The organism is Streptomyces sp. NPDC101165, from assembly GCF_044768135.1.
Classification (GTDB): Bacteria; Actinomycetota; Actinomycetes; order Streptomycetales; family Streptomycetaceae; genus Streptomyces.
Map to the genome: position 1 here is coordinate 57,672 of NZ_JBIWPG010000010.1, position 337,528 is coordinate 395,199.

The following is a 337,528-nucleotide window of genomic DNA, read 5'->3' on the forward strand; positions in this document are numbered from 1 at the left end:
CCGAGCAGGCGGAACATGCGGGCGGGTCCGGGCGGCAGCAGCCGGTAGGAGGGCCCGAGGACGGCGGACACCGAGTACGTGCTGCCGGGCAGGGACATCCCGTCCAGCCGGTCGGCCTCGTCCTCGAGTTCGTCGGCGAGGTCCATCGGGGTCAGGGCGTCGTCGGTGAGCAGCCGGGTCGCCACGATGCGCAGGGCGACGGGCAGGCCGCCGCACAGGTCGACGAGGCGTGCGGCCGCCGCCGGGTCGGTCTCGACGGTCTCCCGTCCGCACTGGTCGGCCAGCAGGGTCAGGCCGCTCTCCCTGTCGAGGGGTTTCAGCGCGATGAGGTCGGCTCCGTCGACCGCCACCAGTTCGGTGAGCCTGCTGTGGCTGGTGACGACGACCGTGCTGCCGGGCCCGCTGGGGATCAGGGGCCGCACCTGGGCGGGCAGGGTGACGTTGTCGATGAGGACGAGGATGCGCCGGTCGCGCGAGCAGGAGGCGTACTGCCGGGTCAGTTCGGCGAGCGTGGCCGGGACATGCTCGTCGCTGCGCAGGAGCGCCTTGAGGATGGCGGCGAGGGCCTGGGAGACGTCGGCGCCCATGGCGGCGCCGACGGCGGAGTCGTCACGCAGGGCGGCGTAGTCGACGTAGAAGAGCCCGTCCGGGAACCGGTCCCGCTCCTTGTCGGCCCAACGGCATGTGAAGGCGGTCTTGCCGACCCCGGGCAGCCCGGCCAGCACCGCGAGGCCGACCCGGCCGGGCTCGCCGCACAGGGCGTCCATCCGGTCGAGTTCGGCGACCCGGTTGCTGAACGTGCCGGTCAGGGCCGGGATGTGGTCGGGAGGCGCGTCACCGGCGGCCGGTCGCGCGTCGAAGGTGATGTCGTACGACGTTGCCGGCATGAGTTCGGACAGGAGGTGCCGAAGTTCCTCGGCCGCCTCGGGGTCGCTCCGCAGGATGTCGAGCAGGCGCCGTTCCCAAGCCGCGGCGACCCGGTTCGCCGCCCGTTCCTCCTCGCCCCGCTCCCGGGCCGCGTCCAACTCCTCGCGGGAGGCCTCCAGTTCCTCGTCCGCTCCGCGCTCCGAGAACCGGCCGGTCAGCCGCCGGGCCAGGTGCTTGGTCTTCCCCCAGGAGTCCGCGACCATGAGCCCGATCAGGGCCGTGGCCCCCTGCGCGGCGAGCGTCCCCAACTCGGCGTCCACCAAGCCCCCTTCACGTCATCCACCAGCACCGGGACAGGCGCAGCCCACGGTAGAAGGATCTCCCCCGGATTCCCAGTCGGCCGCGCCGTCACCCCGGGAAGGTCGGCCACACATACGCTCTGCGGGGGATCCGGGGATGCCGGAATTCCAGGAACGGGAACAGGGGAAGCTTCCATGGTGACAGCGGGCCGGTTTCCGCTCGGCTCCGCGACCACGCTCGCGGAGCTGGAGAACGACCCCCACCCGCGGCTGGCCCTGCTGCGCGCCCGCGAACCGGTTTCGTGGCTCCCCGTGCTGGGCGGCTGGCTGGTGACCCGGCGTGATCTCGCACTGCGCGTGATGCGTGACGCGACGACCTTCACGGTGGACGACCCCCGCTTCTCCACCGCCCAGGTGGTCGGTCCGAGCATGCTCTCCGTGGAGGGCGCCGAGCACAAGCGGCACCGCGCCCCCTTCACCGACCCGTTCCGCGCGCAAGATGTACACGACCGGTTCACCGGGTTCGTGGAACGGGAAGCCGCCCGGCTCGTGGAGGGCATCCGGCCGCGTGGCAACGCCGAACTGCGCCGGGAGGTGGCCGGGCCCCTGGCCGTCGCCGTCGTTGCCGAGTCGCTGGGACTGGTCGGGGCGGACGCCGGTGCCGTGCTGTCCTGGTACGACGCCATCGTGGGCGCGGTCTCCGACATCACCGCCGGGCTGCCGGCGAACCCCGCCGGGGCGGCGGCGTTCGACCAGTTGCGAGGAAGCGTCGAGGCGACGGTCGCGGCAGGAGGCGAGGCGTCGCTGCTGGTCACGGCAGCCGAGAGCGAGCGCCTGAAACTGCCGGAGGTGGTCGCCAACGCCGCCGTGCTGATGTTCGGCGGGATCGAGACCACCGAGGGCATGATCGCCAACGTCGTACTGCACTTGCTGGCACACCCTGGTCAACTCGCCCTCGTGCGTGCCGATCCGGACCTGGTCGACGCGGCGATCGAGGAATCACTCCGCCTGGAACCCGCCGCGGCGGTCGTGGACCGCTACGCAACAGCCGACGTGACGATCGGCGGGGCCGACGTGCGGCGCGGTGATCTGGTGGTCGTGTCGCTCGCCGGCGCGAACCGCGACCCAGAGGTCTTCCAGGACCCCGACGGTTTCGACGTGCGACGGGGCAACTCCCGCCTCCAGTTGGCCTTCGCGCACGGCCCGCACTTCTGTCTGGGCGCCCACCTTGCCCGCCTGGAAACCCGCGCCTGCCTCCGCGCGCTCCTCGACCGTCTCCCCGGCCTGCGGCTCGACCCGGCCTCGCCCACCGCGCCCAGAGGCCTGGTCTTCCGGAAGCCCCCGGCTCTGCACGTCCGTTGGGACGTGCCGACGCAGCGCTGACGCGGCGTCGGCCTACCTCCGGCTGACGAGCGTCTTGGACCTACCGGCCCTGGACCGTACGGCGCCGGGCCCACGCCCGAGGTGCACGCTGCGTCATAGCCCTCCTCGCCCAGCCCTCGATGACATGCCCCCGCCTTGTTGGGCAACGTCGCATGGTGATTGGCTGTCCCCGGTTCCGTCAGCCAGTCCATCCACGGGAAGGCCCCAGCCATGAGCAACCCCTACGCACTCGAGTACAAGGTCGTCACCTTCCGCGAGTCACTGATCGGAGACGCACTGGACAGCGACAAGCTGGAGAAGGTTCTGAACAAGCACGCCGAGGACGGCTGGGCCCTCAAGGCGATCACGTCCGCCGACGTCAAGGGCCGTATAGGGCCCGGTGCGGTCGAGGGCCTGCTGATCACTCTGGAGCGTCCGCGCCGCTGACGGCTGCCGTTTCTGCCGCCCGGGCAAGTCGCGGTGCCGTTCGACCTCTCCGATCGGCATCTCGGCTTCGACACCTTCGACACCTTCGACCCGGTTGAGCAGATTCTCTTCTCGCGCCCCTTCACCCGCGACAGCGACGACGGCCGCCACCGCCACGGCAACTCCCGGCACCGGTGCGCATGGCCCGCGGAGCTCGACCTGATGGCACGGATCGCGGGGCTCGTGCTGGAACGACGCGGCGCGGACGGGGACGGGGCGCCGTCGACCCAGGACTCCGCGGAGCTCATCTCCGTGCGGCGCAGGCGAGCCAGCGTCCTAGGGCACCGTTGCCGACCTACGCGCCACGACGGACCCGCGCGGCCTTGCGGGCCTCGGCAATCTGGCGGGCCTCAGCAGACCGGCGAGACTCGCCCTTGCCGCCGGCTCGCCCCGGGCGGGTGCCCAGACCCCGGAAAGGGGCACCGCCGCGCTTCGGGCGCTCCGCGACCGGCTCGCTGCCGCCGACAGGGACACCCGAGGGAGCCTGTGCGCCGGTGATGCGGCTCAGCTCGGCCTCACCGGAGCGGACCTGCGTGATCTGCGGCCTGATGCCTGCGTCGGACAGGAGACGGGCCATGTCCCGGCGCTGGCCGGGGAGGACCAGCGTGACGACACTGCCGGACTCGCCGGCACGGGCAGTTCGGCCACCACGGTGCAGGTAGTCCTTGTGGTCGTTGGGCGGGTCGACGTTGACGACGAGATCGAGGTCGTCGACGTGAATGCCCCGAGCAGCCACGTTGGTGGCCACCAGCGCCGTGACGTCGCCGGACTTGAACTGTGCCAGGGTGCGGGTGCGCTGGGGCTGCGACTTGCCACCGTGCAGCGCCGCGGCCTTGACACCGCTGCTCAGCAGGTGCTTGGTGAACCGGTCGACAGCGTGCTTGGTGTCCAGGAACATGATCACGCGCCCGTCGCGGGCGGCGATTTCGGTGGCGGTGGCGTACTTGTCGGCGTCGTGCACCTGCAGCACATGATGCTCCATCGTGGTGACCGCGCCCGCCGACGGGTCGACCGAATGGACCACCGGGTCATGGAGGTAACGACGGACCAGGAGGTCGATGTTGCGGTCCAGCGTGGCCGAGAACAGCATGCGCTGACCGTCGGGACGTACCTGGTCCAGCAGTTCGGTGACCTGCGGCATGAAACCCATGTCCGCCATCTGGTCGGCCTCGTCCAGGACGGTGATGTTCACCCGGTCCAGGCGGCAGTCCTTGCGCTCGACGAGATCCGCGAGGCGGCCGGGTGTCGCGACGACCACCTCGGCCCCGGCTCGCAGTGCGCCGGCCTGCCTGCCGATCGACATTCCGCCGACCACAGTGGCCAGTCGCAGCTTCAGCAACCGGGCGTACGGGGCGAGCACATCGGTGACCTGCTGGGCCAGCTCGCGCGTGGGGACGAGGATCAGGGCCAGCGGCTTCCGCGCCTCGGCACGCTGCCCGCTCGTGCGCACGAGGAGCGCCAGACCGAAGGCGAGCGTCTTGCCCGAACCGGTGCGCCCGCGGCCCAGGACGTCGCGCCCGGCGAGGGAGTTCGGCAACGTGGCTGCCTGGATCGGGAACGGCTCGTTCACACCGAGACTGGTGAGCATCTTCAGCAGCTCGACGGGCATGTCCAGTTCGCCGAAGGTCGCTGCCGCGGGCAGGGCCGGGGTGACGGTGGCCGGCAGCGCGAACTCCCCCGGTGGTGCGGAGGAACGGCGCCCGGTGTCACCTGGACCGGCGCCGCGGCGCCCCTGACCCTGTGAACGGAAACGGTCGTTCGTGCGGGCTGAACGGCTCATGGAGAACCTTCCTCGGCAGGGCGCGCATCGAGGAATTCCCGACAGGAAGGGCCGGATGAATTGCAAGAACGAGCCGAACGTAAGACTAAAAGAATTCCATCGAAATACAAAAACAAATATCTGGGACCCCGCCGTAAGGCGGGGTCCCAGATATTTCGTACGCTTCGACGTCAGGCGGGAGTGATGTTCTCCGCCTGCGGACCCTTCTGGCCCTGCGTGATGTCGAAGTTCACCTTCTGGCCTTCCTGGAGCTCACGGTAGCCCTGGGCGGCGATGTTCGAGTAGTGGGCGAAGACGTCCGGGCCGCCGCCGTCCTGCTCGATGAAGCCGAAGCCCTTTTCCGCGTTGAACCACTTGACGGTGCCAGTAGCCATGTCACATCTCCTTGGGGGCAGTGCCCGCGGGCCCGCACCGTGCGGACCCCTGCGTTGCCACAATGAACCCCGTCCGGATAAGCACCGGAGATACAAAAATGCCCGACGACATACAGTCGCCGAGGCACTTGAAGTTTCGGGAACCACAACTGCAACTGCCAGTAAGTTTAGCACGGTACGCGCATCCGCACTAGTTTCACCCGTGCCGCAACGCCTCGGCCGCACGGGAGCACCGCAACAGCACGTCAGCCCGGCGTCGACGCGAGTACATTCGGAATGTCCCGACTTGTTTCCACGAAAAGCGGGTCCGGAATCACTCGGTGTCCAGCTCTTCGAATCTCTCCCGCGGTCAGGCCGTGGTGACGGGCTCGGTACGCGGGGACAAGGGCGTTCACGCCGTAACGGTGATCCAGGCTCGGTGGAAATGGCAGCCGCCTTCGCCGTCCTGATCAGGGCAGGAGGGCTCGGGCGTCTGCATCTCCGCCGGCAGGCCATCGGGGAGCCGGGGGTGGTCGGCCGGTGCTCATCGCCGGCTCCTCCGCCTTCCTGGCTCCCCTACGACCTGTCGCGGCCCTCAGTACTGCTCGGTCTCCATGAAGCCCGAGTTCCCGTTGTCGTCCGCGTCGAAGGCAGCGGCGGTCGGGTCGAATCCGGGCGGGCTGTCCTTGAGGGCCAGGCCCATGCCGGCCAGCTTGGCCTTGACCTCGTCGATGGACTTCGCACCGAAGTTGCGGATGTCCAGGAGGTCGGCCTCGGAGCGCGCCAGGAGCTCACCCACCGAGTGGACGCCCTCACGCTTGAGGCAGTTGTAGGAGCGGACGGTCAGCTCCAACTCCTCGATCGGCAGCGCCATGTCGGCGGCCAGGGCGGCGTCCGTCGGGGACGGACCCATGTCGATGCCCTCGGCGTCGATGTTCAGCTCGCGGGCGAGACCGAACAGCTCGACCAGGGTCTTACCGGCGGAGGCCATGGCGTCACGGGGACGCATCGCCTGCTTGGTCTCGACGTCGACGATCAGCTTGTCGAAGTCGGTGCGCTGCTCGACACGCGTGGCCTCGACCTTGTACGTGACCTTCAGGACCGGCGAGTAGATCGAGTCGACCGGAACACGGCCGATCTCCTGGCCCACCTGCTTGTTCTGCACGGCGGAGACGTAGCCGCGACCGCGCTCGACGGTCAGCTCCATCTCCAGCTTGCCCTTGCCGTTGAGCGTGGCCAGGACGAGGTCGGGGTTGTGCACCTCGACACCGGCCGGGGGCGCGATGTCGGCGGCGGTGACCAGACCCGGACCCTGCTTGCGCAGGTACATCACGACCGGCTCGTCGTGCTCCGAAGAGACGACCAGCTGCTTGATGTTGAGGATCAGGTCGGTGACGTCCTCCTTGACGCCCGGCACGGTGGTGAACTCGTGCAGGACACCGTCGATGCGGATGCTGGTGACAGCAGCGCCGGGGATCGACGACAGGAGGGTACGGCGGAGCGAGTTGCCGAGGGTGTAGCCGAAGCCCGGCTCCAGCGGCTCGATCACGAACCGGGAGCGGAACTCGTCGACGACCTCTTCGGTCAACGAGGGACGCTGAGCAATCAGCACGAGGTATTGCCTCCAATGTTTGGCGCCCGCTATCTGACGCCGTGGACACCACGAAGGGTACGGGCGGTTCGGCCACCTACGAAGCCGAACCGCCCGACCCCGCCCGTCTGCCGACCGGTCGGCAGACTCGATGCATGCCGGTGGGGTCCAACGATCAACTACTCTTGCACCTGAGAGTCAACCACCAGCGCAGCTCGAAGGCGCATACTGGGGGCAATGACAAAGCCTGCTGCACCGAAGCGTCATCTGCCCACCAGCCCCTTCAAGCCCCCGGTCACACCCGCCCCCAAGCACTTCGCCGTGGGCGACCAGGTCACACACGACGTGTACGGCCTCGGCCGAGTGATCGGCATCGAGGACGGAGTCGCAGCTCTCGTGGACTTCGGCTCGGAGCAAATGCGGATCTTGAGCCCGTACGTCAAGATGACCAAGCTCTAGGACCTCTGCGCCCGGTCACGGCACTCTGCGCGCAGTCAACTTCCTCGACCATCGGCCGACCGCCGAAGGTGCCCCTCGGAAGGAAGTCACGCCAGGAAGCTCAACCGGACCCGACGGTCCGCGTTGTCCGTGTTCGTGTCCACGAGGCACACGGACTGCCAGGTACCCAGCTCCAGTTGGCCGCCGATGACCGGAAGGGTCGCGTGCGGCGGGACGATAGCGGGCAGGACGTGGTCGCGGCCGTGGCCCGGGCTGCCGTGCCGGTGCTGCCAGCGGTCGTCGGCGGGGAGCAGGGTGTGCAGGGCGGCCAGGAGGTCGTCGTCGCTGCCGGCGCCCGTCTCGATGACGGCGATACCGGCAGTTGCATGGGGCACAAAGATATTCAGCAGGCCGTCGCGGCCGGCCGCCGTCTCGCGCAGGAACTCCTCGCAGTCGGAGGTCAGGTCGACGACCCGCTCCCGGGAGCCGGTGGCGACGTTCAGCATCCGAGTGGTGAAGGCATCTGACATGCCCCCATCCTGGTCCATACGCCGGGTCCCCATGGCGTGGCGCGACCGCTTCCTGGTATGTGAGGTCCATAGGGCGAGACACGATTGGCCATGGAGCGGCCGTCTGGCTACGTGCGGCCGCACGGTGCGTTCAGCCCCGCAGACACCCCCGCCCCGCCCGGGCCCACCGGCTCCACACCGTCTGCGGAGAGGCCGTAGGGCTCGCCCCGGGCTACGCTGCCAGGCGGGGGCTGTCGTGGATCACGGAGTCAGCCATGCCGAAGCCCAATCTGTCGAGGAACCGGTCGTCTCTGAGGCACAAGCTCCGATATGCCGTACGGCACCCCCGACGTATGCCGCCCTATCTACGCCGCGCCGCGCGGGACACCTGGCTGGGCTTCCACCACCGCGACCACGTCGCGTACTACCGCGCCGTCATGGCCTCCGACACCGCGCGGAGCCCCGAGCGTGCCGTCGGCAGCGGCTCGGAGGCCAGCTGGCTGGCGCTCGGGCAGATGCAGTTCGACTACCTGGTCGAACACGGTCTGAAGCCGCAGGACCGCATGCTGGAGATCGGCTGCGGGAACCTTCGCGCGGGGTGGCGGTTCATCGACCACCTCGACCCCGGTCACTACTACGGCATCGACATATCGCCGGACATCCTCCTCGCGGCGCAGCGCACCCTCGTCCATCGTGGCCTGCAGAGCCGCCTCGCCCGCCTGGCCCTCGTCGAGAACCTGACGCTCGACTTCCTGCCCTCGGGCTGGTTCACCGTGGTGCACGCCCACAGCGTGTTCTCGCACTCGCCGCTGGAGGTGATCGACGAGTGCCTGGCCAACGTCGGGCGGGTACTGGCCCCGGGCGGCTTCTTCGACTTCACCTACGACCGCACGGAGGGGCCCGAGCACCAGGTGCTCCACGAGGACTTCTACTACCGCACCGAGACTCTCCTCTCGCTGGCCGAGCGGCACGGTTTGACCGCACGTTTCATGGACGACTGGGAGCGGCGTCCGCACGGCCAGTCGAAGATCCGGGTCACGCACGCGGTGGCGGTGTAGCAGTCCAGGGGCACGAATCGATCTCCAAGGGGTTCGCCCGGCTCGACGAGCGGATGCATCAGAGCTGGTGAGAGCCCAGTAAGAGGAGCCGCCGACAGCCCTCGGGCCCTGCCGTCGGTGGGGGTCGGCCAGGCACACTGGCTGCGCCGACCGCCCCGGAGGAAGCACCATCCATGGACAGCACACGACAGCGGCTCGCGATCCTGCACCCCCGTCGCAGCCTGGGCACCGTGTTCGCCCTCTCCTTCGCCTGCGTCACGGCTGCCACCACCCTCCTCGGCGGCTTCGTCAGCTACAGCGTGGCGGCGCGGATGGTGCGGGTCGACCAGGACGACGTCTTTCGCGGCGTGGTGGGAGACCTCCGCCAGCAGGTCGCCCAGCAGCGTCTGTCGCCGTCGGACTACTTCAGCGTGAGCCCCGACCGCGACAGCCCCCGCGACGACCTTTCGCGCCGCATCCGCACCGACGTCCAGGTCCTCGGTGCCGCAGGCCGTGTCGAGGAGCGCGGCTACCCGGCGCTGAAGGTCCGCGCGGCCGACCGGGCCGCCGCCTCACACTCCAGGGCCGGCCACACCATCTACTACAAGACCGAGATCGAGGGTGACCGCTATCGGGTCGCCACCGTCGCACTCGGCGGCGGCCGGGGCGCCGTACAGGTGGCCCAGCAGTACAGCGACACCGAGGACCTGCTCCGGGAGCTCAAGGAGCGCACCGTCGAGCTGAGCGCCGTCGTCATCGTGGTGGCCGGCCTGGCGGGCTGGTGGCTGGCGCGCAGGATCGCCGGGCGGCTGGTGCGGCTGACCCGGGCCGCCGAGGACGTGGCGCGCACCGGCCGGCTGGACACCGAGGTCCCCGTCGCCGGGCAGGACGAGGTCGGCAGGCTCGGGCGGGCGTTCGACGGCATGCTGGGACGGCTCGCCGCCTCCGAGGAGATCCAGCGTCGCCTCATCCAGGACGCCGGGCACGAACTGCGCACCCCGCTGACCTCGCTGCAAGCCAACGCGGCACTTCTGGACCGCATCGACCGACTGCCGCCGCAGGCAAAGGCGGACCTGATCGCGGACATGAAGAGCGAGACCCGCGAACTGGTCAACCTGGTCAACGAACTGGTCGAGCTGGCCGCCGGGGACCGGGATGCTGAGCAGCCCACGGAGGTGACCCTGAGCGCCGTGGCCGAGGACGCGGCCGCCCTCGCCCGGCGCCGTACCGGCCGGGAGATCGTCGTCGACGCCGACGACAGCGTCGTACGGGTCCGGCCGTCCGCGGTGCAGCGGGCGCTGTCCAACCTGCTGGAGAACGCAGCCAAGTTCGATCGGGACGGGACCGAGCCCATAGAAGTCGTCATCATGGGCACGCGCGTGGAGGTGCGCGACCGCGGACCGGGCCTGGCCGACGCCGACCTGCCCCGTGTCTTCGACCGCTTCTACCGCGCCGACAGCGCCCGCAGCCTGCCCGGCTCCGGGCTGGGACTGGCGATCGTGCACGCCGTCGCCCTCACCCACGGCGGCACGGCCTTCGCCCGCAACCGCCCCGGCGGCGGCGCGGTCATCGGCTTCACCACCGCCCCTGCCTCCCTCGCCGAACACCCTCGTACGGCGCCGACGGCCGACTCCACCGCCACGCCACGCTGACCGACAGAACCGGCCCGACCACCCTCCCGGCCTGTGCGTTGAACGTCACCGACCGCGCCGTCACCCGCCGTGGGGCCGCCCTCCGGACCGCTCCCCCACCACGCCTGTGGCCGCTTGACTCGGTGGTACTCGTACTTGGCCTGTCCACGCTGGTCTGATCAAGCGTCACCGGTACCCGCACATCGTCGCGCTCACCCGTGCTGACGCATCGAATCGACCCAAAGCCCCTTCAGCGATGACACGCGACTTCGGGGTGATGCGTCAGAAGCTGATCAAGTCGAGCCAGAAGGAGAGGAGCGAGGCCAGTGCGCCGGGGGCGCCCGCGCCGAAGGCGAACACCATGGCCTGACCGATCGCCACGTCGGTGGGGTCGAGGCCGTGGGACCAGGTCAGCCTGGCGTCGATGCCGGGGATGTCACGGAGGGAGGCGTACGAGCGCAGGGTGCCCTGCGCTTCGGCGATGGGCGTGCCGTTACGCAGGAGCCGGGCCCGGCGCAGGCTGGTCGGCCGCAGCTCGTAGGTACGCTCATCCATCACGGCCGTGCGGGTGCGCGATCTCCGCCGCAGAGCCCAGCGGCTGCCGTTCCCCCGGCGCGTGGGGATCACCTGCCCGTCGACCTTGATCTGGCCGTGCTCACGGTCGGGCAGCACCATGACGGGTGGCATGCCCGGTCCCTGGACGAGCGCGATGGCTGCGGGCCCCCGGTTGTAGCTGATACGTATCGGCCCGAACGGGCTGTCGGCCGTCCGGTGCTGGGAGAGCCGGATGCTACGGCGCTTGCTGAAGAAGGACATGCTCGGATCGGCTCCGGAGACGGGGAGTTGGGGACAGGACGGGCACGCGCGGCGTCGCCGGTCGTCGTCAGCTGCGGGGTGCCCCTGGATGCCAGGACTGGTACGGCGCTGCTCCTGGCGCAGATTGCTGATGCGGCATCGCCACGGGTGCTGGGCGGTGGGTGCTCAGCAGTGCCTCGAACCCGGCCCGCAGTTCCCGCGCCTTGTCGGGCCGGGCGGTGTAGGCGACGACGGATCCGTCGACGCGCTGGACCGTCACCACAGCGCCGGTACTCGGATCCTCCTGGCCCAGCCACACTCCGCCGAGGGCAGTGGCAGGCACCCACCCGGGCTCGGACTCCGGGCCGCCCTCGCGCCAACGGCGCAGCACCTTCCGCCGATAACCCGGGATCAGCAGACCCGGGAGCGTCACCACGACGAGGAGGAAGAACGCGATGCTCCCCACCACCCCGGCTGCCCACCGCAGCAGCGCGAGGAGCGCCGCGTAGCAGGCCGAGACGATGAACACCCAGAGGCAACCCACCGCGACGGCGTGCGGCGCACCAGCCTTGTTCAACAGGCTGTAGAGGCCCGCTGAAGCGAGCAGCACCAAGACCGTGACGCAACCGGCCGTGTCGCCGAGGAACGCTTCCGCGACACGGCCGGCAAGCCGGTCGCGCCTGACGACGAAGCCGTGGTCATGGAATTGAACGCATATACGTCCCCCGGGCGTGGCTCTGACGCCGGCGATCTCACGCATGCCGCTCACCCTAGCCGGACGTCCGCCTGCCGCTCTCGCCTGGACGACCACAGTGTCGTCTGCACACGAGCGCTCGGGAAGATCCATGACCACCTCGCTGTTGGTGGAACCGTGAACGAATTGCGCGAGGTCGAGGTAGTGGTCATAGGCGCTGGGCAGGCCGGTCTGTCCAGCGCCTATCACCTGCGGCGCACCGGCTTCGAGCCGGACCGCGACTTCGTGGTCCTGGACCACTCCCCCGGCCCCGGCGGCGCCTGGCAGTTCCGCTGGCCGTCCCTGACGTACGGCAAGGTGCACGGGATGCACGCGCTGCCGGGCATGGAGCTGACGGACGCCGATCCGGCCCGGCCCTCCGCGGAGGTGATCCGCGAGTACTTCGACCGGTACGAGCGCACCTTCGACCTGCGGGTACGGCGCCCCGTCGACGTCCGCGCCGTGCGCGAGGGGGACGACGGGCGACTGCTCGTGGAGACCTCCGACGGCAGCTGGTCCACTCGGGCGCTGATCAACGCGACCGGCACCTGGGACCGGCCGTTCTGGCCGCGCTACCCCGGCCAGGAGACCTTCCGCGGACGGCAGTTGCACACCGCGCAGTACGCCGGCCCCGAGGAGTTCACCGGGAAGCGGGTCGTGGTCGTCGGCGGCGGGGCGTCCGGCACCCAGCACCTGCTGGAGCTGGCCCCGTTCGCGGCCGCCACCACCTGGGTCACCCGGCGGCCCCCGGTGTTCCGCGAGGGCCCGTTCGACCGGGAGGCGGGCCGCTCGGCGGTGGCCCTGGTGGAGGAACGGGTACGGCAGGGTCTGCCGCCGCGGAGTGTGGTCTCCGTCACCGGACTTCCGCTCAACGACGCCATCCGGCAGGGACTGGCCGACGGGGCCCTGGACCGGCAGCCGATGTTCGACCGGATCACCCCGGACGGGGTGAAGTGGAACGACGGTCGGCACGTGGACGCCGACGTCATCCTGTGGGCCACCGGCTTCCGGGCCGCTCTCGATCACCTCACGCCGCTGCGGCTGCGCGAACCCGGCGGCGGGATCCGGATCGAGGGGACCCGCGCGGTCGCCGATCCGCGCATCCACCTAGTCGGCTACGGCCCCTCGGCCAGCACCATCGGCGCCAACCGGGCCGGACGAGCGGCCGTACGGGACATCACGCGGCTGCTGGCCGAAAAGCCGGACGAGCGGGTCGAGCCTGACGAGCCGGCCGCCGCGTGATGTCCCGCCTGCTCAGCGGGGCGGCTGTGTGGCCGGCAGCCGCTGCGGGCTGCCGCTGGGCTGCTGGGGCTGCGCCGACGACTGGTGCGCGGCGTTGAACTCGGCCACGTTGCGCAGGTGCTCGGAGTAGTCGGCGGTGAAGCGGGTGTCACCCGGCCTGATCGTGACGAAGTACAGCCAGTCGCCTGGCGGCGGGTTGATCGCGGCACGCATCGCGTCCTCGCCGGGGTTGTCGATCGGGGTGGGCGGCAGCCCCATGCGCTGGTAGGAGTTGTACACGCTCTCCATGCGGGTGTCGTCCAGGCTGGTGTGCACGGTGTTGCGGTTCAGCGCGTAGTTGATGGTGGAGTCCATCTGCAGCGGCATGCCCCGCTGCAGCCGGTTGAAGATGACCCGGGCCACCCTGCCCATGTCGGCCTTGGTGGCGGCTTCGGCCTGGACGATGCTGGCGATGGTGACGGCCTGGTAGACGTTCACCGCGTTGAGCTGGGCCCCGGCCGCGACCGGCGCCCCGTTGAACTTCTTGTTGGCGGTGTCGACCATGAACCGCAGCAGCGACTCGGGGGTGGCACCCTTCTCGACGGGATAGGTCGCCGGGAAGAGGTAGCCCTCCGGGTTGCCCGCGGCTTCCTTCGGCAGCTTGAGGGCGGCCTTGCCGAGTGACTTCCGGGTGCTGCCCGGGGGCAGCCCGAGGGCCTTGTCGACGGCATCGTAGATCTGGTTCGCGCGCCAGCCCTCCGGGACGACCAGCATGGGGGGCTTCGCCTCCACATGACCGCTCTCCCGAGTCAGCAGCGGCACCGCCACGGCGGCGGTGCCGGCCAGGGCGGCGCCGGACACGACGAGGAGGAGCCTGCCCCGGCGCGTCAGTCGCATCGTGCTCCGTCGCGGAGTGTTCATCTGCATGCTGGCACGTTAATACGTATATCGCTTCAAATCCGACATATCGTCAGCTTGTCGGCTACGGTTCCGTGTCAGCCCGCCGGCTCCAGCTGGGCGTCCCGGCGCACCAGGGCCGCATAGCGCCCGTCCAGCTCCAGCAGCTCCTCGTGCGTGCCCCGCTCGGCGACCCGGCCGGAGTCCAGGACGACGATCTGGTCGGCGCCGCGGACGGTGGACAGGCGGTGGGCGATGGTGAGGGTCGTCCGGTCGGCCGACAGGGCGTCGATGGCGTCCTGCACCGCGGCTTCGGTGCGGTTGTCCAGGGCGCTGGTGGCCTCGTCGAGGATGAGGACCGGCGGGTCGCGCAGGATGGTGCGGGCTATCGCCAGGCGCTGCTTCTCGCCGCCGGAGAAGCGGTGCCCGCGTTCGCCGACGACCGTGTCGTAGCCGTCGGGCAGCGCGGCTATGTGCTCGTGTATCTGGGCAGCCCGGGCCGCCGCGTGGAGTTCCTCGTCGGTGGCGTCCGGCTTGGCGAAGCGGAGATTCTCGGCGACCGAGGCGTGGAAGAGGTACGTCTCCTGCGAGACGACGCCGACCGCGCGGGCGAGGGTGTCGAAGTCGAGGTCGCGCACGTCGACGCCGTCGATGGTGACGCGGCCGCCGGTGACGTCGTAGAGTCGGGGCACCAGATAGCCGAGCGTGGACTTGCCGGCGCCGGTCGGGCCGACCACCGCCAGGCTGCCGCCGGCCGGGACGGTGACGTCGATGCCGTCGAGGACGGGGCCACCCTTGCCGTCGTAGCGGAACTCGACCTCCTCGAAGCGGACCTCGCCCTTGATCGCGTCGAGGTGGACGGGCTCCTCGCGCTCGGTGATGTCGATGGGCAGGTCCAGGTACTCGAAGATGCGCTGGAAGAGCGCGAGGGAGGTCTGGATCTGGACGCCGGTCGCCAGCAGGCTCACGGCCGGGCGGAACAGGCCCTGCTGCAGGGAGACGAAGGCGACGATGGTGCCGAGCGAGACCTGCGGGCCGCCGAGCTGGAGGGCCAGGCCCGCGGTCCAGTAGATGACGGCGGGCATCGCGGCCATGACGATCGTGATCACGGCCATGCGCCAGCGCCCGGCCATGTTCGACTTCACCTCGAGGTCGACCAGCCGCTCGGACTCCTCGGCGAAGGACGAGGTGAGGGAGTCGGAGCGACCCATGGTACGGCCGAGCAGGATGCCGCTGACGGAGAGCGACTCGGTGACCGTGGCGGCCATCGCGGCCATCTGCTTCTGGCGCTGGGTGGTGATCTTCTTGCGTTCGTTGCCGACGCGGCGGCTGATCCACACGAACACCGGCAGCAGGAGCAGCGAGACGACCGTCAGGCGCCAGTCGAGGGCGATCATCGCGACGATGGTGGCGACCACGCTGGTGACGTTGGAGACGAGGGAGGTGGCCGTGGAGGTGACGGTGGCCTGCATGCCGCCGATGTCGTTGGCGATGCGGGACTGCACCTCGCCGGTGCGGGTGCGGGTGAAGAAGGCGAGCGACATGCGCTGCAGGCGGCCGTAGACGGCGGTGCGCAGGTCGTGCATGACGCGCTGGCCGACGGTGGTCGAGATCAGCGTCTGGAGCACACCGAAGACGCTGGACAGGACGGCGCTGAGGATCATGCCGAGCGCGAGCAGGCTCAGCAGGCCGGTGCGGCCGTCGGGGATCGCGACGTCGAGGGTCTCCCTGAGCAGGAACGGCGTGGCCACCGAGACCAGCGAGGAGGCGCCGACGAGAAGGCCGACGATCGCGAGCCGCCCGCGGTAGGGACGGAAGAGCTTCAGGATGCGGCGCACCTGCCGGGGCTGTTCCTTGGCGTCGGCAGGCGGGGTCCAGGAGGGTTCACGGTCGGGATGCATGGGCTCCTACGGAGGTGAGCGGGCGCCGGCCCAGGGTGCGGCCGACGATGGCGAACGGATCGTAGCTCATTGTTACCTATACTCACAATGAACGGCATCCTGATATTGTTCCCGCATGACCACCCCCGATCCCGAGGGCCTGCTCGCCGAGCAGTTGCTGCGGCTCACCCGCCGGGTACACCGCATCCAGAAGCGCCACCTGGAGCGGCGCGACCTGGGCATCACGCCGGCCCAGTCGCGACTGCTGCGCACCCTCGCGCACTACGGCTCGCCCCCGCGCATGGCCGACCTGGCCGAGCGCCTGGAGGTGGTGCCGCGTGCGGTGACGACACTGGTCGACGGGCTGGAGACGAGCGGCAAGGTGCGCCGGGTGCCGGACCCGACGAACCGGCGGGTGACCCGCATCGAGCTGACGGACGAGGGCCGGGCGACCCTGCGCGAGCTGCGCGGCGCGCGCCGGTCGGCCGCCGCGGAGATCCTCGCTCCGCTGACGGAGAAGGAGCGCGAGGTGCTGGGCGTGCTGCTGGACACCTTGATCGACGGAGAGGCCGCCAAGCCCTGCTGAACGGCCACGGCCCCCGCTCCACGAGGTCGGAGCGGGGGCCGCGTGCATGTGCGGACGCGGGTCAGCCGGCCTCGGGGCGGGGCGCAGCCCGCACCACCGGCCTCAGCAACGGCTGCGGTCCTCCGTCAGCACCCCTTGGACCGTGGTCAGCGAACGGTCGTAGCAGCCGTCCGAGCCGGTGAGGCGGTAGCGCTCGCTCGACGTACCGACCGCGTGCCGCTGGTCGCGCGGGACGTTGATCGTGTACGCCGCGTCGCCACTGTAGGTGTCGTCGAGCCGCGACCACGCGGTGCGCCGGCCGCCCTGCCGCTCCACGACCGTCGCCCGGTCGCCGAGGTCCAGCACGGTGCGCAGCCGGTCGTTCGCGCCCAGGGTCGTGGCGCCGTTCATGGTGTACGTCCGGTGCGTGCGCGTCGTTCGCGCGGGACCCTGCCCGTGCACGCTCACCGCCTGGTCGTCCGTCCAGGTCGCGTCGAGCCCGTCCGTGTTCTCGCCGTCGGTCCAGCGGTGCGCGGAGGTGTTCGCGAGCGTGCGGGTGACGGTGGTGGTCACGCGGCCGTGCGAGGTGTTCAGGTATCCGGAGACGGTGAGCCGGTGGCCTGCCACGGTGTCGACGCGGTTCTCCGAACCGGGTGTGTAGGTCGAGGAGTTGGCGATGTCGCTCGCCCGGTCCGTGGTGAGGGCACCGGTGACGTGGGCGCGGTGGGCGTCCTGCCAGACCAGGACGTTCACGGGCGCGCTCCAGCCGGACTGCCCCGCGGGCACTCCCACGACGGAGACCTCGACGCGGTGCGGGCGGCCGTCGTTCAGGAGTCCGGCGAAGGGCGTCAGGTCGTACTCGACGGGCCTGACGTCGAAGGCGCCCGGACCCGGGATGACGTACCAGAGGAAGGGGTTGGACCAGCCACCGGTCCACACGTTCGGGAACGGTGCGGCGATGCCGGCGAGCTGCCCGTCGACCTTGATCTGCACCTCGCGGTACGGCCCGTGGTCCGCCTTGCAGGAGTACGACGCCGGGTCGGCCACGGTCAGGTACCAGAACTCCTCGCAGCCGCCGCCGGATCCGGTGGCGTACACCTCGGCGACGATGCGCTCGCTGTTGCGCGGCGTGGTGAGGGTCGTGCCGTCGGGTGTGTCGGCCAGGGTGAGAACGCGGTCGGGCGCGGGCGTCTCCGCGCGGCCCGCGTAGAAGGTGAGTGTCACCTTGACGTCGATGGCGCCGGTGTAGGTGTCGTCCACGACGTTGCCGATGAGCATCTCGACGTCCTGCGGGCCGCGGAAGGTGTCGCTGTAGCGGGTGACGTCCTTCTCCACATGCCACTCGATGCCGTCCGGTGACGGCTCGGGCGTCGAGGTGCGCAGGATCTCGACCCCGCCGACGTGCAGATAGCCGAGGCGGTCGTACTGACGCCCCTTCACCTTGCCGTCGAGGCGCAGGACGACCTTGCTCCAGCGGTCGCCGCAGCCCTGGGGCGGCGTGTAGGCACCCCGGTAGGGCGTGAAGTCACGGAACTGGGCCTCGGCCAGGGTGACCCGGCAGGACTTGGTGTGCGGACGGTCGACGGGCGGGGCGGCGGTCACCGGGTCGTGCCAGTCGGTGCCGAACTCGGCCGGAACGTCGGTGGCGGCCTGGGGTGCGGCTTGCGCGGCAGTGACCCCGGAACCGAAGAACGTGCCCGCCAGGAGGGTCGCTCCGGCGAGCATGGACATGACTATCCGTCTTCTCATGGCCGGTGTTCTACGGGGAGTCGGGGCCGCCCCGCAATGAGGCGTCCCGCCATCCGTACTAGCTCATCAGGTCAGCCTTGTCCCCCATGACCACCACGGGATGCCGATCCGGGTCGAGCGTGCGCAGCAGGTACCGCATGGCCGACCGGGACATGCTGACGCAGCCCGACGTACCGCTGCCGTGGTCCATGTGCAGCCAGATGCTCCCGCCCTTCTCCTCGCCCTGGGGGCGCGTCGGATCGTTCGGCGGGGTGCCCTTGACCCGGTTGTAGTCGATGGCGATGACGTAGTCGAAGTCGTGCCAGTGCGACTTGGCCCACCAGCGCGGGACGGTGAAGGCAGCGTCCTGTGTGTACGGCAGTGCGGCGCCCGGATCCTTGAGCACGCCGCCGGCGTCGGTGAGGGTGAACACGCCGACGGGGCTGCGCCGGTCACCGGAGTGGTGGTCGGTGGTCCAGCCCTTCTTGCCGTTGTGGGCCGACCAACTGCGGATCCGCTGCCATGCCTCGCCGCTCTTGGCGTAGAGCACGACCGTGGAGTCCGCCGAGTCCTTGCCCTCGCCGTAGACGGCCACCACCTGCTGGGAGTCGGCCGGAATCCGCCGCTGGAGGCCGGCGCCGACGCCCGGGATGCTGCGCGGGTCACGGCCGGCCGTGCCGGACTGCCGGGCCTGGCCGCCGGGTTCCGGGTCGGCGTGGCCGCGTCCCTCCGCCCCGCACGCGGACAGGGCCGCAAGGAGGGTTCCGAAAGCTGCCATCGCCATGGTCACGCGCCGCACACCGTCTATCCGCACGTGACCATGATGACATCACGTATCGGCCGAACGAGCGGCCCTCCGGGCGCTCGCGGCACCGGACGACGGGGCTCCCGGACGTGCGCCGCTCCGGGCGACGGCACCTGGCCGGAACCCGGTGGATTTCGCAGGCCGTCGGGGAAAACCGGTTGAAAATCACCACTCTGCGACGCGACCCTTTCACGGTTTGTTCCCGCCTCCCGTCCTCCCTGACACGAGCCACTGGGACGTCATGCAGATTCAAGACCTTCCGTATTCCGACCCCGGCGTGCCGGACGCACGTTCGGGTCCTCGACTCATGTGGTGGCTCTGGCGCAACCAGATGGGCGGCCAGCTCAAGTCGCTCGCCTGGGGCCTGCTGCACTTCGTCGCCGTGTCCGCCCTGCCCTTCTTCGTCGGCCTCGCCGTCGAGGCCGTCATCGACCACTCGGGCACCCGGCTCGCCCTGACGGGTGTTCTGATGCTGCTGTGCGGCACGGCCATCGCCGTCGGCGACACCTTCCTGCACCGGACCGCCGTCACCAACTGGATCACCGCCGCCGCCCGGATCCAGCAGTTGCTGGCCCGCAAGGCGGCCCAGCTCGGCTCCGCGCTGACCCGGCGGGTCGCGGCCGGCGAAGTGGTGGCCGTCTCCACCGGCGACGTGGAGAAGATCGGCTGGTTCGTCGAGGCCGTCTCCCGCTTCACCGCCGCCGCGCTGACCGTCGTCGTGGTCTGCGTGGGCCTGGTCGTCTACCAGCCCGCCCTCGGTGTGGTCGTGGCCGTGGGCCTGCCGATCGTCGCGCTCGCCGTGCTGCCACTGCTGCCCAGGGCCACCCGTCGCGCCGACATCCAGCGCGAAAAGGCGGGCCGGGCCACCGAACTGGCCTCGGACACCGTCGCCGGGCTGCGCGTGCTGCGCGGGATCGGCGGCGAGGAGCTGTTCCTCGACCGTTACCGCCGCGCCTCGCAGGAGGTACGCCACGCGGCCGTGCGCAGCGCCCGGATGTGGTCGCTGATCTCCGCGGTCCAGGTGTTGCTGCCCGGACTGCTGCTGGTCGTGGTCGTCTGGCACGGCATCCACCTGGCCCGCCAGGACCGGATCACGGTCGGCGAACTCGTCACCGTCTACAGCGCGGTCATGGTCCTCAACTACCCGCTGCGGCACTTCGAGGAGATCGCCATGGCGTACTCCTTCTCACGGCCCTCGGCCAAACGGGCAGCGCGCGTGCTGTCGCTGGAGCGGTCCACGGACTCCGAAGGCTCCCGCGCGGCCGCGGTGCCGAGCGGCGACCTGTACGACCCGGCCACCGGTCTGCTCGCGGCCTCCGGCCGGTTCACCGCGGTGGTGTGCGGCGACCCCGACGCGGCCGGGCGACTCGCGGAGCGGCTGGGCGGCCACCCCGCCGAGCCGGGCCCGGCGGTGCTGCTCGGCGGGGTGCCGCTCGACGACCTCCCCCTCGACAGCGCCCGCACCGCCGTCCTCGTCCAGGACAAGGACCCGGTGCTGCTGTCCGGCTCGCTCCACGAACTGCTCGATGTGCCCTCCTCCGGTGCGGTGCGCGCCGAGGACGCGCTGGCGGCCGCGCAGTGCGAGGACGTCCTGGACGCCCTGGTCCAGGGGTCGTTGGACGTCGCCGACCCGATGGACGCCCGCATCACCGAGCGCGGCCGCTCCCTGTCGGGCGGCCAGCGGCAGCGGCTCGCACTGGCCCGGTCCCTGATCGCCGACCCCGAGGTGCTGGTACTGGACGAGCCGACCTCCGCGGTCGACTCGCACACCGAGGCCCGGATCGCGGACGGGCTGCGCAGGCTGCGCTCGAGCCGGACGACGGTGGTGTTCACGTCCTCTCCGCTGCTGCTGGACCGCGCGGACCGGGTCGCCCTCGTCCACCGGGACGAGGTGGTCGCGGTCGGCCTGCACCGCGAGCTGATCGACACCGAACCGCGGTACCGGGCCGTGGTGACGCGCGAGACCGACGAGGAGTTGGCCGCGGCCGACGCGGATACGGCCCTGGCCGACGGGGGCGCCCTCCTGGGTGCCTTCGACAAGCTGGAAGAGATCGAGGAGAGCGCATGATCGGCGTTGCGCCACCGGCGTACGATCCGGCGGCCCCGACGACCGCCACCACCCTGCCCGTCGGCGCGGCCTCGACCGTGCGCGCTTATGTGTCCGAGCTGTTCCGCCGGCACCGCCGGGCCTTCCTGCTCCTCATCGCCGTCAACACCGTGGCCGTGGTCGCCTCCATGGTGGGCCCGTACCTGCTCGGCGCCCTCGTCGAGCAGGTGTCGGACGGCGCACGGGAACTTCATCTGGGCCTGATCGCCGGGCTGTTCGGGTGCGCCCTGCTCGTGCAGGCCCTGTTCGTCCTGCAGGTGCGGCTGCGTGGTGCGGTGCTCGGCGAGCGGATGCTGGCCGACCTGCGCGAGGACTTCCTCGTCCGCTCGGTGGGGCTGCCGCCGGGCGTGCTGGAGCGGGCGGGCACGGGTGACCTGCTCTCCCGCATCACCACCGACATCGACCGCCTCGGCAACGCCATGCGGGAGGCCGTACCGCAGCTGGCGATCGGTGTCGTGTGGGCGCTGCTGCTGCTCGGCGGGCTCGTCGTGACGGCCCCGCCGCTGGCGGCCGCCGTACTGCTCGCGGTACCGGTGCTGTTCGCGGGGTGCCGCTGGTACTTCAAGCGGGCGCCCTCGGGCTACCGCTCCGAGTCCGCCGGCTACGCCGCCGTCGCCGCCGCGCTCGCCGAGACCGTGGACGCGGGCCACACCATCGAGGCGCACCGCCTGGGCGCCCGGCGCATCGCCCTGTCGGAGCGGCGGATCAAGGAGTGGACCGCCTGGGAGCGGTACACGCTCTGGCTGCGGTCCGTGCTCTTCCCGGTGATCAACGCCGTCCACGTCATCGTGCTCGGCTCGGTCCTCATGGTCGGCGGTGCGTTCGTGCTCCAGGGCTGGATCGGGGTGGGTCAGCTGACGACGGGCGCGCTCATCGCGCAGATGCTCGTCGACCCGGTGAACCTGATCCTGCGCTGGTACGACGAGGTGCAGGTGGCCCAGGTGTCGCTCGCCCGGCTGGTCGGTGTCCGGGACATCGAGCCGGACGCCGGGGACGCCTCGCTGGCGCCCGGTGGACGGGACGTGCACGCCGACCGGGTGCACTTCGGCTACCGCGAGGGCGTCGACGTCCTGCGCAAGGTCTCCCTGGAGGTCGCCCCGGGCACCAGGCTGGCGCTGGTCGGCCCCTCCGGTGCGGGCAAGTCCACCCTGGGCAGGCTGCTCGCCGGCATCTACGCACCCCGGGACGGCCGTATCACCCTCGGTGGCGCGGAACTGTCCCGGATGCCGGCGGAACGCGTCCGTTCGCACGTCGCCCTCGTCAACCAGGAGCACCACGTCTTCGTCGGCTCCCTGCGCGACAACCTCCTGCTGGCCCTCCCCCACTCTCGACTTCGCTCGAGCGGGGGGACCCCCATCGGCAGCCACGACGCCGAGCTGTGGGCGGCGCTGGGCGCGGTCGACGCGGACGGCTGGGCGCGGGCGCTGGACGACGGGCTGGACACCGACGTCGGCTCCGGCGGACTGGCGCTCACTCCGGCGCAGGCCCAGCAGATCGCGCTGGCCCGGCTGGTGCTGGCCGACCCGCACACCCTGGTCCTGGACGAGGCGACCTCGCTGCTCGACCCCCGGGCGGCCCGCCACCTGGAACGCTCCCTGGCTCGCGTCCTCGACGGCCGCACGGTGGTTGCCATCGCCCACCGCCTGCACACCGCCCACGACGCCGATGTGATCGCCGTCGTGGAGAACGGCCGCATCAGTGAGCTGGGCAGCCACGAGGAGCTGGTCGCGGCGGACGGTGCGTACGCGGCGCTGTGGCGGTCGTGGCACGGCTGAGTGCTCGCGGGCAGGGCCTGAGGATCGTGTCGCCGCAATTGTGGCGACACGGACGGTGACCGCACACACGATGTCGCGGACAGTGACCGCGTGGGCCGGACGGGGGTGGGTGGGTGACCCCGGGAAGAAGCGGAGAGGCGGGGCCTGGCGGGGGCGCGCGGCCACAGGCCAGCGCCCGTGCCGTTGCGCAGTGCCGATCAGGGGTGGAAGGCTGGATAGCGGCACCGGCTCGGGGAACGGCTGGGACCCCTTTGGTTCCGGCCGCGTGAAACCCGTGCCGAGCGTGCCGGCGGCGCCCTGCCCCTCGCCGGGGCACGAGGCCGTCCTCACCACCTGGAGGTACCCGTGGACAGCGCCGACGGATGGGGGGACGACGTCTACCAGCCCGATGCCTCGGAGGTCCGGGAGGACTCGGGTGTGCTCGACGTCGAGGACACACTGGACTTCGACGGCGTCGACGACCCGCTGGACCGCGGCTGGTCCCCTCCGGAGCGGCCGTGGGCGGTGGAGCACAGCGGGGTGACGGCGAACGAACGCCTGTCCGGGGAGACGCTGGACCAGCGGCTCGCCGAGGAGCTGCCGGACACGGTCGCACCCGACAGCGACGGCATCGGCGACTGCGAGGCCGACGGTGAACTCCTCGACAACGAGGTCGGTGCGCGCCGCTCCGGCCGTCTGGTCGCCCCAGACGAGGGCGCCCACGAGGACGAGGAGAGCGCCCTCATCGCCACCGACGTCGGCATCGACGGAGCCGCCGCCTCCGCCGAGGAAGCCGCGATGCACATCGTCGACGAGGACTCCCTCTCCGGCTGACCAGGACGCCCCCTGCCCGACCGCCCCGCGCGAGGAGCCGCCATGCAGCAGGACAAGCACCCCGAGTACCACGCCGTGGTCTTCCGCGACCGCGCCGCCGGGTACGCCTTCCTCACCCGCTCCACGGCCAGCAGCGAGCAGACCATCGAGTGGGACGACGGCGAGACCTACCCGGTGATCGACGTGGAGATCTCCTCCGAGAGCCACCCCTTCTACACGGGCAAGGCCCGCACGGTGGACACCGAGGGCCGCCTCGCCCGGTTCGAGCGCCGGTACGGCGGGTCGGAGCCGGGCGAGGCGGGCTGACGCTGCCGGGAGCGTCAGATCACGTTGAGGGCCGCGGCGCAGCCCACTCCCCCGAGCAGCATGAACACCGGCATCAGCACCTTCAGCTCGACCCAGCTGCCGGCCCGGAACCGCATCACCTTCGGCGGCCCCAGCGGGTACCAACGCTTGCGGCCCACCGGAATCGGCCACAGGATCGGGCAGCCGGACACCGTCAGCGCGTCCCCGATGTCGTGCACCAGCGCGCCCAGCACGATCGGCAGCCCCAGCCACAGGTACTCCTGCCCCGGCGCGGTGAACAGCCAGTCGGAGCCGTTGCCCGGCTTGTCCAGGATCCCCGCGAGGATCCAGGCACTCGTCGCCGCGAGCAGCCATACCAGGACATCGCTGCTGGAGCCCCGGGCCGCCCGCCACAGCAGACCTTCGATCGCCAGGACCATGTGCACGAAGAGGATCGCCAGTACCGCCCACCGGCCACCGGCGATCGCCACCGCGGAGCTGCCGGCACCGATGAGGACCGCCCACAGCCAGGTGTGCGTGAGCGTGCGGTGGCCGCCCGAGCGCCGCGCGTCGCCCTTCTTCCTGGTCGACTTGTAGACGGCGTACGACAGCTTGTCCACGATCTCGCAGAGCCATCGCGAGGCCGGCCCGAAGGCCCGCGAGATGGTGGCCGCCTTGTGGTCGAGGTCCGGGGCGAGCGCCGCACCGGCACAGATCAGCGCACCGACGAGCAGGACCGGCCAGGGCATCGGGTGCCCGGCCGCGGCGGCCGCCGCTCCTACGCCGAGCCAGGCCGCAGCCCCCGACAGTGAGTGTGCTGGTCCCATCATGGCCGCTTACCGCCCCATTCCTCGTGTGCCGCTGTCCAGTTGACCCGGTGCACTGACGCGCCGTCGGCGACACAGCGTAGCGGCCGTGATCTTCGTACTCGCAGCCGATTCCCCTCTCGGGCTGAAGGCCAGGCAAGATGGGTGCGTGACCCTCATCGATCAGCTGCCGCCGACCGCCGACCCCGACGCCCTGTACGAAGCCTTCGAGTCGTGGGCGCAGGAGCGCGGTCTCACGCTCTACCCCCACCAGGAGGAGGCGCTGATCGAGGCGGTCTCCGGGGCGAACGTGATCGTCTCGACGCCCACCGGCTCGGGCAAGAGCATGATCGCGGCGGGCGCGCACTTCGCCGCGCTGGCCCGGGACGAGGTCACCTTCTACACGGCTCCGATCAAGGCGTTGGTGTCGGAGAAGTTCTTCGAGCTGTGCAAGCTCTTCGGCACCGAGAACGTCGGCATGCTGACCGGCGACGCGTCCGTGAACGCCGACGCGCCCGTGATCTGCTGCACCGCCGAGGTGCTGGCGTCGATCGCACTGCGCGACGGCAAGAACGCGGACGTCGGCCAGGTCGTGATGGACGAGTTCCACTTCTACGCGGAGGGCGACCGCGGCTGGGCCTGGCAGATCCCGCTGCTGGAACTCCCGCAGGCGCAGTTCATCCTCATGTCGGCCACTTTGGGCGATGTGTCGTTCTTCGAGAAGGACCTCGCCCGCCGTACCGGCCGCCCCACCGCGGTGGTCCGTTCTGCCACCCGCCCGGTGCCCCTCTCCTACGAGTACCAGCTGACCCCGCTCACCGAGACGCTCACCGATCTGCTGGAGACCAAGCAGGCCCCGGTGTACATCGTCCACTTCACCCAGGCGCAGGCGGTGGAGCGGGCGCAGGCACTGATGAGCATCAACATGTGCTCGCGCGAGGAGAAGGACCAGATCGCCGAGCTGATCGGCAACTTCCGCTTCACCACCAAGTTCGGCCGCAACCTCTCCCGTTACGTCCGGCACGGCATCGGCGTGCATCACGCCGGCATGCTGCCCAAGTACCGGCGCCTGGTGGAGAAGCTCGCCCAGGCCGGCCTGCTCAAGGTCATCTGCGGCACGGACACGCTCGGCGTGGGTGTCAACGTGCCCATCCGGACGGTGCTGTTCACCGCACTGACCAAGTACGACGGCAGCCGGGTGCGCACGCTGCGGGCCCGCGAGTTCCACCAGATCGCGGGCCGGGCCGGCCGGGCCGGTTTCGACACGGCGGGACTCGTCGTGGCGCAGGCACCCGAGCACGTCATCGAGAACGAGAAGGCCCTCACCAAGGCCGGCGACGATCCGAAGAAGCGCCGCAAGGTGGTGCGCAAGAAGGCGCCGGAGGGCTTCGTCGGCTGGACGGAGAACACCTTCGAGAAGCTGATCGCGTCCGAACCCGAGCCGCTCACGTCGCGGTTCCGGGTGACCCACACGATGCTGCTGTCGGTGATCGCCCGTCCCGGCAACGCCTTCGAGGCGATGCGCCACCTCCTGGAGGACAACCACGAGCCGCGCAGGCAGCAGCTGCGGCACATCCGGCGGGCGATCGCGATCTACCGGTCGCTGCTGGACGGCGGGATCGTGGAGAAGCTCGACAAGCCGGACGCGGAGGGCCGCATCGTGCGGCTCACGGTCGACCTCCAGCAGGACTTCGCCCTCAACCAGCCGCTGTCCACGTTCGCGTTGGCCTCCTTCGAACTGCTCGACCCCGATTCGCCGTCGTACGCCCTCGACATGGTGTCCGTGGTCGAGTCCACTCTGGACGACCCCCGGCAGATCCTCGTCGCCCAGCAGAACAAGGCGCGCGGCGAGGCCGTGGCCGCGATGAAGGCCGACGGTGTCGAGTACGAGGAGCGCATGGAGCGTCTCCAGGACGTCTCGTACCCGAAGCCGTTGGAAGAGCTGCTCTTCCACGCGTACAACACCTACCGCAAGAGCCACCCGTGGGTCGGCGACCACCCGCTGTCGCCCAAGTCCGTCATCCGGGACATGTACGAACGGGCGATGTCCTTCACCGAGCTGGTGTCCTTCTACGAGCTGGCCCGCACCGAGGGCATCGTGCTGCGCTACCTCGCCAGCGCCTACAAGACCCTCGACCACACCATCCCGGACGACCTGAAGTCCGAGGATCTCCAGGACCTGATCGAGTGGCTCGGCGAGATGGTGCGCCAGGTGGACTCCAGCCTGCTCGACGAGTGGGAGCAGCTGGCCAACCCGGAGGAGATGACCGCCGAGGAGGCGCAGGAGAAGGCCGACGAGGTCAAGCCGGTCACGACCAACGCCCGCGCCTTCCGGGTCCTGGTCCGCAACGCCATGTTCCGCCGCGTGGAGCTGGCCGCCCTCGACCAGGTCGAGGACCTGGGCGAGATGGACGCCGAGGCCGGCTGGGACGCGGAGGCGTGGGGCGAGGCGATGGACAAGTACTGGGACGAGTACGACGACCTCGGCACCGGCCCCAACGCCCGCGGCCCCAAGCTGCTGGTCATCAAGGAGGAGCCGGAGAACGGCCTCTGGCGCGTCCGCCAGATCTTCGACGACCCGAACGGCGACCACGACTGGGGCATCAGCGCGGAGATCGACCTGGCTGCCTCCGACGCCGAGGGCCGTGCCGTCGTGCGCGTCACCGAAGTCGGCCAGCTGTGACCACAGGAGATTCCCAGCGATGACGAACCCGGCCGAGAGACTCGTCGACCTGCTCGACCTGGAGCAGATCGAGGTCAACATCTTCCGTGGCCGAAGCCCGCAGGAGTCCCTGCAGCGGGTCTTCGGCGGCCAGGTGGCGGGCCAGGCACTGGTCGCCGCCGGACGCACCACGGACGGCGAACGCCCGGTGCACTCGCTGCACGCGTACTTCCTGCGCCCGGGCCGGCCGGGCGTGCCCATCGTGTACCAGGTGGAACGGGTCCGCGACGGCCGGTCGTTCACGACGCGCCGGGTCACGGCGGTGCAGCAGGGCCGCACGATCTTCAATCTGACCGCCTCCTTTCACAAGCCTGAGGAAGGACCGTTCGAGCACCAGCTGCCGCCGGCCCGAGAGGTTCCGGACCCGGAGTCCCTGCCGACGGTGACCGATGAGATCCGCAAGCATCTGGGCGCGCTGCCGGAGCAGCTGGAGCGGATGGCGCGCCGCCAGCCCTTCGACATCCGTTACGTCGACCGGCTGCGCTGGCACGCCGAGGAGATCGAGGGGGGCGAGCCCCGTAGTGCCGTGTGGATGCGCGCGGTCGGTCCGCTCGGTGACGACCCGCTGGTGCACACGTGCGCGCTGACCTACGCCAGCGACATGACCCTCCTGGACGCGGTCCGCATCCCGGTCGAACCCCTGTGGGCCGCACGGAACTTCGACATGGCCTCGCTGGACCACGCCATGTGGTTCCACCGGCCGTTCCGCGCGGACGAGTGGTTCCTGTACGACCAGGAGTCCCCGATCGCCACCGGCGGGCGTGGTCTGGCCCGCGGGCGCATCTACGACCTGCAGGGGCGGCTGCTCGTCTCGGTCGTCCAGGAGGGCCTGTTCCGGGCCCTGTAGCGCGGGGCTCAGACCCCGGCGGGCCGGGGGTTTCTGCGGCGGAGCCACGCCCGCAGTCCGCGGGTCGGTCGCGGTGCCTCCGGCCGCGAGTCGTGGGCCTCGGGTGTGGTCGGCGGGGTCGACCGTGGCATGCGCACGGTGGTGTGCCGAGCGGCCGGGCGCGGGGCCGGTGCGTGGGCGCGTGCCTGCTGCACCGCGTGCGCCAGGTCGCTGCGCAGCCAGCCGATCTCGTCCGGGTCCTGCGCCGTCATCAGCTGCTCGGCAAGATGCGCGGACGGTGATCCCGGCGCTCCCTGGTCGAGCGGAGCGGGCCGGAAGCGGTTCAGTTGGGCACGCTCGTAGGGGTCCTTGACCACGTCCGCGACGTCGACGAGCGGGAGGAAGGCGGCCACGACCCCGGCACGCGCCCAGGAGCCTTCGGACTGCCTTGTCAGAAATCCGAGTTGCCGTCCCCGCCAGTTGCGGGCCCGAAGATCGACCCCGGCCGCCAGTTGCCCCCTGAGGCTCTCGGGCGTGCGCCCCCTGAGCAGGTGTGCGTTCTCCGCACCGGCCGTGAACTGCCGTAGTTCCTCTGCCAGATAGAGCCAGACCACAGCTCGGTAGCGGTTCAGGTAAAAACGCACCGGTACCAGCAGACCCAGTCGGGCGAGCCGAGTGAACCTGCCCGCCGGGATCTCCATGAGCGCGGCGCCCTCCGCCGTACCCACGACGTGGAGGCGCTCACGGAGCGTGTCGGGGAAGCCGTCCTGGGTGCGCAGCCTGTCGATCTCGGTCCGTTCGACCCGGCGGCCCCCGCCTCCGCCCTCGTCGGGCACGGTCCGGATACGGCCGAGATGGACGGCGAGGTCGAACTCGCGGCGCCGTAGCCCCAGTTCACGAGATGCGCGGCTCTGCGTGCAGGTGAGGGTGCGGGCGGGGACGAAGGTGCTTCCCGACATGGTCGTACTCCCCCGTGGAGTCGATGGCTCACGCCCTGCGCGTTCGCCGTGCACACACCGTAGCCGGATCGGCACACATCGTGGCGAGGCTGTGGATAACTCCACGGCGCGAGACAAAGACGCAGGTCAGAGATCCGACAGTGGAGCGCGATCGGGTTGCCGGGCATCCACCCCGAGGTGTTCGCCGACCCGGTTGACGAGCAGGGTCATCTCATAGGCGATCTGACCGATGTCGGCCTCCGCGCCGCTGAGCACGCACAGGCAGCTGCCGGTGCCGGCGGCGGTCACGAACAGCACGGCGTCGTCGTACTCGATCATCGTCTGACGCACCCTGCCCGCGCCGAAGTGGCGCCCCGACCCCTTCGCGAGGCTGTGCAGCCCGGACGCGACCGCGGCCAGATGCTCGGCGTCCTCGCGGCGAAGGCCGGTGCTCGCTCCCGTGACCAGACCGTCGTTGGACAGGACCAGCGCGTGCCGCACATGGTCCACCCGCCCGGTCAGATCGTCCAGGAGCCAGCCGAGTCCCTGGTTCTGCGCCATGTTCCGTCTCCCCGTGTGACGTCTCCCCCTGGCTGGAGGAACCGTTCGCCAGCCTTCCCCACGACCGGCCTGCGGGCAAGCAGGATGGGCGTATGGCACAGAAGATGACCGATGAGGAATGGCGGGCGTTCGTCTCGTACGGCACCCGAACCGGCAAGCTGTCCACCGTCAGCGCCGATGGGAGCCCACATGTGGCTCCGGTCTGGTTCCTGCTCGACGGGGACGACGTGGTCTTCAACACCGGTAAGGAAACCGTGAAAGGGCGCAATCTCGCCCGTGACGGACGGATCGCCCTGTGTGTGGACGACGACCGGCCGCCGTTCCACTTCGTGGTGCTGCACGGGCGCGCCCGGCTGTCGGAGGAGCTGGACGAGGTGCGCCTTTGGGCCACCCGCATCGCCGCGCGCTACATGGGTGAGGAGCGCGCGGAAGAGTTCGGCGCCCGCAACGGTGTCCCCGGCGAGTTGCTGGTCCGGGTCGCCGTGGAAAAGGTGGTGGCGCTGAAGGATCTGACCGGCTGAGGCTCAGCCCACCGAATCGAGGAGTCGGGCGGTGTGCATCCGCCCGGCGTACTCGACGAGGCGGATCAGTACCTCCTTGCCGGAGTCCCGGTCGCGCGCGTCGCACAGGACCACGGGTGTTCCCCGGTCCAGGTCGAGGGCCCTGGAGACGTCGTGGGCGCCGTAGCTGCGCGCTCCGGCGAAGCAGTTGACGGCCACCACGAACGGGATGCGCCGGTGCTCGAAGTAGTCGACGGCCGGGAAGCAGTCCTCCAGGCGGCGGGTGTCGGCGAGGACCACGGCACCGAGGGCCCCCTGTGCCAGTTCGTCCCACAGGAACCAGAAGCGGTCCTGCCCCGGTGTGCCGAAGAGGTACAGGGAGAGGCCGGAGCGGATGGTGATGCGCCCGAAGTCCATGGCGACGGTCGTGGTGACCTTCTGGTCCACGCCGCCGGTGTCGTCCACCAGCTGGCCGGCTTCGCTGAGCAGTTCCTCGGTGCGCAACGGGCGGATCTCGCTGACGGCCCCGACGAGGGTCGTCTTGCCGACACCGAAGCCGCCGGCGACCAGTATCTTCAGCGCCAGGGCAGACATGTCGCCGGCGGCGTCGGAGTGCTCGGAGGCCATGATCACTTCTCTCGGGAGGGCCAGCGGTCGGTGTCGGGCTGCTCGGGACAGGAAGTCAGCATCATGACAACTCCGGTAGCCCTGCGGGGGATTGGACCGGAACACGCCTGATGTGACCGTTTCGCGCCCGGTCGGTTCCGGAACGCGCACGGAACGGGATGCCGTGAGGCGCCCGTCGGATTCTGAACGTTCATCTAGAGCGCCCGCAGCCCCTCGATGACCTCACGGAGAATGCGTTCGTCCGGCAGGTGGGCCGGGGGCACCGGGCGGCTGACGGTGACGCAGCCCAGTTCCAGGAGGTCACCGAGGAGCACCCGGACCACGCCCACCGGAAGGTCCGCGTCGGCCGCGAGTTCGGCGACGGACTGCGTCTCGATGCGGCACAGGTCGACCAGGGCGCGGTGTTCGGGGCCGAGCAAGGTGTCGTCGTCCACCGCGGGTGCGGCGGGGTCGAGGCTGACGAGGGCGATCAGGTCGAAGCGCACTCCGGCGGGGCCGGACTGGGTGCGTCCGCCGGTCATGGCGTAGGGGCGGACCAGGGGCCCGGCCTCGCCGTCGTACCACTGGCTGCCCTGCTCGCTCAGGCCGCCGCTCGGGTTCTCGGTCATGGGTGCCGCCTTCCGGCTCATCCCGCGGCAGGCGGCTTGGCGGCGACGCGGGGCGCTGAGCACAGGTGCTCGCCCACGCGCTTGACCAGCCGTGCCATCTCGTAGGCGACCAGGCCGATGTCGGCGGTGACGGCGGTGAGCACCGCGAGGCAGGAGCCTTCGCCGGCCGCGGCCACGAAAAGGAAGGCGTCGTCCATCTCCACCATGGTCTGGCGCACACCGCCCGCCCCGAAATGCCGTCCCGCGCCCTTGGCGAGACTGTTGAAGCCGGAGGCCACGGCCGCGAGATGTTCCGCGTCCGCCCGCGCGAGGGCGGTGGAGGCACCGACGGCCAGGCCGTCGTTGGACAGCACGACGGCGTGCCGTACCTCGCGCACCCGCATCACCAGGTCGTCCAGCAGCCAGTCGAGTTCACCGGATCGCTGGGCGGCACTCATGCTCGGGTCCTGGATCATGCCGGGTCTCCTTCAGTGCTGTCACTGCCCGTTTCGGGCTCCGGGGCGGCGCCGCGGCCGGGTTGCCTGCCACCGCCGCGGGCCCAACCCGCGCGATAGGCCGCCATGCGGTCCCGTACGAGTTCGGGGGTGCGCCGGTCGTCGCCGCGCGGGTCGGGTTCCGGCGCCGTCTCTTCGGAGCGCTGACGGCGGAGTTGGGGCGCGAGGCTCGCCTGACGCACGCGACGTGGAAGGTTTTCGGAGGATTCGGAGTCGTTCGGAGGGCGGTGCAGCCTCAAGGTGGTGACTCCGGGTGGCGGGGGTTCGTGCGCGGGGGTCGAGGGGGCCGGGGCACTGGCCGCGAGGGCGGGCCGTCCGTTCTGCGCGGTGACCTCGGAGGGAGGCGGGGGCGCGTCGGGCACGGGCGCGTACGCGCGCGACTGTTCCGGCCCTGCCGGTGCCTCCTCCTGGGCGGGGCGTTCGGCGGCGCGGGTGTGCAACAGGGCGGTGGGCACCAGGACGACCGCGGTGGTGCCGCCGTAGGGGGAGGTGCGCAGGTGCACCTTGATGCCGTGCCGGGCGGCCAGCCTGCTGACCACGAACAGTCCGAGGCGGTCGCTGTCGAACAGGTCCAGGGCCTCCGACTGATCGATCCGCCGGTTGGCCTCCGCGAGCGTGTCGGCACCCATGCCGAGGCCGCGGTCCTCGACTTCGAGGGCGTAGCCGTTGCCGACGGGTTCTCCCGTGACGCGCACGCGCGTGTGGGGCGGCGAGAACTGGGCGGCGTTCTCGACGAGTTCGGCGAGCAGGTGGGTGACGTCGGCGACTGCCGCGCCGATGACGGACGCCTCGGGGAGCTGGCGCACCTCCACGCGCGCGTAGTCCTCGATCTCGGAGACGGCGGCGCGTACGACGTTCGTGAGGGACACCGGCATGCGCCAGGCCCGGCCGGGTGCGGCTCCGGAGAGAATGATCAGGCTCTCGGCGTGGCGCCGCATCCGGGTGGTGAGGTGGTCGAGGCGGAAGAGATCGCTCAGCTCGTCGGGGTCGTCGGAGCGGCGCTCCATGCTGTCCAGGAGGCTGAGCTGGCGGTGGACGAGCACCTGGCTGCGGCGGGCCAGATTGACGAAGACTCCGGAGATGCCGTTGGCGAGCTCGGCGCGCTCGACCGCTGCGTGCAGGGCGGCGCGGTGCACCGTGGTCAGGGCCTCGGCGACCTGGCCGGTCTCGTCCTCGGCGGGTGGTCCGGCAGGCGCCTCGGCCTGGATGTCGATCTCCTCGCCGGTGCGCAGCTTCCGCATCGCCGCGGGGAGTTTGCGGCGGGCGATCTCCAGAGCGTCGTTGCGCAGGCTGACCAGCTCGACCACGAGGGCCCGTCCGATGCGGACGGAGATGACGAGCGAGGCGGCGACGGCGGCGAGGCCGAAGAGCACCGCGGCGCCGGCGGGACTGAGGAAGCCGCGTGTGAACGGGTCGGCGCGGCCCGCGACGGCTCGGCCGGTGTCCCTCGCGATGGTCCCCATCGTGTCCTGCACGCGCGCGTGGGCGGTGTTCCAGGCGCTCGACGGTGCGGTGTCCACCGCCTTGGCACCGGTGCCGGCGGTGATGATCCTGTCCTCCGTGGCGGTGAGGCCGGTATAGGCGCTGCTGCCGGCCAGCTCGCGCCAGGCGGCGCGCTGGGTGCCGGGCAGGTCGGCCACGGCCGCCTCGGAGAAGGTCCGGCGCGTGGCGACGGCCGCGCCGAACAGCCGCAGCCGTTCGCCTTGCAGGCCGGCGGCCGGGCGCGCGCCGCCGAGGATCGCGTCCTCCTGGGCCAGCGCCTCGGCGGCGCGGGAGAATTCGAGCAGCACGCGCGCGTCGGAGCCGACGTCGGCCTGCTGGACGCCGGTGAGGGCGCCGTCCACCGTGAAGGCCGTACCGATGGCGTTCGTGTACTGCGCGTACACCTGGCTCCAGCCTGCCCTGTGGTCGAGTACGGCGGTCCTCAGCGCGCGCAGGTGCTCGGCGCCGGTGACGAAGTCCTCCAGGCGTCCGCCGACTCCGACGGGCAGTTCCTGGCTGTCGGCGACGGTGTTGCCGTGGCCGAGCCGCAGCTTGGCCACCGCACGGTCGGTACGGGCGCCGAGGCCTTCGAGGTCGTCCCCGCGTTCCGCGCCCGGGTCGGCGGCATAGCGCACGGCCGCGGCCCGCTCGGTCTGCAGTGCTGCGACGGCTGCGGCCACAGGGGCGCGCAGTTCGGCGTCGACCCGCTGGGACTGCCGCAGCCGGGCGACGTCCTGGACGGTGCTGACGGTGGCGTACGCCCATAGGGCGAGCAGGGAGATGACGGGCACCATCAGCAGGCAGACCACCTTGGCACGCACCGTGCGGGCGCGCATGCGCCAACGGCCCGCGCGCGGGGGTGCGTTCTCCGGCAGCGTGTCGAGGGGCCCGCCCTCCTCCTCGTCGGCCGGTGGTCCGGCGTGCGCGCGGCGGCCGCGGGGCGGGGGCGGGGACTGTGCCGGGGTGCCGGCTCTGGGGGTGCTACGGGGTGGGCGCATGGCCTCCTCGCTCGGGACGTGGGTCGGGGCTCCGGGGCCGGGCTCGCGCTAGCGGGCGACGCTCTGGACGGGCCGCTGGGCCGAGGCGGACGCCTCGCGTTCGCCGGCCGTGGGCGAGAGGGCGACGAAGGCGGAGGTGAGGAACAGATAGGACCCGAGGCCGACGGCGAGGGGGAAGATGAACTGCATCGCCGTGGCCCCGGGCAGAACCTCGCCGGAGGGGGTGACGCGCACACTCACCGCGAACATCCCGGTGTAGTGCATGCTGCTGACGGCCGCCCCCATGACGAGGGAGGCGAGGGTGACCGCGAGGGGTGACTTGATGTTGAGCCCCGCCCACAGGGCCGCTGTCGCCGCCACGACGGCGATCAGGACCGAGAGTCCGACGAGGACGGGGTCGTAGTGCACTTGACCGTGCAGCCGTACCGCGGACATGCCCAGGTAGTGCATGCTCGCGACGCCCAGCCCGGTGGTGAGCCCGCCGAGGAAGAGCGCCCGGTTGCGGTCCTTGCTGTACCCGACGGCGAAGACGCCGGCACAGACGACGACCATGGCGACGACGAGACTCAGGATGGTCAGCGGCACGTCGTAGCGGATGTCGGTGCCGCTGACGCGGAAGCCGAGCATGGCCACGAAGTGCATGGTCCAGATGCCCGTCCCGATCGCGGAGGCGGCGGTGACGAGCCAGTTGCGGCGCGACCGGCCGGTGGTGGCGAGCGCGCGCACGGTGCAGCGCAGTCCCAGTGCGGCGCCTATGCAGGCCATCACGTACGACAGCGCGGGGGTCAGCCAGCCGAAGGCGGCGTGGTCCAGGTGTCCCATGGCCCCGGGACGCTAGTCGGGGCAGGGGCGCACGAAGGGGGCGCATTTCGAAAGGTGTTGGAATATGACACAGAGAGGCGATGGAACGATCGCGTCCAGCTCGAACATGCGCGCAGGCACGTCCCCCGTGACGGTGAGGGATCATGCGGGGCATGAGCGACGACCACACGCATGTCCAGGAGTTCTTCACCGCCCGCGCCGCCGACTGGGACAGCAGGTTCCCCGACGACGGTCCCGCCTACGCGGCCGCCGTCGCGAACCTCGGCCTGCGCCAGGGTGACCGCGTGCTCGACGCCGGTTGCGGCACCGGACGCGCCCTTGCGCCCTTGCGTGCCGCCGTGGGGCCGTCCGGCGTGGTGGCCGGGGTCGATCTGACTCCGGCGATGCTCCAGGCCGCCGCGCGGGCCGGGCGCCACCAGGTGGGGCGGCTCCTGCTCGCGGACGTCGCCGCCCTGCCGCTGCGCTCGGGTTCGATGGACGCCGTGTTCGCGGCGGGCCTGATCGCGCACCTGCCCAAGCCCTCCGAGAACCTGCGGGAGCTGGTCCGCGTGGTGCGGCCGGGCGGGACGCTCGCGCTGTTCCATCCCATCGGCCGGGCGGCCCTGGCGGCGCGTCAGGGGCGGCAGATCACCCCCGACGACCTGCGGGCCGAGGCCAATCTCTGCCCTCTCCTGGCCCGCTCGGGATGGCGCATGACGTCGTACGTCGACGAGGATGCCCGTTTCCTCGCTCTGGCGGTGCGGGAGAGCTGACGGCCGGGGCGGATCAGTTCCGCCCCGCCACGGTGGCCGCGAAGGCGTCGGGGTTGTCGAACATGACGTTGTGCCCGGCGCCGGGCACCGTCACCACGCGGACCCCGGCCGCCTCCAGGTCCACCCTGCCCGGGAGTTCGCCGCTGTGCTCGCCCTGAAGGTAGACGCGGTCGATCGCCAGGCCTTCCAGCAGGGTCCGCATCACGGGGTCCGACCCGCGCCGCAGACCGACCGCGCTGCGGTGCAGTGCACGTGGATCGGCCAGCCGCATCGTGGCCGCCCACAGCGGGCCCACGGCCTCCAGCACACGCGCGTACCGCTCCTCGACGAACTCGTCCTCCCCGTAGGCAGCGATGCCGCTGCTCGCCGCCGTCTGCGGCGGGAAGGCGTCCAGATTGGCTTCCGTGAGGACCAGCCGGGAGACGAGGTCGGGCCTCCGGTGGGCGAGCACGATGGCGACGGCGCCGCCCATGCTGTGCGCGATCAGCTCGGCACCATTGACGCCGGCCTGGTCCAGTGCGGCCGCTACGGCGTCGGCGTTCTCCTCCAGCGTGTAGCCGAAGTGCTCGGGCCGGTCGCTGATGCCGTGCCCGGGAAGATCCACGAACAGGCTGCGCCTGCCCGCGAGTTCGGGGCGGGCCGCGATGTGCGCGTGGTACACGGAGGAAACCGATCCCAGTCCGTGCAGGTACACGCGCGCGGGCCCCTCACCGAGCACCGCCGTCCATCGGATCCGGCTCCCCTTGTTGTCGAATTCGGCCTGCTTCACGGTGCCCCTCCCTGATGCCTGCGATGAGCACCCAAGATACATCGACACCGATGTATAGCGGAGACAGAATATCGGGGCCCCGCTGTACAGCGGGCATACGAGAGAATGCGGGCATGCTGGAACTCGCCATCCTCGGTTTCCTGTACGACGCCCCGCTGCACGGCTACGTCCTGCGGAGGCACATCGCCGCGCTCACCGGGCACGTGCGGCCCGTCGCCGAGAGCACGCTGTACCCGGCGATCAAACGGCTGGAGAAGGCGGGCCTGCTGGCGCGGGCCACCGAGCCCGGTGCCGTGGCCGCGCCGCGTCACGTGCTGACGCTCACCGAGGAGGGCAGGCAGGAGCTGCGGCGCCGCCTCGCCGACCCCGGGCAGCGCGAGATCACCGACGAGAACCACTGGTTCACGCTGCTCGCGTTCCTGCGCCACCTGGACGACCCGGCGGCCCAGGCGGCCGTACTACGGCGCCGGCTGGCCTTCCTGGAGGAACCGGCGAGCTTCTTCTACGACGGCGACCGGCCGCTGGCCGCCGAGGAACTGGACGACCCGTTCCGGCGCGGGGTGCTCAAGATCGCACGTGCCACGAGCCGCGCCGAACTCACCTGGCTGCGCGAGACTCTCGCCTCACTCGAGGCTGTCGGCCGCTGAGGTGTCCAGTTGCCGTACCGGGCAGCCGGCCATTCCCGGGACCGGACGGGTGCCCAGGTCGGCCGGCCGGTAGCCGTTCGGATGGCCCTTGATCTCCCAGTTCTGCCGTGCGAAGTGCGGCGTGCGGCGCGGCGGCAGCAGCCGACCACGTGTGCGCACCACGCGGCGCACGAGCGAGGACGTGGCCGGGCTCGGCGGCACGTAGTGGAAGGCGCGCAGCAGCGGCTCGTCGAAGAGAGCGAGGGTGGCCGTGCGCAGCAGCGGTGCCAGCGGGCGGGGGTACCAGGACGCCATCAGGTCGAGTGTGGCGTCGGACACACGCCGGCCCTGCGCGTCCCAGTCGAAGTGCGCCTCTTCGTAGGAGTCGAGGAGCGCTTCGAACTCCTCGTAGGTCTCGGGGATGCCGGGGATGCCCAGGTGCCGGCCGAGGGTGCGGTAGTACTCGGTGGTGGCGATGACCTCGTGCCGGGACAGGCGACGCCAGCCGTAGGTGTCGATCCACCGCCTGGGCACCACCACGAAGGTGGACAGCACGTAGCGCATGTCGTCGTCGCTGATGTCGTAGCTGCGGTGCATCTGGTTGATGCGGCGGATCGCCGTGCGGCCCTCGTCGGCGGTGAAGCCGTGCTCCACGCCGGTGTCGAGGAGCAGCACGGTGTCGTCGTAACGCTTCTGAGTACGCTCGGTCAGCTCCGCGGTCTGCGCCAGCAGCCGCCCGATGCCGGGCACGGCGTAGGTGCGGTACAGAGCCGGCTCCAAGGCGCGCGTGTAGTCCCAGGGGAATTCGAACGCCACGCCGAGTCGCTAGATCTCAAGAGCGTCCGCGACCGGATCCATCCGACGGATCTGCTCCAGCCGCTCGAAGCGCTTCACCGCGCCGTCCCCCTTCTGTCGCCGAAGCTCCAACTCTAGGTTGAACAAGAGCAAGTGAGCGATCAGTGACGACCCCGTTCAGGGGGAAGGTGGGGCACGTGTTCGACGTGATGCGCAAGTACGCCGCCAGATTCCGTACCACCTCGCGCGCGGAGGCGGTGGACACTCGGGACCGGCGAGCACACAACTTGTTCGAAGCGGCGGCCGCCTATGTGGCGGCCTGCGCGGAGGACGATCAGGACAGGATCGACGAGGCGGCGGCATGGGTGTCTCCCGAGGCGCTGTCGTTCGGGGTGAACGAGCTGGCGTGCCGGGCCGTCATCGCGCTCGCCCGGGAGCGCGACGAGTCGCCCGGGGCGGTGGCCCGCGACCTTCTCGGGCTGCCGTCGGCCTGAAAGGCGGACCCCGACGGTGGTCATTTCGCCCCCGTCCAGGTGGAAACCTGCAGCTCCGCGTGGTGTGCGGAGTCGTGACAAGTGGCTTCCGCTCGCACTAGGGTGCCCGCCGATGGACGAACCACTGGGGAGGCAGGGATGGCCGGGACGGACGATGAGGCCGTCGCCGCCGCGGACGAGGCGCTGTACGTGCTCACGGCGGTGCTGCTGACGCCGGCACAGTTTCCGAGCGTGCTGGGCGACGACTACCCGGAGGCCTGCGCGACGCTTGACCTCGCGCCGCGCGCCGACGGGTACGGCCTGGTGCTCGGGCAGGACGGTGAGGGCGCCCGGTGGACGGTCGTCATCGACGACGTCTCGCTGGTCGCCGTGGCGATCGCGTCCTGGGACTGCGGCATGGAGTACGAGCTGTCGCCGGACGAGCGCACGGTCGTGACGGCCCTGCCGGGCTGGCCGCTGGCGGTCGCCGTCGCCGCGCCCGGTGTGCCCGCGCCGCACGACCCCGACCCCGAGGTCGGGGAGGGGCCCGCCCTGACCCCGCCGGACACCAGTTCCTGGGGTCCGGCCCAGCGGCGTCTGGGCGCCGACGAGATCGCGCTGCAGTGGGCGGTCTGGCGGGAGCAGATCGGCGACGCCGACCTCCCCTCGTCCGAGCGGGCAGAGACGGCGGAGGCCGCGGCGGACGACGAGGAGAACGCACCGAAGAGTGGCCACCAGGGCGTCCGACGGGTGCTCGCGGAGGCGCGTGCCTACGTCGACTCTCCGCCGCCGCTGGGCCGGGTGCGCTCGTCGTTCGCCCCGGGCGACGCCCGGATGCTGCGCGCCGACGGCCCCGGATGGTCGATGGTGGCGCGCACCGACGACATCGCGTTCGTCCTGCTCGACGAGGAGCCCGGGGAGGTCCTGCCGGTGGGCCGGGGCCCCGAACTGCCCGGTCTCCTGGCGGCGCTCGACAAGATGGCTGTACGGCCCAGCTGACCCCGCGGGGGCCGCTCCCTCCGCGGAGGTGCGGCCCCCCACGGCCCGCGGAGCGTCCGCGGCCGCCCCGGCGAACGGACCTGGTCCGTTCGCCGGTCTCTCAGCGGCCGAGCTCCTTGCGTCCGACCCGGCGGAGCCTGCGCCGCTGCGAGGGGTCCAGCGCCAGGTACGCGGCGGCCGGAACCCCCACCACGATGAGGAACGCCACCCACCAGGGCAGCCATATCAGCAGGATGAGTCCGACCGCCACACCCCCTGCGGCGATCTTCGCGTTCTTGGACATGAGCGTCGCCTCCTTCGCGGCCACTGCCGCTCTCTGCTCTGAAAACGGCCCCGCGTTCCCGGCGGTTCCGAAGCTCGACCCTGAGACATCCCTGAGACGCGCCCCTTAGTGGTCCAGGTCACAGCGTAAGCCTTCGAGGTGGGCTCGCCGCGTGCTGTAACCTCGGTCGACCTAAGCAAGTAGTCAAATTTGAGGAGTGCGGCGGAACTGTGCAGAGGACTCCCACGGAAGCATCCTCCGGCCTGTCCGAACTGGCCAGCTGCTGCGCGGTGTTCGTACCGTCCGACCCCGCCCGCGCCGGCCTGATGGCCTTCTGGCGGCCGGACGGCAAGACTCTTCCCGACCTCGCCCAGGGGTCCACCTCGGAGCTGGACCTGGTGGTGCCCGCGCCGGACCGGACCGTCGAGCGGGTACGGGTGCCTGCCCTGCTCCTGCCGGTGCGCGTCGCCCTGCCGGTGCTCATGCGCGCGCGTGCGGAGGCGGGGGTCCACCGGGCCACCGCATTCTGGGGCACGGCCGGCCTGCTGGCCCTGCACCTCCTGGCGCGCGGCCTGCTCCTGCCGGGTCTCTCCTCCGGCGATCACGACGCCTGGCGGATGGGGCCGCTGTCCGCGGGCGATGCGGAGCTGGTCCGCGAACTCGCCGCGGCCATGCCTCCGGAGGCACACGCCGTGCCACTCACGGCCGGTGGGCACCCTCGGCTCCCCGATCCGGAGCGGCTGCTGCGCGCCTTCCTGGACGCGGTCGCCGACACGCTCCCCCGCTCCCCGGCCGCACCGCTCGTGACGGGCGGTGCGGCGTTCGCGGCACGGGAGCCTCAGCATCTGCCCGGCCTGCGCGCGTGGGCCGACGACATCGCCGCCGGCCACGACGCGGGCGTCCGCCTGTCGCTGCGCGTGGAAGCACCCGGTCTGCAGGACGCCGTCAGCGAGGACAACTCCCCCGTGCGGGTCCGAGCGGTGCTCCAAGTGCACGGCGTGAGCGGGGCGGCGGACGTCGCGGACGCCGCCGACCTGTGGGCCGGCTCGGGACCCGCGTGCGACATGTTCGGCCCCCGCGCGCGGGCCGACACGTTGCTGGCACTGCGCCGGGCGGCCCGGGCGTGGCCGCCGCTGACACCGCTGCTCTCCGCCTCCGTGCCCGACGTCTTGGACCTCGCCGACGACGAGATCGCCGAACTTCTGGGTGAGGGCGCCCGGGCACTGGCCGCCGCGGGAGTCGACGTGCGCTGGCCGAAGGAGCTGTCGCGTGAGCTGACCGCACACGCGGCCGTCGGCCCGCCGGTCGGGGAGGCCTCGGCTCTGCCGTCGTTCCTCTCGGCAGACGCCTTGCTCTCCTTCCGCTGGTGGTTCGCGCTGGGCGGGCGCGAGCTGTCGCGCGAGGAACTGGACCGGCTCGCCCAGGCCAAGCGCCCCCTCGTGCGGCTGCGCGACCGATGGGTGCTGGTCGACCCGCGGGCGGCGGACCGCGCCCGTAGCCGGCAGGACCGCTCCATCGCCCCCGTCGAGGCGCTGGCCGCCGGCCTGACGGGCTCGGCCGAGGTCGACGGCCACCGGGTCGACGTACGGCCCACGGGATGGCTGGCGCAGCTGCGAGAGCGGCTCGCGGATCCGGAGACGGGGCAGCCCGTCGTCCCGCCCCCGGCCCTTGCCGCCACCCTGCGGGACTACCAGCTGCGGGGCCTCGGCTGGCTCGCCCGGACCACGGCACTAGGGCTGGGCTGCTGTCTGGCCGACGACATGGGGCTCGGCAAGACGGTCACGCTGATCGCGCTGCACCTGCACCGGCAGACGGACGCCTCGTCGGCCGGCCCCACGCTCGTGGTCTGCCCAGCGTCCCTGCTCGGCAACTGGCACCGCGAGATCGAGAAGTTCGCGCCCGGTGTCCCGGTACGCCGGTTCCACGGATCCGGGCGCGGTCTCGGCTCCTTGGCGGACGGGGAGTTCGTCCTCACGACCTACGGCACCATGCGCCTGGACTCCGAGCGGCTCGCCGAGGTGCCCTGGGGCATGGTCGTCGCCGACGAGGCGCAGCATGTGAAGAACCCGTATGCGGCGACCTCGCGAGCGCTGCGGTCCATCGGCGCACGCGCGCGCGTGGCCCTCTCGGGTACACCGGTGGAGAACAACCTCACGGAACTGTGGGCGATCCTCGACTGGACCACGCCGGGACTGCTCGGCCGCCTCGGCACCTTCCGCGCGCGGTACGCCCTGCCGGTCGAGGGCGGCCGGGATCCCGCCGCCGCGGAGCATCTCGCGCGGCTCGTGCGGCCGTTCCTGCTGCGGCGCCGGAAGTCCGACCCCGGCATCGCCCCGGAACTGCCGCCGAAGACCGAGACCGATCACCCGGTGGCACTGACGCAGGAACAGGCGGGCCTGTACGAGGCGTTGGTCCGGGAGACCCTCGAGCAGATCGCGGACGCCGACGACATGGCCCGTCGGGGCCTGATCGTGAAGCTGCTGACCGGGCTGAAGCAGATCTGCAACCACCCGGCGCAGTTCCTCAAGGAGGACGACCCGAGGCTCACGGGACGCTCCGGCAAGCTGGAGCTGCTGGACGAACTGCTCGACACCATCCTCGCGGAGGACTCCAGCGTCCTGGTCTTCACACAGTACGTACGGATGGCCCGCCTGCTCGAACGGCATCTGACGGCCCGCGGGGTGCCTTCGCAGCTCCTGCACGGCGGCACCCCGGTCGCCGAGCGCGAGGCACTGGTGCGCCGCTTCCAGGCGGGCGACGTGCCGGTGTTCCTGCTCTCTCTGAAGGCCGCAGGAACGGGCCTGAACCTCACGCGGGCCGAGCATGTCGTGCACTACGACCGCTGGTGGAACCCGGCGGTCGAGGCACAGGCCACCGACCGCGCGTACCGCATCGGGCAGACCCGCCCGGTGCAGGTGCACCGGCTGATCGCCGAGGGGACCGTCGAGGACCGCATCGCCGAAATGCTCGGGCGCAAGCGGGAACTGGCGGATGCCGTGCTCGGCGCGGGCGAGGCGGCACTGACGGAACTGACGGACGCGGAACTGGCCGCACTGGTGGAACTTCGCGGGGAGGCACGATGAACCACTACGCCGATGAGCACGGCCGTGGCCCGGAGCGCACGTTCGCAGCGTTGCCGCCCGCGCGCGGGCGCGGATTCGCACAGACCTGGTGGGGCCGCGCCTGGCTGGGGGCGCTGGAGGAGGCGGCACTGGACTCGGCCGCTGTGAAGACGGGGCGCCGACTCGCGCGCGGGGGCGGCGTCGGCGCGGTGACGGTACGGCCGGGCCGGGTCACCGCCGTCGTACGCGATCCGAAGGGCGCGGCGCACCGGGCCGACGTCCTGGTGCCGGAACTCTCCGAGGAACAGTGGGTCGGTTTTCTGGACCTGGCCGTGGAGCAGGCGGGACACCTGGCCGCGCTCCTCGACGGGGAACTGCCCTCGCATCTGATCGAGGACGCGGCGGTCAGGGGCATCGAACTCCTGCCGGGGCTGGGCGATCTGGAACCCGAGTGCGACTGCGACGCTTGGGACCACTGCGGGCACACCGCTGCACTGTGCCATCAGGTGGCGCGTCTGCTGGACAAGGATCCGTTCGTGCTCGTGCTCATGCGGGGCCGGGCGCGGAGCGCGTTCCTGGAGGACCTGCATCTGCGGAACGCGGCCTCCCCGGACGAGTCCGCCGAGGCGGAGGGCGTGGACGCGGCGGAGGCCTGGGCGGCCGCCGACATCCTGCCTCCGCTGCCGGCTCTGCCCAGCCTCCTGGGGACCCCCGGCGAACCGCCGTCCTTCGGGTCCGAGACGGCTCAGGCGCCGTCCGGGATCGACACCGCGGCGCTGGAGCACCTGGCCGGGCGAACGGCCGTCGAAGCCCACCGCATGGTCGGACAGAGCCTCGGCGCCAACGGAGAGCCGGACTTGGGGCTGACGGTCTCTCAGGACGCCGTACGGCTCGCCGAAGGCGCCGCTCCGGATGCCGTCTCGGACCGGCTCGCCGAAGGGTCGGTGCGGGGCGTCGACGGGCTGGCGACGGCCGTTCGGGCCTGGCGTGTCGGAGGTGCGGCGGCCCTGGCCGTGCTCGACGAGGAGTGGCAGGTGGAGGGCGCAGCGCTCGCACGCGCGCGTGCGGTCCTGGAGACGGCCTGGGAGGAGGGCGAGCGGCCGTCGTTCCGGCCGGTCGGCAACCGCTGGACCGTCCCGGCCGAAGGAGTTCAGCTGCGCCTCGGCCAGGAGGGCCGCTGGTGGCCTTACCGCGAGGAGGGCGGGCGCTGGGTTCCGGCGGGCGGCGCGGACCGGGATCCGGCGACGGCACTGGCCACGGCCCGGCTCGGGCTGGAGGGCCAGTCGTACGCGGGCACTTGACGGACTGTCAGTCCGTAGCGATGGCGACCCGTGGTGGACGCCACTTGTTCACCCCGAGGTCGTGCGACGTTCCTCCTGGGGGCCAAATCTGGCCGCAGTCAACGAACTTGCCCCCAGGAGGCCAGATGTCCCCGCACGCCACCGGCCGGCGCCGTGTCCACCGATCCGTCACCACGGGCCTGCCTCTGGCCCTGGCCGCCGCCCTCGTGGCCGCGGGGACGGCCACGGCGGCGCCGTCCGGGGACGCCCGTGCCATCCGCACGGCGACCCTCGGGGAGATCCCGCTCGGTGCGTTCAGCAACGCGCTGCTCCCCGGCAGCGTGGACGACGACCACGGAGTGGACCTCGGGGGCATCGGCAGCGACATTTACCCGGCCGGCCGCAAGGGCGAGTACTGGACCGTGACCGACCGCGGCCCCAACGGTCAGATCAAGGTGGACGGCAAGAAGCGCCGGACGTTCCCGGTGCCGGGATTCGACCCCGCTATCGTGAAGATCCGGGTCTCCGGGGACGACATCGAGGTGATCGACGCGATCCCGATCACCACGTCCTCGGGGAAGGCCGTCACCGGGCTGCCCGACCAGAAGAGCCGCGACGAGGCGCCGTACACCTACGACGCCACGTCCCCGCTGTCGTACAACCCGAACGGTCTGGACACCGAGGGCATCGTGCGGGCCGGGGACGGGTCCTTCTGGCTCGTGGACGAGTACGGCCCCTCGCTCATCCACGTCTCCGCACGCGGGCAGGTGCTCACTCGTTACGTACCCAAGGGACTGAACCTGACCGGCGCCGACTACCCGGTGGTGGAGGCGCTGCCGTCCGTCCTGCTGCACCGGAAGATCAACCGCGGTTTCGAGGGGCTGGAGCAGCTGCCCTGTGGCGACCTGGTGATAGCCCTGCAGAGCCCGCTCTCGCTGCCCGACACGGCCGCCGGGGAGGCCTCGCGCACGACGCGCCTGCTGCGTTTCTCACCGCGGAAGCAGGCCGTCACCGCGGAGTACGCCTACCGCTTCGACCCGGTGAACGTCGTCGACCCCAGCGAGGACGACACCTCCGAGCTGAAGATCTCCTCGGTGGTGGCCGTCGGCGGCGACCGTCTGCTGGTGGAGGAGCGGACCGACAAGGCGGCCCGGCTGCAGTTGGTCAGGCTGGGGCAGAAGGCCGACATCCTCGGCGGCCCCTGGGACGACGACACGACGTCTCCGTCGCTGGAGCAGCTGGACGACCCGGCCGCGGCCGGCGTGCCGGTGCTGAGCAAGCGGCTCGTCGTCGACCTGGGCAAGGTGAGCGGTGTGCCGGGGAAGATCGAGGGCATCGCGCGCGTGGGCCACGACACGCTCGCGCTCATCAACGACAACGACTTCGGGATGACCGACGGAGCGGGCGCGTTCGACGCCCAGGGCCGCCTCGTCGACAGCGGGATCAAGACGACCCTGACCTACGTCCGGCTGCCCGAAGGCCTGTGAGAGGCGCTTTCACGGCAGTTCGTCGGAGAGCGAGGGCAGGATCGACTCCAGGTCGCTCGGCAGTGTGCTCGGGAAACCTGACGGGAGCTCGGTCGGCAGCCGCGAAGGCAGCCGGCTGGGCAGCTCGGTGGGAAGGCTGAAGGAGGGCCGGGGAGAGCGGCTTGTGCTCGTGCCGCTCTCCTTCGGCGCCTTCTCGTCCCCCGAGCCGTGCTTCCCGGAGGCCATCAGCACCACGACGAGGACGGCCGCGGCGGCCACGAGGAGGGCCAGGACGGCGAACAACGGGCCGCGGCCCCGCCGCGAAGGCTCGGGAGGCCATGAACGGTCCGGCTCACCCGGAGGGGGCGGTCCGAAACCGCCCTGCGGCGGCCCGAAACCGCCGGGCGGAGGCGGGGTGCCGCCCGGCGGTCCGGGCGGGACGGGAGGTACAGACGGCAGGGACATACCGTCCAGAGTCGCCACCGCCCGGTCATGAGGCCACCCGCGCACGGAAGCTGATACCGGCTCATGTCGCGGACCGCACGATTCCGCCGCATCGCCCTGAGGGCGGTCAGCCCCCGTCGGAGCCACCGAATTCGACGAGCACGCGCGCGTGCGGGCCGCTCGGAAACGGCCCCCCACGCGCGCGTGCGCACTCAGCCCCGTGCGCCCAGCAGGTGGTCCATGGCCAGCTGGTCGAGCTGTTCGAAGGCCATACCGCGCGCGGCGGCCGCCTCCGCGTCGAAGTCCTCGAAGGCCGTGCGGTCGGCGAGCAGGGCCTGCAGGCCGTCCGCGGCGGTCGGCTGGGCCAGCTGATCCAGGCGGGAGGCACGCAGCGCGTCCCGGACCTCCGGGTCGGCGCGGAAGGCGGCCGACCGCTCCTTCAGGATGAGGTAGTTGCGCATACAGCCGGCCGCCGACGCCCACACGCCGTCGAGGTCCTCGGTCCGCGGCGGCTTGAAGTCGAAGTGGCGGGGCCCTTCGTAACCGGCGCTCTCCAGGAGGTCCACGAGCCAGAAGGCGGCACGCAGGTCGCCGGCGCCGAACCGCAGGTCCTGGTCGTACTTGATGCCGGACTGCCCGTTGAGGTCGATGTGGAAGAGCTTCCCGGCCCACAGGGCCTGCGCGATGCCGTGCGGGAAGTTGAGCCCGGCCATCTGCTCGTGACCCACCTCGGGGTTGACGCCGTACAGCTCGGGGCGCTCCAGGCGCTCGATGAAGGCCAGCGCGTGACCGACGGTGGGCAGCAGGATGTCGCCGCGCGGCTCGTTCGGCTTGGGCTCGATGGCGAAGCGGATGTCGTAGCCCTGGGAGGTGACGTACTCACCCAGGAGGTCGAACGCCTCCTTCATCCGGTCGAGGGCCGTGCGCACATCCTTGGCGGCGCCGGACTCGGCGCCCTCACGGCCGCCCCAGGCGACATACGTCCTGGCGCCCAGCTCGACGGCGAGATCGATGTTCCGGATCGTCTTGCGCAGCGCGTAGCGGCGGACGTCGCGGTCGTTGGCGGTGAAGGCGCCGTCCTTGAAGACGGGGTGCGTGAAGAGGTTCGTGGTGGCCATCGGGACGGTCATGCCGGTCGCGTCCAGGGCCTGGCGGAAGCGCTTGATGTGCGACTCGCGCTCGGTGTCCGTGGCCCCGAAGGGGATCAGGTCGTCGTCATGGAAGGTCACCCCGTGAGCGCCGAGCTCGGCCAGCCGCTGCACCGTCTCGACCGGGTCGAGGGCGCGGCGGGTGGCGTCGCCGAACGGGTCCCTTCCCTGCCAGCCGACGGTCCACAGGCCGAAGGTGAACCTGTCCTCGGGGGTGGGCTGGTAGCTCATGCCGCGACTCCTTGCTGCGTACGACTATTTCGTCATGGCCGTTTACAAATTAGTATGCCGACGCACCTCTGGGAAGAGACAAGGTGTGTCTTCGACGACAAGGAGTCTTCGACGAATGTCGTTGACCCGCGCCGTCGACCGATGTCGTTGACAGAAGTCTTGCCAGCTCACAGCACATCCCGCGCAGCCGCGGAAGAGGAGAACCCGATGTCAGCAGCCGAGGGACCGCTCGTCGTCGGCGTGGACACATCCACCCAGTCCACGAAGGCGCTGGTCGTCGACGCGGCCACCGGGGAGGTCGTGGCGAGCGGCCAGGCGCCGCACACCGTGTCCTCCGGTGCGGGCCGGGAGAGTGATCCACGCCAGTGGTGGGACGCCCTGTGCGAGGCTCTGCGCCAGTGCGGTGAGCCCGCGCACGAGGCGGCCGCGGTGTCCGTCGGCGGCCAGCAGCACGGCCTGGTCACCCTGGACGAGCGGGGCGAGCCGGTACGTCCGGCACTGCTCTGGAACGACGTCCGCTCGGCGCCGCAGGCCCGCAGGCTCGTCGAGGAGCTGGGCGGCCCGAAGGGCTGGGCGGAGCGCACCGGCAGCGTGCCCGGAGCGTCGTTCACGGTCACGAAGTGGGCGTGGCTGGCCGAGCACGAGCCGGAGGCGGTCCGTGCCACCAGGGCGGTGCGGCTCCCCCACGACTACCTCACCGAGCGCATGACCGGACAGGGCACGACGGACCGCGGCGACGCCTCCGGCACCGGCTGGTGGGCGTCCGGGACGGAGGCGTACGACGAGGAGACGCTGGCGCACGTGGGCCTCGACCCGGCGCTGCTGCCCCGGGTGGTGCGGACCGGCGAGGTCGCAGGCACCGTACGCGAGCACCACGACCTGCCGTTCTCCAAGGGCACCCTGGTGGCGCCGGGCACCGGGGACAACGCGGCCGCGGCGCTGGGTCTCGGCCTGCGGCCGGGCACGCCGGTGCTGAGCCTCGGCACGTCGGGCACCGTGTACGCCGTCTCCAAGCACCGCCCCGCCGATCCGACGGGCACGGTGGCGGGCTTCGCGGACGCGCACGCGGACTGGCTGCCCCTGGCCTGCACCCTGAACTGCACCCTCGCCGTGGACCGCGTCGCCGCGCTGCTGGGCCTGGACCGGGAGGCCATCGAGCCCGGCACCTCCGTCACCCTGCTGCCGTACCTGGACGGCGAGCGCACTCCGAACCTGCCGAACGCCTCCGGCCTGCTGCACGGACTGCGGCACGACACCACCGCAGGCCAGCTGCTGCAGGCGGCCTACGACGGCGCGGTGCACGCGCTGCTCGGCGCGCTCGACCTGGTCCTCGACCAGGACGCGGACCGCACCACCCCGCTGCTGCTGATCGGCGGCGGAGCCCGGGGCAGGGCCTGGCAGCAGACGGTACGGCGGCTGTCGGGGCGGCCGGTCCAGATCCCGGAGGCCAGGGAGCTGGTCGCCCTCGGAGCCGCGGCGCAGGCCGCGGGCCTGCTCACCGGCGAGGACCCGGGCGCGGTGGCCCGCCGCTGGAACACGGCCGCGGGCCCGGTGCTGGACGCGGTGGAGCGGGACGAGGCGACGCTGGCCCGGATCAGCGGGGTACTCTCCGACGCGGCCCCACTGCTGGAGCGGGGGCCGGAATCCCGCTGAGCCCAGCCCCCGCACCCGAGCTGAGCCCGGCCGCAGACACCGAGGATTGACCAGGGCATGACCGCATCGCCGCACGAGGGCCTTCCGCCCGGTACCGGACGCTCTCTGCCGGACACCCAGCAGGGCATGCGCCGGCGCAACCTCGCCCGGGTGATGCACGCCGTCAGCGCGGAGGGCCCGCTGTCGCGGGCCGCGGTCGCCTCGCACATCGGCCTGACGCGAGCGGCGGTGTCGACCCTCGTGGACGAGCTGATCCGCTGGGGGCTGCTGGAGGAACTGGGCCCGGAACGGCCGGGCCGGGTGGGCCGCCCCGGATCCGCGCTCGCGGTGAGCGGGCACGGTCCCGCCGGCATCGGGGCCGAGATCGGCGTCGACCACCTCGCGGTGTGCGCGGTCGACCTGCGCGGCGCGGTCCGCGCCCGGGCCGTGCGGCACGGCGCGAACCGGGGCCGCGCCCCGGGACCGGTGATCGAGGAGCTGACGGCGCTGGTCCGCCGCGTCGTGGCCGAGGCGGAACGGGAGGGGCTGTGGCCCGCCGGTCTCGCGGTCGCCGTACCCGGACTGGTGGCGCGGGACGGCCGCACGGTCGTACGCGCCCCGAACCTCGACTGGAACGACACGGACCTCGGCCCGCTGCTGCCCGGCGGCCTGCCCGTGACCGTGGACAACGAGGCCAACTTCGGTGCCCTGGCCGAGTTGTGGCTCGGCGCCGGCACCCCACGCGACTTCCTGCATGTGTCGGCCGAGATCGGCATCGGCGCCGCGGTCGTCGTGGACGGGCAACTGCTGCGCGGCACACGGGGGTTCGCGGGCGAGCTGGGTCATGTGCCCGTCCGCCCTGACGGACCCGCCTGCCCGTGCGGGGGGCGTGGGTGCCTGGAGCAGTACGCCGGCGAGGAGGCGGTGCTGCGCGCGGCCGGGCTGGAGCCGAAGGAGGACCTGGTCGGCCTGCTCGCGGGACGAGCGGAGGAGGGCGACGAGGCCGTACGGCGGGCGCTGCACGATGCCGGCACGGCGCTCGGCATCGCCCTGACCGGGGCGGTCAATCTGCTCGACCCCGAGACGGTCGTCCTCGGCGGGGCCCTCGCCGGCCTCTCCCCCTGGCTCCTGCCGTCGCTGGAGGCCGAGTTGACGGGCCGTACGGCGGGACCGGCCTGCCCAGTGTCGGTGTCCGGACTGGGGTCCGAGGGCCCGCTCCTCGGCGCCGCCCACTCGGTCGTCCGGGCCGCTCTCGACGATCCGGCGGCGGTGGCCGAACGGCCCTGACGGCTCGCTGCCGGGTGGGCCCGAACGCTCAGGTGACGGCCAGGTCTCACTCGATCGGGTGGCTGAGTTGTCCACAGTCCGCCGGTTGTCCACGGAACCGCGGCGCACCCTTCTGCCCAACTCCCCCGCGCCGTACCGTGATTCACGCGAGGCGCAGCCGCACTGCCTGTCCGGCGGAGCGCTCGCGTGACGAGGGGATGCACACGCGTCGAGTGACAGCCGGCTGACACGGATCGGGGGAGACATGCACGCGGAGACGACCGGGACGCTGCGGCGGGACGCCATCGGGCTGCGCGAGGTCCTGTTCCAGAGCATCACGGCGATGGCGCCGGCCGCCGCCGTGGCCGCCTCGATCCCCGCGGGCGCCGCCTTCGCCGGCGGCAGTCTGCCGCTGGCCGTGCTGATCGCCCTGGTGGCCTGCCTGTTCACCGCGTCCTGCGTGGCCGAGCTGGCACGGGAGCTGCCCGCGGCCGGTTCGGTGGCCACCTACGCGGCGCGCGGGCTGCACCCTGCCGTCGGGTTCCTCGTCGGCTGGGGTTACGTGTTCGTGGAGACGCTGGTCCCGCCGCTGCTCCTCCTGCAGCTGGGCTTCACCACAGCGGGAACGCTGCACGAGGAGTGGCCCTCGTATCCGGCGGACATGTGGTGGCCGTGGTCGCTGGCGGGCGCCGCCGTGATCGCCGTCGCCGGCTACCTCGGTGTCCGCGCCTCGGCCCGCTTCGGCACCGTCCTCGGGATCTTCGAAATCCTGGTCTTCCTGGTGTTCGCGGTCTGGCTGGTCGGCAGGGCGGGCGACGCCAACACCCTCTCGGTCTTCGGCACGTCACACACCGCGGACGGGTACTCCGGGATCAGCGGAGTCTTCGCCGGGTCCGTGTACACGGTCCTCGCGTTCGCCGGGTTCGAGGCTGCGGCGCCGCTCGCGGAGGAGACGCGCGACCCGGGCCGGACCATGCACCGCGCGGTCCTCGGAGCGGCCCTCGGCATCGGGCTGTTCTACGTGGTCACGACCTACGCCATGACCGTCTACTTCGGCCCGGACCGCCTCGCGAGGTTCGGCACGTCGGGGACCGCCTCCTGGGAGGGCGTGGCCCGGGCCTCGTTCGGCCTGTTCTGGGTGCTGGTGTTCCTGGCGGTGGTCAACTCGACGATCGCCAACGCCAACGCGTGCGCCAACGTCTCGACCCGTACGGCCTTCGCCCTGGCCCGCATCCGCGTCCTGCCCCATGTGCTCGCCACGCTCCATCCCCGGCATCGCTCCCCCGTGGTGGGTATCGCGGTGCAGACCGTCGTCGCGGTCGGCGCCCTACTGGGGCTCGGCCTCGCCTACGACCCGGTGACCGCGTTCCTGCTCCTCGCCACGGTGATCGTCACGGTCGTCGTCGGCGTCTACATCGTCGTGAACCTCGCCTGTGCGGGTTACTTTCTGCGAGGGGGCCGCGAGGCGCTCAAGCCGGTGAGGCATCTGCTCTTCCCACTGCTGGGCATCGCCGCGTTCGTCCCTGCACTGCTGACGGCCGCCGGGATCCCGGTGTTCGACTTCGTGACCGAGCTCTCGGCGCCGGTCTCGTACGCGGGTCCGGTCGTCGGCGTCTGGATGGCGACCGGCGGGGTGGTGCTGCTGGTGCTGATACGGCGTCACCCCGAGCGAATAGCCGAGACCGCTCGGGTGCACGCCGAGGAACCCGACACGGCCGGACACCGGCAGGACGGAGCAGTGCCTCACTGACCGTTCCGGCGAGCCGCCCCACCGGGAGGCCGACGGGGACCGATTCTCACCTCATGACCGCCGCACCGAAAGGAACGACGCCACGATGCCCGACCCCCGCATCCTGACCGTGCGCCCGGAACCGGACGAGTACGCCTGGACGTTCGGCGGTGCTCCCCCGATGGCCCGGATCGAGCCCGGAACGGTTCTCGACCTCTACACCGAGGACTGCTTCGCCGGCCGGGTGCGGTCCGAGAAGGACCTCGTCTCCGAGGTCTGCGAGTTTCCCTTCCTGAATCCGCAGACCGGGCCCTTCCACATCGAGGGCGCCGAGCCCGGCGACACCGTGGCCGTCCACTTCGTGTCCGTCGAGCCGGCCCGGGACTGGGCCGCTTCGACCACGGTCCCTCTCTTCGGCGCGCTCACCTCGACGCACGCCACGGCCACGCTGCAGCCGCCGTTGCCGGAGCGGGTCTGGATCTGGCAGCTGGACCGCACCCGGCGCACCGCCCTCTTCCGCGCACAGGACAGCGACCTCGAACTGGAGCTGCCCCTCGACCCGATGCACGGCACGGTGGGGGTGGCCCCCGCCAATCTGGAGGTACGTTCGGCCCTGGTCCCGGACGCGCACGGCGGGAACATGGACACGCCCGAGATGCGGGCCGGCGTCACCTGCTATCTGGGGGTCAATGTCGAGGGCGCCCTGCTCAGTCTCGGTGACGGACACGCGCGGCAGGGCGAGGGCGAGACCTGCGGGGTCGCCGTGGAGTGCGCGATGAACACCGTGGTGATCGTCGACCTCCTCAAGGACGTCGCCACGCCCTGGCCCCGGCTGGAATCGGACACGCATCTCATCTCGACCGGATCGGCGCGCCCGCTGGAGGACGCGTTCCGGATATCGCAGCTTGACCTGGTGCAGTGGCTGGTGCGCGACTACGGCTTCAGTGAGCTGGACGCGTACCAGTACGCAACCCAGGCGGTCGAATCGCCGTTGGCCAACGTGTGCGACACCAACTACACGTGCGTGGCCAAGCTCCGCAAGGAGTGGTTGCCCGCGCGGGAGACCTACCGCGGCATGCACGCGCGGCTGCGGGAGACGGCGCGGACGCTCGGCCGCTGACACCCCATCAGTCGCACAAGCATGTGACGCCCCCCACACCCGTTCCTGAAAGGCAGCCGACGATGGACACGAACCGGCCCGGACCGCAGCTCAGCAGGCGACGGATCCTGAAAGGCGCGGCTCTCGCCGCCGTCCCCTACTCGCTGCTCCCCGACGCCCGCGCCGGTGCGGAGGGAGCCGTCGACTACCCTCCGGCCGAGTGGCAGCCGGCGACCACCGGTAACTACACCTCGTCCGACCGCCCCGACGACTACACCATCGACCGTGTGATCATCCATGTCACGCAGGAGACGTACATGGACACGCTGGCCATCTTCCAGAACCCGCAGAAGAAGGTGTCCACGCACTATGTGGTCCGCTCGGCCGACGGGCACATCGCGCAGTGCGTGCACGAGGCCGACATCGCCTGGCACGCGGGCAACTGGGACTACAACACCCGCAGCATCGGCATCGAGCACGAGGGCTGGGTGGACCAGCCCGCCTTCTTCACCGACGCCCTCTACGAGCAGTCCGCGCAGCTGACGGCAGCCATCTGCGCCAGGTACGACATCCCCAGGGACAGGGAGCACATCATCGGCCACTACCAGGTGCCGGGCACCGATCACACCGATCCGGGACCGTACTGGGACTGGGTCCGCTACATCAGACTGGTCAATTTCGCCTAGGCGGACGTCGAACAGGTTGTCCGCACGAACACGGCGCGTGACGATGGTCCCAGCCGTTTCACCGTCCGGGGAGGGCAAGTTGACCGATCCGTGGGTGGCCCTGGAGCCGGGTGCCGACCCCGCCGAGCGAGTCCGGGCTCTGCGCCGGGCGCACGACACGTTCACGACGGCCGGCACGGTGCCGCGCCCGGTGCGCACCGTGGTGGCCGAGTCCTGGCGGCGCAGCGCGCGAGCCGGTGTGGGGCCGGACGGCACGGCGAGCGTGGAGCTGACCGACGGCGACCTCGGCGCCTACCGGGCCGAGCACCCGCTGGCCCGGGTGATGCCGCTGGTCAGGGAGCTGATGGGCACGTTCGCCGCCGACGGCGAGCATCTGCTGGCGGTGTGCGACGCACACGGAAGGCTGCTGTGGGTCGAGGGGCATCCGGCGACCCGGCGCCTGGCGGACCGGATGAACTTCGTGCCCGGGGCGCGCTGGTCGGAGACGGCCGTCGGCACCAACGCGCCGGGTACCGCGGTCGCCCTGGACCGGCCGGTGCAGGTGTTCGCGGCGGAGCACTTCATACGGCGGGTGCAGCCGTGGACGTGTGCAGCGGCGCCGGTGCACGATCCGCACACCGGCCGGGTCCTCGGCGCCGTCGACATCACCGGCGGCGACGGGCTGGCGCATCCGCACAGTCTGGGCTTCGTGCAGGCGGTGGCGCGAGCCGCCGAGTCCCAGCTCGCGTTGCTCACCCCGCCCCGGCGTGCCGAGGACGCCGCGATGCTGAGCGTGCTGGGCCGTGACGAGGCCGAGCTCCGGCTGGACGGCCACCGGATCAGGCTCAGCCGCCGGCACAGCGAGATCCTGGTCCTCCTCGGCCGCCGTCCCGAGGGACTGACCGGCGACGAGCTGCTGTGTGCGCTGTATGCGGACGAGTCGGTGACCCCGGTGACACTGCGTGCCGAACTGGCCCGGCTGAGAAGGCTGTTGGGACCTGGACTGCTCGCCTCACGGCCGTACCGGCTGACGGCGGCGGTCGAGTCCGACGCCGGCGTGGTGGAGCGTCGGCTGGAGACGGGTGCGCTGACATCCGCGGTGGAGGCGTACGCAGGCCCGCTGCTGCCGGGTTCACAGGCCCCGGCGGTGGTGCGGCTCCGGCGCCGTCTCGCAGACGGTCTGCGGGCGGCCCTGATCACCCACAGCGACCCCGATCTGCTCGCCGACTGGGCGCACGCCCCGTGGGGTGAGGACGACCTGGAGGTGTGGCGGGCGCTCGCGGCGGTACGGCCGTCGGCGCCGGTGCGGGCCAGGCTGGCGGCGTTGGAGGCCGAGCTGGCCGTACCGACTCACCGGCCACCGCCGCCGATCGGCGGCGCAACGTACTTGCAACGTCCGCCCGCCTAGCCTCGCGCCGCGAGCTGCCCAACGGCGGGCAGCGCTTCACCGGGAGGCAGACCAGCATGACCCGTTACGCGGCGCCCGGCACCGAGGGCGCGATCGTCTCCTACCAGGCGCGCTACGACCACTTCATCGGCGGAGCGTACGTGCCGCCGATGCGCGGGCAGTACTTCGAGAATCCGTCGCCGGTCAACGGGCAGCCGTTCACCGAGATCGCGCGCGGCACCGCGGAGGACGTCGAGCGGGCGCTGGACGCGGCGCACGAGGCCGCGCCCGGGTGGGGTCGTACGTCGGTGACGGAGCGCGCCGACATTCTGCTGAAGATCGCCGACCGCATGGAGGCCTACCTCGAACCCCTCGCGGTGGCCGAGAGCTGGGAGAACGGCAAGCCGGTGCGCGAGACGCTGGCGGCCGACATCCCGCTCGCCATCGACCACTTCCGCTACTTCGCGGGCGTCATCCGGGCGCAGGAGGGCTCGCTGGGCGAGATCGACGACGACACGGTGGCGTACCACTTCCACGAGCCGCTCGGTGTGGTCGCGCAGATCATCCCGTGGAACTTCCCGATCCTGATGGCGACCTGGAAGCTCGCGCCGGCGCTGGCCGCGGGCAACGCGGTCGTCCTCAAGCCGGCCGAGCAGACCCCGGCGTCCATCCACTACTGGATGAGCCTGATCGCCGACCTGCTGCCGCCGGGCGTGGTCAACATCGTCAACGGCTTCGGTGTGGAGGCGGGCAAGCCGCTGGCGTCCAGCCCGCGGGTGGCGAAGGTGGCGTTCACCGGGGAGACCACGACCGGGCGGCTGATCATGCAGTACGCCTCGGAGAACATCAAGCCGGTCACGCTGGAGCTCGGCGGCAAGTCCCCGAACATCTTCTTCGACGACGTGTGGGCCCACGACGACGACTTCCGGGACAAGGCGCTCGAAGGCTTCACCATGTTCGCGCTCAACCAGGGCGAGGTGTGCACCTGTCCCTCGCGGGCGCTCGTCCAGCGCGGCAACTACGCGGAGTTCCTGGAGGCGGCCGTGGCCCGCACTCGGCAGATCAAGCCGGGTCACCCTCTCGACACCGACACGATGATCGGCGCCCAGGCCTCCAACGACCAGCTGGAGAAGATCCTCTCCTACCTGGACATCGGCCGGCAGGAGGGCGCCAAGGTCCTCACCGGCGGCGAACGGGTGGAATACGACGGTGAGTTGAAGGGCGGATACTACGTCCAGCCGACCATCTTCGAGGGCGACAACCGTATGCGGATCTTCCAGGAGGAGATCTTCGGGCCGGTCGTCTCGGTCGCCTCGTTCGACGACTTCGACGACGCCATCAAGATCGCGAACGACACGCTGTACGGCCTCGGCGCGGGCGTGTGGACCCGGGACATCAACACCGCGTACCGCGCGGGCCGCGCGATCCAGGCGGGCCGGGTCTGGACGAACTGCTACCACGCCTACCCCGCGCACGCGGCGTTCGGCGGTTACAAGCAGTCCGGTATCGGCCGCGAGACGCACAAGATGATGCTGGAGCACTACCAGCAGACGAAGAACCTCCTGGTGTCGTACTCACCGAAGAGGCTGGGCTTCTTCTAGAAGCCCGACGGAGGGCGCCCGACCGGAGCAGCTGCCCGGTGGGCGCCCTCTCCGTGTTTGCGCAACCTGTGGACCAGGACGGGGGCCCTGGCCCACTTGGCCGCCAGGCCGATTCAGCGCTCCACCCCATCGAGCTCGACCACAGGGGTGCGGCCCAGGAACTGGATCACGCCGGTGCTCCGGAAGAACTCCTCGTGGGCTGCCCGCCACTGTGCCACGTCGGAGTAGCCACGCCCTTCGGCTCGCGCGAAGTCGTCGTCGATCTCCTTCAAACGACCCGTACGTCGACTTCAAGAGTCGGAAGTTCGTCATGGCCCGTCGGGCGAGGGTACGAAGACCGCTCGTGTCGATCAAGGGACCGCCCGTCGGACCGACCGAGGCCGGTCCGGGCGACCCCCGCTACGAGGCGCTACGCCGGGGGTTCAGCCAGCGTTGGGTCGCCGGCCCCGACCACGTCGTGGTGGCCGCACGCCCTGCCGACGTGATCGCCGCTCTCAACACCCACCTCGCGGGGACGGTGGGGTTCGACTCGCCGCCGCAACGACTCCGGCCCGAGCCGGTGCGGGAAGTACAAGTCCGCCTGCCCCACGGGAATGCTTCTTCGCGGTGATCAGTGTTTCTTCGCGATGAACAGTCGGCCCGTCGGGAACCGGTGCGGCAGACACCGGACGTCCGAGAAGCCCGCCGCCAGCAGCTTTTCGGTCCACTCCTGCTCGTTGAGCAGCCGCCGGCGCATGAACTGCTGGTGGTAGTACGTCACGATCGCGCTGAACCGGCGCTCCCTCGGGTCGGGCACGTACGGCACGGCCTCCGTGAGCGCCATCATGCCGCCCGGCCGCAGCGCGTCCCGGCAGCTGGCCAGGGTCCGGTCGGCGATGTCCTCCTCCTCGGGCATCATGTCGTGGAAGACGAACCCGGCGTGCACCACGTCGGCGTCTTTCACCGGCGTCGGGTCGGTGGCCACCGACTGGATCGACCGCTCGTACACGGTGATCCGGTCGGCCACGCCCGCTCGCTCGGCCGCCAGTTGCGCCTCCCGGCACGCCTCGGCATCCAGGTCGAGCGCCACGGTCGTGGTGTCCTTCAGGGTCAGCATGATCTCGATGAGCAGCCGGGCGGTGCCCGCGCCGAGGTCGGCCACATGGGTGGGACGGGCGTCGAGGATGGTCTGCAGTGCCACGGGATAGAAGCCGAACGAGCCCATCCACTGCGAGCTCACGGCGACCTGCCGGCCGTCGCGGCTGTGCCGCTTGCCGGCGGTCACGCTGTCGGTGAGGAACTCCACCGCGTTCTCCACGAACGGCCGGTTCGCGTTGAGCGCCCAGGACAGGTAGCCGGACTCGTACAGGATCTGCTCGAAGTCCGCCGCCACCTGGTACGTCCCGTCCGACTCGACGATCAGCGCCGCCGAGGTCAGGGCCTCCAGGTAGTTCGCCACGCCCTGCCTCGGCAGCCCGGTCGCCGACACCAGTTGCTCGACGTCGACCCGCTGGCCCTTGTCGATGTGGGGCAGCACCCCGATCCGGTCGCCGATCTCCAACAGTGCTGCCGCTCCCGCCGCGTCCGCTGCCGTCTCGCGGGCCGGGTTCTGGTTCGCAGTCATCTACTGTGTTCCTTTCGGTAATTGCCGGATCACTGTCGGAATGTCGTCCCGCTCGGGCTATCCGTTCATGGCCTCCCGGAGCACGCGGTTGATGACACGGCTGATCTCGGCCGCGTTACGTGGCCAGTACATCTCGTTGTGGGCGCAGGCGACGTCGTAGCGCCGCACGTGACCGTCGACGTACTCGTGCCACAGCACGTCCATCTCCGCGTCCAGATGGCGCTTGTCGTGGGTCTCCGGGTCGAGGAGCGCGTTGAAGAAGACGACGTCGCCGCGGTACCGGGGCGAGGTGTAGCGCCGCATCTGCTCCAGGTGCTCGATGAAGATCTCCGAAGCGGTGCTGACCAGGAACTCGTACTCCTCCATGCCCTTGAGGTGACCCATGTAGTTGACGAGGAACATGCGCACCATGTCCTCGTCGAGGAGTTCGAGGTCGGCGAAGTGGCTGGCGGGTGCCGAGTCCAGCAGCGCGAGCAGCGCCACCTCCTCTCCGCGGCGCTGCAGTTCCGCGGCCATCGCGTGGGCGAGGGTGCCGCCGAAGGACCAGCCGAGCAGGTGGTACGGGCCGCTCGGCTGGACGTCCTGCACCTGGTTCACGTAGTCGTCGACCATGTCCTCGATGGAGGTCGCCCGCGGCGTGACCCCGTCGAAGCCGCGCGCCTGGATGCCGTAGAGCGGCCAGGACCGGTCGATGTGCCGGCCGAAGCTGAGGTAGGGCCAGCTCAGGCCGCCACCGGGGTGCAGCCACCACAGCGGGGGCTTCTGCCCCTCGGTGCGGATCGGCAGAAGGGCGGCGAACGGGTCCTCGAAGGTCACCTCCGCGTCCGCGGACAGCTGTTCCGCCAGTTCGGCCACCGTGGGGTACTGGAACACCGTGCGGATCGGGACCTCCATGCCCAGCTTCTCGTGGATCTGCCAGACCAGGCGGGTCAGCCGCAGCGAGTGGCCGCCGCAGGCGAAGAAGTCGTCGTCGATGCCGATCCGGTCCAGGCCCAGCACCTCGGCGAACAAGCCGGCCAGTGCTTCCTCGCGCGGTGTGCGCGGGGCGCGGTACTCACCGCCGGTCGGGTCGGGGTCGGGCAGTGCGGCGCGGTCCACCTTCCCGTTCTTGGTGAGCGGCAGCCGGTCGAGCAGCATGATCTCGCTCGGCACCATGAACGCGGGCAGTTCGCGGGTCAGTTCGTCGCGCAACTGCGACGGCAGCCGGGACGCACGGCCGGAGACCGCGGGCGTGTTGACGAGCCGCCCGGACGGCGTCGGCGCGGGCCGGTACACACCGTCGTGGACACGGGCGTCGACGTCGGGCAGCAGGACCGCCTCGAAGTGCTCCGCCGACTCCGGCGACCAGGTGCAGTACACCGCGAGCCCCTGTGCGGTGCCCCACGCCTCCAGTTCGGCCGGGTCGAGCGTGCCCCGGTCGTCGATCGGACCGCCCCACTCACCGGCCTCGGTGGCCAGCCTGGCGTTCGGCACATGGGTGAGGCGGACCCGGCCGTGCCGCGCGAGCGCGGTGGCCACGTCGGACAGCTGGTGGACGTCGCCTCCCCAGGTCGCCACCGGAAGGTCCGCGAGGTCCAGGGCCCGGTTCGGTCCCTTGTGCAGCACGATCTCGTAGCGGTGGCGGGTCAGCTCGTTGTGGTGGCTGCCCTGCTTGAGGCGGATGTCGGTGGCGACCACGTCCGGATGCGCGTCGGCCCACTGGGTGAAGTACTCCGGATCGATGACCAGTTCCTTCTCGTCCACGAGCGCGCGGGACACCGCGGCCTGCACGGCGGCGGCCCGGTCGTCCGGGTGCCGCGACCGGTGGACGGCCGCGGTGAACCCCTTCTGGGTGCGGTAGTTGCGGACGTCACCCACGACGATCCGCCCGCCCGGGGCCAGCCTGGTCAGCGCGATGTCGAGCACCCGGGTGAGGTAGTCGGCGTCCGGGAAGTACGAGACGATCGAGTTGAGGATCACCGTGTCGAAGTGCGCCGTGGGCAGGTCGCCCGCCTCGTCGGCGGGCCGGCAGCGCAGGGTCACCTTGTTCGCCAGCCGCCGGTCGGCGCGGACCTGGGCGCGCAGCCGCTCGATGACGGGGGCGGAGAAGTCGGTGCCCCAGTACTCCGTCACCTCCGGTGCGAGCGGTCCCAGCAGCAGGCCCGAGCCGATGCCGATCTCCAGCACTCGCTGCGGGCGCAGGGCGCGCACCCGCCCCACCATGGCATCGCGCCAGGCCCGCATCTCGGGCAGCGGGATGGCCTGTCCGGTGTAGGAGCTGTTCCACCCGGTGAAGTCGTCGCCGACTCCGGCCAGGTCCACCTCGGTGGTGCCGTACACGGAGTCGTAGATCTCGCGCCACTCCCCGACCTGCTGGTCGGCCTCGTCGTCGGACGAACCCGACGCGTCGGGCACCACATAGGCGACGAGGTGCCGTTCGCCGAGTCGGTCCTCGCGGCTGACCACGACGGCCTGGGCCACGCCCTCGCGCCTGCGCAGTGCCGCCTCGACCTCGCCCGGCTCCACGCGGAAACCCTGGATCTTGATCTGGTCGTCCACCCGGCCGACGTATTCCAGGTGCCCGGCGGAGCTCCAGCGCACCAGGTCGCCGGTGCGGTACATGCGCGCCCCGGGCGACCCGAACGGGTCGGCGACGAACCGGCCGCCGGTCAGGCCCGGGCGGCCCGCGTACCCGCGCGCCACGCCGGCGCCCGCGATGTACAGCTCCCCGACCACGCCGGGCGGCACGGGCTGCAGGCGCTCGTCCAGGACATGCAGCACGGTGCCCTGCATGGGGCCACCGATCGGCACCGGGTCGGTGCAGTCGTCGACCGAGGCCAGCCGGTACCGGGCGGCGAACGCCGTGGTCTCCGTCGGGCCGTACCCGTTCACCACGGTGAGGGCGGGGCAGGCGTCGAGGACCTGGCGGACCGCGGAGGGCGGCATGACCTCACCGCCCGCCCACACCTCGGACACGCCCGCGAAGCACTCCGGATGCTGCTCCACCATGACGGTGAACAGGCCCGTGGTCAGGCACACGTCGGTGATTCCGCGCTCCGCGATCACGGCGGCCAGCACCGCCGTGTCCAGCCGGCCGGCGGCCGCGACCACAGCGGTGCCACCGTTGAGCAGCGGCACCCACAGCTCATAGGTGGCCGCGTCGAACGTGTGCGCCGAGTGGATCAGGACACGGCGGTACGTCCCGTCCGCCCAGCAGTCGTCGAGCGCGAGGTCGACCACGTTCCGGTGGGTCACCTCGACGCCCTTGGGCTGGCCGGTGGAGCCGGAGGTGTACATCACGTACGCGGTGCTGTGCTCCCCGACGCCGATGTCCAGCGGCGAGTCCGGGTACTTGTCGAGGTCCTCGTCGGCGAGTCCCTCGTCCACGGTGACGGCCGGAGCGAGGTCGGCGAGCATGAACTCGATGCGCTCGGGCGGATAGGTGGGGTCGACCGGCACGTAGGCGGCGCCCGTCTTCAGCACCCCGAGGATCGCCGCGACCAGCAGGGGTGACCGGTCGAGCACCAGCGCCACGCGGCTGTGCGGCCGGGCTCCCTTCGCGCGGAGATGGTGCGCGATGCGGTTGGACCAGCGGTCCAGCTCGGCATACGTCCACCTCTGCGTGCCGTCCGCGGAGACCAGCGCGATCGCGTCCGGTGTCGCGGCGGCCGTGGCGGCGAACCGCTGGTGAACGGTGCCGGCCTCGAACCCGGCGTCCCGGCCCTGCCCACCCCACCGGTCCAGCGTCGCGCGCTCAGTGCCCGCGAGGATGTCCACCGACCCGATGGGCGTGTCCGGAGCGGCCACCACCTGGCGCAGGAAGTGGACCCAGCGGTCCAGCATCGTGGTGATCGTGCCCGCGTCGAACAGCTCGGTCGCGTACTCGGCGAAGCCCTCGATCCGGGCCCGCGCTCCGTCGTCGTCCTGTTCGCCGAGGTTGATGGACAGGTCGAAATGCGCGACACCCGGGCTGAACAGCTCCTCGGTCACGCTCAGGCCCGGCAGGGTGAACTCCGCTGCCGCGTTGTTCTGCAGCACCAGGAGCACCTGGAAGAGCGAGTGGTGCGCGGTCGAGCGCACCGGGTTCAACACCTCGACCAGGTGCTCGAACGGAATGTCCTGGTGGTCGTAGGCGGCGAGGCTCATCTCCCGGACCCGGCGGACGAGTTCGACGAAGCCGGGGTCGCCGAAGGTGTCCGCCCGGAGCACCCAGGTGTTGACGAAGAAGCCCACCAGTCCGTTGAGCGCCTCGTCGGTGCGGCCCGCGATCGGCGAACCGATCGGCACGTCCGTACCCACGCCCAGCCTGGTGAACAGCGCCGCGAGCCCCGCCTGCAGCACCATCGACACGGTGGCGCCGGTCTCCCGGGCCACCCTCCGGATGCCCTCGGTCAGCCCCTCGTCGAGTTCGATCGGAACCACGTCGCCCTCGAAGGACGCCACCGCGGGCCGCGACCGGTCGGCAGGCAGCTCGATGGCCTCCGGCAGGCCGGCCAGATGGTTCGTCCAGTAGTCCAGCTGACGCCGGTAGAGGCTGTCCGGGGTGTCGCTGTCCCCCAACAGGTTCCGCTGCCACAGGGTGTAGTCCGCGTACTGCACCGGGAGCGGCTCCCACTCCGGCGTCCGGCCGTCGCGACGGGACGCGTAGGCGGTGATGAGGTCCTTCGCCAACGGGCGGGCCGACCAGCCGTCCGCCGCGATGTGGTGCGCACCGATCAGGAACACCGACTCCAGCTCGCTGATCCGGAACAACCACGCACGGATCGGGATCTCGGTCGCCAGGTCGAACGGCAGGCGGGCCGACTCCCGCAGAACGTCGGGGAGTTCGGCCTCCGCGACCGCGCGTTCCTCCCAGGGCACCTGGATCGCGGTCGGCGGGAGGACCTGCTGGTACGGCTGCCCGGCATCCTCACCGAAGACGGTGCGCAACGACTCGTGCCGCACCACGACATCGCGCAGGGCTCCGCGAAGGGCAACCGTGTCGAGGTCACCGCGCATCCGCAGCGCCAGCGAGACGTTGTACGTCGCCGACGGCCCCTCGACCCGGTGGATGAACCACAGCCGCTGCTGCGCGAAGGAGACCGGCAGCCGCTCCGGCCTGACCTGAGGGACCAGTGGCGGTCGGCCGGTACTCGCGGTCGTCAGATGGTCCGCCAGCTCGGCGACCGTGGGCGCCTGGAAGACGACCCGGATCGGGATCTCCACACCGTGCACGGCACGAATACGGCTGACCAGCTTGGTCGCCAGCAGCGAATGCCCGCCGACGGTGAAGAAGTTGTCGTCGACGCCGACCCGGTCGAGTCCGAGCACCGCGGCGAAGAGCGCGCACAGCGACTCCTCCTCGGGCGTGGACGGGGCCCGGCCGCCGCTGCCGGCCGAGTAGTCCGGCACGGGCAGCGCGCGCCGGTCCGGCTTGCCGTTGTCCGTCAGCGGGACGCTGCCGATCGGCACGATCGCGGCCGGCACCATGTACTCGGGCAGGGTCTCCCGCAGGTACGCGCGCAGCGTGGGCAGCAGCGCGGTGATACCGCTCGCGACCACGGGGTCGTTGACCGGCACCCGGTCCTCTCGACCGGGCAGATACGCCCCGGTCAGGATCCGGCCCGCCACCGGGGCGTCTCGGAAGACAAGCACGTCGACCTGGTCGACCGCGTCCGCCGACAGCGTGACGACCGCGTCCCACCCGCGCTGCTCGGCCCACGCGGGGATCGCGGACGGGTCGAGCGGCGGTGCCGCCGTCGTGCCGGGCTCCCCCAGGGCCAGTTCACGTGCCGCCGCGACCTCGTCGGACAGGCGCGCGTTCGGGACACCGGTGATCCGTACGACTGCTTCGGCCCGGCTGCCCACCTGATCGGCCAGGCGGTCGAGGTCTCCGTCCCACGCCACGGTGGGGACGGCGTCCAGGGACAGCGGTTCGGCGCTGCCCGGCTTGTGCAGCACCACCTCGTAGCGGTGCCGGGTCAGCTCGTTGTGGGCGCTGCCGTCCTTGACCCGGACATCGACTGCGGCTCCTCCGGCACGGTCGGCCCAGCGGAGGAACCAGTCGGGGTCGACGACGAGTTCCTTCTCCAGGAGCACGGCCTGCTCCACCGCACTGCGCAGCACAGCCGGGTTCGCCTCCGCGTGCTTCACCCGCTGAACACCCGTCTGCAGGATCCGCAGGGACGCAGCGCGCCGGATGTCCCCGAGCACGATCCGGCCACCCGGCGCGAGCAGTTCCCAGACCCCGTCCAGAACCTGCTCCAGATACCGCTCGTTCGGGAAGTACTGAACGACCGAGTTGAGGAGCACGGTGTCGAACTGACCGCGCGGAAGGCCCGAGAGATCGTCGGCGGCCTGGCACCGCAGCTCAACCCGGTCCGCCAGACCGGCCCGCGTCACCTGGTCCCGCAGCCGCTCGATCACCTGCGAGGAGAAGTCCGTGGCCCAGTACTCCTCCACCTGGCCGGCGATGTGGGCGAGCAGGAGACCGGAGCCGACACCGAGTTCGAGGACACGCTTCGGCGACCAGCACAAGACACGGTCCACCGCCGCGTCCCGCCAGGCACGCATCTCCTCCAGCGGGATCGGCTCACCGGTGTAGGAACTGTTCCAGCCGACGAAGTCCTCGCCGAGCTCCTGCTCGGCGTCGGTGGAATACGCCTGGTCGTAGACCTCCTGCCACTCCCCGACCTGCTCCTCCGCCCCGCCCGCGGAGTCCAGTGCGCCGGGGTCGGCGACGACGTAGGCGACCAGACGCAGGTCACCCGGCTGGTCCTCCCGGGCGGTGACGATGGCCTGACGAACGGCCGGATGGCGGACCAGGGTGTGCTCGATCTCGCCGGGCTCGATGCGGAACCCACGGAGCTTCACCTGGTTGTCCGCACGACCGAGGAAGCAGATGGTGCCGTCCGGGAAGAAGCCGGCCCGGTCACCGGTCCGGTAGAGCCGGTCACCGTCCCGCCCGCTGAACGGATCACGGACGAAACGCTCCGCGGTCAGGTCCGGACGGTTGGCGTAGCCGACGCACAAGCAGTCCCCGCCGATGTACAGATCGCCCTCGACACCGACCGGGCACGGCTCCATGTCCTCGTCGAGGATGTAGTAGCGCGCGTTGTCGATGGGCCGGCCGTACGGAATGCTGCGCCAGTCCGGGTCGATCTCGCGGACCCGGAAGTAGTTCGACCACACCGTCGCCTCGGTCGCGCCACCGAGGCTGATGATCTCCGCGTTCCGGAACACCCTGCGGACCTCGTCCGGCAGGGGCAGCGGTGTGTAGTCGCCGGAGAGGAACACCAGGCGTAGTTGGTGGGTTCCCTCCCACTCGTCCTTCTGGGACAGCAGGGGAGGAAGCTGGTTGAGGGTGGTCGGCACCGAGTCCCAGAAGGTGATCGGCTCGGTGAGCAGCAGGTCGAGCAGCAGTTCGGGATCGCGCTGCTCGGTCTCGTCGGCGACGTACAGCCCACCACCGCAGCCCAGGAGACCGAAGATGTCGAAGACCGACAGGTCGAAGCCGAGCGAAGTGACGCACAGGGCCACGTCGTCGGGGCCGAAGTCGAAGGTGCGGTAGCACCAGTTGAGCAGGTTGTGCACGGGGCGATGGGTGACCACGACGCCCTTGGGCTTTCCGGTGCTGCCGGAGGTGAAGACGACGTACGCGGTGTTGTCCGGCCCGGCGGCCGGCTCCGGGTTGCCCGCGGTGACGGAAAGCGGCGGCTCCTGCTCACCGGCCACCTCGACGAGTTCGACACCGGCCGGGAGAGCCAGGGGTTCGGTGTCCGAGGTGGACAGGACGAGATGGGCCCCGGTGTCGGCGAGCATGCCGGCGACGCGATCGACCGGCAACGACGGTTCCAGGGGCAGGTAGGCGCCGCCTGCCTTGAGCACGCCGAACACGGCGGCGATCATGATCGGCCCGCGGCGGACTCCGATGCCGACCACGGTCTCGGGGCCGACGCCGCGCTCCTTGAGGTCCCAGGCGATCCGGTTCGCCCGCTCGTTCAGCTCGCCATAGGTCATGGTTCCGCCGGCCCAACGCACCGCGATCGCGTCCGGCCGCAGCCGGACCTGCTCCTCGAACAACAGATGAAGCGGGCCCGGGCACGGGAAGTCGCGGGCCGTGTCGTTCCACTCCACGAGGATCCTGTGACGCTCGTCCGCGTCGAGCGGGCGGCCCGCCGCTTCCGGCAGTGCGGCCGTGGTGCCTTGCTCCCGCTCGGCGACGGCCGGCACGTCGACGGCGCCGACGGTGATCCCGGGGTCGGCGACCACCTGTTCCACCACGCGCACGAACCGCGCCGCGATCTGCTCCACGGTCGAGCGGTCGAAGAGGTCGGTGGCGTACTCGATCTCCCCCATCACCGAGCCGTCGGACTCGTCCGGCGCCAGGTTGAAGAACAGGTCGAACTTCGCGGTGCCGGTCGGGATGGGCTCCATCGACACCGTCAGGCCCGGCATGTCCGGTTCCGGCGGTACGTTGTTCTGCCACGCGAGCACAACCTGGAACAGCGGGTGGTGCGCGGCCGACCGTTCCGGTCGCAGCAGCTCCAGCAGTCTCTCGAACGGGACGTCCTGGTTCTCGTACGCAGCGAGCGCCTTCTGCCGTACCTGTTCCAGCACCCGCTCGAACGACGACTCCGTGGACAACCGGACGCGCAAGACCCATGAGTTGACGAAGAACCCCACGAGATCGTTGAGCGCCTCGTCGGTGCGGCCCGCGATCGGCGATCCGACCGTCACGTCGTCGCCGCTGCCCATCCGGTGCAGCAACACGGTCAGCGCGGCCTGGAACACCATCGACACCGTCGCGCCGTGGGCGCGCGCCATTGTCTCGACCCGCGTCCGGGTCTTGGTCGAGAGGCCGATCTCCACCGATCCGCCCCGATGGCTCGCCGCCTCGGGCCGGGGCCGGTCCAGGGGCAGCGGCATCGGCTTCGACACCCCGGCGAGTTCCTCGCGCCAGTACGCCGCCTGGACCGACAGGAGGCTCTCCGGGTCTGCCAGGTCTCCCAGTTCCTCCCGCTGCCACAGCGTGTAGTCCGCGTACTGCACCGGCAGTTCGGTCCATTCCGGCTCACGGCCGGCCACCCGGGCGCGGTAGGCGACGGACACGTCCCGTGCCAGCGGCGCCAACGAAGCACCGTCACCGGCGATGTGATGGATCACCAGCACCAGCAGGAACTCTTCGTCGCCGCTCTGGACGAGGCTTCCCCGCAGCGGTACGTCGGCCGCCAGGTCGAACCAGCCGCTCGTGACCGAGGAGACCACACCGGGCACCCGGTCGGGAGCCACCCGCCCCCAGTCCTTCCAGGGCAGCTCGACCTCGGCCGGGTCGAGGATGCGCTGGAACGGCTCGCCGTCCCGTTCGCCGAAGACCGTCCGCAGGACCTCGTGGCGGACCATCACGTCCTGGAACGCGGCGCGTAACGCGGCCGTGTCGAGCGCTCCGTGGAACCGCAGGAGCAGCGGGATGTTGTACGTCGAGGAAGGACCCTCGAAGCGGGTGATGAACCAGATGCGGCGCTGCGCGTACGACAGGGGAATCATTTCCTCGTTCACCTTTCGATCACTCTGCGCAACTGCAAACGCGGTGTCCAGATCAACGGGGCACTCATCGGACCCAATCGTTGGGCCGACTCGGGGGATTGGCCACCGAGGTGAAAGAAGTCGGTCAGAGATTGCACTGCGGAACCGGGAGGTCTGACCAGAGCTCCACACCCGGTGACGGGGCGACCGTGGCCCAGGGGAGTGAAATTCTCTGTCCCCCGGACGAAGCGCGCTGGCGCTGCATCACTTACCGCGTCCATTTCATCGAGTGTGCTGTGCAGGACCATCCCCAAGGAACCGGAGGCACAGGTGCGCTCACTACCTTCCCGTAGCCGTTGGGTCACCCGAAGCGCACTGGCCATAGCGGCGACGCTCGGGCTGCTGTCCGCGACCGCGGCGCACGGAGCGGAGAACCGGCCGGCCGCCAGGCCCAGGACGCCCGTCCAGGCGTACGGCAAGGTCCGCGTCTGCGGCACGCACCTGTGCTCCGCGTCCGGCAGGCCGGTCCAGCTGCGCGGAATGAGTTCGCACGGTACGCAGTTCTTCGCCCAGTGCCTGACCGACCGCGCCCTGGACGTGCTGGCGCACGACTGGAAGGCGAGCGTCCTGCGTGTCGCGACGTACGCGCGCCAGGGCGGTTACGAGGCGGATCCAAAGAGGTTCACCGACCTGGTGAACCGGTTGATCGACCGGGCGAGCGCCCGCGGCATGTACGTCATCGTCGACTGGCACATGCTCAACCCGGGCGATCCGTACGCGGACCTCGAGAACGCGAAGAAGTTCTTCAAGGACATCGCGACGCGGAACAAGAAGCGGCCCAATGTGATCTACGAGCTCGCCAACGAGCCTCACAATGTGGGCTGGTCAACCATCAAGAGCTACGCGGAAAAGCTCATTCCCGTGATCCGCTCCCAGGACCCCGCCAGCGTGATCCTCGTTCCGACGCCCGGCTGGGCCACGTTCAGCGCGTCCGAGGGTTCCGACGAGCGAACGGTCGTCAATGATCCCGTGGCCGCGAAGAACATCATGTACACCTTTCACTTCTACGCACGAGTAGCGGCGGAGGGGTACATGGAAATCCTGCACCGTGCCTCGTCCAAGGTCCCGGTTTTCGTCACCGAGTGGGGTATCGCGTCATGGACGGGGTACGGCAGCGACCGTGTCACGGCGCAGAAATGGGTCGACCTCATGGCGAAGGACAAGATCGGTTGGACGAACTGGAGCCTCTCCGACGACGATCGGGAACACTCGGTCTTCAAGAAGGGCACCTGTAAAGCCGGAACCTTCTCCCGCTCCGGCTCCCTCACGGCGAACGGCGCCTGGATCCGGAAACGGATCAGAGGCTGAGGCCGGCGAACCCGCCCGGATGACGACGAGAGGTCCTCGGAGCCCGGATCCGGGCTCCGAGGACCTCTTCGTGTCGCACGCTCCCCCGAGACTCTCGTTTCACGCTCCCCCGACACGCTTCACGGGGTCCATCAGCTTCCTCGGTGCGATGACGGGCACCCGCGTTTCGTTGGTGGTGCGCGGCGGGACGAGGACGCGGCCGACGATCACGGCGTAGAACAGGCCTGAAGCCAGCACCATGCAGAAGTCCGGCGGGTACAGGGTGACGGTTCGCCAGATCGCGGCGCACACCCACACGACGGCCGTGCCACCGTTCCAGACCCAGACGCCGATCCAGAAGCGCCTGTTCGTGGACCGGCCCGCGGACGCAGAGCCGGTGGGCCGCCAGGACTGGCGCCTGCCGCGCACGATGTCCCAGATGGCGAACAGGTGCGCCCAGCCGTACAACAGCCGCACGGCCCAGGCTTCGAGCCGGTAGCGGCACCGGTGCCACCACGGGAAGAGCAGCACCGTGTAGACGACGCTGGGCAGAACCAGCAGCGCGTTCTCGGCCTCGAGCTTCTCGGGCATGGCCACCAGCAGGACGATCGGGATCAGTGGCGCCATGAAGGTGAACAGTGCCGTGTGGAGGTAGTAGAAGAAGCCGGAGACGTAGCAGAGCCGGGTGGTGAGCCGGAGCTTCGTGTCCCAGAACTTCCTGCTTCCCAGCAGGCTCATGGATCCGGAGCACCAGCGGTACTGCTGGTGGTAGAACGCGCTCACGTTGTCCGGGCAGTTGCCGGTGGCGAGCGGGATCGGCACATAGCGCAGGCCCCAGCCGAGGCGACGCAGGTCGAAGCCCGTGTGCACGTCCTCCGAGTGCTCGATCAGCGTGGTACCGCCGTTGGCCTCGAGCGCCTTGCGCCGGTACACGGCGCAGCTCCCCACGCAGATGGCGCCGCCGTGCCGCTGACGGGACACCTGGACCACCCGGTAGAACAGCTCCTGGACGGAACCCGCACCGCGCTCGATCCACGTCTGCCGGCCGAGCACGCGGAAGTACTGCGGTGACTGCACGATGCCGAGCTCCGGGTCGTGCTCCATGTAGGGCAGCAGTTCCTCCAGAAGGTCCGCCCGCGGGGCGAAGTCGGCGTCGAGAACGAGGACGTACTCCTCGTCGGAGATGCCCAGCCCGTAGTGCAGGTTGCCGGCCTTCTTGAACCAGCCCCGGTTGGGCCGGCTCCCGTAGACGAAGCCGAACCTCTCGGCCAGGGCGGCGAGTTCCGGGTTCGCGGAGTCGTCGAGTACGTACGCGGTGGCCCTGCCGGGGTAGCGGTCGGCGAGCCGGCGCACGTGCGTCCAGGTGTTCTCCAGGACTTCCACGGGCTCGCCGCACACGGGCAGGAAGACCGCGACCGTCGGGTGAGCCTTCGGACGCCAGTCCTGGACAAGTCGGCGGTGGGCCTTCAGATCGAAGTCGGCGGTGAAGGCGTTCACCCGCATCGAGGTGACGTAGTACAGGACGGTGAAGCCCAGGCACGGCAGCAGGACGATCAGCCAGAGCGAGGAGTGGAGCAGCCTGAACTGGCTGTAGACGAGACAGCTCATGCTGATGAGCGAGGCGGTCGTGAGCACCCAGAGGTGACGTCTGACGTAGGAGTACTTCTCCTTGTCGTCCGGGGGCTCCGGGAGTACGTGGTTACCGGTCTGCCCGGACCGAGGAGCTGTCTGCCGGGCGACCGTCGGCGGAATCTGTGTCGCGATGGTCTCGGCTGAATCGAGACTCATGCGATTGTCCTTGAAGTCTTGGTCACGTCCTTGCTGTAGCCAGCCCGGGCACGAGGATCGCGTTCGGATGGGCCGATTGCTGCACGAGTCGCCCGAAGGAAGGATGCGGCGCAGCCGCGCACCCGCCAAAGGGGCGCAGGGGCTGCCCGCACCTATGGCCCGGACTGCTTCTCAACAGGCCTTTTGCGTTCCCCGGCAGCAGCCGAGGGGCCAGGCGGTGACCTCCGGCGCCGTCTCGACGGCCGCGCATCGGCGGGCCGGGACAGCGCCGATCGGGTTACCGGAGGGCGGTCGGCCACCGGCTTGCGCTGCGACCTCTGCCGGATGCTGCTAAGCGGTGGAAGCCACACGGCTCAGCGCTCGGGAGAGGTCATCGCGCAGGCCCTGCCCGGGAGGCTGCTCAGCGCCAGTAGTCGTTCGCCGCCGCGATGGTGGCGAACTCGATGGCGACCACGTGTCCCACGGCGATGAGGGAGTCCGGGTTCTCCGCGTACGTCGGCCGGAGTTTGCCGCGCACCTCGTCGTCCGGCTGGGTCGCCTTGATCACCAGGCGGGCCATCTTCAACGCGAGTTCCCTGCCATCCTCCGGGGTGGCGGTGATCAGGGTGTTGTTGGGAACGAGTGCCATGTCTGTGCTCCGTGCTGTTCGACCGGTGCTGCCACTGTCCCGTTCATCGTGACCTGCCGAGGGAGCACGCGCACGGGCAGGAAGCCGCGGTGGAGGGTCCTCCGTGCCCACGCCCTCATCGCTCCATCGCGGCCCGGAGCAGTTCGAAGTCCTCGACGGCCAGCGGAACCAGGCCGAAGCGCAGCCCGTACCCCCAGTTCGGCCGCTGGGTCAGCGCCAGGTCGTCGGCGACGGTGCGCAGGCCGGCGGCGTGCACGTCCTCGAAGTCGACGGCCCGACGCCACGGCCGCACGGTCCCCCTGGCCCCCATGTTCATGACCTCGTCGGCGAGATAGGGCTCTTCGTCGGCGATGACTCCCAGCGCCGTGAAGGCGCGCAGTCCGGCCCTGTCCCCCATGTGCTCGGTGGGCGAGTAGAAGACGAAACCGTCGCCCCGGCGCATCCGGGCGAGATTGCGGCGGTCGCCGTGGTTGAGCTGGATCCAGCCGTGCCTGCTCGCATGCCGGGCGTGCTCGGCCGACACCACGCCGAGCCAGGCCCGCTCGGGCGAGCCGGACGCCTTGCGCGAGGGGTCGTCGCTTTCGGTGGGAAAGAGGGGCGGGTGGCTGTTCATGGGCCCTCCTGAAGCCGTGGGACTGCCGTTCGGAGGAGCCCAGTCTCAGGGCAATACCTGACACATAGCGTCATGTATTAGCGGTGGCATGGGTGACGCCGTATTGCGCGTCCGCCGGCAGGCGTGCGGCCGACGACGGGGGCGTCGGTCACAGCGCTTGCAACGCGGCTCGGGCGGCGTGGTGGCCGCACATCCCGTGCGCCCCGGGGCCCGGCGGGGTCGCCGCCGAGCAGAGGTAGTGACCGGGGAGCCCGGTGGCGTACGGATCGAGGGCGAGGCGGGGGCCGAAGACGAGTTGGGGGATGTTCTTGGCGCCGGTGAGGATGTCGCCGCCGACGTAGTTCGGGTTGTGGGCGGGGAAGGCGGAGGTGGGACGGGTGCTCATGCCGATCACGCGGTCCCGGAACCCGGGGGCGAACCGCTCGATCTGGGCGATGATCGCCTCGGTGGCGTCGCCGTCGTAGCCGTGCGGCACATGCGCGTAGGTCCAGACCGGGTGCACGTCGCCGACGGAGCGCTGCGGGTCGGCCAGGTACTGCTGGCCCACCAGGACGAACGGCTTCTCGGGCATCCGTCCGGCAGTGATCTCCCGTTCCGTGAAGGCCACTTCGGAGAACGGGCCGCCGACGTGCACCGTGCCAGCCCGGCGCGCCGGCAGGGCGGACCAGGGCACACCGCCCTCGACCGCGAAGTCCACCTTGAAGGCGCCCGGGCCGTGCCGGAAGCGCCGGTAGGCGCGGGCGACGCGTGGCGGCAGCCGGTCGCCGAGGATGTCGGCCACCGCCCCGGGCGCGAGATCGAACATGGTCACGCCGGCGGGCGGAAGGTCCGTGGCCGACCGGACCCGCACCCCGGTCTCGATCTTGCCGCCGAGATCGGCGAGCAGGGCCGCGAGGGCGTCGGTGATGGCGCGGGAGCCGCCCGCCGCGACCGCCCAGCCGTGCCGGTGTCCGGAGGTCAGGATGCCGAGGCCGATGCTGGAACTCATCGGGTGGTGCAGCGGCTGGAAGGCGTGGGCCGCCACTCCGCCGAACAGTGCCCGGGCCTCCTCCGTGGCGAACGTGCGTGCCAGTGCCGCGGCCGGGAGCAGGGCCGGGAGCCCGAACCGGGCGAGCCGGACCGGGTGGCGTGGCACCCGGAGCAGCGGACCCATGACATCCTCCGCCAGAACGTCGAAGGCGGCGGCGGGTCCGTCGAACAACCGCCGCCACCGTGCCCCGTCCCGGCCCAGCGCGGCCGCGGTGTCGCTGACGGAGCGGTACAGGACGCCGGCCGTTCCGCCGTCGAGCGGATGCGCGCAGTCGACGTCCGGCAGCCGCCACTGCAGGCCGTAGCGGCCCAGGTCCAGCTCGCGCAGGAACGGCGACCCCACCGCCATCGGATGCACCGCGGAGCAGTGGTCGTGCAGCAGTCCGGGCACGATGGCCTCACCGCTGCGGGTGCCGCCGCCGATCTCGTCGGCGGCCTCCAGGACGGTGACCCGCAGTCCGTGCCGGGCCAGGGTGACGGCGGCGGCCAGCCCGTTCGGTCCGGCTCCCACCACGATCGCCTCACTCATGAGCCACCGCCGGTGCGGGAGTTGCCGACGCGCGGTGCCGGCGTACGGGGATGGCCGGCTCGTCCCCGGCCGTCCGGGGCTTGTGGGCCACCATGTCGGCGACGCTCACACAGCCCTCCTCGATCGGCGCTTCGGCCGCGTCCGCCATGCGGCACTGCCGCCGCATCGGCTGGGACTTGAGAACGATCACACGCAACTCGCCCGGTTCGTAGTGGCAGCGCTCCTGGACCGCGCGCAGCAGCTGCTCGTCGTGCAGATGGCCGTCGCCGAAGTTCCGTTCGAGGACGGCGCCGGCCACGGTCTCTGCGTCGCGGACATCGTAGGCGTCCGCGTCGTCGAGGACACGGGGCAGCAGACCTTCGAGGGCGCGCCCGAGGACGTTCCGCCGGCACCCTGCGCGGCGCCGCGAACGCGCCTACGGACCAGGCCCGTAGGCGCGTTTCACGAGGTTGTGCGCGGCGGTCGTGCCCGGCGCACAGGACCGCCACCAGGCCGCGTGGCGCCGGGCCGCACGCGTCGGTCAGGCGCCGGTGTAGGCCGCGAGGTGTTCGCCGGTGAGGGTGGAGCGGGCTGCGACGAGGTCGGCGGGGGTGCCCTCGAAGACGATCCGGCCGCCGTCGTGGCCGGCACCGGGGCCGAGGTCGATGATCCAGTCGGCGTGGGCCATGACCGCCTGGTGGTGCTCGATGACGATGACCGACTTGCCGGAGTCGACCAGTCGGTCGAGGAGGCCGAGCAGCTGCTCGACGTCGGCGAGGTGGAGGCCGGTGGTCGGCTCGTCGAGGACGTAGACACCGCCCTTCTCGGCCATGTGGGTGGCCAGCTTGAGCCGCTGTCGCTCGCCGCCGGAGAGGGTCGTCAGCGGCTGGCCGAGGGTGAGGTAGCCAAGGCCGACGTCGGCGAGCCGCTCGAGGATGCGGTGTGCCGTCGGCGTACGGGCCTCACCGGCCGCGAAGAACTCGGCGGCCTCGGCCACCGGCATCGCCAGCACCTCGCTGATGTCCCGGTCGCCGAGGCGGTACTCGAGCACCGAGGCGTCGAACCGCCTGCCCTCGCACTCCTCGCAGGTGGTGGCGATGCCGGCCATGATCGCCAGGTCGGTGTAGATGACGCCGGCGCCGTTGCAGGTGGGGCACGCGCCCTCGGAGTTGGCGCTGAACAGGGCCGGCTTCACACCGTTGGCCTTGGCGAACGCCTTGCGGATCGGGTCGAGCAGTCCGGTGTACGTCGCCGGGTTGCTGCGCCGCGAGCCGCGGATCGCGCCCTGGTCGACCGACACGACACCCTCCGCTGCGGGGATCGAGCCGTGCACGAGCGAGCTCTTGCCGGAGCCGGCGACGCCGGTGATGACCGTCAGCACCCCGAGCGGGACGTCGACGTCGACGTCCTGCAGGTTGTTCGCCCGCGCGCCGCGGATCTGCAGCGTGCCGGTGGCCTTGCGCACCGAGTCCTTGACGGCGGCCCGGTCGTCGAAGTGGCGGCCGGTGATGGTGCCGCCGGCCCGCAGCCCCTCGACGGTGCCCTCGAAGCAGACGGTGCCGCCCGCCGTGCCGGCGCCGGGGCCGAGGTCGACCACGTGGTCGGCGATCGCGATCACCTCGGGCTTGTGCTCCACGACGAGCACGGTGTTGCCCTTGTCCCGCAGGCTCAGCAGCAGGTCGTTCATCCGCTGGATGTCATGGGGGTGCAGGCCCGTCGTGGGCTCGTCGAAGACGTAGGTGACGTCGGTGAGCGAGGAGCCGAGGTGGCGGATCATCTTGACGCGCTGGGCCTCGCCGCCCGACAGCGTGCCCGACGGCCGGTCCAGCGAGAGGTAGCCGAGGCCGATCTGGACAAACGAGTCGAGGGTCTCCCCCAGCGCCGTCAGCAGCGGCTTGACCGACGGTTCGTCGAGACCGCGGACCCATGCGGCCAGGTCGCTGATCTGCATCGTGCAGGCGTCGGCGATGCTGATCCCCTCGATCTTCGAGGACCGGGCCCCCTCGCTGAGCCGGGTGCCGTCGCAGTCGGGGCAGGTGGTGAACGTCATCGCCCGCTCGACGAAGGCACGGATGTGCGGCTGCAGGGCGTCGATGTCCTTGGACAGCATCGACTTCTGGATCTTGGGGATCAGACCCTCGTACGTCAGGTTGATGCCCTCGACCTTGATCTTGGTGGGCTCCTTGTGCAGAAGGTCGTGCAGCTCCTTCTTGGTGAACCTGCGGATCGGCTTGTCCGGGTCGAAGAAGCCACAGCCCTTGAAGATCCGGCCGTACCAGCCGTCCATGCTGTAGCCGGGGATCGTCAGCGCACCCTCGCTGAGCGACTTGCTGTCGTCGTAGAGCTGGGTCAGGTCGATGTCGGTGACCTTGCCCCGGCCCTCACAGCGCGGGCACATGCCGCCGGTGATGCTGAAGCTGCGCCGTTCCTTGACGGTCTTGCCGCCGCGCTCGACCGTGACCGCACCCGCGCCGCTGATCGAGGGGATGTTGAAGGAGAACGCCCGGGACGATCCGATGTGCGGCTGACCGAGCCGGCTGAAGAGGATGCGCAGCATCGCGTTGGCGTCGGTGGCGGTGCCGACCGTGGAGCGGGGATCGGAGCCCATCCGCTGCTGGTCGACGATGATCGCGGTCGTCAGCCCGTCCAGGACGTCGACGTCGGGGCGCGCGAGCGTGGGCATGAAGCCCTGCACGAAGGTGCTGTAGGTCTCGTTGATCAGCCGCTGCGACTCGGCGGCGATCGTGTCGAACACCAGGGAGCTCTTGCCCGAGCCGCTGACGCCGGTGAAGACGGTCAGCCGGCGCTTGGGGATCTCGACGGTGATGTCCTTGAGGTTGTTCTCACGTGCGCCGTGCACGCGGATCAGTTCGTGGCTGTCGGCAATGTGCGGCGCAGGCGACTGCGTGTCCGTCCTCTTGGTCATGCTTCTCGTCACTCCATCCCTCGGGCGGGCCCGCCTTCGCGGTCTCCACCGGTGCCGCCTGGCCGGATCCGACCGGCATCGAGGGTAACGTCCGATTTTCCTCTGTCGGACGGCACCCGTGGCGGCCACGGTAGTCGCGGCTCCGCGACCGGCGCTTCTCCATTCCTGACCGGTCCGGAGACGACCGCGGGGCGGGCCTCGGTGAGGGATCTAGGCCGCGAAGGCGTCGACGCTCGTCAGCTGTGCCGAGAGGGCCCACAGACGGGCCGCCTGCTCGGGGTCCGTCGCCCATGCCTGCACACCGAGGCGCTCGCCCTCGGGGGCGGGCTCGGCGATGTCGCAGTCCTCGAGGTAGACGCCGCCCAGGCCCTCCAGCTGGGGCGAGGTCGCCGCCCACACCTGGGTGGCCGCACCCTGCTGCGGGGACTTGAAGCCCTCGGGGTTGAGCGCGTTGCCCTGCTCGTCGATCCAGCCGCGCTCCACCATCTCCTCCTTGGGCAGGTGCCGCTGGAGCGGGGTGATGATGCCGCCGGGGTGGAGGGCGAAGGCGCGCACCCCCTTCTCCCTGCCGAGCCTGTCGAGGTGGACGGCGAACAGGACGTTCGCGGTCTTGGCCTGGCCGTAGGCCTCCCACTTGTCGTAGCCCTGCTGCCAGTGGACGTCGTTCCAGCGGATGCCGGAGAAGTGGTGGCCGCGGGAGGAGACGGAGACCACGCGGGCGCCGCCGGGTTCGATCGCCGGCCAGAGGCGGTTGACCAGGGCGTAGTGGCCGAGGTGGTTGGTGGCGAACTGCGCCTCCCAGCCGGGTCCGACCCGGGTCTCCGGGCAGGCCATGATCCCGGCGTTGTTGATCATGAAGTCGACGGTGCGTCCGGAGGCGAGGAACCGCTCGGCGAACGCCCGCACGCTCTCCAGGTCGCCCAGATCGAGCTCGTCCACCTCGACCCCGTCCAGACCCGCGAGCGCCTCCCGCGCGCTGTCCGGACGCCGCGCCGGCACGACGACCTCGGCCCCCGCCTTGGTGAGCGCCCGGGTGGTCTCCAGCCCGAGCCCCGAGTAGCCACCCGTGACGATCGCGAGCTTTCCGCCGAGGTCGATGCCCTCGAGAACCTCGTCGGCCGTACTGTCGGCCCCGAAACCCGAACCGATCTTGTGCTGTGCAGTGCTCATGACCGGAACGCTACGAATTGGAGCGCACTCGAAGTCAAGCCGAACCAGGCCGATCAGCGGATCGCCACGACCACATGGCTGTCGCCGTACTGCCAGACGGGCCCGGCGTGACCGAAGCCCGCCTGCCGCAGGAGTCGTACGTGCGCCTGCAGGGAGAGGCGGGCGGCGTTGTCCGTTCCCGACGGGGGGCGACGGGCCCGGTGTTCGGTGTAGAGGTCGGTCATGTCGGGGTCCTCGGCGATCGCCGTCCACCAGGAGGACCAGTCCTCGTGCGCGAAGGCCCGTCGGCGTTCCGCTCGGCGGTGTCCGATGTGCCCGGCGATCCGGGCGAGTCGGGCGTCGTCCTGGGGGAGGTGGTCGCCGTTGATGAGGATGCCGCCGGGGCGCAGGAGCGATGCCAGTTGGCCGTAGGTGCGGTGCAGGGTTTGCGGGGTCAGGTAGTGGAGGGCCGTCGTCGACACGGCCGCGTCGAGGGGGCGGTCGAGGCCGACAGCCTCGGTCCAGCCGTGCTCGCCGATGACCGTGTCGACGTAGCGGGCCGCGTCCGCGTGGTGGGTGCGGGCCAGCTCCAGCAGGAGCGGGTCCCGGTCCACCGCCACGATCTCCGCTTCCGGGAGCCGCCGGGCCAGGCGGGCCGCCAGCGATCCGGGGCCGCAGCCGAGGTCGACGATCAGCGGCCGGTGGGCCGCGCTCGCGGCGATGTGCTCGACCATGTCGGCGATCACCGTGAAGCGCTCCTCACGGTCGACGGCGTACCGCTCCTGCTGCCGCTCCCACCGCTCCACCCATCGCTCGGCCGTTGCCAGACTCAGCCCCATACGGTCGTGCCACCTTGTCGTCTCGCCCCGACTCCTTCACAGAGGCTACAGCTGACAACGGTTTCCATTACCTGATCGGGAGCTGATGTCACCCGAGGGTGGCAAGGACCGACAGCAGCCTGTCGATCTCCTCCATGCTGTTGTAGACGTGCAGGCTCACCCGTACCGAGTCGGCCTTCTCCCCCGCAGCGCCCTGGCAGTGGCTGTCGGAGCAGACCATGAAGCCGTGGCTGAAGAGAATGAACCCCAGGTCTCCCGAGTCGATGTCGCGGTGCCGGAAGGTGACGATGCCCTGGCGCCGCTGTACCCGTGAGTCGGCGGCGACACTCGTCCGGCAGCCGAGGATCTCGAAGGCGTCCAGGTGGCGCAGCCGGTCCGTGAGCCGGGCCGCCAGGGCGACGGTCCACCGCTCGATCCGGTCGGGCCCGGCGGCCTCCAGCCAGTCCAGCGCCGCGGCCAGGGAGGCGATGCCGACGGTGTTGGGCGTACCCGGCCAGCCGCCGGGGGCGAACGCCGGTCCGCGTGTCTGGCGTACCCAGACGGCCCCCGAGCCGGGCAGGGCCATCGCTTTGTGACCGGAGAAGACCACGAAGTCGACGTCCAACGCGGCCACGGAAACCGGCAGATGACCGACGCTCTGGGCCGCGTCCAGGCAGATGACGGCGTCCGGGCCCACCGCCTCGCGGATGCGGTGGATGTTCATGTTCCCGCCGTAGACGTGGTGCACATGGGTCACGGCGACGAACCGGGTGCGCGGCCCGGCGAGGGACGCCAGCGCCGTGTGGTCGTAGTCGCCGGACGCCTGCTGGTACGGCATCGGCAGGACGCGGACCCGCACGCCCTGGCCGGCCAGTTGCTGCCGGACCTCCAGCCAGGGCGAAATGTTGGCCTGGTGGTCGGCGACCGGGACCACGATCTCGTCGCCGTCGGCGAGGAGTTGGGGCAGCCAGTCCCGCGCGATCGCGCGCAGCCCCTCGGTGGTGCCGCTCGTGAAGTGCACGGCGGACCGCTCCGGCTCCGGGTCGCCGAGGAACCGTTTGACGCGGTCCCGGGTCTCCTCGACCAGGGCCGTGGTCCTGTTGGCCCACGTGTAGGTGCCGCGCCCGGCGTTGGCGTTGGTCGTGGTGAGGTAGGCCTGGACGGCGTCGAGTACGGCCTGTGGCTTCTGCGCGGTGGCCGCGCTGTCCAGATAGGCCAGCTCCGGGTGCCCGGCAAGGATCGGGAACTGGGCGCGCAGAGCGGTCAACTCATCGATGTCGGACGGTGCTTGAGTACGGATCCTGGGTGCCGTCATGCCACTCGGTCCCGGACCAGGGGTGCGCCGGCGTCACGCCAGGCGATGATGCCGCCGGTCAGGCTGCGGACCTCCGGGTGCCCCATGCGGGTGAGCAGCGCGGCGTAGCGGGCGGACTTCTCGCCGACCGGACAGGCGAGCAGCACCGGGCGGTTGCGGCTGAAGGGCAGGCCGCCGTGGACCAGTTCCTCGAACAGCTCGTCGACGATGTTGACCGAGCCGTCGATGTGCAGGGCGGCGTACGCGGAGGGGCTGCGCAGGTCGACCACGAGCGGCCGGCCGGTGGCGATCCATGCCCGGGCCCCGGCGACACCGACGGCCGGAGCCTCGCGCACCTCGGTGTCGGACACGTCGGCCGGTGAGTTCCTGCGGCGGGGGCGGCCGAACAGGTCCGGGCGCCGGTGACGGACGTAGCTCAGATAGCTTTCGACGCGGTCGCAGACGATGAAGACGGCCGACTGGCGCTCCGTCAGTTCGTCGTCCGCGGCCCGCAGTCGGCGGAGGGCACCGAAGTAGGCGGCTCCCCCGGTGGGGCCGGCCAGGATGCCGCACCGGCGGTTCAGCGTCAGCATGCCGTCGATCGCGTCGTCGGCGCTCACCGCGTCGATCGTGTCGTAGGTGCCCGGGTCGAACAGCCCGACCTCGCGCGCCTCGTCGATGGTGCGGATGCCGGGGATGAAGTCGGACTTGTCCGCGACCAGTCCGGCGACCCGTACGGCGGGGTCGTGTTCGCGCAGCGCGCGGGCGACGCCGGTGGAGGAACCGGCCGTGCCCACGCAGGCGATGAACCAGTCCGGGGCCCGGCCGTCCAGGTCCTTGACGATCTCCGGTCCGGTGCCGGTGAGGTGGGCCTCGGTGTTGCGCGGGTTGAAGTACTGGTCGGTGTGCAGGAAGGCACCGCCGGGTTCGGACAGCGTCCGGTGGAAGAGGGTGAGCGGGTCCTCGGTGTCGGTCGGGTCCAGGCACTCGCTCTGGCCGGGCAGTTCCTCGATCTCGGCGCCGAGCAGCAGCAGGAGGTCCTTGATCTCCGGGATGCGCATCCGGTTGGTGATGCTTCGGAAGGTCAGGCCGTGCATCCCCGCGAGGACGGCCAGCGCCTTGGCGGTGTTGCCGCTGGACAGCTCCACGACCTGCCTGCCGTCGTCGGCCGCGGCCTGCAGGTGGGGACGCGCCATGTTCCAGTTCCAGCTTGGCGTACAGGTCGATGTGGGTCAGACCGTGTACGGCCGGGTCGATGCGCACGAGCGGAGTGTTGCCGATGGCCTCGGTGATGCTGTCGTACCTCACTGCGCTCCTCCCACGGAGGTGGTCGGCCAGTACTGATCGTCCAGGCACCAGCGCCACGAATCGCCGTCCTGCCAGGCGGCGACCTTGCGGGCGACGGGCTGGTGCTGGGCGCGGGTGGCGTGGAAGTCCATGCAGTAGGCGGCGGTGTTCACGAAGGCCAGCAGGTCGCCCGGTTCGGGGCGGCGGGGCAGGAACACCGTCCGCCGGGCGATCAGGTCGGCCTCCAGGCACAGGCTGCCGAAGAGATGGACGGCGACCGGCTGCGGGGCGGGGCCGGTGCGTGCCGGGTCCCGCGGGAGGAGCAGGGGGTCCATGAGAACCCCGTGGTCCTCCAGGGCGATGTCGTCGGCCTTCGCCTCCAGCCGTACGAGAAGCTCGCCGCCGGCCTCCTGGGTGCGGACCTCCAGCACCCTCGCCAGCGTCAGCCCGCACTGGTCCAGCAGTGCCCGCCCGGGTTCGGTGTGCAGGTCGTAGAGGTGCTCCAGCAGCAGGTCGGCCAGCGGGCGGCCGCCGAACGACGCGGCCGGGTGCGCGAGGAGTTCGTCCAGGTACCGCGCCCCGGCGACCGGCCGGTGCGCGGGGTAGAGCCCGAGCGCGCCGCGCAGGGTGCCGGCCTCGTTGCGCAGCCCGTAGCCGTGCCCGCCCCAGGTCAGGGGTGCTCGGGTGCCGAGGACGGCGGCGGTCAGCTCGGTCGTGTACCGCTCCCACTGCTCGCGGTCGGCGAGGTAGTTGACGCCGAACCCGCCGCCGATGTCCACGGCCGAGGGCCGCAGTCCCCGCTCTCGGCACTCCTCCAGCACGCGCAGGCAGCCTTCGAGCGCCGTGGCCTTCTCGTCGAGGCCGGTGGTGTCCAGGTGGTACGCCACTCCCGCCGGGTCGAGGACGTCACGGTGCCGCTCGACCGCCTCCAGCAGCGGATCCAGCTCCCCTACGCGTGAGCCGAATCGGCTGCGCCGGCTCAGCATCCGCACCCCGGCGGTCTCGAACCCCGACAGCCGCAGCAGGACGCGGGCTCGGGGCAGGGCGTGCTTGCGTACGAGGGCGGCGAGCTGCTCCAGCTCGTCACGGCCGTCGACGCTGACGGTGACCGACGTACGCGCGGCCAGCCAGAGGAACTCCCGGTTCTTCGGTCCGGTGGCGGTGATGCGGTCGGGGGTGAATCCGGCGCCGAGCGCGTGCTGCAGCTCGCCCAGTGACGCGACGTCCACGCCCGCGTCCGTCGCGGCCAGCCGCCTCAGCAGGGCACTGGACCGGTTGGCCTTGTGGGCGAAGAAGACCTGGCCGGAGAGGTGATGGCGGCGGTACACCGATCGGAAGCGCTCCAGATTCGCGGCGATCTGGTCGGGAACGACCGCGTGCAGCGGCGACCCGAGCGCTTCCACGAGCGTGTGCGGCAGCTCGCCGGACTCCGCCAGCGAGCGCAGCCGCGGTTCCAGCCGCGGATGGAGAAACAGGGGGCTGCCCGCCCATGCCTGGTCCCTCCCCCCGTACCCGGGCCCGGCACCCCGGGCACGGCCGACCACTCCCCGCAGCTCGCCGTATGACCCTCTTCCCCCATCCGATCGGTTTACGCCCCGTACCTCCTCTAGTGGGAGCAAGTCGGCAGGTTTTCGCCGGAGCCCGGTCCGGGGAGCTCCGCACGTGCGGGTGCCGCTCCGGGCCGCCGGTAGACGTACGGCGGTGGCTCCACCCTGCCGCCGTCGGCCAACTCGCGGACGAGGTGGTGGTCCGGCGACAGCGCGCACGCCGGGTCGGTGCGGGCGGCGTCGCCGGTGAGCGCGAACGCCTGGCAGCGGCAGCCGCCGAAGTCCTCCTCCTGGCGGGGACAGCCGCTGCAGGGGCCCGTCATCCACTCGGTGCCGCGGAAGCGGTTGAAGGCCGGGGACTGCTCCCAGATCCAGGCGAGCGCATGGTCACGGACGTTGGGCGGCTGCAGGTCGGACAGGGAGGCGGCCGCCGGGCAGGGCAGGACGGTTCCGTCGGGTGCGACGGTGAGCGAGACCGCTCCCCAGCCGCCCATGCACGGCTTGGCGACGCCGTCGAAGTAGTCGGGCACGACCCAGACCAGGTCGATGCGGCCGGCGAGCCGCTCCCGCCAGTGTCCGACGGACTCCCGGGCGCGGGCGAGCTGGTCGCGGGTGGGCAGCAGCGCGGTGCGGTTGAGCAGGCCCCAGCCGTAGAACTGCGTGTTGGCCAGCTCGATGCGGTCGACGCCCCAGCCCACGCCCAGCTCGACGAGGGCGTCGAGGGCGTCGAGGTTGTCGCGGTGCAGGACGACGTTGAGGCCGAGCGGGAGGCCGGCCCCGCGGACGAGGGCCGCGGCCCGTTCCTTCGCGGCGAACGAGGACCGGCGGCCGGCGATCCGGTCGTTGGCCCGTGGATCGGCGTGCTGGACGGAGAGCTGGACACTGCGCAGCCCGGCCGTGGTGAGCGCGGCCAGCCGGTCCTCGTCCAGGCCGGTGCCGCTCGTCACCAGCTGGGTGTAGATCCCGGCGGACTCCGCGGCGGCGACGATCTGCTCCAGGTCGGGGCGCAGCAGGGGCTCGCCGCCGGAGAGGTGCGTGTGCACGACGCCCAGCTCGGCGGCCTGACGCAGCACGTCCGCCCACTCCCCGCCGCTCAGCTCGCTCGAACGGCGGGCGAGTTCCAGCGGGTTGGAGCAGTACGGGCAGTGCAGCGGGCAGGCGTGGGTGAGTTCGGCGAGCAGGGCCCAGGGGCGTGCGGGGTTCGTGGGGCCGGTCACTTGAGCCAGCCCTCCTGTCGCAGGCGGTCGAGGAAGGAGGGGACGGTGGTGGCCACCGGGGCGCCGGGGAACCGCTCGGCGAGCTCGCCGACGATCCCGGGCACCGTGCGGGTGCCGTCGCACAGGCCGACGATCACGCCGGCATGTCCCTCCAGGACGACCACGCGTTCCGGCAGGACCAGCAGGTCCGCGCCGCGCACGGTGTCGTGCCGCAGCATCAGCGAGGGGGCGAGGGCGGGGCACCAGGTGTTCTCGGGCTCCGGGATCACTTCGGCTCCCGTCGGTCGCCCTGTCCGTGGCGATCGGCCTGGTCGAGGCCGGCCGCCCACTCGTCCTGCCCGGCGTTCTCGGGCCGTCCCGCGTGCTGCACGGCGTCGAGCAGGGACCACAGCACGTCGCACTTGAAGGAGAGCGCGGCCAGCGCCTTCTCCTGGTCCGTGCGGGTACGGGCCCACTGGAGCACGAGGTCGAGCGCCTCGGTGCTGTCGCGCCGACCCTGGTCGACGCGCGTGCGGAAGTAGCCGAGTCCCTCCGCCGCGATCCAGGGATAGTGGCGCTCGAACGCCTCGATGCGCCGGCGCATGAGGTCGGGGGCGGTCAGCTCGGTGAGCGAGGCGGCGACGGCCTCCAGGGTCGGGCGCAGGCGGCAGAAGTTCACGTAGCCGTCCACCGCCAGCCGTACGCCGGGCAGCACGGCCTCGCCCGACAGCAGGGTCCGGCGGTCCAGGCCGGCCGCCTCGCCGAGCCGCAGCCAGCGCTCGATGCCGCCCTCGCCCTCGCTGCGCCCGTCGTGGTCCTCGATCCGCCGCAGCCACACGCGCCGCAGCCACGGCGAGTCCAGCTTGGCGGTGATCAGGGCGTCCTTGACGGGGATGTGGCGCTGGTAGTGGAAGCGGTTGACGATCCAGGAGCGCACCTCGGCCTGGGTGAGGTCGCCCTGGTGCATGCGGATGTTGAAGGGATGGCGGTCGTGGTAGCGCGCCTCACCCACCGCGCGCAGGCGGGCCTCGAACTCGGCGGGGCTCCAGGGTTCCGTCAGCGGGGCAAGTGTCGTGGTCACAGCTCGATCACCATTCCGTCGTCGGCGACCTCGACGCCCAGCCGGGCGAGCTGCTTGTGCTGCGGCGCGGCGGGGTCGACGAGGGGGTTCGTGTTGTTGAGGTGCGTGTAGAGACAGCGGGCGGACAGCGTGGCGAGGATGCCGGCGGTGCCGTCCGGTCCGTCGATGGGCAGGTGGCCCATGCCCGTGGCGGTGCGGGCGGAGATGCCGGTACGACGGGGCTCCTCGTCGTCCCAGAAGGTTCCGTCGACGATGACGCAGTCGGCCTCGGCGGCGGCGCGGTGCAGCGCGTCGGACCAGGTCGCCACGGCGGGGGCGTAGAGGGCGGACCTGCCGGTGGCCGGCTCGTACAGGCGCAGCGCGACGACCCAGGCGTCGTGCCCGGGGGCGTCGGTGGCGTATCTCGGGCGCTTGTCCGAGACGGGTACGGCGCTGATCAGTACGCCGGATGCGGGCGGGCCGGCGGCGTCGGCACGCAGCGGCTGCGCCCCCCGGGGCTCCAGTTCCCGCCAGGTCAGGGCGGTGTAGGGGGCGAGCACCTCGCCGAGGTGCAGGCGGTCCTCGAGTGCCTGGCGGACCGGGGCGGTGGTGAGGAGGTCCAGGCCGTCCGCCTCGCGCAGCCGCCAGATGCCCAGCGTGTGGTCGAGTTCGGCGTCGGTGAGGACCACTCCGGCGATCGGCGTCTGCCGGGGTCCGGGCCCGGGGTGGAGGTCCGGGTGGGCCTCGATCTGGTCGCCGATGTCGGGGGTGGCGTTGACGAGGTACCAGCGGCCCTCGTCGGCGCGGACGGCCAGCGAGGCGTGCCTGCGGCGCCGCACACAGTGGGCGCGTGCCCCGGAGCATCCGGGGCACGCGCAGTTCCACTGGGGGATGCCGCCGCCGGCGGCGGTGCCGAGTACCTGCAGCAGCATGCCGGCGGCTAGCGGACGTTGAGCGAGTAGGCGGTGACCTCGAGCGCGGTGTCGACGATCGTGTACCCGGGGGTCTGCCACTCGGTCCGGCCGGCCTCCTCGGCGGTGGTCCTGGCCGGCTGTTCGATGGGTTCGACGGCTTCGTTCATGGTGCGTGCCTTCCTTTCGGCAGGGGTGAGTTCGCCCCCTTGTTCAGGAGGGGGTCGTCACTTGATGGTCACTTTGAGGAGGAGGTCCTTCGCGGTGCCGCGGTCGCTCGTGCCCAGCCAGAGCTGGTCGGCGCCGGGTACCTTGGCCAGCGCCCGCAACCGGCCGTAGGCGCCGTTGTAGTACGCCGTCGCCGGCAGGACGCCCTGGCCGGTGGAGTCGATCGGGATCCGCCACAGCCTCTTGCCGCTGAGCGTCGTGGCGTAGATGACGTTCTTGACGATCGCGATCTGGGCGGGCACGCCCCCCTGGTCCGGCTTCCAGACCATCTTGGGGTTCTTCGTTCCCGCGACGGAGCAGCCGCCCTCGCACTGGGGCCAGCCGTAGTTCCCGCCCGGCTTGACGAGGTTGAGTTCGTCCCAGGTCGACTCGCCGATCTCGGTCTCCCACAACCGTCCGTTGCGGTCCCAGGCCAGGCCCTGGGGGTTGCGGTGGCCGTAGCTGTAGACGCGCGTTCCGAACGGGTTTCCGGGAGCGGCGGCACCGCTCTTGGTGATCCGCAGGATCTTTCCGTTGAGCGACTTCTTGTCCTGGGCCAGCTTCGACTGCTGCGCGTCGCCGGTGGTGACGTAGAGGTAGCCGTCCGGTCCGAAGGCGATCTTTCCGCCGTTGTGCTGCGTGTCCCTGACGATTCCGGTGAGAATCGGGGTGTAGCCGCTCAGCGAGGTGCCGTTGAAGTTCATCCGGACCACGCGGTTGTCGGCGGACGTGGTCTCCATGAAGAAGACGGCCTTGTCCGTGGTCCCGTTCCAGGTGGGTGACGCGGCGACACCCAGCAGGCCGCCCTTGTCCTGCGTCGCCTGGCTCCACACCGCGTTCGGGACGGTGCCGACCTTCTTCTTGGCCCCGTCGAGGGCGACCTTCCAGACCGCGCCGGTGTCGCGTTCGGTCACCAGCGCGGACTTCTTGCCCGGCAGGAACGAGATCCCCCAGGGGGTCGTCAACGTGGCCGAGAGCGTGCTGACACCGGACGGTGTGCCCTCACGGTGCGCGCCGGATCCGCTGTCCTGCGCGCGGGGGACGGACGGCGGTCCCGCGGCGGTCGCGGTCGACTGGCCCACGCCGACGGCCACCACAGCGGCGACAGCGGTGATCGCGGCCAGGCCCGGACGGACCCGGTGCAGCGCCGAATGCGCCAAGCGTGACATCCACATGCCTTTCCTGTCGTGGGGCGCGACCGCGTGATTGCCAACGGAAAACGGCGCGCCCGACTGCGATACACGGGTTGGTGCTCATTACTGCGCCGCAGCGTGGTGAACCCGGTGAAAAGGGCGGGACCGAAGCGTGGCAATGACTCCTTTCTGGAGTATTAGGCGCCCACGGAATCTCTGGCCACCTGGATCCCCCCATCCTGCTGAAGGACGGATCCCCCCATCCTGCTGAAGGGCCGTAATGTCCCTCCCACGAGTGACCCGTCGTCATGGCAGGTGGCGGGGCAGCGGGGCCGCCGCCGGTCGGGTCTACCGTTTGGCGCAGCCGGTGTGGTCGCTGCCGGAGGGGGCCGGCGAGTCCGGGGACGCAGAAGTCGTCGCGGGGGTCGGCTCGGGTGTCGCGGTGGGTGTCGGGCTCGGGGACGAGGTCGGAGAAGGAGCCGGGGACGAGGTCGGGCCGACGCAGGGGGGCGCGGTGGTGGGGGATGGCGGCTGGGGCGAGTCGCCGGCGTCGGGCTTGTCGACGCAGTCGACGAAGCGCACGAAGCGGGGCCGTTCGGTGCCGTCGGCGGGGACCGCGAAGTCACCGGCCGCGTGGCTGCGGAGCAGGCACATGTCGTAGCGGGCGAGCGGCGGGAGGGCGTCCTGCGCGGTGGTGGTCCGGTACTCGTGGCGGCCGACCAGCTGGCAGGAGTCGTAACGGATCAGCGGTCCCCGGGGACCCACCGCGTAGCGGTGCGGGCGGACTTCGGCGGAGAAGTCCCGGTAGGCGAAGGCGGTGTCGTCGCAGTCGCTGAAGTGGACCGTTCCGCTTTTCCACACGCAGTCGATGACCCGCACGTCGGGATTGCGCACCTCGAAGCGGATGTCCTCGGCGTGGAACCGCTGCACCGAGTCGTGGTGCACGTTGACGGGAAAGCGGAAGAACGTGCTCGTGGTGCCGTATTCCGGAGTGCTCTCCGGGCGTTTGCCGGTGATGATGTACGAGCCGCCCCGGCAGGTGATCGAACCGCCGTAGGGGAACTCCAGGAAGTTGCCCCAGTCGTATTCGACCTTCATGTCGGTGAACCAGTAGTTGAGGAACTGGTCCTGGTCGTTCGGATGGTCCTTCTCGCGCGCCGAGAGCCCGGAATACAGAAAGGCCCGGCGATAGCTGCCGCCGACCCGGCACGCCTCCCACCGCATCTCCGAGTTGGTGTCCGTGCCGTCCAGGGCGAGCCCGTACTCCCATTCCCCCATCCATTCGCACTCGGAGAACCGGTAGTCCTGCGCCTGCCCGGTCGAGTACGAGCTGAAGAAGGAGGCGCCGGGCGTGTCCGAGCGGAACTGCATGCGTTCGAAGGAGAGGTTCGACCAGACGTCCTCGTTGCGGCAGAGATAGGAGCCCGGGCCGGTGTCCGGGCGGAAGACGAGGGTCGTCATCCGCTTGCCCGCTCCGGCGAAGCGCAGGCCGTTCGCGGGCCGCGGCGGAGCGACGCCGTTCAGCAACGCCTTCGGACGGGTGATGAGGAAGTCGCCGGCGGGGATCTCGATCACCACGCGGCCGACGCCCTGGGAGACGCGGGCGGCGGCGTAGGTGTAGGCGACCTCGAACGCCGCACTGGCGTCGGTCCGCCCGTCGCCCACCGCCCCGAGGTCGGCCACGTTGACCACGGTCTCCGTCTCGGCCTTGGAACGTCTGCGCCCGGAAAGGGCGACGGCGGGCGCGGTGTGGGTGGACAGAGCCGTCGCGGCCAGCACCGACGCTCCGCCACGCAGGAGATGCCGGCGGCTGACACGGGACCTTTCACCACCCGCTTCTGTCATAATCTCCTTCTTTCCAAGCACTTACCCTAATAAGGTGGGAAATGACCGAGTTTGCCGAAGTACTCAGGCAGTTGTCGTCGGCACAGAAGCCCGCGAAGGGAACGTCGGTCTACACCGAGTTCGTCAACCGTCCGGCCGGCCGGGTCCTGGCCGCGCTGGCCTACCGGATCGGGGCGACACCCAATCAGCTGACCGTGCTCGGCGCCCTGTTCACTTTTCCGGCCCTGGCCGCCGTGGCCCTGCTGCCGCCGGCTCCGGTGATGGCGCTCTGCGTCGGTACGGCCATGGCCGTCGGGTTCGCCCTGGACGCGGCGGACGGTCAGCTCGCGCGCGGCCAGCGCTCGGGGAGTCCGTCCGGCGAGTGGCTGGACCATGTGCTGGACTGCGTCAAGCTCGTCACCCTGCACCTCGTGGTGCTGGTGTCGTTCTACCGGTTCTTCACGCTGCCCGGCCCGGCCTTCCTGCTGGCACCGATGGTCTTCCAGCTCGCTGCCGTGGTGATCTTCTTCGGCGGGATCCTGACCGAGAAGCTCAAGCGGCGGACCACGGACGGCGGACCGGCGAGGTCGAACCGGGCGCTGTGGTCCGTGTTGCTCCTGCCGGTCGACTACGGCGTGACCTGCATCAGCTTTCTATTCCTGGGGAGTCAGCACATCTTCCTTGCGGTGTACTGCACCCTGCTGCTGGCCCATGTCCTGTTCATGGCCGCCTTTCTGGTCAAGTGGTTCCGCGAGCTGCGCTGAGGGGATCTCCGGCGGCCCCTGCCGGGAGAGCAGTTCCAGGGCACCGCGCAGCAGTGTGCTGGAGGTGTGCATGGTGTAAGGGAAGTAGACGACTTCGACGCCGACCTGCCCGAAGCGCCGTTCGAGCACTTCCCACTTGGGCGTTCCCCGCCAGTCGTCGCCCTTGAAGATGACGTGGAAGCCGATCTGCCTCCACATCTCCAGCTTGTCCTCCTCCGGCTCGATGACGGCCGCGTCGACGCAGCGCAGGCTGCGCACGATCTCCAGGCGTTCGGAGAGCGGGACGACCGGCGTCCTGCCCTTGAGGCGCCTGGCCAGGTCGTCGGAGGTGACTCCGGCCACGAGGCGGTCGCACTGCTCGCGCGCCTTGCGCAGGATGTTGAGGTGTCCGATGTGGAACAGGTCGTAGACGCCGGGCGCGTATCCGATGCGTGTCATGTGCGCGTGTCACCCGCCGCCCTGGCGGTGGCCTTCGTGGGCACGGTCACGTTCAGGGAGCGGGACTTCCGCGAGGTGTTCGTCCCGTCCGTGACCTCGATCCGGTACCGGTGACGCGTACCGGCGCGCACGGAGTCGGTGTAGCTCAGCCACGGGCGGTCCCAGTAGGTCGACGACGAAGTCCGCCGGGCGACGAGTCGCCCGTCCCGGTAGAGCCGGTAGGTCAGCGCCGCGGTGGTCCGGTCCCAGGAGGCCTGCCAGCGGAGGGTGACCTTTCCGGGGCTCGCGGCGGAGACCGAGAGGGCGGGAGCCTTCGGCGCGACGGTGCCGGGGCCGGCCCCGAAGCGGGTGAGGCCCTGCTGCGGCCGGTCGTTGACCTGCCCGAACTCGCCGCCCACCCAGAGGATTCCGCGCGCGACGGCCAGGGCTCGGGGCCCGACCCCCGCCACGCCCTTCCCCTCTCCTTCGTCGGTGTCGGGGAACCAGTGCAGGATCGTGCGGTTGTCCGGCGACTGGGCCAGCAGGTGCTGCCGGTCGTGCCGGTCGGGGAAACCGCCGGGGGTGTCGGTGCAGTCGTGTGCGTGCGAGGCGCTGTAGAGAACGCCCTTGTAGGGCAGGACGGCCTGCGTGGCGCCCAGGCAGGTGTCCTTCCACACCGTGGCGTCGTCGCTGAGCCAGCCCGCGATGCGGCCGTCGAAGACGCCCTCGCCGGTGCCTTCGGCCCCCACGTAGAAGCGGGTGCCGTCGTGCGCGATCGACTTCACCGCCGACTTGGGCGGCAGCCAGTCCGGATAGGTGTGCGCCAGCCGGCCGGTGGTGGGATTCAGGGCGGCCAGCGAGTGCGCCCGCTGTCCGTCGACCCACTCGAACTCGCCGCCGACGTAGAGCTTTTCGTGTGCGGGCACGACCGACAGGGCGCGCACCGGAGCGTCGATGTCCGCCTGGAACGGCAGCAGGGTGCCCGCGGGGGTGAGGGCGGCGACGTGGTTCCTGCTGCGGCCGTCGACCAGGTCGAAGTCACCGCCGAGGTACACCGTCCGGTCCGTGGTGTCGATCGCCCGGACGGTCGCGGACACCGCCGGGCGGAAGTCCTTGCGCAGTGTGCAGCCAGCCGTGTTCAGGGCCACGGCGCTCGCCACACCGGTGGACCGGACATGGTCGAAGGAGCCGCCCACGTACAGCACCCGGCCGTCGGGCGAGGCCTTGAGGGCGCGTACGGTTGCCTCGCCGCCGGTGAACGACGGCGCGCAGGGCAGCAGGGCACCGGTGACCGCGTCGAACGCGGCGAAGTTGTGGCGCCGGACCTCCCTGGTGCCGGGTGCGGCACCCGGCGGCCGTACCGAGGTGAAGGTTCCCCCGACGTAGACGACACGGCCCACGGAGGCCAGTGACCAGACGATGCCGTTCGTCTGCCAGGTGGCCAGTGGATCGGCGCTGAACGCGGGCTTGGGCGCTCTGCCGGCGGCCATCGCGAAGGACGGGTCGAGCAAGGCGGTGGAGCAGCAGACCGTGACGGCGACAGCCCTGGTGGCCGCCTTCGTCGGGAGCTTTCTCAGGCGCAAGGGACACCCCGGGTAGCAGTGCTGTGGGCGGCACGCGGGGAATGGGGCGGGGCTTCGCGAGCCCGGACCGTGCGACCCTGCCTCGGCTCATGCGGCGCGACGGCGCAGCACAACGACCAGCTCGCTCACTCCCAGCGACTTTCGATACCACCACAAAGTAGTACCGAATACACACATTCCAAAGGTCATCCCCACGGCGAGTCCTGACGGAGTGTCACCACCCAGCATGCGCACGGCCGCCAGCACCACCGAGACGGCCAGGGCGACGCCGAGGGCGGTGGTGTAGCCGCGGTCGACGGTCCTGAAGCCGAGGCGCAGGCGGATGAGCAGGGCGGCCAAGAGGTTCTCCACGATGATGGCCGCACCCCAGGACACGGCGGCACCTAGGACGCCCCACACCGGCACGGCGAGAATGCCGACGGTCAGCTGCACCGCGAACGCCACAGCGGTGACGACCAGGTGCCAGGAGCTCTTGCCCGCCATGAGGAGCACGGTCTGGGCGTTGCCGACCGCGACGTTGATCAACGAGGCCACGCACAGCACGACCAGGGCGGGTGCGCCGGCGACGAACTCCGGGCCGAAGACCGAGAGGACGGTCCGGGGGAAGCCGGCGACCAGGACGAACAGCGGCCACGAGAAGAGCACGATCCAGCAGGTCGAGACGCGGTGCAGATGGCGGGCCCCGGAGACCTGGTCGACGGCGAGCAGCCGGCTGATCTCAGGTGCCACGGCCAGCCGGACGGCGAGTTGCAGCAGGGTGCCCGCGGTGACCACGCGGCCGATGGCGGTGTAGACGCCCGCCTCGGTGCTGGTGGCCAGTGCCGAGAGCAGGATGACACCGACCCAGACCGCGCTGATGTCGAAGATGGACGAGACCGCGCGGGGCGCGGCGAAGCTCCAGAAGGAGCGCCAGGGCGCGGCCCCGCGCTCGGCGGGATGTTCCGTGCCGCGCAGGGCACGGCAGCGGCGCAGGGACAGCCAGGCGGCCACGGTGCCGGCCAGCGCGGGCAGCAGCCAGGCCGCGGCCAGGGGCAGCATCCCGGGCGCGTAGTACGCCACCGGGACGGCGATCAGCACCCGCAGCACGGGCTTGCCGATCTGCTCGACGCCCACGAACGGCACCACCGTGCCGTGGCCCTGGGTGGCACCGAGCAGGACCAGTCCGACGGTGGCGACGGGCAGGAACAGCGCGAAGAGCCGGACCAGCGTGACCGCGTCGGCCGGTCGCAGGTGGGGCAGGAGGGTGGTGGCCACCGCCGGGAACAGCAGCAGCGGCAGGGCGGCCGCGGTGCTGGCCACGGCCGCGGGCACGACGGCCGCGCGCAGCAGGGCGCCCACCGATCGGCCGCCGTTGACGGCGAGGTCGCGCGAGACGCAGCGGACGAGCCCGGTGTCGGAACCGAGCTTGCAGGTGTTGCTGAGGATGGTGAACAGGGCCACGCCCGTGAAGACCGCTCCCGCGCCGTGCGCTCCGGCGGCGCGGGTGATCAGACCGACGAGGAAAAAGGCGAAGACGGCGTTCGCCGCGGAACCCGCCACGCCCCACCAGCCGCCCCGTGCGGCAGCGGCGACCCCGCTCGGGGCGGTGGCCCCGGCGGGGGTGGCAGCGGTCGCGTCGGAGGCGGTCACCCGCGGGAGACCGTGAGGGTGTCGTCCTGCGCGGGGAGTTCCACGATCGGCGTGGCGGGGTCCACCACCGGACGGCGCTTGGGCCGGCGGCGCAGGACGTCGCGGAGGCCGCGCGCGCGACCGGCGTCGAGCACGGCGCCGAGGAGGTTCCCGCCCGAGCAGCTGATCAGCTCGTGCGCCCGCTTGAGGTCGCCGCGCCGGGTTGCGTCGAGGTCGGTGACCAGGAGGACGCCGTCGACCCGCTGGGCGACGGCGAGCGCGTCGGCGTGCTCCAGGAGCGGCCGGGTGACGACGACCGCGGAGCCGGAGTCGGCAGCGGGCAGTACCCGGTGGACCGCGGCGGACACGCCCGCCTGGACCTGCGAACCGGTGCTGCCGCTGGAGCGGCAGACGAACCGCCCGGCGGTTCCGGCGTCGACGATGAGGCTCCCCTGGGGCAGGGCCTCCTCCTCGGTCGTGCGGGCATCGTCCGGTACGAGCGGCAGTCGGGTCGCGAGGCCGAGCGTGCCGGGGTCGGCGTCCACCAGCAGCACCTCCTCGCCGCACTCGGCTAGGGCCGCGGCCAGGTTGACGGCCACCTCCCCGGTGGCGGCACCGCGCCGGGGGGCCACGACGAGCAGGCGGCCGGCGCCGGACGCGAGGCCGGTCTGGCGCAGCCGGTAGGCCAGGGCGCGGTAGGCCTCCGTGCGGTCACCGCCGGTGCGGCCGACCGTCAGCAGGGCCTCGGCCCTCCGGCGCTCGGAGGGCAGCATGCCGAGGACCGGAGCACGCAGCGCGGCCCGGACCTCGTCGGCCGAGCGGACCCGGGAGTCGAGGGCGGAACGCAGCCAGGCCAGCAGGATGCCGAGGGCGAGACCGCTCGCCAGTCCTAGCACGAGCAGGTTCGACATGCCCGGCCCCGAGGGCTTGGTCGGTGCCTCGCCGCTGCGGACGATGTCGCCCCCAGTGGTGTCACGGGAGTTGATGTCGGAGACCCGCTTGTGCAGGGTGGCGATCTCGCTCTGTGCGGCGGAGTCCGTGGACTCGCCGTCGTCGGTCTTCGTCTTGGCCGCCTGCTTGGTCACCGCGGCGATCTGCTGCTCCACGCCCTGGGTGGCCCGCTGCACGGCGGCGTCGTTACGGCCCTTGCGGTCGGCCAGGTAGGCATCGGCGAAGGCGTTCGCGCCGCGCGCCGCCCGCCCGGGGCTGTTGGCGGTGAACTCGAAGCGGAGAACCTGGGACTTGGCCGGGTTGGTGACCCGCAGCCGGTCCTGGAGCGCGCCGGCATGGCTCGCGGGCTGTCGCAGGGTGTGCGCCGCGCGGATGGCGACCGCGGCGCTGGCGGCGATCTGCTGCTCGGTGCCCATGCTGACCTGGTTGTCCGCGGCCACGGCGACCGTGCCGAAGGGGTCGGTGGTGGAGCGCACCAGGACTTCGCTGGTGGAGGTGTAGGTGTGGGCGCGGGCCAGTGCCAGGGCCGCTCCGCCGAGCAGTCCCAGGACGATCCCCAACGCGATCACGGCGCGGTGGCGCAGGAGTCGGCGCAGTTGGTCGCGTAGCTGGTCCGGCTCGTCGTACCGGTCGTCGAAGTGGAAGGGGCCGGTCACGAGGGCCCTCCTGTTCCGGGGATCGATGCGTGACGGGTGGGTGCGGCCGGCATCGCCGCTGAGCGGAATCGGGATGCCCGGGCCGTGGGGGTGGTGATGAGCAGCGGAACGGTCATCAGCAGCATCAGCGGGCCCACGATGCCGAGCAGGCTGCCGCGCAGGAAGACCATCTGGTAGAAGGCGAAGGCCGGGACCAGCAGCGCCGCGAGGGTGCCCGGCCGGTCGCGGAGCCGGTGCCGTACGTCGTCCATCCGGCGGCCGGCCGCGCCGAGCAGGAAGAACACGACGGCCACCGCGGGCGGGCCGGCCCACAGGTAGCTCTCGATCCACAACGGCGCCGAAAGATTGAGGAAGTCGTAGCCCGCGTACTGGGCCAGGGTGATTCCGGTGTCCTCGGGTTTGTCCGGCCACATCGAGCGCGGGACCAGGAACAGCGGGGGACCCAGCGCGCTCTGGGGCGAGAACCCCTTTTCCCGCGCGTAGTCGATGCCGGTCTGTACCTGCTGGAAGGCGTCGTAGTCGCCGTTGGTGGTGAACTGCTCGGCGAGGGAGACGACGGCGATCTGTTCCCGGTCGCTGTAGCGGAAGTAGTCGCTGTAGGGGAAGACGAGCAGCACGGCCGTCATGAGGGTGGCCGCGACGGCGCGGAAGGCGCGGGGCCGGCACAGCCGGGGCACGGTGAACAGCAGGGTGAGCAGCACCGTGCCGGCCCAGAACCTCGGCTTGCTGACAGGGTTGTTGACGACGACGTTCAGGGCCAGGAGCAGCGGCAGCAGCAGCCGGCGGACGCCGCGCAGCAGCCGGTCGCCGCCGCGCAGCCGGGGCACGTGCAGCAGACCCAGCAGGGCCCAGAACGCGGGTACGGACAGCGACCAGTTGCGCAGGGCCATCACAAAGGCGTCCTGCGCGTTGTCCATGGCGCCGGCTTCGCGCAGGGCCTGACGGCTCGTGAAGTAGGCGCCCAGGCCGCCTGGTTGGGCGGGAATCAGCAGTACCGCGAGGACGAGCGCGAGTCCGCAGAGCGCGATGAGGCGCCAGGGCGCGAGACGGCGGGACAGCAGCCGTTCCACCACGCCGGGTGAGGTGACTTCCGGACGAGCGGCGAGCGAACGTTCCCGGCGGGCGGCGAAGGCCGTTCCCGCGGTGTGGGCGAGGAGCCCGAGTTCGATGACGGCCACGGCCATCAGGGCGGTGCCTTCACCGGCCCGGTAGGCCCACGGGTACGTGTCGGTGGCGAGCATGGCCAGGGGTGCCAGACCGAGCCAGATGTAGGCGAAGACCCAGAAGCCGAGGGCGACGAGGCGCACCGTGGTCGCGGTGAGCACGCGGGTGAGCGTCACACCGGTGTGCGTCACGACGACGGCCTGCAGGGCGAGAGCCGTCGACAGATGCGCGCCGTACGACTGGAGGATCAGGCCCGGCAGCAGGACGATCAGCGCCACGGTCCAGAGCGAGACCGCGGCCACGTTGCGGACGCAGGCGTCCCGCATCCCGACTTCTGCGCCGCTCGGATATTTCAACTGAACCTTCATCAACAGCTTTATAACGCCCATTTCTCCTGATTCCGCACAGGCGCGCGCGAATCCACAGCTCCACAAAGCCCTGCGCGAGCCCAGTCATCGGGTGACGAGGGCATTCGGAGCGGCGCGCCATTTGCCCCAAATCAGGACAAATGTGTATTGCTTATCGGACCAGATTCCCCGACAGAGGAGTTGCCGATGAGCAAGCAGGTGGACGTCGTCGTTGCCGGTGGCGGGGGATTCATCGGCGGACATCTGGTGGGCGCACTGCTGCACCAGGGGCTGACCGTCCGCTCCGTCGACATCAAGCCCCGGCAGGAGTGGTACCAGGTCCACGACGGCGCGGAGAACGTGATCGCCGACCTGTCGCTCCTGGAGAACGCGCGGGCGGGCGTCCGGGGCGCGCGGCAGGTGTACATGCTCGCCGCCGACATGGGCGGCATGGGCTTCATCGAGAACAACAAGGCCGCCTGCATGATGTCGGTGCTGACCAGCACGCACATGCTGAAGGCCGCGCACGAGCACGACGTGGAACGGTACTTCTACTCGTCCTCCGCCTGCGTCTACGCCGCCGGCAAGCAGACCGACCCGAACGTCACCGCGCTGCGGGAGGAGGACGCCTATCCGGCACAGCCGGAGGACGGCTACGGCTGGGAGAAGCTCTTCTCCGAGCGCATGTGCCGCCACTTCGCGGAGGACTACGGGTTCGTCTCGCGTGTCGCCCGCTACCACAACGTGTACGGCCCGCACGGCACATGGGACGGCGGCCGCGAGAAGGCCCCGGCCGCGGTCTGCCGGAAGATCGCCGAGGCGGTCATCTCCGGGGACCACAGCATCGAGATCTGGGGCGACGGACTGCAGACCCGTTCCTTCATGTACATCGACGACTGCCTGCACGGCACTCGGATGATCATGAGCGGGGACAGCGACGTACCGGTCAACCTCGGCTCCTCGGAGCTGGTGACCATCAACCAACTCGTCGACATCGTCGAGGAGATCGCGGGCATCCGCTGCGACCGCAGCTACCGGTTCGACGCCCCGCAGGGCGTGCGGGGCCGCAACTCCGACAACACCCTCATCCGCGAGATCCACGGCTGGGAACCGTCGATCTCCCTGGCCGACGGTCTGGAGAAGACTTACGCCTGGGTCTACGACCAGGTCAAGCGCTCCCACCAGTGAACCCCGAGCACGTGCGAGGACATGAAGAACCGATGAGGATCCTCGTCCACGACTACAGCGGCCATCCGTTCCAGGCTCAACTGAGTCGGGAGTTGGCACGCCGCGATCACGATGTCGTCCACTCGACGTGTACGGCCTACGTCTCCGGCAAGGGCAACCTCACCGGAGACTCCCCCGGCCTCCGCTTTGTCACCATCGGGGACACGACCCAGCTGAACAAGGAGGCCTACTTCCACCGGCTGCACAAGGAGACCCGGCTGGGCCTCGAACTGGCCCGGCAGGTACGGCGCGAGAAGCCCGACGTGGTGCTACTGGCCAACCTGCCGATCCCGGTGCTGGTCGTGACCGCCGTCGTCCTGGGGAGGCTGCGCATCCCGTGGGTGTTGTGGCATCAGGACGTGACCGCGGTCGCCTTGAAGAGCTTCGCCGCCGCACAGGTCGCGAAGTCGATGGGCCTCGCCGCCAAGGTCTTCGGGGCGGGCGAGAAGTGGGCGGCCCGCCAGGCCTCGGCCGTCGTGGTGATCGCCGACTCCTTCGTGCGGGTCCACGAACGGTGGGGCACCGCCGGCAAGGTCACCGTCATCCCCAACTGGGCACCGTTGGACGAGATCGTCCCGGTGGCACGGACCAACGCCTGGTCGACGGAGCACGGTCTGAACGACGTGCGGACGGTGCTGTACTCCGGCACGCTGGGTCTGAAACACAACCCGGTGCTGCTGGTGCAGCTGGCCGAACGGCTGCGGGACCAGGGTGATCCGGTTCGGCTCGTCGTCGTCAACGACGGCCCTGCCGTGCCCGTTCTCAGGGAGGCCGCCGCGGCCCGCGGGGTCGACCTGACCCTGCTGCCCTTCCAGCCCTACGAGCGGCTGCCCGAGGTGCTGGGCACGGGCGATGTCCTCGTGGTCCTCCTGGGGCCGGACGCGGGGCAGTTCTCGGTTCCGTCCAAGACCCTGTCGTATCTCTGTGCCGGGCGGCCGGTGCTCGGCCTGTTGCCCGCCGACAACCTCGCCGCGCAACTGCTCCATCATGCGGGGTCGGCGGTCCTACCGCCGGAGGAGTCCGCGCTGGACGGTGCGGCCTCCTGGGTCCGGGAGGTCCTGGCCGACCCGGCCCGCGCCGAGCGGCTGGGCAAGGAGAGCCGGGCCCTGGCCGAGCGCGAGTTCGCCCTGGAGGACTGCGTCTCCCGCTTCGAGGACATCCTCCGGAGGGTGAGCGCCGCCCCGGCCCGCTGAGCCGGCCGTGTGAGTACACGTGCCGAATGCCACGGACCGCGCCGCTGTCCATCCGCGGCGCGGTCCGTAGCGGCGATCACACCGCCCGCGATTGGGCGGACAGTGATCGGCGGCCGGCAATCGGACGGCCGGCACACGGGCGGCCGGCACACGGGCGGCCGAAGATCAGACGCCCGGCCTCGCAGCGGCCGGCTCCGCCTCCCGCCGAGCGTGGTCGGCACGATCCGAACCGCCGCCGCTCCCCCGGTAGTTCTCCTCCAGCCGGTCCACCACGGCCCCGATGGAGTACACGTCCTCGACCACGCGCCGGCCGGCCTCCGCCAGTTCGGCGCAGAGGTCCGGGTCGCCGAGCAGCCGGCGGACCGCGTCCGCCATGGCCTCGGGGCTGCCGTCGGTGACGACCGCGGCACCCCGGCGCGCCAGTTCGTCGGCGATGCCGCAGGTGTCGGTGAGGACGACGGGCGTGCCGACGGCCATCGCCTCGATGACGGTCATGCCGAACGGCTCGTTCACACTGGCCAGCACATGGACCGCCGCCGTCCGGTAGGCCTCGCGCGCGTCGGCGGGATCGAGCGCCCCGCCGTAGCGGACCACGTCCGTCAGCCCGTCGGCGATGAGCCGGCGTACGGCGGGCAGCGATCCGTCGTCCGGGCCGTACAGCGTGAACCGGGCCTCGGGCAACTCCTTGTGGACCAGCGCGGCCATCTCCACGAAGGCCTCCGGGCGCTTGCGCGGATGCAGCCGGGCCAGAAACAGCACATGAGGGTCGCGCTGCCGCCGGGGGCCCGGTTCGGGCTGGCCCGGCCGGATGCCGTTGGGCAGGATCCGCAACGGCGGGCCGTCCGGCCCGAGCACCTGCGCCACCAGCCGGCGCTCCTGCTCGGTCAGGACGAAGCAGGTGCGCGTCCGGCGCAGCAACGGCAGGTACAGCCGGTCGAAGAGCCGGACGGGGAGCGCGGTGCGCGGCTCGACCATGCCATGGGTCTGCGCCACGCACGGGACGCGGCGCAGGGCGGCGACGGCGAGCGCGGCGAGGGAGACCAGATCGCGGCCCGCGTGCACATGCACGACGTCGGCGTCGCCCATGGCCCGCCACAGGTCGCGTACGAGCAGGGGATGCAGCAGCCCGATGAAGCCCCGTCCCGGCAGCAGCGTGCGGGACGGGCGGGAGCGGAGCCGGACGGGGCCGATGCGGTCCGGTCCCCGGCCGCTGCCCCGCCACAGCGACATCAGCGTGACGTCGTGTCCGCGCGCGACCAGCTCCTCCGCCTGGGCGAGGGCCGCGCTCGGCGGACCGCCGAACGCACCGTCGTCACTGACGAGCGTGACCACGTGGAGCAGTCTCATACGGAGAGCCCCTTAGCCGTCAGGACCGCGCCGGCCGGCAGGTCCCGGTGGGCCACGACACCCGCGCCCACCACGCCGCCCCGGCCGACGGTGACGCCACGCAGGACCACGGCACGGGCCGCGACCCAGCTGCCCGGCTCCAGCCGGATCGGGCCGTTGTCGAACTCGAAGGTGACGGAGCGGCGGCGATGGCTGCCCGTGCACAGCAGCGCGCTCTGGGAGACACAGCAGTCGCTGCCGATCGTGACGGGTTCCAGGTTGAGGATCCAGGCGCCCTCGCCGATCCACACGTCGTCGCCGATCTCCAGCTTCCACGGCCAGTGCACCCGCACTCCGTGCCGGATCAGCACCCGCTCTCCGACCCGGGCCCCGAAGGCGCGCAGCAGCACGGGCCGCCAGCGGGCCGGGAACCACCACTTGACGAAGAACAGATGGAGGGCGGCGAACCACGCGGCCTGGACGAGCAGGGGCCGCCCCTTGTCGTATCCGGCACCGGTGAAGCCGCGCAGGGATCGCGCGGCGACGGTCTGCGCCATGAGAGTGTCCCTTCCCGAGGACTCAGGCCATGGTCGCGATCTTTCCCGCCCCGGGAGCCGCGTCGCCCGCGATCACGGCGTGTTGGCGGCAGGCCTGCCCGGATGGCGGATCAGTAGGCGCCCTGGCCGTTCAGCACGGCGCGTACGGTACGGGCGAGCACGTTCATGTCCACGGCAAGGGACCAGTTGTCGACGTAGCGCAGGTCGAGGGCGACCGTCTCGTGCCAGGACAGGTCCGACCGTCCGCTCACCTGCCACAGCCCGGTCAGGCCCGGCTTGACGCTGAGCCGGCGCATCTCGACCGGGTTGTACTTGACGACCTCCTCGGGCACCGGCGGGCGCGGGCCGACCAGGGACATGTGGCCGAGGAGGACGTTGAACAGCTGGGGCAGCTCGTCCAGGGAGTAGCGACGCAGGACTCGTCCGAAAGGTGTGATCCGGGGGTCGCGGCGCATCTTGAACATGTGGCCGTCGTTCTCGTTCGCCGCCTCCAGCTCACTCTTGAGCCGGTCCGCGTCGACCACCATCGTGCGGAACTTCCACATGGGGAACGGCGTGTTGTTCCGGCCCACCCGCGTCTGGCGGTAGAAGGCCGGTCCGGGTGAGCCGAACCGGACGGCCAGGACCAGCAGGAGCAGCAGCGGCGCGAGCACGACGATCAACAGCAGGGCGCCCACCCGGTCCAGGACGGACTTGAGCAGCGTCGGCGTGCCACGGCGCAGCGGCGGCACGATGTGCAGCATGGTGAGTCCGGCCGCCGAGGTGAGCCGGACCCGTCGGCGGGTGACGTCGACGATGCCGGGCAGCACGACGAGCGCGCGCCCCCGGTCGTGCAGCGCCCAGGACAGCCGGCGCAGCCGCTCGCCCGACATGTGCGGGCCCGGCACCACGAAGACCAGGTCGGCCGAGAGCCTGTCGGTCGCCCCGAGCACCACCTCGGCGTCCTGCTCGGGGGTTTCGGGCGCCGCGCAGGGCAGCCGCAGGTCCACGGGTACGCCGGAGAGCACCTCGTCATCCCCGACCGGGCAGGTTCCGACGATCACGTATTCGTGGTCGGTGCGCTGGGCGAGCTGTTCGACCACCGCGTCGACCGTCGGGCCCTCGCCGATCACCAGGACGTGGCGCAGCGCGCGGCCCCTGCGGCGGGCGGCCCGCAGATGACGGTGAATCACCTTCTGGCAGGCCGCGGTGAGGACGAGAGCGGGAATCAGCGCCGTGAAGGCCTCGGCCGGCACGCTGCCCAGTCCACACACCACGCGCAGCGTCGCCAGGGCGCCGACCAGCACCAGCCAGTCCCTGACGACGGCCCGCAGGCCGCCGCCGTCACCCCAGGCCGCGAGTGTGTAGCGCTTGCCGGCCACTCTGATCAGCGGCCACAGCACGACGGCCACAGCCGCCAGCCGCAGCGGGTGGGGCTCGTGGACCTCCACGATCGCGGCCGCGACGGGCAGCGCCGCGCCGGCCAGATCGGCGCAGACCGACAAGGGCCCGTACCAGCGCGCCTGGGTGCCCTCCGGTTGGACGGGCCGGCGCGGCATGGGAACCGGCACCTGTCGGGATGCCGCGATTCTGAACGGCCGCATGCCTCTCCTTCGAAAGCCCGATCCTCAGAAGGCCCGATCTCGGACAACGGGCGCGGCCGCACGGTCCGCTCGGAGGGGATGGCCACACCTTGATGTGATCTTTATATCAAGCGATATGTACCCATGCCGGAATTGAACGACATAGCGCATTAATGATCTCTTGCTGTCATAGTGCCGCCATGGACTTCACGACTGTAGGCACCCGACGCGGTATCCGTACGCGCCGTGCGGCCCTCGCCCTGGCCGGTGCCGTCGGCATCGCGGGTGCCGCCGTCCTCACCGTCGTCCTCCTCGACGGGGACCACCGCACGCCGGACCGCGCGGGGCACCCCGCCCCCGGCGCCTCCCCGGGCTCGCCCGGCGAGGTCCCCTCCCCCGGTGCCCGCGGCCTCGGCGACCCGCTCGCGCCGCTCGACGGCAACGGCGGCTACACGGTCCGCCGCTACACCCTCGACTTCGACTGGCGCGCACCCCGCACACCCTTCGCCGCGACCGCCACCGTCCGTGCCACCGCCACACAGGCCCTGTCCCGCTTCGACCTCGACTTCGCGGGCAACGCACTGCACGCGGTCACCGTCGACGGCACACCGGCGAAGGCCGTGCGCGACGGCGACGAACTGGTCGTCACCCCGGCGAAGCCGATCGCCCGCGGCAGTGCGTTCACCGTCCGGGTCGCCTACACCGCCGATCCGACGCAGCGACGCCACCGCGACGACGCGATCCAGGACTACGGCTGGGTCCCCACGGCCGACGGCACCCTGCTGTCGCTCCAGCCCGACGGCGCCAGGATGGTCTTCCCGGCCGACGACCACCCCAGCGTGCGGGCACCGTTCACCTTCCGGATCACCACCCCGCCGGGGCTGACCGCGGTGGCCAACGGCCGGCTCGTCGGGCACGTACGGCAACCCGACGGACGTACCCGCTGGACCTACGACTCCGAGGAACCGGTCGCGGCCCAGCTGGTCCAGATGGCCGTCGGGAGGTTCTCCGTCGTGGCCGGCACGGGCCCGCGCGGGCTGCCCGTCCGGGACGTGGTCCCCGAGGACCTGGTCACGGACACCGAGGCGTACCGGGCGCTCACCCCCGGGCACCTGGCCTGGCTGGAACAGCGGCTCGGCCCCTATCCCTTCCGCCGGTACGGCGTGCTGGTCGGGGACACCGACCTGCCGGTGGCCCTGGAGACCCAGTCGCTGTCCGTCGTACCGAGTGCCGATCTGTCGGGGGATCAGGTCGGCGCCGAGCGCAACCTCGTGCACGAGCTCGCCCACCACTGGACGGGCGACAGCGTCGCGATCCGGCGGTGGTCCGACCTGTGGCTGAGCGAGGGACACGCCCGTTTCTACGAGCTGCTCTACTCCGACACCCACGGCGGCATCGACCTGGAGGGCATGATGCGCACCGCCTACGAACAGCACGACCAGTGGCGGCACGACGACGGCGCACCCGCCGAGCCGACCGCGTCCACCCTCTTCCGGCAGATGCGCTACGACGGCTCGGCACTGGTGCTCTACGCGCTGCGGGAGAAGGTGGGCGAGGACACCTTCGAACGGATCGAACGCTCCTGGGTGACGGCGTACCGGGGCCGGGCCGCCGGCACCGCGGACTTCGTCGGGCTCGCGTCCCGCGTGGCCGGCGAGGATCTGACGCCCTTTCTGAGGCCGTGGCTGTACGGGCCGCACACCCCGCCCATGCCGGGACACCCCGACTGGCAGGTGGACCCGGTCGAGGACTGAGCCCGCCGCCGGGGCGAGCCGGGTGCCGCCGACCGGGTGGCCTGTGCCCGACGGCTGGTCCACGCCGGTGACGCTCGGCGCGACGCGGCGCGCGAGGCACGGAAACGTACGAGGGGTGACGCGAAGGGCAACCCCCTTTGCCCTGATGGGCAGTCCACTGTGCCCTGGTCGCATCTGTCCTGGCCACCACGCTGAACCTCGTCGGAGGCACCTTCATGAAAAAACGCGTCGCCCCCCGCGTCTCCAGTGCCGTACGCGGGCACCGGCGGATCATCTGTGTGACCGCATCGGCGGCGCTTCTGGTGCCGTTGCTGATCGACCGCTCGGGGGATGTCGCTCCGTCCGACCAACGTCTGCAGGACGACTACAAGGCCGCCGCGAACGAGTACCACGTCCCCCGGAGCGTGCTCATGGGCGTCTCCTACCTGCAGTCGAGGTGGGACTCGCACCAGGGCGCGCCGAGCGTCGTCGGCGGCTACGGCCCGATGCACCTGGTGGACCCGCCCCAGCCCCAGCAGACGCCGCGGCCCAAGAAGGCACGGCCGCGCGCGGGGGCGGCGGGGTCGCCCACCTCGGCCATGGCGAACCGCGCGGCGGACCTGCGACGGGCCGCACGTCTGACCGGGCTTCCGGCCGAAGAGCTGCGGACGGACGACGCGGCCAACGTGCGCGGCGGCGCGGCCCTCCTCGCGGCGACCCAGCGGCAGCTCGGCAAGCCGCTCAGCCCCAATCCGGCGGAGTGGTGGGAGACCGTGGCCGCCTTCCCGGGCGCGGCCGACCGGGCCTCGGCGGAGACCTTCGCGGACGACGTCTTCGACGTGATCCGCCGGGGCGCGCACCGCATCACCGACGCGGGGCAGCGCGTCACCCTCGCCGCGAGCCCCCGTGTCCGCCCGCACCGCCCCGCCACCACGGGCGCGCCGCACCCGAAGGAGGTGGACTGCCCGCCGGAGCTGTCCTGCTCCTGGCTCAGCGCGCCGTACGTCGAGATCGACGACGACCAGTACGGAAACCACCAGCTGGCCGACCGGCCCAAGGACCAGCGGATCGACTACATCGTCATCCACGACACCGAGGCGCCGCTGGCGTCGATGCTGCAGACGATCCAGGATCCGGAGGAGGCGTCGTGGCACTACTCCATCCGCTCCCGGGACGGCCACATCACCCAGCACATCCGGATCAAGGACGCGGCCTGGCACTCCGGCAGCCAGTTCGTGAACGCCCGTTCGATCGGGGTCGAGCACGAGGGATTCCTGCGGCATCCCGACGCCTGGTACACGGAGACGATGTACCGGGCCTCGGCCCGCCTGGTGAAGTACCTGGCGAAGAAGTACGGGGTTCCGCTCGACCGGCAGCACATCTTCGGCCATGACAACGTGCCGGCTCCGACCGAGGACTCCATCCCGGACATGCACGACGACCCGGGCCCCTTCTGGGACTGGCGGCACTACTTCGACCTGCTCGGCGCGCCGCTGAAGGCGACGGCCGGGCCGGACAGCGACGTCGTGATGATCCTGCCGGACTACCCCACCTACAAGCCGCGGTTCACCGGCTGCGTCAAGAGTGGTGTGCCGTGCGCGCCGCACGGCTCCAGTGCGGTCCGCCTGCACACCGATCCGTACGACAACGCTCCATTGATCCAGGACCCGGGCCGGCACCCCGACGGCGCGGACTCCACCGTGGACGTCAACGACCTGGGGTCCCGGGTCTCGGCCGGCCAGACCTTCGCGCTCGCCGACCGGAGCGGCGACTGGACGGCGATCTGGTTCCAGGGTCACAAGGCCTGGTTCAAGAATCCGAAGAGTCAGCCGACGGCGGTCGGTGCGCGCGGTCTGATGGTGACCCCGAAGGCGGGTCTGAGGGAGGTCGAGGCGTTCGGCCGCGCCCTGCCGGAGGAGGACGCCTATCCGGAGGGGACGGACGAGCAGCCCGAGGAGTCGCCGCTCCCTTACACCATCCGCGCGGGCCAGCGGTATGTGACGCAGTCCCGCGTCCTCGGTTCCTACCTGGAGAAACCTTCCTCCACCGACTCCCCGTCCCCGGTGGTGCAGGGCCAGGAGGAGTACTACGAGATCCAGCTCGGCCACCGGCTCGCCTATGTCCGGGCGAGTGACGTCGACGTGATCAAGTCGGCGGCCGCGGCGGCGGGCCCGCCCGGACAGGCGGCGCCGGTTCCCCAGCGCTGACCCGAGGGGTGCCCGGGCCGTCGACTACAGGTCGGCGGCCCGGTGCGTGGGCCGGCCCGCCAGCACCGTGAGGACGACCGGCAGGCGGGCCAGCTCGGCGTCGGGGACCGCCAGCGGGTTCTCGGCCAGCACCGTCAGGTCGGCACGCCGGCCGACGGCGAGCCGGCCGGCGAGGTGCTCCTCCCGGGCGGCCCAGGCCGCGTTGACGGTGATGCCCTGCAGCGCCTGCAGTGCGGTGAGTGCCTGCTCCGGCCCGTGCGGAGGCAGGGAGAGGTCGGCGGGGCGGCGATGCCGGGCGCCGGCCATGACCTGCAGCGGCGGGTACGGCGCGATGGGCCAGTCGGAACCGAGGACGACCCGGGCCCCGGCGGCCCACAGATCGCGGCAGCGGAACGCGCGCCCGGCGCGCTCCTCGCCGAGCCGACGCGACCAGTTGTCGGTGTGGTCCGCCCGGGTGAACTCGCAGCAGTGGGTGGGCTGCATGGACGCGGCCACGCCGAGCCGTGCGAACCGCCGTACGGTGTCGTCGGGCACCGTCTCGATGTGCTCGACCCGGTGCCGTACCGGGTCCGGGCTCTCCGCCTGAGCCTTCTCGACCGAGTCGAGCACATGGCGTACCGCCGCGTCCCCGATCGCGTGGGTGGCGGTGGGCACACCGGCCCGGTGGAGGGCCGCGATCACCTGGGTGTACCGCTGCGGGTCGGGCCAGTAGGCGTGGGCCGACTCGCCGTGGCAGTCGGGGGCTTCGAGCCAGGCGGTGCCGTTGTCGATGGTGCCGTCCATGAACAGCTTCACGCCGGCGACCTGCCACAGCGCGCCCCCGGTGCCCTGCCGCCGGACGAGTTCGGCGACGGCGTCGTCGTCGGCCTCCGGCCGGCACCAGGGGGCGACCCGCAGCCGCAGGGGCAGCGCGCCCTCGGCCTCCAGAGCGGCGTAGACGGACAGGCTCTCCCCGTTGGCGTCCATGGCGTGGCCGCCGGTGAGGCCTGCCGCCGCCATGGCGCTCAGGACCTCGGCGGTGCGGGCCCGCACCTCGGCCTCGGTGGGCCGGGGTGCGACGGCCTCGACCAGTTCGCAGGCCGCGTCCTCCAGCAGCAGGCCGGTGGGCCGCCCGTCGGCGTCGCAGACGATCTCGGAACCCTGCGTGAACTCCCGCGGGCCGTCGACGCCCGCCAGTTCCAGCGCCCGCGCACTGGCCAGCACCGAATGTCCGTCGAACAGGTCGATGAGCGTGGGTACGCCGTCGAGGACCGGGCCGAGCGCGGCCGCACCGACCGGCTCGGCACCGAAGGCGTTGGGGTCCAGGCCCCAGCCGCGCAGCCAGGCCCCCGGACGCAGGGTCCCGGCCGACTCGGCGAGCGCGGCTCGTACGGCCGGCAGGTCCCGGCAGGCGGTCAGGTCGACGCCCATGGTCCGTTCGGCGCCGGAGACCGGGTGCAGATGCCCGTCGGTGAAGCCCGCGGTCACCACCGCTCCGCGCAGGTCGACGACCGTGGTGCCGGGCCCGGCGAGGGCGCGGACCGCCCGGTCGTCGCCGAGGAAGGTGATCAGCCCGCCCTCGGCGGCGAGCGCGGTGTGCGGAAGGAGTCCGCCCGTGCCGGGGTCGAGCAGCCGGGCGGAGAGCAGGACGAGATCGGCGGGCACGGGGTCCTCCGGTGGTTCAGGGGGCGTACTTGATTCGGGTCAGCCGGTCGCGTGGTCCAACGACCCTGCGGGCAGGCCGAGTTCGCGCTCGGCGACGGTGACGGCCATACGGGCCACGGCCGGCGGCCGCTCCGGGGTCACGGTGTTGGCGTGGGCGCCCAGGCCGTCGAGCACGACGAGGATCTGGATGGTCGTCACCAAGGGGTCGTCGGTATGGAACTCGCCTGCCGCCACGCCCTCCCGGACCAGCCCTTCCAGCCGTCCCCGCCAGGCGGCCTCCTGTGCGGAGACCCGGTCGCCCAGGACCGGCCGGTAGCGGCTGAGGTGGCGCGCGTTGATCCACAGCCGGCTGATGGCGTCGTACGACTTGCCCGAGGTGCGGGCGAAGAACCGGGCCAGACGCACGGTGGGCGTGCCTTCGGGGCGCTCGGCCGGCAGGAGGGTGTCGAGCTCGCCGCTCGCCGCGCTGCCGAAGGCCTCGGCGACGAGATCCTCGGCCGAGGGGAAGTAGTGACTGACCAGCCCCGGGCGGACGTCGAGCTCCTCACCGATCCGGCGCAGCGTGATGCTCTCCAGACCCTCGGCCAGGGCGATGACGGCGGCCGCCTCGACGATTTCGGCCCGCCGGGCGGCCGGGTCCTTTCGGACCCGCTTGCGCTGAACGCTTGACGACATGCCGGAGATGTTATTGAGTGTGCGACCAATAAGCAACTGGTCATGCGACCAATAAGCGACCAGGCCGATCCCACCGCCCCCGGAGGGCCTCATGGCGTCCACGCTCCCCGACCCGCATCCCGACGCGCACCGCACGGCCGCCGGCGGGATCGCGACGTCATCCCCCGCGTCTTTGGCCCCCGAGCGGACGGGCGGCATCGAGTCCCACGGCATCGACCACATCCCCGACTCCGAGCGCCGCGGCCGTCCCCGCGAGCTGTTCCCGGTGTGGGCCGCGGCCAATGTGAACTACCTCAGCCTGGTCGTCGGCGGCGCGCTGGTGCTGATGGGGCTGAGCCTGGGGCAGGCGGTGGCCGTGATCGTCGTGGGCAACGCGTTCTGGCTGCTCACCGGCCTGCTCGCGGTCTCCGGACCGGCCGCGGGCGCGCCCAGCGAGGTGGTCACCCGCGCGATGTACGGCATCCGCGGGAACCGGGTGAACAACGCCGTGACCGGCTGGATGATCTCCGTCTGCTACTTCGCGCTGAACCTGGCCGCCGCGGCGACCGCGGCCTTCTCCCTGGTCGCGCGGACGGGCCTGCCGGTGAACAACGCGGTGAAGGCGCTCGTCGTCGTACTGATCGCCGCGGTCACCCTCGCCATCAGCGTGTACGGCCATGCCGCGATCATCCGGCTCTACGTGCCGATCACCCTCGTCCTCACCGCCGTCTTCGCGGTGCTGGCCTTCGCCGTGGTGCGGCACACCGACTTCGGCTACGTCCCGGACCGCCCACTGACCGGCAGCGCGCTGTGGGCGACCGCGCTGGCCGGTGTGGGGCTGATCGCCTCGGGCCCGCTGTCGTACACCACCAGCGCCGACTTCTCCCGCTATCTGCCCCGCAGCACGTCCGCGAGGTCGGTGGCGGGCTGGACGGCGTTCGGCGGGTTCCTGCCCGGCACCCTGGTCTGCTGTCTCGGCGCGTTCGCGGCGACCGCGGTCGACATGAGCGACCCGCAGGGCGCGCTGGAGGGGCTGCTGCCCGGCTGGTTCCGCCCGGTGTTCCTGCTCGCGCTGGTCCTCGGCACCGTCGCCCTCAACGCCCTGACCGCCTACAGCGCCGGCCTCGCCCTGCAGGCCGTCGGCATCCGCATCCGGCGCTCGCTCAGCGTCCTCGTCGACGGAGCCGTCTCCGTCTCGCTGACCCTCTACGCGCTGCTCGTGTCCGACTTCCTGGAAACGGTCGGGAACGTCCTGCAGCTGACCGTGGTCCTGCTCGGCCCGAGCATGGCCGTCTACGCCACCGACATCCTGCTGCGCCGCAACCGCTACGACGGCCTCGCCCTCGCCGACGAGACCCCGGGCAGCCCCTTCTGGTACACCGGCGGGGTCAACTGGCCCGGCGCGCTGGCCCTCGCGGCGGGCGTCGCCGCCTCCGCCGCGTGCGTCGACACCGTGTACACCGGACCGGTGGCCGCCGCCCTGGGCGGCATCGACCTCGCCCTGCCCGTGGGGCTGTCGGTGGCCTCCGGGGTGTACGCGGTGTCGATGCGTGCCCTCCGCGCGAAGGGGTGAGCGGTCGGGTGGCGGTGCCTCAGACCTCGCCGAGGAAACCCGGATCGGCCGGGCCCAGCTGCCGGGCGAAGTCCGCCGCCACGCCCAGGACTTCGCGCATCGCCACCGCCCGCCGGGTCGTGGCCGCGAGGTCGTCGTGCGCCTCCTTGGACCACAGGAACGGGTAGACGGTGATGCCCTGCGAGAGGTCCAGGGCGGCGGCCTCCTCGCGCCAGCCGGGCAGACGCAGCCCGTCGTAGAACGTCTCCAGCCGGCCGGACAGGAGCCACCACACCCAGGTGGAGTGGCCCATGTCCAGGGCCTCCCACTCCAGGGTGTCGGGAGCGAAGTACGTCATCTGCCCGGGATCGCCCGGGCGGCCCGCTCCGGCCGGGTCGTGGCCGTTGAGTGCGAACACCCCGCCGAGCACGTCGTGTCCGACGACCAGACCCGAGGCGGGACGCCAGGCGGGATCGAACCCCTCCGGGAAGCCGTTGACCCGGCCCAGACCGGGCAGACCGCCGGTCGCCGCCGAGCCGCCGCCGTACACCCGAAGCCACCCGTCGTCCAGGACGAGCCCGCCGCAGTTCAGCGCGAGCGCGCCGAGCGTGGAGCGTGCGGTGACCTGCATCTGCAGCAGGCACCGGCGGCCTTCGCCGGGGTCGCCCGGCAGCACACGGACCGGCACGGCACTGGCCGCGAGCTGTTCCTGGAGCTCCGGCCAGGCCGGATCGTCCACCTGGGCCAGTTCGTCGATCTCGCGCATCCGAGGATCATGGCACGCCTGCCGCGCCGGGCCCCGGCCGCCCCGGTCAGCCCTGCGCGCTGTTCTTCCGGCGCTTCCGGTTCGGCCGGTGCGGGCGCTGAAGGGTGTCCAACTCGCCCACGGCCGCGCGGATGTGCGGCGGTTCCTGTGGGTCCGTCGTACCGGCGCACCACCACGACGGACGGCCTGACACCTCGCGTATGTGCATCCCCAGGTCGTGCACGGAGCAGACCGGCCATGCCTGCCACAGGCGCTCCGAGACCGTCTCCTGGGCGGCGTCGGCAACGGCCTCCAGGGCGTCGGCGGCGGTGTCCGGGGCGGCCCGGAGGGGGTTCCCGTGCCACTCGCCGTTGGCGAGGGCGACGTAGACCTGGTCCGGTTCGCCCTCCTCCCAGGGCACGGCGAAGAGGCACAGGGGCCGCTGCTGCGGCAGGGTCACCGCCAGGTCGCGGTTGACCGCTGCCAGTGCCTCGTCCCAGAGGGGGTGTTCGCCGGCGGACACGAGGCGCGGTTCGGGCCGGTCGAAGGGCGAGTGGTAGCGCATGGGGGCATCCTCTCCCAGGCACCCGCCCATCCGTCATCTCCTTATCTCTGGGATGCTCTTGCTGCACGTCGAGGCCCGGGAGTGTGCATGAACGTTTCCCCCGCGATGGGCGCGGCCGATGTCGACGCCCTGATCGATGACGTCGTCCGCTCGGTGGACCGGCTCGCGCAGACGATGGACGGTCTGACCGACGCCGAGTACCGGGCGCCCTCCGGACTGGCTCCGTGGAGCCGCGGCCAAGTGCTCGCCCATGTCGCGGGCGGCGCGGACGCCTACGTGTGGCTGCTGCGGCTGGCGCGTACGGGCTCCGCGCCGGGGCCCCGGCAGGATGCGGCCGCCCTGGCCGAGACGGCCGAGCGGACCGCCGCCCTGCCCGCCGACGCGCTGGCCGACCGCACGCTGCGGGCCCTGGACCTGGTCGTGGCGGAGGCCCGGGAGATGCCCGCAGCCAGGTGGGACACCCTGGTGGCGGCGCTCGCGGGCTGGCGGCACCCCGCCTGGTACGCCCTGCTGCGGTGTCAGCGGGAACTGGAGCACCACCATCTCGACCTCGGCGTGGGACACGGCACCGCCGACTGGCCGACGTCGTACGTGTCCTGGGCGCTCGACGAGACCCTCGCCGCTCTGCAGACCCAGGGACATCCCCTCTCCCACGTAGAGGCGGTCGACCTGGGCCGCCGCTGGTCCCTGTCTCCCGAGGGCCGCTCGGTCGCCGGGCCCGGGCACCTCCTGCTCGGCTGGCTCAGCGGGCGGACTCCGGCCACCGGCCTGGTGTCCGACGGTCCGACCGAGACCCTGCCCCCTCCTCCGAGGTGGCCGCAGCCGCCGACGCCCGGGTGGGGCCGGACCGACGACGTCCTCGGCCACGGCTGACCCACGGTCCCGCCGAAGGACACGTGCTGGACGCACGGCTGACGAGGCATGAGACTGGGGCACCTCCGACGCCCCGGCTCTCCAGGACGGTGACCATGGAAGTGGAAGTTCCCCGCGTCGAACTCACCCCGCAGGCCGCTGAGTTGGTGCGCAGGCTGCGGGCCGAGCACGGTCCGCTGATGTTCCACCAGTCCGGCGGCTGCTGCGACGGCAGCGCGCCCATGTGCTACCCCGACGGCGAGTTCCGGACCGGCGGCTCCGACGTGCTGCTGGCGGAACTTGCGGTGGAGGGTGTCGCGGAGCCCGTGACCTTCTGGATGTCGAGGAGCCAGTACGAGGTGTGGAGCCACACCCGGCTGATCGTCGACGTGGTACCCGGACGGGGGAGCGGATTCTCGCTGGAGGCACCCGAGGGGGTGCGTTTTCTCACCCGTTCTCGCGTAGTCGACGCCTAGCTCCCCCGCGCGCCATCGCCTTCTGCTGCACTTCCCTTGAGTCCTGGGACAGTTGACGAGACATCAGGGGGCGCAGTGGCGCACGATCGGCGGCAGACGACGGCAGGCAGATCGGTTCTCACGGTTCTCACGGCGTTCGGCGTACTGGCCGGTGCGGCCCTGGCGGGGGCGGCACCGGCCGGTGCCGTACCGCTGGGCAGGCGGGTCGCGCCGGGTGTCACCTACCGGCAGTTCGACATCGAGGAGGCGGCGGGCAAGGCACACGCCCACCTGCTCACCATCGATCTGAACAATCCTCATGTCCGGCTGGACCTGCTGTACCCCGGGTCGGTGGCGGCTCGCGCGACCGTCTCGAAGCTGGCCGACTCGGCCGGCGCGGTCGCCGGGGTCAACGGCGACTTCTTCAACATCAGCGAGTCCCAGCACCCGGGCGTGGAGGCGACGGGTGCGACCGTGGGGCCCGCGATCGCGGACGGACAGGTGCTCAAGGCGGCGGTGCCGAAGGGCCAGCGGTTCGGGCCCTCGCTGCCGCCCGGGACGACCACGACGGACGTCCTCGGCGTGGGCACCGACGGACGGGCCCGGCTGGACCGCCTCACCCTCAGCGGCTCCGTCGGCACGCCGGAGGGGCAGTTCCCGCTCAAGGGCCTCAACCAGTACGCGCTGCCGGAGAACTCCGTCGGCGCCTTCACCTCACGGTGGGGCAGCGTCTCGCGGGAGCGTGCCACCTGCGGCACGGACACCGACCGGGCGGGGGCGTGCAGCAAGGACACCTACGAGGTGAAGGTGCGGGACGGTGCGGTGGTCTCCGCCTCCGACAACCCGGGCGGCGGCTCGATCCCCGCGGACACCACGGTCCTGGTGGGCCGTGAGGAGGGTGCGCAGCAGTTGCGCAAGCTGGCGGTGGGCGACGAAGTGACCGTCACGCACGACCTGGTGGCGGCCACGGCCAAGGTCCCGTACAGGTTCGCGATCGGCGGCTACCCGGTCCTGCGTGACGGCAAGCCGCTGTCCGGCCTGGACGACAGCACCTCGGCCGTGCGCACCGTCGTGGGCCTCGCGGACGACGGGCACAAGATGCTGCTGCTCGCGCTGGACGGGGCCGCGGCCTACCGGACGGGCATGACCATCGCCGAAGAGGCCGACCTCATGGACGACTTGGGCGCGTCCGACGCGTTCAACCTCGACGGCGGCGGCTCGAGCGAGATGGCCACCCGGGACACGGGAGCGAGCAGCGTGACGGTCCGCAACCACCCGAGCGGCGGCGCCGAGCGTCCGGTCCCGAACGGCATCGGGGTCTTCTCGTCCTGATCGCGGCGGCGACCAGGGCCTGCCGTCACATTCCCGGGCAGACGGGAATGTGACGACAGGCCCTACGGCCGCAGGCTGCTCACCAGGTCGGCCGTGGCGGTGAGCCCGCTGTGGATCGTGGGCGCCATGCTGGTGCTGGCCAGGTAGAAGCCGAGCAGCATGCAGACCAGGCCGTGCGAGATCTTCAGGGCGCCGTTGCGCATGAAGATCACGACGATGATCAGGAGCAGCAGCACCACAGAGATGGAAACGGCCATCGGGAACCTCCTCCGCCACGCCCCATGAGCGGCGTTCGGCCGCAAGTGTGGCGTAGCGGGGGGTTCGTCCGGGCGGCTGACATGTCCTCCGATCGTGTGGTCTTACCCGGACGGGTGTGCGCCCAGAAAGGCCTCCAGACCGGCGAGGTCGTCGGTGTTGAGGTAGTCGACGCCGCCGGCGAGCAGTTCCGTCCACAGGGCGTCCCGGGCCGCACCCGCCGCGTCCGGGGTCGCCCAGAACCTGATCTGCTGCCCGCGCGCGTGAGCGGCACCGGTGATCCCGCGCAGCTTCTGCCGCTCGGCGTCCGGGAACGCGCCCTCGCCCAGCCAGGTGAAGTTCTGCGTCCAGTTGTCGCTGATCAGCGGGACGAAGGAGGTGGGGGCCGCGCTGCCGAGGTCGGCGAGCCGGCCGTCGTAGAAGGCGCGGCGCTCGGCCTGGGCCTCCATGGGGACACGGGCCGCGCGGTCTCCGGAGATGACGGCGGTGACCGGACCGGGGTGGACGCGGCCGTGCGCGTAGCGGGTGAACAGCCGCGGGTGGCGCCGGAGGTGCCGGTCGAGTTCGACGTACGTCGAGGAGCCCTCGGTCTTGATGTCGATGAGGAGCTGCAGCGACTGCCGCCAACCCCGGTACACGGTGCCGTGGTTGGCCTTGACGCGGGCGGCGAGCGGGTCGAGGTAGAGGGACTCGAGGGTGCGGGTCGGGTCCAGCTCGGAGCTGTCGTGACCGATGAGCAACTGGTCGCCGACGAGGAAGATGTCGGCCTCGACGCTGCCGAAGCGGTGGCCGAGGGCGTCGAACAGGGGCCTCGGGTGCTCGTAGTCGTTGTGGGCGTGCGCGTGCCACAGCGGGCGCGGGCCGCGGCGGCCGCCGCCCGCCCGGGCCTGGCCGGCGGGCAGGGCGATCGCGCCCGCGAGGGCGGCGCCGAGGGTGGTGAGGGCCATGCGACGGGTGGTGAGGGCCATGCGCTGCCTCCCTTGAAGGGCCGGACGGGACCGGGGAGAGTATGCGTGCGCTCCCCACTCAAATGGCCCCGTCCTACAGGGAGTTGGCCGGACTGCTGCCCTCTGTTCACTTGCTGACGGGTGTGCGCACGAAGAAGCCCGCCCCGGGTGGGGCGGGCTTCACGCGCCGTGCGTCAGGGCGCCCGGAGGTCGACCAGTTCGGCCAGGGCCTCCCGGTGGGCACCCGCGGTGCCGTAGGCGATCGAGTCGGCCTTGGCCCGCTTCAGGTACAGGTGGATCGGGTGCTCCCAGGTCATGCCGATGCCGGCGTGCAGCTGCACCGCCTCCTCGGCCGCGTGGACGGCGACGGGCGCCGCGTACGCCTGGGCGACGGCGACCGTGAGGTCGGTGTCCTCGCCGGAGGCGAGCGCGTCGGCGGCGGCGCGGGCGGCGGCCCGGAGGTTGACGACCTCCAGCCACAGCTGGGCGAGCCGGTGCTTGAGCGCCTGGAAGCCGCCGACCGGCCGGTTGAACTGCTTGCGCTCCTTCAGGTACCGGACCGTCTCGGTCAGCGCCCAGTCGGCGACGCCGAGTTGCTCGGAGGCTAGCAGTCCGGCGGCGCTGCGCAGGGCCCGTCGTACGGCCACGTCCGCGTCGCCGATGCGGCGGCCGGGCGCGGCGTCGAGGGTGACGCCGGCGAGCGGGCGGGTCAGGTCCAGGGAGGTCTGCGGCGTGACGGTCACGGCGTCGGCGGCGACCGCGTACAGCCCGCCGTCGTCGGCCGGGACGAGCAGGACGTCGGCGGCGGCCGCGTCCGCGATGCCGGTCAGCTCCCCGTGCAGGGTGCCGTTCTCCAGCCGTACGGACCGGAAGGCGGCGCCCGGGGCCGTGTGCAGCCCGACCGCGAGGGCGCCGATGGTGCGCCCGGAGGCCAGGCGGCCCAGCAGCTCCTCGTCCCCGCAGGCCAGCAGGGCCTCGGTGGCCACGACCGCGCTGGTGAGGTACGGGACGGGCGCGACCGCCCGGCCCAGCTCCTCCAGAACGACGGCGACTTCACGGTGGGTGGCATCCTGGCCGCCCTGCGCCTCGGGCACGAGCAGCCCGGCGAGGCCCATGCCGTCGGCGAGGGACTTCCACAGGGCGAGGTCGTGCGGGGCGTCCGACTCGGTGCGGGCGATCACGCCGGCCGCGTCGCAGTGGTCCGTGAGCAGGTCGCGGACCGCGGCGCGCAGCGCCTCTTCCTCCTCGGAGTAGAGCAGCTCCGGCTGTGTGCTCATCGGGCCAGGTCCTTCCACGCGACGTCCTTGTCGGTGCGCGGCTCGGCGGGCAGGCCCAGGACGCGCTCGGCGACGATGTTCAGCAGGACCTCGCTGGTCCCGCCCTCGATGCTGTTGCCCTTGGAGCGCAGGTAGCGGTAGCCGGCGTCACGGCCGACGAAGTCCACCAGTTCGGGGCGCCTCATCGTCCAGTCGTCGTAGAGGAGCCCCTCCTCACCCCGGAGTTCGACCTCCAGGCCGCTGATCTCCTGGTTGAGACGGGCGAAGGCGAGCTTCATGCCGGCGCCCTCGGGGCCGGGCTGGCCCGCGACGAGCTGCTGGCGCAGCCGCTCGGCGGTGAACCGGGCGACCTCGGAGTCGACCCAGAGCTTCAGCAGCCGTTGGTGCAGGTCGTGGGTGCGCAGTTCGGGGCGTTCCCGCCAGGTCCGGGAGACCGGGCCGATCATGCCGCCCTCGCGGGGCAGTCGCATGCCGCCGATGGCGACGCGTTCGTTGTTGAGCGTGGTCTGGGCGACCCGCCAGCCGTCGCCGACCGCGCCGAGGCGGCGGGAGTCGGGGATGCGGACGTCGGTGAGGAAGACCTCGTTGAACTCGGCCTCGCCGGTGATCTGGCGCAGCGGCCGCACCTCGACGCCCGGGTCGGTCATGTCGCAGACGAAGTAGGTGATGCCCGCGTGCTTGGGCACGTCCGGGTCGGTGCGGGCGATGAGGATGGCCCAGCGGGAGTTGTGCGCGCCGGACGTCCACACCTTCTGCCCGTTGACCACCCACTCGTCGCCCTCCCGCACGGCCCGGGTGCCGAGCGCGGCGAGGTCGGAGCCGGCGCCGGGCTCGCTGAACAGCTGGCACCACACCTCCTCGCCGATCCACAGCGGTCGCAGATAGCGCTGCTTCTGCTCCTCGGTGCCGTACTTGAGGATCGTCGGGGCGGCCATGCCGAGCCCGATGCCGTTGCGACGCGAGTCGTTGTCGGGAGCGCCGACTGCCTCCAGCTCGGCGTCCACGACGACCTGCAGGGAGCGCGGGACACCGAGTCCGCCGAGGCCCGCCGGGTAGTGCACCCAGGCCAGCCCCGCGTCGAAGCGGGCCTTGAGGAAGTCGAGGCGGTCGGTGGCGGCGGGCGGATGCGCGGCCAGCAACTCCTGTGCGCGGCGGCGCAGTTCTTCGGCGTCGATCATGCGGCGGCTCCCTTGTCCATGACCACGGCCACCCGGCCGGTGGTCATCCCGTCGGCGACCCGCTGCACGGCCGCGGCGGCGTCGGCGAGCGGTACCCGCTCGCTCACCAGCGGCTTGATCGCGCCCCGTGCGGCCAGCTCGGTGAGCTGCTCGTGGCAGTGCAGGACCAGCTTCGGGTTCTTGGTGTTGTACAGGCCCCAGTGGAGGCCGAGGATCGAGTAGTTCTTCACCAGGGCGTGGTTGAGCGCGGGGCTCGGGATGGTGCCGCTGGCGAACCCGACCACGACGATCCGGCCCTCGAAGGCGACGACCTTGGCGGACTGGGCGTAGGCCGCACCGCCGACGGGGTCGTAGATCACGTCGGCGCCCCGGCCCCCGGTGGCCTCCTTCACGGCGGCGACCACGTCCTCGGAGCGGCGGTCGACGACCACGTCACAGCCCAGCTCCCGGGCGACGACGGCCTTGTCGGCGCCGCCGACCACCCCGATCACGGTGGCCCCGGCCGCCTTGCCGAGCTGCACGGCCGCGCTGCCGACCCCGCCGGCGGCGGCGTGCACGAGCAGGGTCTCCCCCGCTTCCAGGTGGGCGCGGCGGTGCAGGCCGAACCAGCCCGTCTGGTAGCCGATGTGCAGCGCGGCGGCCTCGGCGTCGTCCAGGGACTCGGGCGCGGGCAGCAGGGCGCGGGCGTCGGCGAGCGCGTACTCGGCGAAGCCGCCGTACGGCAGCGCGGGGTTGGCGATCACCCGCCGGCCGTCCTCGGTCTCGGCACAGATCTCCACACCGGGTGTGAAGGGCATCGGCGGCCGTACCTGGTACTGGCCCCGGCACATCAGGGCGTCCGGGAAGTTGATGTTGGCGGCCCGCACGCGCAGCAGCACCTGACCCTCGCCGGGCGTGGGCCGTTCCACCTCCGCCAGGCGCATCACCTCGCTCGGCTCGCCGTTCTCGTGCACTTGCCATGCCTGCATGCGGGGCCTCCACGGGACTGCTTCGTCTGACCGGGTCCGATCGCATACTAAGCGGTCGCTTGCCATTCGGGAAACAGTCGGGCCCGTCACCGACAGTCGGACACGTCACTTACGAGCCGGCCGCGCCCGTACATGCATCCTCTCCCCCTGCGGCCCGAAAAGGCTGAGGAACTCCACCGGCCCTTCCCCCGTCGACCCGAACCAGTGCGGCACCCGCGTGTCGAACTCCGCCGCCTCCCCCGCCGACAGCACCACGTCGTGTTCCCCGAGCACCAGCCGCAGCCTGCCCGAGAGCACGTACAGCCACTCGTAGCCCTCGTGGGTGCGCGGCTCCGGCTCCTGCCTGCGCTCGGGTTCGCGGACCTTGAAGGCCTGGAGGCCGCCGGGCTGGCGGGTCAGCGGCCAGAAGGTACGGCCGTGCCGCTCGAGGGGCTTCGCCCGTACCCGGGGGTCGCCGACCGGCGGGGCGCCGACCAGCTCGTCCAGCGGCACCTGGTGGGCCCGGGCGATGGGCAGCAGCAGCTCAAGGCTGGGTCTGCGCAGGCCGGACTCCAGCCGGGACAGGGTGCTGACGGAGATGCCGGTCGCCTCGGACAGCGCCGCCAGGGTCACCTCCCGCTCCTTGCGGATCCGCCGGAGCCTCGGGCCCACGCCCGCCAGAACGTCGTCGGTGTTGTCGTCGGTGTTGTCGTCGGTGTCCTCAGTGCTCATGTCCGTATTGCAGATTCGGCAAAGAAGTTTGTCAATGCGGCAGCGGGTGGGCGACCGTCGGGTGCGGAGGTGGTCACCGTGACCGAGACATACGAAGTGGTGGTGGTCGGGGGCGGCGCGGCCGGCCTGTCCGCCGCGCTGGTGCTGGGCCGGGCCCGGCGGCACACGCTGGTGGTCGACGCGGGCGAGCCGCGCAACGCGCCGTCCGCGCACCTGCAGGGCTATCTGTCCCGGGACGGCATGTCGCCCGCCGAGTTCCTGGCCGTGGGGCGCGAGGAGATCGCGCGGTACGGCGTGGAGCTGGTACGGGACCGGGTGGTGGACGCGACCAGGGACGGGGACTTCGCCGTGGTGCTCGCGAGCGGCCGGACCGTACGGGCGCGGCAGCTGGTCGTCGCCACCGGCCTGAAGGACGAGCTGCCGCCGGTCCCGGGGATCGCCGAGCGGTTCGGCCGGGACGTCATCCACTGCCCGTACTGCCACGGCTGGGAGGCCCGCGACCGGGCGACCGGCGTGCTCGCGAGCGGCCCGATGAGCGTGCACCAGGCGCTGATGGTGACGCAGTGGTCGAAGGACGTGCGGTTCTTCCTGCACGAGGTGCCGGAGACGGAGCTGACGGACGAGGACCGGCGCAGGCTGGCCGCCGCCGGGGTCACCGTCGTCCCCGGTGCGGTCGCGGAGGTGCTCGCCGAGGAGGACCGGCTCACCGGCGTCCGGCTCGCGGACGGCACGGTCCACGACCGCGAGGTGCTGTACGTCGCGCCTCGTGCCGTTCCGCAGAACGACCTGCTCGTGCGGCTGGGCGCGGAACTGCGCGAGACGCCCTTCGGCAGCTACCCGGTGATCGACGAGCGCGGGCTGACGACCGTGCCGGGCCTGTGGGCGGCGGGCAACGCCGGCGGCTTCGCCGAGCAGGTGGTGAACGCGGCGAGCCGTGGCTACCGGGCCGGGGCGGCGATCAACGGCGAGCTGCTCTTCGCCGACCTCGACGCGGCCGTGCGGGTGTAGACACCGCACCCGCGGTGCAACGATGACTGCATGCTGCTGTCCCGGCTCGCCGAGGTGTCCCGGGAGGTCGCCGCGACGGCCGCCCGGTCCCGTAAGACCGCGCTGCTCGCGGAGCTGTTCCGGGACGCGGCGGCGGACGACGTGCCGATCGTCATCCCCTACCTGGCCGGACGACTGCCCCAGGGGCGGCTCGGTGTCGGCTGGAAGGTGCTGAGCCGCCCGGTCCCGCCGGCCGCCGCGCCCTCGCTGACCGTGCGGGAGGTCGACGCCCGGCTCAGCGAGCTGGGCAAGGTGTCCGGGGCCGGCTCCCAGGCGGAGCGGGCCCGGATCGTCGGCGAGCTGATGGGCACGGCCACCGAGGTGGAGCAGCACTTCCTGCGCGGCCTGCTCACCGGCGAGGTGCGGCAGGGCGCGCTGGACGCGGTCGCCGTGGAGGGTCTGGCGCAGGCGACCGGCGCGGATCCGGCGGGCGTCCGGCGGGCGGTGATGCTCGCCGGGTCGCTGCAGACGGTGGCGCAGGCCCTGCTCGCACAGGGGCCCGGGGCGCTGGACCGGTTCCGGCTCACGGTCGGCCGCCCGGTGCTGCCGATGCTGGCGCAGAGCGCCTCCTCGGTGGCCGAGGCGGTCGAGAAGCTGGGCTCGTGCGCGGTGGAGGAGAAGCTGGACGGCATCCGGGTCCAGGTCCACCGGGAGGGCAGCGCGGTACGGATCCACACCCGGACGCTGGACGACATCACCGACCGGCTGCCCGAAGTGACCCGAGCGGCCCTGGGGTTGGCGAGCGACCGGTTCATCCTCGACGGCGAGGTGATCTCCTTCGGCGCGGACGGCCGGCCCCGCTCCTTCCAGGAGACCGCCGGCCGGGTGGGTTCCCGGACCGACGTGGCGAAGGCCGCCGTGGAGGTGCCCGTCTGCCCCGTCTTCTTCGACGTGCTGCTGGTCGGCGGCCAAGACCTGCTCGACCTCCCGTTCTCCGAACGGCACGCGCTGCTGACCGATCTGGTGCCCGCGCCGCTGCGGGTCCGCCGGACCGTGGCCTTGGGGCCGCAGCACATCCCCGAGGCGGAACGCTTCCTCGCCGACACCCTCGCCCGCGGCCACGAGGGCGTGGTCGTCAAGGCGCTGGACGCCCCCTACAGCGCGGGCCGGCGCGGTGCGTCCTGGCTGAAGGTCAAGCCCGTGCACACGCTCGACCTGGTCGTCCTGGCCGCCGAGTGGGGCCACGGCCGCCGCACCGGCAAGCTCTCCAACCTCCACCTCGGCGCCCGCAACCCGGACGGCACCTTCGCGATGCTCGGCAAGACCTTCAAGGGCATGACCGACGCGATGCTCGCCTGGCAGACCGAGCGGCTGCGGGAGCTGGCCGTAAAGGACGACGGCTGGGTGGTCACCGTACGCCCGGAACTCGTCGTGGAGATCGCCTACGACGGCCTGCAGCGCTCCTCCCGCTACCCGGCCGGCGTCACCCTGCGCTTCGCCCGCGTGGTCCGCTACCGCGAGGACAAGAGGGCGGAGGAGGCCGATACGGTGGAGGCCCTGCTGGCGGCCCACCCGGAGGTCAAGCCGTGACGGTGCGGACGACGAAGCGCAGCGCGGGACTGCTGCTGTTCCGGCACACCGACGACGGGCTGGAGGTGTTGCTCGGCCATATGGGCGGTCCCTTCTTCGCGAAGAAGGACGCGGGAGCGTGGACCGTGCCCAAGGGCGAGTACGAGCCCGACGAGCCCGCCTGGGAGGCGGCCCGGCGCGAGTTCCGGGAGGAGCTGGGGCTGGCGCCGCCCGACGGGCAGGCCGTACTTCTGGGCGAGGTCGCGCAAGCCAACGGCAAGATCGTGACCGTGTGGGCGATCGAGGCCGACCTGGACCCGGCGGCGATCGCCCCCGGCACCTTCACCATGGAGTGGCCGCCGAGGTCCGGGCGGACGCAGGAGTTCCCGGAGCTGGACCGGGTGGCGTGGTTCGGTCTGGACCGGGCCCGGGCGCTGATCATCACGGCGCAGGCCGCGTTTCTGGACCGGCTGGCGGAGCACTCGGGCCGACCGTGAGCCGTAGCGGCCGGAGCGCCGCGGAGGGCGAACAACCAATACAGCGCCCTACGCGTTGCGGTCGGCACCGCCGCGCGCGAAGGTCGAAGCAAGCCCGCTCCCAGGGAGGTCAGCCATGCCCATCGCGACGGTGAACCCGGCGAACGGCGAGACGCTCAAGACGTACGAGCCCATGGGTGAGGAGGAGCTGGAACGCCGGCTCCAGCTCGCCGAGGCGACGTTCCGCACGTACCGGACGACCACGTTCGCCGAACGCGCCCGACTGCTGAACAAGGCCGCCGACCTGCTGGACGAGGACCAGCAGGAGATCGGCCGGGTCATGACCACCGAGATGGGCAAGCCGGTCAAGCAGGCCCGCGCGGAGGCCGCGAAGTGCGCCAAGGCGATGCGCTGGTACGCCGAACGCGCCGAGGGACTGCTCGCCGACGAGGAGCCGGCCGAGGCGGACGTGCGGGACTCCGGCGCCTCGCGGGTTCGGGTCCGCTACCGGCCGCTCGGCCCCGTCCTCGCGGTGATGCCGTGGAACTTCCCCCTGTGGCAGGTGATCCGCTTCGCCGCGCCCGCGCTGATGGCGGGCAACGTGGGCCTGCTCAAGCACGCCTCGAACGTCCCCCAGACGGCCCTGTACCTGGAGGACCTGTTCCACCGGGCGGGCTTCAAGGAGGGCTGCTTCCAGACACTGCTGGTCGGCTCGGGAGCGGTCGACGGCATCCTGCGCGACGAGCGGGTGAAGGCCGCGACCCTCACGGGCAGCGAGCCGGCCGGGCGGGCCGTGGCCGCCACCTCCGGCGAGATGATCAAGAAGACGGTGCTGGAGCTGGGCGGCAGCGACCCGTTCGTCGTCATGCCCTCCGCCGACCTCGACCGGGCGGCGCAGGTCGCCGTGACGGCGCGGGTGCAGAACAACGGACAGTCCTGCATCGCGGCCAAGCGGTTCATCGTGCACACCGACGCCTACGACGCCTTCGCCGAGAAGTTCGTCGCGGGCATGAAGGCGCTCAAGATCGGCGACCCGCTGGCGGAGGACACCGAGATCGGGCCGCTCTCCAGCGAGCAGGGGCGGTCCGACCTGGAGGAGCTGGTCGACGACGCGAAGCGCAGCGGCGCCCAGGTGCTGTGCGGCGGGGAACGTCCCAACTGGCCGGGCTGGTACTACCCGCCGACCGTCCTGGCGGGCATCACCAGGGAGATGCGCATCCACCGCGAGGAGGCGTTCGGGCCGGTCGCCACGCTGTACCGGGCCGGCGACGTGGACGAGGCGATCCTGATCGCGAACGACTCCTTCTTCGGGCTGAGTTCGAACGTGTGGACGCGGGACGAGAACGAGGTGGAGCGGTTCGCGCGAGATCTGGAGGCGGGTGGCGTGTACGTCAACGGGATGACCGCCTCCCATCCGGCGTTCCCGTTCGGCGGTGTGAAGCGGTCCGGGTACGGGCGTGAGCTGTCCGGGCACGGAATCCGGGAGTTCTGCAACATCACCACGGTTTGGCAGGGTGCGTGAGGACTGCGCGGCTACCATCCCGTTTGTGAACCGCGAAGTGACTCTGCCTCTGATCGTCGACGACCGCGGTGCCCTGCAGGTGGCTGCGGCCGACGTGAGTAAGTTGTTGCGGACCGTGGGTGGGCGGTGGCTGCATCTTGTCGAGGCCGGGGAGCAGGGGCTCGACGAGGACACGGTCGCCGCGTTGACCATCGAGCTGGCGAAGCTCGCGGATCGTATCGACGTGGCTTGTATCGCGCACAGCAGCGGGGCGCCGTAGCTAGGGAGTCTCCCTGAGCGAGTTCCAGAACATCGCCTCGTAGGACTGGAGCAGACTTCCGTAGGTGTGGGCCAGGCCGGCGTTCAGGCGGCCGGACTCCAGCGCCTCCGCCACCGCCGCCGTCGCCCGTGCGTCCAGGTCGGGGGACGGTTTCGCGAAGAAGTCGAAGAAGGCGCAGGCCTCGTCCGAGAAGCCGTAGTGCCGGCGCAGGCCTTCGGCGATGCGGGCGCAATAGCCGCCCCACGCCGAGAAGTTGGCGGTGAGCGCCAGGATCGCGTCGGCCGGGGAGGCGTTGAGGGCGAGCCAGGAGACATAGGCGGGGTAGGCCTGGCAGCCGGGGCGGGGAACGTACGCGTGTGTCTGTTCCTCGGTCACGCCGGACGCCGCCGCGAATGCGGTCAGATGATCCCCCGCCAGCGTCTCGCCCTCGGCGAGCGAGGTGAAGAAGACGGCCGCGGTGCGGGAGTCGGCGGCACGCTCCGCCAGGTGTACGAAGGCGCGCCGGTCCGCGGCGATCACCCACCGCTGTTCCAGGGCCAGGGCTGCGAGGGTCTCGCGGCTCGCCTCGCCCCCGGCGATCAGCGGGACGAGCGGGTTGGTCCGTGGGTTCGGGGCGAGTTGGGCGGTCGTGGAGGCCAGTAGTTCTGCGGCCTTGGGCGTCATCGGGTCCTCCGAGGGTGGTACGGGCTCCAGGTCCGATCCCTACCCCTTGTCCCCGATTCGGAGTAATCCGACGAGAGATCGTCGCCCCCTCGGGTGAACCTGGGTGGACCACCTTCTGACCGGCGGGCGCGGGTCCGCCGGACGGCGAAAGCAGGGACGGCTCATGGCGACTTTGTGCAGACCCTCGGTGTCCGTACCCGAACACGTGATCACGATGGAGGAGACGCTGGAGCTGGCACGTACGCACCACGCGGACCACCCCCAGCTCCCGCTGGCCCTCCGACTGATCGAGAACACGGGCGTCCGCACCCGGCACATCGTGCAGCCCATCGAGGAGACCCTGAAACACCCCGGGTTCGAGGAGCGCAACAAGCTCTACGAGGCCGAGGCGAAGGCCCGAGTCCCCGCGGTGATCCAGCGCGCGCTCGACGACGCGGAGGTCCTGACCTCCGACATCGACGTCATCATCTACGTGTCGTGCACGGGCTTCATGATGCCCTCGCTGACCGCGTGGCTGATCAACGAGATGGACTTCCCGTCCAACACCCGTCAGCTCCCCATAGCCCAGTTGGGCTGTGCGGCCGGCGGCGCGGCCATCAACCGGGCCCACGACTTCTGCTCGGCCTACCCGGAGGGCAACGCGCTCATCGTGGCCTGCGAGTTCTGCTCGCTGTGCTACCAGCCCACCGACCTCGGCGTCGGCTCGCTGCTGTCCAACGGCCTGTTCGGCGACGGCATCGCCGCGGCCGTGGTGCGCGGCCGGGGCGGCACGGGCGTCCATCTGGAGCGCAACGGTTCGTACCTGATCCCCAAGACCGAGGACTGGATCGCGTACGACGTCCGGGCCACCGGCTTCCACTTCCTGCTGGACAAGCGGGTGCCGACCACCATGGAGCCGCTCGCCCCGGCGCTCCAGGACCTCGCGGGCACGCACGGCTGGGACGCCGCCGACCTGGACTTCTACATCATCCACGCGGGCGGTCCCCGAATACTCGACGACCTCAGCAAGTTCCTGCAGGTCGACCCGCACGCGTTCCGGTTCAGCCGGGCCACGCTCACCGAGTACGGCAACATCGCCAGCGCCGTCGTCCTGGACGCGCTGCGCCGGCTGTTCGACGAGGGCGGTGCCGAGCACCGGGCGCGCGGGCTGCTCGCCGGGTTCGGTCCCGGCATCACCGCCGAGATGACCGTGGGCCGCTGGGTCCAGGACAGCGGGATGATGCGATGAGCGAAGAGACCCTCACCGGGCTCCTGCCCCCGATCCGGCACTGGCCGGCCGTCGATCTGACCGGGACGGACTTCGACCCGGTGCTGACCGACCTGATGCGCGAGGGCCCGGTCACCCGCGTCCAGCTGGCCAACGGCGAGGGCTGGGCGTGGCTGGTCACCCGGTACGACGACGTGCGCATGGTGACCAACGACCCCCGTTTCAGCCGCGAGGCGGTCATGGCCAGGCAGGTGACCCGGCTCGCCCCGCACTACATCCCGGACCAGGGCGCGGTCGGTTTCCTGGACCCGCCCGACCACACCCGGCTGCGCCGCTCGGTCGCCGCCGCGTTCACCGCGAAGGGCGTGGAGCGGATCCGCGAGCAGGCGCGCGGCATGCTGGACGAGCTGGTCGACGAACTCCTCCAGGACGGCCCGCCCGCCGATCTGACGGCGACGATCCTCAGCCCCTTCCCGATCGCGGTGATCTGCGAGCTGATGGGCGTCCCGGTGGGCGACCGGCACGACATGCACATCTGGACCCAGCTGATCCTGTCCTCCTCGCACGGAAAGGAGGCCAGCGAGAAGGCCAAGCGCGAGATGAGCGCCTACTTCTCCGACCTCATCGGGCTGCGCGAGGGCAGCACGGCCGAGGACGTCACCTCGCTGCTCGGCGCCGCCGTGGGCCGGGACGAGGTCACCCTGGAGGAGGCCGTCGGCCTCGCCGGCCTCCTCCAGATCGGCGGCGAGGCGGTCACCAACAACAGCGGGCAGATGTTCTACCTGCTGCTGACCCGCCCCGACCTGGTCGAACGGCTGCGCTGCGATCCGGGGATCCGCCCGAGGGCGATCGACGAACTGCTGCGCTACATCCCTCACCGCAACGCCGTCGGCCTCTCCCGGATCGCCCTGGAGGACGTGGAGATCGGGGGCGTACGCATCCGCGCGGGCGACGCGGTCTACGTCTCCTACCTGGCCGCAAACCGCGACCCGGACATCTTCACCGAGCCGGAGACCATCGACTTCTCCCGCAGCCCCAACCCGCACGTGGCGTTCGGCTTCGGCCCGCACTACTGCCCCGGCGGCATGCTGGCGCGGCTGGAGTCGGAGCTCCTGGTGGACGCCCTGCTGGACCGGGTGCCGGGTCTGAGGCTCGCCGTACCGCCCGGACAGGTGCCCTTCAGGAGGGGCGCGTTGATCCGTGGGCCCGAGGCCCTGCCCGTGACGTGGTGAGCGGCTGATGACGACGACCGAGGGGCTGGCGGTACCCGAGGGGCCCGCGGCCCGAGGAGTGGCGCAGGCCCAGGCGGACGTGCCGGTCCAGGAGGCGACGCAGACCGAGGGACTGCTCGTGCCTCCGGGCCACGGCCGCGTCGTCGCGACGTCCGCCCAGCGCGTGACGTTCAAGGTCACCGGCACCCATTCGCGGACGGCCTCCACCTTCGAGGTGGAGGTTCCGCCGGGCTTCGACGTCGGTGCCCATGTGCACACGCGCAGCGAGGAGTTGTTCTACGTCCTCGACGGCGAACTGGATGTGCTCGCCTTCGAGCCGCGCGTCCGCACCCCCGACAACTGGCAGAAGTGGGAGTCGAGTTCGGGCAGCCGTGTGGTACGGGCAACCCCGGGCACGGTGATCGTCGTACCCCCCGGCTGCCCCCACGCCTTCGCCAACCCGACGGACACCCCGGCGAAGATGTTCTTCCAGGCGTCCCCGCCCCCCGATCACGAGCGTTACTTCGAGGAGCTGCTGGAGATCCTGGGGAACGGAGGGCCGCCGGACCACGAGGCGATCGAGGCGCTCCGGAAGCGGTACGACATCGAGCAACTCACGCCCTTGAGGCACCGGTGAGCGCCCCCACCCGAAGGCGACGCTATCGAATCGGCATCCCCGACAAGGTCCGCGCGATCACCAGCCGCTGAATCTCGCTCGTGCCCTCGAAGATCGTGTAGATCGCGCTGTCCCGGTGCATCCGCTCCACCGGGTACTCCCTGGTGTACCCGTTGCCGCCCAGGATCTGTATCGCCTGCGCGGTCACCTTCTTCGCGGTCTCGCTGGCGAACAGCTTGGACATGGAGCCCTCGGCCGCGGTGAACGGCTTGCCGCTGACCGCCATCCAGGAGGCACGCCACACGAGCAGCCGGGCGGCGTCGATCTGCGTGCGCATGTCCGCGAGCTGGAAGGCGACGCCCTGGTTGTCGATGATCGGCCGCCCGAACTGCTCACGGGTCGTCGCGTAGTCGAGAGCCACCTCGTACGCGGCCCGGGCGGTGCCCACCGCCATCGCGCCGACGGCCGGGCGGGACGCCTCGAACGTGGCCATCGCCGCGTTCTTCACCCGCTCACCACCGGACGCCTTCGCCCTCTCCCGGGCGCGGGCGAGCCGCTCGTCCAGCTTCTCCTTGCCGCCGAGCAGGCAGGAGCCGGGAACGCGGACGTTCTCCAGGACGACCTCGGCGGTGTGCGAGGCGCGGATGCCGTGCTTCTTGAACTTCTGCCCCTGGGACAGTCCCGGCGTGCCCGGCGGGATGATGAAGGAGGCGTGGCCCTTGGAGCCCAGCTCCGGGTCGACGACCGCGACGACGACATGGACGTTGGCGATGCCGCCGTTGGTCGCCCAAGTCTTCGTGCCGTTGATCACCCACTCGTCCTTGGACTCGTCGTACACGGCACGCGTGCGCATGGAGGCGACGTCGGAGCCGGCATCGGGCTCGGAGGAGCAGAACGCGGCGACCTTGACGTCGTTCGCGTCGCCGTACATCTGGGGGATCCAGGTGCCGATCTGCTCCTCGGTTCCGTTGGCAAGAACGCCCACGGCGGCCAGGCCGGTACCCACAATGGAGAGGGCGATGCCCGCGTCGCCCCAGAACAGCTCCTCCATGGCCATCGGAATACCGAGGCCGGTGGGGTCGAAGTACTGCTGCGCATAGAAGTCGAGGGAGTAGATGCCGACCTTCGCGGCCTCCTGGATGACCGGCCAGGGAGTCTCCTCACGCTCGTCCCATTCGGCGGCCGCGGGGCGGATGACGTCGGCGGCGAAACCGTGCAGCCAGTCCCGGACCTCCTTCTGTTCGTCGTTGAGCTCCATGGTGAACTCGGCCATGTCCCCTCCAGCGGCGGCGCATATGGTGTTACTAGCGGTAACTCGAGTCTGTTACTGACCGGTAGGAAATGTCAACTCCCGATGACGCGTCGGCATCCCGTTCGATGTCAGGCACGTGGACAGTGTTAGTTTGCGCAGGCGTCACCGAATCAGCACGGGTGGGGAGAGCACATGGACACCACGCAGCGGACCGATCAACAGCGGTCCGCCGACCGCCGACGGCGCGAGCTGCTGGAGGCGGCGGACCGAGTCGTTCTGCGTGACGGTCCGCAGGCCTCGATGAACGCCATCGCCGCGGAGGCCGGAATCACCAAGCCGATCCTCTACCGCCACTTCGGCGACAAGGGTGGGCTCTACGCGGCCCTGGCCAAGCGGCACACGGACGCCCTGCTCGACTCGCTGCGGGCGGCACTGGACGCCCCGGCCGAGCGGCGGGAGCGCGTCGAGGCCACGCTGGACACCTACCTCGCGGCGATCGAGGCACGACCTCAGGTGTACCGGTTCCTCATGCATCCGGCAGAGGGAAGCCAGGGGGGCGAACCGGGCTTCGACGTCGGCAAGCATTCGGCTCCACTGCTTCGGCGGATGGGCGAGGAGCTGGCCCAGGTCATCGAGGACCGGCTGGATCTCGGACCCGGGAGTCAGCAGCTCGCCCGGGTCTGGGGGCACGGGATCGTCGGGATGATGCACGCGGCCGGGGACTGGTGGCTCGGGGAGCGGCCCTGCTCCCGTGCCGAACTGGTTCGGTCGCTCGCCGATTTGCTGTGGGGGCGCCTGGCGGCCGCGGGGGACAAAATAGGCGGCCCCGGGTTCTGAAGGTCACGTTTCGGATGCGGGTGAGTGGGGGCTGATCGCGCAGCCCCCCGCGCCTCGTCAGGCGGGACCGCTTCCCCCGCGCCACGAAGATCGCGAGATTTGTCTCATCAGTCTGCGGTGGCGCCAACCCGTCAAGTGGTCGGCGTACACCGTGCCGTCCAGGTGGTCGGACTCGTGCTGCAGGCACCGGGCGAAGAAACCCGTGCCGTGCACGGTGATCGGCTCTCCCGTCACCGTGAAACCCTCGACGACCGCGTGGTCGTAGCGTTCCGTGCCCGCTTCCAGGCCCGGCAGGGACAGGCAGCCCTCCGGGCCGCGGATCACCACGCCGTCCGCCTCCACCAGGCGCGGGTTCACGACATGTCCGAGATGTCGGACGTCCTCGTCGTCGGGACAGTCGTAGACGAACACCCGTAGCGGCACGCCGATCTGGTTCGCGGCCAGGCCCACCCCCTGGGCCGCGTACATGGTCGCGAACAAGTCCTCCACGAGCGCGGCCAGTTCGGGGCCGAAGTCCGTGACGTCCCGGCAGGACTCGTGCAGGACGGGGTCGTGGAGCAGGGAAAGAGGCCGGACGCGCCCGTGGGCGCCCGCGATCGAGCCGTGTCGCATGGCGGCAAGGGTACGGTTCCTTCAGTTCATGCCCGCCGCCAGGCAAGGGCCGGGATTCGGGTGTGCGAATGGATCTCGATAGGCTGAGGCCCACACCACGTAGCCGGATGGCCCCAGGCGCGGCGCGTACGCAAGGAGGATCGAGAACTGATGGCAGGCAACTCGGACCCGCTCACGCCGCGGGCCAAGCTGGCCGTGACCGCGGGCAAGGCGGTCGCAGCGGCGTCCCGCGCCGCGGGACGCGGCAGCGGATCGGTGATCGGCGGCCGGGTCGCACTCAAACTCGACCCCGACCTCCTCGCCCGGCTCGCCCAGAACCTGGACGTCGTCCTGGTCTCGGCGACCAACGGCAAGACCACGACCACCCGGCTGATCGCGGAGGCCCTGCGGGCCGCGGGCGAGGTCGTCTCGAATGCGCTCGGCGCGAACATGCCGGCCGGCATCACCTCGGCACTGGCCGGGGGCTCGGAAGCCAAGTTCGCCGTCATCGAGGTCGACGAGAAGTACCTGGCCGGCGTCGCCCGGGACACCGACCCGAAGTGCATCGCGCTGCTCAACCTCTCGCGCGACCAGCTGGACCGCGCGGCCGAGACCCGGATGCTCGCCGAGAACTGGCGCGAGGGCCTCGCCGGGACCAAGGCCGTGGTCGTCGCCAACTGCGACGACCCGCTCGTGGTCTGGGCCGCCTCCTCGTCCCCGAATGTGATCTGGGTCGCAGCCGGGCAGATGTGGAAGGACGACGCCTGGTCCTGCCCGTCCTGCGGTGGCGTGATGCAGCGCCCCGGTGACGACTGGTTCTGCGGCGAGTGCGGCTTCCGCCGGCCGACGCCCACCTGGGCGCTGTCCGGGGACCATGTGCTGGATCCGCACGGGTCCGCCTGGCCGATCCACCTGCAGCTGCCGGGTCGCGCCAACAAGGCGAACGCGGCCAGCTCCGCGGCCGTCGCCGCCGTCTTCGGGGTGCCGCCGCAGGTCGCCCTGGAGCGCATGTACCAGGTGCAGGCCGTCGCGGGACGCTACGACGTCGTCCAGTTCGAGGGCCGTGATCTGCGGCTGCTGCTGGCGAAGAACCCGGCCGGCTGGCTGGAGACGTTCTCGCTGATCGACCCGCCGCCCGCCCCGGTGATCCTGTCCGTGAACGCCCGCGGCGCCGACGGCACCGACACCTCCTGGCTGTGGGACGTCGACTACACGCGGCTGACCGGCCACCCGATCTTCGTCATCGGCGACCGGAAGCTGGACCTCGCCGTCCGTCTGGAGGTCGCGAACCAGCACTTCCAGGTCTGCGAGAACCTCGACCAGGCCGTGCAGATGTGCCCGCCGGGCCGGATCGAGGTCATCGCGAACTACACCGCGTTCCAGGACCTGCGCCGCCGCGTCGGCAACTGATCTTCGAAGGGCGATCACCTCATGAGCGACAACCAACTGCGGCTGGTGTGGATCTACCCCGACCTGCTGAGCACCTACGGCGACCAGGGCAACGCCCTGGTCGTGGAGCGGCGGGCCCGGCAGCGCGGCCTGGACGTGGCCCGGCTGGACGTGCGCAGCGACCAGCCGATCCCGACCTCCGGTGACATCTACCTGATCGGCGGCGGCGAGGACCGGCCGCAGCGGCTCGCGGCCGAGCGGCTGCGCCGCGACGGCCATCTGCAGCGCGCGGTGGAGAACGGCGCGATCGTCTTCTCCGTGTGCGCCGGCTACCAGATCCTCGGCCACGAGTTCATCAACGACCTCGGACAGCGCGAGCCGGGCCTCGGCCTGCTGGACGTGGTCTCGGTGCGCGGCGAGGGCGAGCGGTGCGTCGGCGACGTCCTCGGGGACATCGACCCGCAGCTCGGCCTCCCCGAGCTGACCGGATTCGAGAACCACCAGGGCGTCACCCACCTGGGCGCCACGGCGCGCCCCTTCGCCCGGGTGAAGATCGGCAAGGGCAACGGCACCGGGGACGGCACGGAGGGCGCGTACAACGGGACGGTCTTCGGCACGTACATGCACGGCCCCGTGCTGGCCCGTAACCCGCTGATCGCCGACCTGCTGCTGAAGCTGGCGCTCGACGTCAACGCGCTGCCGCCGATCGACGACCGCTGGTACGACGCGCTCCGCAACGAGCGCATCGCTGCTGCGCAGCAGCCTGCGTAGACACTGTTGCGCAGCAGCCTGCGTAGACACTGTTGCGCAGCAGCCTGCGTAGACACTGCCGCGCAGCAGCCCGCGTAAGCGTCGTCTCAGCGCCGTCTCAGCGGTTTCCGGCAGGCTCGTAGCGGGCCCGCCTGACGGGCCGTCCGCTCACATGTGCGGGCGCGTCCAGCAGGCGGACGCCCGCTACGGTGCCACCCCCTCCCGCCGGTAGGGTGGCCGGGAATCCGCCGGACGACGTGGTCCGGTTTTCCGGCCCACGTTGAGAAGGTATTTCGGGCTATGCGCATTGGTGTCCTCACGTCCGGCGGCGACTGCCCCGGCCTGAACGCCGTCATCCGGTCCGTCGTGCACCGTGCCGTCGCCGACCACGGCGACGAGGTCATCGGTTTCCGGGACGGCTGGAAGGGCCTCCTGGAATGCGACTACATGAAGCTCGACCTCGACGCCGTGGGCGGCATCCTGGCCCGCGGCGGCACCATCCTCGGCTCCTCCCGGGTCCAGCCCTCGCATCTGCGGGACGGTGTGGAGCGGGCCAAGGGCCATGTCGAGGAACTGGGCCTCGACGCGATCATCCCGATCGGCGGCGAGGGCACGCTGAAGGCGGCCCGGCTGATGTCGGACAACGGCCTGCCCGTGGTCGGCGTCCCGAAGACCATCGACAACGACATTGCCGTCACGGACGTCACCTTCGGCTTCGACACGGCGGTCGGTGTCGCCACCGAGGCCCTGGACCGCCTGAAGACCACCGCCGAGTCCCACCAGCGTGTGCTGGTCGTGGAGGTCATGGGCCGGCACACCGGCTGGATCGCGCTGCACTCCGGCATGGCGGCCGGCGCCCACGCCATCGTCGTACCGGAACGGCCTTTCGACATCGAGGAGTTGACCGCGCGCGTCGGTGAGCGGTTCGAGGCGGGCAAGCGGTTCGCCATCGTGGTCGCCGCGGAGGGCGCCAAGCCGCGGCCCGGCTCCATGGAGTTCGACGAGGGCGGCAAGGACATCTACGGCCACGAGCGCTTCGCCGGGATCGCCCGGCAGCTGTCGATCGAGCTGGAGCAGCGGCTCGGCAAGGAGGCGCGGCCGGTGATCCTGGGGCATGTGCAGCGGGGCGGGACGCCCACGGCGTACGACCGGGTGCTGGCCACGCGGTTCGGCTGGCACGCGGTGGAGGCCGTGCACCGCGGCGAGTTCGGCATGATGACCGCGCTGCGCGGCACCGACATCGTGATGGTGTCGCTCGCCGAGGCCGTGGAGACGCTGAAGACGGTTCCCGCCGAGCGGTACGACGAGGCGGAGTGCGTCCTGTAGTCCAGCCGAGGACAACCCGCCCCCGGTCACAGCCGTGACCGGGGGCGGTTCTACTCTTGGGGGCGGACAGACGCGTACAACCCCCACGAATCAGGAGCCGCCGGATGGATCACAGCGGGCACGGCATGATGATGGACTTGCCGCCGTTCACGCTGGGGCGGGGGCTCCAGTGGTCGGCGGACCCCTTCTTTCTCGTCGCCTGTCTGGCCGGGCTGGCTCTGTACGGCTGGGGTGTGGTGCGGCTGCGGCGGCGTGGGGACGCGTGGTCCGTGGCCCGGACGGTGTCGTACGTCGTCGGTGTGCTGACCATCGCGCTGGTGATGTGCACCAGGCTGAACGACTACGGCATGGTCATGTTCAGCGTGCACATGGTGCAGCACATGGTGATCAGCATGCTGTCGCCGATCCTGATCCTGCTGGGCGCCCCGGTCACGCTGGCGCTGCGCGCGCTGCCGGTGGCCGGCAAGGGCCGCAAGGGGCCGCGTGAGCTGCTGCTGGTGCTGCTGCACAGCCGGTACATGCGGATCATCACCCACCCGGCCTTCACGATCCCGATGTTCATCGCGAGCCTGTACGCGCTGTACTTCTCCCCGCTGTTCGACTTCCTGATGGGGTCGAAGGTCGGGCACATCGGGATGATGGTGCACTTCCTCGCCGTGGGTGTGGTCTTCTTCTGGCCGATCATCGGCGTGGACCCGGGGCCCCACCGGCCGGGTCACCTGATGCGGATGCTGGAGCTGTTCGCGGGCATGCCGTTCCACGCCTTCTTCGGCATCGCACTGATGATGGCGTCGGAGCCGATGGTCGAGACGTTCAAGCACGCGCCCGCCTCGCTCGGCATCGACGCGCTCGCCGACCAGAACGCGGCCGGCGGCATCGCCTGGGCGTTCAGTGAGATCCCGTCCGTGCTGGTGCTGATCGCGCTGCTGTTCCAGTGGTACGGCTCCGAGCAGCGGCAGGCCAGGCGCTCGGACCGGGCCGCCGACCGGGACGGCGACAAGGAGCTGGCGGCGTACAACGCCTATCTGGCCTCGCTCAACGCGCGCGAGAGCTGAGTCCGCGGTAGAGAGAGCCGAGTGCGCGGTATGCCGTTCGCGCGGCGTTCGGGGCACCATGGTCGAGGACGGACCATGAGGAGGGTGTCGCGATGCCCGGTTCCACGAACGGTTCCACCAAGGCGATGGGGGCGATGACCGTCGGCGGGCTCGTCGTCGTGACGGCCTACACGGTCGCGCTCGGCAGCAACGGCTGGCTGTGGTTCGGATGGGTGGTGCTCATGCTGCTGACGCTCGCCATGGTCGTCACCCAGTCGTAGGACGCTCGACGCGGGCGTGGCTGATTACAGTGCCCGCATGAACAGCAGGACTACCTCTTTCGACGACCTCGACCGGAAGATCATCACCGCGCTGATGGCGAACGCCAGGACCAGCTTCGCCGAGATCGGCGCGGCGATCGGGCTGTCGTCCACCGCGGTCAAACGGCGCGTGGACCGGCTGCGGGAGACCGGTGTGGTCACCGGGTTCACGGCGACCGTGAAGCCCGCCGCGCTGGGCTGGCGCACGGAGGCGTACGTCGAGGTGTACTGCGAGGGCGCGGCCCCGCCGCGGCGCCTGGCGGAGGTGGTGCGCAACCACCCGGAGATCACGGCGGCCATGACGGTGACCGGCGGCGCGGACGCGCTGCTGCACGTGCGGGCGCGGGACGTGGAGCACTTCGAGGAGGTGCTGGAGCGGATCCGTGCCGAACCGTTCATCCGGAAGACGATCAGCGTGATGGTGCTGTCCCACCTCCTCCCGGAAAGCCCGGAAGCGGGCGCGACCCACGCCGCACCCGAGTGATCACGAAGTAAACCCCGAAGCGCGCAGTTCTCGTGCGTTCTGCCTGCTGGGAACGCAGCGATGCTGCGCATGCACGCAGCTTTCGTTTCTTGTCGTCCGCCGCCGTCCCTTTCTACCGTTGTGCCAACCCTCAGTGACGCGCAGGAAAGCGGAGGAAACCCTCTGTGCCCGAAAGCCGTGTGCCGCGCCCTCGGCGCTTCCTCGTCTGCGAACCCAGACATTTCGCCGTGCAGTACGCGATCAATCCCTGGATGCATCCCGACACACCCGTCGACGTGGATCTGGCCCAGGAGCAGTGGCAGGCGCTGATCCGCACCTACCGCTCCCACGGCCACTCCGTCGAGGCGGTCGACCCCGTCCCGGGCCTGCCCGACATGGTGTTCGCCGCCAACGCGGCGTTCGTGGTCGGCGGCCGGGTCTTCGGCTCCCTGTTCCACGCGCAGGAGCGACGCGCCGAGTCGGTCCACTACGACACGTGGTTCAAGTCGGCCGGCTACGACGTCTACCGGCCCGAGGCGGTGACCGAGGGCGAGGGTGACCTGGTGTGGACGGGCCGGTACGTGCTGGCCGGCACCGGGTTCCGCACCACCCGTGAGGCCCACCGCGAGGCGCAGGAGTTCCTCGGCCACCCGGTGATCGGCCTGACCCTGGTGGACCCGTACTTCTACCACCTGGACACGGCGCTGTTCGTCCTCGACGACGACAACATCGCCTACTACCCGGAGGCCTTCTCGCCCGGGAGCCGGGAGGTGCTCAAGCGCCTGTACCCGGACGCGGTGCTCGCCACCCGCGACGACGCGATGGCATTCGGCCTGAACTCCGTGTCCGACGGCCGGCACGTCTTCATCGCCCCCAAGGCCGAGGCGCTGGCCGAGCGCCTGACCGACCACGGCTACATCCCCGTCCCCGTCGACCTGTCGGAGTTCCACAAGGCCGGCGGTGGCATCAAGTGCTGCACCCAGGAGATCCGCTGATGACCGCACCCGCGCACGAGCGCACGTCCGACGACCTGATCAAGGCGGAGGAGCCGGTCCTCGCGCACAACTACCACCCCCTGCCCGTGGTCGTCGCCCGGGCCGAGGGCACCTGGGTGGAGGACGTCGAGGGCCGCCGCTACCTCGACATGCTGGCCGGCTACTCGGCCCTCAACTTCGGCCACCGGCACCCGGCGCTGATCGAGGCCGCGCACCGCCAGCTCGACCGGCTGACCCTCACCTCCCGGGCCTTCCACAACGACCGGCTCGCCGAGTTCGCCGAGCGGCTCGCGGAGCTGACCGGCCTGGACATGGTGCTGCCGATGAACACCGGCGCGGAGGCGGTGGAGAGCGGCATCAAGGTGGCCCGCAAGTGGGCGTACGACGTGAAGGGCGTCGCCGCCGACCGGGCCACGATCGTGGTCGCGGCGGAGAACTTCCACGGCCGCACGACGACGATCGTCAGCTTCTCCACGGACGAGACGGCCCGCTCCGGCTTCGGCCCGTTCACGCCCGGCTTCCGGATCGTGCCGTACAACGACCTGGCCGCGCTGGAGGAGGCGGTCGACGAGACGACGGCGGCGGTGCTGCTCGAGCCCATCCAGGGCGAGGCCGGGGTCGTCATCCCGGACGACGGCTACCTGGCCGGTGTGCGTGAGCTGACGCGCCGCAAGGGCTGCCTGTTCATCGCGGACGAGATCCAGTCCGGCCTCGGCCGCACCGGCCGTACCCTCGCCGTCGAGCACGAGGACGTCGTCCCGGACGTGCTGCTGCTCGGCAAGGCGCTCGGCGGCGGCATCGTGCCGGTGTCGGCGGTGGTGGCCCGGCGCGAGGTGCTGGGCGTGCTGCGCCCGGGCGAGCACGGCTCCACGTTCGGCGGCAACCCGCTGGCGGCGGCGGTCGGCACGGCGGTGGTCGAGCTGCTGGAGACCGGTGAGTTCCAGCGCCGGGCGGCCGACCTGGGGCAGATCCTGCACAGCGGCCTGGCCGAGCTCGTCGGCCGGGGCGTGACCGGCTTCCGCGCGCGTGGGCTGTGGGCGGGCGTCGACGTCGACCCGGCCATCGGCACGGGCCGTGAGATCAGCGAGGCGCTCATGCGGGAGGGTGTCCTGGTCAAGGACACGCACGGCTCCACGATCCGGCTGGCGCCCCCGCTGACCATCACGGCCGACGAGCTGCGCTCGGCGCTGGGCTCGCTGGAGAAGGTGCTCGGCTCGACCGGCCGGTGACGGGGGGCAGGGGGCCGGACGCGTACCGCCGGCCCCCTGCCCGCTCCGTCAGCTCCGGTTCTTGCTCTCGCTCGTGCCGAGGAGCTGCTTCATCTCCTCGATCTCGGCGTTCTGGGCGCTGACGATGTCTACGGCCATGCCCTTGGCGGGGCCGTACCGGCCCTCGCCCTTCTCCGTGGTGGCCATCTCGAGGGCGGCCATGTCGCCGTCGCTCATCATCCCGGACATGCCGGCGTGACCCGAGTGGTCCATGCCGGCCATCGGCACCTGCTCGCCCCATGCCTTGAGCCAGCCGGTCATGGTGCGGATCTCCGGGTCCTGCGCCTTCTCGATCCGGGCGGCGAAGTCCTTCACCCGGGCCGAGGAGGCGCGGCCGTCGGCGAGCCGCGCCATCTCCAGGGCCTGCCGGTGGTTCGGATCATGCCCTGCGCGAAGGCGACGTGCCGGGCGTTGTGCGACGTGGCGGTGGCGGAGCCGGAGGCACTCGTGCCCGCCACCGGGGTGCCGTGGCCCGCGTGGGCGACGCCGGTCACCGCGACGAGGGCGGCACGGCGCGTCAGGGTACGGCTGGTCATACGGGAACTCCTGCTGTTCGAAAGCCGTCTTCGGGCACGCGTGGGAGGACGACCGCGGCGCATGCGGTCGTCGCGGCCTCTAGATCCGCAGGAGTTGGAGTTCCGCCAGGGAGGGTGGTGCACGGGCCCCGTCCGGCGCCGTGACCGCGTACGAGCGCAGGTCGGTCGTCGGTGCGAGGGCGGTCACGGGGTCGGGGACGAGCGCGGGCGGCTGCGGACCGCCGTTCACGGCACCGGACGCGCAGGTGGAATCGGCGTGGTGCATCAGATGGCCACCGCAGTGCCCGTCCCCCTCGGGACAGTCGCCCTGAGTGATGACCGCGACCTTCGTGTGCGCGGCCCGGGCATGCTCCCCGTGCCCCGTGCCGCCGCCGGACGCGAGGGCGTGCATGCCCAGCAGCCCGGCCAGCACCGCCGGCACGAACAGCGCGCGCAGCCGCCGCGGTGAACGAGCCGGGGGCCCCGCCGGTGCGCGCGCATGATCCGTCAGGTCCTTTACAGCACAAGGCCCTTGACGCGGATCCAGCCAATCGATACATACATGCCATCCATTGGTACGGACCAATCCTGTGCGGCCTCGCGCGTCGACCCGGCGCCCAACTCCCCAGTGGAGGCAGCGATGCGAAGACCATCGGCACTCGTCGCCCTGTTCCTCGGCGCACTGCTCCTGCTCCTCACCCCACTGCCCGCACTCGCCGCGGGCTCGGCCACGGCGTCCTTCGCCAGGACCTCGACCTGGGACGGCGGTTACCAGGGCGCCTACACCATCACCAACGGCGGCAGTACGACCGTGTCCGCCTGGACCGTCGAGTTCGACCTGCCGTCCGGCACCACGGTCGGCTCGTACTGGGACGCGCTGCTCACCCGGAGCGACAGTCACTACACCTTCAAGAACCGTGAGTACAACGGCTCGTTGGCGCCGGGCGCGAGCACCACCTTCGGGTGGGTGTCGAGCGGCACCGGCACACCGGCTGGCTGCCGGCTCAACGGCGCGCCCTGCACGGGTGGTTCGGGCGGCGACACGACCCCGCCCGGCGTGCCCGGCGGGGTATCCGTGGGCTCCGCGTCCAGCGCGTCGCTGACCGTGCGGTGGACGGCCGCCACGGACGACTCCGGATCCGTCGCGGGCTACGACATCTCGCGCGACGGCGGCACACCCGTCACGGTGACCGGAACCTCGTACACGGCCACCGGGCTGCAGCCGAGCACGAGTTACTCGTTCCGCGTGCGGGCCCGGGACGCCGCGGGCAACGTCTCCGCCTACAGCGCGGCGGTCAGCGGTACGACCGCCTCCGGGGGCACCCAGCCGGGCGGCGGCGTGCACACCGCTCCGTACATCGACATGGGCGCGTGGCCCACCCCGAGCATGCCCGACATGGCCTCGGCGAGCGGGCTCAAGAGCTACACCATGGCGTTCGTCACCGCCTCCGGCTGCAAGGCCATGTGGTTCAACGCCTATGACCCGCGCAGCGGCTGGGCCAAGGACCAGATCGACGCGATCCGGGCGAACGGCGGTGACGTGAAGGTCTCGTTCGGCGGCGCGTCCGGCATCGAACTGGCCCAGGCCTGCGACTCGGTGGACTCCCTCTACACCGAGTACAACGCGGTCGTGAACGCGTACGGCCTGACCTATGTCGACTTCGACATCGAGGGCGCGGCGGTCGCCGACCCGGCCTCGATCAGCCGTCGTTCCCAGGCCCTGGCCCGTCTGCAGCAGGCCCACCCCGGGCTGCGGATCTCCCTCACGCTCCCCGTGCTCCCGGAGGGCCTGACCTCGGACGGCCTGAACGTGGTCAAGGCGGCGCGGGACGCCGGGGTCGACCTCGACCTCGTGAACATCATGGCGATGGACTACTACCGGAGCGTCGACTACGGCGACGCCGCCCTCCAGGCCGCCCAGTCCACCTTCACCCAGCTGCGGTCGCTCTACCCGGGCAGGTCGGACGACCGGCTCTGGGCGATGGTCGGCGTGACACCGATGCTCGGCCAGAACGACGACGGCCACGTCTACGACCAGAGCGACGCCCGCCAACTGGTCGCCTTCGCGCAGGGCAAGCATCTCGGGGAGCTGGCCTTCTGGGAGGCGACCCGGGACCGAAACGCCTGCACCGGTGCCCTGTACCAGTGCACGAACGTCCCGCAGTCCCCCTACGAGTTCGCGAAGATCTTCGCGGCGTACACGGGCTGACGTGCCCCCGGTGCCGACTACGGCCGCTCGCCCGCTCCATGACCCGGTGGACCGGGCGAGCCGGCCGGACCGGGGTGGGGTCGCGAGTGGCCGTACCAGTCGTGCACCACGGCACTGCCCACCAGCAGGTCCTGGACGGAGGCCCGGCGCCTGCTGGCCGGGATCCACAGCAGTCCCAGCGGGAAGAGGAGGTACAGGACGGCCCGCAGCGCGGCGGGCACGAGGGTGAGGCGGGCGCCGGACCGGCCGGTCACCCGCAGGCCCATCATCTGGTCACCGACGGTGCGCCCGACCGTGCACCAGCTGCCCGCGAGATAGACGGCCGCGAGCGCCGAGCCGAATCCCGTGGCGCCCCACAGGCCGAGCTGCGGCGCCGAGAACGGGGGCCCCACCAGCAGATACCGCAGCGCCGCGTAACCGAACTGAACGACCGCGACCGCGCCGAGCACGACGAGGACGTCCACGACGGCGGCCACGGTACGCGTGACGATCCCGGCCGGCAGTCCTTGGGCAACCGCCGGACCGGGCGCACGGGCCATCGAGGTCACGACGACTCCGGTCCCTCGCGTGGCGCTCCGGGCGGCGGCTCACCGGCCGACCGCCCCGGAGGGGATCCGGCCCGGTGCAGCAGCCGGTCGGTGAACCGGTCCACGAACCGGTCGGCGCGGGCGTTCTGCTCCCGGAACGCGTCCAGCGTCTCCGCCGTCATGCTGCCCCCGGTGTCCCGGACGATCCGCCCCACGTCCAGCTCCTCCAGCACCTGTTCGGTGTACGTCACCAGGTCCACCCGGGCGAGCACCGCGTCGAGGTCGATGCGCCGGGCGACCCGGTCCACGTCCAGCCGCTCCGCCACCGCGTCCACGTCGATCCGGTCGACGGCGGCGTCGAGGTCGATCCGGGACAGCAGGGCGTCGACGTCGACCCGGGCCAGCACGGCGTCCAGGTCCACGCGGGCGAGGACCGCGTCGAGGTCGACCCGGGCCAGCAGGGCGTCGAGGTCGACGCGCCGGGCCACGCGGTCCACGTCGAGGCGGTCGGCCACGGCGTCGAGGTCGACCTCGTCCACGACGGCCGCCGTCACCGCCCGGACGAGCGCCCGCGCCAGGTCCCCCGCCTGATTCCGCGATCGCTCCCGTTCCGCCGCTCCCCGCGCGCTCCAGTACGCGATGCGGCGGTCCGCCGCACCCCGCACGGCCGCCGGCACGAGCAGCCGGCTGGCGGCGTGGGCCCAGCGCCCGGCCCGGTCGGCCGTGCCCACGACCCTGGACACCGACTGCCGCTCCACCTCCAGCGCGAATCCGAGCAGCGCGTCACCGAGGGGCACCGGCACACCCGCCCGACGCGGCGTCCCGGGACGGGCCGCGGACACGGCCTGCGACGCCAGGTCGGCCAGCCCCAGGACCAGCCGCGTCACCCCCTGGGGCACGGGCCCCACGAGGCCGTCGTCGCCGCTCCCACCCGTCGGCGCGGAGGCGGGCGAGTCGCCCGCGGACCTGCTCATGCCGGTATCGGACCATCCCGGGCCACGGCCCGCCCTCACCCACCAGGGGTGACCTGCCCCGACCGACCGGACGGCGCGTACACGTCTTCCGGAGCACGGTCAGCGACGTCCGGACAGCCTCACCCGCGTCGGGTGAGCAAAGGCCGCCGGGCGGCCGCCTACGGTGAAGGAGCCCAGACGGCAGACTCCGGAAGGCGGTCCCTCCATGCCCACCACATCAGACGCTCCTGTCCTCGACACGCTGGCCGCCATGACGATCGACTCGATAGAACGCTGCGGCATGGACGAGCACACCCTCATCCTGACCCGCATCGCCGCGCTCGTGGCCATGGACGCACCGGCGATCTCCTACCTCGCCCACGTCGACCCGGCGGTCAAGGCCGAACTGACCGTGGAGCAGCTGCAGGACGTCCTCGTGGCGATCGCCCCCGTCGTCGGCACCGCGCGTGTCATGTCGGCCGCGGGCCACATCGCCCAGGCCTTCGGCGTGGCCATCGCCCTGGCCGAAGCAGAGGCCCAGTCCATCGCCGAGGCCGAGGCCCGAAGCCGGGACAGCTCCTGAACCACGCGACAACGGCTCGTCCCCGGGCAGATGCTGTCGGTTCGAAGCCGACCTGACGGACCTGGGGACGAGCCGTTGCGATGCCGGTACCGGCGCCAAGTCTCACGCGATGTCGGGCATCCCGGATGCCCAGTCGTCCAGAACCCTGGAGGGGTCCAGTGCGACGGGCAGCTCGGTCAGGCCGCGGAACGCGGGGAAGGGCACGGTCAGCCACTTGGCCTCGTCGGCCGGCATGACCAGGGAGAGGTTCGGGAAGCGGCGGAAGAGCGAGGTCAGGGCGATCTGCATCTCCATCCTGGCCAGCGGTGCGCCGAGGCAGTAGTGCGGGCCCGTACCGAATCCCAGATGGTTGCTCTGCACGCCCGGCCGGGCGATGTCGAAGGCGTCGGGGCTCTCGAACGCGGCGGCGTCCCGGTTGGCCGAGGTGACCGCGATCTGCACCAGCGAGCCCTTGGGAATGAGCGTCCCCGCGATGGTGATGTCCTCGAGCGCGTGCCGGAAGGTCGCGTTCTCGACCGAGCCCTCGAAGCGGATGATCTCCTCGATGGCGTTCGGGAGGAGTTCGGGCGAGTCGATCACCTGCCTGAGCTGCTCGGGATGCGTGAGCAGTGTGAAGACGGCGTTGCCGATGAGGTAGGCGGTCGTCTTGTGGCCGGCGAACAGCAGCACCCACAGCGTGGACAGCAACTCACCGTCCGTCAGCGACTCCTGCTCGTCGCTCGTCTGGATGAGAACGCTCAGCAGGTCGTCCTCGGGGGCCTTCCGCTTACGGGCGATCAGGACCTCGAAGTACTCCCGGAGCGCGGTCTCCGCCTCGGCCAGCCGGTCCTTGTCCTTCTTGCTGAAACCGGTCCGCGCGACGACGCTGCACCACTGCTGGACCTCCTGCCGCTCCTCCTCGGGGACGCCGATCAGCTCGCAGATCACCTGGAGGGGCAGCGGGAAGGCGAAGGCCGACAGGAGATCGACGGGCTCCAGGGTGGAGCACTTGTCGAGCAGCGTGTCGGTGATCTCCTGGATCCGCGGGCGCAGGGCCTCGATACGGCGGGGAACGAAAGCCTTGCTGACGATCCGGCGCAGCCGCGTGTGCTTCGGCGGGTCGGCGAACAGCATGTTGTCGTCCAGGGCGATGGAGGAGTCGCCGAAGATGGCACGGTACGCGTCGATGGCCGCGTACATGTCCTTGCTGATCCGCGGGTCGGCCAGGGCTGCCTTCGCGTCCTCGAACCGCGTGATGAGGTACGAGTCAACACCGTGCGGCGGCGTGAGACGGCACACGGGCGCGTTCTCACGCAGATGCCGATAGAGAGGGTGCGGGTCGGACCGGTACTCGGGGCAGCCGCGGGATGCCGCATCCACTGCCCGGGCTGTCTCGTCCGCGGTCTCCTGCTCTTGCATCTGAGTCATCGACGGCCCTTCTTCTCTTTCCGCAGTGGCACGAGTCGGCTGAACGCTGGAACGCAGGAATGCATTGACGCCACTCCTGACGGGAAAACGCGATTCACCCTGACGCTGACCGACCTCTTCGGCACGGTGCCGTCGCGGAAACGACGAGTACGCCGTCCGAGGGAAGGTTCGTTTGCCGACCCGAGTGCCGTATGACAGGTTCGATCCCAGGGCCGCCATGAGTTCGAATTGCTGCCCGAACTACCGCTGGGTCACTGGAGGAGGACGGGCCGTGGACAGGCGCGACGAAGAAATGGTGCCGGTATTGATCGTGGGCGGTTCGCTTGTCGGACTGTCCGCGTCGGTGTTTCTGGGAAGACTGGGCGTCAGTCATATGGTCGCCGAACGCCGGGCCGCCACTTCCGAACACCCCCGGGGCCGGGGGAACAACATGCGGACCATGGAGTTGTTCCGCACCGCCGGTGTGGAACCGGACATCAGAAAGGCCGCGGCCAACCTGTCCGGCAATCACGGCATCATGCAGACGGACAAACTGTCGGGCGGTCGGAGCAGATGGCTCTCGGCCCGGCTCACCGGCGGGAAGCCCCCCGAGAAGGACGTGTGCTCCACCCTGCGGTGCGCCTGCAGCCAGAACGACCTGGAGCCGGTCCTGCTGGACCACGCCCGTCGACTGGGCGGGGACGTGCGCTTCGGTACGGAGCTGGTCTCCTTCACCGAGGGTCCGGACGGCGTGACGTGCGAACTGCGCGAACGGGAGAGCGGCCGGACGTACACGATGCGCACGGCCTACCTCCTGGCGGCCGACGGGCCGCGCAGCCCGGTGCGCGAGCGCCTGGGCATCAAACAGAGCGGAGGGGGCGACCTGTTCCACAACGTCAGCGTCACCTTCCGCAGCAAGCTTCTCCGCGAGGTGGTGGGCGAACAGCGCTTCCTCGTCTGCTACCTGAACGGGACCGAGGGCGACGGGGTCCTGCTGCCCGTCGACAACGAGGAGAAGTGGGTCTTCCACATCCCGTGGTTCCCCGAGCGCGGCCAGACGCTCGAACACTTCACCGACACGCGCATCGCGGACCACGTCAGGGCCGCCGCCGGCGTACGGGACCTGGACGTCGAGGTCACCGGGCGTGCCCCGTGGCACGCGGCGGACCGGGTCGCCGACCGCTACCGGCAGGGACGCGTCTTCCTCATCGGTGACTCGGCCCACGAGATGCCCCCCACCGGCGCGTTCGGATCCAACACGGGAATCCAGGACGCTCACAACCTGGCCTGGAAGATCACTGCGGTACTGCACGGCTGGGCGGGCGAGGGCCTGCTGGACACCTACGAGAACGAACGGCGCCCGGTCGCCCTGGCCACGATCGCCCGGGCCATCGAGCAGGCGGCACGCGAGGAGCACCCCGGCTATGCCGCCGCGCAGGGCCCGGGCCAGAGCACGGACCTGATGACCGTGGCCCTCGGTTACCGCTACCTCTCCACGGCCGTGTCCGGCGCGGACACCGAGGTGCCGACCATCCCGGAGACACTCCGTCTGCAGGCGGACCCCGGTACCCGGGCCCCGCACATGACCGTCGTGCACAACGGGGACACCAAGTCGACCGTCGATCTGTACGAGCGGTCCTTCGTCCTGCTCTCCGGTCTTCCGGACGGGCCGTGGCCGGCGGCCGCCCACGCCGCGGCGGCCAAGCTCGACGTCCCCCTGGTGTCCTACCGCATCGGCGCCGGCCCGGACTTCGACCTCGACACCTCGGCCGCCCACGGCACCGATGGCGGTGGCGCGGACTGGGCCGCCGTCCACGGCGTCACCCCTCGGGGCGCGGTGCTCGTCCGCCCCGACGGAATCGTCGCCTGGCGCTCCGCAGATCTCCCCGCGAACCCCGCGCCCGAGCTGACGCACGTCCTCGAAGGCCTCCTCAGCCGCTGATCCCGTCTCCGACGCCCCCGGACCCTTCCACCGTAGGGAGCCCTTCCATGCCGACCGACCTGCAAGCTCCGGGCGACATAGGCCACCGCACCGCACCGAGCGACGACGACGCCCGACACGAACGAATAGACGTCCACCACCACTACACCGCCCCCGAATGGGTGCGGTGGGCCGAGAAGAACGGGTTTGCGGACCGTGACAGCCTGCCGCCGTGGACCCGGTGGGACGAAACCGCCGCCCTGGACCTGATGGATCGGACCGGCACGCGCACCAGCGTCCTCACCGTCGCGATGCTCGGACGCTTCAAGGAGGCGGCGGCACGCAAGGAGAGCACGCGTGTCGCCCTCGACGCCGCCGGCGCCCTGGCCACCAGGCACTCCGGCCGCTTCGCCTTCTTCACGCCCATCTTCCTCGACGACGCCGAACTCTCCCGCTGGTCCGTCTCCCACGGAATGGACCAGCTCGGGGCCGTGGGCGTCAGTGCGCGCACCAGCACGGGGAACACGTTCCTGGGCGACCCCGCACTCGACCCGATCATGGCGGAACTGGACGAACGCGCCGCCGTGATCAGCACGCACCCCATGCAGGTGAACACCTCCGGTGCCCCCGAGGGCGTGCCGCCGTTCGTGTGCGACTTCCTCATGGACACCACCCGCGCCGGCCTGAGCCTGATCATGAACGGCACTCTGGACCGCTTCCCGCGGCTCACCTTCATCCTCCCGCACGGCGGCGGGTACCTCCCCTACATCGCGAGCCGGATCGAGGTCTTCGGCCGGCAGCTCGTCCCCGCCGTCGACCCCGGCCGTGTCCGCGACTACCTGCACCGCTTCTACTACGACACGGCCGCGCCCATGTCCCCGTCGGCCACCCCCACTCTGCTGGCCGCCGCGGGTTCCTCCCGGATCCTCTACGGAAGCGACTGGCCGCCCACCCCCACGCGCGTGGTCACCGAGGTGACCGCACCCGCTCTGGACGCAGATGCCGCCCTCGGCGACCGGGAACGCGGCCACATCAACCGCGGGAACGCCCTGCGTCTGCTGCCCGCGCTCGCTCCTGCCTGAGCGCGCCCGGACCCGTCACGCGGGCCACCCTCACCAACCGGTGCAACGGCAGTGTCCCTTCGTACCGCTCGCGGGGAGCGACGCGAAGGGACACTGTCCGGTGCACGGAGCCGCACGGCCGACAGGCCGGCTCAGCTCAGCACAGTCCGGCCGGGATCGAGACCCGGCAGAGGTTGCCGCGGAAGAGGTTGCTGCCCTTCGAGGCGTTCTGATTGACCAGGTCGGCCGGGGCGTTGCCGGTGAACATGTTCTCGTCGACGCGGTTCTTGTCGTTGACCGCGCCTACGAAGCTCTTGTACAGCACGACCCCGCCCGACAGCGGCGAGCTGCCGCTGTTGCCCGCGACCATGTTGTGCGTCAGCAGAACGCTCTCCGCACCGGACAGCACGATCCCGGAGCCCTGTGCGAACGGCAGCCGGGCCGTCTTGGCGCAGTACTTGTTGTTGCGCAGCACATAGTTCTCGCTGACCGTGAGCGCGCCGGCCCGGGGCTTGTTCTCGTCCCCGATCACGATCATCCCGGTGCAGTTCCCGGTCATGTAGTTCCGCTGGACCTTGAGGTTCCGCAGACGCAGGACCGTCAGGCCGTTCCGGTTGCCCTCCAGGTCGTTCCCCGCCACGACCAGGCCCCGGCTGTCCGTGGCCCCCTTCTCCGACATCGTCGTGTTGGCGAGGTACAGCCCGGCGTCACCGTTGTTGCGGGCGACGTTGTTCTTGAACACACCGCGCGTGGAGTGCTCCTGCGAGATGCCCCACTGGCCGTTCTTCTCGGCCCTCACCCGCTGCACCGTCAGGCGGTCGGTGGCCATGGACCACAGACCGACGCGGGAGAAGCCCGTCACCTTCAGGTCGGAGACGGTCACGTCCGCGACGGGCTTGTTCCTGAGCCCGATCACGCAGATGCCCTTGCCGCCCTCCACGCAGCCGACCGCTGCCTTGGGGCTGGTGACGGCCTTCTTCTGGGGAGGCACGATCACCGTGCGCGGACCGACACCGCGAAGGGTCAGTCCGGAGGTTTTGACCGTGACGCTCTCGTGGTAGGTGCCGGCCTGCACCAGGACCGTGTCACCGGCGTGGGCGGCATCCACCGCCTTCTGGATCGACTCACCCGGGCGCACCGTCAAGGTCCGCGCGGCCGGGGAGGAGACCGCCGAGGCCGGGAAAGCACCCGGGCCCGCAGCGACAAGTACGGCGACGAACGCGGCGTACCGAACATGGTTCAATTTCATGTCCGGAACGTAGGACCGAATCGGCGGATGCCCGCGCGGAACTCACCCGCATGCCTCCCAACGGGCGTAAAGGTTCACATCACCGGCCGCGTACGGACGACGTCGGAGTAGCAGCGGTGGCAACCCCATGGGGCCATACCTAGGCTCGCTAGCGGAAACGAGCCCGCGGAAAGGAAAGAGAATGCCGCAAGTCGACGAAGAAGAGATCCGCGTTGGCACGATCGATACGGTGGCTCGGCCTCGAACACTCACGGGTGTTCTGCGTTCCGTGGTCAAGCAGACCAACCTGCTCCCGGTTTTCCTGGTCCTCACGGCCATGATGGTGGCCCTGTGGCTCATGGGAATGCCCTTCCTGCAGGCCTTGACCATTTCGACCGCGCTGAAGATTTCGATGGTTCTTTTCGCAGCGCGGCGGCTGCCCTGCGCCTAGAAGGGCTGACGCACGGCGATCACCTCTGTTCCGACGGCTGAGGACCGCCCGGCCCGAGACCCCGTTCGGCCTCGGGCCGAGCCGGGCCTCAGGCCCCGCGGCCCGCCTTCTCGCCGGCCCCGCTCTCCCCCACGCCCCGCCGCAGCGTCGCCGCGAGGTCGTCGCGGCCCGGATGCGCCCGGCGCTCCCGCAGATCGGCCACGGCCAGGACCAGGGCGACGAGGACGATGGCCATGACGGTGAGCAGCCCGAGCTGAAGGGCCGTCGTGGCACGACCGTGGTGGGAGAGGTGCGCGAAATACACGGCTCCGACCACGGCGATACCCACGGCCGAGCCGATCCGCTGGCCGGTCTGCATCACCCCGCCGGCCGCACCGGCCCGTCGTACCGGTACGAGCATCAGGGTGAGGGTCGTGTTGGGTGAGACCGTGAGACCGGACCCGATCCCGCCGATGACCAGCGGCAGCGCCATCGCCCAGCCCACGCCCTCGCCGGGCACCAGCCGAACGGCCAGCACGACGCCGAGCAGCCCGAGAACCACCGCACTCAGGCCGATGACGACCAGGCTGCGGCCGTAACGCGTCACCAGCCGTCCCCCGAGGGCCGCGCCGACCGCCGAGGCGACCGCGAACGGCAGGATCGTCACACCGGCGGCAAGGGCGCTGTATGCCACGGAGTTCTGCAGGAACAGTGACAGGACGAAGAAGATGGTGGTGAGCCCGGCGAAGAACGTGAGGCTGATCAGGGTGCCGAGCGTGAAGGAGCGCAGGGAGAAGAGCCCGAGGTCGACCAGCGGCGCCTCGCCCCGGCTGCCCTGGATCCTTTCCCACACCCAGAAAGCCCCCAGCAGCAGTGCGCCCACCGGGAGCAGTACCCACTTCGCGCGCCCCTGCCACTGCTGTTCCTGGACCAGGGGAAGCAGCAACGCGAGCACGCCCGTGCCGAGGAGCAGTACGCCGACCGGATCGAACTTCTCCGGTTTGCCGCTCGGCACCGGGAGGCGGGGCAGCAGCCGGTGCCCCGCGATGAGGGCGGCCACCCCGATGGGCACATTGACGAAGAACACCCAGCGCCAGCCGTGGTCCGGGCCGAACGCCTGGATCAGCAGTCCGCCCGCGAGCGGGCCCACCGCGGTGGACACGGCGACGACGCTGCCGTGGAAACCGAAGGCCCGAGCCCGCTCGGCGCCCTGGAACATCTGCTGGATCAACCCCGAGGTCTGCGGTGCGACCACACCGGCGGCCGCACCCTGGACCAGCCGGAACACCACCAACCAGGTGGGGCCGGGAGCGAGACCGCACCCCACGGAAGCGGCCGTGAACAGGCCGAGGCCGAACAGCAGCGCCTGGCGGCGCCCGCGCAGGTCACCCAGTCGCCCCGCCGGCGCCAGCGCGAGCCCGAAGGCGAGGGCGTACCCGGACACCACCCAGGACTGGGTGGCTTCGGAGGCACCGAGCCCGCGCTCCATGGAAGGCAGAGCCACGTTCACGATCGAGACGTCGAGCAGCGAGATGAAGCCCGCGGTCAGACAGACCCCGAGCGCTTTCCACCGCCGGTCGTCGAGAGCGGGCCGGTCCGTTTCTGTGGTCATGTGATCACGCTATGCATGCGCGACCGGTCGCACCAGCGGGACGCCCCGCCCTCCACCGTCGACGAGAGCGGGGCGGCCCTCACCCCTGACTGTCTGTCAGTGAACTCAGTAAGGTGTCAGCACGAGATCGGCTGAACATAACTCCGGATGACCTCAGGCGCAGAGGGACGAACCGTGTTCTACTACCTGCTCAAGTACGTGCTGCTGGGCCCGCTCCTCAGACTGGTCTTCCGCCCCCGGATCGAGGGGCTGGAGAACGTGCCGGCGTCGGGGCCGGCGATCGTCGCGGGGAACCATCTGTCCTTCTCCGACCACTTCCTGATGCCGGCGATGCTGAAGCGGCGCATCACCTTCCTCGCCAAGGCCGAGTACTTCACCGGGCCCGGCCTCAAGGGGCGCCTCACCGCTTTCTTCTTCCGCAGCGCCGGTCAGATCCCGGTGGACCGCTCCGGCAAGGACGCGGGACAGGCCGCGATCCGCGAGGGGCTCGGGGTGCTGAGCAAGGGCGAGCTGCTGGGCATCTACCCGGAGGGCACCCGTTCGCACGACGGCCGGCTGTACAAGGGCAAGGTCGGGGTCGCGGTCATGGCGCTGAAGGCGGGGGTGCCGGTGGTGCCCTGTGCGATGATCGGCACCTTCGAGGCGCAGCCGCCCGGCAAGGTGATTCCGAAGATGCACCCCGTGGTCATCCGTTTCGGCAGGCCGCTCGACTTCTCCCGCTACGCCGGCATGGAGCACGAGAAGGCCATCCTGCGGGCCGTCACCGACGAGATCATGTACGCGATCCTCTCGCTGTCCGAACAGGAGTACGTCGACCAGTACGCGGCCGTCGTCAAGGCGGAGCAGGCGGCCGAGAAGAAGGAGCGCAAGTTCCCGCGGGCGCCGCTCAGCTGATCTGCCGTCGGCAGAACGGCTCCGCGACGAGCGTGCCGCGTGCCTAGGCTCGCCCCATGAAGCGGGCTGTGGTGATCGGGGCGAGCGGACAGATCGGCCGTCCGGCGGTGGCGGCACTGGAGCGGGACGGCTGGGACGTGACGGCCGCCTCGCGGGGCGGTGGCCGGGACGAGTCGTGGGGCGTGGGGGTGCGGGCGGTCCGGCTGGACCGTACCGACGACGGGGCGCTCGCGGCCGTGGTGGGTGACGGCTGCGATCTGGTGGTCGACATGGTCGCGTACGACGCCGGGCACGCACGGCAACTGACCGACCTCGCGGGCCGGATCGGCTCGGCGGTCGTGATCTCCAGCGTGTCGGTGTACGAGGACGGCAAGGGGCGAGGCTTCGACACCCTGGACGAGCCCGACGGCTTCCCGGCGTACCCGGTGCCGGTCGCGGAGACGCAGCCGACGGTGGCGCCGGGCGAGGCGTCCTACAGCACCCGCAAGGCCGCCCTTGAACATGAACTGCTCAGGAGGGGCCAGGAGTTGCCGACGACCGTGCTGCGGGCGGGTGCGGTGCACGGGCCGTACAGTCCGCTCCCCCGTGAGCTGTACTTCGTGAAGCGGCACCTGGACGGGCGGGGCAGGCGGGTGCTCGCGTACGGCGGGGAGAGCCGGTTCCATCCGGCGAGCGCCCGGAACATCGCCGAACTGGTCCGCCTGGCCGCGGCCCGCCCCGGATCCCGGGTGCTCAACGCCGGTGATCCGCAGGCGCCGACGGTCGCCGGGATCGCGGCGGCGATCGACGCGGTCATGGGCACGGAGCCGGAGACCACACTCGTGGCCGGTCCGCCGCCCGCCGGATCCGTCGGCGGCACTCCCTGGTCGGGGCCGCTGCCGGTCGTCCTGGACATGTCCGCCGCCGAGCGGGAGCTGGGCCACCGGCCGGTGGTGTCGTACGAGGAGAGCCTGCCGGAGACGGTGGAGTGGCTGCGGCAGCGGCTCGCCGGGGGAGACTGGCGGGAGTGCTTTCCGCTGCTGGCGCGGGCCTACCCCGACCTCTTCGACTACGCGGCCGAGGACGCCTGGCTGGCGAGGACATGACGAAGGGGCGGCCGGAGAGTCCGGCCGCCCCTCGTCGCCGTACCGGAGGGGTTACGGCTTGGGCGTCGCGTGCGGCGCGCAGGTCACGTCGGCGGTGTCCAGCTTGCCGTCGATCAGGTAGCTGTCGACCCGCTCGTTGATGCAGGGGTTGACCAGGCCGGTCACACCGTGGGAGCCCGCGCCCTCCTCGGTGATCAGGCGGGAGCCCTTGAAGCGCTTGTGCAGGTCGACGGCGCCCGGGTACGGGGTCGCCGCGTCACGCGTGGACTGCACGATCATCACCGGCGGCAGGCCACGGTGCGTCTTGACGTCCACCGGGGTCTGCTGCTTGGTCGGCCAGGTGGCGCAGGGCAGGTTCATCCAGGCGTTGGCCCAGGTCATGAACGGGTAGTCCTTGTTGAGCCGGGTGTTGTCCCGGTCCCACTTGCGCCAGCTGGTGGGCCACTTGGCGTCGGCGCACTCGACGGCGGTGTAGACGGCGTTGCCGTTCTCGGCGCTGATGTTGCCCGCCGTGTCCGACAGGTCGGGGGCGGCCGCGTCGACGAGCGCCTTGGTGTCACCGGCGACGTACTTGCTGAACACCGAGGCGACCGGCACCCACGACGAGTCGTAGTACGGGGCGCTCTGGAAGAAGGAGATCAGCTCGGCCGGGCCGACGACCCCGCCGATGGGGTTCTTCTTCGCGGTGGCGCGCAGTTCGAGCCACTTGGCCTGGACGGCGCCGCGGGTGGTGCCGAGGTGGAAGGCGGCGTCGTTCGCGGCGACCCAGTCCTCCCAGTCCTTCCAGCGGCCCTCGAAGGCGATGTCCTGGTTCAGGTTGGCCTGGTACCAGATGTTCTCGCGCGACGGGTCGACCACGCTGTCCACGACCATGCGGCGCAGGTGGCCCGGGAAGAGGGTGCCGTAGACGGCGCCGAGGTAGGTGCCGTAGGAGACGCCGAGGTAGTTGAGCTTCTTCTCGCCCAGCGCGGCGCGGATGACGTCCAGGTCGCGGGCGGTGTTCGGCGTGGTCATCTGGGGCAGCATGGCGCCGCTGCGCTCGGCGCAGCCCTGCGCGTACTCGCGGGCCAGCTTGCGCTGCGCGGTCTTGTCCGCCTCGGTGTCCGGGACCGGGTCGGCCTTGGGCGCCTTGACGAACTCCTGCGGGTCGACGCAGGAGATGGGCGCCGAGTGGCCGACGCCGCGCGGGTCGAAGCCCACGAAGTCGTAGGCCTTCGCGACGTTCGCCCAGATGGCGTTCTTGGTGACGACCCGGCGCGGGAAGCGCAGACCGGAGCCACCGGGACCGCCCGGGTTGTAGACGAGGGCGCCCTGGCGCTCCTCGGGGGTCCCCGTATTGCCGATGCGGTCGACGGCGAGCTTGATCTGCTTGCCGTACGGCTTGGCGTAGTCGAGCGGCACGGAGACCCAGCCGCACTGGATGGGCTTCTCCAGGCCCCAGTCGGCAGGGCAGTCCTGCCAGTCGATGCCGGCCTTGGCGGCGCGGGCGGCGGCGATCCGGGCGCCCCTGGCCTCGCGGTCCTGCCCGTGGCGGCTGTCGGCGCTCGCCGCGGGAGCCGCCACCGCGCCGGCTATCAGAGTTGCGGTGACGAGTGCTCCTGCCGAACCGAACGCCAGCAGGCGGCTCTTCGGTCTGTTCTCCCTCAAGTGGGCCCCTCCCCCAACAGAGTTATACGAGTGGTCAGGCGGGGATCCTCTCCGCTGTGAGCCCTCTGAGAACAGGGGTCGCAGACGTTTCTTTACCAATCCGATAAACGGATGATCACGTCCCGCTGAGCGGAACGTGCGCCTTTTCAGGCCAGCAGGGTCAGCGCCTCGTCCAGCACCAGCCGCAGCCCGAGTGCGTCGGGGGCCACGGCGCTGACGAGTACGGCGGGTCCCGCGAGCGGTACCAGCGCGGCGCGCTCCCCCAGCATCCGCGCCGCAACCGGCTGCTCGGCGAACTCGGGCCGCACGACGACCAGTTGGCCCACCGACCGGTGTCCGGCGAGCACGGCGGGCCCGTCCCAGCCGCCCGGCGCGCCGGGCCCGCAGGACAGCTCCTGGTCCAGCACGGCCCGGCCGGCGACACGCACCGTGAGCCGACTGGTGAGCCGCCCGGGTTGCTCTCCGACCCGGCCGAGCACCTGCTCCTCGCGCAGCACGAGCCGTGCCCCGGCGGCGAGTTCGACCCGGGTGGTGACGTACAGGTCGCTGCCGCCGGCCGAGATCAGCTGCTCGGGCAGCCAGCGCAACTCGCCGCCGTCGGCCACGTCCAGCCGTACGTCGTAGCGGGCCTCGCCCTTGCCCTGGCCCGGGAGCGCGATGGTGGCGGCGGCCGAGCCGACGTGCAGCCGGGCGCCCTCCTCCACCCGTGCCTCCAGCGAGAAGCGGTCCCCGCCGAGCGGGCCGCTCATCGCGCCGACGACCATCACCCGCGCCTCGCCGCCGCTCGCCCGGGTGCGGCGCAGCGCCAGCGGGCCCTCGCCGTCCAGCACGGGCAGCGCCGTACCGCCGCGTCCGTCGGCGCGAGCGACGATCCGGGCGTTCGCCCGGACGCCGGTCGCCGTCATGCCGCCCACGCGGCGAGCCGCTCCCGCACCCACGCGGCCACGTCCGCGACGCCGGCCTCCTCGCGCAACGACTGGAACACGACCGGGAGTTCGGCCCGCTGCGCCTTGGCGTCGGCGGCCATCCGGGCGAGGTCGGAGCCGACGTACGGCGCGAGGTCGGTCTTGTTGACGACGAGCAGATCGGCGGTGGTGACGCCGGGCCCGCCCTTGCGCGGGATGTCGTCGCCGCCCGCCACGTCGATCACGAAGATCTGCGCGTCCACGAGCCCCTTGGAGAAGGTGGCGGTGAGGTTGTCTCCGCCGGACTCGACGAGGATCAGGTCCAGCGGCCCGACCTCGTCCTCCAGGTCCTCCACGGCCTCGAGGTTGGCGGAGATGTCGTCGCGGATCGCGGTGTGCGGGCAGGCCCCGGTCTCCACGGCCGCGATCCGCTCGGGCGGCAGCACCGCTTCCCGGAGCAGGAACTCGGCGTCCTCGCGGGTGTAGATGTCATTGGTGACGACGGCCAGGGACAGCTGGTCGCGCAGCGCACGGCAGAGCGCGGCAACGGTCGCGGTCTTCCCGGAGCCGACGGGTCCGCCGAGCCCGATGCGCAGGGCGCGGCGGGAGCCGTCGGGACGGTGGGCGTCGGCACTCACGGCGGCGGGGCCGTGGTGGGGGTGGTCGAGGTGCATAACAGCGGCTCCGTTTCAGCCAGGTCCGGCATCGATCAGCCCGTCTGGGGGTACCCCCTCCGGGGGAGTCCGAGGACGAGCCGTTCAGGCCGATGGGGGTCCGGGGGCGCAGCCCCCGGTCAGGAAGCGAACAGTCGTACCGGCCAGGTCGCGTGCCACTCCGCACCGACCTCCAGCAAGGGCCCCGACGCGGCGGGCAGCGCATCGACTCCCTCGTCGGCCACCCTCCGCGCCGCCTCCACCGCCGCGTCCGCGACGCGGTCCAGCTCCGGAGCCAACCGGGCCAGAGCTCCCGTCGCGTCGAACGGGTCGAGGCTCAGCAGACGGACCGTGGCCGTCGCCGGCCCGCTCACGCTCTCGTACGCCGCGCAGTACGCGGCGTCCACGGGGCCGAGGCCGGCCGCCCTCGCCACGACTCCGAGCACGACCGGCTGATGGGCGCCCTTGGGGAACTCCCCCGCCAGCGCGTCGAGTTCGGCCGACGGCCAGCTCGAGCGCGCGGCTCTCATCAGCTGCCGGCCGAGCCTGCGCGCGGCGCCGCGCAGCGCCGGCGAGGGGGTGCGGGCGTCCGCGGCCGCGTCCAGCTCCCGGGGCTCGACGCCCAGGACGGCGGCGGCCGCCAGCGCGCCTGCGACCAGGCCGGCGGTGTGCAGCCGCCCGCGGCAGAAGTCCTCCAGGCTCGCCGCGGAGGTGATCCGTCCCGCCCTGACAGCGGCCTCCGCCCCGCCGGAGTGCGCGTGCCCTCCGGCGGGGAAGCGGCCGTCGGCCAGGACGAGCAGTGCTGCCCTGGACATCAGAAGAGGAAGTAGCGCTGGGCCATGGGCAGTTCGACGGCCGGAGCCGCCTCGACCAGCTCACCGTCGATGTGCACGGCGAAGCTGTCGGGGTCGATCCGCACCTGGGGACGCGCGTCGTTCTCGCGCATGTCCGCCTTGGTCACCCCGCGCGTCGAGTCGATGGCGACGAAGCGCTTGCCCAGCTGCAGCCGCTCCGGCAGCCCGTCCTCGATGGCCGCCGGGGCCACGAAGTTGAACGAGTTGGCGGCCGGCGCCCGTCCGATCGCCCCGTACATCGGCCGGGGCAGGATCGGCTGCGGCGTCGGGATGGACGCGTTGGCATCACCCATCTGTGCGTACGCGATCTGGCCGCCCTTGATGACGAGGTGCGGCTTGACCCCGAAGAACGCGGGCTCCCACAGCACCAGGTCGGCGAGCTTGCCGCTCTCGACGGAGCCGATCTCGCGAGCCAGGCCCTGGGCGAGCGCCGGGTTGATCGTGTACTTGGCGACGTAGCGCCGTACCCGCCGGTTGTCCGCCCGCCCGTCGCCGGGCAGCGCGCCCCGCCGCCGCTTCATGACGTGCGCGGTCTGCCAGGTGCGCAGGACGACCTCGCCCACCCGGCCCATGGCCTGGGAGTCGGAGGAGATGATCGAGATCGCGCCGAGGTCGTGGAGTATGTCCTCCGCGCCGATGGTGGACGGCCGGATCCGGGACTCGGCGAAGGCCAGGTCCTCGGGGACCGCCGGGTTGAGGTGGTGGCACACCATCAGCATGTCGAGGTGTTCCTCGGCGGTGTTGACGGTGAACGGCCGGGTCGGGTTGGTCGAGCTGGGCAGCACGTGCGGCTCGGAGACCACGGTCATGATGTCCGGTGCGTGCCCGCCGCCGGCGCCCTCGGTGTGGTACGCGTGGATGCCCCGGCCGGCGATCGCGGCGAGGGTGTCACCGACGAAACCGGCCTCGTTGAGGGTGTCGGTGTGGATGGCGACCTGGATGCCGGTGCGCTCGGCGACGGTCAGGGCCGCGTCGATGACGGCCGGGGTCGACCCCCAGTCCTCGTGCAGCTTGAGGCCCAGGGCGCCGCCGCGGATCTGGGAGAGCATCGCCTCGTGCGAGACGGTGTTGCCCTTGCCCAGGAAGCCGATGTTGAGCGGGTACTGCTCCATCGCCTCCAGCATCCGGGCCAGGTGCCAGGGGCCGGGCGTCACGGTGGTCGCCTTGGAGCCCTCGGCCGGTCCGGTGCCGCCGCCGACCAGGGTGGTGATGCCGGAGGCGAGCGCCTCGTCGGCGATCTGCGGGCAGATGAAGTGGACGTGCGCGTCAATGGCGCCGGCCGTGAGGATCCGTCCGTTGCCGGCGATGACCTCGGTCTCGGGGCCGATCACCAGGTCGGGGTGCACGCCGTCCATGGTGTCGGGGTTACCGGCCTTGCCGATGCCGGTGATCCGGCCGTCGCGGATGCCGACGTCGGCCTTGACGATCCCCCAGTGGTCGACGATGACGACACCGGTGATGACGGTGTCGGGGGTGCCTTCCGCGCGCGTGGCACGCGACTGGCCCATGGACTCGCGGATGACCTTGCCACCGCCGAAGACCGCCTCGTCACCGGCGAGTCCGGGGCCGCCTGAGCGGTCCTCCTCGATCTCGATCAGCAGGTCGGTGTCGGCGAGCCGGATACGGTCGCCGGTGGTGGGGCCGAACAGGTCGGCGTAGGCGGCGCGGGAGATCTCAGGCATCGAGGGCACCTCCGGTCTCGCCGCGCAGTCCGGGCACGATCCGGGCGCCGGCGAGGGGCACGAGTTCGACGGCGACGGGAATGCCGGGCTCGAAGCGTACGGCGGTGCCGGCGGCGACGTTCAGCCGCTTGCCGTGGGCGGCGGTCCGGTCGAACTCCAGGCCGGGGTTGGCCTCGGCGAAGTGGTAGTGGGAGCCGACCTGGACGGGCCGGTCGGCGGCGTTGAGCACGGTCAGCCGGGTGACCTCGCGCCCCTCGTTGCAGACGACGGGGCCGTCCGCGAAAAGCACCTCTCCGGGAATCATCGCGGCCCCCTCAGATGATCGGCTCGTGGACGGTGACGAGCTTGGTGCCGTCCGGGAAGGTGGCCTCGACCTGCACGTCGTGAATCATCTCGGGGACGCCGTCCATGACGTCTTCCCTGGTGAGGAGCTTACGGCCGGAGGACATCAGCTCGGCGACGGTACGGCCGTCACGCGCGCCCTCGAGGATGTGCGACGTGATGAGGGCGACCGCTTCCGGGTGGTTGAGCCTGAGCCCACGGGCCCTGCGCTTCTCGGCCACGTCGGCCGCCACATGGATCAGCAGCCTCTCTTGTTCGTGCGGGGTCAGTTGCACGTCCCACCTCACAGTCCTTGCTCCGGACCGTGCGGGGTCCGGCTGCCGCAGCCACCACGGCGGGATAGGTGTAACACACAGACAAACTCGCCCGAACGTGATCGACTCGGGCAGAAAAACCCCTGGTGGCGTGGATCGGCAGGCTAGTTCGCCGGAGTTTCAGCGACGTTAACCAGGCCTTGATCAACACATGACTGCGCAATGGGCCCGCACATACCCGGCTACGAGACGCCGGGGCTCCGGTGCTCGGCCGCGATCCCGAAGCGCTGGGGCTCCCGGGTCGCGGGCTCGGCCTCGCGGACGCGGGACACCGAGGTGACCACCGGCTGCTCCTCGGCCGGCTCGTCGAGGGCGTCGAGCCGCTCCAGGTCCGCGGCCGAGACCAGCGCGACCAACGGCTTGCCGTGCCGCGTCACGACGACGCGCTCACCGCCGTACACCACCCGGTTGATCAGGTCGGCGAGCTCAGCCCTGGCTTGCGTCACCGGAATCTCGTAGGCCATACCCCCATTCTAACGTCATGTACGTCCTGTACATTTTTTACAGAAGCGAGGCCACCACAGGCCCTGTCGCGAGGAAGGGGTATGCCCATGACCCGACCGTCAGCCCGCCACGTCCTGCCCGAGTTCACCGAGCGCACGAGCACGGGCCACCGCACGCTCGATCCCTACTCGAAGCTGTTCGAGAACCGAGTCGTGTTCCTCGGGACACCGCTCGACGACACAGCGGCGACCGACGTGATCACGCAGTTCATGCACCTCGAACACGCGGCCCCGGACCGGGACATCACGCTGTACCTCAACTGCCCGGGCGGCTCGTTCAGCGCGCTGACGGCGGTCTACGACACGATGCGGTACGTCACCTGCGACGTGGAGACCTACTGCCTGGGCCAGGCCGCCTCGGCCGCCGCGATCCTGCTCGCGGCCGGGACCCCGGGAAAGCGGTTCACGCTGCCGAGCGCACGCGTGGTGCTCGAACAGCCCTCGCTGCCCGAGCCGACCCAGGGACAACCGAGCGACCTCGTCGTCCAGGCCGACGAGTTGGCCCGGTCGCGCACGCTCATGGAGGAGATGCTGGTCCTGCACACCGGGCGCACTCCGGAACAGGTCCATCGGGACCTGGAGCGGGAGCTGGTGCTGGACGCGCCGGGCGCACTGGCGTACGGCCTGGTGGACGGCGTCGTCCCGAGCCGCAGGGGCACCCCCGGCGCACAGCACGCGGGGTGAGCCGGCCGATGCTGCCACCGGAGCTTCCGCCGCTGCCCGCCCTGACGTGCGCCGAGGGCGAGTTGATCGACCGTTATCTGGAGGCGGTCGACCTGCTGGGCCGGATCAATCCGGCGCAGTCCGGGGACACCTACCGCGGGCTGCGCGCGGCGCAGGCCCTGGTGCGCAAGGCGTCCGAGCTGCGCGACGCGCTCGCCCTCATGCACCAGCGCGGCGAGACGGAGCTGCACGGGGACACGCTGGCACGGGCCTTGAGGGTGCTCGACGGCGAGCGCCGCACCGCTCGCGTCGTGCTCCCGCCGGACTGCGTGGGCTGATCCGGACGCCCGTCCGGCCCGACGGGACCGACGCGTCGACGGACCCGTCGGAGCCGGACACGAAACGGCCCGAACGACGTACCCCCGGCCGGCGTATCTTCAGAACTTTTTCCGGGTCTCCCGGCTTGCGCAGTACGCCGGTTCAAGGTCGGCGCGAAAGTGCTTCGTCCCAGGTCCGGGGCTACGTACGGGATCTGACGGAGCCTCGAACACAGCACCGTCCACCCGAACGGGTGAGTGGTGAGTAACGCCACAAATCCCCGATTCCATTGGGATTTTCCGACTCCTGTGAGTGAAGATCCCTGTCTGACGACAAGACCCCGCCACCGCGGCGGGGCGATCCGGGCGGACGCCGAGTCCTGCCGCCGCCCTGGATGACCGGTCGACAGGAGTGGATCGGCAGGAGTGGAGGACCCAAGCAAGACGGGTCGCCGGAACGGACGTTCGTCGCACAGACGGGCAGCCGCACCGAGCAGCCCTTGGGGTGAAGCCGCAGCAACGCGGCCGGGCAACTTCGCCAGCCCGAATCCGACAGGTCATCCTTCACAGGCGGCTGACGAAGGGTTGCGCATGACTGCGCTCAATCGTGTCCCGTCGCTCATGGCCCGGGCCGGTACGGCCTCGGCTCTCACGCTCGCCGCCGTGGGCGGTTCGATCGTGGTCCCGGGCCTCGCCACCGACGCCTCGGCCGCCGGCACGGCGGCGAAGGCACTCCAGGTCGCGGCCTCCAAGAAGGGTGCCCCGTACGCATGGGGGGCCACCGGGCCGCGCCGCTTCGACTGCTCGGGGCTGACCCTCTACTCGTTCAAGAAGGCGGGCAAGAAGCTGCCGCGCACGGCCGCCCAGCAGTACAACAAGACGCACCACATCTCGGCCGGCAACCGCAAGGCCGGCGACCTGGTGTTCTTCCACTCGGGTTCCAGCGTCTACCACGTCGGCATCTACGCCGGGAAGGGCAAGATCTGGCACGCGCCGAAGACCGGGGCCGTGGTGCGGCTGGAGAAGATCTGGAGCAGGAGCGTCTGGTACGGCCGGGTCAGCTGACCCGGACTCAGGGCAGGAGCGGCTCCAGGAGCAGAGCCGCTCCGAGCACCGTGAGCGCCGCCCCGGTGCCCGTCTGCAGTATGCGGGCGGCCCGGGGTCGGCGCAGCCACCTGCCGAGGCGATTCACCAGCAGGGCCACGACCTGGAACCAGGCCAGCGCCAGCGTACAGACGATCAGCGCGAGCAGCAGCGTCCTGGGCAGCGCGGAGTCGCCGGACGGCACGAACTGGGGCAGCAGACTGAGGAAGGTCAGCGAGGCCTTCGGGTTGAGGACGTTGGTGACGAAGCCCTGCCGCAGCGGGTGCGCGGCCGACGGTGCCGCCTCGTCGGAGGCCACGGCGGGCCGCCGCAGCGACCACAGGGTCCGCACGCCGAGCTGCAGCACATAGGCGCCGCCCAGCAGCTGCAGCGCGCGGAAGAGCGCGGGGACGGCGACCAGCACGGCCGCGACTCCGGCCACCGCCAGCGTGGTGTGCACCAGGAGGCCGCCCGCGATGCCGAGCCCGCAGACCGCGCCGGCGCGGCGGGAGAGCAGGGCGTTGCGTACGACCACCGCGAAGTCGGCGCCCGGCATGGCGACGAGGCCGGCGGCGATTGCGGTGAAGGCGATGAGCTGTGCGTCCATACGGCCAGCGTGCCCGGAGCGAGCCTTCAGCAGGTATTTCGAATGAGCAGGGTCAGTCTTAAACACTGCTTTAGGCTGGTGCCATGTACGACCCCACTCGGCTGGCCGCGCTGGTCGCCGTGGCGGAGGCGGGCTCCATCACACGGGCCGCCGACCGGCTCGGCTACACGCCGCCCGCGCTCTCCCAGCAGCTGGCCAAGCTGGAGCGGGAGGCGGGCACGGCGCTACTGGTACGGCACCACCGCGGGGCCCGGCTGACCGAGGCGGGCGAGGTGCTGGTGGCGCGGGCCCGGAGGGTGCTGGACGAGCTGGAGCAGGCCCGGCACGAACTCGCCCGGCTGACCGGCCTGTCGGGCGGGGTGCTGCGGCTCGGCACCTTCCCGACCGCGGGCGTCCATCTGCTGCCGCCGGCGCTGAGCGCGTTCCGCCGGGCACACCCGGACGTCGAGCTGTCGGTCGCCGACTACGACCCGCCGGCCGGGGTCGCCGCGGTGGCGGCCGGTGAGGTGGATCTGGCGCTGACCCACGCCTACCACCCGGGCGAGGCCACCACGGTGCCTGCCTCGGTCGGTCTGGAGCCGGTCCTGGTGGAGGAGCTGGTGCTGGTGACGGCGCCGGGTCATGCGCTGAGCACCGCCTCGTCGCGGCTGCCGCTGGAGCAGCTGGTCGGGCAGCCGCTGATCAGCATGGCCCCGCACCATCCGGCGCGGCGGGAGGTGGAGGCCCTGCTCGCCGAGGCGGGCGCCACTCCTGCACTGCTGGTGCCGACCCCCGGGTACGCCGTGGTGTGCGCGCTGGTCAGCGCGGGGCTCGGGGTGGCGGTCGTACCGGAGATGGTGGCGCGGACCGCGGTCACTCCGGTCGGGGTGCGGCCGCTGGAGGCGGGACGGCTGCGCCGTACGATCTCGGTCGCCTTCCGGCCCGACGAGGTCGCTCCGGCGGCGGAGGCGTTCCGGGCCCTGCTGCACGGGGCGTTCGGCCGTGCGCGGCAGACGCCGGTGCGTCAGCGGCCGTCCCGGTGAACCGTCGACCGGCCGAGTGGGGCCTGCCGCCTGCTGCCGCAGCGGTTCAGCAGGGGCGGGCAGGGGCCGGCTAGAGCTCCGGCTGTCCTGCCGTGACCGGCTCGGCCGGGATGGTCCAGGGAAGTTCGATGGAGACCGTCTTGCCGCCCTCGCGGGTGGGACGGACGCGGAGCTTGCCACCGCACTCGGCGGTGAGCCAGCGGATGATGACCATGCCGCGCCCGTTGTCCTGCTGGACGGCGGCGGGCAGTCTCTTCGGAAAGCGCGGATGACTGTCCGTGACGCCGATGCGCAGGTGTTCGTCACGGTCCAGTGCGATGTCGACCGTGAAGGTGGGTGACTGTCCGAAGGTGTGCTGTACGGCATTGGTGGCCAGCTCGGAGACGATGAGCCGCACGGTGTCGGCCACTTCGGTGTCCGACGGCAGGCCCCACTCCTCAAGGGTTCCCACCACGTAGGAGCGGGCCGCGGAGACCGAGGCGGGATCGCTCGGCAGAGTGACGGATGCTTCCAGATGGTCTGCCATGGCGACGTCGTCCCTTTCCCACGGGACCGCAGTCCGACGAGGAGCGGATGGTTCGAGTACGGTCCCGGACTGGTGCTTGTTCGCCAGACTGCCATCACCGGGCCGGTCAGGGGAGCGATCCACCAAGATATGCATATATCTGTCGCTCAAAGCGGTGAACTCTGCGACGCGAGACCGTATTTGGGCGGCCCGGAAGGAGTAAGGAGTAACCCATGCAGAACGGTCCCGCGGTGCGGCGTCGCAAACTGGGCGCCGAACTGCGTGCACTGCGCACCGGGGTGGGGCTCACCAGCGGTGAGGCGGCCCGTCTCGTGGGCTGGCACCAGTCGAAGGTGAGCCGCATCGAAACCGGCGCCAGCGGGGTGAAACCGGCCGACGTGCGGTTACTCCTCGACGCCTACGGGGAACGGGACGGCCAACTGCGCGAGTTGCTGCTGATGTTGGCGGGATCGGAGGAGGCGGGCGGCCGCAGCCGCTGGTGGCACGCCTACCGCGGCATTCTGCCGCCCACCTACCGCGATTTCATCAGCCTGGAGTCACAGGCGACCGGGATGCGCACCCTGGAGACGACGGTGGTTCCCGGCCTTCTGCAGACGCCCGAATACGCTCACGCGGTCACCCGGGCGGCCCTGGACGGGGTGGACGAGGAGCGGCTGGACGCGCTGGTGGAGGTGCGGCTGGCCAGGCAGGACGTGCTGCGCTCCGATCCACCGCTGGAGCTGAGCGCCGTGCTGGACGAAGCGGTGCTCAGGCGCGAGATCGGCGGGCCGGAGGTCATGGCGCGGCAGCTGGCCCGGCTGGTCGAGTGCGCCCGCCTGCCCCAAGTGCGCCTCCAGGTGCTCCCGTTCGCCGCCGGTGCGCATGTCGGCCTCACCGGGCCTTTCGTTATTTTCTCATTTCAGAGCACTTCTGATCTGGATGTGGTTGTTCTCGACCAGTTGACGAGTAGCCTCTACCTGGAACGGAAAGAAGACCTCAAGGCTTACCTCGAGGCCTTCAACACCCTCCAGATCCACGCCCTTTCACCCGAGGACTCGTTGGATTACATCGCCGGGATAGGTGACGGCGCGTAAGGAGGCACCATGCCAGCACCGCCTCGGAACGTCCCTGCCAGTACCGATCTGCACGACGTGCGCTGGCTGCGCAGCAGCTACAGCACGGGAGCCAACAACTGCGTGGAGACGGCCCGGCCGCACTCCGGCCGCTGGGCCGGGCTGCTCGCCGTGCGCGACTCCAAGAAGCCGGCCGGACCCGCGCTGCTCTTCTCCCCCGGGAGCTGGGCGGGCTTCGTGACCGCGCTCCGATGATCCCGTTCCCACCCGACCCGACCGACCCCTACTGATCAGATCCGATCACTTTCGTGCGACGCCCGGCCGTGTCACGCCGACTCATGGTCGCGTCTCGCCGATCACACGTACAGCGCGTTCGATCTCGGCCCCGGAGAGGTCCGCGCGGGCGGTCAGCCTCAGCCGTGAGATGCCGTCGGGCACGGAAGGAGGACGGAAGCAGCCCACGGCCAGGCCTGCCGTACGGCAGTCGGCCGCCCAGCGCACGGCCTGCTCCGGGGACGGAGCCCGCACCGAGACCACCGCGGCGTCCGGACGCACCGCTTCCAGACCCGCGGCGGTCAGGCGTGCGTGCAGTTCGGCAGCGACCGCGCGGGCCCGTTCCGCTCGCGCCGGTTCGCGCCGCAGCAGCCGCAGCGCCGCCAGCGCCGCGCCAGCGGCCGCGGGGGCCAGACCCGTGTCGAAGATGAACGTCCGGGCCGCGTTGACCAGATGGTCGATCACCCGGGCCGGACCCAGCACCACCCCGCCCTGGCTGCCCAGCGACTTGGACAGCGTGGCCGTGACGACCACGTCCGCCGCGCCCGCGAGACCGGCCGCCTGCGGGGCGCCCCGGCCGCCGTCGCCCAGCACACCGAGACCGTGGGCGTCGTCCACGACCAGCCCTGCGCCGTACTCCCGGCACGCCTCGGCCAGCGCGGCCAGCGGGGCCGCGTCACCGTCGACGGAGAACACGGTGTCGGAGACGACGATCGCCTCACCCCCGTGCGTGCGCAGCGCCTTGTCCACGGCCTCCGGGTCGGCGTGCCCGACCACCTGCGTGGTGCCCCGGGCGAGCCGGCAGCCGTCGATGAGCGAGGCGTGGTTGCCCGCGTCGGACAGGATCAGGGAGCCGTGCGGGCCCAGCGCGGTGACCGCGGCCAGGTTCGCGGCATAACCGGACGAAAACACGAGAGCCGCCTCGAACCCGCAGAAGTCGGCCAGTTCGCGCTCCAGCTCGGTGTGCAGCTCGGTGGTGCCGGTCACCAGCCGGGAGCCGGTGGAGCCACCGCCCCAGGTCCGGGCGGCCCGGGCCGCCCCTTCGACCACCTCGGGGTGGTGGGCGAGGCCCAGATAGTCGTTGCTCGCCAGATCCAGCAGCGGCGAGTCGGCGGGGCGCGGGCGCAGGGTCCGGACGAGTCCGGCGCGGCGGCGCGCCTCGGCCTGCTCGTCGATCCAGCCGAACGCCATGGGTCCTCCGGGGCTTTTGTAGGTAGCGGACAGACCCTAGCGGCACGGCCGACCACCCAGGGTGTGGCAATACCCACACGGTGATCCGCCTTCGTTGTGCAAACTCACCTTGGCCCGAAGTGGTCCCGTAGGACAGGATCGGGCCTCATGGATCTGCTGAACACGCTGGTGGACAAGGGGCTGCGGCGCGAGCTGCCGACCCGTGAGGAAGCACTCGCCGTGCTCGCCACCTCCGACGACGACCTGCTCGATGTGGTGGCCGCGGCCGGCAAGGTGCGCCGGCACTGGTTCGGCCGGCGCGTGAAACTCAACTACCTGGTCAACCTGAAGTCCGGGCTGTGCCCGGAGGACTGCTCCTACTGCTCCCAGCGACTCGGCTCCAAGGCCGAGATCCTCAAGTACACCTGGCTCAAGCCCGACCAGGCCACCCAGGCCGCCGCGGCGGGCCTGGCCGGGGGCGCCAAGCGCGTCTGTCTGGTGGCCAGCGGACGCGGCCCGACGGACCGGGACGTGGACCGGGTCTCCGAGACCATCAAGGCCATCAAGGGCCAGAACGAGGACGTCGAGGTGTGCGCCTGCCTCGGTCTGCTCTCCGACGGCCAGGCCGAACGGCTGCGCGAAGCGGGCGCGGACGCCTACAACCACAACCTGAACACCTCCGAGGCCACGTACGGGGACATCACCACCACCCACACGTACGCCGATCGGGTGGACACGGTGCAGAAGGCGCACGCCGCCGGTCTGTCCGCCTGCTCGGGTCTCATCGCCGGTATGGGTGAGACCGACGAGGACCTGGTGGACGTGGTCCTGTCGCTGCGCGAGCTGGACCCCGACTCCGTTCCGGTGAACTTCCTCATCCCGATGGAGGGCACCCCGCTCTCCGCGGAGTGGAACCTCACCCCGCAGCGCTGCCTGCGCATCCTCGCGATGGTCCGCTTCGTCTGCCCCGACGTCGAGGTGCGCATCGCGGGCGGCCGCGAGGTCCACCTGCGCACGATGCAGCCGCTCGCGCTGAACCTGGCCAACTCCATCTTCCTCGGCGACTACCTGACCAGCGAGGGCCAGGCCGGCCAGGCCGACCTGGAGATGATCGCGGACGCCGGGTTCGAGGTGGAGGGCGCCGGCGAGGTGACGCTGCCGGAGCACCGGGCCACGGCGGTCGCGGGCGGATGCGGCTCGCACGCCGACGCGGGCTGCGGGTCGCACGGCGAGACCGGGTGCGGATCCGTCTGCGGTTCGCACGACGGAGCGGACGTGTGCGGTACGGCGTCCGTGCCGGCCACGAACGAGCCGCGCACCGACCTGGTGGCGGTCCGCCGCCGGGGTGCCGGAACGGACCTCGCGCCCAATGCCTGACCCGTCCGGCCTGAGCGTGCCCGAGCTGCTGGAGCTGGACCGCCGGCACGTGTGGCATCCGTACGGTCCGATGCCCGGGCGTGCCGAACCGCTCGTCGTGGAGTCGGCGAGCGGGGTCCGGCTGCGGCTCGCGGACGGCTCGGGTGAACTCGTCGACGGCATGTCCTCGTGGTGGTCGGCGATCCACGGCTACAACCACCCGGTCCTCAACGAGGCGGCGCGCGAGCAGCTGGGGCGGATGAGCCATGTGATGTTCGGCGGGCTCACGCACGAACCCGCCGTACGGCTGGCGAAGCTCCTTGTCGACATGTCACCGGACGGCCTGGAGCATGTGTTCCTGGCCGACTCCGGGTCGGTGTCGGTCGAGGTCGCCGTGAAGATGTGCCTGCAGTACTGGCGTTCGCTCGGCCGTCCGGGCAAGCAGCGACTGCTGACCTGGCGGGGCGGCTACCACGGCGACACCTGGCAGCCGATGTCGGTGTGCGACCCCCAGGGCGGGATGCACGAGCTGTGGACCGGCGTGCTCCAGCGCCAGGTGTTCCTGGGCCCGCCTCCGGCCGATTACGAGGAGTCGTACGCGCAGGAGTTGCGCGCGGCGATCGAGCGGCACGCCGACGAGCTGGCCGCGGTGATCGTGGAGCCGGTGGTGCAGGGCGCGGGTGGGATGCGGTTCCACTCCCCCGCGTATCTGCGGGTGCTGCGCGAGGCGTGCGACGCGCACGACGTGCTGCTGGTGTTCGACGAGATCGCCACCGGGTTCGGGCGCACGGGTGCGCTGTTCGCGGCGGAGCACGCGGGCGTCACACCGGATGTGATGTGCGTGGGCAAGGCGCTGACCGGCGGCTATCTGACGTTGGCGGCGACGCTGTGCACGCCCAGGGTCGCGGACGGCATCTCGCAGGGCGAGGTGCCGGTGCTCGCCCACGGGCCGACCTTCATGGGCAACCCGCTGGCGGCGGCCGTGGCCTGCGCCTCCATCGAGCTGCTGCTCGGGCAGGACTGGCGGTCGGCGGTCGGGCGGATCGAGGCGGGCCTGCGCGAGGGCCTGGCTCCGGCCGCGGACCTTCCCGGCGTCAAGGACGTCCGCGTCCTCGGCGCCATCGGGGTGGTCCAGCTCGACCACGAGGTGGACATGGCCGCGGCCACCCGGGCCGCGGTGCGGGAGGGCGTGTGGCTGCGCCCGTTCCGCGACCTGATCTACACGATGCCGCCGTACGTCACGGACGACGCGGACGTGGCACGGATCGCACGCGCGGTGTGCGCCGCGGCGCGGGAGGGATGAGATGCCGGTACTGGTGATCACGGGGACGGGCACGGAGGTCGGCAAGACGGTCACGACCGCGGCCGTCGCCGCCGCGGCGCTCGCGGCCGGGCAGTCGGTGGCCGTGCTGAAGGCCGCGCAGACGGGGGTACGGCCGGACGAGCGCGGCGACGCGGACGAGGTCGCCCGGCTCGCCGGGGCCGTCACGGCCACCGAACTGGCCCGGTTCCCCGAGCCGTTGGCTCCGGGTACGGCGGCCCGGCGGGCCGGGATGGCCCCGGTGCATCCGCACGAGGTGGCCGAGGCCGCGGCCAAGCTGGCCACCGAGCACGATCTGGTGCTGGTCGAGGGGGCGGGCGGGCTGCTCGTACGGTTCGACGCGGCGGGCGGGACGCTGGCGGACGCGGCCCGGCTGCTGAACGCGCCGGTGCTGGTCGTGGCCTCCGCCGGGCTCGGCACACTGAACACGACGGAATTGACGGCCCGTGAACTGAGCGCGCGGGAGCTGGAGCTGGCCGGCGTGGTGATCGGCAGCTGGCCCGACGCCGCCGACCTCGCCTCCCGCTGCAACGTCATGGACCTGCCGGAGGTGGCCGCCGCCCCGCTGCTCGGCGCACTGCCCGCAGGGGCCGGGGCACTCCAGCCCGCCGACTTCCGCACGGCGGCACCGGAGTGGCTGGCCCCGCGCCTGTACGGGATGTGGGACGCGGAGGCCTTCCGGATCCGGGAGGCTCCCTGACGGAGGCGTTCGGGATGCGCGAGGCGCCCACGGCGTATCCGGCCGGAGTCGCGGGCGTCGGCACGCTCGAATCCGCTCGCGCGGGGCATCCTCACGGCCGCGCCCAGTCGTACGGATGAGACACCGTTGGCCGGAGCCGGCGCGATCCGCCGGACAGCCCCTAGTCGGTGCCCGTGGAGGCGTCGAGGAGGCGTACCAGTTCGATCCGTGAGCGGATGCCCAGGCGGGCGAAGACTCCGCGCAGGTGGTGGTCGATGGTGCGGGGGCTGAGGTCGAGCCGGTCGGCGATCTCGCGGTTGGTGGCGCCCTCCGCGGCCATGCGGGCCACCGTCAGCTGCTGGGCGGTGAGCAGGGCGGCCGGGTCCGTCGCCGCGGGTGCGGACACCGGGGTGCCGAGGGCGCGGAGTTCGGCCCGGGCCCGGGCCGCGCAGTGGGGTGCGCCGAAGGACTCGAAAGCCTCCAGGGCGCTGTGCAGCCGGTCGCGGGCCTCGGCGCGGCGGCGCAGCCTGCGCAGGGCGCTCGCGCAGAGCAGCTCGGTGCGGGCGCGTTCGAGGTCGCGGGTGCCCCGGGCATGCAGGTCGAGGGCGGTCCGGTAGTGCTCCACGGCCTCGGTGCCGGGTGCGAGCAGGGCCCGGCAGCGGACGCTGAGGGCGAGGTCGTCGGGGCTGCCCACGGCCCTGGCCCAGCGCTCGTAGTCGGCATGGGCGGCACGGGCCACACGGGTGTCGCCGGTGCGGACGGCCGCCTCCACGTAGTGCGGGGTGGCCAGGTGCCGGATGGCGCGGTGGCCGTGTCCGGGACCGGATCCGGCGAGGGCGCGCAACCGGGCCGCCGCCGCGGGAAAACGGCCGGTGGTGAGGTCGAGGAAGGCCAGCGCCCACTGGGCGAGCGCTGCGGGCAGGCCGAGGCCGCGGGCGAGGGCGTGCCCACGCGCGGCCGCCGCGTGCGCCCGGCAGCCGTCCTCGTCCCCGGTGACCGCCGCGAACATGGCCAGGGCGGCCCGCAGATGACAGGCCCCGTTGTCCTGCCCGGTGGCGTACGCCTGCCGCAGGGCCTCCCGCGCGGCGGCCTCGGCGGCACGGGTACGCCCGGTCCAGAAGTCGGCGTACACACGGAACTCCAGGGCCTGGGCCTCGATCACCGGTGTGCCCCCGGCCCGGGCCGCGGCGGCGGCGCGCGAGGTGGCGGTGGTGGCACGGGTGTGATCACCGAGCATGAGGGCGGCGATGCCGGCGTGGATGAGGAGGGTGGGGGTGCTGCCGGCCGCAGGCTCGCCGCCGAGCCCGCTGCGCCCCGCCGCTTCCCTGAGCAGATCGCGGGCGGTCTCGTAGTCGCCCTCGGCCGCTGCGGTGAGGCCGGGCAGGATGCCAGGGACTGGGACGGCCAGGCGGCGGGCGAGGGTCCGGGCTTCGTGAGCGCGCCGCAAGTCGCCCGTGTAGACGGCGGCTTCCGCTGCCAGGGTCAGTGACTCGGTGGATTCGGCGGGGCGTTTGCTGCCGGCTGCCGCCGCGAGCAGGGTGTCGAAGGCTTCCGTCGCGTTGCCCGCCCGCAGGGCGAGGATGCCGTCGAGGGCGGGGGTGTCGGTGCGCGAGGCGAGGCGGTGGGCCCGGTCGGGCCGGCCCGCGTGCCAGGCGTCGGTGGCCGCCCGGGCCAGGAGACCGGCGTGTTCGCGCGGGTCGGGGCAGAGGGTGGCGGCGCGCTCGGCGAGGGCACCGGCCAGGGCCGGCTGACCGGCGGCGCGGGCACGGTCCGCCGAGGTCCGGAGTTCGGCCGCGAGCCGTCTGCTGGGGCCCAGGGCGCCCGCCGCCCGGTGCCAGGACCGGCGGACGCTCTCGCTGCCGCCGCCGAGCACCCGGGCGAGCAGCCGGTGGGCCTCGCGCCGGTCGGCCGGGGAGGCGGCCTCGTAGGCGGCGATCCGCGTCCAGTCGTCGCGGAACACGACGCCTCCGGCCGTGGCCTGGGCGACGCCCGCCGCCTCGGCGGCTTCCAGCGGGCGGGTGTCCAGACGGGCCGCCGCGACCGCGCGCAGGTAGGCGTGGGCGGCCACCGGATGCTGGTCGGCGGCGGCGAGGAGGAGCAGGCGCCGGGTGTCGTCCGGCAGGGCGCGGATCTCCCGGCGCAGCGCGCGCAGCAACTCGGGTGCCAAGGCAGCCGGTTCGATGGGAGGTGGGTCCAGGCCCGCTCGCTGACGTGCGGTCAGGCGCGGTACGGCCTCGGCGGCGGCGCGCGGGTCGTCGTGCACGAGACGCAGGAGCCGGGCGTGGACGGCCTCGGAGGGCTTCGGTGGCGAAGTGCGGTGCTGGGGTGGGGGATTGACCGGAGTCACCACACGACCGACGTTACTGGCGGGTTAGTTGACTAGTAAAGACTGGCGACTTCACCGATGCGGCGCGCGTAGACCCGTCCCGACACTCCTGGCATCCCCACCCGTTTCAGGAGGCATCATGCAGCGCCACAAGCGTCGCGTCGTCACAGCACTGTCGACGATGACCGCATCGCTCCTTCTGGCACTCCCCCTCACCGCCGCCCCCGCGCACGCGGCGAGCCACGATCCGATCGTGTTCGTGCACGGCATCAGCAGCTCGGCGAGCAGCTGGAACGACTGGGTCGCGGACTTCGAGGCCGACGGCTACAGCTCCTCGGAGCTGTTCGCCTGGTCGTACGACTGGTCGCAGTCCAACGCCACCACCGCCCAGCAGTTGGCCACCGAGGTCAAGAGCGTGCTGGCGCAGACCGGTGCCTCGAAGGTCGACATCGTCGTCCACTCCATGGGTGCCCTGGGCGGCCGCTACTACCTGAAGAACCTCGGCGGGACGTCGTCCGTCGACCACTTCGTGTCGGTCGCCGGGGTGAACCACGGCACCTCCGTCGCCTCCCTGTGCGGGTGGCTGTACACCTCGTGCAAGGAGATGCAGACCGGCAGCGCCTTCCTGACCGCGCTGAACTCCGGTGACGAGACGCCGGGCAGTGTGACGTACGCCGCCTACTGGTCGGACTGCGACGAGGCGATCAACCCCGACACCTCGGCGGAGCTGAGCGGGGCGGCCAACGTCGACGTCGGCTGCATCTCGCACACCGACATGAACAACGACCACGGCGTCTACGAACAGGTGCACGACGTCCTCTCGTGAGCCGTGACTCGTTCGGCGGGGGTGCGACGGGGGCGTACGGGGGACAATCTCCCTAGGCCCGTCCTCCGGGAGGTTGCCATGCGGCTGTCGTCGGCCGGTTCCGGCAAGGTGGCGCAGAGTCCCGTCCACCACCCGCTGTTCGCCCGTTACTACGCCCGGTTCAGTGTCGCCGCGGAGTCCCGGCTCGGGATGGCCGGGGTGCGCGAGCGGCTGCTCGCGGGGCTGTCCGGGCGGGTGATCGAGATCGGCGCGGGCAACGGGCTGAACTTCGCGCACTACCCGGCGGCGGTCGCGGAGGTCGTGGCGATCGAACCGGAGCCGCTGCTGAGACAGTTGGCGCTGCAGTCCGCGCGGCACGCCCAGGTGCCGGTCGACGTGGTGCCCGGGGCGGCGGAGGCGCTGCCCGTCAAGAGCGAGGCCTTCGACGCGGTCGTGCTGTCGCTGGTGCTGTGCAGCGTGCGGGACGTGCCCCGGGCGCTGGCCGAGGCACGGCGGGTGCTCAGGCCTGGCGGTGAGGTGCGGTTCTTCGAGCACGGCCGGGGCGGCGGCCGGATGATGACGCTGACCCAGCGCACCCTGGACCGGAGGCTGTGGCCGGCGCTGAACGGCGGCTGCCACGTGTCCCGGGAGCCGGTGGCCGCGCTGCGCGAGGCCGGGTTCGAACTCGGCCCGCTGCGGCGGATGCTGGTCCCGGAGAAGGGTCCGAAGCTGCCCGCCTCGTACTGCGTGCTGGGGACCGCGTGGCGGCCCGACGAGCCGGACCGGCGCTGATCACAGGCTCCAGCGGCGCAGTTCCCGGGCGATGTCGTCGATGGTCGCCGCGCCGTTCTTGACCAGCCGTGCGAGGTCGCGGACCTGCTCGGGTGTGGTGACGACCTTCAGGCCGCTGGCGACCAGATAGGCGTAGGCGACGGCCGAGGCGAACAGCGCGTTGGAGCGCTCCAGCGCGGGCACGTGGATGAGCAGCTGGAGCAGGGCCGCGGCGCGGGCGTGCGGCGTGTCGTAGACGGGCACGTCGAATATCTCGGCCCGGTGCCGGGCGACGGCGGCGACCAGCGCGCCCCAGTCGGTGACCTGCGGATCCCCGGGCGTCCCCTGTTCGGCGAGCATGAGCAGCCAGGCGAGGTCGATACTGAGATCGTTCAAGGGATCAGCTGCGACCCGCGCCGGAATCGGTGCCGCGCGTCTCGGTGAACTCCTCGGCGAACACGGACTCGTACTGCTTCATGAAGTCGGCCGCGGCGTCCACGAAGGTGCGGCCGGCCTCCCCGGCGTCCTGTCTGACCAGCTCTTCGATGTAGCGGTTGACGCTCATGCCGCGGGCCAGGGCACGCTCGCGGGCCGCGCGGGCGGTGTCCTCGTCCACGCGCACGTTCAGCTGGGTCTTCGCCATGCTTCGACGCTAGCGCCGAGATGCTAGCAACGGCAAGAGCTGCCGGCCGGAAGGTGCCCCTTACACGGTCTCCGAGTCCTCGGCCCCAGGGGGGATTCCGGCTGTGCGACCGGTCACACTAGGCTCGGCCCCGACCAGGAGTCGGGACGTCCAGGCGACCGGGAGGCGGTCTTGTCCACACCTGCTGCGGAGTACGCGCCGGGCCAGGCGCCGGACGGCGGGGTCGCCGCCCGCGCCCGCGGGCTGACCAAGGCGTACGGCTCGGGCGAGACGGCCGTGCTCGCCCTGGACTCGGTCGACGTGGACATCGCACGCGGCCGGTTCACCGCCGTGATGGGGCCCTCGGGTTCGGGGAAGTCCACGCTGATGCACTGCCTGGCCGGACTGGACGACGTGTCGGCCGGTCAGGTCTGGATCGGCGAAACGGAGATCACCGGCCTGAGGGACCGCGAGCTGACCCGGCTGCGCCGGGACCGGATCGGGTTCATGTTCCAGTCGTTCAACCTCATCCCGACGCTGAACGCGGTCGAGAACATCACGCTGCCCATGAACATCGCGGGCCGGAAGCCCGACGAGAAGTGGCTGGACCAGGTCATAGACACCCTCGGGCTGCGCGGACGGCTGACCCATCGCCCGGCGCAGCTCTCGGGCGGTCAGCAACAACGGGTCGCCTGCGCGCGGGCGCTGGCCTCCCGGCCCGAGCTGATCTTCGCCGACGAGCCGACCGGCAACCTGGACTCGCGGGCGGGGCTGGAGGTGCTGGGCTTCCTGCGCAGCGCCGTGGACGACCTGAGGCAGACCGTCGTCATGGTCACCCACGACCCGGGCGCCGCCGCCCACTCCGACCTGGTGCTCTTCCTCGCCGACGGACGGATCGTGGACCGGATGGAGCGGCCGACCGCGGATGCCGTACTGGAGCGGATGAAGGCGTTCGACGTGGTGCGCGGACGGCTCGGCGACGACAGCACCGCCCTGGAGGACTGACCCGGTGCTCAAGGCGACCTTGAGGAGCTTCCTCGCGCACAAGGGCCGGCTGGCGCTGTCCGCGCTGGCGGTCGTCCTGTCCGTGGCGTTCGTAGCGGGCAGCCTGATCTTCTCCGACACCGTCACCCGTACCTTCGACCGGCTGTTCGCCTCGACCTCCGCCGATGTGACGGTCGAGCCGAAGCAGGACCTGAAGTCCCCGGTGCCCAGCGGCGCGGTGCAGACCGTGCCCGCGGCCCTGAAGGAGCAGGTGGCGAAGGTCGACGGGGTCGCGGCGGCGCACGCGGACGTGTCGGTGCAGAACGTGGTGGTGGTCGACGGCGACAACAAGTCGGTCGGCCCGACCACCGGTGCCCCGACGATCGCCACCTCCTGGTACGTCACCCACCGCAGCCCGGTGAAGCTGACCTCCGGTCATGCGCCGAACGGTGCGGGCGAGGCGCTGCTGGACGCGGACACCGCCGACAAGAAGCACGTGCGGATCGGCGACACGCTGACCGTCCAGGCGCAGCCGGGCACCTTCCGGGTCCGGGTCGTCGGCATCGCCACGTTCACCACCACCAACCCGGGCGCGGCCCTGGTCTTCCTGGACCCCGCGGTGGCCGCCCGCGAGCTGCTCGGCTCCGCCGACCGGGCCACCAGCATCTCGGTGGACGCGGCCAAGGGTGTGAGCGACCCGGAGCTCAAGCGCCGGGTCGGCGAGGCCGTCGGCACCGGCACGTACGAGCTGAAGACCGCCGACGAGCAGGCCAAGTCGGCCGCGGCCGACCTCGGCGGATTCCTGGACGTCATCAAGTACGTGATGCTGGGATTCGCCGGCATTGCCGTGCTCGTGGGCATCTTCCTGATCGTCAACACCTTCTCGATGCTGATCGCCCAGCGCACCCGTGAACTCGGCCTGCTGCGGGCCCTGGGCGCCGACCGGCGGCAGGTGCGGCGGTCGGTGCTCACCGAGGCGGTGCTGCTCGGTGTCGTCGGCTCCACGCTGGGCCTCGCTGCCGGAATCGGCCTGGCGTTCGGGCTGATCCGGCTGATGAGCGCGTTCGGGATGAACCTGAAGGCCACGGAGATGGTGATCGGCTGGGCGACGCCCGTCGCCGCGTACGTCGTCGGCGTCGGCGTCACCTTCGTCGCCGCGTATCTGCCCGCGCGGCGCGCCGCGGCCGTCTCGCCGATGGCGGCCCTCGCGGACGCCGAAGTCGCCGGTGTGGGCAAGCCGTTGAAGGTGCGGGCGATCGTCGGATCCGTGGTCGGGGCGGCCGGCGCGGCCGCGCTGGCCGGGTGCGCGGCGGCCACGAAGACCGCCTCGGCGGCCTCCCTGCTGGCCCTCGGCGTGGTGCTGACGCTGGTCGCGACCGTGATCGCGGGGCCGCTGCTGGTACGCCCGGTGATCCGGGTTCTGGGCGGCGCCTTCCCCGCGCTGTTCGGCTCGGTCGGCCGGATGAGCCAGCGCAACGCCCTGCGCAATCCGCGCCGTACCGGCGCCACCGCGGCCGCGCTGATGGTGGGCCTCGCGCTGGTCGGCGGGATGTCGGTGGCGAGCGCCTCCATGTCCGCGTCGTTCGACCGGCAGATCGACAAGACGCTGGGCGCCGACTTCACCGTCCAGAACACCAACTTCCTGCCGTTCACCCAGGAGATCACCGACAAGGTCCGCGGCACCGAGGGCGTGCGGCTCGTCGTACGGCAGCGGTTCGCGCCCGTGGCCGTACGCCTGCCCGACGGCAGCCGGGTGGAGACGACCGCCGCCGGTTACGACCCCCAGGTGGACGAGGTCGCCCATGTCACCTACGCGGCCGGGAACAGCGCGGCGGCCCTCGCGGACGGCGGTCTCGGCATGGACGTCACCTTCGCCAGGGATCACCACGTGCGCCTGGGCAGCACGCTTCCCGTCGAGTTCCCCGGCGGCCGCAGGACCGAGATGAGGGTCGGCGCCCTCACCGACCAGGGCGGCAGCGGCGGATTCGGCATGCAGGGCGGGTTGTTCTTCGGCATCGCCACCGTGGAGAAGTACGTGCCCGGCGGCCAGGACGCCGCGCTCTACGTCGACAAGGCCGCCGGCACCGGCGCGGACCAGCTGCGCTCCCGGCTGGAGCGCACGCTGAAGCCCTACCCGCAGGTCCAGGTGCGCGACCAGGCCGACTACAAGAAACTCGTCCACGACCAGATCGCCGTGCTGCTCTACCTCGTGTACGCACTGCTCGGACTCGCGATCGTCATCGCCGTGCTCGGCGTGGTCAACACCCTCGCCCTGTCGGTGGTGGAACGCACCCGGGAGATCGGGCTGCTGCGCGCGATCGGTCTCGGCCGGCGGCAGCTCAGGCGGATGATCCGGCTGGAGTCGGTGGTGATCGCCGTGTTCGGCGCGGTCCTCGGGCTGGGGCTCGGGCTCGTGTGGGGTGTGTGCACCCAGCAGGTGCTGGCCCTGCAGGGCATGAGCGCGCTCGCGATCCCCTGGGGCACGATCGTCGGGGTGGTGATCGGCTCGGCCGTGGTGGGCATCGTGGCGGCCCTGCTGCCCGCGCTGCGGGCGTCCCGGATGAACGTGCTGGCGGCGATCGCGCACGAGTGACGGCGCCTGCTCCGGAGCTGGGCGCCGGCTCCTGAGCGTGGCGCCTGCTCCTGAGCGGCAGAGCCTGCTCAGGAGTGTGTCGCGGGCGTGATGGAATCACGGGCACAGACTCAAGTCACCTGCCGTTGAGGAGAGTTCATGCCGCGCGCGTTCCGTTTCGGGGTCAGTCTGCTCACGCCGTCGCCCGCCGCCGAGTGGCGGGCCAAGTGCCGCCGCGCCGAGGAGCTGGGGTACGACGTGATCCTGGTGCCCGACCACCTCGGGATGGTCGCGCCGTTCCCCGCGCTGGTCGCGGCCGCCGAGGCGACCGAGCGGCCCCGGCTCGGCACGTTCGTGCTGAACGCGGGCCTGTGGAACCCCACCCTGCTGGCCCGCGAGGTCGCGACCACGGACGCGCTGACCGGCGGCCGGCTCGAACTCGGCCTGGGAACCGGCTACGTCCAGTCCGAGCACGAGGCGGCCGGGCTGCCGTACGGCTCCCCGCGCGAGCGGGTGGACCACCTGCGGCGCACGGTCGAGGAGCTGGACCGGCTGCTCGGCGCCGCGGTTCTCCCCGACTCCCGGCTTCGTTCGAGCGAGGGGACCCCCATGCCCCGCCCCGCCCGGAGCCGGGTGCCGCTGCTGCTCGGCGGCAACGGAGAGCGGATGCTGCGCCTGGCGGCGGAGCACGCGGACGTCGTCGGCTTCACCGGGGCACGGCTGGTGCCGGGCACCACGACGGGGAAGCTGCAGCCCGTCGACGCGGAGGCGGTGGACGAACGGGTGGCCCGCTACCGGGAGCTGGCGGCGGACCGGGCCGAACCCGCCGAGCTGAACCTGCTCCTCCAGCTGGTGGCCGTCACCGACGACCCGGAGCCCGTGCTCAAGCCGCTGCTGGAGCGGCAGCCCGGGCTGACCCCGGACCGCGCGCTGGCGCTGCCCATCGTGCTGGCCGGCCCGCTGGAGCAGGTCGTGGCGCGGGTGCGGGCGCAGCGGGAGCGGTTCGGGTTCTCGTACCTGACCGTCCTGGAGCCGTACATGGAGGCGTTCGCTCCGGTGATCGCCCGGCTGCGGGAGGCGTCCGCATGATGGAATTCCCCGGGCCGTACCAGGCCGGTGTGCTGGGCTGAGCCCATGATCGAATTGCGCATACGTTCCGCCCGGCCCGCCGACCTGGACGCCGTCCTCGCCTTCTGGAAGACGGCCGCCGAGGGCACCAGCATCAGCGACGACCGTGCGGGAGTGGAGCGACTGGTCGCCCGCGATCCCGAGGCGCTGATCCTCGCCGAGGACGCGGGCGAGCTGGTCGGCACGGTGATCGCGGGCTTCGACGGCTGGCGCTGCCATCTGTACCGGCTCGCGGTGCATCCGCAGCGGCGGCGGCAGGGCATCGGCTCGGCGCTGCTGACCGCCGCCGAGGAGCGGTTCGTACAGCTCGGCGGGCGGCGCGGGGACGCGATGGTGCTGGTCCGCAACGAGACCGCGCACCACGCCTGGCGGGCGGCCGGGTACGCGCCGGAGGAGCAGTGGAGGCGCTGGACGAAGCCGCTCACCGACTAGGCGGCTTTGCCCATCCTTTACCATTGAGGAAGCACTCGGCCCTCGATGAAAGGTTGTGAGCGTCCGCCCATGGGCGATCCTCCCGGTCCGCGACACCGCGCGTTCCGCCCCGCCCTGCCCGATCATGGGACAGGGGTGACCCGATGACCGAAGTGCTGCTCCTTCTGGTGGCGATCCTGCTCTCGCTCGCCTGCGGCGCCTTCGTGGCCGCCGAGTTCTCGCTGACCACGATCGAGCGAGGCGAGCTGGAGCGGGCCGTCGAGCGCGGCGAGCGGGGCGCGGCCGGCGCCCTGAAGGCCGTACGGAACCTGACCTTCCAGCTCTCCGGTGCGCAGCTCGGCATCACGGTCACCAACCTGGTGGTCGGCATGCTCGCCGAGCCGTCGATCGCCAAGCTGCTCGCCGGACCGTTCGAGGCGATGGGGCTCGACCCCACCACGGCGAACACGGCCGCGCTGCTGCTGGGCACGGGTCTGTCGACGGTGTTCCTGATGGTCGTCGGCGAGCTGGTGCCGAAGAACTGGGCGATCTCCTCGCCGCTGGCCGTGGCGAAGCGGGTGGGCAATGGGCAGCGCTGGTTCAGCGCCGCCTTCCGCCCCTTCATCACGCACCTCAACAACACGGCCAACCGTGCGGTGCGCCGGATCGGCATCGAGCCCGCCGAGGAGCTGGCCTCCGCGCGCGGACCCCAGGAGCTGGCGGCCCTCGCCCGGCACTCCGCCAAGGCGGGCTCGCTGGAGGCGGACACCGCCGAGCTGTTCGTCCGGACGCTGAACCTGGCCGACCTCACGGCGGAGAACGTGATGACCCCGCGGGTCCAGGTCGTCGCCCTCGACACCCTTGCGACCTGCGAGGACGTCGCGAACGCGACCCGGGCGACGGGCCTGTCCCGGTTCCCGGTCTACCGCGGCAGCCTCGACTCGGTCGTCGGCGTCGCCCACATCAAGGACGTCCTGGCCCTGCCCGCCGAGGAGCGGCCCCGCCGCTCGGTCACCCAGGTCGTGCGCGAGCCCCTGCTGGTGCCCGAGTCCCTCACCGTCGACCGGCTGCTGGACCGACTCTCCGGCAAGCGCACCATGGCCGTCGTCATCGACGAGTACGGCGGCACGGCCGGTGTGGCGACGCTGGAGGACATCGTCGAGGAGGTCGTCGGCGAGGTACGGGACGAACACGACCCGCACGAGACGCCCGACCTCGCCCCCGCCGGCGCCGACGAGAAGGGCCGGGCCCTGTACTCGGCGGACGGCGCCGCCCGCACCGACCAGCTCGCGCGCGTGGGCCTGCGCGTGCCCGACGGGCCGTACGAGACCCTGGCCGGCCTGGTCGCCACCGAGCTGGGCCGCATACCCCAGGTCGGGGACTGCGTCGAGGTGGCCGGCTGGCGGCTGGACGTGGTGGACGCCTCGGGGCGACGGTCGGCCCGCGTGCTGCTGCACGCGCCGCTGGACGACGCGAAGGGCACCGAGCGGAGCGACGGGAAGACGGAGAGGGCGCGATGACCGCCGTACAGCTGCTGATCGGTCTGACGACGCTGGTCGTCAACGCCTTCTTCGTGGGTGCCGAGTTCGCGCTGATCTCCGTGCGCCGCTCCCAGATCGAACCGCTCGCCCAGGAGGGCGACCGGCGCGCGAAGAGCGTGCTGTGGGGTCTGGAGCACGTCTCCGCGCTGCTGGCCGCCGCCCAGCTCGGCATCACGCTGTGCACGCTGGTCCTGGGTGTGGTCGCCGAGCCGGCCATCGCACATCTGCTGGAGCCGGTGTTCCACGCGGTCGGCGTGTCCAAGAGCGCGGGCCACGCCGTGTCCTTCGTGATCGCGCTGACCCTGGCCACCTATCTGCACATGCTGCTGGGCGAGATGGTGCCCAAGAACATCGCGCTGGCCGAGCCCGTACGCAGCGCGCTGCTGCTCGGCCCTCCCCTGGTCGCGCTGTCCCGGGCGCTGCGCCCGGTGATCTTCACGATCAACGCCTTCGCCAACGGGCTGCTGAAGCTGCTCAGGGTGGAGGCCAAGGACGAGGTCGCGGCGACCTTCACGGACACCGAACTCGCCCAGATCGTCAAGGACGCCAGCGCGGCAGGACTGATCGACGACCGGGCGCAGGAGCGGCTGCACGACGCCCTGGAGTTGGGCAGACGGCCGGTACGGGACGTGGTCGTGCCCCTGGAGCGGGTGGTGTACGCACGCGTGGGCGTCACGGCGGAGCAGCTGGAGCGGCTGTCGGCCGATTCGGGCTTCTCCCGGTTCCCCGTGGTCGACGAGGGTCGCCGGATCGTCGGGTACCTGCACGTCAAGGACGCGTTGGACGCGCTGCCCCGGGACACTCCGTTCCGGCTGCGCGACATGCGGCCCATCGCACGGGTGCGCGAGAGCACCCCGCTGGACGACGTCCTCACCGCGATGCGGGGCAGCCGTACGCACGTCGCGGGCGTGCTCGGCGACGACGGGCGGCTGGCCGGTCTGGTGACCATGGAGGACGTGCTGCGGGAGCTGTTCGCGCAGCCCGCGTGAGGGGCATCCCGGATCGCCCCGGGGTGACCGACCGCTGAGTATGGAGCCGGGATACCATCGCTGTCGCCATGCAGACGAATCCCATACCTCCCACGCACTCCAGCCTGGTCGCGGTCGGCGACTCCTTCACGGAGGGCATGTCGGACCTGCTGCCCGACGGCTCCTACCGGGGCTGGGCCGACCTGCTCGCCACGCGGATGGCCGCCAGGACCCCAGGGTTCCGGTACGCCAACCTCGCGGTGCGCGGCAAGCTCATCGGGCAGATCGTGGACGAGCAGATCGAGGTGGCGGCGGCCATGAACCCCGACGTGATCACGCTCGTCGGGGGGCTCAACGACACGCTGCGGCCCAAGTGCGACATGGGCCGGGTACGGGGCCTGCTGACGGAGGCCGTCGAGCGGCTCGCCCCCAGCTGCCGGCAGCTCGTGCTGATGCGCAGCCCCGGCCGGCAGGGCCCGGTGCTGGAGCGGTTCCGGCCGCGCATGGAGGAGCTGTTCGTCTGCGTCGACGAGCTGGCCGAGCGGCACGGCGCCCTGGTGGTCGACCTGTACGGGGCGCCGTCGCTGGCCGACCCGCGGCTGTGGGACGTGGACCGGCTGCATCTGACGGCCGAGGGGCACCGCCGGGTCGCGGAGGCGGTGTGGCAGACGCTCGGCTACGAGCCCGAGGACGCCGAGTGGCGCACGCCGCTGCCGGCCACCGAGCCGCCCGGCTGGGTCACACGCCGGGTCACGGACGCCCAGTTCGCCAAGCAGCACCTGCTGCCGTGGATCGGCCGCCGCCTGACCGGCCGCTCCTCCGGCGACGGCCGCCCGGCGAAGCGGCCGGAGCTGCTGCCGTACGAGGGGCCGGCGTAGCGTCCCTGCCATGACCACCCGGGTGCTCAACCTCAGGGGCCGGATCCACGAGTTCGGCCCCCGGCTGGAACACTCCCCCGCGGACGTCGTCTACGTGGGCCGCCGCTGGACGCTGGGCGGCTGGGACCTTCCCCGGCACCCGCTGTACAACCCGTTCGCCTACGACACACCGAAGAAGAAACGCGACGGCACCCGGGCCGAGGTCATGGCGATGTACCGGGCCCACCTGCTGGAGCGCCCGGAGCTGTTCGACCTGATCCCGGACCTGCGCGGAAAGACCCTGGCCTGCTGGTGCGCGCCCGAGCTGTGCCATGCCGATGTACTGGCGGAACTGGCCGAGACGGACGAAGTGGCGCAGCTCTCGTAGCATCCGCCGAACAACCCCGTGGCGCTGGCCTGCACAAATCGCCAGTAGAATCCGTGTACGTGACTTCAGCGCCCGCCAAGCCCCGCATCCCGAACGTCCTCGCCGGACGTTACGCCTCCACCGAGCTCGCCACGCTCTGGTCGCCCGAGCAGAAGGTGAAGCTGGAGCGGCAGCTCTGGCTCGCCGTGCTGCGAGCCCAGAAGGACCTCGGCATCGAGGTGCCGGACGAGGCGATCGCCGACTACGAGCGCGTCCTCGACACCGTCGACCTGGCCTCGATCGCCGAGCGCGAGAAGGTCACCCGGCACGACGTGAAGGCGCGGATCGAGGAGTTCAACGACCTCGCCGGGCACGAGCACGTGCACAAGGGCATGACCTCCCGTGACCTCACCGAGAACGTGGAGCAGCTGCAGATCCGGCTGTCGCTCGAGCTGATGCGCGACCGCACGGTGGCCGTGCTGGCGCGGCTGGGCAAGCTGGCCGGCGAGTACGCCGAGCTGGTCATGGCCGGCCGCTCGCACAACGTGGCCGCCCAGGCCACGACCCTCGGCAAGCGCTTCGCGACCGCCGCCGACGAGCTGCTCGTCGCCCACGGCCGGGTCGAGGAGCTGCTGGGCCGCTACCCGCTGCGTGGCATCAAGGGCCCGGTCGGCACCGCGCAGGACATGCTGGACCTGCTGGGCGGGGACGCCTCGAAGCTTGCCGACCTGGAGGACCGGATCGCGCGGCACCTGGGCTTCTCGCAGGCGTTCACCTCGGTCGGCCAGGTCTACCCGCGCTCGCTGGACTACGAGGTCGTGACCGCGCTGGTGCAGCTGGCGGCGGCGCCGTCCTCGCTCGCCAAGACGATCCGGCTGATGGCCGGGCACGAGCTGGTCACCGAGGGCTTCAAGCCGGGCCAGGTCGGCTCCTCGGCAATGCCGCACAAGATGAACACCCGCTCCTGCGAGCGCGTCAACGGCCTGATGGTGATCCTGCGCGGCTACGCCTCGATGACCGGGGAACTGGCGGGCGACCAGTGGAACGAGGGCGACGTCTCCTGCTCGGTGGTGCGCCGCGTCGCGCTGCCGGACGCCTTCTTCGCGCTTGACGGCCTGCTGGAGACCTTCCTGACGGTGCTCGACGAGTTCGGCGCCTTCCCCGCCGTGGTCGCCCGTGAGCTGGACCGCTACCTGCCGTTCCTCGCCACCACCAAGGTGCTCATGGGCGCCGTGCGCTCCGGGGTCGGCCGCGAGGTCGCGCACGAGGCGATCAAGGAGAACGCCGTCGCCACCGCGCTCGCCATGCGCGAGCAGGGCGCCGAGCGCAACGACCTGCTCGACAAGCTCGCCGCCGACGAGCGGCTGCCGCTCGACCGGGAGCAGCTGGCGGCGCTGATGGCCGACAAGCTGTCCTTCACCGGCGCGGCGGCCGACCAGGTCGGCGTGATCGTCGGCCGGATCGAGGAGATCGTCAAGCAGCGCCCGGAGGCCGCCGGCTACACGCCCGGAGCGATCCTCTGAGCCTCCCCCAAGCTCTCGGCTCCGCTCGAGCAGGGAGGCGCCCCCCTACCCAGACGGAACTGGAGGCCGCCCGCGACCGTCTCGTCCCCGACGTGGTCGCGGACGGTCTCCAGGTGCTGTTCTGCGGCATCAACCCGGGGCTGATGACGGCGGCCACGGGCCATCACTTCGCCCGCCCGGGCAACCGCTTCTGGCCGGTGCTGCACCTGTCCGGGTTCACCCCGAGGCTGCTGAAGCCCGCGGAGCAGCAGGAGCTGCTGTCGTACGGGCTCGGCATCACGAACGTGGTGGCCCGGGCGACCGCGCGGGCCGACGAGCTGAGCGCCGAGGAGTATGTCGAGGGCGGGCGGCTGCTGACGGCCAAGGTGACGCGACGGCGGCCCGGATGGCTGGCCGTGGTCGGGGTGACCGCGTACCGGGCGGCCTTCGGGGACCGCAAGGCTCAAGTGGGGCCGCAGGAGCGGACCATCGGGGAGACGCGGGTGTGGGTGCTGCCCAATCCCAGCGGGCTGAACGCGCATTGGACGGCGGCGACGATGGCGGAGGAGTTCGCGTTGCTGCGGGAGGCCGCGGGCGGCGCGTCGGATCAGGGGGGATCCGTTTCGGTGACGACGCCGAGGAGTTGAAAGGGCAGCTCCCTGCCCCACTGGGAGACGCCGAGGGCTACCCATCGACCCGTCCCGGCAGCCTCCCACAGGTGGACGTCCGGTACGTGTCCGCTGAGTCCGGCCCACGGCTCGGCTATGTCCTCGCCCTCCGTCGTCCGGCCGAGGACGCTGCGCAGGCTGAAGTGCTGCGATGGCCCCCACCGATCGGTGAGCCGCTCCGCGAGGCCGTCCCGGTCGGCCTCGTACTGCGCCGCGGTCTCCTCCCGTTCGGTGCCGTCGTCCTCCCAGAACTCGCCGCTGGTCTGCAGGGCGACCAGGTGATAGCCGGGCCCGCTCTCGCCGTGCTCCGTTCTGCCGTACGCCGTGGGGAACTCCCGGGCGCACAGCAGGTCGATGAGGGTCAGACATTTCGCGATGTCCATGTGATCCAGTAAAGCGGGCCCCACTGACAATTGGCGGGCCGTCAGGCATGCCTGTGCCGGACTGTCAGGCATGCCCGTGCCCAGGCGTCAGGCATCCATGTTCCGGGCCGCCGGAGCCCGGCACTCGCCGGGGTGGGCCCGGCCGAGTACGATCCGCCCAACACGCCCGCGAGCTGGGAGGACGGACGGTGGGCCAGCTGACCGGCGGCGACCCCTCGCTGCTGCGAAGGATCAATTCCGCGGTGGTGCTGCACGCGCTGCGTGCCACGGACTGCGCGACGCTCACCGAGATCACCCGGGTCACGGGCCTGTCCCGGCCGACCGTCGAGGGAGTCGTGGAAGGGCTCATCGAGGCGGGGCTCGTGGTCGAGAAGGCGGCCGAGGAGGGCACCGCACGCCGTCAGGGGCGACCGGCGCGCCGGTTCCGCTTCCGCGCCGAGGCCGGGCATCTGCTGGGCCTGGAGATCGGCGCCCACCGCGTCGCCGCGCTCCTCTCCGACCTGGACGGACGGGTGCTGGGCGCGCAGGCCAAAGAGGTGGACGAGACGGCTCCGGCGGACGAACGCCTGGAGCGGCTGCGCGGCGCGGTCGCCGAGCTGCTGCGCCGGGCCGGGGTCGCGCGCAGTTCGCTGCGGGCGGTGGGCGTGGGCACTCCGGGCATCGTGGAGGCCGACGGCACGGTACGGCTGGGCACGGCCCTGCCGCAGTGGACGGGCCTGAACCTCGGCGAGCGGCTCAGCCGCTCCTTCAAGTGCCCGGTGCTGGTGGAGAACGACGCCAACGCGGCGGCCGTCGCCGAGCACTGGAAGGGTGCGGCGACGGAGACCGACGACGTGGTGTTCGTGCTGGCCGGGCTCAGCCCGGGCGCGGGTTCACTGATCGGCGGACGGCTGCACCGGGGCTACGGCGGGGCGGCCGGTGAGATCGGCGCGCTCCATCTGCTGGGCCGGGAGGCGACCCCGGAGACGCTACTGTCCACCACCGACGAGCCGCTGCACCCGCTGGACGAACAGGCTGTCGCCGAGGTGTTCGCCCTCGCCCGCCAGGGCGACCAGCGGGCTCGGGCGGCCGTCGAGCGGTTCATCCAGCGCCTCGTCCACGACGTGGCCGCGCTGGTACTGGCCCTCGACCCGGAACTGGTCGTGATCGGCGGCTGGGCGGCCGGCCTGGACGGCGTACTCGACCCCCTGCGCCGCGAACTCGCCCGCTACTGCCTGCGCCCACCCCGGGTGACGCTGTCCCTCCTCGGCGAGGCAGCCGTGGCCACAGGCGCCCTCCGCCTCGCCCTCGACCACGTCGAGGAGCAACTGTTCGCGGTGGAGGGCACGGTCACCGCGCGGCGGTGAGACCCGGCGCGCCTCCGCAGGGGTTCCGGGGGGCGCGGCGAACCGACGGGCCACTGTCCGCGTCCGCCCCGGCGCGGCGACAGGGCCTGTCCGGCGGATCGCGTCGCGGGGAGGCAGTGCTGCCTGATCAGCACGGTTGAGCGGGGTCTGGTGCGTGAACCTGCCAAGTGGACGGGTGAGACACCGCGCGCCCCGGAGGAGCTCCGGGGCGCGGTGGGCTGGGCTGGGTCTCAGGAGGCCCGCTGCTCGGGGTCGTGGTGTATCTCCACGTCGGGCGAGTCGCCGAAGGTGAGGCGGCAGGTGTCGGCGCGGTAGGTCGCCACGGAGAGGGCCGCGGTGCGGCCGCCCGCGAAGAAGCGGGTGGTGACGACCAGGACGGGTGCGCCGGGCAGCCGGTCGAGGTCCTTGGCGTCGTCCGCGCGGGCCGAGCCCAGCTCGACGGCGCGGTCCTGGCCCTCCAGCTCCTGGCGCTGCAGCTCGCGCAGCACCGCACGCGCGCGTGCCGGGCCGGACGGGGCGTCGATCGCGGAGAGGTCGGGCACCGAGGCGGCCGGGACGTAGAGCAGCTCGGTGGCGACGAGCTGGCCGTTGGACATCCGGGAGCGGCGCACGATGTGCACGGGCTCGCCGGAGTCGGCCTCCAGGGCGGCGGCCACGGCCACCGGCGGCGTGGACTGGACGCAGTCGACCGGCTGCCAGGCGTCGTCCGCGGCCCCCGGCCAGGTGTGCTGCTCGCTGCCGACGGCCACGCCCACGCGCGGGGGCGCGACGGTCGTGCCGACACCGCGGCGGCGCTGCAGCCGGCCCTCCAGCTCCAGCTGCTCCAAGGCCTGGCGGAGCGTGGCGCGGGCCACGCCGAAGCGGGCGGCGAGATCGCGCTCGTTGGGCAGGATCTCGCCGACCGAGAACTCGGAGTCGAGTGCCTCACTGAGCACGGTCTTGAGATGCCAGTACTTCGGTTCCGGCACCGATTCCAGCTGCTGGGTCCCCACCCTGTCCTCCGCAAGAGCCGTGGTCCGGCGGTTTTTAGCGCCCTTGTTTATTAAAGGTTGTTGCACTTATCTGCGACCATAGGGCGGTCGAAACCCTTGGTCAAGACCAATCCTCGATCCCTGAGGCAACACACAGGGGCGGCGCCGTGGAGCGTTCACGCGGCGTTCGTACGCGGCCGCATGTGTGACATCGCGGCAAAGCCCACGTCGTACGACCTGGGCTTTCGGGGCGGTACGGCTCAGTGGCCGGCCGGCGACGGCAGCTTGTCGGGGTTGCGGATGAGGTACACGGTGCTGATGCGACCGTCGGCGATGTCCACCCGGAAGACAGTGCCGGGCTTATCCCCCGAAAGGGTGAGCATCGCGTGCACGGCGTTGACCTCGACACCGTCCCACCCCTTCCGACACGCCCAGCGGTGACCAGGTGGAATCGTCACCTTTCATACCGCTCCCGACCACAATGTCCCGCGGACCGCCGGTGGCCGGCGGCCGGGGTCCGGGAGGTGACCGATGCGCTACGCGGTGCTGGGCACGGGCGAGGTGGGCCGCACGCTGGCCGGCAGGCTGGTGGAGCTGGGGTACGAGGTGACCCTCGGGTCCCGGACGAAGGACAATCCGATCGCGGTGGAGTGGGCGACGGCCGCGGGCGGGCGGGCGCACGCGGGCTCGTTCGCGGACGCGGCCGCGGCGGCCGATGTCGCCATCAACGCGGTGGGCGGCCGGGTGGCGCTCGACGCGCTGCGGGCGGCGGGAGCCGAGCACCTGCACGGCAAGGTCCTGCTGGACGTCTGCAATCCGCTGGCGTTCGAGGACGGCCGGCTGCGGCTCGACCCGGTGGAGTCGGACAGCGTGGCCGAGCAGATCCAGCGTGCCTTCCCGCACGCGCGCGTGGTGAAGACGCTGAACACGGTCAACTGCCAGGTGATGGTGGCTCCGGCGCGGGTGCCGGGCGACCACAACCTGTTCGTGTGCGGTGACGACGCCGCCGCCAAGCAGCAGGCGACGGAACTGCTCGGGGAGTTCGGCTGGCCGGCGGACCGGGTGCTGGACCTGGGCGGCATCCGGTCGGCGCGGTCCGTGGAGATGCTGCTGCCCCTGTGGTTCGACCTCTTCCAGAAGTTCGGGCACGCGGACTTCAACTTCGAGGTGCGCCGGGGGCATTGAGGAGGGTGCGGGCGCGGCGGCACCACATCAGGGGCTACCCGTCGGTAGCAATTGCTGACAAGCTGTCTACGGCGTCCGTCAGCAGCCCAGACGAGGAGCACCCCCATGTCCGCCACCGTCTCCTTCACGGTCCCCACTCCGCACGGCCCGACGGACGTGACCGTCTCCTACGCGCGCGTGGGACGTGGTGAACCGCTGGTCCTGCTGCACGGCATCGGCCACCACCGGCAGGCCTGGGACCCGGTGGTGGACATCCTCGCCACCGAGCGCGACGTGATCGCGGTGGACCTGCCGGGCTTCGGCGCGTCCCCCGGCCTGCCGGGCGGCCTGGACTACGACCTGCCCACGACCAACGCCGTGCTCGGCGCCCTGTTCGAGGCGCTGGAGCTGGACCGCCCGCACGTGGCCGGCAACTCGCTGGGCGGCCTGCTGGCCCTGGAGCTGGGCCGCGAGAAGCGCGTACGGTCCGTCACCGCGCTCTCCCCGGCCGGTTTCTGGACGCAGCCCGAGCGACGCTACGCCTTCGCGCTGCTGCTCACGATGCGGGGCATAGCCCGGCGGCTCCCGCTGCCCCTGGTGGAGCAGCTGTCGCGCACGGCTGCCGGACGCACCGCGCTGACCAGCACGATCTACGGCCGTCCCGCCCGCCGCTCACCCGAGGCCGTGGTCGCCGAGACGCTCGCGCTCGTGGGGGCCACCGGTTTCGACGCGACCCTGCGGGCGGGCACCACCGTCCAGTTCACCGACGATCTGCCGGGCCTGCCGGTCACCGTGGCCTGGGGCACTCGGGACCGGCTCCTCGTGCGCCGCCAGGGCGTCCGCGCCAAGACGATCATTCCGCACGCCCGGCTGGTGCGGCTGCCCGGCTGCGGGCACTGCCCGATGAACGACGACCCGGCGCTGGTCGCCCGGGTGATCCTCGACGGCAGCCGCTGACCGGCGCCGGCGTACGGGACGCCGCGCAACAGTCGGGCTTTCACCGAGGGGACCCGGCGCGCCGGAGCCGAGGACGACCCCGGCGCCGACCAGGGCGCTGCCCACCGCTTGCGCGGGGCCGTAGGAGCCGGTGCCGACCAGCGGGGCGGTGCAGGCGGCGGCCACCGGGATGAGCCCGGAGAAGAGCGTGGCGCGCTCCGCTCCGAGCCGCTGCACGCCCATGTACCAGCACACGAAGCCGACGACGGTGACGACTGCCGTCTGCCACAGCAGCGCGGCGGTCTCCGGGGCGTCGGGACGGCGCAGCCACGCGCCGCCGTCCAGGACCGCACCGGCGAGCGCTGCCTCGACGGCGGCGACGGCGCACACCGTCGCGGACAGCAGCCGCGGCCCGAGCGGTCTCAGCACCGGCACGGCGAGGACCGCGAACCCCACCTCGCCGCCCAGTGCGCACGCCGAGAACGCGATTCCCGGCCCGTCCGTACGGCCCCAGCCCTGCACGGTGAACGCGCCGGCCGCGACGAGCAGGGCGCCGTGGAGCACCGCACGCTGCGGGCGGCGCCCGGCGAGGAGCGGGACGACGACGGCCACCACGACCGGTGCGCAGCCGACGAAGACACCGGGCACCGCGGGTTCCGCGCTGCGTTCGGCCGCGATGACGGCCAGGTTGAAGCCGACCATGCCGACGGCCGCCAGCAGCCCGAGGCGGAGCCATCGGCGAAGGCCGAGCGCGCGCAGCCGCGGACCGGCGTCCCGTCCGGCGAGCGGGGCGAGCAGCAGGCAGGCGAGGGCGTAGCTCAGGAACTGACCGCCGGCGTAGGGGTAGTGGCCCAGGACACTGTTGGCGGTGAAGGACCCGCCGACGAGCACACAGGCGAGGGCGGCGAGGAGGGCGCCGCGGGCGGTGGCATTCATGACCGTGACGCTAGGAAGCGGCGCGGTCCGGTTTAAGGTCCACTTCCATGACGTCATCGGGGACCAATGCGGCCGGTCTCACGGGCTCCGCCGCGTGGGAGCTGCTGTTGCCCGCGGCCTCGGCACCGGCACGCGCGCGTGGCCGAGCCCTCCAGGCGGCGCTGCGCGAGGCGATCCGCTCGGGCCGGCTCACGCCCGGCACCCGCCTGCCGTCCAGCCGGGACCTCGCCGCCGACCTCGGCGTGTCACGGGGGTTGGTCACGGAGGCGTACGAGCAGCTGACGGCCGAGGGGTATCTGCGCAGCGGCCGGGGCGCGGGAACGTGGGTGGGCGACGCGGTACGGGCGGCCCGGCCCGGCGCACGGGACCTCGCGCCCCGCTCCCCCGGTACCCGGGCCGACTTCGTCCCGGGGACCCCGGACCTGTCGCTGTTCCCGCGGGCCGCCTGGGCCGCCGCACAGCGTGCCGTGCTGGCCGAACTGCCGCACCACGACCTCGGCTATCCGGACCCGCGCGGGCTGCCCCGGCTGCGCACCGCGCTCGCCGGACTGCTGGCCCGCCGCCGGGGCGTGGTGGCCGGACCGGAGCGGATCGTGGTGGTCTCCGGGGTGGCCCAGGCGAGCGCCCTGGTCGGATCCGTGCTCCACACGCGCGGGATGCGCACGATAGGGGTCGAGGACCCGGGCAGTCCGCAGCACGACGGCCTGTACGCGGCGGCCGGCCTGGGCACCGTACCGCTGCCGCTGGACGAGGACGGACTGGCCCTCGGCCCGCTGCGCGCGTCCGGTGCACGGGCCGTGGTGACCACGCCGGCCCACCAGTACCCCACCGGCATCGCGTACTCGGCGCGGCGGCGTGCCGAACTGCTGGACTGGGCGCGGTCGGTGGACGGCCTGGTGCTGGAGGACGACTACGACGGGGACTTCCGCTACGACCGCGCACCCGTGGGCGCCCTCCAGGGCCTCGATCCGGAACGCGTCGCCTACATGGGCTCGGTCAGCAAGTCCCTCGCCCCCGGGCTGCGACTGGGCTGGCTGCTGGTCCCCGCGGCCCTCATGGAGGAGATCGTCGAACGCAAACGGACCATGGACCTCGGCCATCCCTCGCTCGACCAGGCGCTGTTCGCGCACTTCCTGGAGCGCGGCGACTACGACCGGCAGCTGCGCCGCTGCCAGCGCGCCTACCGGGAGCGGCGCGACGCCCTGGTCGCCGCTCTGGCCGGACAGTTCCCCGAGGCGCGGGTGTCCGGGATCGCCGCGGGCCTGCACGCCATCGCCGAACTCCCCGAACGGTACGGCCCGGAGGAGGAGTTCCTGAAACGGGTCACCGGCGCCGGCATCGCCGTACGGCCGCTCAGCGCCTGCACGCACGCGCGTACCGATGACGGCGGTGTGCGCCTGGTGCTCGGGTACGCGCATCTGCCACCGGCCCGGATCCGGGCCGGTGTACGCCTGATGGCCGAGGCGCTCGACGGGTGACCACCGGCCGGGCGTCCGGTTGTTCACCTGCGGTTTGCGTACGCGCCGCAGCGCCCCAGTAGGTGTGGCTCTGCACACTGGCCGGATCCCGTTCCTGGAGGCACAGCCATGTCCCACAGTCCCTTCCCCGGCCGCCGCAGCGTTCTGCGCGGCTCCCTCGCCGCGTCGGCGGCCCTCACCCTCCCCGCGGGCCTCGGCGCGGCACCGGCGTTCGCCCTCTCCGGCCGCCCCCAGGCGGGCTGGGGTGTGCAGACGGGTGACGTGACCGCCGACTCGGGCCTGGTGTGGGTGCGTTCGGACCGGCCGGCCCGGATGATCGTGGAGACCTCGGCCACCGAGTCGTTCCGCAACCCGCGCAGATGGCACGGTCCGCTGCTGGGCGCCGACACGGACTTCACCGGCACCACCCGGCTGTACGGCCTGCACTCCGGCGAGCAGATCCACTACCGCGTGCTGCTCGCCGACCCGGACGACCCGCGCCGCACCGGCGAGCCCGTGACCGGCACCTTCCGCACCGCCTCCCGGCACCGCCGCGACGGCGTGCGCTTCCTGTGGTCGGGCGACCTGGCCGGGCAGGGCTGGGGCATCAACCCCGACCTCGGCGGCTACCGGATCTACGACGCGATGGCCGAGCGGGACCCGGACTTCTTCCTGTGCAGCGGCGACAACATCTACGCCGACGGCCCGATCGCCGCCACCCAGGCCCTGCCGGACGGCTCCACCTGGCGGAACGTCACCACCGAGGAGAAGGCGAAGGTCGCCGAGACCCTCGCCGAGTACCGGGGCAACTTCCGCTACAACCTGCTCGACGAGAACCTGAAGCGGTTCAACGCCCAGGTGCCGTCGGTCATCCAGTGGGACGATCACGAGGTGCGCAACAACTGGTACCCGGGCGAGGTGATCACCTCCGCCGACACCCGGTACACAGAGAAGAGCATCGATGTGCTGGCGGCGCGCGCCCGGCGGGCGTTCAGCGAGTACTTCCCGATCTCCACGCTGCGGCCGGGCGCGAAGGAGGGCCGCGTCTACCGTGTGCTCCGACAGGGCCCGCTGCTGGACGTGTTCGTGCTGGACATGCGCACCTGCCGCAACGCCAACTCGCCCGGCGACCAGACCGTGGACCCGCAGGGCATCCTCGGCCGGGAGCAGCTGGAGTGGCTCAAGCGGGAGCTGTCCCGCTCGCGTGCGGTGTGGAAGGTGATCGCCGCCGACATGCCGCTCGGCCTCGTGGTGCCCGACCCGATGGAGGGCAAGCCGAACTTCGAGGCGGTGGCGCAGGGCGACCCGGGCGCCCCGCTGGGCCGTGAGCTGCAGATCGCCGAGCTGCTGCGCTTCATCAAGCACCAGCGGATCACCGGCACGCTGTGGCTGACGGCGGACGTGCACCACACCTCGGCCCAGCACTACCAGCCGGCGCGGGCCGCGTTCACGGACTTCGAGCCGTTCTGGGAGTTCGTCTCCGGGCCGCTGAACGCCGGCGCGTTCCCGGCCAACGCGCTGGACAACACGTTCGGTCCGGAGCGCGTGTTCGTGAAGGCGCCGACCGCGTCGAACGTCTCGCCCGCCGGCGGCTACCAGTTCTTCGGCGAGGTCGACATCGACGGCGACAGCGGCGAACTGACCGTACGGCTGCGCGAGCAGGACGGCACGGTGCTGTTCACGCAGACGCTGCAGCCGGGCCGGGTCGGCCAGTAGGACAGCGCGGGACCGCCGGGTCCCGTACGCTCGAAGCTGTGCCGCGCACCGGCGTCATCCCCCGGCGCGCGGCACGGTCAGCTGCCCGCCAACTCCTGTGCCGGGCAGGCGTTTTCGCAGGTCAGGCCGATTGTCAGTGGTCGCCTCTACGGTTTTTCCCATGACGCGATCACTGCAGGCCGTGGCCTATCGCCGACCCTCCGCGCTCGAGTCCGCGGCGGACGGGCGCCGCCTCGGGCTGGAAACGTCCCGGGGTGCGACACCTACGGGTGTGCAGGACCATCCGCGGTTCTTCGCGGGCTTTCTGACCTCGCCTCGGATCGCCGCCGCGGCACTGCTCGCGGTGGCCGACGTGGCGGCCGCGCGCTACTACCAGCCGCAGCTGCGCGCCTCGCTCGACCCGGTGGTGACCGGCAACGGCGACCGGCTGCGCTTCGAGTCCTTCTCCGGCTGCGGCGGGGTGTACGCCCGGCTGGACGTGCTCACCCCGGGTCTCGACGGCGGCGAGGTGGGGCACGGCACGACGAACGTCGACGTCAACAATCCACTGCGCGAGGCCCTGTCCCGGATCGGCACGAACGATCCGCTCCATCTGCGGGTCGGCCCGGACGAGTTGGCGGTCACCACGCTGGACGGCCCGGTGGTGGAGAAGAAGGTCCCGCTGCCCGACCGGTGGCTGCGCGGCTTCGCCGAGGCCCAGGTGATCGCGGCCGGGTTCGACCTGCGGGCCGAGCTGCCGGCGGACGAGGCGGTGCGGTTCCTGCGCGGGCTGCCGAGGGCGGGCGGGGCGCGGCGGGCCTCGGGCGGACCGCGCTGGGTGGTCCCGGTGGGCCGCGGGCTGCGGCCGACGACGCGGCCGGTGCCGGGCGCGGTGTGCCTGCCGGGTCCGGAGCGGCTGGCCGCGCTGCAGCGGGTGCTGCGGCATGCGACGGCCCTGCGGGTGTACGGCCCCGCGGTCGGCGGTGCGGCGAGTACGGCCGCCGCCTGGGAGGTCGTCCTGCCCGGCATGCGCCTCACGCTCACGCTGTCGCCGGACGTCTCGCGCGGCTTCTCCGGCGAGGGCGGCGTCCTGGACGCACTCGCCACCGACGAGGCCGCCGGGGACGCCGAGCTCATAGCCGTGCTGCTGGCGTGGGAACCCCGCATCGACGTGGCCGACCTCGCGGCCGCCTCGGGCCTCACGCCCGAGCGGGTGCGCGCCGCCCTGGTCCGCCTCGGCACCTCGGGCCGCGTCGGATACGACACGGCGGAGGCGGCCTACTTCCACCGGGAGCTGCCCTACGACGCCGAGCGCGTCGAGAAGCACAATCCGCGGCTGCGCTCGGCCAGGGCCCTGGTGGCGGCGGACGCGGTGACCCTCGACGGCGTACTGGCCACGGTGACCGCCGAGGACGGACATGTGCACCGGGTGCGGGACGAGGCGGGGGTGCTCACCTGCAGCTGTCTGTGGTGGGCGAAGTACCGGGGCGGACGCGGGCCGTGCAAGCACGCCCTGGCGGTGCGGATGGTGCGGCGGGGCGCCGCGGTGGGACGGGACATGGCAACGATCGGCGGGGGCGTGCGATGAGTGAGCTGATGGAGGCGGTACGGGCCGGGCGCACGGCGGACACCCTGCGGCTGGTGAAGGGCATGACGGCGGCCGAACGGCGCACCTCGCTGCCGGATCTGAAGGAGCTGCGCAAGGAGTTGCGGGCCGTGCCGCCGTGGGAGGGCCGGTTCGAGAAGGTCCGCCCGGCGCTGCACCTGGCCGGTGCCGCCTGCCACACGGGAGCCGCGGCGGCCGCGGCCTGGCTCGCGGCGAGCGACCTGCGGTGGCGGCAGGCGTCCGCGGAGTCACTCCTGCGGGTGCTGGAGGACCGGGACACGGGCTGGCTGGCAGATGTGGCGCACCGGCTGGCCCAGCGGCCGGTGTCCGCGCGGGTGCCGTACGCCCTGATGGCGGGGCTGGTGAGCCGGTCGGGCTGCGAGGTCCCGGTGACGGACGCCTATGTGGTCGGCTGGATCCGGCACGTCAGCGTCGGCGACGGCAGCCGGCGCCGGGAGGGCGTCGCCGACGTGCTGCGCCGCGAGCCGAACCTGGCCACGCTGGTCGGCGGGCTGTTCACGCTCTCGGATCTCTCCGAGGTCCGCTGGCTGCTCGGTGAGGGACCGGGTTCCTGGCAGAGCGCCCTCGCGGCACTCTGCCAGGAGGGCTCCCTGGACCGTGAGTTCCTGGTCGACGCCTGTGTCGCCCGGCTGGTGCGCGGTGGCGGCCCCACCGACCACCGGATCTTCCTGCCGGTGCTGACGGGGCTCGCACTCACCCGGGAGGAGGAGCGGTCGCGGATCCCGGACTGGACGGCGCTGTCCCGCGACGCGGTCTCCCCCGTCGCCTCGCACGCACAGGCGGTGCTCACCGGCCTGGCGCTGGAGGGTGATCTGACCGCCCGGCAGCTGGCCGAGGCCTCCGAAGGGCTGCTGTTCCGCAGCGAGAAGAAGCTCGTGCGGGCCCAGCTCGTCCTGCTCGGCAAGGTGCTCGCCCGCGACCCCGGCGCGGTGGCGGAGCTGCTGCCGGTCGTGGCCCAGGCGTTCGGGCACGAGGACACCCAGGTGCAGGAGCGGGCGCTCAAGCTCGTCGAACGGCATCTGAAGAAGCTCGACGCCGACCAGGTCCGCGAGGAACTCGCCCATGCCGCAGAGCAGTTGTCCCCGGCACTGCGCGCCCGGGCGGCCGCAGCGCTGGGCGTCGCGCAGAGCGAGTTCGAGGAGGTGTACGAGGAGGTGCTGCCGCCCGCCCCGGAGCCGTTCCGGCTGGAGCCCGCGCCGCTGACGCCCGAGGAGGTGGCCGAGGAGATGGGGGCGCTGCTGGCCTCCGAGGGTGACGTGGCCGCGTTCGAGCGGGCGCTGGACGGTCTGGTGCGGCACGCGTACCAGGATCCGGAGGCACTGCGCCGGGCGCTCGTGCCGGTGGTCGCGAACAGCTGGTGGGCCACGGACGAGGACCGGCAGTGGCCGCGTACGGACGACATGTTCAGCAACTCCCGCTACGGCCTCTTCGGCGCCCGGCAAGGCCTCGAACTGCTCCTCGCGACCCTGCACGGCAAGGTGAGCACGGCGACGCTCCACGCCGCGGTGCGCAAGGGGCCGAAGGAACACGAGTGCCCGCACAGCGGCCTCGCCCGGGTCTTCGACGCGCGGCTGCGCGAGGTGGCGTACCGCCTGCGCACGGAACCGATGCCGCTGCTGCTCGCCACGCCCACCTGGAGCACGGGCCTGCTGGAGCCGGCGGAGCTGGTGGCCCGCCTGACGGAGTACCGGCGCCTGGACGCCCGGGTCTGCCCGACCGACTTCGCCCAGGCCCTGCTGCGGGTGCGCAGGGACGACCGTGCGACGGCCGAGGAGGCGGCGGGGCGGGCCCGGGCGCTCGGCACTCCGGAGGGGGCGCGGCTGGCCCGCTGGCTGGGCGGCACCAACGCCGCCCTCCCCGCGGCCACGCGGCATACCGACGGCGAGCGGATCCTGCTGGAGCTGGCCGAACTCCCCGAGTTGCAGGACGGTTTCCCGCAGGAGTTCCACCGGCTCGGCCGGCCGCTGTCCCCCATCTCCTGCGGCTGGCAGTGCAGGCACTGGGACCACGCCACACGCCGGCACTGGCTCGCCGTGCTCCCGGAGCGGCGGGAGCTGGTCGCGGCCCGGATGCTGCAGGATCTGGCCGACACGGCCGTGGACGACGAGCGCGGTACCGGCGTCCTTCCGCTGCTCGCCGAATCCGGCGGCGTGGCGGGCGAGGCCGTGCACCTGTGCGTGGCGTACGGGCTCGGTGCCCGGCACCGGGAGGACCGGCTCGCGGCCGTGGACGCCCTGCTGGTGCTCGCCGCGCGGGGGCAGCTCGACGCGGCGCGGCTGGGCGCGGATCTGGGCGAGCTGGTGGGGGGCGATGCGGTGAAGCCGCAGCGGCTGGCCGAGTCGGTGCGGACGGCGGCGGCCACGGGAGCCAATGCGACGATATGGGAGCTGCTCCGGCACGCCCTGCCCGTTCCGCTGGCCGGTCTGGCGACCGCCCGCCCGGAGGCGACGGCCGTGGCGGCCCGGGGCCTCGGGGACCTGATGGCCGTGGCGGCGGAGTGCGCCGAGCGCTCAGGGGCGCGCGGAGAGGTACCGCATCTGGCGGAGGCCGCCGCGCGTGGCGGCTCGTCCCGTCTGGTCGTCCAGGCGCGGCGGCTGCGGGACGGGCTGGCGGAGGAGGTGGCGGCCTGAGCCGGAGCGGCATGTCCGCCTACCGCAACGATAGGAAGCGCAACAAAAAGGGCGGAAGCATGCTTTACCCATCGGTCACAAACCGTTCGTGATCACGCAACACCGTTCCTTCACAGTGAGTGCATGACTCCAGAGATGTCTCAAGTGACCCGGACGAAGCACGGACGGCCCATGCACCACTGGCGGCGGGACCTCGTCGAACTCGCCGCCCTGTTCACGGCCGTTGCCGTGGCCGACGGGGTGGCGAACCTGATCGGGCACGGCCCCGACGGTCCGGCGCTGTTGGTGATCTCGGCGATCGTGCTGGCCGCGACGGCGGGCTTCCACACGTGGTGGGCTCGGCGCCACAGCCACGCACCGCCGGCCGAGGATACCGGTGCCCGGTCGGCCGCCGATGTGCGGTCGGCCGGGCCCGTAGCGGAAGCGGACGCGCAGGACGTGGCCCGGACCGGCGCACTGTGGCGGATGCGGACGACGGTGAAGGACGAGCCCGGTTCGCTGGCCGCGCTGTGCACGGCGCTGGCCGGGCAGCGGGTCGACATCCTGAGCCTGCAGACGCATCCGCTGGCCGACGGCACGGTCGACGAGTTCCTGCTGCGGTCGCCCGAGGCGCTGACGGGGGCCGAGATCACCCGGGTGGTCTCGCTGGCCGGCGGCGCGTCCACCTGGATCGAGCGGGCCGACGCCCACGACCTGGTGGACGCTCCCACCCGGGTCCTCGGCCTCGCGGCGCGCACCGCGCTGGACGCGGCGGAGCTGCCGCTGGCGCTCCGGCAGTTGCTGGGCCGGTGCACGATCCGTTCGCTGCCCGCCTCGCCGGTCGGCGGCGGGCGCGGCCCGGAGCCCGTGCCGGTCGAGGGGGTCCTGGAGGACACCGTGATGCGGCTGCGGGCGCCGGAGGGCGGTGTGCTCACCGTGGAGCGGCCGTATCTGCCGTTCACGCCGACCGAGTTCGCGCGGGCCAGGGCTCTGGTCGAGCTGGACAGCCGGCTCGGTCCGCGGATCCCGCGCGGCCAGGACGTGCTGACGCTGCCCGAGGGCAACGACATCGCCGTGCGCCGGGCGGACACCGGCGACCTGGCGGCGGCCCGGGCGATGCACGAGCGGTGCTCGAAGCGCACCCTCGGCATGCGGTACCACGGGCCCGTCGGGGACGCCGACCGCTATCTGAACCACCTGCTCAGCCCCCGGTTCGGGCGGACGCTGGCCGCGCAGACCCCCGCGGGCCGGATCGTCGGCCTCGGGCATCTGCTGTGGGACGGCGACGAGACCGAGGTCGCGCTGCTGATCGAGGACGACTGGCAGCGGCGCGGCGTCGGCGCCGAACTCCTCGGCCGCCTGGTGGCGATGGCGGTGGAGGCGGGCTGCGAGAGCGTCTATGCCGTGACGCAGGCCTCCAACACCGGGATGGTCGCCGCGATGCGAGGTCTCGGACTGCCCCTGGACTACCAGATCGAGGAGGGCACCCTGGTCATCACGGTCCGCCTGGACGCGGCTCCGGTCGCCGCGCGCATGCCGCACGGCGGCGGTGAGGAGCGGCTCGGCGGGGCTGCCCGTCGCGACTGAGCCGGGCTCGACGGACGAACGGCCCGGCGGTTTTCCGCCGGGCCGTGGTCGTGCGCACCCCTGTCAGCGCACGGCTTCCTGGAGCGGTACCGGCGCAGCGGTCCGCTCCCCCAGGGCCTGGTCCAGGTCGGCCCACAGGTCGTCGACGTCCTCCAGGCCCACCGACATCCGCAGCAGCCGGTCGCTCACCCCGGCGCCGCGCCGGTCGTCGGCGTCGACGATGCGGTGACTGATCGAGGCGGGGTGCTGGATGAGGGTGTCCACGCTGCCCAGGCTGACCGCCGGGGTGATCAGCCGGACCTGGGAGATCACCTCGTGCGGGTCGCCGTGGACCTCGAAGGCGACCATCGCGCCGCCCAGGCGCGGATAGCGGACACGGGCCACCCGCGGGTCGGCGGCGAGCCGAGCGGCCAGCTCGGCGGCGTTCGCGGAGGCGGCCCGGACCCGCACCGGCAGCGTGGACAGGCCCCTGAGCAGCAGATAGCCGGCCAGCGGATGCAGGACACCGCCCGTGGCGAAACGTATCTGCCGAAGCTGTCCGGCGAACTCCTCGTCGCAGGCCACCACACCGGCCAGCACGTCGCCGTGGCCACCGAGGTACTTGGTGGCGCTGTGCAGCACCAGCCGCGCGCCCTGCTCGACGGGGCGCTGCAGGACGGGCGTGGCGAAGGTGTTGTCGGCGAGCAGCGGGACCGAGCCGCAGGCGTGGGCGATCGCCCGCAGATCGAGTTCGGCGAGCGTGGGGTTGGCCGGGGACTCGACCATCACCAGACCGGTGTCGGCGCGCAGCGCGTCGGTGATGCCGGCCGGGTCGGTCCAGGTCACCTCCGTGCCGAGGAGCCCGGCGGTCAGCAGATGGTCGCTGCAGCCGTACAGGGGTCGTACCGCGACCACGTGGCGCAGGCCCATGGCGGACCGGGCGAGCAGGACCGCACTGAGCGCCGCCATGCCGCTGGCGAAGGCGACGGCGGACTCGGTGCCCTCCAGCCTGGCCAGGGCGGTCTCGAAACGGGCGACGGTCGGGTTGCCGAGGCGGCCGTAGATCGGCGGGCCGACCGGGTCGGCGCCGTCGGTGGCGAAGGCGTCGATACGAGCCGCCTCGCCCCGGCTGTCGTACGAGGGGTAGGTGGTGGACAGGTCGATGGGCGGGGCGTGCAGGCCCTGCCGGGCGAGGTCGTCGCGGCCGGCATGCACGGCCTCGGTGGCCAGTGCTCTCGATGCGGTGCGTACGGCGTCGTAGGCACCCGTGCTCGCTGTGTCCATGGGCGGAAGGTTGAACACAGGACGGGCCACCCGAATCGAACACCGTGCTACGTTCGGCCAATGGCTGAATCCGTCGTACTGGATCCGGTGGACCTTCATCTGCTGCGGCTGCTGCAGAACGACGCCCGGACCACCTACCGCGATCTCGCCGCGCAGGTGGGCGTGGCGCCGTCGACCTGTCTGGACCGGGTGACCCGGCTGCGCCGCGCGGGCGTGATCCTCGGTCACCAGCTGCGGCTGGATCCGGCGAAGCTGGGGCGCGGCCTGGAGGCCCTGCTGTCGGTTCAGGTCCGGCCGCATCGGCGGGAGCTGGTCGGGCCGTTCGTGGAGCGGATCCGGGCGCTGCCGGAGTCGCGGACCGTGTTCCATCTGACCGGGCCCGACGACTATCTGGTGCATGTGGCCGTGGCGGACATGGCCGATCTGCAGCGGCTGGTGCTGGACGAGTTCACGGCGCACCGGGAAGTGGCCCGGGTGGAGACCCGGTTGATCTTCCAGCAGTGGGACTGCGGGCCGCTGCTGCCTCCGGCCACGCCCAGAGCGGAATCACGAATACCTGGGTGACGCAGGCATAGTCCCCGTACGAGGATGGGCGGCATGTCTGAGATCCAGAGCCCGCTGCCCCGCCAGGTCGCCGACACCTATGTGGACGACCTCATCGCCCTCGACCCGGTCACCGGCACCTACCTCGGTGTGAAGGAGAGTTCGAGCAAGCTGCCCGACTATTCGCCGCGGGGCCAGGAGGCCCGCGCGGAGCTGGCGCGGACCACCCTCGCCCGGCTCGACGAGGCGGAGCGGCAGCCCGGCGCGGACAGTAACGTCGAGCGTCGCTGCGGGCGGCTCCTGCGGGAGCGGCTGACCGCCGACCTGGCCGTGCACGAGGCCGACGAGCACCTGCGCGAGGTCGGCAACCTGAGCACGCCCGGCCACTCGGTGCGTGAGGTCTTCACCGTCATGCCGACGCAGACGGAGGAGGACTGGGCGGCGATCGCCGAGCGGCTGCGTGCCGTGCCGGGGGCGCTCGCGGGCTACCAGGAGTCCCTGGCGCTCGGTCTGGAGCGCAAGCTGTACGCGGCGCCGCGGCCGACCGCGACCTTCGTCGACCAGCTCACCGAGTGGTCGGACACCGACGGAAAGGGCCTCGGCTGGTTCGAGGACTTCGCCGCCGCCGGCCCGGACGCGCTGCGCGCGGAGCTGGACGAGGCGGCCCGCGCGGCGAGCGCCGCCGTGGTGGAGCTGCGGGACTGGATGCGGGACGTGTACGCACCGGCCGTCGAGGGCGCCCCGAACACGGTGGGCCGCGAGCGCTACGCGCGCTGGTCCCGCTACTTCAACGGCACCGACCTGGATCTGGACGAGGCGTACGCGTACGGCTGGTCGGAGTTCCACCGCATCCTCGGCGAGATGCGGAAGGAGGCGGAGAAGATCCTGCCCGGCGCCGAGACCCCGTGGGTGGCGCTCGCGCACCTGGACGAGCACGGCCGGCACATCGAGGGTGTCGACGAGGTCCGGGAGTGGCTGCAGGGCCTGATGGACAAGGCCATCGAGGATCTGGACGGCACGCACTTCGACCTCGCCGAGCGGGTGCGGAAGGTGGAGTCGTGCATCGCCCCGCCCGGCGGTGCCGCGGCCCCGTACTACACGCCCCCGACGGAGGACTTCTCGCGTCCCGGGCGGACCTGGCTGCCGACCATGGGGCAGACCCGGTTCCCGGTGTACGACCTGGTGTCGACCTGGTACCACGAGGGCGTGCCCGGACATCACCTCCAGCTCGCGCAGTGGGCGCACGTCGCCAAGGACCTCTCCCGCTACCAGGCCACGGTTGGCGGGGTCAGCGCCAACGCGGAGGGCTGGGCGCTGTACGCGGAGCGGCTGATGGACGAGCTGGGCTACCTCACCGACCCGGAGCAGCGGCTCGGCTACCTGGACGCGCAGATGATGCGGGCGTCCCGGGTGATCGTCGACATCGGCATGCACCTGGAGCTGGAGATCCCGGCGGACTCCCCGTTCCACCCCGGTGAGCGCTGGACGCCGGAGCTGGCCCAGGAGTTCTTCGGCGCGCACAGCAGCCGGCCCGCGGACTTCGTGGAGAGCGAGCTGACCCGGTACCTGACGATTCCGGGGCAGGCGATCGGCTACAAGCTCGGCGAGCGGGCGTGGCTGCTGGGCCGTGAGAAGGCCCGTGAGCGGCACGGCGACGCCTTCGACCTGAAGGCCTGGCACATGGCGGCCCTGTCGCAGGGTTCGCTGGGCCTGGACGACCTGCTGGACGAGCTGTCCCAGCTCTGACCCGCCCGGGGTCTCAACGCCGGAAGCCGCCGTCGGAGTTGATCACCTCGCCGGTGACCCGGCCCGCCCCAGCGCCGGTGGCGTAACCGGTGTCCACGGGACCGGGGTTGACCGTGTTCACGGTGATGCCGCGCTCGACGAGGGTGGTGGACAGGGAGCGGGTGGTCGAGGCGAGGGCGCCCTTCTGCAGGGCGTAGCCGATCTCGCCGGGCATCCCGCCCGCGATGTCCTGTCCGGAGGTCATCATCACCACGCGTCCGCCGGGGGTGCCCTCGGCAGCTGGGCGCGCGAGCGGGCGTACGCCTGGACGAGCAGCACCACCGAGCGGGTGTCCACCGCCCGGTGGGCGTCCAGCATCGCGGTGTCGTGCGGCACATGGTGATGCAGATGGACGCTCGCGCCGTAAGCGGCCGGCCGCCTGGCCACCGCATGCCCGATACCGGCACGCCTGCCGGCCAGGTGACGAGCGTGGTGCGGCCGCGCAGGGGCAGGGGTCGCGGCGCAGTTCCTCGGGCGTGGGGAGCGTGGGAGTAGGCATGGCCGACCACGCTGGTGAGAGTGCCGGGGCCGGCGCGAGCGAATGGGAGCGACCGGATCCCGGGCAGTGAACCGCACCCCGTTCGGCCGTACGGCCGCCCTCCGGTGGCGGAGCCGTCGGTGAGGCGGCTTGCTGGTGGCGAAGGGCGAATCGGAGGAGGCGGGCCGGGTATGCAGGGAAAGGGGCCGGGTCAGGAGGCGATGGAGACCCCGCGGGCCGCCGGGCTGGCCGGAGTGGTGTTCGCGCTGCTGCTGGCGGCGGCGATCGTGCTGATCCGGCTGGCCATTCCCGAGGGGGCCGACGCGGTCGAGGTCCAGGGGTTCACGGACTCCGCGCGGCGCACCGCTGTGCGGATCGCACTCGCGCTCGTACCGTTCGCCGGCATCTTCTTCCTGTGGTTCGTCGGCGCCGTCCGGGCCCACGTCGGGGCCGTCGAGGACAAGTTCCTCGCGACCGTCCTCCTCGGCAGCGGGCTGGTCTTCACCGCCACGATGTTCGGCGCCGCCGCGGCGGCCGGCGCCGTACTGAGCCTCGCGCACTCCCCGGGAGCCACTCCCGCACTGCCCACCTGGGACTTCGGCCGCCACCTCGCGTACACGCTGATCACGGGGTACGCGATGCGGATGGCGGCCGTGTTCGTGTGCTCCATGTCGGTGATCGGGCACCGCCTCGGAGTGCTCCCGCGCTGGCTCTCGGTGCTGGGCTTCCTCACCGCCCTGATCCTGCTCTTCGTCTCGTCGAACGTCCCGTGGGCGGAACTGGTCTTCCCCGCCTGGTCGCTGGTGCTCAGCGTCCACATCATCGTGGCGAGCGGTCGCACCAGGGCGCGTCCCACGGCGTCCGCGTGACCTCGCGGGGCCGTTCACCCGAACGGTGCGCCTGAGCGCGCGAGGCCCCCTCGTCGCTCGCATGCTGACGAGCGGGACATGACCGCCGTCCGAAGGCGCCCGCGCGGAGCGTGGTGGCGCGCACCGGACCTGGCCACCTGAAGGACGGAGCGTCGATGAGGCTCGTCGTCGATCTCAACAAGTGTCAGGGGTACGCCCAGTGCGCGTTCCTCGCGCCCGACGTCTTCGCCATGCACGGCGAGGAGGCGCTGATCTACAACCCGCGGGCGCAGCAGGAACAGCGGGAGCGACTGGCCCGTGCCGTCGCCGCCTGCCCGGTGCAGGCGATCACGGCCGACGGGCTGGACGGCACGGGTGTCGACGCCGCGTCCGGCCAGGAGGCGTCCGATGGTCACTGACTACGTGGACTGGCTCAGGCGCGACGGCCGGATCGTGATCGTGGGCGCCTCGCTGGCCGGTCTGCGGGCCGCCGAAACGCTGCGCGCCGAGGGCTTCGCCGGTGAACTCACCCTGATCGGAGACGAACCGTACGATCCCTACGACCGGCCGCCGCTGTCCAAGAGCGTCCTGCTGGGCAAGGCGGACCCGCTCCACACCGAACTGCCCCGGCGCCGCGAGATCGACGCGAAGTGGCGCCTCGGCGTCCCGGCGGCGGGCCTCGACATGACCGCGAAACGGGTGCGGCTGGCCGACGGGGACGAGGTCGAGTACGACCGCCTGCTGATCGCGACCGGTGTGCGCGCCCGGCCCTGGCCGAAGGAGTCGGAGGCGCAGCTGGACGGCGTCCTCCTGCTGCGGACCCGGGACGACGCGGCCGCCCTGTACCGGCGGCTGAAGGCCGGTCCGCGCCGCGTGCTCATCATCGGCGCCGGGTTCTCCGGGTCGGAGATCGCCTCGGCCTGCCGGGAGATGGGCCTCGCGGTCACGGTGGCGGAGCGCGCGGGCGCGCCCCTGGTGGGAGCCCTCGGCGGGGTGGTCGGCGCGGTGTCCGCGGAGCTGTACCACGAGAACGGTGTGGACCTGCGCACCGGTGTCATGGTCACCGGCCTGGAGGGCGACTCGGTGGGCCGGGTGAAGGCCGCCCATCTGTCCGACGAGAGCGTCGTCGAGACGGACCTCGTGGTCGTCTCGCTGGGCTCGACGCGCAACACCGAGTGGCTGACCGGGTCGGGGCTCGGCGCGGGTCCCCGGGGCATCGCCTGCGACGCGGGCTGCCGGGCCTTCGACTTCCGGGGCATCGTCACCGACGACATCTTCGTCGCGGGCGACGTCGCCCGGTCCCCGCACGCGCTGTTCGGCTACCAGTTCCTCTCCCTGGAGCACTGGGGCAACGCCGTCGCGCAGGCCGAGATCGCCGCGCACAACATGATCAGCCCCAGCAGCGACCGCCGCCCGCACCTGTGGGTGCCTGCCTTCTGGTCGTCGCAGTTCGGCGTGAACATCAAGTCCGTGGGCGTCCCTCCCATGGGCGAGCAGATCATGATCACGCAGGGTTCCCTGGCGGATCGCCGTTTCGTCGGCGTGTACGGCTACCAGGGCCGCGTCATCGCCGCCGTGAGCTTCGACAACACCCGGTGGCTGGAGTTCTACCAGCGGGAGATCGAGCGAGGTGCGCCGTTCCCGGTGGAGTACCCGACGGTGGACCGCCGCCCCGAGGGCCGCCAGCCGGTCCCGGCCGACTTCCCCGACCCGTCGCTGCCGACCCACGGCCCGGGCGTGACTCTCAGCGGCTACTCGCCGACCGACCGGCAGCTCGTCTTCACCCCGGCCCACTGACCCGGCGCCCGGGCCCCGCTCCCACTCCACGGACCTTCACGCCCCAAGGACTCCGCATGACGCACGCCCCGCTCCTGCGCCAGATCACCGACTTCGCGAACCGCGCCAACCCGTATCCGCTGTACGAGGAGCTCCGCAAGACCCCGGTGCTGCACGAGGAGGAGGACGGTCCGTACCTCATCAGCTCGTACTGGGACATCAAGAACCTGCTCCACGACCCGCGGATCAGCTCCGACGCCACCAACCTCACCGCCCCGGGCGACGACGAGCTGTCCGGGCCGGAGGCGACGGGGCTGCCGCCGAGCTTCATCCGGCTCGACCCGCCGGAGCACGACCGGCTGCGGCGGATCGCCAACAGCTCCTTCGGACCGCCGCACCGGCCCACCCGGGTCGACTCGATGCGCGGCGAGCTCGCCCAGATCGTCACCGACCTGATCGACGGCTTCGGGGACGCACGGCAGATCGACGTGGTCGACCAGTTCGCGTACCCCTTCCCGGTGACCGTGATCTGCCGGCTGCTGGGCGTGCCGCGCGAGGACGAACCCCGCTTCCGGTCCTGGGTGGACCCGATCGTCGCCGGCCTGGACCCCGACACCCGCACGAGCGCCGAGTCCATGAAGACCGCGCAGGAGGCCCGGCTGCAGCTCGGCATGTACCTCAACGGGCTGGTGGAGAAGCGCGCCAAGGAACCGCACGACGACATGCTGTCCGACCTGGTGAACAGCCACGGCCCGGACGGCCCGATGACCACGATGGAAGTGCTGAGCACGGCGGTGCTGCTGCTCATCGCCGGTCACGAGACGACCGTCAACCTGATCACCAACGGCATGCTCACGCTGCTGCGGTACCCGCAGTACCTCCGGCGGCTGCGTGACGACCCGGGCCTGTCCGTGAAGATCGTCGAGGAACTCCTGCGTTACGAACCGCCGGTGCAGCTCGTGCCGCAGCGCACCTGCATCACCGACATCGACGTGCGCGGTGTCACCATCCCCAAGGGCTCGCGGATCTGGCTGGTCCTCGGCGCGGGCAACCGGGACCCGGAGCGCTTCCCCGAGCCCGACCGGTTCGACCCGGACCGCGAGGACATCCAGCACCTCGGGTTCGGCAGCGGCATCCACAGCTGCTTCGGCGCTCCGCTGGCCCGGCTGGAGGCCCAGATCGCGCTGGCCGAACTGGCCCGGCGGCTCGACAATCCCCAGCTGGTCGAGGACCCGCCGCCCTACCGCCCGAACGCCGTGCTGCGCGGCCCGCGCCACCTGGAGATCACCTTCGACGGCCTGCGGTGACGGCGGGAGTGGTCTGGTTCAGTCCGCGAGCCGTCTGAGCTGGACCAGGCCGACCCAGGTCTCGGGGCCGGGCTGGGCGTAGGCGGCGCGCACCGCGTACGGGCCCGGTGCCAGCGGGACGCGCAGGTGCTCCTCGCCCTCCGCCGCGCCGCCCGGCCAGGCCGAGTCGAACAGCACCACCGGGCCGGGCACGTTCCAGCGGATCTCGTGTTCCCACACGGCCGCGTCGAGCGCGCCGGGGATCTGGGCCAGCAGCTCGCTCTCGGAGTTCGCGGCGGACCAGCGCACGAAGGTGCCGTGGTCGGGCAGGTACGAGGTGGAGGCGGGTTCGTCGCCGAGGACGAGGGCGGTGCTGTCGCCGACCGGGAGCAGGCCGATGTAGCCGTCGACCTCGCACGCGCGGTCGTAGTCCGTGGCGAGCTCCTCGCTGTCGGCGCCCGCCCAGAACGGCAGCACCGTCTCCGGTACGGCTATCAGCGGGCCGCCGCCCGACTCCACCCACTCCAGTACGCCTGGATCCGCGTATCGAGCCATGGGCAGAACCTACACGGCGGGCGTCAGCAGCCGCACTCGCCGTCCACGGGTGCCGTCAGCGGGTCGGCGTCCCGGCGCACCGGCCCCTGCCAGGTCTCGTAGGCGAAGCCCTCGCGCGCCCAGTACTCGAAGCCGCCGAGCATCTCCTTGACCTGGTAGCCGAGTTCGGCCAGGGCGAGGGCGGCACGGGTGGCGCCGTTGCAGCCGGGACCCCAGCAGTACGTCACCACGGGCACGGACTTGTCGAGGAGCTGTTCGGCCTGCTGGGGAATGAGCGCGGTGGGCAGGTGGACCGCACCGGGGACGTGCCCCTGGTCCCAGGACTCGGTGGAGCGGGAGTCGATCACGACGAAGCCGGGGTCGCCGTCGGCCGCGAGCGCGGCGGCCACGTCGGAGACGTCGGCGTGGAAGGCCAGGGAGGCCCGGAAGTAGGCGGCGGCCTCGGCGGGGGCGGCGGGGGCGACCCGCAGAACGGGGTTCACGGAGTGGGTGATCATGGCCAGAAATCTATGGGGCCGGGCCGGGTCCCTGAAGTGGAGAACCCCGGGCTACCCCTTGATCGGCCGGGGATTTCCCTGCTATCCATCCGGGATGACCGTGTATTCCCCGGACGCCACCGACTGGCGCATCCTCGAGGTCCTCCAGCGGGAGGGCCGGGCCAGCTACGCCGAGCTGGCGCGCGCCGTCTCCATGTCGCCGAGCGCGGTCACCGAACGGGTGCGCCGGCTGGAGGAGGCCGGTGTCATCCAGGGGTACGCGGCGGTCGTGGACCCCGAGCGTCTCGGCCTCCCGATCCTCGCGTTCGTGCGGCTCCGCTATCCGAACGGCAACTACAAGCCGTTCCACGACCTGGTGGCGGTGACCCCGGAGATCCTCGAGGCCCACCACGTGACCGGTGACGACTGCTTCGTCATCAAGGTCGCCGTGCGGTCGATGCCGCATCTGGAGGAGATATCCGGCCGGATCGGCGCGCTGGGTTCGGTGACCACAAGCGTGGTGTACTCCTCACCTCTGCCCCGCCGTCCGCTCGGCCGCTGACCGTCACCCGCCCCGCTGCCGCAGCGACGACCCCGACCTGCCCTTGACGACCTCCAGCTGGGCGTGGATGCGGCGGCGCAGGTCGGCGACATGGCTGACGATGCCGACGCTGCGGTCGCGTTCGCGCAGCGAGTCGAGGACGTCCAGGACCTCGTCCAGGGTCTGGTCGTCGAGGCTGCCGAAGCCCTCGTCGATGAAGAGGGTGTCCAGGCGGACGCCTCCGGCCTCGTCGGTGACGACGTCGGCGAGGCCCAGGGCGAGGGCGAGGGAGGCGAAGAAGGTCTCGCCGCCGGACAGGGTGGCGGTGTCCCGCTCGCGGCCGGTCCAGGCGTCCACGACGTGCAGCCCGAGGCCGCTGCGGCCGCGTCCGGTGCGGTCGTCGGAGTGGACCAGGGTGTAGCGGCCGGACGACATGCGCTGCAGCCGTACGGTTGCGGCGGCGGCGACCTGCTCCAGGCGGGCCGCCAGGACGTACGACTCCAGGCGCATCTTGCGTTCGTTGTCCGCGGAGGTGCCCGCCGTGAGCGCGGCCAGGCGGGCCACCCGGTCGTACTCGGCGCGCAGCGGGGCGAGTGCGCGTACTCCCGCGGCGGCACGGGCGGAGAGGCGGTCCAGCTCGGTGCAGCAGCGGGCGGCCGCGTCCCGTGCGGAGGCGGCCGCGCGCAGCCGGCGTTCCGCCTCGGCCGCCGTCCGCTCCGTCTCGGTGAGGTCGGCGGGCGGCTGTTGCGCGGCGGCCGCGGTGTCGGCCTCGGCCAGCACGGCGCGTACGGCCGCCTCCTCCGACTGCCAGGCGTCCAGGCGGTGTTGGAGGTCGCGGTGGGCCGCGTCGTCCAGCAGGGCGGCGGCCGCGGCCTGCGGAGTGTCGAAGCCGGCGCGGTAGGCGGCGTCGGCGAGGCGGGCGTCGGCGTCCTTGAGCCGCTGCGCGGCGTCCTGTGCGGCGCTCGCGGCGTGGGCGGCGTCGGTGAGCAGCGTCGCCTGCCGCTCCAGCTGTGCGGCGCGGGCGGCCACGCTGACCGCCGCTCCGCGCGCCTGCGTCAACTCCTGCTCCAGGACGCCCTGTTCACGTTCCAGGGTCTCGCGTCGGGTGAGCCGGGAGGCGGCCCGTACGGCGGCCTCCTGGCGGGCCTGGAGGCGCTGCTCGCGCTCGCGCTCGGCCCTGCGCAGCTCCTCCTGGGCGGCGTGCAGGGCGGAGGCGTCGCGGCGGGCGCGCGCGTGGTCCTGCTCCAGCTGGTCGGCCTCGGCGGCGAGCCGCGCGGTGGGGGTGTCGCCGGCTTCGGCGGTGGCGGCGGCCAGGGCCTCGCGCACGACGCCGAGACGGCGTTCGTCCTCGCTGTGCTGTTCCTCGGCGCGCTGATGGGCGGCCTGGGCGCGCTCCTCGGTCTCGCGGTCGACGTGTCCGGCGACCTTGCGAGCGGGGGCGGGGTGTGCGGTCGCTCCGCAGACGGCGCAGGGTTCGCCGTCGGTGAGGTGCGCGGCCAGCTCGGCGGCGATACCGGTCAGGCGCTGTTCCTTGAGGTCCAGCCAGTGGGCGCGGGCGTCCAGGGCGCGTTGCCCGGAGGCGAGGGCACGGCGCTGTGCCTCCTCCAGGTCGGCGGCCAGCTCGTCCCGGGTCCGCGCGGCGTGCAGGCGCCGTCGTGCGGGCTCGCGCTGGACGGCGAGCTGTTCGGCGCGAGTGGCCGCCTCCTGCGCGGTCTCGGTGCGGGACTGCAGGGCCGCCCGCGTTGCGTCCCACTCGGCGAGCCAGGCGTCGGCCTCGCGCAGGACGTCCTCGTCGGCACGCTCCTGCCGGTCCAACCCGGCCCGTTCCTCGACCAGTTCGGTGAGCCGTCGTTCGGCGCGCCGGGCCGATTCGAGACCGCCCAGCTCCTCGGCGGCGCGGCGGGCGGCGGCCGCGAGGCCCGCGGGGCCGGCGTCGGCATGGGAGCCGGGAAGCGTACGGCGTGCTCGCGACTCGGCCCCGGCGGCCGCGCCGTGCTCGGTCTCGGCGGCCTCCCGCAGCTCCAGCGCGGGCGCCACCGCCTCCGCCTTGCGGGCGCGCGTCATCCGCTCCTGCGCCTCCCGGTGGGCTCCGGCCCGCTCCTGAAGGCGTTCGGCCCGCTGCCGGGCCTCGGCGAACCGGCCCTGCAGCCGGGCGAGTTCGCGTACGTCGTCCAGGGCGCGCTGCGCCGCGGCCCGGCCGGAATCGGCGGCGGCCAGGCGGCTGTGGGCGATGGTGAGGCGCTCCCGCGCGGTGCTGCGGGCCACGGCCGCGGCACCGAGGACGGCCTCGGCCAGGCCGGGCTCGCCGGGGCTCAGCTCGGGCAGCTCCATCGCGTCGCCCGCCGCCTGCTGCATACGGTGCGCGTCGGCGAGGAGCGCGGCGTCGCCCTCCCGTACCCGGGCCTCGGTCGTGCGCCGGCGCTCCGCGAGCCGCTTCTCGACGTCGGCGAAGCGCCGGGTGTCGAAGAGGCGGCCCAGGAGGCGGCCGCGGGCCTCGGCGTCGGCGCGCAGGAAGCGGGCGAAGTCGCCCTGGGGCAACAGGACAACCTGGCAGAACTGCTCGCGGCTCATGCCGAGCAGCTGGGTGATCTCCTCGCCGATCTCCTGGTGGGAGCGGCTGAGGTCCTTCCAGGCGCCGGTCGTGGCGTCGTACTCGCGCAGCCAGGTCTGGGCCTTGTCGACCGTGGTGCCCGTGCCGCGCAGCTTCTTCCGCTCCCACGGCGGCTGCCGGGTGACCTCCAAGCGGCGTCCGGCGACGGTGAGTTCGAGGCGGACCTCGGTGCGGGTGCCCGGCTCCGCGTGGTCGCTGCGCAGGTGCATGCCCTGGCCGCTCTGCCGGGCGCCGGGCACGGAGCCGTAGAGCGCGTAGCAGACGGCGTCCAGGACGGAGGTCTTGCCCGCGCCGGTGGGGCCGTGCAGCAGGAAGAGCCCGGCGGCGGACAGCGCGTCGAAGTCGACGGCCCGGGAGCCGCCGAACGGGCCGAAGGCGGTGATGTCGAGCCGGTGCAGCCTCACCGGGCCACCTCCCGTACCACGTCGTCGGCGCGCACCGCGTCGAAGGCCTCGCCGAGCACGGCCGCCTCCTGCTCGTCGGGCCCGGCGCCGCGCACATGGGCCACGAAGTCCTGGGCGATCTGCTGGTCGCTGCGGCCGGCCAGGCGCCGGGCGTACGACACCTCGGGGTCGTCCGGGGCCCGTTCCGGGTCGAAGACCAGGCTGAGGGTGTGCGGGAAGCGCTCGGTGAGCCGGGCCATGGGGTCGGCCGGGCGGACCGGGTCGGTGAGGGTGGCCTCGACCCAGGCGTCCTCGTGAGGGGCGAGAGCGGGGTCGGCGAGGAGGTCGTCCAGGGCGCCCCGGATGCGGGCCAGCGGGCGTGGCACCGGGCAGTCGAGCCGCTCGGCGGCGACCGAGCCGTCGGCGTCCAGGTCGACGAGCCACATGCTCTTGCGGTGGTCGGCCTCGGAGAAGGAGTACGCCAGCGGGGAGCCGGAGTAGCGCACGCGCTCGGTGATCGTCTGGCAGCCGTGCAGATGGCCGAGCGCCACGTAGTCGACGCCGTCGAAGACCCCGGCGGGTACGGCGGCCACTCCGCCGACGGTGATGTCCCGCTCGCTGTCGCTGGCCTGGCCGCCGGTGACGAAGGCGTGGGCGAGGACGACGGAGCGGGTGCCCGGCGGGCGGCCTGCGAGGTCGGCGCGGACGCGGTCCATGGCGGCGCCGAGCACGGCTTCGTGACCGGCCCTGTCCACCGCGAACTCGTCCTTCACCAGCGCCGGTTCGAGGTAGGGCAGCCCGTAGAAGGCCACGTCGCCGTGGGCGTCGGTCAGCACGACCGGGGTGCCGGCGGCGGACGGCTCGGTGCGCAGATGGATGCCGGCGCGGTCGATGAGTCCGGCGCCGACGCCGAGGCGGCGGGCCGAGTCGTGGTTGCCGGAGATCATCACCGTGGGTACGCCGAGGGCGGCGAGGCGGTGCAGGGCGTCGTCGAACAGCTCGACCGCGGCGAGCGGGGGCACCGCGCGGTCGTACACGTCCCCGGCCACGACCACCGCGTCCACCGCGTGCTCGCGCACGGTGGTGACGAGGTGCCCGATGAAGTCGGCCTGGGCTCCGAGCATGCTCACCCGGTGGAAGGCCCGGCCGAGATGCCAGTCGGACGTGTGCAGCACTCTCACGACACCGCTCCGGCCCGCACGACTACCCCATCCACACCTCAAGGACCCGCGCGAACCCGGACAGGCTCGCGCACAGCACCCACCACGCTAATGCCTCGGCACACCTGATCCACCACGGACCTCGATGCGCGACCGACAACCATGCCCGGTATGCCTGGAAATCACCTTGTTGTAAACAAAAGTCGGCTGCCGCGCGACCGGACGGTTGTCGTGAGCGTCACGTGCCGACCTCCACGTCGCGCCAGCCGTTCGGGCGGATGCTCCGGGCGATGGCCTCGGCCGCGGCGCGGACGTGGGGCAGCAGGCGGACCGGCTGGACGAGGTCGACACGCCCGACCGCTCCGACGGCGGCGACGACGGCGCCACGGCTGTCGCGCACCGGGACGGCGAGCCCGCCCCACCCCTCGGTGAGCATGCCGCGGACCAGCGCGTATCCCTCGCGTCTGACCCGCACCAGGCAGCGGCCCAGTGCGGGGCCGTCCGTGATGGTGGCGGACGTGTACGCGGGCAGCGGACCGGCGCAGATCGCGCTCTGCACGGACTCGCCGGCATGGGCGAGCAGCACCAGGCCCACCGAGGAGGCGTGCAACGGCAGGCGGCCGCCCGGGTGGGTGTAGAGCTCGGCGAGATCGGCCTGGTTGGTCATGACGGACAGGCAGACGCTCTCCACACCGTCACGTATGGCCAGCGTCGCCCCGACCGAGGTCTGTCCGTGCAGTTCGACCAGATGCGGCTGGGCGGTCTCGGCCAGGGACGAGCTGCGCGGGGCCAGCACGGCCGTCTCCCACAGGCGCAGGCCGATGCTGTAGCCCCCCGTTCCAGGGCCCCCCAGCCGGTGAGCTTGTTGACGATGCGGTGAACGGTGGCGACCGGCAGCCCCGAGCGCCGGCTGATGTCCGACAGCGTCAGGGTCCGGTTGTCGCGGTCGAAGGCGCCGAGGATGCTCAGCGTCCGGTCGACGACGGAGCACTCCGGGGCGCCGGAGGGGGAGGTGGTCATCCCGTTCAGTTCCCTTCACCTGCACGTCTGGGGTGCTTGTGTACGCGTGCTGGCACCAGGCGTGAACTGGTGACGGGCGGCCATCGCTATCATCAAGTCTTCAAGCAGCACTAGGAAGGTCGATCTCGGAACGTTCATGGTCGATTTCGCTTCGTTACCGATCCCTGTCGTCCCGTACACCCCGATCTGCCGACCAGGCCTCGGTATCGCGATGTCGACCCTGCGCGACTTGCGCCGACGGGCACCCATGGAGTTGCTCGCCGCTCCGCATCGGCTCGAATTCCACCAGATCATGCTGGTGACGAAAGGCCGGGGAAAGTACTCGGTGGACTCCGCTTGCATACCGTGCTCCGCCGGCACACTGCTGTGGACCCGGCCGAACCAGGTGATCCAGGCGTTCCCGGACGACATGGAGGGCGAACTCCTCATGTTCACCGAGGCGTTCCCGCTGCCGATGCACGCGGGCTCGGGCTGCTGGACGATGTGCTGCGCCCCAGCCACTGGCAGCTCTCCGACACCGAACTGCCCTTGTTACAACAGGGCCTGACGCTGCTCCAGGAGGAGTTCGCACGGCCCGACCGGGGCATGGGCGAGCAGATGCTCAAGCATCTGCTCGCCGTGGTGCTCATCCGCATCGACGAGGTGTGCCGCCTGCGTCACGACGAGGCCCACACCGGCGCTCCGAGCGGTGAGGCGGGCGAGCTGTTCGTCCGCTTCCGCCAGGAGCTCGACAACGCGTACCGCTCCACCCGGCTGGTGGAGGACTACGCCACCAGGCTCAACTGCAGTACCCGCGCCCTGTCCCGGGCCTGTCGCGCCGTCGCCGGTACGTCCGCCAAGGACGTGATCGACGCCCGGGTCGCGCTCGAGGCGCGCCGGCTGCTCGTCCACACGGACCTGCCGCTCGCCGCCATCGCCCGCCATCTCGGCTTCTCCGAGGTCACCAACTTCGGCAAGTTCTTCGTGCGGCGCGTGAATACGGCACCGGGCGCATTCCGGCGGGACGCCAGGGCCCTCAACCAGCCCGCATCCGACGATTAACCTGGAGTTCTTTCCACTCTCTGGAAGAGCGGTTGTTCAGGAATCCGGAACCTGGCAAGACTGTGGCCTGCGTGCTTCGGGCGGCCACTCCGAAGACACCGTGGACCTGCAGATCCGTACCAGAAAGAGCGATCTGACCTTCGCTCGACCCGACCACCCGCCAGATTACTGACGAGTTGTTGTCTGCCCTCCCCCGGCAGTGAATCCCCACCGCAGAGCACCGCTCAAATCTCCCCGATTCCTCGTCCGGCGCCCCACTTCCAGCCGGCGTTCCGGGATTGCACCGCGCCGACCGGGCGGAAACCCGGTTGGCCGAGCAGTCATGCTCGCAGCACCGTCCACGGGCCCTCGTGCGCCCGTATGCCCCCCATCACGACGGGCCGGTGCCCGCCCACATCAACCGCACGCGCCTCCGGCACGCCCGGAGCCGCGCCTGAGGAAGGACGACCCACCATGGCCGTAGTGACCGCTTCCGAGGCCGAGACCTGGCTGATCGAGAAGATCGCCCACCGCCTCGGCGTGGCGCCGGGCGAGGTCTCGCGCGAGGTGTACTTCGACGAACTGGACCTCGACTCGACCGAGGCGCTCATCCTCGCGGGCGAGCTGGAGAACTGGCTCGGCTTCGAACTGAGCACGACGACGCTCTGGTACCACCCGACCGTCAAGGACCTGGCGTCCTTCCTGGCCGAGGAGAGCGACCGGCGTGCGACCGCCGCGTGACCGACGGCCGCCGGTGGCCCTGGAGTTCAGGGCCACCGCGGCCGGCCGCCGTACCGTCTACGTCGTCCACCCCGGCGCGCTCGCGGCGCAGGTCCACCACGGTCTGGCGGACGCGCTGCCGGAGGGCGACGGACTGACGGTCCTGGACTTGGGCGCCCTCGACGAGTACGCGCGGGCGGCGCTGAACGGCGGCCGGGCCGACACGACGGTGGAGGCCCTGGCCGGCCGGCTGCTCGCGGCGATGGAGCCGGTCCGGGTGCCGTACACGCTCGCCGGCTGGTCCTTCGGCGGTGTGCTCGCCCTGGCCATGGCCCAGGCGATGCCGGCCGAACGGCGCCCCGAGCGTCTGGTGCTCCTCGACAGCATCGCGCCCGCCGAGGAGTACAAGCAGCCCGACGAGGCGCTCGAACCCGACCTGCTCCTCGGCTGGTTCGCCATGTACCTCGGGGCCAAGCGGGGCAGGCCGATCGGGCTCGCCCCCGAGGCGCTGACCGGCCGCGGGACGGACGACGGGCTGCCCGTCGTGCTCGACGCGGCCGTCGCCGCCGGGGCCCTGCTCCCGGACACCCCGCTGCCGGGACTGCGCAAGCTCTACGACACCTACGTGGACGGACTGTTGCGCAACAACCGGCTGACGGCCCCGTACCGGCCCGCTCCCGCGCCGCTGCCCCTGGTGCTGGTGCAGGCGGACGGCAGCCTCGTCCCGGACGATCCCACGCTCGGCTGGACACCGCTCGCCCCGCAGGGCGGGCAGCGCGGCGGGGGCGGAGGGAGCGAGGGGAGCCGGAGCAGCGTCCTGTCGTCGAAGTGCCTTACACCGGGCGTCAGTTGGCGGAGTCCTTCGCCGATCTGATGGTGGCGGACGCGGTGTGCCTGGGCGCCGTCCGCAGCGTCCAGGCCTCGACCGGACAGGTGAGCGTCTTCTCCTCTGCCGCCAAGTACCTGGTGCCGACCCTGCTGGAGGACACCCTGGCGCGGCTGAACGTGGTGCTCGGGGCTCGCGTCTTCCTGCGCACCCACCCCCGCTTCGGCATGCACCAGAAGATGCTGCGCGACGTCCTGGTGACCAACATGGCCGACGGGAACACCGTCGTGAACCTGCGCAACATCGGCCACCAGCTGGGCTCGCTGCTGGAGAAGGGCCGCGGCTCCGACGCCGACGTGCGTGCCGAGGCGGCCGCGCGGGTGGCCGTGCTCTACAGCATGGACGCCGAACTACCGGTCTACCGGCCCGCGTTGCAGGAGCTGTCCAACCGGGGCCTGGACGACGCGGTACTGGCCGCACCCGACTCCCTGATCCGGCTGCGGGTGCTGGCCGACCGGGCCGCGGACAAGGACCGCGACCGGCTGCTGCTGGCCGCCGACGTGGCGACCGAACTGCTCGGCCGGCTGCTCCCGCTGGAGGAGCGGGCGGACCGGCTGCGCGCCGAGCTGGGCCGTGGCTTCGCGCACTCGGCCGAGCTGTTCGACCTGGCCAAGGAGTACTGCCTGGTGCACGCGGCCGCCGCGTGCGCGCACACCTACGTCCACTCGCACGGCCTGATGGCCGAGCCGCTGCCGAGCCCCTCACTGCTCCTGCTCCAACTGGAGCGCATCAACCGGCAGTTCCACCCGTACGAGGCCTACCGCGACCCGGCCGCCGTGGACGAGGTCCTCGCGGTGCTGACCCGGCTGCACGACGACAACCGGCTGCTGTCGCACTGGCCGGTCACGCTGGCCGAGCGGACCGCGCCCACGGAGGGTGCCCGGTGCGCGGAAGCCCGCTGACGCACGCCGACGCGGGGCCGGACGCGGGAGTGGCCGATCTGTGGACGCTGCCCGAGCACCGGGTGCCGGAGCTGGCCGCGCGGCTGGGCGGCCCGGACCTGCTGGCCCCGGACGAGCGCATCCGGCACGACCGGCTGCTGCGGACCGGCTCCCGGCGCCGCTTCCTGGGTGGGCGGCTGCTCGCCCGGCTGGCCCTGAGCACCCGCACGGGGCTGCCGCCGGACACCTGGCGGTTCGTCCGCGGTGCGGGCGGGCGCCCGGAGCCGGTCCCGGACACGGCCGGGCTGCGCTTCAACCTGTCCCACACGGACGGTCTGATCGTCTGTGTGCTCACCCGGGGGCGCGGCTGCGGTGCGGACGTGGAGCGCGTCCCCTTCGACGCGGAGAAGACGCGTCTGCTGAACGCCTTCCTGGGCCCGGCGGACCCCGACCTGGCCGCGAGCGAGCGATGGGTGCTGGCCGAGGCCTATCTCAAGGGGATCGGCGTCGGTCTTGCGGGCGGCCTGAAGGACCTCCGCTTCCGGCACCAGGGCGGCGGGCGGTTCACCGTCACGGACGGGCGCCGGCCGGACCTGGCGCGCCGCTGGCGGCTCGACCTGCTGCGCCCCACCGAGCACCACCTCGTGGCCGTCGCGACCGAGGGCGGCGGCAGCCTGCGCCGGCGCGAGCCCGGAACCGTCCCCTCCCGTACTCCCCTCACCTCCCTTCCCGACCCTCTGTGACCGTAAGGACCTGCCATGTCCCAGCACACGCCGACCGTCGCCGTGATCGGCGCCGGCCCCGCCGGTCTGTCCGCCGCCTACCATCTGCGCGACCGGGCCCGGATCACCGTCTTCGAGCGTGAGGACCGCCCCGGCGGCCACGCCAACACCGTGGAGGTCGAGGAGAGCGGGCACCTGCTCGGCCTGGACACGGCGTTCATCGTCTGCAACCGGCGCTTCTACCCGCAGCTGACCGGGTTCTTCGACGAGCTCGGCGTGGACACCGTCCCGCATCCGGGCGGCTTCACCTTCTTCGACCTCGACAGCGGCCTCGAGTACGGCACCGAGGAGCTGGAGCTCGACGAGGGCGCGATCGAGGAGCGCTACGCAGCCGAGTACCCCGGGTTCCCGGACGTCTGGCGGGAGGTGCGCCGCTTCCACGAGGAGAGCCGGCGCGACTTCGTCCGCGGCCGTGCCGACATGTCGATGGGCGACTACCTCGACCAGGGCGGATACAGCGAGGAGTTCCGCCACTCGTATCTGATCCTGCTCTGCTCCGCCGTCTGGTCGGTGCCGGCCGAGCTGGTCTGGGAGATGCCGGCGGCCACGGTCATCGCGTTCTTCGTCGGCCACGACGAGGGCGGCCTCGGCGGCCGGCGGGTGGACTGGCGCACGGTGGGCGGCGGTTCGATCTCCTACGTGCGCAAGGCGCTCGCGGCGACCGGCCCCGACCTCCGGGTCTCCTCACCGGTCACCGCCGTACGGCAGGAGGCGGACGGGGTCACCGTGACCACGGCCGCCGGCTCCGAGCGGTTCGACCACGCGGTGCTGGCCACCCACGCCGACGAGGCGTTCGCCCTGCTGCAGAACCCCACGAGCGCCCAGCGCACCGCCCTGGAGGGCGTCCGCTACAGCAGGTCGCGGGTGGTGCTGCACACCGACCCGACGCTGATGCCCAGCGACACCGAGAGCTGGCGGGCCTGGAACTACGGCAAGGTCCAGGAGGACGGCGCGACCCGCTGCTTCGTCACCTACTACCTGAACCGGCTGCAGGACTTCGAGGCCGAGCGGGACTACTTCGTCACCCTCGACCCGCCCCGCCCGGTCGACCCGGAGACACTCATCCGCGAGTTCGACTACACCCACCCGGTCATCGACATGGCGCTGCGCGAGCGGCAGTCCGTGATCTACGACGCCAACGAGGGCACCCGGGTCAAGCTGGCCGGGTCGTACTTCCACTCCAAGCAGCTGGGCCCGGACCTGATCGGCTCCCACGAGGCAGCCTTCTCGGCCGGCTCTCAGGCCGCGGCCGAGATCCTGCGCGAGCTGTCCTGACGCGTCTCAGTGTTCGGTGTGCCGCCGTGCCGACTCGTTCTCCTGGGCCATGCGCCGGAGCGCCAGCAGCGCGGGCTCCAGGAGGACGGTCAGCAGCAGCGCGTGCTCGGCCAGCTCCAACGGGTCCTCGATGCCGTCCAGTTGGTCGAGGTCGAGGACCGCGGTCCGCTCGGCGAGCCGGGCGTACGGCAGCAAGGTGTGCCAGTCCCGCGGGACGCCCAGCGAGCGCAGCGAGGCCAGGGTCTCGGCGAGCGCGGCACGGGCGGGCGCCGACTCGTGCACGTTCCAGCCCAACTCCTTGACGAGTGCGTCGACTTCGGCGGCCTCGGGGGCCTGCTCGGCGGGCTCCTCGGCCAGCCGGATCGCGCCGAGGGCGAGGCCGAGGGTGAGGTGGGTGTCGCCGGTGTGCTGGTCCAGGGCGTCGAGGAGGTCCCGGGTGGTGCTGACGGACAGCCCGCGCACACCGGTCAGCGCGCGGATCAGGCGGAGCCGGCGCAGGTGCTGCTCGTCGTACTCGGCCTGGGTCGCGGCGGTCTGCCGGCCGGCCGGGAGCAGGCCCTCACGGAGGTAGTACTTGATCGTCGTGACGGAGACGCCGCTGCGGCGGCTCAGCTCGGACATGCGCATCGGATCGGCTCCGCTCTTGAAAACTGGATACCTCTACTGTCTAACATAGATAGTAGAGGTATCCAATTTTGGGTCCCTCACCTCGCCCTGCCTCTGACCCGAGAAGGCCACAGCCATGCCGACCCTGCCCTGGACCACCGTCAACAAGCCCGCGCCGGATGCCGAGGCGTTCGTCATGGCGTCCCGCCTGGAGGTCCGCTCCCTCAAGGACGTACCGCGCTTCTTCCTCAAGTCCCTGGTCGCCTGGAGGCAGGTCTCCGGCGCGCCCGGCGCCTACGGCGCCTCGCTGATCGCCGAACCCTTCAAGCGCACCTTCTGGACACTGTCCGCCTGGCAGGACAAGGACGCGCTCTACACGTACGCCCGGACCGAGCCGCACAAGTCGATCATGACCGGCCTGCGGCCCACGATGAAGCACTCGGTCTTCACGTTCTGGGAGGTCCCGGCGGCCGGCCTGCCCATCGACTGGTCGGACGCCAAGCGGCGGCTGGCCGAGCAGAACACGAACGCCTGACCCCGCCCACCCTCATCAGGAGACCCCCGCCATGACGCTGTCCGAAGAAAACCCGGTCCTCGACGATCCGGTCGTCGCCGACCCGGAGCGCACGGGTCGGCGCGTTCCGCTCTGGCTCGCGATCGTCGCCTGCAGCGTGCCGATGTTCATGGTCGCGCTCGACAACCTCGTCGTCTCCACGGCCCTGCACACCCTGGCCGTCGACCTGAAGGCCGACACCCAGCAACTCCAGTGGTTCGTCAACGCCTACGTCCTCAGCTTCGCCTGCCTGCTGATGACGGGGGCCGCGCTCGGTGACCGGTTCGGCCGCCGACAGGTGTTCGTGCTCGGCATCATCGTGTTCACGCTGGCCTCCGCGGGCTGCGGTCTCGCCGACACCAGCGCCCAGCTGATCACCTTCCGCACGGTCCAGGGCTTCGGCGCGGCGGCCGTGATGCCGCTGTCGCTGACCCTGCTGTCCCAGGCCGTGCCGGACCGGATGCGCGGGCTGGCACTGGGCCTGTGGTCGGGGATCAGCGGCCTGGCCGTCGCGATGGGCCCGGTGGTCGGCGGTGCGGTCGTCGACGGGCTGGACTGGCGGTGGATCTTCTGGATCAACGTGCCGGTGGGCGTCGTCGCCGTCCCCCTCATCCTGCTGACGCTGCGCGAGAGCTCGCTGCCGGGGATCCGCCTCGACCTGGTCGGCATGCTGCTGGCCGCGGCCGGACTGTGCGCCGTGGTGTGGGGCATCGTGCACGGCGACACGGACGGCTGGCGTTCGGCCAAGGTGCTGGGCGCCTTCGCCGGAGGTGCGGTGCTGCTCGCCGTGTTCGTGCTCCGGGAGGCCCGGGTCGCGCAGCCGATGCTGCCCCTGTCCTTCTACCGGATACGGGCCTTCACGCTGACCAACATCGTCTCCGCGGCGATGTACTTCGGTGTCTTCGGTTCGCTGTTCCTGCTCGCCCAGTACCTGCAGATCGTGCCTTCGCGGACCCCGCTGGAGGCCGGTGTGCGCACCCTGGCCTGGACGCTGATGCCGATGTTCGTCGCCCCCGTCGCCGGTGTGCTCACGAACAAGGTCGGCGGCGGCCGGCTGATGGCGCTCGGCCTGTTCCTGCAAGGGGTGGGCCTCGGCTGGATCAACCTGGTCGCGGACACCGACACCGCGTACTCGGCCATGGTCGGCCCGATGATCGTCGCGGGCATCGGCATGGGCTTCGTCTTCGCACCCACGGCCGCGGTGGTGCTCGCCTCGGTCGCCAAGGAGCACGCGGGCAAGGCCTCCGGCGCGAACACCACGGTCCGCGAGATCGGCGGGGCGCTCGGCATCGCCGTCCTCAGCACGGTGTTCGTGGCGCACGGCAGCACCCACGGGCCCCAGGAGTTCGTCGACGGCCTGCACCCCGCGGTGTGGGTGGGCGTCGCCGTGGTCCTGGTCGGCGCCCTGTGCGCCCTGGGCATTCCCCGCCCGCGGAGCACGGCCCCCGAGGAGGCGTGAACGTCTGAGCCGCGTGCGGTCCGGCCGTCCCGGTACGGGCGCCGGACCTCACGCGTCTCCGTAGGCCTCTCCGCCCAGCTCGAACCCGGCCGAGCCCGCCGTCGCATCGGCCAGCCACGCGCGGAAGGCGTCCACGTCGGCGTCGGGCAGGCCGATCTCGATGGTGACGGCCTCGCCGTAACGGACGTCCCGGACCTCCCGCCCGGTGGCGCGCAGATCGTTCTGGATCTTGCCGGCGCGCTGGTGGTCGACGATCACCGTGGCCAGCCGGAAGCGGCGCCGGGTGAGCGTGCCCACCTCGTCCAGGGCCTCGCCGACCGCTCCGCCGTAGGCCCGGATGAGCCCGCCCGCACCGAGCTTCACACCGCCGTAGTACCGGGTGACGACGGCGACGACGTACCGCATCTCGCGGCGCAGCAGCATCTGCAGCATGGGCACGCCGGCGGTGCCGCCCGGTTCGCCGTCGTCGCTGGCCTTCTGCACGGACGCATCGGCGCCGATGACGTACGCCCAGCAGTTGTGCGTGGCGTCGGCGTGCTCCTTGCGGACGGCCGCGACGAACTCCTGGGCCTCCTGCTCGGTGGCCGCCGGGCCGAGGGCGCACAGGAAGCGGGAGCGGTTGATCTCGGTCTCGTGCACGCCCGCGCGGGCTACGGTGCGGTACTCGTCCTGCATTCCGTCAGCCTATGCGAGCGCCGGGCCGTCCTTGATCGCGGTGCGCGGCGGCCGGCACCGGCTACTCCTTCTCCTTCCTGCCCCGCGGCACGATGAACGAGGTCAGCAGGGCGGTGCCCGGAGCCAGGGCCGGCCAGCCGGTGGCGCGCCAGGTCAGCACGGCGATCGCGGAGGTCGGGAACTTCACCCGCACCTGCTCGAGCGTGCCCTCCAGACCGTCCCCGGCCAGTTCCAGGACCAGCTCCTCCAACCCGGGGTTGTGCCCGACCAGCAGCAGCGTCTCCACCTCGCGCGGCGCCTCGCGCACGACCTCCAGCAGCTCCGGTACGTCCGCGCCGTACAGCCTGCGGTCGTAGCGCACCCGGGGCGGCGTGCCCCACTGGGCGGAGGCCAGCTCCCAGGTACGCCGGGCACGTACGGCGGTGGAGCACAGGGCGAGGTCGGGCAGGCAGTCGGCCTCGGCGAGGGCGCGCCCGGCGGCGGGGGCGTCCCGCAGGCCGCGCGGCGCGAGCGGACGCCGGTGGTCCTCGACGCCCTCGGGCCACGCGGACTTCGCGTGCCGCAGGACGACCAGCCGGCGCAGCGGGCCCGCGCCCGCGCGCTCGATCACGCGAGGCTCCCGAGGTCACGGGCGAGGTCGAGGGCGAGCAGGCGGTCCGCGTACACGTACGTCTCGAACCGGGCCCCGTCGGGCAGCTCCGGCGCGCTCTCCACGTCCCGCAGCACAGCCAGCACCCCGGGCAGGTCCAGATCGTCCTCCCACGCGGCCCGCAACCGCGCCCGCACCGCATCGGGCACCGGCCGCGAGGGCTGCCGCGCCCACCCGGCGACGGCCCGCCGCCAGCGGGCGAGACGCTGCGCCGCCTCCGCGAGTTCGTCGGCGTCCAGCCGTACCGCCGTGTTCCGGGGGACGGAGAGGAGGGCGAGGCGCAGCGCGGTGGGATCGGAGAGGAGGGCCGCGAGGCTCAGAGGGGGCTGGTCACCCGGCGAGCGGGGTGCGGGGGCCTGCCCGGCAGTGGGGGCGGTGTGGGGTGGCGTGTCCGAAGTGATGCCCGAGCCGTGTCCGCCGGCACCCGCACCGCTGCGCGGCGATCCGCCCGACCCGCCGAGCCGCTCCTCCTCCCCCGGTTCCGCCGCCGTCCACACCGCCGGGGCGACCGTCAGCAGGGGACCCTCGCTCGGCATGGTCCCGGTGTCCTCGGACACCACGTGGATCACCTGCGCCTCTCCCAGCCCGGACGCGAGGTCGCGGCCGTCCTCGAAGGGGCGGATGGCGAGGGTCGTCCCGGCCGTGCGGAGTTCGGCGTGCCGGTGGGGTGCGGTGAGGATCGTCCAGACGGGGGTGCCGCCGAGTTCCAGGGCGCGGACGAGGACGTCGGCGGTGAGCAGTACCCGCAGGGCCGTCAGGTCGAGGCCGGAGGCGTAGGCCTCGATGCGGGTCAGGCCACGCCGGGCGGGCGCGGCGGCGATGGGCTCACCGGTTCGGGCGTCGAGGATGCGCAGCACGGCCCGAGCGTAGGCGTGCGGCGGGCCGTACGCAGGCACCTTGCGCCGATTCCGGTCACCGTGGCGGGGTTCCGGGGGGAATCAGCACCTGAAGGGCGCTGTTCTGCCCCGACGACAGTGACCGCAGCCCGAGGAGGCAGCCGTGTACGGCGACGAAGCGACGATCCGCAGGATTCTGACCGAGCTGGGCGACACCTGGGCGGTGGTCGGCCTGTCCGCCAACCGGCGCCGGGCCGCGTACGGCGTGGCGCAGGTGCTGCAGCGCTACGGCAAGCGGATCGTGCCGGTGCACCCGAAGGCGGAGGCGGTGCACGGCGAGCAGGGCTACGCATCCCTCGCGGACATCCCCTTCGAGGTCGACGTCGTCGATGTCTTCGTCAACAGCGAGCTGGCCGGAGCGGTCGCCGACGAGGCCGTCACCAAGGGCGCGAAGGCGGTCTGGTTCCAGCTCGGAGTGGTGGACGAGGCCGCCCACGAGCGGGCCCGGGCAGCCGGACTTGGCATGGTCATGGACCGCTGCCCGGCGATCGAAATCCCGCTCCTGAGCTGACCTGTCTCACCTTCTTCTCACAATTCACGGCTGAATATTGACATTCGAGTCACCCCCTGACCTGTGCGAACACTGAGGCCAAGAGGGGCAAGATCCGAGGTCAAGACTTCACCAAGAGTCTTTTGGCGAAGCAGAAAGCGTCCCTACTGTGTGGCGCTGTTGTTCGTTAAGTCTGCGTTAAACGATCTGAGAGGCCACTTGACATGGTGAAAGTCGACCATGCGGCGCCCATAACCGCGAAGGACCAGGGCGGCCTGCGCCGTGACGTCGGCCTGATCGGTCTGATGTGGGCCTCCGTGGGCTCCATCATCGGCTCCGGCTGGCTGTTCGGCGCCGAGAAGGCGGTCGTGGTGGCCGGCCCCGCGGCGATCATCTCGTGGGTGATCGGCGCGGTGGCCATCGGGCTGCTGGCGCTGGTGCACGCCGAGCTCGGCGGCATGTTCCCGGTGGCCGGCGGCACGGCCCGCTACCCGCACTACGCCTTCGGCGGCCTGGCCGGCATGTCGTTCGGCTGGTTCGCCTGGCTCCAGGCGGCCACCGTGGCACCGATCGAGGTCGAGGCCATGATCGGCTACGCCAAGCACTGGAGCTGGGCCGACGGACTGCAGCGCGCGGACGGAACGCTCACCGCGAGCGGAATCGTCACTGCGGTCGTCCTCATGGCGGTCTTCGTCGCGGTCAACTTCCTCGGCGTCCGTGTCCTCGCCCACACCAACAGCGCCGCCACCTGGTGGAAGATCGCCGTCCCGCTCGCCGCGATCTTCGTCATCGCCATCGGCAACTTCCACCCGGGCAACTTCACCTCCGAGGGCTTCGCGCCCTTCGGTGCCAAGGGCGTCCTCGGTGCGATCAGCTCCAGCGGCATCATCTTCGCGCTGCTCGGCTTCGAGCAGGCGATCCAGCTGGCCGGCGAGAGCCGCAACCCGAAGCGTGACCTGCCCCGCGCGACCCTCGGTTCGGTCGCGATCGGCTCGGTGATCTACATCCTGCTCCAGGTCGTGTTCATCGTCGCGCTGCCGCACGCCTCCTTCGCGCACGGCTGGGCGAAGCTCGACTTCGCGGGCATCAGCGGCCCCTGGGCGGGTCTGGCCACGCTGGTGGGCCTCGGCTGGCTGAGCTTCGTCCTGTACGCCGACGCGATCATCTCTCCCGGCGGCACCGGCCTGATCTACACCACCGCCACCTCCCGCATCTCCTACGGCCTGGCCAAGAACGGCTACGCGCCGAAGGTGTTCGCCAAGACGGACAAGCGCGGTGTGCCGTGGTTCGGCCTCGTGGTCTCGTTCGTGACCGGTATCATCTGCTTCCTGCCGTTCCCCAGCTGGCAGGAGCTGGTCAGCTTCATCACCTCGGCGAGCGTCCTGATGTACGCGGGTGCGCCGCTGGCCTACGGCGTCTTCGCCGACCGCCTGCCGCACCACGAGCGCCCGTACCGGCTGCCCTTCGGCAAGTTCGTCTCGCCGCTGTCCTTCGTGGTCGCCAACCTGATCATCTTCTGGTCCGGCTGGGACACCCTGTGGCGGCTCGGCGCCGCGATCCTGATCGGCTACGTGCTGCTCGGCTCCTACGCCTGGTACGCGATCCGCAAGAACCTGCCCGACGCGCCCCGGCTGGACTTCAAGGCCGCGCAGTGGCTGCCCGGATACCTGGCCGGCCTCGGTGTGATCTCCTACCTGAGCACCTTCGGCGGCGACGGCACCATCCCGCTGTACTGGGACATCGCGGTGGTCACGGTGTTCTCCCTGGTCATCTACTACTGGGCCAAGGCCACCGCCTCGAAGCCCGAGGCGATCGAGCGCAGCATCGAGGAGGTCGTGGTCACCGACGCTCCGGCGCACTGACCCCGCACCTCACCCGGTGTCCCGTCAGCCGCGGCAACTCCGCCGTGGCTGACGGGACACCGTCATAATGCCGGGGTGACGCACCCCTCCCCCCACCCCAACTCCAACTCCACGCCCGAGGAACGCCGTACGGTCGTCGTCGTGGGCGCCGGGCCCGCCGGGCTCACCGTCGGCACGATCCTGCGGGACGCCTCCGTCGACTGTGTGGTCCTGGAGACCGAGAGCAGGCAGTTCATCGAGACCCGGCCGAGAGCCGGCGTGATCGAGGAATGGGCGGTGCGTGAACTCGCGCGGCGCGGCCTGGCGGCGAACCTGCTGGAGCGGGCCCAGGTGCACGACACCTGCGAGTTCCGCTTCGGCGGCGAACGGTTCCGGTTCTCCTACGGCGACCTCACGGGCCACCACCACTACGTCTACCCGCAGCCGCTGCTGGTGGCGGACCTGGTGCGGGAGTACGCCGACGTACGCGGCGGCGACATCCGCTTCGGTGTGCGCGACGTACAGCTGCACGACCTGGACTCGGACCGGCCCGCGGTGTCGTACCGGTGCCCGGAGACCGGTGAACGGCGGCTGCTGCGCTGCGAGTTCGTAGCGGGCTGCGACGGGGCGCGCGGGGTGACCCGGGACGCGATGCCCCCCAAGGGGACGCGGATCGCCCGGCAGGACGACGGCATCGGCTGGCTGGCCCTGCTCGCCGAGGCCCCGCCCTCCTCCGACTGCGTCCTGTTCGGCGTCCACCCGAACGGCTTCGCCGGACACATGGCCCGCAGCCCCGAGGTCACCCGCTACTACCTGCAGTGCCCGCCCGGCGACGATCCCGGGAACTGGCCGCACGAACGGGTCTGGGCGGAGCTGCGCACCCGGCTCGGCGCGGCCGGCGCACCGCCGCTGACCGAGGGCCGGCTGATCGAGAAGCGGGTGCTGGACATGCACCACTACGTCGTCGAACCCCTCGTCCACGGACGGCTGTTGCTGGCCGGGGACGCCGGTCATCTCACGGCGCCGATCGCGGCCAAGGGCATGAACCTCGCCCTGCACGACGCGTTCCTGCTCGGCGACGCGCTCGTCGGTCACCTCACCCGGGGCGACGGGAGCGGCCTGGACGGCTACTCGGAGGCGTCCTTGCGGCGGGTGTGGGACTACCAGGAGTTCTCGCAGTGGCTGTCGGACGTCTATCACGGGGTCGCCTCGGGTGATCCCTTCCGGGCCGGCACCACGATCGCCCGGCTGCGCCGCCTGTTCACCTCGCCCGCCGCCGCGGCTGCCTTCGCCGAGCAGTACCTGGGCTCGGCCGCCGCGTTCTGAGCGCAGAGCGGCCGCATCACGCGGCGACCGCCGGGCGCGGCCGGGTCAGGTGCAGGGCCGCCCCCACGAGGGCGAGGAGGAGGACCGCGAGGGCCATGGCCAGGTGGAGACCGGCCGGCGATCCGGACGAGGTGCCGGCCCTACTGGAGCGGCTCAGCGCCCTGTTGCGGTGAACCGCTCGGCTCTGTTGGGGTGACCCGTTCGGCGAGGCGGTGGTCGGCCACCTTCAGCGCCTCGTCGACCAGTCGGCGCAGATGGTCGTCGCGCAGTGCGTAGACCACGCGGCGACCCTCCTTACGGGTACTCACCAGGCCGGCGAGGCGGAGCCGGGCCAGGTGCTGGCTGACGGCGGGGCGGGCGGCGCCGCATGCCTCGGTGAGGGTGGTGACGTCGGCCTCGCCGGCCGTGAGGGCGTGCAGCAGCGTGAGGCGGGTGCGGTCGCCGAGCAGGGCGAGGAGTTCGGCGGCCACCGCGAACTGCTCGTCGCCCGGAGTGCGCGGCTGCGCATGGTGCGCAGGTGATAGGTGCATGCGTGCGCTCATACGCACATAATGGCTCCGTGGGCCGTGCGCGTCCATTCCCAGCCGCGCGTCCGTTCCCACCCACCGGAAGGGGATCCACGTGAGCGACCGGCACACGCACGGGCACGGCCAGCAGCCCCATGGCCACCCCCCCGAGCACGGCCACCCCCACGACCATGGCCATGTCGACGACCGTGACCACTCCCACGACCATGGCCGTCACCACGACCACGACCATGGCCACCGCCACGCCCCTCCCCACCCCTCCCCCGGCCTGCGCCAGCGCCTCACCCATCTCCTGGCCCCGCACTCGCACGAGACCGCCGACAAGCTCGACCCCGCCCTGGAGTCCTCTGCGCGGGGCATGCGCGCGCTGTGGGTGTCGCTCGCCGTGCTCGGGACGACCGCGCTGGCGCAGGCCGTGGTGGTGGCCCTCTCCGGTTCGGTGGCGCTGCTCGGGGACACCGTGCACAACGCGGCCGACGCGCTGACGGCCGTACCGCTGGGCATCGCCTTCGTGCTGGGGCGGCGGGCGGCGACCCGGCGGTTCACCTACGGCTACGGGCGCGCGGAGGATCTCGCGGGGCTCGCCATCGTGCTGACCATCGCCGCCTCCGCCGCGTTCGCGGCCTGGGCGGCCGTCGGCCGGCTGCTCGACCCGCGCCCGGTGGAGCATCTGCCGGCGGTCGCGGTGGCCGCGCTGGTCGGGTTCGTGGGCAACGAGTGGGTGGCCCGGTACCGGATCCGGGTGGGCCGGGGGATCGGCTCGGCCGCGCTGGTGGCCGACGGGCTGCACGCGCGGACGGACGGATTCACGTCACTGGCGGTGCTGCTCGGGGCCGGCGGGTCGGCCCTCGGCTGGCACCTGGCCGACCCGCTCGTGGGGCTGGCGATCACCGCCGCGATCGCGCTGGTGCTGCGGGACGCGGCGCGGGAGGTGTTCCGGCGGGTGATGGACGCCGTCGACCCGGCGCTGGTGGACCGGGCCGAGCGGGCGGTGCGTGCGGTGCCCGGCGTGCGTGAGGTGGGCGAGCTGCGGCTGCGCTGGATCGGGCACCGGCTGCGCGCCGAGCTGGCGGTCGTGGTGGACGGCGAGGTGTCGGTCCGCCAGGCGCACGCGATCGCCGTCGAGGCCGAACACGCGCTGCTGCACGCCGTACCGAAGCTCACGGCCGCCCTGGTGCACGCCGACCCGGCACCGGTGCCGGGCGAGACGGACCCGCATCTGGCCCTCGCCCATCACCTGACGGCCTGACCTCAGGCGACCCCGAGCCCCTCGAGCACCACGGCGCCGGGCAGCTCGGCGAGCGCCTTGCCCGGGACCAGCAGCTTGCCGCGGCGGCGTCCGCTGCCGACCAGGACGTAGGGCAGGTCGACGACGGCCGCGTCCACCAACACCGGCCAGTCTGCGGGCAGTCCGACCGGGGTGATGCCGCCGTACTCCATGCCGGTCTCGCCGGTCGCGGTGTCCATCGCGGCGAACGACGCCTTGCGGGCGCCGAGTTGGCGGCGCACCACGCCGTTCACGTCGACCCGGGTGGTGGAGAGCACCAGACACGCCGCGAGGGTGGTCTCGCCGCCCCGCTTGCCCGCGACCACCACACAGTTCGCCGACCGCTCCAGCAGGTCGCGGCCGTAGTGCTCGACGAAGACGGCCGTGTCGGCCCAGCGCGGGTCGGTCTCGACGTAGAGGATCCGGTCGGCGGGGACGCCGCCCCGCCAGTGGCGTACGGCGTCGGCGACCGGGGCGGTCAGTTCGTCCAGGCAGTCGGGGGCGGGGGTGGCGGTGTCGAAGTCTCCGATGGGTGCGCGCATGGCCGCACGCTAGCAAGGCCCGCCCGTCCGCCGTACCGGCATCTCAGGGCACGGGCGGCACCGAGACCGCCATGACCATCTCCATCGGTACGTCGCCGGTGTTGCCGTACGTATGCGGGAGGTTGGCCTCGAACGAGGCGCTCGCGCCGGTCGGGACGTGGTACTCCTCGCCGTCCACGGTGAGCGTCAGCTCACCCGCGGTGACATGGACGAGTTCGACCGTGCCGCCGGGGTGCGGTTCGGAGGGGCTGTGCTCGCCCGGCATCAGCCGCCAGTCCCACATCTCCAGCGGTCCGGGCGCCTCGGTGCCGGCGAGGAGCCGGTTGTAGCTGCCGGCGTCGGTGTGCCACAGCCGTACGGCCCGTTCGGCGGGGACGATGCGGACCTTCGGGCCCTGCTCGTAGTCGAGGAGGGTGGTGATGCTGACGCCGAGCGCGTCGCCGATCTTGACGACGGTGCCGATGCTCGGGTTGGTGCGGGCCTGCTCGATCTGGATGAGCATGCCGCGGCTGACACCGGCCCGGGCGGCGAGCACGTCCAGGGTGAAGCCGCGCACCGCGCGCCAGTGCCTGACGTTGCGCGCCAGGGACTGGGTCAGGAGTTCGAGGTCCGACACGTTCCGTCCAAGGGGTTCAATATTTTGGATGACAGGGTTCACTGAGCCGAACTACGGTGGGATGCACCCGCTCGTTCACCAAACTGTACTGCGAGGCATCAGTGACAGCGTTCTTCGCCCTGACCACCAGCCTCCTGTGGGGCCTGGCCGATTTCGGTGGCGGGCTGCTGACACGACGCACGCCCGCGCTGACGGTGGTGGTCGCCTCCCAGGCGATCGCGGCGGTGGTGCTGGGCGCGATCGTGGTCGCGACCGGCGGCTGGACCGAGGCCGGGCCACGGCTGTGGTTCGCGGTCGCGGCCGGCCTGGCCGGGCCGCTGGCCGTGTTCGCCTTCTACAAGGCGCTCGCCCTCGGCCCGATGGGCGTGGTCTCCCCGCTGGCCACGCTCAGTGTGGCCGTCCCCGTCGGTGTGGGCCTGATCCTCGGCGAACGCCCGGGGGCCCTGCAGGTCGCGGGCATCGCGGTCGCCGTCACCGGTGTCGTCCTCGCGGGCGGCCCCCAGCTGCGCGGAGCACCCGTGCAGCGGCTGACCATCCTGCTCACGCTGGTCGCCGCGCTGGGCTTCGGCACGGTGTTCGCCCTGATCACGGAGGCGTCGACCAACGTCACCGGTCTCTTCCTCTCCCTCTTCGTGCAGCGCGTGACGAGCGTCGCCGCGGGCGGCGCGGCCCTGTACGCGTCGGTCCGGCGGGGCAACCCCGCCCTGCCGGAGGGCGGCCTGCCCCGGTCCTCGCTGCCGGCGCTGGCCTTCGTCGGCCTCGCGGACGTGGCGGCCAACGGCACCTACGCGGTCGCCGCCCAGCACGGCCCGGTCACGGTGGCGGCGGTGCTCGCCTCCCTCTACCCCGTGGTCACCGCGCTGGCCGCACGCGGCTTCCTCAGCGAGCGGCTGCGCGCGATCCAGGCCACGGGCGCGGGCCTCGCCCTGCTGGGGACGCTGCTGCTGGCGACCGGCTGACTCAGCCGTCGGCCTCCAGGCGGGCCAGCCGTTCCACACCCTCCTCGTCGAGGTCGGCCAGCGCGCGCAGCTGCTCCGGCGTGACCCCTTCCGGGAGCGGCACCGGCGCGGGCGTCCTCAGCGGCGGCTGCCAGCCGTCCTCGGGTGTCCAGCGCCGTACGACCCGGGCGGGCGCCCCCGCCACGACGGCGTGGTCGGGCACGGTCCCGCGCACCACGGCGCCGGCCGCCACGACCACGTTCCGGCCGATCCGCGCCCCCGGCAGGATCACCGCGCCGGTGCCGATCCAGCAGCCCGGGCCGATCTCCACCGGCTCCATCCGCGGCCACTGCCTGCCGATGGGCTCGTGCGGGTCGTCGTAGGAGTGGTTGGTGGAGGTGACGTAGACGTACGGCCCGAAGTAGCAGTCGCGGCCGATCGTGACCGTGGTGTCGGCGATGACATGGCTGCCCCGGCCGAGGACGACTCCGTCGCCGAGGCGCAGGATCGGGTCCGGGCCGAGGTCCAGGTCCGGCATCAGGCCGGCGGTGAGGGTGACCTGCTCGCCGATGATGCAGTGGGATCCGAGGTGGATCCAGGGCTCGCCGAAGACCGTGCCGAGCGGGAAGGTCAGCCGGGTGGCTTCGCCGATCGCGCCGAAGCGGAGGCGGCCGGGGTTCTCGGCCGTCACCGATCCCGTGCGCTGGACCCACGCCCAGCCCGTGTGGACGGCGCGCTGCACCAGTCGGCGTCGCCAGGATGAGAACGTGTTCTTGCTCTTCGGCACGGGCTCAAGTTACTCGGCGGGAGCCTTCGGTATGAGGGCGGGCTGCTGTGATCTTTGCCCCACCCCTGACGTACGGTGCGGAGTACCACTGGCATGGCGAGGAGACGGTGATGACGCAGAAGGCGCTGATCGTGGGCATCGGGGGGAAGGAGCCCCGGCTCGATGCGGATGTGTTCGTGGCGCCTACGGCATCGGTGGTCGGGGATGTCACGCTGCACACCGGGGCGAGTGTCTGGTACGGGGCTGTGCTGCGCGGCGACGTCGAGCGGATCACCGTGGGTGCTCAGGCGAATGTGCAGGACAACGTCACGCTGCATGCGGATCCCGGGTTTCCGGTGAGCGTCGGGGAGCGGGTGTCCATCGGGCACAACGCGGTCGTGCACGGCGCGACCGTGGAGGACGACTGTCTCATCGGGATGGGGGCGACCGTCCTGAACGGGGCCGTGATCGGGGCGGGGTCGCTCGTGGCCGCTCAGGCGTTGGTGCCTCAGGGGATGGTGGTGCCGCCCGGGTCGCTGGTGGCGGGGGTGCCGGCGAAGGTCAGGCGGACGTTGTCCGAGGAGGAGCGGCAGGGGGTCACCCTCAACGGCACGATGTACGCGGAGTTGGCCAAGGCGCATCAGGATGTGCACCAGTAGGGCCGTTCGCGGGTGCGGGTGTCCTACTACTCGCCGGCGTTCACAGGTTCCGGCTCTCGGTCCGCGGACCGGACCTTCTTCGCCCTGCGCTTGATGACCAGCATCGAGGTCAGGCCGATCAGGACCGCTGCCGCCAGGCCCAGGTACGAGAAGCGCTTCAGCCAGTCCTCGGCCACCACGCCGACGTAGTAGATGACCGCCGTGGTGCCGCCCGCCCAGCAGATGCCGCCGAGGACGTTGGCCGTCAGGAACTTCCAGTACGGCATGTGGAGGACGCCCGCGAGGGGGCCGGCAAAGATGCGCAGGAGGGCGACGAAGCGGCCGAAGAAGACGGCCCACATGCCCCACTTCTCGAAGGAGCGCTCCGCGGTGGCGACGTGTCCCTCGCTGAAGTGTCTCGGGAACTTCTTCCCCAGCCAGGCCAGCATGGGGCGTCCGCCCTTGCGGCCGATCGCGTAGCCGATGGAGTCGCCTATGACGGCACCGGCGGTCGCGCACGCGCCGAGGACGATCGGGTTGATGCCGGAGTGCTGGGAGGACATGAGCGCAGCCGAGACCAGGACGATCTCGCCCGGCAGCGGGATGCCCAGGCTCTCCAGGCCGATCACCAGGGCCACCACCGCGTAGACGGCGGCCGGGGGCACCGTGTCGAGCCATTCCTGGACGTGCACCGCTGATTCCTCCCGTTTCGCCTTCCCTGCTGTCGGGGCATGGCTTGCACAGCGCGCCCCAGGGGAAGGCTACCTGGTCGGCGGTGAACGACGGCTCCCGCGGACACCCGGCGGCACCGTCCCGCCCTCGCTCCTTCGGCTTTCGGACATCCGGCCGTCACGCGGGAGGGGAAGGCTCACGGCGGTTTCGCCGCCCCGCTTCCCCCAGGTCCCCCGCCGGGGCCCGATGCGGAAGGACGACGTCCCCGTGTCCTCACTGTCCCCGCTCTCCCCGATCTCCCCACCCGCAACAGCTGTTGCTCCTGCCTCCCCTGTAGTGCCCGTCTCAGCTGTCTCTCCTGTCTCACCTGTCTCTCCATCGTGTCCGGAGTCCGAGGCCCCGGTGCGCCGGGGCTCGCTCATGGCGGCCCGGCCGGTCCGGCTCGGCCTCTGTCTGGCTCCCCTGTTGCTCGCCGTGGGCTGGGCGCTGGCCAACCGGCCCGTGGCGTACGGCGGTGTGACGCGGCTGCTCGCGGCCGACCCCTGGTGGCTGCTGGCCGGCGTCGGATTCACGTGTCTGAACTGGGTGGCGGCCTCCTGTGCCCGCCAGGGCGCGCTGCCGGACCGGGTGCCGCCGGGGCTGCTGCTGGCCTCCCAGTTCGCCGCCGGTGCCGCGAACCACGCGCTGCCCGGCGGCCTCGGCGCACACGCCGTCACGCTACGGTTCCTGCGCACCCGAGGCGTGCCGCTGCATCGGGCGACCGCCTCGATCGGCCTGTACTCGCTGGCCAAGTCCGGTGCGAAGACCCTGGTGCTGCTGGTGTTCCTGGCCGCCTCGCCCGCCTGGCGGCGGCTCGGGGACCTGCTCCCGGACGGACGGCTGCTGGTGCCGCTCGCCGCCGTCGCGGGCGGGGTGCTCGCCGTGGCGGGGGTGCTGCTGACGGTCGTACGGCCGTTGCGGCGCCCGGTGACCGGGCTGGTGCGCTCCGCCCTCGCCGATGCGCGGGAGGTGCACGGCCGGCCCTGCCGGGTGCTGGCCCTGTGGGGCGGGGCGGCCGCGATGCCGCTGCTGCAGGGAAGTGCGCTGGTCTGTGTGGGGGCGGCGCTCGGCCTCGGACTGCCCTGGCAGCAGGTGGTCCTCGCCCATCTCGCGGCCGGTACCGCCGTCGGGGCCGTGCCGTCGCCCGGTGGGCTCGCGGTGGACGCGGCGCTGGTGTGGACGCTGGTCGCCTTCGGCGCCGAGCCGGCGGCGGCCACCGCGGCCGTGATCGGGTACCGGGTGCTGACCGACTGGTTGCCGCTGCTGCCGGGCGCGCTGGTGCTGTCGACGCTGATCCGCGCCAAGGTGTTGTGAGCGCCGAGATCTGGCGAGCGCCCGTGGTGTGGGCGCCGGGGTGTGCTGAGCCCGGTCACTCGCGGCGGGCCACCAGGCGGTAGGCGTTGGACAGGCCGAGGCGGTGGGAGAGGGGCCGTACCGCGAAGCGGTCGAGCAGGGTGGCCGTGAGCAGGGCGGGGACGCCTGCCAGGAGGAGTGCGGTGCGCAGGGCGCGGCGGAGGAGGCCGGGAGGTTCGGGCAGCCAGGGTGCGTCGTCGCGCGGGGCGGTGTGGTCGAGGGCCAGCCAGACGGCGGCGAGCAGGTCGACCGGGTCGTGCGGTTCGGCGTGCTGCTCGGCGACCACCGTGAAGCCGAGTTCGGTCAGCCGCCGGCGCAGGTTGGCGACCGGTATGAAGTGCAGGTGCTGCGGCTGGAGCCAGGGCAGCCACCAGCGGCCGAGGAGTCGGGCGTAGCGGCTCTCCGGGTCCGGTACCTCGATGAGCAGGTGGCCGCCGGGGCGTACGACCTCGTGGGCGGCGCGGAGTTCGCGGTCGGGGCTGGTGCTGTGCTCCAGGTAGTGGAACATGCTCACGACGTCGTAGCGGGCGGCGAGTTCGGGTGCCAGGTCGGGGAAGGAGCCGCGGTAGGCGTGCTCCACGCGGCCCTCGCGGGCGGCGAGTTCGACACCGTCGGTGAAGTCGAGACCGTCGAAGGAGGTGCCGGGCAGGTCGGTGCGGGCGGCCTCGCAGAAGTGGCCGTGGCCGGTGCCGACGTCGAGCCAGTTCTTCGGGGTGGGGTCGTGCGGTGCCATCGCCTGCGCGCGGTCCCGGTACATCGCGGTGCGGCCGCCGAAGGTACCGCTCATGCGCTGTTCGCCCAGGCCGTCGTAGAAGTCGCGGTAGTAGAACTCCAGGCCCTCTGAGGTCAGTTGGGGGTTCTGGAAGGTGTGTCCGCAGTCCGTGCAGCGGTCGAGCGTGAAATGGCCGGGCTTGTGCTGGAGCAGGTCGGTGGTGCGCAGGCGGGTCGCCAGGCTGCTCGACGTGCACCAGGGGCAGGTGGTGCGGCGGGGTGCAAAAAAGCGTTCCGTGCCGTCGGCGAGGTCGGCCTGGTAGGCGGGGCGCAGGGCGGCGATGTGCTCGTTCTTGTCACTGTGGTCGCTCATCGGTTCTCCGTTGTCCCTCCGCTGCTTCGTGCTGCCAGTCGTTCGAGGTGGTCGGCGGCCGCGCGGGCGCCGCCCGCGGCGCGGAACGCCGCGCGCACGCGCAGGGCGGCGGCCCGGTGGGCGCGGTCCTGCAGGACGGTGTCGAGGGCCGCGCCCAGCCTGGGTGCGGTGACCCGGCCGAAGCGGACCCGGACGCCGGCGCCCGCGTCCACGACCTGGGCGGCCACCACGGGCTGGTCGTCGCGGATGGGCGCCACGACGAGCGGGACACCGTGCCAGAGCGCCTCGCACACGGTGTTGTGTCCGGCGTGGCAGACGACCGCGTCCATCCGTTCCAGCAGCGGGAGTTGGGGCACGGACGGCAGGAACAGCACGTCCTTGTCGGAGAGGTCGGCGGGCCGGGTGGCGCCCGGGTCGACGAGCACCGCCTGCACCCGGTCGGCGCGTTCGCGCAGCGCGGTGCGGCACTCGGCGAGAAAGCGGCCCCCGGCGTCGGCGTTGGCGGTGCCGAGGGTCACCAGGACCTTCGCCCGGCCGGCGTCCAGCCAGTCCCAGGGGAAGCCTGGCCCGGCGGGGCGGTCGGCGAGGGACGGGCCGACGTAGTGGATCCGCTGACCCAACGGCGCCTGGGGGCCGATGAGTTCGGGTGTGCTGAAGACGAGCAGCAGGTGGGGCGAGTAGCGCGGGTCGGCGGTGCCGGCCGGGTCGCCGATCCGGGTGCGCAGCTCGGCCAGACGCTGCCGCAGCCATTCGGCGACCTTGGGCATGCCGTCGTAGGCGCCGGTGAACTCGGCCGAGGTGGTGGCGGAGGTCGCCCAGGGCAGGCCCAGGCGTTCGGCCACCAGGGCACCGGCGAAGGCCTGCTGGTCGGCGACGACCACATCGGGGCCGAACCGTTCGACGGCCGCGCGGACGCCCGCCGCCATCGCGTCGGCGAGCGGCACCAGATACCCCTCCCACAGGAACTTCAGCGCCTCCGCGCCCCGCAGGTCGGGCGGTCGTACGGCACCCCCGGCGCCCGGCACCGGGCCCGCGCAGGCGAACACCTCCGCGTTCTCGCCCGCGAGCCGGCGGACCAACGCCGGGTCGGCGCACGCCCAGGCCACCCGGTGTCCGCGTGCGGTGAGCCGGGCGGCGACGCCGACGGCCGGGTTGATGTGTCCGACCAGCGGCGGGACGACGAACAGGAACCCGCTCACCGGACCCCCGCCCGCGCGTCCCCGACGGAGTGGATCAGGTCCAGGATGTGCCCGCCGACGGCCGGGGCCGCCTCGACCAGCACCGAGTGCTCGTGCCCGGGCAGCACGACCGGCCGGAAGTCGGTGAGCAGCGCCTCCATCAACGGCACCAGGTCCACCAGGTCCGAGTCGCCGCCGTACACGCCGAGGACGGGGCAGCGTACGGCCCTGATCTGCTCCTCGGTCAGCACCCGGCTCGCGGGGATGTCCCGGCCGAGGGTGGTCTCGCGGGCGAACCGGGCCGCGCCCTTGGCCAGGCGGGCATGGTTGGGGCCGCGGTGGGCGGCGATCCAGGCGAGGGCGTCGGGCTCGTTGTGCGCGAGTTCGGTCAGCACCCGGCGCAGGATGCCGTCCAGTTTCACCGCCCAGGCGGCGGTCGCGGGTTCGGACTCGATCAGGGTGAGGCCGGCCGTGCGGTCGGGGTGGCGGGCAGCGTGGCCGAAGGCGATGGTGCCGCCGTAGGAGTTGCCGACGAGGTGCACGGGCCCGGTGATCCCGAGCCGGTCGAGGAGTGCCTCCAGGTCGTCGATGTTGTGGTCCAGGGTGTAGCCGTCCGCCGGGCGCTCGCTGCGGCCGTGTCCGCGCAGGTCGTACATGACGACGTCGAGGCCGGCCGCCGCGAAGGCGGGGGCCACGGTGAAGTAGTAGCTGGCCAGGCTGTCGGTGAGCAGCCCGTGCACGAGGACGACCGTGGCGTGCGGGGTACGGCCGTCCGCTGGCCCCGTCCGCTGGACGTGCAGGCGGACTCCGCCGGCGTCGATCATCGCCATGGTCAACCCGCTTCCGTGGTCTTCAGGCTCCACACCACGTACTCGACGAGCCGGCCCACGGTCAGGTCGATGATCTCGTCGAACTCCATCCCGGCCAGGAACTCGGCGAGGTTGACCCGCCGGCCGTACCGCTCCTCCAGCAGTCCGGCCAGGGTGACGAGGTCGATGCTCTCCAGCTCCAGGTCGCGGTTGAAGGCGGTGGACATGCCGATCACCACGTCGTCCTCGCCGTACTCCGCGAGGAGGGTACGGAGCATGCCGGTGATGTCGGCGAGCACGGTGTCGGTGGTGGGCTGCGCCGGCACCGGCTGGGTGGGGTTCATCGCGGGTACTCCTCGGCTGCTTCGTCTGCTTGTCCATCGCCTGGTCCGTCACCGGACTCGGGTCCCGTCGTCCAGGCCACCACGTAGGCGCGTCGGGCCAGGGCGGGCGGATTGCCCGCCGGTGCGCAGTGCACGGTGTAGGCACGCTCCAGCCGCCCGGAGACCTCCAGCCGGCTGCCGTCCGGGGCGGCGGCGCGCACGGTGAAGTCCCTGGGGCGGCCCCCGAATCCGACGCCCTCGGCCTTCGCCACCGCCTCCTTGGAGGCCCAGAAGCGGGTGAACCACAGGTCCTCGCCGTCGGGGCCGTCCGCGCAGAGCGAGCGCAGGAGCCGCAGTTCGTCCGCGCCGAGGGCGGTGGCGAGCGTCGCGGGGTCGCGCGCGGTGACCTCCTCGATGTCGATGCCGGGGCCGGGCTGCGGGGTGTGCGGCCGTACGATCGCCACGCCCGCCTCGGCCCGGTGGGCGAGCGAGACGTCCAGCGGGGGCAGGGTGCGGCCGTGCACGCCGGTGACGTACGGGCGGCCGAGTTCGTCGTTGTGCACGCGGATCTCCGCCGGGAAGACGGGCCCTTCGCCGTGCTGCCACAACCACTGCCGTACGGCGTCCTTGACCGCGATCCGGCCCAGCAGCCACTGTCTGCGGCCGCGCGGCGGGCGCTCCGCGTACTCGGCGCGCTCCGCACCGCCGAGCGAGTTGCGCATGATCAGCTCGCGCGAGGCGAGGTCGGGCCACCGTTCGTGCACGAGCGCCCAGCCGCCGGGCCGGGCCTCGGAGAGGGTGTGGCGCTCGGGGAAGCGTTCCACGGGGCGGGTCTGCGGGTCGTTGTCGAAGCGGCGGTCCTGCCAGCCGCTGAGCACGGCCCACACCTGCCCCTCGATGGTCAGTTCCGCGTCCGCCTCCAGGAGGGTGTCGGTGAGCGAGGTGATCCGCAGCAGGCAGTCGACCTTCGTCCCGGGGGCCGGATGGGGCCCGTGGAAGCGCATCTCGCGCATCTGCACCGGGAACACGACGGTCCGCTCGGTGCGCGTCGCCATGATCCAGTAGCCCAGCAGCTGGCCGACGTTGTCGAGCAGGGCGCCGGGCGCCGCGGGCGCGGTGATCACTCCGCGGATGTGCCGCGCGCCGACCGCGGTCAGTTCGGTGAGGCCCTGGAAGGCCGGGCCGTGGAACATCCATCGGTCGCGGTAGATCTGCGCGGCGGTGTGCTCGGGGACGCGTTCGGGGGCGTCCGGGCGCGGGCTCGGCGGGGGCGGTGCGGGTTGGTGCGGGGCGAGTTCGACGACCGCACGGGCCGTGGGGCCGAAGGCGACGGCGACCCGGTCCGGGTGGCCGGGGTCGGGGGTGACGGTGACGGGCACGTCGACGGGGGGTGTGGCGGTGAGCCAACGGTCGAAGCGGGCACCGTGCACGGCGACGGCGCGCAGGCCGGGCGCCGCGTCCTCCGCCGCGTCCATCATGTGCCGGACGATCGTGGTGGCGGGGACCACCGGCCAACGGTCCTCGACATCCGGCCAGTTGGGACGTTGGGGAAAGAAGCAGTGGTCGAGGAGGTGGGGCATGGAGTGGGGGGAGATGTGGACCGTTGTGGTGGCGGGGGTCGGGGTGGCGACCCGTGTGCGGGGTGTGGCGGCCGGGTGTGCCGGGGCCGTGGCGGCGGCTCGGGCGACGGTGCGGGGCGCGGCAGCGGGGGGCGTTGTGGCGGCGGTGGCACGGGCGGTGGTCGTGAGCGGTCCCGGTCCGCCGTCGCTTCGGCCGCTTCGGCGGCCGTGCGCCGCGATCAGCTCCGCCGCGGTGTCCGCGGTGTCCCGCAGCAGGGCGGTCAGCTCGGCGGCGGCCGGGAAGCGGGTGGCGAGGTCGTCGAGGGAGGACGTGCCTGGGCGGGGCGGCTGCGCGGGGTGCGCCGCCTGTCGGCCCGGCCGCAGCTCCGACCGCAGCACGTCCAGGTCCGGCCCGGCCAGGGACACCAGGGCACCGTCCAGATCGAGGCGTACGGCGGGGCGCGCGGGTACCGCCGCGGCCGCGTGGGTGCGGGGTGCGGTCACGGATGCCTGCGCGCGGGACGCCGGCCCGGGCGCTTCGACGCGGCCCGCCGCCCCCTGTTCCGGATCAGGCGGCAGCGCGGGAGCCACCCGTGCTCCTGCCGTCCACAACGCCGTTGCCACGCATCGCAGTTGGGACAGTCCGGAGCGGTGCGGGGAGTTGGCGGCGACGGCCAGGTGATCGCGGTCGGCGAGGGTGTCGTCGATGAGGGAGGCCAGTTGGCCGGGGCCGGTCTGGACGAAGGTGCGGTGGCCCGCCGCGTACAGGGACTCGATCAGCTCGCGGAAGCGGACGGGCTCCAGCAGGTGTCGTACGAACAGCTCGCGCACCGCCGCCTCGTCCTGCGGGAAGGGTGCAGCGGTCGTCCCGGACCAGACCGGCACGGTCGGCGGATGGAGCCGGAAGCGGTCGGCGGCCTCCTGGATGGGGGCGAGATACGGTTCGAGCATCGGCGTGTGGAAGCCGGAGCGGAACGGCAGCACCTGGCACAGGACGCCCTGGGCGCGGAAGGACCGTACGAACTCCTGGACCGCCGCGTCCGGACCGCAGACCATCGACTGGCGGGGCGCGTTGTCGTGGGAGAGCACGATCCCGGAGCCGGCCCAGGCCTGGGCGAGAGCCGTGCGGACGCGGTCCGCCGAGGCGCCCACCGCGGCGAAGGCCAGTCCCGGCACGGTCACCGTGTCCGGGTCGAACTCGGCCATGAAGGCGTCCACTTGGGCGTTCGAGTACAGTCCGGCCGCCGCCATGGCCGTCCATTCGCCGACGCTGTGCCCGGCGACGGCGTCCGGTACGACCCCCATGCGGCGCAGCGCGGTGTCCAGGAGCCGGCCCACGCCCACGACCCCGAAGCCGTGCCGTCCGACGTCGTCGACGCGTACGTCCGTGCCGGTGGCCGCGAGCGGGGGCAGGCCGAAGTGGGCTGCGATGTCGTCGGCGCGGGGCGCGAAGTCGCCTTCGAGGCCGGGGAAGACGAAGGCCAGCTTGCCGGGCCCGAGCAGCGGAGTGGGCCGGAACCAGACGTCGCTGCGCCCCTGCCAGGCGCGGCCCTTGCCGACCGCGCGACGGGCCAGGGCCAGCCGCTTGGCGGTGGGGTCGACGATGCCGAGGCGGACGGGGCCGACGTCGGGGTGCGGCCGCGCGGGATCGAGGCCGGCGGCGAGGACCGCCGGGTCGTCGGCGGCGAGGAGGGCGGCGAGGTCGTCCGGGGTGTCGGCGGCGAGCAGCAGAACGCGCTCCGGCTCCGCGAGCGAGGTCCGGGCCCGCCGGGACCTCGCTCGCTCGCCCGGCGCCTCCTCCAGCACCACGTGGGCGTTGATCCCGCCGAACCCGAAGGCGTTCACGGCGGCCCGCCGGACCCGTTGTTCCGGGCCGGTCTCCCAGGGGCGCGCCCGTTCCAGGGTGCGGAAGCGGGTGGCCGCGAGAGCGGGGTGGGGGTCGTCGCAGTGGAGGGTGGGCAGCAGCGTGCCGTGGTGCAGGGCGAGGGCGGCCTTGACCAGGCCGGCCACACCGGCGGCCGGCATGGTGTGGCCGATCATCGACTTCACCGAGCCGAGCACGGGCCGCCCGTCGCCATGAACCGTGCCCGGCCCGAACACCTCCGCCAGTGTGGCGAGTTCGGCGGCGTCACCGGCGGGGGTCGCGGTGCCGTGCGCCTCCAGCAGGCCGACGGAGTGGGGTGCGGCGGGGTCGAGTCCGGCCGCGTGCCAGGCCTGGCGCACGGCTCGGGTCTGGCCACCCGGGTCGGGCGTGACGAGCCCGGCGGTACGGCCGTCGCTTGCCACGCCCGTCCCGCGGATCACCGCGTACACGCGGTCGCCGTCGCGTTCGGCGTCGGCGAGCCGTTTGAGTACGACGACGCCGGTGCCCTCGCCGATCAGGATGCCGTCGGCGTCGCGGTGGAAGGGCCGGATGCGCTGGCTCGGGGACAGGGCGCGGAGCTGGGAGAAGACGCTCCAGAGGGTGATGTCGTGGCAGTGGTGCACTCCCCCGGCCAGCATCATGTCGCAGCGGCCGGTGGTGAGTTCGGTGACCGCCTGGTCGACGGCGACCAGCGAGGAGGCGCAGGCCGCGTCCACGGTGTAGGCGGGGCCGCGCAGGTCGAGCCGGTTGGCGATACGGGAGGCGGCGAGGTTGGGGACCAGGCCGATCGCGGACTCGGGGCTGTCCGGGCCGAGCCGTTCGGTGAACGCCTCCCGCACCCGGTCCAGCTGGGCGGACGACAGGTCGGGCATTAACTCGCCGAGTGTGCGGACGAGTTGTCCGGCGGTGCGCACGCGCTGGTCGAGCCGGACCAGGCCCGGGGTGAGGTAGCCGCCGCGCCCCAGGGCCACGCCGATCCGGTCCCGCTCGGGCAGCCGGTCCGTGCCGCCCGCGTCGGCGAGCGCGGCGGCGGCCACGTCGAGGGCGATCAGCTGGTCGGGCTCGGTGCCCGGCACCGAGGCGGGCATGATGCCGTACCGGGTCACCTCCACCTCGGCCAGTCCGTCAACGAATCCGCCCCGCCGGCAGTAGATCCGGTCGGCGACGGCGGGCTCCGCGGCCGAGCCGGGGCGGTAGTAGCCGGCGTCCCACCGGCCCTCGGGGACGTCGCCGATGGCGTCCACGCCGTCGCGCAGGTTGCGCCAGTAGGCGTCGAGCCCTGCGGCACCGGGCAGCAGTACCGCCATCCCGACCACGGCGACGGGAGTCTGAGGCTCCGTCATCTCACCAGCCCGAGGCGGTGTAGACGACGGCGCGGGCCGGGCGGTCGCCCCAGGCGAGTTCCCGGAGCAGGGCCGCGGTGCCCTCGTCCGGGTCGATCAGCTTCACCCCGCGGCGGGCGTACTCCCGGCCCAGTTCCTCGCCGACCATGCCGCTGTGGATGCCGGCGGGTGCCCAGGGACCCCAGTGGACGGTGAGCGCGCGGTGGCCGGTGCGCTCGGCCCAGTCGGCTCCGAGGTGTTCCAGGGCGTCGTTGGCGGCGGCGTAGTCGGCCTGGCCGCGGTTGCCGAGGACGGCGGCGATGCTCCCGAACAGCACGGTGAATGCCGGTCCGTCGGGCAGGTCCTCGAGCGCGCTGAGCAGGGCGGCGGCCCCGGCCGTCTTCGTGCCGTACACGCGCCGGAAGGAGTCGGGGCTCTTCTCGGCGATCAGCCGGTCCTCGATCACCCCGGCGGCGAAGACGACCCCGTCGAGCCGGCCGTGCTCGGCGTGGATCTCCTTGACGGCCTGGAGCGCGGCGTCCCGCTCGCGGAAGTCGACCGAGCGGTAGCGGGCCTCGCTGCCGAGGGCGGCGAGTTCCGCGAGGGTGGCGGTGATCTCCCGCTGGGCGAGGACGAGTTCGGCCGCCCGGTTGACCTCCGCCGGTGTGAGCGAGCCGGTCGTGGCGAGAGCGGCGCGCAGTTCGACGGCGGTGCGGGCGGCGGCGATCGCCGGGGTCTCGGGCGCGGTTGGCACGGGTGTGCGGCCGACCAGCTCGACACAACAGCGGCTCGCGGCGGCCAGCGCGACGGCGAACCTCGCCGTGATGCCCCGGGCGCCACCGACCAGCAGCACCACGGAGTCCCGGTCCAGGCCGAGCGCGGCGGCCTCGGCCGCGCCGTCCCCGGCAGGCCCCGCGCCGGTGCTGCCGAGCGGGCCCAGGGGCGCGGGCAGCAGTTGGAGACCGTGCCGCCGCCCGGTGGCCGTACGCAGGACGACGGGGGCCGGCTCCGGCGCGAGCAGCTCGGCGAGCAGGGCGTCCGCGACGGCCGCGGGGTCGGTGTCGGGGACGGTGACGATGCGGGCGAGGGTGTCGGGGTACTCCCGGGCGACGGTGCGGAAGAGGCCGTGGAGACCGGCCGACCGGGTCGCCGCCCCGCCGTCGGCCGGCTGCACGGCCAGCAGGCTGCGCGGTGCGCGGGCCAGGGCCGCCTGCAGCACGGGGAAGGCATCGGGCAGCACCGGAAGCTCAGGACCGGGGAGCGCGCCCAGGTACAGGACGCCGTCGACCGTGCCGTCGGCCTCACCGAGGAGGTGGGCCTGGTCGACGGTCACCGCGTCGGCGCCGTGCGCCCGGAGCCGTGCCACGACCTCGGCCGCCGCTCCCCCGCCGTCGCCGAGGAGGACGAATCGGGTGCCGGAGAGGGTGGAGGCGGGGTCGGCCGAGGGGTCCGGGAGGGGCACCGGGCGCAGCTCGCAGCGGATCGGGACTTCGCCGAGGGGCGTCGGCTCGTGCGGGGCCGCCGGTCCCTGGCCGGCTGCCGCGGTCGGCTCCAGATCAGCACCGGTGCCCCCGCCGACCCGCGCCGTCAGCCAGGCCGTCACCGACGCCGCCGTACGCGCCTTGGCCAGCTCCTCCAGCTCCGCGTCGTCCAGGATCTCCGCCCCGCCCGCGATCCCCAGACGTCTGGCGAGTTCACCCGCTATCTCGGCCCGTTTGATCGAGTCGATGCTCAGGTCCGCCTCCAGGTCGAGGTCGGGCTCGATCATGTCGACGGGGTATCCGGTGCGCTCGCTGATGATCTCCAGGACGACGCGCTCGACGTCGTGCCCGGGCTCGGCGGGTTCTGGCGACGGCAGTGCGGCAGCGGGTAGCCGGGCCGGCTCCGGGAGCACGGCCTGCGGTATCGGTGCGGGGGCAGCGGGTGCCCGCGGGGTCGCTCCGGGCGCGGCGCCGAAGTAGGTGAGCAGCACATCGCGCTGGGCGGCGATCATCTCCCGGCTGGTGCGCAGGAATTCGGAGATCAGCGCGTCCTGGCCGGCCGGGGCACCGTACTGCGGATTCGTCGTCACAGTCGTCTCCACGACTCGTCGGGCCGGTGCGAGGGCACCGGGGAGGAGTGCTCCGTCGGCGGTGCGGACGAGGTGTCCGTCGACCGTCCAGCCGGGCCGCCGCGGCGCCGACGTCCGGAGCGCGTCGACGGCGTCGCGGCCCCGGAAGAGCCAGGCGGCGCGCACCGGCAGCCCTGCCAGGGCCAGTTGGGCGAGGGCGTCGAGCCAGCCGGGCAGGCCGCTGTCGGCGCGGGGCTCGCAGGCGACGGTGCGATGCGGACGGTCGCCGAGGATCCGGCCGACGAGCCGGGTGAGGACCGTGCCGGGGCCCGCCTCCACGAAGATCCGCGCTCCCGCCTCGTACATCGCCTCGATCTGGGCGGCGAAGGCGACCGGCGCGCCGATCTGTGCGGCGAGTTCGCCGCGTACGGCGTCGGCGTCCTGCGGGTACGGGGCTGCGGTGCGGTTGGCCCAGACGGGGAACTCGGGGGCCCGTACGGCCTTGTCCGCGAGGACCTTGGCGAACCGCTCCCCGGCGGCGGCCACCACCGGACTGTGGAAGGCACAGGCGACCGGGATGCGACGCACCCCGAGACCCGCCTCGCGCAACTGGGCCACGGCGGCCTCGACTTCGGCCGTGGGGCCCGAGATCACCGACTGATCGGGCGAGTTGTGATTGGCGACGACGACCGACTCGGGCGCCCCCGCGGCGCGCAGTGCGCGGGCGACGTCCTCGGCACCGGCTCCGACGGCGGCCATGGTGCCGGGTTCGTCGCCCGCGGCCGCCAGGATCGCGCTCGCACGCTCGGCGCTCAGTTCCAGCAGGGTCTCCGGGTCGAGGGCTCCGGCGGCGCTCAGTGCGACCAGTTCACCGTAGCTGTGGCCGGCCGCGAGGTCCGGGTGGATGCCCGCCGCGGTGAGGAAGGCGTGGGCGGCGAGTCCGGTGATGCCGAGCGCGGGCTGGGCGGCCCGGGTGTCGGTGAGGCCGGCCCGGCGGCGCTCCCGGGCGGCCTCGTCGAAGGCGGCGGGCGGGTACAGGGTGTCGGCGTGAGCGCGGCCGAGGTGCAGGTAGTGGCGCAGCTCGGGCAGGGCGACCAGCAGGTCGGCGAGCATGCCGGGCCGCTGGCTGCCCTGGCCCGGGAAGAGGAAGGCGACCTTGGCCTCGCCCTCGACGGGGCTGCCGGCCGCCGACTCGTGCTCCCCGGCGAGGACGCGCCCCAACTGCTCGATCAGGTCGTCGACATCGCGGGCCACGAACGCTGCCCGCACGGGTTCGTGGGAGGTGTCGGCGCGCCGGGCAGTGGCGAGCGCGAGGTCGCGCAGGCGCCAGGGGCGTCCGTCGGACTCGGCGGCCCGCAGGAGCTCCTCGACGTCCCGGCGGGCCGCCGCCGTGTCCTTCCCGCGGAACAGGAACAGCTCGGCGGGCCAGGCGTCCAGGGTCTGCTGCGGCGCTACGGCGCCGTCGTACGCCCCCACCACCACATGGAAGTTGGTGCCGCCGAAGCCGAACGCGCTGACTCCGGCGAGCCGTTCCCCCGCCGGGTCCGCCCAGGGCTGGGCGCGGGTGTGGAAGGCGAAGGGGCTCTCCTCCTCCGACCAGGCCGGGTTGGGCCGGTCGAGGTGGAGGGTGGGTGGCTTGACGCCGGTGTAGAGGGCGAGGGTGGTCTTGATCAGGCCGGCGAGTCCGGCGGCGCACTTGGTGTGCCCGATCTGCGACTTGACCGAGCCGAGCGCGCAGGTACCGGTTTCGGCGCCCGCCTCGGCGAACACCTCGCTGAGTACGGTGAGTTCGGTACGGTCCCCGACGACCGTGCCGGTGCCGTGTGCCTCGACCAGGCCGACCTCGGCGGGCGAGACGCCGGCGTTGCGGTAGGCGCGCAGCAGCGCGGCCCGCTGTCCTTCGGGGCGGGGTGCGGTCAGGCCGAGGGAGCGGCCGTCGCTGGCGGAGCCGAGGCCCTTGATCACACCGTAGACACGGTCGCCGTCGCGCTCGGCGTCCGCGAGCCGCTTGAGGACCACGCAGGCCACGCCCTCGCCGAGGGCGATGCCGTCGGCGGAGCCGTCGAAGGCGCGGGAGCGGCCGGTCGGCGAGAGGGCGTGCACCGAGGAGAACAGGACGAAGTCGTTGATGCCGTTGTGCAGGTCGGCCCCGCCGCACAGCACGACGTCGCTGCTTCCGGAGACGAGTTCCTTGCAGGCCACGTCCAGCGCGGCGAGCGAGGAGGCGCAGGCCGCGTCGACGGTGTAGTTGGCGCCGCCGAGGTCCAGCCGGTTCGCTATGCGGCCGGAGATGACGTTCGCGAGCATGCCGGGGAAGGAGTCCTCGGTCAGCCCGGGCAACTGCTCCTCCAGACCGTCGGGGACCTTGCCGTAGTACGACGGGAGGACGGCGCGCAGGGTGGCCGCGTTGGACAGGTCGCTGCCCGCCTCGGCACCGAAGACGACGGAGGTGCGGGAGCGGTCGAACGTCCGCCCCCGGTCGCCGTATCCGGCGTCGTCCAGGGCCCTGCGGGCGGCCTCCAGGGACAGCAGCTGGACCGGCTCGATGCTGCCGAGGGAGGCGGGCGGGATGCCGTAGCCCAGCGGGTCGAAGGGGATGCGGGGCAGGAAGCCGCCCCACTTGGACGCCGTGCTGCCGGCCTCGTGGTGCACGGCCGGGTCCCACCGGTCGGCCGGGACCTCGGTGACGGCATCGTGTCCGGCGACCACGTTGGCCCAGAAAGTGGCGAGGTCGGGGGCCTGCGGGAACATGCAGGCCATGCCGACGACGGCGACGTCGAGCGGGGCGGGGGGCGCGGGTTCGCAGGCCCACGAACCGGCGGGGCGGGGGGCGCGGGCGGCGAGCAGGTCGGCGGCGCCGTCGGTGACGGCGTGATGCAGCTCCGCGAGGGTGGTGGTCGCGGAGCGCAGGACGGCGACCTCACCGGCCATGAACATCCCGTCGCTGAGCTGCCGTTCCTCGTCGACACCGGTCAACTCGCCCTGGTCCGACCGCTCGAGGCCCTTGCTCGCGATGCGCAACCGCCCCACGTTGAGCCGCTCCAGCGCCTCCCACACCTCCCGTTCGGGCAGACCGGACGCGCGTAGCTCGGCTTCGCGAGCACGGTAGTCCGTGGTGAAGGGGCTGGGGACGCAGCGGGTGGCGTGGCCGGGTGCGGTCTCCAGCAGGGCGGTCGTGCTTGCGGTCAGGACCTGGCGTTGGAAGAGCGGCTGGATCGCGCCGTGCGCCACGGCCTCCTCGGTGAACAGATAGGCGGTGCCCATGAGGACGCCGACGGCGGCGCCGCGGGCGGTGAGCGGTGCGGCCATTGCGGCGGTCATCGCGGCGGACCGCTCGTCGTGGATCCCGCCCGCGAAGAACACCTCCAGCTGCCGTGCGGTCCCGGCGTCGGCTTCGTCGTCGAGGAAGTCTTCCAGTACGGCGAGTTGGGCCTCCCACAGCGGGAAGGAGGCGCGCGGTCCGACGTGCCCGCCGCACTCGGAGCCCTCGAACACGAACCGGCGCGCCCCGGCCTGCAGGAACTGCCGCAGCAGTCCCGGCGAGGGCACGTGCAGATAGGTGCGGATCCCGGCCCGCTCCAGCGCCTCGGCCTGGGCGGGCCGTCCGCCCGCGATGATCGCGTGCGTGGGGCGCAGTTCCCGTACGGCTTCCAACTGGGCGTTCCTGATGTCCTCGGGCGCGAAGCCGAGCACACCCACGCCCCAGGACCGCCCGTCGAGCACGGCACGCGCCTCGGTCAGCATCGCCCGGGTCCGCCCACCGTCGGCGAGGGCCAGCGCCAGGAGGGGCAGCGCCCCGTCCGCGGCGACGGCGGCGGCGAAGCCCGCCTGATCACTGACCCGCGTCATGGGGCCCTGCGCGACCGGCAGCCGGGTGCCGAGGGCACGGCTCATGGGGGAGCCGGGGCGCAGGGCACTGGCGGGGGCGTGCTCGGCAGCCTGGGGCGGGTCGGCGTCGGGCGATTCGGCCGGGCGCCCGTCGAACGCCTCGGCCGGACCACCGCCGGCCACTGCTGGCCCACGGTCAACTGACTCGGCCGGCCCACCGCCGAACGAATCCGTCGGACCACCACCGACCACTGCCGACCCACCGTCGACCGACTCAGCTGCCCCACCACCGAACGACTCCGCCGGACCACCACCGACCACTGCCGACCCACGGTCGACCGACTCGGCCGACCCACTGCCGGACGACTCCGTCGGACCAGCGGCAGCCTCTGCCGACCCACGGTCAACCGACTCGGCTGCCCCACCGCCGACCGACTCCCTCGACCCACCCCGGACCGCTATGGCCGACCCGCCGCCCACCACCCTCCCGGGCTCGGCACCCGCCCGCCTCGGCCCGCGGCCATCCGCCGCCTCAGCCTCCGCCGCGCCCTCGGCCTCCGCCGCCCCGACGACCTCCCGTATCGCCGCCCTCACCTCGCGCACGGTCCGCCGTACGTCCCCCCACCGCTCGGCGAACCGCGCGGCGAGGAAGCCGTCCTGGCCCACCGGCAGGAGTTGGCGGCGCAGGTCCCGCGCGCCGAGCAGGGAGGCGACCGCCTCCGCGTCGTCCGGGGGCGGAGGCGGGGCGTCCGGGCCGCGTCGGCGCAGCACCCGGTGCCCGGCGACGACCACGGTCTCGGAACCGTCGAGGGACCGCAGCGCGGCCCGCACCGCCTCCGGCAGCCGCGACTCGGCCAGCAGGGCCAGTTGGCTGTCGAGGACGACACCGGCCGCCCCGCCGGCCACCGCGGCCGCGGCCGTACGCGGCCCGATGCCGCCACAGGCCCAGACGGGTACCTCCAACCCATCATCAGCCAGGAGCAGTTGGAGCAGAACGAAGGTGCTCAGCCCGCCGACCCGGCCACCGCTCTCGGCACCTCGCGCGATCAGCCCATGGGCCCCGGCACGCACCGCATCCCGCGCCTGCGCCAGATCGGTGACCTCCGCCAACAACCGGTACCGCGCGGCCACGTCGCCCGCGTTCCAGGGCGCGTCCTGCGCGAGGACCACGGTGTCGGGGGCACCGCCGAGTTCGCCGGGGTCCAGCGCGCAGCGTCCGGTCACCCGTACGCCGAAGGGCCCCGGCGCCGCTCTGCTCAGCCGGTTCAGCTCCTCGCGGGATCGCCGGTCGCCGTCGCCGAGATCGAGGATGCCGAGCGCGCCGGCAGCGCAGGCGGCCACGGCCGGCCCGGCGTCGGGTTCTCCGAAGGGGGTGAGACACAGGATCAGGTCTTGGGCGCGCACGGGCGAGGTCATGATGCTCCGAAGAATCGGCAAGACAGCACGGTGGGGGGTGTGCGGCAGGACACTCTGGTGCGAGGCCACCGGAACCTAGCGAGGCGCTTACTGGCGGGTCAATAACGCCGCGTCCTTTTCGTGGGCGGTGGTATCGATTCGGCCAGCCCGCCGAATTCACCCGCAAGCGCCGGAAATCCGAGCAATCCTCTGACGCCCATTGACCGTACGGCCGTCCCGGGCCTCTCGGCACACCCCCACAAGCCCGTCAAAGCGCCGGGCATATTCACCGTGGACTCACCGGGCGGCAACGTCGCAGGACACGGGATCGGTTTCTGTAAATTCCGTATGACTTCCGCCCGGTGGCTCGATCCCGGTACGCCCCCGAGCCGGGCGGCGAGTTGGCCGGAGGACGGCGTGCGAGGGCCACCACGTGTCCGTGTGGTGGCCCTCCGATGTCAGCCGAGCAGCGAGCCGACCGCCGTCGGCGCGGGGACGAGGGTGCCCGCGATCGGGGAGACGAGCCGGCGCACCGGGTCCACGGGAGGGACGGATTCCGCCGCGCCGGGATCGTCGTGGGCGCGGACCTGGGCGATCCGGGTCTCGTACCCCGGCCCGGTCGACCGATGCTCCCGCCCCTGTCCGTCCCCGTGCCCCTGCCCGCGCTCCGCACGCGGGGCGCCCCCGTCCGGCCGCCCGGACGGCTGTTCGGCGGCCCCCTTCGAGGGGTCGGCCCGCCCGGGGTCAGGCGCCACGGGCAGCGTGCCCCGTCGTGGCGGCGCACCCGACCCCACCCCCGCCCGCACCCCCGCCTCAAGGGCCCACCGCTGCCCCTTCGAGCCGTCCCGGGCCGCGACCACCACCCGGGTCGGCGGGTCCCCTGGGTCCGGGGCGAGAGCAAGGCCCTCGGGCCGGCGGAGCAGGACTTCGCCCCGGACCGTGAGGTCGTACGACACCTCTCCGGCGGGCACGACACAGCCGGACGCCACGACGCCCCGCGTCCCCGGGTCGGCGGCCAGGCAGAGGGTGGGATCGGCGGCGCTGCGCAGCAGTCCGTCGTCCTGGTACGACCACTGCTGCGACCCGGCGGACGAACACTCCGCCAGCACGGCACCCGCCCCCGCCTCCGCGTTTCCCCCTCTCACGTCCAGACAGAGCCCGGAGGCGAGGCTGCGCAGCCTGCCGTGGGCGACCTCGACGGGACCGCCGGCCGAGGCGGATGACGAGGAGACCGCGGTGGACCGCTCGCTGTCGGCGCCGGGGCGGGCGGAACTGCCCACCGGGGCACCCCAGGTGGCCCCGGGTACCGGGACACCGTTGTCATCGGACCAGCCCTTGGCGACGAGCACCGTGGCCAGCAGGGCGAGCGAGGTGAGACCGACGCCCACCGCCAGGGCGGTACGACGTCTGCCCTCGGGCATCGCGCGACGTCTGCCGTCCGGAACCGTGCGGTGCCGGCCGCCCTGCGCCGCGGCCACCGCGTGCGGCGTGGGCGGCTCCTCCTCCAGGGCGCCGCGGCCCGGCCTGGAGTCGAGATAGCGACGGGCGCCCCAGCCGAGCACGGTCTCGGCGAGCAGGACTTCCAGGCCGCCCTCGAAATGGCCGAGCTGTTCGGCGGCGTGCCGGCAGTGGCGGCAGGCCGCCAGATGCGCCTGCACATCCGGGAGCAGGGAGCCGCCGCGGCGAATGGGGACGTCCAGGAGGCGGTTGTGGAAACGGCATTCCCTGGAGGGTGCGAGTTCGCGGTGGGCGCGTACGCAGCCCGCCCGGAATTGCTCGCGGGCCTGCTCCAGGGCGGTCGCGGCGGCGGCCGCGTCCACCCCCGACAGACCAGCGGGTATGTATATGGGCTCCGCCTCGACCTCGGTATGCCACAGAAGGCATTGGGAGGCGGCGGGCAGGGCCTGGAATGCGCGTTCTGCGAGTTGCCGCCTTTCGGGCGTGCCGGGCCTTGTCGCGCGCAGACCACGGCCACCGGTGGTTTTGCGCAATTCCGGCATGACCACACAGGCGCCCTCGTCGGCGGCCCAGGTGCGGACGGTCTCACGGACGGCCACGAGCAGCTGCGGGCGCAGGGCGCCGCCGACCGTCCCGCTCGTGAGCCGGCCGAGTACCTGCTGGAAGGCGGCGGTGGCCACCAGTTGTGCCGTGGACCCGGCGGCGGCCAGGCAGACGATCGCGTAGTCACGGGTGGCCCGCCAGTGCCGGGCCAGGAGCAGGGCAACGGCGTGATGGCGGCCGTCACCGGGGCCGCCCAGAAGGGCGACGAGATCACGGTCGGACTCCCCCGGCAGCGAACCGGGGCGGGGCGGGAACGGCGGGCGTGGGGGGTAGGGGGACTGCACGGAACACCATTTCCTTTCCAGCCGCAGGGCGGCATCCGAAATGGCGCCCCGTCGGAAATCAGTGCCTGATTGGTGCATACCTGAGGGGCCCGGCCTTGCCGTTCGGTTGCGACCTTTGCCCCGCTCACAGGAGGGCTCACCTTCGCACACGAGCCTCACAGGAAACAAGAAGTGCGAATGACTCGGCTTCAAAGTCGGGGAAATACACAAAAGTTACCGCTGGTATCCACACACCTCTCCGAGGCCGCGGTTGCATGGCGGTCAACTTGTGCGCACGGAAAGCCGGATGGCACACGAAATCTTCAACTTCCCGTCCACCCCCTCGGCGGACACCCACAGCCGGTTCCCACGTTCTTCTCGGCGCACTCTCATCCGCGGGCCCGAGCATGGCCGCATGATCGCCCCCCGCTCCACAGCGACCCCCGCGTCCACCCGCTCGGTACGCAAGGCGGTCGTCCCGGCCGCCGGACTCGGCACCCGGTTCCTGCCCGCGACCAAGGCGACGCCGAAGGAGATGCTCCCCGTCGTCGACAAGCCGGCCATCCAGTACGTCGTCGAGGAGGCCGCGGCGGCCGGTCTCGACGACATCCTGATGGTCACCGGCCGGCACAAGCGCGCCATCGAGGACCACTTCGACAACGCCTTCGAGCTGGAGCAGGCCCTGGCGGCCAAGGGCGACACCGTGCGCCTGGACGCCGTACGCGATCCCGCACGGCTGGCCGACATCCACCACATCCGCCAGGGCGACCCGCTCGGCCTCGGCCACGCCGTGCTGTGCGCCCGCCACCACGTCGGGAACCAGCCCTTCGCCGTCCTGCTCGGCGACGACCTGATCGACCCGCGCGAGACCCTGCTCAGCCGCATGCTGGACGTCCGCGACCGGTACGCGGGCACCGTGGTGGCACTGATGGAGGTCGACCCGGCGCAGATCCACCTCTACGGCTGCGCGGCGGTGGAACCGACCGGCGAGGAGGGTGTCGTACGCGTCACCGGCCTCGTCGAGAAGCCGTCACCCGAGAAGGCGCCGAGCCGCTACGCGGTCATCGGCCGCTACGTCCTCGACCCCGCCGTCTTCGACGTCCTGGAACGCACCCCGCCGGGCCGCGGCGGCGAGATCCAGCTGACGGACGCCCTCCAGGACCTGGCCGCGGGCGGCACGGTGCACGGGGTCGTCTTCGACGGCCTGCGCTACGACACCGGCGACAAGGCGGACTACCTGCGCACGGTGGTCCGCCTGGCCTGCGCCCGCCCGGACCTGGGCCCCGAATTCAGGGGCTGGCTCCGGGAGTTCGTGGCGGGACTGGAGGACGGAAAGGACGGAGAGGCCGGCGAGGACCGTATCGGGGAGGAGCGCCGGGCGGCCTGAGACGACGCGAGGGGAGGGATCCACCCGGACCCCTCCCCCACAACCTGCCGGGGCCTGCGCGTCCCGCAGACCCCACAAGCCCGGCAAGCCCTACAAGTCCCGTGTCAGTCCTTGTTGTTGGGACGCAGCGTCCACACGACCTGCATCTCGCCCGTGACGGCTCCGTCCGCACGACGGATCTCTATCGTCACCGGGAACTCGGGGCGCTCCCCCGCGTCCAGTTCGGCCACGACCTCGGCGGCCGGGCGGCCCAGCTTCGCGGTCGCGGTGACGGCGCCCATCGCCAGCTTCTTGTAGGCGATCTCGGCCCGCACGGCGAGCGGCACGGCGCGCGAGAGCTGGTCGCCGAACGCGGCCAGCACGATGGCCCCGCTGGCCGACTCCCCGAGCGTGAACATCGCACCGGCGTGCGGTCCGCCCACGTGGTTGTGGTAGTCGCCCTGGTCCGGCAGGGACACCACGGCCTGCTCCGGAGACGTCTCCAAGAACTCCAGGTTCAGCGTCCGGGCCATCGGCACGGTGGCGGCGAGCATGTCGCCGATCGACATCTGGTCTGCGCTCATGCCGCCATGTTACTCATGAGTAGCAGGGCTGACCAGTACCCCGGTGATCGCCGCTGTATCGTTGCGGCCCATGTGGCCAGGGGAACAGCCGCCGGGAGGCGGCCAGCAGCACAACCCGTACCAGCAGCCCGGCTACCAGCAGCCCGGTCCGTATCAGCAGCCGAATCCGTACCAGCAGCAGCCCAACCCCTACGCCGGGCAGCAGCAGCCCGCCCCGTGGGGACAGCCCCCGGCACCGCAGCCGGGCGGCGGCGGGCGCACCAAGCTGGTGGCGATCCTCGCGGCCGCGACCGTGGTCGTCACGGCCGGTGTGACCGGTTTCCTGCTGCTGGGCGGCAAGAGCGACGACAAGGCCCGGCCCGACCCCACCACGTCCTCCCCCACCGCCACGACCCCCTCGCCCTCGGACAACCCGCGCTCGGGGGACGACGTCCCGAAGCCGACGGTCGCCGGCTGGAAGGTCGTGGTGAACCCGGTCACCGGCATCGCTTTCGACGTTCCCGCCGGCTGGCAGGTGCGCTCCAAGGACTGGATCACCTACGTCACCGAGGACTCCGACGACAAGGTGCTGGTCGGCATGAAGGCTCCCGCCGTGCTGAAGGAGAAGTGGTGCGGCACGGACGAGGACAAGGACGGCAAGACCGACTACACCTCGCTGGCCAACGTGGGCACGCGCGGGAACAAGGGCGCCAAGAACCCCGCCGACGTCGCCCGCCAGGACTCGGCGAACTGGGTCTACGGCTGGTACACGCAGCCCGACCGCAAGAAGGTCACGACCGGCCCGGTCACGTCGTTCACCACCGCGTCCGGCATCACGGGCAGCGTCGCCACCTCCCGGTCGTCCGGGACGGTGAAGCGGCACAAGTGCGACACCGACGGCAAGGCGACGACGTTCGCCTTCAAGGACCAGGACGGTGCCATGCTGTCGTGGTCGTTCTTCGGCGCCAAGGGTGTCTCGGAGGAGGTCCCGGACGCCACGATCGGCAAGATCATGCGGACCGTGCGGCTGTACGACGAGAAGTCACACTCCTGATTCGGTACGTCCCTGACAAGAGCCGGTGACCGAATCGTTTCCCTGGGCACACTAGGGTTACTGGCCATGTGGCCAAGAGAGCAGCCGCCCGGGGGCGCGCAGAACCCGCAGAACAACCCGTACCAGCAGCCGGGTTACCAGCAGCCGAATCCGTATCAGCAGCCCGGCTACCAGCAGCAGCCGCAGCAGGGGCAGCAGCCGAACGCGTACGGCCAACAGCCGCAGTGGGGTGCGCCGGCTCCCGTCGGCGCGCCGCAGCCGCCGCAGAGCGGTGGTGGTGGCGGTGGCAACCGGACCAAGGTGGTCGCCATCGTCGCGGCAACAGCTGTCGTCGTCGCGGCCGGTGTCACCGCGTTCCTGGTTCTCGGCGGCTCCAAGAAGGACGAGGCCGACAGCGGCAAGGACAAGGGCAAGGCGAGCCAGTCGCCGAAGACGGATCCGACGGCGAGTTCGTCCGCGACGAACGACGACCCGCGCGGCGACAACACCGAGAAGCCGACCGTCGCGGGCTGGAAGGTCGTCGTCAACCCCAAGTTCGGCACGGCGTTCGAGGTCCCGGCGAGCTGGGAGGTCGAGTCCCCGGACACCTCCGTCTTCATGGAGGACCACGCCGACAACGACAAGCTGATCACCTCCGTGTCCGGCCCGGCCGAGTACCAGTCGAAGTGGTGCTCGACCGACAGCAACAAGGACGGCAAGACCGAGGACACCGCGCTGGCCGTCGCCGGCACCCGGGGCGAGAACGGCGCGAAGAGCCCCGCCGACGCCGCCGTCACGCGGGTTCCGTGGTACGTCTACGGCGGCTACACCCAGCCCGACAAGAAGAGCATCACCTTCGACAAGAAGGCGACGCCCTACAAGACCGCGTCGGGCCTCCAGGGCGCCTACGCCTGGGCCCGCTCCGCCAACAGCCCGCAGAAGGGCAAGTGCGCGAGCGACGGCAAGGCTCTGTCCTTCGCCTTCAAGAACTCGGCCGACGACATCGTGTCGTTCGACTTCTACGGCGCCAAGGGCGTGCACAACGAGGTCGACACCGCGACGATCATGAAGATCCTCAGCACGGTACGCCTGCACGGCGATCCGACGAACAGCAGCTGACGGAGCGGCGGTGGAGGGCCGGGAGACCGTTCGGCGGGCCGGTCGGCCGAGTGCCGAACGCCGCCCGGTGACCTTCACCGCCGACGCAGACCCGCCTGCGCGGGCCGGCCGTCAGACCGGGCAGCCGGGCCCGGTGGCGGGGTTGGTGCAGGTGTTGGTGCCGGGACCTCCGTCATTGAAGTTGGTGCCGGGACCACCGTCGAGGATGTCGTTGGCCTCGCCGCCGAAGAGGTTGTCGTTGCCGGCCTCGCCGGAGAGCGTGTCGTTTCCGGTGTTGCCGAAGAGGTCGTCGTTGCCGTTCCCGCCGAAGAGCGTGTCGTCGCCTTCGCCTCCGAAGACGGTGTCGTTGCCGTCGTCGCCGTAGAGACTGTCGTCGCCGTCGCCGCCGTTGAGGCCGTCGCCGCCGTCGCCGCCGGAAAGGCTGTCGTTGCCGGCGCCGCCGTTGAGGCTGTCGATGCCCTTGCCACCGTCGAGGGTGTCGCCGCCGTTGCCGCCGTCGAGGACGTCGTCGTTGGCCTCCCCGGAGAGGGTGTCGCTGCCGTCGCCGCCGGAGAGGACGTCGTCGCCGTTGCTGCCGTTGAGGGCGTCGTTCCCGGCGCCGCCGTCGAGGCCGTCGTTGCCGTTGCCGCCGAAGATGACATCGCTGCCGCCGCCACCGGAGAGGCTGTCGTTGCCGGCATCGCCGCAGATGCGGTCGTCGCCCCCCAGGCCGTCGACACGGTCGTTCCCGGCCAACGCGACGATCACATCATTGCCCGGGGTGCCCACGATGTTGTCGTCGCCATTCGTACCGACGATCGTCGCGGGCACGCCCTCACAGGTCGGGGTCGGCGCGTGGGCGGCGGACACCAGGACGGGTGGGCGAGCGGCGCCGGTGACGAGGCCCGCGGTCGCCAGGGCCAGCAGAGGCAGCAGCAGGCGGCCCGCGCGGCGTGCCCTCGGACGCGCGCCCGGCGGCATGGCCGACCCGGAGTCTCCGTCGGAACGGTTGTTTCGGCGGACCGGCAGATCCAGTTCCATCAACGTGCACCCTTCAGTCGGAAAGAGAGTTCTTGTGCGGGGGCCGGGTCCCGGCCCCTTCGCAGATCGGATCCAGCGGGGGGGTCGGTGTCAGTTGCGGCAGCCGATGACCACGGTGGGGGCACAGTTGGTGGGCACGTTGCCGTTCACCCGGGATCGGTCCAGGGTGACGCTGGCGACCCCGCCCTCGTTGTCGAAGCCGCCGGGGGCCTTCGTGGCGCGGTTATGGCCGTCATTGGCAATGCCTCCGCCCTTCACGTCGGCGGTGTTGTTGACCACCCGGCTGCGGATGAGTTCGAGCGTTCCGTCGACGGCAATGCCGCCGCCGTTGTGGAAGGCGTGGTTGTCGCTGATCTGGCTCTGCGTGACGTGCATTGTGGTGAACCGATCGCCGCCGAGACCGCCGGAGAAGCTGCCCTGGTTGTCCCGAATGTTGCTGCGGTCCAGGGTGAGGGTGCTGCCGTTGAGGACCGCGATGGCGCCGCCGAAGTCACCGAACGACGTGGTTGCATCGCCGTTGGTGATCGTGATCCGGTCCAGGTCCAGGTCGGCGTTGACCTTCAGGACGCCGAAAGACGGGGCGCTGGTGCTCCGCGTGATCGTCGCGTTGTTGCCGTGAATGGTGAGAGGCACGTTGATCTGCAGCGACGCGGTCAGGACGTATCTGCACCCCGGTGCCAGTTCCAGGGTGTCGTCGGGGCCGGCGCTGTTGACGGCTTGGACCAACGCCGCGGAGTCACAGGGCACCTCCGTCTGCGCGGACGCCGGCGACGCCGTGGCCAGCGCGGTGGCGGCAACGGCGACACATACGGCAGGGGACAGGTACAACGAGCTGCGACGCTGCATCTTGTGATCCTTCCGGGTGTGCGGGACGGTCCCTGCCCAGCCAGTCCGATTCCCCGCGTCAAGCCTCCGCCGTCGGTTTCAGCCCCTTGCCACCCGAATGCACCGCAATGCATCACCGCAATGGATCACCGCAATGGGTGACGCCGCCTCTCCTCCACCGGCCAAAGCCGATGCAGCGGCCACCTCGTCCTCACTCACTCCCGCCGACGCCTCGATCACCCGGCAGAAAGCCCGGCAATCGCTTCGATCCCCTCAGCCGATGCCGAAGGCCCCGTCGGGGGGCTCGGGTGAGGGTACGGCGTCGCTGTCGCCGACGGGCTGCGCGGCACCGATGAAGTCCCGCAGCGCCGGACCGTGTTCGACACGGGCCGGGAAGACGTCGGCGGCGGTGAGACGGGCCACGGCAGCCGTGTCGACGGGCCGGTGCGAGGCGACGAGAACCGCGTTGCCGAACCGCCGCCCGCGCAGCACGCCCGGCTCGGCGATCAGTGCCAGCTCCTCGAACACGGCCGCGAAGTTGGCCAGTTGGGAACGCAGGAACCCGAACGGCGCCGCGTCGGCGAGGTTGGCCAGATAGACCCCGTCGGGCCGCAGCACCCGCGCGGCCTCGCGGGCGTAGGCGAGCGAGGTGAGGTGGGCCGGGACCCGTGAGCCGCCGAACACGTCGGCGATCAGCACGTCGGCCGAGTCGTCCGGGGCGGTCTCGAGCCAGGCCCGGGCGTCGGCGGTGTGCAGCGCGACACCCGAGCCCTCCGGAACCGGCAGATGCTCGACGACCAGCTCCAGCAGCCCCCGGTCGGCCTCGACCACGTCCTGCCGGGAGCCGGGCCGGGTGGCGGCGAGGTATCGGGGAAGCGTGAGCGCTCCCCCGCCCAGGTGCACCACGTCCAGCGCGAGCCCCTCCTCGGCCACGGTGTCCAGCAGGTACCCGAGCCGACGCGCGTACTCGAACTCCAGATACGTCGGCTCGTCCAGATCGACGTACGACTGCGGCGCCCCGTCGACCGTGAGCAGCCAGGCCCGCTCCCGATCGACATCGGGCATCAGCTTGGCGGTGCCGTGATCGACGGCCCGGGTCACAGGTATGGCTTCACTCACGAACCCATTGTCTCCGGAACCGGAGAACACCGGTGCGGTGCGTACCCGAGGGGCGCGGGGCTGGAGCGATCCGCCGCAACGGCCGCGCAGTCCCCCACGCCCCTCGACCGCACGGAACTACCGGGCCACGGAGATGACCGTCCCGGCCCCGACGGTCCTGCCACCCTCCCGGATGGCGAACCCGAGCCCAGGCTCGACCGGCATCTCCCGACCCAGCTCAACGGTCATCTCCACCGTCTCGCCGGGCCGCGCGACCGCCACCTCCCCGAGGTCGACGTCCCCGACCACATCTGCCGTACGGATGTAGAACTGCGGTCGGTACCCCGTCGACACCGGCGTCGTACGCCCGCCCTCGCGCCCGGACAACACGTAGACCCGCGCCGTGAAGCGCCGGCTCGGCACCACACTCCCCGGCGCTGCCACCACGTGCCCCCGCCGCACGGCGTCCCGCGGCACACCGCGCAACAGCACGGCCACGTTGTCCCCGGCCTGCGCCTCCTCCATCGGCTTGCCGAAGGTCTCCAGTCCGGTGACGACGGTCTCCACGTCGGCGCCGAGCACCGACACCCGGTCCCCCAGGCGGAGCGTCCCGCGCTCCACGGCGCCCGTGACGACCGTGCCCCGCCCGGTGATGGTGAGCACGTTCTCCACCGGAAGCAGGAACGGCGCGTCCAGATACCGCTCGGGCATCGGCACATAGGTGTCGACCGCGTCGAGCAGCGCCTCGATCGACGCCGTCCAGCGCGGGTCGCCCTCCAGCGCCTTCAGCCCGGAGACCCGTACGACGGGCACGGCCTCCCCCGGGTACCCCTGCGCGGTGAGCAGGTCACGGACCTCCAGTTCGACCAGGTCGGTCAGCTCCTCGTCGCCCGCGTCGGCCTTGTTGAGCGCGACGACGATGTGGTCGACGCCCACCTGCCGGGCGAGCAGCACGTGCTCGGCGGTCTGCGGCATGATCCCGTCGAGCGCGGAGACGACGAGGATCGCCCCGTCGAGCTGCGCGGCACCGGTGACCATGTTCTTGACGTAGTCGGCGTGGCCCGGCATGTCGACGTGGGCGTAGTGCCGGGTGTCGGTCTCGTACTCGACGTGCGCGATGTTGATGGTGATGCCACGGGCGGCCTCCTCCGGGGCCCGGTCGATGCGGTCGAACGGGACGAAGGTGCCGGTGCCGCGCTCGGCCAGGACCTTGGTGATGGCGGCGGTCAGGGTGGTCTTGCCGTGGTCGACGTGGCCCATCGTGCCGATGTTCAGGTGCGGCTTGGTGCGCACGTATGCCGTTTTGGACATGGCTGTACCTCGAAGCCTCTCAGCGGTACGGAAACGCGGGACCCCGAGGACTGGCCGACCCTCCCCCTGCGGGGTCCGCCGGTCAATCCGGAGAGGGTCAGCTTCGGGCGCCGTCGACAGCGGCCGCGAGGATCGGGACGGCAGCCTTCGGCGCACCCGCGACGGCGGATGCTGCGAGGAGGAAGGCGTACCGGAACATGTCGACGATCATCGCCGACGGTTTGTCCGCCGTCGAATGGTTTTCCGCGGTACGCGAGTTGAGGCCGCGGGAGCGACGGTCCTCAGGAGATGTTCTTCAGCGCCTCACGCACGGTCAGCGGCGCGAACCGGCTCCGCTCGCGCGTCAGGAAGCCGCGTACGGCCTCGGCGTCGGTCTTGGCGTACTCGCGCAGGCACCAGCCGATGGCCTTGCGGACGAAGAAGTCGGGGTGGCCGGACTGGAGCAGGCAGTAGGCGAACAGCCGGTCGGTGTCGGTGCGTTCCTTGTAGCGGAGCTGGTGCAGCAGGGCCGTACGCGCCACCCAGAGGTTGTCGTCGGTGATCCAGGCGTCCATGTCGGCCGTGAGCGCGGGGTCGGCCGCGACCAGGGCGCCGACGACGTGCGCGGCGAGCAGATCGACGGTGTCCCACCAGGAGACGGTGGTGATGAGGTACCGGGCGACGGGCAGGAGCGCGGAGGAACAGCGGGCCGCGTGGCGGCGCAGGTAGTCCACCGCGAAGTAGTGGTACTCGCGCTCGGGCAGCAGCCAGCAGCGCAGGGCGATCGCGGTGCAGTCGGCCTCGTCCGGCCGGGGTGTGCCGGCCAGGACGGTGCGGGACAGGGTGCGCCGGTCCGGGGTGGGGATCCCGAGGAAGGGCGCCACGTCCTTCATGTACGCCCGCATCGCCGCGGCCCTGCCCGGATCGGCCGCGGCGGCGTACGTGGCGGTCAGCCGCTCCAGCACGGCGTCGGCGAGGGCGCTGGGCGGCACGTCCGGCGGGGCCGCACCTGTGACGGTCATGGGACGAACGATACGGCGATCACACGGTCACGGGCCGTCCTGCCCCGCGATGATCAGGCGGTAGCCGTAGTCCATGGACTCCCGGTTCAGCAGGTCCGCGTGGCGGCGCTGCCAGTCTCCCGTGGCCAGGTCCGCGCGCAGTCGCGCGATCGCCGGTTCGACGACGGACGGGGGAAGCTGGGCGAACGTGGAACTCGCCTGCCGGATGAGGGGATCGAGGTAGCGCTCCGGGCGCCGCCAGTACGCGATCTGGAACCCGTCGGTGAAGTCGTGCGGGACGGTGAAGGGAAGGACGGTGTGCGCACCGAGCGCCTCCACCACGTCGGACAGGGGCGTGAAGCGAGCGTGCTCGAGCTGCCGGATCTCGGGGAGGTACTCCTCGATCAGCCACAGCTCGGGCAGATGCTGCGGGTCCCAGGTGAAGACGACCTGCCGACGGGAGACGCGCCGCAGTTCGCTGAGACCACGGTGCAGGTCGGGCCAGTGATGCACCGTCATCACCGCCATCGCGGCGTCGAACGCGCCGTTCTCGAAGGGGAGTTCCTCCGCTCCGGCCAGAACCTTCCGGTGGCCGGGGTGCTGGTCGAGCATGACCTGTGAGGGGTCCACCGCGGTGACGTCGGCGTCCGCCGGCTCGTAGGAACCGGCGCCCGCGCCGACGTCCTGTACCGGGCACGTCACCTCGCCGACGGTGGAGCGGCCGAGGTGTTCGCGGACATCGACCCGGCTCTGAGCTGGCAGTCCGGTTCCGGCGCGCTGGGCCTCGACGCCTTCCCCGCCGAACACCACGACCTCGCCGTCGAGGGCCGCGGAGTGACGTTCACGCCCTCCCTGTTCTGCGACCACGCGGTCACCGTCGTGGACCTCGAACTGCCGCCCCGGATCTGGTACCCGGCCCGAGGCCTCGCCACGGTCTGGCACACCGGCGCATCCGCCCCGCCGGCAGCTCTGGCCGACCTGCTCGGCCGCACCCGTGCCCGCGTCCTCGCTCTCCTCGCGGAACCCGCGAGTACGACCGGACTGGCCCGGAGACTGGGCGTCAGCACCGGCACGGTGAGCCAGCATCTCGGCGTCCTGCACCGCGCCGGACTGGTCACCCGTGCCCGGCACGGCCACCAAGTCCTGTACCTGCGCAGCCCCTTGGGCGATCAGCTGTCGGCGTAGGGACCTCGATCACCACTTGGCCGTATGGCTAGATTGAGACGGTGGAGACGAATCACCGGCCCGCAGCGCGGGTCATCTGCCTGGACGCCGCCGATCGCGTACTCCTGCTGCGCTGGCGCGACCCGTTCGACGGAACATGGCTGTGGGAACCGCCCGGTGGCGGCATAGAACCCGGTGAGACACCGCTGGAGGCGGCACGGCGCGAACTGGCCGAGGAAACCGGACTGGACCCGGCCGCGGTCACCGACCGGTCCGTGCCCGTCGAACGAGACGTGTGGTGGAACGGTAAGCGTTACACAGGATCGGAGCAGTTCTTCCTGGCCCGTTTCCCGGAGGAACAGCCGACGCTCGTACGGACGGGCCTGCTCCCGGACGAACAGATCACCCTCGACACCCACGCCTGGATCACCGCGCCGGACCTGGCCTCGCTCCCGGACCGCCTCGAGCCGCCCCAGCTGCTGACCGTACTCGAAGCACTGGTACCGGAGGGCCCTTGGCGGACCTGAAGCCGCCGGCACGGGACAGCCCGGCACGCCCTGCGCACGGGGGCGGTGATGAGACGGACCACACGGCGATCACCCGCATGCGTCGGTTAGTGTCACCGGATGTTCGATGCCAACCGCTCTGGCACCGCCACGGTCCCTCCCCGGGCCGCCGCCATGGAGCAGGCCGTCCCCGCGGCCGTTCCCGTCCCGCCCCTGCCTCGCACGGGCTTCGCCGCCCGCTGCACGCGCGTGGTGCTGTCGCCGTACGCACGGCTGTCCCTGCTGCTCGCCCTGCTCGCGGGCGCCGCGTCCTGCGTGCTCGCGTTCGAGCCGCAGCGGCTGCTGACGCACGGCTGGCCGCCGCAGCTGGGCGGGGCCGCGGCGGCCGTCGTGTTCGCGGCGGCGTACGGGCTGTGCACGGTGGCGTTCGTGCCGCGCCCCCTGCTGAACCTGGGGGCGGGCGCGCTGTTCGGCTCCCAGCTCGGGCTGACGACGGCGCTGGCCGGCACGGTGCTCGGCGCCGGGGTCGCCTTCGGGCTCGGCCGGCTGCTGGGGCAGGACGCGCTGCGGCCGTTGCTGCGCGGCCGCTGGCTGAAGGCGGCCGACGGGCAGCTCAGCCGGCACGGGTTCCGTTCGATGCTGGCGGCGCGGCTCTTCCCGGGTGTGCCGTTCTGGGCGGCGAACTACTGTGCCGCCGTCTCCCGGATGGGCTGGCTGCCGTTCCTGCTGGCCACTGCGCTCGGCTCGATCCCGAACACGGCCGCCTACGCGGTCGCCGGCGCCCGCGCCTCGGCGCCGACCTCGCCCGCCTTCCTGATCGCGATGGCCTCCATCGCCGTACCGGCGCTCGCGGGCACGGTGGTGGCCTGGCGCAAGCGCCACCACCTGCGCGACCAGTGATCAGCCGCTGAACAGCCAGTGATCCTTCAGACGCCTTCCAGGATCATCGCGTTGGCTAGCCCGCCCGCCTCGCACATGGTCTGCAGGGCGTAGCGCGCGCCGCGTTCGCGCATGGCGTGGACCAGGGTGGTGGTCAGGCGGGTGCCGCTGGCGCCCAGCGGGTGGCCGAGGGCGATGGCGCCGCCGTGCACGTTGACCTTGGCGAGGTCGGCGCCGGTCTCCTGCTGCCAGGAGAGGACCACGCTGGAGAAGGCCTCGTTGATCTCGAACAGGTCGATGTCGGCCAGACTCAGCGAGGCCCGGCGCAGCACCTTCTCCGTCGCCGGGATGACACCGGTGAGCATCAGCAGCGGGTCGGAGCCGGTGACCGCGAAGCTGTGCAGGCGGGCGATCGGGCGCAGGCCGAGGCGGGCCGCGGTCTCGCTGGAGGTGATCAGCACGGCGGAGGCGCCGTCGTTGACGGGGCTCGCGTTGCCCGCGGTGACGTTCCACTCGATCTGCGGGAACCGCTCGGCGAAGCCGGGGTCGTAGTAGGCGGGCTTGAGGCCGCCGAGGATCTCCGGGGTGCTGCCGGGCCGTACGCACTCGTCGCGGGTGACGCCCTCCAGCGGCGCGACCTCGGCGTCGAACAGGCCGGCCTGCCACGCGGCGGCGGCCTTGTGGTGCGAGGAGACCGCGAACTCGTCCATCCGCGCGCGCGTGAGGGACCACTTCGCGGCGATGAGTTCGGCGCTGATGCCCTGCGGGACCAGGCCCTCGGGGTAGCGCTCGGCCACGCCCGGACCGAAGGGGTCCTTGCCGGCCGGCACGTTGGACCACATCGGCACCCGGCTCATCGACTCCACTCCGCACGCGACGACGAGGTCGTAGGCGCCCGAGATCACGCCCTGCGCGGCGAAGTGCACGGCCTGCTGGGAGGAGCCGCACTGGCGGTCCACGGTGGTCGCGGGGACCGTCTCCGGGAGTCCGGCCGCGAGGACGGCGTACCGGGTGGTGTTCATGGCCTGCTCGCCGACCTGGTCGACGGTGCCGCCGATGACGTCGTCGATCAGCGCCGGGTCGACGCCGGAGCGCTCGACCAGGGTGCGCAGGGTGTGCGCGAGGAGCTGCACGGGGTGGACGTGGGCGAGGGAGCCGTTCGGCCTGCCCTTGCCGATGGGGGTGCGTACGGCTTCGACGATCACTGCGTCTCGCATGGTGCGGGCCTCCTTGGCCGCCTGGCTACCCATAGGGAGCTACTAGTGAGTAGGAAATCCAAACCCACGATAGCTCCATGGGTTGGAAAATCAAACCCTCATTTAGACTGGCCACCATGGCCGCCACGAAAGACCCGCGCCCCTGCTCCATCGCCGACGCCCTCGCCGTGGTCGGCGAGAAGTACTCCCTGCTCGTCCTGCGCGAGGTGTGTCTGGGCAACGGCCGCTTCGACCAGCTCGTGCGCAACATCGGCGCCCCGCGCGACATCCTGGCCACCCGGCTGCGCCGGCTCGTGGACGCGGGGATCCTCACCAAGCGCGCCTACAGCGAGCGCCCGCAGCGCTTCGAGTACCGGCCCACACCGGCCGGGCTGGAGCTGGAGCCGGTCCTGATGACCCTCAAGGAGTGGGGCGACCGCCACCTGCGCAAGGGAGCCGACCTCCCCATGGTCATCGAGCACAGCTGCGGCAACGAACTGGTCCCCCTGGTCACCTGCCAGGCCTGCGGCGAGCCCGTCCACCACGACGACCTGACGGCCCACCCGCAGGCCCCGGGCTGGACGGTCACCGGCCCGACGACCGCCCAGGCCGTGTCCGAGAGGTGATCGCGGCGTCCCGTGCCCCCCCCCCCGATGCGGTGGCTGCGGGCGTGATGTGCGCGGGTCGTCGGCCGCTTGTCGCACCCGACCGGATCGGGCACAGGATGTCGGGTCCGGCAAGGTGGGTCCTTCCTAACGTGAGTGATCGAAAGGGAAGGGGGCCGGGGTGCTGGAGCGACTGAACCAGGCCATGGAGCACATCGAGTGCCACCTCGACCGGCGGATCGAGGGGGCCGACCTCGCGCGGATCGTGGTGACGTCGGAGTACCACTTGCGGCGGCTGTTCTCCGCGCTGGCGGGGATTCCGCTGTCGGAGTACATCCGGCGCCGGCGGCTCACGGTCGCCGGCGCCGAGGTACTGGCCGGGGACCGGACGCTGCTGGAGATCGCGGTGCGGTACGGCTACACGTCGGGGGAGGCGTTCGCGCGTGCGTTCCGCGTCATGCACGGCGTCGGTCCCGGCGAGGCCAGACGGTCCGGTGCGAGTCTGCAGTCCCAGCCACGGCTGTCCTTCCGCCTCACCGTCGAAGGGAGTAGCAGCATGCGATACCGGGTCGTGGAGAAGGACGAGTTCCGTGTGGTCGGCAGGAAGGCGCGCGTTCCGCTCGTGCACGAGGGGGTGAACCCTGCCATTGCCGACCTCGTCCGGGGCATCGGGCGCGAGACGCTGCAGCGCATGCAGAGTCTGTCCGATCAGGAGCCGCAGGGGATCGTAGGGGTGAGCGAGAACCTCGACCCGAGTCGGGCGGAGGGGACCGAACTCGACTACTACCACGGGGTGGTGACCGGCGCCGCCGTGCCCCAGGACATGGATGCGCTGACCGTGCCGGCCGGGACGTGGGCCGTCTTCGAGAGCTCTGGGCCGTTTCCGCAGGCGCTCCAGCACCTCTGGCGGGACGTGTTCACGCAGTGGTTCCCGTCCAACCCCTACCGGAGCCGGCCGGGACCGGAGATTCTGCGGACCCGGCTGTCGCAGGACGCCACACAGGCGGATGCGGAGCTGTGGATCCCCGTGGAGCGGACCGCGGTCTGACCGACACCTGAACAAGGGGCGGGACGCCTGGTGTCCCGCCCCTACGGCAGCGTCTCCGGCCGGTACACGTCCAGCCGCCCGCACATCCCGAACTTCCCTTCCTCCGAAGGCCGTTCGGCCCGTACGGCGGCATCGGCGAGGTGGGAGACGTCGCCGCGTTCGAGGCGGGCCAGGTGGTCCCCGGTGGTCTCGGCCGCCGCCCGTGCCCCGTGCCGCCACCGCTCGCGCCACTCCGCCAGCCGGGGCCGTACGAGGGCTGCGGCGGCCCGGTGGAAGGCGGCCAGCGGCTCGGGGCCGGTGGCTTCGCACAGGGCGCGGTAGCCCTCCAGGGCCAGGTCTCGGCGGGCGCGGGCGTGCCGCTCCCGCTCCTCCTCCGGTGCGTCGGCCGGGATCACGGTCGCGGCGGCGTACGTGTCCGGGTCGGTCAGGTACCGCGGGGGCAGGGTGAGCACCGCGTCGCCGGCCTCCGGCAGGCCGCTGTTCTGCATCAGGACGGTGATGCGCAGGTCGCCCTCGTTGACCAGCCGGTGGACGGTGCCGGGCGTGAACCAGGCGACCGTGCCCGCCTCCAGGGGCGTGACCCGGTACCCGGACGCCGTCAGCGTCTGGACGGCACCGGTCCCGCCCGTGACCACGTACCCCTCCGAACAGGCCAGGTGCAGATGGGGGGTTCCGCCGTGCAGGCCGTCGGCGGCGGGCCAGTCGTAGACGCACAGGCGCGAGACGGCGACCCCGCCGGGCAGCCCGCCGTACCCGCTCACCACGGGTGCGCCTCCAGGTACTCGGCGATCTCCTCCCGCCCCCAGGCGCCGTCGGCGACGACGACGCGGTAGCGGCGGGTGAGGGTGTCACCGGGGGCCAGCTCCAGCTCCTCGTGGAAGGCCCAGGACGGGGCGATGCCCGCGAAGGGGTCGTTGCGGACGAACCAGTGGGCGGGGTGGGCACCGCCGGCGCCCGAGTGATCGTTCTCCGGGGCGTGCGCGAAGACGACGGTGGCGTGCCCGTCGGCGCCGTCGTGCTCACCGGACAGGGCCAGCCAGGGGGCCTGTGCACCCATCAGCTCCGGGCCCTCCCCGTCGGGGCCGATGATCCGGCCGCCACGGAAGGCGCGCGGGCCGCGCCAGAACAAGCCGGTGTAGCCGGCCATCTCGCGTCCGGCGGTGGTCGGACTGCCGAAGCGGAGGGGCTCCGCGCGGTGGTTGGTCACCGCGGACGACCAGGTCAGTGCCCAGGAGCCGCCGGCCGGGTCGACGTCGTGCACCTCGACGCGGCGGACCTCCTCGGCCCAGAGCTCGCCGCCGTGCGGATGCCAGGTCAGCCGCTCGGCGATGACGGCCCGGCCCTCGTCCGCGGCGATCTCGTCGAAGCCGACGTGCGCCATCGAGCCGACCCGCTCCGGGAGTTCGAGGTAGCCCTCCCCATGGACGTACGTGTTGCCGCCCCACAGGTTCGCCCCGGACAGATGCGAGGCCGTCAGGGACAGGCCCTTGTGCCAGCGGTGGTCGTTGGGCCGGTAGTCGGTGACGACGTCGCCCGCCAGGGTCCGCACCGGGTGGAGGTACGGCTTCGGCGCCTCCCAGGCCGCCTCCGGACGGTAGACGTAGGCGAACAGCTCGACGCCGGTGCGCGGTTCGGTCACCGTGATCCGGTCGCCGTGCGTGTGCACGAGGCGCAGGCCGCCGCTCATGCCGGGACCCCCTCGGCCGCCTCCGGGGCCCAGCCGGGCGCGTCGCCGTGCAGGGCCGTGTAGTACGGGTCGCCGGGGCCGATCTCACCGCGTCGTACGGTCGTGTCGGTGAACGCCGACCTGTACAGCGCGGTGATCAGCTCCAGACTGGTGCGCCCGTCCGCCCCACTGCTGCGCGGCCGCTCCCCCGCGCGCATGCTCGCCACCAGCTCCCGCAGCTGCGCGAGGTGCGAACTGGGCACGTCGGGCCCGAAGTCCCGCCAGGTGGCCACCTGTTCGGACGGCACGTCGGGAGCCGGGGTGATGTGCCAGTTGGCGTTGGCGTGCCCGTAGAGGTGGGTCAGTTCGACGGTGGCTCGTTCGCAGTCGATGCGGATGCGGCTGACCTCGTCGGGGCTGAGCACACTGTTGACGACGGTCGCCAGCGCGCCGTTCTCGAAGCGGACGAGTGCGGTGGAGACGTCCTCGGTCTCCACGTCGTGCACCAGTCGGCCGGCCATGGCCCGCACCTCGCTCCACGGCCCGAGCAGGTCGAGCAGCAGATCCATCTGGTGGATGCCGTGCCCCATGGCCGGGCCACCGCCCTCGGTGTGCCAGCGCCCCCGCCAGGGCACGGCGTAGTAGGCGGTGTCCCGGTACCAGGTGGTCTGGCAGTGGGCCACCAGCGGGCGCCCCATCGCCCGCTCGGCGAGGAGCTGTCGCACATGCCGGGAACCGGAGCCGAAGCGGTGCTGGAAGACGATCGACGCGTACGGCCCGCCGTCGGCGCCCTCCTCCACCTCGATCGCGTCGAAGTCGGCGAGCGAGGGCACCGGGGGCTTCTCGCACCACACCCAGGCCCCGGCGCGCAGCGCGGCCACCGTCTGTGCGCGGTGCAGCGTGGGCGGGGTGCCGATGGTGACCAGGTCGGGGCGCTGCTCGGCGAGCATCAGGTCGAGGTCGGTGTAGGCGTGCGGGACACCGGCCTCGGCGCAGAACGCCGCCACGGCGTCCTTGTCGATGTCGACGGCGGCCACGACCTCCGTCTCGCCCTCCTCGGCGAGTCGGGCGAGCGCGGGCAGATGCGATCCGCGCCCGATGGCGCCGGTGCCGATGACGGCGGCCCGGATGCGCCGGCCGGAGAAGGGGGATGTCGAGCGAGGCATGGGCGGTTTCAGCACTCCTCCGGGGACGGCGGCGGGCGCGGTGCGGCGGGTGCAGCAAGCGCTTTCTCCTGCGCTGCAACGTAAGCGGAGGCGCCGGGGCCGGTCAACACCCGGTGCCGCCTGTGAACCTTCGCGTCCCGCCGCTCACCGCAGGGCGCCGCCGAACCCCTGTTCCCGGGCGGTCCCGGGAGCCCGATACGCTGCACTCGTCACATGATCACCACGTATCCCCATCAGCGCTTGGACGTCATACCTTCATGTCTTGGTTCGAATCGCTCGTCCTCGGACTCGTCCAGGGGCTGACCGAGTTCCTGCCCGTCTCCTCCAGCGCGCACCTGCGGCTGACCGCGGCCTTCTCGGGCTGGAAGGACCCCGGGGCGGCCTTCACCGCGATCACCCAGATCGGTACGGAGGCGGCGGTCCTGATCTACTTCCGCAAGGACATCGGGCGGATCGTCTCGGCCTGGTTCCGGTCGCTGTTCGACAAGACGATGCGGCACAACCACGACGCCCACATGGGCTGGCTGGTGATCGTCGGCTCGATCCCGATCGGTGTGCTCGGTGTGACGCTCAAGGACCAGATCGAGGGTCCGTTCCGCGATCTGCGGATCACCGCGACGATGCTCATCGTCGTCGGCGTCGTGATCGGCATCGCCGACCGCCTGGCGGCCCGTGACGAGACCGGGGGGCGGCACCGCGCGCCCAAGCAGCGCAAGACGCTGGAGAACCTGGGCGTCAAGGACGGCCTGGTCTTCGGCCTCTGCCAGGCGTGCGCCCTCATCCCCGGCGTCTCCCGCTCCGGAGCGACCATCAGCGGCGGCCTGTTCATGGGCTACAAGCGCGAGGCGGCGGCCCGTTACTCGTTCCTGCTGGCCATCCCGGCGGTGCTGGCGTCCGGGGTGTTCGAGGTGAAGGACTCGGTGGGCAGCGGCGATGTCGACTGGGGCCCGACCCTGTTCGCGACGGTGATCGCGTTCGCGTCGGGTTACGCGGTGATCGCCTGGTTCATGAAGTGGATCTCCAACAAGAGCTTCATGCCCTTCGTCTGGTACCGCATCGCCCTCGGCATCGTCATCATCGCGCTGGTGACGGCGGGCGCCCTGAGCCCTCACGCGGCGGAATCGGCGAGCTGACGGCCCGGCGCCCCACCCCAACTCCTCGGCGTCCACCGCCGTTTCGGACATCTCCCGGACGCTGGACGGGGCGGACCTGAACGAGCCCCCTCCACCCTGCCCGCCCACTCCCCCGAAGGGGCCATGGCCTGCGGATCCAGTGGCCGCGCGGGGGACGAACGGGGGTATCCGGAGCGGCTGTTCACCGGCGCCCGCGACTTCTTCCGCTCGGCGGCCCGGCGGGGCATATGCCTTCTGGGCTGCCGCGACCGCGAACGCGGGCGTGCCGGCCGGTGACCAACCCCATACGTTCTGAGTAGCCGGGCGGTAGCGCAGTGTCAGTGCTTGCCCCTACGCTTGTCCGCATGTCCCCCGATTCCCTGCCCCCTGGTTCCGTGCGGTCTGCTGCCGAGGTGAACGAGCAGATCCGGGCGCTGTGGCTGCGTGCGGGCGGCACCCTGTCGGCCCAGGAGCGCGCGGAGTACGAGCTGTTGGTGGTCGAGTGGGCGGCGGCCATCCGCGGAGAGATCATCGAGGCGGCCTGAGTCCGGAGCCGGCGTCGGACGCGGCGACGCTACGCGCGCAGATGCGCGAGCACCTCGTCGGCCACGGCGTACGGCCGTTCCTCCGGCAGCAGCCGTGCCGCCCGGTCGAGCTCGCCGGCCCGCACCAGCCCGTGGACCTCCGTCGCCAGCGGTGTCACGTCCTCGATGCCGACGATCCACTCGTCCGCGTACCGAACGGCCGCCTCGCCCGCGAGACCGAGCTGCAGCGAGCGGTGCGGCAGCGCGTTGAGGTGCAGGTCCCGCTCCGGGTCCCACTGGACGCGGGCCGGTGACTGCCTCAACTCCCGTTTCCAGGCCGCCTGGTTCTCGTGCAGGCCGGAGACGTAGTGCGACAGGCAGGAGTTCCGCAGGGCCCACTCGAAGCCGTCGCGGGCGATCTCGACGGCGAGGACCGTCTCCTGGCCCTCCTTGGTGCCCCAGCCGCAGCGGTACATCATCCACAGGAAGGACGGCTTGATCCAGGTCATCCGGTCCCGCTTCCAGGAGGCCGGAAAGCGTCCGGTATCGGCCGCGGGGCCGCCGATCTCCGGGCGGTACGCCTGGTAGACGGTGACCGTGGAATCCGTGTGGCGGGCCCGGATCCGGAACTTCGGCTCGGGTTCAACTACTTGTTCGACTGACTGATCGTTCACGAGGACAGGTTCGGTCGTCCGGCCTCCCCCGCACCACCGAATATTCGGCGCGCCTCTTGGCACCTGGCCTCCGGTGTCCAACACTGTGCCGATGACGCAGCGTGTGGAGCTCGCTACCGTGATGGACCGGCTGGCCGTGGACGAGTTGGTCACCGAGTACGCGGCGGCGGTGGACGACGGTGACTGGACGGCGTACCGAGGGCTGTTCACGCCGGACGGGCGGGCCGACTACCGTTCCGCCGGCGGCATCGAGGGCGAGGCCGGCCGGGTGGCCGGGTGGCTCTCCGAGAGCCTGGACCTGTTCGCGATGCGGCAGCATCTGATCGTCAACCGGCGGCTGCGGTTCGGGATCCTGGAGCACGACACCGGAGACACGGCCCGGGTGCGCGCCGACTACGTCAACCCCATGCGCTTCGCCGGCGACGGCAGTTCGGGTGCGCCGGACCTGGTGTGCGGCGGCCGGTACGACTTCGGGCTGCTGCGCACGCGGGAGGGCTGGCGGCTGCGCGAGGTCGTCGTGCACGAGAAGTGGCGCCGGATGCCCGAGCGCAGCCCGGCGACCCTGCCCGAGTGAGCCGCTGAGCCTCCTCGACGCCCTCTGTCGGAGATCGCTTCCGGCGCGCACACTGGAGGCAGCCCTTGGTAGGGAGACTCCGTATGAGGACGTTCGACCGCTGGCTGACCTCTCCCTGGCGGCGTTCCGTCGCCGCCGCTCTCGCAGGCGCTCTGCCCGTGTTCGCGTTCCCGGCGCCCTCGCTGTGGTGGTTCGCGTACGTCGCTCTGGTCCCCTGGATCCTCCTGGTGCGCTCGGCGCCGACCGGGCGGCGGGCGGCGTACGACGGCTGGTTCGGCGGCTTCGGGTTGATGCTGGCCGTGCACCACTGGCTGCTGCCGAGCCTCCACGTGTTCCTGTTCCTGATAGCCGGGCTGCTGAGTCTGCTGTGGGCGCCCTGGGGCTGGCTGGTCCGCCGGTTCCTCGGCGGGACGCCGTCGCCGGGGCGGGGCGTGGCCGCGCTGCTGGTGCTGCCGTCGGCGTGGCTGGCGGTGGAGCTGGTCCGCTCCTGGCAGGGCCTCGGCGGGCCCTGGGGCATGCTCGGCTCCAGCCAGTGGCAGGTGGGCCCGGCGCTGCGGCTGGCCTCGGTGGGCGGGGTGTGGCTGCTCAGCTTCCTGGTGGTGGCCGTCAACGTGGCGGTCGCCATGCTGGTGGCCGTGCGGGAGTTCCGGATACCCGCCCTCGCCTCGCTCGTCGCCACCGCCGCCGCCACCTCGGCGGCCTGGGCGTGGGCACCCCGCCCGGACATCGACGGACGCGTCCGGATCGCCGTCGTACAGCCGGGCGTCATGGACGGCGGCGACCGGCGTTTCGACCACGAGGAGCAGCTGACCCGGCAGTTGGCCGGGCAGCACGTCGACCTGATCGTCTGGGGCGAGAGCAGCGTCGGCTTCGATCTGGGCCACCGGCCCGACCTGGCGCGGCGGATCGCGGTGCTGTCCCGGCAGACCGGTGCGGACATCCTGGTCAATGTGGACGCACGCCGCTCGGACCGGCGCGGCATCTACAAGAGTTCGGTGCTCATCGGCCCGGACGGCCCGACCGGTGCCCGGTACGACAAGATGCGCCTCGTTCCCTTCGGGGAGTACGTCCCGGCCCGCTCCCTGCTCGGCTGGGCCACCTCCGTCGGCAAGGCGGCGGGCGAGGACCGTCGGCGCGGCACCGAACAGGTCGTGATGGACGTCGGGCACGGGCTGCGCATCGGCCCGATGATCTGCTTCGAGACCGCGTTCCCCGACATGAGCCGGCATCTCGCCGAGGACGGTGCGGACGTTCTGCTCGGCCAGTCCGCGACCTCGACCTTCCAGCACAGCTGGGCTCCGGAGCAGCACGCCTCGCTGGCCGCGCTGCGCGCCGCCGAGACCGGCCGCCCGATGGTGCACGCCACCCTGACCGGCGTCTCCGCCGTCTACGGCCCGAGCGGGCAGCGCCTCGGCCCGTGGCTGGGCACCGGCGCGAGCACCGCCCGCGTGTACGAGGTGCCGCTCGCGCACGGCGTCACGCCGTTCGTCCGCTTCGGCGACTGGCCGGTGCACGCCGCGCTGCTGGTGCTGGCCGCGTTGTGCGGCACCGAGGGTGTGCGGGCGCTCAGGCAGCGCCGGTCGGGTCGACAACCGCTCGTACGACCCGCTCGCACAGCTCATGGGTCGCCAGTGCGTCACGGGCGCTGAGCACCTTGCCCGCGCGCACCGCCTCCAGGAAGGCGAGGACCGCCTGCTCGATGCCGCGCTGCCGGGCCACCGGCACCCAGTCGCCGCGCCGGCGCACCGTCGGCTGTCCCTTGTGGTCGACGACCTCGGCGAGATTGAGCACCTGGCGCTTGGTGTCCTGCCCGGAGACCTCCAGGATCTCCTCGGCCGAGCCGCTGAGCCGGTTCATCACGCCGAGCGCGGTGAAGCCGTCCCCGGCGAGCTGGAGCACGACGTGGTGGAGCAGCCCGTCCTCGGTGCGGGCGCGGACGGTGACGTCGTCGACCGGGCCGGGCACCAGGAACCGCAGGGTGTCGACGACGTGGATGAAGTCGTCCAGGATCATCGAGCGCGGTTCCTCGGGCAGCCCGATCCGGTTCTTCTGCATGAGGATCAGCTCGCGCGGGTGGTCCTGGCACTGCGCGTACGCGGGGGCGTAGCGCCGGTTGAAGCCGACGAACAGCGAGACGCCGCGTTCTTCGGCGAGGGTCACCAGCCGTTCGGAGTCGGCGAGTCGGTGGGCGAGGGGCTTGTCCACGTACGTGGGCACGCCCGCTTCGAGCAGCCGGGTGACGATCTCCGGGTGGGCGACGGTGGGCGCGTGCACGAAGGCCGCGTCGAGGCCCGCCTCCAGCAGGGAGTCCAGGGACGTGTGCCGCCGGTCCCCGGGCAGGTGGAGCGAGTCCGCGACCCGGGTGAGGGTGTCGGGGGTGCGGGTCTGCAGGTGGAGGTCGACATCCGGCTGGGTGCCCAGCACCGGCAGGTACGCCTTCTGTGCGATGTCCCCGAGACCGATGCAGCCGACCTTCACGTGCGCTCCCCTACCGCTTGCCTGCGTGTGCCTCCTCGGAAGCATACGGCGGCCGCCAGTCGGCGATGCCGTCGAAGCTCCGCAGGAACAGGGCGGGACGGGCCTTCGAGAGGGCGGCGACCGCGGTGTCGCGTACGGCGACGACGGCCCGGCTCTCGGCCATGCCGAGGCGGGCGACCTTGACTGCCTGCCGGGCGATCGCGGTGGTACGCGGCAGCCGGGCGGCCGTGTATGCGGCGAGGTCGTCGGCATGGTGGGCCAGTACGACGGCGTCCTCGACGGCCTGGTTGCCGCCCTGGCCGAGGGTCGGCGGCATGGCGTGGGCCGCGTCGCCGAGCAGCGCGACCCGGCCCAGGTGGTGGGCGGGCAGGGGCTGGGCGATGTGGTGGACGTCGTGGCGCAGCACGTCCTCGGGCCGGGCGGCGGCGATGACGGCGGGGATCGGGTCGTGCCAGTTCCCGAACCGGCGCAGCAGTTCGGCCTGCTCGTCGTCGGGAGCCCGCTCCCCGGCCGGGGCCACGGCGGCCGCGTAGGCGTAGACCCGGCCGTCCTTGAGCGGGTGGGTGCCCCAGATACGGCCCCGGCCCCAGGTCTCGTGCGAGGCGAACTCGACGCCGGGCACCGGGATCAGCACCCGCCAGGTCGTGAACCCGGCGTACACCGGCCCCGGGTGGGCGGGGAACAGTGCATTCCGGACACGGGAGTTGATGCCGTCCGCGCCGACCACCAGGTCGGCCTTCAGCTCCTCACCGGCCGCAGCCACCCGGGCCGGGCGGGCCCTGTCCCCCGGGTCGGCGAGGGTCGCGGCGGCCGCCGTACGGACCGCACCGGGCGGGAGCAGTGCGGCGAGGCGGTCGACGAGGGTGGTGCGGGGCAGCAGGACCAGCGGGCCGCCGAAGCGGGCGGCGGCGGCATCGGCGCTGGAGCGGGACAGCCACCGCCCGCCCGGGGTGCGCAGACCTCCGTCGCCCTGCCAGGCGGCCAGGTCGCGGATCTCGTCGCCGATGCCGATGACGTCCAGGGCGCGCAGGGCGTTCGGGGCGAGCGAGATGGCCGCGCCCACCGGCTCCAGCGAGCCGGCCCGCTCCAGCACGGTGACCTCCCAGCCCCGCCGGTGCAGGGCCGCGGCCGCGGTGAGGCCCCCGATTCCGCCGCCGATGACGATCGCGCGGGCCGACTGTGCCATGGCTCCTCCTGAGAACTACAGCTGTAGTGTCCAGTGACTCTACTACAGCCGTAGTGAACCGGGTAGGGTCTGCTCATGTCCGTACGCACCCCGAGCGCGTCCCGCGCCGATCTCGTGGCCGACACCGCCCTCGCCCTGCTCGCCGAGCGCGGAATGCGCGGACTGACGCACCGGGCGGTGGACGAGGCGGCCGGGCTGCCGCAGGGCTCGACCTCGAACGTGGCGCGCACCCGGCAGGCGCTGCTGGAGCTCGCGGTGCGGCGGCACGCCGAGCGGGAGGCGCGGCTGCTCGCGCTGGAGGAGTTGCCGGACCCGCGGAGCGGGCTCGACGCGCTGGCCGAGGGCATGGCCCTGGCGCTGCACCGCTCCCTGACCGGGGGCCGCGAGCTGCTGATCGCCCGCTACGAACTGGCCCTGGAAGCCTCCCGCCGCCCCGAGCTGCGCGCCTACTACGACGCGACCGGCGCCGTCTTCAAGGAGCAGCTGGCAGCGCTGCTCACCGCCGTCGGCTCGACCGACCCGGCCCGGCACGTGCTGTCGGTGATCGCCTGGGCGGACGGGCTGATGTTCTCGTGCGCGGCCGGTTCGTTCAGCACCGAGGTGCCGAGCCTGGAGGAGGTCCGCAAGGGACTGCGGGAGCTGCTGGCCGGGATGCTGGGCACCTGAAAACCCCCTGGTGGCACTCCGCGTCGTGTTGCGAGGATGCGGGCATGACGACAGAACGCCAGGAGCCCGCCCAGAACGCCGGTGAACGCGCCATGCTGGAGGGCTGGTTGGACTATCACCGCCGGACGCTGGCCTGGAAGTGCGAGGGCCTGACCGACGAGCAGTTGCGGACCGCGTCCGTGCCGCCGTCCGAGCTGTCCCTGATGGGCCTCGTGCGGCACATGGCCGACGTGGAGCGGGGCTGGTTCCGCAAGGTCCTGGTGGGCGACGACCCCGGGCCGATCTACTTCACCGAGGAGGACCGGGACGGCGAGTTCCACCTCACCGCGGCGGACACCTGGGAAGAGGCGTACGGCACCTGGCAGGCGGAGATCGAGACGGCCCGGCGCAACGCGGCCGGCTTCGCGCTCGACGATCTCTCCCGGGGCAGGAGCCGGTTCACCGAGGAGCCGTTCAGCCTCCGGTGGATCTACACGCACATGATCGAGGAGTACGCCCGGCACAACGGCCACGCCGACCTCGTCCGCGAGCGGATCGACGGCGCCACCGGCGACTGAACGTCACCCTCGGCACTCCGAGACCCTCCGTACGGGGCACGAGATCACCCGTGCGGGGGGCTCAACCTCCCGTGCGCGGTGCCAATCCGGGGGCCGACCCACCAGAGTTGCCCGGGTGCATCGAACGACGACCACCGCAGCGCTCCTGGTCACCGTGGCCGTCTCGGCCCTCTCCGGCTGTGTGACGGTACACCGCCCGGCGACACCGGCGCCCCCGCCCGACACCGCGCCCTCGCAGCCGTCCGCGCCCCGGCCGGACGGCAGTGCCGAGCCGCGGGTGGTGCAGGCACCGGCGCGGGAGGCACTGGAGATGGTCGGCCCGTCCAAGCACCGGCACCCCGCCCGGCAGAGCGCCACCCCGCACCGGGCGACGGCCGCACCGCCGGTCACCCACCGCCCGTCGGCCCCGCCCGCACACCCCCGGCCGCACCCGCGCCCGGACCAGCCCCACGAGCCGCGCACCGACACCCCGGACGTGTCCCAGCCGGTCCCGAAGGCCCCGGACGTGTGCGCCCTCGGCAAGCAGTACGGCGGCTGGCGCGGGGACAGCCCCGAGGCGGCGATCTGCGAGCAGACGTACAGACGTTGACCCTGGCCGTACCGGCCCTAGGGAGTGGGCCGCTGTCGCGGTGGGCCCCACGAGTCGCCGCCCGGGGAGTCGTCCTCCCCCAGGCGCAGCTCCAGGCGGCTGATCGCCGCCCGTACGCCGTTGCCGTAGCCGTCGTCGGTCAGGGAGCCGGCGGACCGGCGGGCCCGGCGCAGATGGCTGCGGGCGGCCTCGGCGTGGCCCAGCTTGACGTAGTCGGCGGCCAGGTTGAGGTGGAGCGAGGGGAAGAAGGCGCGCACGCTCAGCGGGTCACCGGCGCCGCGGCCGTCCGCCAGTTCCTCCGCCGCCGACAGCGCCCTGAGGTCCCAGGCCAGTTCGTCGCTGGGGTCGTCCTGGGTGTCGGCCAGGTAGTGGGCCAGGGTGCAGCGGTGCAGTGGGGCGCCGTCCTCGCCGATCTCCGCCCACAGCTGGAGAAAGCGGTGCCGGGCCTCCTCGCGGTCGCCCCCGTGATGCAGCATCACGACCTGCCCGATCCGCGTCAGCACGGCATCCGGCGCCGCCTGCTCCTGTCGCTCCGCCACCACGTCCTCCGGGGCCGTCGTCGGATGTCTGGCCGGCTGTCCGGTCATCTGTCCGTCCCGACGCTAACCGGCGGGGGCGGCAATCCCGGGCAGGCAGCCCCGTGCGACACGGGGCCGCCCGCGGGGCGGCGGGTCAGCCCAGGTTCGGGACGGTCCAGTCGATCGCCTCGTGGCCCTGCGCGGCGATCGCCTCGTTGATCTGCGTGAACGGGCGGGAGCCGAAGAACTTCTTCGCGGACAGCGGCGAGGGGTGCGCGCCCTTGACCACGACGTGCCGGCTCTCGTCGATCAGCGGAAGCTTCTTCTGCGCGTAGTTGCCCCACAGCACGAAGACCGCCGGGTCGGGCCGGGAGTCGACCGCGCGGATGACCGCGTCGGTGAACTTCTCCCAGCCCTTGCCCTTGTGCGAGTTGGCCTCGCCGGCCCGGACGGTGAGCACCGCGTTGAGCAGCAGCACACCCTGCTCGGCCCACGGCATCAGATAGCCGTTGTCCGGGACGGGCAGGCCCAGCTCCTCCTTCATCTCCTTGTAGATGTTCCGGAGGGAGGGCGGGGTCTTCACCCCCGGGCGGACCGAGAAGCACAGACCGTGGCCCTGGCCCTCGCCGTGGTACGGGTCCTGGCCGAGGACGAGGACCTTGACCTTCTCGTACGGCGTCGCCGCCAGCGCGGCGAAGACCTCGTCGCGCGGCGGGTAGACGGGACCGCTCGCCCGCTCCTCCTCGACGAACTCGGTCAGCTCCTTGAAGTAGGGCTGCTGCAGCTCGTCGCCCAGAACCCCGCGCCAGGACTCGGGCAGCATGGCGATGTCGGTCACGTCAACGTCCTCACGATGTGCGGTCACTTGCCGGCTCAAGAACCTACAGGCGACCACTGACAACCGCTGCCGTGAGCCGGAATCACCAGCTGGTCTTGCGGTGCAGCTCCCACATCATCATGATCGTCGACGGGTCGAGGGCGCGCTCGCCGCCGGACATGTCGTCGGTGGCCGCCACGTACTGCCGCCCCTGCCACAGCGGGATCAGCCGGGCGTCGTCCACCAGGATCTGCTGGGCCTCCTTGAGGTCCTTGACCACCTTGGCGCGGTCGCTCTGGGCGCGCGAGCGGGGCAGCAGCACCGAGGTGATCTGCTTGGCGTCGTAGGGCGTACCGAGGGCGTTCTTCTCGCCGACGAACGGCGCGATGAAGTTGTCCGCGTCGGGGAAGTCCGGGAACCAGCCGCGGCCGAACACCGGGTACTCACCCTTCTGGTAGCCGACCACGTAGGTCTTCCACGGGCGGCTCTTGAGGGTGATCGAGAACAGGCCGGAGTCGTCCAGCTGCCGCTTGAGCTCCTGGAACATCAGGGCCGTCTCGGAGCCGTAGCGGTCGGTGGTGTACCAGAGGGTGAGCGGGACGCGCTGGGTGATGCCCGCGTTCTGGAGGGTCTTGCGGGCCTTGGAGACGCTCGGGTCGCCGAAGTCGTCGAAGAAGGCCGTGGTGTGGCCGGTGAGGCCCTTGGGGACCATGGAGTACAGCGGGTCCACGGTGTCCTTGTAGACCTTGTGCGCGATGGCGCCCCGGTCGACGACCTGGGCGACGGCCTTGCGGACGGCGGGCTGCTTGGCCCACGGGTCCTTGGGGTTGAACACCAGGTAGCTGATGTCCATGCCGGCGCCGTCGACCAGCTGGAGGTCGGTGGTGCCGTGCCGCTGCAGCGAGATGATGTCGTCGGCGGCCAGACCGCGGTAGGTGACGTCGATCTGCTTGTCGTGCAGGGCCTTGACCATGGTGGCCGAGTCCTGGAAGTAGCGGATGGTCACCGCGTCGTTCTGCCGCTTGGCGAAGCCGTCGTAGTGGTCGTTGCGGACCAGGACGGCCTGCTTGCCCTCCTCGTAGGACTGCAGCTCGTACGGCCCGGAGCCGAAGACCTTGCTGTCCTTGCGCAGGGAGTTCGCGGGGTATTCGTCGGGGTCGACGATCGACATGGCCGGGGTGGCCAGCACGAACGGGAAGGTGGCGTCGGACTGGTTGAGGTGGAAGACCACCTCGCGGTCACCGACCGTGTCCACGCTGTCCAGGCTGCCGAGGAGTCCGGCGGGGCCTGCGGGGGCGTTGATGGTGCGGATGCGGTCGATCGAGTGCTGGACCGCCTGGGCGTTCAGCGCGTCGCCGTCGGCGAACTTCATGCCCTCACGCAGCTTGCAGCGGTAGGTCCGGCTGCTGGAGTCGGTGAAGGAGCAGCTCTCGGCGGCGTCGGGCTGCGGCGTCGTGGCGCCGTTCGGGTAGGCGAGAAGCGTCTGGAAGATGTTCCGATACAGCTCCCAGGAGCCGTCCCAGGCACCGGCCGGGTCGAGCGTGCTGGGGGCGCTGGTGGTGCCCACGACGATGGGGCCCTTGCTGTCGGCATCGCCGTCGGACAAGAGACTGCAGCCGGCCACCAGGGATATGGACGCGATCGCCGCGACTCTCCGCAGGAATCGGTTCCGGTTGAACACGCGCACGCTCCTCGATCTGCCATACCAAGGGTCGGCAGACCATACCGCAGCGTCCGGGTGTGTGAACCACCCCAGGGGCGGTCGTTCTTGATCGATTGTGCTATGACGACGTTGTCATTGCACTGTGCGGACCGTGTGACGCGTTTCGGGCGCCGTTCCGCTGGGAAACGGCGCCCGAACGAGACGACCGGACAGAGCAGGTCAGGCGCCCACCCCGGCGTTGAGGAAGATGCCGCCGTCCACGACGAGCGTCTGGCCGGTGACCCAGTCGGACTGGGCGGAGGTCAGGAACGCGGCCGCCCCGCCGATGTCGGCGGGCACGCCGAGCCGGGCGAGCGGGTAGGCGGCGGCCGCCTCCGCCTCCCGGCCCTCGTACAGGGCCTGGGCGAACTTGGTCTTCACGACGGCCGGGGCGATCGCGTTGACCCGCACCTGCGGCGCGAACTCGTGCGCCAGCTGCTGGGTCAGGTTGATCATCGCGGCCTTGCTGACGCCGTAGGCGCCGATGAACGGCGAGGGCGCGAGGCCCGCGATCGAGGCGATGTTGACGATCGCGCCGCCGTTGTCCTTCTGCCAGGCGTGCCAGGTCTTCTGGGCGAAGCCGAGCGCCGAGATCACGTTGGTCTCGAACACCTTGCGGGCCACGTCCAGGTCGAGGTCGGCGATGGGTCCGAAGACCGGGTTGGTGCCCGCGTTGTTGACCAGGAAGTCGACGCGGCCGAAGGCCTCCATGGTCCGCTCGACGGCCTCGGCCTGATGGGCGAGGTCGTGGGCCTTGCCGGCGACGGCGATGACCCGCTCGGCGCCGAGCTGCTCGACGGCCTCCTTCAGGGCGTCCTCGTTGCGGCCGGTGATGCAGACGCGGTCACCGCGGGCGACCAGCGCCTCGGCGACGCCGTAGCCGATGCCGCGGCTCGCGCCGGTGATCAGCGCGACCTTGCCGGAAAGCTCCGGGAGTTCAGTCATGTCCGTGTACCCCTGTGTCCCGAGTTCCCTAGTTGAGCGGTCCGCCGGCCACGTACAGGACCTGGCCGGAGACGAAGCCGGCAGCCTCGCCGGTGAAGAAGGCGATGGCGTTGGCGATGTCCTCGGGCTCGCCGACGCGCTGCACCGGGATCTGGGTGGCGGCGGCCTTCTTGAAGTCGTCGAAGCCCATGCCGACGCGGTCGGCGGTGGCCTTGGTCATCTCGGTGGCGATGAAGCCGGGGGCGACGGCGTTGGCGGTGATGCCGAACTTGCCGAGCTCGATGGCGAGGGTCTTGGTGAAGCCCTGCAGGCCGGCCTTGGCGGCCGAGTAGTTCGCCTGGCCGCGGTTGCCGAGCGCCGAGGAGGAGGACAGGTTGACGACCCGGCCGAAGCCCGCGTCGACCATGTGCTTCTGGACGGCCTTGGTCATCAGGAACGAGCCGCGCAGGTGGACGTTCAGGACGGTGTCCCAGTCCGAGACGCTCATCTTGAACAGCAGGTTGTCGCGCAGCACGCCCGCGTTGTTGACCAGGATCGTCGGCGCGCCCAGCTCCGCCGCGACCCGTGCGACGGCCGCCTCGACCTGCGCCTCGTCGGAGACGTCCGCGCCGACCGCGATGGCCTTGCCGCCGGCCGCGGTGATCTTCTCCACGGTGTCCTTGCAGGCGGCCTCGTCCAGGTCGATCACGGCGACCGCGCGACCCTCGGCGGCCAGTCGTACTGCGGTGGCGGCGCCGATGCCGCGCGCCGCGCCGGTGACGATCGCGACCCGCTGTTCAGTGGTGGACATTCCTGCTTCTCCTCGCCCTTGAGAGAACCTGTCTGGCTCTTGAGAGAGCCCGTGTGGTGCGGTGAGCGACCGCTTAGTACCTTCAGCACCCGTGACGCTAGAAGTCCTGGCACCCCGTGTCAACGGGACACCGGGTGGTGTGATCCATTACCTCACCAGGAGGTCCAGCAGACGCTCGGTCTCGGCCACCGGGTCGGTGGTCAGTCCGGTGTGCACGGGTCCGGGCCGGACGATGGTGGAGCGGGGCGCGATCAGCCAGCGGTAACGGCGTCCCGCGTCGTCGCCGGCCGCCTGTCCGGCCTCCTCGCCCCCCGCGCAGTGACGTTCGATCGCGGCGAGCGCGGCCCGCACCCCGGCCACGTCGGCATCGGGGTCGAGGGCGAGCAGCCGGGCCTCGTCCAGGTGGATGCGGGCGCCGACGTAGGCCTGGGCGCGGCAGTAGACGACCACGCCCGCGTTGATGCACTCGCCGCGCTCGACGCGGGGGACGACCCGCAGCAGGGCGTACTCGAACACGTCCCGGTCGCCGCCCTGGCCCGCCCGGGTGATGTGGCGCTCGACCACATGGCCGGCCATGTGGATACGGGTCTCGCTCACTTGCCCTCCTCGATACCGGTGATGCGCTCGGCGACGACGGCCGCCCGGGCGAGCAGGGGCCGCGCGTAGGCCCGCCGCAGGTCGTCCGGGGTGTCGAAGCCGGGCTCGTCGGCCAGCCAGGCGTCGGGGATCTCGGCGGTGACCTCGGCCAGGAGGTCCTCGGTGACCTTGGGAGCCAGCTCCGCCGCGGCGGCGGTCACGTCCGGGGCGAACCGGGCGAGAGCGTGGTCGGAGGCGTCGTAGGGGCGGGCCGCCGAGGCCTCGACCGAGGGCCAGTTGTGGTGCCAGATCATCGTGGCGCCGTGGTCGATGAGCCACAGCTCGCCGCGGTGCACGAGGAGGTTCGGGTTGCGCCAGGAGCGGTCCACGTTGTTGATCAGCGCGTCGAACCAGACGATCCGCCCGGCCTCCTCGGGGCTCACCGGGAAGGCGAGCGGGTCGTAGCCGAGGGCGCCGGAGAGGAAGTCCATGCCGAGGTTGGTGCCGCCGCTGGACCGGAGCAGCTCCTGCACCTGCTGCTCGGGCTCGCCGAGCCCCAGGACGGAGTCCAGCTCGATGGTGACGAGGCGGGGCATCCGGAAACCGAGCCGGCGGGCGAGTTCGCCGCAGACGACCTCGGCGACCAGTGTCTTGCGGCCCTGTCCGGCGCCGGTGAACTTCATGACGTACGTCCCGAAGTCGTCGGCCTCGACGAGCCCCGGCAAGGAGCCGCCCTCACGCAGCGGCGTGATGTAGCGGGTCACGGTGACTTCCTTGAGCATCGCCCCAGGTTACTGTCGCGGGAGCGGCGCCCCACCCGACAGCTTGTCGACAGGCGTGGCTTACGGCCGTCTCATCCCCGGTGGGCAAGGATCTGGGTGCCCGTCTGAACAGGTGGTGCCCGAGGACCGTACCCCTGGACGGATCACGAGAAGCTCCGCGGAAGGGAACGTCCACATGACCAGCGCATCGCCCAAGCCCGAAGCGGGACCGGCCCGTCGTACCGTCATGGCGGCGGCCGGAGCGGCCGGGCTCGCCGCCGCGCTGACCGCCTGCGGTTCGGACAACTCGTCGGACACCGTCAACACCGGGTCCGGTTCGTCCGGCACGAGCGGGGCCACCGGATCCACGGGATCCACCGGGGCCTCGCAGGACAGCGGTTCCTCGGCCTCGGGCGGTTCGGCCGGCGGCACGGCCCTCGCCAAGACCACGGACATCCCGGAGGGCGGCGGCAAGATCTTCAAGGACCAGGGCGTGGTGGTCACCCAGCCCGCGGCGGGCACCTACAAGGCGTTCTCCTCGAAGTGCACCCACCAGGGCTGCGCGGTGGGCAGTGTGGCCGACGGCGTGATCGTCTGCCCGTGCCACAACAGCCACTTCTCCGCCGAGGACGGCAGCGTGAAGCAGGGTCCCGCGACCCAGCCGCTGGCCGCCGCGAAGATCACCGTCTCCGGCGACGAGATCAAGCTGGCCTGAGTCGCTTCACGGCCGCCGGCGCGGCCGCTCGAGGCAGCCGAGCACCTCGTCCGTGGACGTGATCGTGGCGACCAGGGCGAGGGTGTTGCGGATCATCGCGGGGGTGTAGTCGGCGGGCACACCCGCGATGGCGTCGGCCGGGACGACGGCGGTGTAGCCGCGGTTGACCGCGTCGAACACCGCGTTGGGCACGGCCACGTTGGCCGAGACGCCGGTGACGACCAGGGTGCGGCAGCCGAGGTTGCGCAGCAGCGCGTCGACCTCGGTGCCCTGGATCGGGGACAGGCCGTGCAGCCGTCGTACGACGAAGTCCTCCTCGGTGACCTCGATCGGGGGCGCGACCCGCACCGCGGTGGTGCCGGTCAGCTGCTGGACGGGAAGCCGTTCGGCGGCGCGGAAGAGGCGGGCGTTGCGGTTCGCGCCACGGCCGTCCGGGCGGCGCTCGGCGAGGGCATGGATCACCTGCACCCCGGTCTCGTGCGCGGCGACGACCAGCCGGGCCACGTTGCGCAGGGCACCGGAGGAGCGGGCCTCGCGGGCGAGTTCGGGCAGCGCGGCGTCCGGGCCGACCACCCCCTGCTGGCACTCCACGGTCAGCAGGACCGTGCTCGCGGGATCGAGCAGTTCGCCGAGCTCTTCGTACGACGGCATGGCGCCTCCGTTCGCCGAGGTGCGGAGCCGCGAGAGTAACCACAACGAGGCAACAGCGGAAGTCGACCCATTCCCTTTTCTGACGTGATGTCAGAGGATCAACAGCACTCGGAAGTCCTCTGGCACGACGTGGGAGAAGAGGGGGCCGTATGACCGTCACTCAGCAGCGCCGGGGCCGGAAGATCATGATGACGCCCGGTGAGCTGGACGAGTTCCTGACCAGCCAGCGCACCTGCCGGGTCGCCACGGTCTCGGCGGACGGCGCGCCGCACGTCAGCGCGCTCTGGTTCGCCTGGGACGGCAGCTCGCTGTGGCTGTACTCGGTGGTGCGCAGCCGGCGCTGGACCCAGCTGTGCCGCGACCCGCGGGTGGCGGTCGTGGTCGACTCGGGCGAGGAGTACGACCAGTTGCGCGGGGTCGAGCTGTCCGGGCGGGTGGAGTTCGTCGGCGAGGTGCCGCGGACGGGCGAGCTGCGCGCCGAACTCGACACGGCGGAGACGCTGTTCGCCCGCAAGAACTTCGGCCTGGACGAGATGCCGCACGACGGCCGGCACGCCTGGGCGCGGCTGACCCCGGAGAAGATCGTGTCCTGGGACTTCCGGAAGCTCGGGGCGTAGCGCTCAGCCGGATCGTCGGGCCGACGTACGCAGGGCCTCGACCGCCGCCCGGATCGACGGGCGGCGGTCGGCGTCCGCACGCCAGACGACGTACACATGCCTGCGTACGCGCTGCGTGAGCGGGACCATGACGATGCCCGGCGGCACCGGGTGGCGGCCCAGCAGCGGTGCGATGCACACACCCAACCCGGCGGCGACCAGGCCGAGTTGGGTGTGGGTCTCGCCGGCCCGGTGGCCGACGATCGGCTCGATGCCCTTCGAGCGCAGCGTGAACATCAGCCACTCGTGGCAGAACTCGCCCTCGCCCCAGGTGATCCACTCGTCCTCCGCGAACTCGGCGAGGTCCACCTCGTCCCGGCCTGCGAGCCGGTGCCCGACGGGCAGGGCGACGTCGGCCGCGTCGTCCAGCAGCGGAGCCTTGACGAGGCCGTCCGGCACGGGCATCGGCTTGTTGTACCAGTCGAGGACGACCGCGAGATCGAGGTCGCCGCGCACGACGCCGGCGATGCCCTGCTCCGGCTCCAGTTCGCTGGAGCGCACCCGGAGCCCCGGATGCTGGGCGCGCAGGGCACCGAGCGCGGTCGGGAAGAGGCCGCGGGCGGCGGTCGGGAACGCCGAGAGGCGCAGTTCGCCGACGACCTGGCCGCGGTGCGCCTCCAGGTCGGACTGGGCCAGCTCGACCTGCGAGAGGATGCGGGCCGCGTGCTCGGACAGCAGCCGCCCCGCGTCCGTGAGCCGCACGCCCCGCCCGTTCTTGGCCAGCAGTTGCTGGCCGACCTCCCGCTCCAGCTTGCCCAGCTGCTGCGAGACGGCGGAGGTGGTGACGTGCAGCGCCTCGGCGGCGGCGCTGACCGAGCCGTGCCGGGCGAGGGCGTCCAGGGTACGCAGGCGCTCCAGATTCAACATGTAAGCAATCCTAAGAGATACTGAGTGGGAAATCTCGATTGTGCTACGAGGTTGCCTCCAGCATCGTTGATGCCATGAGCACGGTCGCCGCACCCCGAACCCAGTCCCCCGCCCCTGCCCGCTCCCGCCCCCACCCCCGCCTCGACTGGCGGCTGCGCTTCGGCGCCCTCTCCCTGATCTGGGGCTTCAGCTTCCTGTTGATCAAGGTGGGCACGGAGGGCTACGCGCCCTTCCAGGTCACTCTGGGCCGGCTGGTCTTCGGTACGGCGGTGCTGGCGGCGACGATGGCCGTGAAGCGGGAGCGGCTGCCGCGGGGGGCGCGGGTCTGGGGGCACATGACGGTCGCCGCGTTCTTCCTGAACGCGCTGCCGTTCTCCCTCTTCGCCTACTCGGAGCTGACGATCCCCTCCACGCTGGCGGGCATCTGCAACGCCACCTCGCCGCTGTGGGGCATGGCACTGTCCCTCGTCGCGCTCTCGGAGGACCGGCCCACACGGGTTCGTTTCGCCGGCCTCGGCCTGGGCTTCCTCGGGGTGCTGACGGTGCTCGGTGCGTGGCAGGGGTTCCACGGGCTTGATGCCACGGGTACCGCGATGGCTCTGTCGGCTTCGCTGAGCTATCCGATCGGGTGGATCTATGTACGGCGGACGCTGGCGGGGACGGGGAACTCGCATCTGGCGATGACGGGAGCGCAGTTGCTGTTGGCGACCGTCCAACTGGCCGTTGTGACGCCTCTGTTCACCAGTCTTCCGGCGCACTTCTCGTTCGTCCCGCTGCTGGCGATCGCGGCGCTGGGGGCGTTGGGGACCGGGCTGGCGGTTCTCATTCAGTACGGGTTGGTCGCGGAAGTCGGGCCCACCACGGCACAGATGGTCACGTACTTCATCCCGGTCATCGCCACCGCTGCCGGGGTGGCGATTCTCGGGGAGTCGCTTCGCTGGACCACGCCGGTGGGGGCAGTGATCGTTCTTGCGGGGGCTGCGCTCACTCAGGTGAAGCGAAAGGCCTGAGGGGGCGAAGCGCTTGCACGGGTGAAGCGAAAGGTCTCAGGGGGCGAGGCGCTTACGCGGGTGCGGGTGCGTCGTGGCTTGTCACGCCCGCGCCGCGGAGCCGCATATCGACACGGCCCCGCGCCCCCGGGGTGTTCGGCCTTCGCTACACATACGTCCTGGCAGGTGCCGGGCCCACCGCCGCCGCTACCGCATCCGCCAGCTCACCGGTCTCCTCCGTCGTCAGCGTCGAGATCGTGATGCGGATCCCCGGTGGGGCGTTCAGGCGGAAGCGGGCGCCCGGGGAGACCGCCCAGCCCGCGTGCAGCAGGCGGGCCACCACGCCCGTCTCGTCGGGGACCGGGACCCAGACGTTCATGCCGCTGCGGCCGTGCGCCGGCACGCCGCGTTCGGTCAGGGCCCCGATCAGAGTGTCCCGGCGGCGGCCGTACGAGGCCGCCACCTCGCGCGGGTCCACCGCGCCGTCGTTCCACAGCCTCACGACGGCCCGTTGGACGAGCAGGCTCACCCACCCGGCGCCCAGCCGCTGCCGCCCCCGCACCCGGTCGACGGTGACCGCGTCCCCGGTGAACACGGCCAGACGCAGATCAGGGCCCCAAGCCTTGGCGACGGAGCGGACGAGGACCCAGTGGCGGGTGACCCCGGCGAGCGGGGACAGCGGCACATCGACGATGCCGTGACCGTGGTCGTCCTCGATCAGCAGGGTCTCGGGGTGCTCGCGGAGCACCGACCGAAGGGCACGCGCGCGCGTGGCGGTCAGTGCCGCGCCGGTCGGGTTCTGCGCCCGGTCCGTGACGATCAGGGCGCGGGCCCCGGACTCCAGCGCCCGCCTGACGTTCTCGGGGCGTGGCCCTTCGTCGTCCACGCCGACGGACATCGTGCGCAACCCGAGCGCCGGAACCAGATCCAGCACCCTCCCCCACCCGGGGTCCTCCACCGCCACCTCGTCGCCCGGCTTGAGGTGCGCCGTGAGGACCCGTTCGACGGCGTCCAGGGATCCGGAGGCCACACCGATGGGGCCGTCTGGCACTCCGTCGGCGTCCAGGGCGGCGCGGGCGAGACGCGCCAGCTCCGGCTCCACCGAGTCGTGCCCGTACAGCACGGGTTCGCGGTCGCCCTGCGCGGCGGCTGCCGCGAACGCATCGGCGAGGTGGGGCAGCAGCGCGGGGTCCGGGTTGCCGTCGGCCACGTCCCGCACGCCCTCCGGTACGGCCACCCGGATCTGCTCGCGGCCCGTCGTCGCCGGCTTCTGCCGGACCCTGCTGCCCCGACGGCCGGCGGTCTCGATCACCCCGCGCTCGCGCAGGGTGCGATAGGCGGCCGCGACCGTGTTCGGGTTCACCCCGAGCCGGGTCGCCAACTCCCGCATGGGAGGCAGTGGTTGGCCCGGTTCCAGCTCACCGGTGCCGACCGCGCGCTCGACACTGGCCGCAATCTCTGCTGCGCCGTGCCCCTGAATCGGATACTCTCCTAGCACAAAACCAATTATGCACTAGTGCAATGGAGAACGCCATGCAGGGGACCCAGGAGACTCCGCCGAAGCCCGTCGCGTACACCGCGACCGACCGCACCGTGCCGACGCGATCCGCGCAGAAGGCGTCGTACGACAAGGACGTGGTGCACGCGATACTCGACGAGGGCTACGTCTGCCACCTCGGCTTCGTCCGCGACGGTGCCCCGGTGGTGCTGCCGACGCTGTACGGCCGGGTCGGCGAGCGGCTCTACGTGCACGGGTCCACCGGTTCGCGTCCGCTGCGCATGACCGGTGAGGCGGACCCCGGCCTCGCGGTGTGCCTGACGGTGACCCACGTCGACGGGCTGGTGCTGGCCCGCTCCGCGTTCCACCACTCGATCAACTACCGCTCCGTGGTGGTGCACGGCATCGCGCACGAGGTCACCGACCCCGAGGAGCGGCGACTGGCCCTGGACGCGCTGGTGGACCAGGTCGTGCCGGGCCGGGCCGCCGACTCCCGGCCCGCGAACAAGAAGGAGCTCGCCGCCACCGCGGTCATCCGCCTCGACCTGGACGAGGTGTCCGCCAAGATCCGCACCGGCGGCGCGAACGACGAGCCCGAGGACCTCGAACTGCCGCACTGGGCCGGGGTCGTCCCGCTCCGCAAGGGCTACGACACGCCCGTCGACAACACCGACCTGACGCCCGGCATCGACGTCCCGGAGTACATCGCCGCGCTCTGACGCGGGGGCCACACCGCGACCGTCTCACGGCGGTCGTGGGCCTCGGCGAACATCAGGCCGACGACCGCTCGGAGCATCAGCGGGGTGCCGGTCACCGAGGCAGGGCACGCGGACGCAGGGCACGCGGACGCAGGGCACGCGGACGCAGGGCACGCGGACGCAGGGCACGCGGACGCAGGGCACGCGGACGCAGGGCACGCGGACTTCGTCTGCGGGCAAGCACCGGCCCGCCCGGCACCCCATGCCGGGCGCCTTCCTCCCGGAGACCCGCCTCAGGCGGCCGTGGACGGACGGACGAGTGCGTTCAGCGGCATGATCAGCACCCTAGGCAGTCGCACCCGGGGTGGACAGCTCCCGTTCCGCGCCGCCCTGGGCCACCGGCTCGCCGGAGCCCTTGGCCGGTGTCGAGGACTGGGCGATGAACGCGCCGAGGAGGACGACGGCACCGCCCACGATCTGCGGCGCCGACAGGTGCTCGCCGAGCAGCACCCAGGCCAGGACGGTCGCGACGACCGCCTCCAGGCAGGCGACGACACCCGCCACCTGAGGGGACAGCCGTCGCACGGACAGCACGCCGGTGATGTAGGCCACGACCGTGGCGACCAGGACGATCCAGCCGAGCAGGGCGAAGGCCGGGACGGCGGTGCCGTTCATGTCCGCGGAGCCGACCAGCACCGACCAGTCCATGCTCCAGGGGCGGGCCACGACGGTCAGGACGGCGGCCCCCACGAGCAGGCCGTAGGCGATGACGCCGAGCGGGTCCGGCGCCTGGTCGCCGGCCTCGCTGCCCTGGTCGGACAGGACGAAGTAGCCGACCTGGCAGCAGGCGGCGCCGAGCGCGAGCAGCAGGCCGAGCGCGTCGAAGCTCAGCCCCGACCACACCTCCACCACGCAGGCGAGACCGCCGGCCGCGAGCACCACGCCGAGGGCGGCGGCACGCGAGACGGGCCGCCGCTGCACGAACCGCACCCAGCCGAGCACCAGCGCGGGAGCCAGGTACTCGACGAGCAGTGCCACGCCCACCGGGATACGGGAGAGCGCGGCGAAGTAGCAGGCCTGGACACCGGCGACAGCGAGCAGTCCGAACCCGGCGAGCAGCGTGGGGCGGCGGCGCACCAGGGCGCGGTGCCGCACGGCGAGCGGCAGCATCACCAGGGCGGCTCCGGCCACCCGTAGCCACACCACGTGGAGCGGGTCGAGACCCGCCTCTATCAGCGGTTTGGCCGCCACTCCGGACCCGCCGAAGGCCAGCGCGGAAGCGAGGGCGAGACCGAGCCCGACACCCTTGCCGCGGCTGCCCTGACTGCTCTCAGACGTATGCACCGGCACATGATGACAGGCACTGACATGAGCGTCATCCCCGTTGACACCTGTCTCAGGAGGTGGACTTCTCGGGGGCCGGCCGGGGTGCCGGCGCGCCGGTTCAGCAGGCCGCCCCGCCCTCGCCGGGGTACTCCCCCGGGCGGGCCTCGATCCGGGCCCGCAGGTCGCCTGCGGGGATGCCCGCGCGCTCCAGGACCGCGACGGCCCGGGACTCCGGGTCCACCACCAGTGCGGCCAGCAGATCGGTGCCGCCCGCGCGGGCCTCGCCGCGCTGCCGGGCGCGCCGACGGGCCTCCTCCATGGTGGCGGCCGCGACGGGCGACCAGCCCCCGGCCTCCTTGGGTTCACCGCCGTACCGGGCGGGGTCCGGTACGACCGCGATCGCGCCGGAGTCCTCCACGCCGCTCTGCCAGCGCAGCCCGTAGCCGATGCTGCGCTGTACGAGATAGCCGAGCAGCCGGGCGAGCTGCGGGGCGTCGCCGACGGCGGCGCGGACCTCGGGGTCGGACTCGAGAAGGGAGTGGAGCAGATGGGCGGTGTCGATCTGCCGGTCCCCGTCCCGCAGGGCCCTACGACGGGCACCGGCGACCACCGCCGCCAGCTCGGCGCTGAGCCCGGCGTCGTCGTCCGTGGGCAGGCCGCCCTGGTCATGGGCGGGCTGACGGGCTATACGGTGTTGCACACCCTCTACCCCATCAGCCCCAGCGGGCCGCGTCATCCGCGAGGGGAACCATTTTCGCGTGCCGCACAGAGTGGACATCACCGGCCGGAATCTCATCCTTACGGAGGAGATCAGGCCACTCTCGGCCACTGACCCGGCCAAGGGGCGCGCGCCGCCTTGCCCCGCGCCCCGAACGCAACCACCGCAAACAGTACGTGTACCGGGTGCGCATGCCCCGGAGAACTCAATTCCTGACGGTTCATCAGTATTGAATGTTCGAGGCCCTGAGGCTACGTTCCGCGACACCGAAGCCCGAAACGAAGGGGTGGTCGCATGGCCGAAGTCAGCGCCGAGGCACGCATCCAGGCACCGGCCGAGAAGGTGTGGACCCAGCTCACCGACTGGTCGGCGTACGGCGAGTGGAACGCGACCCACACCAGCTTCCCGAAGGGCGGTCCCGAGACCCTGGCGGTGGGCGGGACGTTCCAGGAGAACATGAAGCTGATGGGCTTCCCGGCGGAGGTCGACTGGACCATCGAGGAGCTGGAGCCGGCGCGGGTGTTCGCCATCCGCGGCAAGGGCCCGATGGCCGTGACCGTGGCCACCCGCTACACGCTCACCCCCGACGGCGACGCCACGACGGTCCGTATCGACGGCGAGTTCACCGGCGCCGCGGTGTCGCTGATGGCGGGCAAGCTCAAGGACTCGGCGACGGCCGCCCTGAACGAGTCGCTGCGCAAGCTGGGCGGACTGGTGGCCTGAGCCCGGGCACAGACACAGAAGCGGACACAGAGACGGACACGGGAAGGCGCCCCGCGGAGTCTCCACGGGGCGCCTTCCGTCGCCGTGCTCCTCAGTCCTCGTCGGCGAGGATGAGGTACAGCTTCTTGCGGGCGTCGTTGATGACGGCCAGCGCCTTCTCGCGCTGTTCCTTGGTGCCGGTGTTCCAGACCTGTCCGAAGGCCTGCATCAGACCGAAGCCGGCCTGCCGGATCTCACCGAGGGCCTCGAAGTCGACCCCGCGCGAGGCCTCCTCCCAGGGGGCCTCCGGACCTTCCTCGGCGGCGCTGCGGCCGCTCTCGGTCAGGGCGAACAGCTTCTTGCCGCCCTCGCTCTCGCTGGCGATCAGACCCTCGTCCTCCAGCAGCTGGAGGGTGGGGTAGACCGAGCCGGGGCTGGGCTTCCACGCACCGCCGCTGCGCTCGGCGATCTCCTGGATCATCTCGTAGCCGTGCATGGGCCGGTCCTTGAGCAGGGCCAGGATCGAGGCGCGCACGTCACCGCGCCGCGCCCTTCCCCTCGGACCGCCCCGTCCTCGCGGCCCCCAGGGTCCCGGTCCGAAGCCGGGCCCGAACCCGGGACCACCCGGACCGAAGGGCCCGAAGGCACCCCGGCGCGCCTCGAATCCACCGAACCCGCCCCGGCCGTGCCGGCCCGGGCCGTCCTGACGATGTCCACGCTCGAATCCGTGGGTACGCATCGCGATCACTCCATTCCATCGTTGATCAGTCACGTATCGATCGCGTCCCTTACGCGATGTCTCGACGATATATCGGTAACGACGGCGTGGCAAGCCCCTTCTCGGGGCACGTGCGTCAGGCTGCCGGGAGGGCCGAGCCGGGCTACCCGTTCCCGCCGCAGGCGTGGGGGTGCGGGGCGGGTCCGGTGGGGCTCAGGCGTCCGTCCCTGCCGCCCGCAGTGGACAGCCCGTGTCGACGCGGGACGTGAGATCGGCTCGCAGGGCCGTGAGTTCGGACATACGGGTGTCGATGATGCGGATCTTGTCGGCGAGGAGCGCCGACAGCGCTTCGGCGCTGTCCGGGGCGTCGCGCAGGTCCGCGCCGTGCCGGGCGATCTCCGCGAGCGTGAAGCCGAGGGTCTGTGCGGTGCGGACGTAGTGCAGCCAGGTCACCGTCTCGGGCGGGAAGTCGCGGTAGCCGTTGGACAGGCGGCGGCCCTCGATCAGCCCGATCCGCTCGTAGAACCGAACGGTGTCCTTGGACAGGCCCGCCTGCGCGGCCAGTTCTCCGATGCGCATGGCTCCCCCGCCGCTCCCTGGACTTGACCTTGGAGCGTACTCCGCTGTTTAGCGTGAGCGGCGTCAGAGACGGACCTGCCCGAGGAGTTCTCCGTGAGCTTTGTCCCCGTCCCGCACCGCCCCGCCTATCTCCGCCTCGTACGGGCCAGCGGCTGGTACGACCTGCTCGTCACCGCCGGCTTCGCGACGCCGTGGACGTACGCGCTGGTGCACGACCTGCTGGCGGAGGCGGGTGACGCGGCCGGGCTGGGTGCCTTCCCGGCGCTCGACCCGATGCAGATGCTGTACGCCAACCTGATGGGCTCGGTCGTGGTCGTCTGGTCCGTCCTGCGGGTCGTACGACCGCTGCCGCTGCACGGGCTGCTGGACGGAGTCGCGCGCACGCTCTTCGCCCTCTGGCAGGCGTACGCACTGGGGCACGGCGGTCCCTCGGTGCTGTGGCCGTTCCTGGTCGTGGAGGTGGCGTTCGGCGTCGCCCAGCTCGCCCCGTGGGTCACGGCCGGCCGTGCCGTCGGCGCGAAATCGGTCCAGGGCTCGTGAATTGGCCTTGGTCCCGCCGCTTCCCGGGCCCCTAGCGTCGGAGCCATGCGCATCCGAATCGTCGACGCCTTCACCGACCGCCCCTTCGCCGGCAACCCGGCCGGAGTCCTGATCCTGGACGACGCCTTCCCGGACGACGACTGGCTCCAGAAGGTCGCTCTGGAGGTCAACCACGCCGAGACGGCGTTCGCACACCGGCTGCCCGAGGGCGGCCCCGCGGACTGGGCGCTGCGGTGGTTCACGCCCGCCACCGAGGTCGCGATGTGCGGGCACGCCACCCTCGCCACCGCCCACGTCCTGTACACCAGCGGCGCTCATGAGGGACCGGTGCGGTTCGCCACCCGCAGCGGGGTGCTCATCGCCACGCCCGGTGCGGACGGCTCGATCACCCTGGACTTCCCGACCGCCCCGCTCACCCCGGTCGAGATCCCGGCCGGGGTCGGCAAGGCGCTGGGCGCCGAACCGGTCGTCGCCTTCGACACCGGCCCGAACGTCGGCGATCTGCTGGTGGAGCTGGCCGACGAGCAGACGGTCCGCGGGCTCGCCCCCGACCACAAGGCCCTCGGCGCCCACTCCTCGCGCGGCATCATCGCCACCGCCCGCGCCGACGACCCGTCCCTCGGCTACGACTTCGTCTCCCGATGCTTCTTCCCGAACGTCGGCATCGACGAGGACCCGGTCACCGGCAGCGCCCACACCGCGCTCGCCCCGCACTGGTCCGCCCGTCTGGGCCGGGACGACCTCACCGGCCTGCAGGCCTCCCGCCGCACCGGTCTGGTCCGCACCGGACTGCGCGGCGACCGCACCCTGCTCACCGGCGGCGCGGTCACGGTGATCGAGGGCGAGCTGCTCGGGTCCTAGGCCGTGGGCAGCCAGCCCACCTTGCCGGCGAGCAGGGCGTAGCCGACGAAGGCGCCGATGTCGAGCAGGGAGTGTGCGACGACCAGCGGGCCGACCCGGCCCCAGCGGCGGTAGAGCCAGACGAAGACCACGCCCATGACCATGTTGCCGATGAAGCCGCCGATGCCCTGGTAGAGGTGGTACGAGCCGCGCAGGACCGCGCTGGCCACCAGTGCGGTCCCCGGGGTCCAGCCCAACTGCCCCAGCCTGCGCAGCAGATAGCCGACGACGATGACCTCTTCGAGGATCGCGTTCTGCAGTGCGGACAGGATCAGCACCGGGTACTTCCACCACACGTCGGGCAGCGCCTCGGGCACGACGGTGAGGTTGAAACCGAGACCGCGGGCGGCCAGGTAGAAGGCGATGCCGGTGCTTCCGATCACGGCCGCGACGCCCGCGCCCCGGCCGAGGTCGGGCCAGGGGCGGGTGCGGTCGAAGCCCAGCGTGCGCATGCTCTCGCCCTCGCGCAGCAGCAGGTGGGCGACCAGGGCCACGGGGACCAGCGCGCTGGCGATGCCGAAGAGCTGCCAGGCGAGGTCGAGCCAGGGGCGGCCGGGCGCGGCAGAGGCGTTGAGGGTGGCCGCCTGCTCCTTGAGGCCGCCCGGTTTGGTGACCGACCCGACGAAGCTGATCAGCGCGGACACCCCGCTCGCGCCCAGCGAGAGCCCCAGGACGAGCAGCGTCTCGTCGCGGAGGATCCGCCGCGAGAACCGCTCCCGCGGGTACGCCTCGGCCACCGGGTCAGCCTCCACGTGCACTCCTGCCTTCGGTCCGGTCGTGCGAGGTCACAGCATGCCGGATCGGCCTGTGGAGTGCGTGCCCGGGCAGGGCTTTCCCGGTGGCCCGACGGCCCTCAGCCGAGCGGCACCGGCTCGGGCAACCCGACGGGCCACGTGTGCACCGGCTCCCCCGCGTGCATCAGCTCGGCATAGCGCCGGGTCGTCGCGGCGAGGGCCGCCTCGCGGCCGAGTCCCTGTTCCAGGGCCCGGTGGAAGGTGGCCGCCTGCCAGGACGCCCCGTTGACCCGGCGCCGGCACCGCTCCTCGATGACGCCCAGGTAGAAGTCCCGGTCGGCGGCTTCCAGGCCCCACGCGTCCAGTCCCGCCGAGGCCAGCGGCAGCAGTTCGTCGCGGACCAGGGTGACCGCGTCGACCTCGCCGGTGCCGCCGTAGCGTCCCCGCCGCGGCCACACGAAGCGCGCGTCGATGCCGTACCGGCACGCCGCGTCGAAGTTGGCCTCGGCCACCGCGAAGGGGATCCGGGTCCATATCGGCCTGGACTCCTCGGCGAGGGCGCGCACCAGGCCGTAGTAGAAGGCCGCGTTGGCGATCACGTCGGTGACGGTCGGCCCGGCCGGCAGCACCCGGTTCTCCACGCGCAGGTGCGGCACGCCGTTCGCGATGTCGTAGACGGGCCGGTTCCAACGGTAGATCGTGCCGTTGTGCAGGACGAGTTCGGCGAGCCGGGGTACGCCGCCGGCGTCCAGGACCTCCAGCGGCTCCTCGGCGTCACAGATCGGCAGCAGGGGCGGGAAGAAGCGCAGGTTCTCCTCGAACAGGTCGTACGCGGAGGAGATCCAGCGTTCGCCGAACCAGATGCGCGGCCGCACCCCCTGGGCCTGGAGTTCCGGCGGGCGGGTGTCGGTGGCCTGCAGGAACAGCGGCACCCGGGACTCGCGCCACAGCTCGTGACCGAACAGGAAGGGCGAGTTGGCGCCGACGGCGATCTGCGCGGCCGATGCCACCTGCGCCGCGTTCCAAACGTCGGCGAAGCGGGCCGGGGTGACCTGGAGGTGCAGCTGGACGGAGGTGCAAGCGGCCTCCGGGGCGATGGACTTGGAGGTGCGGGTCAGGTGCTCGACCCCCTCGATGTCGAGGACGAAGTCCTCGCCCCGGGCGGCCACGATCTGGTCGTTGAGCAGGGTGTAACGATCCGCCTCGGAGAGGTTGGCGGAGACCACGTCGTCGGGCTCGAGCGTGGGCAGAATGCCGATCATCACGATTCCGGCGTCCACCTCGCCGGCCTTCCGGTCGGCGTACGCCAGGGAGGTGCGCAGTTCCTCGGCGAGCCGGTCGAATACGCGGCCGCCCAACCGGTGTGGGGCTATGTTCACTTCCAGGTTGAACCTGGCGAGTTCTGTTTGGAAATCGCGGCTCGCGATGCGCTCCAGCACCTGCCCGTTCAGCATTTTCGGCATGCCGTCGGGGCCGGCGAGATTCAACTCGATCTCCACGCCCATGAGGTTCTTCGGGCGGTCGAACCGCTTCTCGACCAGCAGCCGCTCCAGTCCCGCCAGACACTTTTGGAGCTTTTCGCGGTAGCGCTGGCGATCGGACAGGTCGAACTGCCCCGCCACGACCTTCTCCCCCATCGAAGTGTCCCTCCTCGGATGGGCGGGCCGCAGATCCGGCCGCCGGGGTCCCGGGTCAGGTGGGATGATGCCCAGCCGAAGCGATCGATAACGTCCCATGCGGGCCCGGCGCCCGTTACTCTGTCGAATGTTCCCCGCGGCACATTCACGGGGCATGCCGCAGTACGCATCTTCGGGTTCCCCGACCGCCTCGTGAAAAACGCCGACGACATTCGGCCGTCCGCGATCGTGGCGTATTCCGAGGTCAGCGGCGCGATCCCGGACCGGAAATCGGGATGATTTGCGCGATTCATCGGCTGAATGACCCCTTGTCGGGTCAACCGGAATCCGGTAGACGAAACATCGTCTGAACACGTGTCGTATAACCTTGCGAACAAGGCCTAAGGTTGGTGCCCGTGGTCCCGGTTCCCGTCGTGTTCCTGCCGCCGAAGTGACGGGCGGCAGGCCTCAGCCGCACCCTCGTTCACCGATCCGGGCCCCACCTCTCAGGCCACCCGTGAGCAGACAGCGCCGTCCGCCCCACCCTCCCTCGCGCCGCCGCGCCTGTCGAACGAGAGGCGACCCACCATGCCGCTGCACGTGCCCCTTGCACCCGCGCCTGCCCTGCGCTCCGTCCTCACGGCCCTCGGTTCCCCCACCGCGGTCCGTGAGGCCCGAACTCCCTCCCTGCGTGCCGCGCAGGGCCCCGCGACGCCCGAACTGCCTCTTCCCGTGCATGTGTTGGACCGGATCACCGCGCAGGGCCTGTCCGCGACCCGGCTGGCCGGGTGGCGCTTCCTGATACGTTGCGGCGACCGCGCGGTGGCCGCGGCCGACACCATGCTCACCCCGGACGGCTGGGCCTTCTCGCACTTCTTCGAGGGTCCCTACATCGTCTCCACCGAGCGGGCCCTGCAGCAGGCCGAGGCGCTGCCGCAGCCGTACCAGCCGCGCCTGCTGTCCGTGCCCGGGCTCTACATGCTCACCCTGTGGCTGCACGGCGAGGTCGCCGCCGAGCCCGCCGAGGGCCATCCGGCCGCCACCGACCTGCTGATACCGCTGGCCCCGGCGCCGCCCGGCATCTCGGCCCACCGGCCCTGCCGGGTCTCCGAGTTGCTGCCGGTGCTGACCCATCGGGCGACTCCCGTCCCGCTGCTCGGCTCACCCGCCTGAACGACGCCCGCGTACCCCGCCGCCCGGAAGGGAAGCGGGGTACGACTGTTTTTGCCGGGATGTGAATACTTTTCCGGGGCTGTCGCGCCCCACGGGAATAGAATGCGCTCGTACGAGCAATTACCCGCTCCGACGAGCCAGAAAAGGCTCTCTTGCGTCCGGACTAGTCCTATCCGGTCACGCCGAACCACCCAAAGTGACAGTGCAGTTGGAATGAACCGTCCGCGCGGGTGACGCGTCATGAACCTGTGAGAAGCGGTGCTGCGAAATCCCTGCGGAATGACGCCCAGAGGGCAACACTGGGTTCCGACCGACTATCACCACGGGGGACGAACATGACAACGACCGAGCGAGAGATCCCACCCATGTGCCAGCACCAGCCACCGTGTCCGCAAGCCGAGTCCGCCGACCGGGAGTCCGCCCGCCTCGTGGCGCACCACCCGGAGCAGGGATGGAGCCTGCTGTGCAACGGCGTACTGCTCTTCGAGGACACCGGTGAGCTGCTGCCCGACGGCCGCGTCATCGCCCCGCACCGCCCGCTCGGTGCGGAACAGGTGATGACCGCCGCCTGAGCAGCACCCCGGGCGGTCCGCCGCACCGCCCGGTGACCCCAAGGGGCCGGCCGCACGCTCACGGTGCGCACCGGCCCCGACGTGTGTCCGAGGGTGGCTACGGTCCGTAGCCGAGCGCTACCGCAGCGCCTCCCGCAGCGCGGTGTGGGCCGGCTTGGGGTTCAGCTGCTCGTCCCAGGGCAGGGCCGCGCCCTCGCCGGGGAAGAAGGCCGGGATCCAGGAGTACTTGTCGGTGCAGTCCCAGACCGTCACGCCCACGCAGCGCCGCACGGCCAGGCAGGCCACGGTCAGGTCCCGGTACCAGTCCGCCTGCTCGGCGAGCTTCTCCTCGGTCACGGGCAGTTGCGTGCGTACGGCCACCTCGGTGAGGGCGGTGTCGAGGCCGAGGCGGGAGAAGCGGCGGAGGTTGTCCTCCAGGGTGGCGGGACAGCCGTACCGGAGGGCCAGATGGGCCTGGAAGCCGATGCCGTCGAGCAGGACGCCCCGCGCCTTCAGGTCCTGGGCCAGCCGGTGGTAGGCGTCACTCTTGGGAGCGACGGCCTCGTCCAGTCGAAGACCCCCTGCTGCGGCTCGGTGGCGTACCACTTCATGCCGTTGCCGGGCGTGATCATGTCGAACTCGCTGCCGAGGACGCCACCAGGACGGCTCGGCCGGTGTGCTCAGCGGGCGTGCTCAGCCCTTGGTGGCGCCGGCGGTCAGGCCGCCGACGAGCTGGCGCTCGGCAACCGAGTAGAAGGCGAGGGCGGGGACCATGGCGAGCACGAGATAGGCGAAGACGCGGGCGTAGTCCGAGGAGTACTGGCCCTGGAACTGCTGGACGCCGATGGGCAGGGTCCACCACGTGGAGTCGGTGAACACGAGCAGCGGCAGGAAGAAGTTGTTCCAGCTGGTGACGACGGCGAGGACGGAGACGGTGCCGAGCGCGGGCCGCGCCATGGGCAGCAGCACCCGCCAGAAGAACCCGAAGGAGCTGCAGCCGTCGAGGGTGGCCGCCTCCTCCAGCTCGCCGGGGATGTCCCGGAAGAAGCCGCGCAGGATGATGATCGTCATCGGCAGTCCGAAGGCGGCCTGCGGAAGGATCACGCCCAGCGGGTTGTCCAGCAGGTTCAGATGGCGCAGCAGCAGGAACAGCGGCAGGGCGGCCACCGCGAAGGGGAACATCAGCCCCATCGTGAACACGGTGAACAGCACCTCCCGCCCGCGGAAGGCGAACCGGGCGAAGGAGAAGGCCGCGAGCGCGGACACGGCCACCACGAGCAGGGTCGTGCCCACCGCGATCAGCGTGCTGTTGCCGACCAGCCGCCAGAAGTCGCCCGAGCCGAGGATGCCGGTGTAGTTCCCGGTCAGCCAGTGCTCGGGCAGTCCGAACGGGTTGCCGGACAGCTCGTCGGTGGACTTGAAGCCGGAGAGGACGGCGTACACCAGGGGTACGACCATCACCGCGCCGACGGCCACGAGGATCATGTGCAGCGGCAGGGTGCGTGTGCTCTTCCGGGTCACGTGCCGTCTCCCCTCATCGTCGTGGTGGCCCCTTCGAGGTCGCGGCGGAGCACGAACCGCTGGTAGGCGAGGGCGAAGACGAGGCAGATGCCGAACATGACCACGCTGATCGCGCTGGCGTAGCCGACCTGGTAGCGCTTGAAGCCGAACTGGAACATGGTCACGGCCATCGTCTCGGAGTGGTGGTCGGGGCCGCCCTGGGTGACCACCCACACCAGGTCGAACAGCTGGATGGACCCGATGACGGACAGGAAGACGCTGATGCGCAGGGTCGGCGCGAGCAGCGGCAGGGTGACGTTGCGGAAGCGCTGCCAGGGACCCGCGCCGTCGATCAGCGCCGCCTCGGTCAACTCGGCCGGAACGGCCTGGAGTCCGGCCAGGTGGAGCATCATGTGGAAACCGAAGTACTTCCAGGTCATGACCAGGAACAGGGTCGCCAAGACGGAGGACGGATCGGCGAACCACTCACCGCCCAGTCCGTCCAGACCGATGCTGCCGAGGACATGGTCGGCGAGTCCGTCGTCCGGGGCGAAGACCATGCCGAACAGCACACCGGTGATGGCCTCGGACAGGACGTACGGCGCGAAGAACAGCATCCGGTACACGGCCCGCCCGCGCAGCCGCTGGTCGAGGGCCACGGCCATGGCGAGCGCGAACGGCAGTTGCAGGACGAGGGACAGGACGACCAGGACCAGGCAGCGCCACAGGTCGCCCAGGAAGACCGGGTCCTGGAAGAGCCGGGTGAAGTTGTCCGTGCCCGTGTAGTCGGAGGGCATACCGAAGCCGCCCCAGCGGAAGAAGGCGGCGTACAGCGCGAACAGCATCGGCAGCAGCACCAGCGTGATGAACAGCGCCAGTGCGGGCACTTGGAAGCCGACCGCGGTGAGCCAGTTCAGGGTGCGCCGCCGTGCCCGCCCCCGGGCCGAGGCGACGGTCGGGGACGGCACGGCGACGTCGGGACCCGACCGCTTGTCCGGGAGGAAGGTGGAGGTCATCGCCGGCTACTGCTCTTCCTTCGCGGTCCTGGTGATCGACTGCGCGACCTGCTCGGGGGATTTGGAGCCGGCGATGAGCGCGGCGGCGCTGTCGTTGACCTCCTGACCGACGGCGGGCGGGTACGCCTGGTCGAGGTAGAGCTGGAAGCCGGTGGCGCCCTTCAACTGCGCCTGTACGGCCTTGGTGTTGGGGTCGGAGATGGCGCTCTCGGCGGCCGGGACCACCGGAAGGGTGCTGGTCTTCTTGACCAGTTCGATGTCCGTGGTGGCCGAGGCGAAGAACTTCAGGAAGTCGACGGCCGCCTGCGGGGCGCCCTTGCGCAGGGCGTGCCCGCCGCCACCGCCAAACACCTCGGTGATGGCGCCCTTCCCGCCCTCGACCTCGGGGAACGGGAAGAAACCGAGGTTCGGGCCGAGGCCCTTGCCCGCGTCGGCCTCCACGACCGGGGCCCACTGGCCCATGAGTTCCATGGCCGCCTTGCCGTTGCCGACGGTGGCGGCCTGCCCGGTGGGCGTGGAGTAGGCCGCCCCGAGGAACCCCTTCTGGAACGGCTGGAGCCGGACCAGGTCCTTGAGGTGCTGCCCGGCCTCGACGAACCCGGCCCCGGTGAAGTCCTTGGCGTCGTCGGCCTTCTGCAGGGCGTCGACGCCGGCGGTGCGCATCGCGAGATAGGCCCAGTAGTACATGCCGGGCCACTTCTCCTTGCCGGCGAGGGCGAGGGGGGTGATGCCCTTGGCCTTCAGCTTGCGTACGGCGTCGAGGAAGCCGCTCCAGGTGGTCGGGGGTGCGCTGATGCCGGCCTGCTCGAAGAGCGCCTTGTTGTACCAGAAGCCGATCATGCCGATGTCGAACGGGATGCCGTACAGCTTGTTGTCGAGGAGGTACGGCTGCCTGGCCACCGGTAGGAGTCCGTCGGCCCATGGTCTGGTGCGGTCGCCGAGATCCTCTACCAGGCCCGCGTCGACCTGCTGCTTCAGCACGCCGCCGCCCCAGGTGTGGAAGATGTCCGGCAGCTTCCCGGAGGCGGTCAGGGCCGTCATCTTCGACTTGTAGGCGTCGTTCTCCAGCTGGACGATCTTCACCTTGACCTTGGGGTTCTTGGCCTCGAACTGCTTGGCGAGGCCGGCCCAGACGGTCTTGGTGGGCTCGGTGGTCGAGATGTTCCACCACTCGATCGTGGTCGTCCCCGAGGACGACCCTCCGTCCGAGTCGCCGCCGCAGCCACTGAGTGCGGTCACACCGAGACCGGCGGCGACGGAGGCCGCCAGGAAGCCGCGGCGGGACAGTGCAGGGTCGCCCATCATGCGCTCCTTCGAAACTTTCGGAGTTGCTTCGGAGAGGGTCCCGACAAGAGAAAGCGGAGCCCACCGCATGCCGCCGAATCATTCACCGAATCCCGGTGGGCCGAAACATTCGCTCAGATTCCCGAACGTTCCGAACCGCGACTCTAGGAAGGCGCGTGGGGAGCGTCAAGATGTCGTGCAGCAGGTCGCGGACTCGTAGTCGAACCAGTCGAAGGCCGCGCTCCCCTCGGTGACGTACATGCCGAGGACACGTCCGGTGAAGCCACCGGCCACCTCGGTGGAGAGATAGCGACCGTCCAGTTCGGCCAGTCGAACGATTCCTTCGGAAGTTTCGATCGAGAAGGCGATACTGTCGGGTCCGCTCAGCGGTGCGGGCTCCCGGGTCGCGCGGATGTCCAGGGCCAGGGTGACCGGACCCGCGGGCACCGGGTGTGCGGCGATGCGCTGCCGCACCGGCCCGATCCGTACGACCACGGCGGCCTCGCCCCTGCCCACTTCGAGGTCGTAGTGGTGGGCCTCGTCCAGCCGGACGGACAGCCCGGAGCGCGACGCCGGTCCGGGGTCGAGCAGCACGGCGGCCCGGCAGTCCGGGTGCTGCTGGCGACGGCCGACGAAGGTGTGCCCGGGCCGGTCGAGGCTGTCGCCGGTGGCCGTCAGGGTCAGCCGGCCCGGCCGCTCGGTCAGGGACCAGCAGCCGTCGGGCCGGCGGCGCGGGGAGATCCAGTGCGGTGCGAGGGTCCGGTCGGTGAAGTCGTCCCGGACGGGCGGCGGTCGGAGGGGCGCCCAGGCGGCCGGCGCCGGATGCCGTTCCCGCACCGGCCCCACCCGGGGCCAGCCGTCCGCCCACTCCACCGGCACCAGGAAGGTCTCCCGGCCCAGGACGTGGAACTCCGGGAAGTGGCCGCGCGGCCGGGTTCCGAGCAGCAACATCCACCAACTGCCGTCGGCCGCCTGGACCAGGTCGGCGTGGCCGGTGCACTGGACGGGCAGGCCGGTGCCGCGATGGGACAGCAGCGGGTTGCCGGGCGCCGGTTCCCAGGGGCCGCGCGGGGAGCGGGCGCGGGCGGTCGAGACGCCGTGGCCGAGCGCGGTGCCGCCCTCGGCGAGCAGCAGGTACCACCAGTCGCCGATCCGGTACAGGTGCGGCGCCTCGGGATCCCGCAGACCGGTGCCGGACCACATCAGCAGCGGCCCTTCGAGCACCTTCCCGCTCCGCGGATCGATGCGGGCCACGGTGACCCCGGCCATCGCGCACCAGCACTGCCCGTCCTCGTCCCAGGCGAGGTCGGGGTCGATGCCGGGCAGGTCGATCCACACCGGGTCCGACCAGGGACCCTCGGGCCGTTCGGCGGTGACGAGGAAGGTTCCGCCGGCCCCGACGCAGGTGGTGACGACGTGGAAGAGTCCGTCGTGGTGCCGGACGGTCGGCGCGTACACGCCGCCGGAGGCCGGCACGTCGTCGGGCAGCGCCAACTGCCCGGGCCGGTCGAGGACATTGCCGATCTGGCGCCAGTGCACCAGGTCCCGGCTGTGGAACAGCGGAAGGCCGGGGAAGTACTCGAAGCTGGAGCACACCAGGTAGTAGTCGTCCCCGACGCGGCACACGCTGGGGTCGGGATGGAAACCGGGGATGACGGGGTTGTCGTACGTCCGCATGTACGCCTCACAGGTGATCGAAAGTTTCGAGCCTGTTGGCGAATCTTACTGGCCCCCTACGCTGGGACTCGGGCGGACTGAGCAACTGCAAGGCCCGGGCGGGCCGGCCGGCGAGGGAGGGAGGACCGGCCCGCCCGGGAGTCCGGTGCGCGGCGCAGTGACGCGGGACGAGGTGGCGTCGGATGCCGGACGCGGTGGTGTCAGACGCCCACGTCGCGGCTGCGCAGGTCGGCGAGCGACTCACGGCGGACCAGCAGGCGGGCCCGGCCGGCGTGCACGGCGACCACCGGCGGGCGGCCGACCAGGTTGTAGGCGGAGGCCATGGACAGCTGGTGGGCGCCGGCCGCGGGCACGGCGAGCAGGTCGCCGGGGCGTACGTCGGCGGGGAGTTCGGCCTCGGCGAGGACGTCACCGGCCTCGCAGTGCCGGCCGACGACGGTCACCGGGGTCAGGGGCGCCGTGGCGGGCCGCCCGATCAGACGGGGTGCGTAGCGGACGCCGTACAGGGCGGGCCGCGGGTTGTCGCCCATGCCGCCGTCGACCGCCACGAAGGTGTGGTCGCCGGTGCGTTTGACGGCGAGGACGTGGTAGACGGCGATGCCCGCGGGGCCGGCGATCGCCCGGCCGGGTTCGATGATCAGACGGGGCACCGGCAGGCCGGCCGCGGCGCAGGACGCGGCGAGTTCGGCGCGGACCCTGCGGGCCAGGACGGCCGGGTCGAGGGCCGGTTCACCGGGGCGGTAGGCGATGCCGTGCCCGCCGCCGAGGTCGAGTTCGGGCAGGACGAGACCGTGCTGATCGCGCAGCCGGGCCAGCAGGCCGACCATGCGGCGTACGGCGGTGACGTACGGCTTCACGCTGGTGATCTGCGAGCCCAAGTGGCAGTGCAGGCCGACGAGTCGGAGCTGCGGCTGGTCGAGGATGCGGGCGATGGCGTGCTGGGCGTGGCCGTCGGAGAGGGAGAGGCCGAACTGCTGGTCCTCGGTGCCGGTGCGGATCTTCTCGTGCCCGCCCGCGGCGATCCCGGGCACCACGCGGACCAGCACCTGCTGCCGGCCGTCGGGTCCGAGTGCGGCGGCCAGCCGGGCGATCTCCGCGGGGCTGTCGATCACGATCCGGCCCACGCCCAGGCGCAGCGCCGACTCCAGGTCGCGCGGCGACTTGGCGTTGCCGTGCAGCACGATCCGCTCGGGCGGGAACCCGGCGGTGACCGCCAGCTCCAGCTCACCGGCCGAGCACACGTCCAGGCCCAGGCCCTCCTCGTCCGTCCAGCGGACCATGGCCCGGCACAGGAACGCCTTGGCCGCGTAGAGGACTTCGGCCTCGGGGAAGGCCTGCCGGTAGGTACGGCAGCGCTCGCGCACCTCGCCCTCGTCGAGCACGTAGACGGGGGTGCCGAACCGGTCCGCGATCTCGGCGAGCGGGACTCCGCCGACGGCCAGGTCACCGGGGCGGGACTCGGTGGCCGAGGCGGGCCAGACGGACGGGCCGGCGAGGGTGGTGGGGACGGCTGCTTCGTGCAGGGTGGTCATCGGGTGCTCCCCTCAGTGATCCGGAAGGCGGGGAGCCGGAAGGTCCGGGCGGCGGGGCCGGGGGCCGGGGCCGAGAACGTGGGGTCCACGGTGAGGGTGGTGACGCCGAGCGGTGCGGTGAGCGCGCGCAGCGCGGGCTCGGCGAGGCGGATCCATGGCTGGTCGGGGCCCAGCGTGTCGCCCAGGAGGCGGGCGGAGGTGAAGGCGACGGCCGTGCGGCCACCCAGGGGGGTGCGGAACAGGCGGGCCGTGCACCCGGCGGGTCCCGGCCGGACGGGGACGAACAGGGGTCCGGCCGGGGTGCGTTCGGAAGGCTCCGGGTCGTCGCCGCAGACGAGTTCGGGCATGGGTTGCCTCCTGGGAGGAGCGTGGTGGCCTTGAGCGCCCCGGACGCGGGGAGGCGGACCGGGGCTGCCTCGACGCTATGCCCGGCCGGGCCGGTGATCCGATCCCTCATGACGCGACGCTGACGGCGAACGGGCCGACGCTGACGGGTTGCTGACGGGCGCGGACACCGGACGAGCCGGAGCCGTCAGGGACCTGCCAGAAATTGCTCCCGTCGGCTGGTCGAATCGCCCGTACAGGAGTGGGATGGAAGAGAAGCCCTGTACGCGGGCCCACCCGCGGGGGTCGCCCGCGGGCATGCGTGAGGAACGGTGGAGTCATGTCCGGTTACGACGCCTCGGCGGCCGCCCGCGTGGTGGTCGGGGTGAGCGGTTCCCTGGGCAGCGTCACGGCCCTGCGCCGGGCCGCGGCACTGGCCCGGCGACTGGGTGCGGAGCTTTGGCCGGTGCTGGCCTGGGAGCCGCCCGGCGGCGATCCGGCCGCGCGCCGCTCCCCCGCCGCCGGTCTGCTGGTCGAGGAGTGGCAGCGGCTGGCCAAGCAGCGGCTGGCCTCCGTGCTCGAGGAGATCTTCGGGGAGGACGGGCCGGGGGTGCCGATGCACGCCGTGATCGTCCGCGGCACTCCGGGCAGGGCACTGGTGGTGACCGCCGACCGCGACAGCGACCTGCTGGTCGTGGGCGCCGGCCGGCGCGGCCTGCAGCGCGCCTTCTCGAGCCGCGTCTCCCGGCACTGCCTCGCGCACGCCGACTGCCCGGTCCTCGCGGTACCGCCGTCGCCGCTGGAGTCCGACCTGGTGTCCGTCCACCGCCGCAACGCCTGGCATCTACGGATGGACACCCGGGGTCTGTGAGGCGCTGTGAGCGCGTCAACAGGCGCGTCAAAACCCGCTGCCATGGCGTCAGGGTCCCATCAATGAACGGCACGGCCGGGTCCCACCGGGCCCGCCCCTCTCTACCGTCAAACCCATGGAGCATCGCGACGACACCCGCCCCGAGGTGACGGCACCGCACCCGTACGGCACCGGTCCCGTCGCGTACGACCGTCAGTACACCTCGGACCTCTTCGGCTCGGCCCGCTGCGCGGCCGTGCTGCTCGGCATGCTGCTGCTCGTCGACCTGGCGGCAGGCACCCTCACCTGGTGGCGCTCGGCCCTGTGGATCTCCCTGGCCCTGCTCCTCTTCCTCGTCCTCCTCCCCGCCCGCGTCTCGGCCGGCGAGGGCTGGCTGGCCTCCCGCCGCCTGCTGCGCACCCGACGGGTCCGCACCGACCGGCTGGTCGCGGTACGCCCGTTGGACGGCGTCGCTAAGCGCCTGGTCCTGCGCGACACCCTCGGCGCCCGCGTCGAGATCGACCCCGAGGTACTCCTGCGCAATCCCGACCTCTGGCTCCGCCTGACCGAGGCGGCCCACTCCTCGGAGACCTCCGGCACGCTCCGCGCCGGCACGACGGCCCTGCACCAGCTGGCGGAACGCATCGACCGGGAGACGGCCCTGCGGGTGTTCAGGGCGTCGGGCCTGGAGTAGCAGACGCTTCAAGGGGTGTCAGCCCACGCAGATACGCTCGCTGCGGCTGCGCTTCCGCTGTCCGCGGGGCAGCATGGAGGTGTCGTACGAGATGACGCTGGGTGTCCGACCCGGAGTTCGCGGCCGCCCCTCCCCCATACAGTCGAACGCGTGCCGTCGGCCTGCGGGCCTCTGCTTCTTGCCGCGTCACCTCCTCCCGTCGGGTCTTTCTTAACGCAAGATTGACGCCCTCAGACCCTGGATCCGTGGGCCCAGGCGTCACTCTCTGCTTACGCTGGTGCCGCCGTCCGTGTGATGGCCGGAAACCGCTGAGCCGCACACCAGGAGCACACGCCGATGGCCACGACCGAGCACCCTCCTCCCAGTCGCCTGCGCACCTGGATGCTGGAGGGGCTGTCCGACATGGGCAAGGGGCACGCCCGCCCCGAAGCCCAGCCGGAGCCCGCGCACAAGGGCCAGCGCTGGTGGCGCGTGATGTGCCTGACCGGTGTCGACTACTTCTCCACCCTCGGCTACCAGCCGGGCATCGCGGCCCTCGCGGCCGGTCTGCTCTCTCCGATCGCCACGCTCGTCCTCGTCGTCGTCACCCTGGCGGGCGCCCTTCCGGTGTACCGCCGGGTGGCAGAGGAGAGCCCGCACGGCGAAGGCTCGATCGCAATGCTGGAGCGGCTGCTGTCCTTCTGGAAGGGCAAGCTGTTCGTCCTGACTCTGCTGGGCTTCGCCGCCACGGACTTCCTGATCACCATCACCTTGTCGGCCGCGGACGCCTCCACCCACTTGATCGAGAATCCGCACCTGACGAGCACGCTGCACGGCCAGCAGATGATCATCACCCTGCTGCTGGTCGCCCTGCTCGGCGCCGTGTTCCTCAAGGGCTTCCTGGAGGCGATCGGCGTCGCCGTCGCCCTGGTGGTGGTCTATCTCGGGCTGAACGCCGTGGTCGTGGTCGTCGGGATGTGGCACGTCTTCACCGCTGGGCACGTGGTCACCGACTGGACCAGCGCCCTGACCACCGAGCACGGCAACATCTTCGCCATGATCGGCGTATCCCTCCTGGTCTTCCCGAAGCTCGCCCTGGGCCTGTCCGGCTTCGAGACCGGCGTCGCCGTCATGCCGCACGTCCAGGGCGACCCGGACGACAGCGAGGACAAGCCGACGGGCCGTATCCGGGACACCAAGAAGCTGCTGACGGCAGCCGCGCTGATCATGAGCGTGTTCCTGATCGCCACGAGCTTCATCACGACGGTGCTCATCCCGGCGGACGAGTTCAAGTCCGGCGGTCAGGCCAACGGCCGCGCGCTGGCCTACCTCGCGCACGAGTACCTGGGCAATGCCTTTGGCACGGTCTACGACGTCTCGACCATCGCCATCCTGTGGTTCGCCGGCGCCTCCGCCATGGCCGGGCTACTCAACCTGATGCCGCGCTACCTGCCTCGGTACGGCATGGCTCCACACTGGGCGCGCGCCGTGCGCCCAATGGTGATCGTCTTCACGCTGGTCGCCTTCCTGGTGACCTGGATCTTCGACGCCAACGTAGACGCGCAGGGCGGCGCGTACGCCACTGGCGTCCTGGTGCTGATGTCCTCGGCGGCGATCGCGGTGACCATTGCGTCCCGCCGGGCCGCTCAGCGCGGGTGGACCGTCGGCTTCGCCGTTGTCTCGGCGGTCCTGCTCTACGTGACCGTCGCGAACGTCATCGAGCGCCCGGACGGTGTGAAGATCGGTGCCTGCTTCATCGTCGGCATCATCCTGGTCTCGCTGGCGTCCCGGCTGGCCCGCGCCTTCGAGCTGCGCGTCACGCATGTCGAACTGGACGACATGGCGGAGCGATTCATCCGCGACATGGCCAGCCGCAAGATACGGTTCATCGCCAACGAGCCCGACGTGCGCGACAAGGCCGAGTACCGCGACAAGGTCGAGCAGATCCGGGCCGACAACGAGATGCCCGAGCAGGAGGACTTCGTCTTCGTCGAGGTCACGGTGACCGACCCCTCCGAGTTCGAGGCGGGCCTGACCGTACGCGGCGAGGTCCTGCACAACCGCTACCGCGTCCTGACCGTGGAGTCCTCCTCCATCCCTAACGCCCTCGCCGCGCTCCTCCTCCACGTCCGCGACGCCACCGGCTGCACTCCGCACATCTACTTCGAGTGGACCGAGGGCAACCCGTTCGCCAACTTCCTGCGCTTCTTCCTCTTCGGGCAGGGCGAGGTCGCCCCGGTCACCCGTGAGGTGCTGCGCGAGGCGGAATCGGACCGCGCCCGACGCCCGCGCGTCCACACCGGCTGAGGCACAGCCGCGGTCACGTCGGGTCCCTCAAGCAAGGGGGACGACAGTTGCACCAGGCCGGGAAGACGGCACGCGCCTCAGGCCGTCGCCGTCTTCCTGCCGAACAGCCGCCGCGGCGGTCGCGCCTCCAGCCGGCCCATGCTCAGCCGCCCGTGTATCTCCACGCGCAGCACGACCGGAGTCCCGGGCTGCCCGGCCGGCCGCACCTTGGCCGTGCCGTAGTCGATCACCAGGGAGTCGGTGTCCACGACCACGCCGGGCCGGGTGATCAGCCGCAGGGTGCCGCCGCGCAGGTCCAGGTCGATGCGGAGGGTGTCGTGAGTGATCTCCGCCCGGGTGAAGTCGACGGTCACATCGCCCCACTCCGAGTCGATCTCCATCCGGCGCGGCACCGACCATCCGTTGCCGCGCGTGGCCGACGAGAACTGCTGCTCGATGCGGACGACGTCCTTGACCGGCGCGGCCCCGGGCGCGTCCGGCAGGTCGCCCGTCAGCTCCGCGAGCTCCCCGAGCGTGCGCGCCGACAGGGCCGCCCCCACCCGCTCGTCGTGTTCCTCGGCGGTGAGCCTGCCGTCTCCCGCGGCCGCCGTCAGGACGTCCACCACACGGTCCCGGTCCGCGTGCGAGGCCCGCACCCCGGACGGCACATCCGTGGGCACCAGTTCGGCCGACATACCCTCACCCCGATTCGGACGCCCCCGCAGGGGACCCAATGTCACGCACTAACGCTATATCGCGTTATACCCAACGGCCAACCCCACGTCCACGGTTCCCACGTCATGGCCCTATCGTGACCGGCATGCAGTCCTACACGATCGGCCAGGCCGCACGGCTGCTCGGCGTGAGCCCCGACACCGCCCGCCGCTGGGCCGACGCCGGCCGGGTGGCCACCCATCGCGACGAGGCCGGGCGACGGCTCATCGACGGCAAGGATCTCGCCGCGTTCTCGGTCGAGCTGGCCAAGGCGGGCGGCGGTGAGGAGGACGCCTCCTACACCTCGGTCCGCAACGCCTTCCCGGGCATCGTCACCGCCATCAAGCTCGGCGACGTCGCCGCACAGGTGGAGATCCAGGCGGGCCCGCACCGCCTGGTCTCCCTGCTGACCCGGGAGGCCGTGGAGGAACTGGGCCTGGAGGTCGGCATGGAGGCCACCGCGCGCGTGAAGTCCACGAACGTGCACATCGACCGCGTCTGACAACGCCTCCGGGGGCCTCTCCGAGACCGCCTCCCGAGCGGCCCCCTCACCGGCACAGCAGCGCCGCCCACAGGTCGAGCCGGTCGCTCAGCAGGGACAGGTCCCGTCCGGTGAAGTGCTCGATGCGCTGGATCCGGTAGTGCACGGTGTTGACGTGCAGATGCAGCGCCTTGGCCGTGCGCGCCCAGGACCCGTCGCAGGCGAGGAACGTCTCCAGCGTGCTCAGCAGTACGGCGGTTGCGGTGCGGTCGGACTCCAGCAACGGACCGAGGACCGTACGGCTGTAGGCGGCGCGCACCTCGGCCGGCACACCGGTGAGCAGCGCGTCGAGGCTGGTGAGGGTGGTCGCATCGGCGAGGAGGGAGGCGTCCGGCGCCGTGGTCCGGGCCGAGGTGAGGGCGTACCTTGCCTGCGCCAGCGCCCCGCCCAGCCCCTCGGGACCGTCCGTGGGCGCCCCGGTGCCGCCGTGCAGGGCCACCTCGGGCGCGCAGCCGGCGACCAGCGACCAGACCTCGCCCAGGACGCCGTCGTAGGCACCGGGCAGGACCGCGAAGGCACACCCGTCCGGCAGCCGCCCCACGACCGTGGCTCCCGCCACGGCATCCGCGGCCCCGTGCGCGGCACCCTCGGCCCTGATCGCCCCGTGCGCGGCATCCCCGGCCCTGACCGCCCCCCGCGCGGCATCGCCACCGGCACCCACCGCGTCCCGCACGGCCTCGGCCGCCGCCTTACTGACGTCGCCCCCGCCGCGCCCGGCCCTCTTCGCGCCTCGCCCCGCCTTCTCCGCACCCCCCGCCGCGCCCCGCGCAGCCTCCGCCCGAACATGCCGGGCCACCTCCGCCAGCGCCCCCGCCGACACCCCCGGCCACCGCGTCCCCGCCTCGGCGACCACCACCCGGTACGGCCCCGCCTCCGGCAGCCCGCAGCGCCGTAGCGCCGCCTCCACCGCCCCCGCTTCCGGCTCCGGCGCCGCGAGCAGGGCGCCCAGGTCGTCCGCAGCCCGCCGGTCGGCCGACCGGCGCCGGGCCGCGACCTCCTGACAGTGACTCAGGGCTGCGGCGGTCTCCTGCAGCATGCGCGGTGGCGCGCTGTCGGGGTCGGGCACGTACAGCAGCCGGCGGTCGTAGGCAGAGCCGCTGTCGGCCTCGACGGACACGGTCACCCCGGTGCCGTCCGCCACGAGCGCGACCGCCTCCTGCGCCGCGACGGCCGGCGCCCCCGCCGTGGCCGCGACCGTGCACCCCGAGGGCGTGAACACGTAGGCGGTGACGGGGTCGAGGTGGGCGAAGGCGGCGCCGAGGACTCCGTCCGGACCGGCCTCCTGGGCAAGGAGCCGGCTCAACCGCACCCGCGCGCTCTCCGGCAGCGCGGGATGACGCAGCGCGTGCCGGCGGCTCAACTCCCCCCACTGCCGCAGGTACACCGTGTCGGTGATCGACCGGAACATGATGTGCGCCGGCACCCCCGCCACCGGCACCCCGTGCCGCACGCACGCCTCGACCAGGTCGTCCGGCACACTCCCGTGCGTCTCCTCCCCCGCGAGCAGCGCCGCGGCTCCCGCGCCCTTCAGCGCCGAGACGAACCGGTCCGCCTTGACCGGCCCGCCGTCCGGCGACCACCACACCAGCCCGCTGAGCACGACCTCCCCGGGCCGCACGAAACGGGCCGGGTCCTCCAGGTCCGTGACGGTCACACCGCTGATTTCGCGCCTCAGCAGGACGTCCTCCGCCCACAGCAGGCGCAGTCCGAGGGAGGCGTCCCCCAGGAGGTGTTCGACGTGCATGTGCTGGCTCCTCGTACGGCCGCCGGACGCTGGACAGAACGCCCTGCCTCTCGCATTCACCAGGCGAGTGCGAGAAGAAACATCGTAAATGCAAGCTCAGAGGAGGGGAATGCTTCTTGGTTGATCCTCCAGTACCGGCGCCGGGGGCGTCGGAGTTTCCGTGCCGTACACCAGTCGTTCCGTCCCGGCCGCGTTGGTTCGCTTCCGGCCATGGACCTGAACACGGTGGCCGACATACGCGACGCCCGGCGGCCCGCGCCCTGGCGGCCGGGTGACGCCTGGCTCGGCGGCGGAACGTATCTGTTCTCCGAACCCCAGCCGCACCTGCGGCGCCTGGTGGACCTGAGCCGCATGGGCTGGACGCCCGCGCAGCGGCACCCGGACGGCTCGCTGGAGATCGCCGCCACCTGCACCGTCGCCCAGCTCTCCCGCCACGCACGGACGTTGCCCGCCCCCGCGGCGCCCCTGTTCGAGCAGTGCTGCCGGGCGTTCCTCGCCTCGTTCAAGATCTGGCACATGGCCACGGTCGGCGGCAACCTGTGCAACGGCCTGCCCGCCGGCCCGATGATCTCCCTCACGGCGGCCCTCGACGGGGAGTGCCTGCTCATCGCCCAGGACGGCGTACGGCGCCGGGTCCGGGTCGCCGACTTCGTCACCGGGGCGGGCCGCAAGGACCTCGCCGAGGGCGAGCTCCTGCGCTCGGTCACCCTGCCCGCCCGAGCCCTCGCCTGCCGCACCGCGTTCCGGCAGGCGTCCCTGTACGGCCTCGGGCGCTCCGGTGTCCTGGTCATCGGCACGCTCGACCCGCTCGACCACTCCGTCACGGTGACCGTCACCGCGGCCACGGTCCGCCCGGTGCGGCAGTGGTTCCCGCTGCCGCCGACGGCCGGGCAACTGCGGGCGGCGATCGACGCGGGGGTCGCCGACGGCGAATGGTTCGACGACATCCACGGGCTGCCCGAGTGGCGGCGGCACATGACGTTCCGGCTGGCGGAGGAGATCCGCCGGGAGCTGGTCGAGGAGGAGCGACGATGAGCATCGAGGTCAACGGCAGGCACCACGAGGAGGAGCCACGTCCGGGACAGTGTCTGCGCACCTACCTGCGCGAACGCGGCTGGTTCGGGGTGAAGAAGGGCTGCGGCGCCTGCACGGTCCACGTCGACGGCGAGCCCGTGCACAGCTGCCTCTACCCGGCCTTCCGCGCCCACGGCCGCGCCGTCACCACCGTCGAGGGCCTCGCCGCCCCGGACGGCGAACTCCACCCCGTCCAGCAGAAGTTCCTCGACGCGCAGGGCTTCCAGTGCGGCTTCTGCACGGCAGGCTTCCTGATGACCACGGCCGCCCTGGACGAGGAGCAACTCACCGATCTCCCCCGGGCGTTCAAGGGCAACCTGTGCCGTTGCACCGGGTACCGGGCCATCGAGGACGCCGTACGCGGGGTCAAGAACACCGAGGAGCCGGCGCCCGGTGAGTCCGTCGGCCGCAGCCTCCCCGCCCCGGCCGGACCCCAGGTCGTCACCGGAACCGCCCGCTACACCTTCGACCTCGACGTGCCCGGCCTGCTGCACATGAAGCTGCTGCGCTCCCCCCACGCGCACGCCCGCATCCTCGCGATCGACACCTCCGCCGCCCTGCGCGTCCCCGGTGTCCGGGCCGTGTTCACCCACCAGGACGCCCCGGAACGGCACTTCTCCACCGCCCGCCACGAGCACCCCGAGGAGGACCCGGCCGACACCCGGGTCCTGGACGACAGGGTCCGCCACATCGGCCAGCGCGTCGCGGCCGTCGTCGCCGACAGCGAGGCCGCCGCCGAGGAGGGCTGCCGCCGGATCGAGGCGACGTACGAGGTGCTGCCCGCCGTCCTCCACCCCGAGGAGGCCATGCGGCCGGGGGCTCCGGTGGTCCACGACAAGGACGCGGCGACCGCCCGGATCGCCCGCCCGCAGGCCAACGTCGTCGGCGAGGCTCACGGCGAGATCGGCGATGTCGCGGCCGGTTTCGCCGAGGCGGACGTCGTCTACGAGGAGACCTTCCGCACCCAGCGGGTCCAGCACGCCAGCCTGGAGACGCACGGCGCCGTCGCCTGGATCGACGAGGAGGGCAGGCTGACCGTCCGCACCAGCTCCCAGACCCCGTTCCTCACCCGCCGCGCCCTGTGCGCCCTCTACGACCTGCCCCCGGAGCAGGTCCGGGTGGTCGCGGGCCGGGTGGGCGGAGGTTTCGGCGGCAAGCAGAAGATGCTGGTCGAGGACGTGGTGGCGCTGGCCGTGCTGAAGCTGCGCCGCCCGGTGAAGCTGGAGTACACCCGCGCCGAGCAGTTCTACGGTGCCACCACCCGCCACCCCTTCACCGTCCAGGTGAAGGCGGGCGCCCGCCGCGAGGGCACCCTCACCGCTCTCCAGCTGCGGGTGGTCGCGAACACGGGCGCCTACGGCAACCACGGCCCGGCCGTGATGTTCCACAGCGTCGGCGAGTCCATGGCGGTCTACCGCGCCCCGCACAAGAAGGTCGACGCGTTCTCGGTGTACACGCACACCGTCCCGGCGGGCGCCTTCCGCGGCTACGGCCTGGGTCAGGTGCTGTTCGCGGTGGAGTCCGCCCTGGACGAGCTGGCCCGCCGCCTCGACCTGGACCCGCTGGAGTTCAAGGCGCGCAACATCATCGGCCCCGACGAACCCATGCTCACGCCCGGCGGCCACGAGGAGGACCTGCACATCGCGAGGTACGGCCTCGACCAGTGCCTGTCGATCGTGCGCCGGGCCCAGGCCGAGCCGCTCGCCGAACCCGTCCCGGACGGCTGGCTGCTCGGCGAGGGCGCGGCCCTAGCGATGATCGCGACCGGGCCGCCCGGGGGCCACATCGCCGACGCCAAGGCCACCCTGCTGCCCGACGGAACCTTCGACCTGGCCGTCGGCACCGCCGAGTTCGGCAACGGCACGACAACCGTGCACCGGCAGATCGCGGCCGGCGAACTCGCCACCACCGTCGACCGGATCACCGTCCGCCAGTCCGACACGGACGTCGTACGGCACGACACGGGCGCCTTCGCCTCCACCGGCACCGTCGTCGCCGGCAAGGCCACCCTGCGCGCCTCCCGCGCCCTCGCCGACCAGTTGCTGGATCTCGCCGCGGCCCACCTCGGCGCGCCCCGCGAGCACTGCCGGCTCACGGAGGAGGCGGTGCTGCACCCGGGCGGACGGCTCCTGCTGAAGGAGGTGTACGCCGCCGCCCGCGCGGTCGGCCTGGGCCTCGCGGCCGACGGGCACTTCGGCGGCACCCCGCGCTCGGTCGCCTTCAACGCGCACTGGTTCCGGGTCGCGGTCGACCCCGGCACCGGGGAGATCCGCGTCCTGCGCAGTGTGCACGCGGCCGACGCGGGCAAGGTGATGAACCCGATGCAGTGCAGGGGTCAGGTCGAGGGCGGGGTCGCCCAGGCGCTCGGCGCCACGCTCTTCGAGCAGGTACGGCTGGACGAGCGGGGCGCGGTGGACACGGCCGCCTTCCGCCGCTACCGGCTCCCCCAGTACGCCGATGTGCCGCGCACCGAGGTGCACTTCATGGAGACGGCCGACGCGATCGGACCGCTGGGCGCCAAGTCGATGAGCGAGAGCCCGTTCAACCCGGTCGCCCCCGCCCTGGCCAACGCCGTACGGGACGCGACCGGCGAGCGGTTCACGGAGCTGCCGCTGACGCGCGACCGGGTGTGGCGGGCACTGGAGCGTCGAAGCCGTAGCCCCCGTCCACCCGGATCGCCGTGATCCCGCTGATGTGCCGGGCCCCGCAGCGGTCCTGCGGCAGCACCAGCTGGGGGCCGGCCGCGTCCAGCGGAGTGCCGTCGATGGTGACGGCGAGCAGCACGGGGGCGTGGGCGAAGTCGGGGTCGATCTCGGCCCAGGACAGCAGGGCGTGGTGGCCGTCGGTGCCGGTGACGGCGATGAGGAAGCGCAGCCGGTCCTTGCGCCGGGCCGGGTCGAAGCCGGGTCCGGCGTCGGCGAGCACGTCGTACAGGCGCGGACCGGCGAACCGGTGGTGCTGGACGTCGCTGGTGGCGCACTCGAAGCTGACGTCCGCCACGTGCTGCGGCCAGTCGAGCAGGTCCGGCACGGTCAGCCGGGCCGGTCGTACGAGATCGCCGGTCAGGGCGAGTTCCGCGAGCTTCACCGCGACCACCTCCCGCAGGACCGTACCCCTGCCCGAGCACCGTGCAAACGCACATGCCAGCCCCAAGTCACAACTTCGCAGCTCATGCGATGCGACAGGAGACTTACACCTGGCAGATGCGGCAGTATCATCGCCGCACGGCCGATTGTCCGGCCGTGCCAGGGCGCGACCGTTGTTCCACAGAACCCGAGGAGTAGATCCGTGATGACCCGTTCCGTGCGCCGGACCCGGATACTGCAGCTGGCCGGTGCGGGAGCCGCTGCCCTGATGGCACTGAGCGCCTGTTCCTCCTCGTCCGACGACTCGTCGGCCAAGTCGAAGGCGTCGGACTCGTCGTCCGCCGCCTCCCCGAAGCTCTCCGGGAAGGTCACCGTGTTCGCGGCCGCCTCCCTCAAGGAGAGCTTCACGACCCTGGGCAAGGAGTTCGAGAAGGCCCACCCCGGCACCTCCGTCAGCTTCAACTTCGGGGGCAGCGACACCCTCGCCGCGAGCATCACCAGCGGCGCCCCGGCGGACGTCTTCGCCGCCGCCAGCCCGAAGACCATGGCGATCGTGACGGACAAGCAGGACGCGGTCGGCACCCCGGCCACCTTCGTCCGCAACCAGCTGGAGATCGCCACCCTGCCGGGCAACCCCGACAAGGTGGCCTCCCTGAAGGACCTCACCAAGTCCGGTCTGAAGGTCGTCCTGTGCGACAAGACCGTGCCGTGCGGCGCCGCCGCGCAGAAGGCCCTGGACGCCAGCAAGCTGAAGCTCACGCCGGCCTCCTACGAGCAGGACGTCAAGGCCGCCCTGACGAAGGTCGAGCTGAAGGAGGCCGACGCGGCCGTCGTCTACAAGACCGATGTGAAGGCCGCGGGTGACAAGGTGGAGGGCGTGGAGTTCCCCGAGTCCGCCAAGGCCATCAACGACTACCCGATCGCCCTGCTGAAGAACGCCGGCAACGCCGCGGCGGCCAAGGCGTTCATCGAGCTGGTGCAGTCCGCCGAGGGCCAGAAGGTCCTGAGCGGGGCCGGGTTCCTCAAGCCGTGACCTCGCTCGGCAAGCCCGGCGCCGCGGCCGACCCCCGCACGGGTGGGCCGCGGCGCCGCCGCGTCGGCACGGGGGGCCGACGCGGGGTGCCGTTGCCACTGCTGGTGCCGGGCGTGGTGGCCCTGGCGTTCCTGCTGCTGCCACTGGTCGCACTGCTCGTACGGGCTCCCTGGCGGGGCCTGCCGCAGCAGCTGACCAGCGCGGAGGTGTGGCAGGCGCTCCAGCTGTCCCTGGTCACCGCGACGGCGGCGACGGCCGTGAGCCTGGTGCTGGGGGTGCCGCTGGCCTGGCTGCTGGCCCGTACGGAGTTCCCGGGCCGCGGTCTCGTCCGCGCCCTGGTGACCCTGCCCCTGGTGCTTCCGCCGGTGGTCGGCGGTGTGGCCCTGCTGCTCGCCCTGGGCCGCAACGGCGTCATCGGCAAGTGGCTCGACTCCTGGTTCGGGATCACCCTTCCCTTCACCACCACCGGCGTCGTGATCGCGGAGGCGTTCGTCGCGATGCCGTTCCTGGTCATCAGCGTCGAGGGCACCCTGCGGGCCGCCGACCCTCGCTTCGAGGAGGCGGCCACCACGCTCGGCGCCTCCCGCTTCACCGCGTTCCGCCGGGTCACCCTGCCGCTGATCGCCCCCGGCATCGCCGCGGGCGCGGTGCTGGCCTGGGCCCGCGCGCTCGGCGAGTTCGGCGCGACGATCACCTTCGCGGGCAACTTCCCCGGCCGCACCCAGACCATGCCCCTCGCGGTCTACCTCGCCCTGCAGAACGACCCCGAGGCGGCCATCGCCCTCAGCCTGGTCCTGCTGGCCGTGTCCGTCGCGGTCCTGGCGGGGTTGCGGGACCGGTGGCTGACGGGGACCGGGCGGTAACGGGAGGATGGGAGACGACGCTGTGCGTGTGCCGACGAAGGACGCCCTCTTCATGACCGACATCGACGCCCCCAAGGCCGGCCTCGAGGTGGTGGGCGAGCAGGGGCTCGACGCCCGGCTCGTCGTCGAGCGAGGCCCCTTCCGGCTCGACGTGGCTCTGACCGCCGCTCCCGGGGACGTCGTCGCCCTGCTCGGCCCGAACGGTGCCGGCAAGACCACCGCCCTGCGCGCCCTCGCCGGTCTCGTCCCGCTCACCGACGGCCATCTGCGCCTGGACGGCAACTCCCTGGACCACACTCCGCCCGAGTCCCGCCCGGTCGGCGTCGTCTTCCAGGACTACCTGCTCTTCCCGCACCTGTCCGCCCTGGACAACGTGGCCTTCGGACCACGCTGCCAGGGCCTCTCCAAGGCCGAGGCGCGGGCCCGGGCCGCCGCCTGGCTGGACCGCATGGGCCTCGCCGACCACGCCGACGCCAAGCCCCGCAGACTCTCCGGGGGCCAGGCCCAGCGCGTCGCGCTCGCCCGCGCCCTGGCCACCCGGCCCCGGCTGCTGCTCCTGGACGAGCCGCTGGCGGCCCTGGACGCCCGTACCCGCCTGGAGGTCCGCGCCCAGCTCCGCCGCCACCTGGCCGAGTTCGAGGCGGTCGCCGTCCTCGTCACGCACGATCCGCTGGACGCCATGGTGCTCGCGGACCGGCTGGTGGTCGTCGAGCACGGCCGGGTCGTCCAGGAGGGCACCCCGGCCGACATCGCCCGCCACCCGCGCACCGACTACATCGCGCAGCTGGTCGGCCTCAACCTCTACCGGGGACGGGCCGAGGGGCACACGGTACGGCTCGACGCGGGCCCCTCGATCACGACCACGGAAGTGCTGTCCGGGCCGGTCTTCGTGGCGTTCCCGCCGGTCGCCGTCACCCTCTTCCGGGACCGGCCCACCGGCGCCAGCGCCCGCAACCTGTGGCGCTGCGAGGTCGCCGGTCTGGAGACCCACGGCGACCAGATCCGCGCCGACCTCACCGGCGAACTCCCCCTCGCCGCCGACCTCACCACGGTCGCCGCGGCCGAGCTGGAGCTGCATCCCGGCGCAGCTGTCTGGGCGACGGTCAAAGCGACGCAGACGCACGCATACCCTGCCTGAACGGGTGCGCCCTCTACCGTGGGTGCCCATGACACTGAGCATCCGCAACCAGCTCCCCGGCACCGTCACCGAGGTCCACCCCGGCGAGGTCATGGCCACGGTCAAGATCCGCCTGGACGGCGGGCAGGAGCTCATGGCGGCCATCACCCTGGAGGCCGTCGAGCAGCTCGGCCTCGCCCCGGACTCCCGCGTCCTCTCACTGGTGAAGTCGACGGAGATCTCGCTCGCCACGAGCCGGTTCGAGGGCCTGTCGATCCGCAACCAGCTCCCTGGCGCGATCGTCCAGATCGCCCTCGGCGGAGCCATGGCCTCCGTGAAGGTCTCGGTGCCCGGCGGCGAACTCACGGCCGTGATCACCAAGGACGCGGCCGAAGACCTCGGCCTCTTCGTCGGTTCCGACGTGATCGCCCTGATCAAGGCGACCGAGGTCGCGCTGGCCTCGGCGTGAGCACGGGAGAGCCCCGCCTGAACACGGGCGGGGCTCTCACCAGGCGATCGCTCAGTCCTCGTACGCGTCCAGCGGCGGGCAGGAGCAGACCAGGTTGCGGTCACCGAAGGCCTGGTCGATCCGGCGCACCGGCGGCCAGTACTTGTCGGCGGCCGAGACGCCGGCCGGGAAGACGGCGTCCTCGCGGCTGTAGGCGTGCGTCCACTCGCCGCCGAGCGCGGCCGCGGTGTGCGGGGCGTTCGCCAGCGGGTTGTCCTCCGCGGGCCACTCGCCGGAGCCGACCTTCTCGATCTCCGCGCGGATGGCGATCATCGCGTCGCAGAACCGGTCCAGCTCGGCCAGGTCCTCGGACTCGGTCGGCTCGATCATCAGCGTGCCGGCCACCGGGAAGGACATGGTCGGCGCGTGGAAGCCGTAGTCGATCAGGCGCTTGGCCACGTCGTCCACGCTCACGCCGGTCGCCTTGGTCAGCGGGCGCAGGTCGATGATGCACTCGTGCGCGACCAGGTTGCCGGGGCCGGTGTAGAGCACCGGGTAGTGCGGCTCCAGGCGCTTCGCGACGTAGTTCGCGGAGAGCACGGCCACCTGGGTGGCGCGCTTGAGGCCCTCGCCGCCCATCAGGCGGACGTACGCCCACGAGATCGGCAGGATGCCCGCGCTGCCCCAGGGCGCCGCCGAGATCGGGCCGACGCCCGTCTCCGGGCCGGCCGCCGGCTGCAGCGGGTGGTTGGGCAGGTGCGGCGCCAGGTGCGAGCGGACCGCGACCGGGCCGACGCCGGGGCCGCCGCCACCGTGCGGGATGCAGAAGGTCTTGTGCAGGTTCAGGTGCGAGACGTCGCCGCCGAAGTGGCCCGGCTTGGCGAGGCCGACCAGGGCGTTGAGGTTGGCGCCGTCGACGTAGACCTGGCCGCCGGCCTCGTGCACCTGGGCGCAGATGTCGGCGACGTGCTCCTCGAACACACCGTGCGTGGACGGGTAGGTGATCATCAGGACCGCCAGCTCGTGGCGGTACTGCTCGATCCTGGCCCGCAGGTCCTGGACGTCGATCTCGCCGTCCTCGGCGGTCTTCACGACGACCACCTTCATGCCGGCCATCACGGCGCTGGCGGCGTTGGTGCCGTGCGCGGAGGACGGGATCAGGCAGACGGTGCGCTGCTCGTCGCCGTTGGCCCGGTGGTAGCCGCGTACGGCCAGCAGACCGGCCAACTCGCCCTGCGAACCGGCGTTGGGCTGGAGCGAGACCTTGTCGTAGCCCGTGACCTCGGCGAGGCGGTCCTCCAGCTCGTGGATGAGCGTGAGGTAGCCCTCGGCCTGCTCGGCGGGCGCGAAGGGGTGCAACTGGCCGAACTCGGGCCAGGTGACCGGCTCCATCTCGGTGGTCGCGTTGAGCTTCATGGTGCAGGAGCCCAGCGGGATCATGCCGCGGTCGAGCGCGTAGTCGCGGTCGGCCAGCTTGCGCAGGTAGCGCAGCATGGCGGTCTCGGAGCGGTGCTCGTGGAAGACCGGGTGGGTCAGGAAGTCGTCGGTGCGCAGCAGCGCCTGGGGCACGGTCTCCGCGGCCGTCACGTCCAGCGCCTCGATGTCGCCCTCGACGCCGAAGGCGGACCAGACGGCGGCCAGCTGGGCCCGGTTGCTGGTCTCGTCACAGGCGAGGGAGACGTGGTCGCCGTCCACGAGACGCAGGTTGACCCCGTTCTCCAGGGCGGCGGCGACCACCTCGGCGGCCTTGCCGGGCACGCGCGCGGTGAGGGTGTCGAAGTAGGCGCCGTGGACGATCTCGACACCGCCGGCCTTCAGGCCCTCGGCGAGGATCGTGGCGTAGCGGTGGGTGCGGCGGGCGATGGCGCGCAGCCCCTCGGGACCGTGGTAGACGGCGTACATGCCGGCCATCACGGCGAGCAGCACCTGCGCGGTGCAGATGTTGCTCGTGGCCTTCTCACGGCGGATGTGCTGCTCACGGGTCTGCAGCGCGAGGCGGTAGGCCCTGTTCCCGTCGGCGTCGACGGAGACGCCGACCAGACGGCCGGGCAGGCTGCGCGCGAACTTCTCGTGCACCGCCATGTAGCCCGCGTGCGGCCCGCCGAAGCCCATCGGCACACCGAAGCGCTGGGTCGTGCCGACGGCGATGTCCGCACCCAGCTCGCCCGGCGAGGTCAGCAGGGTGAGGGCCAGCAGGTCGGCGGAGACGGTGACGAGGGCGCCCAGCTCGTGCGCCTGGTCGATGACCGGCTTGATGTCGCGTACGGCACCGGAGGCGCCCGGGTACTGGATCAGCACGCCGTTGATCTCGCGCGCGGCGATGTCGGCCGGGATGCCGTCGCTGAGGTCGGCGACGACGACCTCGACACCGGTCGGCTCGGCACGCGTCTCGATGACGGCGACGGTCTGCGGCAGCGCGTCCGCGTCGACCAGGAAGAGGCCCTTCTTGTTCTTGCCCATGCGCCGGGACAGCGCCATCGCCTCTGCGGCGGCCGTGCCCTCGTCCAGGAGAGAGGCGCCGGAGGTGGGCAGACCGGTCAGCTCGGCGACCATCGTCTGGAAGTTCAGCAGCGCCTCGAGGCGGCCCTGCGAGATCTCCGGCTGGTACGGCGTGTAGGCCGTGTACCAGGCCGGGTTCTCCATGACGTTGCGCAGGATGACCGGCGGGGTGAAGGTCCCGTAGTACCCGAGCCCGATCATCGAGCCGAGCACCTGGTTGCGGTCGGCGAGCGAGCGGAGCTCGGCGAGCACCTCGGCCTCGGTACGGGCACCCGGCAGATCGAGCGCGTCGGCGTTCTTGATCACGTCCGGCACCGCGGCGGCGGTGAGCTCGTCGAGCGAGCCGTAACCGACGTGCGCGAGCATCTTGGCCCGCGCCTCCGGGTCGGGTCCGATGTGGCGCTGTTCGAAGGGGATGCCCGCTTCGAGCTCGGAGAGCGGGGTGCGATGGGCGGTCATTGCGGAGGCCTCCTGGTCTGACGCGACCTTCGAGGGGCACCACGGCGGTTGCCCCGACGGCCTCCCCCTCTGTCATCAAAACCTGAGAGCTTCACCGGGCGCCCGAAGGGCCCGGCTTTCACCGTCGGTGAGGGCGCGAGCCGTCGACACTCGCCCTGCTTTCCAGAGTGACCTCGTCCGTGCGGTACGTGTGCCTGAGAGATTCCGGGGAGGATTTGCTCCTTCGGCGCCTCCGAGGTGGTCGGAGGACTCTCCCGCACGGGGTCAGCAGCCGCTGCCAGCCTACCAGCGAGGTCAACGCCTGGGCCCTCGAGTGGCCGCCTCCTTGAATGTGCTCTTTTGTAGTGCTTACGGATGAGTTGCGACCAAGTGGAGGGAGAGGGACCGTGCAGACCGACATCGATCCGCGCAACCTGATCGGCCGCAAGGCGTTCGACCGCAATGGCACCAAGATCGGCACCATCGACGAGGTGTACCTCGACGACGCCACGGGCGTGCCGGAGTGGGCGGCCATACGCACCGGCCTGTTCTCCCGGGACGCCTTCGTCCCCCTGGAGCCCAGCGAACTGGTGGAGGGCGCCCTCCGGATCCCCTTCGACCGTGCGCTCATCAAGGACGCCCCCGACTTCGGCGTGGGCCGCCACCTCTCCCCCGAACAGGAACTCCAGCTCTACCACCACTACGGCCTCGACGCGGCCGCACCTCCTTCGGTACCGGACCACGACTTCGGCAAGCTGGCGGGCACGGAGGAGGTCTGATCCTCGGCCGGGTTGAGCGGGTGGGCGGCGTCCGTTGCCGGAACCAACGGCAACGGCTCGGCCGACTCCAGCGCAGGATCGTCGACGAAGAACGTACGGACCCGCCCCGGCTCGGACTGAGGTGTCTCGAAGCGGACAGTGACCCGCCCCAGGCCACTGCCCTGCACCCAGCCGTGCCCGTACTCGGCGTGCCGCACGTCGTACCCGGCGCGCCACTGCCGCCCGGCGGGCTCCGGGCGGTCCTCCACGGCCTCGGGCACGACCTCTTGCGACGCCTCCACGGCCGCGGCCGCGTCCCGCTCGCCGGCCGCGGCCTGCGCGAACAGGTCCTCCTGGGTGTAGTCGGCGAGTCCCGAGACGCCCACGCCCAGCAGCCGTACCCCGCCCGTGGTGTCCACGGACTCCAGCAGCCGCGCGACCGCCTCCCTGATCACCGTCGGATCGTCGGTGGGCCCACGGAGCGTCTCGGAGCGGGTCAGCGTCGAGAAGTCGTACCGCCGCACCTTCAGCACGATGGTCCGCCCGGACAGCCCGGCCCCGCGCAGCCGCCCCACGCACCGGTCGGCGAGCCGCTGCACCTCCAGTCCGACCCGCATCCGGTCATGGATGTCCACGTCGTAGGTGTCCTCGACCGACACCGACTTGGTCTCCCGCTCGGCCACCACGGGCCGGTCGTCGTGCGCCAGTGCCATCGCGTACAGCGCGTGCCCGTGTGCCTTGCCGAGCATCCGGACGAGTTCGTCCTCTCCCGCCTCGGCCAGCTCCTCGACGGTGGTGATCCCGGCCCGCCGCAGATGGTCCCCGGTCGCCGGCCCGACGCCGGGCAGCGTCCGCACCGACATGGGGCCCAGCAGCGCCCGCTCGGTCCCGGGCTCGATCAGCACGAGTCCGTCGGGCTTGGCCTGCTCCGAGGCGATCTTCGCGAGCATCTTGGAGGCGGCCAGCCCCACCGACCCGGTCAGCCCCGTGACGGTCCGGATGTCCGCGCGCAGCTTTGTCCCGGCCAGCCGCGCCGACGCCTCGTCCCAGGCCGCTCCCCCGGCCTCCAGATCCACGAACGCCTCGTCCAGGCTCAGCGGCTCCACCAGCGGCGACAGCTCCCGCAGCAGCGCCATGACCTGCTCGCTGACCGACTTGTACAGGGCGAAGCGCGGCACGAGGTACGCGGCGTTCGGCGCCAGCCTGCGCGCCTGGGCCATCGGCATCGCCGAGTGGACCCCGAAGACCCGGGCCTCGTACGAGGAGGTGGCCACCACCCCGCGCGGTCCGAGTCCGCCCACGACGACGGCCTTCCCGCGCAGGCTCGGCTTGGATGCCTGCTCCACCGAGGCGAAGAAGGCATCCATGTCGAGATGCAGGATCGTGGGAGCGTTTCTCACATCTCCGATGCTGCACCACGCCACTGACAACGCGGGCCCCCGAGGGGGCGCCGTCAGACCGCCCGGTTGCGGCGCCTGGCCAGCTCGTCCGCCGGGTTGTGCCCGACCAGGGTCTCCCCGGTGTCGATGCGCTCGCCGTGCAGCTGGGAGAGCGCGCTTTCCACGTCCCGCCAGACCACGCCGACGGCGATGCCGAAGATGCCCTGACCGCCCTGGAGCAGGGCGTGGACCTCGTCGGGCGAGGTGCACTCGTAGACCGTGGCGCCGTCGCTCATGAGCGTCATGCGCTCCAGATCGCGGAAACCGCGTTCCCGGAGGTGCTGGACGGTCGTACGGATGTTCTGCAGCGAGACCCCGGTGTCCAGAAACCGCTTGACGATCTTCAGGACGACGACGTCCCGGAAGCTGTACAGACGCTGCGTTCCCGAGCCGTAAGCGGGCCGCACGCTGGGCTCGACGAGGCCGGTGCGGGCCCAGTAGTCGAGCTGCCGGTAGGTGATTCCGGCGGCCGCGCAGGCGGTGGGCCCGCGATAGCCGATCTCTTCGGACGCCATGGACGCCGCCCCTCCGCCGTCGGGCACCACCGTCGGTCGATGTGAGGCGTGGTCGACCGCACTGCCGGGCTGGGGATACCCCCTGTCCGAACGCAGCTGAGAACCCGGGGGAGGGTACGGACCGCTCTCCCCGAGTCGTCCGGGGGCACCCCCAGCCGTACCGTCGCCGCTGGTTCTCACGCCGACCTCCGTCCTTGACCTGCCTTCTCGACGGTAGGCAGTCACCAGGGGTGCGTCAACGATCGCCACACTCGGCACGCCGAGTGATAATCACCCTAGGAGTGGTTTCCCGTGCCCCACCGCGGGGAAAGGCTAGCCGAATGCTCCGGCGGGGGACCGTAGGACGCTCTCAATGGCCGGCGGCAATTGCCACCGCGCCGGACCCGGACGGGCCACTGACCGGCCGGTCAGCAGACCCCGCGGGTCGCCCGGCCGGCCCCCGTCTCACTGGCTGCTGGTGCCGAAGTCCTCGGGCGAGATCTGGTCGAGGAACTCGCGGAACTTCTCCACCTCGTCCTCCTGCTCGTCCGGGATCGCGATGCCCGCGTCGTCCAGCACCGTGTCACTGCCGTAGATCGGCGTTCCGGTGCGCAGTGCGAGCGCTATGGCGTCCGAAGGACGGGCGCTCACCTCGACCCCGCTGGCGAAGACCAGCTCCGCGTAGAAGACGCCCTCACGCAGATCCGTGATGCGCACTTCGGTCAGCTCCTGGCCGACGGCCTCCAGCACGTCCTTGAACAGGTCGTGGGTCAGCGGTCGCGCGGGGGCCATGCCCTGTTGGGCGAAGGCGATCGCCGTCGCCTCCCCCGGCCCGATCCAGATGGGGAGGTAACGGTCGCCCCCCACTTCGCGCAGGAGCACGATCGGTTGGTTGGAGGGCATTTCCACCCGGACACCTACGACATCGAGCTCGTTCACACAGCAACCCTAGGCCGTGCCCGGGACGTTTGGGTAGTCGGGCCGGGAACAGGTGCCCGATCCGGCCCCCGGAACCCTCGCCGCTCAGGGCAGCCGGACACCCAGGGCGATCTGCACCAGCGCGGCGTGCAGCTTCACCGTGAGCGCCGCCAGCTCCTTCGCCCGGGCCTCGGCATGCGCCCTGGTCTGCGGGTTGCGGTGGCGCTTCAGAGGGGCCACCACCTGGTCCACGAGCCCCGCCTCCCGGTCGGCGGCGGCCTTCATCACCCGAAGGTGGCGCGGCTCGATCCCGAACCGCCCCAGCTCGGCGATCAACGAGGCAACGGTGACGGCCTCCGAGTCGTACGCCCCGTCCTCCAGGGGGGCGATGAGCCCGTACGACTCCCACTCCTCGAGGTCACCCTCGGCGATGTCGGCGGCCACCAGCAGCGCGGCCCGCCCGATCCGGGCGACCGTGGGCCGCTCGAGCGGCTCCAGCACGTCCTCACCGGTGCGCTGGCGCCCCACCAGGGGCAGCTGGACGGCCTCGCCCCGCTCCATGGCGTCCAGGTGCTCGCGGATCACCTTGAGCGGCAGATAGTGGTCCCGCTGCATCCTCAGGACATGAGCGAGGCGCTCGACGTCACCGGCGCTGAACTTCCGGTACCCCGAAGGGGTCCGCTGCGGCTCGACGAGGCCCTCCGACTCCAGGAAGCGGATCTTGGAGATGGTGACCTCGGGGAACTCGTCACGCAGCGCGTTCAGCACCGCGCCGATGCTCATCAGCCCACCGCCCGCGGCGGCGGCACCGCTTCGGGCACCGCCGCTCGGTGTTTGAAGCATGGACCTTCCCTGGGGTCCCCCCGGACGGAGTCCGGGGGTCAGATGCCCTGCCGGCTCGCGTAGAAGACCAGCCGGTACTTGCCGATCTGCACCTCGTCACCGTTCGACAGAGCGACCTGGTCGATCCGCTCGCGGTTGACGTACGTGCCGTTCAGACTGCCCACGTCGGCCACCGTGAACGAGCCGTCCGGGGAGCGCCGGAACTCGACGTGCCGACGAGAGACCGTCACGTCGTCCAGGAAGATGTCGCTCTGCGGGTGACGGCCGGCCGTGGTCAGGTCGCTGTCCAGCAGGAAGCGGCTGCCCGAGTTCGGCCCCCGGCGCACCACCAGCAGCGCCGAGCCCACCGGCAGCGCGTCGACCGCGGCCTGCGCCTCGGGCGAGAGCATCGGCGTGGCCGTCTGACCGGTCACCTCGGCGTCGTACGCCTCGAGACCGGAGATGGAGATCGTGGACGTGGTCTCGGACGCACGCTCCGGCGCCACACCGGGCCGCAGCGGCGCACCGCAGTTGGAACAGAAGCGGGCGTTCTCCGCGTTGCGGTTACCGCACCTCGTACAGACCAGGACCGACATGGACGGATCCTCCTGCCGCGGCAGCCCCGCGGGGGCGTTGGACGCATACGGGTCGGAGGCGAACTCTCCACCCGCACTTGAGGTTGACGGTTGCCCGAAACCTATGCCGCCGGACTGGGCAGGGTCAACAGACGCCGCGCCCTGACCTCCGGAAATGTCACCGCCCGGACCAGCGACCTGGTCACGGAACAGCGGGCGCTGGCCCTCTGCGTCAGGCTGTGCGCGATGACGAGCGGTCGCGTTGTCGCTACCCTCTCGCGCGCTCTTGCCGAACAACTTCGCAAACAACTTCACGGGCGATTCCCCTTGACCGAAACAGACCCGCCCGTGGGGCAGGACGAACCCTGATTGCCTACACCGGCCGACCCGGACACCTTCACAACGTCCGTATCCACCAGACAGTTTCCACCACGCACCACCTCTTCGGTGCGCCGACCCCCCGCAACCTCATGCCCCTGCCGGACGTCCCCCATGCACCACCGGTTCACTGGGAGGACGACCGAGCGTAGTCAGGCCGCTTCGCCTGTCGCAAGGCGTCCACAACGATCTTGTTCGACCGCTCGACGGCCGCCGTGGCCTGCTCCTTCTCCAGCGTCTGCACCACGCCTCCAGGAATGTTCAGTGCCGGCTCGAGATCCTGCGGCTTGCCGATGACCTTGAAACGATAGGGAGCGTTGATCTTGTTCCCGTCGACGCTCACGGTCTTGCCGGAGTCGGTGAAGTAGCTGCTCGCGACCACCCGTACTCCGTTGACCTGGATCGCCTCCGCGCCGGCCGCGCGCAACTCCTGGATCGCGTCGAGCAGCATGTCAGCCTTGACCGTCCCCTTCGTGTCCTCGATCGTCATGGTGATGCCGGGACCCTGCGCAGCCACGGTGCCCGCCAGAATGCCGAGTTGTCTCTCCTTCTCGGCGGTCTGCCGGCGCGCCTCCGCGGCCTGGTCGGAACTGCTCTGCAGCTCCTGGCGCTGCTTCTCGAGTCCCTGCTTCTCGTCCTCAAGACGCTGAGTACGGTCATCCAGTTCATCGAGGATGCGAACAAGATCTTCCTGACGGGCGCCGCGCAGCGCGCTGTCGCTGTCGCTGTTCGACGCCACCTGCACCGCCAGGCCGAAACCGAGGCCGAACAGCAGCAGCGCGACGATGAGTTGGGCTCGGGTGATCCGCGGCGGCCACAGCCCCTTGACCAGCCGCTGGCGCCCGGTGAGCTGTGGCTCGGCGCTCTCGGCTGGCGCCTGCTCGGGCTCGGCCGCAGGGGCCGGCACCTCGTCGGGCAGTTCCTTGCGCAGCCTGCTCTCCGGCTGCTCTTCCTGGTTGCTCATCTGCCTCACGCCCGGAAGACGTGCCGCCGGATCGCCGCGGCGTTCGAGAAGATTCGGATACCGAGGACGACCACGACTCCTGTGGAGAGCTGGGCGCCCACGCCCAACTTGTCACCCAGGAACACGATCAACGCGGCCACGACCACGTTCGACAGGAACGACACCACGAAGACCTTGTCGTCGAAGATGCCGTCCAGCATGGCCCGCAGGCCACCGAACACGGCGTCCAGCGCCGCCACGACGGCGATCGGCAGATAAGGCTCGACGACCGCCGGAACCTCAGGCCGGACCAACAGGCCGGCCACGACTCCCACGACGAGGCCCAGTACGGCGATCACGATGTGCCCTTCTCAGTCTTCTCGGCGTTCGGCTGTGCTGTGCGTACGATCACACTCGGTGCGGAGGGCAACCGGACGTCACCCTGCGTGGAGATGGTGGCGCGGATGCCGAAGTTCTGCTCCAGGGCATGCAGATACAGCCCGTCCGCGCTGTTCTGGAACCCGGTGCTCAGCTGCTCCCTGTCCCCCACCGCCAGCACCGTGTACGGCGGCACCAGCGGCCTGTTGTCGACCAGTATCGCGTCACCCGCGGCCCTGATCGCGGACAGGGCCGTCAGCCGCTGTCCGTTGATCGAGACGGCTTCGGCCCCCGAGGCCCACAGCCCGTTGACCACCCGCTGCATGTCCCGGTCGCGCAGCCGCCCGGTGTCGGAGAATCCGGAGGTCTCGCGCGGATTGGTGCCGTCGCCGCCGGTGCTGGCCTCCTTGGCGTCGTCGACCACGAGCTTCACCCCGGGGCCGTGCACCGCGGTGGCACCCGACAGGATGCCCACCAGGTCCGCCTCGGAACCCCCGCCGCTCTGCTTCAGCGCCGCCCGCTGGCGGGAGCTGACGTCGTCGCGCAGCTTGTCGACATCGCCTTCCAGGCTGTCCGCGGCCGCGGTCTCACGGTCGATGCGGTCGATCAGCTCCTGGCGCTCCTTGGCCACCACGGGCGCCGCCACGCGCGCCTGGGCCGCTCCGACGGTCACGACCAGCGCCGCGAGCACCAGCCCGGCCGCCAGGCCCAGCTTCGCCCTGAGGGTCTTCGGCAGCCCGCCCTCGATGCCCTGGGACCTCTTCCGGGCGGCGGCCTCGGCGTACCCGTCGTCGAGGCTGTGGTCCATGACGTTGGTGATCAACGACATGGAAGCGTCCGGACGCCGCGGCCGCGGGGGGCTGCTCCGAACGGGGGGTTGCTGCGGCATGCCGCACATCGTCGCATGTCGCGCGCAGTACCTCCGAATGGCCCCTCCGGCGTGCCGGACAGGCCCCCTTGGGGACACTTGTCCGGCACGCACGCGTGCTGTGGCTTTTGCCGTCCGGAACTGCCGGTTCTACCGCCCGGCGCTGTCCACCACGGCGGACCACTCGTCCAGCAGGGCCTGCGCCGAGGCGTCGTCGGGGCCCTCGGCCCACAGATGGGTGACGGCCTCGGCGGGGTCGGGCAGCACCATCACCCAGCGTCCGTCGGTCTCCACGACCCGCACACCGTCCGTCGTGTCGACAGAGCGATCACCGGCCGCCTCGACGACACGCCGCATCACCAGACCCTTGACGGCCCACGGGGTCGCCAGGTCCCGCTTGAGGACGTGCGCCCGCGGAATCCGCGCGTCGATCTGGCTCAGCGTGAGCTGCGTGCGCGCCACCAGCCCGATCAGCCGTACGAAGGCAGCCGTGCCGTCGTAGACGCCGCTGAACTCGGGGACGATGAACCCTCCCTTGCCGTCACCGCCGAAGATGGTGCCCTCTTCGCGTCCCACGCGCGTGAGGTCGTCGGGAGACGTGGTCGTCCACTCGACCTGCGTGCCGTGGTAGGCGGCCACCTGCTCGGCGATCCGGGTCGTGGTCACCGGCAGCGCCACACGGCCGCTGCGCCGCTCCGCGGCCACCAGGTCCAGCATCACCAGCAGGGCCCGGTCGTCCTCGATGATCCGGCCCTTCTCGTCCACGAGCGACAGCCGCTCGCCGACGGGGTCGAACCGGACACCGAACGCGGCCCGGGAGGACGCCACGATCTCACCGAGGCGCACCATTCCGTTCCGGCGAATCTCGGCGGTCTCCGTGGGTCGGGACTCGTCGAGACCCGGGTTGATGGTCAGCGAGTCCACACCGAGCTTGCCGAGCAGGCTGGGCAGAACCAGGCCGGCGCTGCCGTTGGAGGCGTCGACGACCACCTTCAGGCCCGATTCCGCGATGCCTGTGGTGTCCACGTTGCGCAGCAGCGAACCGGTGTAGGAGTCGAAGACACTCGCCGGGAAGTACAGGTCACCGATCTCACCGGGGAACGCCCGGCGGTACTCCTGTCGCGCGAACACCCGGTCGAGCTTGCGCTGACCGCCCTGCGACAGGTCCGCGCCCTGCCCGTCGAAGAACATGATGTCGACGGAGTCCGGCACACCCGGCGAGGTCCGGATCATGATGCCGCCGGCGCTGCCCCGCGCGGTCTGCTGCCGGGCCACGGGAAGCGGCACGTTCTCCAGGTCCCGTACGTCGATGGCACTGGCCTGGAGCGCGGAGATCACCGCCCTCTTGAGGGCCCGGGCACCTCGGGAGTGGTCACGGGCCGTGGTGACCGTGGACCCCTTCTTCAACGTGGTCGCATAAGCACCCGCCAGCCGTACGGCCAACTCCGGCGTGATCTCCACGTTCAGGATTCCGGACACACCGCGGGCGCCGAAGAGCTGCGCCTGGCCCCTCGACTCCCAGATCACCGAGGTGTTGACGAAGGCGCCCGCCTCGATGGTCTTGAACGGGTAGACCCGCACATTGCCCTGGACAATCGATTCCTCACCGATCAGGCACTCGTCACCGATGACCGCGCCGTCCTCGATCCGGGCCGCCCGCATGATGTCGGTGTTCTTGCCGACGACACAGCCGCGCAGATTGCTGTGCTGACCGACATACACGTTGTCGTGCACCACGGCCCGGTGCAGGAAGGCACCGCTCTTGACGACGACATTGGAGCCGACGACGGTGTGCTCGCGGATTTCGGCGCCGGCTTCCACCTTGGCGTAGTCGCCGATGTAGAGCGGCCCGCGGAGCACGGCATCGGGGTGCACCTCGGCGCCCTCCGCCACCCAGACGCCAGGCGATATCTCGAATCCGTCGATGTCGACGTTGACCTTGCCTTCGAGGACGTCGGCCTGGGCCTTGACGTAGCTCTCGTGGGTGCCGACGTCCTCCCAGTAGCCCTCGGCGACATAGCCGTAGATCGGCTTGCCTTCCTTCATCAGCTGCGGGAAGACATCTCCGGACCAGTCGACGGGAACATCGGGTTCGACGTAGTCGAACACCTCGGGCTCCATCACATAGATGCCCGTGTTCACCGTGTCGGAGAAGACCTGCCCCCAGGTCGGCTTCTCGAGGAAACGCTCGACCTGGCCGTCCTCGTCGACGATGGTGATACCAAACTCCAGCGGATTGGGCACCCGGGTCAGACAAACCGTGACCAGCGCACCCTTCTCCTTATGGAAATTGATCAGATCGGTGAGGTCGAAGTCCGTCAGAGCATCGCCGGAGATGACGAGGAAAGCATCGTCCTTCAACGCCTCTTCGGCGTTCTTGACGCTTCCGGCGGTACCGAGTGGCTTCTCCTCATTGGCATAGGTGAGCTCCATTCCGAGCTCCTCGCCGTCGCCGAAGTAGTTCTTGACGAGCGATGCCAGGAACTGAACGGTGACAACGGTCTCGTTGAGCCCATGCCTTTTGAGCAGCCGTAGCACGTGCTCCATGATCGGACGGTTCGCCACAGGCAGGAGCGGCTTGGGCATGCTGGAGGTCATAGGGCGAAGGCGAGTGCCTTCGCCACCGGCCATCACGACGGCCTTCATGTCGGAAGCGTCCTCCTAGAGAGACGACGGTCTAGCCGACTTCACCCGTCCAGATTGTCCCGCAGTTTTCCGCAGCGGGCCATCGGGGCCACTATGTCCGGACAATCAACGAGCTCAATCGGCCGTGGCGTCCGCGCGGACCAGGCGGCGGACTTGTACCACGTAGAGCACTCCTGCCCACCAATAGAGCGTTGTACCCCATCCCGCGAACGCCCATCCGAAAACAGCGGCAACTGACGCGATCCATCCGTTTCCGTCGCTGAGGAGCAGGAGCGGGAAGGCATACATCAGGTTGAAGGTGGCGGCCTTCCCAAGGAAGTTCACCTGTGGCGGCGGATAGCCGTGCCGCCGGAGGATGCCCACCATCACCAGCAGAACCAGCTCTCTCACGAGCAGGAGGCCGGTCAACCAGAACGGCAGGATCTCCCGCCAGGTGAGCCCCACCAGAGTGGAAAGTACGTACAGCCGGTCGGCAGCCGGATCGAGGAGCCGGCCGAGGCTGCTGATCTGATTCCAGCGCCGGGCGAGCTTGCCGTCGAGATAGTCGCTGATCCCGCTGAAGGCCAGCACCAGGAGGGCCCAGCCATCGCTGTTGGGACCCCCGAACTCCGGCCTGAGGATCAGCCAGAGGAAGAGGGGTACGCCGACGAGCCGCGCCATGCTGAGGATGTTGGGGATGGTGAGGACCCGGTCAGTCTGGACACGGGTCTCCTGGACCTCCACCCGGGGGCCTCCTGTGCGAAAACGAACCAACGATGCCCCCTGACCCTACCTCAACGCAAAAAAGCTCCGGCCCCTGGGCTGTGTGCCCAAGAGCCGGAGCTGTAAAAGGAGTTCGGCGGTGTCCTACTCTCCCACAGGGTCCCCCCTGCAGTACCATCGGCGCTGTGAGGCTTAGCTTCCGGGTTCGGAATGTAACCGGGCGTTTCCCTCACGCT

The 337,528-nt window shown here is 71.8% G+C and carries 307 protein-coding genes, 1 rRNA gene, 10 pseudogenes and 2 riboswitches (1 of these 320 running past the window's edge); of the genes and pseudogenes, 151 read left to right on the plus strand and 167 right to left on the minus strand.

The window, feature by feature from the left end; all coding sequences use genetic code 11:
- On the minus strand, window positions 1-1,187 hold the 5' portion of the coding sequence (locus tag ACIRVH_RS22080) for an NB-ARC domain-containing protein (RefSeq protein WP_403955840.1). It extends 1,231 nt beyond the left edge of the window; 1,187 of the gene's 2,418 nt are visible here — the first part of the coding sequence; it begins with the start codon at window positions 1,185-1,187; the stop codon falls past the left edge of the window.
- Between the two features lie 174 nt (window positions 1,188-1,361).
- Between ACIRVH_RS22080 and ACIRVH_RS22085 the strand changes: the two genes are divergently transcribed.
- From ACIRVH_RS22085 to ACIRVH_RS22095, 3 genes and pseudogenes are all read left to right on the plus strand, one after another.
- Window positions 1,362-2,549 carry a cytochrome P450 gene (locus tag ACIRVH_RS22085; RefSeq protein WP_403955841.1) on the plus strand — a complete coding sequence of 396 codons (1,188 nt, stop codon included), beginning with the start codon at window positions 1,362-1,364 and terminating at the stop codon, window positions 2,547-2,549.
- Between the two features lie 210 nt (window positions 2,550-2,759).
- Window positions 2,760-2,975 (plus strand): DUF4177 domain-containing protein, encoded by a 216-nt coding sequence (locus ACIRVH_RS22090; RefSeq protein WP_145880104.1) that lies wholly within the window; start codon window positions 2,760-2,762, stop codon window positions 2,973-2,975.
- A 3-nt stretch (window positions 2,976-2,978) separates the two neighbouring features.
- A pseudogene (locus ACIRVH_RS22095) lies at window positions 2,979-3,284 on the plus strand (SAM-dependent methyltransferase); the annotation flags it as partial.
- A 25-nt stretch (window positions 3,285-3,309) separates the two neighbouring features.
- Here ACIRVH_RS22095 and ACIRVH_RS22100 read toward each other — a convergent pair.
- The 3 genes from ACIRVH_RS22100 to ACIRVH_RS22110 form a co-directional block, all read right to left on the minus strand.
- Window positions 3,310-4,794, minus strand: coding sequence for a DEAD/DEAH box helicase (locus tag ACIRVH_RS22100; protein WP_403955843.1), 1,485 nt, complete (start codon window positions 4,792-4,794; stop codon window positions 3,310-3,312).
- Window positions 4,795-4,964: 170 nt separating this feature from the next.
- Entirely contained in the window at window positions 4,965-5,168 is a 204-nt protein-coding gene (locus tag ACIRVH_RS22105) for a cold-shock protein (protein WP_384436196.1), read from the minus strand.
- Between the two features lie 574 nt (window positions 5,169-5,742).
- Window positions 5,743-6,759, minus strand: a complete 1,017-nt coding sequence (locus ACIRVH_RS22110; protein ID WP_403955846.1) for a DNA-directed RNA polymerase subunit alpha — start codon at window positions 6,757-6,759, stop codon at window positions 5,743-5,745.
- A 216-nt stretch (window positions 6,760-6,975) separates the two neighbouring features.
- Between ACIRVH_RS22110 and ACIRVH_RS22115 the strand changes: the two genes are divergently transcribed.
- On the plus strand, window positions 6,976-7,197 hold the full coding sequence (locus tag ACIRVH_RS22115; protein ID WP_403955848.1) for a hypothetical protein: 222 nt from the start codon (window positions 6,976-6,978) through the stop codon (window positions 7,195-7,197).
- 86 nt (window positions 7,198-7,283) lie between these two features.
- On the opposite strand, the gene ACIRVH_RS22120 is transcribed toward ACIRVH_RS22115, so the two are convergent.
- Complete coding sequence (locus ACIRVH_RS22120) at window positions 7,284-7,706, minus strand: secondary thiamine-phosphate synthase enzyme YjbQ (protein ID WP_403955850.1); 423 nt, start codon at window positions 7,704-7,706, stop codon at window positions 7,284-7,286.
- Between the two features lie 254 nt (window positions 7,707-7,960).
- Here ACIRVH_RS22120 and ACIRVH_RS22125 point away from each other — a divergent pair, with 254 nt between their 5' ends.
- Entirely contained in the window at window positions 7,961-8,743 is a 783-nt protein-coding gene (locus ACIRVH_RS22125; RefSeq protein ID WP_403955852.1) for a class I SAM-dependent methyltransferase, read from the plus strand.
- Between the two features lie 173 nt (window positions 8,744-8,916).
- A complete protein-coding gene (locus ACIRVH_RS22130; protein WP_403955854.1) occupies window positions 8,917-10,374 on the plus strand; it encodes an ATP-binding protein in 1,458 nt (485 codons plus the stop codon).
- A 261-nt stretch (window positions 10,375-10,635) separates the two neighbouring features.
- On the opposite strand, the gene ACIRVH_RS22135 is transcribed toward ACIRVH_RS22130, so the two are convergent.
- Both ACIRVH_RS22135 and ACIRVH_RS22140 read right to left on the minus strand, forming a co-directional pair.
- Window positions 10,636-11,169, minus strand: a complete 534-nt coding sequence (locus ACIRVH_RS22135; RefSeq protein ID WP_403955856.1) for a hypothetical protein — start codon at window positions 11,167-11,169, stop codon at window positions 10,636-10,638.
- 67 nt (window positions 11,170-11,236) lie between these two features.
- A complete protein-coding gene (locus tag ACIRVH_RS22140) occupies window positions 11,237-11,908 on the minus strand; it encodes a hypothetical protein (RefSeq protein WP_403955858.1) in 672 nt (223 codons plus the stop codon).
- Between the two features lie 111 nt (window positions 11,909-12,019).
- Between ACIRVH_RS22140 and ACIRVH_RS22145 the strand changes: the two genes are divergently transcribed.
- Window positions 12,020-13,123: an NAD(P)-binding domain-containing protein gene (locus tag ACIRVH_RS22145; protein ID WP_403955860.1), complete on the plus strand. Its 1,104-nt coding sequence runs from the start codon at window positions 12,020-12,022 to the stop codon at window positions 13,121-13,123.
- Between the two features lie 12 nt (window positions 13,124-13,135).
- Here the strand turns inward: ACIRVH_RS22145 and mltG are convergent, their stop codons facing one another.
- Complete coding sequence (mltG, locus tag ACIRVH_RS22150; protein ID WP_403955862.1) at window positions 13,136-14,029, minus strand: endolytic transglycosylase MltG; 894 nt, start codon at window positions 14,027-14,029, stop codon at window positions 13,136-13,138.
- A gap of 68 nt (window positions 14,030-14,097) precedes the next feature.
- Window positions 14,098-15,900, minus strand: a complete 1,803-nt coding sequence (locus ACIRVH_RS22155; protein ID WP_403955863.1) for an ABC transporter ATP-binding protein — start codon at window positions 15,898-15,900, stop codon at window positions 14,098-14,100.
- A 115-nt stretch (window positions 15,901-16,015) separates the two neighbouring features.
- Between ACIRVH_RS22155 and ACIRVH_RS22160 the strand changes: the two genes are divergently transcribed.
- Window positions 16,016-16,465, plus strand: a complete 450-nt coding sequence (locus tag ACIRVH_RS22160; protein ID WP_145880093.1) for a MarR family winged helix-turn-helix transcriptional regulator — start codon at window positions 16,016-16,018, stop codon at window positions 16,463-16,465.
- 102 nt (window positions 16,466-16,567) lie between these two features.
- Here ACIRVH_RS22160 and ACIRVH_RS22165 read toward each other — a convergent pair whose 3' ends face one another.
- Window positions 16,568-18,193, minus strand: coding sequence for a peptide-N4-asparagine amidase (locus tag ACIRVH_RS22165; RefSeq protein WP_403955865.1), 1,626 nt, complete (start codon window positions 18,191-18,193; stop codon window positions 16,568-16,570).
- Between the two features lie 58 nt (window positions 18,194-18,251).
- On the minus strand, window positions 18,252-18,950 hold the full coding sequence (locus ACIRVH_RS22170) for a L,D-transpeptidase family protein (RefSeq protein WP_403955868.1): 699 nt from the start codon (window positions 18,948-18,950) through the stop codon (window positions 18,252-18,254).
- 268 nt (window positions 18,951-19,218) lie between these two features.
- Here ACIRVH_RS22170 and ACIRVH_RS22175 point away from each other — a divergent pair, with 268 nt between their 5' ends.
- The 4 genes from ACIRVH_RS22175 to ACIRVH_RS22190 all read left to right on the plus strand — a co-directional run bounded on the left by ACIRVH_RS22175 (window position 19,219) and on the right by ACIRVH_RS22190 (window position 23,978).
- Complete coding sequence (locus ACIRVH_RS22175; protein WP_403955870.1) at window positions 19,219-21,045, plus strand: ABC transporter transmembrane domain-containing protein; 1,827 nt, start codon at window positions 19,219-19,221, stop codon at window positions 21,043-21,045.
- A complete protein-coding gene (locus ACIRVH_RS22180) occupies window positions 21,042-22,859 on the plus strand; it encodes an ABC transporter ATP-binding protein (protein ID WP_403955872.1) in 1,818 nt (605 codons plus the stop codon). Before ACIRVH_RS22175 ends, ACIRVH_RS22180 begins: the two co-directional genes overlap by 4 nt.
- A 345-nt stretch (window positions 22,860-23,204) precedes the next feature.
- Window positions 23,205-23,672, plus strand: a complete 468-nt coding sequence (locus ACIRVH_RS22185; RefSeq protein ID WP_403955874.1) for a DUF5709 domain-containing protein — start codon at window positions 23,205-23,207, stop codon at window positions 23,670-23,672.
- Window positions 23,673-23,714: 42 nt separating this feature from the next.
- Entirely contained in the window at window positions 23,715-23,978 is a 264-nt protein-coding gene (locus ACIRVH_RS22190) for a type B 50S ribosomal protein L31 (protein ID WP_403955876.1), read from the plus strand.
- 14 nt (window positions 23,979-23,992) lie between these two features.
- Here the strand turns inward: ACIRVH_RS22190 and ACIRVH_RS22195 are convergent, their stop codons facing one another.
- On the minus strand, window positions 23,993-24,787 hold the full coding sequence (locus ACIRVH_RS22195; RefSeq protein WP_403955878.1) for a metal-dependent hydrolase: 795 nt from the start codon (window positions 24,785-24,787) through the stop codon (window positions 23,993-23,995).
- Between the two features lie 145 nt (window positions 24,788-24,932).
- Between ACIRVH_RS22195 and ACIRVH_RS22200 the strand changes: the two genes are divergently transcribed.
- Window positions 24,933-27,446 (plus strand): DEAD/DEAH box helicase, encoded by a 2,514-nt coding sequence (locus ACIRVH_RS22200; RefSeq protein WP_403955880.1) that lies wholly within the window; start codon window positions 24,933-24,935, stop codon window positions 27,444-27,446.
- 19 nt (window positions 27,447-27,465) lie between these two features.
- Entirely contained in the window at window positions 27,466-28,332 is an 867-nt protein-coding gene (locus tag ACIRVH_RS22205) for an acyl-CoA thioesterase (protein ID WP_403955882.1), read from the plus strand.
- A gap of 8 nt (window positions 28,333-28,340) precedes the next feature.
- On the opposite strand, the gene ACIRVH_RS22210 is transcribed toward ACIRVH_RS22205, so the two are convergent.
- Both ACIRVH_RS22210 and ACIRVH_RS22215 read right to left on the minus strand, forming a co-directional pair.
- Window positions 28,341-29,270 (minus strand): DUF6397 family protein, encoded by a 930-nt coding sequence (locus ACIRVH_RS22210; RefSeq protein WP_403955884.1) that lies wholly within the window; start codon window positions 29,268-29,270, stop codon window positions 28,341-28,343.
- 126 nt (window positions 29,271-29,396) lie between these two features.
- Window positions 29,397-29,810 (minus strand): roadblock/LC7 domain-containing protein, encoded by a 414-nt coding sequence (locus ACIRVH_RS22215; protein WP_386581352.1) that lies wholly within the window; start codon window positions 29,808-29,810, stop codon window positions 29,397-29,399.
- A 92-nt stretch (window positions 29,811-29,902) separates the two neighbouring features.
- Here ACIRVH_RS22215 and ACIRVH_RS22220 point away from each other — a divergent pair, with 92 nt between their 5' ends.
- The gene (locus ACIRVH_RS22220) at window positions 29,903-30,331 is read left to right on the plus strand and encodes a PPOX class F420-dependent oxidoreductase (protein WP_403955887.1); all 429 of its coding nucleotides are present in this window, start codon (window positions 29,903-29,905) and stop codon (window positions 30,329-30,331) included.
- Between the two features lie 3 nt (window positions 30,332-30,334).
- On the opposite strand, the gene ACIRVH_RS22225 is transcribed toward ACIRVH_RS22220, so the two are convergent.
- The 5 genes from ACIRVH_RS22225 to ACIRVH_RS22245 form a co-directional block, all read right to left on the minus strand.
- Window positions 30,335-30,937 carry a GTP-binding protein gene (locus tag ACIRVH_RS22225; protein WP_403955889.1) on the minus strand — a complete coding sequence of 201 codons (603 nt, stop codon included), beginning with the start codon at window positions 30,935-30,937 and terminating at the stop codon, window positions 30,335-30,337.
- A 194-nt stretch (window positions 30,938-31,131) separates the two neighbouring features.
- Window positions 31,132-31,545 carry a DUF742 domain-containing protein gene (locus ACIRVH_RS22230; protein ID WP_403955891.1) on the minus strand — a complete coding sequence of 138 codons (414 nt, stop codon included), beginning with the start codon at window positions 31,543-31,545 and terminating at the stop codon, window positions 31,132-31,134.
- A gap of 17 nt (window positions 31,546-31,562) precedes the next feature.
- A complete protein-coding gene (locus tag ACIRVH_RS22235; RefSeq protein WP_403955892.1) occupies window positions 31,563-32,000 on the minus strand; it encodes a roadblock/LC7 domain-containing protein in 438 nt (145 codons plus the stop codon).
- The gene (locus tag ACIRVH_RS22240; protein WP_403955894.1) at window positions 31,997-34,519 is read right to left on the minus strand and encodes a nitrate- and nitrite sensing domain-containing protein; all 2,523 of its coding nucleotides are present in this window, start codon (window positions 34,517-34,519) and stop codon (window positions 31,997-31,999) included. Before ACIRVH_RS22240 ends, ACIRVH_RS22235 begins: the two co-directional genes overlap by 4 nt.
- Before the next feature lie 48 nt (window positions 34,520-34,567).
- Entirely contained in the window at window positions 34,568-35,341 is a 774-nt protein-coding gene (locus ACIRVH_RS22245; protein ID WP_403955896.1) for an MHYT domain-containing protein, read from the minus strand.
- Between the two features lie 152 nt (window positions 35,342-35,493).
- Between ACIRVH_RS22245 and ACIRVH_RS22250 the strand changes: the two genes are divergently transcribed.
- A complete protein-coding gene (locus ACIRVH_RS22250) occupies window positions 35,494-36,093 on the plus strand; it encodes a class I SAM-dependent methyltransferase (RefSeq protein WP_403955898.1) in 600 nt (199 codons plus the stop codon).
- A 13-nt stretch (window positions 36,094-36,106) separates the two neighbouring features.
- Here the strand turns inward: ACIRVH_RS22250 and ACIRVH_RS22255 are convergent, their stop codons facing one another.
- Window positions 36,107-36,862, minus strand: coding sequence for an alpha/beta fold hydrolase (locus ACIRVH_RS22255; RefSeq protein ID WP_403955900.1), 756 nt, complete (start codon window positions 36,860-36,862; stop codon window positions 36,107-36,109).
- A 113-nt stretch (window positions 36,863-36,975) separates the two neighbouring features.
- Here ACIRVH_RS22255 and ACIRVH_RS22260 point away from each other — a divergent pair, with 113 nt between their 5' ends.
- Window positions 36,976-37,509, plus strand: a complete 534-nt coding sequence (locus tag ACIRVH_RS22260; RefSeq protein WP_393478377.1) for a PadR family transcriptional regulator — start codon at window positions 36,976-36,978, stop codon at window positions 37,507-37,509.
- Here the strand turns inward: ACIRVH_RS22260 and ACIRVH_RS22265 are convergent.
- A pseudogene (locus ACIRVH_RS22265) lies at window positions 37,486-38,382 on the minus strand (oxygenase MpaB family protein). The gene ACIRVH_RS22260 and the pseudogene ACIRVH_RS22265 overlap by 24 nt on opposite strands.
- 98 nt (window positions 38,383-38,480) lie before the next feature.
- On the opposite strand from ACIRVH_RS22265, the gene ACIRVH_RS22270 reads away from it, so the two are divergent.
- Both ACIRVH_RS22270 and ACIRVH_RS22275 read left to right on the plus strand, forming a co-directional pair.
- Complete coding sequence (locus ACIRVH_RS22270; RefSeq protein WP_403955901.1) at window positions 38,481-38,777, plus strand: hypothetical protein; 297 nt, start codon at window positions 38,481-38,483, stop codon at window positions 38,775-38,777.
- Between the two features lie 138 nt (window positions 38,778-38,915).
- Window positions 38,916-39,755, plus strand: a complete 840-nt coding sequence (locus tag ACIRVH_RS22275) for a hypothetical protein (RefSeq protein WP_403955903.1) — start codon at window positions 38,916-38,918, stop codon at window positions 39,753-39,755.
- A 100-nt stretch (window positions 39,756-39,855) separates the two neighbouring features.
- Here the strand turns inward: ACIRVH_RS22275 and ACIRVH_RS22280 are convergent, their stop codons facing one another.
- Window positions 39,856-40,038 carry a hypothetical protein gene (locus tag ACIRVH_RS22280; RefSeq protein ID WP_381662715.1) on the minus strand — a complete coding sequence of 61 codons (183 nt, stop codon included), beginning with the start codon at window positions 40,036-40,038 and terminating at the stop codon, window positions 39,856-39,858.
- Window positions 40,039-40,247: 209 nt separating this feature from the next.
- Between ACIRVH_RS22280 and ACIRVH_RS22285 the strand changes: the two genes are divergently transcribed.
- The 3 genes from ACIRVH_RS22285 (at window position 40,248) to ACIRVH_RS22295 (ending at window position 45,846) form a co-directional block, all read left to right on the plus strand.
- A complete protein-coding gene (locus ACIRVH_RS22285; RefSeq protein ID WP_403955904.1) occupies window positions 40,248-43,100 on the plus strand; it encodes a DEAD/DEAH box helicase in 2,853 nt (950 codons plus the stop codon).
- Window positions 43,097-44,380, plus strand: a complete 1,284-nt coding sequence (locus ACIRVH_RS22290; protein ID WP_403955906.1) for an SWF or SNF family helicase — start codon at window positions 43,097-43,099, stop codon at window positions 44,378-44,380. Before ACIRVH_RS22285 ends, ACIRVH_RS22290 begins: the two co-directional genes overlap by 4 nt.
- Window positions 44,381-44,505: 125 nt before the next feature.
- Window positions 44,506-45,846: an esterase-like activity of phytase family protein gene (locus ACIRVH_RS22295; protein WP_403955908.1), complete on the plus strand. Its 1,341-nt coding sequence runs from the start codon at window positions 44,506-44,508 to the stop codon at window positions 45,844-45,846.
- Window positions 45,847-45,855: 9 nt separating this feature from the next.
- Here ACIRVH_RS22295 and ACIRVH_RS22300 read toward each other — a convergent pair whose 3' ends face one another.
- The gene (locus tag ACIRVH_RS22300; protein ID WP_403955910.1) at window positions 45,856-46,128 is read right to left on the minus strand and encodes a hypothetical protein; all 273 of its coding nucleotides are present in this window, start codon (window positions 46,126-46,128) and stop codon (window positions 45,856-45,858) included.
- Window positions 46,129-46,481: 353 nt separating this feature from the next.
- Window positions 46,482-47,648: a xylose isomerase gene (gene xylA / locus ACIRVH_RS22305; protein WP_403955912.1), complete on the minus strand. Its 1,167-nt coding sequence runs from the start codon at window positions 47,646-47,648 to the stop codon at window positions 46,482-46,484.
- Between the two features lie 207 nt (window positions 47,649-47,855).
- On the opposite strand from xylA, the gene xylB reads away from it, so the two are divergent.
- The 7 genes from xylB (at window position 47,856) to adh (ending at window position 57,027) form a co-directional block, all read left to right on the plus strand.
- Window positions 47,856-49,301, plus strand: a complete 1,446-nt coding sequence (xylB, locus tag ACIRVH_RS22310) for a xylulokinase (protein WP_403955914.1) — start codon at window positions 47,856-47,858, stop codon at window positions 49,299-49,301.
- Between the two features lie 57 nt (window positions 49,302-49,358).
- Window positions 49,359-50,567, plus strand: a complete 1,209-nt coding sequence (locus ACIRVH_RS22315; RefSeq protein ID WP_403955915.1) for an ROK family protein — start codon at window positions 49,359-49,361, stop codon at window positions 50,565-50,567.
- 244 nt (window positions 50,568-50,811) lie between these two features.
- Window positions 50,812-52,296, plus strand: coding sequence for an APC family permease (locus tag ACIRVH_RS22320; RefSeq protein ID WP_403955917.1), 1,485 nt, complete (start codon window positions 50,812-50,814; stop codon window positions 52,294-52,296).
- Between the two features lie 85 nt (window positions 52,297-52,381).
- Complete coding sequence (locus ACIRVH_RS22325; RefSeq protein WP_403955919.1) at window positions 52,382-53,395, plus strand: acetamidase/formamidase family protein; 1,014 nt, start codon at window positions 52,382-52,384, stop codon at window positions 53,393-53,395.
- A gap of 62 nt (window positions 53,396-53,457) precedes the next feature.
- Window positions 53,458-54,060, plus strand: coding sequence for an N-acetylmuramoyl-L-alanine amidase (locus ACIRVH_RS22330; RefSeq protein ID WP_403955921.1), 603 nt, complete (start codon window positions 53,458-53,460; stop codon window positions 54,058-54,060).
- Window positions 54,061-54,139: 79 nt separating this feature from the next.
- Entirely contained in the window at window positions 54,140-55,447 is a 1,308-nt protein-coding gene (locus ACIRVH_RS22335) for a GAF domain-containing protein (RefSeq protein WP_403955923.1), read from the plus strand.
- A gap of 56 nt (window positions 55,448-55,503) precedes the next feature.
- Window positions 55,504-57,027, plus strand: coding sequence for an aldehyde dehydrogenase (adh, locus tag ACIRVH_RS22340; protein ID WP_403955925.1), 1,524 nt, complete (start codon window positions 55,504-55,506; stop codon window positions 57,025-57,027).
- Between the two features lie 113 nt (window positions 57,028-57,140).
- Here adh and ACIRVH_RS22345 read toward each other — a convergent pair whose 3' ends face one another.
- Window positions 57,141-57,299: a hypothetical protein gene (locus tag ACIRVH_RS22345; RefSeq protein ID WP_403955927.1), complete on the minus strand. Its 159-nt coding sequence runs from the start codon at window positions 57,297-57,299 to the stop codon at window positions 57,141-57,143.
- A 71-nt stretch (window positions 57,300-57,370) separates the two neighbouring features.
- Here ACIRVH_RS22345 and ACIRVH_RS22350 point away from each other — a divergent pair, with 71 nt between their 5' ends.
- The gene (locus tag ACIRVH_RS22350) at window positions 57,371-57,637 is read left to right on the plus strand and encodes a hypothetical protein (protein ID WP_403955929.1); all 267 of its coding nucleotides are present in this window, start codon (window positions 57,371-57,373) and stop codon (window positions 57,635-57,637) included.
- Here the strand turns inward: ACIRVH_RS22350 and ACIRVH_RS22355 are convergent, their stop codons facing one another.
- Together ACIRVH_RS22355 and ACIRVH_RS22360 are read right to left on the minus strand one after the other, a co-directional pair.
- Window positions 57,638-58,630 (minus strand): class I SAM-dependent methyltransferase, encoded by a 993-nt coding sequence (locus ACIRVH_RS22355; RefSeq protein ID WP_403955930.1) that lies wholly within the window; start codon window positions 58,628-58,630, stop codon window positions 57,638-57,640.
- Window positions 58,631-58,687: 57 nt separating this feature from the next.
- Window positions 58,688-68,134: an amino acid adenylation domain-containing protein gene (locus ACIRVH_RS22360; RefSeq protein WP_403955932.1), complete on the minus strand. Its 9,447-nt coding sequence runs from the start codon at window positions 68,132-68,134 to the stop codon at window positions 58,688-58,690.
- A 309-nt stretch (window positions 68,135-68,443) separates the two neighbouring features.
- Between ACIRVH_RS22360 and ACIRVH_RS22365 the strand changes: the two genes are divergently transcribed.
- Complete coding sequence (locus ACIRVH_RS22365; protein ID WP_403955934.1) at window positions 68,444-69,481, plus strand: glycoside hydrolase family 5 protein; 1,038 nt, start codon at window positions 68,444-68,446, stop codon at window positions 69,479-69,481.
- 99 nt (window positions 69,482-69,580) lie between these two features.
- Here ACIRVH_RS22365 and ACIRVH_RS22370 read toward each other — a convergent pair whose 3' ends face one another.
- The 18 genes and pseudogenes from ACIRVH_RS22370 to ACIRVH_RS22455 all read right to left on the minus strand — a co-directional run bounded on the left by ACIRVH_RS22370 (window position 69,581) and on the right by ACIRVH_RS22455 (window position 89,333).
- A complete protein-coding gene (locus ACIRVH_RS22370; protein ID WP_403955936.1) occupies window positions 69,581-71,248 on the minus strand; it encodes a glycosyltransferase family 2 protein in 1,668 nt (555 codons plus the stop codon).
- Window positions 71,249-71,648: 400 nt separating this feature from the next.
- Window positions 71,649-71,876 carry a hexameric tyrosine-coordinated heme protein gene (locus ACIRVH_RS22375; protein ID WP_403955938.1) on the minus strand — a complete coding sequence of 76 codons (228 nt, stop codon included), beginning with the start codon at window positions 71,874-71,876 and terminating at the stop codon, window positions 71,649-71,651.
- Between the two features lie 115 nt (window positions 71,877-71,991).
- Window positions 71,992-72,489, minus strand: coding sequence for an EVE domain-containing protein (locus tag ACIRVH_RS22380; RefSeq protein ID WP_403955940.1), 498 nt, complete (start codon window positions 72,487-72,489; stop codon window positions 71,992-71,994).
- A 148-nt stretch (window positions 72,490-72,637) separates the two neighbouring features.
- Entirely contained in the window at window positions 72,638-74,047 is a 1,410-nt protein-coding gene (locus ACIRVH_RS22385) for a phytoene desaturase family protein (protein WP_403955942.1), read from the minus strand.
- Window positions 74,040-74,414 (minus strand): annotated as a pseudogene (locus ACIRVH_RS22390) (DUF3556 domain-containing protein); the annotation flags it as partial. The pseudogene ACIRVH_RS22390 and the gene ACIRVH_RS22385, both read right to left, overlap by 8 nt.
- A gap of 153 nt (window positions 74,415-74,567) precedes the next feature.
- Window positions 74,568-76,952, minus strand: coding sequence for an ATP-binding cassette domain-containing protein (locus ACIRVH_RS22395; protein ID WP_403955944.1), 2,385 nt, complete (start codon window positions 76,950-76,952; stop codon window positions 74,568-74,570).
- Window positions 76,953-77,162: 210 nt separating this feature from the next.
- The gene (locus ACIRVH_RS22400; protein ID WP_403955946.1) at window positions 77,163-78,122 is read right to left on the minus strand and encodes an SDR family NAD(P)-dependent oxidoreductase; all 960 of its coding nucleotides are present in this window, start codon (window positions 78,120-78,122) and stop codon (window positions 77,163-77,165) included.
- A gap of 53 nt (window positions 78,123-78,175) precedes the next feature.
- Complete coding sequence (locus tag ACIRVH_RS22405; RefSeq protein ID WP_403955948.1) at window positions 78,176-78,940, minus strand: methyltransferase domain-containing protein; 765 nt, start codon at window positions 78,938-78,940, stop codon at window positions 78,176-78,178.
- A gap of 88 nt (window positions 78,941-79,028) precedes the next feature.
- The gene (locus tag ACIRVH_RS22410) at window positions 79,029-80,234 is read right to left on the minus strand and encodes an aminotransferase class V-fold PLP-dependent enzyme (protein WP_403955950.1); all 1,206 of its coding nucleotides are present in this window, start codon (window positions 80,232-80,234) and stop codon (window positions 79,029-79,031) included.
- Window positions 80,231-81,521, minus strand: a pseudogene (locus tag ACIRVH_RS22415) (pyridoxal-phosphate dependent enzyme). The gene ACIRVH_RS22410 and the pseudogene ACIRVH_RS22415 overlap by 4 nt, the downstream one beginning before the upstream one ends.
- Entirely contained in the window at window positions 81,518-83,044 is a 1,527-nt protein-coding gene (locus ACIRVH_RS22420) for a Y4yA family PLP-dependent enzyme (protein ID WP_403955951.1), read from the minus strand. Before ACIRVH_RS22420 ends, ACIRVH_RS22415 begins: the two are co-directional and overlap by 4 nt.
- Before the next feature lie 62 nt (window positions 83,045-83,106).
- Complete coding sequence (gene pqqE / locus ACIRVH_RS22425; protein WP_403955953.1) at window positions 83,107-84,264, minus strand: pyrroloquinoline quinone biosynthesis protein PqqE; 1,158 nt, start codon at window positions 84,262-84,264, stop codon at window positions 83,107-83,109.
- Window positions 84,261-84,533 carry a pyrroloquinoline quinone biosynthesis peptide chaperone PqqD gene (gene pqqD / locus ACIRVH_RS22430; RefSeq protein ID WP_403955955.1) on the minus strand — a complete coding sequence of 91 codons (273 nt, stop codon included), beginning with the start codon at window positions 84,531-84,533 and terminating at the stop codon, window positions 84,261-84,263. Before pqqD ends, pqqE begins: the two co-directional genes overlap by 4 nt.
- Complete coding sequence (pqqC, locus tag ACIRVH_RS22435; protein WP_403955957.1) at window positions 84,530-85,324, minus strand: pyrroloquinoline-quinone synthase PqqC; 795 nt, start codon at window positions 85,322-85,324, stop codon at window positions 84,530-84,532. The genes pqqD and pqqC overlap by 4 nt, the downstream gene beginning before the upstream one ends.
- Window positions 85,321-86,235, minus strand: coding sequence for a pyrroloquinoline quinone biosynthesis protein PqqB (gene pqqB, locus ACIRVH_RS22440; protein ID WP_403955959.1), 915 nt, complete (start codon window positions 86,233-86,235; stop codon window positions 85,321-85,323). The genes pqqC and pqqB overlap by 4 nt, the downstream gene beginning before the upstream one ends.
- An 8-nt stretch (window positions 86,236-86,243) precedes the next feature.
- Complete coding sequence (gene pqqA, locus ACIRVH_RS22445; protein WP_403955961.1) at window positions 86,244-86,384, minus strand: pyrroloquinoline quinone precursor peptide PqqA; 141 nt, start codon at window positions 86,382-86,384, stop codon at window positions 86,244-86,246.
- A 57-nt stretch (window positions 86,385-86,441) separates the two neighbouring features.
- Complete coding sequence (locus tag ACIRVH_RS22450; protein WP_403955963.1) at window positions 86,442-87,590, minus strand: PQQ-dependent sugar dehydrogenase; 1,149 nt, start codon at window positions 87,588-87,590, stop codon at window positions 86,442-86,444.
- Between the two features lie 312 nt (window positions 87,591-87,902).
- Window positions 87,903-89,333 (minus strand): glycosyl hydrolase family 28-related protein, encoded by a 1,431-nt coding sequence (locus ACIRVH_RS22455; RefSeq protein ID WP_403955965.1) that lies wholly within the window; start codon window positions 89,331-89,333, stop codon window positions 87,903-87,905.
- Between the two features lie 107 nt (window positions 89,334-89,440).
- On the opposite strand from ACIRVH_RS22455, the gene ACIRVH_RS22460 reads away from it, so the two are divergent.
- Window positions 89,441-90,142 (plus strand): CDP-alcohol phosphatidyltransferase family protein, encoded by a 702-nt coding sequence (locus ACIRVH_RS22460; protein WP_403955967.1) that lies wholly within the window; start codon window positions 89,441-89,443, stop codon window positions 90,140-90,142.
- On the opposite strand, the pseudogene ACIRVH_RS22465 reads toward ACIRVH_RS22460, so the two are convergent.
- The 5 genes and pseudogenes from ACIRVH_RS22465 to ACIRVH_RS22485 form a co-directional block, all read right to left on the minus strand.
- A pseudogene (locus ACIRVH_RS22465) lies at window positions 90,143-90,580 on the minus strand (adenylyltransferase/cytidyltransferase family protein); the annotation flags it as partial.
- A complete protein-coding gene (locus ACIRVH_RS22470; RefSeq protein ID WP_403955969.1) occupies window positions 90,577-92,142 on the minus strand; it encodes a fibronectin type III domain-containing protein in 1,566 nt (521 codons plus the stop codon). The gene ACIRVH_RS22470 and the pseudogene ACIRVH_RS22465, both read right to left, overlap by 4 nt.
- An 87-nt stretch (window positions 92,143-92,229) precedes the next feature.
- Entirely contained in the window at window positions 92,230-93,771 is a 1,542-nt protein-coding gene (locus tag ACIRVH_RS22475) for a polysaccharide biosynthesis C-terminal domain-containing protein (protein ID WP_403955971.1), read from the minus strand.
- A complete protein-coding gene (locus ACIRVH_RS22480) occupies window positions 93,768-95,357 on the minus strand; it encodes a hypothetical protein (protein WP_403955973.1) in 1,590 nt (529 codons plus the stop codon). The genes ACIRVH_RS22475 and ACIRVH_RS22480 overlap by 4 nt, the downstream gene beginning before the upstream one ends.
- On the minus strand, window positions 95,354-96,889 hold the full coding sequence (locus tag ACIRVH_RS22485; protein WP_403955975.1) for a hypothetical protein: 1,536 nt from the start codon (window positions 96,887-96,889) through the stop codon (window positions 95,354-95,356). Before ACIRVH_RS22485 ends, ACIRVH_RS22480 begins: the two co-directional genes overlap by 4 nt.
- A 186-nt stretch (window positions 96,890-97,075) precedes the next feature.
- Here ACIRVH_RS22485 and ACIRVH_RS22490 point away from each other — a divergent pair, with 186 nt between their 5' ends.
- Together ACIRVH_RS22490 and ACIRVH_RS22495 are read left to right on the plus strand one after the other, a co-directional pair.
- The gene (locus ACIRVH_RS22490; protein WP_403955977.1) at window positions 97,076-98,056 is read left to right on the plus strand and encodes an NAD-dependent epimerase/dehydratase family protein; all 981 of its coding nucleotides are present in this window, start codon (window positions 97,076-97,078) and stop codon (window positions 98,054-98,056) included.
- Window positions 98,057-98,088: 32 nt separating this feature from the next.
- Window positions 98,089-99,288: a glycosyltransferase family 4 protein gene (locus ACIRVH_RS22495; protein ID WP_403955979.1), complete on the plus strand. Its 1,200-nt coding sequence runs from the start codon at window positions 98,089-98,091 to the stop codon at window positions 99,286-99,288.
- Window positions 99,289-99,453: 165 nt separating this feature from the next.
- Here the strand turns inward: ACIRVH_RS22495 and ACIRVH_RS22500 are convergent, their stop codons facing one another.
- From ACIRVH_RS22500 to ACIRVH_RS22510, 3 genes are all read right to left on the minus strand, one after another.
- The gene (locus ACIRVH_RS22500) at window positions 99,454-100,635 is read right to left on the minus strand and encodes a glycosyltransferase (RefSeq protein WP_403955981.1); all 1,182 of its coding nucleotides are present in this window, start codon (window positions 100,633-100,635) and stop codon (window positions 99,454-99,456) included.
- Window positions 100,632-101,171 (minus strand): putative colanic acid biosynthesis acetyltransferase, encoded by a 540-nt coding sequence (locus ACIRVH_RS22505; protein WP_403955983.1) that lies wholly within the window; start codon window positions 101,169-101,171, stop codon window positions 100,632-100,634. Before ACIRVH_RS22505 ends, ACIRVH_RS22500 begins: the two co-directional genes overlap by 4 nt.
- 110 nt (window positions 101,172-101,281) lie before the next feature.
- Entirely contained in the window at window positions 101,282-102,709 is a 1,428-nt protein-coding gene (locus ACIRVH_RS22510) for a sugar transferase (RefSeq protein ID WP_403955985.1), read from the minus strand.
- Between the two features lie 224 nt (window positions 102,710-102,933).
- On the opposite strand from ACIRVH_RS22510, the gene ACIRVH_RS22515 reads away from it, so the two are divergent.
- Both ACIRVH_RS22515 and ACIRVH_RS22520 read left to right on the plus strand, forming a co-directional pair.
- Window positions 102,934-104,487, plus strand: coding sequence for a M1 family metallopeptidase (locus ACIRVH_RS22515; protein ID WP_403955987.1), 1,554 nt, complete (start codon window positions 102,934-102,936; stop codon window positions 104,485-104,487).
- A gap of 215 nt (window positions 104,488-104,702) precedes the next feature.
- On the plus strand, window positions 104,703-106,673 hold the full coding sequence (locus ACIRVH_RS22520) for an N-acetylmuramoyl-L-alanine amidase (protein WP_403955989.1): 1,971 nt from the start codon (window positions 104,703-104,705) through the stop codon (window positions 106,671-106,673).
- 24 nt (window positions 106,674-106,697) lie between these two features.
- Here the strand turns inward: ACIRVH_RS22520 and ACIRVH_RS22525 are convergent, their stop codons facing one another.
- The gene (locus tag ACIRVH_RS22525; RefSeq protein WP_403955991.1) at window positions 106,698-108,317 is read right to left on the minus strand and encodes an amidohydrolase; all 1,620 of its coding nucleotides are present in this window, start codon (window positions 108,315-108,317) and stop codon (window positions 106,698-106,700) included.
- Window positions 108,318-108,356: 39 nt separating this feature from the next.
- Window positions 108,357-108,992 (minus strand): TetR/AcrR family transcriptional regulator, encoded by a 636-nt coding sequence (locus ACIRVH_RS22530; RefSeq protein ID WP_403955993.1) that lies wholly within the window; start codon window positions 108,990-108,992, stop codon window positions 108,357-108,359.
- A 91-nt stretch (window positions 108,993-109,083) separates the two neighbouring features.
- On the opposite strand from ACIRVH_RS22530, the gene ACIRVH_RS22535 reads away from it, so the two are divergent.
- Entirely contained in the window at window positions 109,084-110,544 is a 1,461-nt protein-coding gene (locus ACIRVH_RS22535; protein ID WP_403955995.1) for a purine-cytosine permease family protein, read from the plus strand.
- Between the two features lie 19 nt (window positions 110,545-110,563).
- Here ACIRVH_RS22535 and ACIRVH_RS22540 read toward each other — a convergent pair whose 3' ends face one another.
- Window positions 110,564-111,289: a DUF2625 domain-containing protein gene (locus tag ACIRVH_RS22540; protein WP_403955996.1), complete on the minus strand. Its 726-nt coding sequence runs from the start codon at window positions 111,287-111,289 to the stop codon at window positions 110,564-110,566.
- A gap of 46 nt (window positions 111,290-111,335) precedes the next feature.
- A complete protein-coding gene (locus ACIRVH_RS22545) occupies window positions 111,336-111,833 on the minus strand; it encodes a hypothetical protein (RefSeq protein WP_403955998.1) in 498 nt (165 codons plus the stop codon).
- Between the two features lie 87 nt (window positions 111,834-111,920).
- Between ACIRVH_RS22545 and ACIRVH_RS22550 the strand changes: the two genes are divergently transcribed.
- From ACIRVH_RS22550 to ACIRVH_RS22560, 3 genes are all read left to right on the plus strand, one after another.
- The gene (locus ACIRVH_RS22550) at window positions 111,921-112,706 is read left to right on the plus strand and encodes a maleylpyruvate isomerase family mycothiol-dependent enzyme (protein WP_403956000.1); all 786 of its coding nucleotides are present in this window, start codon (window positions 111,921-111,923) and stop codon (window positions 112,704-112,706) included.
- Between the two features lie 95 nt (window positions 112,707-112,801).
- On the plus strand, window positions 112,802-113,161 hold the full coding sequence (locus tag ACIRVH_RS22555; protein ID WP_403956001.1) for a DUF779 domain-containing protein: 360 nt from the start codon (window positions 112,802-112,804) through the stop codon (window positions 113,159-113,161).
- Between the two features lie 75 nt (window positions 113,162-113,236).
- Entirely contained in the window at window positions 113,237-114,472 is a 1,236-nt protein-coding gene (locus tag ACIRVH_RS22560) for a phosphodiester glycosidase family protein (protein WP_403956003.1), read from the plus strand.
- A gap of 62 nt (window positions 114,473-114,534) precedes the next feature.
- Here the strand turns inward: ACIRVH_RS22560 and ACIRVH_RS22565 are convergent, their stop codons facing one another.
- The 6 genes from ACIRVH_RS22565 to ACIRVH_RS22590 form a co-directional block, all read right to left on the minus strand.
- Window positions 114,535-114,729, minus strand: a complete 195-nt coding sequence (locus ACIRVH_RS22565; RefSeq protein ID WP_386580637.1) for a hypothetical protein — start codon at window positions 114,727-114,729, stop codon at window positions 114,535-114,537.
- Between the two features lie 102 nt (window positions 114,730-114,831).
- Complete coding sequence (locus ACIRVH_RS22570; RefSeq protein WP_403956005.1) at window positions 114,832-115,695, minus strand: phosphatidylinositol-specific phospholipase C/glycerophosphodiester phosphodiesterase family protein; 864 nt, start codon at window positions 115,693-115,695, stop codon at window positions 114,832-114,834.
- A gap of 173 nt (window positions 115,696-115,868) precedes the next feature.
- On the minus strand, window positions 115,869-116,951 hold the full coding sequence (locus ACIRVH_RS22575; RefSeq protein ID WP_403956006.1) for an acyl-CoA dehydrogenase family protein: 1,083 nt from the start codon (window positions 116,949-116,951) through the stop codon (window positions 115,869-115,871).
- Window positions 116,948-118,129 carry an acyl-CoA dehydrogenase family protein gene (locus ACIRVH_RS22580; protein ID WP_403956008.1) on the minus strand — a complete coding sequence of 394 codons (1,182 nt, stop codon included), beginning with the start codon at window positions 118,127-118,129 and terminating at the stop codon, window positions 116,948-116,950. The genes ACIRVH_RS22575 and ACIRVH_RS22580 overlap by 4 nt, the downstream gene beginning before the upstream one ends.
- Window positions 118,126-119,097 (minus strand): NADPH:quinone oxidoreductase family protein, encoded by a 972-nt coding sequence (locus ACIRVH_RS22585; protein ID WP_403956010.1) that lies wholly within the window; start codon window positions 119,095-119,097, stop codon window positions 118,126-118,128. The genes ACIRVH_RS22580 and ACIRVH_RS22585 overlap by 4 nt, the downstream gene beginning before the upstream one ends.
- Window positions 119,098-119,202: 105 nt before the next feature.
- Window positions 119,203-119,808, minus strand: coding sequence for a helix-turn-helix domain-containing protein (locus ACIRVH_RS22590; protein ID WP_403956012.1), 606 nt, complete (start codon window positions 119,806-119,808; stop codon window positions 119,203-119,205).
- 78 nt (window positions 119,809-119,886) lie between these two features.
- On the opposite strand from ACIRVH_RS22590, the gene ACIRVH_RS22595 reads away from it, so the two are divergent.
- From ACIRVH_RS22595 to ACIRVH_RS22615, 5 genes are all read left to right on the plus strand, one after another.
- Complete coding sequence (locus tag ACIRVH_RS22595; RefSeq protein ID WP_403956014.1) at window positions 119,887-120,816, plus strand: NAD(P)/FAD-dependent oxidoreductase; 930 nt, start codon at window positions 119,887-119,889, stop codon at window positions 120,814-120,816.
- Window positions 120,817-120,846: 30 nt separating this feature from the next.
- On the plus strand, window positions 120,847-122,385 hold the full coding sequence (locus ACIRVH_RS22600; RefSeq protein ID WP_403956016.1) for an ATP-dependent DNA ligase: 1,539 nt from the start codon (window positions 120,847-120,849) through the stop codon (window positions 122,383-122,385).
- A complete protein-coding gene (locus tag ACIRVH_RS22605; protein ID WP_403956018.1) occupies window positions 122,382-122,861 on the plus strand; it encodes an NUDIX domain-containing protein in 480 nt (159 codons plus the stop codon). Before ACIRVH_RS22600 ends, ACIRVH_RS22605 begins: the two co-directional genes overlap by 4 nt.
- A 115-nt stretch (window positions 122,862-122,976) precedes the next feature.
- The gene (locus ACIRVH_RS22610; RefSeq protein WP_403956020.1) at window positions 122,977-124,362 is read left to right on the plus strand and encodes an NADP-dependent succinic semialdehyde dehydrogenase; all 1,386 of its coding nucleotides are present in this window, start codon (window positions 122,977-122,979) and stop codon (window positions 124,360-124,362) included.
- A gap of 25 nt (window positions 124,363-124,387) precedes the next feature.
- Window positions 124,388-124,621 carry a DUF6213 family protein gene (locus ACIRVH_RS22615; RefSeq protein ID WP_386580618.1) on the plus strand — a complete coding sequence of 78 codons (234 nt, stop codon included), beginning with the start codon at window positions 124,388-124,390 and terminating at the stop codon, window positions 124,619-124,621.
- On the opposite strand, the gene ACIRVH_RS22620 is transcribed toward ACIRVH_RS22615, so the two are convergent.
- A complete protein-coding gene (locus ACIRVH_RS22620) occupies window positions 124,622-125,284 on the minus strand; it encodes a transcriptional regulator (protein WP_403956022.1) in 663 nt (220 codons plus the stop codon).
- Window positions 125,285-125,447: 163 nt separating this feature from the next.
- Between ACIRVH_RS22620 and ACIRVH_RS22625 the strand changes: the two genes are divergently transcribed.
- The 3 genes from ACIRVH_RS22625 (at window position 125,448) to ACIRVH_RS22635 (ending at window position 128,339) form a co-directional block, all read left to right on the plus strand.
- Window positions 125,448-126,512, plus strand: a complete 1,065-nt coding sequence (locus ACIRVH_RS22625; RefSeq protein WP_403956024.1) for a type III polyketide synthase — start codon at window positions 125,448-125,450, stop codon at window positions 126,510-126,512.
- On the plus strand, window positions 126,509-127,723 hold the full coding sequence (locus ACIRVH_RS22630; RefSeq protein WP_403956026.1) for a cytochrome P450: 1,215 nt from the start codon (window positions 126,509-126,511) through the stop codon (window positions 127,721-127,723). Before ACIRVH_RS22625 ends, ACIRVH_RS22630 begins: the two co-directional genes overlap by 4 nt.
- A 118-nt stretch (window positions 127,724-127,841) precedes the next feature.
- Window positions 127,842-128,339, plus strand: a complete 498-nt coding sequence (locus tag ACIRVH_RS22635) for a cupin domain-containing protein (protein ID WP_403956348.1) — start codon at window positions 127,842-127,844, stop codon at window positions 128,337-128,339.
- A 22-nt stretch (window positions 128,340-128,361) separates the two neighbouring features.
- Here ACIRVH_RS22635 and ACIRVH_RS22640 read toward each other — a convergent pair whose 3' ends face one another.
- Entirely contained in the window at window positions 128,362-129,591 is a 1,230-nt protein-coding gene (locus ACIRVH_RS22640; RefSeq protein WP_403956028.1) for an acyl-CoA dehydrogenase family protein, read from the minus strand.
- A gap of 171 nt (window positions 129,592-129,762) precedes the next feature.
- On the opposite strand from ACIRVH_RS22640, the gene ACIRVH_RS22645 reads away from it, so the two are divergent.
- Entirely contained in the window at window positions 129,763-130,407 is a 645-nt protein-coding gene (locus tag ACIRVH_RS22645) for a TetR family transcriptional regulator (RefSeq protein ID WP_403956030.1), read from the plus strand.
- Between the two features lie 57 nt (window positions 130,408-130,464).
- Here the strand turns inward: ACIRVH_RS22645 and def are convergent, their stop codons facing one another.
- Window positions 130,465-131,019 carry a peptide deformylase gene (gene def / locus ACIRVH_RS22650; RefSeq protein ID WP_403956031.1) on the minus strand — a complete coding sequence of 185 codons (555 nt, stop codon included), beginning with the start codon at window positions 131,017-131,019 and terminating at the stop codon, window positions 130,465-130,467.
- A gap of 150 nt (window positions 131,020-131,169) precedes the next feature.
- Between def and ACIRVH_RS22655 the strand changes: the two genes are divergently transcribed.
- The 8 genes from ACIRVH_RS22655 (at window position 131,170) to rocD (ending at window position 138,504) form a co-directional block, all read left to right on the plus strand.
- Window positions 131,170-132,408: a MurT ligase domain-containing protein gene (locus ACIRVH_RS22655; RefSeq protein ID WP_403956033.1), complete on the plus strand. Its 1,239-nt coding sequence runs from the start codon at window positions 131,170-131,172 to the stop codon at window positions 132,406-132,408.
- Between the two features lie 21 nt (window positions 132,409-132,429).
- Window positions 132,430-133,158, plus strand: coding sequence for a type 1 glutamine amidotransferase (locus tag ACIRVH_RS22660; protein WP_386580602.1), 729 nt, complete (start codon window positions 132,430-132,432; stop codon window positions 133,156-133,158).
- Between the two features lie 279 nt (window positions 133,159-133,437).
- On the plus strand, window positions 133,438-134,463 hold the full coding sequence (locus ACIRVH_RS22665) for a 6-phosphofructokinase (protein WP_403956036.1): 1,026 nt from the start codon (window positions 133,438-133,440) through the stop codon (window positions 134,461-134,463).
- A gap of 104 nt (window positions 134,464-134,567) precedes the next feature.
- On the plus strand, window positions 134,568-135,518 hold the full coding sequence (locus ACIRVH_RS22670; RefSeq protein ID WP_403956038.1) for a cytochrome c oxidase assembly protein: 951 nt from the start codon (window positions 134,568-134,570) through the stop codon (window positions 135,516-135,518).
- A gap of 92 nt (window positions 135,519-135,610) precedes the next feature.
- Window positions 135,611-135,778 carry a hypothetical protein gene (locus ACIRVH_RS22675; RefSeq protein ID WP_386580597.1) on the plus strand — a complete coding sequence of 56 codons (168 nt, stop codon included), beginning with the start codon at window positions 135,611-135,613 and terminating at the stop codon, window positions 135,776-135,778.
- Between the two features lie 37 nt (window positions 135,779-135,815).
- Window positions 135,816-136,301, plus strand: coding sequence for an Lrp/AsnC family transcriptional regulator (locus tag ACIRVH_RS22680; protein WP_403956040.1), 486 nt, complete (start codon window positions 135,816-135,818; stop codon window positions 136,299-136,301).
- Between the two features lie 164 nt (window positions 136,302-136,465).
- Window positions 136,466-137,275, plus strand: coding sequence for a dimethylargininase (gene ddaH, locus ACIRVH_RS22685; RefSeq protein WP_403956042.1), 810 nt, complete (start codon window positions 136,466-136,468; stop codon window positions 137,273-137,275).
- Window positions 137,275-138,504, plus strand: coding sequence for an ornithine--oxo-acid transaminase (rocD, locus tag ACIRVH_RS22690; RefSeq protein WP_403956044.1), 1,230 nt, complete (start codon window positions 137,275-137,277; stop codon window positions 138,502-138,504). The genes ddaH and rocD overlap by 1 nt, the downstream gene beginning before the upstream one ends.
- A gap of 48 nt (window positions 138,505-138,552) precedes the next feature.
- On the opposite strand, the pseudogene ACIRVH_RS22695 reads toward rocD, so the two are convergent.
- Window positions 138,553-139,079: pseudogene (locus ACIRVH_RS22695) on the minus strand (DUF305 domain-containing protein).
- A 79-nt stretch (window positions 139,080-139,158) separates the two neighbouring features.
- Window positions 139,159-139,500 (minus strand): DUF6153 family protein, encoded by a 342-nt coding sequence (locus ACIRVH_RS22700; RefSeq protein WP_403956045.1) that lies wholly within the window; start codon window positions 139,498-139,500, stop codon window positions 139,159-139,161.
- Between the two features lie 198 nt (window positions 139,501-139,698).
- On the opposite strand from ACIRVH_RS22700, the gene ACIRVH_RS22705 reads away from it, so the two are divergent.
- Entirely contained in the window at window positions 139,699-141,267 is a 1,569-nt protein-coding gene (locus ACIRVH_RS22705) for a cellulose binding domain-containing protein (protein WP_403956046.1), read from the plus strand.
- A 17-nt stretch (window positions 141,268-141,284) separates the two neighbouring features.
- Here ACIRVH_RS22705 and ACIRVH_RS22710 read toward each other — a convergent pair whose 3' ends face one another.
- Both ACIRVH_RS22710 and ACIRVH_RS22715 read right to left on the minus strand, forming a co-directional pair.
- Window positions 141,285-141,806, minus strand: a complete 522-nt coding sequence (locus ACIRVH_RS22710) for an RDD family protein (RefSeq protein WP_403956349.1) — start codon at window positions 141,804-141,806, stop codon at window positions 141,285-141,287.
- 5 nt (window positions 141,807-141,811) lie between these two features.
- Window positions 141,812-142,768 (minus strand): hypothetical protein, encoded by a 957-nt coding sequence (locus tag ACIRVH_RS22715; protein WP_403956048.1) that lies wholly within the window; start codon window positions 142,766-142,768, stop codon window positions 141,812-141,814.
- A 205-nt stretch (window positions 142,769-142,973) separates the two neighbouring features.
- On the opposite strand from ACIRVH_RS22715, the gene ACIRVH_RS22720 reads away from it, so the two are divergent.
- Window positions 142,974-143,330 (plus strand): carboxymuconolactone decarboxylase, encoded by a 357-nt coding sequence (locus ACIRVH_RS22720; RefSeq protein WP_403956050.1) that lies wholly within the window; start codon window positions 142,974-142,976, stop codon window positions 143,328-143,330.
- A 102-nt stretch (window positions 143,331-143,432) separates the two neighbouring features.
- On the opposite strand, the gene ACIRVH_RS22725 is transcribed toward ACIRVH_RS22720, so the two are convergent.
- The gene (locus ACIRVH_RS22725) at window positions 143,433-144,737 is read right to left on the minus strand and encodes a cytochrome P450 (RefSeq protein ID WP_403956051.1); all 1,305 of its coding nucleotides are present in this window, start codon (window positions 144,735-144,737) and stop codon (window positions 143,433-143,435) included.
- 292 nt (window positions 144,738-145,029) lie between these two features.
- Here ACIRVH_RS22725 and ACIRVH_RS22730 point away from each other — a divergent pair, with 292 nt between their 5' ends.
- Both ACIRVH_RS22730 and ACIRVH_RS22735 read left to right on the plus strand, forming a co-directional pair.
- Window positions 145,030-146,658 (plus strand): FAD-dependent oxidoreductase, encoded by a 1,629-nt coding sequence (locus tag ACIRVH_RS22730; protein ID WP_403956351.1) that lies wholly within the window; start codon window positions 145,030-145,032, stop codon window positions 146,656-146,658.
- 47 nt (window positions 146,659-146,705) lie between these two features.
- Window positions 146,706-147,719, plus strand: a complete 1,014-nt coding sequence (locus ACIRVH_RS22735) for an amidohydrolase family protein (protein ID WP_403956053.1) — start codon at window positions 146,706-146,708, stop codon at window positions 147,717-147,719.
- 136 nt (window positions 147,720-147,855) lie between these two features.
- Here ACIRVH_RS22735 and ACIRVH_RS22740 read toward each other — a convergent pair whose 3' ends face one another.
- Window positions 147,856-148,947 (minus strand): nitrous oxide reductase family maturation protein NosD, encoded by a 1,092-nt coding sequence (locus tag ACIRVH_RS22740; RefSeq protein WP_403956054.1) that lies wholly within the window; start codon window positions 148,945-148,947, stop codon window positions 147,856-147,858.
- 181 nt (window positions 148,948-149,128) lie between these two features.
- Between ACIRVH_RS22740 and ACIRVH_RS22745 the strand changes: the two genes are divergently transcribed.
- Entirely contained in the window at window positions 149,129-149,377 is a 249-nt protein-coding gene (locus tag ACIRVH_RS22745; RefSeq protein WP_403956055.1) for a hypothetical protein, read from the plus strand.
- A gap of 88 nt (window positions 149,378-149,465) precedes the next feature.
- Here ACIRVH_RS22745 and ACIRVH_RS22750 read toward each other — a convergent pair whose 3' ends face one another.
- A complete protein-coding gene (locus ACIRVH_RS22750) occupies window positions 149,466-150,968 on the minus strand; it encodes an MFS transporter (protein ID WP_403956057.1) in 1,503 nt (500 codons plus the stop codon).
- A 174-nt stretch (window positions 150,969-151,142) separates the two neighbouring features.
- On the opposite strand from ACIRVH_RS22750, the gene ACIRVH_RS22755 reads away from it, so the two are divergent.
- Both ACIRVH_RS22755 and ACIRVH_RS22760 read left to right on the plus strand, forming a co-directional pair.
- Window positions 151,143-151,862: a lysophospholipid acyltransferase family protein gene (locus tag ACIRVH_RS22755; protein ID WP_403956352.1), complete on the plus strand. Its 720-nt coding sequence runs from the start codon at window positions 151,143-151,145 to the stop codon at window positions 151,860-151,862.
- Between the two features lie 68 nt (window positions 151,863-151,930).
- Window positions 151,931-152,947, plus strand: a complete 1,017-nt coding sequence (locus ACIRVH_RS22760) for an NAD-dependent epimerase/dehydratase family protein (protein WP_403956354.1) — start codon at window positions 151,931-151,933, stop codon at window positions 152,945-152,947.
- A 51-nt stretch (window positions 152,948-152,998) separates the two neighbouring features.
- Here ACIRVH_RS22760 and ACIRVH_RS22765 read toward each other — a convergent pair whose 3' ends face one another.
- The 8 genes from ACIRVH_RS22765 to ACIRVH_RS22800 form a co-directional block, all read right to left on the minus strand.
- On the minus strand, window positions 152,999-154,594 hold the full coding sequence (locus ACIRVH_RS22765; RefSeq protein WP_403956059.1) for an alpha/beta hydrolase: 1,596 nt from the start codon (window positions 154,592-154,594) through the stop codon (window positions 152,999-153,001).
- Window positions 154,595-154,740: 146 nt separating this feature from the next.
- Window positions 154,741-155,499 carry an urease accessory protein UreD gene (locus ACIRVH_RS22770; RefSeq protein ID WP_403956356.1) on the minus strand — a complete coding sequence of 253 codons (759 nt, stop codon included), beginning with the start codon at window positions 155,497-155,499 and terminating at the stop codon, window positions 154,741-154,743.
- A complete protein-coding gene (ureG, locus tag ACIRVH_RS22775) occupies window positions 155,496-156,173 on the minus strand; it encodes an urease accessory protein UreG (RefSeq protein WP_403956061.1) in 678 nt (225 codons plus the stop codon). The genes ACIRVH_RS22770 and ureG overlap by 4 nt, the downstream gene beginning before the upstream one ends.
- A 119-nt stretch (window positions 156,174-156,292) precedes the next feature.
- Window positions 156,293-156,967: an urease accessory protein UreF gene (locus ACIRVH_RS22780; protein WP_403956063.1), complete on the minus strand. Its 675-nt coding sequence runs from the start codon at window positions 156,965-156,967 to the stop codon at window positions 156,293-156,295.
- Entirely contained in the window at window positions 156,967-158,688 is a 1,722-nt protein-coding gene (locus ACIRVH_RS22785; RefSeq protein WP_403956064.1) for an urease subunit alpha, read from the minus strand. Before ACIRVH_RS22785 ends, ACIRVH_RS22780 begins: the two co-directional genes overlap by 1 nt.
- Window positions 158,681-158,992 (minus strand): urease subunit beta, encoded by a 312-nt coding sequence (locus ACIRVH_RS22790; RefSeq protein WP_403956066.1) that lies wholly within the window; start codon window positions 158,990-158,992, stop codon window positions 158,681-158,683. The genes ACIRVH_RS22785 and ACIRVH_RS22790 overlap by 8 nt, the downstream gene beginning before the upstream one ends.
- Before the next feature lie 10 nt (window positions 158,993-159,002).
- Window positions 159,003-159,305: an urease subunit gamma gene (locus ACIRVH_RS22795; RefSeq protein ID WP_403956068.1), complete on the minus strand. Its 303-nt coding sequence runs from the start codon at window positions 159,303-159,305 to the stop codon at window positions 159,003-159,005.
- A 221-nt stretch (window positions 159,306-159,526) separates the two neighbouring features.
- Window positions 159,527-159,808 carry a type II toxin-antitoxin system Phd/YefM family antitoxin gene (locus ACIRVH_RS22800; RefSeq protein ID WP_403956069.1) on the minus strand — a complete coding sequence of 94 codons (282 nt, stop codon included), beginning with the start codon at window positions 159,806-159,808 and terminating at the stop codon, window positions 159,527-159,529.
- Between the two features lie 87 nt (window positions 159,809-159,895).
- On the opposite strand from ACIRVH_RS22800, the gene ACIRVH_RS22805 reads away from it, so the two are divergent.
- The 3 genes from ACIRVH_RS22805 (at window position 159,896) to ACIRVH_RS22815 (ending at window position 161,892) form a co-directional block, all read left to right on the plus strand.
- On the plus strand, window positions 159,896-160,531 hold the full coding sequence (locus ACIRVH_RS22805; protein ID WP_403956071.1) for an ATP-dependent Clp protease proteolytic subunit: 636 nt from the start codon (window positions 159,896-159,898) through the stop codon (window positions 160,529-160,531).
- Between the two features lie 8 nt (window positions 160,532-160,539).
- Window positions 160,540-160,848: a hypothetical protein gene (locus tag ACIRVH_RS22810; protein ID WP_403956072.1), complete on the plus strand. Its 309-nt coding sequence runs from the start codon at window positions 160,540-160,542 to the stop codon at window positions 160,846-160,848.
- 350 nt (window positions 160,849-161,198) lie between these two features.
- A riboswitch (cyclic di-AMP (ydaO/yuaA leader) is annotated at window positions 161,199-161,415 on the plus strand.
- 3 nt (window positions 161,416-161,418) lie between these two features.
- Complete coding sequence (locus ACIRVH_RS22815) at window positions 161,419-161,892, plus strand: C40 family peptidase (RefSeq protein ID WP_403956074.1); 474 nt, start codon at window positions 161,419-161,421, stop codon at window positions 161,890-161,892.
- Between the two features lie 7 nt (window positions 161,893-161,899).
- On the opposite strand, the gene ACIRVH_RS22820 is transcribed toward ACIRVH_RS22815, so the two are convergent.
- Window positions 161,900-162,517, minus strand: coding sequence for a LysE family translocator (locus tag ACIRVH_RS22820; RefSeq protein ID WP_403956076.1), 618 nt, complete (start codon window positions 162,515-162,517; stop codon window positions 161,900-161,902).
- A gap of 83 nt (window positions 162,518-162,600) precedes the next feature.
- Here ACIRVH_RS22820 and ACIRVH_RS22825 point away from each other — a divergent pair, with 83 nt between their 5' ends.
- Complete coding sequence (locus tag ACIRVH_RS22825; protein ID WP_403956078.1) at window positions 162,601-163,539, plus strand: LysR family transcriptional regulator; 939 nt, start codon at window positions 162,601-162,603, stop codon at window positions 163,537-163,539.
- A gap of 70 nt (window positions 163,540-163,609) precedes the next feature.
- Here the strand turns inward: ACIRVH_RS22825 and ACIRVH_RS22830 are convergent, their stop codons facing one another.
- Entirely contained in the window at window positions 163,610-164,065 is a 456-nt protein-coding gene (locus ACIRVH_RS22830; RefSeq protein ID WP_403956080.1) for an ATP-binding protein, read from the minus strand.
- Between the two features lie 212 nt (window positions 164,066-164,277).
- Between ACIRVH_RS22830 and ACIRVH_RS22835 the strand changes: the two genes are divergently transcribed.
- Window positions 164,278-165,138 carry a helix-turn-helix domain-containing protein gene (locus ACIRVH_RS22835; RefSeq protein WP_403956082.1) on the plus strand — a complete coding sequence of 287 codons (861 nt, stop codon included), beginning with the start codon at window positions 164,278-164,280 and terminating at the stop codon, window positions 165,136-165,138.
- A gap of 9 nt (window positions 165,139-165,147) precedes the next feature.
- Complete coding sequence (locus ACIRVH_RS22840; protein ID WP_403956084.1) at window positions 165,148-165,372, plus strand: DUF397 domain-containing protein; 225 nt, start codon at window positions 165,148-165,150, stop codon at window positions 165,370-165,372.
- A gap of 81 nt (window positions 165,373-165,453) precedes the next feature.
- Here the strand turns inward: ACIRVH_RS22840 and ACIRVH_RS22845 are convergent, their stop codons facing one another.
- A complete protein-coding gene (locus tag ACIRVH_RS22845; RefSeq protein ID WP_403956086.1) occupies window positions 165,454-166,581 on the minus strand; it encodes an 8-amino-7-oxononanoate synthase in 1,128 nt (375 codons plus the stop codon).
- 147 nt (window positions 166,582-166,728) lie between these two features.
- Here ACIRVH_RS22845 and bioB point away from each other — a divergent pair, with 147 nt between their 5' ends.
- From bioB to bioD, 3 genes are read left to right on the plus strand one after another with little or no spacing between them, the layout of a single operon-like run.
- Window positions 166,729-167,937: a biotin synthase BioB gene (gene bioB, locus ACIRVH_RS22850; RefSeq protein ID WP_403956088.1), complete on the plus strand. Its 1,209-nt coding sequence runs from the start codon at window positions 166,729-166,731 to the stop codon at window positions 167,935-167,937.
- The gene (locus ACIRVH_RS22855; protein ID WP_403956090.1) at window positions 167,930-169,219 is read left to right on the plus strand and encodes an adenosylmethionine--8-amino-7-oxononanoate transaminase; all 1,290 of its coding nucleotides are present in this window, start codon (window positions 167,930-167,932) and stop codon (window positions 169,217-169,219) included. Before bioB ends, ACIRVH_RS22855 begins: the two co-directional genes overlap by 8 nt.
- Window position 169,220: 1 nt before the next feature.
- The gene (gene bioD / locus ACIRVH_RS22860) at window positions 169,221-169,937 is read left to right on the plus strand and encodes a dethiobiotin synthase (RefSeq protein ID WP_403956091.1); all 717 of its coding nucleotides are present in this window, start codon (window positions 169,221-169,223) and stop codon (window positions 169,935-169,937) included.
- Window positions 169,938-170,097: 160 nt separating this feature from the next.
- On the opposite strand, the gene ACIRVH_RS22865 is transcribed toward bioD, so the two are convergent.
- Entirely contained in the window at window positions 170,098-172,263 is a 2,166-nt protein-coding gene (locus ACIRVH_RS22865) for a LuxR C-terminal-related transcriptional regulator (protein WP_403956358.1), read from the minus strand.
- Window positions 172,264-172,381: 118 nt separating this feature from the next.
- Between ACIRVH_RS22865 and ACIRVH_RS22870 the strand changes: the two genes are divergently transcribed.
- Together ACIRVH_RS22870 and ACIRVH_RS22875 are read left to right on the plus strand one after the other, a co-directional pair.
- On the plus strand, window positions 172,382-173,068 hold the full coding sequence (locus tag ACIRVH_RS22870) for an esterase/lipase family protein (RefSeq protein WP_403956093.1): 687 nt from the start codon (window positions 172,382-172,384) through the stop codon (window positions 173,066-173,068).
- A gap of 78 nt (window positions 173,069-173,146) precedes the next feature.
- Complete coding sequence (locus ACIRVH_RS22875) at window positions 173,147-173,839, plus strand: class I SAM-dependent methyltransferase (RefSeq protein WP_403956095.1); 693 nt, start codon at window positions 173,147-173,149, stop codon at window positions 173,837-173,839.
- Here ACIRVH_RS22875 and ACIRVH_RS22880 read toward each other — a convergent pair whose 3' ends face one another.
- Window positions 173,840-174,214, minus strand: a complete 375-nt coding sequence (locus ACIRVH_RS22880; protein ID WP_403956096.1) for a fic family toxin-antitoxin system, toxin component — start codon at window positions 174,212-174,214, stop codon at window positions 173,840-173,842. It lies immediately after the preceding gene.
- A gap of 4 nt (window positions 174,215-174,218) precedes the next feature.
- Window positions 174,219-174,461, minus strand: coding sequence for a toxin-antitoxin system HicB family antitoxin (locus ACIRVH_RS22885; RefSeq protein WP_389186092.1), 243 nt, complete (start codon window positions 174,459-174,461; stop codon window positions 174,219-174,221).
- A gap of 171 nt (window positions 174,462-174,632) precedes the next feature.
- Here ACIRVH_RS22885 and ACIRVH_RS22890 point away from each other — a divergent pair, with 171 nt between their 5' ends.
- The 10 genes from ACIRVH_RS22890 (at window position 174,633) to mug (ending at window position 185,417) form a co-directional block, all read left to right on the plus strand.
- Window positions 174,633-175,445 (plus strand): ABC transporter ATP-binding protein, encoded by an 813-nt coding sequence (locus tag ACIRVH_RS22890; RefSeq protein ID WP_403956099.1) that lies wholly within the window; start codon window positions 174,633-174,635, stop codon window positions 175,443-175,445.
- Window positions 175,446-175,449: 4 nt separating this feature from the next.
- Window positions 175,450-178,017, plus strand: coding sequence for an ABC transporter permease (locus ACIRVH_RS22895; RefSeq protein WP_403956101.1), 2,568 nt, complete (start codon window positions 175,450-175,452; stop codon window positions 178,015-178,017).
- Window positions 178,018-178,155: 138 nt separating this feature from the next.
- A complete protein-coding gene (locus ACIRVH_RS22900; protein ID WP_403956103.1) occupies window positions 178,156-179,085 on the plus strand; it encodes an LLM class F420-dependent oxidoreductase in 930 nt (309 codons plus the stop codon).
- 45 nt (window positions 179,086-179,130) lie between these two features.
- Window positions 179,131-179,556, plus strand: coding sequence for a GNAT family N-acetyltransferase (locus ACIRVH_RS22905; RefSeq protein ID WP_403956105.1), 426 nt, complete (start codon window positions 179,131-179,133; stop codon window positions 179,554-179,556).
- A gap of 143 nt (window positions 179,557-179,699) precedes the next feature.
- Window positions 179,700-181,055 carry a hemolysin family protein gene (locus ACIRVH_RS22910; protein ID WP_403956107.1) on the plus strand — a complete coding sequence of 452 codons (1,356 nt, stop codon included), beginning with the start codon at window positions 179,700-179,702 and terminating at the stop codon, window positions 181,053-181,055.
- Window positions 181,052-182,065: a hemolysin family protein gene (locus ACIRVH_RS22915; RefSeq protein WP_403956109.1), complete on the plus strand. Its 1,014-nt coding sequence runs from the start codon at window positions 181,052-181,054 to the stop codon at window positions 182,063-182,065. The genes ACIRVH_RS22910 and ACIRVH_RS22915 overlap by 4 nt, the downstream gene beginning before the upstream one ends.
- Window positions 182,066-182,133: 68 nt before the next feature.
- Window positions 182,134-182,922, plus strand: a complete 789-nt coding sequence (locus ACIRVH_RS22920) for an SGNH/GDSL hydrolase family protein (RefSeq protein WP_403956111.1) — start codon at window positions 182,134-182,136, stop codon at window positions 182,920-182,922.
- 10 nt (window positions 182,923-182,932) lie between these two features.
- Window positions 182,933-183,289, plus strand: a complete 357-nt coding sequence (locus tag ACIRVH_RS22925; RefSeq protein ID WP_403956113.1) for a DUF4326 domain-containing protein — start codon at window positions 182,933-182,935, stop codon at window positions 183,287-183,289.
- A gap of 59 nt (window positions 183,290-183,348) precedes the next feature.
- Entirely contained in the window at window positions 183,349-184,791 is a 1,443-nt protein-coding gene (purB, locus tag ACIRVH_RS22930) for an adenylosuccinate lyase (protein ID WP_403956114.1), read from the plus strand.
- 92 nt (window positions 184,792-184,883) lie between these two features.
- Window positions 184,884-185,417 carry a G/U mismatch-specific DNA glycosylase gene (gene mug, locus ACIRVH_RS22935; RefSeq protein WP_403956116.1) on the plus strand — a complete coding sequence of 178 codons (534 nt, stop codon included), beginning with the start codon at window positions 184,884-184,886 and terminating at the stop codon, window positions 185,415-185,417.
- On the opposite strand, the gene ACIRVH_RS22940 is transcribed toward mug, so the two are convergent.
- The gene (locus ACIRVH_RS22940; RefSeq protein ID WP_403956118.1) at window positions 185,378-185,821 is read right to left on the minus strand and encodes a hypothetical protein; all 444 of its coding nucleotides are present in this window, start codon (window positions 185,819-185,821) and stop codon (window positions 185,378-185,380) included. The two genes, mug and ACIRVH_RS22940, sit on opposite strands and share 40 nt — an antisense overlap.
- Before the next feature lie 188 nt (window positions 185,822-186,009).
- Between ACIRVH_RS22940 and ACIRVH_RS22945 the strand changes: the two genes are divergently transcribed.
- Window positions 186,010-187,167, plus strand: a complete 1,158-nt coding sequence (locus tag ACIRVH_RS22945; protein WP_403956119.1) for an ROK family transcriptional regulator — start codon at window positions 186,010-186,012, stop codon at window positions 187,165-187,167.
- Between the two features lie 230 nt (window positions 187,168-187,397).
- Here ACIRVH_RS22945 and ACIRVH_RS22950 read toward each other — a convergent pair whose 3' ends face one another.
- Together ACIRVH_RS22950 and ACIRVH_RS22955 are read right to left on the minus strand one after the other, a co-directional pair.
- Complete coding sequence (locus tag ACIRVH_RS22950; protein ID WP_403956122.1) at window positions 187,398-188,159, minus strand: GntR family transcriptional regulator; 762 nt, start codon at window positions 188,157-188,159, stop codon at window positions 187,398-187,400.
- Between the two features lie 239 nt (window positions 188,160-188,398).
- The gene (locus tag ACIRVH_RS22955; RefSeq protein WP_403956124.1) at window positions 188,399-188,530 is read right to left on the minus strand and encodes a hypothetical protein; all 132 of its coding nucleotides are present in this window, start codon (window positions 188,528-188,530) and stop codon (window positions 188,399-188,401) included.
- Between the two features lie 139 nt (window positions 188,531-188,669).
- Between ACIRVH_RS22955 and ACIRVH_RS22960 the strand changes: the two genes are divergently transcribed.
- Window positions 188,670-189,323: an NADPH-dependent F420 reductase gene (locus tag ACIRVH_RS22960; protein WP_403956126.1), complete on the plus strand. Its 654-nt coding sequence runs from the start codon at window positions 188,670-188,672 to the stop codon at window positions 189,321-189,323.
- Window positions 189,324-189,428: 105 nt separating this feature from the next.
- Window positions 189,429-190,259, plus strand: a complete 831-nt coding sequence (locus tag ACIRVH_RS22965) for an alpha/beta fold hydrolase (RefSeq protein WP_403956128.1) — start codon at window positions 189,429-189,431, stop codon at window positions 190,257-190,259.
- An 81-nt stretch (window positions 190,260-190,340) separates the two neighbouring features.
- Here the strand turns inward: ACIRVH_RS22965 and ACIRVH_RS22970 are convergent.
- Window positions 190,341-191,231: pseudogene (locus tag ACIRVH_RS22970) on the minus strand (EamA family transporter); the annotation flags it as partial.
- Here ACIRVH_RS22970 and ACIRVH_RS22975 point away from each other — a divergent pair.
- The 5 genes from ACIRVH_RS22975 (at window position 191,222) to ACIRVH_RS22995 (ending at window position 200,149) form a co-directional block, all read left to right on the plus strand.
- Window positions 191,222-192,652, plus strand: a complete 1,431-nt coding sequence (locus ACIRVH_RS22975) for a PLP-dependent aminotransferase family protein (protein ID WP_403956130.1) — start codon at window positions 191,222-191,224, stop codon at window positions 192,650-192,652. The pseudogene ACIRVH_RS22970 and the gene ACIRVH_RS22975 sit on opposite strands and share 10 nt — an antisense overlap.
- A 108-nt stretch (window positions 192,653-192,760) precedes the next feature.
- Entirely contained in the window at window positions 192,761-194,347 is a 1,587-nt protein-coding gene (locus tag ACIRVH_RS22980; RefSeq protein WP_403956132.1) for an alkaline phosphatase D family protein, read from the plus strand.
- A 160-nt stretch (window positions 194,348-194,507) separates the two neighbouring features.
- Entirely contained in the window at window positions 194,508-195,914 is a 1,407-nt protein-coding gene (locus tag ACIRVH_RS22985) for an SWIM zinc finger family protein (RefSeq protein WP_403956134.1), read from the plus strand.
- Window positions 195,911-198,583 (plus strand): DUF6493 family protein, encoded by a 2,673-nt coding sequence (locus ACIRVH_RS22990; protein ID WP_403956136.1) that lies wholly within the window; start codon window positions 195,911-195,913, stop codon window positions 198,581-198,583. The genes ACIRVH_RS22985 and ACIRVH_RS22990 overlap by 4 nt, the downstream gene beginning before the upstream one ends.
- 171 nt (window positions 198,584-198,754) lie before the next feature.
- Window positions 198,755-200,149 carry a GNAT family N-acetyltransferase gene (locus ACIRVH_RS22995; protein ID WP_403956360.1) on the plus strand — a complete coding sequence of 465 codons (1,395 nt, stop codon included), beginning with the start codon at window positions 198,755-198,757 and terminating at the stop codon, window positions 200,147-200,149.
- Between the two features lie 63 nt (window positions 200,150-200,212).
- Here the strand turns inward: ACIRVH_RS22995 and ACIRVH_RS23000 are convergent, their stop codons facing one another.
- Window positions 200,213-201,412: a trans-sulfuration enzyme family protein gene (locus ACIRVH_RS23000; RefSeq protein ID WP_403956137.1), complete on the minus strand. Its 1,200-nt coding sequence runs from the start codon at window positions 201,410-201,412 to the stop codon at window positions 200,213-200,215.
- A 60-nt stretch (window positions 201,413-201,472) separates the two neighbouring features.
- Between ACIRVH_RS23000 and ACIRVH_RS23005 the strand changes: the two genes are divergently transcribed.
- Together ACIRVH_RS23005 and ACIRVH_RS23010 are read left to right on the plus strand one after the other, a co-directional pair.
- Window positions 201,473-201,976, plus strand: a complete 504-nt coding sequence (locus ACIRVH_RS23005) for an Lrp/AsnC family transcriptional regulator (RefSeq protein ID WP_094219622.1) — start codon at window positions 201,473-201,475, stop codon at window positions 201,974-201,976.
- 33 nt (window positions 201,977-202,009) lie between these two features.
- Window positions 202,010-203,701: a DUF885 domain-containing protein gene (locus tag ACIRVH_RS23010; RefSeq protein ID WP_403956140.1), complete on the plus strand. Its 1,692-nt coding sequence runs from the start codon at window positions 202,010-202,012 to the stop codon at window positions 203,699-203,701.
- 13 nt (window positions 203,702-203,714) lie between these two features.
- Here the strand turns inward: ACIRVH_RS23010 and ACIRVH_RS23015 are convergent.
- Window positions 203,715-204,239 (minus strand): annotated as a pseudogene (locus ACIRVH_RS23015) (SDR family oxidoreductase).
- A gap of 170 nt (window positions 204,240-204,409) precedes the next feature.
- Here ACIRVH_RS23015 and ACIRVH_RS23020 point away from each other — a divergent pair.
- From ACIRVH_RS23020 to ACIRVH_RS23035, 4 genes are all read left to right on the plus strand, one after another.
- Window positions 204,410-205,087 (plus strand): hypothetical protein, encoded by a 678-nt coding sequence (locus tag ACIRVH_RS23020; protein WP_403956141.1) that lies wholly within the window; start codon window positions 204,410-204,412, stop codon window positions 205,085-205,087.
- A gap of 155 nt (window positions 205,088-205,242) precedes the next feature.
- The gene (locus ACIRVH_RS23025) at window positions 205,243-205,485 is read left to right on the plus strand and encodes a ferredoxin (RefSeq protein WP_403956143.1); all 243 of its coding nucleotides are present in this window, start codon (window positions 205,243-205,245) and stop codon (window positions 205,483-205,485) included.
- Entirely contained in the window at window positions 205,475-206,863 is a 1,389-nt protein-coding gene (locus ACIRVH_RS23030) for an NAD(P)/FAD-dependent oxidoreductase (RefSeq protein WP_403956145.1), read from the plus strand. The genes ACIRVH_RS23025 and ACIRVH_RS23030 overlap by 11 nt, the downstream gene beginning before the upstream one ends.
- A gap of 56 nt (window positions 206,864-206,919) precedes the next feature.
- The gene (locus ACIRVH_RS23035; RefSeq protein ID WP_403956146.1) at window positions 206,920-208,149 is read left to right on the plus strand and encodes a cytochrome P450; all 1,230 of its coding nucleotides are present in this window, start codon (window positions 206,920-206,922) and stop codon (window positions 208,147-208,149) included.
- Between the two features lie 18 nt (window positions 208,150-208,167).
- Here the strand turns inward: ACIRVH_RS23035 and ACIRVH_RS23040 are convergent, their stop codons facing one another.
- Window positions 208,168-208,683: an immunity 21 family protein gene (locus ACIRVH_RS23040; protein WP_403956148.1), complete on the minus strand. Its 516-nt coding sequence runs from the start codon at window positions 208,681-208,683 to the stop codon at window positions 208,168-208,170.
- Between the two features lie 23 nt (window positions 208,684-208,706).
- A complete protein-coding gene (locus ACIRVH_RS23045; protein ID WP_403956149.1) occupies window positions 208,707-209,180 on the minus strand; it encodes a rhodanese-like domain-containing protein in 474 nt (157 codons plus the stop codon).
- A gap of 94 nt (window positions 209,181-209,274) precedes the next feature.
- Between ACIRVH_RS23045 and ACIRVH_RS23050 the strand changes: the two genes are divergently transcribed.
- Entirely contained in the window at window positions 209,275-209,721 is a 447-nt protein-coding gene (locus ACIRVH_RS23050; protein WP_403956150.1) for an Lrp/AsnC family transcriptional regulator, read from the plus strand.
- A gap of 3 nt (window positions 209,722-209,724) precedes the next feature.
- Here ACIRVH_RS23050 and ACIRVH_RS23055 read toward each other — a convergent pair whose 3' ends face one another.
- The 4 genes and pseudogenes from ACIRVH_RS23055 to ACIRVH_RS23070 all read right to left on the minus strand — a co-directional run.
- Window positions 209,725-212,715, minus strand: a complete 2,991-nt coding sequence (locus ACIRVH_RS23055) for an AAA family ATPase (RefSeq protein WP_403956151.1) — start codon at window positions 212,713-212,715, stop codon at window positions 209,725-209,727.
- Window positions 212,712-213,875: an exonuclease SbcCD subunit D gene (locus ACIRVH_RS23060; RefSeq protein WP_403956152.1), complete on the minus strand. Its 1,164-nt coding sequence runs from the start codon at window positions 213,873-213,875 to the stop codon at window positions 212,712-212,714. The genes ACIRVH_RS23055 and ACIRVH_RS23060 overlap by 4 nt, the downstream gene beginning before the upstream one ends.
- 217 nt (window positions 213,876-214,092) lie before the next feature.
- The gene (locus tag ACIRVH_RS23065; RefSeq protein ID WP_403956153.1) at window positions 214,093-214,650 is read right to left on the minus strand and encodes an IclR family transcriptional regulator; all 558 of its coding nucleotides are present in this window, start codon (window positions 214,648-214,650) and stop codon (window positions 214,093-214,095) included.
- 92 nt (window positions 214,651-214,742) lie between these two features.
- A pseudogene (locus tag ACIRVH_RS23070) lies at window positions 214,743-214,874 on the minus strand (helix-turn-helix domain-containing protein); the annotation flags it as partial.
- 292 nt (window positions 214,875-215,166) lie between these two features.
- Here ACIRVH_RS23070 and ACIRVH_RS23075 point away from each other — a divergent pair.
- From ACIRVH_RS23075 to ACIRVH_RS23105, 7 genes are all read left to right on the plus strand, one after another.
- Window positions 215,167-215,421 (plus strand): hypothetical protein, encoded by a 255-nt coding sequence (locus ACIRVH_RS23075; RefSeq protein ID WP_403956361.1) that lies wholly within the window; start codon window positions 215,167-215,169, stop codon window positions 215,419-215,421.
- Window positions 215,358-215,915, plus strand: a complete 558-nt coding sequence (locus ACIRVH_RS23080; RefSeq protein ID WP_403956155.1) for a helix-turn-helix domain-containing protein — start codon at window positions 215,358-215,360, stop codon at window positions 215,913-215,915. Before ACIRVH_RS23075 ends, ACIRVH_RS23080 begins: the two co-directional genes overlap by 64 nt.
- Window positions 215,916-216,368: 453 nt before the next feature.
- Window positions 216,369-216,635 carry an acyl carrier protein gene (locus ACIRVH_RS23085; protein ID WP_403956156.1) on the plus strand — a complete coding sequence of 89 codons (267 nt, stop codon included), beginning with the start codon at window positions 216,369-216,371 and terminating at the stop codon, window positions 216,633-216,635.
- Window positions 216,619-217,488: a thioesterase domain-containing protein gene (locus ACIRVH_RS23090; RefSeq protein ID WP_403956158.1), complete on the plus strand. Its 870-nt coding sequence runs from the start codon at window positions 216,619-216,621 to the stop codon at window positions 217,486-217,488. Before ACIRVH_RS23085 ends, ACIRVH_RS23090 begins: the two co-directional genes overlap by 17 nt.
- A complete protein-coding gene (locus ACIRVH_RS23095; protein WP_403956160.1) occupies window positions 217,443-218,402 on the plus strand; it encodes an acyl-CoA dehydrogenase family protein in 960 nt (319 codons plus the stop codon). The genes ACIRVH_RS23090 and ACIRVH_RS23095 overlap by 46 nt, the downstream gene beginning before the upstream one ends.
- On the plus strand, window positions 218,384-219,124 hold the full coding sequence (locus ACIRVH_RS23100) for a 4'-phosphopantetheinyl transferase family protein (RefSeq protein WP_403956162.1): 741 nt from the start codon (window positions 218,384-218,386) through the stop codon (window positions 219,122-219,124). The genes ACIRVH_RS23095 and ACIRVH_RS23100 overlap by 19 nt, the downstream gene beginning before the upstream one ends.
- A 15-nt stretch (window positions 219,125-219,139) precedes the next feature.
- On the plus strand, window positions 219,140-220,438 hold the full coding sequence (locus tag ACIRVH_RS23105; protein ID WP_403956164.1) for an NAD(P)/FAD-dependent oxidoreductase: 1,299 nt from the start codon (window positions 219,140-219,142) through the stop codon (window positions 220,436-220,438).
- A gap of 6 nt (window positions 220,439-220,444) precedes the next feature.
- Here the strand turns inward: ACIRVH_RS23105 and ACIRVH_RS23110 are convergent, their stop codons facing one another.
- The gene (locus tag ACIRVH_RS23110; protein ID WP_403956166.1) at window positions 220,445-221,065 is read right to left on the minus strand and encodes a MerR family transcriptional regulator; all 621 of its coding nucleotides are present in this window, start codon (window positions 221,063-221,065) and stop codon (window positions 220,445-220,447) included.
- A gap of 115 nt (window positions 221,066-221,180) precedes the next feature.
- Between ACIRVH_RS23110 and ACIRVH_RS23115 the strand changes: the two genes are divergently transcribed.
- Window positions 221,181-221,579, plus strand: coding sequence for a DUF3291 domain-containing protein (locus ACIRVH_RS23115; RefSeq protein WP_403956168.1), 399 nt, complete (start codon window positions 221,181-221,183; stop codon window positions 221,577-221,579).
- 31 nt (window positions 221,580-221,610) lie between these two features.
- Entirely contained in the window at window positions 221,611-223,056 is a 1,446-nt protein-coding gene (locus tag ACIRVH_RS23120) for an MFS transporter (protein ID WP_403956170.1), read from the plus strand.
- Window positions 223,057-223,104: 48 nt separating this feature from the next.
- On the opposite strand, the gene ACIRVH_RS23125 is transcribed toward ACIRVH_RS23120, so the two are convergent.
- From ACIRVH_RS23125 to ACIRVH_RS23135, 3 genes are all read right to left on the minus strand, one after another.
- The gene (locus ACIRVH_RS23125) at window positions 223,105-223,731 is read right to left on the minus strand and encodes a YigZ family protein (RefSeq protein ID WP_403956172.1); all 627 of its coding nucleotides are present in this window, start codon (window positions 223,729-223,731) and stop codon (window positions 223,105-223,107) included.
- Between the two features lie 61 nt (window positions 223,732-223,792).
- A complete protein-coding gene (locus ACIRVH_RS23130) occupies window positions 223,793-224,341 on the minus strand; it encodes a SixA phosphatase family protein (protein ID WP_403956174.1) in 549 nt (182 codons plus the stop codon).
- Window positions 224,338-225,237: a hypothetical protein gene (locus tag ACIRVH_RS23135; protein WP_403956176.1), complete on the minus strand. Its 900-nt coding sequence runs from the start codon at window positions 225,235-225,237 to the stop codon at window positions 224,338-224,340. Before ACIRVH_RS23135 ends, ACIRVH_RS23130 begins: the two co-directional genes overlap by 4 nt.
- A 142-nt stretch (window positions 225,238-225,379) precedes the next feature.
- Between ACIRVH_RS23135 and ACIRVH_RS23140 the strand changes: the two genes are divergently transcribed.
- From ACIRVH_RS23140 to ACIRVH_RS23150, 3 genes are all read left to right on the plus strand, one after another.
- On the plus strand, window positions 225,380-225,787 hold the full coding sequence (locus ACIRVH_RS23140; RefSeq protein WP_403956178.1) for a CoA-binding protein: 408 nt from the start codon (window positions 225,380-225,382) through the stop codon (window positions 225,785-225,787).
- Window positions 225,788-225,990: 203 nt separating this feature from the next.
- Complete coding sequence (locus ACIRVH_RS23145; RefSeq protein WP_403956180.1) at window positions 225,991-227,628, plus strand: APC family permease; 1,638 nt, start codon at window positions 225,991-225,993, stop codon at window positions 227,626-227,628.
- A gap of 75 nt (window positions 227,629-227,703) precedes the next feature.
- Window positions 227,704-228,933 carry a 4-hydroxybenzoate 3-monooxygenase gene (locus tag ACIRVH_RS23150; RefSeq protein ID WP_403956181.1) on the plus strand — a complete coding sequence of 410 codons (1,230 nt, stop codon included), beginning with the start codon at window positions 227,704-227,706 and terminating at the stop codon, window positions 228,931-228,933.
- A gap of 140 nt (window positions 228,934-229,073) precedes the next feature.
- Here the strand turns inward: ACIRVH_RS23150 and ACIRVH_RS23155 are convergent, their stop codons facing one another.
- A complete protein-coding gene (locus ACIRVH_RS23155; protein WP_403956183.1) occupies window positions 229,074-229,475 on the minus strand; it encodes an ArsR/SmtB family transcription factor in 402 nt (133 codons plus the stop codon).
- A 79-nt stretch (window positions 229,476-229,554) separates the two neighbouring features.
- Between ACIRVH_RS23155 and ACIRVH_RS23160 the strand changes: the two genes are divergently transcribed.
- On the plus strand, window positions 229,555-230,709 hold the full coding sequence (locus tag ACIRVH_RS23160) for a cation diffusion facilitator family transporter (RefSeq protein WP_403956185.1): 1,155 nt from the start codon (window positions 229,555-229,557) through the stop codon (window positions 230,707-230,709).
- A 2-nt stretch (window positions 230,710-230,711) separates the two neighbouring features.
- Here ACIRVH_RS23160 and ACIRVH_RS23165 read toward each other — a convergent pair whose 3' ends face one another.
- Together ACIRVH_RS23165 and ACIRVH_RS23170 are read right to left on the minus strand one after the other, a co-directional pair.
- The gene (locus ACIRVH_RS23165) at window positions 230,712-231,269 is read right to left on the minus strand and encodes a YbaK/EbsC family protein (RefSeq protein WP_403956187.1); all 558 of its coding nucleotides are present in this window, start codon (window positions 231,267-231,269) and stop codon (window positions 230,712-230,714) included.
- A gap of 43 nt (window positions 231,270-231,312) precedes the next feature.
- Complete coding sequence (locus tag ACIRVH_RS23170) at window positions 231,313-231,885, minus strand: helix-turn-helix domain-containing protein (RefSeq protein ID WP_403956189.1); 573 nt, start codon at window positions 231,883-231,885, stop codon at window positions 231,313-231,315.
- A 101-nt stretch (window positions 231,886-231,986) separates the two neighbouring features.
- On the opposite strand from ACIRVH_RS23170, the gene ACIRVH_RS23175 reads away from it, so the two are divergent.
- Window positions 231,987-232,844 carry an EamA family transporter gene (locus ACIRVH_RS23175; RefSeq protein WP_403956191.1) on the plus strand — a complete coding sequence of 286 codons (858 nt, stop codon included), beginning with the start codon at window positions 231,987-231,989 and terminating at the stop codon, window positions 232,842-232,844.
- A gap of 1 nt (window position 232,845) precedes the next feature.
- On the opposite strand, the gene ACIRVH_RS23180 is transcribed toward ACIRVH_RS23175, so the two are convergent.
- Window positions 232,846-233,610, minus strand: a complete 765-nt coding sequence (locus ACIRVH_RS23180; RefSeq protein WP_403956193.1) for an acyltransferase — start codon at window positions 233,608-233,610, stop codon at window positions 232,846-232,848.
- A gap of 110 nt (window positions 233,611-233,720) precedes the next feature.
- Between ACIRVH_RS23180 and ACIRVH_RS23185 the strand changes: the two genes are divergently transcribed.
- Complete coding sequence (locus tag ACIRVH_RS23185; RefSeq protein WP_403956195.1) at window positions 233,721-234,248, plus strand: gamma carbonic anhydrase family protein; 528 nt, start codon at window positions 233,721-233,723, stop codon at window positions 234,246-234,248.
- A gap of 26 nt (window positions 234,249-234,274) precedes the next feature.
- Here the strand turns inward: ACIRVH_RS23185 and ACIRVH_RS23190 are convergent, their stop codons facing one another.
- Entirely contained in the window at window positions 234,275-234,919 is a 645-nt protein-coding gene (locus tag ACIRVH_RS23190) for a DedA family protein (RefSeq protein ID WP_403956197.1), read from the minus strand.
- Window positions 234,920-235,319: 400 nt separating this feature from the next.
- Between ACIRVH_RS23190 and ACIRVH_RS23195 the strand changes: the two genes are divergently transcribed.
- The gene (locus ACIRVH_RS23195) at window positions 235,320-236,252 is read left to right on the plus strand and encodes a YbhN family protein (protein ID WP_403956199.1); all 933 of its coding nucleotides are present in this window, start codon (window positions 235,320-235,322) and stop codon (window positions 236,250-236,252) included.
- 55 nt (window positions 236,253-236,307) lie between these two features.
- Here the strand turns inward: ACIRVH_RS23195 and ACIRVH_RS23200 are convergent, their stop codons facing one another.
- The 7 genes from ACIRVH_RS23200 to ACIRVH_RS23230 all read right to left on the minus strand — a co-directional run bounded on the left by ACIRVH_RS23200 (window position 236,308) and on the right by ACIRVH_RS23230 (window position 254,048).
- A complete protein-coding gene (locus ACIRVH_RS23200) occupies window positions 236,308-237,375 on the minus strand; it encodes a class I SAM-dependent methyltransferase (RefSeq protein ID WP_403956201.1) in 1,068 nt (355 codons plus the stop codon).
- The gene (locus ACIRVH_RS23205; protein ID WP_403956203.1) at window positions 237,372-238,574 is read right to left on the minus strand and encodes a glycosyltransferase; all 1,203 of its coding nucleotides are present in this window, start codon (window positions 238,572-238,574) and stop codon (window positions 237,372-237,374) included. Before ACIRVH_RS23205 ends, ACIRVH_RS23200 begins: the two co-directional genes overlap by 4 nt.
- Window positions 238,571-239,383 (minus strand): alpha/beta fold hydrolase, encoded by an 813-nt coding sequence (locus ACIRVH_RS23210; RefSeq protein WP_403956205.1) that lies wholly within the window; start codon window positions 239,381-239,383, stop codon window positions 238,571-238,573. The genes ACIRVH_RS23205 and ACIRVH_RS23210 overlap by 4 nt, the downstream gene beginning before the upstream one ends.
- A 2-nt stretch (window positions 239,384-239,385) precedes the next feature.
- Window positions 239,386-239,706, minus strand: a complete 321-nt coding sequence (locus tag ACIRVH_RS23215) for an acyl carrier protein (RefSeq protein ID WP_403956207.1) — start codon at window positions 239,704-239,706, stop codon at window positions 239,386-239,388.
- On the minus strand, window positions 239,703-244,451 hold the full coding sequence (locus ACIRVH_RS23220; protein ID WP_403956209.1) for a beta-ketoacyl synthase N-terminal-like domain-containing protein: 4,749 nt from the start codon (window positions 244,449-244,451) through the stop codon (window positions 239,703-239,705). The genes ACIRVH_RS23215 and ACIRVH_RS23220 overlap by 4 nt, the downstream gene beginning before the upstream one ends.
- Before the next feature lies 1 nt (window position 244,452).
- Window positions 244,453-251,724 carry an SDR family NAD(P)-dependent oxidoreductase gene (locus ACIRVH_RS23225; RefSeq protein WP_403956211.1) on the minus strand — a complete coding sequence of 2,424 codons (7,272 nt, stop codon included), beginning with the start codon at window positions 251,722-251,724 and terminating at the stop codon, window positions 244,453-244,455.
- A 437-nt stretch (window positions 251,725-252,161) separates the two neighbouring features.
- On the minus strand, window positions 252,162-254,048 hold the full coding sequence (locus tag ACIRVH_RS23230; RefSeq protein ID WP_403956212.1) for an RICIN domain-containing protein: 1,887 nt from the start codon (window positions 254,046-254,048) through the stop codon (window positions 252,162-252,164).
- A gap of 394 nt (window positions 254,049-254,442) precedes the next feature.
- Here ACIRVH_RS23230 and galU point away from each other — a divergent pair, with 394 nt between their 5' ends.
- On the plus strand, window positions 254,443-255,414 hold the full coding sequence (gene galU, locus ACIRVH_RS23235; RefSeq protein ID WP_403956213.1) for a UTP--glucose-1-phosphate uridylyltransferase GalU: 972 nt from the start codon (window positions 254,443-254,445) through the stop codon (window positions 255,412-255,414).
- 104 nt (window positions 255,415-255,518) lie between these two features.
- Here the strand turns inward: galU and ACIRVH_RS23240 are convergent, their stop codons facing one another.
- On the minus strand, window positions 255,519-255,962 hold the full coding sequence (locus ACIRVH_RS23240; protein WP_403956363.1) for a DUF4442 domain-containing protein: 444 nt from the start codon (window positions 255,960-255,962) through the stop codon (window positions 255,519-255,521).
- A gap of 85 nt (window positions 255,963-256,047) precedes the next feature.
- Here ACIRVH_RS23240 and ACIRVH_RS23245 point away from each other — a divergent pair, with 85 nt between their 5' ends.
- Entirely contained in the window at window positions 256,048-257,010 is a 963-nt protein-coding gene (locus tag ACIRVH_RS23245) for a hypothetical protein (protein ID WP_403956215.1), read from the plus strand.
- Between the two features lie 66 nt (window positions 257,011-257,076).
- Entirely contained in the window at window positions 257,077-258,108 is a 1,032-nt protein-coding gene (locus ACIRVH_RS23250) for a hypothetical protein (RefSeq protein ID WP_403956217.1), read from the plus strand.
- A gap of 111 nt (window positions 258,109-258,219) precedes the next feature.
- Here ACIRVH_RS23250 and ACIRVH_RS23255 read toward each other — a convergent pair whose 3' ends face one another.
- The 6 genes from ACIRVH_RS23255 to ACIRVH_RS23280 form a co-directional block, all read right to left on the minus strand.
- Complete coding sequence (locus tag ACIRVH_RS23255) at window positions 258,220-259,128, minus strand: calcium-binding protein (RefSeq protein WP_403956219.1); 909 nt, start codon at window positions 259,126-259,128, stop codon at window positions 258,220-258,222.
- A gap of 90 nt (window positions 259,129-259,218) precedes the next feature.
- Complete coding sequence (locus ACIRVH_RS23260) at window positions 259,219-259,974, minus strand: hypothetical protein (RefSeq protein ID WP_403956221.1); 756 nt, start codon at window positions 259,972-259,974, stop codon at window positions 259,219-259,221.
- A 252-nt stretch (window positions 259,975-260,226) separates the two neighbouring features.
- On the minus strand, window positions 260,227-261,072 hold the full coding sequence (locus ACIRVH_RS23265; protein WP_403956223.1) for a spermidine synthase: 846 nt from the start codon (window positions 261,070-261,072) through the stop codon (window positions 260,227-260,229).
- Between the two features lie 117 nt (window positions 261,073-261,189).
- On the minus strand, window positions 261,190-262,362 hold the full coding sequence (gene tuf / locus ACIRVH_RS23270) for an elongation factor Tu (protein ID WP_403956225.1): 1,173 nt from the start codon (window positions 262,360-262,362) through the stop codon (window positions 261,190-261,192).
- A gap of 281 nt (window positions 262,363-262,643) precedes the next feature.
- On the minus strand, window positions 262,644-263,363 hold the full coding sequence (locus ACIRVH_RS23275) for a DNA alkylation repair protein (RefSeq protein ID WP_403956227.1): 720 nt from the start codon (window positions 263,361-263,363) through the stop codon (window positions 262,644-262,646).
- A 27-nt stretch (window positions 263,364-263,390) separates the two neighbouring features.
- Complete coding sequence (locus tag ACIRVH_RS23280; protein WP_403956229.1) at window positions 263,391-264,044, minus strand: class I SAM-dependent methyltransferase; 654 nt, start codon at window positions 264,042-264,044, stop codon at window positions 263,391-263,393.
- 24 nt (window positions 264,045-264,068) lie between these two features.
- Here ACIRVH_RS23280 and ACIRVH_RS23285 point away from each other — a divergent pair, with 24 nt between their 5' ends.
- The 3 genes from ACIRVH_RS23285 (at window position 264,069) to ACIRVH_RS23295 (ending at window position 265,912) form a co-directional block, all read left to right on the plus strand.
- Window positions 264,069-264,527, plus strand: coding sequence for an ArsR/SmtB family transcription factor (locus ACIRVH_RS23285; protein ID WP_403956231.1), 459 nt, complete (start codon window positions 264,069-264,071; stop codon window positions 264,525-264,527).
- Between the two features lie 41 nt (window positions 264,528-264,568).
- On the plus strand, window positions 264,569-265,033 hold the full coding sequence (locus ACIRVH_RS23290; protein WP_403956232.1) for an NUDIX hydrolase: 465 nt from the start codon (window positions 264,569-264,571) through the stop codon (window positions 265,031-265,033).
- Window positions 265,034-265,132: 99 nt separating this feature from the next.
- A complete protein-coding gene (locus ACIRVH_RS23295; RefSeq protein WP_403956234.1) occupies window positions 265,133-265,912 on the plus strand; it encodes a TVP38/TMEM64 family protein in 780 nt (259 codons plus the stop codon).
- A 26-nt stretch (window positions 265,913-265,938) separates the two neighbouring features.
- Here ACIRVH_RS23295 and ACIRVH_RS23300 read toward each other — a convergent pair whose 3' ends face one another.
- Entirely contained in the window at window positions 265,939-267,108 is a 1,170-nt protein-coding gene (locus tag ACIRVH_RS23300) for a thiolase family protein (RefSeq protein ID WP_403956235.1), read from the minus strand.
- 116 nt (window positions 267,109-267,224) lie between these two features.
- On the opposite strand from ACIRVH_RS23300, the gene ACIRVH_RS23305 reads away from it, so the two are divergent.
- Together ACIRVH_RS23305 and ACIRVH_RS23310 are read left to right on the plus strand one after the other, a co-directional pair.
- Window positions 267,225-267,713 (plus strand): winged helix-turn-helix transcriptional regulator, encoded by a 489-nt coding sequence (locus ACIRVH_RS23305; protein ID WP_403956237.1) that lies wholly within the window; start codon window positions 267,225-267,227, stop codon window positions 267,711-267,713.
- 160 nt (window positions 267,714-267,873) lie between these two features.
- A complete protein-coding gene (locus ACIRVH_RS23310) occupies window positions 267,874-268,740 on the plus strand; it encodes a GyrI-like domain-containing protein (RefSeq protein WP_403956239.1) in 867 nt (288 codons plus the stop codon).
- 41 nt (window positions 268,741-268,781) lie between these two features.
- Here the strand turns inward: ACIRVH_RS23310 and ACIRVH_RS23315 are convergent, their stop codons facing one another.
- From ACIRVH_RS23315 to ACIRVH_RS23325, 3 genes are read right to left on the minus strand one after another with little or no spacing between them, the layout of a single operon-like run.
- Complete coding sequence (locus ACIRVH_RS23315) at window positions 268,782-269,504, minus strand: cupin domain-containing protein (RefSeq protein WP_403956241.1); 723 nt, start codon at window positions 269,502-269,504, stop codon at window positions 268,782-268,784.
- Window positions 269,498-270,427 carry a PmoA family protein gene (locus tag ACIRVH_RS23320; protein WP_403956243.1) on the minus strand — a complete coding sequence of 310 codons (930 nt, stop codon included), beginning with the start codon at window positions 270,425-270,427 and terminating at the stop codon, window positions 269,498-269,500. The genes ACIRVH_RS23315 and ACIRVH_RS23320 overlap by 7 nt, the downstream gene beginning before the upstream one ends.
- On the minus strand, window positions 270,424-271,572 hold the full coding sequence (locus ACIRVH_RS23325; protein ID WP_403956244.1) for a Gfo/Idh/MocA family protein: 1,149 nt from the start codon (window positions 271,570-271,572) through the stop codon (window positions 270,424-270,426). The genes ACIRVH_RS23320 and ACIRVH_RS23325 overlap by 4 nt, the downstream gene beginning before the upstream one ends.
- 257 nt (window positions 271,573-271,829) lie before the next feature.
- Here ACIRVH_RS23325 and ACIRVH_RS23330 point away from each other — a divergent pair, with 257 nt between their 5' ends.
- Together ACIRVH_RS23330 and ACIRVH_RS23335 are read left to right on the plus strand one after the other, a co-directional pair.
- Window positions 271,830-272,705 carry an undecaprenyl-diphosphate phosphatase gene (locus tag ACIRVH_RS23330; RefSeq protein ID WP_403956246.1) on the plus strand — a complete coding sequence of 292 codons (876 nt, stop codon included), beginning with the start codon at window positions 271,830-271,832 and terminating at the stop codon, window positions 272,703-272,705.
- A 344-nt stretch (window positions 272,706-273,049) separates the two neighbouring features.
- A complete protein-coding gene (locus ACIRVH_RS23335; protein ID WP_393482508.1) occupies window positions 273,050-273,229 on the plus strand; it encodes a hypothetical protein in 180 nt (59 codons plus the stop codon).
- Window positions 273,230-273,258: 29 nt separating this feature from the next.
- Here the strand turns inward: ACIRVH_RS23335 and ACIRVH_RS23340 are convergent, their stop codons facing one another.
- Entirely contained in the window at window positions 273,259-273,882 is a 624-nt protein-coding gene (locus ACIRVH_RS23340) for a DUF4291 domain-containing protein (RefSeq protein ID WP_403956248.1), read from the minus strand.
- Between the two features lie 91 nt (window positions 273,883-273,973).
- On the opposite strand from ACIRVH_RS23340, the gene ACIRVH_RS23345 reads away from it, so the two are divergent.
- Together ACIRVH_RS23345 and lnt are read left to right on the plus strand one after the other, a co-directional pair.
- Window positions 273,974-274,456: a nuclear transport factor 2 family protein gene (locus ACIRVH_RS23345; protein WP_403956250.1), complete on the plus strand. Its 483-nt coding sequence runs from the start codon at window positions 273,974-273,976 to the stop codon at window positions 274,454-274,456.
- A gap of 83 nt (window positions 274,457-274,539) precedes the next feature.
- Entirely contained in the window at window positions 274,540-276,105 is a 1,566-nt protein-coding gene (gene lnt / locus ACIRVH_RS23350; protein ID WP_403956251.1) for an apolipoprotein N-acyltransferase, read from the plus strand.
- On the opposite strand, the gene ACIRVH_RS23355 is transcribed toward lnt, so the two are convergent.
- Both ACIRVH_RS23355 and ACIRVH_RS23360 read right to left on the minus strand, forming a co-directional pair.
- A complete protein-coding gene (locus ACIRVH_RS23355; RefSeq protein ID WP_403956253.1) occupies window positions 276,023-276,934 on the minus strand; it encodes a Gfo/Idh/MocA family protein in 912 nt (303 codons plus the stop codon). The genes lnt and ACIRVH_RS23355 overlap by 83 nt on opposite strands.
- Before the next feature lie 10 nt (window positions 276,935-276,944).
- Window positions 276,945-278,120, minus strand: coding sequence for an FAD-dependent monooxygenase (locus ACIRVH_RS23360; protein ID WP_403956255.1), 1,176 nt, complete (start codon window positions 278,118-278,120; stop codon window positions 276,945-276,947).
- 75 nt (window positions 278,121-278,195) lie between these two features.
- Between ACIRVH_RS23360 and ACIRVH_RS23365 the strand changes: the two genes are divergently transcribed.
- The 3 genes from ACIRVH_RS23365 to ACIRVH_RS23375 all read left to right on the plus strand — a co-directional run bounded on the left by ACIRVH_RS23365 (window position 278,196) and on the right by ACIRVH_RS23375 (window position 279,932).
- Complete coding sequence (locus ACIRVH_RS23365; protein WP_403956257.1) at window positions 278,196-278,786, plus strand: TetR/AcrR family transcriptional regulator; 591 nt, start codon at window positions 278,196-278,198, stop codon at window positions 278,784-278,786.
- A 44-nt stretch (window positions 278,787-278,830) separates the two neighbouring features.
- A complete protein-coding gene (locus ACIRVH_RS23370) occupies window positions 278,831-279,343 on the plus strand; it encodes a DinB family protein (RefSeq protein ID WP_403956259.1) in 513 nt (170 codons plus the stop codon).
- Between the two features lie 115 nt (window positions 279,344-279,458).
- The gene (locus tag ACIRVH_RS23375) at window positions 279,459-279,932 is read left to right on the plus strand and encodes a hypothetical protein (RefSeq protein ID WP_403956261.1); all 474 of its coding nucleotides are present in this window, start codon (window positions 279,459-279,461) and stop codon (window positions 279,930-279,932) included.
- Between the two features lie 17 nt (window positions 279,933-279,949).
- Here ACIRVH_RS23375 and ACIRVH_RS23380 read toward each other — a convergent pair whose 3' ends face one another.
- From ACIRVH_RS23380 to ACIRVH_RS23410, 7 genes are all read right to left on the minus strand, one after another.
- The gene (locus tag ACIRVH_RS23380) at window positions 279,950-280,471 is read right to left on the minus strand and encodes a hypothetical protein (RefSeq protein ID WP_403956365.1); all 522 of its coding nucleotides are present in this window, start codon (window positions 280,469-280,471) and stop codon (window positions 279,950-279,952) included.
- Window positions 280,472-280,604: 133 nt separating this feature from the next.
- Window positions 280,605-281,288 carry a uracil-DNA glycosylase gene (gene ung / locus ACIRVH_RS23385; protein WP_403956263.1) on the minus strand — a complete coding sequence of 228 codons (684 nt, stop codon included), beginning with the start codon at window positions 281,286-281,288 and terminating at the stop codon, window positions 280,605-280,607.
- An 82-nt stretch (window positions 281,289-281,370) separates the two neighbouring features.
- On the minus strand, window positions 281,371-282,948 hold the full coding sequence (locus tag ACIRVH_RS23390) for an ABC transporter substrate-binding protein (protein ID WP_403956265.1): 1,578 nt from the start codon (window positions 282,946-282,948) through the stop codon (window positions 281,371-281,373).
- Between the two features lie 201 nt (window positions 282,949-283,149).
- Window positions 283,150-283,914 (minus strand): SDR family oxidoreductase, encoded by a 765-nt coding sequence (locus ACIRVH_RS23395; RefSeq protein WP_403956267.1) that lies wholly within the window; start codon window positions 283,912-283,914, stop codon window positions 283,150-283,152.
- A gap of 28 nt (window positions 283,915-283,942) precedes the next feature.
- A complete protein-coding gene (gene fabG, locus ACIRVH_RS23400) occupies window positions 283,943-284,704 on the minus strand; it encodes a 3-oxoacyl-ACP reductase FabG (RefSeq protein WP_094219553.1) in 762 nt (253 codons plus the stop codon).
- A gap of 147 nt (window positions 284,705-284,851) precedes the next feature.
- The gene (locus ACIRVH_RS23405) at window positions 284,852-285,301 is read right to left on the minus strand and encodes a DUF3037 domain-containing protein (RefSeq protein ID WP_403956269.1); all 450 of its coding nucleotides are present in this window, start codon (window positions 285,299-285,301) and stop codon (window positions 284,852-284,854) included.
- Window positions 285,298-286,062 carry a HipA family kinase gene (locus ACIRVH_RS23410; RefSeq protein WP_403956271.1) on the minus strand — a complete coding sequence of 255 codons (765 nt, stop codon included), beginning with the start codon at window positions 286,060-286,062 and terminating at the stop codon, window positions 285,298-285,300. The genes ACIRVH_RS23405 and ACIRVH_RS23410 overlap by 4 nt, the downstream gene beginning before the upstream one ends.
- A gap of 175 nt (window positions 286,063-286,237) precedes the next feature.
- On the opposite strand from ACIRVH_RS23410, the gene ACIRVH_RS23415 reads away from it, so the two are divergent.
- Window positions 286,238-286,756, plus strand: coding sequence for a Rieske (2Fe-2S) protein (locus ACIRVH_RS23415; protein WP_403956273.1), 519 nt, complete (start codon window positions 286,238-286,240; stop codon window positions 286,754-286,756).
- Window positions 286,757-286,762: 6 nt separating this feature from the next.
- On the opposite strand, the gene ACIRVH_RS23420 is transcribed toward ACIRVH_RS23415, so the two are convergent.
- Window positions 286,763-287,407, minus strand: coding sequence for a cysteine hydrolase (locus ACIRVH_RS23420; RefSeq protein ID WP_403956275.1), 645 nt, complete (start codon window positions 287,405-287,407; stop codon window positions 286,763-286,765).
- Between the two features lie 149 nt (window positions 287,408-287,556).
- On the opposite strand from ACIRVH_RS23420, the gene ACIRVH_RS23425 reads away from it, so the two are divergent.
- Window positions 287,557-288,024 (plus strand): pyridoxamine 5'-phosphate oxidase family protein, encoded by a 468-nt coding sequence (locus ACIRVH_RS23425; protein ID WP_403956277.1) that lies wholly within the window; start codon window positions 287,557-287,559, stop codon window positions 288,022-288,024.
- A 3-nt stretch (window positions 288,025-288,027) separates the two neighbouring features.
- On the opposite strand, the gene ACIRVH_RS23430 is transcribed toward ACIRVH_RS23425, so the two are convergent.
- A complete protein-coding gene (locus ACIRVH_RS23430) occupies window positions 288,028-288,930 on the minus strand; it encodes a LysR family transcriptional regulator (RefSeq protein ID WP_403956279.1) in 903 nt (300 codons plus the stop codon).
- A gap of 74 nt (window positions 288,931-289,004) precedes the next feature.
- On the opposite strand from ACIRVH_RS23430, the gene ACIRVH_RS23435 reads away from it, so the two are divergent.
- A complete protein-coding gene (locus tag ACIRVH_RS23435) occupies window positions 289,005-289,940 on the plus strand; it encodes a DMT family transporter (protein WP_403956281.1) in 936 nt (311 codons plus the stop codon).
- A 145-nt stretch (window positions 289,941-290,085) separates the two neighbouring features.
- Here ACIRVH_RS23435 and ACIRVH_RS23440 read toward each other — a convergent pair whose 3' ends face one another.
- Window positions 290,086-291,417, minus strand: coding sequence for an aminotransferase class I/II-fold pyridoxal phosphate-dependent enzyme (locus ACIRVH_RS23440; protein ID WP_403956283.1), 1,332 nt, complete (start codon window positions 291,415-291,417; stop codon window positions 290,086-290,088).
- A 35-nt stretch (window positions 291,418-291,452) separates the two neighbouring features.
- Between ACIRVH_RS23440 and ACIRVH_RS23445 the strand changes: the two genes are divergently transcribed.
- A complete protein-coding gene (locus ACIRVH_RS23445) occupies window positions 291,453-292,136 on the plus strand; it encodes a pyridoxamine 5'-phosphate oxidase family protein (protein WP_403956285.1) in 684 nt (227 codons plus the stop codon).
- Between the two features lie 324 nt (window positions 292,137-292,460).
- Here ACIRVH_RS23445 and ACIRVH_RS23450 read toward each other — a convergent pair whose 3' ends face one another.
- Entirely contained in the window at window positions 292,461-293,465 is a 1,005-nt protein-coding gene (locus ACIRVH_RS23450) for an EamA family transporter (protein WP_403956287.1), read from the minus strand.
- Between the two features lie 94 nt (window positions 293,466-293,559).
- Window positions 293,560-294,141 carry a Clp protease N-terminal domain-containing protein gene (locus ACIRVH_RS23455; RefSeq protein ID WP_403956289.1) on the minus strand — a complete coding sequence of 194 codons (582 nt, stop codon included), beginning with the start codon at window positions 294,139-294,141 and terminating at the stop codon, window positions 293,560-293,562.
- Between the two features lie 312 nt (window positions 294,142-294,453).
- Between ACIRVH_RS23455 and ACIRVH_RS23460 the strand changes: the two genes are divergently transcribed.
- The gene (locus ACIRVH_RS23460; protein WP_101417065.1) at window positions 294,454-294,882 is read left to right on the plus strand and encodes an SRPBCC family protein; all 429 of its coding nucleotides are present in this window, start codon (window positions 294,454-294,456) and stop codon (window positions 294,880-294,882) included.
- Between the two features lie 91 nt (window positions 294,883-294,973).
- On the opposite strand, the gene ACIRVH_RS23465 is transcribed toward ACIRVH_RS23460, so the two are convergent.
- Together ACIRVH_RS23465 and ACIRVH_RS23470 are read right to left on the minus strand one after the other, a co-directional pair.
- Window positions 294,974-295,600, minus strand: coding sequence for a PadR family transcriptional regulator (locus ACIRVH_RS23465; protein WP_403956291.1), 627 nt, complete (start codon window positions 295,598-295,600; stop codon window positions 294,974-294,976).
- A 192-nt stretch (window positions 295,601-295,792) separates the two neighbouring features.
- Complete coding sequence (locus ACIRVH_RS23470) at window positions 295,793-296,158, minus strand: MerR family transcriptional regulator (protein ID WP_403956293.1); 366 nt, start codon at window positions 296,156-296,158, stop codon at window positions 295,793-295,795.
- Window positions 296,159-296,251: 93 nt separating this feature from the next.
- Here ACIRVH_RS23470 and ACIRVH_RS23475 point away from each other — a divergent pair, with 93 nt between their 5' ends.
- Window positions 296,252-296,698, plus strand: a complete 447-nt coding sequence (locus ACIRVH_RS23475; protein ID WP_403956295.1) for a hypothetical protein — start codon at window positions 296,252-296,254, stop codon at window positions 296,696-296,698.
- A gap of 45 nt (window positions 296,699-296,743) precedes the next feature.
- Window positions 296,744-297,559: a PhzF family phenazine biosynthesis protein gene (locus ACIRVH_RS23480; RefSeq protein WP_403956296.1), complete on the plus strand. Its 816-nt coding sequence runs from the start codon at window positions 296,744-296,746 to the stop codon at window positions 297,557-297,559.
- On the opposite strand, the gene ACIRVH_RS23485 is transcribed toward ACIRVH_RS23480, so the two are convergent.
- Both ACIRVH_RS23485 and ACIRVH_RS23490 read right to left on the minus strand, forming a co-directional pair.
- The gene (locus tag ACIRVH_RS23485) at window positions 297,556-298,356 is read right to left on the minus strand and encodes a CPBP family intramembrane glutamic endopeptidase (RefSeq protein WP_390774879.1); all 801 of its coding nucleotides are present in this window, start codon (window positions 298,354-298,356) and stop codon (window positions 297,556-297,558) included. The genes ACIRVH_RS23480 and ACIRVH_RS23485 overlap by 4 nt on opposite strands.
- A gap of 95 nt (window positions 298,357-298,451) precedes the next feature.
- Window positions 298,452-299,969: a glutamate--cysteine ligase gene (locus tag ACIRVH_RS23490; protein ID WP_403956299.1), complete on the minus strand. Its 1,518-nt coding sequence runs from the start codon at window positions 299,967-299,969 to the stop codon at window positions 298,452-298,454.
- A 567-nt stretch (window positions 299,970-300,536) separates the two neighbouring features.
- Here ACIRVH_RS23490 and ACIRVH_RS23495 point away from each other — a divergent pair.
- A complete protein-coding gene (locus ACIRVH_RS23495) occupies window positions 300,537-301,121 on the plus strand; it encodes a hypothetical protein (RefSeq protein WP_403956301.1) in 585 nt (194 codons plus the stop codon).
- Between the two features lie 365 nt (window positions 301,122-301,486).
- Window positions 301,487-301,693: a DUF5999 family protein gene (locus ACIRVH_RS23500; protein ID WP_393482669.1), complete on the plus strand. Its 207-nt coding sequence runs from the start codon at window positions 301,487-301,489 to the stop codon at window positions 301,691-301,693.
- Window positions 301,694-301,810: 117 nt separating this feature from the next.
- On the opposite strand, the pseudogene ACIRVH_RS23505 reads toward ACIRVH_RS23500, so the two are convergent.
- The 7 genes and pseudogenes from ACIRVH_RS23505 to ACIRVH_RS23535 form a co-directional block, all read right to left on the minus strand.
- Window positions 301,811-302,325, minus strand: a pseudogene (locus ACIRVH_RS23505) (endo-1,4-beta-xylanase); the annotation flags it as partial.
- A 40-nt stretch (window positions 302,326-302,365) separates the two neighbouring features.
- The gene (locus tag ACIRVH_RS23510; protein WP_403956367.1) at window positions 302,366-303,157 is read right to left on the minus strand and encodes a carbohydrate ABC transporter permease; all 792 of its coding nucleotides are present in this window, start codon (window positions 303,155-303,157) and stop codon (window positions 302,366-302,368) included.
- Window positions 303,158-303,189: 32 nt separating this feature from the next.
- Window positions 303,190-304,188 (minus strand): carbohydrate ABC transporter permease, encoded by a 999-nt coding sequence (locus tag ACIRVH_RS23515; protein WP_403956303.1) that lies wholly within the window; start codon window positions 304,186-304,188, stop codon window positions 303,190-303,192.
- Between the two features lie 6 nt (window positions 304,189-304,194).
- Entirely contained in the window at window positions 304,195-305,490 is a 1,296-nt protein-coding gene (locus ACIRVH_RS23520) for an extracellular solute-binding protein (RefSeq protein ID WP_403956305.1), read from the minus strand.
- Window positions 305,491-305,658: 168 nt separating this feature from the next.
- Window positions 305,659-307,149 carry a glycoside hydrolase family 43 protein gene (locus tag ACIRVH_RS23525; RefSeq protein ID WP_403956307.1) on the minus strand — a complete coding sequence of 497 codons (1,491 nt, stop codon included), beginning with the start codon at window positions 307,147-307,149 and terminating at the stop codon, window positions 305,659-305,661.
- A 200-nt stretch (window positions 307,150-307,349) separates the two neighbouring features.
- On the minus strand, window positions 307,350-308,681 hold the full coding sequence (gene lysA, locus ACIRVH_RS23530) for a diaminopimelate decarboxylase (RefSeq protein ID WP_403956309.1): 1,332 nt from the start codon (window positions 308,679-308,681) through the stop codon (window positions 307,350-307,352).
- Complete coding sequence (locus tag ACIRVH_RS23535; RefSeq protein ID WP_403956311.1) at window positions 308,678-309,028, minus strand: SAV_915 family protein; 351 nt, start codon at window positions 309,026-309,028, stop codon at window positions 308,678-308,680. The genes lysA and ACIRVH_RS23535 overlap by 4 nt, the downstream gene beginning before the upstream one ends.
- Before the next feature lie 317 nt (window positions 309,029-309,345).
- Here ACIRVH_RS23535 and ACIRVH_RS23540 point away from each other — a divergent pair, with 317 nt between their 5' ends.
- The 3 genes from ACIRVH_RS23540 (at window position 309,346) to ACIRVH_RS23550 (ending at window position 312,835) form a co-directional block, all read left to right on the plus strand.
- Window positions 309,346-309,876 carry a universal stress protein gene (locus ACIRVH_RS23540; protein WP_403956312.1) on the plus strand — a complete coding sequence of 177 codons (531 nt, stop codon included), beginning with the start codon at window positions 309,346-309,348 and terminating at the stop codon, window positions 309,874-309,876.
- A gap of 115 nt (window positions 309,877-309,991) precedes the next feature.
- Window positions 309,992-310,549: a hypothetical protein gene (locus ACIRVH_RS23545; protein ID WP_403956314.1), complete on the plus strand. Its 558-nt coding sequence runs from the start codon at window positions 309,992-309,994 to the stop codon at window positions 310,547-310,549.
- 336 nt (window positions 310,550-310,885) lie between these two features.
- Window positions 310,886-312,835 carry an amino acid transporter gene (locus ACIRVH_RS23550; RefSeq protein ID WP_403956316.1) on the plus strand — a complete coding sequence of 650 codons (1,950 nt, stop codon included), beginning with the start codon at window positions 310,886-310,888 and terminating at the stop codon, window positions 312,833-312,835.
- Between the two features lie 77 nt (window positions 312,836-312,912).
- On the opposite strand, the gene ACIRVH_RS23555 is transcribed toward ACIRVH_RS23550, so the two are convergent.
- Entirely contained in the window at window positions 312,913-313,509 is a 597-nt protein-coding gene (locus ACIRVH_RS23555) for a DUF1707 domain-containing protein (protein WP_403956318.1), read from the minus strand.
- Window positions 313,510-313,634: 125 nt separating this feature from the next.
- Between ACIRVH_RS23555 and ACIRVH_RS23560 the strand changes: the two genes are divergently transcribed.
- On the plus strand, window positions 313,635-314,030 hold the full coding sequence (locus ACIRVH_RS23560) for a molybdopterin-binding protein (protein ID WP_094214403.1): 396 nt from the start codon (window positions 313,635-313,637) through the stop codon (window positions 314,028-314,030).
- Window positions 314,031-314,076: 46 nt separating this feature from the next.
- Here the strand turns inward: ACIRVH_RS23560 and ACIRVH_RS23565 are convergent, their stop codons facing one another.
- On the minus strand, window positions 314,077-315,813 hold the full coding sequence (locus ACIRVH_RS23565; RefSeq protein ID WP_403956320.1) for a helix-turn-helix domain-containing protein: 1,737 nt from the start codon (window positions 315,811-315,813) through the stop codon (window positions 314,077-314,079).
- 210 nt (window positions 315,814-316,023) lie between these two features.
- Here ACIRVH_RS23565 and ACIRVH_RS23570 point away from each other — a divergent pair, with 210 nt between their 5' ends.
- Complete coding sequence (locus ACIRVH_RS23570; RefSeq protein WP_403956322.1) at window positions 316,024-316,848, plus strand: FAD binding domain-containing protein; 825 nt, start codon at window positions 316,024-316,026, stop codon at window positions 316,846-316,848.
- Window positions 316,845-319,571 (plus strand): molybdopterin-dependent oxidoreductase, encoded by a 2,727-nt coding sequence (locus tag ACIRVH_RS23575; protein WP_403956323.1) that lies wholly within the window; start codon window positions 316,845-316,847, stop codon window positions 319,569-319,571. Before ACIRVH_RS23570 ends, ACIRVH_RS23575 begins: the two co-directional genes overlap by 4 nt.
- On the opposite strand, the gene ACIRVH_RS23580 is transcribed toward ACIRVH_RS23575, so the two are convergent.
- On the minus strand, window positions 319,486-319,983 hold the full coding sequence (locus ACIRVH_RS23580; protein ID WP_403956324.1) for a molybdopterin-dependent oxidoreductase: 498 nt from the start codon (window positions 319,981-319,983) through the stop codon (window positions 319,486-319,488). The two genes, ACIRVH_RS23575 and ACIRVH_RS23580, sit on opposite strands and share 86 nt — an antisense overlap.
- Before the next feature lie 195 nt (window positions 319,984-320,178).
- Here ACIRVH_RS23580 and modA point away from each other — a divergent pair, with 195 nt between their 5' ends.
- The 4 genes from modA to ACIRVH_RS23600 are packed head-to-tail and all read left to right on the plus strand — an operon-like array spanning window position 320,179 to window position 323,455.
- Complete coding sequence (modA, locus tag ACIRVH_RS23585; RefSeq protein ID WP_403956325.1) at window positions 320,179-321,006, plus strand: molybdate ABC transporter substrate-binding protein; 828 nt, start codon at window positions 320,179-320,181, stop codon at window positions 321,004-321,006.
- On the plus strand, window positions 321,003-321,869 hold the full coding sequence (modB, locus tag ACIRVH_RS23590) for a molybdate ABC transporter permease subunit (RefSeq protein ID WP_403956327.1): 867 nt from the start codon (window positions 321,003-321,005) through the stop codon (window positions 321,867-321,869). Before modA ends, modB begins: the two co-directional genes overlap by 4 nt.
- Window positions 321,870-321,921: 52 nt before the next feature.
- The gene (locus ACIRVH_RS23595) at window positions 321,922-323,007 is read left to right on the plus strand and encodes an ABC transporter ATP-binding protein (RefSeq protein WP_403956369.1); all 1,086 of its coding nucleotides are present in this window, start codon (window positions 321,922-321,924) and stop codon (window positions 323,005-323,007) included.
- 28 nt (window positions 323,008-323,035) lie between these two features.
- Window positions 323,036-323,455 carry a molybdopterin-binding protein gene (locus ACIRVH_RS23600; RefSeq protein ID WP_403956328.1) on the plus strand — a complete coding sequence of 140 codons (420 nt, stop codon included), beginning with the start codon at window positions 323,036-323,038 and terminating at the stop codon, window positions 323,453-323,455.
- Between the two features lie 51 nt (window positions 323,456-323,506).
- Here ACIRVH_RS23600 and gcvP read toward each other — a convergent pair whose 3' ends face one another.
- Window positions 323,507-326,392: an aminomethyl-transferring glycine dehydrogenase gene (gcvP, locus tag ACIRVH_RS23605; RefSeq protein ID WP_403956330.1), complete on the minus strand. Its 2,886-nt coding sequence runs from the start codon at window positions 326,390-326,392 to the stop codon at window positions 323,507-323,509.
- Window positions 326,393-326,564: 172 nt separating this feature from the next.
- Window positions 326,565-326,659: riboswitch (glycine riboswitch) on the minus strand.
- A gap of 119 nt (window positions 326,660-326,778) precedes the next feature.
- Between gcvP and ACIRVH_RS23610 the strand changes: the two genes are divergently transcribed.
- Window positions 326,779-327,150: a PRC-barrel domain-containing protein gene (locus tag ACIRVH_RS23610; protein ID WP_403956332.1), complete on the plus strand. Its 372-nt coding sequence runs from the start codon at window positions 326,779-326,781 to the stop codon at window positions 327,148-327,150.
- Here ACIRVH_RS23610 and ACIRVH_RS23615 read toward each other — a convergent pair.
- The 11 genes from ACIRVH_RS23615 to rrf form a co-directional block, all read right to left on the minus strand.
- The gene (locus tag ACIRVH_RS23615; RefSeq protein ID WP_403956334.1) at window positions 327,072-328,529 is read right to left on the minus strand and encodes a DNA polymerase IV; all 1,458 of its coding nucleotides are present in this window, start codon (window positions 328,527-328,529) and stop codon (window positions 327,072-327,074) included. The two genes, ACIRVH_RS23610 and ACIRVH_RS23615, sit on opposite strands and share 79 nt — an antisense overlap.
- Before the next feature lie 53 nt (window positions 328,530-328,582).
- Complete coding sequence (locus ACIRVH_RS23620) at window positions 328,583-329,263, minus strand: MerR family transcriptional regulator (protein ID WP_403956335.1); 681 nt, start codon at window positions 329,261-329,263, stop codon at window positions 328,583-328,585.
- 264 nt (window positions 329,264-329,527) lie between these two features.
- Entirely contained in the window at window positions 329,528-330,001 is a 474-nt protein-coding gene (locus ACIRVH_RS23625; protein ID WP_026253112.1) for a bifunctional nuclease family protein, read from the minus strand.
- 84 nt (window positions 330,002-330,085) lie between these two features.
- Window positions 330,086-330,823, minus strand: coding sequence for a MerR family transcriptional regulator (locus ACIRVH_RS23630; protein WP_403956336.1), 738 nt, complete (start codon window positions 330,821-330,823; stop codon window positions 330,086-330,088).
- Between the two features lie 38 nt (window positions 330,824-330,861).
- A complete protein-coding gene (locus tag ACIRVH_RS23635) occupies window positions 330,862-331,692 on the minus strand; it encodes an FHA domain-containing protein (protein WP_403956338.1) in 831 nt (276 codons plus the stop codon).
- Window positions 331,693-331,882: 190 nt separating this feature from the next.
- On the minus strand, window positions 331,883-332,719 hold the full coding sequence (locus tag ACIRVH_RS23640; RefSeq protein WP_403956340.1) for a DUF881 domain-containing protein: 837 nt from the start codon (window positions 332,717-332,719) through the stop codon (window positions 331,883-331,885).
- Between the two features lie 5 nt (window positions 332,720-332,724).
- The gene (locus ACIRVH_RS23645) at window positions 332,725-333,057 is read right to left on the minus strand and encodes a small basic family protein (protein WP_003988855.1); all 333 of its coding nucleotides are present in this window, start codon (window positions 333,055-333,057) and stop codon (window positions 332,725-332,727) included.
- A complete protein-coding gene (locus tag ACIRVH_RS23650) occupies window positions 333,054-333,965 on the minus strand; it encodes a DUF881 domain-containing protein (RefSeq protein ID WP_403956342.1) in 912 nt (303 codons plus the stop codon). The genes ACIRVH_RS23645 and ACIRVH_RS23650 overlap by 4 nt, the downstream gene beginning before the upstream one ends.
- Window positions 333,966-334,094: 129 nt before the next feature.
- Window positions 334,095-336,590 (minus strand): sugar phosphate nucleotidyltransferase, encoded by a 2,496-nt coding sequence (locus ACIRVH_RS23655; RefSeq protein WP_403956344.1) that lies wholly within the window; start codon window positions 336,588-336,590, stop codon window positions 334,095-334,097.
- A 114-nt stretch (window positions 336,591-336,704) separates the two neighbouring features.
- Entirely contained in the window at window positions 336,705-337,313 is a 609-nt protein-coding gene (locus ACIRVH_RS23660) for a CDP-alcohol phosphatidyltransferase family protein (RefSeq protein ID WP_403956346.1), read from the minus strand.
- 110 nt (window positions 337,314-337,423) lie between these two features.
- A 5S ribosomal RNA gene (gene rrf / locus ACIRVH_RS23665) occupies window positions 337,424-337,528 on the minus strand; the annotation flags it as partial.

Excerpts from the sequence above, each read along its gene's own strand:
- ACIRVH_RS22085 (WP_403955841.1), top strand. The coding sequence starts at position 1,362 with ATGGTGACAGCGGGCCGGTTTCCGCTCGGCTCCGCGACCACGCTCGCG.
- ACIRVH_RS22090 (WP_145880104.1), top strand. The coding sequence starts at position 2,760 with ATGAGCAACCCCTACGCACTCGAGTACAAGGTCGTCACCTTCCGCGAG.
- ACIRVH_RS22100 (WP_403955843.1), bottom strand. The coding sequence starts at position 4,794 with ATGAGCCGTTCAGCCCGCACGAACGACCGTTTCCGTTCACAGGGTCAG.
- ACIRVH_RS22105 (WP_384436196.1), bottom strand. The coding sequence starts at position 5,168 with ATGGCTACTGGCACCGTCAAGTGGTTCAACGCGGAAAAGGGCTTCGGC.
- ACIRVH_RS22115 (WP_403955848.1), top strand. The coding sequence starts at position 6,976 with ATGACAAAGCCTGCTGCACCGAAGCGTCATCTGCCCACCAGCCCCTTC.
- ACIRVH_RS22120 (WP_403955850.1), bottom strand. The coding sequence starts at position 7,706 with ATGTCAGATGCCTTCACCACTCGGATGCTGAACGTCGCCACCGGCTCC.
- ACIRVH_RS22125 (WP_403955852.1), top strand. The coding sequence starts at position 7,961 with ATGCCGAAGCCCAATCTGTCGAGGAACCGGTCGTCTCTGAGGCACAAG.
- ACIRVH_RS22130 (WP_403955854.1), top strand. The coding sequence starts at position 8,917 with ATGGACAGCACACGACAGCGGCTCGCGATCCTGCACCCCCGTCGCAGC.
- ACIRVH_RS22135 (WP_403955856.1), bottom strand. The coding sequence starts at position 11,169 with ATGTCCTTCTTCAGCAAGCGCCGTAGCATCCGGCTCTCCCAGCACCGG.
- ACIRVH_RS22140 (WP_403955858.1), bottom strand. The coding sequence starts at position 11,908 with ATGCGTGAGATCGCCGGCGTCAGAGCCACGCCCGGGGGACGTATATGC.
- mltG (WP_403955862.1), bottom strand. The coding sequence starts at position 14,029 with ATGCAGATGAACACTCCGCGACGGAGCACGATGCGACTGACGCGCCGG.
- ACIRVH_RS22155 (WP_403955863.1), bottom strand. The coding sequence starts at position 15,900 with ATGCATCCCGACCGTGAACCCTCCTGGACCCCGCCTGCCGACGCCAAG.
- ACIRVH_RS22160 (WP_145880093.1), top strand. The coding sequence starts at position 16,016 with ATGACCACCCCCGATCCCGAGGGCCTGCTCGCCGAGCAGTTGCTGCGG.
- ACIRVH_RS22165 (WP_403955865.1), bottom strand. The coding sequence starts at position 18,193 with ATGAGAAGACGGATAGTCATGTCCATGCTCGCCGGAGCGACCCTCCTG.
- ACIRVH_RS22170 (WP_403955868.1), bottom strand. The coding sequence starts at position 18,950 with ATGGCAGCTTTCGGAACCCTCCTTGCGGCCCTGTCCGCGTGCGGGGCG.
- ACIRVH_RS22175 (WP_403955870.1), top strand. The coding sequence starts at position 19,219 with ATGCAGATTCAAGACCTTCCGTATTCCGACCCCGGCGTGCCGGACGCA.
- ACIRVH_RS22180 (WP_403955872.1), top strand. The coding sequence starts at position 21,042 with ATGATCGGCGTTGCGCCACCGGCGTACGATCCGGCGGCCCCGACGACC.
- ACIRVH_RS22190 (WP_403955876.1), top strand. The coding sequence starts at position 23,715 with ATGCAGCAGGACAAGCACCCCGAGTACCACGCCGTGGTCTTCCGCGAC.
- ACIRVH_RS22195 (WP_403955878.1), bottom strand. The coding sequence starts at position 24,787 with ATGATGGGACCAGCACACTCACTGTCGGGGGCTGCGGCCTGGCTCGGC.
- ACIRVH_RS22205 (WP_403955882.1), top strand. The coding sequence starts at position 27,466 with ATGACGAACCCGGCCGAGAGACTCGTCGACCTGCTCGACCTGGAGCAG.
- ACIRVH_RS22210 (WP_403955884.1), bottom strand. The coding sequence starts at position 29,270 with ATGTCGGGAAGCACCTTCGTCCCCGCCCGCACCCTCACCTGCACGCAG.
- ACIRVH_RS22215 (WP_386581352.1), bottom strand. The coding sequence starts at position 29,810 with ATGGCGCAGAACCAGGGACTCGGCTGGCTCCTGGACGATCTGACCGGG.
- ACIRVH_RS22220 (WP_403955887.1), top strand. The coding sequence starts at position 29,903 with ATGGCACAGAAGATGACCGATGAGGAATGGCGGGCGTTCGTCTCGTAC.
- ACIRVH_RS22225 (WP_403955889.1), bottom strand. The coding sequence starts at position 30,937 with ATGGCCTCCGAGCACTCCGACGCCGCCGGCGACATGTCTGCCCTGGCG.
- ACIRVH_RS22230 (WP_403955891.1), bottom strand. The coding sequence starts at position 31,545 with ATGACCGAGAACCCGAGCGGCGGCCTGAGCGAGCAGGGCAGCCAGTGG.
- ACIRVH_RS22235 (WP_403955892.1), bottom strand. The coding sequence starts at position 32,000 with ATGATCCAGGACCCGAGCATGAGTGCCGCCCAGCGATCCGGTGAACTC.
- ACIRVH_RS22240 (WP_403955894.1), bottom strand. The coding sequence starts at position 34,519 with ATGCGCCCACCCCGTAGCACCCCCAGAGCCGGCACCCCGGCACAGTCC.
- ACIRVH_RS22245 (WP_403955896.1), bottom strand. The coding sequence starts at position 35,341 with ATGGGACACCTGGACCACGCCGCCTTCGGCTGGCTGACCCCCGCGCTG.
- ACIRVH_RS22250 (WP_403955898.1), top strand. The coding sequence starts at position 35,494 with ATGAGCGACGACCACACGCATGTCCAGGAGTTCTTCACCGCCCGCGCC.
- ACIRVH_RS22260 (WP_393478377.1), top strand. The coding sequence starts at position 36,976 with ATGCTGGAACTCGCCATCCTCGGTTTCCTGTACGACGCCCCGCTGCAC.
- ACIRVH_RS22275 (WP_403955903.1), top strand. The coding sequence starts at position 38,916 with ATGGCCGGGACGGACGATGAGGCCGTCGCCGCCGCGGACGAGGCGCTG.
- ACIRVH_RS22280 (WP_381662715.1), bottom strand. The coding sequence starts at position 40,038 with ATGTCCAAGAACGCGAAGATCGCCGCAGGGGGTGTGGCGGTCGGACTC.
- ACIRVH_RS22290 (WP_403955906.1), top strand. The coding sequence starts at position 43,097 with ATGAACCACTACGCCGATGAGCACGGCCGTGGCCCGGAGCGCACGTTC.
- ACIRVH_RS22295 (WP_403955908.1), top strand. The coding sequence starts at position 44,506 with ATGTCCCCGCACGCCACCGGCCGGCGCCGTGTCCACCGATCCGTCACC.
- xylA (WP_403955912.1), bottom strand. The coding sequence starts at position 47,648 with ATGAGCTACCAGCCCACCCCCGAGGACAGGTTCACCTTCGGCCTGTGG.
- xylB (WP_403955914.1), top strand. The coding sequence starts at position 47,856 with ATGTCAGCAGCCGAGGGACCGCTCGTCGTCGGCGTGGACACATCCACC.
- ACIRVH_RS22315 (WP_403955915.1), top strand. The coding sequence starts at position 49,359 with ATGACCGCATCGCCGCACGAGGGCCTTCCGCCCGGTACCGGACGCTCT.
- ACIRVH_RS22320 (WP_403955917.1), top strand. The coding sequence starts at position 50,812 with ATGCACGCGGAGACGACCGGGACGCTGCGGCGGGACGCCATCGGGCTG.
- ACIRVH_RS22325 (WP_403955919.1), top strand. The coding sequence starts at position 52,382 with ATGCCCGACCCCCGCATCCTGACCGTGCGCCCGGAACCGGACGAGTAC.
- ACIRVH_RS22330 (WP_403955921.1), top strand. The coding sequence starts at position 53,458 with ATGGACACGAACCGGCCCGGACCGCAGCTCAGCAGGCGACGGATCCTG.
- adh (WP_403955925.1), top strand. The coding sequence starts at position 55,504 with ATGACCCGTTACGCGGCGCCCGGCACCGAGGGCGCGATCGTCTCCTAC.
- ACIRVH_RS22355 (WP_403955930.1), bottom strand. The coding sequence starts at position 58,630 with ATGACTGCGAACCAGAACCCGGCCCGCGAGACGGCAGCGGACGCGGCG.
- ACIRVH_RS22360 (WP_403955932.1), bottom strand. The coding sequence starts at position 68,134 with ATGATTCCCCTGTCGTACGCGCAGCGCCGCATCTGGTTCATCACCCGC.
- ACIRVH_RS22370 (WP_403955936.1), bottom strand. The coding sequence starts at position 71,248 with ATGAGTCTCGATTCAGCCGAGACCATCGCGACACAGATTCCGCCGACG.
- ACIRVH_RS22375 (WP_403955938.1), bottom strand. The coding sequence starts at position 71,876 with ATGGCACTCGTTCCCAACAACACCCTGATCACCGCCACCCCGGAGGAT.
- ACIRVH_RS22380 (WP_403955940.1), bottom strand. The coding sequence starts at position 72,489 with ATGAACAGCCACCCGCCCCTCTTTCCCACCGAAAGCGACGACCCCTCG.
- ACIRVH_RS22385 (WP_403955942.1), bottom strand. The coding sequence starts at position 74,047 with ATGAGTGAGGCGATCGTGGTGGGAGCCGGACCGAACGGGCTGGCCGCC.
- ACIRVH_RS22395 (WP_403955944.1), bottom strand. The coding sequence starts at position 76,952 with ATGACCAAGAGGACGGACACGCAGTCGCCTGCGCCGCACATTGCCGAC.
- ACIRVH_RS22400 (WP_403955946.1), bottom strand. The coding sequence starts at position 78,122 with ATGAGCACTGCACAGCACAAGATCGGTTCGGGTTTCGGGGCCGACAGT.
- ACIRVH_RS22405 (WP_403955948.1), bottom strand. The coding sequence starts at position 78,940 with ATGGGGCTGAGTCTGGCAACGGCCGAGCGATGGGTGGAGCGGTGGGAG.
- ACIRVH_RS22410 (WP_403955950.1), bottom strand. The coding sequence starts at position 80,234 with ATGACGGCACCCAGGATCCGTACTCAAGCACCGTCCGACATCGATGAG.
- pqqB (WP_403955959.1), bottom strand. The coding sequence starts at position 86,235 with ATGCTGCTGCAGGTACTCGGCACCGCCGCCGGCGGCGGCATCCCCCAG.
- pqqA (WP_403955961.1), bottom strand. The coding sequence starts at position 86,384 with ATGAACGAAGCCGTCGAACCCATCGAACAGCCGGCCAGGACCACCGCC.
- ACIRVH_RS22450 (WP_403955963.1), bottom strand. The coding sequence starts at position 87,590 with ATGTCACGCTTGGCGCATTCGGCGCTGCACCGGGTCCGTCCGGGCCTG.
- ACIRVH_RS22460 (WP_403955967.1), top strand. The coding sequence starts at position 89,441 with ATGACCGAGTTTGCCGAAGTACTCAGGCAGTTGTCGTCGGCACAGAAG.
- ACIRVH_RS22485 (WP_403955975.1), bottom strand. The coding sequence starts at position 96,889 with ATGAAGGTTCAGTTGAAATATCCGAGCGGCGCAGAAGTCGGGATGCGG.
- ACIRVH_RS22490 (WP_403955977.1), top strand. The coding sequence starts at position 97,076 with ATGAGCAAGCAGGTGGACGTCGTCGTTGCCGGTGGCGGGGGATTCATC.
- ACIRVH_RS22495 (WP_403955979.1), top strand. The coding sequence starts at position 98,089 with ATGAGGATCCTCGTCCACGACTACAGCGGCCATCCGTTCCAGGCTCAA.
- ACIRVH_RS22500 (WP_403955981.1), bottom strand. The coding sequence starts at position 100,635 with ATGAGACTGCTCCACGTGGTCACGCTCGTCAGTGACGACGGTGCGTTC.
- ACIRVH_RS22505 (WP_403955983.1), bottom strand. The coding sequence starts at position 101,171 with ATGGCGCAGACCGTCGCCGCGCGATCCCTGCGCGGCTTCACCGGTGCC.
- ACIRVH_RS22510 (WP_403955985.1), bottom strand. The coding sequence starts at position 102,709 with ATGCCGCGCCGGCCCGTCCAACCGGAGGGCACCCAGGCGCGCTGGTAC.
- ACIRVH_RS22515 (WP_403955987.1), top strand. The coding sequence starts at position 102,934 with ATGGACTTCACGACTGTAGGCACCCGACGCGGTATCCGTACGCGCCGT.
- ACIRVH_RS22520 (WP_403955989.1), top strand. The coding sequence starts at position 104,703 with ATGAAAAAACGCGTCGCCCCCCGCGTCTCCAGTGCCGTACGCGGGCAC.
- ACIRVH_RS22530 (WP_403955993.1), bottom strand. The coding sequence starts at position 108,992 with ATGTCGTCAAGCGTTCAGCGCAAGCGGGTCCGAAAGGACCCGGCCGCC.
- ACIRVH_RS22535 (WP_403955995.1), top strand. The coding sequence starts at position 109,084 with ATGGCGTCCACGCTCCCCGACCCGCATCCCGACGCGCACCGCACGGCC.
- ACIRVH_RS22540 (WP_403955996.1), bottom strand. The coding sequence starts at position 111,289 with ATGCGCGAGATCGACGAACTGGCCCAGGTGGACGATCCGGCCTGGCCG.
- ACIRVH_RS22545 (WP_403955998.1), bottom strand. The coding sequence starts at position 111,833 with ATGCGCTACCACTCGCCCTTCGACCGGCCCGAACCGCGCCTCGTGTCC.
- ACIRVH_RS22550 (WP_403956000.1), top strand. The coding sequence starts at position 111,921 with ATGAACGTTTCCCCCGCGATGGGCGCGGCCGATGTCGACGCCCTGATC.
- ACIRVH_RS22555 (WP_403956001.1), top strand. The coding sequence starts at position 112,802 with ATGGAAGTGGAAGTTCCCCGCGTCGAACTCACCCCGCAGGCCGCTGAG.
- ACIRVH_RS22565 (WP_386580637.1), bottom strand. The coding sequence starts at position 114,729 with ATGGCCGTTTCCATCTCTGTGGTGCTGCTGCTCCTGATCATCGTCGTG.
- ACIRVH_RS22570 (WP_403956005.1), bottom strand. The coding sequence starts at position 115,695 with ATGGCCCTCACCACCCGTCGCATGGCCCTCACCACCCTCGGCGCCGCC.
- ACIRVH_RS22575 (WP_403956006.1), bottom strand. The coding sequence starts at position 116,951 with ATGAGCACACAGCCGGAGCTGCTCTACTCCGAGGAGGAAGAGGCGCTG.
- ACIRVH_RS22580 (WP_403956008.1), bottom strand. The coding sequence starts at position 118,129 with ATGATCGACGCCGAAGAACTGCGCCGCCGCGCACAGGAGTTGCTGGCC.
- ACIRVH_RS22585 (WP_403956010.1), bottom strand. The coding sequence starts at position 119,097 with ATGCAGGCATGGCAAGTGCACGAGAACGGCGAGCCGAGCGAGGTGATG.
- ACIRVH_RS22590 (WP_403956012.1), bottom strand. The coding sequence starts at position 119,808 with ATGAGCACTGAGGACACCGACGACAACACCGACGACAACACCGACGAC.
- ACIRVH_RS22600 (WP_403956016.1), top strand. The coding sequence starts at position 120,847 with ATGCTGCTGTCCCGGCTCGCCGAGGTGTCCCGGGAGGTCGCCGCGACG.
- ACIRVH_RS22610 (WP_403956020.1), top strand. The coding sequence starts at position 122,977 with ATGCCCATCGCGACGGTGAACCCGGCGAACGGCGAGACGCTCAAGACG.
- ACIRVH_RS22620 (WP_403956022.1), bottom strand. The coding sequence starts at position 125,284 with ATGACGCCCAAGGCCGCAGAACTACTGGCCTCCACGACCGCCCAACTC.
- ACIRVH_RS22625 (WP_403956024.1), top strand. The coding sequence starts at position 125,448 with ATGGCGACTTTGTGCAGACCCTCGGTGTCCGTACCCGAACACGTGATC.
- ACIRVH_RS22630 (WP_403956026.1), top strand. The coding sequence starts at position 126,509 with ATGAGCGAAGAGACCCTCACCGGGCTCCTGCCCCCGATCCGGCACTGG.
- ACIRVH_RS22640 (WP_403956028.1), bottom strand. The coding sequence starts at position 129,591 with ATGGCCGAGTTCACCATGGAGCTCAACGACGAACAGAAGGAGGTCCGG.
- ACIRVH_RS22645 (WP_403956030.1), top strand. The coding sequence starts at position 129,763 with ATGGACACCACGCAGCGGACCGATCAACAGCGGTCCGCCGACCGCCGA.
- def (WP_403956031.1), bottom strand. The coding sequence starts at position 131,019 with ATGCGACACGGCTCGATCGCGGGCGCCCACGGGCGCGTCCGGCCTCTT.
- ACIRVH_RS22655 (WP_403956033.1), top strand. The coding sequence starts at position 131,170 with ATGGCAGGCAACTCGGACCCGCTCACGCCGCGGGCCAAGCTGGCCGTG.
- ACIRVH_RS22660 (WP_386580602.1), top strand. The coding sequence starts at position 132,430 with ATGAGCGACAACCAACTGCGGCTGGTGTGGATCTACCCCGACCTGCTG.
- ACIRVH_RS22665 (WP_403956036.1), top strand. The coding sequence starts at position 133,438 with ATGCGCATTGGTGTCCTCACGTCCGGCGGCGACTGCCCCGGCCTGAAC.
- ACIRVH_RS22670 (WP_403956038.1), top strand. The coding sequence starts at position 134,568 with ATGGATCACAGCGGGCACGGCATGATGATGGACTTGCCGCCGTTCACG.
- ACIRVH_RS22675 (WP_386580597.1), top strand. The coding sequence starts at position 135,611 with ATGCCCGGTTCCACGAACGGTTCCACCAAGGCGATGGGGGCGATGACC.
- ACIRVH_RS22680 (WP_403956040.1), top strand. The coding sequence starts at position 135,816 with ATGAACAGCAGGACTACCTCTTTCGACGACCTCGACCGGAAGATCATC.
- rocD (WP_403956044.1), top strand. The coding sequence starts at position 137,275 with ATGACCGCACCCGCGCACGAGCGCACGTCCGACGACCTGATCAAGGCG.
- ACIRVH_RS22705 (WP_403956046.1), top strand. The coding sequence starts at position 139,699 with ATGCGAAGACCATCGGCACTCGTCGCCCTGTTCCTCGGCGCACTGCTC.
- ACIRVH_RS22710 (WP_403956349.1), bottom strand. The coding sequence starts at position 141,806 with ATGGCCCGTGCGCCCGGTCCGGCGGTTGCCCAAGGACTGCCGGCCGGG.
- ACIRVH_RS22715 (WP_403956048.1), bottom strand. The coding sequence starts at position 142,768 with ATGAGCAGGTCCGCGGGCGACTCGCCCGCCTCCGCGCCGACGGGTGGG.
- ACIRVH_RS22720 (WP_403956050.1), top strand. The coding sequence starts at position 142,974 with ATGCCCACCACATCAGACGCTCCTGTCCTCGACACGCTGGCCGCCATG.
- ACIRVH_RS22725 (WP_403956051.1), bottom strand. The coding sequence starts at position 144,737 with ATGACTCAGATGCAAGAGCAGGAGACCGCGGACGAGACAGCCCGGGCA.
- ACIRVH_RS22730 (WP_403956351.1), top strand. The coding sequence starts at position 145,030 with ATGGTGCCGGTATTGATCGTGGGCGGTTCGCTTGTCGGACTGTCCGCG.
- ACIRVH_RS22735 (WP_403956053.1), top strand. The coding sequence starts at position 146,706 with ATGCCGACCGACCTGCAAGCTCCGGGCGACATAGGCCACCGCACCGCA.
- ACIRVH_RS22740 (WP_403956054.1), bottom strand. The coding sequence starts at position 148,947 with ATGAAATTGAACCATGTTCGGTACGCCGCGTTCGTCGCCGTACTTGTC.
- ACIRVH_RS22745 (WP_403956055.1), top strand. The coding sequence starts at position 149,129 with ATGCCGCAAGTCGACGAAGAAGAGATCCGCGTTGGCACGATCGATACG.
- ACIRVH_RS22750 (WP_403956057.1), bottom strand. The coding sequence starts at position 150,968 with ATGACCACAGAAACGGACCGGCCCGCTCTCGACGACCGGCGGTGGAAA.
- ACIRVH_RS22770 (WP_403956356.1), bottom strand. The coding sequence starts at position 155,499 with ATGACGGCGACCGGCGTCCGGGCGAACGCCCGGATCGTCGCTCGCGCC.
- ureG (WP_403956061.1), bottom strand. The coding sequence starts at position 156,173 with ATGCACCTCGACCACCCCCACCACGGCCCCGCCGCCGTGAGTGCCGAC.
- ACIRVH_RS22780 (WP_403956063.1), bottom strand. The coding sequence starts at position 156,967 with ATGTCCAGGGCAGCACTGCTCGTCCTGGCCGACGGCCGCTTCCCCGCC.
- ACIRVH_RS22785 (WP_403956064.1), bottom strand. The coding sequence starts at position 158,688 with ATGCCTGAGATCTCCCGCGCCGCCTACGCCGACCTGTTCGGCCCCACC.
- ACIRVH_RS22790 (WP_403956066.1), bottom strand. The coding sequence starts at position 158,992 with ATGATTCCCGGAGAGGTGCTTTTCGCGGACGGCCCCGTCGTCTGCAAC.
- ACIRVH_RS22800 (WP_403956069.1), bottom strand. The coding sequence starts at position 159,808 with ATGGCCTACGAGATTCCGGTGACGCAAGCCAGGGCTGAGCTCGCCGAC.
- ACIRVH_RS22805 (WP_403956071.1), top strand. The coding sequence starts at position 159,896 with ATGACCCGACCGTCAGCCCGCCACGTCCTGCCCGAGTTCACCGAGCGC.
- ACIRVH_RS22810 (WP_403956072.1), top strand. The coding sequence starts at position 160,540 with ATGCTGCCACCGGAGCTTCCGCCGCTGCCCGCCCTGACGTGCGCCGAG.
- ACIRVH_RS22815 (WP_403956074.1), top strand. The coding sequence starts at position 161,419 with ATGACTGCGCTCAATCGTGTCCCGTCGCTCATGGCCCGGGCCGGTACG.
- ACIRVH_RS22820 (WP_403956076.1), bottom strand. The coding sequence starts at position 162,517 with ATGGACGCACAGCTCATCGCCTTCACCGCAATCGCCGCCGGCCTCGTC.
- ACIRVH_RS22825 (WP_403956078.1), top strand. The coding sequence starts at position 162,601 with ATGTACGACCCCACTCGGCTGGCCGCGCTGGTCGCCGTGGCGGAGGCG.
- ACIRVH_RS22830 (WP_403956080.1), bottom strand. The coding sequence starts at position 164,065 with ATGGCAGACCATCTGGAAGCATCCGTCACTCTGCCGAGCGATCCCGCC.
- ACIRVH_RS22835 (WP_403956082.1), top strand. The coding sequence starts at position 164,278 with ATGCAGAACGGTCCCGCGGTGCGGCGTCGCAAACTGGGCGCCGAACTG.
- ACIRVH_RS22840 (WP_403956084.1), top strand. The coding sequence starts at position 165,148 with ATGCCAGCACCGCCTCGGAACGTCCCTGCCAGTACCGATCTGCACGAC.
- ACIRVH_RS22845 (WP_403956086.1), bottom strand. The coding sequence starts at position 166,581 with ATGGCGTTCGGCTGGATCGACGAGCAGGCCGAGGCGCGCCGCCGCGCC.
- bioB (WP_403956088.1), top strand. The coding sequence starts at position 166,729 with ATGGATCTGCTGAACACGCTGGTGGACAAGGGGCTGCGGCGCGAGCTG.
- ACIRVH_RS22855 (WP_403956090.1), top strand. The coding sequence starts at position 167,930 with ATGCCTGACCCGTCCGGCCTGAGCGTGCCCGAGCTGCTGGAGCTGGAC.
- bioD (WP_403956091.1), top strand. The coding sequence starts at position 169,221 with ATGCCGGTACTGGTGATCACGGGGACGGGCACGGAGGTCGGCAAGACG.
- ACIRVH_RS22870 (WP_403956093.1), top strand. The coding sequence starts at position 172,382 with ATGCAGCGCCACAAGCGTCGCGTCGTCACAGCACTGTCGACGATGACC.
- ACIRVH_RS22875 (WP_403956095.1), top strand. The coding sequence starts at position 173,147 with ATGCGGCTGTCGTCGGCCGGTTCCGGCAAGGTGGCGCAGAGTCCCGTC.
- ACIRVH_RS22885 (WP_389186092.1), bottom strand. The coding sequence starts at position 174,461 with ATGGCGAAGACCCAGCTGAACGTGCGCGTGGACGAGGACACCGCCCGC.
- ACIRVH_RS22900 (WP_403956103.1), top strand. The coding sequence starts at position 178,156 with ATGCCGCGCGCGTTCCGTTTCGGGGTCAGTCTGCTCACGCCGTCGCCC.
- ACIRVH_RS22905 (WP_403956105.1), top strand. The coding sequence starts at position 179,131 with ATGATCGAATTGCGCATACGTTCCGCCCGGCCCGCCGACCTGGACGCC.
- ACIRVH_RS22910 (WP_403956107.1), top strand. The coding sequence starts at position 179,700 with ATGACCGAAGTGCTGCTCCTTCTGGTGGCGATCCTGCTCTCGCTCGCC.
- ACIRVH_RS22915 (WP_403956109.1), top strand. The coding sequence starts at position 181,052 with ATGACCGCCGTACAGCTGCTGATCGGTCTGACGACGCTGGTCGTCAAC.
- ACIRVH_RS22920 (WP_403956111.1), top strand. The coding sequence starts at position 182,134 with ATGCAGACGAATCCCATACCTCCCACGCACTCCAGCCTGGTCGCGGTC.
- ACIRVH_RS22925 (WP_403956113.1), top strand. The coding sequence starts at position 182,933 with ATGACCACCCGGGTGCTCAACCTCAGGGGCCGGATCCACGAGTTCGGC.
- ACIRVH_RS22940 (WP_403956118.1), bottom strand. The coding sequence starts at position 185,821 with ATGGACATCGCGAAATGTCTGACCCTCATCGACCTGCTGTGCGCCCGG.
- ACIRVH_RS22960 (WP_403956126.1), top strand. The coding sequence starts at position 188,670 with ATGCGCTACGCGGTGCTGGGCACGGGCGAGGTGGGCCGCACGCTGGCC.
- ACIRVH_RS22965 (WP_403956128.1), top strand. The coding sequence starts at position 189,429 with ATGTCCGCCACCGTCTCCTTCACGGTCCCCACTCCGCACGGCCCGACG.
- ACIRVH_RS22975 (WP_403956130.1), top strand. The coding sequence starts at position 191,222 with ATGACGTCATCGGGGACCAATGCGGCCGGTCTCACGGGCTCCGCCGCG.
- ACIRVH_RS22980 (WP_403956132.1), top strand. The coding sequence starts at position 192,761 with ATGTCCCACAGTCCCTTCCCCGGCCGCCGCAGCGTTCTGCGCGGCTCC.
- ACIRVH_RS22985 (WP_403956134.1), top strand. The coding sequence starts at position 194,508 with ATGACGCGATCACTGCAGGCCGTGGCCTATCGCCGACCCTCCGCGCTC.
- ACIRVH_RS22990 (WP_403956136.1), top strand. The coding sequence starts at position 195,911 with ATGAGTGAGCTGATGGAGGCGGTACGGGCCGGGCGCACGGCGGACACC.
- ACIRVH_RS22995 (WP_403956360.1), top strand. The coding sequence starts at position 198,755 with ATGCACCACTGGCGGCGGGACCTCGTCGAACTCGCCGCCCTGTTCACG.
- ACIRVH_RS23000 (WP_403956137.1), bottom strand. The coding sequence starts at position 201,412 with ATGGACACAGCGAGCACGGGTGCCTACGACGCCGTACGCACCGCATCG.
- ACIRVH_RS23005 (WP_094219622.1), top strand. The coding sequence starts at position 201,473 with ATGGCTGAATCCGTCGTACTGGATCCGGTGGACCTTCATCTGCTGCGG.
- ACIRVH_RS23010 (WP_403956140.1), top strand. The coding sequence starts at position 202,010 with ATGTCTGAGATCCAGAGCCCGCTGCCCCGCCAGGTCGCCGACACCTAT.
- ACIRVH_RS23020 (WP_403956141.1), top strand. The coding sequence starts at position 204,410 with ATGCAGGGAAAGGGGCCGGGTCAGGAGGCGATGGAGACCCCGCGGGCC.
- ACIRVH_RS23025 (WP_403956143.1), top strand. The coding sequence starts at position 205,243 with ATGAGGCTCGTCGTCGATCTCAACAAGTGTCAGGGGTACGCCCAGTGC.
- ACIRVH_RS23030 (WP_403956145.1), top strand. The coding sequence starts at position 205,475 with ATGGTCACTGACTACGTGGACTGGCTCAGGCGCGACGGCCGGATCGTG.
- ACIRVH_RS23035 (WP_403956146.1), top strand. The coding sequence starts at position 206,920 with ATGACGCACGCCCCGCTCCTGCGCCAGATCACCGACTTCGCGAACCGC.
- ACIRVH_RS23040 (WP_403956148.1), bottom strand. The coding sequence starts at position 208,683 with ATGGCTCGATACGCGGATCCAGGCGTACTGGAGTGGGTGGAGTCGGGC.
- ACIRVH_RS23045 (WP_403956149.1), bottom strand. The coding sequence starts at position 209,180 with ATGATCACCCACTCCGTGAACCCCGTTCTGCGGGTCGCCCCCGCCGCC.
- ACIRVH_RS23050 (WP_403956150.1), top strand. The coding sequence starts at position 209,275 with ATGACCGTGTATTCCCCGGACGCCACCGACTGGCGCATCCTCGAGGTC.
- ACIRVH_RS23075 (WP_403956361.1), top strand. The coding sequence starts at position 215,167 with ATGCTGGTGACGAAAGGCCGGGGAAAGTACTCGGTGGACTCCGCTTGC.
- ACIRVH_RS23085 (WP_403956156.1), top strand. The coding sequence starts at position 216,369 with ATGGCCGTAGTGACCGCTTCCGAGGCCGAGACCTGGCTGATCGAGAAG.
- ACIRVH_RS23105 (WP_403956164.1), top strand. The coding sequence starts at position 219,140 with ATGTCCCAGCACACGCCGACCGTCGCCGTGATCGGCGCCGGCCCCGCC.
- ACIRVH_RS23110 (WP_403956166.1), bottom strand. The coding sequence starts at position 221,065 with ATGCGCATGTCCGAGCTGAGCCGCCGCAGCGGCGTCTCCGTCACGACG.
- ACIRVH_RS23115 (WP_403956168.1), top strand. The coding sequence starts at position 221,181 with ATGCCGACCCTGCCCTGGACCACCGTCAACAAGCCCGCGCCGGATGCC.
- ACIRVH_RS23120 (WP_403956170.1), top strand. The coding sequence starts at position 221,611 with ATGACGCTGTCCGAAGAAAACCCGGTCCTCGACGATCCGGTCGTCGCC.
- ACIRVH_RS23125 (WP_403956172.1), bottom strand. The coding sequence starts at position 223,731 with ATGCAGGACGAGTACCGCACCGTAGCCCGCGCGGGCGTGCACGAGACC.
- ACIRVH_RS23145 (WP_403956180.1), top strand. The coding sequence starts at position 225,991 with ATGGTGAAAGTCGACCATGCGGCGCCCATAACCGCGAAGGACCAGGGC.
- ACIRVH_RS23155 (WP_403956183.1), bottom strand. The coding sequence starts at position 229,475 with ATGAGCGCACGCATGCACCTATCACCTGCGCACCATGCGCAGCCGCGC.
- ACIRVH_RS23165 (WP_403956187.1), bottom strand. The coding sequence starts at position 231,269 with ATGCGCGCACCCATCGGAGACTTCGACACCGCCACCCCCGCCCCCGAC.
- ACIRVH_RS23185 (WP_403956195.1), top strand. The coding sequence starts at position 233,721 with ATGACGCAGAAGGCGCTGATCGTGGGCATCGGGGGGAAGGAGCCCCGG.
- ACIRVH_RS23195 (WP_403956199.1), top strand. The coding sequence starts at position 235,320 with ATGGCGGCCCGGCCGGTCCGGCTCGGCCTCTGTCTGGCTCCCCTGTTG.
- ACIRVH_RS23200 (WP_403956201.1), bottom strand. The coding sequence starts at position 237,375 with ATGAGCGACCACAGTGACAAGAACGAGCACATCGCCGCCCTGCGCCCC.
- ACIRVH_RS23210 (WP_403956205.1), bottom strand. The coding sequence starts at position 239,383 with ATGGCGATGATCGACGCCGGCGGAGTCCGCCTGCACGTCCAGCGGACG.
- ACIRVH_RS23215 (WP_403956207.1), bottom strand. The coding sequence starts at position 239,706 with ATGAACCCCACCCAGCCGGTGCCGGCGCAGCCCACCACCGACACCGTG.
- ACIRVH_RS23220 (WP_403956209.1), bottom strand. The coding sequence starts at position 244,451 with ATGACGGAGCCTCAGACTCCCGTCGCCGTGGTCGGGATGGCGGTACTG.
- ACIRVH_RS23225 (WP_403956211.1), bottom strand. The coding sequence starts at position 251,724 with ATGACCTCGCCCGTGCGCGCCCAAGACCTGATCCTGTGTCTCACCCCC.
- galU (WP_403956213.1), top strand. The coding sequence starts at position 254,443 with ATGATCGCCCCCCGCTCCACAGCGACCCCCGCGTCCACCCGCTCGGTA.
- ACIRVH_RS23240 (WP_403956363.1), bottom strand. The coding sequence starts at position 255,962 with ATGTCGATCGGCGACATGCTCGCCGCCACCGTGCCGATGGCCCGGACG.
- ACIRVH_RS23245 (WP_403956215.1), top strand. The coding sequence starts at position 256,048 with ATGTGGCCAGGGGAACAGCCGCCGGGAGGCGGCCAGCAGCACAACCCG.
- ACIRVH_RS23250 (WP_403956217.1), top strand. The coding sequence starts at position 257,077 with ATGTGGCCAAGAGAGCAGCCGCCCGGGGGCGCGCAGAACCCGCAGAAC.
- ACIRVH_RS23255 (WP_403956219.1), bottom strand. The coding sequence starts at position 259,128 with ATGGAACTGGATCTGCCGGTCCGCCGAAACAACCGTTCCGACGGAGAC.
- ACIRVH_RS23260 (WP_403956221.1), bottom strand. The coding sequence starts at position 259,974 with ATGCAGCGTCGCAGCTCGTTGTACCTGTCCCCTGCCGTATGTGTCGCC.
- tuf (WP_403956225.1), bottom strand. The coding sequence starts at position 262,362 with ATGTCCAAAACGGCATACGTGCGCACCAAGCCGCACCTGAACATCGGC.
- ACIRVH_RS23275 (WP_403956227.1), bottom strand. The coding sequence starts at position 263,363 with ATGACCGTCACAGGTGCGGCCCCGCCGGACGTGCCGCCCAGCGCCCTC.
- ACIRVH_RS23295 (WP_403956234.1), top strand. The coding sequence starts at position 265,133 with ATGTTCGATGCCAACCGCTCTGGCACCGCCACGGTCCCTCCCCGGGCC.
- ACIRVH_RS23300 (WP_403956235.1), bottom strand. The coding sequence starts at position 267,108 with ATGCGAGACGCAGTGATCGTCGAAGCCGTACGCACCCCCATCGGCAAG.
- ACIRVH_RS23305 (WP_403956237.1), top strand. The coding sequence starts at position 267,225 with ATGGCCGCCACGAAAGACCCGCGCCCCTGCTCCATCGCCGACGCCCTC.
- ACIRVH_RS23320 (WP_403956243.1), bottom strand. The coding sequence starts at position 270,427 with ATGAGCGGCGGCCTGCGCCTCGTGCACACGCACGGCGACCGGATCACG.
- ACIRVH_RS23325 (WP_403956244.1), bottom strand. The coding sequence starts at position 271,572 with ATGCCTCGCTCGACATCCCCCTTCTCCGGCCGGCGCATCCGGGCCGCC.
- ACIRVH_RS23330 (WP_403956246.1), top strand. The coding sequence starts at position 271,830 with ATGTCTTGGTTCGAATCGCTCGTCCTCGGACTCGTCCAGGGGCTGACC.
- ACIRVH_RS23335 (WP_393482508.1), top strand. The coding sequence starts at position 273,050 with ATGTCCCCCGATTCCCTGCCCCCTGGTTCCGTGCGGTCTGCTGCCGAG.
- ACIRVH_RS23345 (WP_403956250.1), top strand. The coding sequence starts at position 273,974 with ATGACGCAGCGTGTGGAGCTCGCTACCGTGATGGACCGGCTGGCCGTG.
- lnt (WP_403956251.1), top strand. The coding sequence starts at position 274,540 with ATGAGGACGTTCGACCGCTGGCTGACCTCTCCCTGGCGGCGTTCCGTC.
- ACIRVH_RS23360 (WP_403956255.1), bottom strand. The coding sequence starts at position 278,120 with ATGGCACAGTCGGCCCGCGCGATCGTCATCGGCGGCGGAATCGGGGGC.
- ACIRVH_RS23365 (WP_403956257.1), top strand. The coding sequence starts at position 278,196 with ATGTCCGTACGCACCCCGAGCGCGTCCCGCGCCGATCTCGTGGCCGAC.
- ACIRVH_RS23370 (WP_403956259.1), top strand. The coding sequence starts at position 278,831 with ATGACGACAGAACGCCAGGAGCCCGCCCAGAACGCCGGTGAACGCGCC.
- ACIRVH_RS23395 (WP_403956267.1), bottom strand. The coding sequence starts at position 283,914 with ATGACTGAACTCCCGGAGCTTTCCGGCAAGGTCGCGCTGATCACCGGC.
- fabG (WP_094219553.1), bottom strand. The coding sequence starts at position 284,704 with ATGTCCACCACTGAACAGCGGGTCGCGATCGTCACCGGCGCGGCGCGC.
- ACIRVH_RS23410 (WP_403956271.1), bottom strand. The coding sequence starts at position 286,062 with ATGCTCAAGGAAGTCACCGTGACCCGCTACATCACGCCGCTGCGTGAG.
- ACIRVH_RS23415 (WP_403956273.1), top strand. The coding sequence starts at position 286,238 with ATGACCAGCGCATCGCCCAAGCCCGAAGCGGGACCGGCCCGTCGTACC.
- ACIRVH_RS23420 (WP_403956275.1), bottom strand. The coding sequence starts at position 287,407 with ATGCCGTCGTACGAAGAGCTCGGCGAACTGCTCGATCCCGCGAGCACG.
- ACIRVH_RS23425 (WP_403956277.1), top strand. The coding sequence starts at position 287,557 with ATGACCGTCACTCAGCAGCGCCGGGGCCGGAAGATCATGATGACGCCC.
- ACIRVH_RS23430 (WP_403956279.1), bottom strand. The coding sequence starts at position 288,930 with ATGTTGAATCTGGAGCGCCTGCGTACCCTGGACGCCCTCGCCCGGCAC.
- ACIRVH_RS23435 (WP_403956281.1), top strand. The coding sequence starts at position 289,005 with ATGAGCACGGTCGCCGCACCCCGAACCCAGTCCCCCGCCCCTGCCCGC.
- ACIRVH_RS23445 (WP_403956285.1), top strand. The coding sequence starts at position 291,453 with ATGCAGGGGACCCAGGAGACTCCGCCGAAGCCCGTCGCGTACACCGCG.
- ACIRVH_RS23460 (WP_101417065.1), top strand. The coding sequence starts at position 294,454 with ATGGCCGAAGTCAGCGCCGAGGCACGCATCCAGGCACCGGCCGAGAAG.
- ACIRVH_RS23465 (WP_403956291.1), bottom strand. The coding sequence starts at position 295,600 with ATGCGTACCCACGGATTCGAGCGTGGACATCGTCAGGACGGCCCGGGC.
- ACIRVH_RS23470 (WP_403956293.1), bottom strand. The coding sequence starts at position 296,158 with ATGCGCATCGGAGAACTGGCCGCGCAGGCGGGCCTGTCCAAGGACACC.
- ACIRVH_RS23480 (WP_403956296.1), top strand. The coding sequence starts at position 296,744 with ATGCGCATCCGAATCGTCGACGCCTTCACCGACCGCCCCTTCGCCGGC.
- ACIRVH_RS23490 (WP_403956299.1), bottom strand. The coding sequence starts at position 299,969 with ATGGGGGAGAAGGTCGTGGCGGGGCAGTTCGACCTGTCCGATCGCCAG.
- ACIRVH_RS23495 (WP_403956301.1), top strand. The coding sequence starts at position 300,537 with ATGCCGCTGCACGTGCCCCTTGCACCCGCGCCTGCCCTGCGCTCCGTC.
- ACIRVH_RS23500 (WP_393482669.1), top strand. The coding sequence starts at position 301,487 with ATGTGCCAGCACCAGCCACCGTGTCCGCAAGCCGAGTCCGCCGACCGG.
- ACIRVH_RS23510 (WP_403956367.1), bottom strand. The coding sequence starts at position 303,157 with ATGATCCTCGTGGCCGTCGGCGCGGTGATGGTCGTACCCCTGGTGTAC.
- ACIRVH_RS23515 (WP_403956303.1), bottom strand. The coding sequence starts at position 304,188 with ATGACCTCCACCTTCCTCCCGGACAAGCGGTCGGGTCCCGACGTCGCC.
- ACIRVH_RS23520 (WP_403956305.1), bottom strand. The coding sequence starts at position 305,490 with ATGGGCGACCCTGCACTGTCCCGCCGCGGCTTCCTGGCGGCCTCCGTC.
- ACIRVH_RS23525 (WP_403956307.1), bottom strand. The coding sequence starts at position 307,149 with ATGCGGACGTACGACAACCCCGTCATCCCCGGTTTCCATCCCGACCCC.
- lysA (WP_403956309.1), bottom strand. The coding sequence starts at position 308,681 with ATGACCACCCTGCACGAAGCAGCCGTCCCCACCACCCTCGCCGGCCCG.
- ACIRVH_RS23535 (WP_403956311.1), bottom strand. The coding sequence starts at position 309,028 with ATGCCCGAACTCGTCTGCGGCGACGACCCGGAGCCTTCCGAACGCACC.
- ACIRVH_RS23540 (WP_403956312.1), top strand. The coding sequence starts at position 309,346 with ATGTCCGGTTACGACGCCTCGGCGGCCGCCCGCGTGGTGGTCGGGGTG.
- ACIRVH_RS23545 (WP_403956314.1), top strand. The coding sequence starts at position 309,992 with ATGGAGCATCGCGACGACACCCGCCCCGAGGTGACGGCACCGCACCCG.
- ACIRVH_RS23550 (WP_403956316.1), top strand. The coding sequence starts at position 310,886 with ATGGCCACGACCGAGCACCCTCCTCCCAGTCGCCTGCGCACCTGGATG.
- ACIRVH_RS23555 (WP_403956318.1), bottom strand. The coding sequence starts at position 313,509 with ATGTCGGCCGAACTGGTGCCCACGGATGTGCCGTCCGGGGTGCGGGCC.
- ACIRVH_RS23560 (WP_094214403.1), top strand. The coding sequence starts at position 313,635 with ATGCAGTCCTACACGATCGGCCAGGCCGCACGGCTGCTCGGCGTGAGC.
- ACIRVH_RS23565 (WP_403956320.1), bottom strand. The coding sequence starts at position 315,813 with ATGCACGTCGAACACCTCCTGGGGGACGCCTCCCTCGGACTGCGCCTG.
- ACIRVH_RS23570 (WP_403956322.1), top strand. The coding sequence starts at position 316,024 with ATGGACCTGAACACGGTGGCCGACATACGCGACGCCCGGCGGCCCGCG.
- ACIRVH_RS23575 (WP_403956323.1), top strand. The coding sequence starts at position 316,845 with ATGAGCATCGAGGTCAACGGCAGGCACCACGAGGAGGAGCCACGTCCG.
- modA (WP_403956325.1), top strand. The coding sequence starts at position 320,179 with ATGACCCGTTCCGTGCGCCGGACCCGGATACTGCAGCTGGCCGGTGCG.
- ACIRVH_RS23595 (WP_403956369.1), top strand. The coding sequence starts at position 321,922 with ATGACCGACATCGACGCCCCCAAGGCCGGCCTCGAGGTGGTGGGCGAG.
- ACIRVH_RS23600 (WP_403956328.1), top strand. The coding sequence starts at position 323,036 with ATGACACTGAGCATCCGCAACCAGCTCCCCGGCACCGTCACCGAGGTC.
- gcvP (WP_403956330.1), bottom strand. The coding sequence starts at position 326,392 with ATGACCGCCCATCGCACCCCGCTCTCCGAGCTCGAAGCGGGCATCCCC.
- ACIRVH_RS23630 (WP_403956336.1), bottom strand. The coding sequence starts at position 330,823 with ATGCTTCAAACACCGAGCGGCGGTGCCCGAAGCGGTGCCGCCGCCGCG.
- ACIRVH_RS23640 (WP_403956340.1), bottom strand. The coding sequence starts at position 332,719 with ATGAGCAACCAGGAAGAGCAGCCGGAGAGCAGGCTGCGCAAGGAACTG.
- ACIRVH_RS23650 (WP_403956342.1), bottom strand. The coding sequence starts at position 333,965 with ATGCCGCAGCAACCCCCCGTTCGGAGCAGCCCCCCGCGGCCGCGGCGT.
- ACIRVH_RS23655 (WP_403956344.1), bottom strand. The coding sequence starts at position 336,590 with ATGAAGGCCGTCGTGATGGCCGGTGGCGAAGGCACTCGCCTTCGCCCT.